Origin of the sequence: Candidatus Accumulibacter meliphilus, assembly GCF_036625345.1 — a bacterium.
Classification (GTDB): Bacteria; Pseudomonadota; Gammaproteobacteria; order Burkholderiales; family Rhodocyclaceae; genus Accumulibacter; species Accumulibacter meliphilus.
In genome coordinates, this window is the sequence record NZ_JAZKTZ010000001.1 from 1 (window position 1) to 461,373 (window position 461,373).

A 461,373-nucleotide genomic window follows, 5' to 3' on the forward strand; every position below is an offset into this window, starting at 1 on the left:
CCCGGCAGGCGCCGACCGTCGAGCAGCTCTATACCGTCGCGCGAGCGCTCGAAACGTACCGCATCGACGGACTACTGATCATTGGTGGCTGGCTGGCCTACAGGGTTGCCCATAACCTCTATAGCGAACGCGAGCGCTATCCGGCATTCAAGATTCCCATCATTTGCCTGCCGGCGAGCATCGATAACAACCTGCCCGGCTCTGAGTTGAGCATCGGTGCCGATACCGCTCTCAACGCCATTGTCGAGGCGCTCGACCGCATCAAGCAGTCGGCCATAGCGGCGCGGCGGTGCTTCGTGGTCGAAGTCATGGGCCGCTACTGCGGCTATCTGGCGCTGATGAGCGGTCTTGCCAGTGGCGCCGAGCGCATCTACCTGCCCGAGGAAGGGGTCTCGTTGAAGGACCTGCAAGCCGATGTGGAACGGATGATCGAGGGTTTTCATGGCGGTCGGCGTTTCTATCTCACGATTCGCAACGAGCGCGCAAACGCGCAGTACACGACCGATTTCATGTGCCGGCTGTTCGAGGAGGAAGGTCACGGCCTGTTCGACGTGCGCCAGGCAATCCTGGGTCACGTCCAGCAGGGCGGCAACCCTTCGCCGTTTGACCGCGTGCTGGCAACCCGCCTGGCGGCGCACTGCATCGATTTCCTGACCCGCGAACTGGAGCGGGGTTCGGCTGCCGGTGCCTATATCGGCCTGGTCGAAGGCAAGGTCATGATCTCTCCGATCAACCGCATGCATGATGTGGTCGATCTGGAGCATCGGCGGCCGACGGAACAATGGTGGATGGACTTGCGGCCGGTCATGCTGGGCATGGCACGGCCAGCGGCGGACGCAGTTTAAACGGCGGCCGTCGATGGTGCTTGCGCGCGCTCCAGCCAGCGCCTGGCGTGGAGCTATCAGCGACGTTGCTGGCCGCGCAGGGTTGTTGTCGGCAGTCAGTCTAAGGCGCAGGGTGGCGATGGACGTTGATGGCATGGCGTGTGTCCAGAGCAACGCGCCGTGCCGCCTGCGCGAAGTCCTCACCGCTGCCGGCATAGAGGATGGCGCGTGAGGAATTGATCAGCAGGCCGTCGCCGTGTGCCGTACGGCCGGCGCGGACCGTTGCCTCGATGTCGCCGCCCTGCGCACCGATACCTGGAACAAGTAGCGGCATGTCGCCGCTCAGTTCGCGAACGCGGGCAATTTCGCCGGGGAAGGTGGCACCGACGACGAGTGCGCACTGACCGCCCTGGTTCCATTCCTGGCTGACCAGGCGGGCGACCCGCTCGTAGAGCTTTTCGCCACCGACGTCGAGGAACTGCAGGTCGCTGCCGCCGGGGTTCGAGGTTCGGCAGAGCAGGATAACGCCCTTGTCAGCGTAGGCCAGATAAGGTTCGATCGAGTCGCGCCCCATGTAGGGGTTGACGGTGAGCGCGTCGGCTTTGAAGCGTTCGAAGGCCTCTATGGCGTATTGCTCGGCGGTACTGCCGATGTCGCCGCGCTTGGCATCGAGGATCACCGGTGTCGTCGGGTGAGCGTCGTGGATGTGGGCGATCAGGGCCTGTAGCTGGTCTTCGGCACGCTGAGCGGCGAAATAGGCGATCTGCGGCTTGAACGAGCACACCAGGTCGGCGGTGGCGTCGACGATTGCTTTGCAGAAGTTAAAAATGGCGTCTGGCTGACCGCGCAAGTGGGCGGGGAAGCGCGCCGGGTCGGGGTCCAGGCCGACGCAGAGCAGGCTGTTGCGGTCGTGCCAGGCAGCGTTGAGAGCGTGCATGAAGTTCATCGGATGATCATCACTCTTGGCAAAAAACTGCATTCTAACGGCCGTGACTCGGGCCGACGCAGGTGATCGCGCCTGCTGTTCGCCGAAAAAGGTAGACTCGGGGCTTTCGCGCGGGGAAGCCCTTTGAAGAAACTGGAGCACGACGAGTACCTTGCCATGCGAGCGGGCGCCGAAATCCTCGAGGCGGATGGCTTTGGTGACAAGGTCCTGCGCCTTGCCGACGGAACAATCCTCAAGCTCTTTCGCCGCAAGCGTCTGCTCTCTTCGGCAGCCTGGTCGCCCTATGCGCAACGCTTCGCCGACAACGCCGAGGCTCTTCACCAGCGCCACATAGCGGCGCCGGTGATCATCGCCGTCTGGCGAATTCCTTCGATTGCCCGCGACGGCGTGCACTACCACCCGCTGACCGGCAAGACGCTGCGTGAGATGCTGCGCGAGGGCTTAGACCCGGCTATCGAGCCAGGCTTGAAGCGGGCGTTCACGGACTTCGTCATTCGCTTGCACCAGGCCGGCGTCTATTTCCGCTCGCTGCATCTCGGCAACGTGGTCTACATGCCCGATCAGCAATTCGGGCTGATCGACATTTCTGATGCGCGTATCGGACGCCGTTCGCTGAGCAAGCAGTTGCGCGCGCGCAACCTTCGCCGCCTGCAGGAGATCGACGGGGAGCGAGACTGGGTCGATTTTTCTACGGTGATGAACGGCGCTTTACAAGCCCCGCCTCGAACCCTATAATGCGCGCTTCTTTCGAGGGGGTATAGCTCAGCTGGGAGAGCGCTTGCATGGCATGCAAGAGGTCCGCGGTTCGATCCCGCGTACCTCCACCAGCAAGTCGAGAGATTCCTGTTCCGGGTCCCCATCGTCTAGAGGCCTAGGACACTACCCTTTCACGGTAGGTACCGGGGTTCGAATCCCCGTGGGGACGCCAGCGCCACTGCGGTTCGTGCAGTGCGCCTGCACAAGATGCGCACTCCTTTTTTGCCGTGTGCGGGAAACCGCTGTGTGGTGGTCGTCGACCTGATCGTGACTGCCCTATCCAACGCTCGCGACCGCGGGCACTTCGACCTTGATTTGCGAATTTTCCGCCGAGCGCCGCATAGCCACGTCGCGTCAGTGCTTTCCGCGAGCGATGAGTGCTCCCGGACGATGTCGACATTCTTGCTAAATGCCGACAGTTGCAGTAATTTGGGGCGCTCACGTTGGGGGTGCCGCGCGGATCACGCTGTGGCTGAGAGAGTCCCTTCGAACCTGTACGGGTCATGCCGTCGTAGGGAAGCGGAGCGCACGGGGTTTTCAGGGTGCGCAGGGTGTTCTTCACTCCGTCTCTCTCGTCTGTCTGGCCCCTTGCACGCTGCACGCTTGCGTAGCGCTTTTGCCGTACCCCTCTGCAAGGAAACACCATGAACGCTAACGAGAAATTCATCGCTGCTGACGCTCACGTCGACCAGGCCGCCATCCAGCCGTTGCCGAATTCCCGCAAGATCTACGTTACCGGTAGCCGCGCCGATCTGCGCGTACCGATGCGCGAAATTTCTCAGGCCGATACCGACACCGCTTTTGGTGGCGAGAAGAACCCGCCAATTTACGTCTACGACTGCTCGGGACCGTACTCGGATCCGCAGGCGGCGATCGATATCCGCCAGGGCCTGCCGGCGCTGCGCGCGCAGTGGATTGCCGAGCGCGGTGATTGCGAGGCGCTCGGCGACCTGAGTTCCGATTTCGGGCGTGTGCGCGCCGCCGACCCGGCTCTCGACGAACTGCGTTTTCCCGGCCTGCAGCGCCGGCCGCTGCGTGCCAGGAACGGCGCCAACGTCAGTCAGATGCACTACGCCCGGCGCGGCCTCATCACTCCGGAAATGGAATACGTCGCCATCCGCGAGAACAACAACCGCCGCGCCTACGTCGAGCAACTGAAGGCTTCCGGGGCGCAGGGCGAACGCTTCGCAGAAATCCTTTGCCGCCAGCATGCGGGCAACAGTTTCGGGGCCAGCATTCCGGACGAGATCACGGCGGAGTTCGTACGCTCGGAGGTGGCTCGCGGGCGGGCGATCATTCCCTGCAACATCAATCACCCGGAAAGCGAGCCGATGATCATCGGTCGAAACTTCCTGACCAAGATAAACGCCAACATCGGCAACTCGGCGTTGGGTTCGAGCATTCAGGAAGAAGTCGAGAAGATGACCTGGTCGATCCGCTGGGGGGGCGACACGGTGATGGATCTGTCGACCGGCAAGAATATTCACGAAACGCGCGAGTGGATCATTCGCAACAGCCCGGTACCGATCGGCACGGTGCCGATCTACCAGGCGCTGGAGAAAGTCAACGGCAAGGCCGAAGAGCTGACCTGGGAAATCTTCCGCGACACCTTGATCGAGCAGGCCGAACAGGGCGTTGACTACTTCACCATTCACGCCGGCGTTCTGCTGCGCTACGTGCCACTGACTGCCAGCCGCCTGACCGGTATCGTCTCGCGCGGGGGTTCGATCATGGCCAAGTGGTGCCTCGCGCATCACCGTGAGAGTTTCCTGTACACGCACTTCGAAGAGATCTGCGCGATCATGAAGGCCTACGACGTCGCTTTCAGCCTCGGTGATGGCTTGCGCCCGGGGTCGATCTACGATGCCAACGACGCAGCGCAACTGGGCGAACTGAAGACGCTGGGCGAACTCACCGACATCGCCTGGAAGCACGACGTGCAGGTGATGATCGAGGGGCCGGGCCATGTGCCGATGCACATGATCAAGGAGAACATGGATCTGCAACTCGAGCAGTGCAAGGAAGCGCCGTTCTACACGCTTGGCCCTCTGACCACCGATATCGCGCCCGGCTACGACCACATTACCAGCGGCATCGGTGCGGCGATGATCGGCTGGTTCGGCACCGCCATGCTCTGCTACGTGACGCCCAAGGAGCACCTCGGCTTGCCGGACAAGGACGATGTCAAGGTGGGAATCATCACCTACAAACTGGCGGCGCACGCTGCCGACCTGGCGAAAGGGCATCCCGGCGCGCAGATTCGCGACAACGCGCTGTCGAAGGCGCGCTTCGAGTTTCGCTGGGAGGATCAGTTCAACCTCGGCCTCGACCCCGACAAGGCGCGCGAGTTTCACGACGAAACACTGCCCAAGGAGTCGGCCAAGGTCGCGCACTTCTGCTCAATGTGCGGTCCGCACTTCTGTTCGATGAAGATCACCCAGGAAGTCAGGGAGTACGCCGCAGCGCAGGGAGTCAGCGAGGCGCAGGCGCTGAGCAAGGGGATGGAGGCGAAGGCGATCGAGTTCGTCAAGGCTGGCGCCGAGGTGTATCGGAAGGTCTGAGTGCGGGGGAATGACGCCGGACACCCTGCGTCTGAGCTTGTGCTCGCCTCGCTCGCTGGGCGGTTACGGCGCGCCTGCCGCGCTTCATCGAGCACCGCCAGCACCGAGCGTGGTTCGGCAGGGCGACGACGCCACTGATGATGTGATGATCGCCATCAAGGCCACGAGCCAAGGCGGCGATCGACGATGCGGCGGCAGAAGCGAGCCGCGGGCCCCCTAGAAATCCTTGGCCGCTTCCCAGAGAATGTAGCCGTCCTCCTTGCGCGTCCACTCCAGGAGTTCGATCAGCGGGAAGGCGCGCTGAGCCAATCCGATCGGCGGACCGTCGGCCCTTTGATCGTCGTTGCTGTCGTCATCTTGGGCGGGGGTACCGGTCTGAGGCAGGAAGGCTTGCCGTTGCTCGCCGCCGCCAGCAACGGCGCGCCGCAGGCGTTCGATGGCTTCGGGCAACTGCTCGCTGGTAATCACGCCGCGCGCGGTGCAGTCCTTGTGCAGGATTTCGAGCAACTGGCGGGCGGCCGGAGAGAACATCATGATCTGCCCGGAGGTGCTCGAGTTGAATTTGACCAGCATGCTCGGCTTCCCTTCAGATTGGGTTCAATGCCTTCCATTGTCCTCGTTGCGGCGGGGAAGAACAATAGCCGGCGATGGGACGGAGCGCGGGGTCGTGTACACTGCGGACATGAGTACAATTCTTACGTCACGGAAAGCTCGCGGCCTACGCCGCACCTTGGCTTGCTGCGCCACTCTTGAGCGGTTTCGATGATCGAACTGGAGCGTCTGCTGCGCTCGCAGGGCTTTGGCAGCCGGGCTGACTGCCGCGCACTGATTCGGTCGGGGAGCGTCAGCGTTGCCGGGCAGCCCTGCGCTGATCCCTTTGCCCGCTTCGAGGCCGAGGGCCTGCGCTTTGCGGTAGACGGAGTTGCCTGGCTTTATCGGCGTTTCGCGTATCTGGCGCTGCACAAACCAGCAGGCCATGAATGCTCGCAGCGACCCTTACACCACCCCAGCGTCTACTCGCTGCTTCCCGATCCTCTCATCAAGCGTGGCGTGCAAGCGGTCGGTCGGCTCGACGAGGACACGACCGGGTTGCTGCTATTGACTGACGACGGTCAGTTCATTCACCGCTTGAGTTCACCAAAAAAGGCGGTGCCCAAGGTCTATGAGGTGACAACGCGGCATGTGGTCGACGCGTCACAGATGGGTGCGCTGCTGAGTGGCGTGGTGCTGCATGACGACCCCGAGCCGGTTACCGCGTTGGACTGCACTCTTCTCGGCGAGCGCTGCCTGCGCTTGACGGTGACGCAGGGTCGCTATCATCTGGTCAAGCGCATGCTTGCTGCGGCCGGCAATCGGGTCGAGGCATTGCATCGGACGAGCATCGGCGGTTTCAGCTTGCCGGCGTCGCTCGAGGTTGGGCGGTGGATGTGGCTGGAAGCGGCGGAGCTGGCACTGCTGGCGGCCGACAAGGGTGGCTCTTTCTGAAAGGGGAGGATCGGCAGTGACCTTGACCGAGTTGCGCTACATCGCGACGCTGGCCCTCGAGAAGCACTTCGGTCGGGCCGCGGAAAAATGCCACGTCAGCCAGCCGACCTTGTCGGTGGCCTTGAAGAAGTTCGAGCAGCGCTACGGAGTGATTCTCTTCGAGCGGTCTTCGGCTGAAGTGCGGCTGACGATGCTCGGCGAACAGATTGCCGCTCAGGCGGAGCGGGTTTTGGACGAGGCGAGCAGGCTGAAGGAGCTCGTCGAACAGGGCAAGGACCCCTTGCTTGGACCGTTGCGCCTGGGGGTCATCTACACAATTGCGCCATACCTGTTGCCCCGCCTGATTCCGGCTTTGCACTTGCGTGCGCCGCGGATGCCGCTCTTTCTGCATGAGAATTTCACAGTAAACCTGAGCGCGCAGTTGCGTCGCGGCGAACTTGACGCGATCGTCGTCGCCTTGCCATTTGCGGAAGCAGGGATCGTTTCACGGGTGGTTTACGAGGAGCCTTTTTGCATGGTCTTGCCGAGCGGGCATGGGCTGACGCAGCAAACCCTGATCGACCCCAATGAGGTGGCGTCCGAGAACCTGCTCCTGCTCGGCAACGGTAATTGTTTTCGCGATCAGGTGGTCCAGGCGTGCCCACAGCTTTCCGGCCCAGGCGGTACCGACGGGGCGAGCGAGGGAAGCTCGCTCGAAACGGTGCGCTACATGGTGGCCAGTGGCGCCGGAATCTCTGTGGTGCCGGCCTCCGCGGCGGCGGCGTGGCCGCGTGATGACCTGTTGCTGGAGTTCCGCAATTTCAGCGAGCCGGCACCGCTTCGCCAGGTGGTGATCGCCTGGCGGGCGACCTTCCCGCGGCCGCAGGCGATCGACGTCTTGCGTGCGGCGATCCTGGACGCACCGCCGCCCGGAGTGATTGTCCGCGATTAGTGTCCGGTGAACGGCTTTTCGGCCGGGCGATTCCGGGGCTGCGGCCCGCCGCGCCGCTGTTTCACGTGAAACAGCGGCGCAACACGGCAGCAAGGCTGCCTTGTTGCGGGTGTGCTCCTAGTCGGCCACCTTCTTGCGTGCGCTGGCGCTGGTTGTTTCGCTGCCTTCCGGCGTGTTGTTGTCAGTCTTCGCGGTGGCCACTCGGGGCTTCCTGGTCGTTGCCTTGGGTTCCCGTTTCTCGAACTCGAAGCCGACTTTTCCATCGCCGCCGCGGACCAGATACGCGGAGAACTTCCGCCGGGTGCGTGCCGAGACGAAGCCGCGCAGGAGGTCGGTCCGCCCGCTGCTCAGCAGCTTTTGCATCTGTTCGGGTTCGATCTGCTGCTGGAGAATGATCGTTCCCGATCGGAAGTCGCAACTCTTGTTCGGTCCCTGCGATTTCTCGCAAACGTAGGCCATGCCGTGCGCGAATACTCGTGCGCCGCACTTCGGGCAGGCGCCCTGGGCTTCGCTTTGCGAGAAGTCGACTTCTTCGGCGGCGTCCCCAGCGCTTCCCTGGCCGAAGTCGAACTCAGGGGCGTTGTCGGCGTTAAGCTTGATGATCGCGTTGAAAGGGCGTCCCATCTTGTTGCGGAAGCCGGTCAAGGGGCCGATCCTGCGTTCGGTGAGCAGCTCCTCGATCTCGCTACCTTCGAACTGGCGGCCGGCGACGATCTTCCAGAGTGCGAAGTCACAGGCCTGGCACTGAAACTTCTTGTAGGTTTCCTTGATCAGACCGCCGCACTTGGGGCAAGGGGTCGTCAGTTCGCCGAAGTCGCCGGGGATGGTGTCGCTATCGTAGCTCTTGGCGCGAGCAACGATGCGCTCGGTCATTGCCGCGATCTCGCCCATGAATTCCTTGCGCGACATCTCGCCGCTTTCCATGCGCGCCAGCTTCCATTCCCATGCCCCGGTGAGCTCGGGCGCCGTCAGCTCGGGAATGCCGAGGCCGTTGAGCAGCGTCATCAGCGAGAAAGCCTTGGCCGTCGGCTGCAGTTCGCGGCCGTCGCGGTGAAGATACTGTTCGGCGATCAGGTTCTCGATGATTTGCGCGCGTGTCGCTGGCGTCCCGAGGCCGCGTCCGGCCATCGCCGCGCGCAACTCCTCGTCGTCCATCGACTTGCCCGCGCCTTCCATGGCCGTCAACAGAGTGGCCTCCGAGTAGCGCGGCGGCGGCTTGGTTTCGTGTGCGTTGAGGAGAACCTCTTCGCCATGAACGATTTCGTCGGGCTGCACGGCGACGAGATTGCCTTCGCTGCCTTCCTGCGCGTCGCGGCCATAGACCGCGAGCCAGCCGGGATTGACCAGGACCTTGCCTTCGGTCTTGAATGGCTCGCCCTCGACGCGCGTGATGCGCGTCGTGATCAACGATTCGGCGGCGGGATAGAAAACGGCGAGGAAACGCTTGACGACCATGTCGTAGAGCTTCATCTCCGGTTCGGAGAGGTGTTTTGGCGCCTGCAGCGTCGGGATGATCGCGAAGTGATCGGAGATCTTGGCGTTGTTGAAAATGCGCTTGTTCGCGACGACCCACTGGCGAGCCAGGATGTTCGATGCGAAAGGCGCGTAGCGGGCCAGGGTGGCTTCGTCGCTTCCTTTCGTGACCCCCTCGCCGGTGAGCATCGATAGCGTCGCCCGGACCGTTTCACGGTAGTCCTCGGGCAGCGCACGGGCGTCGGTCCGTGGGTAGGTCAATACCTTGTGCTTTTCGTAGAGCGCTTGCGCCAGTCCGAGCGTCGCTTTCGCCGAAAAGCCGAAACGGCCGTTGGCTTCGCGTTGCAGGCTGGTCAGGTCGTAGAGCAGCGGCGACAGCTGCGTCGAGGCCTTGGACTCTTCGCTGACTTCGCCGTCCCGGCCGGTGCACTTCTTCTGCAGTGCGATGGCGCGCGCTTCGTCCCACAGGCGGTCGGCACGCGCATGTTCGTCGTTGTCCTTGCCCTTGTAGTTCTCGTCGAACCACTTGCCCCGGTAGTTGCCGGCGGCACAAACGAAGAGCGCCTCGACTTCCCAGTAGGCGCGCGGCTTGAACTTGCGAATGCGGTCTTCACGGTCGACCATCAGCGCCAGAGTCGGTGTCTGGACGCGGCCGACGGTCGTCAGGTGGAAGCCGCCGGTCTTCGAGTTAAAGGCGGTCATCGCGCGCGTGCCATTGATGCCGACCAACCAGTCCGATTCCGAGCGGCAGACGGCCGCATCGGCCAGACCGCGCATTTCGGCGCCGCTGCGCAGGCGGGCGAAGCCGTCGCGGATAGCCTGTTGGGTCATCGACTGCAGCCACAAACGTTCCACCGGCTTGCTGGTCTTGGCGTGCTGGACGATGTAGTTGAAGATCAGCTCGCCTTCGCGCCCGGCGTCGCAGGCGTTGACCAGACCGTCGACATCCTTGCGTTTGATCAGGCGGACCAGCAGCTTTAGACGCGCCTCTGTTTTCTGAATCGGCTGCAACGCGAAGTGCGGCGGGATCACCGGCAAATGGGCGAAAGACCACTTGCCGCGCTTGACCTCGTACTCCTCGGGGCAGGCCAGTTCGAGCAGATGCCCGACGGCCGAGGAGAGCACGTAGTCGTCACTCTCGAAATAGTCCTCGTGTCGAACAAAGCCACCGAGGGCGCGTGCGAGGTCAGCGGCGACGGAGGGTTTCTCGGTGATGATCAGTTTCTTGCTCATGGGGTCTTCATCAGTCCGGGAAAGTGGCCAAAATGCGGCTGGCCGGATGGCCCAACACTACAGGGTTCGGCGGGCCATGATAAGAGCACTCTACCGCCCTTGGCAAGCAAGGCGGGCGGCAGTGCTGTTCGCGAGAGGGTCGCCGAAACCGCTGCCTGCCCTGCCGTCGCCGGAGCGGTAGCAGCGTCCTGGTAGCGAAGGCGCGCGGTGCTCAGTGCAGCAGTCTGTGCTCACCGTCGTCGAGAAGTTCCTCGACGATCAGGGGCTCTAGCGCCTGCTCACGACTCCAGAGGATCATCAAGACGATGATCTTGAACTTGCCCAGAGGGACCGGGTCGTCGTCGAGGAGCATCGCGCCCTCGACGACCAGTTCGCGCAAGGCGGGCGCCAACATTTCCGCCGCTTCGAGGAAAGCGATGAAAGCGAGGCAGTCCGGGCCAAGTTTGCGTTGCTCCTCTGACAGGTAGACGCGTAGCGCGCGCTGGTCGCGTGGCCGCTCAATGAGTGGCGTCGTTTTCAAGCCGTCCAGCCAGCCCAGGGCGACGGTGATCGCCTCGTCTTCGAAACCGACGGCGCTCAAGCGGCGCTTCAGCATCTTGGTCTTTGGGCGGGCGCTGAAGTCGTGATAGTTCTCGAAAAGGTAGACCAGAATGTCGATCATCAGAAAAGGCTCTCAGGCTTGGCAAATGCGTTGGTAGCGGCCGCCTGGCAGAGTGGCGACCTGACCATCCAGTTCCAAGTGGAGGAGCATCACCGAAACGACGTCAGCCGTCAAGCCGCTGCGTTCGACCAGCTCGTCGAGGCTGCAAGGATCGAATCCCATGCTTGGCAGCAGGCCGCTGCCTTGCGGCGCAGGGTCGTCAGGGCTCGTGGAGGTCGTCGCCGTCAGCAGTGGCCAGGTGAGCTCGTCGAGGACGTCCTGAACGGTTTCTACCAGTTTGGCACCTTCTCTGATCAGCTTGTGGCAGCCGCGCGAATGTGGCGAGTGAATCGATCCCGGAATGGCGAATACCTCGCGTCCCTGTTCGGCCGCAAGGCGTGCGGTGATCAGCGAACCGCTGTCGACGGTCGCTTCGATGACCAGTGCGCCGCGCGAGAAGCCCGAGATCAGACGGTTACGGCGCGGGAAGTTGGCGGCGGCGGGTGGCGCGCCGAGTGGAAACTCGGAAACGACAGTGCCTCGGGCGGCGATCTCGAGAGCCAGTTGCTGGTTGGCGGCAGGGTAGAGGCGGTCGATCCCGGTGCCGATGAAAGCCACCGTGCTTGCCGCCGCGCGCAGCGCGCCGCGATGCGCAGCTGCGTCGATACCCAGGGCGAGGCCGCTGGCGATCGTCAGTCCGGCTTCAGCCAGGGCGGCGGCGAAGCGCTCGGCGTTGTTGATCCCTTGTGGAGTGGGGTTGCGACTGCCCACGATGGCCAGCGCCGGTTGGTTGAGCAGATCGATGCGACCACGGACGTAGAGCAGTGTCGGTGGATCGGAAATCTGCAGCAGGGCTTGCGGATACTCGCGGTCGGCGAGGGTGAGCAGCTCGTGGTCAGGCGCCGCGGACCAGGCCAGGGCGCTATCCACCCCTGCGCGATTGTCGGCAGCGAGGAGCAGGCTGGCCGCCTTGTCGCCGACAACGCCGGAAATGGCGGCGCGATCCGCTGCGAAGATGGCTTCTGGAAGCCCGAAGGCGTTGAGCAGCTTGCGCTGGGTCTTGCCGCCAATACCCGGAATCAGCGTCAGTCGCAACCAGGCGGCGAGCGACTCGCCGGTGTCCATTTCTAGGGTGTGCGGACGAAGTCGTTGATATCTACAGTGCCTTCGGACTGCACGACCAGGCCATAGGAAATTCGTTCGAAGGTGCGGAAGACGAAAAGCAGGCCAATGCGTGAAGGCGGAATGTCTACCACCGCCTTGTCACCCTGCTCGTCGCGTTCGTGAATCACGCGATTACGTTCGAGAGCCAGCACGTGTCCGATCTCGATGCCATCGCTGGTGCCACGGTTGATCGAGATGATCGAGCCGCGACCGGCTGCGTCGACGCCGCCATAGACGGAGATCACGCGGCCATCGACGGCGAAAGTCAGGCTTGTGCGGAACGTAGGCGATCAGCGGTGGCGGCGTCGCCGGCAGCAGGCGATCGCCAAAGCCGACTTCCTGCGTGGCCGAGCGCACCTCGAAGGTCGCCGGGTTGCCCGGTTCGAGCTGTTTCGCGGTGCCCAGGTAGAACGCTTCATAGCCCAGGATGTCGTTGCTCTCCGGGTCACGCAAAGGCTTGCCGTTGCGATAGATCTGCCAGTCGCGATGGGCAGGGTCGGCATTGGTCACGTAGGCCAGGTCGCCGTTGCCGAGAAAGACCCGATCGAGCTGGGTGGCGACGATGCGTGCAGCCGCGTCGAGCGCGTTCGCTTCGACGATCAGTGGATCGGAGAGGAAAGGTCGGATGACGTTTGGCGGAATCGCCGGTATCGCCTCTTCGTTCATTTCGGAATGAATCTGCGGCTCCAGCCGGGCACTCTGCAGACGCAGGAAGGCGTTGCCCTGCGCGTCACGATCAAGGACGATCACGTCACCGGGATAGATCAGGTGCGGATTCCTGACTTCCTGCCGGTTCATCCGCCAGATCTCCGGCCAGCGCCAGGGTTCCTTGAGGAAGGTCCCCGAAATTCCCCAGAGCGTGTCACCGGGTACGACCACATGTCGGGTGGGGGCGCTTTCGGCCAGCAGCGGGGCTTGCCCGGCGGCAGGCACTGAGCGCGCTGACCGTGGCCAGAATGAACGCGGATATAATGCGGATCATCGTGTTATCCTCGTACGAGCCTTCGTACATGGCGGTGTGGCGGGATGGCGGCGAGGCGGCGTAATGCTCCGGCTGCAGGGGTTGCCCTGTTCGCTGTTGGCCGCGTCTATGGCCGAAGCCATCGTGCGCCCGACGCAACCGGCGTTGGAATACCCAAGACACTACATTAGATTCTGCACGTAGTTATTTCTTCGATCAAGCCTTTTATGTCTCTACTACCGATACTCCGCTTTCCCGATCCGCGTCTGAAGAAAGGTGGCCGTGCGCGTCGAACGGATTGACGACAAGCTTCGCCGTCTGGCGCGTGACATGGCCGAGACGATGTACGAAGCACCAGGAATCGGCCTTGCCGCGACGCAGGTGGATGTGCATAAGCAGCTGATCGTCATTGACGCCTCGGAAACCAGAGATCAGCTGCTTACCTGATCAACCCGGAGATTCTCGAGCAGGACGGTCTGCAGGTGTGCGAGGAAGGTTGCCTGTCGGTGCCCGGGATCTACGACAAGGTTGCGCGCGCCGAACACGTCGTGGTCCGCTATCTCGACCTTGACGGCGCAGAGCAGACCATCGAGGCCGTGGGTTTGCTGGCCGTTTGCCTGCAGCACGAAATCGATCACCTGCAGGGACAGGTCTTTGTCGAGCACCTCTCGCAGCTCAAGCAGTTGCGGATCAGGAACAAGCTCGCCAAGCAGGCGAGAATCACCGCGTGAGGCTGATTTTCGCCGGTACGCCCGAGTTCGCGACGAGGCCCTGCAGGCGATCATCGCTGCCGGTCATGAGGTGCTTGTGGTCCTCACGCAGCCCGACCGCGCCTCGGGGCGCGGCATGGCGCAGCGTGCCTCGCCGGTCAAGCAGCTGGCTCTGGCGTCCGGGATCGAGGTCTTGCAGCCATCGACCTTGAAGGACCTTGCGGCACGCAGGAGCAGCTACGCGCGCTTGGCGCCGAGGCAATGGTTGTCGCCGCCTATGGACTGATTCTTCCGCAGGCGTGCTGGATATTCCCGCTTCCGGCTGCATCAACATCCATGCGTCGCTTTTGCCGCGCTGGCGCGGTGCTGCACCCGTGCAGCGGGCGATTCTCGCCGGCGACGCTGAGAGCGGGGTGTGCATCATGCAGATGGAGGCCGGCCTGGACAGCGGCCCGAGTCCTGCTTTGCGAGCGCCTGCCGATCACTGCCGACGATACGGCGGCGGCGCTCAGCGACCGTCTCGCTTTGCTCGGCGCTCGCTTGATCGTCGATGCTCTGGCTCGTCTGCCGCTGCCGCCGCAAGCGCAAGCAGAGACCGGTGCCACTTACGCGGCCAAGATCGACAAGGCCGAAGCGCCCCTCGACTGGCGTCTGCCGGCCGCGCAGCTGGCCCGCCGGGTCAGAGCCTTCAACCCTTTTCCCGGAGCTTCTTGCGTGGTCGACGGCATTCTGCTCAAGGTCTGGCGTGCCAGGGCGATCACCGGCAATGGCTGGCCTGGCGAGATCCTCGTTGCCGACCGCAACGCTCTCGTCGTTGCCTGTGGCGAAGGCGCTCTGCAGCTCGAGGAGCTTCAGAAAGCCGGCGGCAAGCGTCTGCCGGCGGCTCAGTTCCTGTCGGGAACACCTATCGTGGCGGGTTCGCGGTGTGCTTTGCCCAGCACCTGAGTGCCCGCGCTCCGAGACTGGATCGAGGGCGACAGCCCGCGCGCGTGCGCGGTGCTGGCGTACTTGAAATCTGTGCTCGTTCGGCACCACCTGATTTGTGCCACCAACTGCTTGGTGCACTGCTGTTTTCTAGGAGGTCTCTGCAATGCTCGGTAACTGGGTAAAAACTTCGCTTCTGATGGCTGCCATTGTGGCGCTGTTTGGCGCCATTGGGGCGATGGTCGGTGGCCAGACGGGGATGTTGCTGGCGCTGCTTTTCGGCGGCGCGATGAATGTCTTCGCCTACTGGTACTCGGACAAGATGGTGCTCAAGATGTACCAGGCGCGCGAGGTTGACGAGGTGTCGGCGCCGCAGTTCTACGGCATGGTTCGCGAGCTCGCGCAACGGGCCGAGCTACCGATGCCGAAAGTGTATCTGATCGACGAAGCGCAGCCGAATGCCTTTGCCACCGGTCGCAATCCGGACAACGCTGCAGTTGCGGCGACAACCGGGATTCTGCAGTTGTTGTCGGCACGCGAAATCCGGGGCGTGATGGCACACGAACTGGCGCACGTCCGGCACCGCGACATCCTGATCTCGACGATCTCGGCGACCATGGCCGGAGCAATCTCCGCACTCGCCAACTTCGCGATGTTCTTCGGTGGGCGCGATTCGGAGGGCCGCTCAAATCCTGTGGTCGGCATCCTGATGGCCCTGCTTGCGCCGTTGGCCGCCTCCCTGATTCAGATGGCCATCTCGCGGGCACGCGAGTTCGAGGCTGATCGTGGTGGTGCGGAGATTTCCGGCGACGCGAATGCCTTGGCCGATGCGCTGACCAAAATCGATGCTTACGCTCGCGGGATTCACTTGGCGCCAGCCGACGCGCATCCCGAAACGGCACAGATGATGATCATCAATCCGCTCTCTGGCGGTGGTATCAAGGGCCTGTTCAGCACGCACCCGGCGACCGAGGAACGCGTCGCGCGTCTGCGCGCGTTGGCGCGCACTTGAGCGGCTCCGCGGCGGGTTCCCGGGGCTAGAGTTCGGGGCTGGTTCGGCGGCAATGTTTCACGTGGAACACTGCCGCTCTCCTGCTTTTCCAAACAGGCGCCGCAGCTGGTCAGCCAGACGATAGCCAGCTTCGCCAAGGCGGCGGCCGGCGATCTTCAGCGCACTGGCGTGGAACTGGGCACTGATCGTGAGCACAGCGTCCTTACCCGGTGGGTAGGCTGCCCGCTGTGCGAGCTGCCAGCTTTCGTCGAGCCATTGCGCGGGTTCTCCTGCTGGCGCCGCCGCCGGGTAGAGACTTGTCAGTGCCTTGACGGTGCTCTCCAGGCGCTTGTCGCGTAGCCATGGTTTGCCCGGAAGGTCGTCCCAGTAGCTGTGCAGGTTGGTGGATTGGTGCTTCGGCTGGAAAGGGTTGATGATCCGCTGCGCGTTGCCACCGCTGTCATCTTTGCCGTTCGGGCGATTGCGGCTGGCCGCGTGCAGCGGTTGATGCGCGTCACCGACCAGATGGATCAGCCAGGGCAGCGCATAAGCGCGCTCAGTGTCGCTGCGTTTCGAGTCGCAAAGCACCTTCGCGAGCGCCGTCAATTGGCGGTCCAGCACTCCTGGCGACGAGCGCGACCTGCGCTCGCGATGCAGAGGACGATCGACATAGTGCCAGCCGAGTCGACGTTCCATGTCCGGGAAACCTTTCAGCGTTGGCGTTGGCTGCGCACGTCCGGCGGTGTAGAAACGCCGGTCGCGGCGGATGTCGTCCGGCCAGGTCGAGGCTTCGAGAAAAGCTGCGCGGTCCGCATCAGGGTCTTTGGAACGTGCTTGCCAGCGTTCGAAGTCGGGGTGCTTGCGCAGCAAGGCAGCCAGCGCAGACTTGCTGCCCTGATCGAGTTTTTCCCAGGCGATCAAGGCGGTGATGCGATGGCCGGCGGCGTTCCAGGCGACCGCCGGTGACGGGAAGAGCAGTAGCAGCGAGAGTAGCGCTGTTGCCACAAACCCTGGCCGAAGCAGCAAGCCTCGCCGCGCCGACGCGGCGCCTGGCTTAGCGGTCAAGGCCGAGGCCTGATGCGAGGCTGGGTCTTCGAGCGGCTCGATGTGGATGAATACGGTGTAGGGTTTTAGCGAGGGCGAGGACATGCGGCTATTATCGCCCCCCGGCGACCAGGCCGCCATCGCCAGGCATCGTGCTAAACTCGCGCCACACCTTAAGCAAAGCATCCCTGGCCTTGTCGACTTCCCCTCCCTCCCCATCGCCGTCCGCGCGTACGCTGCGCATGCGTAAGCCCGCCAAAGAGCAGCAGGCGGCGGTCGGGCGCGCTAGCGCGTCGACCGCTTCGGCGTTGGCGGCCGATTCGCTGGCACTTAGCCTCTTGCTGGCGGCGCGGGTAATCGCCGCGGTTCGCGGCGGGCAAAGCCTGACGCAGGTGCTGAGTACGCTCGGCAGCGAACATCCGGAAGCGCGCGCGGCTGCTCAGGATGTCGCCTACGGCAGCCTGCGTCGCTACGCGTGTGGCGAGTTTCTCCTCGGGCGCTTGCTGACGCGCGCCTTGCCGCATCCCGAAACTGAAGCGCTGCTGCTGGCCGCCCTATACCGTTTACAGACCCGTCCTGATTCGGCTTACATGGTCGTCGACCAGGCCGTCGCGGCGGCTGCCGAGCTTGCGGGCGGGGCCTTCAAGGGCCTGGTGAATGGCGTTCTGCGCAACTACCAGCGGCAGCGTCATGCCTTGCATGCGGCCATGGCCGACGACGACGAAGCGTCGCAGCAGCATCCGCGCTGGTGGTTGGCCCGCCTGCGTCGTGCTTATCCGGATCGCTGGCCGGCAATCGTCGCTGCCGGCAACGCGCAGCCGCCGATGACTCTGCGCGTCAATCAGCGCCGGATCACTGTCGCTGACTACCTTGCGCGCCTGCAGGCGGTGGGCTCGTCCGCGCGCCCGCTTGGCGGTCAGGCATTGCTCCTCGACAAACCCATGCCGGTCGATGGCTTGCCTGGCTTTGCCGACGGGCTGATTTCGATTCAGGACGCTGGCGCCCAGCGTGCTGCCGAGCTGCTGGCGTCGACGGCCGGCCAGCGCGTGCTCGACGCCTGCGCGGCGCCTGGCGGCAAGACCGCGCATCTGCTTGAAGCGGCCGATCTCGATCTGCTGGCCATCGATATCGATGCCACTCGTACGCGTCGCGTCGAAGACAACCTGCGCCGACTGGGTCTGACGGCGACGGTCAAGCCTGCTGACTGCCGTGCTCCCGAGCAATGGTGGGATGGCCAGTTCTTCGATGCGATTCTGGCCGACGTGCCCTGCTCCGCGTCCGGCGTCGTTCGTCGCCATCCGGATATAAAGTACTTGCGCCGTGAAAGTGACATCAGAGGCTTTGTTCGCCTTCAGGCAGAGATTCTGGATCGCCTCTGGCCGCTCTTGAAACCGGGAGGCAGGCTGCTCTATGCCACCTGTTCCGTTTTCCCGGAAGAGAACCGTGCGCAGATCGATGCCTTTGTGTTTCGCCAGCCCGACGCTCGACGCCTGGCCGAAGAAGAGCTCCTGCCGCAGCCTGAACATGACGGGTTCTTTTATGCCTTGTTGCAGAAAGCGGCTTAGCGCGGCTTTTTTCTTGCTGTGGCTGCTGTTCGCCTCAGCCGGCTTGCAGGCAGCAGACATCAGCGCCCGCAACCCCTTGCTCGCCCTCGCTGATGAAGGCTATGTCCTGTCCGCCGACTTCAGCGTCAGTCTGAATGCGCGCCTCGAAGATGCCGTTACCAGAGGCGTCGGGCTGTACTTCGTCATCGATTTCGAGCTCAGCCGCTCGCGCTGGTACTGGCTCGACGAACAACTTGCCAGCCGCAGCCAGTCGCTACTGCTTTCCTATCACGCCCTGACCCGCCGCTATCGTTTGTCCAGCGGCACTTTGCACCAGAGCTTTGCCTCGCTCGAAGAGGCCTTGCGCATCTTGTCGCGCCTACGCAACTGGCTGGTTTTCGACACCAGCGTCGTGGAAGCGGATCAAACCTATCTTGCCGCCGTACGCATGCGCCTCGACCTGAGCCAGATGCCGAAGACCTTTCAGGTCAACGCGCTGGCCAACCGGGACTGGAACCTCTCGTCGGACTGGGCCCGGTGGACCTTTACGCCGGGCGACTCCGTGCAGCCTGGGGGAACGGGCACACAGGTCGTGCCGGTGGCGCCTCCCGCGCACCTGCCGGCAGCGCCATCGAGTGGTGACGGCAAATGAAGATTCTGATCATCGCCGCCGCGTCGTTTGGCGCCATCCTGCTTTTCTTGTTGGCCTCGGCGAGCGCCAATACCGCCCTCTTCGCCAGCAACTACGCGTGGCTGCTGGCACTGAACGTCATCGTTGCCCTGTCGCTTCTGGCGCTGATCAGCTGGCAGTTGCGCTCGCTGTGGGGGGAGCACCAGGCCAAAGTCTTCGGTTCCCGCCTCAAGCTGCGCCTGATGTTGATGTTCGGCCTGATGGCGGTGTTGCCGGGCGTCTTGATCTACGCCGTGTCGGTACAGTTCGTCACCAAGAGCATCGAAACCTGGTTCGACGTCCGTGTCGAGAAAGCGCTTGAGGCAGGGCTGAATCTTGGCCGTAGCGCACTCGATTCGCTGCTTGAAGATCTTGCAGCAAAGGCGCAGACGATGGCCATGGAGCTCGGCGAACGTTCCGAAACGCAGCGCCGCCTCGACCTCAATCGCTTGCGCGAGCAGTACGGCTTGCAATCGGCGGCGCTGTTTGCGACCAACGGCGAATTGGTGGCCACCGCCACCGGCGAACTGGCGACGCTGGTGCCGAAAAAGCCGGCAGGCGACGAGTTGCGGAAAGTGCTTAGCGAACGCCGCTTGGCGCTTCTCGAAAGCCACGGCGAAAAAGACCTCTCCTTGCGGGTTCTTGTCGCCGTGACGCCGCCGGGCCTCGGTGGCGAGACGCGCATCCTGCAGTTGAGCGACCCGGTGCCGGCTGTCCTGGCGCTTAACGCCGACAGCGTACAGACCGTCTATGCGGACTATCAAGAACTGTCGCTGGGTCGCGAGGGACTGACGCGGATCTACGCCATGACACTGACCCTGACCGTGCTCCTGGCGTTGTTCACGGCGATCGCGCTGGCTTTCGTGCTTGCCCGTCGCTTGTCGGCGCCGTTGTCGATTCTCGCCGAGGGGACGCAGGCGGTCACTGCTGGCGATTACACGCCTCGCCAGGAGGTCTACAGCGGCGACGAGCTGGGCGTGCTGACGCGTTCCTTCAAGCAGATGACCAGCCAGCTCGACGACGCTCGTCGCGATAACGAGCGCCAACGCGCCGAGCTGGAAGCGGCGCGCGCTTATCTGGAATCGATTCTCGCCAACCTCTCCGCCGGCGTGCTGGTCTTCGATACACACTTCGTCCTGCGCACCGTTAACGAGGGTGCGCTGACCATTCTGGCTGATGATTTCAGTGCGCTGCTTGGTGTCGCGGCAGCCGATTGGCCGTGCCAGCAGACGCTCGGCGAGGCGATTCTCGATAATTTTGCCGAACACGACAGCAGCGAATGGCAGGAACAGATCGAGCTCGATGCGCTGGGGAGCCTGCCGCAGCAGATCCTGCTGCTGCGCGGCACCAAACTGCCGGGCGAATCACTGGGTGGCTACGTGGTGGTGTTCGATGACGTGACGCGGCTGATTGCCGCTCAGCGCAGTGCCGCCTGGGGCGAAGTCGCGCGCCGATTGGCACACGAAATCAAGAATCCGCTGACGCCGATCCAGCTCTCGGCCGAGCGCTTGCAGATGAAGCTGGCTGATCGGCTCAGCGGCGCCGACGCCGACATGCTCGATCGCTCGACACAAACCATCATCAGACAGGTCGAGGCGATGAAGCGGATGGTCAATGATTTCAGCGACTACGCGCGCCTGCCGGCTCCCGAGCTGGCCGCCCTGGACCTCAACGCGCTGATTCGCGAAGTGCTTGGCCTCTACGAGACTTCGCGAGCAGCGATCAAGCTCAAGCTCGCAGGCGACTTGCCGCCCGTATGGGGTGACGCGACGCAGCTGCGGCAAGTCATCCACAATCTCCTGCGCAACGCCGAGGATGCGCAGGAAATGGTCGATGCACCGCGTATCACGATCAGCACCCTGCCCCTCGACAACATGGCCGAGATGGTCGTCAGCGACCGCGGGCCGGGCTTCCCGCCTGAAGTCATGGCCCGTGTTCTGGAGCCCTACGTGACCACCAAGGCGCGTGGCACCGGCCTTGGTCTGGCGATCGTCAAGAAGATCGTCGACGAACACCACGGTCGCATAAAGGTCAACAACCGCCAGGCGGTCGGCGCAATGGTCAGCATTACCCTGCCGCTGGCAGCCTTGCCGACTGGCGGACATCGCTCGCACAAACTTTCCTCCGAGGCCTGACATGGCGCAAATACTGATCGTCGATGACGAAATGGGCATTCGCGAGCTGCTTTCCGAAATTCTTGCCGACGAAGGACATTCGATCACGCTCGCCGAGAATGCCGCCGCGGCGCGCAAGGTACGCGCCGATATGCGCCCCGATCTAGTCCTCCTGGACATCTGGATGCCCGATACGGATGGTATATCGCTGCTCAAGGAGTGGGCGACGAGCGGCCTGCTGACCATGCCGGTGGTGATGATGTCCGGACATGGAACGATCGATTCGGCGGTCGAAGCCACGCGCATCGGCGCCTCCGACTTCCTCGAAAAGCCAATCGCCCTGCAGAAGCTGCTGGCCACGGTCAAGAAAGCGCTCAAACACGAAACGGTGCTGCAGAAGAAGCCGCTGACGCTCGACGCCTTCGCCCGCTCGCCGCTGCTCAAGGACCTCAAGAGACGTCTCGAACAGGCCGCAGCCAAGACCTCGGTTCTGCTGCTGAAAAGTGCCTCGGGTAGCATTGCGGAGATTTGCGCGCGTACCCTGCAGACGCACCGCACGCCGTGGCTGGATCTGTCCACGGCGAGTACGCCCCTGACCCAGGAGATGCTGCACAACGCCAGCGGCGGCGTGGTCTTCATCGCCGACCTGGCGCAGCTCGGCAAGCTGCAGCAAATGAATCTTGTTTTCGCGCTCGAACGCCTGGAACGGCACAATCTGCAAATGGTCGCCGCTTCCAGTCGCTTGCTGCCGGCTCTCGTCGACGCGGGCTGGGATCCTCTGCTGGTCAGCCGACTCGGCGAAGTCTGGGTCGCGCTGCCGCAGATTTCCGGGCACGCCGACGACGTTCCCGAGATCGCCTCCTTGCTGCTCGCCCATCTTGCCGAGCGTGGTGAAGTGCCTCTGCGCGTGTTCTCGAGCGGCGCGCGTAACGCCCTGCGGCTGCATCATTGGCAGGGCGAATGGGCGGAACTGCTGACCGCCGTGAAGAACCTCGCGCTCTCGGCGCTCGACGAAGAAATCGCCGCTGAGGACGTCGAACGTCTCTTGCAGAGCGAGTCTGGCAGTGCTGCCTCGCCGCTGCCGGCGCTCTTTCTCGATCAACCGCTGCGTGAAGCCAGGGAAGCCTTCGAGCGGATGTATTTCGAATATCATCTGGCTGGCGAACGCGGTAACATGACGCGTTTGGCCGAGAAGACGGGCCTCGAACGCACCCACCTGTATCGAAAATTGAGGCAGCTTGGTCTCAATATCGGCCGGCGCGGCGACGAGCGCGAGTAAGCTCTCGCCGCATGCTGACCAGGGAGGGAAAAGTAAATGAGGATCGTCATTCTGGGCGCCGGCCAGGTCGGTGCCAGCGTCGCGGAAAGTCTCGTCTCCGAGAATAACGATATCACCGTCGTCGACAGCGATCACGAGCGCCTGGCGTTCCTGCAGGATCGCCTCGACCTGCGGACCGTGATCGGTAATGCCTCCTACCCCTCCGTACTGGCCAATGCAGGCCTCGAAGATGCCGACCTGCTGATCGCCGTGACGCAGAGTGACGAAACCAATCTCGTCGCCTGCAAGGTGGCGCACAGCGTCTTCAACGTCCCCGCCCGCATTGCCAGGTTGCGCGCGCGTGACTTCCTGGACAGCGAAACACTGCTCTTGCCCGACAATTTCGCCGTCGATTACGCCTTGTGCCCGGAACAGGTGATCACCGAGTACATCGCGCGCCTGATCGACTTTCCTGAAGCGCTGCAAGTACTCAGTTTTGCTCGCGGACGCCTGGCGCTGGTCGGCCTGCGCGCTTACGCCGGCGGTTTGCTGGTCGGCAGCCCGATTTCCGAGATGCGCAACCACCTGCCACCCGAGATCGACGGACGCATCGCTGCCATCTATCGTCATGGCGGTGCAATCACGCCGACCGGCGAGACGATCATCGCCGACGGCGACGAGGTCTTCGTTCTCGCTGCCGACGAACACATCCGCATCGTGATGCGCGAGCTGCGCCGCTCGATGGATCCGGTGCGGCGAGTGATGATTGCCGGCGGCGGCAACATCGGCCACCGTGTTGCACAGGCTCTGGAAGGCAAGTGCGAGGTCAAACTGATCGAGGTCGATCGCCGCCGCGCCGAGTTCGTTGCCAACTCGCTGAAGTCGGTGCTGGTGCTCAATGGCGACGCCACCGATGAGGAGTTGCTGCAACAGGAGGGCATCGAAGAGATGGAACTCTTCCTTGCGCTGAGCAACGACGACGAAGACAACATCATGGGCGCGTCGCTGGCCAAGCGCATGGGTTGTCAGCGCGTGGTGGCCTTGATCAACCGGCGCGCCTACGCTGAACTGGTGCAGGGCGGGCCCATCGACATCGCCATTTCGCCGGCACAGGTGTCGATCGGCACCTTGCTGACCTACGTTCGCCATGGTGACGTCGTGCAGGTACACAGCCTGCGTCGCGGCGCCGCCGAAGCGCTCGAGATCGTCGCCCATGGCGACAAGAAAAATTCACGTGCTGTCGGCCGCCGCGTCGGCGAATTGCCGGTCATTCACGGCGCCTTTATCGCCGCCATCGTGCGCGACCTCGGCGAAACTGAAGACTTCAACTTCTTCCACCTGGGAGAGAAGAAGCAGACCGGGCAGGTGCTCATCGCCCACAAGGACGTCGTCATCGAGACTGGTGACCACGTGATCGTTTTCTGCATCGACAAGAAGGTCGTCAAGCAGGTCGAGAAACTATTCGCGGTTGGCTTCCACTTCTTCTGATCTGCAGGCATGAAACGCTTCTACCCCGTGATCCGGGTGCTCTCGCTGGTGATCCTGATGTTCGGGTTGACCATGCTTTTCCCCTTGAGCCTTTCGTGGTTTCTCGACGACGGCGCTTTCGCGTCCTTCGACGAAGCGTTTGTGCTTACCGTCGCTACTGGCGCCGGCCTGTGGTACGTCACCCGCAAGGAAACCCGCGATCTGACGATTCGTGACGGTTTTCTGATGGTTGCGCTGGTGTGGACCCTGCTGCCGATCTACGCCGCCTTGCCGCTGGTCCTCGAACTCAAGCTTAGTTTTACCGACGCCTATTTCGAAGCCGTGTCCGGACTGACGACCACCGGTGCGACCGTTCTCACCGGCCTGGACCAGCTACCGGTGTCGATCAACGTCTGGCGAACGCAGATGGTCTGGCTTGGCGGCATGGGCCTGATCGTTCTTGCGGTGGCCATTCTGCCCTTGCTGGGGATCGGCGGCCGACAGATGTTCAAGGCCGAGACGCCGGGGCCGATGAAGGACACCAAGATGACGCCACGCATCGCCGAAACGGCGAAGGGCCTGTGGACCGTCTATTCGCTGGCCTCCATCTGCTGCGCCCTGGCCTATTATTGGGCGGGAATGAGCGGGCTGGATGCACTCATGCACATGTTCGCCACCATGGGACTCGGCGGTTTTTCCAGCCACGACGCGAGCTTTGCCTATTTCGCCTCGCCGACCATCGAAACGGTCGCTATCGTTTTCATGCTCTTCGCCGGGATGAACTTCGCGACCCACTTCGTTGTTCTCTCCGGGCGTTCGCTGCGTCCCTACGTCTCCGACCCGGAAGCCGGCTGGTTTCTCCTGGTGACTCTCGGCAGTGTCGTTGGCATCGCCGCCTTTCTCGTCTTCCACGACGTCTATGCAAGTTTTGACGAAGCCCTGCGCGATGCCGCCTTCAACGTCGTCTCCATTGCCACGACGACCGGCTTCGCGACCACCGACTATGCTCTGTGGCCGTTTTTCGCACCGCTGTGGATGTTGTTTCTGTGCAGTTTTGCGACCAGCGCCGGCTCGACCGGTGGCGGCATCAAGATGATTCGCGCGCTGGTACTCTACAAGCAGGTGTATCGCGAGCTGACCCGTGCCATGCACCCCAGCGCCGTGCATCCGGTAAAAGTCGGCGGCGACGTCGTGCAATCCAACATTCTCTTCGCTGTGCTCGCTTTCGGCTTTGTGTACATGGTCTGCATCGCCAGCATGACGCTGCTTCTTTCCTTGTCCGGACTGGAGATCATCACCGCCTTTTCGGCCGTCGTCGCCAGCATCAACAACACCGGGCCGGGATTGGGCCAGGTCGGGCCGGCCAGCAATTACGCCGGACTGAGCGACTTCCAGATCTGGGTGTGCACCTTCGCCATGCTCCTCGGCCGCCTCGAGATTTTCACCCTGCTGGTGGTGATGACACCGGCTTTCTGGCGGAAGTAGCGGGGAAAGGGGATAATCGCGCTTTTCGAGCACCTTTCGCTCGCCGCCGGAGTTTGCCGTGACCCGCCCATCCAACGATACTTTTCTGCGCGCGCTGCTCAAGGAGCCGACCACGCACACGCCGGTCTGGTTGATGCGTCAGGCTGGTCGCTACCTGCCCGAGTATCGTGAAACGCGTGCCCGTGCAGGCAGCTTCATGCAGTTGTGTACCAACCCTGGCCTGGCTTGCGAGGTGACTCTGCAACCCCTGGCGCGCTTCGATCTCGACGCCGCAATTCTCTTCTCGGACATCCTGACCATTCCCGACGCGATGGGCCTGGGACTGTATTTCACCGACGGCGAAGGGCCGCGCTTCGAACGTCCCCTGCGCGAAGAATGGGCGATTCGCGACCTCAGCGCCCCCGATCCCTGGGATCACCTGCGTTATGTGATGGATGCGGTGGTGGAAATCCGGCGCGCACTGAACAACTCGGTGCCGCTGATCGGCTTTTCCGGGAGTCCTTACACTCTCGCCTGCTACATGGTCGAAGGCGCTTCGAGCACCGATTACCGCCGCGTCAAGGGCATGCTCTACGACCGACCCGACCTCTTGCATCGCATTCTTTCGGTCACCGCCGACGCCGTGGTTGCCTACCTCAACGCGCAGATTGAATCCGGTGCCCAGGCGGTGATGATCTTTGATTCCTGGGGCGGCTCCCTGTCGCCCGCAGCGTATCGCGAGTTCTCGCTGGCGTACATGCAGCGAATCGTTGCCCAGTTGATCAAGAACAAGGACGGCGAGCGCGTGCCATCGATCGTGTTTACAAAAGGCGGTGGCCTGTGGCTGGAAGCGATCGCCGAGATCGGCTGTGACGCGGTCGGCCTGGACTGGACGATCGACATCGGCGAAGCGCGCCGACGCGTCGGTGACAAGGTTTCCCTGCAGGGCAATATCGACCCGGCGGTGCTCTTCGCGGCACCCGAAACGATTGCCAGCGAGGCCAGGAAAGTGCTCGACGCCTACGGCCCGGGGGACACCGGGCACGTCTTCAACCTTGGGCACGGCATCTCGCAGTTCACGCCGCCGGACAACGTCAAAGCGCTGCTTGATGCGGTGCACCAGCACAGTCGGATTCTGCGCCAAAAAGGGCGTTGAGCCTGCGATTAGCGCTTGACTTGTTCACAGAAGAGACTTCCGAGTTTCCGGTGCGGTGGAAAGTTCCTTGTAAATCAGCCTTGTAGTTGTAAGCCGCTAATTTATAAGAAGTTTTTAATCGCCTGTTTTTCCGGCAACGGCTCTGAAACCCTGTCAGGATGGGCTTTTGCGGGGTTTCCCAGCGCCCTCATCCACAGAGTTATCCACAGAAACTGTGAATGGGCTAGAAACCTCAAATAACAGAAGATCTTATGCCGTACTACGAGAAGTGGCGCGAGCTTCCGCCGCTAACTAGCGATCGTTTCCTCCTCCCGACTGTCAATGGCTCTCCGACCTGATGCCCTTGCCGCAGATTGCCCGCGTCGCCCTTGATGTTCCGCTGCGTCGCCTCTTCGACTACCGCGTCGCCGATGGCGAGCCGCTGTCGGCGGGCGATATTGGCTACCGCGTACGTGTGCCCTTCGGTCGCAACGAGAAAATCGGCATTCTCGTCGAGCTGCCGGCGGCGAGCGATTTTCCGCTGGAGCAACTCAAGCTTCTTGGCGAGGTCTTTCGCGACTTGCCGCCTTTGCCCGCAGACTGGTTTCGCCTTAGCGAGTTCTGCGCCGACTACTATCACGTAGCGCTCGGCCAGGTGATGCTGTCGACCTTGCCGGCCGGGCTGCGCGCCCTCAAGCCCGTCAAGGCCAGAGCGCCGCGGCAAGCTTCGCCAGGCGCGGCCGTGGCGGCGCCAGAACTGACGGGCGAGCAGCAGGCGGTGCTGAACGCGATCGCCGAGCGTGGCACCGGCTTCCACGCCTACCTTTTGCACGGCGTGACCGGCAGTGGCAAGACCGAAATCTATCTCCGGCTCATTGAGCGCGCCCTGGCCGATGGACAGCAGTCGCTGCTGCTGGTCCCGGAAATCAATCTGACCCCACAGCTTGAAGCCCGCGTCGCAGCGCGTTTTCCCGCCGCCGGGCTGGTCAGTCTGCACAGCGAGCTCGGCGAGGCCGCGCGCAGCCGCAACTGGCGCGCCGCCTTGACCGGCGAAGCGCGCATCGTGCTCGGCACCCGCCTGGCCATCTTCACTCCGCTGCCCGAGCTCGGCTTGATCGTCGTCGACGAGGAGCACGACCCCTCCTTCAAACAGCAGGACGGCATCCGCTATTCGGCGCGCGACCTGGCTGTCTTCCGTGCCCGCCAGGGCGCCATCAAAATCATCCTCGGTTCGGCGACGCCTTCGCTCGAAAGCTGGGCCAACGCCACCGCCGAGGCTGGCCGCGGTCGCTATCGTCTGCTGAGGCTGAGTGAGCGGGCGGTCGAAGGTGCTCGGCTGCCGAGCGTGCAGCGTATCGACACCCGCCTCGACAAGCCCCAGGACGGCCTCAGTCGTGCCTTGCTACGCGCTGTCGAGGAGCGCCTGGCGCGCGGCGAGCAAAGCCTGCTCTTCCTCAATCGCCGGGGCTACGCACCGGTGCTGGCCTGCGCCGCCTGCGGCTGGACCTCGCACTGCCATCGCTGCGCCGCCAATCTGGTGCTGCATCTGGTCGACCGCCGCCTGCGCTGCCATCACTGCGGCTTCGAAGCGCGCTTGCCGAAAGGCTGCCCGACCTGCGGCAACCAGGATCTGAGCGCCTTCGGGCGCGGCACACAACGCCTGGAAGCGGTGCTCGCCGAGCACTTTCCCGAGGCTAGAGTGCTGCGCGTCGACCGTGACGTGGCGCGCAGCCGCAAGCAGTGGGAAGTGCTGGTGGCGCGGATTTACAGCGGCGACGCCGACATTCTGGTCGGCACCCAGATGCTCGCCAAAGGGCACGATTTCCCCAAGCTCACCCTGGTCGGCGCCATCGCTCCCGACGCCGCCTTGTTTGCCGCCGACTGGCGCGCGCCCGAGCGCCTCTTCGCGCAGTTGATGCAGGTCGCCGGCCGCGCCGGCCGCGCCGAACGCCCGGGTGAGTTCCTGATTCAGACGCAGTTCCCCGAGCATCCGCTGTACACCGCGCTCGTCCATCATGACTTTCCCGCCTTCGCCGCCGAGCAGCTCAGCGAGCGGCAACAGGCCGGCTTTCCTCCCTATGCGCACCAGGCCATGCTGCGTGCCGAAGCGCCGCTGATGGCCGACGCCCTCGGCTTTCTGAAAAGTGCGCGTACTGCCCGGCGGTGGGCAGCGAACATTCGGTGACCTTCTACGACCCGGTGCCAATGCGCCTGGCCCGCCGCGCCAGTTTCGAACGCGGCCAGTTGCTCGTCGAGTCGCCCGCACGGCGAGCGCTGCAGCGCTTTCTTGCCGACTGGCTGCCGCAGCTCGAAGCGATCAAAGCGCCGTCACGGCTGCGCTGGCACCTTGAAGTCGATCCGCTCGAGTTCTGATGCGGGGACGGGCTATGGCCCCCTGCCGCCAAGCCCACTCCCTCGAGCGGCGAGTGGCGAGCGGCGAACAGCAGTGACCGCCGCGGTGATTGATTGACGACGGCCACAGCGGCAGGGATACTCTGCCTGCATGCCGGTTAGCGGCCCTGCGGCGTGAGCCATTTCACGGCGCTCAGAGAGCACATCGGCTATCTTTCCGTTTGCCGGGGAATGAGTTGCGCGCTGTCATCCACTGCACCTGCCGCCAGCTGGCGGGGCAGTCAAAGTCAGCCGGAGCCCGTTTCCCGGCGCCAGGCGATGCCCTGCCGCCGTCGAAGGCGATGAATGCGATGAATGCCATGAATACGACGACCAAGGTGCTGGTCATGACGGGCCACCAGCGGCAAGCAGACACAGCGCGCAGCGGACTATCCCGTCGGCGCTGCCAGTAGCGACAAGGAGTCCTGATGTCTTCCGAATTCGTAGCAGCGATCGACCTCGGGTCGAACAGTTTTCACATGATCGTCGCCCGCCTGGTCAATGGGCAGGTGCAGGTTCATGACCGTTTGCGCGAGATGGTCCAGTTGGCGGGCGGTCTCGATGCGCGCAACCGCCTGTCGCAGGAATCGCAAAAACGCGCCCTCGAATGCCTCGCGCGCTTTGGCCAACGGCTGCGCGACATTCCGCCCGAGCAGTTGCGCATTGTCGGTACCAATACCCTGCGCCAGGCACGCAACAGTGCCGAGTTCGTGGCCCGAGCGGAACAGGTTCTCGGCCACAAAGTGGAGATCGTCCGCGGCCAGGAAGAAGCGCGCCTGATCTACCTGGGCGTGGCGCACAGCGTCGGCGACGTCTCCGGGCAGCGCCTGGTGATCGACATTGGCGGCGGCAGCACCGAGCTGATCATCGGAGAAAAATTCGATCCCCTACACCTGGCCAGCCTGAAAATGGGTTGCGTCAGCTTGAGCCGTGCCTGCTTTGGCGATGGGCGCTTGACCGCCAGCCGCCTGCGCGAGGCCGAACTTCTGGTGCAACTGACCCTGGAGCCGGTGCGCCAGGAATATCTGGCGCGTGGCTGGGCCGTGGTCACCGGCGCGTCGGGCTCGATCAAGGCGATCCAGGACGTGCTCATCAGCGAAGGCTGGAGCCGCGAGGGAATCACCTGCGAAGCCTTGCGCCGGCTGCGTGCCGAGCTGCTTGAAATACGCGACACGGCGGCGATTGCCGGCCGCTGGCAACTCGACCCGGCGCGGGCGCGGGTCTTTGTCGGCGGCTTCGTCGTCCTGCACGGGCTCTGCGAGGCGCTCGCCATCGAGCAGCTCGAGGTCTCGGAAGGTGCCCTGCGCGAAGGCCTGATCTATGATCTGCTGGGCCGTATCCGCCACGAAGACGTGCGCGACCGAACCATCGCCGACGTCATCAGCCGTTTCAACCTCGACGAAGGCCAGGCGGGCCGCGTCTGTGCGACTGCGCAGGCTCTGCTGCGGCAGGTCAGCAGCCAATGGCGGCTCGCCGACGAAGCGGCGGCGCCGGTGCTCGAACGCGCCGCTCGCCTGCATGAAACGGGTCTCCTGCTGACCCACGACCAGCACCACAAACACGGCGCCTACGTGCTCGAACATGCCGATTTGCCCGGCTATTCGCGCGACGATCAACTGCTCTTGTCGGCACTGGTCAGGCGCCACCGCCGCTCTTTTCCGAGCAAGGCCTTCGCGCATTTGCCGAGCGACTGGGCGCGCATGGCGCCGCGCCTGTGCGTCCTCCTGCGCCTGGCGGTGGTGCTGCACCGTAGCCGCAGCAGCGTGCCCTTGCCGGCCATTGGGCTACGCGTCGACCGGCGACAGATCGAGCTGCGCTTCCCGCCTGCCTGGCTTGAAGAGCATCCGCTGACCCGCGCCGACCTGCAAAACGAAGCGCGCCTGCTGCGCAAAGCGGGTTTCGCTTTGCGTCTGGGTAGTCCCGACAGCAAGCTGACGCCAGCGACCTCGGACACGCCGGCCGCGCCATGAGCAGCGAGCCGGGCAGTAGCGCTGCGCCGCGGCCGCTTGCTGCCGGGGTGTCGCCGGCGCAGGGGCCTTGTGCTGGCCGCCCGACGATCGGCGCGCCGCGCCGGTGATACGCATCTTTCTGCTCCTGCCGCTGCTCGCCGCCGCAGTCCTTTTTCTGGCCGGCCTCGAAACGGCGCCGCTGGTCAGCCGCAGCGCAAGCATTTCTCCCGCGTCGGTCGCCGAAGCTCGTGGGCTTTTGCTCAGCAACGACCCGCGCCGACTGCGCCGTGGCGAACAACGAACGGCGCAGATTCCGGTGGCGCTGATCGACGAGGCCTTCAACCATCTGGCCACCCGCAGCCTGCACGGACGCGGCGCGTTTGCCCTGGTCGACGAGGCGGGTGAGTTCCGCTTTAGCGTTCCCGTCCAGCTTCCCGGTCTAAGCGGCGCTCGCTATCTGAATCTGCGCGCCGTTTTTCACGCCGGAGGTGGGCGTGGGCAAGCGCAGCTGGCATCCGCGTCGCTGGGATCGCTGCCGATACCACCGCGCCTGTTCGAGTGGCTGAGCGTCTCGGTGATCGAAATTGCCGGTCTTGGCGAGCAGTGGCAGCTGTTGCGGAAAGCTTTTCGTCGTCTCGACTTCGTGCCAGCGCGCAGCGCGGTCGCTGTTACCTACGTCTGGGAGCCGGGCCTGCTCGATCGTGGCCGCGCTCTCGCCTTTACGCCGGCCGATAAGCAGCGTGTCGAGGCCGCGCAGCGCGCGCTGGCAAGCCTGCTCATGAACTACCCGGTCAACGCCCGCGTGCCCTTGAGCGAGGTTCTGCCTCCCTTGCTGGCCGGTCCTGAGGGTGAAGAAACGCTGCAGCAACGACGCGCGGCGCTGCTCGTCCTGGCCGCCTATGAGTCGGAAAAAGCCTCGACGCTTTTTTTCCACAAGCCCGCGAGTGGCCGCGTCCGCGCCGCCTGAAGCTGGAGTTGCTGGGGACGCTACGACAGCGCGCAGCATTTCTCCATTTCCGCCGCTCTGGCGGTCTGGGCCGGCGAACCGGCGGCCAACGCCATCGGCGTCTACAAGGAAATCGACGACTCTCGCCGCGGCAGCGGCTTCTCCTTTGCCGACCTGGCCGCCGATCGTGCCGGGACACGCTTCGGGGAATTGCTGCTGGCGATTCAGCGCGTCTCAACGCCGCCCTGCGCGGGCCTCTGCGCGACAGCGATCTGGCGCCGCCGCTGGGCGGGCTCCCGGAGTATCTGTCGGCAGCCCAGTTCGAGCGCCGCTACGGTGGCCAGGATAACCCTGCCTATCGGCAAGTGAGCGCCGACATCGAGGCGCGGTTGGCCGCGCTACCACTGTATCGCTGAGCACTGGCCCGGCCAGAAAAGCCGGGAAGCGGCGGCGATGCTTCTCTGTGACTCGCTTCAGCCTTGGCGGGGATGAAACAGCGTCCGTGCGACTTCCGGCGTGCCACTGTTGGTGCGCAGCCAGCTCAGGCGGTCATGCAGCTTCTTCTGCCAGCTGGGCGTCAAGCCGGGCGCCGCTGACAAACGTTCCAGGATCGCCGGATCGGGCCGGTGCTCGCGCCAGATTGCCACAGCTCGGCAAGAGAAACTGCGCCCGGCAGACGTTCGATCAATTCGAGCCGGTCGCCGCTGCTGATCGTCGCCCCTTCGAGCACACGGTAGTACCAGCCGGTCAGGCCGGTCTCGGCGATCAGCCGTGCGACGCCATCGTGAGCGTAGCGATGGTCGATCTTCCAGCACGGGCTGCGTGGCTGGCTGACCTGAACCCGGGCGCGACCGAGGCTGAAGACGTCGCCGATGAAGACCGTGCTTTCGTCGACCGCGGCGGCCGAAATGTTCTCGCCGATACTGCCGACGAGCAGTTGCGCAGCAATCGCCGGCAAGCGCTCGGCCAGACGCCGATAGTTGTCCACGGCGTACTGATGCAGGGCTTTCTCCGGCCCGCCATGGACCCGCCGGTCGGCCTGGATGTCTCCGGCCAGACCTCAAGGCTCAGCTCTATCGGGCCAATGACCGGTTTCTTGTAGATCCCGGTCGACTGTCCGTGTTCCTCGATCCTCGTCAAGCCGCCGCTGAACAGCATGATTTCGTGTCATCTCTCGTTCCATAGCCAGGCGGCGCCGCGAACGCCGGAAGAGTCGCCATGCACGTTACGCAACAGCCGCGTGCGAATGACATCGGAAAAGACGTGCGTGGCCCACAGGCGCGGCACCGCGTCATACAGACGCTGGATATTCGAAAGGCCGCCGCCGAGCACGATGACCTGCGGATCGAGGATGTTGACCACCTGCGCCAGCGCCTTGGCCAGGCGGCGCTCGTAGCGCGCCAGGGTCTGTTCGCAGTTCAGGTCACCGGCTGCGGCAGCGGCGCAGATCTGCTCGGCAGCGAGCGCTTCGCCACCATGTCGCAGGTGGTCGGCACAAAGCGCCGGCCCCGACAACCAGGTTTCGACGCAGCCGAAGCGCCCGCAGTAGCAGCGCGGCGGCGGCAGGCTCTCTTCTTCCGGCAGCGGCAAGGGGTTATGCCCCCATTCGCCGGCAATGCGGTTGGCTCCGTTCAGCACGCCTTGATTGACGACGATGCCGCCGCCGACGCCGGTGCCGAGAATCACCCCGAAAACGACTTCCGCGCCTTTGCCGGCGCCGTCGATGGCTTCCGAAAGAGCAAAGCAGTTGGCGTCGTTGGCCAGGCGTATTTCGCGCCGTAACAGCGCCTGCAGGTCTTCGCGCAGCGCTTCGCCGATCAGGCAGGTCGAGTTGGCGTTTTTTATGCGGCCATCAACGGTCGATTCCGCGCCAGGCACGCCGATGCCGACGCTGCCGGTCTCGCCAAGCTCGCTTTCCGCAGCTTCGATCAGCCTCGCTGACCGTCCTGAGCGTGCCCCGGTAATCGCCCTGCGGCGTCGGACAGCGCCGCCGCAGCAAGACGCGGCCGGCGTCGTCGAGCGCGATGAGCTCGATCTTGCTGCCGCCAAGGTCTATGCCGATACGTAACACGATCTATGCGCTTTGCCTAAATTCCAGCGGACCGGTGCTGGCCGCTGGTCGGAAAGAAAAAGAAACCGAAACAAAAAAATGGCCAGGCTCGTTTTCGCCCGATGTTGTCCCTATCTTCCACTCGCCTTGTCCAGTGCTTGCTCCCGAATCATCAGCGCGGTCAGAAGGGCGTGCAGGGCGACCGCGGGCCACAGCAAGATGCCCGTCGAAATGCCGGTGAAGCCAAGATAGGCGAGGTACAGCGTGACCGCTGCGCCGTAGACCAACATGCCGAGCCGCGGCGGGCCGGGCCAGCAGGCGAGCCCAAGGGCGATCAGGGCGATACCGGCGACGCGGGCGACGGGTATGGCGATGCCCGTCAGCTCCTCGCCCAATAACAGGCGCCCAACGAGCGATGGGAGGATCAGCAAGGCCAGGCCGGTGGCGATTTCTCCCACCGCGGCGAAGGCCAGTGCCGATCTCATGGCCCGGCCTGGCCCTGGCTGCGCAGCTCGCTCACGCGACTCGTTTTGCGTAAGCGCCGATCCTTAGCGCTTCTGCGCATCGCTGGCCGGTGCGGCGCTGCCTGCCGCTGGCGCCGCCGGCGCGACCGCGGCAGGCGCGGCTTGAGCAGCCGCGCTGGGCTTCGCGCTCTCTTCCGGCGGGAAAGGTTCGAGCTTGACGGTCAGCTTGTCGATCGTGCCGGTGAACTTGAACGGCGTGTCGTAGCGATACTCGATGAGCGCCAGCGGCGTGCGCGTGTCCTCGCCGACGTCGAAGGTTTCGTCCTCCGGGAAGGTGATCGGGACGGTGTGTTCCATGGAATTCCTGGCCACTTCCTTGCCATCCACCGAGAGAACACCCGTGCCGCCCTTGGCCAGGCCCGGACCATCCGACTTGAAGTCGAAGACGATGCTGTGCTTGCCGGCAGCCAGCTCGGGTCCTTCCCAGGTCGTGCGCTTGAGATCGAGCAGGTTGTAGAGGAAGACCACCTTGCCCCGGCCGACGCCGAAGTCACCCTTGCTCAGGAACAGGCCATAGCCGCCGAAGCGGCCGCCCTGGGTGACGATCATGCCTTCCGCGCCGCCCTCGGGAATGGTGACTTCGGCGGTGATGCGGTAGGACTTGTCAATGATGCTCGGCGCAGTGCTGGCCGGCACGCCGGTCAGGCCGCCCGCATAGCTGAACTCCGTGCGCCCTGCCTTCAGGCTCGGCCGCGGCGTATTCCAGCGCGTCAGCGTCGTGTTGTCGAGCGGCAGCACGTTGTACTTCGCCGCCTCGACGTAGAAGATGCCCTGCATCTGCTTGAGCTTCTCGGGCATCGTCGCCGCCAGGTCCTTGTTCTGCGTCGGATCCTCGATGACGTTGTACAGCTCCCAGCGGTAGCCGGTGATCACATCCGGCGGTTTCGCGCTGCTCAGCTCCCAGGGGCGCGTCGCCGGGGTGGTGGCCGCTACCCAGCCATCATGATAGATGGCGCGATTGCCGAGCATCTCGAAGTACTGCGTCGTGTGCCGGGTGGGCACGCCGGCATTGGCCTTGTCCCAGGTGTAGGCCATGCTCGTGCCTTCAATCGGCAACTGCTTGATGCCCTTGATCGTCTCTGGTGCCGGAATGCCGGTCGCCTCGAGGATCGTCGGAACGATGTCGATGACGTGGTGGAACTGGCGACGGATGCCGCCCGGATCGCCGATATGGCCGGGCCAGGACATGGCCACGCCCTGGGCCGTGCCGCCGAAATGCGACGGTACCTGTTTCATCCACTTGAACGGCGTGCCAAGCGCCCACGCCCAGGCCGCCGAGTAGTGCGGAAAAGTCCGCTCGGAGCCCCAGAACTCGTACCACAGGAACTGGTCCTTGATCGGTACCTCGATGCCGTTGAAGGTGGTGAACTCGTTCGGCGTGCCGTTGACCATGCCTTCGGCGCTGGCGCCGTTGTCGCCGCTGATGTAGATGATCAGGGTGTTGTCGAGCTCGCCCAGGTCCTCGACCGCCTGGATGACGCGGCCGATCTGATGATCGGTGTAGGCCTGATAGGCGCCATAGACGTCGGCCTGCTTGATGAACAGTTTCTTCTCCTCAAAGCTCAGCGAGTCCCACCTCGGCAGCTTGGCGCCGCCGTAGATCTCCTGTCCGTCGGGCCAGGGCGTCAGTTGTGCGTTTTCGGGCATGATGCCCAGCCGCTTCTGGTTGGCGAAGATGGTCTCGCGCAGTTTTTCCCAGCCGTCGTCGAACAGATGCATGGCGCTGATCTTGTCGATCCATTCCTTCGTCGGGTGGTGCGGGGCGTGCGTGCCGCCCGGCACGTAGTAGACGAAGAACGGCTTTTCGGGCGCCAGCTCCTTGAGCTGTTTCATGTACTGGATCGCCTCGTCGGCCATCGCCGTGGTCAGGTTCCAGCCCGGATTGCCCTGAAAAGGGTAGATCGGCGTGGTATTGCGGAACAGGTTCGGTTGCCACTGGCTGGTGTCTCCACCCACAAAGCCGTAGAAATACTCGAAGCCCATGCCGTTCGGCCACTGCTCGAACGGTCCGGCCTGGCTGTTGGCGAAGAAGGGCGTGTTGTGGTCCTTGCCGAACCACGCGGTCGCGTAGCCGTTGTCTTTCAGGATGGTGCCGATGGTGCCCTTCTCGATCGGGATGATCGAGTCGTAGCCAGGGTAGCCGGTGGCGATTTCTCCGACCACCCCGAAGCCCACCGAGTGATGGTTGCGGCCGGTGATCAGCGCCGCCCGCGTCGGCGAGCACAGCGAGGTGGAGTGGAAGTTCGTATAGCGCAGACCACTCGTCGCGATGCGGTCCAGCGCCGGGGTCGGGATGACGCCGCCGAAAGTCGACGGCGCGCCGAAGCCGTCGTCGTCGCTCATGATCAGCAGCACGTTCGGCGCAGCTTTCGGCGGCACGATGCGCGGCGGCCACCAGGGGGTCGACTCCGAGGCCCTTTCCTTGATCACTCCGCCGAATTTCGGATCGGGGGGTGGCAGCTGCTTACCGCCAAGGGTGGTGGTGGCGCTCGGAGAGCCGAGAACTCCGGTGACCTGCTGCGCCCTTGCTGCGCCGACGACCGACAGGGCTGCGAAGAAGAAAAACAGCAGTGCCGCTATGCAGCGATTCCTGGACATGGACCGACGCCTCCGGGGTGAATATGCCTCGCATTATGCCAATAATGGCCGCCGTCAGGTACTGATCGCCGGGCGCTGCCGTTGACGGCGCCGTTTTGATCAAGAAATAGCGCGGCATCAGCGACTTCTTCTGCAGTGACAAAGCGCTGGATGAGTGATGTGGGTTCATGCTCCCTGCTCGTCGAACGATTCCGGCGTGCAAGCCGGAATGCGCACTGCAAGTGGGGGGAGACGGTCATGACTTTCATGATTTGGGGTGTCTTCCACGTGTCATGACCGTTAGGCGCTTGCCCTCTATGCGTAGTAACTCGCCACGTAGTCCTCAAAGCGTCCCTGCGGCAGCGATTCCAATCGCTGTTGCTCGACCAGAGAGGCTTGTACGCTGTCCTCGAACTTGGCCAATGTAGCCGCGTCCAGCGGCTTGGGCCAGCAAGCTCTCGTGGTGCTGCTGGGACTGCTGCATGGCGAATTTGAAGTAGCCTTTGTGTTCCCTCGCGGCAAGCAGCACCTGGGCCGACGGCGTCGTCTCCGGGTGATCAATTCGGGTGCGCAAGCTGGCCAGCGTGCTGCTGTAGTTATCGCCACCGTAGGCCACATCCAGCATCTGCGCAAAAGGCTGCATGTCGTCGAACAGGGCGTGTGCAATGGGCTGGAAAGCTTGTTCGCGGTTGTACACCAGCAGGGTCAGGTCAGGCTGGCGGCCCTGGTTGACGATACGGGCCTGGTTTTCATCGTTTTCTCCCTGCTCGCGCGCCGTAATGGGAGGACTCTGATGAAAAAGGCACATCAGTAACAGGATGTCGGCAAAAGTGCTTTGCTCGGGGACGATACCGATGTCTACGAACGGGTTCAGGTCAAACAGGCGCACTTCCAGGTATTCGACACCGTATTTCTTCAAGGCCAGCGCCGGGCGCTCGCCCGCCTTGGCGACGCGTTTGGGCCGGATGCCGGCATAAAATTCGTTCTCAATTTGCAGCAGGTTCGCGTTGAGTTGCTTCCAGCGCTCGCCTTCGCGCACGCCCAGCTTTTCGTAGAACGGATCAGGGGTGCGAATCGCCGTCTCCAGTGCCTGGGTGTACTCGGCCAGTGAATTGAAACTGACGTGCAGTTGATCTTGCGCCCGGTTCTGATAGCCCAGGTCGCTCATGCGCAGGCTGGTCGCGTAGGGGCGGAACAGGGTGCCTGGAACGAGCTCCTGGAGGCCTGACCGGCGGCCTTGCAGGAATGATTGACAGATCGCGGGCGAGGCACCGAACAGGTAGGGAATCAACCAGCCAAAGCGCAGAAAATTGCGAATCAATCCGAAATAGCGCTCGCTGACAAAGTCCTGCAGGCTGCCTGTTCCGGAGCAGCAGCCTTTCAAAATTACCCAGAACTCCTCAGGCAGCGACCAGTTGTAGTGCGAGCCGGCAATCGTCTGCATGTGCCGCCCATAGCGAAGGCCCAGGCCTTCGCGATAGACAGACTTCATCATGGCGGAGTTGGAGCTGCCGTAGTTGGCAATGGCGATGGTCTTGTCGTCGCCGACGACGCAGGGCATGGAGCCTGCCCACATGATTTCTCCCCGCATCTGCCGGGCCGTGAAGCGGTGGATGTCGCGCAGGAAATCCAGGGGAAAGGCCGGGTCTTGTGACGGAGGGGTGATGAACTCCAGCAGCGCTTCGGCGTAGTCGGTGGTAATCCAGGGGTGGGTGAGTTTGGAGCCCAGCGTCAGGGGATGAGGGGTTTGCGCCAGGTAGGCACTGGCGTCCACGCGCAAGCATTCGCGCTCGTAGCCGCGCGTGATACCGCGCAAAACCTGCGCGTGATCTGGCGAGAAGAACTGCCGCATCTCATCGCAACATGTGAACTTCAACATAAGGCGTCCTTCTTTGCGTAAATTGGGGTTGCGTCTGCCGCTCTCCAGCCGCCTGTCGGACGTTCCCGGGGCCGTGAGCCGTGCCTGAGAGAATCATGGATCTTCGCGCAAGCGAGTCATTGCGTGGCCAGCTTTGTCGTCGCTGCCCGCCAGGCTTTCGATTCCGCATGCCTGCTCATCGCTTGCCGCCAGTTCCTTTTCCAGCTGCCGGTGGACGCGATTTGGCGAGCCGGTATGCCTGGCCAGCAGGTCGTAGGCGACGGGCACCACAAAGAGGGTGAACAAGGTGGCCGAGAGGATGCCGCAGAGCACTACCGTGCCGATGACGGTGCGTGTTTCCGTGCCGGCACCGGCTGACAGGAGCAGCGGAACGGAACCGGCGGCGGTGGTGATGCCGGTCATGACGATCGGGCGCAGGCGGATTTCGGCGGCCTCGACGAGGGCGGCGCGGAAAGGTTTGCCGGCGTCGCGCAGCTGGTTGGCAAATTCGACGATCAGGATGCCGTTCTTGGCGGCAAGGCCGACGAGCATGATCAGGCCGATCTGGCTGTAGAGGTTGAGTGTCTGGCCGGAAAAATAAAGGCCGAGGAGTGCCCCGGCCATTGCCAGCGGCACGGTAAGCATGATCACGAAGGGATGGATCCAGCTCTCGAACTGCGCGGCCAGCACCAGGAAAACGATGACCACGCCCAGCACGAAGGCGAAGAGGATTGTGCCGCCGGTCGACTTGAAGTCTTCCGACTGGCCCTTGTAGTCGATGATCACTTCGCTGGGCAGGTGTTCCCTGGTCAATTTCTCGAGGCTGCGCAAGGCGTCGCCCAGCGCGACGCCCTCGGCGAGATTGGCTTCCAGGGTGATCGCACGCACCCGGTTGTAACGGTTGAGCTGAAGCGAATCGGCAAACTCTTCGAGCCGCACCAGGTTGCCAAGCGGTATCAGTGCCTGCGTGCGCGCCGAGCGGACGTGGATGTTCTCCAGACTGGCCGGCGTGCGCTGCGTGCTGCGCTCGCCTTTCAGGATCACGTCGTATTCTTCGCCGGCATCGATATAGGTGGTTACCTTCCGCGAGCCGAGCACCGTTTCCAGGGTGCGCCCGATGTCACCGATGCTGACCCCGAGCTCGGCGGCGCGGTCGTAATCGATCACCACGCGCAGTTGCGGCTTGGTCTCCTTGTAGTCCCAGTCCAGTCCGACCAGGCCGGGGTTGTTGGCGTTGATCTGCTCGACCAAAATGTCGCGCCATTTTGCGAGTTGTTCATAGGTGCCGCCGCCGATGACGAACTGCACCGGTTTCTGGATGCGCGAGCCGAAACCCTGGCGCATGACCGGAAAAGCGCGCACGCCTGGCAAATCCTTTAGACGCAGGCGAACGTCTTCCATGATTTCCCAGGCCGAGCGTCGCTGCGCCCAGTCGCTGAGGACGTTGATGACGATGCCGGTATTGAAGATCTCGAGATTCCCGAAGGCGCGCGGCGCACGCACCAGCATGCGTGCGATCTCGCCGCTGTCCACCAGCGGCATCAGGCGCTGCTCGATCTCGGTCATGTAGGCCGCGATATAGGGATAGGAACTTCCTTCCGGGCCACTGACCATCACGTAAAAGACGCCCCGGTCTTCGCGCGGCGCGTACTCATCGGGAATGTTCCGGTACAGCCATATCGAGCTGGCGAGGAGGGCGAGAAAGAGCAGGATAATGATCCAGCTGTGCCTCAGGGCGCCTTGCAGCAGGGTGTGATAGCTCTTGCGCACCCTGCCGAACAAGCGATCGACAAGCCCCGACAGGCGCGCGTGCTCGGCATCCTGGCGCAGGATCTTCGAGGCCAGCATCGGCGACAGAGACAGGGCAACAAAACTCGAGAAACACACGGCAGCCGCCATGGTCAGCGAAAACTCGGCAAACAGGCGGCCGATATTGCCCTGCAGAAAGGCAATCGGCACGAACACCGCGACCAGCACGACGGTGGTGGCGATGACCGCGAAACCCACCTGGCGGGTGCCGCGGTAGGCGGCCACGAGACGCGTTTCGCCGTACTCCTGCATGCGTCGGTGAATGTTCTCGATAACCACGATGGCGTCGTCGACGACCAGGCCAATGGCCAGGACCAGCGCCAGCAGGGTGAGGATGTTGAGCGAGAAATCGAGCGCCAGCAGGACCATGAAAGTGGCCACCAGCGAGACCGGCACGGTCACCGCCGGTACCAGCATGGCGCGCAGACTGCCGAGGAAGAGAAAAATCACGCCGACGACCATGGCGATGGCGAGGAACAGCGTCTTGTAGACTTCGTGGATCGCGCCCTCGACGAAGACCGAGCTGTCATAGCTCTGCTTGATCGCCATGCCCGCCGGCAGAGTGCTGTTGATGCGCTCCATCTCTGCCTTCGCCGCCTTGGCGACGGCCAGAGTATTGGCCGTGGACTGCTTGGTGATGCCGATGCCGACCATCGGCACGCCGTTGCCGCGGAAGAAAAGGCGGTCTTCGGTGGTGCCGCGCACGACGCGCGCGACGTCGGCGAGGCGTACCAGGTAGCCGTCGTCGCCGCGTGCCAGCACCAGCTGCGCAAAGTCCTGCGCGGTCAGAAAGCTGCGCTGCGTGCGCACCGTGAACTGACGGTTTTCGGAGTCGATACTGCCGGCCGGCAGCTCCAGGTTTTCGGCGCGCAGTGCGGCCTCGACGTCGGCGACCGTGAGCTTGCGCGCCGCCAGTTCGCGGCGGTCCAGCCAGATGCGCATGGCGTATTCCTGGCCGCCACCGATGCGCACTCGGGCGACGCCGTCGAGCACCGAAAAGCGGTCCATCAGGTAGCGCCGCGCGTAGTCGGTCAGTTCCGGGATGCTCATGCCGTCGCCGGCCAGGTTGAGCCACATGATCACGTCTTCGTTGCTGTCCTGCTTCTGGATGTCCGGTGGCTCGGCTTCCTCGGGCAGGTCGTCGACGATCGCCGAGACGCGGTCGCGAATGTCGTTGGCGGCGGCATCGATATCGCGACCGACGGCGAATTCGAGCGTGATTCGCGAGCGTCCATCTTCGCTGCTCGAGGCGATGAAGCGAATTCCCTCGATACCCGCAATGCGCTCTTCGATCAACTTGGTGACGCGGTTCTCGACGACGTTGGCGGCCGCGCCCGGGTAGCCGGTCTCGACGGTAACGATCGGCGGATCGATGTCCGGGTACTCGCGCAGCGGCAGGCGCTCGAAGGAGAGCAGGCCGAAGGCGATCAGCAGCAGGGACATCACCGAGGCGAACACCGGCCGGGTGACCGATACATCGGAGAGGATCATGGGGTAGCGCCGCCGCCGGGCAGTGAGCGCAGCAGTTCGGCCAGGCTGCGGCTACCGTCGTCGCTGGCGATGATGTTGACTACCTGGCCCGGGCGCAACTGCAGGTGACCGTGGGTGATGACCTGTTCGTCCGCCGCGAGGCCCTTGACGACTTCGACCAGCCCGGGGCGACGCCCGCCAATCTGCAATTCACGTTTGTCGACCTTGCCGTCGGTGCTCACCACAAAGACGAACTGCTGCTCGCCAAGCGGCAGCAGCGCCTCCTCCGGAATGACCAGTGTCAGGCGCGACTCTGCTGCACAACGACGTTCATCAGCAGGCCGGGCCTGAGCAGGTGCTCGGGGTTCGGCAGCGTCGCGCGCACGCGAATCGAACGGGTGACCGGATCGATACGGCTATTCACCGCCTTGATCGTGCCGTCGAAGCGGCGCCCGGGAAAAGCGCGGCTGCTGGCGCTTACCTCCAGCCCGGGCCGCAGCACCTCGAGGTAAGTAGCGGCGACCGGAAACTCGAGTTTGACGGCGCTGTCGTCGTCGACCGTGGTGATCAGGTCGCCGGGCTCGACCAGTGCGCCGACGCTCAGGTCGCGCAGGCCGACGACGCCGGCGAAGGGCGCCTTGATCTGCCGGTCGGCCAGGCGCGACTCGATGGCTGCCAGTCGGGCACGCGCCGTTTCCCAGTCACGCTGGCGTTCGTCGAGCTGCGATTTGGCCGCGGTGCCCTTGGCGGCCAGCGACTGGAAACGCTGATACTGACGCAGCGCTTCGCTGACCGTGGCACGCGCTTCCTCGAGCTGGGCGTGTTCCTCGCGGCTGCTCAATTCGGCGAGTAGCTGGCCCTTCTCGACCCGGTCGCCGTCGTCGAAGTGGAGGGCTCTGACGGTTTCCGTGACCGTTGCCGTCAAGGCCACCGATTCCATGGCGGCGACCGTGCCCAGCGCTTCGATGCTGTCGGCGTACTGGATTTGGCGCGCCGGGGCGACGATCACGCTCGCTGGCGGCGGGTCGGCTGCCAGGGCCACGCCGCAGAGCAGGGCCAGGCTGGCAAGCAGCAGGTGCAGGTCGGTGTTGCTGCGCATGGGGCTCCCATCGGTTTGCCAGGTTCTATACAGCGTGGGCTTGCCGAAGAACGTGGCCGGCCGGCTGCTCCGGCTCAGTTGTTGTTCATTTCCGCAGCCGCTTGCCGCATGGTTCTTCTCGGAACGGTCAAATCTATCTCCGGACAGGGTGCCGGGGAACCGATCAAGATCACCATATGCCCTTTGGGCACTTTTTTCTGTACTTCGGCGTCGATATAAAGGGTATTCATGGCCACTGGCGGGCTACTCCCCTGCCATATCACCTCATTCGATCGCGTATAGATGATGTAGCACGCAGAAGAGGCCGCCGTGGAAAAAGAAAATGCCAGCACAGCAAAAATAGCTCTCATGTCAGACCTCTCGATAGTCCCGCAACGACAATGCCTCGCGCTCGGCGCCAATTCTATCGCCGATCAAGGTGCTCGCGGCGGAATGAGTTTCCCCCGAAATTTTTCCTTCCAAGGGTAATCCAAAGCACCCTAACGGGGAAGGATGCTTGAAGCCTGATCGGCGAGAGCGCTATCCAGTAGCCGCTCGCATTCCATCATCAGCGTGCGTCCAATCTCGGACTCGTAGTCCGCATCGAGTGCTTCCATCATTTCGTGCGCCGTGTGCAGTCCGGCTTCGCGCGACAGGGTGTCGGCAATCTGCCGTGTCAGTTGCTCGCTCAAGGCCGACAGCTGCCGTCGCTCGGCGAGGGGCAGGCGGCGTTGCGAGCGCGCCAACCAGTCGGCGGCGAGAGTGGCACCCTGGTCTTCTTTCAGCCACTGGTCATGGCTGTAGTAGACCGACAAGCGTTCGGCAGCGAGGGCAAAGATCAAGGCGATGCTTATCCCACGCTCAGGCGCTGGCGAAAGCAAGGCGTTTTCCCTGCTCATCTGCGCCCCGGCCACCGGCAAGGGGGCACACGTAGCTCGTGCCTGGCGGTTCGCCTGAGCATTCCCGCCCGCACTCCATTGCACGTCGCGGAGATGGCCATCCAATAAGCAATCACTGCCTGTTCGCTTCCTTGGGGGGGGCTGCTCCGGTCCCGGTTCCGGCCCGGACTGAGCCTCTGGCGCCGGCACCGGTTCGGCTGCAAGCTTCGCCGCTGCCGTTTGCGCGCGCTGTTGGGCAATGAAGCCCAGAGCCAGCTGCTGATAGAGTTCCGGACTGACACGTCCGCTCACTGCCTTGGCGATCAGCGTGACCGCCATCAGGCTGATGACCATCTCGTGACCGTCGATCATTTCCATGACGATGATCGCCGCCGTGATCGGCGATTGCGTGACCGCGGCCAGGAAGGCAGCCATGCACAGTGCTGTGACCGGTACTGCTTCGACACCAAAGCCGAGAATGGCGCTGGTACTGGCGCCAAGGGCTGCGCCGACGGCCAGGCAGGGCGCGAAAATGCCGCCGGGAATGCCCGAATAATAGGTGATGACCGTGGCTACGAAGCGGGTGACGGGAGCGTGCCAGGGGGCCGACAAGGCGTCGCTGGAAAGCAGTGACGAGCTCACCGCGTAGCCGCTGCCAAAAGACAAGCCGCCGCCAAGCCAGCCGACCAGGGCAATGAGCAGCCCGCAGCCGCCGGCAAACAGCACCGGTCGCGCGCTGCGCCAGCGCCAAAGGATGAAGTTGGGGTGTTGTTGTGGCCACAGCAGCAGACGGCTGAAGACACCGCCGAGCAGCCCGCAGGCCATGCCATAGAACAGCACCGGGCCAACGATTTCGGTGAATTGCGAGATCTTCATGCGCCCGAAGTGGTAGTAATTACCCTCCAGCGCGATGGCCACCAGGCCCGACAGGATGATCGTGCCGACCAGGATCCCGGTCGTCTTGGCTTCGAGGCGTTTGCCCAGTTCCTCGACGGCGAAGACGATGCCGGCGAGTGGTGTATTGAAGGCGGCAGCGATTCCTGCCGCGCCGCCGGCGAGAATCAAATCCGCCGGGGAAATCGCCCGTGCGTGCGGCAGGAAGCGATGCGAGAAGTGCAGAATCGACGCCGCGACCTGCACCGACGGTCCTTCGCGACCGGCGGAAAAGCCGCCCAGCAAGGCCATCGATCCGACGAGGATCTTGCCGCAGGCGATGCGTAGCGAAACCAGGCCGCTGACCGACTCCCCGCGCGCGGCAAGATGGGTCGCCGCGATGACCTGCGGGATACCGCTGCCCTGTCCGCCCGGGAAAAACTTCCGCGTCAGCCAGACGGCCAGCATCCCGGCCAGCGGCGCAGTAACAAACGGCATCCAGGGGAATGGCAAGCCGGGATGGTAGTTGTAGAGGTCGAAAAAAGTCTTCAGCGCGACGTCAGTGAGTCTCGTGAAGGCGACCACGGCCAGGCCCGCGCAAGCCGCGGCCCCCCACAAGGTCAAACGGGTACGCCACCTGAAGGTGCTGAGTCTGCCGCGGAGAGGATTGAGGTGTTTCATTGGCATCCTGTCGGTGTGGTTGGTGGCTGCCGCGACGCGCGGGACTGGTCAGAATGGCAAGCGGCGGGAGGAGGATGCGCTGCGCTGGCAGGCTGCGCCGACGGAAAATTGCAAGTTCGGGCAGCGGCCAAGCGCGCAGTCTAGCATCCGCGGCGGCAACTGTGAGCAGACCGGCAAGTGGCGCGCAAATCGCTGCCGGGTGGTCGACCGCCGCGACATGATGAGCGCCGGTATGCTAGGCTCAGACGTCGCAGTTTGACACTTCAAGGAGGTCCCATGAGCCGGCGCCCATTACGTATTGGCCTTTCGGCGCGCATTTATCATCCGCAGGCCGGCGCCACCGCCCTGCTGTCGAAATCGCTGCACTACCTCGAACAGTCGGTGGCGCATTGGGTGATGGCGCGCGATGTGATGGTGTTCATGATTCCGGCGGTGAGCGGTGACGGCATCGTCAATCGCAGCAGTATCCGCCTCTCGGACTACGCAGAGTACCTCGACGGCCTGCTCCTGCAAGGCGGTGCCGACGTCAGCCCGCAAAGCTATGGCGAGGAGGCGCTGCATCCGGATTGGGGCGGGGATATCGTGCGCGATGCCTACGAAATGGAACTGCTGCACGAATTCATCGAGGCCGGCAAGGCGGTTCTGGGCATCTGTCGCGGTGCGCAGGTGATCAATGTGGCCCGCGGCGGAACGCTCTATCAGGACATCGCGACGCAGATCGAGGCGGCGGGAGCGCACGTCCATGACGATTATGACCGCCACAGCCATGCCATTGCCTGGGAGGAGGATGCGGGCCTGGCCAGGCTCTATCCTGGTGCCAGCGGTGGCCAGGTGATCTCGATTCATCACCAGTCGATCAAAGCGCTTGGCCGCGGCCTGACGGTTGAGGCTCGTGGCGAGAGCGACGGAGTGATCGAAGCGGTACGCCTGCAAGGCAAACCCTATGTGTTGGGTCTGCAGTGGCATCCCGAGTTTCATCCGCCGGGAAGTCCGGACTTGCTGGACAGTACGCCAATTCTCGACGAGTTTCTCAACGCCGCGCGTGGCCATCGCTGGTGAAGCGATGCGCTTGCGGCGAAGGGCGGCTAGCGGTCAGCTGGCCGCCCTTCGCCGCGGCCTCAGAGCCCGCCTTCCGCGGCCAGTAGCGCGACCGGGAAGCTGGCCAGGATCGCGCCGATCGGCAACTGCGCGCTGGCCGAATGACTCTCGCCGCTGAGCAGATTGCGCCAGCCAGCGGCGGCCAGCCCGTCGGGCAGTTCGAGCACGGTATCGGTCCACACCTCATTGCCCAGCGGCAGCACCCGGTTGTCGCCGAGCAGACGCACCGGCAGCAGCGGCACGACGACGACAATGGCGCGCTCGCCGTGGCGGCGCGCGTAGGCGCAGATGTGCGCCGCGTGCTCGCCGCTGACTTTCAGGGGCAGGTAGTCACCCTGCTCGAGAACCTCCGGCCAGCGCGCGCGCAGCGCCAGACTCTGCCACAACGTGTACAGCTTGATGCGCCCGTCGTTCATGTCGGCGACCAGCGGTTGCAGGCGTGCGGGCCATTGTTCCGGCGCTGCGTCGACCAGCGCTTGCACCTGCGCCAGCAGCTCGCGGCGCAGCGCAAAGTCGACCGGCCGACGGTTGTCCGGGTCGACCAGGTTGAACTGCCATAGCTCGCAGCCCTGGTAGATGTCCGGCACGCCCGGTGAAGTGACCTTGATCAGCGCCTGGGCCAGGGCATTGATCAGGCCGTGGTGGCTGATCGTCTGCAGCATGGGCACGAAGTCGGCCAGGAACAGGTTCTTGTCGCCGGGTGCCAGCAGGGCGTGGACAAAGTCGCTGACCGCGCCTTCGTACTCGCTGTTGACCTGCACCCAGCTGCTGTGCTCCTTGCCTTCCCGCAGGGCCTTGATCATGTAAGCATCGATACGCGTCCGATAGTCGGCCAGTTCCTCGTCGTTCGGCGGGCTCAGCGGCCAGGTACCGACCAGTGTCTGGTAGAGCAGATACTCGTCGTTACGCGACGGGGCATCGACGCCGTCGACCAGATGCTTGCGGCCGCGATTGAGGCGCCGCCAGCGTTTGAGCATCAGTTTCCACGCCGCCGGGATCTCGGAGAGCACATTGATGCGCGCGCGCGCGTCCTCGGAACGTTTGCTGTCGTGTGTCGAGGTGGCAAGCATGTTGTGCGGCCAGCGGACGGCACGGGCGCGGGTGGCGGCATGGAAGGCGGCCACCGAAATGCCGAAGCGGCGCGGCTCGCCGCCAACATCGTTGAGCGAGCTCAGGCGATGGTAACGGTAGAAGGCCGTGTCCTCGACGCCCTTGGCCATCACCGGTGACGACACCTGCTGGAACTTCATGGCGAAGGCTTCCAGCGGCTCGCGGTAGGAGGCGCTGCGGCCGCGGGCGAGATCGGTGGTCAGCACGCCGGCGAGAAAGTCGTAGATGCCGGTATCGAACAGCGGGCTGCGTTTTTTTGCCACGGCCACTGCCCAGGCGATGTGGCGGCGGTCGTCGGCGGACAGTTCGCCATAGGCAACGTAGCTGCGATAGACGGGGAAACAGGCCACTACTTCGATCAAGGCTTCGCGAAGACCGTTGAGGGTGAAGTCGCAGGTGTCCCGGTCGGCGGCGGCGATACGTGCCAGGCGGTTGGCGAGGACGCTGAACTCGCTCGCCAGAGCGGTGTGCATGATCAGCTTCTTGGCGTCGTAGGCGAGTTCTTCGAAGTCGCTGTCGACGCCCGTGAAATCGCGGTAGATACGCGTCATGCGTCGCTCCGAGGCGGTATCGACGAAGAGGTTGTTGACCAGGTTGGAAAAGCGATAGCCGGTGGCGCCATGGATCGGCCAGTCATCCGGCAGGCGTTCGTGCTCGGCGAGGATTTTTTCGATGACCAGATAGATGGGCAGTGCTTCGCCGGGTGTCAGCGGCTTGCCGCCCGCCGCCTGTTGCAGCTGGCGGAAATACGCACCAGGGTCGAACATTCCGTCCGGATGGTCGATACGCAGCCCCTCAACCTTGCCCTGGGCGACGAGATCGAGAATCAGATGATGGGTGGCGTCGAACACCGCCGGGTCTTCCATGCGCAAGGCGGCGAGGTCGTTGATATCGAAAAAGCGGCGATAGTTGATTTCGTCGCAGGCCACCCGCCAGTAGGCAAGACGGTAGCCCTGCACCTGGATCAGCTCGTGCAGCAGGTCGAAGCTGGCGGGATGCCCGGGGCGGCCGTTGAACTCGGCGAGATTGTCGGCGATGTGGTGGGCGATGTCGGCATTTGCATCGGTGAACGCCGCCAGGTGACGCTTATGCACTTCCTTGTCGCGTTGCCGCTCGGCCATTTTCGGCGGCTTGCTGTTGGTCCGTGCCGGCAGGTGCCCGAAAGCGGTGAGCAGGGTTTCCAGTTCGCCGTAGCGCTCGTGCCCTTCGCCCAGGGTGGCGCCAGGCGTTCGCGGCGATGACCGACGATACGCGGGTAGCTGGCCGGGTCCACCGGCAGCCGGTGCTGGTAGTAGAAAATGCTGAACTCGCCGCGCACGGCGTCGTAGTCCAGGCGCAGTTCGCCGGCGTTGAGCACCTGCCCGTAGTGCGCGCCGAGCAGCGGCAACAGGACCTTGCCTTTGAGCTCGCGGTTGAGCGGGTCCCAGTCGATATCGAAGAACGCGCCCCAGGCCGAGGCCGGACCGTTCTCCAGGACGTCCAGCCACCAGGCGTTGTCCGAGCCCATGATTCCCATATGGTTGGGAACCACGTCGATGACCTGCGACAGACCGTTTTCCTTGAGGGCGGCGGCGAAGTCCTCGAATTCCTGAGGGGTGCCGATTTCCGGATTGAGTTCGGCGTGGCCGACGATGTCGTAACCGTGCGTGCTGCCGGGCCGCGCCCGCAGGTAGGGCGAGGCGTAGCAGTGGCTGATTCCCAGCGCCGCCAGATAGGACGACAGCGCTCCGGCCTGGGCAAAAGTGAAGTCGCGATTGAACTGCATGCGGTAAGTCGCGCGCGGGATGACCGTTGCCCGCGAAGGCATCGCCATTTCCTCGGGCGGTACGACCGCCGTGCCGCGCTCGTTGATCAGTTGCTCACCAACGGCGGCGAAGCGCCCGTCTTGCGGCCAGTCTTCAAGATCCAGCGGCAGGCGGCGCCGCCAGTTGGGATGCTGGTCGTCACGGCTGCCGGGCAGATTGGCCTGCTCGATGGTGCCGAGAATGTCCTCGGGCTGGACGACCAGCAGCTGCGCCGGGGTTCTCGCCAGAAAAGCGTGGATGGCGACTGCGAAGTCCTGCGTGATCTCGGAGACCGAAAAAGGGTGCACGCTGGCGCCCTCGGGCAGCAAGTCCGCGTGCTTCAGCGCCATCAGGAAGCGCGCGCGATCCTGGGCGCGGTCGACGACCATTTGCTCGAACTGCGCTTCGTCGGGGAAAAGCTGCAGCGCCGCGCGGGTGTCGATATCGTGGCCTTTCCAGAAGCCCTTCAAGGTCGGTAGATCGTGGGTACTGACGGCGACCAGCGCCTGCCGCGGATACTCGGCCGGCGGCTTGAAGTTGCCGTCCTTGCTGCGCTCGAAAAGGAAGGGGCGGTAGGAGAGCACGCCGGCGGTCGCCAAACGCGGCCGGAAGCCGTCCGGAACGGTACCCAGATCTTCGCCGATGACCATGCAGCGATTGCGCTGGCTTTCCAGCGCGACGATGGCCAGCAGGTCTTCCAGCGCATAGCTGACGTAGGCGCCTTCCGTCGCCGGCCGGCCAACGGGAACCCAGAACAGACGCGCCAGGCCCATCACATGGTCGATGCGCAGCGCGCCACAGTGGCGCATGTTGGCGCGCAGCATGGCGATGAAGGGTGCGTAGGCCGCTTCGCGCAGGCGGTGCGGCACCAGTGGCGGCAGCCCCCAGTCCTGGCCGACGGGGTTGAACTCGTCAGGCGGCGCGCCGACGTAAGCGGCGCTGGCAAAGGCGTTTTGCCATGCCCAGGCTTCGGAGCCGCCGGGATTGACACCCACCGCCAGATCCTGATAGAGGCCGACGCCAAGGCCGCGACGCCACGATTGCTGGCCGAGCGCGGTCAATTGTTCGTCGGCGAGCCACTGCAGCCAGGCCGAGTATTCGACGGCTTCGCTGTGCTCATTAGCGAAGGCGGCTACCGCCGGCGCCAGTGGATCGCGGTATTCCTCGGGCCACGCGGGCCAGCCCCAGATGGCGGGGTTTTCCTGCTGGAAGTGCGCCTGCAAGGCCTCGAAACGGGCGTGCAATTCGAGTGTCTGGCCGCCTTCCGTGCGAAACAGGCGGAAAGCGCGTGCCCGGGCGGTGTCATTGGCCAGGTGCTGGTCGCGGAAGTGGCGGTAAAGTGCGGCCAGCACCTCGCGCTTGGCGGCCGAAACTTCCGCGTAGTCGACCTCGTCGGCAACGCGCAGGCGTCGCAGCCGGCCCTGGAAGCGCTCGGAGGCGACCAGCTTGCGGGCCGCCTCGCATTCGCTGAACTCGGGGACGGCTTCGACGTCGATGTACAGCACATTGACGAAGCAGCGGCTGGACGGGCTGTAGGGGCTGATCCGCGCCGGGTCGTCCGGGAACAGCGCGTGCAGCGGATTGACGCCGATTACCCCGCCACCGGCGTCCGCTGACAGATCGATCAGGGTGCGCAGGTCGCCGAAGTCGCCGATGCCCCAGTTGCGCCGTGAGCGGACGCCGTAGAGTTGCACCGTCGGACCCCAGACACGACCGTCTCCCTGCACGGCGTCGGGCAGGTAACAGCTGGCCGGGGCGACGACCAGGGTCATCGCCACCTGCGCCAGGCCGCCGCTGCCCGGTTGTTCGACTTCCAGGCGGTAGTAACCGGCTTCACTCGGTGCCGGCAGGAGTAGTTCGCCGCGCAGGAAGTCGACCCCGTCGACGCGCTGCTCGGCGAGTCTTGGCAGCTTGGCGGGCTCGAATTCGCCGCTGCTCGCGGCGCCGTTTTCGGCGCTCAGGATCCAGCGGTGTGGCTGGCCGGCACGCGCCACCGGCAGTGAGACGGCGAGCGTTGGCGTTTCGCCGAGTGCGACCACCTTGACCGGCGGCAGTAGCCGTCGCCACTCATCCTCTTCCAGGCCTTGCAGCAGAGTTGCCGGGTCGCCATCGGCAGGGAAATGCATCGCCGTCAGCAGGGCGCGCAAAGTCTTTTCGGAGGTGGCGTGCGTTTTTCCCCAGACGTCCTCATAGCCGGCACTGATGCCGCAGTGCGCGGCAAGTTGCGCCAGTCCGTCGTGGCGCTTTTCGTCAGCGGCGCTCATGGGCGGTCTCCGATGTGCAGATGCCAGGCCACCGACCATGCCGGCAGTTGGCCGCTGGCCAGTGCGTCGGCGTCAAGATTGGCGGTCGCGAAGAGCAGCTGGCCGCCGGGCGGTGTGGCGACCAGCGGATCGTCACCAAGATTGGCAAGCAGGGTCAGCAGGCTGCGGTCGCCGAGAGTCCAGTTGATCGACAGGCAACGTGGCGACAACAACTTCAACTGCGGATCACCATTGCCCATGCCGGCCAGACGCGGCGCGATCCACTGGTGACGTAGCGAGAGCAGTTGCCGGTGCAGTTCCAGGGTGGCGCGGTGTGGCTCACGGTCGATCGCGCTCCAGTCGAGAACGCCGGCGGCGAAGGTCGCCAGCGCGTTCGGATCGGGGATGCTGGCGCGCACTTCCGGATCGGCAAAACGCGCGAAGCGTCCGAATTCGCGGCGGCGGCCTTCGGTCACCAGGCGCGCGAGCTCGGGGCCGAAGTCGCAGAAGAACTGGAAGGGCTGGGTGGTCGCAAACTCCTCGCCCATGAACAGCAGCGGCGGCTGCGGCGCGAGCAGCAGGATGCTGGTGACGGCCTCCATCGCCGCCGGCGAAGCGAGGTGAGCGAGACGCTCGCCGAAAGCGCGGTTGCCGATCTGGTCGTGGTTCTGGAGAAAATTGATGAACGCGGCCGGCGGCAGGTGGGCGCTCGCTTCGCCACGCAGTTCGCCATGCGCGAAGGCCGAGGCTTCGCCCTGATAGGCGAAGCCCTCGCTCAGGCAGCGACCGAGAAGGCGCACCGGTTCGGCCGCGTAGTCGCTGTAGTAGCCGTCGGTTTCGCCCGTGGCCACGACGTGAAAGCAGTGATGGATGTCGTCGTTCCACTGTGCGGTGCCATGCACCAGACGGCCGGACTCGTTGCGGGCGAGATAGCGCGCCTGATTGCGCTCGTTCTCGAGCACCATGTGCACGTGCCGCGCGCGTCCCGGCACCGCTTTGAAGGCGGCGGCAAGCTCCTCGATGATGTCCGGCGAGCTGTCGTCGCAGATGGCGTGGATGGCATCGAGGCGCAGGCCGTCGAGATGGAACTCTTCCAACCAGTAGAGGACGTTGTGCACGACGAAGTCGCGCACCGCGCGGCTGCCCTCACCGTCGAAGTTGATCGCCGCACCCCAGGGGGTTTCGTGGCGCGGGTTGAAGAAGTCGGGGGCGTAGGCGTGCAGATAGTTGCCTTCCGGACCGAAGTGGTTGTAGACGACGTCGAGCAGCACCATCAGTCCGCGTTCGTGCGCGGCGGCGATCAGGCGCTTGAAATCTTCCGGGCGACCGTAGGCGGCGTCGGGTGCGAAGGGCAGAACGCCGTCGTAGCCCCAGTTGCGCTGCCCCGGAAAATCCGAAACGGGCATGATTTCCAGGGCGGTGACGCCGAGTTCGACGAGATAGTCGAGGCGCTCGATGGCCCCGGCAAAGTCGCCGGCCTTGGTGAAGCTGCCGATATGCAGCTCGTAGAGCACCGCTTCCTCCCACGGCCGGCCGCGCCACTCGCCGTCGGGCCAGTCGAAGGCGGCGGGGGCAACGACTTCGGACGCACCATGCACGTCGTCCGGGTTGAAGCGTGAAGCGGGATCGGGGACCAGCAAACCGTCGGGCAGCTTGAACAGGTAGCGGTTGCCGGCTTGTGCTTCGCCGACGGTGAGTTCGAACCAGCCGCCCGCGGCGGCGGTCATCGGCAGCGCGGCACCGTCGTCGAGTTGCAGCCCGACAGCGTCTACGCCGGGCGCCCAGAGGCGAAAGCGGACACCGCCTTCGGCGAGCAGCTCGGCGCCGAAAGGCATGCTGTGTTGGCGTTTCATGATTGCGTCCTTTGCATCAGGAGAGCCAGCGAGCGGCTCTCGAGGGGGTAGGTGTCACCGCTCTGGAAGACGCCGTCCGGCGCCAGGCCGTTGGCGACGTTGGTATCCAGGACGCTCTGCCATTCGCAAGCCTCGGGCACTACCGGCAGGCGAAAGTCCATGTTCTCGTGGTAGCTGTTGAAGAGGAGCAGGAAGTTGTCGTCGTGCACCGGGCGGCCGCGTCGGTCGCGCTCCTGCATCGCTTCGCCGCTGAGATAGACGCCCAGGCACTGCGCGTAGCTTTGGCTCCACTCCTGGTCGGTCATCTCGCTGCCATCGGGCTTCAGCCAGTGGATGTCCTTGAGCAACGAACCCTCGGGGGCGCTGCCGTGGAAGAAGTTGCGGCGGCGGAAAACGGGATGCTCGCGGCGCAGGGCAATGACGCGTTGCACGAAGGCCATGAACTCGCGATCAGCGTCCGACAGCTCCCAATTGACCCAGCTGATCTCGTTGTCCTGGCAGTAGGCGTTGTTGTTGCCGCCCTGGGTACGTCCCATTTCGTCGCCAGCGAGAAGCATCGGCACACCCTGCGAAAAGAACAGTGTCGCCAGCAGGTTGCGCTTCTGCCGCGCGCGCAGCTCGTTGATCCCGGCGTCGTCGGTCGGTCCCTCGGCACCGCAGTTCCAGGAACGGTTGTTGTCGTTACCGTCGCGGTTGTCTTCGCAGTTGGCTGCGTTGTGTTTGTCGTTGTAACTGACCAGATCGTGCAGGGTGAAGCCGTCGTGGGCGGTGACGAAGTTGACGCTCGCCCAGGGCTTGCGGCCACTGTGCTGGTAGAAGTCGCTGGAGCCGGTGAGGCGGCTGGCGAAGTCGCCGATCAGGCCGCTGTCGCCTTTCCAGTGCGCGCGCATGGTATCGCGGTAGTGGTCGTTCCACTCTCCCCAACCAGCCGGGAAGTTCCCCACCTGGTAACCGCCTTCGCCGAGGTCCCAGGGTTCGGCGATCAGCTTGACCTGCGACAGCACCGGATCCTGCAGCAGGATGTCGAAGAAAGCGCCCAGCTTGTCGACGGCATGCAGTTCGCGCGCCAGCGCCGAAGCGAGGTCGAAACGGAAGCCGTCGACGTGCATTTCCAGCACCCAGTAGCGCAGCGAGTCCATGATCAGCTGCAGCATGCGTGGCTGCTGCAGGTCGAGGGTGTTGCCGCAGCCGGTGTAGTCCATGTAGTAGCGTGGATTGTCACCGACCAGGCGGTAGTAGGCGGCGTTGTCGACGCCGCGGAAAGAGAGCGTCGGGCCGAGATGGTTGCCCTCGGCGGTGTGGTTGTAGACCACGTCGAGAATGACTTCCATGCCGTGCGAGTGCAAGGTCTTGACCATCGTCTTGAACTCGCTGACCACACCGGTGGAACTGAAGCGGTGGTCGGGTGCGAAGAAGCCGATCGAGTTGTAGCCCCAGTAGTTGGTGAGGCCGCGCTCGATCAGATGGCGGTCGTTGATGAAGGAGTGTACCGGCATCAACTCCACCGAAGTGACGCCAAGACGTTTGAGGTGATCGATCACCGGCGCCGTCGCCAGGCCGGCGTAGGTGCCGCGCAAGGCCGGCGGTACCTCGGGATGCTGCATCGTGAAGCCGCGCACGTGCGTCTCGTAGATCACCATGTCCGGCCAGGGGATGTTCGGCGCCTTGTCGTCGCCCCAGGTGAAGGCCGGGTCGATGACCCGGCACTTGGGCATGCCGGCGGCGTTGTCACGACGGTCGAAGGAAAGATCCTGGTTGCGGTGACCAATCTTGTAACTGAAATGGGCATCGCTCCAGCGGACCTGGCCGACGATATCCTTGGCGTAGGGCTCGATGAGCAGTTTGTTGCCATTGAAGCGGTGGCCGCGCGCCGGGTCGTAAGGACCATACACCCGGTATCCGTAGAGCAGGCCGGGGCGCGCTTCGGGCAGGTAGCAGTGCCAGACCAGATTGGTCTGCTCGCGCAACTCGATACGCTGCACTTCGCGGCGCCCGTTGGGATCGAAAAGACACAGTTCGACGCGTTCGGCGTGTTCGGAAAAGAGGGCGAAGTTGACGCCTTCGCCGTCCCAGGTAGCGCCGCGTGGAGTGGGAGTGCCAGGCCAGATGGCGGTGACGGGAAGGTTCATGGGTGGATCTCCTAAATTTCGTAGCGGGTTACGTCAGGGACATCCAGACCTTTGGCCAAAACCACTACGCCGCCGTTGCTGACCGTATAGCGGGCGCGGTCGGCGGCGGCATCGAAGCCAATGCGTGCGTTCGGCTCGACGACGTTGTAGCGGTCGACAATGACCCGCTTGAGACGCGAGCCACGGCGGATGACGGTGTAGTCCATGATCAGGCAGTCGTCGATCTCGACGTCTTCCTCGACGACGACTTCACGACGCAGCATCGAGTTGCTGATGCGCGCGTTCTTGATCAGCGAGCCGGCGGCGATGGTGCTGTTGCTGATGGTGCCGGAGATCAGTGGCGATGGTCCCTGGTAGGAACTCGAGTTGATGAACCATTTCGGATTGAAGAGGTTGAAGCGCGGCTTGACGCTGAGGACGTCGTAGTGGGCTTCGTAATAGGCGTCGATGTCGCCGACGTCACGCCAGTACGACTGTTCCTCGTAATCGGCGACACCGGGAACGTGGTTGTCAGCGAAGTTGTAGGCCAGGACCTGGTGCGTCTTGATCAGCCGCGGCAGGATGTGGTGGCCGAAATCGTGCTCGCCGTTCGCATGGGCCTCACGCAGCGCTTTCAGCAGGACGTCGGTATTGAACAGGTAGTTACCCATCGAGCCGTAGGCACGCGTCCGGTCGGTGAGCATCGCCGGTGGATTCGCCGGTTTCTCGAGGAAACTGCGGATGCGGTGTCGCTTGTCAGCGTCGATGATGCCGAAAGCCGAGGCAGCGGCCAGAGGCACCGGAATCGCCGCCACCGACACGTGCGCCGAATTCCGGCGGTGGAAATCGATCATCTGGCGCACGTCCATGCGGTAGATGTGATCGGCGCCGAAGACGGCGACCATGTCCGGCGAGTGGCGCTCGATGAGGTTGATGTTCTGGAAGACGGCGTCGGATGTCCCCTGGAACCACTCCGCACCGCCGCCGCGCATTTGCGGTGGCACGACGGTGACGAACTGGCCGGTGTAGGCATTGGAATTTCCCCAGGCCTTGGCGACGTGCTCGATCAGCGACTGCGACTTGTACTGAACCATCATGTAGATGCCGCGGATCTCCGAGTTCACCAGGTTACTGAGCACGAAGTCGGCGATCCGGTAGCGGCCGCCGAAAGGAACCGCCGGCTTGGAGCGTTGTGCAGTCAGAGGATGTAGCCGGGAACCCTGGCCGCCAGCCAGGACCATCGCAAGTACTTTCATGGTGTTCTCTCCTTAACGGGTAAAAATCAGCTGGGTTCTTGATCTTCGAGGTTCCTGAGCAGGCTGAAAAGGGGCACCGAGACCCAGTCTGGCCGGTTGCCCATTTCGTAGCGCAGCTCGTAGAGCGCTTTCTCGATCACGAAAAATTCGATCAGTCGTTCAGCGGCACCAGGCTCCTCCGGCCATGCCGGGCAGCCCTGCACGGCAGCGCGGTAGCCGCTCATGAAGGCAGCGCGGACCTGCTCCTCCCAGCTCGCGACCAGCGGCCCGGCACGATGGCGGTCGACCGGGTCTTCGTTGGTCAGGCGGTTGGTGGCCACCGCTGCCGCATAGCTAAACGAGCGCAGCATGCCGGCAACGTCGCGCAGCGGCGAATGCTTCTGGCGACGCTCGTCCATTGAACGCGCGGGTTCGCCCTCGAAGTCGATGATCACGAAATCCTCGTCCACGCGCAGCACCTGGCCGAGGTGGTAGTCGCCGTGATAGCGCATCTTGGCGGCGCTGATGCCGGCCAGTGCCTGCGGCGAAATGCGGTCCAGGAGCACCGAGCGCAAGCCGGACAGGCGATCGCAGCCTGCGCGCACCTCCTCGGGGAAATCCTCGCTGCGCCGTTCGATTTCGTCGAGTGTGGTCACGGCTTCGGCTTTGAGCGCGTTCGACCAGTTGCTCATGTCCTGCTCGGTGATCGGCTCGCGTTCGAAGGCAGCATCGCCGGTCGAACGACCGAAAGCCTGGTGCAGCTCACCGGTACGGCGGCCGAGCACCTCGATCAGGGTCAGGAAGTAGGCATGCGGGTTGCCGTCAAGCTCGGCGGAGGCGATGGCGACTTCGGAGAGGTAGCGTTCAAGGTAGTCGAGCGTGAAGTTCCAGCTGTCGCCCTGGTTCTTGGTATAGCCCTGCAATAGTGCCAGGGTCATCGTCTGGCCGTCGGCACGACGGATTTCGACCGAGCCGGCGACCGGCGCAATGTGCGCGTAGGGCGAGGTATCGGTCAGGAAGCGGCCGACTTCGACTTCAGGGTTGGTCCCCGTCTGCAGGCGACGATAGCCCTTGAGGAACAGTTTGTCACCAAAGTACACCGCGGTATTGCTCTGTTCCAGCGACGGATGACGTACCGGTGCGTCGAGTCCGGCGGCGAGCTTGGCAAAGGCCGGCGAGGCGTGGAACTCGAGGCGACCGCGGGCAAAGGGGATGGTCACGTTCCTGCCGATTCCCTCGGCCAGGTCGCGGCAGAAGCCGTCGGAGCCGAAGGCACCGTAAAGCAGGCCGGTGCGGTCCTGCTGGCGCACTCTGGCCAGCGCCCACGCGGCCAGCAAGGCACGCTCCTCTTCGCTGGTCTGGTCGTCCCAGCAGATCGCCAGCGGCAGGAAGTAGACCTGTGGCTCGATGCCGGCGCAGTGCACTTCGATGATGGTCAGCAACCAGCTGCCCTTGTCGGTATCCCACGGCGCCTGCTCGATGATCTTGATGCTCTCGATGGCGTGCCCCTTGCCGGCAAACCAGCGTTTGGTGAGCAGGTAGGGCGCCAGCACCTTGTGCTGCAACTGGTCGCGGGTGGTGGCGGCGATCGCCCGGCGCACGGTGGTGGCGGTGGTCTTGCCACCCGAGAAAGTCAGCCAGCCCTCGGTGAGCACCAGTACCGGCAGCTCGGCGCGAGCCAGGCGTTCTTCGTGCCAGTAGGGAACTTCGGCGTCGGTGGTCAGGCGGAAGCAGTAGGTGCCGTGGCCGGCCAGGGTCAGCAGGTAGGGCAGATCGCCGATCGGCGGGAAGGCCGAGCGGCCGGACAGTTCGACCGGCACGCGTCCCTTGAAAGCCATCAGGTCGAGTTCCACCGGCTGCGCGTTGCGCGACAGATTGACCACGCAGAGCAGGGTCTCGTCCTCGTATTCGCGCACATAGGCGAGAATCTTGCGGTTACCCGGTTCGAGGAAGATGATGCTGCCGCGGCCGAAAGCCTTGTAGTTCTTGCGCACTGCGATCAGGCGCTTGGTCCAGTGCAGCAGTGACGACGGATTGCGCGCCTGTGCTTCAACGTTGATCGCCTCGTAACCGTAGATCGGGTCCATGTTCGGCGGCAGGTAGAGACGCTGCGGATCGGCCCGGGAGAAGCCGGCGTTGCGGTCCGGGCTCCACTGCATCGGCGTGCGCACGCCGTTGCGATCGCCGAGGTAGATGTTGTCACCCATGCCGATTTCGTCACCATAATAAAGCACCGGTGAGCCGGGCAGGGTGAGGATCAGGAAGGTCACCAGTTCGATCTTGTGGCGGTTGTTGTCCATCAGCGGCGCCAGGCGGCGGCGGATGCCGACGTTGACGCGCATCCGCGGATCGGAGGCATAGGCCTTGTACATGAAGGCGCGTTCGCTCTCGGTGACCATTTCCAGGGTCAGTTCATCATGGTTGCGCAGGAAGATCGCCCACTGGCAGTTCTCGGGGATCTCCGGCGTCTGGTTCATGATCTCGATGATCGGATGGCGTTCTTCCTGGGCCACGGCCATGAAGATGCGTGGCATCACCGGGAAGTTGTAGGCCATGTGGCACTCGTCGCCGTCGCCGAAGTACTCGCGCACATCTTCCGGCCACATATTGGCCTCGGCGAGCAGCATGCGGTTCTTGTAGCGCGAATCAATGACTGCGCGGATCTGCTTGATGACTTCGTGCGTTTCGGGCACGTTCTCGTTGTTCGTGCCTTCGCGCACGCAGAGGTAGGGGATGGCATCGAGGCGCAGGCCGTCGACGCCCATATCCAGCCAGAAGCGCATGATCCGGATCACCGCTTTGACGACGTCCGGATTGTTGTGGTTGAGATCTGGCTGGTGCGAGAAGAAACGGTGCCAGTAGTAGGCCTTGGCGACGTCGTCCCAGGCCCAGTTCGACTTCTCGGTGTCGGTGAAGATGATGCGCGTTTCGGGAAACTTCTTGTCGGTATCCGACCACACGTAGAAATCGCGCTTTTTCGACCCGGCCGGGGCACGCCTTGCCGCCTTAAACCAGGGGTGTTGGTCAGAGGTGTGGTTGATGACCAGTTCGGTGATTACCCGCAGTCCGCGGCGATGGGCTTCGCGGATGAAGACGCGCGCGTCGTTGCGGTTGCCGTAGTCCGGACTGACATTGTGATAGTCGGAAATATCGTAGCCGTCGTCGCGCATCGGCGAGGGATAGAAAGGCAGCAGCCAGACCGTATTGACGCCCAGATCCTGGATGTAGTCGAGCTTCTCGGTCAGGCCCTTGAAATCACCGATGCCGTCGTCGCCACTGTCCTTGAAGGCTTTTACGTGCAATTCATAGATGATCGCGTCCTTGTACCAAAGGGGATCGTTTTCCCAGGTCAGTTCAGCCGCTGCGGCGGCTTTTTCCATCAATTCGTTGGCCATTTGTATCATTTCCTCCACTCAGGGGAAGTCATCAAGGTCAGGTGTCTCGTCGCAACGAGAAGGGGGTTGTCAGCAATTGTGTCGACCGCCTGGCAAGGCGTACCGGCGGCGAGCCGGTACGGCCAGGGGCTGTTTTTATCCGGTCGGCCCGACCGTTTTGCAGGTCCGGGCGGATGATGGTGGGCAGGGCGTCATTGTCGATCACAGCATGAAGTGGTCAAGCATGACGGGATTGTCGAGCGCAGGCAAGGGGGATGCACGACCGCAGCTCTGGCCCGGATTCCCTCTAGCGTGGGCAGGGCGAAAACGTCATCGCTCATGAAAGGGCTTGGTTCTCGGGGATCGGCTTGAAGACCAGCACTGCCAGCGGCGGCACGGTCAGCGACAGGGAATGGAAATAGCCATGCGCGGCGTGCAGCGAGGCCTCGACCTGACCAAGGTTACCCATGCCACTGCCGCCATAGAGGGGGGCGTCGCTGTTCAGCACTTCCTGCCACTGGCCGCCGCGCGGCGCGCCAACGAGGTAGTCGTGGCGCGGTACCGGCGTAAAGTTGCAGACCACCAGCACGGTGTCGTCGCGGTGTTTGCCGTAGCGCAGGAAGCTGACGACGCTTTCCTCCCAGTTCTGGGCATCGATCCAGGCGAAGCCGTCGCTGTTGAAATCGCGCTCATGCAGCCCCTTTTCCTGGCGATAGACACGGTTGAGGTCTTTGACCCAGGACTGCACGCCAGCGTGCAGCGGGTATTGCAGGATGTGCCATTCGAGGCTTTCCTCGTGCTGCCATTCGCGGCGCTGGCCTATTTCGCCGCCCATGAACAGCAGCTTCTTGCCGGGATGGGTCCACATCAGGCCATAGAGCAGGCGCAGGTTGGCGAACTGCTGCCACTCGTCACCCGGCATCTTGCCGATCAGCGCGCCCTTGCCATGCACCACTTCGTCGTGTGATAGCGGCAGGACGAAATTTTCGGTGAACGCGTACCAGATCGTGAACGTCAGCTTGTCGTGCTGGTATTTGCGGAATAGCGGCTGCAGCTGGAAATATTTCAGGGTGTCGTTCATCCAGCCCATGTTCCACTTCATGCCGAAACCCAGGCCACCCATGTAGGTCGGGCGCGACACCATCGGCCAGGCGGTCGACTCTTCGGCCATCGTCTGCACGTCCGGATGGTCGCGATAGACGGCTTCGTTGAGGCTGCGCAGAAAACTCATCGATTCGAGGTTTTCGCGGCCGCCGTGTTCGTTGGGTATCCATTCGCCTTCCTCGCGCCCGTAGTCGAGGTAAAGCATCGAGGCGACGGCGTCGACGCGCAGGCCGTCGATGTGGTACTTGTCGAGCCAGAACAAGGCGCTGGACATCAGAAAGCCGCGCACTTCGTTGCGCCCGAGGTTGAAGATCGAGCTTTTCCAGTCAGGGTGGAAGCCCTGCCGCGGATCTTCGTGCTCGTAGAGGCAGGTGCCGTCGAAGTTGGCCAGGCCATGGCCATCGGCGGGAAAGTGCGAGGGCACCCAGTCCAGGATGACGCCGATCCCGGCCTGATGCAGGGTGTCGATCAGGAACATCAGGTCTTCCGGTGTCCCGTAGCGGGCCGTCGGCGCGAAATAGCCCGTTGTCTGATAGCCCCATGAGCCATAGAAGGGATGCTCCATCACCGGCATCAGTTCGACGTGGGTGAAGCCCATTTCCTGGACGTAGGCGGTCAACTGATGAGCCATTTCACGGTAGCTCAGCGAGCGGTTGTCGTCCTCGGGAATGCGCCGCCAGGAACCGAGATGCACTTCGTAGATCGACAGCGGCGCATCGAGGGCATTGATCGCCCGGCGCTTGGCCATCCATTCGCTGTCGCTCCAGCTGTAGTCGAGGGTGCACAGGCGCGAAGCGCTGCGTGGCGGCTCCTCGGACTGGCGGGCAAAGGGGTCGGCTTTCTCCTGCGTACCGTGCCGGCTGCTGATCTGGAACTTGTAGCTGTCGCCCAGCGCCGGGCCGGCGATGAAACCCTCCCAGATGCCCGAATGATCGGGGCGACGCAGAAGGTGGTGATTGCCGGCCTGAAAATTGTTGAAGTCGCCGACCACCGACACGTTCTCGGCATTGGGTGCCCAGACGCTGAACTGGAAACCGCGTTGGCCCCCTTTTTCCGCGGCGTGCGCGCCGAAACGGTCGTAGAGCCGGGTGTGCTTGCCCTCGCGAAAGAGGTAGATGTCCTGGTCGCTGAACAGGCTGTGGGCAAGGACGGGTTTTGTGACTTTCATTGCGTACCTCCGGGGTGTTGCGTGGCGCCTTCCATGGTCAGGTGCAAGGACGGGCTTGAACCGTCCTTGGCCTGTCCGGGATAGACGGTGAGATGCGGATAGGGAATCTCGATGGCGGCAGTGTCGAAAGCGTCTTTGAGGCGGCGCAGGTATTCGCGGCGAACGGTCCACTGTTCGATGGCCACGACCTTGAAGCGGCAGCGCAGGATGACCGCCGAATCGCCCCAGGACTCGACACCGACGATCTCGACGTCGTCAAGAATCTTGGTCGCGAAAGCAGGGTCTGCGCGCAACTCGGTACCGACGCTACGCATCACCGCGAGCGCCTGATCGACGCTCTCGCGATAGGCGACGCCGACGTCGACCACTGCCTGCGCGAATCCGCGGGTCATGCTGGTGACGGTGCTGATGCTGCCGTTCGGAACAAAGTGCACGTGGCCATCGTAGTTGCGCATGCGCACATAGCGCAAAGTAATTTCCTCGACCATGCCGCTCTTGCCGCCCGCTTCGACGACATCGCCCAGGCGGATCTGGTTCTCGAGCAGCAGGAAGAAGCCCGAGAAGTAATCCTTGACCAGGCTCTGCGCGCCAAAACCGACGGCGAGGCCGACGACACCGGCAGCGCCGAGGATCGGGGCAACGGAAACGCCCACTTCGGCCAGCACCAGGACGCCGGCGACCAGCGAAATGATCACCGAGACGGCGTAGCGGCAGACGCGGCCCAGGGTCTCCGCTCGCTGTACCTCTTCGCTATCGCGAATGCTGCGGCTGATGTAAATACGGAAGGTTCGGATCAGCTTGTGTGAAAAAGCCATCGCCAGCCAGGCAAGCACGAGGATCAGGCTGATGCGCAAGGTCGAGGTTATCGTCGGCGAGAGGTGCTGGCCGACGGAAAGAATTTGCTCGAGGATTGCTTTGTCCATATACCTCCAGGTTGACAAGCGTCAGGTGAAAATTTCGCTTGTGAAAATAGTTTGCGCAGAATAGTATTGCATAAAACCAGTTCTCTGGCAACGCAAGGGTTTGCACAATGACTCACACAAGCAAGGATGGTTCGCAGGAGCAGGTCGCTGACAGGCAGGGCCCGGACGGGGCCGCTACGATCCGCGAGGGCGCGGACGACACTTTCGGCAAGCTGTTGCAACTGGTGCGCTCGGTTCAGAATGGCATGCAGAATATCGACGACCGGCACGGCCTGAGTGGTTCGCAGCTCTGGGCCCTGTGGCAAATTTCGGCCCGCCCCGGCCTGCGTGTCTCGCAGCTCGCCAGTGCACTGCATATCAAGCCTTCTACCGCCAGCAACCTGCTCGACAAGCTGGAACTGCGCCAGTTGGTCCGCCGCGAAAGGCGCGACACGGACAACCGTGTCGTCCGTCTGCATCTCACGGATGCCGGCATCGAAGTCGTCAAGGATATTCCTGGCCCGATGCAGGGCCGGCTGCGCGGTGCCCTGGGAAAAATGCCGCAACCCGTGCTCGGGAATCTGCGGCAGGGGATTTCGTCGCTGCTGGAGCTGATGGGCGAGTCAACGCGTCACGGCGCGGTGCAGCCGAAAGCCTGAGCGTTTGCACGGCTGAATGTTTGCGTGCGGCCGGCGCCTCTTCCTGCCCGGCGGCGACACAATCGGCGTTGCTGTCTTCTGCGCAGCTACGGTAATTCGTCAAGCCCGACCATCGCCAGATGGTCGGTCACGCCCCACGCTTCCATGCGCCAACTGTCGCCCGATGGCGCTCACCCAGTTGATGCCGGCGTTGGGGATCAGGAAATCGCGCGGCTGGCGCAAGGAGGTGCCGCGCACCACGCGGTTGACGATGTCCAGCACGCCGCCGTGCGTCACCACCGCGATCGTCTGGCCACGGTGCTCGTCGACCAGGCGCCGCAAACCGGTGCTGACCCGCAGGTGCAGTTGCTGCAGACTCTCGCCGCCGTACGGAATCACGAAATCCGGCACCCGCTCTTCGAACAGCGAATACACGTCCGGGTAGCGGCTCCGCGACTGCTCGTAGGTCAGCCCTTCGAAAAGCCCGTAGCGTCGCTCACGAAATTCCGGCCGCAGGATCGGCGCCAGCTTCAGGGCACCGGCCAGGCCTTGCGCCGTTTGCCGCGCCCGTAGCAGATCGCTGCTGTAGAGCGCCTCGATGGCCAGCGGCGACAGCCACCGCGCAGCGGCCTCCGCCTGCGCCAGCCCCGCCTCATTCAGGCCAACGTCGATATTCCCCTGAATTCGCTTTTCCGCGTTCCAGGATGTTTCGCCATGACGGACAAGGCAGATGCGGGTGGCTTCCATAAGATATTCATTCACGAGCAGAGTTGGCGACCGTCATCGGCCGAGGGACGATCAGGACGTCGCCAGCGTGCAGCCTCGCTCGGTCGGCTTCGCAAGAAGCAGATTCTAAGCCATTTGCAAGGACCGCTCCGCGCCTCCCTAGAAATCAAAGCCCCCGCCCACCCGCCCGCTGCTCCCCTCCCCCTCGCGGGGGAGGGCCGAGTTGATGAAACTCTGCGCCGTCCTCTACGTACTCCCCTTGTTGGCGCGCGTCGCAAGGCCGTGACCTCGTATTTGCAAGGATGGCTAGAGATGAACGCTTCTGAATTGATTTTTATCGGTATTGACGTCGACAAAGAGACTCTTGAGGTCGCGGTCGACGATAAATCAATGACCATAGTCAAATCGGGTATCCCGTGGAACCCAGAACATCGCAAATGCGCCTGAAAACGCTTGACTTCGAATACAGTTGCTCTTCCCCCGGACCTTCTCCCGCAGAGGGGACAAGGGAGTTTCGTGAGTCGCTCGCGCGACTTTTACAGAGTGGGAGGCGACTGCTTGAGCGGCGACTATTCCGGGTTGAGCTCTTCCCAGGCGCGAACGTGCTCTGGCTCCAGCAGGTGCCGTATCTGGGCAACGGCAGATCGGAGGCGAGCGAGGATGGACACGGGGACTCGTCGCCATGCCTCCTCGATGGCCCCGGGATGGTTTTCCCCAAGCACGGCAAGAAGGACCGCGGCCTGGAAACGGTCCTTTTCCGACTGGCCCCCCCGATTTGTGCGCAGCTGGGACACCATCAGCTTGTGCAGGGCAAAGCGCTCGGGCAAGGGCACGCGCACCATGCAGCAGCCTTCCCTCGCCATCAACAGACTCATTTGTGAATCGGCCAGAAGATAACCCAGGTAGGGCAAAGCCGTGGCGTGAGCTTGCAGTTCAGGCACCGCTACCACCTGAAAATCTTCCCCGGCGGACGGTACCAGCAGATCCACATGGAAACGGCTTCTGCCCCTTTCCTTAAACGAGGTGGACGGCTGCCGAGCATCCAGCTGCGGTACTTCGATGAAGGGAATCCCGGTGGACTGCAGCATCTCCAGGAAACTGGCTTCTGGAAGTGCGGGAAAGGCCAGTTTCTCCCGCCGGGCAATGTCTATGTCTTCCGTGGCATAGGGAGCACCGGCCGCACCGAGTTGGTTCAGGAGCAGGCCGTAGGCATGCGAGCCGATGAGTACCCCTCCCGCCTGAAATACGCCGTGGTTGTACAGGCTGGCCAGGGTCGCGTAGGTCTTGGCATTGACCAGTGCAAAGCCTTCCCGCCCCAGAAGCCGCAGTGAGATCGTAGCGGCTTTGGTGTCGGTAATGGCCAGCCGCAGAGCCTGGGCCAGCGAATCTGCTGCGGAGCTTCCAACGGGGCCAGCCAGGTAACGCTCCCGCTTCTTGCCGTCGCCGTCGTAGAACTGGTGGGCGTAAAAGCGAAACCCATCAGCATTGCTACGCTCCAGTACGCTCCCGGCCGTGCCGACGAACACCCTGGACTGCGCGCGGGCGTGATTTTCCAAGTCGGCAAGAAGCACGGTCAGGGCGGGTAGATGGGGGCGGTACAGTGTGGGCATGGGAGGTTTGCCGAGTATCCGTCAACGCATAAGAGTAGTGGGTACAGCAAACACGCGTCAACTGACTGCGCGCTGCACCAGTTGGCGTATGTGGCGAACGCCGAGCGCCGCAACGACGACAACGATCGGAATCGCGATCCCGGTGACGATTTCCGGATTGACCGGTGCGCCCGCCGCCTTGACGGCCTTGGCCGCGTAGCCGACCAGGCCGACCACGTAGTAGCTGACCGCGGCCACCGACAAGCCTTCCACCGTTTCCTGCAGGCGCAACTGCAGTTTCGCGCGGTGTGCAGCGGTGCTGAGCAGCGCCTGGTTCTGCCGCTGCAAGGCGATGTCGACACGCGTGCGCAACATTTCGCTGGCGCGACTGATCCGTTCCGAGAGGCTGTCCTGGAGCCTGGCCACGGTTTCGCAGGTGCTCATCGCCGGCCGCAGGCGGCGTTCGACAAACTCGCCGATTGGTTGCACGCCTTCCACACGCACTTCCCGCAGTTCGGCAAGGCGGCGTTCGACCAGGTCCTGGTAGGCACGTGCCGCGCAAATCCGGCCCAGGGTGGACGAAATGGTGCCTTCGACGACCGCGGCAAGCCGCGTCAGCCGGTCGAGGAGGGCGGGTTCGTCCTCACTTCTGACCTCAACCATCTCGTTGAGGAGCTCCGAGAGCTGGCGGTCGGCATCGGCCAGCACCGGCAAGGTGCTCCTGGCCACCGGGAGGGTGAGCAGAGCGCGCATCAGATAGGTTTCCACTTCCAGCAAGCGCTGCACCATTCGTCCCGCCTGGCGCGGGGTGAGGCTGATGTCGTCGATCAGGAAGCGGCTGAAGCCGTCTGCGTGGATGCGGAAGTCGGCGCGCACGCTGGCGACGCCGTCGCCGACGCGGCCGCCGACGAGCGGGTTGCCGTCAAACAGGCTGGCCAGTTCCTCGCTGTCGGGCGTTGCCGCCGGTGCCTTGCGTAGCGCGACGTGCGCTGCCACCAGCACCTGCCCCGGCAGCTGGTCGAGCCAGGCCCGGGGGACGCTGGCGATTACCGGCTGGGCGAAGGGCTCGCCGGACTCGCCCTGGCGAAAGAAAGTGTAGCTGCTGCACTCGGCGCGCCGCTCCCACTTGAGTCGGAAGGTGCCAAGATCGACCTTGAAGTGATTGACTTCCGGTGCCGGCGCAGTGACGCCGTAGCGCGTGCATAGCTCGACGATGCTTTCGTATTCGGCTTGCCTGTTCGCCGGGTCGGTGGCCAGCGCCAGATACGAGGCCTGCTCGGGGATGCTCAGCGCTTCCGGGGGGCGGGCATGCAGCTCATAGTTGAGCGCAAAGCGCAGCGGGTGATTGCTAGGTTTCGTCACATGAGTCCTTTGTTTGTTGGCGGAAGGGCTGGCGGATTTACGCCAATGCTCACTCTAACGTCTCGCACCGGCATCCGTTGACCTTGCCATGCTGCAAAGCAGCAACGAAGTAATGGCCGTTGCATCATGCCTGTGGCAATGCGTGGTCGGATTTTTACAGCGTAGTTGTTGCGAGCGCACATGCAATGCTGGCGCGCAGGGAAAGTCTGCGCCTGCGTCACGCCAGGACGTTCGCCGCCAGTGATCTGCCAGCGTTGCAACTGCGTGATTATACGAGGCCAAAGATGCAATGCCAGGATTTGCCCCGCTGCCCGGCCGGCTGCCCGGGCGTGGCAACGCATTGCGCCATGGCCATCCGAGCTTGCCAAGCGCCCCCGTCGCCAAATTGCTGCAGCGCAACTTTTATAAGTGTTCGCTATTGCCTATAGTGATGAGTCAGTCGCAGCGGGAGAGAAGACTGCGGCGTCGTTCAGCAGAATCTCATTGATCTGTTCATAGAGGAGACGTCATGCAGAAATCCTTGCACATCGACCCGGGCAAATGCACCGGCTGCCTGCAGTGTGAAATGGCCTGCTCGTATGAGCACACCGGGGCTTTCAACCCGTCGCGGTCATTGATCAAAGTTTTCGATTTTCACCACGAAGGCCGCAAGGTTCCCTACACCTGCACCCAGTGCGCCGAAGCCTGGTGTCTCAACGCCTGTCCGGTCGAGGCGATCAAGATCGACGCCACGACCGGCGCCAAAGTGGTGCTGGACGCGGTCTGCGTCGGCTGCAAGGTGTGCACCATTGCCTGCCCATTCGGCACGGTCAATTACAGCCACGAAACCGGCAAGGTCCAGAAATGCGACCTCTGCGGCGGCGACCCGGCCTGTGCCGACGCCTGTCCGACGGACGCCATCACCTATATCGACAGCGACTGGACCGGCCTCGAGCGGATGCGCAAATGGGCGCAGAAGACCGATAGTGCGGCACGGGTTTGAGGAGAAACGACCATGGCATGGACTCGCAAGATTCTTCGCATCAACCTCACCCAGGGCAGCTGCAGCAGCGAAGCGCTGAATATGGAGTGGGCGGCCCAGTACCTCGGGCAACGTGGGCTGGCCAGCAAGTATCTGGTCAGTGAAATCGACCCCAGGGTGGACCCGCTGTCGCCAGAGAACAAGGTCATCTACGCCACCGGGCCGCTGACCGGAACCATGGCCTCGACCGGCGGCCGCTATTCGGTGGTCACCAAGGGACCCTTGACCGGGGTGATCGCCTGTTCGAACTCGGGCGGCTTCTTCGGGGCCGAGCTGAAGTTCGCCGGCTGGGACATGATCATCGTCGAAGGCAAGTCGCCGACGCCGGTCTATCTGCATATCGAGAACGAACGCGCCGAGCTGCTGCCGGCGGACGACCTCTGGGGAACGACCGTCTGGTCGACCGAGGCGACGCTCAAGAAGCGTCACCAGGATCCCCTGCTGCGCGTTTCGAGCATCGGTCGCGCGGGAGAAAATCAGGTTCTTTTCGCGGCTATCGTGAACGACTTGCATCGCGCCGCCGGTCGCTCCGGCGTGGGTGCGGTGATGGGCTCGAAGAATCTCAAGGCGATCGCCGTGCGTGGCACGCGTGGTGTCGGCAACATCGCTGATCCCAAGGCTTTCATGGCGGCAGCGACCGCCGGCAAGAAAGTGCTCGCCGAGAACGCGGTCACCGGCCAGGGCCTGCCGACCTACGGTACGCAGGTGCTGATGAACGTGATCAACGAAATGGGCGCTTTGCCGACGCGCAACCATCGTGACGTCGAGTTCGAAGGCGCACGCAAGATCTCCGCCGAAGCGATGCACGAGAAACGCGCCAGCGATGGCCGCGCGCATCTGGTCACCAATCAGGCCTGTTTTGGCTGCACCATCGCCTGTGGGCGGATTTCGCGCATCGACGAAAGCCATTTTTCCGTGGAAACCAGGCCCGAGTACTGGGGCGCCAACGGCGGTCTCGAGTACGAAGCCGCCTGGGCGCTCGGTAGCGCCAACGGCGTCGATGATCTCGAAGCGCTGCAATTCGCCAATCTGCTGTGCAACGAAGACGGCATGGACCCGATTTCCTTCGGCGCCACCGTCGGCGCGGTCATGGAGCTTTACGACCTGGGCATCCTGAGCAAGGAAGAAATCGGCCTTGAGGTGCCTTTCGGCTCCGCCGAAGCGCTGTGCAAACTGGCTGAAATGACGGCGCGTGGCGAAGGCTTCGGGAAAATCCTCGGCCAGGGATCGAAGCGGGTGTGTGCCAGGTACGGCAAGCCCGAGCTGTCGATGACCGTCAAGGGGCAGGAGTTCCCGGCCTACGACGGGCGCGCCCTGCAAGGCATGGGGCTGGCCTACGCGACCTCGAACCGCGGCGCCTGCCATCTGCGCGGTTACACGGTTTCCAGCGAAGTGTTCGGCATCCCGGTCAAGACCGACCCCAGGGAAACCGCCGGCAAGCCGGAAATGCTGAAGGCGTTCCAGGATGCGACCGCGGTCGTCGATTCGAGTGGCCTGTGCGTGTTCACCACCTTCGCGTGGACCATGAACGACATCCAGCCGCAGATTCAGGCGGCCTGCGAAGGCGACTGGTCGCAGGATTCGCTGTTGCAGATGGGCGAGCGCATCTGGAATCTTGAACGCGACTTCAACCTCGCTGCGGGAATCACCGGCAAGGACGATACCCTGCCGCCGCGGCTGCTCAACGAACCGTGCAAGACCGGCGGTTCGAAAGGCATGGTCGCCGAAATCGGCAAGATGCTTCCCGAGTACTACAGCCTGCGCGGCTGGACCCCCGAGGGCGTGCCGACGGCGGCCACCCGCTCGCGCCTGGGTCTGTGAAGTGATCAGGCACCTGATCATCGGCAACGGCCCGGCCGGGGTCGTTGCCGCCGAGACGCTGCGCCGCGCCGATGCGCAGGCCGAAATCACGCTGATCGGCGACGAAGCCGAGCCGCCCTACTCGCGGATGGCGATTCCCTACCTGCTGAGCGGCAAGATCGCCGAGCCCGGCACCTATCTGCGCAAGGATGCCGATCACTTCGAGCGCTTGCGCATCCAGTTGCTGCACGGGTGCGTTGCCGGACTCGACGCCGGGCAGCAGACGGTCACCCTGGCCGACGGCAGCACGCTTGCCTGGGACAAGCTGTTGATCGCCACCGGCGCGCATCCGGTACGTCCCCCGATCCCCGGTATCGACCTGCCGCAGGTGCTGTCGTGCTGGACCCTGGCCGATGCGCGCCGCATTGCCGCGGCGGTCGCCCCGGGGGCGCGCGTTCTGCAGATGGGCGCTGGCTTCATCGGTTGCATCATTCTGGAGTCGCTGGCCGCGCGCGGCCCGCAGCTGACGGTCGTCGAAATGGGCGAGCGCATGGTGCCGCGCATGATGGACGAGGTGGCCGGGGCGATGATTCGTCGCTGGTGCGAGGGAAAAGGTGTGCTGGTCAAAACCGGCCGGCGGGTGGTTTCGATCGAGCCCGCCGGCGAGGCCTTGCGGGTCACGCTCGATGACGGCGAGAGCGTCGAGGTTGACGCCCTGATCAATGCCACCGGCGTCAAGCCGAACGTCGATTTCCTCGCCGGCAGCGGGGTCGCTGTCGATATCGGCATCCTTGTCGATGACTCGATGCAGACCAGCGTCGCCGGCATTTATGCCGCCGGCGATGTCGCCGAAGCGGTCGAGTTTGGCACCGGTCGCCGCGTCGTCAATGCCATTCAGCCCGACGCCGTCGAGCAGGCGCGCATTGCCGCCTTGAACATGGCCGGCCAGTCGGCAGCCCTGCCCGGCACCTTCGTCTTCAACGTCCTCGACACCATGGGCCTGATCTCCGCTTCCTTCGGGCAGTGGCAGGAGTTTCCCGGTTGCAGCTCGGCGCAATTGCTCGACGAAGCGGAGTACCGCTATCTGCGGCTGGTTTTCGACGGCGAGCAACTGGTCGGCGCCAACAGCATTGGTCACAGCGAGAACATCGGCGTCCTGCGCGGCCTGATTCAGGGGCGGGTTCGCCTCGGCGACTGGAAAGCGCGTTTGCTGGCCAACCCGCTGCTGCTCAGTGAAGCCTACCTCGCCAAGGGTTTGGCGGCGACGCAGTAATGCCCATCGCCAGACCCGCGCCCATGCCGATCACCCTCAAGCTGTACGCCTTTCTTTCGGATTATCTGCCTGCCGAAGCGCGGCGAAGCAATGCCGTCGCTCTCGACGTTCCCGAGCAGACCACCGTCGCTGCGCTGATCGCCACCTGGGCGCTGCCGCCGCGTCTGGTGCATCTGGTCCTCCTCAATGGCGAGTTCATTCCCCCGCAAGCGCGTGCTGAGCGCGCGCTGATCGCCGGCGATGTGCTGGCCATCTGGCCGCCGATCGCCGGCGGTTAGGCCTGTGGACCGCTGGTGCCGCAATTCGCGATGACTCTGGCGCTGCCCGAGTTCGAGCGCCAGCTGCAACCGCTGCTGCCTGACTGGCTGGTGCAGCAGCCGGCCGACGGCTGTTGGCATCTGCAACAGGGCGAGCGCAGCGTCGACATCCGCTGCCGTCCTCTGCCGGCCCTGCAGGTCGGCATCCTGCAGTTGCCGCGTCTCGACGTAGCGATCGAATTCTCGGGAGCCAGTGCCGAACAGCAGGCCGCTTTCATCGACGACTTTCAGCGCCATTTCCGACGTGGCGGCGGCTGATGTGATAGCATTCTTCGTGGCGGGTCTCCCCGCATCGCAGGATGGTCAACCTGGTCAGGTCCGGAAGGAAGCAGCCACAGCCGTCTTATGTGAGTGCCGGGGGTAAGGCTCGCCACCTTCATTTCTGCCTGGCGCTTGTTTTGTCGCGTTCTGCGTCGCTTCTTCCGCTTCTCCAGCCTCCGCAGGCTTCCGCTCATGCCCCCGTTTCTGCAGGTCGCAAATCGTCAGCTTCCGTCCATTGCTGCTGCCGGAGTGGTCAGTGCCATCTGCTAGAATCCGCTCATGAGTTACCAAGTCCTGGCGCGCAAATGGCGCCCACGAAGCTTCGCCAGCCTGGTTGGCCAGGAACACGTGGTGCGGGCACTGACGCACGCGCTGACCTCGCAGCGCTTGCACCACGCGTATCTGTTTACCGGTACCCGTGGCGTCGGCAAGACGACGCTGGCCAGGATCCTGGCCAAGGCCCTCAATTGCGAGACCGGCGTCAGCGCCACGCCCTGCGGCATCTGTTCGGCGTGCCAGGAAATCGACAGCGGGCGTTTCGTCGATCTGCTCGAAGTGGACGCGGCGACCAACACCAAGGTCGACGAGATGCGCGAGCTGCTCGAGAATGCGGTGTACGCGCCGACACGTGGTCGCTTCAAGGTCTATGTCATCGACGAAGTGCACATGCTCTCGAATTCGGCGTTCAATGCCATGCTGAAGACGCTCGAAGAGCCGCCGGAGCACGTCAAGTTCATCCTGGCGACCACCGACCCGCAGAAGATTCCGGTGACCGTTCTGTCGCGCTGCCTGCAGTTCAACCTCAAGCAAATGACGCAGCCGCTGATTGCCGGCCACCTCAAGCAGGTCCTCGAAGCCGAGGCGATCAGCGCCGAAGGTGGAGCGCTGCAGTTGCTGGCCCGCTCGGCCGCCGGCAGCATGCGTGACGCGCTGTCGCTGCTCGATCAGGCGATCGCGCATGGTTCCGGCAAGGTCGAGGAAGTGCAGGTGCGCGAGATGCTCGGTGCCGTTGATCTCGATCACCTGTTGTCGATTGTCGGCGCCTTGCTGGCCGGCGATGCCGCGGCGATGTTGCAGGTGGCCGACGAGATGGCAGCACGTAGCCTGTCCTTCGACGCCGCCCTTCAGGAAATGGCTGCCCTGTTCACTCGCCTGCAGATCGCCCAGCTGGCGCCGCAAGCGATTGCCGAGGACCTGCCCGAGCGACTGCGCATCGAGGAGCTGGCGGCCGCTCTCGACCCCGAGTTCGTGCAGCTTGCCTACCAGATTGCCATCCATGGTCGCCGCGAACTGCCTCTGGCGCCTGACGAGCAGGCCGGTTTTGTCATGACCCTGTTGCGCCTGCACGCTTTCCGCCCGGCGCTGGCCAGCGACGATTCCCCTGCTCGCCCGCGCGCGATCCCCGTGACCCGCGCTGAGCGTTCGGCCGCGAGCCCCTCGCCGGCGTCAGCATCGCGTGCCGTGCCACGCGCTGCGTCGCCCGCCTTGTCGTCAAGCTCCGCTGCGCTCGCCCGAGCAGCCCCGGCGGCAGCAAGCGAAGCGCCGGCGGCCGTTGTGCCGGCGGCACCGATCGCAACAGCTGCCGTGGCCGTCGCCGTGTCGCCGCCACCCACGCCAGCGACTACCGGCGACTGGCACGAAATCCTGGCCACACTCAAGGTCGGCGGCATGGCCCGCGAACTGGCCCAGCACTGCGAACTGCGCGAATTGCAGGCGGGGCGAATCATCCTTCGTCTCGCCCCAGCACATCGCCACCTGCTCATGAAACCCGCACAGGACAAGCTGCAGCAGTTGCTGGCCGAGCGTTTTGGCGGCCCCTTGCAGTTGGCTATCGAACTCGAAGCCACGACTGGCGAGACGCCGGCGGCGAGCGCGCAGCGCGACCGTCGTCAGCGCCAGGATCGCGCAATCGCGGCGGTGGAGCAGGACGGCTTTGTCCGCGAGGTGATCGAGATGTTCGACGCCACCCTGATCGAATCTTCCATAAAACCCGTTTAAACCCCCTACCCCAGAGCGAGGCAACAAAGATGATGAAAGGCGGAATCGCCGGCCTGATGAAACAGGCTCAGCAGATGCAGGAGAACATGAAGAAGGCGCAGGACGAGCTGGCCCAGCTTGAAGTCGAAGGCCAGTCCGGCGCCGGCATGGTCAAGATCTTGATGACCTGCAACCACAATGTCCGTCGGGTGAGCATCGATCCGTCGGTGATGGACGACAAGGAAATGCTCGAAGACCTGGTTGCGGCCGCGCTCAACGACGGCATACGGCGCGCCGAGGAGCTCTCTCAGGAGCGCATGTCCGGTTTCTCCGCAGGGCTCAATCTGCCGCCCGGGATGAAACTGCCTTTCTGATGAATGCTCCGTCGAGTCTCGAAGCGCTGATCGAGGCTTTGCGTTGTTTGCCAGGCGTTGGGCCGAAGTCGGCTCAACGCATGGCCTACCACCTGTTGCAGAACGAGCGAGCCGGTGCCGGGCGTCTGGCCGATGCGTTGCAGCGGGCGCTTGGCGCCCTGCGCCACTGTCAGCGCTGTAACACGCTCACCGAGTCCGAAATCTGTGTTCGCTGCCTGTCGAGCAAGCGCGATGCCAGCCAGCTCTGTGTCGTCGAAACGCCGATCGACATGAACATGATGGAGCAGACGCACGCCTATGCGGGGCTGTACTACGTGCTCATGGGGCGCGTTTCGCCGCTCGACGGCATCGGCCCCGGCGAGTTGCACCTCGAACGCCTGCTGGCGCGCGCCAGCGATGGTGTGGTGCGCGAAGTGATCATCGCCACCAATTTCACCAACGAAGGCGAAGCGACCGCCCACTACCTTTCGGAAATGCTCAAAAGCCGCGGCGTCAGCGTCTCGCGCATCGCGCGCGGGGTGCCGGTGGGCGGCGAGCTCGAATACGTCGATGCGGGAACGCTGGCGCAGGCCCTGCGCGAGCGCCGCCCGCTTGTCTCGTAGACGGCCGGGCGGCTGCCGGGCGGCACCCGCACCGGCGCTGAGTGCGCCGTCGACCAGGGCCGACACTTCTGCGCACTCGCTGCCGGAAGCGCCGCGCCGATAGCAGTCCGGGCCAGCCGGCAAATTTTCTCTGCATCGACTTTAGCGTATAATGCCGCGGTTTAGTTCGTACCAACTTTCCATTACGTGCTAGGGATCAGCGCTATGAGCAATGAGAGCAAAGTGGACTGCGGAAGGCGGCGACTGGTCGTCGCGACCGCGGCCGTTGGCGGGGCGGGGGCGCTGGTCGCGCTGGTACCTTTCCTGTCCAGCATGCTGCCATCCGAGCGGGCCAAGGCAGCCGGCGCGCCGGTCGAAGTCGATGTCGGCAACCTCGAACTCGGTCAGATGATGACCGTCGAGTGGCGAGGCAAACCGGTGTGGATCATCAACCGCAACAAGCCGATGCTCGAGACGCTACCCGAGCTCAACGACCAGATGGCCGACCCCAACTCCGAAAAGGACATGCAGCCGGAGTATTGCAAGAACGAGACGCGCTCGATCAAGCCCGAGTACATGGTCGTCGTCGGCATCTGCACTCACCTCGGTTGCTCGCCTTCGGCAAAATTCAAGCATGGTCCGGCAGACGGCATGGCTGCCGACTGGGTCGGCGGTTTCCTGTGTCCCTGCCACGGTTCCCACTTCGACTTTGCCGGCCGCGTCTACAAGAGCCAGCCGGCACCAACCAACCTTGAGGTGCCGCCGCACATGTATTTGTCGGACACGCGCATTCTCATTGGTGAACACAAGAAGGGAGCCTAAGCGATGGCATCGAATACCAACTTCGAGAAATACAAGTCGGACGGTTCCCTGCAGGGCAATCTGCTGGAGTGGTTCGACGCCCGCTTCCCGGCGACGTCGATGTGGCGCGGCCACCTCTCCGAGTACTACGCACCGAAAAACTTCAACTTCTGGTATTTCTTCGGCTCGCTGGCGATGTTGGTGCTGGTCATCCAGATCGTTACCGGCATCTTCCTGGTCATGCACTACAAGCCAGACGCCTCGCTCAACGCCGATGGTATTCCGATCGCTTTCGCCAGCGTCGAATACATCATGCGCGATGTGCCCTGGGGGTGGTTGGTCCGCTACATGCACTCGACCGGGGCCTCGGCCTTCTTCCTGGTTGTTTACCTGCACATGTTCCGTGGCATGCTTTACGGTTCCTATCGGCAGCCGCGCGAGCTGATCTGGGTCTTTGGCACACTGCTCTTTCTGTGCCTGATGGCCGAAGCCTTCATGGGCTACCTGCTACCCTGGGGACAAATGTCCTTCTGGGGCGCACAGGTGATCGTCAACCTCTTCTCGGCCATCCCGCTGGTCGGCGAGCCGCTGTCGATCTGGATTCGCGGCGATTTCGTCGTCGGCGATGCTACGCTCAACCGCTTCTTCTCCTTCCACGTCATTGCCGTGCCCCTGGTGCTTCTCGGCCTCGTGGCCGCGCACATCCTGGCGCTGCATGAAGTCGGTTCGAACAACCCGGACGGCGTCGAAATCAAGAAACGCACGACCCCCGAAGGCATACCGCTCGACGGCATCCCTTTCCACCCCTATTACTCGGTGAAGGATATCGTCGGTGTGGTGGTCTTCCTGATGGTCTTCTCGATCATCGTCTTCTTCGCTCCCGAAGGCGGTGGCTACTTCCTCGAGTACAACAACTTCCTCCCCGCCGATCCGCTGAAGACGCCGGCGCACATCGCCCCGGTCTGGTACTTCACGCCTTACTACTCGCTTCTGCGGGCGATGGTTTGGCCGCTGTTCGGCATCGACGCCAAGTTCTGGGGTGTCGTGGCGATGGGTGGCGGTGTCGTGATCCTGGCCTTCCTGCCGTGGCTGGACCGTAGCCCGGTCAAGTCGATCCGTTATCGTGGTCCGATCTTCAAGACCCTGCTGACGATCTTCGTGATCTCCTTTTTCATCCTTGGCTTCCTTGGCACGAAAGCACCGTCCTACGCTTTCTTCGGCGTCATTCCCGGTGCTCCGGTGGCGCAGCTTCTCAGCCTGTACTACTTCCTCTTCTTCCTGACCATGCCGTGGTGGTCGAAGATCGACAAGTACAAGCCGGAACCTGATCGCGTGACGATGTAAAGGAAAGCACAAAATGAAAAAATTGCTCACTGCATTGCTCGTCGCTCCGGCCATTGCCTTTGCCAGCGGCGCCGCTCTTCATCTTGACAAGGCACCGGAGGCGCAGCGCGACAATGCCGCGCTGCAAAGTGGCGCCAGGACGTTTGTCAACTACTGTATGAACTGCCACGGCTTGAGCTTTGTCCGCTACAACCGTCTGACCGAGATCGGCCTTTCCGAGCAGGAGATCAAGGATCACCTCTTGTTTACGGCTGACAAGATCGGCGAGAAGATGCGCGTTGCCGCCCGCCCTGCCGAGCAGAAAATCTGGTTCGGAGCGACGCCGCCCGATCTGTCTCTGGTCGCCCGCGCGCGTGCTTCCGAGGACGGTAGCGGTGCCGACTGGTTGTACACCTATCTGCGCTCGTTCTACCGCGACGAAAAGCGGCCGACCGGTTGGAACAACCTGGTTTTCGAGAACGTTGGCATGCCGCACGCTCTTTGGCAGTTGCAGGGGATACAGGTCCTGAATAGCGATCACCATCTCGAGCTGGCCACTCCCGGCACGCAAACGCCCGCCGAGTACGACAAGACCGTTGCCGATCTGGTTGGCTTCCTGGTCTGGGCGGCGGAGCCGGATGCCGGTTTTCGCAAGCAACTCGGTTTCGGTGTCCTGGCCTACCTCCTGGTTCTCTTCGGCTTCGCCTACAAGATGAAGAAGAATTACTGGAAAGACATCAAGTAACTGAAGCATAACGCCGCGTTTCGGGCTACGGCATCGCCGGCGAGGGCGCGACAAGCGCTCGCTCCCGCCGCGATGCCGATTCGTTTTTAGCGGTCATGACATGTCGAGATACCCAAGATCATGAAGGTCATGACCGTCCCCCTCTTCCCCTGGCCCTTCTCCCGCAGGGGGCGAAGGGAGATTCGTGAGTTGCGTACGCAACTTCCACATTAAGGGTATTGATCATGATGAATCTCTATTCGGGAAGCACCTGCCCGTTCAGTCACCGTTGCCGAATTGTGCTCTACGAAAAAGGCATGGATTTCCAGGTGATCGATGTCGATCTCTTCGCCAAAGCCGAAGAGATCGCCATCATCAACCCCTACGGTCGTGTGCCGGTCCTTGTCGAGCGGGACCTCATCCTCTATGAGCCGAACATCATCAACGAGTACATCGACGAGCGCTTTCCGCATCCGCAGTTGATGCCCGCCGACCCCATCATGCGGGCACGGGCGCGGCAACTGCTGATCACCATGGAGCGCGAAGTTTTCGCCTATATCGAGCCTCTCGAGAAAAATGGCAAGACAGCCGATCGCGCTCGCCAGCAGATCCGCGACCGTCTCACCGAGATGTCGCCGGTATTCGTCAAGCAGAAGCACATGCTCGGCGAAGAGTTCTCGATGCTCGACGTGGCCATCGCGCCGCTGCTCTGGCGGCTCGACCACTACGGCATCGAACTTTCGAAAACTGCCTTGCCGCTTTTGAAGTACGGCGAGCGCATCTTCAGCCGTCAGGGCTTCATCGATGCGCTGACGCCCTCCGAAAAAGCGATGCGCAAGTAGCGCGCAGCACGGACTGCACAGGGCGTTGCCGTTCGCCGGTGGCGTCCGCCGCCGCCCTGCCTTTGTCGATCACTTTGCATGGGAACGAACTTGGATCTGCCGTCGACGAAACCCTATCTGATTCGCGCCATCCACCAATGGTGCACCGACAACGGCTTCACCCCCTACCTCGCGGTGAGCGTAGACGCGCGCACGCGCGTGCCGATGGAACATGTTCGCGATGGCCAGATCGTCCTCAATCTCGACTACGAAGCGACCGCACGCCTTGAGATCGGCAACGACGTCATCACTTTCCAGGCCCGCTTCGGCGGCGTCGCGCGCGACCTGCTGGTGCCGATCGGCAACGTTGCCGCCATTTACGCCCGTGAAAACGGTGGCGGCATGGCCTTCGAGCCGGAGCCTGCAGGGGCTGTCGCTGAACCGGAAGGCAGCACCGCTGCTCCCGGCCGGGACGGCGAGCCTGAGCCGCCGAAGACTCCTCCGCCACCTGCCGGTCGGGCGAAGCTGCAGCGCGTCAAGTAGGCGTAGGCTCCACTTGATCGCCTGGCGTTCCTCGGCGGACGCCGGATCATGCTGTAGCGCGGCGCGAACGCGCGCCAGGATGTCGGCTCGCGATGAGCGCTCGTTCATTTGCGGAGCTCTCCGGTGGGGTCGGCGTTGATGCTGCCGTGGGTGCCGATCGCCGGATCGGCGGGAGTCAGACAGATGGCGGCCTTCTGCAACTGCAGCGCGATACGAGCGCCGGGGACGATACCGCGCCGCTGTGCGACCGCGGTGCCAATGGCGAAGGACAGCGCCGCGTCGCGGCGGTCGGCGATGCGCGCGGTCACCGTCGCATGTCCGCGCCAGGCGAGTCGCTCGCTGACGGTCGCGGCGAAGGTGTTCTCGCGATCGGCCTGGTGGTCGCGTACGAGAATCACGCCGGCTTCGGGAAGCACCCAGCAGACGCGGTCGCCGACGGCGAAGCGGCGTGATGGCTGGCTTGCAGCGGCTGCCCCAGCCAGTCGATCAGCGTCGTGTCGGTGGCCGGCGACTGCGCGCACCGTAGCGCCGAAGAGGTTCGGCTGATCGGTCAGGCGCGCGACCAGCGCGCTCGCCTGGTCGTGCCAGCAGTTCGTCTGGGGCGGCGGTCTGCAGCGTGTGGCCGTGATGCAGGACGGTCATGCTGTCGGCGAGCAGCGCTGCTTCCTCGAGATCGTGAGTAACCAGAATGATCGGGATGGCCAGCGAGCGCCGCAATTCGATCAGCTGCCGCAGCAGTTTGCGGCGCGTCACTTGATCAAGCGCCGAGAAGGGTTCGTCGAGCAGCAGCACCTGCGGTTCGCGCGCCAGCGCGCGGGCGATCGCCACGCGTTGTTGCTGGCCGCCGGAGAGCTCGGCCGGGCGGCGCGTTTCCAGGCCTTCGAGCTTGCTGCGCGCCAGCCAGTGGCGCGCTTGCGCGGCGCGCTCGCGCGTCGGCAGGTGCTGCAGCGCGACCATCACGTTGGCCAGCGCGCTGAGGTGCGGAAACAGCGCGTAGTGCTGGAAGACGAAGCCGACACGCCGCTGCTGCGGCGAGACATCGACGCCGCGGCTGGCGTCGAACCAGGTTTCGTCGCCGCAGCGCACGCTGCCGCCTGACGGCCGGTGCAGGCCGGCGAGGCAGCGCAGAATGGTCGATTTGCCGCTGCCCGAAGGGCCGACCAGCGCCAGCAACTCGCCACTGTCGCAGGCGATGTCGGCGGCCAGCGGTATCGGCGCGCTCTGTTCGAGGCGGGCGACGAGCTTCACCGGCGCAGCACCGAACGACCGAGGCGACTGACCAGCAGCACGGCAACGAAGGACAAGGCCAACAACAGCGCCGACATGCCGGCCGCCGCCGAATCGTTGAACGCCTGCGCCTGATCGTAGATGGCGATGGCGATGGTCTTGGTCTCGCCGGGCAGGCTGCCGCCGACCATCAGCACGACGCCGAACTCGCCGAGGGTGTGCGCGAAAGTCAGCGCCAGCGCGGCGGCGATTCCCGGCCAGGCCAGCGGCACTTCGATGCGCAGAAAGGTCTGCCAGCGCGACAGCCCGGAGACCCACGCCGCTTCGCGCACTTCGCGCGGGATGGCGGCGAAGGAACGCTGCATCGGCTGTACGGCAAAGGGCAGGTTGAAGATCAGCGAAGCGGCGAGCAGGCCGTCGAAGCTGAACACCAGCGCCCGCCCGGTGAGCGCGTGGTAGGCCTGGCCAAGAGGCGAAGCGCCGCCGAAACCGAGCAGCAGGTAGTAGCCGAGAACCGTCGGTGGCAACACCAGCGGCAACAGGATCGCCGCCTCGAGCGCCGCCTGGTGGCGAAACTGCGACCAGGCCAGCAGGCGCGCCAGCCAGATCGCCAAGGGCAGCAGCAAGAGTGCCGTGGCTGTGGCCAGTTGCAGCGACAGCGAGAGCGCCTGCCAATCAATCACGGCGATCGCCGCGCTCACGGTGCTCACCGCGTTCACCGCAGCCTGCTTGCCGGCAGCGAAAAACCGTAGCGTTCGAAGATGGCGCGCGCCGTCGGCTGTTGCAGATAGTCGTAGAAACGGCTGGCGTCTTCGCCGGCGTGACGGGTCAGCGCCATACGCTGACGCAAGGGCGGGTGCCAGTCTCGGGAATCAGCGCCGCGACGCCGTGCCGGGCGAGCTCGGGCGCCTTGACCAGCGACCAGGCAACGATGCCGCCCTGCGCCGAACCGCTGAGTGCAAACTGCGCCGCCTGCGCGACGTTCTCGCCGAGCACCAGCTTCCCTTGCAGCGCTGCCCAGAGGCCGGCGCGTTCGAGGACGGCGCGGGCGGCACGCCCGTACGGCGCGTGCTGCGGGTTGGCGATCGCCAGATGCTGCAGGCGACCATCGCTGATCGCCGCCGCCAGATCGCGCAATTCGCTGTCGACCTTCAGCGACGAGCCATGCGGCGCCAGCAGCGCGAGACGGCCAATTGCGTAGAGCTGGCCCTGGTCGCGCAACAGGCCCTGCTCGGCGAGGCGGAGGATGTACTCCTCGTCAGCCGAGAGGAAGAGGTCGAAAGGTGCTCCCTGCGGGATTTGGCGGGCGAAGTTACCCGAGGAACCAAAGGAGAGGGCGACCTTGTTGCCCGTCTCTTGCTCGTAACGGGCCGCGATCTCGCCGAGCGCGAACTGCAGATCGGAGGCGGCAGCGACTTTGGTCGGCTGGGCGTTGGCGACGTGGGCAACGCTGGCGACGAGGCTCAGCAGGAGGAAAAGCAGGAAGCGCATGTTGTTGTGATTTGTGGGGGAAGGCGTGCCTGCCGCTGACGAACGTGGAAAGCAGCGACTGCGCACGCGTATGCGCAAGCGAGGGTCACGAAACTCCCCTCTCCCCCCCGCGAGGGGGGCGATGGGTAGCGCTGGCGAGGGAAGCGCCGGTAGTTGGGTGGCGCGGTTCATGTCAGCACGTGTTGTGGCTCGCCGCGGGCGAAGGCTTCGAGGTTGCTGATCAGCTGGTCGGCGAGGGCCTGCATCGCCGGCTGGCTGGCCCAGGCGATGTGCGGGGTGAGCATGAAGTTGGGCAGCGCCAGCAGCTCGGGAGCGAGCAGGGGGTTGCCGTGCGCGGTGGCTCGACGCTGAGGACGTCGAAACCGGCGCCGGCGATCCAGCCTTCCTGCAGCGCCCGGGCCAGGGCGCTTCGTCGACCAGGCCGCCGCGCGCGGTATTGATCAGCAGGGCGGAAGGCTTCATCGAACGTAGTTCGTTTTCGCCGATCAGCTTGCTCGTTTCGGCGCTCAGCGGGCAGTGCAGTGAAACCGCGTCGGCTTGGCGCAGCGCTTCGGCGAACAAGGTATAGCCCGGACGAACGCTGAGCGCATCCTTGCGTTCGCTGCGCAGCACGCGCATGCCGAAGGCGGCGGCCAGGCGGGCGACGCCGCTGCCCAGGTTGCCGCTGCCGATCAGCGCCAGCGTCGCGCCATGCAGATCGCGGATCGGGTAGTCGAAAAAGCAGAACTGCTCGGCACGCTGCCAGCTTCCGTCGGCGACCGCCTGCCGATAGGCGAAGATGTTGCGCGACAGCGCCAGCAGCATCGCCAGCACGTGCTCGGGAACGGTATGCGCGGCGTAGCCACGGATGTTCGAGACGACGATGCCGCGCACGGCAGGCCTCGAGGTCGATGTTGTTGGCGCCGGTCGCGGCGACCGCGACCATCTGCAAGGCGGGCAGCGCGGCGATCAGTTCGGCGTCGATCTGCAGTTTGTTGACGATGGCTATCGTCGCTCCGGCGAGCCGCTCCTTGACCTCGCCTGCAGGGTTTTCGCATGTTCGGCCCAATGGTGCGGAAAATCCGGCCGGCGGACTTCGGCGATGATCGAGTCGCGCTCGAGATAGACGATTCGGTGCATGGCTCAGCTCAATCCACGCAAGGCTTGTCGTAGCGGCAGGCGAGTTCGGCAACTTTGGCGCCCAGCGCCGGATCGCCGGCAAAGCACAGCCGGCTGACCTCGCTGAGCACACAAAGACCTTCGATAGCCGCCAGGTCGCCGTGCAGAACGTTGAAAACACCGCCAGGGAAAGCGCTGCGAGCGCTCAGTTCGGCCAGTGCGAAAGCGGCTGATGGCGCTTTCGGGCTCGGCTTGACGATGACCGTCGCGCCCGCCAGCAGTGCCGGGACGGCGTGCCGCAACGGGCCGAGGAGTGGCGCGCTGTCGTCGCTGACGATGGCCACGACGGCACTTGGCAGCGCTGCCGGAGTTTCCGGTGTCGCTTGCGGCGCCGGGGCTGGCACCGCGCAGCAGGCTCAGCGCGTCGCCGACTTCGGCAGCCGCGAGCGCAGCGTCCTTGCCGCTTTCCTCGCTGATCAGCGCCGCAAAATGCTCGCCGTACTCGGCCAGTGCGTCGGCCAGCGCCAGCAGTAGCGCGGCACGCTCGGCGACGGTTCGGGCGGCCCAATCAGGCAGCGCCGCCTGCGCCGAGGTGGCGGCAGCAAGCGCTTCGGACGCGCCACACAGGGGCGTGCGCCGCTTGATCTCGCCGCTAGCTGCGTCGCGGACATCGAAAAAAGCCGGCGCGATGGTCAGATAGGCGCGCCCATTGATCCACAGCGGTATGGCCAGGACCTGATCGGTTTCGGACATCATTCGGAAATTTCGCTCCTTGCTTGCCTAATGTAAGAGTAAGAGTCGCGCAAGCGACTCATGAATTGCGGAAATGCTCGAAAGCGGACTTTGGCGCTGGACTGCCGCATCGCTGTGCTGCTCGCGGTGACGGCGCGGCGGGCAAAGCGTCGAGGCCGGCGGCAGGTCGAGCGCTTTGTCGATGCCGCCGCAGAGAGGCGTCAGGAGCGAACCCATCGGCCCCGGGTAGACCCAGCCGTAGGCGTGCCCGCCGCCAGCTGGTCGCCGCTGCGGTACGCAGGCTGGCCGCAACAGGTCTGGCTGGCCGGAACTTCGACCGCGCAGCCGGCGGCCTCGAGCAGCCGGACGGTCGCGAAGCCGACGCTCGGGCGCATCAGATCGACCAGACAGCTTACGAACAGGGCAACGCGCATGATGGTAAGATATTGCGCCGCACAAGGTACGGTGGGCGAGTGGCAGAACGAGCAATAGTAGTCTCCCACAGGCGAAAACAAAAGCTTGCGGAAGCTTGCGACGCTTGCCGACGCTGCCGAAAGGATCGACAGGAAGGAAATGGTGGAACAGCTGGCAGAAAAGACTTCGATTCAGGTCATCGAGCGCATGATGTCGCTGCTCGATGTGCTGGCCGATCTCCCCGACCCGGTGAGTCTCAAGGTGCTGGCCAAGAACAGCGGCCTGCACCCGTCAACGACACACCGGATCCTGGCGGCGATGACCAGCGCCGCGGTCGTCGAGCGCCACGAAAGCGGCAGCTACACGCTCGGTATCCGGCTGCTCGAACTCGGCAATCTGGTCAAGTCGCGGATCAACATCCGCCAGGTCGCCCTGCCATACATGCAGCAACTGCATGAGAGCATTGGCGAAGCCGTCAATCTCGGCATTCGCCACGACGACGAGATCATCTACGTCGAACGGACTTCGAGCGGTCGCTCGCTGGTACGTGTCGTCTATCTGGTGGGTGGCCGGGCACCCTTGCACCTGACTTCCGTGGGCAAACTGTTTCTCGCTGCCGACAGCGCCGCCGCTGTGCGCGCCTATGCCCGTCGTACCGGTCTGCCGGGCAAGACGCCGCATTCGCTGACGCGCCTCGACGCGCTCGCAAAAGAACTCGACAAAATTCGCCGCCATGAAGTGGCTTATGACAATGAAGAGGCGGAGATCGGCCTGCGCTGTATCGCCGCACCGATCCGCGACGACGAAGATCAGCTGGTCGCGGGCCTTTCCGTTTCGTCCCCCAGCGATCGCCACAACCCGGACTGGGCGAAGACGATCAAGGTCACCGCCGACGAGATCGCGCGCGCCCTCGGCCATCACCAAAGGTCGCGGCGCAGCTAAGGCGCGCGCCAGCGATGATTGCGCTGCTTGCCGCGTGCCGCCGCCGTGCAGGCGCGATGCTTGCCAAACTTTTTCCCCTGCTACGGAGCCCACTGAATGTCCCTGCCGCCGTCGCTGCTGCCTTTTCTTTTCGTGTTTCTGTGGAGCACGGGCTTCATTGGCGCCAAGTTCGGCCTGCCCTACGCCGAACCCCTGACCTTCCTGCTCACTCGTTACCTGCTGGTGCTGACGCTGATGCTTCCCTTGGTGCTGCTGACGCGTGCCCCCTGGCCCGCCAATCCGCGTCAGTTTTTTCATATCGCCGTCTCCGGCGTGCTGGTGCACGGCGTCTATCTGGGTGGCGTGTTCATGGCCATCAAGCACGGTTTGCCGGCGGGGGTAACCGCACTGGTGGTCGGCATGCAGCCCTTGCTGACCGCCTGCGGAGCCGGCTTCCTGCTCGGCGAACGCGTCTCGCCGCGGCAATGGCTGGGCCTGGCTTTGGGCTTCGCCGGGGTGAGTCTGGTCGTCGCCAACAAGCTTGGCGACGTACCGCTGGCAGCGATGCTCGTTCCGGCCATTGCCGCGCTGCTCGGCATTACTCTCGGCACCCTGTATCAGAAGCGCTTCTGTCCGAGATTTGATCTGCGTACCGGATCGGTGATCCAGTTCCTGCCGACGGCGATCATCACCGCGCTGGTCGCCTCGGTGACCGAGAGCATGGCCATCGAGTGGACGCCGCAGTTTGTCTTTGCCCTCCTGTGGCTGGTGCTGGTGCTCTCGGTCGGGGCGATCAGCCTGCTCAATGTGCTGATTCGTAGCGGCAGCGCGGTCAATGTCGCGACCTTGTTCTACCTGACGCCGCCAAGCACGGCGATCATCGCCTGGCTGCTCTTCGACGAAACGCTGAGCGGACTGGCAGTCGCCGGCATGGTGCTGGCGGTGAGCGGCGTCTATCTGGCCCGCGCCACACCGCGATGAGTGACGGCGGGGAGGGTGGCAAAACACGCCCATTGCGCATTCTCGGAATCGACCCGGGCTTGCGCAGCACCGGTTTCGGGCTGATCGAAAAAACCGGCAACCGTCTGGCCTATCTGGCCAGCGGCTGCATCAAGACCGATGCCGGCACTTCCCTGCCCAGTCGCCTGGGGACGATACACGCCGAACTGCTGACGCTGGTCGCCCGCCACCAGCCCGACCAGGCAGCGGTCGAAATTGTCTTCGTCAATATCAATCCCCAATCGACGCTGCGCCTCGGCCAGGCGCGTGGCGCGGCGATCACCGCGCTGGTCGTCAGTGGCCTCGAAGTCGCCGAGTACACCGCCCTGCAGGTGAAGCAGGCGGTGGTCGGCAACGGTCACGCCGACAAGGTGCAGGTGCAACACATGGTGCAGCGCCTGTTGTCCCTGTCGGCCGAACCGAGCCCGGATGCCGCCGATGCCCTGGCCTGTGCGATTGCGCATGCGCACGGTGGCCAGGGTCTCGGGCAATTGGGCAGCCGCGGCCTGCACGTCCGCAATGGCCGCTGGCTAGTCGCCAAGGAGAGCAAACGATGATCAGCCGTATCAGTGGCATCCTGCTGGAAAAGAATCCGCCGCAGGTGGTGGTCGATGTGCATGGCGTCGGCTATGAACTCGATGTCCCGATGAGCACTTTCTACAACCTGCCCGAAAACGGCGAAAAGCTCAGCCTGCTGACCCATTTCGTGGTCCGCGAGGATGGGCATTTTCTCTACGGCTTTGCCAGCGAAGGCGAGCGCTTCGCCTTTCGCCAGCTGCTGAAAATCACCGGCGTCGGCGCACGCATGGCGCTGTCGGTGCTGTCAGGCCTGTCGGTCGGCGACCTGGCGCAGGTCGTTGCCCGTCAGGAAGTCGGCAGACTGACCAAGGTTCCGGGAATCGGCACCAAGACTGCCGAACGTCTGCTGCTCGAACTCAAGGGCAAGCTCGCCGAGGTGCTGCCGACAAGCACCGCGGCCGTCGCCGACAGCCGCAGTGACATTCTCAATGCGCTGCTGGCCCTGGGTTACAATGAGCGCGAAGGAGGCGCCGCAATGCGGCAGTTGCCTGCCGAAATCACGACTTCCGACGGCATTCGGCAGGCGCTCAAGTTGCTGTCAAAAGTCTGAACCGCGCGTGAATCCATGAATCCCGGCTACCAGCAACTGATCCAGATCGCCACTGTTGCGCTGCTGCCGATGCACGCCGGGCCTCGGTCGGCTGCCGAGCCGGCGGCGGAAACCGGGAAGCAGCCATGATCGAAAGCGACGATCTCGGCGCCGTGCCGATCGAGCGGCTGATTTCGGGCGAGTCGAAATCGACGCAGGAAGAAGCCATCGAGCGCGCGCTGCGGCCGCGACGGCTGGCCGATTACGTCGGCCAGGCGAAAATTCGCGAGCAACTGGCAATCTTCATCGAGGCCGCCAAACGACGCCGCGACACGCTCGACCATGTTCTCCTCTTCGGTCCGCCGGGGCTGGGGAAAACGACCCTGGCACACATCATCGCGGCCGAGATGGGCGTTAACCTGCGCTCGACTTCGGGGCCGGTACTCGAAAGGGCCGGCGATCTGGCGGCGATCCTGACCAATCTCGATGCCCACGACGTGCTGTTTATCGATGAGATCCATCGCCTGTCACCGGTCGTCGAAGAGATCCTCTATCCGGCACTGGAAGACTTCCAGATCGACATCATGATCGGCGAGGGTCCGGCAGCGCGCTCGGTCAAACTCGATCTGCCACCGTTCACGCTGGTTGGCGCGACCACCCGCGCCGGTATGCTCACCAACCCGCTGCGCGACCGCTTCGGGATCGTCTCCAGGCTCGAGTTCTACACCCCCGAGGAGCTGACGCAGATCGTCACCCGTTCGTCGCAGTTGCTCAAGGTGCCCACCGATGGCGGCGGCGCACTGGAGATTGCACGCCGTTCGCGTGGCACGCCGCGGGTTGCCAACCGGCTGTTGCGGCGGGTGCGCGACTTCGCCGAAGTCAAGGCCTCCGGCCGGATCACCAGCGAGGTCGCCGACGCGGCGCTGTTGATGCTCGACGTCGACCACGGCGGCCTCGACGTCATGGACCGCAAGCTTCTGGCGGCGATAATCGACAAGTTCGGCGGTGGCCCGGTCGGTGTCGACAACCTCGCCGCGGCCATTGGCGAGGCTCGCGACACCATCGAGGATGTCCTCGAACCCTACCTGATTCAACAAGGCTTCCTGCAGCGCACGCCGCGCGGTCGCGTGGCGACGGCGGCCGTTTACCGGCACCTGGGCCTGGAAAACCTCCTCGGCCACGCGCAGGTGGAGCTCTGGCGGAACACCTGAAGGGCGAGCCTACAGACGCGGTCACAAAAGCTTACTTTCTACACGAAGAAAGCTGCATTAGAATCTGATCCTACTATGAAATCCTCACTCAAGCTCAGCCCTTTTTCGACTCCCGTTCGGATCTACTACGAAGACACCGACGCTGGCGGGCTGGTCTATTACGCCAACTATCTCAAGTTCCTCGAACGCTGCCGTAGCGAATGGCTGCGCGCGCTCGGCCATGAGCAGGCCGAGTTGCTGCGGGAGCCCGGAATTGCCTTCGTCGTGCGCAGCATCGAGGTCGACTTCCTGAAGCCGGCACGCCTGGACGATCAGCTGCTGGTCGATCTCGAAGTCGAGAAAATCAGCCGCGCGCAGATCTTCTTTCGCCAGACCATTCGGCGCGCCGAAGAGAGCCTGGCAGGCGGCCCGGGTGAACTGCTCAGCGCTACCGTGCACCTCGTTTGTGTAAACGCGGCGCAGATGAAGCCGACTTCGATTCCCGCATTTCTGCGGTCCCAACTGGAAGCACTGCAATGAACGTCTCGCAAGACCTCTCGATCCTGCACTTGATCCTCAACGCCAGCGCCGTCGTACAGGCGGTCATGCTGTTGCTGGCCGGCGTTTCGTTCATGTCCTGGTACTACATTTTCCGCAAGTGGTTCACGGTCAGAGCGGCACGATCGCAAAGCGAGCAGTTCGAGCGCGACTTCTGGAGCGGCGGCGACCTCAACAGCCTCTACCAGAGCGCCATCAACGACCGCCATAGCACCGGCAGCATGGAACGTATCTTCGAAGCCGGATTTCGCGAGTTCACCAAACTGCGCAGCCAGAAACATCTCGACGCCAAAGACGTCATCGACGGCTCACGCCGCGCCATGCGCGCCACCTATCAGCGCGAGATGGACAGCATCGACTCGCATCTTGCCTTTCTCGCTTCGGTCGGCTCGGTGAGTCCCTACGTCGGCCTGTTCGGAACCGTCTGGGGAATCATGCATTCCTTCCGTGGCCTCGCCAACGTCGGCCAGGCGACGCTCTCGGCGGTTGCCCCGGGCATCGCCGAAGCGCTGGTGGCAACGGCCATCGGACTCTTCGCGGCGATTCCGGCGGTGGTCGCCTACAACCGCTTCGCGCACGAGATCGATCGCCTGTCGTCGCGCTTCGAGTCGTTCATGGAGGAGTTCTCGAACATTCTGCAGCGGCAAGTGAGGTAAGGCCATGCGTCCGCGCCGCCTGAAAAACGAGATCAACGTCGTCCCCTATATCGATGTCATGCTGGTGCTGCTGGTGATCTTCATGGTCACCGCCCCGATGATGACCACCGCCAGCATCGACGTACCATCGGTCGCGAAAGCGGCGCAGCCGCCAGCTGACGCATTGCAGGTGAATATCCGCGCGAGCGGCCTGACGCTGCTGGCACCGGGAGGCAGCGAAACAGCGGTGAGCAGCAACCAGCTGCCCGCAGCAATTCGTGCCGCACAGGCGGCCAACCCAGAACTGGCGGTGGTCATCGTCGGCGACCGCAGTGTCAAGTACGAAGCAGTGCTCAAGGTGATGGACGAGTTGCAGCGCAACGAGGTCAAACGCATCGGCCTGCTCGTTCAACTGTCCGGCAAGTGAGTTCTGGCCAGTGAATTCTGTCGACCAGCAAACGCCCCCACCAGCAGCTGATCCAGCCAAATGGCCCTCGCTGGCGCTTGCCGCGATTGTCCATTTGCTGCTCATCGGTGCCTTGTTCTTCGGCGTGCAATGGAAGAGCAAAGCACCGAAGTCGGTCGAAGTCGAAGTCTGGCGTAGCGCGCCAGCGCCGGCTTTGCCGATCAAGACCGCAGCAGCACCTGAAGCCCCAACGGAGCCAAAGCCCGAGGTAAAGCCCGAAGTAAAGCCGGCACCACCACCGCCTGTAAAGCCGAAGCCGGCGCCTGAACCGAAGCCCGAGCCCAAGCCTGAACCGAAGCCCGAGCCCAAGCCGGCACCCAAGCCAGAGCCGAAGCCTGAAGCGAAGCCAGAGCCCAAGCTCAAGCCGGACATTGCGCTGAAAGACGAGAAGAAACCCAAGGAAGCTGCCAAGAAAGAAGAAGTCAAGGAGCCGCCGAAGAAAGAAGTGCCGAAGCCAAAGGAAGCGCCGAAGAAGGAAGAGCCGAAGAAGGAAGAGCCGAAAGCGAAAGAAACACCAAAAAAGGAAGAACCCAGGCCCAAGGAAACACCCAAGAAGGAAGAGCCCAAGCCACAACCGGAGCGCCGCCCAAGCTTTGAAGACGAGCTGGCACGCGAGAAAGTGCAGATCGAAAAGCAGAAAGCAGCGCAGGAAGCGAAGCAGAAGGCGGCCGAGAAAGCCGCTCAGGACCAGCGCGCCCGCGCCGACGCCCTGGATCGTCAGCGCAAGCAGTTACAAGCCGAGGAAGCAGCTGCGGAGCGCGAGCGAGGTCTCGCCAAGTACAAGGCCGAGGTTGCCAACAAGATTCGCAAGTACATTGTTCTACCGCCAGGTGTTGTCGGGAATCCGGAATCACGTTTTGAAGTCACTCAGCTGCCCAGCGGAGACGTGATTGACGTAAAGATCCGGCGCTCGAGCGGCAACGCGGCGCTGGATGCTGCCGTCGAACGCGCAATTCATAAGTCCTCGCCTTTGCCCAAACCCCCTCACCCGGAGTTTTTCGAGCGCGTGCTGGACATCCCCTACCAGCCACGTGAAAAGGATTAGCGGGCCAGGTCAATGGTGTCAGCGTGCTTTGATGGACGGATTGAGCACGCTGTCGGACACGATTTGCGCACGCCTTTGCGGCGCTCCGACAATTTGTGCTCGACGCCATAATTTTTTGTTACAAATACCAGGAATGCAAAGGCGATATAATCGCGCATTCTGCATTGGATCATGCCATGTCAAGAATACTCTGCCAACTCCGTCGTATCGGCCTGCTCGCTGTCTGTGCGCTTGCTTTGCTGCAGGCTTCGGCACACGCCCAATTGACCATCGAGATTACTGGCGCTGGCGCCAACCGCATTCCCGTAGCCATCGCGGAATTTGGCGGTGATCCGGCCGCTTCCCGGATTCTGACTTCGGTCATCCGTGGCGACCTGGAGCGTAGCGGCCTGTTCAAGATGATCGACACCAGCGGCGAGGCTATCACGGAGGCCACCCCTCCCAATTTCGCGGACTGGAAAAGTCGTGGTGCCGACGCGCTCGCCGCCGGCAGCATCGGCTTGAGTGCTGATGGGCGCCAGGAAGCGCGCTTCCGGCTTTACGACGTCGGCCGGGAGACAGTCCTCGGCGGATCTGCTTTCGTGACCTCGAAAGCGATGCTGCGCGCTGCCGGGCACCGCATCGCCGACGTGATCTACGAAAAGCTGACCGGCGAACCGGGCGTTTTCTCGACGCGAATTGCCTACGTGGTACGGGTCAATGCCATGCGCTACGAGTTGCACATTGCCGACGCTGACGGACAAAACTCGCAAGTGGCGCTGATCTCGAAAGAACCGATTATTTCGCCTTCCTGGTCGCCTGATGGCGACCGTCTGGCTTACGTCTCCTTCGAAAACAAGAAACCGGTGGTGTATGCGCACTCGCTGGCTTCCGGCAAGCGCGTCGTGGTGGCCAATTTCAAGGGCTCGAACTCGGCGCCGGCATGGTCGCCAGACGGTCGCCGTGTAGCTGTAGTGCTCAGCAAGGAAGGTGGTTCGCAGATCTTTCTCGTCAATGCCGACGGCACCGGTGCACAGCGACTGACGAGCAGCAGCGCAATCAATACCGAACCCTACTTTTCCCCGGACGGACAATTCGTCTATTTCACCTCCGACCGTGGCGGCAGCCCCCAGATCTACCGGGTCGGGATTGGCGGTGGCGACGTGGAGAGGATAAGCTTCGAAGGTAGTTACAATGTCAGCCCCCGCCTGTCGCCAGATGGCAAGTCGATGGCTTTCATCAGCCGGCGTGATGGAGGCTTTCGTTTGAGCGTAATGGACCTGGCAAGCAGGCAGGTGCAGGTTCTGACCGACTCATACAAAGATGAATCACCGACTTTTGCGCCGAACGGCCGGATGATTCTGATCGCCACCGAGGCTGGTGGTCGTGGAGTGCTGTCTGCAGTGTCTACCGATGGCCGCATCAAACAGCGTCTCTCCATTTCGGCGGGCGATGTTCGTGAGCCGGCCTGGGGTCCATTCAACAAGTAATTTGCCGCTTTAATTGCCATTTTGTGCAGGAGATAGATTCATGAAACAACTCGTCATCCCGGCTGCTATCGCGCTTCTGCTGGCGGCCTGCAGCTCGACACCCGACGCCGACAAAGCCGGCGGCGGTGCGCCGGTTGAGTCGCGCGGACCGGGAGTGGCCACCGTCACCACGGGCGGTGTCGACAGCCAGCGCTTGCCACCCGAGCTCACCGACCCGAATAATATTCTTTCCAAGCGCAGCGTTTATTTCGATTACGACAACTTCGAAGTGAAGGCTGAATACCGGGATCTGGTCGCTTCGCACGCCAAGTTCCTCACCCAGAACCGGCAATTCAGGATGCTCATCCAGGGCAACACCGATCAGCGCGGCAGCCGCGAATACAACCTGGCGCTCGGTCAGAAGCGTGCTGACGCGGTGAAGAGAATGCTGGCCTTGCTCGGCGCTCAGGAAGAGCAGCTCGAGGCAGTTAGCCTAGGCGAGGAGAAGCCGAAAAATGAAGGCCAGAACGAGGCCGCCTGGGCGGAAAACCGCCGTGCCGACATGCTCTATAACGGTGAGTTCTAGGATGCCGGGACCCTGCATCGGTCGCTTCCCGGCCAGAACACGCGTCATTTCGATCGCCCTGTTGCTCGCCGCGCTCGGCGCGCAACAGGCGCACGCCGGTCTCTTTGACGACGATGAGGCGAGGCGCCAGGTCACCGATCTGCAGCTCAAGTCGAACGAGCGCCTGGATACAGTCGCCAAAGGTCAAATGGAACTGGCCAATCAAATTCAGGCGCTGCGCGACGAAAACGCCCGCCTGCGCGGTCAGGTAGAGACGCTCAACTACGAGCTCGATGCGGCCACGAAGCGGCAAAAAGACTTCTACATCGACCTCGACAGTCGCCTGCGCAAGCTCGAGACACCGTCTGCGTCGGCGGCGTCGGCGGCGACGGTGGCAGGCGCAACCGTCAAACCGGCAGACGACAGCAATCCGGCAAGCGAAGCTCCCCGGAAAGTCGCCAGCGACCCGGCCACCGAAACGCGCGAGTACGAGGCAGCGCTGAATCTGTTTCGCGCGAACAAGCTCAAAGAGGCGGCGGCGGCCTTCGAAACTTTCGCCAAGGCACATCCGGACAGCACGCTGACCCCGAACGCTTACTACTGGCTCGGCAACGCCCATTACGCCATGCGTGATTGCCGTCGGGCGCTCGAAGCGCAGCGCTTCGTCGGCAGCAAATGGCCGGCGCACGCCAAGGCCCCCGACGCGCTGCTCAACGTTGCCACCTGCCAGCAGGAGCTCGGCGACAGCAAGAGTGCCAGGAATACCCTGGACGCGCTGCTGGCCAAGTATCCGGACAGCTCGGCGGCAAAAGCCGCCAGGCAACGCCTGAAAAAGTAGGCGCTTGGCGTCCACGGGCAAAGCGCTGACGCTGAAGATCAGCGAGATTTTCCTATCCCTGCAGGGCGAAAGTTCGCGGGTTGGCTTGCCGACGGTCTTTGTCCGCCTGACCGGCTGTCCCCTGCGTTGCGTGTGGTGCGACACGGCCTACGCTTTCGCCGGAGGTCAGACGATGTCGTTGCCCGAGATCCTCGCCGAAGTCATCGTCGCCGCTCGCGACGTCGGTCGGGTCTGCGTGACCGGCGGCGAACCGCTCGCCCAGCCGGCTTGCCTGCCACTGCTCAGCGCTCTCTGTGACGCCGGCCACGCCGTTTCTCTGGAAACCTCTGGCGCCCTCGATATTGGCCAGGTCGACGCGCGCGTTGCACGCGTCGTCGACATCAAAGCCCCCGGCTCCGGCGAGAGCGATCGAAATCATTGGCAGAACCTGGCTCTGCTGACCGCCAACGACGAGCTCAAATTCGTCCTCAAAGACCGCTCCGACTACGAATGGGCCCGCCAACTGATTGAGGAAGGGCAGCTGGCGGCCCTTTGTCCGCTGCTTTTTTCGCCGGTGGACGGCGAGTTGCCAGCGGCAACGCTCGCCGACTGGTTGGTCGCCGACCGCCTGCCGGTGCGCTTCCAGATTCAGCTACACAAGATTCTTTGGGGTAAGCTGCGAGGCAGGTAAACCTTGCCAGCGAGCAGCCATGATCGAGGAACGGCGTCACTACTTAATGTGAAAGTCGCGCAAGCGGCTCACGAATCTCCCTTCTCCCCTCGCGGGAGAAGGGTCGGGGAAGAGGGGGAAACGGTCATGACTTTCATGATCCGGGGTATCCCGACATGTCATGACCGTTAGCGTCGCCCACCTGCGACCCCTGGTCGAACTGAACGCCAGCGACCCCAAACTACTGGAGCGCGAGCTTTCGGCAATTCTCGCCACGTCATCGTCACCACCAGACGGGCGCTTGAGCGACCATTCAAGAACAGGGAGAAGAAAGCATGTCACGGAAAAAGGGGAACACACACTAGCTTGGCGCGGCTTCCCGGCCATTGCCGGGCTGTGCGCATGGGTATTTTCCGCTTTCACTAAGCGCAGCACCGGCGCTGGAAGAAGTGGCTGCCGGCGTCAAGCTCGATCCGACGCAGATTTCCGTGTCGGGGATTTCCTCGGGCGGCTTCATGGCGCACCAGTTCCACTTGGCGCACTCGCAGCACATCATGGGGGCCGGCATCGTCGCCGGCGGACCGTACTACTGTGCGCGCGGCAACATTGTCGACGCGCTCACGCGTTGCAGTCGGTTCGCGACGCTCGAATGCCTGGCCGCCAAACTGGACCCCAAACTGTGCGGCCAGACCAAGCTGGCGCCAAAAAGCAGAAGTGAGATCGAACGCGCGGCAGCTGCGTCTTTCGCCGAGGCTCGCAAGCAGGAGAGCGCCGGCAAGATCAGTTCGCTCGCCAATCTGCGCGACGACAAGATCTATCTGTTCAGCGGCAGCTACGACGAGATCGTCCCGAACGAGGTGATGGCCACTGTTTTCCGCTTCTATGCCGATCCCGACAAGGGCGCCGTGCGGCAAGGCAACATCCACTTCAGCAGCACTTTCCCCGCCCGCCACACGATGGTCCGCGACAGCTTTGGCAAGCCCGCCGGTAGCGTAGTTGGCGACTGCGCCCTACCGCCGGCGCCACCTCCTCCGACGGAGAGCAACGCCTACATCGACGACTGCCAGGCGGTGGCCGAGCAGCACCAGGAAAAAAACCACTGCACCTGTCCGGCCGCCCTCGCGGTCGGCGAGGAAGCCACTGCAGCGTGTCCGCCGCCCGACAAGCTGGCGGCCTGCAAGGATCTGCAGGACGTTGATCTCGCCGGTGCCATTCTCAGGCGCATCTACGGCGCGCAGGCGCTGAGCAAGGGTCGCATGCCGGTGCAGGAGAACGAGCTGCAGGCTTTCGACCAACGCAAGGTTTTCGGCAAGTTTTCGAACATTCCGCATACCGCACTGCAGAATGCCTCGATGGCCAGAGAAGGCTATGTTTTTATTCCCGCGGCCTGCAAGGATGGTCGGCAGTGCAAGCTGCACATTGCCTTCCACGGCTGCAAGCAAGGCGGTACAAGCGATTATCGGCCAGGCCATACAGGCAACCTGTTCGCCAAGTACGCCGGCTACAACGAATGGGCCAAAGCCAACGACGTGCTTGTTCTCTATCCACAGATTCAGGCGCGCAGCCTGGGCCCGGTCAATCCGCGCGGCTGCTGGGACTGGTGGGGGCAGAATTACACCCACGCCGGCTACCACACGCGCGATGGCAAACAGATCAAGGCCGTCGCGCAGATGATCAACAGTCTTGTCGGTGGGCAGCCCTTGCTGGAAGTGCCGCCGGAGTGAAACGATGCGCTGAAACGAGCGCCGCCATAAAGTAAAAGCCGCGCGGCCAGGCGCTGGATGAGCGCCCCTGGCGCAGAATGAATCACGGCTACTCACAGATAAAGGTAGTCGCTAATCGCAGATCGATCGGAGGACAGAACATGGCAGACCTTTCTCAACAACTCAGCGACTGGAGCAAGGCAGTCGCCAGCATGGACGTGACCAGGAGCAGCGAACAATTGCTCGATATCATGGCCGGCCTCAAAGTGCCCGGCGTCAACATGGACGCCCTGGTAGCCAGCCAGCGCGACAACCTGGAAGCGCTCAACGCCGCCAATCAAGTCGCGCTGGAAGGCATGAAAGCGGTCGGCGCGTGGCAGGTGAAGCTGCTGCAGGAGACGATGCGCGAGCTGAGCACTGCGATCGGCAAACTCTCGCAGTCCGGCTCGCCGCAACAACTGGTCGCCACCGAGAGCGAACTGGCGAAAAAGGCATTCGCGACCGCAGTCAGGCAAATGCAGGAGCTCACACAAATCGTGATTCAGGCCAATCAACAGGCGAGTGCGGCGATTGCCAAACGCATCCCGGAAAGCCTCGGTGAAATCAGGGACGTGTTGAAGCTGCCCGAAACGCCGGCGAAATTGTGATCGTAAGCAGCGGCGCAAGCTCTTCGCCAAGCCGAGCGACGCATTGCGAACGTCACCCCCCCCAATATTTGGCGCTGCCGCACCCAAAAAGCATACCATCTACGCCGGAAAGCGGTATATTTTCGACCCCATGCATACGCCACCTGACTCACACGGCCAGCGTGCCGTGGTTCTTCTCTCCGGGGGGCTCGATTCGGCGACGACCTTGGCCATCGCCCGGGCCGCCGGTTTCGAATGCCATTGCCTGTCGGTCGACTACGGCCAGCGTCATCGTGCCGAACTGGACGCCGCGGCAGCAGTTGCTGCGGCACTCGGGGCCGCCGACCACCGCGTCGTCAGCCTGTCGCTGGAGGTTTTCGGTGGCTCGGCGCTGACCGACGTGGCGATCGCCGTCCCGGTCGACGGCGTTCAGTCGGGGATTCCGGTGACCTACGTCCCGGCGCGCAACACCATCATGCTCTCGCTGGCGCTGGCCTGGGCCGAGGTGCTCGAGAGCTGCGACATTTTCGTCGGCGTCAATGCCGTCGATTACTCGGGCTATCCTGATTGCCGCCCGGAATACATCACTGCCTTCGAGAGCATGGCCCGGCTGGCAACCAAGGCCGCCGTCGAAGGCGCTGTGCTGCATCTGCACGCGCCGCTGATCAACCTCGGCAAGGCGCAGATCATCCAGCTCGGCGCCGAACTCGGCGTCAACTACGCGCTCACCGTTTCCTGCTACCAGGCGGATTCGGCAGGCGGCGCCTGCGGGGTCTGTGATTCGTGTCGGCTGCGGCGAGCCGGTTTTGTCGCCGCCGCGGTGCCTGATCCGACGCGCTACACCGCCTGATCGCTGCCCGCCGGGGAGGCCGGACAGGCTCCGGCCGACGAACCTTGTTCACCGGGAATCATGCGTGCAATCAAGACCTTGTCGACTCGATTGTGATCCATGTCGACGACCTCGAAGCGCAGCTCGGCGAACTCGAAATGCTCGGCGGCCTCGGGAATATGACCGAGGAAGTACATGATGAAACCACCGAGCGTGTGGAAGGCGTTTTCTTCCTCCCCCGGCAGTTCGCTGGCGATGTGGAGAACGCTGCGCAGTCGTTCGAGGGTGACAAGTCCGTCGACCAGCCACGAGCCGTCTTCGCGCACGACGATGTCCTGCTCCTCGGGAGAGTCCACGGCCGGCAGGTCGCCGACAATGGATGTCAGCACATCGGTGAGGGTCACCAGACCCTGCAGTTCGCCATATTCGTCGACCATCAGCGCGCACTGCTGACGTGCCCGACGGAAGGTTTCCAGCAACTGCGTCGTGTTCACGCTCGCCGGCACGTACAGCGGCGGCCGAACGATGTCCTCGATGGCCAGCGGCGCGCCGGAGAGCGCCCCTTTCAACAAATCGCTGGTGCGCAGGACGCCGACGAGGTTATCGAGGCCGTCGCGACAGACAAGCACGCGTTTGAAGGGGCTGGCGGCGAGGCGGTCGCGGATTTCCACTTCGCCGTCGTTCAGATCAATCAGATAGAGATCTTTGCGGTGGGTCATGATCTCGCCGACGCGCTGCTGGTCCAGGCGCAGGACATTGGCGACAATCTCCTGTTCGCTGGCGTGGAAGACGCCCGCCCGGGCACCCTGACCCATCAGGATCTTGATTTCATCGTCGCTGACCGAAGAGTCCAGCGACTGACGCGCACCGAGCAGGCGCAAGAGCAAACTGGACGACGAGGAAAGCAGCCACACCAGCGGGCGAGCGAACCGCGAAAGCAGATTCATCGGCGGCGCGATCAGCGACGCGATGCGCTCCGGCGCCAGCAGACCAAGCCGCTTGGGGACCAGTTCGCCGACGACAACCGCAAAGTAGGTTACGCCACAGACCACCAGCGTCAGCGAAATGGGCCTGGCATAGGGCGCCAGCGACGGGATAGTCGTCAGCCAGTCGCCGAGCGGCGCCGCCAGGGCCGCATCGCCGATGGCACCGCTGAGAATGCCGACAGTGGTAATGCCGACCTGAACGGTCGACAGGAAGATCGACGGCTCGTGATTCAGCGCCAGTGCCGAGCGAGCGCCAGGCTGGCCGTCATCGGCGAGCTTTTGCAAGCGTGACTGACGTGAAGACACGACGGCAATTTCCGACATCGCCAGAATTCCGTTGAGCAGAATCAGAAAGAAGAGTAGTGCGATATCCATTGATGTAGGCAGTGGAGCTTGGCCGTTGCTCTGGTACGGGAGTTGTCGGCATTATATCGACGCTAGAGGCTGTTGCACGCCGCTAGCGAACACCTGCAGAGCGGCAGCGTCGCATGCTGCGCCGCCGCATAATCGGCACATCGTTGTTTTTTTGCAACACTTTCCCACAGGGCCAGACCGCCAGGATCAACACCGCAACGGTCGCCCGGAGGCAGCGCTGAATCGCCCTAGGTGCAAGGCTTTCAGGATCGCAGCGTGGTCTTTCCGTGTGGTCGGCCCACTGCTTGTCAGCTGGCAGCTGGCGGCACTTGCTGCAGAGGCTCCGGCGCGGCGGCTTGACCACGGCCCCGAAAATCAATAAAGTCCGCCTCGAGTTGATTCGAAGCAGGCAAGTTGCAGCGTTCAGCTGCGACGTCACAGGGCACTTTCAGCGGCCCAGCCTGCTTTCCGCCCCTTTGCTGCAGCGCACCACCCTGCAGCGAGACCCGGCCTCAGGGTACCTGTTTCCCCCAAGTTCGAGGCTTTGCACCCATCTGTAATTGTCACCGTCGGGCCGTAGCACTGGCGCGATGACTACAGTGAAGGAGAGAGCATGTCCGCAACTATTTCGCTCAAGAGCAAAAGACCGCGTCGTAGCGACGCGACCTTGAGTTTCATTCAACATGGCCTGATCGTCGTTGGTCTGATGCTGGCCCTGGGCAGCTTCAAAGCGGCTTTCGGCAGCAGCACCGGCAGCGATAATTTTCCTGCAGTGGTCCTTGAGCCATCCTTGATGGCCGAGGAAGAGGCATCGCCTGGCGTCGCAGCAGAAGCATCAGCCGTCGCTGAAGCCGCACCGCCGCCAGAGTTGCAGGCGAAAGCCGTCGAACCTGCTCCCGAAGAGCTGCGGCCGTCGCTGAAGCGCGCCCTCGACTATGTTTCGCGCCGCTACCGGGTGGCCCCGGAGGCGCTGGTGCCGATCTTCGAGACCGCGCAAAGTATCGGTCGCGAGGTCCGCCTCGATCCGCTGCTGATCATCGCCATTATCGGAATCGAATCGCGCTTCAATCCCTTCGCCGAAAGCGCGGTTGGTGCCCAGGGCCTGATGCAGGTAATGCCTCAATTCCACAAGGACAAGCTGCCGGAAGACGCGGGCGAGGAACCCTTCCTGGACCCGGTCACCAACATCCAGGTCGGCGTGCATGTCCTGAACGAGGCGATCCGCTGGCGCGGCAGCCTGACTGGCGGTCTGCAGCACTACGGTGGCGCACCGACGGACCCCGCGACCGGCTACGCGAAGAAAGTCTTTGCCGAGAAGAAGCGTCTCGAAAAGGCCGTACGCACGGGCAGTTCGCAGGCCTGAGTCGGCTCTTGGCGAGGGCCATGCCTTGCTCACGAGACCGCTGCGTGAGGCTCGGCACCGGCTTCCGCAACACCGGCGGCGCCCGCCATGCGCCGGATCGTCTGGCTGGCCTCGGCCGAAAGCAGCAACTCCGCATCGGCCAGCGGCGTCATCAGACGGTGGTTGAAGTGCATGCAGCCGCCCTTGTCCTCGCAGAGCAACTCGGCTTCGCTCGACGCGGCGATGAACGCCGAGAAGCTGACCTTTTCCGCGAACTCCGGCGAATTGGCCACGTAAAGCAGCGCTAGCCGCTGCCCCAGGCGATGGCAGTTCTCCTCCAGCGCCTGACGCGTCAGCCGAGACCACTACTCCTCGTCGTCCACCTTGTGCTGCGCGACGAGTTCCTGCTGCGTGGCCGGCGGCACCTGTGCGTAATGCGAGAAGCTGATGCTGTACGAGCCCTGCCCGGCAGTCAGTGATTTCAGGCGCGACTGGTAAGCGTCCAGTTCGGCCAGCGGCACCTGGCCGGTGATGGCCATCACTCCCGGCCCACGCGGCTGCGTGCCGGTGAGGTGGCCACGCTTGCTGGAAAGGTCACCGGTGAGATCGCCGGTCATCGCCTCAGGTGCGAGAATTTCAATTTCGACCACCGGCTCGAGAACGATCGGCTTGGCGGCGCGAATCGCTTCGATCGTTGCTTTGCGACCGGCGGTCTGGAATGCGATGTCCTTGCCATCGACCGGGTGCGACTTGCCGTCATGTACGGTGACCCGCAGGTCCTGCACCTCGAAACCGGCGACGACGCCGTCGGCCAGTGCCTGGCGGACGCCTTTCTCGACCGAGGCCATGAAGACACCCGGAATGACGCCACCCTTGACGACATCGACGAACTCGAAACCAGCGCCGCGTTCGAGGGGTTCGACGCGCAGCGCCACTTCGCCAAACTGACCGGCACCGCCACTCTGCTTCTTGTGCCGACAGTGCCCTTCGGCGGCAGCGGTAATCGCTTCACGATAGGCGATCCGCGGCGGTGCGGTGTCGAGGTCCAGCTTGTACTGCTGCGCCAGCCGCGTCAGCTTGGCGCGCAAGTGCATTTCGCCGATGCCGCGAATCACCGTTTCGTTGGTCGTCGCCTGGCGTTCGATCTTGAAGCAGGGGTCTTCGATCTCGAGCTTGCGCAGAATCTCGAACAGGCGCTGCTCGTCGGCCTTGCGTACGGCGGTCACCGCCAGGCCCTGCATTGGCTGCGGGAACTCGAGCGGTTTGAGGTGGATGTGGTCTTCGTCATGCGAATCGTGCAGTACGCAGTCGAACTCGATTTCATCGACCTTGGCCACGGCGCCGAGGTCGCCAGGCAGCAGCGACTCGGCTTCGAGGTACTCCTTGCCCTGCAGGCGATAGATGTGTCCGACCTTGAACGGACGCTTGCCATCACCGACAAAGAGCTGCGAATCCTTGCGGATGGTGCCCTGATGAACACGGAAAACGCCGACTTTGCCGATGAAAGGGTCGCTGACGATTTTGAAAACGTGCGCCAGAACGTGCTTTTCCGGGTCCGGGTCGGCCTGGAACGCCTCCGCCGGCCCGCCCGGCTCGCCGCGATAGAACGGTGGCGGATTGCCCTCGGCCGGACTGGGTGCAAGTTGCGCCAGAGCGTCGAGCAGCTGCGGGATGCCGGCGCCGGTTTTCGCTGAAACAAAGAGGATCGGAATCAGGTGGCCCGAACGCAGCGCTTTTTCGAAAGGCAGGTGCAGTTCGTCGAGGCTCGGATCGAGGCCTTCGTCCAGATAGCGGGCGAGCAGGTCCTCGTCTTCCTCAACGATTTGATCGATCAAGGCGCGATGCGCTGCAGCCACCGATTCGAAATCGCTCTCGCCGCTATCGTGGCCGAGCAACTCGACGACTTCTGCGCCCTGTTTGACCGGTAAGTCGAGCAACATGCACTCTCGCCCGAAGCGCTCGCGAATCTCGCCAACCAGCGCCGGCAGGTCGACATTGTCGGCGTCGATCTTGTTGATGACGATCATCCGGCAGACGCCACGAGCGGCTGCCAGCTGCATCATCTTTTCAGTCGATAGCTCGATACCGTTTTGCGCATTGATCACCACCAACGCGGTGTCGACGGCGGCCAGGGCGCTGATCGCCTGCCCGGCAAAGTCCGGGAAGCCTGGCGTATCGATCAGATGCACATACACGTCCCGCCACGAAAAACCCGCCAGCGCCGCATTAAGCGAGTGGCCGAATTCCTTTTCCTGTGGGTCAAAATCACAAACGGTGTTGCCTTTCTCGACGCTGCCGCGGCTGCTGATCTCGCCAGCGGCAGCGAGCAGGCTTTCGGCTAGCGTCGTCTTGCCGGCAGCGCCGTGGCCGACAAGAGCGACGGCACGCAGCATACTGGTGGTGGTTTGGCCCATTGATCATCTCCCATTCAAGTCGAACGCACGACGCAGCTCCCCATCTAGCCACATGGCATGTCAGGCCGCACGTGCTGATATCATTTTACCCCCGCGGGGAGCGTAACGCGTGCTGCTTGCGACCAGCTTCGGGAATGCCGTCGACAAATTGCCCTGCGCGCTCCCGCCGTCGGGAACTCGTCATCCGCCCGGCGATCAGCTGCTGGCAGGCGGCGGCCCGAAAACCCGGAACGAAAGCAGGGAAAAAGCATCGGTTTTGTGTAAACCGCGCGAGTCGGCTAAAGTGACGCGCTTTATTTTTGATGAACATCGCGTCAGGAGCCCAAAATGGAAAACGATCTGCGCCAGGCCGATCTTCGCGAAGCCGCGCTCGAGTATCACAGCCAGCCGACTCCGGGCAAGATCGCTGTCCAACCAACCAAGGGACTGAACAACCAGCTCGACCTGGCACTCGCCTATTCTCCAGGGGTCGCTTTCGCATGCCAGGCCATCGTCGATGAACCCGGCTCGGCCAGCCTGTACACTTCGCGCGCCAACCTGGTCGGGGTGATCACCAACGGTACGGCGGTGCTTGGCCTGGGCAATATCGGTCCGCTGGCGGCGAAGCCGGTGATGGAAGGCAAGGGCTGCCTGTTCAAGAAATTCGCCGGCATCGATGTCTTCGACATCGAACTGGCGGAAAGAGACCCCGACAAGCTGATTGACATGATCGCCGCGATGGAGCCGACCCTGGGCGGCATCAACCTGGAAGACATCAAAGCCCCGGAATGCTTCTATATCGAGGCCAAGCTCAAGGAGCGCATGTCGATCCCGGTCTTTCACGACGACCAGCATGGCACGGCGATCATTTCGTCGGCCGCGATCCTCAACGCGCTCAAGGTGACCGGCAAGAAAATCGCCGAAGTGACGGTCGTTTGCTCCGGAGCAGGGGCGGCGGCAATTTCCTGCCTCAACCTGTGGTGCGATCTGGGCGTGCGCCGCGAGAACATTCTCGTCTGTGACTCGAAAGGGGTTATCTACGCCGGCCGTGACGCCGACATGGAGCCCACCAAGGCGCGCTATGCGCGTGACACCGAATGCCGCACCCTCGGCGAAGCGCTCGCCGGGGCCGACATTTTCCTCGGACTCTCGGCGGCGGGCATTCTCGAAGCCGAGATGCTCACCACCATGGCCAAGGATCCGATCGTTTTTGCGCTCGCCAATCCGACTCCGGAGATCATGCCCGAACTGGCCCGGAAAGTGCGCCCGGACGTGATCATCGCCACCGGCCGCTCGGACTATCCCAACCAGGTCAACAATGTCCTCTGTTTTCCCTTCATTTTCCGTGGCGCGCTCGACGTCGGCGCAACGGGCATCAACGAACAGATGAAGATGGCCTGCGTCAAAGCTCTGGCAGCGATGGCGCAGGAAGAGGTGAGCGACGAAGTGGCCTTGGCCTACCCCGGCCAGGAGTTGGTTTTTGGCCGCGATTACCTGATTCCCAAGCCTTTCGATCCGAGCTTGATCACCATCATCGCCCCGGCGGTTGCCCTGGCGGCGATGAATTCGGGAGTGGCCACCCGGCCCATCGTCGACATGGACGCTTACCGCGAGAAGCTGCGCGAGTTCGTCTATCGGAGTGGCGTCGGTATGCGCGCGGTGTTCTCGGCCGCCAAGCGCAGCAGCGAAACGCGCATCGTCTATTGCGACGGCGAGGACGAACGCATGCTGCGCGCCGCCCAGACGATCATCAACGAAGGGCTGACGCGCCCGATCCTGATTGGTCGCCCCGAGGTCATTGCGACGCGCCTCAAGCGGATCGCCTCGAAGTTGCGCCCGGGGACCGATTTCGACATCGTCGACCCGGCCAACGATGAGCGCTACAAAGAATGCTGGAAAGCCTATCATCAGCTGCGCAAGCGTTGCGGGGTAACCATCGATATCGCCAAGACGCGCTTGCGCACCAACAACACCATCATCGGCGCCATGCTGCTCAGCCTTGGCTACGCCGACGGCATGATGTGCGGTCTCTCCGGCCGCTTCGGGCACCATCTGCGGCAGATCGACGAGATCATCGGCAAGGAGCCCGGCTGCAGCACCATGGCTGCGATGACGCATGTCCTGCTGCCTGGCCGCGCGCTCTTCCTCTGCGACACACACGTCAACGAGGATCCCGACGCCGAGCAGCTGGCCGAGATCACGCTGATGGCGGCCGAGGCGGTTCGTCGCTTCGCGATCCGGCCGAAAGTGGCCATGCTCTCGCACTCGAACTTCGGATCATCGCTCACCGCCGGCGCCCGCAAAGTCGCCAGGGCAGTGGAAATTGTCCGCGCGAAGGCGCCTGATCTGGAGATCGACGGCGAGATGCACGGCGAAAGCGCCCTTTCACAGAGCATACGCGAGCGCTCGGACCCGCAGTCGCCACTGAGCGGCGAGGCCAATCTGCTGGTCATGCCCAACCTCGATGCGGCCAACATTTCCTACAACCTGCTCAAGATGACCGGTGGCGACGGCATGTCGGTCGGCCCGATCCTGCTCGGTGCGGCGCGCCCGGTGCATGTACTGGCAGCGACGTCGAGCGTTCGCCGAGTGGTGGACATGAGCGCCCTGATCGTCGTCGAGGCAACAAGCGAGTAAGCGTCGCAGCTCCTCCAGCGACGGCAATTGCCAGCCGTCGCCCATCGCACGCTGGAATGAATGATTGATTGAATGCGCCGGCTGCGCGCGCTCCGGCGCATCCCGCGCAGCCGCTGCAGCGGCACGCTCCACGAGCAAGCTCTGGGGCCGGGATGCTTGCCGAAAAGCCGCTCCTTTACAAACACGCCGAGTCAATGCATGATCGGGAAGGCTAATAACTCGGCATAGCCGGGACCTGATGGTTCACAACGCATTACAAGGTCCTATCGCGAACAATGGCAGCCAATCCGCAAAACTCCCCGCTCAGCGGCCTCGCCCGGGCGCTGGTACAAGCAGGTCGGCTCAAGGAAGCCGAGGCCGAGTCCTTTCTCGCACAAGCGGCAGCCAACCGAACCACGCTGATCGAACAGATAGTCAGCGCCAACAAGGCGACTTTCCTTGACTTGGCGCGTTTTGCCGCCGAGAAGTTCGGCTACCCCTTGCTCGATCTGTCCGCCTTCGACGACACACAGATCAAGAAGAGCGCGATTGACCGCAAGCTGATCGCCAGCCATCGCGTCGTGCCTCTCCACAAGCGCGGCAACCGCCTGGCAATTGCCATCGCCGACCCGACCAATCTGCGCGCACTTGATGAAATCCGCTTCCAGACCGGCTTGGCGGTGGACCCGGTAATCGTCGAGGAAAACAAGCTCGTCCCCCTGGTCGCCAAACTTTCGGAGTCGGTCGAGGACAGCCTGAAAAGCTTTACCAGCGAGGACATCGACCTCGAGTTTACCGACGAGAAAGCCCAGGAAAAAACCGACGAAGCCTCAGCCGTCGAGGTCGACGACGCGCCGGTCGTCAGGTTCATTCAGAAAATGATGCTTGACGCGATCAATGACGGGGCCTCCGACATTCATTTCGAACCGTATGAAAAGAGCTATCGCATCCGCTTTCGTACCGACGGCATCTTGCGCGAAGTGGCGGCGCCACCGCTGGTCATCAAGGACAAGATTGCCTCACGGATCAAGGTCATTTCGCGCCTGAACATTGCCGAAAAGCGCGTCCCCCAGGATGGTCGGATGCGTCTGGTGCTGTCCAAGAGTCGAGCCATCGACTTCCGGGTCAGTACCTTGCCGACGATGTACGGCGAAAAGATCGTCTTGCGGATTCTCGACCCGGCCAGCGCCAACCTCGGGATCGATGCGCTGGGATACGAACCCGAGCAGAAAGAACTATTGCTCGACGCCATCAACCGACCCTACGGAATGATTCTGGTCACTGGACCGACGGGTTCCGGAAAAACCGTTTCGCTTTATACCTGCCTCAACATTCTCAACAAGGCCGGGGTCAATATCGCCACCGCCGAAGACCCGGCCGAAATACCGCTGCCAGGAATCAACCAGGTCAACGTCGATGACAAAGCCGGGCTGACCTTCCCGGTGGCGCTCAAGGCCTTTCTCCGGCAGGACCCGGACATCATCATGGTCGGCGAAATCCGCGACATCGAAACTGCGGAAATCGCGATCAAGGCAGCGCAAACCGGGCACATCGTCTTGTCGACCTTGCACACCAATGATGCGCCGGGAACGCTGACTCGCCTGATGAACATGGGCATTCCGACCTTCAACCTGGCCTCGAGCATTCTACTGATCACTGCCCAGCGCCTGGTGCGTCGGCTGTGCACCTGCAAAAAGCTGCTCGATACACCGGTCGAGACCTTGCTCAATGCCGGCTTCCTGGAAAGCGATCTTGATGGCACCTGGACGCTCTACGGCCCGGGCGAGTGTGAACGCTGCAAGGGGAGTGGCTACAAGGGGCGCCTAGGTCTCTACGAGGTGATGCCGGTCACTGAAGCGATTCAACGCATTGTCATGGCCAACGGCACGGAGCATGACGTGGCAGCCCAGGCCAGACAGGAAGGCGTCAATGATCTGCGTCGCTCGGGGCTGCTGAAAGTCAAGCAAGGGCTCACCTCTCTCGACGAAATTCTCGGCAGCACCAACGCTTGAAGAGGAGGAAATAGATGGCCACCGCTGCGAAACGCACCCGAAGAGCCGAGCCAGAAGTCAAAGAATACGTCTTTCTCTGGGAAGGTAAAAACAAGGCGGGCAAGGTCGTCCGCGGCGAGCAGCGCGCCAACAGCCAGAACGTCGTGCGCGCGACGCTGCGACGGCAGGGAATTCTCGTCAGCAAGGTCTCCAAGCAGCGCTTCAAGGGTGGGCGTCAGGTCACCGAAAAGGACATCGCGCTGTTCACCCGGCAATTGGCAACGATGATGAAAGCCGGCGTGCCGCTGCTGCAGACTTTTGAAATCGTCGGCCGCGGACACGACAACCCGGCGGTCGGCAAACTGCTCCTGGACATCAAGTCCGACGTCGAGACCGGCAGCTCGCTGTCGCAAGCTTTCCGCAAGCACCCGCTGCATTTCGACCAGTTGTACTGCAATCTGGTCGCTGCCGGTGAGCAGGCCGGCATTCTCGAAACGCTCCTCGACCGCCTGGCGAGCTACAAGGAGAAAATGCTCGCCATCAAGTCCAAGATCAAGGCCGCGCTGTTCTACCCGGTGGCGATCATCGTCGTCGCGTTCATCATCACTGCAGTAATCATGATCTTCGTGATTCCGGCTTTCAAGGAAGTCTTCAAGAGCTTCGGTGCCGACCTGCCGACGCCAACACTGGTGGTAATCGCCATATCGGACATCTTCATCGAGTACTGGTGGGCCATTTTCGGCGGTATCGGCGGCAGCGTTTTTGCCTTCTTCTACACCTGGAAACGTTCGGAGAAAATGCAGATGGCTTTCGACCGCCTGTTCCTCCGTTTGCCTATTTTCGGCGACATCATTCGCAAGTCGGTCATCGCCCGCTGGACGCGTACCCTGGCCACCATGTTCGCCGCCGGCGTCCCCCTCGTCGAGTCGCTGGAATCGGTCGGTGGCGCAGCCGGCAACTACGTTTACAAAGTCGGCACCCGGCAGATCCAGAGCGAAGTCAGCACCGGCACCAGCCTTACTTCGGCGATGCAGAACTCGGCGCTTTTCCCGAACATGGTGAATCAGATGGTCGCCATCGGTGAAGAGTCCGGCGCCCTCGATTCAATGCTCGGCAAGGTTGCCGACTTCTTCGAGGCCGAGGTTGACGACGCGGTCGAGGCGCTTTCCAGCCTCATGGAGCCGGTCATCATGGTCGTTCTCGGGGTACTGATCGGTGGCATGGTGATTGCCATGTATCTGCCGATCTTCAAACTGGGCGCGGTCGTCGGATAGTGCCCCACCTCCTCCCTGCTGACCTGCCCCCGGCCCTCTTCGCGCTGATCGGCGGAGTGCTCGGGCTGCTGGTGGGCAGCTTTCTCAATGTCGTCATTCACCGCTTGCCGACGATGATGGAGCATGAGTGGCGCAACCACTGCGCCGAACTGTGCGGTGAAGCGGCGCCGCAACACGAGCCGCTGTCGCTGGCCAGGCCCGGCTCGCGCTGTCCAGCGTGTGGGCATGCGATTACCGCGCTCGAAAACATTCCGCTACTGAGCTGGCTGTTTCTGCGCGGCCGCTGCTCGGCGTGCGCAGCACCAATCTCGCCACGCTACCCACTGGTCGAGGCGATCAGCGGCCTGTTGTGTGCCTTTGCTGCGTTTCATTTTGGCTATGGCTGGACAAGCCTGGCGGCCATGCTGCTGATCTGGAGTCTGATCGCGCTGACCGGCATCGACTTCGACAGCCAGCTGTTGCCCGATTCGATCACTCTGCCCCTGCTTTGGGCCGGCCTGCTGGTCAATCTTTTCGGCACTTTCGCCGACCTGCAAGCGGCGGTCATCGGGGCGATGTGCGGCTATCTTGCCCTGTGGTCCGTGTATTGGGCGTTCAAACTGACCACGGGCAAGGAGGGCATGGGCTACGGTGACTTCAAGCTGCTCGCCGCCCTTGGCGCCTGGCTCGGCTGGGAGATGCTGCCCTTGACCATCCTGCTTTCGTCGCTGCTCGGCGCAGTGGTCGGCATCGCACTGATGGTGATTGCCAAGCGCGGGCGCAGCGTGCCCATTCCCTTCGGCCCTTACCTGGCGATGGCCGGCTTGCTGGCGCTGTTCTGGGGAAAGCCACTGACGCGCGCCTACCTGAGCTTGCTGTAGTCTTTTCGGCTGGCAACCGGAGCCCCCGCAGCCGCGGCGGGGACGGGTAAACGACACCGGGGTTCGCGTATAATCGTGCCTTTTCGGGCGCCAGCCTGCGCCTTTTGAGGGTTCGTCATGCCGATTTACGCCTATCGCTGCGAAACTTGCGGTTTCGAAAAAGATCACCTGCAAAAACTGAGTGACCCTGCCCTGAGTGTCTGCCCGAAATGTGAACAGGCGACCTATACGAAACAGGTAACGGCAGCCGGCTTTCAGTTGAAAGGCAACGGCTGGTATGTGACCGATTTCAAGGGTGGCAACAAGGCTCCGTCGACGACCACAGGGTCCGAAAACAAGGATAGCTCGCCAGCCGGTACGGAAAATACGACGAGTTCAACGGCGCAGGCCAGCGCTTCAGGCAGTTCAACGAGCTCGACCAAAACAACGACTTCGGCCGACAGTACGCCCGCCAGCGCGAAGAGCACGGCGGCAGTTAAAGACAAGGGATGAAACGGTATTTCATTACCGGACTGCTGATCTGGGTGCCATTGGCGATCACGGCCTGGGTGTTGGTGCTGATCGTCGGCACCATGGACCAATCGATGCACCTGCTGCCGACGGCGATCCAGCCGCGCACTCTGCTCGGCTTCGACATCCCGGGTGCCGGAGCGATACTGACCCTGCTGATCATCATGACCACCGGCTTGCTGGCCGCCAACTTCATTGGCCAACAGCTGGTGCGCTGGTGGGAACATCTGCTGGCGCGCATTCCGGTCGTCAATTCGATCTACAACAGCGTCAAGCAGGTTTCCGACACCTTGTTCTCGTCGTCCGGAAACGCTTTTCGCAAAGCGCTGCTGGTCGAGTACCCGCGTCGCGGAGCCTGGACGATCGCCTTCCTGACGGGCAAACCGGGCGCTGATCTGCTTCACCACCTCGACGGTGACTATGTCAGCGTGTACGTGCCGACGACACCCAACCCGACCTCCGGCTTCTTCCTGATGCTGCCGAGAAGAGACGTCATTGAACTGGAGATGAGCGTCGATACGGCGCTGAAGTACGTCATTTCCATGGGCGTCGTCGCACCACCGTCCACGCGCTCGAAAGAATCGGCAGCTTCGAAACCATCGGCGGCCGCCGTCGCGCCACCCATCGACCCCACCATAACCTGATATCAGCAACCCGGAAACAGCATGCGAACTCATTACTGCGGACACGTCAATTCACAGCTCATCGGCCAGGAAGTGAGGCTTTGCGGCTGGGCGCATCGGCGGCGAGACCACGGCGGCGTCATCTTTGTCGACCTGCGCGACCGCGAGGGCATGGCCCAGATCGTCTGCGACCCGGATCGCCCGGAAATGTTCGCGACCGCCGAAGGGGTGCGCAACGAGTTCTGCCTGCGCATTACGGGCAAGGTTCGCGCCCGTCCCGAAGGAACGGTGAACGCCAACCTCGCCAGCGGTGAAGTCGAGATTCTCTGCCATGAGATGGAAATTCTCAACGCTTCGGCGACGCCGCCGTTTCAGCTTGACGAAGAAAACCTGTCGGAAAGTATCCGTCTGCAGCACCGGGTAATCGACCTGCGCCGTCCGCAGATGCAGAAGAACATGCAGCTGCGCTACCAGACGGCACGCGCTTTCCGCCGCTTCCTCGACGACGCCGGCTTCATGGACATCGAAACGCCGATGCTCACCAAAAGCACCCCGGAAGGAGCGCGTGACTATCTGGTACCGTCACGCGTTCATCCGGGGCAGTTCTTCGCCCTGCCGCAATCGCCACAACTGTTCAAGCAACTGCTGATGGTCGCCGGCTTCGACCGCTATTATCAGATCGTCAAGTGCTTTCGCGACGAGGACTTGCGCGCCGACCGGCAGCCGGAGTTCACGCAGATCGATATCGAGACATCGTTCATGGCCGAGGGCGAAATTGTCACCCTCATGGAGAAGCTGATCCGCGCGGTATTCCGCGAAGTGCTGGCCGTCGAACTGCCCAACCCCTTTCCCCGCCTGAGCTACGGCGAGGCGATGGATCGTTACGGTTCGGACAAGCCGGATCTGCGCGTCACTCTCGAACTCGTCGAAGTCACCGACGTGCTCAAGGACGTTTCCTTCAAGGTCTTTGCCGGCGTCGCCAACAGCGCGGGCGGGCGCATTGCCGCCTTGCGAGTTCCTGGTGGCGCCACGCTGACACGTGGCGAAATCGACGCCTATACCCAGTTCGTCGGCATCTATGGTGCGCGCGGCCTGGCCTACATCAAGGTCAATGATGTCACGCAGCTCAACGAGACCGGTCTGCAATCGCCGATCGTCAAGAATCTGCATGCCGTTGCGCTGCAGACCATCGTTGAGCGTACGGGCGCGCAGTCCGGCGATCTGATTTTCTTCGGCGCCGACAAGAGCAAGGTGGTCAATGACGCGCTGGGCGCACTACGCGTCAAGATCGGTCACGAAAAGGGCTTCCTGAACGCCAACCCCTGGGAGCCGGTGTGGATCGTGGACTTCCCGATGTTCGACTTCGACGCAGGCGAGCGACGCTGGAGCGCCTGTCACCACCCTTTCACCAGCCCCAAAGACGGCCACCTCGACCGCCTGCAGAGCGACCCGGGCAACTGCCTGGCGAAAGCTTACGATCTGGCACTGAACGGTTCGGAACTGGGTGGCGGCTCGGTGCGTATCCACCAGGCCGAGGTGCAGGAAAAGGTCTTCAAGGTGCTCGGTATTAGCGACGAGGAAGCGCAAGTCAAGTTTGGCTTCCTGCTCGATGCACTCAAGTACGGTGCGCCGCCGCACGGCGGCCTGGCCTTCGGCCTCGATCGCATCGTCGCCATGATGGCCGGCGCCGAGTCGATCCGCGACGTGATCGCTTTTCCGAAAACGCAGCGCGCGCAGTGTCTGCTCACCGACGCGCCAAACAGTGTCGACGAGAAACAGCTGCGCGAACTGCATATCCGCCTGCGTCAGAAAGTCGAAACGCAGGTCGAGGTCGGCAAGGGCTAGCAGGCGTGCTACGCGCCGCCGCTTCTTTTCGGCTACTACTGGGCACGGTGGCGCTGCTCGCGCTGCTGGCAATGCTCGGCCTCTTGGGCGCGAGCACTGCCACGGCACGCGAAAGCGTGCCCCTCAGCAGCGTTGCGCTGGCCGAGCTGCCTGCCGAAGCGCGGCAAACCCTGCACTTGATCAAGCAAGGCGGACCCTTCCCCTATGTACCCAAGGACGGCAGCGTCTTCGGCAATTTCGAGAAGCGCCTCCCCTTGCAGCCACGCGCTTACTATCGGGAATACACGGTACCGACTCCAGGTCGCCGCGATCGCGGAGCGCGCCGCATTGTCGCCGGAACGGGCAGCGGCGGTGATGTCGCCACCTCCGGCGAGTACTACTACACCGGCGATCACTACCGCAGCTTCCGCCGTATCCGCGAATAGTTACCAATAGCCACCATCTGCCATGACTCAGAAGAATCTGCAAGCGCTGTTGGAGGATTCACGCCAGGCCGGCATCTACGCTCTGCCGCATGGCGATCGTCTGGCCCTCAGAGACGCCGCCGAGGCAGCCGGCTTTGCCTGTTTCGAGGCCGATCTCGGCGACTGCGGCCTGATCGAGGGGGTACTCACCCGGCTCGGCCGCCAGTTCGGCTTCCCCGAATGGTACGGCAACAACTTCGACGCCCTGAAAGATTGTCTGAGCGATATCTCCTGGCGTGAAGAACCCGGCTATCTGTTGATCCTGTCGCGAGCTGACACCCTGCAGTTGGCGAACGCAGACGCTTTCCGGACGCTCAACGAAGTCTTTGCCGCCGCGATTGATGCATGGCGTTCGCAAGACGTACCGATGTGGGTTGTCTACGACTTCCAGGCCGACGGCCTGGCGACTCTTCCGACCCTGGAATGACGGCCTACAAGCAACCGGTATCAGTCCTGGTCGTGGTCCATACCCCGCAACTGCAGGTGCTGCTGCTCGAGCGTGCCGCGCATGCCGGCTACTGGCAGTCGGTCACCGGCAGCCGGGAAGCGGGCGAAGCGCTGCTCGACACGGCGCGGCGTGAACTTGCCGAAGAGACCGGCATCCGCACTTCTCCAGGCGAGCTGCAGGACTGGCAGTTGAGCAAGCGCTACGAGATTTTTGCCGAGTGGCGTCATCGTTACGCACCGGGCGTACTGCACAACACCGAACACGTCTTCTCGCTGCAGGTAGCGGCCGTGCAAGCGGTCAGCCTCGCTCCCGGCGAGCATCTCGACTACTGCTGGCTGCCCTGGCGAGAGGCTGCCGCAAAATGCTTCTCCTGGAGCAACCGCGACGCGCTGCTCATGCTCCCGGAGAGGGCTTCCCTGGCGAAGCGCTGAAGCGCTGCGCCAGGCAGCTCGGGCAATAACAATTGCCACCAACCTCCGGCGCGAAGGAAAGCGGCGCTTTGTCGGCTTTCTCCATGCACCAGCAAGTCGCCAGACCAGCCACCGCAGCGCAGACGAAGGACATGCCGCAAGCTGGGCAGGTGCTCGCCAGCGGCTTTTCAGGGACCTTCGACATGATCTTCCTCGCTCTCCAGTTTCACTCTCATGGGCGCCGCGGCAAAGCCACACGCCGTACCGTACCCAAGCGACAATATGCCGGGCAGCCGCAGTTTATCCTGGCGCTGTGCAGCAGGCCAGGCGCAGGGATGGCGAGCGGCGCCTCTTTTCTGCCTATTTTGCGACCGCCTCGCCGACGATGCGCGCGAAGACCGGGTCCAGCTCCCGAGCCAACACGTCCAATTCGGCGCTCCGATAGGGTGCGAAAAGCGACGACGGCGTACGGTAAGTAATCGCCACCTTGCCGTCGCGGCCCTCGCTTACGTACAAGCGAATCGGCGCTTCGATGCCCGCCGCTACGCTGGCGGCCAGCATGCGCACGGCGTAGTCGTTGCGAAAGACCATCAGCACGGCGTTGCCGGCAATCTTTTCGCCGCGCGCGGCAGCTCCCGCACTGGCACTGGCCTTGGCGACCAGCCCCATGTGGTTCATTTCGGTGGCGCTTTCCAGACGACTGACGGTGTCGGCAAAGGAATGCGGCGAAGCGATGCTCAGCGTACCCGGATAAGGTGCCCCATCGCTGGCACGGGCCAGGCCCGCGACAGCAAGCAGCACGGCGAGGGTGACCACGACGATGCGCATACGGTGTCGAAGTAAGGTCAAGGGTGACAGGTCAAACATGTTTTCCTCCTGGAACGATAGCTGGGCACCAAGTCTGCCATCGAAAACCAGCTGAGAAGCGATGAAGCAGCAAGAAAAAAGTCGAAATAGAGTGTAAGTATCTGCCCGCAAGAAGCGACCAAGCGGCGTAACCCCTGCGCAGCGAGAAATCCCTGTGCTGTAAAGAAATAGCGGATTTCCCGCTAGATTGTGTAAGAAACAAGCACCCAAGGAGACGCCCATGAATACGAAAACCCTGAAGCTTGCTCTCGGCACCGCCGCTCTAGCTCTCGCCGTTCCGTTCGCGCACGCGGCCAATCCCTGCGCCGCCAAGAACCCCTGCGCGGCGAAGAACCCCTGTGCAGCGAAATCCGCTCCGGCCAAGATGGCCAATCCGTGTGCGGCGAAGGCGGCAAACCCCTGCGCAGCGAAAAATCCCTGTGCGGCCAAAAACCCTTGTGCGGCGAAGAACCCTTGCGCAGAGAAGAAGATGTAAGCATCGCCTGAGCACTGAGCACTGAGCATGTTCACCTCGGCAAAAAAAGCGGGAAGGGTGCTGTTGGCCCTTCCCGTTTTTCTGTTGGCTCTCGCTGGCTGTAGCAGGAGCGAGACGGTCGTGCCGCCAGCCCTCGCCGAGACCACGCCGCTTACCGAGTCCCGAGACGTGACAGGCGCTTTTCTCGACCGCCACTGGACGCGGCCACTCGCCGCGCAGGGCCAGACGCCCGAGCAGTTCAGCCCGCTCGAAGCGTCGCTACTGCCGGCCGATTGCGGTAGCTGTCACCCTGAGCAATACCGCGACTGGCAGACAAGTTTGCACGCCCACGCCATGGGGCCCGGCCTGATGGGACAGTTGCTCGCCATGGAGCCGACAGCGCGCGACGAGCATCAGGATTGCATCCGCTGCCATGCGCCGCTGGCCGAACAAGCCGATGGCCTGCTGGCCGAACTCGCGACAGCAGCGCGCTCGTCCGCGGGCGCAGCGCCTTCGCCAGCAGCCGCGTCTCTGCACCAGCAGGGGGTGGTCTGTGCCGCCTGCCATGTGCGTGCTCATCAGCGCTTTGGCCCGCCACGGCGCGACGGGACATCACCCGACGCGGCACAAAACGCCGCTTTGCCGCACGCCGGCTTCGTCGCCACTGGCGCCTTCGAGGATTCTCGCTTCTGCTCTGCCTGCCACCAGTTCGAGCCCGACGAATACGCGCTGAACGGCAAGCTGCTGGAGAACACCACCGAAGAGTGGAAAGAGTCGCGACATGCCCGAGAAGGCCGCAACTGCCAATCGTGCCACATGCCCGAGCGCCGGCATCTATGGCGAGGAATTCATGATCCGGAAATGGTACGCGCCGCCATCGCCTTTTCAGTGGAAAGCGGCGAGCGAGCCAACAACGCCATCCGCGCAGCACTGAGCGTGCGCAATACCGGCGCCGGCCATTACTTGCCAACCTATGTGACCCCCAGACTGATCGCCGAGATCGAGCAGCTCGACAGCGACGGTCGCAGTCTGCCGGGAACGCGTGTGGAGCGGCTGATTCAACGGCAGGTCCCTCTCGATCTCGGCAGCGAAACTGCCGACACGCGCTTGCCACCGGATGGCGAGCTGCGCCTGGTCTACGAACGCCCGGCGCATCGCGCCGCGGTGGCACTTGCCTACCGCCTGCGCGTCGAACCTGACGAGTTCTACGCCCGTTTCTACCGTGCACTGCTTGCCGACAGCGCGGCAGGAAAAGGCCGGGAGCTGATTGCTTTGGCGCTCAAACAAGCCGAATCATCAGCTTTCCTGGCATTTGACGAGCGGCGCGAGCTGCCCCAACGATAAGCCCGGCGGACGCTGGCGCCGGGCGCCCGCAGGCGCAGCCGCAAAAGCGCCTTGCGTCTTTGCCCGGTCCTTGCTTCGCGGCACGCCGCGAAGCCTTCTCGAGGAGAAATTGCCATGATTACCCCAAACAAGTTCTTTGTGACCCTCTTGCTCGCCGCCCCATGCATTGGCGGCAGTGCCTTGGCTGCCGAGTCGGAAGCCGCGGTCGTCGTCGAGCTGACGCAGGTTCCCTGCCAGTTCCTGGAGAGCGAACAGGGCAGCAACCACGGCTATCGCAGCAGCAGTATCAAGGACTGTGAAGCCATCAATGCCAAGTCTGGCGCCAGCCGTATCGAGCAGGCGGAAGCCCTGCAACTGAAGCCGGGCAAGACGATTTTTCGCGTCACCAACAAGAATGTTCCTTACGAGCTCGGCTTCTGGTTGCGCGGCGAAGGGATCGCGGGGCGGGTCACCCTGCCCAGTGTCTCCGGCGGCGGCCTGATCACCGGCAAGACGCAGGACTACGTCATTGATCTCAAGCCCGGCGAATACATTTATTCGTGCCCCTTGAACCCGACTCCCGACTACAAGCTGGTGGTTAACTGAGAGAGCCGGGCCGGCCACGCGTACCTGCTGCCCCGGGCCCGCAGTGAGCCAGCCAGACTCCCCCCAGGTGCTGCCGATTCTGCTGACAGCCGCGATCAGCATCGCCCTGAGCGTCCATCTGGCGCTTGCCGATGGACGCATGGCGGCACTGTTCATTGTCGGCTTGCTCCTCGGCATTACGCTTTACCATTGCAGCTTCGGCTTTACTTCGGCCTACAGGCGTCTGCTGGTAAACGGTGAGCTGCGCGCCATACGCGCGCAGCTGCTGATGCTGGCAGTCGCAACGCTCGCCTTTGCACCGCTACTGGCCCTCGGCGAAGCCTTCGGCCGGCCACTTTCCGGAGCGATTGCGCCGGTCGGCGTAGCGATGTTCTGCGGTGCCTTTCTCTTCGGCATCGGCATGCAACTCGGCGGCGGTTGCGGGTCGGGAACCCTGTACGCCATGGGCGGCGGTTCGCCACGCATGCTCGTCGTGCTGCTTGCCTTCTGCGCAGGGGGGTTCTCGGCCAGTCTCAATCTCGGTGCCTGGCAGTCACTCCCCGAATGGCCACCGCTGGTTCTCGGCGACCGCTTCGGTTGGGGCATGGCAGCGGGCGCGCAAGCCCTCCTCCTGATCACCGCGGCATGGACTCTGCGGTGCTACGACACGGCACCTCCAGCAAGGCAGAGCTGCCATTTGTGGCGCGGCCCCTGGCCCCTGCTGGCAGCCGTCGTGTTGCTGCCGCTGTTGAACCTCGCGACGCTGCTGCTCGCCGGTCACCCATGGACGATCACCTGGGCATTTACCCTGTGGGCAGCCAAAGCGGCCGCGCTAATGGGCTGGAATCTCACCGACGATCCCTTCTGGAGCGCACCGTTCCAATACGACGCCCTGCATCGCGGCATTCTCAGTGACGTCACCTCGGTCATGGATATCGGCCTGGTGCTCGGCGCGGCAAGCGCCGCGCTGCTGGCCCGACGTTTCGCGCCGATGTGGCGGATTCAGCCGCGTTCGCTTGCTGCAGCGATTCTCGGCGGGCTGGCCATGGGTTATGGCGCGCGTCTGGCGTATGGCTGCAATATCGGTGCCTTTTTTTCCGGCGTCGCATCGACCAGCCTGCACGGCTGGTTATGGATCATTGCAGCCTTGATCGGGTCGTGGATCGGGGTGCGTTTGCGCCCTCTGTTTGGCTTGGCCAACGATTCCTGAGGCGTGCACTCCTCGGCCTGTCCGCTTCCATGACGTCTTGATGCGCCGCCGTCACTCACCGTCATTCCGAGAAAGCCTGTCGTTCCTTCGCGGCTCCACGGCTCATCATCCGGACGAACTTTCTCTGCTTTTAGCACTCTCAAGCCGCGAGTGCTAAAATACAATTGTTAGAAAGTAAACAGCAAGGAGGAGTCCATCCAAATGACACACGCGTTGGCTTTACCCACGATCTCCGCCGTCGGCAGCATTGACGCGTATATCCAGGCGGCCAGACAGGTTCCCATGCTGACCGAAGAGCAGGAGTTTGGTCTGGCGACACGCTTCCGCGACGAAGGCGATCTCGGCGCTGCGCGGCAGTTGATTCTTTCACACCTTCGTCTGGTGATTTCCGTTTCTCGCGGCTACCTGGGTTATGGCCTGCCGCATGCGGATTTGATCCAGGAGGGCAATATCGGGCTGATGAAAGCCGTCAAGCGCTTTGATCCCGAGCGCGGCGTTCGGCTGGTTTCTTTTGCCATCCACTGGATCAAAGCCGAGATTCATGAGTACGTCCTCAGGAACTGGCGGATGGTGAAGTTGGCAACGACCAAGGCGCAGCGCAAACTGTTTTTCAACCTGCGCAGCATGAAAGCCAACCGTGACACGCTCGGCCCGGCTCAGGTTGCCGATATCGCCCAGCGCCTGAACGTCAAAGCCGACGAGGTCATGGAAATGGATACTCGCCTGTCGGGCCACGACACCGCTTTCGACGCGCAGGCTGACGATGACGAGGCTTTTGTTCCCGCGGCGTATCTGGCCGACAACTCCAGCGAACCGGTACATATTCTCGAAGGCCGCGCCCGCGAGCGACTGCACAGCGACGGCCTCCAGAATGCCCTCGGCAGTCTCGACCCACGCAGCCGCAGGATCGTCGAAGCGCGTTGGCTGACGGAAGACAACCCGGCAACCTTGCACGATCTCGCCGGCGAGTTCTCGGTTTCCGCAGAACGGATTCGCCAAATCGAAGTCAAGGCGATGCAGAAAATGCGCGCCAATCTGGCGCCGCTGGTGGCCATCACCTGAGTCGCGAACGCGACTTTCACATCAAGGAAAGCCGGCATTGCCGGCTTTCCTTGTTTCGTGCGCTCACTTCTGGCGCGCGCGGCGCTTCTTGTCCATCAACTGCATGATCATCGGCGTGAAAATGATCTGCATCGCCAGCCCCATCTTGCCGCCTGGGCAGACGATGATGTTCGGGCGCGACATGAAGGAATCATGCAGCATGCTCAGCAGATAGGGAAAATCAATGCCATGGGGGTTGGCAAAGCGGATCACCAGCATGCTCTCGTCGGCCAGGGGAATGTCCTGAGCAGTGAAGGGATTCGAGGTATCGACCGTCGGCACGCGCTGGAAATTGACGTGCGTCGTGGAAAACTGCGGGCAGATGTAATTGACGTAGTCGGGCATCCGGCGCAGGATGGTATCCATCACCGCCTCGGTCGAATAACCCCGCTGCCCCTTGTCGCGATGCAGCTTCTGGATCCACTCCAGGTTGATGATCGGAACCACACCGACGCGCAGGTCGACATGCCGCCCGACGTCGACCGTCTCGGTTCTGGCGGCGCCGTGCAGACCTTCGTAGAAGAGCAGATCGGTGTCCGCCGGCAGATCGCTCCACTCGGTAAAGCTTCCCGGCGGCGCGCCATAGCGCTCGGCTTCGGCTTCGTCGTGCACATAGTGGCGGCTCTTGCCGCTGCCGCTCTCACCGTATTGGCGGAACAGGTTTTCGAGCTCTGCGAGCAGATTGGCTTCCGGTCCGAAGTGACTGAAATGGTGGTCACCGGCAAGCGCTTGCTCGGCCATCTGCGCGCGCATGGCGAGACGGTCGTAACGATGAAAGCTGTCACCCTCGATGATCGCCGCGTTGACTTGCTCGCGCCGAAAAATATGCTGGAAAGCCTTCGTCACCGAGGTGGTGCCGGCGCCCGAGGAGCCGGTAATCGCGATGACGGGATTTTTGATCGACATTGGGCATGCCTCCTCAAATTAAGTAATGAATTGTTTGCCGTGCGGCTCAATCGTCCCGAAAGAGGGTGCGCGTCGAGAACAGTGGCGAACTGAAGGGCTGGTCTTCTCCCGTCTCGTGCTCGCGGTGGTAGCGTTCGATGCGCTCGACCTCATCGCGCGAACCCAGAATGACCGGCACTCGCTCGTGCAGACCGCTCGGTTGCACGTCGAGGATTCGCTCGCTGCCGGTTGACGCCAGGCCGCCCGCCTGGGCAACGATCATCGCCATCGGATTGGCTTCGTACATCAGGCGCAGTCGGCCTGGCCTGGACAAATCCTTGTTATCGCGCGGGTACAGGAAAACGCCGCCGCGCATCAGGATGCGATGAACTTCAGCGACCATCGACGCCACCCAGCGCATATTGAAGTCCTTGCCGCGAACACCGCTCTGGCCAGCGAGGCACTCACTGACGTAGCGCTGCACAGGCGGCTCCCAGAAGCGCTCGTTGGACGCGTTGATCGCGAACTCGTGAGTTTCCGGCGCGATCACCAGATTCGGGTGGGTGAGCAGAAATTCGCCGATGTTGCGATCGAGGGTGAAGCCATGCGTACCGTTACCGACGCTCAGTACGAGCATCGTCGATGGCCCGTAGAGCGCATAGCCGGCGGCAACCTGCCGCGAGCCAGGCTGCAGAAAATCAACTGCAGTCGGTGCGCCGCCACTACAATTCTCGGGGCAGCGCAACACTGAAAAGATGCTGCCGACCGACAGGTTGACGTCGATGTTCGAAGAGCCATCGAGCGGGTCGAAAACCAGCAGGTACTGGCCGCGCTGGTTTTCGGAGGGAATCGGAAAGATGTCTTCCATCTCCTCGGAAGCCATCGCCGCCAGGTGGCCGCCCCACTCGCAATGGCGCAGGAAGGCCTGGTTGGCCAGTACGTCGAGCTTCTTCTGCCCTTCGCCCTGGACGTTTTCGCTGCCCGCATCGCCAAGCAGGTTGGCCAGCGAACCACGCGAAACGCCCTGCGCAATGGCCTTGCAGGAACGCACGATGTCGCTCATGAGCATCGAAAAATCGCCGCTCAGCGCCGGATTGCGGCGCTGCTCTTCGATCAGGAACTTGTTGACGTTGGTCCGTCCGCATAGCATGGCAGCACTCCGGAAGATGAAATTGTTGCTGGCCGATCATGAATGCACCTGATTCTAGCCGCCTGATAGAAAAACTATAGTTAAAGCTATTGTCTAATTTGATAAACAAATACTAACCTATGAGAAACGCCACAATCCGCCAGTTGCAGATCTTCTCGGTCGCCGCCAGCCATCTTTCGTTTGCCCGCGCTGCCGAGAGCCTGCATCTGACGCACGCCGCCATCTCGCTGCAGATCAAGCAACTGGAGGAGGTCTGCGGGACGCTGCTCTTCGAACGCATCGGCAAACGCGTCTTTCTGACCGAAGCAGGCGAAATCCTGCTCGAACACGCGCGCCAGATCCTGCAGTCGCTGAAGGACGCCGATGAGGCATTGCTGGCGCTGAAAGGGCTGCAAGGCGGACGCATCGCCGTCGCCGTTGTCAGTACGGCCGAATATTTCGCGCCCGGGTTGCTGGCGCAGTTTCGCCAAACGCACGCCGACGTACGTATCCGCCTGCTGATCGACAACCGCGACACGGTGTATCGCCTGCTGGCCAGCAACGAGGTGGACCTGGCGATCATGGGCCGGCCGCCACCGGCCCTTGACGCCACGGCGGTGGCCTTTGCCCCGCACCCGCTGGTGATCGTTGCCGGCGTAGACCATCCATTGGCCCGGCGGCCAAACCTTACCGTCGAGGACCTGGCCAGCGAAATGCTGATCGTTCGTGAAGCCGGGTCAGGCACGCGTTCGGCAATGGAAGAGTTCTTTCAGAAACGTTCGACCAAGCCCTGCATCGGCATGGAGATGGGCAGCAATGAAGCCATCAAGCAGGCAGTCGTTGCCGGATTGGGAATCAGTTTCCTTTCCCAGCACACGCTCGGACTCGAACTCAGCGCCGGGCGTCTGAGCATTCTGAAAGTCGAAGGCACACCGGTAATGCGCCGCTGGCACATCGTCCGCCACAAGAGCAAGCACCTGACGCCGGCGCTGGCCGCTTTCTGGGACTTCGTCCTGGAATTCGCGCCAGCCTACCTCTGCAAGCTGGTCTGAGGACTCCACCTCAACACTATTACCTGATGAACGGCAGCACTGTCGGCCTGGCTAGCTCGAGGCGCAACTGCCACTGCTTGACCAGCGCGTACAGCGCCGGAATGACGCACAGGGTGAGCACCGTCGACGAAACCATGCCGCCGACCATCGGTGCGGCGAGGTGGCTCATCACTTCCGAACCGGTGCCGCTCGACCACATGATTGGCAGCTGGCCGGCCATGATCGCCACCACGGTCGTCATTTTGGGTCGCACCCGTTCGATGGCGCCTTCCATGATCGCGTCGTAGAGGTCGGCGGCGGTGGGATCGGCGCCTTTGGCGCGTCGCTTGGCGGTGATTTCCTGCCACGACCGATCAAGGTAGATGAGCACCACGACGCTTCTTGACATTGATAGGGCGTGCGTCCGTCAAGCCAGCTTATATTGGGGCATCCATTTCAGGGTGTAGTCGTCAGCGTTCCGCAAATCGTTCCGCCGCGACAGCTTCTGTGATGCCATGCGGATCGCGAATCGGCTACAACCCGCATGAACACTGGTGCCTCCGGTCGGAATCGAACCAACACCTGATGATTACAAATCAACTGCACGACCTTCATGCTACGGAGGCGAATACTTCTGTCGAGGCGCTGATTATAGCCGAATCGGAATCCTGAGGTAGCGACGGAAGCACCTGTGCGCGGGCTGATGGAGGTCGACGTGTTTGCAGGATTGCTTGCTGGCCGATGACCCGCGCAGCTTGGACGAGCCACTGCTCGTCGTCGCCAGGTGTTTGATCTATCGTGACTTCCGCTGTGCGGCATGCTTTCTCCCCGGCGGGCGCGCTGTTAGAATGCGGCGACCCGTATGTCTTGTTGATGGAAGCTCATGCCAACTCTCACGAATCCGTCGGAAATTGCCCGCGAAGCCTTTCGCTTGTTGGCTAGCCGGCGGATGTCGCCGTCACCCGAGAACTATCAGGCGCTCTACCATGAGATCGCAGGTATTTCAGCCGCTGCCGCGACGCCGTTTCCGGAGCGTGAGCTGAAGGCTCTGCTCAATGCGCTACCGAAAGAAAAGCCGGCACAGCAGCGCTTGCTGAAGCGTTTCGAGCAGGCCTTCAAGGGCAAGACCTGGGAAGAGCTCAAGCGCGGCCTGGGCGAGCTCTTCGCGCAGCTCGGCAAGGAACAGGAGCTTCCCTGGAGTGAGCTGTTCGGCGACTTTCTGCGGCAGTGGGAGGGCAAGCAGGCGGGCCTTACCGTCGCCCGCAAGCGCGAGGCATTCGAGCGCCTGCTGGCTGGCGCCGCTGGCAACAGCGAGCTGCTTTTCACACGCCTGCAGAGCTTGCTCCGCTCGTGGTCGCTGAATGCGCCGATGGCTGAGGAAATCCCCCTCGTCGAGGGCGAGAAAGCGACGCCTGCGTTGGTGGCCAAGTCGTCGTCGCCGGCAGACCTTGCTGCGGCCAGGAAAGCGCTGCAGAGCAGCGATCTGGCTGCCCGCTTGTCGGCCGAGCTGAGCGAAATCTTCGCCTACACGCTGGAGGTGCTCGTTCCCTCACAGCTGCGGGACGAGCCGGAGCTGGTGGCCGACGCGATAGCCCTGGCGCACAAGCTGCGCACCGCCAACTCGCCTGCGGCGATGGAGGGCTTGCAGGCGGGCATCAAGCGTTTTGCTTTCCGCCTCGAGCTGCTCGCCGAAGATCGCGTCGAGCTGCGCGCTGGTCTGCTCAATCTGCTGCAGTTGCTGATCGAGAACGTCGGCGAGCTGGTCGTCGAGGACCGCTGGCTTGCCGGACAGATGGCGATCGTTAGCGAGATTGTCGCCGGCCCGTTGAGCCTGCGCTCGATCGGCGATGCCGAGAATCGGCTCCGGGAAGTGATTTTCAAGCAGGGGCAGTTGAAGCACAGCCTCAACGAAGCGCGCGAAAATCTCAAGCAGATGCTGGCGGGTTTCGTCGATCACCTGGCCGAGTTTGCCGATTCGACTTCGGAGTATCACGACAAGATCGAAATCTGCGCAGACCGCATCAGCGCCGCAGAAGACATCTCCGAGCTGGAAGACGTTCTCGCGGAAGTGATCCGTGAGACGAAAATCATCCAGCTTAACGCTCAGCGCTCGCGTGACGAGCTGCGGAGTGCCAAACAGAGTGTCGACGAAGCCGAGCAGCGTATCGGCGAATTGCAGGTCGAACTCGACAAAGCCAGCACCCTGGTTCGTCATGACCAGCTCACCGGGGTGCTCAACCGCCGCGGTCTCGAAGAAGCTTTCGAGAAGGAGGCGGCGCGTGCGCAGCGCCGCCAATCGAGCCTCTGCGTCGCTTTGCTCGACATCGACAACTTCAAGAAGCTCAACGACACTCTCGGGCACGACGCCGGTGACGCCGCGCTGATCCACCTGACCGCGGTCATTCGCGAGACCATGCGTCCGCAGGACACGGTGGCTCGTTTTGGCGGCGAGGAGTTCATCATCCTGCTTCCGGACACGCAGCTCGAGGACGCGCAGACGGCGCTGGTTCGCCTGCAACGGGAGCTCACCCGGCGCATTTTCCTGCACGACAACAACCGGCAGCTGATCACCTTCAGCGCTGGCCTCAGCGATTTGCGCGCCGGTGATACCCAGGCTTCGGTCAGCAAGCGTGCCGATGAGGCGATGTTCGCGGCCAAGCAGGCCGGCAAGAATCGGGTCCTGATCGGCTGATTGGCTGATCGGCGGTCCGTTGCCGGGCGGTCGGCAGCACAGGCCCGGCCTTACCCGTGCGCGCGGCCCTGGTCGGGCGCGCCAACAGCGGTGCTGGCCAGGACCCTGAGCACTTCCCCGGCGGCCAGCAGGCCAAAAGTGGCGGTGACGCAGACCGATGAACCGTAGCCGGCACAGTTCAGGCCACTGAGCACGGGCGCTTGCTCACAGGTCGTGGCGGCTTCCGGATAGCGTAGCGCTTCGCTCGAGAAGACCGCCGCGATGCCAAACTTCTTCTTTGCCTCCCTGGTGAAGGCGTAGTCCTTGCGCAATAGCGAGCGCAGCCTGGCGAGCAAGGGATCCTGGATGGTCAAAGCCAGGTCGGCGATCTGAATTCGTGTCGGGTCAATCTGACCGCCGGCGCCACCGGCGGTGATCAACGGCAACGCGCAACGTCGGGCACAGGCGATCATCGCCGCCTTGGTGCGCACCTGGTCGATGGCGTCGATCACATAATCGAAGGGGCCAGCGAGGAGGGTAGCGACGTTTTCCGGGGTCACGAAATCCTCGATTTCCTTGACCACACAGCTTGGATTGATGGCCTGGATGCGCTGCGCCATGGCCCTGACCTTGGCCTTGCCGAACTCGCCGTCGAGGGCATGCACCTGACGATTGACGTTGGATTCGGCGACCATGTCCAGATCGATCAGCGTGATCCTGCCGATGGCCGAACGTGCCAGTGCTTCGGCAGCCCAGGAACCGACGCCGCCGATGCCGACGACGGCGATATGCGCGCGCTGAAAGCGCTGCAGCGCGGCCGCACCGTACAAGCGCGCGATACCCGCGAAGCGGCGCTCCATGTCGGCCGCTGCCAAATCAGTCATCGGCTTTCAGCGGCACGTCGTATCACCTGATTGAATGGCTCGATCCATTCCGGCGCAAACTGTTGGTCGCAGGCGTTGACTTCGGCGATGGCCCGCAACAGCGAACGCTGGCGGCCGCGCTCGGTGTGCTTCAACATCACCGCCTCGAAGGCATCGACAATGGCCAGGACCTTGGCACCAGGGCAGATTTGTTCCCCCGTAAGCCCGCCCGGGTAACCCTTGCCGAAGGGCGTTTCATGGTGTTGGGCGACCATCGCGGCGGCGGCCGCCCAGCCCTCCATGCGCGACAGCAGGCCGGCCGCATACTCCGGGTGTGCGCGCATGATGCGTTGCTCTGCGGAGGTCAATGCGCTGGCCCTGAGCCACACTGATTCGGGAAGAAACATCATCCCCACGTCGTGCATGTAGATGGCGGCTTCCAGCTGCACCGGGTCAATCGGATTGCCGGCCATTTGATTGGTTTCCAGCGCCAGGCGCAGGATGCGCATGGTACGGCCGGCGAAACGCGGCGAGCGCATTTCGAACTGATTGGCCAGCGTCAGGAAGAACAGCAGGTCGTCGGCCGTTTGTGATCGGGAAGCGTTGCCCAGGCTGCGTTTCGCTGCGGGGGCCATGACCGCGACCGGGCGCTTGCCGGTCACCGCTTCGATCACTTCGGCGACGCAGGCGTCCAGTCCCGATGGCGTTGCCGCGGCCAGCTTTTCCAAGCCCTCGATCAGGAGTTGCAGTTGCAGTCCAGCGAGTGTTTGCTCCGAGGACAGCCGTTCAACTGCCAGTTCCAGGCGATCGATGGTCAATAGTATGGCGTCGGCAATGGCATTGGTGAACGGTAGGTCGCCGTTGCGCACCCGCACCAGAACCGATTCCATCGGGTGAACGATGGCCACCGCCACTTCTACCCTGCACAGTGCTGCGTCGCCTTTTATGTTGTGCAGAGTGCGGAACAGCTTGCCAACGACCGCGTGTTCTTTGGGATGCTTCCTCAGGTGAGCGACATCGCGTTCGATCGTCGGCGCGTATTCCCAAAGGCTGTCGATGAACTCCTGCAGGGCTTCCCGGTCGGTAACGAGCGGCTCACTGATCGTTGATGCATCCATTGTTCATGTTCCTTGCTTTTCCGCATCTTACCGGATCGCACAGCGACCGGCGACGGTATCCATTAGTTTGATATGGCTTCGCGATCCTGCTCCGGTTTTAAGCAACGAATATGCCAATTATCTATCTTCCTGGCGCCCCGTGGAGACCTGGAAGAATGCGCAAAAATGGCCCTTTTCGTGGCTTGCTGGGCTAAACTGCGGTTTTTTTCGTTCACAAGGATCTCCCATGCCCATCGTCACCACCCCCAGCGGCCTGCAGTTCGAGGACATCATTGCCGGCAGTGGCCCTGTAGCGTGTTCCGGCCAGCACGTTATCGTGCATTACACGGGCTGGCTTGCCGACGGCACGAAGTTTGACTCGAGCGTTGATCGCAACGAGCCCTTCCGTTTTCCGCTCGATGGGAAACATGTGATTGCCGGTTGGGAGGAAGGCGTCCCGGGGATGTGCGTGGGTGGCGTTCGTCGGCTCACCATTCCCGCCGATCTCGCTTACGGGGCACGCGGTGCCGGCAAGCTGATTCCGCCGCACGCCAAGATCGTTTTCGAAATCGAGTTGCTGGACATCGCCTGATTGATGGCCGAGCGGCCACGCAAGACCCCCAGCGGAGTACCGGGAACGCGGGCGGCGGCAAGTCGCCGCGGCGGCAGTTCGAGTAAGCCGCCAGCGGTAGCCGCGGAGGCTTCGCGGGCGCCAGCAGCGGCCGACGTCAAGGCGCCGCCAAAAGTGCGTCGGATTCCGGCGCGCTCGCCAGCGCCTGCAGCGTCGAACGGGGTGGTCCTGCCGGCCCGCCTTCCAGCGCCGGCGAAGCCTGCCGCAGTAGCGAGCAGCGCTCCCCAGACGGGTGTCCGGATCTCCAAGCTGATGGCCGAGCGCGGTCTCTGTTCACGCCGCAACGCCGACGAATATATCGCGCGCGGCTGGGTTTTCGTCGATGGTCGTCGGGTCAGCGAACTCGGCACGCGCGCTGATCCGGCGGCGGTAATCGTCCTCGACAAGGAGGCGCAGGCGCAGCAGCAAAGCCGCATGACGATCCTGCTGCACAAGCCGATGGGCTACGTTTCCGGGCAGCCGGAGCCCGGCTTTACGCCAGCGGTTACCCTGGTTCAACCCGAAAATCAGCGCTGTACGCCGGACACGCCAGTATTCCATCCTTCATGCTTGAAGGGTCTGGCACCGGCCGGCCGCCTGGATGTCGATTCGACCGGCCTGCTGGTACTCACTCAGGATGGTCGCGTGGCGCGCCAGCTGATCGGTCAGGAGAGCTGCATCGACAAGGAGTATCTGGTTCGTGTCGAAGGTCAGCTTGACGACAAAGGCCTGGCGCTGTTGAATCATGGCCTCAGCCTTGACGACCGCCAGCTGAAGCCGGCCAAGGTCGAGTGGCTGAACGATGATCAGCTGCGCTTCGTGCTGCGCGAGGGGCGAAAGCGCCAGATCCGGCGCATGTGCGAGCTCGTCGGCCTGCGTGTCTGCGGCCTCAAGCGAGTCCGCATCGGCGCGGTCCGACTGGCTGACTTGCCGCTTGGGCAATGGCGCTTCCTGCGGCCGGACGAGGCATTTTGATGCCCCTAATGCCCGGCGAGCGGCTTCTCATTCAGCGGACGCTGCTTTACCCCGGCAGTTGCCGCGATTCACCCTCGAGGCTTGTTTAGCACGGAGCAAAAGCCATGTTCGATCTTTTCAAATCAGCACCGTTCAGCGATCCACAGCTTGGTGAGCTGTTGCGCTCCCGTGGGCATTGGCGCGGATCGATCAGCCTCGGCAGCGATGAAAACGTCCCGCTGGCGATCTCGGGCACGCGCAGCCAGCCCGACGCGCCGGCCTTGCAGGCGGCACGCGAAGTCGCCACGCAGTTTGCTGCTTGGCGGCCAAGCATCGAAGAGGCGCTGTTGGAGCATTACGGCCCGTATGCCGAGTCCCTGGCCAGAGGTGAGCTGAGCGAAGCGGGCGCCGCATTCCCCAAGCTGGTGGACGCCAGTGAAGTCTGGGGGGCGGTAGCGCTGGTATCCGTTTCGATTGGTTTTCTGAATGGCAAGGTGAGCACCGAATTGGCCTATACGACGCTCTGGGATGAAGAGCACACCGTTGGCGTCTGTTTTGAGGACGGCGAGTTCAGCGAGCTTTGTGGCAGCGTCGTACCGGTCTGAGCGCAGTCTCCTGCACAGGTGGACTGGTGAAGGCCAGCGGCCCGGCATTCAGCATTCAGCCTTTAGAGAAAAACCGGCTCGGGCAAGAGCTCGACGGCGAAGCGTTCGCGGACGTCCGCCTGCACAGCTTGCGCCAGCGCCAGTACCTCGGCGCCGCGTGCAGCGCCGCGATTGACCAGTACCAGCGCCTGTTTCTCGTACATCCCGACGCGGCCCAGATCCCGGCCTTTCCAGCCGCTGCGTTCGATCAACCAGCCAGCGGCCAGTTTGACGCGGCCGTCGGGCTGCGGATAGCGCGGCAGATCCGGATGTGCAATCGCCAAGTGTTCGGCGAGCGAGGCGCTGACCACCGGGTTGTGGAAGAAGCTGCCGGCGTTCGGTAGCGTTGCCGGGTCGGGCAGCTTGCGGCTGCGGACGCGGATCACCGCCTCGGCGATTTGCCGTGGCGTGGTTCGGCTGTCCGCCTGACCCTGCGGGTGGCCGTTCGGATGGCTGTCCGGCCGAGTGTTCGGCGAGTCGTTCGCGTCGCTACTCCGCTGCCCTTCGAGTTCGGCAGCGAGATCGCTGTAGCCGAGCAGCGGCTGCCAGGCTTTCGGCAGGCGGAAGGTCACCCGCGTGATCACCCGTTGCCCATCCAGATGCCAGCCTTCCTGCTTGAAGACGCTGTCACGGTAGGCGAAACGGCAGTCGGCGTGGGCGAGTCGCAGCATTCTGCCGGTCTGCATGTCAATGGCTTCGAGGGCATGCAGGCGCGCACCGACTTCCAGCCCGTAGGCGCCGATGTTCTGAATCGGCGCAGCGCCGACCGTGCCCGGAATCAGCGCCAGATTTTCGAGGCCGGGCCAGCCTTGCGCCAGTGTCCACAGCACCAGTTGATGCCAGTTCTCGCCGGCGCCGGCACGGACGTACCAGGCGTCGTCGTCTTCGCCGATCAGCTCGCGACCGCGAATCGCCATTTGCAGCAGCAGGCCATCGAAATCGCCGGTGAGTACCAGATTGCTGCCGGCGCCGAGGATGAAGTGACGCCGCCGGCGGTTGCCGGCAAGCATGGCCAGTTGCGTGCTGGAGCGGATTTCGGCGTGCAAGGCGGCCCGGCCCGGCAAGCGCAGCGTCGTGCGCATGCCAAGGTCGACGTCACGCGCGACGAAGTCGGGCAGCCCTGGCGTGCTCATCGCTGTCCCCGCCCGCGCTGTCGCCTAGAGCAGCGGTGCCAGCCAACGTTCGGCTTCGCTGACGCTGAAGCCGGCACGCTCGGCCCAGTCTTCGAGCTGATCACGGGCAATCTTGCTGACCGCGAAGTAGCGCGCCTGCGGGTGCGCCAGATAGAAGCCGGCAACCGCCGCCGCTGGCGTCATCGCGAAATTCTCGGTCAAGCCCATGCCGGTGTTGGCGGGCGCGTCGAGCAGCGCGAAGAGGGCGCGCTTGGCAGTATGGTCGGGGCAGGCCGGGTAGCCGGGAGCCGGCCGGGTGCCGCGATAGTCCTCGCGGATCAGTGCCGCGCAGTCTAGCGTCTCGTCGCTGGCGTAGCCCCAGTAATCGCGGCGCACCTGCGCGTGCAAGTACTCGGCGCAGGCTTCGGCGAGGCGGTCGGCGAGCGCTTTCAGGATGATCGCGCGGTAGTCGTCGTGGGCGGCGGCAAAGTCGGCGAGCTTGGCTTCGATACCGAAGCCGGCGCCGACGGCAAAGGCGCCCAGCCAGTCCGGCGTACCCCGCGCAGCGACGAAATCGCTCAGACAGTAGTGCGGCTTGCCGGCGGGGCGTTCCTGTTGCTGGCGAAGATTGTGCCAGCTCATCAAACGTTCGCTACGCGCTTCGTCAGCGTAGATCTCGATGTCGTCGCCGACGGCGTTGGCCGGGAACAGGCCGAAGACGGCGTTGGCGCGCAGCCATTTTTCTTCGATGATCGTCTGCAGCATCTTCTGCGCGTCGGCGAAAACCTCGCGCGCCGTCTCGCCGACCAGCGGGTCGTCGAGGATTTTCGGAAAGCTGCCGGCCAGATCCCAGGTCTGGAAGAACGGTCCCCAGTCGATGAACTCGGCCAGCATCGCCAGATCGATGTCGCGCAGTACGTGCAGGCCGGGCTGCTTCGGTGCGACAGGTTTGTAGGCTGCCTCGGCGGCATCCGAAAAACGGTTGTCGCGCGCTGCGGCCAGGGTCACCAGCTGGATGCCCTTCTTGTTGGCGTGCTGCGCGCGCAGCTTTTCGTAGTCGGCAGCGACCTCGGCCTTGTAGCTGGCGGCGCGGTCGATCGACAGCAGTTGGGTGACGACGCCGACGGCGCGCGAGGCGTCCGGGACGTAGATCACCGGTCCGTTGTAGTTCGGCGCGATCTTGATCGCCGTATGCGCGCGGCTGGTCGTCGCGCCGCCGATCAGCAGCGGCACGGCAGGGCCGCCATCGGCGCCGTCGGCAAAGCCCAGGCGCTGCATTTCGCTGGCGACGTGACTCATCTCTTCGAGCGAGGGCGTGATCAGGCCCGACAGGCCGACGGCCTGCGCGCCATGCTCGCGGGCGGCGTGCAGGATCTTGTCGCAGGAGACCATCACTCCGAGGTCGACAACGTCGTAGCCATTGCAGCCGAGGACGACGCCGACGATATTCTTGCCGATGTCGTGCACGTCGCCCTTGACCGTGGCGACGACGATCTTGCCTTTGCTGCTGACCCCGGTGCGCAGCTTCTCGGCTTCGATATAAGGAATCAGGTGGGCGACCGCCTGTTTCATCACCCGTGCCGACTTGACCACCTGCGGCAGAAACATCTTGCCGGCGCCGAAGAGGTCGCCGACGACGTTCATGCCGTTCATCAACGGCCCTTCGATGACTGACAGCGGTGGTTTGCCGGCGGCTTCCAGCGCCGCACGACACTCTTCGGTGTCGTCCACCACGAAGTTGTTGATGCCCTTGACCAGCGCATGCGTCAGGCGCTCCTCGACCGGCAGCTCGCGCCAGCTCAAATCGGGACCGCTGTCTTTGGCCTTGCCTTCCTTGACCGTCAGCGCAAATTCGACCAGCGCTTCGCCCGCTTCGGAGCTGCGGTTGAGCACCACGTCCTCGACCTTGTCGCGCAGCGCCGGGTCGAGGTCGTCGTAGACCCCGAGCATGCCGGCGTTGACGATGCCCATCGACAGGCCGGCCTTGACGGCGTGATACAGGAAGACGGTGTGGATCGCTTCGCGCACCGCGTCGTTGCCGCGGAACGAGAAGGAGACGTTGGAGACGCCACCCGAGAGCTGCGCACCCGGCAGGGTGGCGCGAATCGACTTGCAGGCCTCGATGAAGTCGACGGCGTAGTTGTTGTGTTCTTCGATGCCGGTGGCGATGGCGAAAATGTTCGGGTCGAAGATGATGTCCTCGGGCGGGAAGCCTGCCTCCTCGGTGAGCAGCTGGTAGGCACGGGCGCAGATTTCGGTCTTGCGCGCGTAGGTGTCGGCCTGTCCGCTTTCGTCGAACGCCATCACCACTACCGCCGCGCCGTAGCGCCGCGCCAGCCGCGCCTGGCGCAGGAATTCGGCCTCGCCCTCTTTCATCGAGATCGAGTTGACGATGCCCTTGCCCTGGATGCACTTGAGGCCGGCTTCAATGACTTCCCACTTCGACGAGTCGATCATGATCGGCACGCGCGAGATGTCCGGCTCGCTGGCAATCAGCTTCAGGAAGCGCTCCATCGCCGCCTTCGAGTCGAGCATTGCTTCGTCCATGTTGATGTCGATCACCTGCGCGCCGTTCTCGACCTGCTGGCGGGCGACCGCCAGCGCGTCGTCGAAACGGCCTTCGAGAATCATCCGCGCGAAGGCCTTCGAGCCGGTAACGTTGGTGCGTTCGCCGACATTGACGAACAGCGAGTCCTTGCCAACGTTGAAGGGTTCGAGGCCCGACAGGCGCAGCTTCTGCTCGACTTGCGGCAGGCGCCGCGGCTTGACCCCGGCGACGCCCTTGCTGAGCGCGGCGATGTGTTCGGGCGACGTGCCGCAGCAGCCGCCGACAATGTTTACAAAGCCCTGCCTGGCCCAGTCGGAAACTTCCGCGGCGAGCTGCTCCGGCGTCTCGTCGTAACCGCCAAAAGCATTCGGCAGCCCGGCATTGGGGTAGGCCGAAACAAAACAATCGCAAATCCGCGACAACTCTTCGACGTACTGGCGCAACTCGGCGGCGCCGAGCGCGCAGTTGAGGCCGAAGCTCAGCGGCCGAATGTGGTTCAGCGAGTTCCAGAAAGCTTCGGCGGTCTGTCCGGAAAGCGTCCGCCCGGAGGCATCGGTGATCGTTCCCGAGATCATCACCGGCCAACGCCGTCCGACCTGTTCGAAGTACTGCTCGATCGCAAAGAGCGCGGCTTTGGCGTTCAGGGTGTCGAACACGGTCTCGACCAGGATCAGGTCGACGCCGCCTTCGCAAAGTCCACGCACGGCTTCGCTGTAGGTGGCGACCAATTCGTCGAAGCTGGTGTTGCGGTAGCCCGGGTCGTTGACGTCGGGCGAGATCGACGCCGTACGCGAAGTCGGCCCGAGGCCGCCGGCGACGAAGCGTGGCCGGCTCGGGTCGCGGGCGGTGAACTCGTCGCATACCGCACGCGCCAGTTGCGCGCCAGCGACATTCAGCTCGTGCACGATCGCTTCGAGGTGGTAGTCGGCCTGCGAAACGCTGGTCGAGTTGAAGGTGTTGGTTTCGATGATGTCCGCGCCAGCCGCCAGATACTCGGCGTGAATCGAGCGGATCAGATCGGGCTGGGTCAGCACCAGCAGGTCGTTGTTGCCTTTCAGGTCGTGGGGATGGTCGGCGAAGCGGCTACCGCGGTAATCCGCCTCCTGCAGCCGATGACGCTGGATCATCGTGCCCATGGCGCCGTCGAGAACGAGAATTTTCCTTTCGAGGCAGGCTTTGAGTTCGGCGGTACGGTCCGGCTGCATGGCTATCCCTTGTGTACGGTTGCGGCGCTACAAAACAAAAAACCCGTCGGCGCAAAGCTCGACGGGTCTTGGTGTGGGCCTCGCTTTAGCGGGATTTTTAACGCGCCCGCAATCTGTTTACGTCAAATCGGCGCGAACCCGGCATGCTGACGCGGGCAGGACGCGAATCTACCCGCCAGGGAAATGCTTGTCAAGGCGGCAGCTTCCTCCCTGCGCGAAGTTCGTCACGCCCCAGTAGAAAAACCCAGCGGGAAGCTGGGTCGGCGCATGCCGGGCGATTTCGGGCTGGCCATGGGTAAATCGTACTGCCCGCCAAAGGTCAATGATTGCTATGATCGCTGCTGCTATGCATTCGGGGTGTCGTCAGGCAGCCTTGCCCAGCTTGTGATTCCGCGCCCTGCGCTGCCCGGCTCCGAGCACGCAAGCGCGTAGGAAACGGAAAACAGGAGGCAGCAGCCCATGGCAATCCACCGTGAAAGCCGCGCTATTGCGCTGGCCGCCGAGTGCCTGTTCGATGTCGTCGCCGATGTCGAAAGCTATCCCAAGTTCGTGCCGCTGATCGCCGATGCGAAGATCGTTCGCCGCGACGAAGCGGCCTACGAAACCGAGCAGAGCCTGGCGCTCGGGCTACTGCTGCATCGCTTCCGCACGCGCACCGAGCTTGAACGCCCGCACCGGATCAGCGTTCGTTCCAACGACCGCTCCTTCGCGCACTTCGACATCCGCTGGGCCTTCACGCCGCTCGGCGACGATTGCTGCCACGTCGACTTTGCGCTGGACTGCGAGATCCGCTCCTTGCTGCTGGTGCCGGTGATCCAGCTGATGATCGTGCCGATGGCGGCCGGCATGGTCAGCGCCTTCGAAGCGCGCGCGCACGCGCTGGCTGCGAAAAGCGGCGGTGCTGTCAGCCCGGGCGGGTAAAATGCAAGGCTTCTCGAATCAAGGATCGCCCCGTGAGCCAGGAGCCCAGCAGTACTGCGCCAAGCACCTCCGCAGTCGCCAGCAGCAACTTTATCCGCAACCTCATCGAAGCCGATCTCGCCGCCGGCAAACATGCGGCGCGCAGATGGTCGGGCCGGCCCGGGCCGGCCGCGCAGCAACTTGCCGGTGCGCTCGACGCGGCGAAAATCCGCACGCGCTTTCCGCCGGAGCCGAACGGCTATCTGCACTTTGGCCACGCCAAGTCGATCTGCCTGAACTTCGGGCTGGCGCAGGACTACGGTGGTCGGTGCCACCTGCGCTTCGACGACACCAACCCGGAGAAGGAAGAGCAGGAATACGTCGATTCGATCGTCGATGCCGTGCATTGGCTCGGCTTTTCCTGGCAAGGTCCGCTCTCCGAAGCTTCGCCAGACAGCGAGTGCAACCTCTATTTCGCGTCCAACTACTTCGACTGGATGGTCGAGTTTGCCGAATACCTGATCAGCAGCGGCCACGCCTACGTCGATAGCCAGAGCGCCGAGGAAATGCGCGCCAGCCGCGGGACGCTCACCGAAGCGGGCGCCAACTCGCCGTTTCGCCAGCGCAGCGCCGCGGCAAGCATGGACCTCTTCAAGCGCATGCAGCAGGGCGAGTTTCCGGACGGCGCGCACATCCTGCGGGCGCGCATCGACATGGCCGCCGGCAACATCAATCTGCGCGATCCGGCGATTTACCGTATCCGCCACGCCAGCCACCACAACACCGGCGACCGCTGGTGCGTCTATCCGATGTACACCTACGCGCACCCGATCGAAGACGCCCTCGAGAACATCAGCCACTCGATCTGTACCCTCGAATTTGCCGACCAGCGCCCTTTCTACGACTGGCTGCTCGAGCGGCTGGCCGAAGGCGGCCTGTTGCAGCGGCCGCTGCCACAGCAGATCGAGTTCTCGCGACTGAACCTCACTTACATCGTCCTCTCGAAGCGCATGCTGATCCAGCTGGTCGAGGAAAAGCACGTTGCCGGCTGGGACGACCCGCGTCTGCCGACGCTGGTCGGCGCGCGCCGCCGTGGCTACCCGGCGGCAGGTTTTCGCCTCTTTGCCGAGCGTGTCGGCGTCTCGAAATCGGACTCGCTGATCGAGTACTCGCTGCTCGAAGACTGCATGCGCGAAGTGCTCAACGATGCCGCCGAACGCCGCGTCGCGGTGCTCGATCCGCTCAAGCTGATCATCGACAACTACCCGATCGCAGAAAGCGAGGAGTGCTTTGCGCCCAACCACCCGCTGAAGCCGGAAGCCGGCAAGCGCGCAATGCCTTTTGGCCGCGAGCTGTGGATCGAACGCGAAGACTTCATGGTGCAACCGAGCAAGGGTTACCATCGCCTCTATCCCGGCAATATGGCCCGTCTGCGTTATGGCTATGTCGTCAAGTGCACCGCTTTCGACCTTGACGACAGCGGTGCCGTGAGCGCCGTTCATTGCGAATACTTCCCCGATTCGAAGAGCGGTACGCCGGGTGCCGACGGCTACAAGGTCAAGGGCAACCTGCACTGGATCTCGGTTGCCGAGGCCTGTCCTGCCGAAGTGCGCCTCTACGACCGGCTGTTCTCCGTCCCCTCACCGGGTGCCCGGCGCGAAGGCGACCCGGAAGGCGTCGAGCGCGATTTCCGCGACGACATCAATCCCGACAGCATGCGCGTCATCCAGGCCTGGCTCGAACCCTCGCTGAAGGCGGTCGAGGCGGAAGACTGCTTCCAGTTCGAACGGCATGGCTACTTCGTCGCCGATCGCGTCGAATCGCAGCCCGGCGCGCCGGTGTTCAACCGGACGGTGACGCTCAGGGATTCGTGGTCGGTGAAGGGCGGCGCGCGAAAGTAGGGAGTTTTTGCCGGGATCGCCGCCTACAGCAACTCCAGCACCTTCTCCGGCGGTCTGCCGAGCACCGCCCGTTCGCCGCGCACGACGATCGGCCGTTCGATCAGAATCGGATGGGTGGTCAGGGCATCCAGCCACTCGTCGTCGCTCAGCGAGCGCCCGGCGTAGTGCTCCTTGAACACGGCTTCGCCGCGGCGAACGAGCTGCTCGGGCTTCATGCCCAGCTTGCGCAGCAAATCGAGCAGCTCCTCCCGGCTTGGTGGTGTCGCCAGGTAATCGATGATTTCGGCGTCGACGCCCTTTTCAGCAATCAACTGGCAGGCCGCTCGGCTCTTCGAGCAGCGCTTGTTGTGATAAATGCGCAGGGGAGCGTTGCTCATTGCGGGTCCTTGGAAAAAGTGTACGCGCCACGCGACGAGGCCCGCCGCAGCGGGGCCCCGGGCAATTCATTGAAATCGGCTACAGCGACTTGCGCCGGCCTGTCATCGCCAGCCCCAACAAAGCCGTCGCTAGGAGCAGAAAGGCGCTCGGTTCGGGCACCGCAGCGTAGAATTTTGCCGCGAGAATCTCGTGGGTCCTGGTCGTCGGGTGTACGCCATCCCAGAATACCCAGGTATCGGGATTGCACTCGCCAAAGTGATCGAGGCACGCCTGATCGGCGACCTCAAAACCGTAGGCGCTCTTGTTGTCGATGATGTTCCTGAGTGCGGCAGCGGTATCGAACTGGACAATCTCGACCGAGGAGAGCGCCGCATCGAGGGAGCTCATCGCCATTCCGAGGCTGGCGTTGAACAGCGCACTCAAGCCTGACAGGCCAGCATCGCCAAGAAAGCCGGGGGTATCTCCAAGGTTGGGCATGTTCGGCACCAGCACGTGTTGCGCGCCGGCCGCGGCGAGTGTCTGCACCGTGGCCACGATATTCGCGACGCCATTGGCGATCACGTTGGCTCCGCCAGTGGAGCCGGGCACCGTGCCGGGCAGGGTTCCGGTGGCGTCCACGTAAAAGAGGTCGTTGGGAAACAGCCAGACGACAAACAGCGAAGTCGCCGGGTCGAAAACCGGGCTCTGGGCCGCAAAAGTAGCTAGCTGCCAGTCGTTGCTCTTCTGCGCGTAGACCGGTTGCAGTGCGGCGGGCACGTTGGGATTGACCGAGTTGAAGCTCTCCAGTCCGGTGGTCGCGCCACCGATCGCATAGTTGGTTCCGCCGGCCGCCGACGGTCGGAAGCTGGCGTTGCCCGGGTTGTATATGTTCCAGAGATATTCGACGGCGACCGGGCCGTTCGAATACTGACCGTTGTAATACGGCGGCGGCGGGAAAGTGAAGGGGCCGCCGGGTAGGCCCGCGGTGGCCGCCTGGCTCAGCAGCCCGCTATTGCCACCATCCGAAAGGCTGTCGCCAAAGACGAAGAGATTGGTCAACTGCTGCAAAGCAGCGCTGGCCGAAGTCGGCACGCCGACCACCAACAGCAACGCCAGGATGCGGAGAAGCTTGTTCATCTTGTACTCCTTTCCAATTGATCCACGTCGGGTTGACGAACGTCGACTCGCAAGCAAGAAATGCGCCGCCGCACTCAAGGCGCTGTTTTCGCTAGCGATCTTGTTTCCTGCACAGGCTGGATCCTGATCCGCTGTAAAAATTATCGACACCCTTTGCCAGCAGGGTCACCGGCGGGCAGCGGCAGCGCGGCAACTGGCCTCCGCCGAGCCGTGTCGCCTCATTCGGCGCGCAGCGCGTCCACCGCGTTCAGTCGTGCTGCACGCCGGGCCGGCAGCACCCCGGCCAGCAGCCCGATGGCCACGGCGATGAGTTCGGCCAGGGCGACGAAGCTGAGCGGCGTGTGTACCGGTAGTGCTGGCACCAGCAGGTGGATCAACTGCGCGAGCCCGAAGCCGAGCAGCAGGCCCATCAATCCGCCGAGTGCCGAGAGGGCGACCGCTTCGCCGAGAAAGAGTCCGAGAATCGTCCGCCGCGGTGCGCCGAGGGCAACCAGCAAGCCGATTTCACCCGTCCGTTCGGTGACCGCGATGGTCATGATGGTGACGATGCCGACGCCGCCGACGAGCAGCGAGATGCTGCCCAGCGCACCGACGGCCATGGTCAGCACGTCGAGGATGTTCGACAGCGTGCGCAGCATGTCTTCCTGAGTGGTGATCGTGAAATCCTCGCGGCCATGGCGCGCCGTCAGCGTCGCCTTGACGCGCGCGCTGACGCCGGCGGCGCGCACGCCTTCCTCGTACGACAGATCGATCTTCATGATCCCGTCGCGGTTGTACAGCTCCAGCGCCCGCGCGGTCGGAATGTAGGCAGCGTCGTCGAGATCGATACCCAGGAACTGCCCCTTGGCTTCGAGGACGCCGATGACGCGAAACTGCATGCCGCCGGCGCTGACGCGGGCACCGAGCGGGTTGGCGCTACCGAACAACTCCTCCTTGAGGCGCGCGCCGAGCACCATGAAGGCGCGCGCACTGTCGGCGTCCTCGGCGGGCAGAAACTGACCGCTGCGCACCTTGATGCTGAACACCTTGAGCATCTCGGGGCTGACGCCATTGACCGTCGTGCGCCGCAGGCGGCCATTGGCATTGACTTCGGTATTGCCCCAGACGGTCGCCGTCATGCCGGTAATGTGTGGCAGGCGGGCCAGGGCGCGTGCGTCGTCGAGCGTCAGCGGCCGCACCGACGTCGGAATGCCGCTCGGCGCGTGCCCGGCGGTCTTCGTCCGGCCCGGCGCGACGCTGATCACATTGGTGCCGAACTGGGTGAATTCGGCGAGCACGAAGCGATGGATACCTTCGCCGATCGAGGTCAGCAGGATCACCGCCGCGACGCCGACGGCAATGCCCAGCAGGGTCAGGAAGCTGCGCAGGCGGTGCGCGGTGATCGCGCGCAGGGCGAGGTGCAGTGAGTCGCGGGGGCGGATCATTTTTCTGGAAAAGAAAGCCGGTGCGTCTTCTGAATCTTGTCACGCCATTCATCGGCGAGGCGCGCCTCAGCGGCAAACTCCGGCCAGCGCTGCACGGCCGCCTGCACTTCCGCGATGATCGTCGCCGCGCGGCCCTGTTTCATCAGCGCCACTTTCGCGCAGGCCTTGAAATCCGCCAGTGCGAAGCCGTCCCGTTTCCCATTCAGCGTCATCTGGTGCGTGGCCGTCCAGGAACCGGACGGATTGTAGCTGTAGGTGAGGTCGAAGGCCGGAGCGAGCGACCACTCGCCCTCCCTGTTCATCAGGAAGGCAAAGTTCTTCACATGGTCGTCCTGATTGCGCGCCACGATGTTGAAGACCATCCGCCGGAACTGCTCCTCGACGGCGGCCATCGGCAGCTGCAACTGGCGGATGGTCAGCAGCACCTGCTCGTAGGCGTAGGCTCCGGCCTGATTGAAGTCGAAATGCGCCAGCGCACCCAGCGACTGCAGGTGCAGCTTTTCCCCGCCCGGCAAACGATCGAAGCGGCGGGTCATGAAGTGCCGCCGTCCGTTTTCCTCCAGCAGCCGGCAGGCGCTCATAGTTATTCCAGCCGCCCTGGCCATCAGGTGATAGGCAAACTCGATGGTCCCGTATCCCTGCGGGTCTTCCAGCTCCTTGTCCTTGTTGCCGGCAACACCGTCGAACTTCAGCAGCCAGTATTCGAAACCCTCGCCGGCCGCAATTTGTCCCGAGCGTACTTCGTTGCTGGCCGGGTTCCACGCGATCACCGCCTTGGCCCGGGCTCCGCCGGCGACCGTGCCGACGCTCAGGATGTCGCGCAGCGCTTTCTCTTTAGCGGCGCCGTGAAAATATCCCTGGAGATCGTGGCGATGGGTCAGCACTTCGCCGGCCACGCGCAGCAGCGCATCGATTTCGATCTTCGTGGTCTTGCTCTTGCGCGCGCTCGGCCCCATCGCCGGTGCATACTCCAGCGCTCCCATGCCGCGCCTGCCGGTATAGCAAAGGCGCTCGACTGCGTTGAAGCTCTCCGGCCTGCGGCCCTGCGTGGTTAGCCAGGCATCGATCAGGGCCTTGCCGAAGCGGTCCGGCAGCGAATCCGCGAGCAGCCCCGGCAGACCGTGGAAAGTCGCGCGCGGCAGCGCCGGGAATTCATGCGCCCGCTCGCTCAAGGGCATGCTCAGCGGCGAAATCTCAATCCCGCTACGCGCGAACTCCGGATCGTACTGAAACGTCGCCACCTCCCGCCCTCGCGCGAGCGAGACGGCGCCAATCGTGCGGCCCCAGAGTTGGACCCTGGCCATCATGCTGGCTCACCCCAGGGCCACTTCTTCTCGGCGGGCTCTGCCTTCTCGCCCGTGGCCCGCTGGCGCTTCCGGCCTTGCTGCTGCAACTGCGCCATCGGGCCGGGCAGCGGCTCCGGCAGGAGAGCTTCGAAGCGCGCCAGCAAACCGAGCACCCGGCAGACTCTCAGGAAACCCGAAAGCCGGGTTGCCACCTCGCCCGACTCCAGGCGTTCGATCGTCCGCTTGGCCCCCCCCGCCTGTTCGGCCAGGGCAGCCTGCGTGAGCTTGCGTTCGATGCGCACAGCCGCGAGGCGCTGGCCAACTTCCTGGAGGATAGCCTGATCGGCCAGGTTCGGAGAAATCTTCATAAGGCGTCAGACATGGCGAATTTTGCGAGTGTAAGAGATCTCCTCGTCACAGGTGACCACAGGTGACGATTCGACACAATTTTCCCGCCATATGATCGCATTGAGCTTGTGGAACCGGGTCGCGTAGTTTTCCCGTCTGCGGCAGTAGTAAAGGATTCCTTTCCTACTGAATCCTTGACCAACTCACCCTCGGCGAAGACGTCCTTTAGGCGCTGCCCGATGTTCTGGTCAGAGGATGGAACTGGATTGCTGGCTCGGCTGCGCCTCCTCGCAATGACGTGCGTGCTGGTGTGGCGCTTGCCATTCCCGCTTCTCGACGAGACTTTCGGCGCGCCCTTCCCGGACTCAGCGCCTGGACAACGACTGCACCGGATCGAGCCGCGCGGCCTGGCTGGCGGGCAGGACGCCGAAGAGCACGCCGGTGACGAGTGCCGTGCCGAGCGCGGCGAGGACGGCCCAGTCGGGTGGGAAGGCCGGGTAGACCGGGTACAGCTGGCGGATGAGCGCCGCGCCCGCCTGCCCCAACACGAAGCCGAGCACGGCGCCGGCGACCGAGAGCATCGCCGCTTCGGTCAGGAAGGCGTTGCGGATCGTCGCGCCGGTGGCGCCGAGCGCCTTGAGCAGGCCGATTTCGGCGCTGCGCTGGGCGACCGAGACGAGCATCACGTTCATCACCAGGATGCCGGCGACGGCCAGGCTGATCGCCGCGATGCCGGCGACGGCGAGGGTCATCGTGCCGAGCAGGCGGTCGAAAGTGGCGAGTACGGCGTCCTGGGTGATGATCGTCACGTCCTCTTCGCCGTCGTGACGCTGCTTGATGATCTCGGTGACCTGCACCTTGGCCGGCTCGATGGCTTCGCGGCTGCTCGCTTCGACGAGAATCCGGAACAGGGTGTTGCTGTTGAACATCGCCTGCGCCAGGGCCACCGGCACGATGACCAGTTCGTCGGTGTTCATGCCCAGCCCCTGGCCGCTGGAGGCGAGGACGCCGACGATGCGAAAGCGGCGGTCGCCGACGCGTACCAGTTGCCCGAGCGCCGACTCGTGGCCGAACATTTCGTCGCGCACCTTGGCGCCGATGACCGCTTCGGAAACGCCACGACGCCAGTCGCCGGTCGGCAGGAAGCGCCCCTGCGCCAGCGTCAGGCGGCGCACGTCGATGAACTCGGCGGTGGTGCCGACGACCATCACTTCGCGCAGTTTGCCGGCAAAGCTGATTTCGGAAGTGCCGACGGCCAGCGGCGCGGCGCGGTGCACGGCGTTGGCGCGCAACAGCGCCTGCGCGTCGTCGATGGTCAGGTCGCGCGGCGTGCTGGTGACGGCGTTGCCGGGGTTGAAGCCGCCGGTCTGCGAGCGTCCGGGCAGGACGATGACCAGGTTGCTGCCGATCGACGAGAATTCATTGAGGACGTAGCGGCGGGCGCCGTCGCCGAGCGCGGTGAGGACGACGACCGCCGCGACGCCGATGGCCATTGCCAGCACCAGCAGGAAAGTGCGCAGGGGGTTGCCGGTCGCCGCGTCGCGGGCGAAGCGGATCAGGTCGGGAGTGCGCACGTGCTGGTGTTGCTTCAGGGTAGGCGCTGTCGTGTTGCAGGGCGCCGTCTTCCATCAGCAACTGGCGCCTGGCGCGGGCGCCGAGGGCGCCGTCGTGGGTGACCACGATCAGCGTCACGCCCTGGCCGTTGAGCGTTTCGAGCAGGCGCATGACTTCCTCGCCGGTGGCACGATCGAGGTTGCCGGTCGGCTCGTCGGCGAGAATCACCGCCGGCTGCATGATCGTTGCGCGGGCGATGGCCACGCGCTGGCGCTGTCCGCCCGAGAGCTGGTCCGGGCGATGGTCGGCGCGGTTTTCCAGGCCGTAGTCGCGCAGCGTTTGCGCCACGCGCTCGGCACGTTGCGCGGGCGCGATGCCGGCGAGAATCATCGGCAGGGCGACGTTCTCGGCGGCGGTCAGGCGTGGCACCAGGTGGAAGCTCTGGAAGACGAAACCGATGCGCTCGCTGCGTACCCGCGCCTGCTCTTCCGCCGAGAGGGTGGTGACGTCGCGGCCTTCGAGATGGTAGGTGCCGGCGTTGGGCCGGTCGAGCAGGCCGAGCAGGTTGAGCAGCGTCGATTTTCCCGAGCCCGACGGGCCCATCACCGCGACGTACTCGCCGGCGGCGATGCTCAGGTCAAGGCTGCGCAGCGCGTGCACCTCGCTGTCACCGAGCTGAAAAACGCGCTCGATGCCGGCCAGTTCGATCAGCGCCGCGCTCATCGCTTGATATGAAAGTCGCGTCTGCGACTCACGAAGCTCCCTTCTCCCCCGGCGGGAGAAGGGTCAGGGGAAGAGGGGAAACGGTCATGACTTTCATGATCCGGGGTATGCGCACTCGACAGGTCATGACCGTCAGCGGCCGCTTGCCGTCGCCTGGGCATCGGTCGCGTAATGTGCACCGGCCTTGACGCCGGCGCGTTCGAGCGAGGTCACGACACGATCGCCCGGCGCCAATCCTTCGAGCACTTCGGCAAACTCCCAGTTGGCGAGGCCGGTCTTCACCTGAGCGCTCTTCGAGCTTGCCCTCGGCACCGGCGACCAGCACGCGCCCGCCTTCGAGCAGCGCCGAGGTTGGCACCCGGACGACGTCCGCACGCAGGTCGAGGATCACTTCGATGTCCGCGCTGTAGCCGACGAGCAGCTTGCCGGGCGCCGTCGGGTCGTCGAAAGTGGCTTCGATATCAACCGTGCGTGCCTGCTTCTCGACCGCCGAAACGTAAGGCGCGACGCGCCTGACCTTGCCCGGGAAGGATTGCCTGGGCAGCGCGTCGAGGCTGATGCGCACCGTCTGCCCGGCCGCGATGCGCGGCGCATCGACTTCGTCCATCGGTGCCTTGACGTACAGGCAGGAGTCGTCGATGAGATCGATCGCCGGCGGTGTCGGCACGCCCGGCGGCGACGGTGTCGAGTACTCGCCGACCTCGCCGACGATCTTGGCGATGGTGCCGGCAAAGGGCGCGTAGAGCACCGTCCGGCCTTCCTCGACGCGGGTCAGGCGGACTCGCGCTTCGGCCTGCAGGACGTCGGCCTTGGCGGCAGCGCAGCCGGCGCCCCTGGCCAGTGACTCGCTGCGCGCGCTGTCCTCCTTGGCCTGCGAAACAAAGCCCTTGGCGCGCAGGCTTGCCTGCCGCTCGGCCTCGCGTTCGGCGTTGGCGGCGACGGTGCAGGCTTCATTGACGCGCTGGCGAGCGGTGGCCACCTGCGCCGCGTACCACGCCCGTCTGCGCCTGCTGGTCGTCGTTCCACAGCTTCATCAGCAGCTGGCCCTTCTCGACCCGGTCGCCTTCCTTCACCGCCAGCACTTCGATGCGGCCGCCGGTGATCGTCGACAGCTTGGTGCGCTGGCAGGCTTCGATGGTCCCGGCGCGGGTGTTGGCGATCGTCGATTCGACCAGCCCACGTTCGATTTCCCTGAACACCACCGCCACCGGCTTCCGGTCGCGTCGCCCACCACACCCCTCCGGCGATCAGCACGACGACAAGCACAGCAAGCAACAGACGGCGAATCAGCGGAGACATGGCGACATGGCGGTGGGGCTCAGGGTTGGCGAGGCGGCTTGAGGGCAAGGTCCGTCATGTTCTGACGAAACCGTGCCCAGGGCAAGGACGGAACGTCTCGTCCGTCCGACGAAACCGCGTCAGTGGCCGCTGGCTGGCCCGGCGCCAGTCGCGGTCGCCCTCGGCCAGCATGCTAGAATCGCCCCCCGCTTCCGTCCCCGCTGCTTCTGTCCGCCCGCCCGATGTCCTCGCTCAACCCCCCGCAACGCGAAGCGATCCGCTACCTCGACGGTCCGCTGCTGGTTCTCGCCGGTGCCGGTTCGGGCAAGACGCGCGTGATCACCGAGAAGATCGCCTATCTGATCGAGTCCTGCGGCTTCAGCCCGAGCAACATCGCCGCCATCACCTTCACCAACAAGGCGGCGAAGGAAATGCAGGAGCGGGTGAGCAAGCTGCTCGCCGACAAGCCGTCGAAGGGCCTGACCATCTCGACCTTCCACGCGCTCGGCGTGCGCATCCTGCGCGAGGAAGCGCGCACGCTCGGCTACAAGCCGAACTTCTCGATCCTCGATGCCACCGACTGCTTTCGCCATCGTCTCCGAGCTGGCCGCCAGCGTCGACAAGGCGGTCATCCGCAAGCTGCAGTCGCTGATCTCGAACTGGAAGAGTGCGCTGGTCTCGCCCGATCAGGCGCGCAAGGACGCGCAGAACGACACCGAACTGCTCGCCGCGAACGCCTTCGCCAGCTATTCGGCCACTCTGCAGGCCTACCAGGCGGTCGATTTCGACGACCTGATCGCGCTGCCGGTGGCGCTCTTCGAGAACCATCCGGAAGTGCGCGAGAAGTGGCAGAACCGCCTGCGCTATCTGCTCATCGACGAGTATCAGGACACCAACACCAGCCAGTACCAGCTGCTCAAGCTGCTCGCCGGGCCGCGCGCCGCGTTCACTGCGGTCGGCGACGACGATCAGGCGATCTATGGCTGGCGCGGCGCCGACATCGAGAATCTGCGCGGGCTGCCGCGCGACTATCCGAAGCTCAAGCTGATCAAGCTCGAACAGAACTATCGCTCGACGGTGCGCATCCTCAAGGCGGCCAACGCGCTGATCGCGCACAACGAAAAGCTGTTCGACAAGAAGCTGTGGTCCGACCTCGGCCACGGCGATCCGATCACCGTCAGCATCTGCCAGGACAACGAAAAGGAAGCCGAAGCGGTGGTCATGAAGCTGCAGGCGCATCGCTTCGAACATCGCGGCGCGTTCAAGCGATTACGCCATCCTCTACCGCGGCAACTTCCAGGCGCGGGCGCTCGAACAGTTCCTGCGCAACCAGCGCATTCCCTACCTGCTGTCCGGCGGCCAGTCCTTCTTCGACAAGAGCGAGATCAAGGATCTCGTCGCCTATCTGCGCCTGCTGGCCAACGAGGACGACGACCCGGCGTTCATCCGCGCGGTCAGCACGCCGCGGCGTGGCGTCGGCACCAGCACGCTGCAGGCCCTCGGTGGCTACGCCGGCGAACGCCACCTGTCCTGTTCGCGGCCGCTTTCGAACAGGGCTTCGCGCAGCGCGTGCAGCCACGCCAGCTGGCGCCGCTGCTCGAATTCTGCGAATTCATCAATCGCCTGCAGGCGCGCGCCGGCAGCGATCCGGCGGCGCAGTTGCTGACCGAACTGCTCAACGCCATCGCTTACGAAGACTGGCTCAACGAGCACGACGAGAAGCGTGCGGCGCAAACAAAGTGGGGCAACGTGCAGGAGTTCTGCGACTGGTTGGGCAAGAAGGGCCAGGAGAAGACAAGACCTTGATCGACCTCACCCAGACCATCGCCCTGATCAACCTGCTCGACAAGAACGAAGCAGACGTCGATGCCGTCCAGCTATCGACCCTGCACGCGGCCAAGGGCCTGGAGTTCAAGCACGTCTTTCTGATCGGTATCGAAGAGGGCATTCTGCCGCACCGCGAAGCGCAGGCCGACGGCCGCATCGAGGAGGAGCGCCGCCTGATGTACGTAGGAATCACGCGCGCGCAGCGCTCGCTGCACCTGAGCTACTGCGAGCGACGCAAGCAGGGCCGCGAAAGCATTCCCTGCGAGCCTTCGCGTTTCGTCGCCGAGATGGGCGATGACCTGCGCGTTTCCGGCGGCAAGAGCGCGGCGCCGCCGGACAAGGCCGCCAAGCTCCGATCGCCTGGCGGCGATGAAAGCGATGCTCGGCAAGTCGCTTACGCACTGGTGATGGCGGAGGAATTCACCCATCTACGCAAGTCAAAACCGGTGATCCTGGCCGCCGGCCTGATCTGGGCACTGATCGCCATTGTCTATAGCGGCCACGGCATGAACCATGCTGCAGAAATGGCGGTGCGGCATAACCTGCTCGAATACGCCGAGCTGATGTTGTTCCTGCTGGTCGCGATGACCTACATCAATGCCATGAGCGAGCGCAATGTGTTCGAGGCCCTGCGCTCGTGGCTGATCGAGAAGGGCTACGGACTGCGCAAACTGTTCTGGATAACCGGCGTCCTGGCGTTCTTCATCTCCCCGGTGGCGGACAACCTGACGACTGCCCTGCTGATGTGCGCAGTGGTCATGGCGGTCGGCGGCGAAAATGCCAAGTTTGTTCTGCTTGCCTGCATCAATATCGTCGTGGCGGCAAACGCCGGTGGCGCCTTCAGCCCCTTTGGCGACATCACCACCCTGATGGTCTGGCAGAAAGGGATCCAGACGCCGCAGGGTGAGGTGGGTTTCGGCGTCCTTCTTTGCCCTGTTCATTCCCGCGCTGGTCAACTGGCTGCTGCCGGCCGCCATCATGTCGTTGACGGTCCCGAACGTACAACCGCACGGGGGTGGTAAGGCCGTGGTGATGAAGCGTGGCGCCAGGCGCATCATTGCGCTGTTCCTGCTGACCATCGCCACCGCCGTCAGCTACCACAACTTCATGAATCTGCCACCGGTCATCGGCATGCTGACCGGCCTGGCCTATCTGCAGTTCTTCGGCTATTACCTGAAGAAAACCGTGCACCTTGAGTACGGCATGACCAGCCGTCAATTCCGGACCGAGATCAGGCATGACGAAAGTTTGGGCAGCCTGCCGGCCTTCGACGTATTCAACAAGATTGCCCGCGCCGAGTGGGATACCCTGCTCTTCTTCTACGGCGTGGTGCTATGCGTCGGCGGCCTCGGCTTCATCGGCTACCTGGCGATGGCTTCCGAGCTGATGTATGGCGACTGGGGTGCGACCAACGCCAATATCGCGATCGGTCTCCTGTCGGCGATCGTCGACAACATCCCGGTGATGTTTGCCGTGTTGACCATGATGCCGGACATGTCTACAGGGCAGTGGCTGCTGGTGACGCTCACCGCGGGTGTGGGCGGCTCCCTGCTGTCCATCGGTTCGGCCGCGGGGGTGGCGCTGATGGGTCAGGCACGCGGCAAATACACTTTCTTCGGGCACCTCAAATGGACGCCGGTCATCGCCCTCGGCTACGCTGCCAGTATCGCTACGCACCTGTGGATCAATAGCGCGATGTTCTAAGGCGTTGGCGCGGCGGATGCTCCAGCGCCAGCACGCTTGGCACGCTCGCTCTACCGAAGCGCTTCCGTCCGCGCCTCCGGCAATGCCCTTAGCGCCCGCCATCCGAATCCGGCTCGGCTAGCCCCCGGGAATCTGTCGTCACCACCGGCACGCCTTTCCCTCCGCGCTTGAGCACTTCGCGGACCACGTCGCGGGCCAGGAGTTTGGTGATGCGGGCGTGTGGTCGTGGCAGGACGATGGCGTCGCAGTCCAGTTGTTCGGCGACATCGCCGATCTGGGCAACGATGTCGCCTTCACGGTACACCTCCTGGCACGAAACGCCTGCCGCGACCAGTGGCTGCGCTGCGTCGTGCAGGACTTGCGCGCCGCTCGCGGCCTGGGCGCGGGCCCTCTCGACGTGCGTACGAAAGCGCACGACTTCCGCTGCGCTGACCGGGTCGGCAACGAACAGCAGCACGACTCGGACCGACTGCCCACTGCCTTGCTGGCGTAGCGCATAGCGCACGCCCCAGCGCGAGCGTTCGCTGGCGGCTACCGGGATCAGCAGGCGCTTTGTGCGTGCGCTGTGTTCGGCCGAATGCTTGGCAGCACAATTTTCCATACCGCCTCCTTGGCTCTTCAGCTCATCTGGAATCGATGCCGGGTTCTTGATCAGGGCAGGTAATAGAGGACCAGCCAGGCGAGCAGCATTACAGTTACCCACAGCGCCATGCTGCCCGTGGGCCAGGTCCGTGCCAGGGCGCCACGAGGGCCATGGTGCCGGCGCAGGGCTTTGCCACCGCGACTTGCCAGTGCGCCAGCGAGCTGCTCAACTCCGGTGATTAGGCCGGTAAACAGTGGCGTCAGCATTTCAGTGAGGCGACGGGCAAAGACGCGATAAAACCAGTCGAAATCGAGCGAGATGGTCAGCGTGCGCTGCAGGTACTGGAGCATGACGAAGAATGCCAGGCCAGAGAACAGCAGCAGCTGAAGTTGCGTCACCACGTGTGCACCGCTGTACGGTTCGTAGCTCACGGCGAAGGGTAGCAGGGCATAGAGCGGGCCTGGAACCACTCCCAGGCCAATGCAAAGGGCGGCGAAAATCAGCATCGCCATCTGCATGCTTACCGGCGGGTCCGCGGGGCGCAGCCCGGAATCCTTTTGGAAGAAGACGAACCACGGGAACTTGATGCCGGCATGCAGGAAAACACCCGCCGAAGCCGCCGCCAGGCCCAGCCAGACAAAGCTCAGGTGCTGGTCGCCGGCCGCCTGGGAGATCATCGACTTGCTGACGAAGCCCGAGGTCCATGGGAAGGAGGAAATGGCGAGCGCGCCGATGATGCCGCACACCGCTGTAACGGGCATGCTCTGGAACAGCCCACCAAGATCGGTACACTTGCGCCGCCCGGTGCGGTACAGAACGGCACCGGCGGACATCAGCAGCAGCGCTTTGTAGATGATGTGCGCGAAAGCGTGCGCCGCTGCGCCGTTCAGCGCCATCTCGGTGCCGATGCCGATGCCGACCACCATGAAGCCGACCTGATTGACGATCGAGTAGGCAAGAATGCGCCGCATGTCGTTTTCGAGCAGGGCGTAGACGATGCCGTAGAAGATCATGAACATGCCGACCCAGATCAGCAGCTCGGTACCGGGGAAGCCGCGCAGCAGGACGTAAACCGCGGTCTTGGTGGTGAAGGCCGAGAGGAACACGGTGCCGCTCCACGAAGCCTCCGGATAGGCGTCCGGCAGCCACGCGGAAAGTGGCGGTGCGCCGGCATTGATCAGTACGCCGGCGAGGATCAGCCACTGCGCCCACGATTCCGGCGCCATGGCCACGAAGGCCACCGAGCTGGTGGCGGCGACATGACCGGCGATGCCGGCCATCAGCACCACGCCGCCGAGCAGGTGGATCGCCATGTAGCGCATGCTGGCAGAATAGGCTGTGCGGTTGCCGGCGCTCCAGATGACGAGCGTCGAGCCAATGGCCATCAACTCCCAGAAGATGAAGACGGTGATCAGGTCGCCGGCGAAAACGACGCCAATGGCCGAACCCGCGTAGAACATCGCCGCCGGCACTTCGAGTCGGCTCTCCTGCTTCAGCGCGTACAGGCCGCCGACGGCGCCCATCAGCGAAAAGATCGTGGCGAACAGGCGCGTCAGCTTGTCGCCGGCCAGCGGCGTCAGGGTGTAATCGAGGAAATGCAGTTGCCAGACGGCGCCGTCCGGCACCTGCCAGACGGCCCATAGCGCAGCTAGCGGCAGCCCGATGACGCCCGCCTGGCTGGCCGAGCGCGGCAGCCAGGGCAGGACCAGGGCGCCGAGGACGAGGATCAGCGCGGGGTGGAGGATCATCGGTCCTCCCCGTAATAGGTGTCCGGTCGCTTGATCAGCAGGCCGAGGCCCTTGGCGAAGATGATCATTGCGGCACAGCTTAGAAAGCCGTACCAGGCGTGGAAGCCGAACCAGCCGTCGAAGCCGAAATGCGGATGCAGGTGCACAAAAAGCTCGGCGGCAACGGTCAGTGCCAGCACGGCGATAAACACCCGCCACAACAGCTTGATCGTCGTGGCGCGTACCAGCCAGTGCTTTTCAGTGTTCACCATCAGCCTCCGAGCATTTGCTGTGCCAGTGCCAGCGGCACGCCGGGAAAGAAGAAGAGCGCCAGTGTGGCAGCGCCCGTCGTCGTCAGCGCGACGACCATGAGCAATGGCGCCTCGCCATGCGGGTGATGCTCATCCTCGGCCGACAGCGGCCGGAAAAAGGCGCGGTAGACGATGGGCACGAAATAGCCGGCATTGAGCAGGGTGCTGGCTAGCAGGACGACGACGACCGCCCACTGCTCGGCCCCCATGGCGCCGGACAGGAGGTACCACTTGGAGACGAAGCCGGCCGCCGGTGGCAGGCCGATCATCGACAGGGCGCCGATGGCGAAGGCACCCATGGTCCAGGGCATGCGCCGGCCGATGCCGTCCAGTTCGCTGACGTTGGTCTTGTGGGCGGCGGTATAGATGGCGCCGGCGGCGAAGAACAGCGTGATCTTGCCGACGGCGTGTGCGGCGATGTGCAAGGCCGCCGCGGCGAGCGAGAGCGGCGTCAGCAGCGCCGCCGCGAGGACGACATAAGACAGCTGGCCGATGGTCGAATAGGCCAGGCGGCGCTTCAGATTGTCGGCGCGCAGTGCGACGATCGAAGCGGCAATGATGGTAAAGCCGGCGATCGCCGTCAGCCAGTCCGCGCCGCCCTGGCTGACCAGCGTGTCGGCACCGAAAATGTACACGATGACCTTGACGACGCTGAACACCCCGGCCTTGACCACCGCCACCGCATGCAGCAGAGCGGAAACGGGGGTGGGCGCCACCATCGCAGCCGGCAGCCAGCGGTGGAAAGGCATCAGCGCAGCCTTTCCGATGCCGAACATGTACAGGAACAGCAGTCCGCCGAGCGCCAAGTCGGACAACTTGCCGCGCAGGATGCCGCCCGGCGTGAAGTCGGTGGTGCCGGCGACCTGCCAGGTGAACACCAGCGCCGGCAGCAGGAAGAGCATCGAGGTGCCGATCAGGATTCCCAGGTAGGTGCGCCCACCCGCTCTTGCCTTGTCGGTGCCGTGGTGGGTGACCAGCGGGTAGGTGACCAGGGTCAGCAGTTCGTAGAAGACGAACAGAGTAAACACATTGCCGGCAAAGGCGATACCGATTGCCGCAGCGATGGCCAGCGCGAAACAGACGTAGAAACGCGTCTGCTTTTGTTCCTTGTTGCCGCGCATGTAGCCAATCGAATAGAGAGAGTTGACGATCCACAGTCCCGAGGCGACAAGTGCGAAGAGCATGCCTAGCGGCTCAACCATGAGAGCAATCGGCAGTCCGGGCAGCATCTCGAACAGCACCAGGCTCGGCTGCTTGCCGGCAAGAACCATCGGTAGCAGCCGCGCGACGCAGGCGAGCAGCAGCGCGGCGGTGATCAGCGTCGCTGCTTCGCGCAGGTTTGGCTGTCTTCCGCAAAAGGCGATCACGGTCGCGCCGACGATGGGCAGCGCGAGGCTGGCGAGGATCGGCGCCTCCGCGGTGATCATGGCGTCACCCCGAGCAACATGCTCGCCGCCCTGGCGGCGGAGCTGACCGTGATCGACGTATCGAAGCCGAACCAGACGGTTGCCGCCACCAGGATCCAGGCGGGAATTGCCAGGTCCAGGGAAGCCTCACTAGCCTGTACGAGATCGGAGCGCGGCGCTCGGAAGTAGGCCACTTCGACGAAACGCCAGACGTAGGCGACCGCCAGCAGCGACGACAGCGCGATCAGGAACACCAACCACCATTGGCCTTTTTCCAGCGCCGCCAGGATCAGGTACCACTTGCTGACGAAGCCGGCAGTGCCCGGTACACCAATCAGGCTCAGCCCGCACAGGACGATGCCGAAACTGGTCAGCGGCATGACTCGTCCGATGCCGTGCACGCGGGCCAGGGTGACCCCACCCATGCCTGCCACGACCGCCCCGAGCAGCAGGAAGAGCCCGCCTTTGGTGACCGCGTGGTTGACCAGGTGCACGATGGTCGCGGTCAACCCGGTCACCGAGTCGAAGGAGATACCGAGGACGATGTAGCCAACCTGGGCGACACTGGAGTAGGCGAACAGCCGCTTCAGGTTGTCCTGGAAAATGGCTACCGTCGATGCGACGAACATTCCGGCCAGCGCCAGTACCAGCATCAGGTCCTCCATCGGCAGGCGCTGGAAGACGGCGGTTTCCCCGAATACCGAGAAGTAGAAGCGCAGCAGCGCGTAAACCGAAACCTTGGTGGCAGTGGCAGCGAGGAAGGCCGACACTGCCGACGGTGCGTAGGCGTAGGCGTTGGGGAGCCACTGGTGCAGCGGAAACAAGGCCAGTTTCAGCGAGATGCCGACGGTGAGAAAGGCCAGGGCCGCCAGCACCGGCCGGTGGCTGGTCATTGCCTGCAGGCGGACACCGAGATCCGCCAAGTTGAGGGTGCCGGTCTTGAGATAGAGCAGGCCAACACCGATGACGATGAAGGTGGCGCCGATGGTGCCCATGATCAGGTACTGGTAGGAGGCGACCAGCGAGCGACGGTCCTTGCCCAGGGCGATCAGGGCATACGAGGAGAGCGAAGAGATCTCCAGGAAGACGAAGAGGTTGAAGGCATCGCCGGTGATGGTGATGCCGAGCAGGCCGGTCAGGCACAGCGCGAACAGAGCATAGAAGAGGTGGTGCTTGTCCTGGCGGATTTCGCGCTCGATGCTGGCGCGGCTGTAGGGCAGGACCACCGCCGCGATACCGGCGACCAGCATCAGTACCAGTGAGGACAGGGCGTCGACCCGGTATTCAATTCCCCAGGGGGCCGGCCAGCTGCCCAGGGCATAGGAAATAATCCCCGACTCGCCGACCTGCAGCCACAACAGGACGCTGATTGCAAAAGCGGCCCAGCTTGCCGCCAGCACCAGCACAAAAGCCGCCAGGCGGTCGCGCAGGAGCATTGCCAGCGGGGCGCTGGCCAGCGGCAGGACGATCTGCAGGGCGGGAAGCTGCTCGGCGAAGTTCATTTCTGTGCCGCTGAATATTCTTCGTCAGGGTCCGCATCGAGTTGCAGGATCTCGTCTTCCTCGATGGTGCCGTACTCTTCGCCGATGCGCACCACCAGCGCCAGTCCCAGAGCCAGCGTGGCGACGCCGACGACGATCGCCGTCAGGATCAGTACCTGCGGTAGCGGGTTCGAGTAAACGGTGAAAGCGGCATCGACGATCGGTGCCGTGCCGCCGACAATCTTGGCCGGCGTCAGGTAGAGCAGGTACACCGAGGTCTGCAGGATCGCCAGTCCGACCAGCTTCTTGATCAGGTTGCCGCGGTCGATGACGATGAACAGCCCGGTCATCGCCAGGAAGAGCATCACCCAGTAGTCGTAATGGCGAAAGAAGCTCATCACTGATCCTGGCCGCGCTGGGTGAACAGGTAGAAAATCTTCAGCAGGACGCCACAGACGGTGATGGCGACGCCGAGCTCGATCCAGAAAATGCCGCGAATTTGGCCGGCAGCGGGGTCGATGTCGAGGACGAAGTAATCCAGGAAGTTGCCGCCAACGTAAAGTCCGGCGAAGCCGACCGCCAGATAGAGCAGCACGCCCGCCGCCATCATCGACTCGACCAGCCAGTCGGGGAGCACCCGGCGCGCCGTGCTCAGGCCGTAGATCATGGCGTAAAAGATCATCGCTGCGGCAACGATGGCGCCGGCCTGGAAGCCGCCACCGGGACCGTAATCGCCGTGCAGCTGTACGTAGAGCGCGAACATCAGGATGAAGGGAATGAGCAGCTTGCCGATCACCCGCAGGATCATGTCGTTTTTCATTGCTTGCCCCGGCGCACGTAGCGCCGCCGACCCAGCAGCGCGATGACGGCGATGCCGGCGGTGAACACCACCGTCGTCTCGCCGAGCGTGTCGAAGCCGCGGTAGCTGGCCAGGACTGCGGTGACCACGTTGGGTACGCCGGTCTCGCGCGGCCCTTGTTCGAGGTAGCGTGGCGCCACGTGCGTGTGAATCGGTGCCTCGGGGTCCGAGAATTGCGGCAGGTCCCAGGTGCCGTAGACCAGCACCAGACCGGTACCGATGGTCAGCAGCAAGGGGAGCCAGGGCTTGTGGGCCGGCTTTTCCTCCTCGCTGTTGCAAAGATGCAGCGCACCCAGCAGCAGTACGGTGGAAATGCCGGCGCCGACGGCGGCTTCGGTCATGGCCACATCGACAGCATCCAGGGCCACCATCACCGTGGCCGTGAGGAAGCTGTACAGGCCGAACAGGACGATCACCGTGAACAGGTTGCGGGAGCGCGCCAGCGCCACCACGACGACCATCATCTGGGTGAGCAGTACGTTGATGATCAGGGTTTCGATGGGGCGCCCTCCTGGCCGGGTAAACCCTGCTGCCGCCTCGCAGCGTCGTTCGGGGCGCGTGGGGAAGTGCGGCCCGCGTCCGCCAGCAGCGGCAGCAGGCCGCGCTTCATCGCCGCTTTGGCCAGCGCATGCACGGCGACCGGGCTGGTGAAAAAGAGCAGCAGGCCGACCATCACCAGTTTGACCGTGATCAGGGTCAGCCCCGCCTGCAGCATCAGCCCGAGAAGAATCAGTCCGGCGCCGAGCGTGTCGGTGACGCTGGCGGCGTGCGCGCGCGTGTAGAAATCGGGCATACGCAGGAGACCCAGTGCGCCGATGACACAGAACAGGCCGCCGGCGAGCAGGCAGAACCAGCTCAGGATGTCGAGCAGCAGACTGCTCATCGCGCGGCCTCGTTCTCGGGCGGACGCTCAATCGGCTTGCGGTCGTGGAAAAACTTCAGCACGGCGACGGTACCGACCAGGTTGAGCAGGCCGTACACCAGTGCCAGGTCGAGGAACTCCGGCCGCCCGGTGAGAAAGCCGATCACGGCCAGCAGCAGCACGGTACAGGTGCCGATGGTATTGGTCGCCAGCAGGCGGTCGAAGACGCTCGGACCGAGCACCGCCCGGGCCAGCGTCAGGCTCACGGTGATCAGCAGTGCCACGGTGGCGGCGGCGAACATCAGGCGGGCTCCTCGAAAGTGGATTCTTCGAGGGCGGCCACGCGCCGGTCCATCGCGCTGCCGGCCAGGCCGGCGGCGCCGGCGGCGCTCAGTGCGTGTACCAGTATTTCGCCTGTGCTGACCTCGACGGTGATCGTTCCCGGCGTCAGCGTGATCGAGTTGGCATGGATCACCAGGCCCAGTTCGGTGCTTTGCAGAGGCTTGAAACGGGCCAGCGTCGGCGTGATCGGCAGGCGTGGATCGACAATGCGCCGGCTGACATCCCAGGCGGCGACGATGATTTCCTTGCCCAGCCAGGTCCAGTACCAGAACAGCGCCCGCCAGCTGACGTGTGCCGGGCGTCCCTGACGATCGAAGCGGTCCATGCGGTGCGCGAAGAGGAGCACGGCCAGGGCGCTGGCGGCACCGGCGACGATCAGAAAGGGTGTATAGATGCCGGAAAGCAGCAGCCAGAAAGCGCACAGCCCCAGCAAAGCACTCAGTGAGTAGAACACCTGACCCTCCATCGTCGTCATCAGAGGGCGCGCTCCTGGTCGCTGGGCGCCTGTCTGATGCCTTCATGCTAGGGCGACAGCGCGTGTCTGAACATTCGGGAACGCACGTACGGTTTTTCGCTGCTGGAGGCAGCCTGTGCAGCCCTGTCCAGATGTGAATCTGCGCACCGACCTACGGGTTTCACGTAGGCAGGCAGAGCAGTTACCAGCAGCAGTTACCCTTTGCGCGGTGGTGGTGCACAATGAACATCTCTTGCCAGCAATAGGGTTGGAACCAGTGATGAGCACCACAAGCCGACTGGGTTGGGCCGATGCTCTGTTGTTGATCGCGGGTTATCTTGCGCTCGACTGGACGAGCTTCTTCCATCCCCTGCATGGACCCTATATCACGCCCTGGAATCCGGCCCCGGCGCTGGGCCTGGTGTTCGTACTGCGCTATGGCTGGAAAGCCGCGCTGCCGCCGCTCGCGCTGGCCGTGCTGCTGGCCGAAATATGGGTGCACAGCTTGCCGGCGGCACTGCCGGCATCGATCGCCATTGCCGTCCTGGTGGCGCTCGGTTACGCCGCCATCGGCGGCGTTCTTGGGCGGCCGAGCGGCGGGTCGGGGATGTTTTCCGATCGTTCCGGCATCTTGCGGTGGTTGGCAATTGTCGTCGCCGGTACCCTGTTGACCAGCCTCCTTTTCGTGCTCGTCCTGGTCGGGCTGGAATTGGTGCCGGCCAGCGCCTGGCGCGAGGCGGTTGGCCGCTACTGGATTGGTGATGGCGTTGGCATTCTGGTTTCGATGCCTCTGCTATGGATGCTCTGCGACGAGCGCGGCCGCCTGCTGTTACTGGTCGCCGCCAAGCGGCCGGATACGCCGGCCTATCTCCTCGCCGCGGCGGCGGCCCTGTGGGGAGTGGTCGGCTTTGGCGCCGATACTGACTTCAAGTATTTCTACCTGCTCTTCCTGCCGATCATCTGGGCGGCGGCAAGGCAGGGCCTGGCGGGCGCCGTGCTCAGCGCGGCCGTGATCCAGGTCGGCATCATCATCGTTGTCCACCTGCAGGATTTTTCCGCGATCTCGGTTGTGGAAATTCAGGTGGTCACCGGAGTGCTGGTCGTGACCGGCTTTTTTGTTGGCGTGGTGGTCGATGAGCAGCAGCGCATCAGTGCCGAACTGCGCCACACACTGCGCCTGGCGGCGGCCGGCGAGATGGCCGGGGCCCTGGCCCATGAGCTGAACCAGCCGATTACCGCCCTGTCCGCCTACGGTTCGGCCTGTGAAGAGCTGCTCGCGCGCGGCGAAACCGGTGCGCGTCTGAAGGAAACCATCCGGCTGATGGTTGCCGAATCGTATCGCGCCGCCGAGGTGGTGCGCCGCCTGCGCGATTTTTTCCGCACCGGTACGACCCGGCTGGAGCAGGTTCCCCTACGCGACTTGCTGGCAGTGGCAACGGCCTCTTTCGCGAAACCGGCGGCCAGCGCCGGCGTGACTCTTACGGTCGAGCCGGTGCCGGAAGGCGCTCTCCTGGCCGATCGCCCGCAGCTCGAAGTGGTCCTCCGCAATCTGCTCGCGAACGCTCTCGCGGCGGTCTCCGAGCAGCCCGCCGACCGGCGCCTGGTGACTATCTCCGCCGCTCTGGAAGGCAGTGACCGGATCTGCATCAAGATCGAAGACAGCGGCCCGGGCTTGAGCGGCAGTGCTGCCGCGCGGCTATTCGAGCCATTCAAGTCCAGCAAATCGAGCGGGCTCGGACTGGGATTGGCGATCAGTCGGGCGATCGCCGAGGCGCATGGCGGCAACCTCTGGGCGGAGGTCGGCGACCGCGGTGTGTTTCGGCTGCTGCTACCTTTTGAAGGGGGGACTGCAAATGCCTGATTTGAACGTCTTCATCGTCGACGACGATGCCTCCGTGCGCGATTCCCTGGGCCTGCTGCTCAGCCTGCGCGGCTACCGCACGGCGATATTTTCCGACGCCGAGAGCTTTCTCCAGGCCTTGTCGCCGGACTGGCGTGGCTGCATTCTGCTCGACATCCGCATGCCGGGCATGGATGGCCTTGCCCTGCAGCGACGCCTGCTCGAACTCGGCTGCAGCCTGCCGGTGATCGTCATCACCGGGCATGGCGACGTCGAATCGGCACGCCACGCCTTCAAGGCGCAGGCTGCCGATTTCCTGGAAAAGCCGCTCGACCAGGGCAAGCTGATGGTGGCGATCGACGAAGCCCTGTTCACGTATCAGCTCAGCCGACACGAGAACGAGCAGCGCGCCCGCCTTGCCGGCCGGCTGGCGACGCTGACGCCGCGGGAGCGCGAAGTCATGGAGCTGATCGTCAGCGGCGGCCACAATCGCGACATCGCCGAGGAACTGGGCATCAGCCCGCGTACGGTCGAAGTGCACAAGGCGCGGGTCATGCAGAAGCTGAACGTCGATGGCGTCGCACAACTGGTCAGGTATAGCCTGGGGAACTGCTGACCCCCTGACCAGCATTCGCTGGCCGTCGTCCCCGGCCACCAAGGGTGACGACGACCTTGCAGCATCGGCCTGCAGGGCAATCTGACAAAATGGACTGTTTCAGTTACGATTTGTTTCGTAATGTCACAATCACGCACGCGCAGGCGATATCGGAGCAGGGCTCGCAGGCTGACCGAAGTCGTAGCGGGTGCAGCGTGCCGACACGACGTCAAGGCCCGGCCTGGTGGCAGCTACGGCGGTCGCTTGTCGAGGCAGTTTTGCTGCCCGGCAAAGCACCGAAAGTAGGTCATTGAGTCGGCAAGCCGTTCATTGCAGCCAACACGAAGGAAATGGATCATGCAGTTGTTGCCCCGCGTATTGCTGGCCGTCATGGCCGTTCTTTCTCCCATGGCCGCTTTCGCTGCTGGAGGGGGGGTCTCGACGGCGCTCGACCTGACCACCCACTGGGCGGGTTTCGCTGCGCTGGCCGTGTTCTTTCTCGCCTACGGGCTGGTCATTGCCGAAGAAACATTGCACCTGCGCAAGTCCAAGCCGGTGATGGTTGCGGCAGGGATCATCTGGACGCTGGTGGCGATTGTCTATGCGCAGAACGGCGACACGCATACCGCCGAGATCGCGGTACGCCACAACCTGCTCGAATTCGCCGAACTGTTCCTGTTCCTGCTGGCGGCAATGACCTACATCAACGCCATGGACGAGCGTGGCGTCTTCGATCTGCTGCGCGTCAAGCTGGTTTCGCAAGGCTTCTCGCTGCGTACCATTTTCTGGATCACAGGTGCCCTGGCTTTCGTGATTTCGCCGGTCGCCGACAATTTGACCACCGCCTTGCTGATGGCGACAGTGGCGAGCGCTGTCGGCGGGAGTAACAAGAAGTTCGTCGGTGTGGCGTGCATCAATATCGTCATTGCCGCCAACGCAGGCGGTGCCTTCTCGCCATTCGGAGACATTACGACGCTGATGGTGTGGCAGAAAGGCCTGGTGCAGTTTGGCGAGTTCTTCCGGCTGTTCCTTCCTTCCGTGGTGAATTGGCTGGTTCCCGCGGCGATCATGAGCCTGGCCATCGGCAATTCATCGCCTGATCCGGTCAAGGAAAAGGCGGTATTGCAGCATGGTGCCTGGGTTATCGTCGGCCTCTTTCTGGGCACCATCGTCATGGCGGTCTGCGCCCACAACTTCCTGCACCTGCCACCGGTCATGGGCATGATGACCGGCCTGGGTGTGCTGAAATTCTACGGCTACTACCTCAAGCGGCGCGCACACTTCAGCGACCGCCCGGCAGGGGAGCACCTGGGCGACACGGCTCTGGCCATGGAGCCGGCAGTGCCGAGCGTGCCAGCGCACGGCAGTGCTGCTGGCCAGTACAACATTTTCAAGGCTCTCGAACGTGCCGAGTGGGATACGCTGATGTTCTTCTACGGCGTCATCCTCTGTGTCGGCGGTTTGGGTACCATGGGCTATCTGTCCCTGGGCTCGGCGTTGATGTACGGCCAGCTCGGCGCAACGACGGCCAATATCCTGGTCGGATTCCTGTCCGCGGTGGTCGACAACATCCCGGTGATGTTCGCCGTGCTGGCCATGCAGCCAGACATGGACCTGGGTCAGTGGCTGCTGGTCACGCTGACTGCCGGCGTCGGTGGCTCGCTGCTTTCGGTAGGTTCCGCCGCCGGAGTTGCGGTCATGGGACAGGCGCGCGGCGTCTACACCTTTTTCTCCCACCTCAAGTGGAGTTGGGCGATTCTGCTGGGCTACGCGGCCAGTATCTGGACGCACTTCCTGGTTAATGCCAAGGCGTTTACCTGAACAGCCTGGTTTTGACTACTTATCACGGGCAAACGGGAAGCTGCCCACGACCGATTGTGCAGTTCTCGCCGTGTTCGCCTAGCGTCGCGACAGCAGTTGTGCAGCAATCGACTCGAGTTGCGGGGCTACTTCCTCAAGGTGCTGGCGGCCGATGTCGATGGCTTCGCGAGCGCGGTGGAAGTCCATCAGCTGGAAGTCTGCGAGGTCGGGGCGCAGGACCAGGTCGGGGGGGTCCATGGCCAGGCGGCTGCGTGTGATGTGGTCCTGCATGATGTTCACGGCGCTGCTCATGACTTCGAATAAACCGGGATCGTTGCGCTTGCTGCGGAAGGACTCCACCAGGCCGTCCACCAGGCCGGCCCACTTGCCCAGAATGGCAATGCCCTCGGCGCTGGCTTCGGGAGCTGCCTGGATTGCGGCGTCACTTGCCGCTGCCTTTTTCCGATCCTGACTGTCGCTAGTGCCTTCGGCTGCGCGCATGGCCATCGTCGTGAGCGAGCGGCGCAGGTCTATCGCAATAACCAGATCGGCACCAAGGGCCCGGCATAGCGAGACCGGAACCGGATTCACCACGCCGCCGTCGATCAGCCAGCGCTGCTGGTGCCAGGTGGGCGCGAGGAGACCAGGCAGGCCACTGGAGGCACGCACGGCGGCCATGAACGAGCCCTCACGCAGCCAGATCTCCTCGCCCGTGTAGAGATCTGTGGCCACGGCGCCGAAGGCTATGGGCAAGCTTTCGATCGGCGCGTCGCCGATCTGCTTGGCGATGGTGCGCATCAGGCGATTGCCGGTCATCACGCCGCCACCACGAAAAGTCGTGTCCACCAGGTGCCAGACGTCGCGCTGCGTGAGCGTGCACACCCAGCGTTCGAGGGCCTCGAGACGGCCGGCTGCGCAGGCTGCGCCGACGAGTGCGCCGACCGAGGCGCCGGTAATCACGTCGGGCCTGAGGCCGCGCTCGGCGAGCGCGCCGAGAATCCCGATATGCGACCAGCCGCGCGCCGACCCGCTGCCGAGCGCAAGGCCGAGGCGTGGACGGGTCATGGTCACCGCATCTGGCCGCTATAGCGCAGGTCTGGCTGCGTGCGTGAGCGGCGTGGCGAGCACCAGCGAGGCAACAACGAAAAGCAGCCAGGAGGCTTCGGGCATGGCGTGTTCCTTGTGGTGGTCGAGTGGTGCTTGAGTGGCGAGTCTAACGGGCGACGAAAAGCAGAGGCAAGTTCTTCCTTTGTGTCGTCCGCCTTGCTGCCGATTCGTCGCGTAGAGCTTTACAGCACGGGAGCGGATCCCTATAATGCCGGCTTCTTTCGTGCGGGGGTATAGCTCAGCTGGGAGAGCGCTTGCATGGCATGCAAGAGGTCCGCGGTTCGATCCCGCGTACCTCCACCAACAAGCCGAAAGAAGTTCCGGGTCCCCATCGTCTAGAGGCCTAGGACACTACCCTTTCACGGTAGGTACCGGGGTTCGAATCCCCGTGGGGATGCCAATATTCGCCGAAGCAAGAGCGTTCGCTCCCTTGTCTGGCTTCGGCCCAGGGTTATCAAAGAGGCACTCAGCGCGATGAAATGCGCGCAAAGCCGGGCTGTTGGCGTCGATGCCCTGCGCCTGGCCATTATTGATTACCCCCTTCCCTCGAGCGAGCAAGGGCAGTCATCAGACGAGCCTGGGCCTGTTTCTCACCGATGTCACTCGCCTATCATACGGCCCTGGCACGGCCCCCTTGTCGCAGTGCGGGACCGGCAGTCTGACACTGACCTTGCCGCTCAAGCAGGCATCCCTCTACTATCCTTGCCAGCTTGCATCGGTGATGGCACTTTCCAGCAGAGAAATCCTACGCAATTGCTTTTTCCAGTGAGCGCACGGAGATCTGTCTGGAATTGTAGGAAGCCCCTCTGAAATGTATGACGTGTTGGCGCGGGATTGCGATAATCTGGCTGTAGCTAAGGGCATGATCTTACGCCGTCGCGGCGGAGGACGTAGATATCAACCGAATGGAAGAGTGAGCCATGGAAAAATCACGGCAGGCAGGAAAAACGAAAGTTGTCATCGTCGGTGGTGTGGCGGGTGGTGCCTCGTGCGCCGCGCGGCTACGGCGGCTGGACGAGAACGCGGAAATCGTCATGGTGGAAAAGGGTCCCTACGTCTCCTATGCCAACTGCGGCTTGCCTTACCATGTTGGCGGCGTGATCGAGAAGGAATCGAGCCTCTTGGTGGCGACGTCCGATACCTTTCGCAGACAGTTCGCCATCGATGTGCGCACCGCTTGCGAGGCAGTCCGCATCTCGCCGGAGAGCAAGACCATCGAGTTGCGCGACGTGGCCAGCGGCGACGTGAGCACTGAGTCCTATGACAAGCTGGTGCTCTCTCCGGGCGCGCTTTCCGTTCGCCCGCCCTTGCCGGGTATCGACCTGCCGGGCATTTTTCAGGTACGGACCGTTCCAGATGCGCGCGCGATTCGCGAATGGATAGAGCGCGGCTCCATGTTCCTCGGTGGTATGGACAAGTATTCCGGCTTCCAGACGGTCAGGCCAAAAACCCGCGCGGTCGTTATCGGTGGCGGCTTCATCGGCTTGGAGACGGCGGAGAACCTGGTGCACCGAGGGTTCGACGTCACCCTCGTCGAGATGCTCGATCAGGTCCTGGCGCCGCTCGACCTGGACATGGCTCGCATCGTCGAAGGCTACGTCGAACGTCACGGCATTCGCCTGGCGCTCAACGACGGGGTGGCCGGCTTCCAGCAGGCGGGCGACGGTGCACTTGAGGTTTTGACGAAATCCGGAAAAACGCATCCCGCGGACATCGTTATCCTCGCCTTGGGAGTTCGCCCGGATACGGCGCTGGCGAAAACGGCTGGCCTGGAAATCGGGCAGCGTGGCGGAATTCGCGTTGACGAACAGATGCGCACCAGCGAACCAGATATCTTCGCCGTCGGCGATGTCGTCGAGGTCAGGGATTTCGTGACCAGCGAATGGAGCCTGATCGCCCTTGCCGGGCCGGCCAACCGCCAGGGACGTATCGCGGCCGACGTGATCGCTGGACGCGAGTCGCGCTATCGGGGGACCCAGGGGACTTCGATTATCGGCCTGTTTGGTGCGGCGGCGGCCTGGGTCGGCGTCGGTGAAAAGACACTCAAGCGCCTTGGCGATAGCGATTACGAGAAGATCTACCTCTATCCGAATTCACATGCCGGCTATTACCCGGGCGCCCGGCCGATCGCCATGAAAGTCCTTTTCCGCAAGAGCGATGGGCGCCTTCTCGGCGCGCAGGCGCTCGGCGAGGATGGCGTCGACAAGCGGGTCAGCGCGTTGGCGATGGCGTTGCAGATGGGGGCAACTATCTACGATCTCGAGGAAGCCGAACTTTGCTACGCGCCACAATTCGGTAGCGCCAAGGATCCGGTCAACTTCGCCGGGATGGTCGCCGCCGATGTCCTGCGTGGTGATATGCCATCGGGTCACTGGGATGACAGCGCTGCCGGCTTTCTCCTCGATGTGCGTGAAGCGACCGAACTGGCGGTGGAAAGTGTGCCCGGCGCGGTAAACATTCCGCTCGGACAGATCCGTGCCCGCCTTGGCGAGCTGCCGCGCGATCGGGAAATACAAGTCATCTGCCGCTCTGGCCAGCGCGCCTATTACGCGACCCGTGTCCTCCTGCAAAACGGCTTCAAGGCAAAGACGATCGCTGGCGGCATGCTTTCGCGCTTTCATACGCGTTTGCTGGAGGACTGAACGGAAGCGCCCTTCCAGCAGGAGAAATCGAGCCGGCTACAGGAGGCGGCTTGGGGCGGCGAGTTCATGTCTCTTTGTTGAGGTATAGCGAGCAATGAGCAGTAGTGATCAGAAAGGCGGGCACTGGAAGGAGAAGCTCTTCCGTAATTTCGGCGAGTACGCGACCATCGTTATCTACCTTACCCTCGTGTTTGCCGCTTTCACGCAGTATCGCCGGCTCGTCCTCGCTGCCCATGATATTAGCTACACGAACTACTGGATAGCGCTTGTCGAGGCGTTCATCCTGGGCAAGGTGATCATGATCGGCTCTGTGCTGCGCATTGGTCGTGGCCTTGAGAATATGCCCCTGATTTTTCCGGCGCTCTACAAAGCCGTCATGTTCACCCTTCTGGTTGTCGTGTTCACGCTCTGTGAGCATGGGCTCAAGGGACTATGGACAGGCAAGGGTTTCGGCAGCGGCTTGCTTGAATTCCTGGGTAAGGGCTCGCATGAATTACTCGCCGGGTCTCTGGTCATCTTGGTGGCCCTGACCCCCTTCTTCGCCATCAGGGAGCTTGGGCGGGTCGTGGGTACGGACAAGATATGGGCTCTATTTTTCCGGGCACGACCTCGTCAATGAATGTTTGAACGCTCGCCACGGATGAGCGACCACCTCTGGAATAGAAACATGCCGATCCGTCATGAGAGCCACCGTTTTTTCCGCCGCTTTGTGCGCTGCCAGGTCTGGGTCTTGTTGCTGGTTTCGGCGCTGTTGAACCCAACAGCGGCCGCGGAGGCGCCGGAACTTGAGCTTCTGCGCCAGGCGACGGCAGATCTCGGTCGCATTGAACGTCAGCTCGACTCCGCCGGGACAGCGACAAAGCAGGAGCTGAGAACGCTTGAAGCGCAAGTCGGCACGGTTCGTGCAAGCGCGCTGAACTGCGTGCAAGGGGCGACGCTGGAGGTCAAGAAGCTGGACCGCGAGCTGGCCATCCTCGGCCCAAATGGCCGCGCGGACGGCGGGCCGGCCAAAGGGGGCTCCTCGAGCGAGCAAGCTGACAAGCCGGTTTCGTCCGCCATCGGCGAGCCGCTGCAAGATGTGCAGCGCCGTAAGGCCGACCTGGAAGAACATATTGCCCGCTGCAAACTGCTACTGCTACGCACTGACGATCTGGACGCGCAGGTGAACCATTACCAGCGCCGTCTGCAAGCGCGGCAGCTACTGGTGCGCGGACCTGGCCTGGTGGATCTGGTGCGGGCCAATCTGGATGGGGCGGAGCGCTGGCTGGACTTTACGACCCAACTGGCGGCGCGATCCACCGGCTGGCATGCGCTTGGCCCTCTGCAACTGGCTGTTGCCGCGGCCCTTGGATTGCTGGGCTTTTTCCTCGGCCGCCGTGTGCAGCGCCGGCAGCTGGCCCAGGTGGCCGCCATGAAAGTCGAGAATGGGGACGTCTCTGCCGGACTTGTTCAGGCGCTTGTCGCCTGTGCCATCAGCTATGCGCCTGTTCTGCTTACTCTCGGAGGTATCAGCGCCTATGTGGCGATCATTCCGCGTGCCGGTGGCGATCTGCCCTTTGTCGCCAATCTGGTTTACGGCCTGCTCGCCTACTTTATTGTCGTGGTCGGTATCCGAAGCCTGCTCAGCCCCTGTCGGCCCGCGACCTACTATCTGAGCTTGTCGGAGAGCGTTGCGCGACCGCTGGGCCGGCGTAGCCGCATGTTGCTCCTGCTGGCGCTGATCTGGTGGCTGGTGCAAGAACTCCGGGCGGAGGGCCTGCTCAGCGAGATCATGTTTGCGCTGACCAGAATGGCTTTCGACGTGATCTGGGTTCTCAATGTCATCTGGGTTATCTGGCTGCTGCGCCGGCTCCATGACTGGCGTGACAAGTGGACCGCCCCGCTGCTCATCAGCCTGGCCTTGTTCGCTGGCCTGGTTGCCGGCTGGATCGGCTATGCGAACCTCGAGAGGCTGATAATCAACGGCGTCAGCGTCAGCTTGCTGCTGTTCGGGCTGGCCCTGGTGGCGAGTCGGTTTTTCGCCGATCTGTTCGATGGCCTGGACGAGGGACGCTATCGCTGGCAAAAAGCCCTGCGTCAGGCCATCGGACTCAAGGACGAGGAGTACGTGCCCGGCCTGTACTGGTTGCGACTGCTGGTCAAGCTCTTGCTGTGGATTGCTGTCGCCTTGCTGGTGTTGCGTGTCTGGGGAGCTGGTGAGATCAACAGCGATATCCTGCGCTATTTCACGGAGGGTTTCGAGGTCGCCGGCGTGAGCATCGTCCCCGGTCAATTACTGTGGGCCATCCTGGCGCTCGTCGTCCTGCTCACACTGACCCGCTGGTTCAAGGGCCGCCTGGAGTCGAAATGGTTGCTCAATTCACGCATGGAGCACAGCGCACGGGAAGCGCTGGTCACCACTTTCGGTTACGTGGCCGTGGCTCTTTCGGTCATCGTTGCGCTATCGATCGCCGGCATCCAGTTCACCAATTTGGCCATCATTGCCGGTGCGCTGTCGGTGGGCATCGGTTTCGGCCTGCAGAATGTCATCAATAACTTCGTATCCGGCATCATCATGCTGGTGGAGCGGCCGGTGAAGTCCGGCGACAGGATCATCGTTGGCGGCACCGAGGGTTACGTCGAGCGCATCAGTATTCGCACGACGACCATACGTACCTTGGAGCGCGCCGATGTGATCGTGCCCAACTCGGACCTGATCTCCGGCCAGGTGACCAACTTGACGCTGCGCAATACCTGGGGAAGGATCACGGTACCCATAGGCGTTGCCTACGGCAGCAAGGTCGAGAGAGTCATCGAGATCCTTCACGAGGTCGCCAACAATCACCCGGAAGTCATCCGCGGCAACCCGCAGCTATCCGAGCCCTATGCACTGTTTCTGAGCTTCGGTGACAGCGCGCTGATGTTCGAGTTGCGGGCCTTTATCCGCGAAGTCGACCGGCGCCAGCGCGTGATCAGCGACATCAATCGTGCCATCGATGCCGCGTTCCGCGAAGAGGGCATCGAAATCCCCTTTCCGCAGCGTGATATCAATTTCCGCGGCCCTTTGCGGATCGAGCGCACCCCGGTGCGGGGAAGACAAGCCGGCTGAGCGCGGGGAGGAGGCGATGAAGAAGCTGATCCGGCCAACATGTGAATTGCGCGGCCAGCTTGCTGTCTGTAACGGTGGCTGCGCCTGTCATACTGGCGGGCAAGCTGAGGGTGGAAACCCGGCTCCCCCGCGCTTCCCCAATTACCCGCCGCAACACTGTTTGCGGCAAACCTCAAAACGGAGTCCCCCATGAAAGGTGACAAAACGGTCATTCAGCTGCTCAACAAACAGCTGGCCAACGAGCTCGCGGCGATCAACCAGTATTTCCTGCACGCCCGGATGTACAAGAACTGGGGTTTCAACGCCCTCGGCAAGCACGAGTACGAGGAGTCGATCGAAGAAATGCAGCACGCCGACAAGATCATTGAACGTTTGCTGTTTCTCGACGGCCTGCCCAAGATGGAGGTGCCGAAGCTGTCCATCGGCACCAACGTTCCCGAGTGCCTGAGCGGCGACCTCAAGCTTGAGCACGCTGCGCACGCCGACCTTATCGACGCCGTCAGCCACTGCGAATCCGTCAAGGACTACGTCTCCCGCGACCTGCTGCAGGAGATCCTCAATGACACCGAGGAGCACCTTGACTACCTCGAAACGCAGCTCGATCTGATCGACAAGGTTGGCTTGCAGAACTATCTGCAGACGCAGATGGGCGGGGCGTCAGGGGACTGATTGTCGGCTGGCCGCCTAGTGATGTGCGGGCTGGCTCGCCAAGCTCCGTGCGGCTACTCCGCTTGCCGCGAATCGAGGCTGATCGTTACCGGACCGTCGTTGATCAGGTGAACTTGCATGTCGGCGCCAAAGACGCCGGTCGGCACCTGCCGTCCCAGGGCGTTTTCGAGGCACAGGACAAAGCGCTCGAAGAGAGGTTGCGCCAGGTCCGGCGGTGCCGCGCGGTTCCAGGAAGGGCGGTTTCCCTTCCGGGTCGATGCAAAGAGGGTGAACTGGCTGACCGCCAGCATTTCGCCATCGGCATCGACGACGCTGCGGTTCATGACCCCGGCCGCATCGGCAAAGATGCGTAGCCGGGCCAGCTTGGCGGCCATCCAGTCAAGATCGGCGTCGGCGTCGGAGGGCTCGAAGCCGGCCAGGACCAGCAGACCGGCGCCGATGCTGCCGGTCACTTGACCATCGACTTCCACCCGTGCCGAGGCGACGCGTTGGGCGACGACCCGCATCCCTTGCTCAGCTTTCCGGCACGCCGCGTGGTTCGCCGGGCGCCAGCCAGCGGACGGCATTGTGCAGAGGTTCCGGCTGTAAGGTGACGTGCGTGATGCCCTGCTCGGAGAGGACCTGCCGACTGGCGGCAAGGACCGCCGGCCAGTGCGCCAGCGATTCGACGACCAGATGCGCCGATAGCGCGATACGGTTCGACGACAGGGTCCAGATGTGCAGATCGTGCACCGAGGCAACGCCCGGCACGCCGGCCAAGCGGCGACCGACCTGCTCGGTGGACAGGCTCACCGGGACACCTTCCATCAACGCCTGCAGGACCTCGCGCAGCAGGCGCAGGCTGGATACCAGCATCAGCGCACAGATCAGCAGCGAGAGCAGCGGGTCGACGGTCATCCAGCCGGTCCACATGATCACCGCACCGGAGACCAGCGCGGCCACCGAACCGAGCAGGTCACCGAGCACGTGCAGCAGGGCTCCGCGGGTATTCATCGTTTGCTCGCCGTGCATCAACAACCAGGCAACACCGATGTTGAGCACCAGTCCAATCGCCGCAACGATGGTTACTGCTTCGCCGTTGACCACCCCCGGTTCGAGAAAGCGGCGCACCGCCATCACCGAAATGCCGACCACGACCACGACCATGAACAGCACATTGGCCAGCGCTGCCAGGGTTTCGACGCGGCCGTAGCCGTAGGTGTGCCGTTGTGTCGGCGGCCGTTTCGAGATCCAGGCGGCAAAGGCGGCGAGGGCCAGCGAAGCACTGTCGGTGACCATGTGCCCGGCATCGCCGAGCAGTGCCAGCGATCCCGACCAGAAACCGGTGACCGCCTCGACGGCGGCAAAGCCCAGCGTCAGCAGCAACGCCCAGATCAGGCGCGGGCCGGCGTCCGCGTGGTGGTGATGCGCGTGGCCATCGTGATCGCCATGCGCGCCATGGTCGTGCGCGGCGCGGCCAGCTACGTGCGAATTGCCGTCGTGATCGTCGCCCTCGTGGCCCTCGTGCTTATCGTGTGGGTGGTGTTCGCTCATACTGCCGACATTCTAGCCGACATAAATGGCGCTGGGGGTCAGCTCGGGACTGCGGGCGGAAGATGCTGCCGTTTGCTGAAAGGAGAAAAGGATGCGGGTACTACTGGTCGAAGACGACGCAATGATCGGCAATGCCGTTCTCGCCGCCTTGCAGGATGCTTCCTACGCAGTTCAGAGAAATCATCAAGAACATTGGGGGGGTTGGATGGATGGTCTCGAAAAGCGTCTGAGAGAGTCGCTGCAAAGCAAGCTGTCCGTCGGGCTGTCCCTGACGATTCTCGGTGTGGCCCTGATCGCCGGTATCTTCGCTTTTTTTCTGGCGCACCATGAGGCTGAGGAGTTGCAGGACGATGTGCTGCGGCAGCTTGCGGCGGCCATTGTCCGGCAACATTTGGCCTTGACTACTCCGCCTGTGGGAGAACTCGGTAACGAGGAAGTTCGTGATCGGGAGAATCGCGTTTTCGTGCAACTCCTCGCCAGCAGTTCCTCGATCGCCAGCGGTGTGTCTGCCGATCTGCCCTTGGCGCTGCCAGCAGATCTGGTCGACGGTCTGCAGACGGTGAGCATTGGTCATGAACGCTATCGCGTTCTGGTCAGGGCTCTTGACAGTGGGGAGCGCCTAGCCGTAGCGCAGGACACGGCCGTTCGCGACGAAATTTCTCGCGGCGGCGCGCTACTCACGCTGACGCCCTTCCTTATCCTGGTTCCGATCCTGCTATTGGTCGTCGCCGCGATGGTTCGCAAGATATTTCGCCCGGTTGCCGCGCTCGCCCATGAAATCGATCAGCGCCACGAGGACGAGTTGCATCCGATTGCCCCCGAGACTTTGCCCAACGAAATCCGCCCCTTCGTTCTGGCCATCAATCGGCTCTTGCGGCGAGTAGAAAAATCGATGGATGCGCAGCGGCGTTTCATTGGCGATGCGGCCCACGAGTTGCGCTCGCCGCTGACTGCGCTCTCCTTGCAAGCCGAACGCCTCGCCGCGGCCGAAATGTCGCTCAACGCCCAGGAACGACTGAAGACCCTGCGCCAGGGTATCGAACGTGGCGCAGCATTACTGGATCAACTGCTGGCTCTGGCCCGTGCCCAGGCGTCGGCCAACACCTCGCAAAGCAGGCTGTCTGTACAAGAGGTTTACCGGCGCGTGCTGGAGGACTTGATGCCCTTGGCTGAAGCGAAGGCGATCGATATTGGCGTCGTCTGCGCTGCCGACGCCGAAGTGGTCATTAACGACTTTGACTTGATGACTCTCGTCAAGAACCTGGTGGGGAACGCGATTCGTTACACGCCGGCCGGTGGGCGCGTCGACTTGTCGGTGCTGGCTACCGCCGCCGCGACGACGCTGGTAATTGAAGATAGCGGTCCCGGCATTCCGGACGCAGAGCGAGAGCGGGTGTTTGATCCGTTCTATCGCGTCCTGGGCAGCAACGAAATCGGTTCGGGCCTCGGTCTGTCGATTGTTCGGGCTATTGCCGTCCGCGTGGGCGCCACGCTGGCTCTTGGCTTTGCCGACCAGCCATCGTGTTCAGGCCTGCGCGTGACGGTGACTTTTCCAGCCGTAGAGAAGCGATGCTGCGATTGATCCGGGCGCAACCCTGTTCGCCGATCAGCAGCTGCCCCGGAGCCAGCGACAGCACGGTCTGCGTCGAGCGCGCATGGCCCAGGATGACCTGTAGCGATCTGCCGCTATCGAGCAGCAACAGCCGTGCCTGGTGGGTCGCATCTACGGTGACATAAAGAAACTGGTCATCGCCGGCTTCCGGGCTGACGGCGATGCCATCGTGCAGCAGCACCAGGCCATCCGGTTTCGACAGGCCGGCGAGGACCTGCGGGCGGCTGCCGTCGCCGACGTTTACCCGTCGTCGCCGTTGACGTACAGTGAGCGCCCGCTTCGTCAGCCAGAGGCGTCCGCAACGTCTACTGTCTCGCCATCGGCATGCCCTGGAAAAATTGGTCTTCCGAAAGTCTCGGGGTCGCGCTGGCGATTCTGGCGGCCTTCGGCTTCTCGTTCAAGGCGATCTTCGTCAAGCTCGCCTACGCCGTCCCGCAGGCCGTGCCGGTCGAGGCGATCACCTTGCTCGCCTTGCGGATGAGCTTCGCTCTGCCCTTCTTCGCGGTCATCGCAGTGCACGCCAGTCGCGCGGCGCCGTCGCTGTCGCGCCGTGACTGGCTGACGCTGGTCGCGCTCGGCCTGCTCGGCTACTACGGCGCCAGCCTTCTCGACTTCATCGGCCTCAGCTACATCAGCGCCGGTCTCGAGCGCTTGATTCTGTTTACCTATCCGACGCTGACGGTGATGATCGGCGTGCTGTTCATGGGCAAGAGCTTGCAGCGCCGCGAGATCGGCGCGCTGCTGCTGTCGTACGCGGGAATCGGCCTGGTCTTTTTCCATGACCTCGAGTTTTCGGGGGAGGCGCGATCGGTGATCATCGGCTCGCTTTTCATCTTCGCCTCGTCGCTGGCCTACGCTTTCTACCTGGCGGGTAGCGGCAGCATGATCCAGCGCCTCGGTTCGGTGCGCTTCACAGCCCTGGCGATGCTGGTCTCGGTCCTGGCCACCGAGCTGCATTTGCTCGTCACGCAGCCGCTGTCGGCGTTGTTGCTGCAGCCGCTGCCAATCTATGCCTACGCGGCGGCGATGGCGCTTTTCTCCACGGTGCTGCCGGTCTTCCTGCAATCGGCGGCGATCCGTCGTATCGGCGCGAGCAAGTCGGTGATGATCGGGACCCTTGGCCCGATGCTGACCATCGTCTTCGCCTGGTTGCTGCTCGACGAGCCGCTTTCCCTGGTGCAGTTGGCAGGCGCTGGACTGGTACTGGCGGGGGTATGGCTGGTCTCGCGGCGTTGAGTCAGTCCAGCATCCAGCAAGCGCACGCAGCTGCGAGTCGAGCGTGCTGGCCGGCGTACCCACGCCACTAGTCTAGTGAATGATGCAGTTTTCCTTGAGGTAGGCGAGTGCCTGGCTGCCGGAAGTGTCGGCGGGGTCGACCAGGGCGTTCTCCAGCTCGGGAAAGACCTCATTCCAGAGGGCCTCGAGGTCATCCTGCATGGCGTAAGGGGCAAAAGCGCGGATGAAGGCCAGTGCCGGTTGGCGTTGCAGGCCCTCTTTCCGGACTTTGCCGATCAGCGTACGTGCGGCGGCCTTGCTCAGTGCAGCCTTGGGCGTCGTATCAACCGCCAGACAGAGAAAAACCGTCAGCAGCGAATTCTCGTCTACCTTGCCAGCGGTGATCTTCTGCCAGTCCTGCGACACCCCTGCACTGAACTGGCTGGCTTCCTCGAGACCGAAGTCGCGCAGGAAATACAAGGGCTCAAGCTCGGGAATCAGCGTGCTCATCGCCTGCGAGGCGTCGAGAATCCGCGGCAGATCCTCGCTTTCGACCTTGTGCAGTTCCCTGCGAGCGACCGCCTGATAGGCTTCCGGCAGCGCCTTGAAAACCGCCCCGAGGCTTTTGCTTCCTTTGGCGCGGACGCCTTTTTCGCGGAGTTTTGCCAATATGCCGACGAATTCGGCGGCGTTGGGAAGTGAAGTTGCCTTGCTGCCGGCGAGATGCAGGAGGACGGCAGTACGGATGATCGACTCGCTGGCCACGGTCGAAATCTCTTCCGCAGGGACGCCGAGGCTGTCCGCAAACCACAGCGCCGTGTCGATCGTCTGTTGGTGGTCTTGCCGTTCTGCGCGCGCCTGGCGATAGTCGGCGCTACTGCGCAGCGACCAGTCGGCGAGAAACAGCTTCTGGGACTGCTTGATCATGATTCCGAACGAGGCATCTTCGGGCATTGCCCAGAGGCTTTTCAGCATTTCCGAGCCGCCTCGCGAATGCGACAGAAAAGTACCGTCACGCAAGGAGTGTGCCGCTTTTTCAAGGTCGCCACCGCTTTGTTCCTCAAGGAACAAACTGACCAGATTGACGATTCGTTGGCGTGCTTCGTCAATGTTCGGGCGCAGGTACTGGGTGCCGAAATACTCGGCGATCTGCACCATACCCTTCGGCCCGTCGTCGACAATGGCGGCAATTTTCGCGTCGGCCAGGATGCCGGCGCGGACGCCGAAAACGAGCGCACGTTCGAAAAAAGGTCGGTCGTCGAAAACGGCGAGCTGGCGGTGGTCGTTGGGCATGGGCGGTCAGATGTCTGCGGCTAGCATTGGGTGCGTCGAGCTCTCTGATCTACAAGGCTGATTCTTCCTCGGGCTCGCCCGGGGGGCGGCGCTGCTCATTGGCACGCGTCGGCGTTTCGTCGCTTGCCAGTTGCGGTTCTTCGGCTCGTGCGCGCGCCCGCAAAATCAGCAGGACGTCGCGGAAAATCTCGGCATGTTCGTAACGCAGGAGCCAGGTCAGCTCCATCCAGTCCTGATCGCTGACTTCGCTGTGGCTGAGGAAGGGGCGATTGGCCTCGGGATCCGACAATTCGTCGAGACGTTCGTCGTCGTTCAACTCGGCAGCCGCTTCATCGACGTCGTCGAAGAAGCCGAAAGTGCCGGTCTTGAAGAAGTGCTCGACGATTTCGGCACGATCACAGAGATAATCGGCCAGCGCGTCACAGCCGCCGTCGACCGCCGCGATTGCCTCGATGAACTCGCCGGGGTCGCTGTCAGCCCGGAAAATGACCGAGTTGATGATCGCCTGCAGGCGTTCGTGAGTGGCATCGCCATAGCGACGCTCAAGGACGATGGCGCGCGCGAATTGCGCCGGCAGGACCAGCAGGCTGACCACCGATTCCTTCGATGAATCGAAGTCGCGGAGGACTGCCAAGAGGTCCTTGGCGGCAAAATCATCGAGTGCGACGACCAGGGCGCCGTCGCCGTCGCTGTCTACCAGGGAGGCCAGCGCCGCCTCGGCACCGACGATGTCGCCGACACGGATCAGCTTCTCGGCGCGCACGAGTACTGGATGGCTCATCAGTTGTCTCCCGAATTTCGATCTTTGCGGTCAAAACCCTGTTCGGCAAGCCAGTCGGCGCCCGCTTCCTCGAGATCGATGTCGTCGCCGTCGCCGTCGCCGTCGCCCTCGGCGTCGGAGCGTTCGTCGTCGAAATCGTTGCGCTGCCGCCGATCGCCTGACTCTGACGATGGCTTGCTTCTGCCGTGCAGGTATTCCAGGCAGGCTGTGACGACCAGGAAGCGTTCGCCGTTCGGAGCGTCGAGGACCGTTTTCGCCAGCTTGCTGGCCCACGGCTGCAGATGCACGCTCTCCAGCAGTAGCTCCCAGGAAGGCAGGTCTTCCGGGTCCTGAGACGCCAGATCGCGCATGACTTCCGGGCTGGAAAAGTCCATTCCCCCGTGGAACGTGACGGCGACCATTTCCGGGCTGAATTCGATCATCGGCAGCAGTTCGGGAAGCTGACTGCGCTTCAGGCGTAGCCGCTGCGCGAGAACATCGTGCCCTGCCGAGTCGGTCAGCAGGTCGTCGAGCTCGGCGTCGTAGGCCGCGCTGAGTTCTTCAAAAAAATGCGACAGCCTCACTGCAATATTCCTTCCAGGTAGTTCTTCCAGATCTCGCGCGCGGTTTCAAGCGGTTTTTCGAGAAGATTGCGACGCCGGTTCTCGTCATAGTCGTGCCGCTTGCTGGCGTCGGAAAGCGTTTCGTACGCTTCCTGAACGTCGCGGAATCGGTCAGCGGCGTCGGCCGCGGTATTGCGGTCAGGGTGGAGCTGCAGGGCTTTTTTGCGATAGGCCTGCTTTACGCCTTCGAGAGACGTATCACTGACCACGCCAAGTACTGCGTAATAGTCCTTCATGCATCCTCTCTTCGGGCTGGGTCGGCGGCGCGCTGGCGTGCGTGCCGCTGGCGAGAGTGCGCAAAGCGGGTCATTCTAGCCCGAAATCAGCGCTTTCGGCCTGCGCACGAACGAGGCAGCCGCTGCGCGCGACGCTGGCAGGCCTGCTGCCGCCGGCGACTTACTTTGCCGGCTTGCGATTGCGCGCCGCCGCGGCCAGCGCGGCACGCGCCCAGGGCAGCATTTCCTCGCTACTCTCCATCGCCTCTTCGGGCACCGTCCAGTAATTCATTGTGTCGATACGGCCGTCCTTGCGAACCAGGCGGAAAGGCTCGCCGCCGACAGTTTCGAAGGTGGCTGCGCTTTGCACGTCTGCCTTGAGGTAGAGGATGTCGTTGGCGACGATGGCAAAGAACAGATCGTCGCAATAGAAGCCCCAGCCGCCGAACATCCCCTTGACGCGCAGGGTGCCCAGCGGAGCGAAGAGTTCGAGAGCATAGCGGACAACTACGGGCAGCTCGCGTGCAGCCATCTTGAAAACCTATGAAAGACGGAGGCGCTGCCACAAGGCGGCGGTCAGCGCGTCCTGGTTGAGGGTGTAGAAGTGCAGTCCCGGTGCGCCGTTAGCCAACAGGCGTTCGCAAAGCCCGGTTACCACGTCGAGGCCAAAGGCGCGGATCGATGCACTATCGTCGCCGTAGCTTTCGAGCTTCTTCCTGATCCAGCGCGGTATTTCGGCACCGCAGGTGTCGGAAAAGCGCGCCAGGCTGCTGTAGCTGGCGATGGGCATGATGCCGGGGACAATTGGCAGGTCGATGCCGATTGCCTGGCACTCGTCGATGAAGTGCGCGTAGGCGTCGAAGTTGTAGAAGTACTGGGTGATGGCCGAGTTGGCGCCAGCGTCGAGCTTGCGCTTGAAGCTTTGCAGATCGTCCTGCGGATTCTTCGCCTGCGGGTGGTACTCGGGGTAGGCGGCGACCTCGATATGGAAGCAGTCGCCGGTTTCGGCACGGATGAATTCGACCAGCTCGTTGGCGTAGCGAAAAGCGCCAGGCCGGGCCATCCCGGACGGCAGGTCGCCGCGCAAGGCGACGAGGTGGCGGATGCCGTTCGCGCGGTACTGTTCAAGGATGCTGCGGATGCTTTCGCGCGTCGAGCCGATGCACGACAGGTGCGGCGCCGCCTGGTAGCCCTCGCGCTGGATTTCGAGCACCGTTTCGAGCGTCCGGTCGCGGGTTGAGCCGCCGGCACCGAAAGTGACCGAAAAGAAGCGCGGCTTGAGCGTGGCCATGCGCGCCCGCGCGGCGCGCAGCTTTGCGGCGCCCTCGGGCGTTTGCGGTGGAAAGAGCTCGAGGCTGAAAGTACGCTTGTTCTGTGTCATGAGGAGCACATCACTGGCCCTTGCGGGTGGTCAACAGGGAAGAAAGTAGCGACGCGATGATGCTGTACAGCAGCGCTCCGAAGACGCCCGGCCAGAAGCCGCTGACGACGAAACCTTCGAGCAAGGAGCCCGCCAGCCAGAACATCAGGCCGTTGACCACGAACAGGAAGAGGCCGAAGCTCAGCAGCGTGACCGGGAGCGTCAGCAAGACCAACAGAGGGCGTAAGGCGGTGTTCACCAGCCCCAGCAGCACGGCGGCGATCATTGCCGTGCCAAATGATGCCAGCTGTATCGACGCGGGCATCAGGTAGGCGACGGCTAGGAGTGCGCAGGCGTTGAGCAGCCAGAGCAGGATCAGGCGCATGACGATGTCCCCCTGTTGAGGTCTCGGGTATCAGTAGCGGTAGTGGTCCGGCTTGTAGGGACCGTCCTTGGCGACACCGATGTACGCTGCTTGCGCATCGCTCAATTCGCTGAGCTGGGCGTTCAGGGTCCTGAGTTGCAGGCGGGCGACCTTTTCATCCAGATGCTTGGGCAGTGTATAGACGCCGATCGGGTAATCGGCGGTCCGCGTGAACAGCTCGATCTGGGCGATGGTCTGGTTGGCGAACGAGGAACTCATCACGTACGACGGGTGGCCCGTGCCGCAGCCGAGATTGACCAGACGACCCTTGGCCAGCAGGATGATGCGCTTGCCGTCGGGAAAGATCACGTGGTCGACCTGTGGCTTGATTTCTTCCCAGCTGTAACCCTCGATCGAGGCGACGTCGATTTCGTTGTCGAAGTGCCCGATGTTGCAGACGATGGCCTGATTCTTCATCTTCGCCATGTGGCTGTGGTCGATGACATGGTAGTTGCCGGTGCAGGTGACGAAGATGTCGGCCTTGTCGGCCGCGTAATCCATGGTCACTACCCGGAAGCCTTCCATGGCCGCCTGCAGCGCACAGATCGGGTCGACTTCGGTGACCCAGACCTGGGCGGAGAGGGCGCGCATGGCCTGCGCCGAGCCCTTGCCGACGTCGCCGTAGCCGGCAATCAAGACGACCTTGCCGGCGATCATCACGTCGGTCGCCCGCTTGATGCCGTCAACCAGAGATTCGCGACAGCCGTAAAGGTTGTCGAACTTCGACTTGGTGACCGAATCGTTGACGTTGATCGCCGGGAAGCGCAACTCGCCCCTGGTGTGCATCTGGTAAAGGCGATGCACGCCGGTGGTGGTTTCCTCGGTGACGCCCTTGACCGCCGCCAGGCGGACGGAGTACCAGGCAGGATCGCTGGCCAGCTTGGCCTTGATCGCCGCGAAGAGGATGGTTTCTTCTTCCGAAGTCGGCTTGGCGAGAACCGAGGGGTCCTTTTCGGCTCTGGCACCGAGGTGCAGGAGCAGGGTTGCGTCACCACCATCGTCGAGAATCATGTTGCTGAAGCCGCCGTCGGGCCACTCGAAGATGCGGTGCGTGTAGTCCCAGTAGTCGGTCAGCGATTCGCCCTTGACGGCAAACACCGGCACGCCGGATGCGGCGATGGCTGCGGCGGCATGGTCCTGGGTCGAAAAGATGTTGCACGACGCCCAGCGTACTTCGGCGCCGAGGGCGGTCAGCGTCTCGATCAGTACGGCAGTCTGGATGGTCATGTGCAGCGAACCGGTGATGCGCGCGCCCTGCAGGGTCTTGGCAGCGGCAAATTCTTCGCGAATCGCCATCAGGCCAGGCATTTCGGTTTCGGCGATGCGCATTTCCTTGCGGCCCCAGTCGGCGAGGCCGAGGTCGGCAATCACGTAGTCTTGGGTCTTGCTAAAAGCGTCCAGCACAGGTGGCTCCTTCAGAACTTTGCCGGGACAGGAAGCCGTCACGTGCCCACTGAAGGACTTCAGCGTGGGCCCATCCCGCTTCCCATGTCCGGCATGGGTTGGTTGGATGAGCGCCGTTTGAGAAATCCGAGCCTGAAACTGTCTAGCGACAGCCCTGCAGCGCCCCTCGGATTAGGCTTGCCATTATAACCGGATCCTGGTCTGTTAAAGCAGGGTTCGTCACGAAGCAGTGCTCTTGCCGCGCCCGGTTCAGTAAGCGAGCGAATCGTAAGTCTGCTTGCTTCCCCGTACCTCGACGCTGACCTGGTTGGGGGCGCAGATGGCGATCTCGCCGGGGCGCGACAGCCAGCCCTGGCGCACGCAGTACTGGCGGAGGCCGGGATCCGAAGCGACGCGCACGCGACGCTGGTCGACGACCACCGTGGTAATACCCAGCGGACCGGGGACTTCGATGCGCCGATTGCGTGATAGTTCGAGTTCCGAGAAAACGTCGCCGCCGCGCCGGACGATGGCTTTTTCAGCAACGCCTGCCTGCCAGGCCAGCGGGAAGGCGGCGGCACAGAAGGCCAGGCCCAGCGCCACGATCAGCCAATCGCCGGGCTTGAACAGCCCGAACCAGTGCATGACCGTTAGGAAATGTCGAGAGTGAGCATCGGCGGCGGCAACTCGCGGTGGCGAACCAGCACCCGGGCACTGCTGCGGAATTCTCGCCCCAAACGTTCGGCGAGATAAACCGAGCGGTGTTGCCCGCCGGTGCAGCCGATGGCTACGGTCAGGTAATTGCGACTGTCGCGGATATACGCCGGTAGCCAGGCGCGAACGAAGCCGGCGATGTCCTGGCGCATGCGCAGGACCTCTGCTTCGGCTTCGAGAAAGGAAATGACCTGCTCGTCGCGGCCGGTCAGCGTGCGCAGGCTGGCTTCGTAGTAGGGATTGGGCAGGCAGCGCACGTCGAACACCAGGTCGGCGTCGAGCGGAATGCCGTTCTTGAAGCCGAACGACTCGAACAGCAGCGCCAGTCCCTGGCAAGGCTCCGCCATGTCGTCGGTGGCGACGAACTGGCGCACCCACTCGCGCAAGGAGCGGGCTTGAGGACGGTGGTGTCCATGTGATGGGCGATGGCGGACAGGCCGGCGAGGTGGACACGTTCTTCGGCGATTGCTTCGGTGAGGGTCAGCCGATCGCTGGCCAGCGGATGCCGGCGCCGCGTTTCCGAGTAGCGTTTGATCAGCGTGTCGTCCTGCGCGTCGAGAAACAGCAGCTGCAGTTCGAGATTCCGGGCGCGCAGTGCGTCGAGTTGCGGTGGCAGCCTGGCGACGCTGTCGCCGCCGCGACTATCGATCACCACGCCGACCTTGTCATAGCCCTGCTCATCGAGTTGCTCGACAAGCTGCGGCAACAACTGCGAGGGGAGGTTGTCCACGCAATAGTAGTCAGCGTCCTCCAGCACTTCGAGGGCAATCGATTTTCCGGAACCGGAGAGGCCGCTAATGAGCACGAGATGCATGTGCGCAAGGATAGCGGTGTGCGCCGCCACGAGCAAGTCACTCTGGCATACTCTCGATGTTCCACTTTGTCAGGTCAGGCTCATGACTCTTTTTGATATCCCTTTTCTCGGCGAACTGGCGGCAATTCGGCGTGACCTTCACGCCCACCCGGAGCTTGCTTTCAATGAGTTGCGCACTGCCGATGTAGTGGCGCGCGAGTTGAGCAGCTACGGGCTGCAAATCCATCGCGGGCTGGCGCGTACGGGCGTCGTTGCGACCCTGCGCAAAGGCAGTAGTGCGCGGGCGATCGGTCTGCGCGCCGACATGGACGCCTTGCCGCTGCTCGAGAAGAACGATTTTTCCCACCGCTCGACCGCGGCAGGTCTGATGCACGCTTGTGGTCACGACGGCCATACGGCGATGCTGCTCGGCGCCGCGCGCTACATGGCCGAGCACGTGAACGAGATTGATTTCGACGGCAGCGTGCATTTCATCTTCCAGCCTGCCGAGGAGTCGGAGGGAGGGGCGGCGGTGATGATGGCCGACGGCCTGTTCGAGAAGTTTCCGATGGACGCCGTATTTGGCCTGCACAACTGGCCCGGAATCCCGGTCGGCGAAATGGCGGTGATGCCGGGGCCGGTGATGGCCGGGACCTGTGCCTTCGAGATCTGGGTGCGCGGCCAAGGTTGCCATGCCGCGATGCCCCATCAAGGCGTCGATACGCTGGTCGTCAGCAGCCAGCTGGTGCTGGCCTTGCAGACCGTTGTGGCGCGCAACGTTCACCCCTGCGAGTCGGCGGTGGTCAGCGTCACCCAGATACACGCCGGTGAAGCCTGGAACATCATTCCCGACGACGCCGTCCTGCGCGGCACGATCCGTAGCTTCAATGGCGAAACGCAGGCGCTGGTCGAGAGCGCCGTCGAACGTCTGTGCAGCGGCATCGGCAGCGCTTTTGGTGCGCAGATTTCCGTGCGCTTCGACCATCGCTATCCAGCAACGGTCAATAGCGTGGCAGAAAGCGAGGTCTGTCGTCAGGTGGCGAGGGACGTGCTCGGCGCTGACAAGCTGCGCGTGGACGAACTGCCGTCGATGGGCGCCGAAGACTTCGCGTACATGCTGGCCGAGAAGCCGGGTTGCTACGCCTGGTTGGGCAACGGTCCCGGTAGCGGCGGTTGTACCTTGCACAATCCCCACTACGACTTCAACGACGAAATCCTGCCGATCGGCATCAGTTACTGGGTGCGCCTGGCAGAGACCTGGCTGAAGGGGAGGCACGAGCAAGGCCTGGCCTGAGTTGCTGGCCTGCGTTCCGCCAAGGCGCCGGCATGGCTCGCGGAACGTAGTGCGCGAGGCGTGACGAGAGTGGGAGGTTTTTTGTTACACTCGCAGAATAGCAGGGCCGCAGCCCGCCCCGCGACCGACCGCGTGCAGCGATGACGGTGGTTGCGGTGCTGCTGCAAAGGCCCGCGAAAAAATGGCGGGGAGTATCCAGTACAGTAGCTGGATACTCCCCGAGTTCCGGCCGAAGCCAGAACTCCCAGACCATGAAATGGAGAACAGCGTGTGTAGCGTAAAGACGTGGGCTTACAGGCAGCTTACGTGCGCCAGCTCAAGAACCGACAGCGATGCGCATTCTTCTTGCTGAAGACGACAGAATCATTGCCGATGGCCTTTGCCGCTCGCTGCGCAAGGGGGGCTACGCCGTCGACTGCGCGTACACAGGAATCGACGCCGATACCGCTTTGCTGACCAACGTCTACGATCTGGTAATTCTCGATTTGGGTCTGCCAAGGCTGCCCGGCCTGGATGTGCTGCGCCGGCTGCGTGCTCGCAAATCGAGCACCCCGGTATTGATCCTGACTGCGCTCGACGGTATCGACGACCGCGTCAAAGGGCTTGATTTGGGTGCCGACGACTACATGGCCAAGCCTTTCGAGCTGCCTGAACTCGAGGCGCGTGTGCGCGCGCTGAGTCGCCGCTCGTCAGGTACGGCACGGCTTATCCATTGCGGTTTGCTCACTTTTGACCAGACCGACCGTTGTGCGATGGTCAATGGCGAGATGCTCGACCTTTCCGCTCGTGAGCTCGGCTTGCTGGAGATTCTCCTTTCGCGCGCCAGGCGGCTGGTCAGCAAGGACCAACTGGTCGATCACCTCTGTGGCTGGGGCGAGGAAGTGAGCCACAACGCCATCGAGGTCTATATCCATCGCTTGCGCAAGAAGCTCGAAGCGACAGGTGTCAATATCACGACCGTGCGCGGCCTCGGATACTATCTTGAGAAACCTGCGGAAGAAACGAGACCCTGACGTCCAGCGCTCGCTTTTCGGCGAGATCCTGGACTGGATGCTGGCACCCTTACTTTTTGTGTGGCCGATCAGCATCGCTTTCACCCACTACTTTGCCAACAGTGTCGCCAGCTTCCCTTACGATCAGTCACTGCGCGAGCATGTGACGGCGATATCGCGACAAATCACTTTCGACGACGGGCGTCCGCAACTGGCGATGCCGGCTGTGGCGCAGCTTTTTCTACGTTCCGACGAGATCGACAACGTCTATTTCCATTTGCTCGATGGCAGCGGCAAACTGGTCGTCGGTGACCCCGAACTGCCCGTGCCGGTCTTGCCCATCAGTCTCGAGAACAACGAGCCCGGCGAGGTTCATTTTCGCGATGACGAGTTCCGCGGCCAGACGCTGCGCGTCGCCTACATGGTTCTCTTCGCCAGCGCCCAGTCGACGACGCCCCGGGTCTTGATCGAAGTTGGAGAGACGACTGAAAAGCGCTCGCAGTTGGCGAACAAGATCATTGCCAGCGTGATCCTGCCACAGTTCGTGATCATCCCCCTGGCGGTGGTGCTGGTCTGGTTCGGCCTATCGCAAGGCTTGCGTCCGCTGACCCGATTGCGCAAGCGCATCGAAGCGCGTCGCGAAGCGGATCTCTCGCCGATTTCGCTGAGCCGCGTTCCCGAGGAGCTGCGGCCGCTGACCGAAGCTTTCAATTCGATGCTGGCGCGGATGCAGAACAACGTCGACGCACAACGCCGTTTCATTGCCAACGCCGCGCACCAGATGCGCACGCCGCTCACCGGCTTGAAGACGCAAGCGCAGCTGGCCATGCGCGAGCGTGATCCGGGCGAGCTGCGGCACGCCTTGAGCCAGATTCTCGCCGGCGTTGATCGCGCCTCGCGCCTGGTCGACCAGTTGCTGGCGCTGGAGCGTGCCGAAGCGAGTGGTCACTCGCAGCAGACGCTGCTGGCGCTCGACCTTGAGCCGCTGCTGCGCGAAATCGTCGAGACCTGGGTCGTGCAGGCGCTCGAAAGGCGCATCGACCTTGGTTACGAGCCGGCCGGTGCCGTGCCGATCGTCGGTAACGCTTTTCTCTTGCGCGAGATGATCAACAATCTGCTCGACAATGCCCTGCGCTATACCCCCGCCGACGGACGCGTCACGGCGCGGGTGTTTGCGCAGGGCGATTTCGCCCTGCTCGAAATCGAAGACAGTGGCAGCGGTATTTCCGACGACGATTCGCACAAGGTTTTCGACCGCTTTTACCGGGCCGACGGCAGCGATGGCGAAGGAAGCGGCCTGGGCCTGGCCATTGTTCGCGAGATTGCCGAGATCCATCAGGCCGCGGCCAGCCTGCGTCCAAAGACCAGCGGCGAGAGTGGTGAAGCGGTGTGCGGCTGTATTGCCCGGATTGTTTTCCCGTTGCGGCGCTTGCAGCCGTCGCGCCTGCCAATTCCGGCAGCCGCCCGCACCGGCTTTGCCTGACCGCTGTCGGTATGGCCCCGCCTTGCCGGACGCTTGCGCAGGACCGGAGGCGACCAGGGCCTGCCGAAATCTCGAAATCTACTTCCACAAGCGAGAGCTGGCAGGAAGTACTGGACACCCTCTCCCTACCCGGGCGGCGAAGGACATCAGTTGGCAATCGTGCCCTGAAAGAAAGCACTTGACCGGTGAGCGACACACAGGTCGAAACTGCTAGCAGGACTACCTTGAAAGGACTGCCATGAACACGAAGACAAACGAGGCACGGTCGAGCGGGCACGAACATCCGCATCACCAGCCCGAGCATTCGCACGCCACCCACGACTTGCACCCTGGTCACGATGCCGCCGGCGCCAGGACGGTCAAGGATCCGGTTTGCGGCATGTCCGTCACGCTTGGCGCTGGCAAGCCGAGTTTCGAGTACGGGCGCCAGACCTGGCACTTCTGCTCACAGAAATGTCACGACAGGTTTGCTGCGGATCCTGCGCACTACCTGACTGGCGCGCACAAGAAGCAAGCGGAGCAAGCGCCTTCAGCGCCGGCCGGCACGCAATACACCTGCCCGATGCACCCCGAAATCGTTCGCGATGCGCCCGGGGATTGCCCGAAATGCGGCATGGCCCTGGAGCCCATCGGCGTTCCGAGCGCTGACGAAGGCCCCAACCCCGAGCTGGTCGATTTCAGGCGCCGGTTCGCGATCGGCGCGGTGCTCACCGTGCCCCTGCTGATCCTGACCATGGGGCCCTTCCTCGGTCTGGGCTTCGTACGCGATCTGCTCGGTGAACGCACGGCGCTATGGGTCGAGCTGGTCCTGAGTACGCCGGTGGTGCTGTGGGCCGGCTGGCCGTTCTTCGTGCGCGGCGTCAAATCGGTCGTCAATCGCAGCCTCAACATGTTCACGCTGATCGGCCTGGGCGTTGGCTCGGCGTATCTGTTCAGCATCGTCGCGGTCCTCTTTCCAGGGCTGTTCCCGGATGGCTTCCGCGACGCGCAGGGGCATGTGGGCGTCTATTTCGAGGCCGGCGCGGTCATCGTTGTCCTGGTTCTGCTCGGGCAGGTGATGGAGCTGGGCGCGCGTGAGCGCACCGGTTCGGCGATCCGCGCGCTGCTCGACCTCGCCGCCAAGACGGCGCACGTGATCCGTGCCGACGGGCGCGAGGAGGAAATCCCTCTTGAGGACGTTGTCGTCGGCGAGCACCTGCGGGTGCGCCCCGGCGACAAGGTGCCGGTCGATGGCATCGTGCGCGAAGGTCACTCGTCGATCGACGAGTCGATGATCTCGGGCGAGCCGGTACCGGTGGAGAAGGTCGCCGGCGACAGGGTCACCGGGGCGACGGTCAACGGCACCGGGTCCTTGATCATCGAAGCGCAGCGGGTCGGAGGCGACACCGTGCTCAGCCAGATCGTCGAGATGGTTGCCAACGCGCAACGCTCGCGGGCGCCGATCCAGAAGCTCGCCGACGCGGTCGCCGGCAAGTTCGTTCCGGCAGTGATCGGCATCGCCATCCTGGCGTTCATCGCCTGGGCGACCTGGGGACCGGCACCGGCGCTTTCCTATGCTCTGGTCGCAGCGGTGGCGGTGCTGATCATCGCCTGCCCTTGCGCGCTCGGCCTGGCGACGCCGATGTCGATCATGACCGCCACCGGGCGCGGCGCGCAGGCCGGCGTGCTGATCAAGAACGCCGAAGCGCTGGAGCGCTTCGCCAAGGTCGACACGCTGATCGTCGACAAGACCGGCACGCTGACCGTCGGCAAACCGAAGCTGGTGGCAGTGTTGCCCGCTGCCGGGCACAGGGAAGACGAAGTGCTGCGCCTCGCGGCCAGTCTGGAACGAGGCTCTGAACACCCGCTGGCCGAAGCCATCGTCAAGGGAGCCGAAGAGCGTGGCATCGACCTGGCCAAGGCTGACGAGTTCGAGGCGCTCACCGGCAAAGGTGTGAAGGGCGTCGTCGATGGCCAGGCGGTGGCCCTGGGCAATGCCGCACTGCTCACTGAACTGGGTCTCGATGGAGGCAGCTTCGTCGGGGCGGCCAACGCCCGCCGCGACGAGGGTGAGACGGTGATGTTCATCCTGATTGGCGAACAAATCGCCGGCCTGGTAAGCGTCGCCGACCCGGTCAAGGAGAGTACGCCCGAAGCACTCAAGGCGCTGCACGCCGAGGGCCTGACGATCATCATGGCCACCGGCGACAACGAACGCACGGCGCGTGCCGTCGCCGGCCGCCTGGGCATCGATGAAATCCGTGCCGACGTACTGCCGGCCGACAAGGCACGGATCATCAAGGATTTGCAGGCCAAAGGCCACCACGTGGCGATGGCCGGCGACGGCGTCAACGATGCGCCGGCACTGGCGCAGGCCGACGTCGGCATCGCCATGGGCACTGGCGCCGACGTGGCCATCGAGAGCGCCGGCTTCACGCTGGTGAAGGGCGACCTCAACGGTATCGTGCGCGCCCGCCGTCTGGCCCGGGCGACGATGCGCAACATCAAACAGAACCTGTTCTTTGCCCTGGTCTACAACGCCGCCGGGGTTCCGGTCGCCGCCGGCATCCTGTATCCCTTCCTGGGCATCCTGGTCTCACCGATTTTTGCCGCCGCGGCGATGAGTCTGTCGTCGATCTCGGTGATTAGCAACGCCTTGCGGCTGCGCAGGATCTCAATCTGACTTGAGGGAGAAAGCGATGCCAATAGAAAGCAAAGTGGAAGACCTGGTGTGCGACATGATGGTCGAGCCGGATAGTTAGTGCTTTTGCTATCCGGGGAGAGACTACGCGTTCTGCTCAGCGCAATGTCGCGACCGTTCGGCAAGGCAATACAAAGAAAGCGCGAAGATCGCGATCCAGTCTGTGGCAAGCGCATCAACTGCAACAAGGCACACATCACCATCGAGTACAAAGGCAACGAATACCCGCTTTGTTGCCCAATCTGCCAGGCGGAATTCGAACGCGATCCGGAGCGCTATCTGCAGTGAGCGTCGATGGCAGCGCGGTGTCGGTGCAAGCTGGTTGTTAAGGCGCCAAGGCCGACGCCCAGCGGGCGTCACTTGCTTTCCGAGTGCCCGCCGCTTGCACTTTCTCGGCCGTGGCGGGCGCGGGTTGTTGGCTGGAATCCGCGATGATGCTCAACAAAGATGAAACCCGGGAGCTTTATCGTCGACGCGCGAAGCGATACGACTTGTCCGTTCAGCTCTATCGGGTTTTTGGATTCAGGGTGGATCGCTACCGACAGGACGCGATATCGGCACTCGGCCTTGGTCCGGGCGACTTTAACAGCTTGACCAATCCTATCCTCCAGGATAGGATGAGAGGTATGAGCACGCACACTTCCCATCCAGAGATCATCAAGCGCCTGAAACGGGCTGAAGGCCACCTCAGGAGCACCATCGCCATGCTTGAGGACAGCCGTGACTGTCTGGCGATCGCCCAGCAACTGCAGGCCGTCGAAAGCGCAGTCGGCAATGCCAAGAAGACGCTGGTGCACGACCACATCGACCACTGCCTTAAACAAGCAGTACGCGACGCGCCGCAAAGCGCGGAAGAGACTATCCGCGAGTTCAAAGCCATCACCAAATATCTCTGAAGGAAACACGATGACCAGTTTTTCCACCCTGCTGGCGCAGGGCGCGGGAAACGCCTGGCTGTTTATCCCGAGTGCGATCTTGCTCGGCGGCCTGCACGGCCTCGAACCAGGCCACTCCAAGACCATGATGGCCGCTTTCATTGTGGCGATTCGTGGCACGGTGGGGCAAGCCGTTCTGCTCGGGGTATCGGCGACGATTTCACACACAGCTGTGGTGTGGGTGATCGCGCTTGGCGGCATGTACTTCGGCCAGAAATGGGACGCGGAAACCAGTGAGCCCTATCTGCAGGTGGCGTCCGCCTTGGTGATCATCGGCGTTGCTCTCTGGATGATCTGGCGGAACTGGCGACAACAGCAGCTTGCCGAGCAGGAGCACGATCATCATCATGACGACAGCAAACTCATCGATACCGGCCACGGCGTGGTACGCCTGGATGTGTTCGAGGACGGCGTGCCGCCGCGCTTCCGTTTGTTCGCGAAAAGCGGGCACGGCCACACCTGGACAGCCGATCAGGTGAGGATCGAGACCGAACGGCCAGACGGTAGCTGCCAATCCTTCCGGTTCGTGCAGCGCGACGGCTTTGTGGAGTCGGAGCAGGAAGTTCCCGAGCCGCACGAATTCGTGGCTCGTCTGCGCCTGGGTCACGAGCACCACAGCCACGACTATGACGTCGAGTTCGTCGAGCACGACCACCAGCACCACGCCATCAAGGACTACGAGGGGCTGGACGTGTCAGCTCCGGGATACCAAGATCCGCACGAACTGGCGCATGCCAACGATATCCGCCACCGTTTCACCAATCGGGAAGTGACGACTGGGCAGATCGTCATGTTCGGGCTGACTGGCGGGCTGATTCCCTGTCCCGCCTCGATTACCGTGCTGTTGCTGTGCTTGCACTTGAAGGAGATCACCCTCGGTGCGACCCTGGTGCTGAGCTTCAGTATCGGCTTGGCCTTGACGATGGTGCTTTCCGGCACCTTGGCAGCCTTGAGCGTGAAACACGTTTCCAGGCGATGGAGCGGTTTCGGCAAGTTTGCGCGGAGAGCACCTATTTCTCTGCTGCGCTCATCCTTCTCGTTGGTCTTTACGTTGGCTACCAAGGCCTGAAAGCACTGGCCTGACGAGTAGGTTGCCCGCCCCCACATGCCATGCATCATCTGCATGGTGTGCTTCAGGGCGGCCCAGCGTTCCTCCTTCAGCTTCTTCCGCGCCCAGGGAGGCTGAGCCTCTGGCGGATCTTGCCGATCTGCTTCTGCATCTTTTTCATGTTCTCCAGCACTTGCTCTCCGTCGCACACCCCAGGTTCGGTGACAGAACTCTGACCAAAATGTAACTGCCCGGTCAGTAGTCTGTTGGCATGCACATTCTAAGATGGCATCAGCGTCGGATGAGGACTGTCCGGCGTAATCAACCCGATGTCAAAAGGAGAACAGCATGAGGAACAAGTTCGCGAAACTGGCGCTGATAGTGGCCGCGAGCGCCGTCGGTACAACGACTGCGTTTGCCCACCAGGATTACTCGGAAACGCAGATCGATCACTGGCTTTCGCACGTCTCGGAATCCGGTGGCCAGCCGACCGCCAAGCAGCTCGCCCCCTTTGGTTACAGCTCTTCCGCACTCGCTTCACGGGAACTGCAAATCGATGGTGCTACCAAGGTCTTGAATGTTGAGCGCTTCGAAACCGTGCGCCTCAACGTCGGCGGCAAGAGCGTCACCTGGACGTTCGATACGCTCGGGACCACGCCGTTTCCGCTTTCAAACATCGTTGCCGGCGCCGATGGTGTGACGGTGTATGTGAGCGAGAGTCCGGATCGTCTGGGCGGCTGACAAAGGTCCAGGAGCAAACAAGCCCACCGGGGATGAGGCGCATTTCATTGCCCGGGCGCACTACTCGAAGTAGCTCACGAAAGATCCATGCAATGCTTATTGCATCAATTCCAGGAGAAAGAAGATGTTGAAGAATCTGCTGATGGCCGTCGCACTGACTGGCGTTACTGTAGCCGCCAACGCCGACGATGCTGCGCGTGCGCAAGCTGAAAAAGTGATCTCGATGAAGGACGGATCGACGGTCTTCATCTTCAAGGGCGGAAAGATGGCCATGGAAGACAAATACGGTCGCGCCACGCGCATGGACGAGGGCAAGGTGATGGAAACCACGGACGGCCAGAAGGTCATCATGCATGGCGACGAGGTCAGTCGCCTCAGCCCACTTCTCAAGGACCATAAAGGCCCTTGAGCGACAGCTGAACCTTTCGAAGCCTTGTCGCCCATTCTGACGGGATCGACACGTGACATCAGCCCAAACGAACGCTGGTCGTAGCGAATGGGATCGACATGATCTGCAGGCTTCTTGATCAGAGAGCTTAGGCCACTCGTTCCGCGCCTGTTCGCACGAGCACTTCGGTCGTGGCGGCGCAGCGCGGAGAGCACACAAGCCAGTGACTGTATAAAGGCGCTGCGGATATCTGGCGAAGGCCAGATACCGCGGCGTCTTCCGCTTGGACAAAGCCGGTAGAGGCACTAAGCGGCGTACCAGCACAAGCGAAGGCGGACCGGGACAGCCCTGACGCATGACCCAGCCGAATCAGGCTCATTTGCCGGTAACGCCCGCTTTTGCGGTCGAGGCGGTCAAATTGCGGTTGGCTAGCGGCAAAGGACGGGTGGTGGAGTCAGCCAGGAGGATGCCGAAAGAATTTTTTGGACGGCGGTACGATCGCCAGGCGAGCCTTTCCGAACGCGGCGTACGCCGCGCTCGAGAGGATGTTTCGGGTACGCCTGTGTGAGGTCACTCAAGTTGAAGCAGGAATGGAGCGGCGAGGAGCGCGCGGATTCGTGCTGGGTCGAGCCAGGGGGCGGCGCAGGAGCTTCGAATGAAGGCGATGGCACCGCGCACGCCGAGTTGCTGATAGAGATCGCGTAGCTGTCGGGTGAAGCGTGCCAGGGTATTGAACACATGCGCCAGGCGCATGAGGAGGTGATAGCCTTTCATGGCATTCCAGTCGAGGGCAAAGGCATGCTCGTAGTGGTAGCCCTGATGTTTTTCGACGAGGAAGCCCGCTTCGATGCCCCAGCGGTGGCGGGCCCCGAGGTTGCAGCGCTCATGGACATTGTCTTGGCTGAGCGGTTGGCTGGAGAGCCAGGCGTGGCGCGATGTTTCGGTGACGGTCCTGGCCTGTTCATCGATCTTCTCCCAGCTTTCCTCACAGACCACCAGATTCAGCTTGAGACGCTGACGCCCGTTGGCAGCGAAGGCGTAGTCGATGTCGTTGACCCAGCTGAAGTGTTGTCGGCGTCTTCCCCAACCGCGCTGCACAACTTGTGGCTTCAGGGCGTGGAGCGCGCGGAACTCCTGCCAGACCGTGGACAAATCCTTGTCCTTGAGCACGATCATGAACTGCCAGTGGGCGCGCAAGCAGCGCCGCATCACCGGCCCGTTGGCGTAGAGGCCGTCGAGCAGGAGCAGGATCGGCAGGCGGGGGAACAGCGTCTTGAGCCGGTCGCTCAAGCGCACAAAGCCGCGCAGCTCGCAGTCCTGCTTTTGCGCTTCGGGTTCGCCCAGCGCGTGTTCGAGGAACTCGCTGAGCAGTGGGATGACCAGGCCGTTGTGGAAGGCAAAGCTGGCCTCGAGGACGTAGACGAAGTACTGGGTGTGACGGGTTTCGTCCTTGCCGACGGTACGTTGCAGGAGTTCCTCCGTCCAGAGGGTGTCGCCAGCGAGCTTCTGTGAGCCGTCGATGGCGATCGGATAGCAGTGGTCGATCAGATAGCGGCGAAAGTTCTTGCCGCGAATCAGCCGCCTCACCAGATCGACGTGGGCCTGTTCGAGCTGTTCAAGGTCAATGTCGCGCAACAGCCGAAACAGGGTGTCGGCGTGTGGCAGGGTATCGATCTCCGGGAACAGCAGGTGGAGGTTGGCCATGAACTGGGGACGGGATATTTCGCGGTTGGTCTCGCGCCGGGAGGAGAACTGAAAGACGAACATCAGCAAGCCGTAGAGCAGAAGCACGGTCAGCTTGTGCCGGCGCTTTTTGGGATCTCTCGGGTCGGGAATTTGTTCCAGTTGAGCGAGCAAGGCGGGCAGCTCTTTGCGCAGGAGGCGCATCTGTTTGCTCACGGCGTCCTCGCGGGCCTTTTGTTCCTCGTCGACGGTCGCGAAGGCCGAGCTTCTGTTGGGCAATGGAGCGGCTGAGTGGGGGACTTGTCCCGTTGCGCGCAGCTTCGCGTTCAGTACCTTCTCCTGCCGTTTCTTCTCTGAGCGCAGCTTCTTGATGGCCACGCGTGTCGGGCGACGGCAAGGTTTGCTCATGACCGCGGGCTCCCCGGCGCGGCACACAACGAGGCGCAAGCATCCGAGGTCAGCGCTTTGACCCACACCTGGCGGGGCGTGCTGTGATAGGACTGGCCAGGGCGGGCCAGCCCGCGCCCGCTGCTTGCCCCAAGCAACTGCCAACCGGCGGCACGGTAGCAGGTGCCGGCATAGTGACGCGGATCGACGAAGGTCTCCAGCAGCAGGGGCTCGAAGCCCCAGTGTTCGAGCCAGTCCGCGCGTGTGCGGCGCGCGAGTTGCCCGAGCACATGACTGGCCAGATGCGGCACCCGGACGTGCGGAAAGATCAGGAAGCGGCTGTTGTTCACCACCCGCGCCAGGTTCTCGCGGCGGGCCTGGGCCGTCCAGCCGATCCACTGATCGCGCACGGCCACCGCGCGGGCAGCACCGGACAGCAGGACGCAGCCCAGCCGCCGGTCGCCCGCCGTGATAAAGTAGCGCAGCCGGTAGCCGAAGGCCCCCTGGAAACCCAGCGGGTGCCAACGCGCCACCAGCGCATCCCACTGCGCCACCCGGGTCGCGTCGCGAACCACTTCCAGGGACACCGGCGCGAGCGCCGACAGGGCGCAGTGCACCGCCGGCTCGGCAACGGGGGCGACGGATGCCGAGGGCGGCGCGCAACGGCGCGGCGGCGAGGGCCTCAACGCAGGCAGTACCAGCAATCCGGCCGCCTGCAAACGCTCCAGGAAGTCCAGGCAGGCGCTGATCTTCGCCGTCCCCGTCAGGGTGGTCCAGCCCAGGTGCTCGCAGACCGTCGCCGCCAACTCCTTGCGTGCCAATCCCGGCAGCCACGCGACCGTCGCGCAGAGCTCGGCAATCTCCGTCGCGCTGAACACGCGACCACAGTGCACCCATTCCCCCGCACTCGTTGCAAGCATCGCAAAACCTCCGACTGAAGCGCAGATTGATTACGCTCCACCTATCCTGCCAGAAGTCCGCCCGGCTGTCTAGCCCTCTTGTGCGAAGGTTTTTTTTGCCTGCCCACCGCAACGCCTTGCCACTACTGGGCCGGCGTCGTCATGCTTCAGCGCTGGGACCGGGAACGGAGGCTCAGCGCGAAGATCCGCAGGAAGCCGGCCCGCTGACGTGCATGACTGGGCTCAATGGTGGAGCAGCATTACACGAATGTAATCTATAGGTCAGCTTGTTGAGCGGATCCAATAGGTATCATTTGCGGTCTTGGCCACCGTGAATGCAGTTGCTGTGACATGTTTGCGCAAGACTGAAACTCAGAACCTTTCGACCCCCGATCATCTACCCACAGGATCCGCCATGAAATCTCTGCTTTCCTTCATTTCCCTGCTTGCCCTGGCCCTTGCCAACCCGGTGTTTGCCGCCGCCGAGCACGATTCTCATCATCCGGTGGGCAGCGGCGCCGCCAGCGTCAAGGCGGCAGCATCTGAAGGCACCGTCAAGAAAATAGACAAGGCTGCTGGCAAGATCACCATCAAGCATGGCCCGCTGGCCAATCTCGGGATGCCGCCGATGACCATGGCCTTCCGTGTCAGTGACCCGGCGATGCTCGATCAGGTCAAGGCAGGCGAGAAGGTGAGCTTCATTGCGGAGAACGTCGGCGACGCCTTGACGGTCACCGCACTCGAGCCTGCGAAGTAGTTTTCTTTTTTCCCCCTCTTCCCCCGGCCCTTCTCCGGCAGCGGGAGAAGGGAGATTCGTGAGTCGCGTACGCGACTTTTACCTGGAACGGATTCCCGACAGATGATGCTTTCCACGCCAAGCGCGCTCACGGCACGCCTTGCTGCGGGCGGCTGCGTGCTGCTCGCGCTCGTGCTAGCCAACGCGCCGGCTTACGCGCAGGGCCCACTCGCCCCGCCGCTGGGCGCTTCGCTCAGCGGTCTGCTGAGCTATGCCCGCGAGCATAACCCCGAGCTTGGCGTGCGTAAATTTGAGGCCGAAGCGGCACGGGAACGGGTCGAGCCGGCCGCAGCGCTGCCCGATCCGCGCTTTGAGCTCGAACTGATGGACTTCACCAACACCGTGAATTCCGACCGCGCGCCGTCGTTGCTGCCGGGCCAGGTGGGCAATACCCGCTACCGGGTCGTCCAGCCGCTGCCGTTCTGGGGCAAGCGCGAGCTGCGCGGTGAAGTCGCCGAGGCGCTCGCCGAGCAGGTCGAAACCCTGCAAGACGGCACCGCGCTCGAGGTCGAGAACCGCATCAAGACCGCCTACGCCAGGCAGTTCCAGGCCGCGGGCCAGATCCGCATCCTCCGTGAGACCCTGTCACTGCTTGACGCCATCGAGCAGCTGGTGTTGACCCGCTACGGCGTCGGTCTGGTGCCGCAGCAGGACGCCCTGCGCGCCCAGAGTGAACTGACCAGCGTCAAGATCGACCTCGTCGAAGCCGAGCGTCGCAAACGCGACACTGCCGCCAAGCTCAATGCCCTGCTGGCGCGAGACGGCGATGCCCCGCTGGCCGAGCCCGCTCAACTGCCGCCAGCCCCCGCCCGAGTTTCCTACCAGAGTCTGCTCGAACAGATCCGCACACGTTCGCCGGAGGTCTCGCGCGAACGCTTCGGCGTCGTCGCCGCGCAGAAGAGTCGCGAACTGACCTGGTTGAACCGCTATCCGGACTTCGCCGTGGGCCTGACCAACAACCGTCCATACAACGCCTCGGACAACTGGGAAGTGATGGTCGGAGTGACCATTCCGCTGCAGCAGTCGTCCCGCCGCGCCCAGGAGCGCGAGGCAGAACGCCAACTGGACGCGGCGCAGAGCCGCGTGCTGGCCGCTGAAACCCGCCTCGCCGGCCGGCTTGGCGAAACGCTCGCCGCTTTCGAGGCCAGCCGCGACAAGGCCCGTCTGCTGAAGCACACCTTGTTGCCGCAGGCCAGCGCCACTTTCGAAGCGGCCCAATCCGGCTACGAAAGTGGCCGCGTCAACTTCAACACCTTGATCGACGCCGAGCGGCAGATCCTGCGCGCCCGCCTGGCCTTGCTCGACGCCGACGTGGAAACCGCCGTTCGCCTCGCCGAACTCGAATGGCTGACCGGAGAAGCGCTGTGAACCGCAGTCTCAAATTTGCCCTGGCAGTCGCCGTAATCGCCACCATCGCCGCCGCCCTTGGCGCCGGCTACTGGTTCGGCCGGCAGCAGCAGCCGGCCACCGCTACGGGCATGGCCATAGCCGACGCTGCTGGCGGCGAAACGTCCGCATCTCCCGCGCCCGCCGGCAAGAACGAACGCAAAATTCTCTACTACCGCAACCCGATGGGGCTGCCCGATACCTCGCCGGAACCGAAGAAGGATTCCATGGGCATGGATTACATCGCGGTTTACGCGGACGACGAACCCGACGGCAGCGGCGTCGTCAAGGTCAGCCCGGCGCGTATTCAGACACTCGGCGTCAAGACCGCGCGTGCCGAAGAACGCACGCTGGATGCGGCGTTGCGCGCGGTTGGCCGGGTGGAGGTCGACGAGCGCCGGATTCACGACGTCGCGCCACGCTTCGAAGGCTGGATCGAGCGGCTGCAGGTGAGCGCCACCGGTGATCCGGTCAGCAAGGGGCAGGCGCTGTTCTCCGTCTATAGCCCTGAACTGGTCTCCGCCCAGAAGGAATTGCGTATTGCCGAGACGCTCGAGCAGGGCGCCGGGAATGCCGATCCGGCGGCCCGCGAAGGCGCCCGTCGTCTGGCGGCAGCCGCTCGCGAACGGCTGCGCAACTGGAAGGTGGCCGGAGCGGCCGGCTCGCAGAACGCACTCGTCACCTTTTCCTCGCCGGCCACCGGCGTAGTGCTCGAAAAAAAGGCCATCGAAGGGATGCGTTTCATGGCCGGAACGGTCATTTACCGCATCGCCGACCTGTCCACCGTGTGGGTGATCGCCGATGTCTACGAACAGGATCTGGCCCGGGTCAAGCTCGGCGAAGCCGCGCAGGTGATCATCGATGCCTTTCCGGGACATCTCTTCGAAGCAAAGGTCACTTACCTCTATCCGACCCTCAACGCCGCGACACGCACCACGCCGGTCAGGCTTGAACTCAAAAACCACGACGGGATGCTACGTCCAGGCATGTTCGCGCATGTCGAGATCGCCACTGCCGGGAGCGCAGCACGCCTGACCGTGCCGCCATCGGCAGTAATCGATACCGGCGACCGCCAGGTGGTCCTGCTCGTGCTGGGCGAGGGCAAGTACAAACCGCAGCCGGTCAAGCTCGGCCTGCGCGGGCGCGACGCGGTCGAAATCCTCGAAGGCATTCAGGCCGGCGACGAAGTGGTCACCGCCGCCAACTTCCTGATCGACGCGGAAAGCAACCTCAAGGCGGCCTTGTCGACCTTCACCGCACCACAGTCGGCAGAATCGGCCAAAGCGGTGGCGAAACTGTACCAGGCGCAGGGCTCGATTGATTCACTGGACATCGCGTCGAACACCGCGTCGGTTACGCACGAGCCGATTCCAGCACTGCAGTGGCCGGCGATGACCATGGAGTTCGGGCTGGCGAGTCCCGAGGTCGCCAAAGGGGTGCCACCCGGCGCGCCGATGCACTTCGAGTTCGAGGACCGGGGCGACGGCGAGTTCGTGATCACCCGCATCGAGAAGGCCACCGCCAAGCACGAGGGCCACTGAGATGCTCGATCGGCTGATTGAATGGTCGGCGCGCAACGTCTTCCTGGTGTTGCTGGCCACCCTGGCGGTGGTCGCCGGCGGCATCTATGCGGTCAAGAAAACGCCGCTCGACGCCTTGCCGGATCTTTCCGACGTGCAGGTGATCGTGTTCACCCCCTACGCCGGGCAGGCGCCGAAGGTCGTCGAGGATCAGGTGACCTATCCGCTGACCACGGCCATGCTGGCGGTGCCGAAAGCCAAAGTGGTGCGCGGCTTCTCGATGTTCGGCGCCTCCTACGTCTATGTGATCTTCGAAGACGGCACCGACATCTACTGGGCGCGCTCGCGGGTACTGGAATATCTGAGTTCCGTACAGGGCAACCTGCCGCAAGGCGTTTCGCCACAGATCGGGCCCGACGCCACCGGCGTCGGCTGGGTCTTCCAGTATGCGCTGACCGGCAAGGATCAATCGCTGGCCGACTTGCGCAGCGTGCAGGACTGGTACGTCCGCTACCAGCTGACCAAGGCCGGTGGCGTCGCCGAAGTGGCCAGCGTCGGTGGCTTCGTCAAGGAATATCAGGTCATCGTCGACCCGCACCGGCTGGCCAGCTATGGCGTTTCGCTGGCACGTCTGTCGCAGGTGATTCGCGAATCGAACCGCGACGTCGGCGGTCGCGTCGTCGAGCTGGCCGAGAAGGAATACATGGTGCGCGGGCTCGGCTACCTCAAGGGCGTCGGCGACATCGAGACCCTGGTACTGAAGAGCGATGGCGGCACGCCAGTGCTGGTGCGCGACGTCGCCCGCGTCGAGATCGTTCCCGCCGGCCGCCGCGGGATCACCGAACTCAACGGCGAGGGCGAGGTAGTCTCCGGGATCGTCATGGCCCGTTTCGGCCAGAACGCGCTCGACGTGATCGCCAACGTCAAGGCCAAGATCGAGGAGTTGCTGCCGGGCCTGCCGGAGGGAACCGAGGTCGTTCCCGTCTATGACCGTTCGAAGCTGATCGAACGCGCCATCGACAATCTGAAATGGACGCTGCTCGAAGAAAGCCTGATTGTCGGCGCCGTTTGCGTGATCTTCCTGATGCACGTGCGCAGCGCGCTGGTGGCCATTCTGACTCTGCCGATCGGCATCCTGATTGCCTTCATCGCCATGCGTACGATGGGCATGGGTTCGAACATCATGAGTCTGGGCGGTATCGCGATCGCCATCGGGGCGATGGTCGATGCGGCGATCGTGATGATCGAGAACGCCCACAAGCGACTCGAACACCTGCCGGCGAACGCGACCAGACACGATCGCGCGGCGACCATGATCCGCGCCTGCAAGGAGGTCGGGCCGGCGCTCTTCTATTCGCTGCTGATCATCACCGTCTCCTTCCTGCCGGTGTTCACCCTCGAGGGTCAGGAAGGGCGGTTGTTCAGCCCCTTGGCCTTCACCAAGACCTTCGCCATGGCCGGCGCAGCGGTCCTGTCGGTGACGCTGGTGCCGGTGCTGATGATGTTCTTCATTCGCGGGCGGATCATGCCCGAGCAGAAGAATCCGGTGAACCGCTTCCTGATCTGGGTCTACCGACCGATCATTCAGGCGGTGATGCGCCACAAGATCGTCACCCTGCTGCTCGCGGGCGTGGTGATGGCCGTCACCGTCTTTCCGGCCAGTCGCATCGGTTCGGAGTTCATGCCGACGCTCAACGAAGGCTCGCTGTTCTACATGCCGGCGTCGCTGCCGGGGATGTCGGTGACCGAAGCCGCACGCCTGCTGCAGACGACCAACCGGGTGATCAAGACCTTCCCCGAGGTCGAGTCCGTTTACGGCAAGGCCGGTCGCGCCGCCAGCGCCACCGATCCGGCGCCGATCGAGATGTTCGAGACGGTGATCAACCTCAAGCCCGAGAAGGAGTGGCGCGCGGGCATGACCGTCGACAAGCTGATTGCCGAGATGGATGCTGCGCTCAAGTTTCCGGGCCTGGCCAATTCCTGGACGATGCCGATCAAGGCGCGCATCGACATGCTGTCCACCGGCATCCGCACGCCGGTCGGGGTGAAAGTCTTCGGCAAGGAGCTGGCGGTGATCGAAAAGGTCGCGCGCGAGATCGAGCAGGCGGTGAAGGATGTTCCCGGCACTTCGAGCGCCTACGCAGAACGGGTCACCGGCGGTTATTACCTGGACATCACGCCGAAGCGCGAGCAACTGGCGCGCTACGGGATCACCGTTGGCGACTTCCAGCAGGTGATCGCCAGCGCGCTCGGCGGCGCGACCGTGACCACCGCCGTCGAGGGCCTCGAGCGCTACAACATCACCGTGCGCTATCCGCGCGCGCTACGCGACGATCCGCAGCGCATCGCCAACGAGGTCTTCGTGCCGAGCCAGGGGGGAATGATCCCGCTCGGCCAACTGGCGAGCATCGAACTGCGCAACGGCCCGCCGGGCATCAAGACCGAGAATGCCCTGCTCGCCGCCTATGTCTTCGTCGACATCCGCGATCGCGACGTCGGTTCCTACGTCAAGGACGCCCAGAAGGCCGTCGCCGACAAGGTCACTTTCCCGCCCGGCTATTACGCCACCTGGTCGGGGCAGTTTGAGTACATGGAGCGCGCCAAGTCCAAGCTCGCCCTCGTCGTACCGTTGACCCTGGCGATCATCTTCGTGCTGCTGTACCTCAACTTCCGGCGCCTGACCGAGACGCTGATCGTCATGCTGTCAGTGCCGTTCGCGCTGGTCGGTGGTATCTGGCTGATGTGGTGGCTGGGCTACAACATGAGCGTGGCAGTGGCGGTCGGCTTCATCGCACTGGCTGGCGTGGCCGCCGAAACCGGCGTGGTGATGCTCATCTACCTCGACCAGTCGTGGCAGGAAATCACCGCCAAACGCCGTGCCGAAGGGGTTGATCCGAGCGCCGCCGACCTCTACCACGCGATCATGGAAGGCGCCGTCGAACGCGTGCGGCCGAAGATGATGACCGTGGTGGCGATCATGGCCGGCCTGCTGCCGATCATGTGGTCGACCGGCACCGGCTCGGAAGTGATGAGCCGCATCGCCGCACCGATGGTCGGCGGCATGGTTTCGTCGACGGTCCTGACGCTGTGCGTCATCCCGGCGCCGTATGCGCTGGTCAAGCAGTGGCAGTTGCGCCGGCCTCTGGCCAAGCCGCCAGTACTGCCGCTGAACGAAGCTTGATCAGCGAGGTAGTGCGCACTGACAGGCGCAGCGCGGCGCGCAACACGAGCGTTAACGGGGTTCGGGCGCAATATCAGCGAACCGATTTAAGGACTAATCAATCGGCCGCTAATCGCTGCCAAGTACCGAAAAGTCCCGTTGACATTGAAGTTGGCCTCAAGGTCTATCCTGAGATCGTGACGCGCTCACTGCACTTGCAGCGTGCCCAACGTCATCAACGTGAAAGGAGCCTGGAAATGACCGCCCGATCCTGGTCGCCTTGGAACGGGTCGATGACGACATACAGCGCACGTCATGAAGATCGAGCTATTCCACACACCATGTTGCGAACGCTGCGCGATGGCCTTGGTCGATCTACAGGCAGGCGCCGCCACGGTCAGGTTGATATGCGCCAAGGCGTTCTTCGCTTGTCCCTTGTTCAGCCCGATCTGTACTCGCCGGCGCAACTCGACTTTCTGCATCCAGTCGAGCTCAATCACTCTCCTGGCGCCGCGTTAAGGTGCCATCGCGCGTAAATCGCCTTCAGCGCGAAAGGCGGGAGCGCGGTGGTAAGCGCGATCACGATTAGCAGGGCCGCGTACGCTTCGGTGTTCAGGAGGCGGTTGGCTAGGCCCACCTGCGTAAAGATGAGCCCGACCTCGCCGCGCGGCACCATGGCGAGTCCGATTACCGCTTGGCGCATTCGGTTCTCAGGGATGCAATAGCCGGCAAGGCACTTCCCGACGATCGCGATCACCAGTAAAGCCGACGCCAGTTTCCACACGAACGCAGAACCCCAGTCGACTGTGCGCAAGTCCAATGACACACCCACCATGACGAAAAAGACCGGCGTGAACACGCGAATCAGGGGGCGGATCTGGTCCTCCAAATGTTCTGAGAGGTGCGGGGCGGCGTCCATGGCGCGATTGATGGCGGCAGCAAACGGAACGCGCAGATGCTGCGCCACGTGCAGTCGAAAGCGCTGCCCCATGGCGATGCCAACGGCGAATCCACCTAGGATCAGTGGCGCCCCGGCCAGATGCGCCAAGTAGCTGAAGAGCATGATCAGGCAGACCACCATGGTCACGAGTAGTCCGGGCGACGCGCTCCTTCGGTCGTAATGATCGATCACGTCGGCAGAACGAGTATGGTCGATGTCATCTCGCTGACGTCCCCCATACGCTGCATTACGGCATAGCCGAGGGCGCTTACGGCAGGGCCTGCAAGCAGGCCGAGCAGCGTCGCCATCGATGCGCTGGCAACGAGCCGCGCGCGGACAGGACGGTCCGGCACGTTTCCGATCGAAGTGTTTACGACCGGCAATACCGCGCCGCCTGCCACCCCGGCCAGCACGCGCCAGCTGTATGCGCCAGCGAGCACCCAGAAATCACGCCGGGTCATCTCGCGCCCTGGTCGCGGCGGGTGATAACCTCTTCAAGGAAGCGCGGCGCACGGTCAAAGATGGGTCTGGTTGACCAGTCTCACCACCTTCGCCCCCGCCGTGCAAAACCCCTGGGGTTCAACGCCAAGTGCCGCATTGAATTTACTCGACATGTTCTGGAACGCCACGAGCGCGGTCAGCTCGATGATTGCATCATCGTTGAAATGTGCGCGCAGGCGAGCGAAGTGTTTCGCTGTCGTCTGCCGGTCAGACCACGTCATCGCCTCGGCATAGGCGAGCGCAGCTTTTTCTTGCTCAGAGAACTTCGTGCTGTCCTCGTAAACCGGGAGCTCGGCAAGCTTCCCCGAATCCACGCCGCGTTTCAGCACGGTCGCAGAATTGATATCGACGCAGAAGGCACACCAATTGATCTGTGACACTCGCACGGTCACCAGGGATCGCAAGGCGGGCGCCAACGGCGATGCCCGCCGATCGAGCGCGCCATAGAGCGTGGCGAGCGCAGCGAAAACCTTGGGTGTGCGGCCCCACAGCTTTGCCGGCTCGAGCACCGAGCCATAGCGACGGCGCTGGTTGCAGAAGAACAGCCTGACGTACCAGGGAAATGGATGGCCCTTGGATGTGTCAACGAAAGCCATACAGTTTTCTCCAGATGTCGGCCGAGGAAAACTCGAATCATTCCGGCGACATTGATATCGGTAGATTGTGAGACATCGGCTCGACGCCTTGGTGCGACGTGGCGCAATGCCCGGCGATTACTTGCTCACCATCACCTTCCCGGCCATGCCCGCTTCCAGATGACCCGGAACCAGGCAAGCGAAATCGACACTGCCCGGCTGGTCAAATTTCCAGACCAGACCACCGCGCTGGCCCGGTTTCAGGGTGATCATGTTGGGCTCGTCGTGCTGCATGCCGGGCATGTTTCGCATCATCTCGGCGTGCTCCTTGAGCTCTGTCATCGACCCGATCACCATCTCATGCGGTACCTTGCCAGTGTTACGGATGAAGAAGCGAATCGTCTCGCCCGCCTTGACGGTGATCGCGTCCGGAACGAAGCGCATCGAGTCGTTCATTTTGATTTCGACGGTACGTGTGACGTCCGCCGCCTTCCCGGGCGTGCCGACCGCACTCGCTTGTTGATCGCCGTGCATGGCGTGACCGCCCTGGTGATTGCCCGCCGCTGTTGCCAGCGCGGGTAGAGCGCTCAATAGAAGAAGAATGATTGGGGTTTTCATGGTCAATAGTTTCTTTCGTTGTTGTCGTTAATGGCAATGATCGGGAGGGTCAAGAGCCGGTCGTTGTTTTCATCAAAACCAGAAGCGCAGGCCGGCGACCCACAGGGTTTCGCTTCGCGGGTTACCCTCAGCTTTGGCCAGGTCGGCGGTCTGGCCGAACTTTCTGGCCCATTCGACGCCCACATAGGGCGCGAACTGGCGGTTAACCTCGTAGCGCAGGCGCAGGCCGGCCACGGCGTCGGACAGGCCGCTGCCGATTCCGCGGGCCTCGTCACTCTTGCCGTACAGATTGGCTTCGAGGCGCGGTTGGAGCACCAGGCGCTGCGTGAGCAGCAATTCGTACTCGGCGCTCAGGCGCAGTGCCGTGCGCCCTTCTTCGCCGACGTAGCCGGTCAGGTCCAGCTCGAACCAGTAGGGAGCGAGCCCTTGCACGCCGAAGGCGGCCCAGGTCCGGTCGGGTCCTTCGCCTGAATCGAAGCGCACACCGAGCTGCGTGTCCCAGTAGCTGGCGATGGCGTGTCCCCAGAGAATTTCGGTGCGCGCGTCCTCCAGCCTGCCGCCGGCATACTCGCCTTCCGCCTTGAGTACCAGGCGATCGTAGGTGCGGCCGAACCATGCCTGCCCCTCGTAGGAAGTGGCATTGCCATCGCGGCCGTAGGCGCGCTCCAGGCGGTCGAAGAGCACGCTGCCGAAGCTGTGTTCATCGGCGAGGCGCAGGCGCTCCGGTCCCGGGAGTGCATATTTTCCCGTGTCGAGCGTGTAGCCGTCCGAGTAGGCGTTCGGGTCACGGGCGTCGGCGGGCGCGCTGCCGCCCTGCATGTTCATATCACCATGGTCCATGCCCGACATATCACCGGCAGCCGGTGTCGTCGTCTTCTTCATGCTGCCGTCGGCATCGGGCTTGGCGCCAGATTTCATCGCTTCGTGGTTCATTTCGGACATCGGCATCGCCGGTGCCGCGGCGGAACCGGATCCACCGTGCGTTTTCATGTCGCCGTGGTCCATACCGGCCATGCCACTCCCCGCGTCAGGCATGGCGCCAGACCCCATGGTTCCGTGATTCATTCCGGGCATTGGTATGGCTGGTGAGGCGACGGGCGCCGGTGACGGCGCGCCATGATGTCCCGCGTGTTCGTCCGCCGCCGGCGCTGATTGTGCCCATGCGGTGGCTGCGCCCGACAAGGCGAGGCCCAGGGCCAGCGCGCTGAATTGCTGCATCGTCTTCTCCCTTCTGATTGAAGCGCTCATGTCACCACCACCTCGCGGAACATGCCCGCGTCCATGTGGAACAGGAGGTGGCAGTGCCAGGCCCAGCGGCCGAGCGCGTCGGCGGTCACCAGGAAGCTCAAGCGCTGTGCGGGCTGCACTGGAATCGTGTGCCGGCGGGCCTGGAACTGCCCGTCTGGTGTCTCGAGTTCGCTCCACATGCCGTGCAGGTGCATCGGGTGGGTCATCATCGTGTCGTTGTGCAGGATCACCCGCAGGCGTTCGCCGTAGTTGAAATGCACCGGAGTGGATTGGCCGAACTCGAGCCCATCGACTGACCAGGCGTAGCGCTCCATGTTGCCGGTCAGATGCAGCTCGATCTCGCGCTCGGCTCCGCGCGGGTCCATAGGACCGCCGATGGTCGACAAGTCGGCGAGCGTGAGAACCTTGCGACTGTTGTTGCGCAGGCCAATGCCCGGGTCGTCGAGATTGGTACGCGGCATGTCCACGCGCATGTCGGTGCTCGGGCCATACTCGGTGCGGGCGTGGCGAACAATCTGACTGGCCGTCGCCAACCCGCCCATCGCCATGCCGTGCTGGCTGTGATCCATGGCCATTGCACTGTGGTTCATTCCTGCCATGGCGCCATGATCCATACCATCCATGCTGCCAGCGCTCATCCCGCCGCCCATCGCGCCCATCATGTCGGCCATCGTCAGCCACTCAGCAGGGTCGAGTTCGGGCACTGCCGCGCTCACGCCTTCGCGCATGGCCAGCGTCCCGCGGGCATAGCCGGTGCGATCCATCGATTGTGCGAAAATGGTGTAGGCCTCGTCCTTCGGCTCGACGATTGCGTCGTAGGTTTCACCCGGGCCGAAGCGGAACTCGTCCACGCTCACCGGCTCGATATCGACGCCGTCCGCCTGCACTACGGTCATCTTGAGACCCGGGATGCGCACGTCGTAGAAAGTGTTGCCGGCACCATTGACGAAGCGCAGGCGCACCCGCTCGCCGGGGCGGAACAGGCCGGTCCAGTTGCCGGCCGGCGTGGTGCCGTTCATCAGGTAGGTGAGCGTCGCCGCCGACAGGTCGGCCAGGTCAGTCGGACTCATGCGCATTTCGTTCCACATCTTGCGCTTGCCAACCGCCGCCTGCAGGCCCTCGCGCGAGGCATCGCGGAAGAACTCGACCGCCGTCGGCTGCTTGTAGTTGTAGTAGTCACTCTGGCTTTTCAGCTTGGCGAAGACCTGCATCGGGTCCTCGTCGGTCCAGTCGGACAACTGCACCACGAGGTCGCGATCGGCGCGGATCCGTTCGCCATCACGCGGCTCGACGATGATCGTGCCGTACATACCGGTAATCTCCTGCATGCCGGAATGCGAGTGGTACCAGTAGGTGCCGCTCTGCTCGATCTGGAAACGGTAGGTGAAAGTTTCGCCGGGCGCGATACCGGCGAAACTGATACCGGGCACGCCGTCCATCTGATAGGGCAGGATGATTCCATGCCAGTGGATCGACGTCGCCACAGGCAGGCGATTGGTGACCCGGATGGTGACCTCATCGCCCTCGCGCAGGTACAGTGTGGGCGCGGGGATCGAGCCGTTGATGGTTGTCGCCAGGCGTGGCGTACCGGTGAAGTTCACCGCGATTTCGGCGACGACCAGGTCGATGTTCGCCCCCGACAGCACCGGCGCCGTGGCTATCGAGCCCTGGCCGGCAGCCGCCAGCGCACTGCCAGCGAAAGACGACAAGCCCGCCAACACACCGCCGGCTGCGAGCCCTTGAACGAATCGCCGCCGCGGTAGCTGCGGAACGGCGAGCGAAAACGGTAAAACGATTTCTCATCTTTCAATGGTCTCCAAGCGGAAATGGTGTAGCGGTGTAGCGCGGCGGGACGGCTCACTCGGCAGCCGAGAAAACTGCCCGGGAGCGATCGAGGCTGCCTGGAGCTTAGCGAAGCGGTGCTGTCGCGAAGATGAGCACGCCATTACAAGACTGTCAGTTCTTCCCGCCCAGTCAGTCGGCGCTCCCGACGTCACCTCGCAGCCGGGAGCCACCATTGCGTACCTCTGGCTGGTACACGTCGGTTAACAAGACACTGCCGCCGCAAACCGCGGGTGCGAGTTGCAGACGCATCCGGCGCCACCGGAGCAAGGACCGCGGGTGGCCCTATTGAATACCTGCCTTGCGTTGTTCGAGCCGCACATAGGCAGTGATCTGCGCGACGTCGTCGGGGGTCAGGCCGGGAACCGGCGGCATGTCACCGAACTTCCAGTGGTGTGCGCGCGAGCCGTTCTTTACCGCCAGTTGGAAAGCAGCATCGCCATGATGCGAGGGTTCGTAGATTCTGTTCAACATTGGCGGCCCCTTGTCGTTGCCTTGCAGATTGGCCCCGTGACAGGAAGCGCAGCTTTTCTCGAACAGGGCCTTGCCCGCTGCCGGGTTGGGCATCAGCCCGGGGCTCGGCTGCGGCACCTGAATGCTTTGCGCCGCGACGGGCAGGCTGATTGCCGCCGCGACGATCAGCAGCGTGAGCAGACAAAGCTGCAGGCGGGTATTGCGATGGCTATCGGAAATCGTCAGGGATTGATTGAATGACTGCTTCACTTATGCTTTTCGTCCATGGTCGTGATGGCTGCCAGCCCCCGGCGGTGGCGCTGAGCAGCATGAATGTGGTTTTGACTTGGCGTGCGCTTCCGCATTGGCCTGTCGCCAGTCGCGAAAGCTGGCGAGGAGTTGTTTCAGCCAGGTAAGCATGGGTTTTACTTCCCTTGACTGCCATGCATTCCCGGCATCATCGGCATCCCTTGCTGACCCTGCATGCCCATGCCACCCTGGCCGCTGCCCATCGGACAGCCGGCGGCGTCCATGTCTTTCATCATCGCCTGCATGTCGTCCATTTGCGCCGCCATCATCGGCATGCGCGCTGCGCCTTCAGTCTTCTGCATAGTCTGCATACGCGCCTGCATGGTCTGCATTCGGGCCTGCATTTGATCGTGCAGCGGGTTCGCCGGGGTTGCTTTTTCGGCAGCCAGCAAGGCGACCGGTGCGCTCAGCGCAGTGGCCAAGGTGATCATCAGGATCTGGCGGGAAAGGGTTTTCATGGTCATTCCTTTGATTGGTGAGTGGTTCGTCGCTGGCGATGCGTTACCTTTACGAGTATCGGCGATCCATGCCGACGACGACCTGACGCAGGAATGACATTTTTGTCATCTCCGCTCTTGAAGGCCTGCGCGCCTCTTCTACGGCCTTGCCGGGCGTCCTCGTCGGCAACGAGGATCACGTCGGCGTGTCACTCGTCGATTGCTCAATCGAGAACGATCCCAAGGAGCTGCGGAGCTCCTATTTAGCGGAAAGGGTGACGCGCGACTGATGAGCGCGCTGAGCTTCGGGCCAAGTGCTCTTGATATAGGCAAGGCTGGCACGAACGTCTTCCTCCGTGAGAATGTTCGCAACACCCGGCATATCGCTGCTATAGCCCGGCGGAGCGTACCGGCCAGCCTGGAGACCATTGCTGACGATCTCGATCAAGACCTCGTCCGGATGGTGCCACGTATGCCCGCTGGCGTCGTGCGGTGGCGCCGGCAAGCGGCCGTCCGCGCGGCGCACGCGCCACGCCGGTTGCCCTTCCAGATTCGCACCGTGACAGCTCGCGCAGTATTGTGCATAGACGCGCCGCCCCTTTGCCGGCTGGCGAGCGTCATTGGCGTCGATCAGGGGTGTACTGGTACTGCCTTGCCAAGTGGCCCACGCGATCGCGCCAAGGAGAAAGCAGACCTCCCGGAACTTCGACTCAGACGCCCCGCTAACCGCATGATTCAAAGGCGTTATCGTCGTTTTTTGGACGTTCGCCAGGCCGGGAACGGAAAGCGTTTATTGGACAACACGGCCTATAGCCTATTGTAAATACGCAATAAGAAGTGCAATAAGCATAAATCTCATGCTAGAATCGCGTCAGGCAGCGGGGACCTGGGGGTGAGGGGTGACGCAGAGCGAGTTATTGGAACCAGCGGTTAAGCAGGAAGGCCGTTTCGACTTGGGCAGAGGCTATTGTCTGCACCTTCCGCGTGGCCCTCGCAGCCAGGGTGACCTTTATCATCATGGCAGTCTGAGCAAACGGGTGAATCTTGCCGACAAGGCCGAGCGGCGCCTCCTGGTGGTTGAGTTATTACAGAGGAAGCTGAACCAGACGCGCTTGGCCGAGGTGCTCAATCTCAGTCGCCAGACGCTCCACAACTATCGCGAGTGCTATCGGCTATTTGGGGTGACCGGCCTGCTGCATGGCTATAGTCCGAGCCGCAGCGTGAGCGAAGAACGGCAAGGTCGGCTGCATGTTGACAAACGCCGCCCCGGCTCCAAGGCCCGCGAACTCGAAGCTTTGCGGCGTGCCGAGAAGCGGCTGACCGCGGAAGTGACCCAAGAGGAACTCGCGTGGGATGGCGAAGCCGCGGCGCGGTGTGCGCTGGAGGAAGCGCCCCTCGAAGAGGTCGTGCGTGTCGATCAGCCGAGCCGCCAGACAGTCGCGGAGCAGGCCTCACCGGAACAGGTTCCCGCCGCAGTGATCGAGCTTCCCTATGCGGAACACCATGACTGGGAAGCCAGCCGCTATGCCGGCATTTTCCCTGTCTTGCTGGTCCTGATGAGCCAATGGCAGTGGATGCAACGGCTCTCCCAGCTGTTCGGGAACGGTTGGCGCATCTTCCAGGTGTTCGTGCTGATGGCGGTGCGTAACATCCGCTCCATCGAGCAGCTCAAACATGAGCGGCGCGAGGAGGCGGGACGGCTCCTGGGCTTGGGGCGGCTACCCGCTCTCGACACGCTGTGGTCCTGGTTCCATGACGTCGCCGGCAAGTCTCGGGCCGGTGCGCTGCTGAAGGCGTTTTTTGCCGATCAGATCCGCTGCGGCCTGGTCGCCACCCGGCTGTGGTTTACGGACGGTCATCTCTTGCCTTATACCGGACAGGACAAGGTGCATGCGGCCTGGAATACACAGCGGCGGATGCCGATGCCCGGACAGACCAATCTGGTCACTTGTGACGAACAGGGGCGCATCGTCTATTTCGACATTCAGGAGGGCAAGGGAGACCTGCGCGCCCAGATTCTGAGGCTTGGCGAGTATGCGCGACAACAGTCCCTGGGAACCCCGCCGGTACAGGTCTTCGACCGTGAGGGCGATGGGCTGGGCTTTTTCAGCGAACTCGTGCGCCGCCGCACCCCCTTCATCACTTGGGAGAAGAACGCCAATCCTGCGCGGCTCAGGGCCTTGCCGGCCGCAGACTTCACGCACAGCGTGTCGATGAACGGCACGGATTATCGCCTGCTCGAAGAGACCAAGGCGTGCCTCTACCCACCTAAAACCGATCCCGATCCCGATCCCGATCCCGACACCGGCATGGCCGAGCTGGCGCATACGTTCGACCTGCGTCGGGTGGTGTTGTGGAATTTGCGTACCAATCACCGCATCAGCGTGCTCTGCTGGGACGCTGACCTTCAGTGGTCGCCGCAAGAGGTGCTGACCGCGATGCTCAGTCGCTGGGGCGCCTCGGAGAACACTTTCAAACACATCAAGGGGCGTCATCCCTATCATTACCATCCGGGTTTCGGCTTGGCCGAGAGCGACAAACAGGACATCGCCAATCCCCAGATCAAAGGGCTTGCGCAGCAGATTGCGAGCACCCAGGGCCATCTCGCCAAGCTTTACAAGCAACAGGCCAAGACTCAACCCAGCTTCAATCGGGACGGAAGTGAGCGCCACAACAGTCGGCATCGGCGGCTTGCTGCGGCCATCGCCGTGAGCGAAACGCAACTCAAACAACTCCAGGCTGACAAGGCTCGCTTGCCCGAGCGCGTCAATGTCACGGGGCTGTCCGATTACCGCTCCTTCAACGCCATCGATAACGAGGGCAAGAATCTCTTCGACTTCGTCACGAGTTCCGTATGGAACGTGCGCCGCCAGCTTCTCGATTGGCTTGACGACAGCTATGCCAAGGATAGCGATCGGGTGGACCTGCTCTATGCGATTTTCAACTGCCATGGCTGGGTACGCAGTGACGAACACTGGGTGGTCGTTCGCCTGGAGCCGCTACAGCAACCCGCACGCCGTTATGCCCAAGAACAGCTGTGCCGTAAGCTCACTGGTCTCGGCGCCAGGATCCCCGGCGGAAAATGGCTGCGCATCGAGGTCGGCCAGTCTCCGCTATGAGACGGCCTTCGCCGACCTACTGTCCAAAATTAGACCACGTTCGCCGGGGATTCCGGGAGGTCTGGAAAGGCGACACTCGTCGCCAGTAGCTAGTGGAAGCCTTTGGCAGCGGACGCGGTTCGCTTTGTCGGCGGTCCTGAATCGCTTGCTTCGGTCAATGCGTCATGCAGCCGGGGCTCATGTGTTTTGCGCCCTGACAGCGCAGGGCGCGCTCATTCCAGAGGCTTTTCATATAGGCGACCAGGTCCGCGGCGTCGTCCGGGCTCAAGTGCTCCTCGAAGGCCACCATCCGGCTGTTCGGTACCAGACTGCCCATGAGGATGGTGTTCTGCAACTGCTGATCGCCGTTATGCCAGGCGTGCGCGCTATCGTCCAGCGCGGGCGCCAGACCCTGCATGCTCTTGCGGAACTGCGGCGCTTCACCTATTCCGGCGCTGCCATGACAGGCCTGGCAACTGGCAGCGAACAGCTTTTCGCCCCGCTTCTCCGCCGCGCTTTCCGGTCCGCGTGGCCGGTTGATTGCCTGCCAGCTGCGGCCGTCGTCTGCGCTGACGAAGAGTTTTCCGATATGAGTGGCGGCGAACAGTTGATTGCCATTTCGCGCCATCACCAGGATCGCCTGTCCGCCGAAGGCATTGGCCAGCGGCGTCCATGCCAATTCGGGCTCGTGTGCTTTTAGAAGGCCCTGCCCGAACTGAAAACTGTAAAGCGTTCCGTCGGCTTCAGCGCTAAACATGGTCACCGGAATGCGCAACATCGACGCCGGCCGCCAGGAAGCCCCGTCGTCAGTTGAAAAGCGCAAGCCCTCCTCGGTTCCGGCGTACAGACCACTCGACGACGCCGAGATGTTCATCAGCTTGTCAGGTGCGTCGCCGCTACGCGTCCACGTGCGACCGCTGTCTTTGCTGGCATAGAGAGCATCGGCGACGCCATATAAGTGCTTCCCGTCAGTCGGACTTACGGTCAGCAGGGTAAAGCTTTCGGGTCCATTCTGGCTCTGTCGTTGCCAACGCCTGCCCCCGTCATCCGAGTGAAGCAAGCCTCCCGCCGGGCCACTGCCGTACAGGATGTTGGCGTCGGACGGGTCGGCTGCGAGGGCGACGAAACCGCCGTCGCGTTTGACGTGCAAGGTCAGCCGACCGTCCGGCTGCGCAAGGTAGAGGCCTTCTCTGGTTGCCGCCAGAACGCCATTGCTGGCGTTGGATGGCACGAGTGCGAAGATCCGACCCAACTCTTGGGCCGCGACGGCTGCGAGCGGGACGACGAAAAACAAGGCAGCAATGCAGCGCACGGCGGACAAGGTTGATGTCTTCATGGCGGGTCAATCCTTCGATCGTTGAAACGAATAACAGCTACCGAGGCACAGTGTGCTCAAAGCGACTCTCGGCAGAACTTGCGACGCCTGTAGTCAACGATGATGCGCATGTCACCCCGTCTGAAACCTGACATGGCAATTACATTTCTGTAATGGGGTTCCGGCGGTACCGCAAGCGGGCACAATCGCGAAAACAGACTTGGCAGAGGGCAACTTACATGAAGATCCTGATTGTCGAAGACGAGCCAAAAATGGGCGATTATCTGAGCAAAGGCCTGCTTGAGGCGGGTTTCGTCGTCGATCTCGCACACGATGGTCTCGACGGCCTGCAGCTGGCGCTGAGCGCCGATTACGACCTGCTTGTTCTCGACGTGATGCTGCCCTCGCTTGACGGCTGGGGAGTGCTGAAAACCGTGCGTCGTAGCGGCCACGAGATGCCGGTACTCTTCCTCACCGCGCGCGACGGCGTGGAAGACCGGGTGCGCGGGCTTGAGCTCGGCGCGGATGACTACCTCGTGAAGCCGTTTGCTTTTTCGGAGCTGCTTGCCCGCGTCCGCACGCTGTTGCGGCGCGGTCGTTCGCAGGAGGTCGAGACGCTACGGGCCGCGGATCTCGAGCTGGATCTGCTGCGCCGCCGGGTAAGCCGCGCGGGAGTACGGATCGATCTCACGGCCAAGGAGTTGGCGCTGCTCGAGCTCCTGCTCCGTCGCCAGGGGCAGGTGTTGCCACGCTCACTGATCGCCTCGCAAGTGTGGGACATGAACTTCGACAGTGATACCAATGTGATCGATGTCGCGGTGCGTCGCCTGCGTGTAAAGGTGGATGAGCCCTTCGAAGCGAAGCTGATCCGCACCGTGCGCGGCATGGGCTACGTACTGGACATTCCGGAGGCCCTCTGAGCATGCGACCGTGGCCGAGGTCGCTGACCACACGGCTGGCGCTGCTCTTCGCGCTTCTGACTGCCATCCTGTTGGTGGTCGTCGTGCTGGTGCAGAGCCATGCCGTTGAAGAACATCTTCGTGAGCTCGACGATCAGGAACTGACTGGCAAGGTGACACTCATCAAGAACCTCCTGCATCGCGCCGAATTGTCCGCAACCCTGCCACGCCGGCTGGACGACGCCTTCATTGGTCACGATAAGCTGGGGGTGGTACTGCGCAACGCAGAGGGCGGGGTAATCTATGGCATTCGCCTGGAGAATTTCGATGAACCTCAGCTCGACGATGGCGCAGCTCTGGATGTGACGACGAGATGGGAGAAAGGTGGCAAGCAATACATCGGGCTGCAAACCACCGTTGAGGCGCTCGATTTCTGGTCCAGACCGACACCCTTGAGGGCCCTGATCGGGCTCGATATCTCACATCAGGTGCGCTTCCTGGAACAGGTGCGCAAGCGCCTGTGGATCGATATTTTCTTCGCCGCGATCATCGCCGCGTTGTTCGCCCTGTTCGCCGCCCACAGCGGGCTCGCGCCGCTACGGCGAATGACGGCTACGGCACGCGGCTTGTCGGCTGAACATCTCGGCGAGCGTCTTGCCGAGCGAGACGCACCGACCGAGGTTCTCGATCTGGTGATCGCGTTCAACGGCATGCTGGAGCGACTGGACGCATCATTTCGCCGCTTGTCCGATTTCTCTGCCGATATTGCGCATGAGTTGCGCACGCCGGTCTCGAACCTGATGACCCAGACCGAAGTCGCCCTGTCGCATGCTCGGAGTCCGGACGAGTATCGGGAAGTCCTCGTGTCCAACCTGGAAGAGTACGAGCGCATTGCGCGGATGGTCAGCGACATGCTGTTTATTGCCCAGGCAGAAGATGGACGTCTGCCGAAAGTGACGGAAACCGTCAATCTGGCCGATCAGGCACGGGCACTCTTTGATTTTTACGAAGCGCTGGCTGATGAGAAGGGCGTGAAGATCGTTCTCGCCGGGGAGGCGAATGTCACTGCTGATCGCGTGATGGTGCGTCGTGCGCTTTCCAACCTGTTGTCGAATGCCCTTCGTCACTCACTGGCCGGAAGCTCCGTCGAGATCTTGATTGCCAGCGAAGCCAGCTCGGCGACGCTGGCAGTGAAGAATCACGGCGATACGATACCGTCCGACCAGTTGTCGCAGATCTTCGAGCGCTTCCATCGCGCAAGTCCAGAGCGGCACCGTCACGGAGAGGGCGCCGGACTGGGGCTGGCCATCACCCTCAGCATCGTCGAGATGCACGGCGGTCGAATCGAGGTGACGTCCGACGCTGGCGTAACGATCTTCACGCTGCATTTGCCGCTAGTCCCGGCAGCACCTCCCGCGAATTCCTGAGCTATCGGTCGTGTCGTCAGGATTTGCTGCCCTCCAACTAGCGCCCGTGGTGGCACCTACCACGACAGGTGACTGAACCGTAATCCTGCAGTCATCTCCTCGTGGGGATCCGACTGGCACCATGGGCAAAGGTAAAGGGTGCTGCAAGGCAAGAACCCGGGCTCGCCAGGCGGCAGATACAGGACATGCGCGAATATTTGGTGCCTGCACGGAATCCAAGGCGACCACTCTCTTCCCTGAAAAAGCCCCGTGCGGGGCTGCTCAACGCTGGTTCTGGACAGGAGAAAATTCGTGAAAGTTAGCGAAGTGGCGAGGCTGGTGGGCGTTACTCCGGATACCGTCCGCTATTACGCGAGCATCCGGTTGCTGGTTCCAGCGATTGACCCTGACAACGGCTATCGTCGTTTCAAGGATGCCGATGTCCATCGCCTGCGCTTTGTTTTGCGCGCCAAGCGTCTCGGCTTCCATCTGGACGAAATTGCCGAAATTCTTGGCGTGGCCGATCGCGGTCGCACGCCTTGCCCCATGGTCAGAGAGATCGTCCAGCGGCGCATCGTCGAAACGCGCGAACGAGTGGCCGAGATGCAGGCCCTGCAGGCACGCCTGGAACTGGCACTGAGCTTGTGGGCGGAAATGCCGAACGGCGAGCCCGACGGTCACGCCACCTGTGCGTTGATCGACGCGACAAGTGACGAGTGCCAACCCACAGCCGACGCTTGACCTGCGAGCGGCCCGCAGGTCCAAGCTGCCTTCTGCGAAAACTGAAAACGGTAACTGAGGCATGGATATGAACCGCGAAAACGATGGCACTGACCGCCGCCCCGCCGAGGGGGGCTGTCGCTCGTGTGGCACCCTCAGCACGGGCCTCTCTGCCGCCCTCAGCGACACCGGGTGCTACTGCGAAGCGTGCTATCTGCATAGTCGCACGCAGGAAGCGAACGCGTCTGCCCACGCCTACGAGGGCTTCGCAGAGGCGCTGGTCGCAGCGCTCGACTTGCGCGAGCACGAGACCGGCCTCCATTCCAAGCGAGTGGCCTGCCACACCCTGGTCCTGGCGCGCTGTTTCACGACGGAAGCAGCGCGCTTGCGCGATGTGTATTGGGGCGCACTGCTCCATGATCTGGGCAAGATCGGCATCGCGGATGCGGTCCTGCTCAAGCCGCAACCGCTCGACGAGAGCGAGTGGATGATCATGCGTACGCATCCGGAGGCCGGGCAGCGCATTTTGAAGCCGATGCCTGCCCTCGACGCAGCCGCCGCAATTGTTTTGTGTCACGAGGAACGCTACGACGGCAGTGGCTACCCGGCCGGGCTACGTGGCAACGAGATTCCGCTTGGTGCGCGATTGTTCGCCGTGATCGACACCCTGGACGCCATGACTTCCGACCGCCCGTACCGGCGCGGCGTCGACTTCGACACGCCGAAAGCGGAGATTGAACGGATGAGCGGCAGCCAGTTCGATCCGCTTGCCGTCGAAGTATTCCTGCAGGAGCAAGCCACCTCAGGGAGATGGTTGCGCTCAAGTGTGGCGCTGCTCGCTTGCCATGAGCGACCTTCCGCAACGTAATCGACCAACCCGCCAAGGAGCAAATTGTGAATTCGCATGAGCCTTCCGCCAACGAAACATCCCCCGCCTCGCCTGGCGCCGGCAACAGCCGACGCGCCACATGGGTGTTCGGCGGCTTCGCCGCTGTCTCGCTGATTCTGCTCGCCGTCGAGCATCGCACGCACGTGCTGGCCTGGGTGCCGTCCTGGTGGCCATGGCTGTTCCTGCTTGCCTGTCCGCTGATGCACATTTTCATGCACGGCGGCCACGGTGGTCATGGTGATCACGATGCTCAAGGCCACACATCCAATAAGGCCGACGACAAATGAGCGACGCGTCATCTTCCTACGGCCTGTGGTCGCTGGTAATCGTCAACTCTGCGGTATTCATCTTCTTCGCCTTCAGTTTCTTCAAGCCGCGCAGCAAGCGCGATTGGCGAACGCTCGGCATGTTTTCGGCATTCATCGTCGCCCTGTTCACCGAGATGTACGGCTTCCCGCTGACCATCTATTTGCTCTCCGGATGGCTGACGCAACAGTTTCCGGGGGTGGATTTCCTCCAGCACGACTCCGGTCACCTGCTGGAAGTGATGTTCGGCTGGCGATCGAACCCGCATTTCGGGCCGTTCCACCTGCTGTCGATGGTCTTCATCGGCGCTGGTTTCTGGCTACTGACTGCGGCGTGGCGCGTACTCTACGCGGCGCAGGCGAGCGGCGTGCTGGCCACTACCGGACCCTATGCGCGCTTGCGCCATCCGCAGTACCTGGGGTTCATCCTGATCATGGTCGGCTTCCTGCTGCAGTGGCCGACGCTAATCACCCTGGCGATGTTCCCCATCATGGTCGTTGTCTACCTGCGCCTTGCACGCCGCGAGGAACGCGACGCGGCGGCAAGCTTCGGCGACGTGTGGCGATCTTACGCGCAGCGCACACCGGCCTTCTTGCCGCTTTGGACCGTCGCTTCCGGGAGCGCACCGGTGAGTTTGAAAGGTGAGGAAGGTCCGTGATGCGTGCCACCAAGCTGGCATTGGCAACCCTGGGCCTTGGTGGGGCGGCAGTGGTCGCGTTGGCCACAGTGCCCCGAGTAGTGGTGGCCGGCACTGCGACGGGCGAATCGACCTACCAGTTCAGTTGCGTCGCCTGCCACGGTGCTGATGGTGCCGGCGTGCTGCCCGGCGTCCCCGATCTGACCGCCAAGGACGGCCCACTGGCAGTCCCCGACGAGGTCCTGATCAAGCGTATCGCCGAAGGCTTTCAGAGCCCCGGGTCGCCAATGGCGATGCCGCCGCGCGGCGGCAACCCTGGCTTGAGCGACGAGGATATCAAGGCAGTCGTGCATTACATGCGTCAGGAATTCAGCATCCGATGACCAAACGAGCACGCCTGGCACTGTGACCAACCTACGCCAGGACCTGACGAAACTTACTCTCGCAAGAAGGAAATCACTATGAAACGCACTTTGAGTCTGGCTGCGACGGCCATAGTCATTACGCTCTCGGCAAAAGCGGCCTGGGCCGGCCTGACGGTCTATATCCCGCTCGGTTCGGCCAACAAGGTCATCGCCGTCGACGCAGCGAGCAATCGCATCACCGCGACCTTCGACGGTGTCGACAACCCGCACGGCCTGGTCGCCACCCCGGATGGCGAATACCTGGTCGCCGGCAGCCTGTCGGAGACACCCTTGCCACAGGGTGCCCCGATCGATACGGCAAACAGCAAGCTGGCGGTGATTCATCCCGCGCACGGCCACGTCATGTCGACCATTCCTGTGGCCGGGTGGACGCATCATCAGGCCATCACGCCCGATGGTCGCTACGTGCTGTCGACGCATCCGACGCGCGGCGGCATCAGTGTCGCCGACCTGACCGAGAACAAGGTCGTCCGCACCGTACCCACCGGGCCGGCGCCGAACTACGCCGTGGTCACCCCCGATGGCAAACGGGTCTACGTCAGCAACAGCGGCAACGGCACGATCAGCGAGATTGATACCGCCGACTGGAAGGTCACACGCACCCTGGTCGCCGGCGCCTCACCAGAGCACATGCTGCTGGCACCCGATCGCAAACGCCTGTACGTGGCCAACGCGCGCAGCGGCGCCGTCAGCGCGGTTTCACTGGAGACCGGCAAGGTCGAGCGCGAATACAAGATGGGCAAGCGCCTGCACGGGCTCGACATCAGCGATGACGGTCGCTGGCTCTTTGTCAGCCTGATCTCCGAAGACAAGCTGGTGGCACTCGACCCGCTGACGGACGAGCGCCGCGTGTTGCCGCTTGCGCCGGCGCCGTATCACCTGGGGGCCGTGCGCGGCACCGGCAAGCTCTACGTCTCCAGTCGCAAGGAGCCGAAGATCTGGGTGGTAGATCAAACCTCGCTGGAAGTGCTGGACACCATCGCCCTACCCGGCGGCGAAGGACATCAGCTGGCAGTGGTGCCTTGAAGAAATAGCGCTTGACCGGTGAGCGACACACAGGTCGAAACTGCTAGCAGGACTACCTTGAAAGGGCTGCCATGGACACGAAGACAAACGAGGCACGGTCGAGCGGGCACGAACATCAGCATCACCAGCCCGAGCATGCTCACGCCACCCACGACTTGCACCCTGGTCACGATGCCGCCGGCGCCAGGACGGTCAAGGATCCGGTTTGCGGCATGTCCGTCACGCTTGGCGCTGGCAAGCCGAGCTTCGAGTACGAGCGTAAGACCTGGCACTTCTGCTCGCAGAAATGCCTCGACAAGTTTGCCGTGGATCCTGCGCACTACCTGACTGGCGCGCACAAGAAGCAAGCGGAGCAAGCGCCTTCAGCGCCGGCCGGCACGCAATACACCTGCCCGATGCACCCCGAAATCGTTCGCGATGCGCCCGGGGATTGCCCGAAATGCGGCATGGCCCTGGAGCCCATCGGCGTTCCGAGCGCTGACGAAGGCCCCAACCCCGAGCTGGTCGATTTCAGGCGCCGGTTCGCGATCGGCGCGGTGCTCACCGTGCCCCTGCTGATCCTGACCATGGGGCCCTTCCTCGGTCTGGGCTTCGTACGCGATCTGCTCGGTGAACGCACGGCGCTATGGGTCGAGCTGGTCCTGAGTACGCCGGTGGTGCTGTGGGCCGGCTGGCCGTTCTTCGTGCGCGGCGTCAAATCGGTCGTCAATCGCAGCCTCAACATGTTCACGCTGATCGGCCTGGGCGTTGGCTCGGCGTATCTGTTCAGCATCGTCGCGGTCCTCTTTCCGGGGCTGTTCCCGGATGGCTTCCGCGACGCGCAGGGGCATGTGGGCGTCTATTTCGAGGCCGGTGCGGTCATTGTTGTCCTGGTTTTGCTCGGGCAGGTGATGGAGCTGGGCGCGCGTGAGCGCACCGGTTCGGCGATCCGCGCGCTGCTCGACCTCGCCGCCAAGACGGCGCACGTGATCCGTGCCGACGGGCGCGAGGAGGAAATCCCTCTTGAGGACGTTGTCGTCGGCGAGCACCTGCGGGTGCGCCCCGGCGACAAGGTGCCGGTCGATGGCATCGTGCGCGAAGGTCACTCGTCGATCGACGAGTCGATGATCTCGGGCGAGCCGGTACCGGTGGAGAAGGTCGCCGGCGACACGGTCACCGGGGCGACGGTCAACGGCACCGGGTCCTTGATCATCGAAGCGCAGCGGGTCGGAGGCGACACCGTGCTCAGCCAGATCGTCGAGATGGTTGCCAACGCGCAACGCTCGCGGGCGCCGATCCAGAAGCTCGCCGACGCGGTCGCCGGCAAGTTCGTTCCGGCAGTGATCGGCATCGCCATCCTGGCGTTCATCGCCTGGGCGACCTGGGGACCGGCACCGGCGCTTTCCTATGCTCTGGTCGCAGCGGTGGCGGTGCTGATCATCGCCTGCCCTTGCGCGCTCGGCCTGGCGACGCCGATGTCGATCATGACCGCCACCGGGCGCGGCGCGCAGGCCGGCGTGCTGATCAAGAACGCCGAAGCGCTGGAGCGCTTCGCCAAGGTCGACACGCTGATCGTCGACAAGACCGGCACGCTGACCGTCGGCAAACCGAAGCTGGTGGCAGTGTTGCCCGCTGCCGGGCACGAGGAAGACGAAGTGCTGCGCCTCGCGGCCAGTCTGGAACGAGGCTCTGAACACCCGCTGGCCGAAGCCATCGTCAGGGGAGCCGAAGAGCGTGGCATCGACCTGGCCAAGGCTGACGAGTTCGAGGCGCTCACCGGCAAAGGTGTGAAGGGCGTCGTCGATGGCCAGGCGGTGGCCCTGGGCAATGCCGCCCTGCTCACTGAACTGGGCCTCGATGGAGGCAGCTTCGTCGGGGCGGCCAACGCCCGCCGCGACGAGGGTGAGACGGTGATGTTCATCCTGATTGGCGCACAAATCGCCGGCCTGGTAAGCGTCGCCGACCCGGTCAAGGAGAGTACGCCCGAAGCACTCAAGGCCCTGCACGCCGAGGGCCTGACGATCATCATGGCCACCGGCGACAACGAACGCACGGCGCGTGCCGTCGCCGGCCGCCTGGGCATCGATGAAATCCGTGCCGACGTACTGCCGGCCGACAAGGCACGGATCATCAAGGATTTGCAGGCCAAAGGCCACCACGTGGCGATGGCCGGCGACGGCGTCAACGATGCGCCGGCACTGGCGCAGGCCGACGTCGGCATCGCCATGGGCACTGGCGCCGACGTGGCCATCGAGAGCGCCGGCTTCACGCTGGTGAAGGGTGACCTCAACGGTATCGTGCGCGCCCGCCGTCTGGCCCGGGCGACGATGCGCAACATCAAACAGAACCTGTTCTTTGCCCTGGTCTACAACGCCGCCGGGGTTCCGGTCGCTGCCGGCATCCTGTATCCCTTCCTGGGCATCCTGGTGTCACCGATTTTTGCCGCCGCGGCGATGAGTCTGTCGTCGATCTCGGTGATTAGCAACGCCTTGCGGCTGCGCAGGATCTCTATCTGATTTGAGGGAGAAAGCGATGCCAATAGAAAGCAAAGTCGAAGACCTGGTGTGCGACATGATGGTCGAGCCGGATAGTTAGGCGATTGCCGGAAAAGAACGTACCAGATTGCGCCGGATTTTCGGTCGGCTTCAAGGCGCGACAACAGGCGCATAGTCGAACTATGTAACTGTTGTCGTAACACAGAAGACGGGCGAAAAGACAAGCAAGATGGTATGTTCTTTGACAGAAATCGCCTTAGTGCTTTTGCTGTCAGGGGCGTGACGGCATCGCCGGCGCGGCCCTCATGACGCTCCGCCTGAGGCTATTTGCTGCTGCGCGTTCCCGTGACGGCGGCGAGGACGCCGAGGCCGATCAGGACCCCGGCACTCAGGTAGTGGCCGGCGCCGCGTAGCCGCCCGTGGCGCAGCAACGCTGGCTGCACCGCACTCGCGGTCAGCACGTAAAGGCAGTCGGTGACGACGGCGATGAACACGAACAGCAATCCCAGAAGCACGCTCTGCAACAGTGCCGACGTCATTGGGTCGACGAACTGCGGCAGGAAGGCGGCGAAAAACAGCGCCGTCTTGGGGTTGAGCAGCGCGACGACAAAGCCATCGCGAAATATCGGCGTAAGCTCGGCGGCGCCGAAAGTGGCCTTGTCCGTCTGCCGTGCAGCGCGTTCGCCGAGCGCTTTGATGCCCAGATAGACAAGATAGGCTGCGCCAGCGTACTTGACGACGGTAAATGCCAGAGCCGAGGCGGCAAACAGCGCCGCCAGGCCGATCGACGCGCCGACGGCGTTGGCCAGGTTGCCGAGCGCGACGCCGGCCAGCGAAACCAGCCCGGCTCGCCGGCCCTGGGCCAGGGTGCGCGCCACGATATAGATCACTCCCGGTCCCGGTGTGGCCGCGAGTACCAGGCTGGCCAGCACGAAGGCGGAAAAAGGGCAGTATTGCGGCAGAGTTGCCGAGCAGCATTTGGCTGCTTTCGCTGATTTGGGTGATCGCGGACATCGCACTTCCCTGGCTGTCGAAGAGATGGATCAAATACAAGGCGATGCGAGCAATCCGTCTGCGGTAAACCTGACAAATTGTCAGCAATCAGCTACCTTGCGCAAAAAAAGCTCCTTTCGGGTTCATTTTTTTTCGCCAGCCGCGTCGTGCAGCTTTTGAATACTGTCTGATATACCCAAACGGTGATGACATGTCGAGACTCTCCTGATGATGAATGTCGTGACCGTTCCCCTCGTTTCCGACCCTTCTCCCGCAGGTGGAGAAGGGAGATTCGTGAGTCGCGGACGCGACTTTCACGGTAAATGTCCGCCAATGGAGGGCCCGGCATGAACAACGGTGGAGGTATCGATCGTTCCCGAGAGCAGCTTTCGTCGACCTGGGCCAGGCAGGTCGTGGAAGCCATACCGATCCCGATGTTCGTGATTGACGCCGAGCACCGCGTCGTGCATTGGAACCGGGCGTGCGAGAAGCTTACCGGGGTTTCTCAGGATTCCGTGCTGGGGACGACGCGAGCGTGGTCCGCGTTCTACCAGAACTCGCGACCGGTGATCGCAGATCTCGCTCTGAATGGCTCACGGCTGGAGGATCTCGAACGCTATTACGCCGGAAAATATCGTCCATCGGCTTCGCTCGAGGACGCTTGGGAGCTCGAAGAGTTCTTCCCGCGGATGCCCGATGGCGGCAAGTGGCTGGTCTTCAGTGCCGCCGCCCTGTACGACGAGAGCGGCGTTGTCGTCGGCGCCGTGGAGACGCTGCGCGACGTCACCGCGCAGCGGGCAGCCGAGCGGGCGGCCAGCGATGCTGCCTTGCTGTTGTCTGAAATCGTTCAGGGCTCGCCGGTGCCGACCTTCGTCATTGACGCCGAGCATCGCGTCACACACTGGAATCGCGCCTGCGAGGCGATCCTCGGGGCGCCGGCCGAGCAGATGGTCGGCTCGCGCGAGCAGTGGCGACCGTTCTATCCGCATCCGCGACCGGTCATGGCCGACCTGGTGCTTGATGCGACGGAGGGCCAAATGGGCGAGCTCTACGCCGACCAGCTGCGACCTTCACCCTTGATCGCCGGTGCCTGGGAAGCCAGGGACTATTTTCCGCAGTTCCCGGGCGGCGGGCGCTGGTTGTACTTCACCGCGGCGCCTCTACACGGCGCCGATGGACGCCCCATTGGCGCCGTCGAGACGCTGCAGGACATCAGCAAGCAAAAGCACTACGAAGTGCAGTTGAAAGCTCTCGCCCGGCAAGACCCGCTCACTGGACTCGCCAACCGCATGGTGCTCGAGGAGCGCATCAATCTCGCCCTGTCGCAGGCGGCGCGACACAAACGCCTGCTGGCACTCGCTTTCCTGGACCTCGATCACTTCAAGCCGATCAATGACGCCATGGGGCATGCGGTCGGTGATGCTCTACTGGTCGAGCTCGCCAAGCGCCTGCTGACGATGGTGCGCACTTCCGACACCGTTGCCCGGATCGGTGGCGACGAGTTCGTCATCGTGCTGGCCGAGCCGGAGTCTCGAGAGGCCGTCGAAGGCGTGATGCAGCGCATCATCGAGACGGTCAGGCAGCCGTTTCAGCTTGACGAGCATTGCGTGCAGGTCGGTTGCAGCATTGGCATCGCGCTCTATCCGGAGGACAGCGATGACCACGGAAGCCTGCTGCGCGACGCCGATGCGGCGATGTATCGTGCCAAGACGGCTGGTCGCAACGGCTACCGCATGCACGCCAGGCAGGTTCAGTAGGTGCAGAGCAGCAGACTGCTTGGCACGCGAACTGGCCCATGGCCAGCTCGCGGCATCGCCGGCAGAGGGAGCGACCTGCGCCCGTTCGCGGTCAAGGAGGATGTCAATCGCGTGCGATGCAGGTCGAGCAAAGTTGACGCAGCTGTGGTTCGAGAACTTCCACCGTGAAATAATGACCAAAGAGCGCTGACCAGAACGGTCAGGCCAGGCGCCTACACGCGGTGCCGATCGATTGCCAACTTGCACCACCCTTTCTCCAGAAAACAAAGGAATCAACATGACGAGCACAGTAACTCTCGGTGGCAACCCATTTCAGGTTAGCGGCGATTTTCCGCAGAAAGGTCAGACGGCCCCTGCGTTCACTCTCGTTGGCAAGGATCTCGCCGACGTTTCGCTGAGCGCTTTTGCCGGTCAGAGGAAGGTCCTGAACATCTTTCCGAGCGTGGACACGCCGACCTGCGCAACGTCGGTGCGTACCTTCAATGCCAAGGCGAGCGGCCTGGCGAACACCGTTGTGCTTTGTATCTCGGCCGATCTGCCGTTTGCGCTGAGCCGTTTCTGCGCTGCCGAGGGTCTCGAGTCGGTGCTGACGTTGTCCACCATGCGCGGTCGCGAGTTCCTCCAGGACTATGGCGTTTCTCTGAGCAACGGTCCGCTGGCCGGCCTCGCCGCGCGGGCAGTGATCGTGCTCGACGGCGACGACCGGGTGCTGCATGGCCAGCTGGTTGCCGAAATCAAGGACGAACCCGATTACGACGCTGCGCTGCAGGCGCTTGCCTGAGCAGCGCCCCTTTGACCTGTTACCGGTCACTTCGCACCCGCCGCTGAGCAGCGAAGATGCCTGTACGCGACGACAATGAGGCGACTCCGCAGCGCCAGGGCATTCAGTCGATCGAAGTCGGCACGCGCCTGCTGCGTGCCCTGGCGGCCAGCCAGCGGTCGATGATGCTGCGCGACGTCGCCCGCAACGCCGGCATGCCGGCGGCAAAGGCCCGTCGCTATCTGGTGAGCTTCATGCGCATGGGGCTGGTCGAACAGGATGCCAATACCGGGCGCTACGACCTCGGCGAGTTCTCGCTGGAACTGGGGCTGGCCAGTCTGGCGCGGCTGGACCCGGTGCGCCTGGCCGGGCCAGTCCTCGACGACCTCTGCGAGCAGATCGGCGCCACCGTCGCCCTGGCCATGTGGGGTAATCACGGCGCTACCTGCGTGCGCTGGGTCGAAGCCGGCGGTGCCGTCACCGTCACCCTGCGCACCGGCGTCGTGCTGCCGCTGACGACCTCGGCGACCGGGCTGGCTTTTTCTGCTTTTTACCGTTCGCCTTATCTCAAAAAGATGCTCGATGCCGAAGTGCAGGCCACCGCCGAGGCTGCGGGAAAGGCCTCGGCGGAAGTGATGTCGGCGCTGAGCTTGCAACTCGAAGGCATTCGCCGTGACGGCATGTCGCGTGCGGCGGGCAGCATGACGCCGGGGATCAACGGCGTCAGCGTGCCGGTTTTCGGGCACACCGGTCGGATGGTGGCGGCGCTTACTGCACTGGGCGTCGTCGGCAGCTTTGACGTCGAGCTGGACAGCTCGATCGCGCAGGGCGCGCGGGAAGCGGCGGCAACGCTGTCCAGGCGTCTTGGTTATGGCAGCAGCGACGGCGCGGCAGGCGAGCAAGCCACAGCCGCGGTCAGCGCTGCGCCGCAAGTCAGTCGCTGACGTCTGTGCTTCGTGCTTGCCGTGCCGGTTGTGGCGCCTGCTGTAGCGCACCTTCGATCACCACGCCGATGCCCGGCCATGCGCAGGGGAAACCGGCCGGCGAGCCCTGCGTCAATCTGAGCACGGACCTGCGTTGTCGCTTGTGGGGGCGGCCCGAGCGACCGGCGTTTTGCGCCGGCCTGCAGCCATCCGACGAAATGTGCGGCGACGACCGGCAACAGGCGATCGCCTGGTTATCGGCGCTGGAGCGGGCAACCCGGCCGTGAGTGCTAAAATGCGCCTTTTTGTCGAAAGCGCCACGTGGACCTGCTGCTGCTGCTGAAAGCCCTGATTCTCGGTATCGTCGAAGGGGTGACCGAGTTTCTGCCGGTCTCGTCGACTGGCCACCTCATTCTTGCCGGCGCCCTGCTCGATTTCAACGACGAGCGCGGCAAGCTGTTCGAGATCGTCATCCAGTCCGGCGCGATGCTCGCCGTCTGCTGGGAGTTCCGTGCCAAGATCATGCAGGTCTTGCGTGGCCTGCCCCGCGATCCCGGCGCACAACGTTTCGCGCTCAACATCGTGCTTGCCTTCCTGCCGCTGGCGACCATCGGACTGCTGTTCGGCAAGACCATCAAGGCCTATCTGTTCAACGCGCCGGTGGTGGCGACGGCCTTCATTCTTGGTGGCCTGATCATTCTCTGGGCCGAACGCCGCGAGCATCGCATCCGCGTCGAGTCGATCGACGACCTGTCCCTGGGCGACGCGATCAAGCTCGGTTTCGCGCAGGCGCTGGCGCTGATTCCGGGGACTTCACGCTCCGGGGCGACGATCATCGGCGGCTTGCTGTTCGGCCTTTCGCGCCGCGCCGCCACCGAGTTTTCCTTCTTCCTGGCCATGCCGACTCTGATCGGCGCGAGCATCTACCAGCTCTACAAGGAGCGCGCGCTGCTTTCCGTCGACGATCTCGGCATGTGGGTGGTCGGCTTCGTTGCTGCTTTCATTTCGGCTTTCTGGGCAGTGCGCGGGCTGCTTCGTTATATCAGCACGCACGACTTTTCGATCTTCGCCTGGTATCGCATTGCCTTCGGGATCCTGATTCTCGTGACTTGGCAGTACGATTTCATTTCCTGGGGAGATCACTGAGTTGGCCGGCCCACGCATCATTTATCTGCATGGCTTCTGCTCCTCGCCAGCGTCGTGGAAGGCGCGCCTGCTGGCCGAGTTTCTGGCCCTGGCGGGCCTTGCCGACCGTTTTTCCTGCCCCGTGTTGTCGCACGTTCCGCGCGCTGCAATCGCCACCGTCGAGGCCTTGCTGGACAGTGATGACGCGCCGACGACGCTGGTCGGCAGTTCGCTGGGCGGCTATTACGCGGCCTGGCTGGCCGAAAGGCGCGATCTGAACGCCGTCCTGATCAATCCGGCGGTGATGGCTCCGACCCTGCTCGACGGCCTGCTGGGAACACACGCCAATTACTACAGCGGTCGCCGCTTCGAGTTTGGCGCCGAGCATGTGGAGCAACTGCGTGCGCTCGATCCGCCGCTGATCACACCGTCGCGCTACCTGCTACTGGTCGAGACCGGCGACGAGGTGCTCGACTACCGGCTCGCCGTCGAGCGCTATGCCGGCTGCCGACAGCTGGTCGTCGAAGGCGGCGATCACAGCTTCACCCGTTTCCCCGACTTCGTACCGCAAATCATTGAATTCTGTGGGTTACAATCGTAGTGATGCATGTTCTCTATGAAGAAGACGGCGCCTTCCGGACGGCCACTATTCTGGTCGACAACGACAGCTCCTTGCAGGTCGAGACGGCTTCCGGAAAGCGCAGCAAGATCAAGGCGGCCAACGTTCTGCTGCGTTACGGCGAACCGGCACCGACGCTCTTGCTCGAGCAGGCCGAGGCGCTCGCCGCCAGCATCGAGCAGGAGTTTCTCTGGGAGTGTCTGGGTGACGACGAGTTTTCGTTTGCTGATTTTGCCAACGATTACTTCGGCCATGTCGCGACGGCGGTCGAGGCGTCGGCATTGCTGCTGGCCCTGCATTCGGCGCCCGTATATTTCCATCGCAAAGGCAAGGGCCGCTTCCGCAAGGCAGCAGCCGATATTCTCCAGGCCGCTCTTGCGGGTCTCGAAAAGAAGCGCCAGCAAGCACTGAGCATCGAACGCATGGTCGGCGAACTGAAGGCCTTCACGCTGCCGGCAGAGTTCACGCCGATTCTCGGCCAGTTGCTCTACAAGCCCGACCGCAATCGTAGTGAAACCAAGGCGCTGGAAGCGGCGTGCAGCGAAAGCGGCCTGTCTGCGCCGCATCTGCTGCAGAAGTGTGGTGCCATCCGCTCGGCTCACGACTATCACCTGCAGCGTTTTCTGTTCGAGTATTTCCCGCGCGGCACGGGCTTTGCGGCCTGTGCCGCGCCTCCTTTGCCGAACAACCTGCCGCGCGCCGACGTGCGTGCTTTCTCGATCGACGACGCGGCAACCACCGAGATCGACGATGCCTTCTCGCTGCAGGTGCTGCCCGGACTCGGCTGGCAGGTCGGGATCCACATCGCTGCGCCGACGCTGGGCATGGCGCCGGGATCGCCGCTCGACGCGATTGCGCGCGATCGGCTGTCTACGGTCTATTTGCCGGGCAGCAAGATCACCATGCTCCCGGAAAAAGTGGTTGAGGCCTTTACGCTATGCGCTGGCCGTGACTGTGCGGCCATTTCTCTGTACCTGACGGTGACTCCCGAGTTCGAAATCACCGCTTGCGAGTCGCGCATCGAGATCGTCCCGGTGGTCGCCAATCTGCGCCATCACGACCTTGAACCCCTGTTCAACGAAGTCAGCATTGCCGCCGGTCTTTCCGAGTTCGCTTTTCGCGACGAGCTGATGACTCTCTGGCAGCTGGCCAATGCCTGCGAAGGTCGCCGTGGCAAGCCGTCGGCAACGCAGACTTTTCTCGACTACAACTTTCGCATCCAGGGCGATCTCGGCGACGCCGACGCCTGCGCCGTCGAGATCAGCGCTCGCCGACGTGGCAGTCCGCTCGACAAGCTGGTCTCCGAAATGATGATCGTCACCAACAGCACCTGGGGTGGCCTGCTATCCAGCAAGGGTGTGACCGCGATCTATCGTATTCAGACGCCTGGCGGCAAAGTCCGCATGAGCACCTCGCCGCAGGCGCATGAGGGTCTCGGCGTCAAGCAGTATGCGTGGTCGACCTCGCCGTTGCGGCGCTATGTTGACCTGCTCAACCAGTGGCAGCTGGTGGCCTATCTGAATGGCGATACACCGCCTTTTGCAGCGCGTTCGGACGATCTTTTCGCCGCGCTGAGCGATTTTGACATGACCTACGCCGCCTACGCCGACTTCCAGCGCAGCATGGAACGTTACTGGTGCCTGCGCTGGTTACGGCAGCACGAGGTCGAAACGATCAAGGCGACGATTATCGGCCGCGAGAACCTGGCGCGCTTCGATCAGCTGCCGCTGCTGCAGCGCGTGCCCTCGGCACCCGAGCTCAAGCCCGGTCAGGAAATCCTGCTGGGCGTCGAGTCGATCGACTATTTGACGCTCGAACTCGGCTGCCGCTATGTCGAGATGCTGCCGCTGGCGGGTGTCGCAGCTGCCGACGACGACCAGCTGGAGGCGATCGATTGAGGTGAACGCTGTCCTCCGCAATCGCTATCAATCGCCGCTGGCGGCACGCAGGCTGTGGCTGGCCGTGGCGGTTTCCCTGCTCCTGCATGGCGGGCTGCTGGCGGTGCATTTCAGCTTTCCAGACGCTTCGCGGGCTTTTCAGGAGCGGGCGCTCGATATCATCCTGGTCAATAGCCGTTCGCCGCGGAAACCTGCCGATGCGCAGGTGTTGGCGCAAGCCAGTCTCGACGGTGGCGGCAACACCGAGCAGGACCACCGCGCGACGACGCCCTTGCCGCCGGCACCGCGCCATCAGGACGGCGACGACCTCGAACAATCGCAACGACGCATCCAGGAACTCGAAGCGCACCAGCAGCGACTGGCCGCAAAAGCGCGTAGCCGTACGGTGGTCGCTCCAACGCCGGACAGGGAAGAACAGCTCGCACCGACGCCGGCGCCCAGCGTCAGCGGCCGCGATCTGGCGCACAGTGCGCTGGCCATGGCGCGCCTCGAAGGGGCGATCGACAAGAAACTCAATGACTATAACCAGCGTCCGCGCAAGACGTTCATCGGCACCCGCGCCAGCGAATACCGTTTCGCACAATATATCGAGGCTTGGCGGAGCAAGGTTGAGCGCGTCGGCACGCTCAACTACCCCGAGGAGGCCAGGGGTAAGCTCTATGGCAAACTGGTGATGACCGTCAGCATAAAGAGTGACGGTAGCCTCGCGAGTATTGAGATCAATCGCTCGTCCGGCCACCAGATCCTCGACGACGCCGCCCGTCGCATCGTCACCATGGCTGCCCCGTACGGCGATTTCCCACCAGCGATCCGGGAGGATACCGACATTCTGGTGTTCACCCGCAGCCTGCGCTTTACCCAGAGCGACAGTCTCGAAAGCAAGAAATAGGGTCAGGATGAGCGATCTATATTGCGTTTTCGGCAATCCCATCAGCCACAGCAAGTCGCCGTTGATCCATACGGCCTTTGCCGCGCAGTGCGGGCAGGACCTCCGCTACGAGGCACTGCTGGCGCCGATCGACGGTTTCGCCGCCAGCGTGCGGACTTTTATCGCCGCCGGTGGCCGCGGCGCCAATGTCACCGTGCCGTTCAAGGAAGAGGCTTTTCGTCTGGCGACTCGCCTGAGCGTGCGCGCCGAGCTTGCCGCGGCGGTCAACAGCTTGCGTTTCGACGGCGCCGAGATTGTCGGCGACAACACCGACGGTGCCGGCCTGCTGCGCGACCTCCGCGTCAATCTGGCGTGCCCGATCGCCGGCCGGCGCGTCCTGCTGCTGGGTGCCGGCGGCGCAGCGCGCGGCGTCGTCGCACCCTTGCTCGAGCAGCGGCCGGCGACGCTGGTGATCGCCAACCGCAACGTCGCCCGAGCACAGCAGCTGGCGCAGCGCTTCGCTGCTACCGCTGGTGCTTCCCTGCTGTGCGCGGGTGGCTACCCGGAACTCGCCGGGCAGTCTTTCGACCTGGTGGTCAACGCCACCTCGGCCAGTCTCGCCGGTGCGCTACCACCTCTGCCTGTGGCGGCCGGCGTTTTCGCACCCGCCAGCCTGGCTTACGACATGATGTACGGTAAAGGCGACACGCCATTCCTTGCCTTTGCCAGAGCGCAGGGCGCGGCGCGCCTGGCCGACGGTCTGGGCATGCTTGTCGAGCAGGCGGCCGAAGCCTTCCATTTCTGGCGCGGCCTCCGCCCCGACAGCGCGCTGGTGATTGCCGCGCTACGTGCCAGGAGCGAGACCGGGCCGGCCGGATGATTCGTCTCGGCGTCTGGCTGAAGCGGCTGCTGCTGGCCGTCATCGGCCTGCTGCTGCTCTTACAGTTCTGGCTTTTCGGCTGGGTGCTGTGGTGGAACTGGGTCAATCCCGAGAGTACGCGTTTCATGGAGATTCGCCTCGCCGAGTTGCGTGTCGCGGGTGCGCAGGCGCAGCTGCAGCAACGCTGGATCGCGTATGGGCAGATCTCGGCCAATCTGAAGCGCGCCATTGTCGCCGCCGAAGACGGTAAATTCCTCGATCACGAAGGCTTCGACTGGCAAGGCATCCAGAATGCGATCGAGACGAACCAGAAGAAAGGCCGCGTTGTCGCCGGCGGCTCGACCATTTCTCAGCAGTTGGCGAAGAATCTTTTCCTGAGCCCAGCCAAGACTCCCTTGCGTAAAGCCGAAGAGGCAATCATCACCCTGATGCTGGAAGCCGTTTGGAGCAAGCAGCGGATCCTGGAGGTCTACCTCAACGTCATCGAGTGGGGCAGCGGCATTTTCGGCGCTGAAGCTGCCGCCCGCCACTATTTCGGCATTTCGGCGAGTCAGTTGTCGGCCGAGCAGGCGGCCCGCCTGGCGGCCATGGTTCCGCGGCCGCGTTTCTACGACCGCAACCGCAACGCCCCGGCGCTGCTTGCGAAGAGCGACATTATCCTGGCGCGGATGCGTTCGACGGCTGTTCCGTGAGCTGCGGACGCGACTTCTACGGTCAGCAGCCGGCGCTTTTGCAGATGGCGACCATTCGCCAATCCTGGGATACTATCGAGCTTCGGTCCCCGTCGCGCGAGCCCTTTTCCGGCAACCAATGAAGGAGTGATTACCTCATGAAGTTTCGCACCCTGTTTCTGCTGCTCATCCTCGGCGCTACCGCTGGCTTTTCGGCCCTCAATTGGGACGTGTTCATTGCCCCGAGCACGCTTTCGCTGGGCGTGACTGAAGTACAGGCGCCGATCGGGGTGATCATGTTGGGCGTCGTAAGCCTGCTGACCGCCTACTTTTTGCTCTTCGTGATTTACGTGCAGGCCTCGGCGCTCTTCGATTCCCGTCGCCATGCGCAGGAATTGAAAGCCAACCAGGAGCTGGCGGACCGGGCCGAGGCCTCGCGCTTTACCGACCTGCGCGGCTTCATTACCACCGAGCTGCAGGCGATGGGCAGGCACAACACGGGTAACGCGGCGTCGGGTGGTGCTGACCCGGCGCTTCTCGCCAGGCTCGACCGCATCGAGACCGAGCTGTTAACGGCCATCGAGCAGTCGGGGAACAATGTCGTTACTTCTCTTGGTGGGATCGAGGATCGCCTCTCCAGGACAACAAACGGCGGCGGCCTGGCGGTGCTTGCGGCGAAAAGCAGCGTCTAATGCATTGCGACCTGTAGAAAAAAGCCCGCTGAGTGCGGGCTTTCTTGTTCTCGATGGCGGCTTGGTCGATCAGTGATCAGTGATCAGCGATCGCCGTAAGCTCGGCGGTTGGCGTTCGCGCCACCACCACCATGACCGCTCTTCGGCCCTTCGTGGTGAGGTGTGCGCGGCAGGCCTTCGCGGCGGGGAGCAAAAGGCTTGCCCTGGCGGTTGTCGCCACCCTTCCAGCCCGGCTTGCCGGTCGGTCGCGGTTTTGCTGGCGACGGCCGACGCGTCGGCTCGTGACCCTCGACGACAGCGACCGGAATCAGCTGCTTGGTGAAGCGCTCGATCTTGCGGACGTTGAAGTGTTCGGCATGATGAACCAGCGAGATGGCCAGACCATTGCGGCCGGCACGGCCGGTACGACCGATGCGGTGCACGTAGTCTTCGGCGAACTTCGGCAGGTCGTAGTTGAAGACGTGCGTGATCGTCGGGACGTCGATGCCGCGTGCGGCCACGTCGGTGGCAACCAGGATGCGCACCTGGCCACGACGCATGGCGGTCAGTGTGCGGTTGCGCGCGCCCTGATGCATGTCACCGTGTAGCGCGGCGGCGTTGAGGCCAGCGACGTTGAGACGATCGCTGACCGTATCGGCGTCGCGCTTGGTGGCCGTGAACACCACGGCCTGATCGATCGAGGCATCGCGCAGGAGGTGGTCGAGCAGGCGGTTCTTGTGCGACAGGTCGTCCACGAAGTGCATGCGCTGCTCGATGTTGTCATGCCGGGCGGTGTTTGCATCGACGCGAATTTGCAGCGCGTTGCGGGTCATCCGTTTGGCCATCTCGCCGACGGTTCCGTCAAGCGTTGCCGAGAAGAGCATCGTCTGACGCTCGGTCGGGGTGGCCGAAACGATCTTTTCGATGTCTTCGATGAAACCCATGTCCAGCATGCGATCGGCTTCGTCAAGGACGAGTAGCTGCAGCTGGGAAAAGTCGATCTTGCCGGAGTTCATATGGTCGATCAGGCGACCCGGCGTGGCGACCAGGATCGCCGGATTGCGGCCAAGAAGTTCCATCTGTTTCGGATAAGGCATGCCGCCGAGGATGGCAACAGCGTGCACGTGGTGCACCTGGCGGCCGTACTTCTCGGTGGCGGCCGTGACCTGCAGGGCGAGTTCGCGAGTCGGCGTCAGGACCAGCATTTTCGGCTGCGCTGGCTGGAAGCGCCGGCGATCGTTGCCGCGCGAGCGGGCCGGGCGACGTTCCTGGGAGGCGGCAGTGCGCGCCGCCTCGGGGGCACGTTCCTGCGCCGCGAAGCGATGCAGTGCTGGCAGCATGAAGGCGGCGGTCTTGCCCGAGCCGGTCTGCGAGGAAACCATCAGGTCGCGGCCTTCGAGAGCCGCCGGAATGGCTTGCTTCTGGACCGGCGTCGGCTCGGTGTAACCGGAATCGGTGAGGGCTTGGAGGATGGCCGGGTGGAGGCCGATTTCTGAAAAAGTCATGGTTCTCTTTTCTATGGATGCGCCGCACGCTGCCCATGGGGCATAATACGTTGCGAAAAAACAGATGCAACGCCAACCAACGAAAAGCTGAGAGAGACTTTGGTCGAGCCGGTGGATTGGATCGATTCACGGAAGTCAGCAGCTATCGGCACAAAAGCTTTGTGCCAGTGCGGCGCTGAATGAATCGACACCAGAAGGCAGGGGGGCTTGAGAGTTACGGCCAGGTTCGCGATGCTCGTCGCATCAAGCAGCCCTTGGCCGCTCAGTGCAGCCGTGCATTATAGCATCAGCCCGCGACGTGCGGCGCTTTTTTTCCGGTTTCGCGTAGTTGCAGCACTTGCGGCGAGAAGACTTCGGTGACCAGCACCGATTGTGCGCGAAACCGGAAGTGCGAGCGACGCGCCCACAGGCTTTCTGTCGCCGGCTGGTCCAGTTGCAGGGCGCCGAGCGCCGGCGCCAGCAAGGGGTGGTGGTCATCGAGCCGCTTGAAGCTGATCCTGCCGCGTCTGAAGCCGGGGTGCGAGAAGAGCAGCGCGCCAAGCGAGCGGTTGCCGAGACGGGCCAGCCAGACCTGCAGTGGGCCGCACGGGCGATACGGCAAGACGGTGTGTGCGAAGACGACCAAGCGCTCGTCACAGAGCAGAGCCACCTCGCGGATCCACGCCAGTTCCCCCGGCTCGATGCCGAGCAGTCGCGCCTCATCGGCGGTCGGCAGGGCGAGGCGCTGGCGCAGCACGCGCACTGCGAAGCGTCCGCGCGCCTGGATGCGTGCGGTCAGCGAGCCACGGTCACGCAACCAGGGGATGAAAGCGACATTGTCCGGGGTGCGCAGCAAGCGGCTGCGCCAAGGCCCCCGGGATGCGCTGCTATTGACCACGCGGCTCCCTTTTGCCTACTTGGGGCGCGGCGACTTGTCGATGCCGGCAATGCGTGTTCCCGGCTTGATTCCCTTGCTGGCGAACCAGTCGAGGTTCATTTCCAGCGCGTAGCGTGCGTCACCGGCGGCGCAGTGGTTGTCTTCGGTCTGCGGCTGCATTTTTTCGATGTTGAGAATGCGTCCCTCCTGGTCGAGAAACGCGACCGACAGCGGCAGGTAGGTGTTGCGCATCCACATGCAATGGCGGGTAGCCTGCGCAAACACGAACAGCATTCCGTGGTTGGCCGGCAGGCTGCGGCGATTCATCAGACCCTGTGCGCGATTGGCGTCATCCGCGGCGACTTCCGCTTCGATACGGTAAAAGCCTGCGCTGAGCTCGATGCTCGCAAGCTGCGCAGAAACGGGCGGCGAAGCCAGCAAGGGCGCCAGCGCGATCAGGAAACAAGGAAGTCTGTACATCAAGAACTCCGGGAGGGAGGATGGATTGAACGGCAAGGAGCGTCACCCTCGCTGTTTCCCTGCGCACAGAAAAGTACCGCAAAGTGGGTCCCGGCAAGGCGTCGAGAAGTCTGTGGCGTCGGCGCTATTACGCTTTGCGACTACTTCCGTGACTTGCCCTTCGCTTTCGTGTTTGTCTTCGTGTTCGTCTTGGTCTTCGGCTTGGCCGACGACGTCTTCTTCCGCTTCGTGGCCTTGCCGGCCGGGCTCGATTTTCCCGCCTTGGCTTGCGCTGCTGGCGAGCTCTGCGCTCCTTTCGGCGCCGGTTTCGGGTGCACCGTCGGTGCGCCAATGATGACCTCGTCGGCGCCATTCTCGGCAGCTTTCGGTACCGCCAGAGTTGCCGTGCAAGCGAGCAGCAACGCACCAGCCAGCAGGCTGCGCAAGGAGTGGTTGATGGTCACGGTCATCGCCTGGCTCAGTGGCTGGTGCCTTCGGAACGCGATATTTTGTTCCAGACGTTGTACTTGCCGACCGGTTTCCTGGCCGGGATTCGCTTCACTTCCTCGAGCGTCTGCGCGTCGATCACGAGCAGCGCGCCATCGTCTTTCCAGAGGCTGGCCAGCGCATAGCGGCCGTCCCGCGTGAATTCGACGTGGGCCAGCGTCTGTCCCGGTTTGGCATTGATCTGCCCGACCACTTCCAGGCTCTGCTTGTCGATTACCTGCAGAACGTTCTTGTTTTCCTTGCTCATCATCGAGTCGGTAAAAGCGTAGCGGCTGTTCTCGTGACTGCGCAGGAAGAAGCCCGGGCCGAGCGTTTTTATTTCCTTGATGACTTTGTAGGTTTCGAGGTCGATGACCGTCACCACCCCTTCGTTGAGGTTCGGCGAGGCCATCACCGTCCGTTCGCGACCCGTCGGATCGGTCCACTGCCAAGTGATACCCGAGCCAAGATGCGGCATTCCCGGCAGATCGAGGTCGGCGATCTTGTTGCGGCCGTCGAGAAAGATCACCTGTCCCTTGCTTGCCGAACGCGAGGCACCCAGGATCTCGTGGTAGCTCTGGGTGAAAAAGAAATCGTCGAGATAATCCTTGAGCAGGGTTCGCCGCGGATAGAACATGGCCGGAGTGAAGTGACCTTCCCGGTACTGGTAGTCGTGCACCAGACCTTCGGCAACCGGTTCGGCGTCGGGATCGTAGCTGATCTCCCAGACTTCGGGAACGTCCTTCAGTGCGGCGACGAAACTCTTGCGCGGCGCCGCGTCGTAGACCGCAGATACCCGCGAAGTCTTGTCGCCGGCAGCGTTGAGCGTCGGGATGATCTTCACCAGCGAGAGGTCTTTGGCGTCGAGCAGGACCAGGCTGTGCGGCAGGTAGTTGGCAACCATCACCCACTTGCCGTCACCGGAAACGGCAGCGTTGCGCGTGTTCAGGCCGGCGCGGATTTCGGCGACGACGACCAGGTTGTAGATGTCGAACTTGGTGATCCAGCCGTCGCGCGAAGCGAAATAGACAAAGCGGCCATCGGGCGAGAACTTCGGTCCGCCGTGCAGTGCGTAGCGGCTGGGAAAGCGGTGCAGGCGTTCGAGTTTGTCGCCGTCGAGCACCGACACGTGATGGTCGCCGGTTTCGACGACGATGAACAGATTCAGCGGGTCGGCGCCTTTCAGCCCGGGACCGGGCTGGTCGGGTAGTTTGCCGGCGTCGGCGTTGACCACTTGCGAGGCGCGGATCTCGGCCTCGTCCCATTTTGGCGCTGGCGTCACCGGGCTGTAGATCAAGTCGGCCAGTTCTTGCACCTGATCGGCGCTCAACTTGTCGCCAAAAGCCGGCATCTGCGTCGCCACGCGCCCTTCGCCGATCACTTTCAGCGCTTCTGGTTTGCGCAGTCGTGCCAGGTTTTCCGGCAGGAGAGCCGGCCCGACACCGCCAAAGCGTGTTTCGCCGTGGCAGGCGGCGCAGTGCTCCTTGTAAAGTGCCTGGACGCCGGCTGCCTCGGGTGCTCCGGCAGCGCTGGCGAACGACGATCCGCCAGCAAGAGACGCTGCGAGGCAGGCGGCAGACATAGCGAGGCGCCAGTTCATCAGGCTCTCCGGATTCTGATGTGCGGGGTGACGGTCAGGCGTTCGCGGCCGGGTTCGACGCCGATTTCCTCGTCGTCGAGATAACAGCCGGGGTCTTCGGCCCAGGGGTCGCCGGTCAGCTGTTGCGCGCGCACACGCGTGTTGCCGTTGCAGATGTCGAAATGCTGGCAGTCACCGCAACGCCCCGAAACGCTGCGCGGAAATTGCTTCAGACCGGCCATTAGCGGCTCGGAAACATCTGTCCATATTTCCGAGAACGGCCGCTCACGGATGTTGCCGAGGTTGTAGTGCCACCACATGGTGTCGGGATGGACATTGCCGAGATTGTCGATGTTGGCCACATTGACTCCCGAGGAATTGCCTCCCCATTGCGCCAGACGGGCGCGGATGTTGGCTGCCTTGTCGGGAAAGTTCTTTTTCACCCAGTACAGGAAGTAGACTCCGTCGGCGTCATTGTTGCCGGTGGTGAACTCCTTGTGCAGGTCGCGTTGCTGATAATTCCAGCAGGTATCGAACAGCAGATCCATGGCCCAGCGTGTCAGCTTGTGTTGCGCGTCGTCCTTGCGGTTCTTGTTGCCGCGGCCGGCGTAGTTGAGGTGCGAGAAGTAGAAGCGATCGATGCCTTCGTCCTCGACCAGTTCGAGCAGGCGCGGCAGGTCGTGGGCATTGTCCTGGGTCATCGTGAAACGGACGCCGATTTTCAGACCCAGGTCGCGGCACAGGCGAATGCCTTTCAGCGAGGCTTCGAAAGCGCCTTCCATGCGCCGGAACTTGTCGTGCGTTGCGCCCATGCCGTCGAGCGAAACGCCGACATAGTCGAAATCGCACTCGGCGATACGGTCGATGTTCGTGGCGTCGATCAGGGTTCCGTTGGACGACAGCCCGACGTAGAAACCCATCGCTTTTGCGCGCCGGGCGATGTCGAAGATGTCCGGTCGCAGCAGCGGCTCGCCGCCGGACAGAATCAGCACCGGGACGCGGAAGCGCTTGAGGTCGTCCATCACCGCAAAAATCTCGTCGGTGCTCAGTTCGCCGGGGAAGTCCTTGTCGGCAGAGATCGAATAGCAGTGCTTGCAGGTCAGATTGCAGCGGCGAATGAGGTTCCAGATGACCACCGGCGCTGGCGGATTCTGCTTGGGGCCGGGCTGCTTGGGTGCCGCGAGTTCCTGCATGTACTGGGAGATTCGAAACATCGTGCACTTCCCGAAAGAAAACCGTGTATTAGAGGGTAGGCTTGGCGGCTGGGCCTTGACGTGGATCAAGGCTCAGCCCATCCGCTGCCGCGAACCTGGCCAGGCAGCTGTTCGCCGAGTGGAGAAAGTCGCATTCTCACCCTCGTTTCTCCGGTCGGCAAGTGGCGACCATCGTAGCTTCGCTCCGCGCGCTTGCGGTTGGCATGAGCTTTGCGTATTTGGGCTGTACTGTATTTTCCGGGGCGCGCGAGAAGCCTTGTGCACGGCGCTGGACGCGTGTGCGCGAAGCGTCGAGAATAGCTGCTCGACGCGCTTGGCGGCGATGGCGGGAGTCATGGGCATAGGGGGAGTAGCGCGCTTGAGCGGCTGCCGGTTCGGTAAAGTCCTTTTCGAGGTCGCGTTTCGGATCAAGGCAGCAAGGCTGTGTGCCAGGCGAAGCCGGAGTCGGAGTCGGAGTCGGAGTCAACTCCATGCCCGCTGACTTCCTGCCCGGCAATCGCTTGACCCTGCTGAACAGCGGGGCCGAGTACTTTCCGGAGCTGATCCGGGCGATCGACGGCGCGCAGCACGATGTTCACCTCGAAAGCTACATTTTCGAGGACGATGCGACCGGTCAGGCGGTCGCCGCGGCGCTGGCCAGCGCTGCTCGACGGGGCGTCACGGTCCGCGTGCTGGTCGACGGCTTCGGCGCTCGGGAGTTCGCCGAGTCTCTGCAACCGGCCTTGCTCGCCGCTGGCGTACAGGCGATGGTTTACCGACCCGACATCGCGCGCTTTCGTTTGCGCCGCCATCGTCTGCGTCGTTTACATCGCAAGCTGGCGGTGATCGACGGTGAAATCGCCTTCGTCGGCGGTATCAACGTCATCGACGACCTCAATACGCCGTATCAAATCCCGCCGCGCTATGACTACGCAGTTCGCGTCGAAGGCCCTTTGCTGGCGCCGATCCAGCAGGCGCAGCAGCGACTGTGGGAAATCGTGTTGTGGGCAAAGCTGAATCGTCGTTACCGCCTTACCAGGCGTGCGCAGACCGATCCGGGAGCACGTGGCGAGCAGACCGCCGCCTTCGTGGTGCGCGACAATATTCTCCACCGCCGCGACATCGAGGAGGCGTATCTCGAGGCCATTGCCGCTGCGCAGCAGGACATTCTGCTCGCCAACGCTTACTTCCTGCCCGGTCGGCGCTTTCGCCGCGCCCTGCGCGACGCCGTAAAGCGCGGCGTGCGGGTGGTCATCCTGTTGCAGGGGCGGATCGAATATCGCCTCCTCCACTACGCGACGCAGGCCCTTTATGGTCGCTTACTGGGCTTCGGCATCCGCATTTTCGAGTATCGGCGCAGCTTCCTGCATGCCAAAGTGGCGGTTATCGACGGTCATTGGGCGACCGTCGGCTCGTCGAATATCGATCCTTTCAGTCTGCTGCTGGCCAGGGAAGCCAATATCGTCGTCAAGGATCCGCTGTTCGCCAACAGCCTGCGCGAGAGCCTCGAACAGGCGATGCGCAATGGTGCGCGCGAACTGCCGATCGATAGCTGGAAGCGTCTGCCCTGGCATTCGCGCCTGCTGCGTTGGGCAAGCTACAACCTGGTGCGGACCCTGGTCGGCATCGTCGGTTACGGTGGCAAGCGCAAGTAAGGGCAGACGCCGCGCACGGCCGGAACACGCTCGATCGACCAGGCGGCAATTGCCCAGGGCCAGAAATCGCGCAGCGGTCCGGCGCTGATTTCCGGCGGTACGGCGTGACCAAGAAATTCCAGGGCTGCTGACAGGACGGCGCTGCCGGCGGAGAGATCGACGGCGGCAGCCCGCGTTTGTTTGGAGAGCTTCTCGCCGGCGGCATTGGTTACCACCGGCAGGTGCGCGTAAGCCGGCGTCGTCAGCGCCAGACGTTGCTGCAGCCAGATCTGCCGTGGCGTCGAGTCGAGCAGGTCGACGCCGCGGACGACCGCGTTGATCCCTTGTGCGGCGTCGTCGATGACGACTGCCAGCTGGTACGCGTACTGGCCGTCGGCACGCAGCAGGATGAAGTCGCCGACGGCGCGTTCGAGATTCTGCTGCACATCGCCCTGAACGCGATCGCCGAAAGCGATCGTCGCGTCGGCGACGCGCAGCCGCCAGGCGCGTGCCGCTCGGCCCGCGGCGAGGCCGTTGCGGCAGCTTCCCGGGTAGACCAGGCCGCCATCGACCGATCGTGGCGGCGAGCAGGCAGCAATTTCCGTTCGCGAGCAGGCGCAGGGGTACACCTCGCCGTCGAGTTGCAGGCGCACCAGTGCGGCGTGGTAGAGGTCCAGACGCCGGCTCTGGACGAGCACTTCACCATCCCAGGCGAAGCCGAAGCCTGCCAGCGTGCGCAGGATATCGTCGGCGGCACCGGCAACAGTCCGCGGCTGGTCGACGTCCTCGATGCGCAGCATCCACTGGCCGCCGTGGGCACGGGCGTCGAGATAGCTGCCGACGGCGGCGACCAGCGAACCGAAGTGCAGCGGGCCGCTTGGTGACGGCGCAAAGCGGCCGCGATAGGGTGGCGACGGGCGCTGAGCGCGCTCCTCTGTCGGCGTGGTCGCGATCATTGGGCTCGCGGCGCAGCGTTCACCGTGCGCTGCCTTTGTATTTCCACCGCTGCCGCGTAAAATCCGCCGGTCATCAAAAGGACTCCAGCCATGAACGATCGTGTGTTCACCCCTGCCAACGAAGCTGCCATTCTCGCCGAGGCGCTGCCGTACATCAAACGCTTCCACGGCAAGACCATCGTCGTCAAGTATGGCGGCAATGCGATGACCGACGAGCATCTCAAGCAGTGTTTCGCGCGCGACGTGGTGCTGCTCAAGCTGGTCGGGATGCACGTGGTAGTGGTGCACGGCGGCGGTCCGCAGATCGAAAACCTGCTCGCCCGGGTTGGCAAGAAAGGAAAGTTCATCCAGGGAATGCGCGTCACCGACGCCGAAACGATGGACATCGTCGAGATGGTTCTCGGGGGCCAGGTCAACAAGGACGTCGTCAACCTGATCAATCAGGCGGGGGGCAAGGCTGTCGGATTGACGGGCAAGGACGGCAGCTTCATTCGCGCCAAGAAATTACTGCTGGCCAACCACGAGAACCTTGGTGACCTGATCGACGTTGGCCAGGTCGGCGATATCACGCAGATCGATCCGTCGCTGATCGGCCACCTCGAGTCGGGCGGCTTCATCCCTGTCGTGGCCCCGATCGGCGTCGGCAAAGGCGGCGAGACCTATAACATCAACGCCGACGTCGTCGCTGGCAAGATCGCCGAAATCCTCAAGGCGGAAAAGCTGGTACTGCTCACCAATATGCCCGGTGTCCTCGACGAGAGTGGTCAGTTGATCACCGGCATGACGCCCAAGGAGATCGACCAGCTGGTGGCCGACGGGACCCTGTCGGGCGGCATGTTGCCGAAGATCAGCTCGGCGCTCGACGCCGCACGCAACGGCGTCAGGAGTGTGCACATCATCGATGGCCGTGTCGAACACGCGCTGTTGCTGGAGATCCTTACCGATCACGGCGTCGGCACGATGATCAAATCGCATTGATCAGGGAACTCTGCTGAGAGCGTCCGCGCCGGTCTGGCTTTTCGACCTCGACAACACTCTGCACGACGCCAGTCCGCATATTTTTCCGCAGATCAACCGTTCGATGGTGGCGTACATCCGCCAGCACCTCGGTGTGGACGAAGAGGAGGCAACGCGTATTCGGCAGGATTACTGGCAGCGCTACGGTGCCACGCTGCTCGGCCTGATGCGCCATCATGCCATCGATCCCAGGCATTTTCTCTGGCATACACACCAGTTTCCTGACCTCAAGCGGATGCTGGTCTTCGAGCGCGCCCTGAAGGCCATGCTCGGTCGCTTGCCAGGGCGCAAGATTGTCTTCTCGAACGCGCCGTTGGGTTATAGTAAGGCGGTTCTGGAAATGACCGGTGTTCGCCGCTGTTTCGACGCCATCTATTCGGTCGAGCGCCTTCGCTTCCAACCGAAACCGGCAGTCGCTGGCTTTCGCCACCTCTTGCGCAGCGAGCGTCTGAATGCGCAGCGCTGCATCATGGTCGAAGATACTCTGCCCAATCTGCGTACAGCGAAGCGACTCGGCATGAAGACCGCCTGGGTGAGTGCGGAAACGCGCCAGCCGGCCTGGGTCGACGTGCGGCTGGTTTCGATTCTCGACTTGCCGCGCCATCTCGCCCGGCTCTGAAGCGCGGCCGATACATCCGCCACGACAGCGCTGCCTTCACCTTCTTTTCCCGGTACGTGCTGCTCCACCGCGGCCTTCCACAGTCGTGTAGACTTTCCCCGAAAAATTTCCGTTGGTCGCCATGAGAGAGTCAGGTTCACTGGAACAGCAGCTACTTGAGTACAAGGCTATCCTCGAGCATTCGGGGATTGCCGTGGTGTGCACGCGAAATCGCCGCGTGTACCGCTGTAACCCGCGCGCCGAGGCGCTTTTTGGCTGGCCGGCGGGAACTCTTGTCGGCCAGCAGGATCTTGTCTTCCATCCCGACAGCGCGGCCTGTGAAGCGCTGCGCGAGCAAGCACGTGCGGCACTGAGCGTCGGCGAGATACTCGATATCGAAATGCAGCTGGCGCGCCGCGACGGCAGCAGCTTTGTCGCTCATCTCATCGCCCGCGCGATCGACACTGCCGCGCCGGGTCAGGGTGCCGTCTGGACCGTGCTCGACATCACGCAGGAGGTCGACGCGCGCAAGTGCAGCGCGCAGTTGCTGCGCGAGCAGACGCTGATCTTCGAACGTGCGCCGATCGGCATCGCTTTTCTGCGTGACCGCATCATCCAGCGCTGCAACCCGAGCTTCGAGAGGATCTTCGGCTCGCTGCCAGGTCAACTGATCGGCCAGTCAACGCGCGTTTGCTTTGCCACTGAGCCGGCCTGGAGCGCCGCCGGCGAACGCGCTCGGCGCGGTATCGAAGAAGGCGGGAGCTTCGTCGGAGAGGTCGAGTACTGCAAGGCCGATGGCACGCCGATCTGGTGCCAGGTGACCGGTAGTCTGCTCAACCCGGCAAATCATGACGAAGGCCACGTCTGGCTGTTTCAGGACATCACCGCACGCCGCGCGGCCGAAGAGGCCCTGGTCGAAAGCCTCTGGGAGCAGCAGTTGATTTTCGATAACGCGATGATCGGCATCGCGTATCAGCGTGAGCGCACGATCTTGCGCTGCAATCGCCGATTCGAGGAGATCTACGGCTTTCCGCCAGGTGCTCTTACGGGACAGCCCACGCGCCTTCTCTATGCCAGCCAGCAAGCGTGGGAAGACGCCGGGCAGCAGCTCTATGGTCAGAGTGCAGCGCTTGAGGCCTTTGAGGGGGAAGTCCTTTTCTGCCGTCGCGATGGCACTCCGATCTGGGTCCATGTCAGCGGCCGCCCGATCGAGGAACAGGACGAACGCCAGATCTGGATCTGGACGCACGAGGACGTAACGGCGCATCGCGCTGCCCAGGACGCACTGCGGCAAAGCCATCTCGAACTCGAGCAACGCGTTGCCGAACGCACTCATGAGTTATCGCAACAGCTTGACTTCATGCACCAATTGGTCGAGGCTATTCCGGGCCCGGTGTTCTACAAAAATCGTGCAGGCTGCTACCTCGGTTGTAATCAGGCTTTCCTCGAAATGATCGGCAAGTCACGCGCAGAAGTGGTCGGCGCAAGCGTCTACGACGTCGCGCCGCGCGCGCTTGCCGATCGCTATATGGCGGCTGACGAAGAACTCTTCCAGCGCGCGGGTTCGCAGGTTTTCGAAGCGCAGGTGCTGCGCGCCGATGGCCAGTACCGCGACGTCGTTTTTCACAAAGCGATCTACGGCGTTCCCGGCGAAGCAGTTTGCGGTCTCGTCGGAATCATGCTCGACGTGACCGAGCGCAAACGTATGGAGCAGCGCCTGCAGCAGGCGGCGACGGTTTTCGACAGCAGCGCCGAAGGCATTACCATCACCTCTCCAAAGGGCGAAATCATCGCCGTCAATCGTGCATTTACCGAGATCACCGGTTACTGCGAGGACGATGTCCTTGGCGTCAACCCGCGCATTCTGCAGTCCGGACTTCAGGGCGCGCAGTTTTACCGTGAGATGTGGCGGACCCTGCACACCTGTGGGCGCTGGCAGGGAGAATTGTGGAATCGGCGCAAGGACGGCCAGGCCTTTCTGGAGTCCTTGACGGTCAGCGCCGTCAAGGACTCCCAGGGTTGCGTGACGCACTATGTTGGCGTCTTCTCGGACATCACCGAACTGCGCAAGGCGCACGATCAGCTCGATCATCAGGCGCATCACGATCCGCTCACCGGCCTGCCCAATCGTCTGTTGCTCGGGGATCGCCTGCACAAGGCGCTGCAGCGTGCCCATCGCGACGAGCGCGGGTTGGCGGTCCTCTTCGTCGACCTCGATCGCTTCAAGAACATCAACGATACCCTCGGCCATCAGGTTGGCGATCGCGTTCTCTGTGAAGTGGCGCGGCGGCTGACCCGGCTCAGGCGCGAGGCGGACACCGTTGGTCGCCTCGGCGGCGACGAATTTCTGATCATCATCGAGGATCTCGCCGATCCTGCAGCTGTATCGCATATTGCGGACAAGATTCTGACCCTCTTGCAGGACTCGCCGGTGACCGTCGAACAGGAGTTCTACGTCGGCGCCAGCATCGGTATCAGCCTCTTTCCCCAGGATGGCGGTGATGCCGAAACGCTGTTGAAGAATGCCGACGTGGCCATGTACCGGGCCAAGGAGCGCGGTCGTAACACGTACGAATTCTTTACCAAGGAGTTGACCCAGTCCTCACTGGCGCGCCTGCAGATGGAAACTGACCTGCGGCGGGCCATCGACCGCGGCGAGTTGCGGGTCTTTCTGCAGCCGCAGTTCTCGCTGAGCAGCGGTGAGCTGGTCGGCGCCGAAGCGCTGGTGCGCTGGCTGCGCCCAGAGCTGGGTCTGGTGATGCCGGGCGAGTTCATCAAACTTGCCGAGGAATCGGGGCTGATTGTCCCGATCGGCGAATGGGTCCAACAGACCGCCGCTGGCCAGTGGGCGGCGTGGGTCGCCGCCGGCTTCAAGCCGGGTGTGCTGTCGATCAACGTCTCCGGCGTCGAGTTCCGGCGCGGCCGCATCCAGGAAACCGCTCGCAAGACGCTGGCCAGGTCGCGCCTGCCTGCGCAATTCCTCGAACTGGAGATCACCGAAAGCGCGATCATGACCCAGGCCGAAAACAGCGTCCAGGTCCTCGACGCGCTACGGGCCATGGGACTGGGCCTGGTGATCGACGACTTTGGTACCGGCTATTCCTCGCTTGCCTACCTGAAACGTCTGCCGCTCAACAAGCTGAAGATCGACCAGAGTTTTGTGCGTGGCTTGCCAAGCGACGCCGAGGATCGGGCGATCACCCGCGCGGTGATCGCCCTTGCCCATAGCCTGCAACTGACGGTTATCGCCGAAGGCGTCGAGACCGAGGCGCAGCGGGAGTTTCTGGCTGGTGAAGGCTGTGATGACATGCAGGGTTACCTGCGCGGCAAGCCGATGCCGCTCGACGAGTTCCGGCTGCGCTTCCTTGCCGGCTGAATCGAGGTGGCTGAAGTGACTTCCCGATTGCCATTCATCGATGCGCTGAAGGCCGTGGCGGTGCAGTTGATCGTCCTGCATCACCTGGCCTTTTACGGACCCATGTCTGACCATGCCTACCTGCTGATTCCGGACCTCATCTCCTGGCTGAGTCAGCACGCCCGCGCGGTGGTGCAGGTGTTTCTGGTGATTGGTGGCTTCCTCGCTGCGCGCAGTCTTGCTCCGGCTGGCAGCCTGCTGTCGGCGCAGCCCTTGCGCTTGCTCCTGAGACGTTACCTGAAACTGGCCGTTCCCTACCTCGCCTCCTTGCTGATCGGCATTGGCTGCGCGACCCTTGCCCGTGCCCTGATGACTCATGATTCCATTCCTGAGTGGCCGACGCTGCCGCAGTTCCTGGCGCACGCGCTGCTCCTGCAAAGCATCCTCGGTTACGAGGGCCTGTCGACGGGTGTCTGGTACATCGCCATCGATTTCCAGTTATTTGCGCTGCTGCTGGCGACTCTCTGGCTGGCACGTGGGATCAGTGGTGGCCTCGGTCGCGGCATCGCCGGGGCGGCGATCCTCGGTCTGCTACTGGTCGCCACGCTGGCCCTGTTTTCTCTATACCACTTCAACCGCGACGCTGAATGGGACAACTGGGCGTTGTATTTCTTCGCGTCTTACGCGCTCGGGACGCTGACTTTCTGGGCGGCAAATGCGAAGCACGCGGTGCGCTGGCTGTTGTTGATCGCCGTAGCGGTGGTCATGGCCCTGCTGCTCGATTATCGTTCGCGCATCGCCGTGGCGCTGGTAGTGGCTCTGGCACTCGGCCTCGCGAGCCGCTACGGCTTCCTGGCGCGCTGGCCGAAGTCCTCCCTGTTCGCCTACCTGGGGCAGATTTCCTACTCGGTATTCCTGATTCACTTTCCGATCTGCCTGATCGTGAACGGGCTGTTCGCGCGTGTCGCCTTGGCTGATCCGTGGCTCAATCTGGCCGGTATGGTAGTCGCCTGGGCGTCCAGCCTGCTGGCCGGCGGGCTGTTCTACCGCTTCATCGAAGGTCCGGCTCAGCAGGGGTTTCGCGGATTGCGTGCAGCGCCCGGCCTCACCTAGAGGTTTTCAACCATCCTGCCGCGCTCAGGGCGAAGTAGCTCAGAATGCCGTCCGCACCCGCCCGCTTGAAGGCCAGCAGGCTTTCCAGGACGCATGCTTCTTCGTCCAGCCAGCCGTTCTGGGCGGCGGCTTTGAGCATCGCGTATTCGCCGCTGACCTGATACGCGTAGGTCGGCACCTGGAAAGTTTCCTTGACCCGCCGGACGATGTCCAGGTAAGGCATGCCCGGTTTGACCATCACCATGTCGGCGCCTTCGGCGAGATCGAGGGCCACCTCGCGCAGCGCTTCGTCGCTGTTCGCCGGGTCCATCTGATAAGTGTGCTTGTTGCCCTTGCCAAGATTGCCGGCCGAGCCAACGGCGTCGCGGAACGGGCCGTAGAAGCTTGATGCGTACTTCGCCGAATAGGCCAGAATGCGTGTATGTATTTGCCTCGCCGCGTCCAGTTCGTGACGGATGCGCGCCACCCGACCGTCCATCATGTCCGAGGGGGCGACGATGTCGGCGCCTGCCTGGGCGTGCACCAGCGCCTGCCTGGCGAGAACTTCGAGCGTTTCGTCGTTGAGCACATAGCCGGCGGGGTCGTCGGCGTCGATCAGGCCGTCCTGTCCGTGGCTGGTGTAGGGGTCGAGGGCGACGTCGGTAATCACGCCCAGTCCCGGGAACTCTTTTTTCAGCGCCGCAACTACCCGTGGCACCAGACCATTCGGGTTGTACGCTTCTTCGGCGCCGGCGGTTTTGCCGCCCGCGTCAATGACCGGGAACACCGCCAGCGCCGGGATACCCAGTCGCAGCGCCTGCTCTGCCGTCTTCAGCAGGCGGTCGAGGCTCTGCCGTTCAACGCCCGGCATCGACGCGATCGGCTCGCCGCGGTTGATGCCGTCGAGGACGAAGACCGGGTAGATCAGATCGTCAGCGCTCAGCCGCGATTCGCACATCATGCGGCGGGAAAAGTCGTCGCGGCGCATGCGGCGCATGCGCGTGTCAGGGAAGCGTGCTTTGGGGTCGGCTTGGTAGTCCATAGAATTCGCTACGATTAAATAGATACGATTGATAGGAAAAAACTTCTTGCCGGGAACTATCGCTGGTCAGTGCGCTCTTAGCAGGCGGATGGCTTCGCCATCCCCCGCTTCACCTCCCTGAGCGGGTGCCTTATTCCTGTAAGGCATGTTGCCCCCGGCCCCCCCTTTGCCGGGGGCTTTTTTTTTTGCGCCTGGACTAGTGACTCTTGATGACGCTGCTGCCACTGCGCGCACTCCAACCGATGGCGCCGCGCTTTTTGGGGCGAGCTTTCTTCTCGCTGGCTAGTCCAGTGCGCGGTGCCGGGTCGTCTTTCAACGGCAGGTCAAGCCAGCCAGCAAGGACAGCCTCCGCTTCCTTGACGCCGGATTTCTGCAGACTCGAAAACAGCTGCAGGCTGAAGTTCTCGCCAATTTCCGCCAATACCTCCTGGACCTCGCGAAAAACCAGGGTCTGTTGCTGGCGAGTCAGCTTGTCAGCTTTGGTCAGCAGGACGTGAATTGGTTTGCCGGTTGGCGCGAACCAGCCGAACATCTGCAAGTCGAGTTCGGTGAGTGGGTGGCGACTGTCCATGATCAGCACCAGACCACAGAGGGCGTCGCGGTGGCGCAGGTAGGGCGCCAGCAAGCCTTCCCATTGCGAGCGGATCTCCTCCGGGGCTTTGGCGAAGCCGTAGCCTGGCAGGTCGACGAAGTACTTTCCTGCTTCGAGCAAAAAGTAATTGAGGTGCTGCGTTCGTCCCGGTGTCTTGGAGACAAAGGCCAGGCGGGTGTGATTCGCCAGCGTATTGATCGCCGACGACTTGCCGGCGTTCGAGCGTCCGGCAAAGGCGACTTCGCACTGTGAATCGGCGGGTAGATCACGCAGCTTGGCAACGGTCGTGCTGAAAGCAGCTTTCTGGAAGAGTGGCATCAGGGAACCCGAGAGTAGATGGACCGGCACGTGTCCAAGCAGCAAACTGATATAGAATATCAGGTTTGTCGCTTGGCTTCGCCGGCCTCAGATCAGTCATTGTTGTCAATGGGAGTTTGGACATGATTCGTACAACGGCAGTTGCGGTTCTCCTGGCCGCCAGTTTACCCGCCTTCGCGTCAGAGCAGGCACCAGCAAAGCTTGACTTGGCAAAAGCCAAGGAAATTGCCGAAGGCCTTTGCGTTGCTTGTCACGGCGCCGACGGCAACAGTCCGACCTCGGCCAATCCGATTCTGGCTGGTCAGATCCCGCAGTACCTGTACAAGCAGCTGACCAACTTCAAGTCGGTTGACGGTAAGCCACCGGTACGGGACAACGCGATCATGGGTGGCATGGTCGCGGCGCTCTCCGATGAAGAGATGCACAGTCTGGCGGTGTATTTCTCGCAGCAAAAGATGACACCTTCGGTGGCGACCAACGAGAAACTGCTTGCCCAAGGCCAGGCGTTGTGGCGCAAGGGCGACTTCGAAAAGGGCATTCCGGCCTGCGCAGGCTGCCACGGACCCGCCGGTGCCGGTCTGCCGGTGCAGTATCCGCGCCTGGCAGGACAGTACGCGGAGTACACGGTCAGCCAGTTGAAGACTTTTCGTAGCCACGAACGCGCCAACGACGCCGAGAGCATGATGCGCGTCATTGCCGGCAAGCTCTCCGACCCGCAGATCAATGCTGTCGCCGAATACGTTGCCGGTTTGCGCTAGGCGCTCTGGCTGCTGACTTTCTCGCAGGACTTGGCGGCGAATTTCACGACACCGTAGCACGGGGAAGACTTTCCTTGGCAATGGGCGGCGGACGCTCTAGTATGGTGGCGTGACTTCTTGACCAGAAAGGACGTTTCATGAAGACGCTCAAGCAAATCCTTGCTAGCAAGGGTGGGAAGCTGGTAACCGTTGCACCGGACGACTCGGTTTTCTCGGCCTTGCAGGTGATGGCCGAATACAACGTTGGTGCCGTCCTGGTGATCGAGAAGGAGCATTTGCTGGGCATCTTCTCCGAGCGTGACTATGCTCGCAAGGTCTCCCTGCTGGACAAATCCTCGCGAGACACGCGCGTTCGCGACATCATGAGCGACAAGGTGCTGTACGTGACGCCCGACCAGACGGTGGACGAGTGCATGGCGATCATGACCGAAAGGCACTTCCGTCACCTGCCTGTACTAGATGACGATCACACGCTCCTCGGCATCGTTTCCATTGGCGACGTGGTCAAGGAAACGATTTCCGAACAGCAGTTCATCATCCAGCAGCTGGAAAAGTATATCGCTGGCTGATTGCCGTATCGGTTCTTCCGGGGCGCAGTCCCGGGCGAGGCCGACAGGCCAGCGATGGCGCCAGGAGCTTCCCAGCACTTTTTTCCGGCGCGTGCATCTTCTCCGTCTGACCGACGTCCGTCAGACGTTCCGGCCAGCTTCCCGGAGCGCAGGTTTCCACTCGCCTTGCCGACGCTGTCGTGGCTCTGGCAGCGCTGGCGGAAGCGCGTCGGCTGTTGTGTGCTCTCAAGGCCTTGCTGGCGGGCTGCCTGCAGGAGCCCACCCGTGGCGCGACGATTCTTGTTCGCGACGCGGGCCTGGCCTTCGAATCGAACCATGACTTATCCCACCATCCTCAGCGCTTCCGTGTTCCTGCTCATCGTTTTCGCGGTCGAGCGTCTTTGTCGGCGTTCGGGTGTGCCGTCGGTGATCGTATTGGTCACCAGCGGCCTTCTGGCGCGGCCCTTGCTCGACTCTTTTGGAGTGACACTGGGCTGGGCCGGTACGCTGGTGCCCATCGTCGGTACCATCGGCCTGGTGTTGATCGTGCTGGAAGGCGCCCTGGACATCGAATTGCGACGCCAGCGCCTGCGCCTCATCGCGGCGACCTTCCTCCTGGCGACTGCGGGTTTCGTCATTGCTACGTTCAGCTTCGCGCTGGCCGGTCGCTGGGTGTTGGGTCTCGGCGCCGTGCAGGCCATTCTGCTGGCAAGCTCGGTAGCCGTTATCAGCAGCGCGGTGGCCATTCCCAGCTGTACTTTTCTGCCGCCCAAGGCGCGCGAGTTCATTACCTACGAAAGTTCGATGTCGGACATCATCGGCGTCCTGGTTTTCTTTTCGCTGTTGGGTTCGGACGGGACGCTTGCGGGTGCCCTGTTGGCGCTGCTCGGTGGCGGCGTGTTGTCGCTGCTGTTGTCGATGCTCTGCGCCCTGGTGCTGATGCTCCTCTTGCTGCGCGTGTCGGGGCCGATCCGCTTTGTGCCGCTACTGGCAGGCTTGTTCGCCTTGTACGCGACAGGCGAGTTGCTGCATCTCTCGCCGTTGATTATGGTGCTCTTTCTGGGCCTGTTGCTCAATAAGCCGTCGCTGGTTACCCGCTTTCGGCCGGTTAGTCTGTGGATCAGCCGAGACTACGAAACGACGCTGTCCGAGTTTCGTACCCTGGTCGTGGAACTGACCTTCGTTGTGCGCGGCTTTTTCTTCGTGCTCTTCGGCTACTGGACAGATCTCTCCGACCTCACGTCGTCGTCGGCCTGGTTGGGTGCGGGCCTGGTTCTGGCGGTGGTCTACGGCAGTCGTTTCATCATGTTGCGGCTGATGCTGGGGCCGGCGGCTGCCGGGCCTCTGATGTGGATTGCCCCGCGCGGCCTGATTACCGTTCTGCTTTTCCTGCACGTTCGCGAAGCGTTCTTGCTGCCCAGTTATCTCGACGGTTCGATCATGCTGGTGGTCCTGGCGTCGTCGGCATTCATTCTGATTGCCAGTTATCAAGTCAACCGCCAGGTACCGCTGGCCGCGGCGCTCGACGCGCCGCCGTTGCCAGTTCCTGATGACGAGGCACTGCCAGCGGCAGGCAATGCGGGAGCTGCGCAAGGCAGAGCCGAGGCCGGCGGGCACGACTGAGCCTGTTGCTACAACAGCCTGCGTGTTCGGTGCTGCTGATCTCGCGTAAGGCTTGCATTATTTTCCACGCTCGGTTCTAATTGGCCTTCGGCTCAAATGACTTCAACGTGATGACGATGCGCCACTTCCACGACCATAATACCAATCCGCTTGCTTCCACTGGCGCACGTGCGGTCGTTGCTGTCGGCGTGTCTCTGGTAGGCGTCGTACCACTGGTACGCGTACCAGACGACACACCGTCGAGGGCCGGGAGAAGATCAGTCAAAGCGTAGAAAGAAACGACAACTCATTCCAGAAACCCCCGCCGGTGCAAGCCGGGCGGGGGTTTTCTTTTCTGACGCCACATTCGGCCAAGTCAGCAGCGCAATTCAATTGAAGGAGAGTCTCTTGCCCAAGCAAACATCCGAAACCCTCAGCGGCGCACAAATTGTCGTGCGCCTGCTGGAACGACAGGGGGTTCGCACCCTGGCCGGCATCCCCGGCGGAGCAATACTGCCCATTTATGATGCCTTGTCACAGTCGGCGCTGATTCACCACGTGCTTGCGCGGCACGAACAGGGCGGCGGCTTCATGGCGCAGGGGATTGCTCGTGCCACCGGCATGCCGGCGGTGTGCCTGGCTTCTTCCGGCCCCGGGGCGACCAATCTGCTGACGGCGATTGCCGACGCCAAGCTGGATTCGATCCCGCTGGTGGCGATCACCGGGCAGGTGCCGCGAGCGATGATCGGCAGCGACGCCTTTCAGGAAGTCGATACCTATGGTCTGAGTATCCCGATTACCAAGCATAACTTCCTGGTCAATTGTGCCGAGGATCTGCTCGAAGTCGTCCCGCGGGCTTTCCGGATCGCCGCTTCGGGTCGTCCGGGGCCGGTACTGATCGACATCCCGAAGGACGTCCAGAATCAAGTGGTCGAGGTCGACGAGTGGCCCGCGGTCGGCGTCGCCGAGCTCGTTCCGGCGCCAGTGGCTGAACGCGTCGCCGTCGCCGCGACGATGATCAACGAGGCTTCCCGCCCGATTCTCTACCTCGGCGGGGGGGTCGTGCATTCGGGAGCGTCCGCAGCCGCTGTGGCTCTGGCCGAAAAAGCCGCTCTGCCGACGGTGATGACCCTGATGGCCCTCGGTGCAATGCCGGTCGAGCATTCGCTGTCGCTGGGTATGCTCGGTATGCACGGCGCGCGTTTTACCAACCTAGCGCTGGACGAGTGCGATCTGCTGATCGCCGTTGGTGCGCGTTTCGACGACCGTGCGACCGGCAAAGTGGCCGGTTTCTGCCCGCAGGCGAAGATCGTCCATATCGACATTGACCCCTCGGAACTGGACAAGATCAAGACCGCGCATGTCGGTATCGCCGGCGACGTCGGGGCCGTGCTGCAGACCTTGTTGCCGGCCGTCGAGGCGCAACAGCGGCTAGCCTGGCTGACGCGCGTCGCCAGCCTCAAATCCGCGCATCCGCTACGTCTGCCGGGAATCGACGATCCGCGCACGCCTTACGGCTTGATCCGCGCCGTCGCCGATTGCCTTGACGATCAGGCGACGATCACCACCGACGTCGGTCAGCATCAGATGTGGGTGGCACAAGCTTACCCGCTGCGCCGGCCGCGCCAGTGGCTAACCTCGGGCGGCCTTGGCACGATGGGCTTCGGAATGCCGGCGGCGATCGGCGCGGCTCTCGCCGAACCGGAACGGACGGTGGTCTGCTTTACCGGTGACGGCAGCATTCTGATGAATGTGCAGGAACTGGTCACCGCCGCCGAGGAGAAGGTCAATGTCAAGATCGTGCTGATGAACAATTCATCGCTGGGCCTGGTTTTCCAGCAGCAGACGATGTTCTACGGCGAGCGCATCTACGCTTCGAAGTTCAAGGGCATGCCCGACTTCGTTCGCGTTGCCGAAGGCTTTGGCGTGCCAGCCATCGATCTCGATACGGCCAGCGATCCGCGTGCAGCCCTGGCCGCGGCGTTGTCTAGCCGCGGCCCGATGCTGATTCACGCCAGTATCGCCATGCACGAACAGGTTTTGCCGATGGTGCCGCCAGGTGCCGCCAACAAAGACATGATCGGAGGCTGACAACCATGAACACGATCTCAAGAATGGAAAACCAGGCTGTCGCTCGTACGGTGCTCGAACTGGACGTCTACAACCACCCGGGTGTCATGTCGCACGTCGTCGGTCTGTTCTCGCGCCGCGCCTACAACGTCGAGGGTATCCTGGTGATGCCGGTGGGCAGTGGCGCGACCAGTCGCATCTGGCTGTTGGTCAATGAAGACCAACGTCTGGACCAGATGGTCAAGCAGGTGGAGAAGCTTGAGGACGTCCTGGGGGTGCGTCGGCACGGCGCCGAACACGAGGTCTTCATCCGCCTCGAGGAGTTCTTCCGCTAAGTCGGAAAGTTCGGCCGCCGGCGCTCGTGGCTGGCGGCCCGCTCAACGCATCCGCTGCTGCGGGTCGAAGCGGACGATGCTCAGTCCGGCGGGGGTTTTTCTCGGCGCCGCTTTCCAGGCGTGGCCGTAAACCACTTCCACCGTCGCTGGCACGCGGCCATCGTCAGCGGCGAGCCGCGCGTACGCCGCGCGTGCCCTTGCCCACGCCGCACGTCCCGTCAGGCCATGGTTGCGCGTCTGCATGGCGCAGGTCGAGCCGCTATGGCGCAGATCGATGAGCAGTTGGTCGACGCTGGCGTAGGTCATGGTCAGCAGCTCGGCGTCCATCACCGGGTCGGAAAAGCCGCATTCAAGCAACATGTCGCCGTAGTCATGCATGTCGGTGAAGCGTTGCGTGTGCACCTGGCCGTCGTTGAAGCTGGCGCGCAGTTCCTTCAAGGTGTCCGGTCCGCAGGCGGAGAACATCAGCAAGCCACCGACGTCGAGCAGGCGATGCGCTTCCCGAAACACCACCAGCGGGTCGTCAAGCCAGTGCAGCATCAGGTTCGACCAGAGCAGGCCGATCGACTGCGGCGAGAACGGCAGAGCGCCGGCATCCGCCGCCAGCAAGGGCGTTCGCTGGCGACGCAGGAGGGGCATCAGCCAGCGCACGCGTGAACGCGAGGCCTGGCGGGCGCGCAGCATGTTTTCGCAGAGGTCGGCGCCGATGAGCAGTGCTCCGGGATAGCGCTCGTGCAGGGCGGTGAGGCTGGCGCCGGTACCACAGCCGAGATCGAGAATGCGCTGCGGCTCGATGCGCACGTAGTCCAGCCTGGCCAGCATGCGGCTCGCGATCTCGCGTTGCAGTACGGCCACTTCATCGTAGCTGGCCGCGGCGCGGGCAAAACTGCGTCGCACCTGGCGCTGATCAACGAACTGCGCCGGTGCTTTCATGAGTGACTAGATCGGGCGCAGGCCAAGTTTCTCGAACAGGGCTTCGTCACGATCCGCTTCCGGATTGCTGGTGGTGAGCAGCTTGTCGCCATAAAAGATCGAGTTGGCGCCGGCCAGAAAGCAGAGCGCTTGCAGCTCGTCGGACATTTCCTGGCGACCCGCCGACAGGCGCACGAAGCTGGTCGGCATGGTGATCCGCGCGGCAGCCAGGGTACGCACGAACTCGAAGCTGTCGACCGGCGAAACATTGGCCATCGGCGTTCCGGGGATTGGCACCAGATTATTGATTGGCACCGATTCGGGCGCCGGATTCAGGTTGGCGAGCTGGACGATCAGTGCGGCGCGGTTGCGGCGCGATTCGCCCATGCCGATGATGCCGCCGGAACAGACCTTGATACCTGCTTCGCGCACCTGTCCCAGGGTGTCGATCCGGTCGGCGTGCTTGTGGGTGGTGATCACCTGCCCGTAGAAGGAGGCGTCGGTATCGAGATTGTGGTTGTAGTAATCGAGGCCGGCCTCCTTGAGTTCGTCGGCCTGGCCGTCCTTGAGCATGCCCAGGGTGACGCAGGTCTGCAGACCCATGGACTTGACGGTGCGAATCATTTCGGTGACCTTGGCCAGGTCCTTGTCTTTCGGGCCACGCCAGGCGGCGCCCATGCAGAAGCGCGAGGCGCCCTTGTCCTTGGCAGCCTGGGCGGCGGCGATCACCTCATCGAGCGGCATCAGGGCTTCGCGTTCGGTGGAGGTGCTGTAGCGCGCCGCCTGCGAACAATAGCCGCAATCCTCCGAACAGCCGCCGGTCTTTACCGAAAGCAGCGTCGAGCGTTGAATCTCGTTGGCGTTGAAGTTCTCGCGGTGCACCTGTTGCGCGCGAAACAGCAGATCCATCAAGGGAAGCTGGTAAAGTGCTTCGACATCGGCAACCGTCCACTTGCCTGCTGGGGCCGAAATGGCGCGATCCGGACTAAGTGTCGCGACTTGAGGAATTGCGTTCATTGGTTAGACCTATGGTTGGGGGGTGGTTTGAGGCCGGCTGGGCCACCGTTCATGCATTCATGCATTGGTGAGCTCGTAAGGAGCCTTCCGAGGATGCCAATCTTAACTCAAACTGCCAGACGGATCCTCAGATCCTGCGCCGGACTGCTGACCCAGGACTGCCTGTTGTGTGCTGCGAGCAGCGGCGCCCGTTTGATTTGCTCCGCCTGTGAGGCCGACTTGCCGCAACTGCCAGCACGACGCTGTCCGCGCTGTGCTCTGCCAACGCCGCATGGTGAGGTCTGTGGTCGCTGCCTGGCCAAGCCACCCCACTACGATTTGACCCTGGCTGCGTTACGTTACGATTTTCCGCTCGACAAGCTGGTGCAGTCGTTCAAGTACGGTCATCGCCTGGCTCTGGCCAGCTATTTCGGCGTTCGCCTTGCCGCGCTGCTGGCCAGCGGCTGTGCTGATCTCATCGTTCCCGTGCCGCTACACCCGCTACGTTTGCGCGCGCGTGGCTTCAATCAGGCGCTGGAGTTGGCCCGTCCGGTGAGCAGAGCCTGGCGCATCCCGATCGACCTGCGGAGCTGCAGGCGCATTCGGCATACTCCCGCCCAAGCTGATCTCCCCTGGCGCGAACGCGCTGCAAACGTCCGCGGCGCCTTCCAGTGCACCGCCGATTTCACCGGCAAGCGAGTGCTGCTGGTCGACGATGTAATGACCACCGGCGCGTCTCTCGACGAACTGGCGCGGAGCGTGCGCTTGCAGGGCGCCGAACAGGTAACGTTGCTGGTTGTCGCGCGCGCTCTGCCGCCAGCTTAAGCGGATTGCTTTGCCAAGTCGCCAGGACGACCCTGGAAACTGTCGCCGGCAGCGCGTGCCGGGTGTCTCCTGCGCTCAAAGATGCTCGAATTCGGCGATGTCTGCCGACGAGCTGCTCGCCGAGGCAGCGAAGGCGATGATTCCGCTGCCACGCAAGACGAAGTCCTCACACCTCAGAAACAGCTCGTTCTCGCCGCTAATGGTGACGAAAGTGCCATTGGTACTGAAATCGCTGAGTACGAAGCACTCGCCACGCCGCTCTATCGTCGCGTGCTTGCGCGATGCGCGGCGGTCGCGAATGGTGATTGCGCAGTTGGCGTCACGGCCCATGTCGACGCGCGTCCGCGTCTTGTCGAGCAACTTGACCTGACCCCCATAGCGTACGTACAGGCGCAAATCGCCGTCCCTGGGTGGCAAAGGTGCGGGTGAAGCGACGAGCGTTTTGCTGGACGGTGCTTTGGCTTCAAACCACAGGACTTCGAATACCTCGTACGCAGCCGGCAGGCTGCTTTCCGAAGGCTGTTGCAGAGAACGCGTCGCCGCTTGCAAGGGTGCTGCCAGCAGAGCCCTGGTCGGGCCGCTGGTCAAGGTCTGAGCGGCAGTAGCCTGATTGGCAAGAGACTCGGCGATGCTCAGTCCTTCACCAAAAGCACCCGCACCATCCTCGCGCACCGGGCCGTGATGAAAGCCGACACGGATTGCCAGTTGGACGCCGGACACCGGCGGCAGGTCGGCTACCCGCCGCTGCATGGCGATGGCCGCCTGACAGGCGTCATCGGCGCTCTCGAAAAGCGCCGTGAGTTCGTCGCGCTTGCCCGCCTGCAGGAGGCGCCCGCGGAAGCCCTCTATCCCCCGCGCCATGCGCTTCCGGCAACGCTCGACGGCGTGCGCGGCTTCTGTTCCGCCCTGTTTTTCGAACAATTTCGAGCTTCCGGCGACGGCGGCAATCAGTACCGAACGCATCTCTTCCTTGCTACTCATCAAGCGAGTACCGTCACTGGCAAGCCTTGCAGGCTGGGCAGCATTGCGCTGAGCGGCGCCGGGTCAAAGACCAGATCGCCGCCATCCATGGTCGCTGGATCCCCGCCGGGCCGCAGACCCTGGAAATCAAACAACTTCTGGTCGGCGAGGTGCGAGGGCACGATCTGCTGCAGCGCAGAGAAAACCGCCTCCGTGCGTCCCGGGTAGCGGCGGTCCCAGTCGGCCATCATTTCGCGGATTTTCTGGCGCTGCAGATTGTCCTGCGAGCCACAGAGATTGCATGGAATGATTGGGTAGGCCATGCCGCGGGCAAAGCGGGCGATGTCTTTTTCGCTGCAATAGGCAAGCGGGCGGATGACCACGTGCGCGCCGTCATCGGTCAGCAGTTTCGGCGGCATTGCCTTCAGCCGAGCGGCGAAGAGAAGATTGAGGAACAGCGTATGGACGATGTCGTCGCGATGGTGGCCAAGCGCAATTTTGTTCGCCCCGAGTTCCTTGGCGGTGCGATAGATGACCCCGCGGCGCAGGCGAGAACACAGCGAACAGGTGGTCTTGCCGGCGGGGATCTTGCTCTTGACGATGCTATAGGTGTCCTGTTCGACGATGCGATATTCGACGCCCAGCTTGGCCAGATAGGCGGGCAGGATCTCGGCCGGGAAGCCCGGTTGCTTCTGGTCGAGGTTCATGGCGATGAGCCGGAAATCCACCGGCGCGCGCTGGCGCAGTGCCATCAACACCGAGAGCAGGGTGTAGGAGTCTTTGCCGCCGGAAATGCAGACCAGAACGGTGTCCCCGTCGTCGATCATCTTGTAGTCGGCGATGGCTTTGCCGGTATTGCTCTCCAGGCGCTTCCTCAGGCGCTGCAGGGTGTTCGATTGTTCCAACAGTTTCCTCTCAATCGGCGTCAGCAGTCACAGATGGGCGGTGCGTCCGCCGTCTACATTGATGACCTGACCGGTAATGTAGTCCGCGTCGTTCAGCAGATAGCGCACTGCCCGGGCGATATCCTGCGGGCAGCCGGCGCGCTGCAACAGGGTGTGCGCGACGATGTCCTGGCGCGCTGCGTTGTCGAAAACACCGCTGTCCGGCCACAGGATCGGCCCGGGTGCGACCGCGTTGACTCGCACCCGCGGTGCCAGTTCGATGGCCAGGGCGCGCGTCAGGCCAAGCAGTCCGGCTTTCGCTGCGCAATACAGCGGATACGCCGCCAGCGGGCGCTCGGCGTGAATGTCGGTGATATTGACCACCGACCCCTGCGCCGCGATCAGATGCGGTGCGGCCGCCTGCGTCAGGAATAGCGGCGCCTTCAGATTGCTGCCAATCAGATCGTCCCAGCTGGCCAGGTCGATCGTGCCCAGGGGAGTTGGAAAGAAGCTCGAGGCATTGTTCACCAGGGCATCGAGGCGGCCGAAGCGCGCGACCGTATCGGCGACCAGCCGTGGCAAAGTCTCGACGTCCAGCAGGTCCGCCTGCAGACAGGCCGCCGAAGACGGTCGGACAGCGTTCAGCTCGCTGGCCAGCGCTGCGGCGGCAGTCGAGGCCTGACGATAATGGAGCATCAGGTTGGCGCCGGTGGCGTGCAATTCGTGGGCGATCGCACTGCCTAGCCGGCGCGCGGCGCCGGTCACCAATATCGTTTTTCCGCTCATCTCCCGTTCCAGGCCGGCAGCAACAAGGATCTGATTTTAACGGATTTTTGCCCCTCCTTCTGGAAAAACAACCCGTCCCGCTGTCGCCGCGGTAGACTAGCGTTCGAGACACTTGGGGAAAAAGCCATGAGCAAACTGGAGCCGCCGCTTGACGCCGACGAGCTGATGATTCTGGCGGAGCGCATCGAGCAGTTATCGGCAGACGACGCCGAGTGGGTCAATCGCTTGTTGCAGGAGTTGCTGCGCGCACGCGCACACGAGGTGGAACTGCTGGCCGGACAGGCCAGCAGTGGCCGGCAGGGGCCGGACGAGAGTGAGTTTGACGAACAGATGGCACAGGTCGCGCTCGATACGGCCGAATGGCTGAAGACGCTCTGGGAGGTTGGCTACATGGGGGCCGGCAATTTCCGTGCGCAGCCGCGCGCGGCGTTTCCGGCGATTGATCTCGAAGACGTCAGGAAGTCTTCGCTGTTCGCGCGCATTCGCCAAGGCCGGCATGCACTTCCCTTCCCACCACCGACGCGGCAGGGCCTGCCATGGCACGAGCTCGTCGAAGGCGGTGCGCAGACGCAGATGGTCAGCGCCGAGATTGTCCGTGAGGAAGACGGCTTGCCGATGGGCGCGATCATTGAAGGCTGCAGCGACTGGATGGTCCTTGAGGAAGACGCCGCAAAGCAGGAGTGCGTCGTCCAGCATCAGGGCAAAGGACCCAGGTTCCGGCTGTTGCAGGTGGACGCTGGCAGCGCGCAGTTACGCCGCGAGCTGCCGAGTCTGACCCGCCAGATCCGTCTGCAAGGGCATGGCGTCTTCCAATCCTATAGCCTCGAATGGCCGCGAGACGACGGCACTACGCAGTCCGTTGCCTTGCGCGCTGCGACCTGGGAGCGAGCCCAGTCAGAGGCTGAGCATTGGCTGGCGATTACCCATCCGGAGCTGTACGGACAAGTCCGTTTCGTGGGTTCCGAAAAATGAGCCGTAGCCCGGCTGGTGGGCGAGGCCTCCGGCAGTGAGGGGCGGTGCTTGATCGTCGCGCGGCCCCGACAGCACTGAGCGCGAGTATGGGTTTGCCCACTCCAAGCGCCGCCGCGCTGGCCTTCAGCGCGGCGCTTGGCGATCTCCTTGTTCGCGAGATTGACGCCGCCGGCGGCTGGATCGGTTTTGATCGGTTCATGGATCTGGCACTCTACGCGCCAGCGAAGGGCTACTACTCCGGCGGTGCTCACAAGTTTGGTGCGCAGGGCGATTTTGTCACCGCCCCGGAACTCGGGCCGATTTTTGCCCAGACGCTTGCTGCACAGGTGGCACAGCTCCTCGAACTCAGCTCCCCGCAGATCATCGAAGTGGGCGCTGGCAGCGGGCAGCTGGCCGCCGATTTGCTGCGCGAACTCGAGTGGCGTGGCCGGCTGCCCGACAGCTACGCCATTCTCGAACTCTCCGGCGAACTGCAGGCGCGCCAACACCAGGCGATTGGCGCTCAGGCGCCGCATCTGCTGTCGCGCGTGCACTGGCTCGAGCGCCTGCCCGAGCGCTTCGATGGGCTGGTGCTGGCCAACGAAGTGCTTGATGCGATGCCGGTACATCTCCTGGTCTGGACGCCGACGGGGCTCGCCGAACGCGGTGTTGCCGTCGACCACGGGCGTTTTGCCTGGGTCGATCGCCCGGCCAGCGGCAGGCTGCTCGAGCAAGGTCTGGCGCTGGCTGCCGCATGCGAAATGCCCTCGGACTACCTCAGTGAGGTCTCGCTGACAGCACGCGCCTGGGTCGCGGAGTGGGCGGCACGCCTCGGGCGCGGCGCGCTGTTGCTGATCGACTACGGTTTTCCGCGGCGCGAGTATTACCACCCGCAGCGCAGCAGCGGCACGCTGATGTGCCACTATCGCCACCACGCGCATGCCGAGCCCTTCTATCTCCCGGGTTTGCAGGACATCACCGCGCACGTCGATTTCACGGCGATCGTTGAAAGTGGCTGTCAGGCAGGGCTGGAACTGCTCGGCTACAGTACGCAGTCCAGCTTTCTCTTCAACTGTGGGCTAGGCGAAGTCCTGGCGCGAACCCCGGCCAGCGACGCCAGGCGCTATCTGCCTCTGGCCAGTGCTGCCAACAAGCTGGTTTCGCCAGCAGAAATGGGTGAACTGTTCAAGGTGATCGCACTTGGCCGGGGAATCTCCGAACCTCTGCTGGGTTTTGTCAGCGGCGATCGCAGCGCGACGCTGTGAGGGACCTACCTAGTGCCTGACCGAAAACCCCTTCATCCGAGCAGTAGCAAGGGCTTGGGCGGATTTCCGAGCGATGAAGAATTGATAGCCACAGGATGATTTGTGGTGAAATCATCGAAATTCGGGCTTCTGAGGACAAATAGGTAGAGATCTTCGTGCCAGAACTGGTCATCAATCCGGCAGCGGAAATAATCTTCGTTCTTTTTTGAAAGGCCCGTCACGGGTAGACCAAAGGCATTATAATTGCGGTTACCGAAGAGTACAAACAGGCGAGTTTTTGGAGGCAAGCGATGCGAGTTGTCGAGAATACCCAGATGCACATTGGCGAAGTCGATGTTTCCCATATTATTCTTGACGCCAAGTCGCGCGACGACATCCCGCAGATTCTGCGAGGTTTGCAGTATCTCTACCAAGATCCAGACAAGCGGGCAAAGCTCTTCCAGTTGCTTGAGTCAGACATGGCCCCGAAGGTCGACAAACGGACGGGGCGTCCCGGGATGACGCTCTGGTCGATCTTCGTCTGCGGAGTGATCCGGCTTGACCTGAACATCGACTACGACCGTCTGCATGAGTTGGTCAATCAGCACAACACCATTCGGCAGATGCTCGGGCATGGGTTGTTCGACCCGACGTCGTACCACTACCAAACACTGAAGGACAACGTCACCTTATTCACGCCGGAACTGCTGAACAAGATCAACCAAATCGTCGTCGATGCGGGTCATGAACTGGTCAAAAAAAAAACGGAAGGCGAAGTCCTGCATGGGCGTTGCGACTCCTTCGTGGTTGAGACGGATGTCCATTATCCGACCGATATCAACCTGCTCTTTGACGCCACGCGCAAGGTGATCGAACTGACTGCGCGCCTGAGCGCCGATCAAGGGATGAGCGACTGGCGGCAGCACGCCTACAACGTCAAGCACCTCAAGCGGCACCTGCGCAGCGCGCAGAGCACAAAGCATCGCAAGGCCCGTAGCGAAGCGCAGAAAGAGGCCAATGACCATCGCCTTATCGAGGCCTACCAAACCTACTTGGGGGTCGCCCAAGCCTACCTGGACAAGGCACAGGAGACGCTGAGCAAGACCCCTGCGTGTAGCAGTGCTGGCGGCGTTGAGCATCTGGCAGCCAAACTCGAGATCGAACAGTTCATCGCACATGCCGTACGGCAGATTGACCAGACCCGGCGGCGCGTTATTCTGGGAGAAACCATTCCGCATGCCGAGAAGGTCTTTTCGATATTCGAGACACACACGGAATGGATCAGCAAAGGCAAAGCCGGCGTGCCGGTCGAACTCGGTTTACGGGTCTGCGTCATGGAAGACCAGCACCGCTTCATCCTGCATCATCAAGTCATGGAAAGGCAGACGGACGAGCAGGTCGCAGTGGCCATGGTCAAAGAGACCAAGCAGCATTTTGCCAACTTGGAGGCCTGTAGTTTTGACAAAGGATTTCACTCACCGGCAAACCAGCAGGAACTACAGGCGCATTTGAAACTGGTGGTGTTACCGCGTAAGGGCAAGCTGTCGCAACAGGCACAAGCGGCGGAAAGCGCGGAGGATTTTGTCAAGGTGCGACGTCAGCACTCGGCGGTCGAGTCGGCGATCAACGCACTGGAGGTCCATGGTCTTGATTACTGTCCGGATCATGGGATTTACGGATTCAAACGCTACGTGGCGCTCGCTGTCGTGGCCAGGAACATCCATCGCATCGGCGCCATCCTGAGGGACGGGGAAAATCGGCGGGCGAAGCGCAAAACCCGCTACGCAGATCGCGACATGCCTCACAAAATGGCGGCATAGCCCGCCAAGCATTTTTCCATGCAGTAACTCCGGCCGCTGTCCGAACGGCTTGCTTGAACACCATGACATTCGGGCATTATGGCCCGCGATCGACAGAAGTCGGCCAGCGCAACTCGGGACGAACGAGAAATTCACGGCCAACCGAGATTTTCAAGTCGGCGCGCGCGCCAAAAACCGGGGTTTTCGGTCAGGCACTACCTAGTAGCCACTCAAGTTGAAACAAACGGATAGAGACGCGCGAGCTTGCGGCGCGCGTCTAGTGCGGTGAATTGCCACTTGACGGCAACAGTTTTGGTGTTGCGCTCGCGGACATTGGCCTCGACATGGCACCGCAGGGTGGCTTCGTCGGGAGTGCGCTGCGACAAGCACATGTTGGAGAGAACAGCGAACTCCATTTCGGCGATGTTAAGGCGATTTCTGTCAAAGAACATACCATCTTGCTTGTCTTTTCGCCCGTCTTCTGTGTTACGACAACAGTTACATAGTTCGACTATGCGCCTGTTGTCGCGCCTTGAAGCCGACCGAAAATCCGGCGCAATCTGGTACGTTCTTTTCCGGCAATCGCCTAAGCCAGCTGCCATGCTTCGGGGTGTAGTGGAAATCGAGCTTTTTGGCGATAGCCCGGGCTTCATTTGGGGGAAACGCTTCGTAGAGGGAAGCCGGTTTGTGGGTGTTCAGGTTATCGAGCACCACGTGAATAGTTTTCGCCTCGGGGAAGCAGGGGACCAAGTGCTTCACGGTGTGCGCAAAATCGATCTTGGTTCGACGTTCGGTGATCAACACCTCGGGCTAGCCGCGTTTGGGCTCGCATATCATCATCAGGTCGCGGACCGCCGTTGCGTTAGCATTCCACGTCCTAGCGCGCCGGCGCGCCGGGTTCCACGGGAATGGGCTTACGAACCTCACCAAGCAAGCGCTTCGGACTTTTGTCAAAGCAGACGACGGGAAAATCTGGATCGTAAGGCGCTTCATAGAGATCAAGCACATCTTCCGTCGGCGCGACGAAATCCGCGCCGACCTAGGGGATACACTATTCCTGCTGTTGCCAGGGTTTCAGAGTGTTTTTTTAAGGCTGCCGGACAGCCTCATGGCTGAAAGTGCTCGAAAAGCCCAGCTGTACCACCTGGTCAGCCAACAGCCGCAAAGTCCAGTGGTCATGCCCCTCAGCCGCCGGGGTGCGCGCTATCGCAATCACATGGCGCACTGCTTTTCGGCCAGCTTGGGCGCGGCTCCCGGTCGCGGTCGATCCTCCAATGCCGCATCGACGCCGTCCTAAACACATCTTTGCCGGGTCTTGCCGACCATGGCGGCAGAAATTGCCAAGGCCTCCATGATTTCGCTGTCTTGGCATCCCGCCGCCGCCTTCAGTAGAATTCTCGCTCGCGTCTGCTTCCGGGCAGCACTCTTCCCCTTGCGCAGCAAGCCTTCCAGCTGCTCCACCTCTTTGGCCGCAAGGGTCACACGGTATCTGATCGCTGTCATCTTCTTTTCCAAGAGTCACCTCGACTCTCAGAAATTGCACGAACCATGCCAGCTAGCCCGTTGATTCAAATCGACTGCCTACTAAATGCCGAGTTCTTCCACGGTACTGGGCTGACCATCTGTGACCACTTCAAGGATTCGCATAATTCCCTTCCCGGTAGCGATATCCAAGTAGTTTTCACCCCGCCAGGCTATGGTGCCTGGCTCGCCGCTTATAACCTGTATAGCGCGCCCCGAGAGAATACCAAAAATTCGTCCATTCACACATGCGGCAGGTGTTCCCCACGGCGAGGTGAACGGATGGAAATAACTGGCCCTAACGAATCTTTCGATTTTGGCACTGTCCCAAGACCAGTCAACAACGCCGCTGTTTGGCACTGCCTTAGAATAGTAAACTCGGCTGGACGGATCTTGAGGCGTTGTCGGAATAGCTTCTCCACGGCGAATCAGGCTCACCAGTTCTGCGATGAGGTTCACGCCTGCTTCAACGCACTTCCCTGTTAGCGATATTCCCGTTTCCGAGTCGCTTATAGGTATCCGGCTGGCGGAGACAATATTTCCTGTATCAATCCCAGGGTCCATCCAGTGAAGAGTGCAACCGTGATAATCTTCACCATTGAATATAGCCCAACTGGGAGCGTTCAGGCCTGCGTATTCGGGTAGCGGGCCGGTATGTAGATTGAAGGCTCCAATTTTTGGAGCGTTTAGAACACTCTCAGGAAGTATTTTAGGGCAACGAAAGCTGATAAGAATGTCGATTTCCGCTTCATACATTCTTCGCGGCAAACTGTCGGACGTTAAGCTGTCGGAATGCCAGCAAGCAACGCCAATCCTGTCCAGACTATTTTGCAGGCTGCGGTTAGTCGCTGAGCGTACCCCACAAATACAAGCACTTACATCATTTGCGCTTTTCAATGATCGGGCAATCCGCGCGACGCTACTCTCGCCACTTACAAGCAAAATTCTCATCGGAACACCCGGTTTCGCGACGTGTGTATCAACACAATAGAAGCCCTTGATCCGGACAAAGAAGGGAGGTGGGAGTATATGCCGCTTCGTGTGCGTGTGGTACCGCCCCCAGCGAGGCAGAAGCCTCTGCTGCGCCCTTCGGGCTTCCCCACCTCTGAGCCCGCCTCCGAGGGCCCGTAACGTCCTTGCCGCCGGACGGGCTCTGGCGCTGGCTGCGAAAAACCGCAACCAACCGCAAGCCATTGAGCTTAGCGGCGTTTCTTACGCTCTCACTTGTACGCTTCGCCGGGCTTCGCCCGCCCTCGACCGTCTTCTCAACGCTGGCAACACCGCTGAGCTGGGTCGTCGAGGACCTCGCCTGGAAGCGGTGGCCGGCGGCCTGTTCCATGCGATGCGACATAGACTGAAAAAATTGATAGTCAAGCTTCACCGGCCTTTTTTTCGCTCAACGAAGCGCTTGATGGCGTCTATGGATTCCAGATTGGAGAACGCAAGATCTAATGCGTCATATTTTACATCGGCTATGCTTTCAACGTAGGCAACCAATTCAACGACGCTAAATGAATCAAGCACGCCCATCCCAACCAAGTCCGTACTGCTGTCAAAGTCCGTTTTATCGAGACCAAAATTCTGGCATATGTAGTTGCTTAACTCTTGCTCTAACATTCTATTGTTTTCCTCAAAGTGACTGTTGGCCGGATTACCTGGGTCTATCCTGGTTAGAAAATTTGCATCCAAGCTTCTCGAAAATGCTGTGGGCGGCTTCTGTTCCCTGTAGAGAGGAAGTCACGGCTTTTGCCATTGCTTTAGAACCTGCGGGAGTGAAATGAATTGCGTCAGCATAATATGCTGGTGTTCCAGGAATGCTATCCTCGGTATCGACAAGTATGACTCCGTATTTATGCGCAACTTCTCGGATTACAGCATTGTAGCTGTCACGCAGTTTTATGAGATCAGGTAGATATATGTAAGGCATATAGTAAATAGCCGTGTTGCCAGCTGCCACCATTTCAGAAATAGACATATCCCGCCTGATTTGACCGCTAGTGGTTATAAGGACGGCGTCTCGCCCATCTTTGACTATGGCTTCGATCAAGTGCTCCAATCGCGCCCGAAATCTATGCTCTATTTCTTTAGGATCAAAGGATAGCTTATCTTTCTTAGAGCCGGCGCGGCGTTGCAACTGAATTATTCGGATATTTTTTTCCAATTTCTCCAATAAAATAGAGTGCTTAGCAAGAAAGCTTTCATAGCTATCATGGTGGGTATCTATCTTGTGCTGACCGGCGAGCCAATCGAGGTCTTGGCTCAAATCCCCTGGCAAGACAAAGACAAGATCCGGCTCCGTCTGTTTCACAAAGTGCATATATAAAGTTGCCATTTGTTCTGTTCCGTAACCCGCCTTTCCTGCATTGATAAAGTCTGTGGAGCACCCAGTCAGGGCTTCATCAATGTTCTTTGCAACCAATCGCGGCCAGTTCTCTTCCTCTCCACTGTTAGCATCATATGTTGTGGATGAGCCCAAGAAAGCCAAGCGCACTGTGCTTAATGGTTTCTCCGCTCCAATATCCGGTCCCCGGAAGCCTAGATTGTTGATGCGGGAGCTGCCCAATTGCAGATTTGGTTTGTTTAGCCTTAGTCCGGTTTCCTCATCCACGTAGTAGGAGTCGTCTTTCTCTACCGATTCGAGTTGCCCAAACTTGTTAAACTGAATTAGCCGTAACGCCAGCTCGCCGGCGATAAAAAATCCAAAGAACATGAGGAACACCAGAAGCCCGGTGATAACTTCCTTTCTGCGAGTTTCGTCTGCCATTCCGTTAAAGACCTAGGTACTTCAATTCGGTTTGCGGCTCGAATATGCAGTATGCGATACCAATCAGCATCAAAATATACAGCACAGGCGATAGAAAATTTGCCCATTTTTCGTTGATGAAATACTTAAGGTATTTGTACATGCTATAGCCAAGAGAGTAAAATTATGCCAATAACTTCCATGGACTTTGCCAGGCTCGGCTGACTTATTATAATATAACCAATAAAGAAGAAGTTTGCCGTAAATAAAATGCTAAGCCCATCCATCAGGTAACCCGCGGCTGCGTTACCATGCCGAAAAGACAGCGCGCCGGAGCTGAATTTTATCCATCTCATGGCAAGAATGATACCGACGCCGTGATACAGTCCCCAGGCTATGTAGCGAGGAGAGAGTTCATGCCATACTCCTATAGCCATCAAAGACGAAAGCGTAGCGAGATATGGGTTCCGCGTAATGGCCAGGACCGGCATGAAGATATACTCTCTGCACCACGACGTAAGAGAAATGTGCCAGTTTCGCCAAAACGCGCCGATATCTTTCTGAAAAAATGGAAAGTTGAAATTTTCCATTACCCGGTATCCCAATAACAGAGCAAACCCTATCGCGACGTCGGAATATCCCGCGAACATAAAATACAAGCCAAGGCTGCCGCTAACCGCATCGAGATAATATACAAGCGCTTTAGAGGCGCCCGGAAGGCCTGTCGAATACCATAGAATAAATTGCGAAATCAGAAAGCTGCCGATAACCGTGACTTTGAAATACCCAATAAGAATGCGTTCGATGCCTTCCGAGATGTTTTCAGCCTTCCAGCAATGATCTCTATGGTTCTTCAGGAAGGCGGGGAACCGGTGGATTGGTCCGATTAAAATTGTGGGTAAAAAGAAAAGGTAGGCAACATACTCGAAAAATCCGTGTTTCGGCAAAGCTTCTCGTGAACTTTCAATAACATAGTGCAATATTCTGAACGTATAGTATGAAAGGCCTAAAGGTATGGCTAAATCCTTAATGGTGTTCAGTGGGCCTGAGTTTGCCCGTACTTTAAAGTAACCGAGAATCAGAGTTGGCAGCAACAAGCATATGACGGTTTTGTGATTTACTCTAAAGTGTAGCAGCCAGTAGGTGGCCACGGTAAGGCCGGAGAGGAGGAAAAAAGTTCGGTGGTCCGCATAAGCCACGGCCGCAGCCGTTATACTAACTAGATATAAATGGCGATACCGCTCTGTCAACAGCCAAAATCCGGAAATAGTTGCGATCATCGCAACCAGCCATGATAAAGAGGTAATAGTCATTCTTGGTCACGTACGCTCAGCTGAGAAGGGTCCATATGTCGTAGCCGCTAAGCCGGAAAACAACTATAACGAACCCCATGAGAGTCAGACATATCCCGGTTGCGGCCCATACTTTCAGAGGAGGGGCTTCATTTCGGATTGATTTCACCGGGATCTGTGATTTTTTCTTGAAACTCAAAACGAGGCTCCAAAATATATAAACATAATAGGAGGGCCAATATTAATAAAAATGGTATGGGTTTGTCCCGTTTGCTGTGGGGCCACATTCTTTGGCCTCAGTTGCACCCTGCACCCTGCTGTCGGCGCAGCCACGTTGGCCTGCCCGGCAGGGAGCGCAGCTATGATAGTTATCATACCATACCCACCCTGTACTCAATCCTCGAAAGTCACACAGCAGTTCTCATTTCAAATTCCATGGTAGCGGGCGGTGAGGGTAAGGACTAATAGATGGGGTAAGTCAGCCGGTGTCTGGGGCGTTGGGAGCGAGGCCCTGCTGCATGAAGCGCATGAGGTGATCCCAGTCATCGAACGGCAGGTACTGTAGCAAGGCGCGCGGGTGTTCGAAGAAGGTGCGCAGGTGTTCGAAGAAGGTGCGGCGGGAGGGCAGCAGGCCGCGCACCTTGGCGTAACGGGTGTCCATCCAGTCCAGGGCGGTATGGACCAAGAAGGCCAACAAGATCAGCGTGGCGAACAGGTTGGCCAAGCAGTGTTTGCCGTGTCCGAAGTTGTGGTCGAAATGGTAGCCCTTGGTCTTGAGGGTGTTCTCGTTCTCGATTTTCCAACGCGCCCGCCCGGCGGCAGCCAGAGCGGCGACGTTGTGGTCGGTGATGGCATGCGAGGTGGCCCAGGCGTTCTTGAAGACGATGGCACTGCGGGCATCGGTGGTGACCAGTTCCAGGCAGTTGGCCATCACGGCATCGTCCGTGTCGCGCAAGGGCACTTGATGGACATAGCGATAGGTGTCGATAAAGGGCTTCTTGCCGACGCGTCGCGCCTGTACGACGCGGCCGAGTTGCTCGTTGCGCTCGAAATCGCCGACCCACTCGTGGAGCGTGGCATGGGATTCGGGCTTGCAGGTGAACAGGAAGTCGGCCTGTTGCGCCCGCACCCGCAGGCAATGCGACTGATGGCAGTACAGATCGTCGCCCAGGTAGGTGATGCGCCACGGGCGGTAGCGCTCGCCCCAGCGCGCCAGCCAGCGGGCCGAGGCGGCCAATTCGCAGTCCTGCTTGTCCTGGCCGTCCTGGGGCTGCACGAATTCGGGCGGCAACGGGATGGCGTTCGCCTGACCCGGCGCGACCAGCACCGGCGTCACGGCAATGTGGCGATAGAGAACCCGATCGTTCTTCAGGCGCGTCTCGCTTGCAACGGGCACAGGAAATCTTTTCCGAGGAGAAGAAATCAGTGCCGTCCAGGGCAATCAGCAAGGTGTCGTTAATCGAGCGAAATCCCGCCAGATAGCCTTGCTGGTACAGGGCATCGCCAATCTCGGCCATGACCGGGTACACCGTTTCCGGCGGCACCGGGTCCAGCAGATTGCGAATCTGGTTATCGCAGGGACTCTCATGCACCCCGAACAGCGAAGAGGCATTGTTCCGCCCCAACTGCTTCAGCATCCTGACTTGGCTATCGAGGAAAGACGGTTTATAGGCCCCCGGAGCGATGCGGCTTTGGCTGAGGCTTTCGAGGTTTCGAGCGGTTGGCAACGAACTTCTGGAGATTCAAGGCGACCTCCTCCAGGAGGGGTTACCGTGAAGGAACAACTTTCTGAAGGCGAGCGGATCTCTGCCGCTTGGTGCCCTCAAGAGGCGCTCGAAGGAAGAGAGGTCAGGCGGCAGCGGGGATAAAGCCGTGCTTTTTGAGCATCCTCAGCCAGCGAGGGGCGTTGCGTGCAACAGATAGGGCTTCAAAATCGGTGGCCGAGTGCCGGTAGTGCGCCTGTCGGCTGATCGACAGGAAGACCGTTTTGATAATGTTGTGGGCGATGGTGACGATGGCATGCTTGTTTCGTCATCGCAGGCGAAGTACCTCTAACTTGGACTTGAAAGCACATCGCGTACGACTGCTGGCGTGCGCAAAGTGACAGAGCAGGCGGCGAATCCAGGTATTGCCTTTTCGGATTCGCCCGGTCTTGCGCTTGCCGGCGGACTCGTTGTTCCCGGGACAGATGCCGACCCAGGAGGCTAGGCGATCGACCGAGCCGAAGGCGCTCATGTCGTTGCCGATCGACCAGCAGCAGGGTCGCCCCCGCGGCCCTTTTTACCGTGCGCTCTCAACGAGGCAATTCGGGGTACGAGTCGCGGTTCAGCGGGTCACCTTAGGGGTCGGGGCGCAACCGCCATCTCATTGCTCGACCTCTTCCGTTTCCGCCCACTCGTATTCTCTTTCAACATCCGGGGTGGCGCGAGCCGCCTCACGAAATGACCGTTAGGTGCGGTTCTGGCGGGGCCCTGCGCTAGCAGAGTCCGGGTGCCGCTGCGTGCCGCGAAGTGCGCAAGGTCCGTGGCTCCGCGACGCGCTGTCGGCTCAAGAAGTGGTGCCGGCGCGCTTGGCGAGGCCCTGCCTGACCGTGGCTACCCGTGCCGCATGCACCTTGGCGCCGATCATTGCCGGGTCGGTAGTGCTGCCCGCGATGGACGCTGCATCGACGCCGTGCGCCAGTATGAGCGCTTGGCGGAAGAGCGCCGGTGCCGGATAAGGGGTTTTCGCGAAGCCCAGACGACCATGGAAGTCACAGGCACAGGCTTCGAGCAGCTGCTCGAAGCGTTCGGGGCGGCGCAGGGCGTCGGTGTTTTCGAGCAAGCCGACGATGTCCTCTGCCGCCAATTGTGGACCGCGATGAATGTCGCCGTGATAACGGGCGACCAGTAGCGCCAGATCACGGCACTCGCGCGGCACCCTGAGGCGCGCACAGACCTCGGTCGCCAGTTTGACGCTGCGCGCTTCGTGGTTCGGATGACGCGGCAAATCGGCGTCCGGCGTGGCGCCTTTGCCAAGGTCGTGGAGCAGCGTAGAGAAGCGCACCGGCAGTCCGTAGTGGCGCTGCGCAGACTGATCGACAACCATCATCACATGCACTCCGGTATCGATTTCCGGGTGCATCTCGGCACGCTGCGGTACGCCGTAAAGGCGGTCCAGCTCTGGCAGGAGGCGGGCCAGGGCGCCGCATTCGCGCAGCACCTCGAACATCCGCGACGGCTTGTCTTCCATCAGGCCCCTGGCCAGTTCCTGCCAGACGCGTTCGGCAACCAGATGGTCCAGCTCGCCGTTGGCGACCATTTTTTGCGCCAGCGCCACGGTTTCCGGAGCCACCGTGAAAGCGGCGAAGCGCGCGGCAAAGCGCGCCAGGCGAAGAACTCGCACCGGGTCTTCGACGAAGGCCGGCCCGACATGGCGCAGCACGCGTGCTGCCAGATCGTCGATACCATGGTGGGGGTCGATCAGTACGCCATCGGCGCTCCGCGCGATGGCGTTGATGGTCAAGTCGCGGCGCGCCAGATCCTCGTCCAGGCTGACCTCCGGGGCGGCATGGAAAGCAAAGCCCTGGTAACCGTGGCCGGTCTTGCGTTCCGTTCGCGCCAGCGCGTATTCGGCGTGCGACTGCGGGTGCAGGAAGACCGGGAAATCCTTGCCGACGGGTTTGAAGCCGCGGGCCAGCATTTCCTCGGGCGAGGCGCCGATGACAAGGTAGTCACGATCCTGAACCGGCAAACCGAGCAACTCGTCGCGGATCGCCCCGCCGACCGTGAAAATTTCCATCAGCGCCGTGCTGACGCCAGGCGTCGCGCGCTGGCCTGCTCAGCGACCGGCACGAAGGCGATAGCGGTCGCGGCGAACCTGCCCAATCGCGGCCGGCGACAGATAACTCGGGGCCACGGCTTCAAGTGCCGTTGGCCGCCAATCCGGATAGTCATGGCTACCATCGGTGACGCTGTCGACGTCCATCGAACGCAGGTTGTCCGGCGACATCGGCGGCTTTGGCAGCAGCCACAGCAGGCCGGCTTGCAGGTAAGCCCAGCCACCGTTGCCAAGATCGATGATGCGGCGCGGCTTGCCGACCAAGCGGGCGGTGTACTCGACCAGTTCGCGAAGCGTATAGACCTTCGGACCACAGAGATCGTAAGTCTGGCCAAAAGTGCTGCGCTCGCCGAGGCTGTCGCAGAAGGCTTTCGCCACGTCGTTGACATAAACCGGCTGGAAGCGCGCCGAACCGCCGGCAAGCGGGAAGATCGGGAAAAGCTTCAGCAACTTGGCAAACATGTTGAGGAAGGCGTCGCCCGGCCCAAAAATCACCGACGGTCGAAACACGGTGACGTCCAGCTCGGCCATCGCGGCCTGTGCCACGGCTTCGCCGTCTCCCTTCGAGCGCAGGTATTCCGACACCCCATCGCCTGCGGCATTGAGCGCACTCATATGCACCAGGCGACGCACGCCGCTCTGCTTCATGGCGGCAACGATGCTTTTCGTCAGCTCGACATGCGCGGCGGCGAAGTTCTTGCCGTACGGCAGGCGCGAATCCCGGTCATGGAGGATTCCGACCAGGTTGATGACGGCGTCCTGACCACGCATCAGTTCGACGAGTGCCTGCTGATCGTTCACCTTGGCTTCGACCATCTCGACCGTCGGCAGCATGATCAGTTTCTTGGTGTTGTCACGGTGGCGGGTGGCTATCGTCACCCGTACGCCGCGTTGTGAAAGGCAGCTGGCAATCCAGCCGCCGACAAAGCCACTGCCGCCGATCAACAGCACGTTCGTGAGTTCCATAGCGTCCTACCGGTGAAATGAGTTCGAAAAACCATCATTTTAAGGCAATTACTCGCCCTTGGCGTCGCCACCGGTGCGCGGAGCGATCGTCCCGAGCCGATTCTTGAGCGTTTGCGGTCGGCCATCGAAGAGCGCCGCGTAGTAAACCGAATTGCTCATGACCTTCTTTACGTAGTCCCTGGTTTCGCTGAAAGGAATCGTTTCCGCATAGATCGCACCTTCCAGCGGCACGTCGGCACGCCACCTGCGCGCCCGACCCGGCCCGGCGTTGTAGGCAGCGGAGGCGAGCACCGGGTGATTGTCGAGGTCTTCGAGTACCAGTCGCATGTAGCTGGTACCGAGCAGCAAGTTGGTTTCGGTGTCGTTGACCTGGCCCTGGTGGTAATTCTTGAGGCCGATCTTGCCGGCTACCCATTTGGCGGTGGCCGGCATCAGTTGCATCAGCCCGGAAGCACCGGCACCCGAGCGCGCATTGCTCACGAAGCGACTCTCCTGGCGCATCAGCCCATAGACCCAGGCATCGTCGAGCGCCTGGCTGCGCGCTGCCGGTCGCACCTGATCGCCAAATGGCGCCAGGTAGCGTAGCGAGTAGTCGTGTTCGTTGCGGGTACGGTCGGCGCTGGCAATGGCGCGGTCGTAAATATCGGCGCGCATGGCGATGGTGGACGCGCCGAGCAGTTCCCGGTCGCTCATCTCGCGCAGGGACCAGTTCCATTCCCGGACCGCTTCCGAGCGCAGGTTGAGGCGAAAGAAGAGCAGCGCGCGTTGCACGCCGGGCTTGGCCTGCACCGCCGCCAGCTCATCGAGGCTCGGTGGCGATGCCTGCGGCGGTAGTGCAATGGCCTGGCCGAGATCGTCGCTGGCCAGGTTGCCGTAAAAATCGGGCTGAGCGGCGATTTTCGCGAACTGTGCGTCGGCCTCGGCCAGCCTGCCGCCGGCGCGGTAGGCGCGGCCCAGCCAGTAGACCCAGGCGGATTGCGCGGCCAGTTCCGGTGGCATTGCTTCGATCGTCGAGCGCACGGCACCCCAGTCCTGGACACGCAGCGCCGCGCGCACTTTCCATTCCGCCGCATCATTGGAAAGTGGCGTGTCGCCACCTTTGCGGTACCATTCGATGGCCTCGGGCATGTGGTCCTGCGCCGCCTGGCGGCCGATCTGAGTCCACGCCCAGCCCTGTTCCTCCTTGCTCAGCGAAGGCGCGATCCGCTGCAGTTGCTGTGCCGCCATGCGCGGGTCGTTGCGTGCGATGCGCTGGATGCCGAGGATGGCCAGCTCGCGCTGCATGCGGTTAGCTGAAAAGTCGCTCGGCAAGCGGATCAGCCAGGGCAGCGGCGCGGTGATGATCGTTTGCGCCAGTTTCGTGTCCGGGGTCTGGCTGGGCGGCAGGTAATTCATGCTGTACGCGGCGGCGGTGGTCTTGTTGGCCTCGAACTGGTTGCGGATTCGCGCCCAGACGAGATCGGCGAGGACGCGTTTTTCGAGAATCAGCGCCTCGAGTACCGGGTAGCAGGGTTCCGGAGGTTCGAGCAAGCTCAACCACAGGGGCAAGGCGTCGTCGAGCATGCTCGGGTCGCCCTGAGCCCGCCGGCTCTGCAATGAATAGCAGGCAATGTCTTGCGGCGGTGTCTGCAGCAGACCCGGGAACTCGGCATCAAAAGCCGCCCACTGCTGCTGCTTGCCGGTTTGGCGGAGCCAGTCGGTGCGCAATTTTTCGGCGACATAGCTGTTCGGGTTGCGGTTCAGGAAGGCGGTGACGCTTGCTGGATCGGCTTCCTTCAGGTCGAGAAGAAGCTGCCAGTAATCGACGTAGGATGCCAGTTCGTAATCCTGCAGTGTTGGCGCCAGTTGCTCCAGGCGGGCCTTGTCGCCGTTGCGAGCGGCGCCGCGCGCGGCCAGAAACTGCTCGTCGGCGCTGCTCGCCAAGGCGCCAGGCGGCGCCAGCAGCGAGGCACCGAGGAGGGCCAGAAGGGTGCGCTGAAAGCTGTGGCGGAGGGTGTCGCGAAACTTCATGGTAAGCTGGATTTCTCGAAAATTATCGGTTTTGAGCATATCACATGGCTGCTGGACCAATGCCGGGAATCATCATCGATAGCCTTGACAGCATCGTCGCCGACGAGCGCTTTGCCGCCCGCCGCGCGCTGCGCAAAAGCCTCCTTGAGCGCCGGCTGGCGCTGACTGCGGATGAGTGCGTGCAGCTGTCCTGTCGGGTCCGCACGCATCTGCGTGATGGCTTTCCGCAGCTGTCGGCGCTGGCTGTCGGCTTCTGCTGGCCGCTGCAGAATGAAGCCGACCTCCGACCCTTGATCGACGAATGGGCCAGCGAGGGCAAACCAGGCTTTCGGGCTTTGCTGCCGGTGGTGATCGACGAACGGCGGGCGCTGGCTTTTCGCGCCTGGTCGGCGGGCACGGCGATGTTCGCCGATCGCTATGGCATCCCGACACCGGCCTGCGGCGACTTCCTGATTCCCGAGGTGCTGCTGCTGCCGGTGAATGGCTTTGACGCCGCCGGCTACCGCATTGGTTACGGTGGCGGCTATTTCGACCGCACTCTGGCATCCCTTTCGCCGCGACCGCTGGTGGTGGGGGTGGGATTCGAACTCGCCCGGCTGGACAGCATTTCCCCCGAGCCGCACGACCAGCGACTCGACGCAATGGTGACCGAAGCCGGTGTCTTCCGACCGCTGCGTTAAGCGCGCTGCTGAATCCGGTCCGCGAGCCGCGCCACCACCTCCTTGCCGCGGGCGTCGCCGCGGAGGTTCATGAAGCGGTCGCCGCCCTGGGCAATCTCGAACGGGCATTCAGCATGCGTTCGAGGGCCGCATCCAGCGTCGCGCGCGGGCAGCCGAAATTGAGTCGCAGCCAGCCGGGGAGACCAAAATCCGCGCCATTGGAGAGGCCGACGCCAGCTTCTTCGAAGAAAGCCGTGGCATCGCCGACGCCCAGACCGCGCGCGTCGATCCATGCCAGGTAAGTGGCCTCGACCTGGTTCACGCGCAGGCCCGGGATGTCGCCGAGGACAGCTGTGACGCGATCACGGTTGTCGCGCAGGACGGCGAGCAGCGCCTGCTGCCAGTCGTCGCAGTCGCGATAAGCGGCTTCCATGGCCGCCAGGCCAAGGGCATTCACATGCGGGACGATGCCGCGCATCGTGGCCGTGAAGCGACGCCGTAGCGCGGCGTTCGGGATGACTGCAAAAGCGCAGCCGAGGCCAGGAATATTGTAGGTTTTCGATGGTGCCATCAGGGTGATGCTGCGCTGGGCGAGGTTGGCATCAATCATCGCCAGGGGCCGGTGCCGGCGCTGTTGGTCGAGCAGCAACTGGCAGTGGATTTCGTCCGAGCAGACGATCAGCTGGTGCTCGTTGCAGAAGGCGGCGATTTGCGCCAGCTCGTCGTCGTCCCAGGCGCGTCCCACCGGATTGTGCGGGTGGCAGAGAAGCAGCAGGCGGCTGTTTGGGGTCAGCGCGCGCTGCAAGGCGGCGAAGTCCCAGAGCCAGCGGCCGGCAAGCTGCTGCAGGGCGGCGGTCGCCAGCGCCTTGCCGGACAGGCCGGGTGCCGAGAGGAAGGGGGGGTAGATCGGCGTCGCCGTCAGCACATCGCCGTCGACGGCCCGGCAGGCGACGTTGAGTCCGCTGACCAGGCCCGGCAGCCAGACCAGCCAGTCCGCTTCGACCTGCCAGCCGTAGGCGCGCTGGAGATGTCCGATGACGGCCTCGAGCAGAGCCGGTGTGGCCTCCGCATAGCCGAAACAGCCGTGCGCGACGCGTTTTTCAAGAGCCCTGACAATCGCTGGAGGCGCCGCGAAATCCATGTCCGCAACCCACAAGGGGAGAACGTCGCGGCCAGCGTAGCGGTTCCACTTGAGCGAATCACCGCCGCGCCGGTCGATGACGCCTGCGAAAGCGTCGTGTTTCTCCGGCCGCACGCCGCTCAGACTTCCAGGTCCGCGAAGAGTGCGGTCGACAGGTAGCGCTCGCCGAAGGAGGGGATGATGACCACGGTCAGCTTGCCGGCGTTGTGTGGGCGGCGCGCGACTTCCATCGCCGCCCACACGGCTGCCCCGGACGAAATGCCGACCAGCAGGCCTTCTTCGGTCGCCATCCTGCGGGCGGTGGCAAAAGCGTCTTCGGCGGTGACGCGTAGCACTTCATCGTAGATGGCGGTGTTCAGCACTTTCGGCACGAAGCCGGCACCGATGCCCTGAATCGGATGCGGCCCCTTCGCTCCGCCCGAGAGCACCGGCGAAGCGTCGGGCTCGACGGCGATCACCTGCACGCCCGGCTTCCTCTCCTTGAGCACTTCGCCGACACCGGTAATGGTGCCCCCGGTGCCGACGCCCGAAACGAAGATGTCCACCTTGCCATGTGTGTCGCGCCAGATTTCCTCGGCCGTCGTCGCGCGGTGAATGGCCGGATTGGCCGGATTTTCGAACTGCTGCGGGATGTAGTAGCGCGAATCGGCGGCGGCCATGGCCTCGGCGCGGCTGATGGCGCCGCCCATGCCGTCCGGGCCGGGCGTGAGGACCAGTTCGGCGCCGTAAGCCTTGAGCAGCAGGCGGCGCTCGCGGCTCATCGTCTCCGGCATCACGAAGCAGCATTTGATCCCGCGTGCCGCGCAAACCATCGCCAGACCGATGCCGGTGTTGCCCGAAGTCGGTTCAAGAACGATGGTTTCCGGGTGGATTCGTCCCGCTGCTTGCGCGTCGTCGATCATCGCCATGGCGATACGATCCTTGACGCTGTGCGCCGGATTGCAGAACTCCAGCTTGGCGGCGATGGTGCCTTCGATACCGGCTGTGATGCGGTGGAGTCTGACCAGTGGGGTATTGCCGATCAGGCCGGTGACGTTGTTGACGATGTTCATGGTCATGTGGATGCTCTCCTCGGAAAGTGTCCTGTGTGGACTGGTTCAGGAACCAACAGCGGCATGTGACGGGTCGCTAGCGGTGGCGTCGTCGGCACAGCCTATCATTGCTGCGCGCGTCTGCGGCGCAGAGGCGCACAACTAGCCGAGAAACAGCTTGTAGGCCTGGTTATTGGTCTCGTTCCAGTGCGCGTAGCCGACTTTCTGCAGAAAGTCCTCGAATTCGTTCATTTCGCTTGGCGGCACCTGCATACCGACCAGGACTCGCCCGTAATCGGCGCCGTGGTTGCGGTAATGAAACAGGCTGATGTTCCAGCCGGCGCTCATGCTGTTGAGAAATTTCATCAGCGCGCCGGGGCGCTCGGGAAATTCGAAACGGTAAAGAAGCTCGTTGTTGATGCCTGGTGAGTGGCCGCCCACCAGATGGCGAATGTGCCCCTTGGCCATTTCGTCGTCGGTCAGATCGAGGGCCGGGTAATCGTGTTTGTGCAGCTGTTCGAGCAGCTTTATCGACTCGGCCCGGGAAGAGACCTGGATACCGACGAAGACGTGCGCGTCACGCTGGTCGTTGTAGCGGTAGTTGAATTCGGTGATGTTGTGTGAGCCGATCAGCGCCACGAAGTTTTTGTAGGCGCCGGGCTTCTCGGGCAGAGTGACGGCAAAAACGGCTTCGCGTTGCTCGCCGAGTTCGGCGCGTTCGGCGACAAAGCGCAGACGGTCGAAGTTGAGGTTGGCGCCGGAGGCGATGGCCACCAGCGCCTTGTCTTTCAGCTTGTGTGCTCGGGCGTATGCTTTGGCACCGGCGACCGCCAAAGCGCCCGCCGGTTCGAGCACCGCGCGGGTGTCCTCGAAAGTGTCCTTGATTGCTGCACAAATGGCGTCGGTATTCACCAGGACCATTTCATCGACGTACATCTGGCAGAGGCGGAAGGTCTCTTCGCCGACGTATTTGACCGCCGCCCCATCGGCAAAGAGGCCGACATGGTCGAGCCGGATGCGTTTGCCGGCGGCCAGCGACCGGGTCATGGCGTCGGCGTCGCTGGCTTCAACGCCGATGATCCGGGTTTCCGGCCGGACCCGTTTGATGTAGGCGGCAACGCCCGAAATCAGTCCACCGCCACCGACGCAGCAGAACACGGCATGAATCGGCTTGGCGTGCTGGCGGAGGATCTCCATGCCTATCGTCCCCTGGCCGGCAATCACCTCCGGGTCGTCGAAAGGGTGCACGAAGCTCAGTTTCTCGGATTTCTCGAGTTCGCGAGCATGTGTGAAGGCGTCATCAAACGATTCTCCGATCAGCACCACTTCACCGCCAAGGGCTCGCACTGCCTGGATTTTGATCTGCGGCGTCGTCGTCGGCATGACGATCACCGCCCGACAACCGAGCTTGGCCGCCGCCAGCGCCACGCCTTGCGCATGATTACCGGCCGACGCACAGATCACTCCACGTTTCAGTTTGTCGGCCGAGAGATGAAAGATCTTGTTGTAAGCGCCGCGCAGCTTGAAGGAAAAAACGGGCTGCAGGTCTTCGCGTTTGAGCAGTATCCGGTTACCGGTACGCGCCGACAGGCCGGGTGCAAAATCAAGGGGGGTTTCGCTGGCAACGTCGTAGACCTGGGCGTTGAGTATTCTTTCGAGGTAGTCCATGGGCATTTTTGCGGCGGCGGTGTGCAGCGAGGGAAAACGAGGATTCTAGCAGGTGAAGTGGTCGCCGCTCACTTCGCGGCAGCTGCCTTACCTGCTTCTCCCCCGCCGGAAGAGCGTTACCGCGGCGTCGACCACGCCCTGAACACTGCCGGCATCGGCAAAGTGCTGGCGAAGGAAGCTGGCGTGGTTGCCTTCCGAGCTCACTTCGTGGCGTAGCTGCTCGAGTGCCTCGCTGCTGTTCAGGATCGCGGCATGGGGTTCGAGCCTGGCGAGGGTGGCCAGGATGTCCTGGCGCAGCAGCTGACTGTCGTGGCTCTTGGGATGGACCAGCACGCCATCGAGGCCGAAGCGGCAGGCCTGAAAGCGGTTGTAGTTGTAGACCAGATAATCGTCCTCGACGGGTGGCGCTTCGTCGCGTTGCAGGAGCATGCGGCAGAGCGCCTGCAGGTAGGCGGCGAGCGCCGCCGCTCGGTCAACGGTGAGCGGCGTATCGCAGACGCGCAGCTCGATCGTGCCGTACTCCGGTTTTGGGCGGATATCCCAGTAGAAGTCCTTGATGTGCTTGACGACGCCGGTGGTTTCCATTTTTGCAAAGTACCGATGCTCGAACTCGTGCCAGTCGAGCAGCAAGGGTGCGCGGCCGCTCAAGGGGAAGGCAAAGACCGAATTCAGGCGTGCCGAGTCGAATTGCGTGTCGACTCCCTGGAAAAAAGGTGAGGACGCCGACAGGGCGATGAAGTGCGGCACGTAGCGGTTCAATGAATGGAGCAGGTAGAGCGCTTCGTTGGCGCTCGTACAGCCAATGTGAATGTGTTGTCCGAAGACGGTGAACTGCTTGGCAAGATAACCGTAGAGCGTGGATAGCTGATTGAAGCGCGGATTGGGAAAAATGCGCCGCTGCGACCAGCGCTGGAAGGGATGCGTGCCACCGCCGCAGACGGCAACGTTGAGGCGGTCACCGCTGCGCACCAAGGCGTCGCGGATGTCGCGCAGTTGTGCCAACAGCTCGGCGTGCTGGTGATGAATGGCGGTCGAGATTTCGATCATGCTTTGCGTAATCTCGGGCTTGACGTCGCCGGGGAAAGTGCGGTGGCCGAGCAGGTGGAGGAGATCGCTGGCCGAGCCTGAGAGGTCGAAGTCGGTCCAGTTGACCAATTGCAGTTCGAGCTCGATTCCCATGCTCAGGGATGCGCTGGGCTTGAAGGGGTCGAGAGGCATGTTCAGCGGCCCTCTGGCTGATGCGTTTCACCAGCCCAGACCAGTGCCCGGCGGGTAACGACCGGGCCAATCACTTCCAGCAGCAGGACGATCGCCGCCAGGCCGGCCACCTGATCGAGTGCGTAGAGCTTGAGGTGTCGGGTCTGTTCGAGGAGGACGATGACCAGGCCGGACATCGGCGTCATTGCCAGGCCGGTCAGCGCGCCTTTCCGCCAACTGACGCCGCTGAGATGCGCGAAGACGGTGGTGGCTGCCATCTTGACCGTCAGACGCACGGCGATGACGGCCAATGCCAGGGTGAGTCCGTTGCGTACCTGCTGCCAGTCGAGCGAGGCGGTAATAAAAACGAATAACAGCACGGTCAGCAGGTCGCCCAGGGTGCCGAAGTTGCGCTGCGCCTGCGAGAGAATCGCGCGCCGGTGTCGAGCGACCAGTCCGAAGGCCAGCGCCGCCAGCAGCGGCGAGAACTTGAAGGCGTGCGTGACAGCCGTCAGTAGCAAGGCAGCGGCGGCAAAGGCGACGGTGGCATTGCGGTCGATGTTGCCGAGTTGGCGGAGCAGCGCGGGAACGGCAACGCCGAAGGTGGCGCCGATGGCGACCGATACGCCAATCACTACCAGGGTGTTCCAGGCTGCTTCGAAGGCGCTGCCGGCGCTGGCCAGCACCCAGTAGCCGACAACGGCCTTGAAGATGAACAGAGTGAGCAGGCAGTTGCAGGCGGTGAGATGGAACAGGCGCTCGGTGACCTGGCCGGAGCTTTGCAGTTCGTTGGCCACCCGTAGCACGGCTGCCGGCGAGGTGGCCATGGCCAGGGCGGCGAGAAGCAGTGACGGCACCATTGGCAAGGCAAAAGCTTGCGCGAGCATGAACACCGCCGCAAAACAGCCGCTCGCCTCGACAACGCCGGTGATTGCCAGCCACGGGTTGACCCGCAGCCAGCGCAGATTGATGCGATAGCCAAGCTCGAACAGGATCAGTCCGAACGTGAAATGAGCCAGGAGAGCGATCGGCGTTCCCGAAGGGTTGTCGAGAAATCCCCCCTGGCTGGCGGCCATCACGAAGCCGGCGATGCCATAACTGCTGATCCGCGGCAGCGCTAGCCAGCGGTAAGCCAGTTCGCCGACCGTCCAGGCGATGGCGATCGCCGCCGGCCAGGCAATGCTGGCCAGGAGGTCGAGCAGTGTTTCGTGAATCAAGCCGGCCGGTCCCGCCGCCGGCAAAGTCCAGGCCCGTTGGCGAAAGCAGTCGCCCGACAAGTGTTCCTGCACATGCGCCCTCCCAAGCTGATGGCGACAGGATACCGGAGGAAGCGGCAGGCCGTGCGACTGGTTCGAGCGGAAAGCTCGCCTGCCCGGCGGCCATCGCTGTTGCACTGCAATAAGCTAGAATTCGCGCTTTGCTGCTAGCAGAGAGTATCAATGAACGCACGCCTGCGCGAGATCCCCTACAACTACACCTCTTTTTCCGACCGCGAGATTGTCATTCGTCTGCTCGGCGCGGAAAACTGGGCCTTGCTCGACCAGTTGCGCGCCGAACGCGTTACCGGTCGCTCGGCGCGGATGCTCTATGAGGTGCTCGGCGATATCTGGGTGGTACAGCGCAATCCCTACCTGGAGGACGATCTCCTCGCCAGTCGCGAGCGGCGAGTGGCGCTCATCGCTGCGCTTCGCCATCGTTTGTGCGAGATCGAGAAGCGTCGCCAGGGCAATGAACGCGTGCAGCAACTGATCGTCGCCGCCGCGGCGGCGGTTGACGCTTTCGAGCACCATTTCGACGCTACGGCCAGGCTGCGCAGCAAGGTCAGAAAAGCCCTGTCCAGGCATACGCGCCGCGACAATATCGCTTTCGACGGCCTGGCGCGCGTCTCGCACGTCACCGATGCCACCGACTGGCGCATCGAATACCCGTTCGTGGTGCTCAATCCGGACAGCGAGGAAGAGATCGGCGCCCTGGTGCGTGCCTGCATCAAACTTGGGCTGACCATCATTCCGCGCGGTGGCGGTACCGGTTACACCGGCGGTGCGATTCCGCTGACGCCGTTGGCGGCGGTGATCAACACCGAGAAGTTGATGAACATCGGTGCTGTCGAGGAAATGCGCCTGCCCGGATGTGATCGCCCCTACGCAACGATCCGTACCGGTGCCGGGGTGGTCACGGCTCGCGTCGCGGAAGCCGCGACGGCTGCCGGGCGGGTGTTCGCGGTCGACCCCACTTCGGCAGATGCCTCGTGCATCGGCGGCAACGTGGCGATGAACGCTGGCGGCAAGAAGGCGGTGCTGTGGGGAACGGCGGTGGACAATCTGGCCTGGTGGAAGATGGTCGACCCCAGTGGTCATCTGATGGAAGTGACGCGCATCGGCCACAACTTCGGCAAGATCCACGAACAGGAGACGGTGCGCTTCGAGATCAGGCGTTTTCGCAAGGATGGCACGACGCTCTATGGCGAGCCCGAAATGCTGGCGATTCCCGGCTCAAGCTTTCGCAAGGCGGGTCTCGGCAAGGACGTCACCGACAAGTTTCTGGCCGGCCTGCCCGGCGTGCAGAAGGAGGGCACGGACGGCCTGATCGTCGCCGCGCGCTGGGTCCTGCACCGCATGCCGCAACATGCACGTACCGTCTGCCTCGAGTTTTTCGGCCAGGTGCGCGAGGCGGTGCCGGCGATTGTCGAGATTACCGATCATTTTTCGCCTGGGGGCGACGGCAAGGAGGCCGGGGTTCTGCTCGCCGGACTCGAACACCTCGACGAGCGCTATCTGCGCGCCGTCGGCTACGCGACCAAGGCCAAGCGCAAAGCGGAAAACGCCGGGCGTCCGAAAATGGTGCTCATCGGGGATCTGGTTGGTGACGATGAGTCGGCGGTGATGAGCGCCGCGTCGGAAGTGGTGCGCCTGTGCAATCTGCGCGGCGCCGAAGGCTTCATCGCCGTCGACGCCGAAACGCGCAAGAAATTCTGGCTTGATCGCTCGCGTACCGCCGCCATTTCACGCCATACCAACGCTTTCAAGCTCAACGAGGACGTGGTGATTCCGCTGCTGCGGATGGGCGAATACTGTGACGGCATCGAGCGCATCAACATCGAGCTGTCGATCGGCAACAAGCTGGCCCTTTGCGACGCCCTGAGCGAATTCCTGCAGGGCGACCTGCCCCTGCACCGTGGCGACGCCGACCTCGACAAGGAGCTGTTGATCGGCGAACGTCGAGCCGCCGCGCTGGAAACGGTGGCCAGCGTACGCACCCGCTGGCAGTGGTTGCTCGACAGCCTCGACCAGCCGCTGCACGAGGCCGAAGCGCAGTTCGCCACACGTGGACTCAGCAGTGGCGAGTTGAAGAATCGGGCGCCCAGGCCGACGCTTTTTCATCGCTTGCAGGACTACTCGCTGCGCGTGTCGTGGAAGAGCGAGCTCAAGCCGCAGCTCGAAGACATTTTCGACGGCGTCATTTACCGACCGGTCGTCGAACGTATCGCCGCGATTCAGCAGCAGACATTGCGCAGCCGCCTGTTTGTCGCTCTGCACATGCACGCCGGTGACGGCAACGTGCACACCAATATTCCGGTGAACTCCGACAACTACGAGATGCTGCAGACAGCGTATGCCGTGGTCGAGCGGATCATGGCGCTGGCGCGGGCGCTCGATGGCGTTGTCTCGGGCGAGCACGGCATTGGCATCACCAAGCTGGAATTCCTCAGCGATGAGGAAATCCAGCCTTTTCGCGACTACAAGGCCCGGGTTGATCCCGAAGGCCGCTTCAACAAGGGCAAGCTGCTGCCGGGCGGCGATCTGAGCAAGGCCTACACGCCGTCGTTCTCGCTGCTCGGCACCGAGTCTCTGATCATGGAGCAGTCGGAAATCGGCCACATTTCGGCGATGGTCAAGGACTGCCTGCGCTGCGGCAAGTGCAAGCCGGTCTGTTCGACGCACGTTCCGCGCGCCAACCTTCTCTACTCGCCGCGCAACAAGATCCTTGCCACCTCTTTGCTGATCGAAGCTTTTCTCTACGAGGAGCAGACTCGGCGCGGCGTTTCGCTGCGCCATTTCGACGAATTCAACGACGTTGCCGATCACTGCACGATCTGCCACAAGTGCCTGACGCCGTGCCCGGTCGATATCGATTTCGGCGATGTCTCGATCCGCATGCGCAATCTGCTGCGCGAGCAGGGCAAGAAGAAATTCGTGCCGGCGAAAGCGGCGGCCATGGCTTTCCTGACGATCAAGGATCCGGCGACCATCAAGCTGGTGCGCAAGCTGATGATCGACTGGGGATATCGGGCGCAGCGCCTGGCTTACCGGGCGGCGAAGTCGCTGGGTCTGATCCAGGCGCAAACGCGGCAACCGCCGGCGACGCTCGGTTCGCCGACACTTCGGTCGCAGATCATCCACTTCATCAACAAACCGATGCCGGGTGGGCTTCCCAAACGCACGGCGCGTGCGCTGCTTGACATCGAGGACGACAAGATCGTCCCGATCATCCGCGATCCGCAAAAAGTCAGCGCCCCGGATTATGACGGCGATGCGGTTTTTTATTTCCCGGGTTGCGGCTCTGAGCGCCTGTTTTCCCAGGTGGCCCTGGCCACGCAGGCGATGCTCTACGAGATCGGCGCGCAAACCGTGCTGCCACCCGGTTACCTCTGCTGTGGCTATCCACAGACGGCAGCCGGCGAGGCCGACCAGGGGCAGCGGATCACCACCGACAACCGGGTGCTTTTCCATCGCGTCGCCAACACCTTGAATTATCTGGATATCAAGACCGTCATCGTTTCCTGTGGCACCTGTATGGACCAGCTCGAAAAATACCACTTCGAGCAGATCTTTCCCGGTTGCCGCCTGCTCGATATCCACGAGTATCTGCTCGAAAAAGGCGTCTGCCTCGACGGCGTCAGCGGCAGTCGCTACCTGTATCACGACCCCTGTCACATGCCGATGCGCACCATGCCCGGCATCAAGGTGGTCAACAGGCTGATGGCGCAACCGGTCGAGCTTTCGACGCGTTGCTGTGGCGAGTCGGGAACCCTGGCCGTGACGCGTCCGGACGTGTCCACACAAGTGCGCTTCCGCAAGCAGGAGGAGATCGCCAACGGCGTCGAACGGCAGCGGGCGGATGGCTTTAGCGGTCCGATCAAGGTGCTTACCTCCTGCCCCTCTTGCCTGCAAGGTTTGTCCCGCTACAACGATGACAGCGGCACAGAGGCCGACTACATCGTTGTCGAAATGGTCAAGCGCCTGCTTGGCGACGACTGGCTGGCGCGCTACGTCGGCCAGGCCAACAACGGCGGTATCGAGCGGGTGCTGCTTTGATGTGAAAGTCGCGCAAACGACTCACGAAACTCCCTCTCCTTGCGGGAGAAGGGCCGGGAGGGGCGGTCATGACTTTCATGATCGAGGTATCTTGACATGTCATGACCGTTAGCGCGCAGGCGATAAACGCCTTGCGTGGCCCACTTCGGTGCCTTGGCGAAAACTTTCGGTATAGAATGCCCGCCACATCGCGGCTGCCAGGATCGATGATGCTCTCTCGCTCCTGCGGCTGCTTATTTCGGTCCCTGATCCTCGCGCATAGCCCCCTGGCCGGTCGCTTGGCGATGCTCGTGGCGGGTCTCAAGAACGCTGGTGGCCAGTATCGAAAAAAACTCGGGTTCTTCGTCGCTTTCCACCGACTCGCGAGGCGCGCGCATGTTTGGGCGTTTCGCACCGGCGCTGTATGTCCTCGGCGTGCTGGTTACCGGCTTCGGTTTCCTGATGCTGATTCCGCTCGCCATCTCGTGGCTGACGGCCGATGGCGCGCAAGGCGCGTACGACGAAGCGGTGCTGATCACCGTCCTCAGCGGCGTTCTGCTGTCGTTTTCGATAGGCAGGCAGCAGCGCGAGATGCGGGTGCGCGAGAGCTTCCTGCTGGTCGCCTTGATCTGGGTATTGCTGCCGGCTTTCGGTGCGCTACCCCTGTATCTGCACATCGACGGACTGACCTGGACGGACGCCTACTTCGAAGCCGTTTCGGGCCTCACGGCGACCGGTGCGACGGCCTTGTCCGGACTTGATCAACTGCCCTTGTCGATCAACTTCTGGCGTACCTTCATGCACTGGGTCGGCGGCCTTGGCGTTGTCGTGCTCGCTGTCGCCATTTTGCCTTTGCTCGGTTTCGGCGGCCGCGGCATGCTCAAGGCCGAAACCCCTGGTCCGATGAAGGATTCCAAGATCACGCCGCGCATCACCGAGACGGCCAAGGGCCTGTGGGTCGTCTACGTGATCCTTACCGCTGCCTGCGCCGGCAGTCTGTATTTCCTGGGCATGGACGGCTGGGACGCGTTGATGCACGCCTTCTCGGTGATGGGCCTCGGTGGTTTTTCCAGCAAGGATGCCAGTCTCGGTCACTTCGACAGTCTCGATATCGAACTGGTGGTCATCTTTTTCGCCCTGCTCGCCGGCATCAACTTCAGCACCCACTTCCTGGCCTTCTCGCAGCGATCGCTGCGTGCCTATCTGGCCGACATCGAGGCGCACTATTTCCTGGGCATTCTGGCGCTGAGCATCCTGGCGCTTTCGGTCTACCTCTGGCCGGAGGCGATCTACGCGGATTTCCTGACGACCCTGCGCTACGTCGCTTTCCACTCGGTATCCCTGGCCACTTCGCTCGGCTTCGCGACCACCGATTACGTGCAGTGGCCCCTGTTCGGGCAACTGTGGATCCTCTTTCTGGGCAGCTTCGTCGCCTGCTCGGGCTCGGCCGGCGGCGGTATCAAGATGATGCGCGCGGTCGTGCTCTACAAGCAGGTGTCGCGCGAACTGACTCGGGCCATGCACCCGCGCGGCCTGCAGACGGTGCGCTTCGGCGCGACGGTCATTCCGGACCAGGTGCTGCACGCCATCCTTGGCTTCATGTTCATCTACGTGGTCAGCATCGTCGTGATGACGCTACTGATGGTCGCCACGCGACTGGACATCATCACCGCCTTCTCCGCCGTCGTCGCCTGCTTGAACAACACCGGTCCTGGACTGAATCTCGTCGGCCCGGCCTCGACCTACGCCGTGCTGACCGACTTGCAGACCTGGGTGTGCACCTGGGCCATGCTTCTCGGACGCCTCGAGATTTTCACTCTGCTGGTTCTGCTGACGCCTGGCTTCTGGCGGAGTTAGGCCCGTCGTCGTCTGCCCTTTGCGCAGCGGCGACTGCTGCCGCTAGCGCGCGACCGCGCGACCCCACGACAGCCTGTGCGCAAGCCTGACTTTCCAGTGTGGTGTCAGCTTCCAGTAAGAATCGACATCAATAATCGCCCCGGTGGTTCCCTTGGAGGCTTCGGGGGCCGCTCAATCGATCAAAAAAATTGGAGGAGGTAATCATGGAGGACAGTGGAAAGGCCTACTGGTCGGCGACCCTCGGGTTGTTAACCAAGATCCTGATAGTATGGTTCCTGGTCTCATTCGGCGCGGGCATCCTGTTCGCACCCGCACTCAATAGCATCCATCTGGGTGGCTATCCCCTGGGCTTCTGGTTTGCCCAACAGGGAGCGATGTACATATTCATCGCGCTGATCTTCTACTACCGGAAGAAGATGGGCGAAATCGACCGTCAATTCGACGTTCACGAAGAATAAGGGGCCAACATGGAACTGCAAACAACGATTTACCTGGTGGTCGGTGCGACTTTCGCCCTATACATTGCGATTGCACTATGGGCGCGTGCCGGGACCACCAGCGATTTCTACGCCGCCGGCGGCCAAGTCGGGCCGGTGATGAACGGCATGGCGATCGGCGCGGACTGGATGTCGGCCGCCTCGTTCATTTCGATGGCCGGCCTGATCTCCAACATGGGTTACGGCGGCGGTCTGTTCCTGATGGGCTGGACCGGTGGTTACGTGTTGCTGGCCATGCTGCTGGCGCCTTACCTGCGCAAGTTCGGCAAATTCACCGTGCCGCAGTTCATCGGCGATCGCTTCTACTCGAAGTCCGCCAGCACGGTCGCCGTTCTCTGCCTGCTGGTCGCTTCGCTGACCTACATCATTGGTCAGATGACCGGCGTCGGCGTTGCTTTCTCGCGCTTCCTGGGAGTGACGAGCGAAACCGGGATCTACGTCGGGATGGGCATCGTTTTCGTGTATGCGGTGTTTGGTGGCATGAAGGGGATCACCTACACGCAGGTCGCGCAGTACTGCGTGCTGATCTCGGCCTACATCATTCCGGCGATCTTCATCTCGATCCAGCTGACCGGCAACCCCATCCCGCAACTGGGTCTAGGTTCGAACATAGTGGGCCAGGATGTTTCGCTGCTGCACAAGCTGGACCTGGTCGTGAGCGATCTGGGATTCGCCAACTACACCACGTCGGACGCTGGCGGCATGTTGAACATGTTCGTGTATACGATGTCGCTGATGATCGGTACCGCCGGTCTGCCGCACGTGATCATGCGCTTCTTCACGGTGCCGACGGTTGCTGCTGCACGTAGTTCAGCCGGCTGGGCGCTGATCTTCATCGGCCTGCTTTACACCACGGCGCCTGCCGTGGCGGCGATGGCCAAGACCAACCTGCTGCGCACGATCACCCCGGGTGTCGTAATGGGCAACGCCGATCCGTACGCCGCCGATTCGCAACTGGTGTACGCGGAGCGTCCGGACTGGATGAAGCGCTGGGAGAAGACCGGCCTGCTGAAGTGGGAAGACAAGAATGGCGACGGTCGCATTCAGTATTACAACGACAAGTCCAAGAACGACGCGTTCAAGGCCAAGGCCGAAGGTGCCGGCTGGAAGGGCAACGAGCTGACGGTCAACGCCGACATCATCGTTCTCGCCAATCCGGAAATCGCCTTGCTGCCGGACTGGGTCATCGCGCTGGTTGCTGCCGGTGGCCTGGCTGCCGCTCTGTCGACTGCCGCTGGCTTGTTGATGGCCATCTCGGCCGCTATCTCGCACGACCTGATCAAGAACGTTTTCGTTCCTGAGATCAGCGAGAAAAACGAGCTGCTGGCGGGCAAGATCTCGATGGCCGTGGCGATTGTCATCGCTGGTTATCTGGGCCTCAATCCGCCGGGTTTCGCAGCTGGTACCGTGGCGCTGGCCTTCGGGATCGCGGCGAGCTCGCTGTTCCCGGCCATCATGATGGGTATCTTCTCGAAGAAGATGAACAAGGAAGGCGCAATCAGCGGCATGCTGGCCGGCCTCTTCGTCACCCTGTTCTACGTCTTCGCAGCCAAGGGTATCTTCTTCATCAAGGGTACCGAATACGTCGACCTGATCGGCGGGCCGAACAGCTTCTTCGGCATCACGCCGGAAGCCTTCGGTGCCATCGGAGCCTGTGTCAACTTCGCCGTTGCCTTCATTGTCGACAAGATGACTCCGGAACCCCCGGAGCACATCCAGGCAATGGTCGAGTCGGTGCGCATCCCGCGCGGCTCCGGGGCTGTTTCGGGTGCTCACTAAGCCGTGTTAGCTTTATGATCATGCTGCCGTCCGGCCCTCGCGCCGGCGGTAGCGGGCAAGAAGAACCCCGCCGGCAGCTGTGGCGGGGTTTTTCTTTGCTCGCTTGCCGACGTGCTTGGTTTCTTTTCGTGGGCACCCGTGCACGGAACAAGAGGAGTACTGGATGACTATCAGCGTTGCGATTACATGGATATTGTTTCTCGGCCTCTTCCCGATCGCTTTTTTCTGGCTGCGGCGGGCGTGGCAAATTCTCTTCAAACAGGACTTTTCCCAGGTGGCGCTGAAGCGCGGCGAGCCGCCCGCGGATCCGGCGAAGTATGCGCCCTACGTGGCCGCCATCAACCTGGTTGCCGGAGCCATCGCTGTGGCGGTGATCCTGATGGTGGTGATCGGCGGCGTCGCCTACGACACCTGGACGGCGATTGCCGGGTCGACCATCTGGATGAAGTTCTTTGCCGACTATATTGTCAGCCGGAACGCCCACGCCAACTGGGGCAAGAAAAAGCCGGCAGATCCTGGTGGTCGACGCTGACTACGCTGACTGCGCGGACAAGGAGGGTGCGGCCGGAAACGGCAGCCGCCGCTGGCCGGACGGACTAGCGGTTCACTATCCGCCGCTCGTGACGCTATCTGACTTCGCCGGCTGGGGCTCCAGCTTGGCGTCCAGCTCTTTGGCCCGGGCATCGGTGATGATTTCCAGCAGGGTGACGACTTTCTTGACGTCGCTCGTGGTGCGCGCGAGCTGGATTGCCGCGTCGGCCTCCTGTTGCGTGACCAGGCCGAGCAGGTAGACGACACCGTTTTCGGTCACCACTTTGACATAGACGGGGTTGAACTTGCCGGCCTCGACAAAGCGTGACTTGACCTTGGCGGTGAGGTAGGAATCGTTGCTGCGCGTCCCGAACGAAGAGATTGGCGCGACCACGAGTTCATTGTAAACGCCGCGCACTTCCGGTAGCGCGGCAACCAGCCGTTCCACTTCTGCCTTGATCTGCTCGGACGGAACTTCGCCGGTAACGAGCACCTTGCCGTTGTAGCTGGTGAAGTTGATATGCGACTCGCGGCCCCCTAGCGGGCCGATCTGCAGCGCGGCCTTCCATTCGATGCTTTCGTCTTCGCTTTGGACGCCCAGCGCCCGGCGGTCGACGGCGGCCAGCGTGGCTTGCGTGGCGCCGACGGCAAGCACCGAAATGCACCCCTGCAAGGCCGGTACAAGGACCGCGCCACAAACCAGGCTGGTGGCCAGGGCTCTCTTCATTCTTCAACTCCCATGAGCAGGCAATCGATGCCATCACAAAGGCAGTGGATGGTGAGCAGGTGCGTTTCCTGAATGCGTGCGGTGCGTTCGGCCGGCACCAGGATATGGACGTCGCCTTCGCGCAACATTTCACCGATTGCGCCGCCGCCCTTGCCAGTGAGAGCCACCACTCGCAGTTCGTTCTCGTGCGCGGCACTGATCGCTTCGACGACGCTGGGCGAGTTTCCTGACGTCGAGATGGCCACCAGCACATCGCCGGGCTGGCCGAGGGCACGGACCTGCTTGGCGAATACCATCCGGAAGCCATAGTCGTTGGCGATCGCCGACATGATCGACGAGTCGGTGGTCAGGGCAATCGCTGCCAGTTCGTGCCTTTCAGCCTCGAAACGGCCAACCAGTTCGGCGGCCAGGTGCTGCGCGTCGGCAGCCGAGCCGCCGTTGCCGCAGGCGAGGATCTTGCCGTTGTTGAGCAGGCAGGCGACCATTGACTCGATCGCCTGGGCAATCGGTCCGGCGAGCAGTTCGATGGCGTCGAGCTTGGTCTGCGCGCTGTCCTTGAAGTGCTGGCTGATGCGAGTGATCAAATCCATGAGCTTTGACTCGGCTGAAAGGAGAGTCCGAGATCTTAACACCAGGGCGTCGACAAGATCGTGCAGTGCAGTCCACGGTGCACGGCCCGACGAGCTGACGATGGGGGCCCGGGTGCGCCGGCAGTGGCGGGCGGCGGCATGCCTCACGCCGCGGCAAAGGCGTCGCGCAACCATTCGATCGCCGCTTCGGAAAGAGCGTCCAGGAGCAGGCAGTCGAAGCGGCATTCGGGCTCCCGCCTGGCTCTGTGCGAGGCCAGATAGTGGCGTGCAGCGAGGATGATGCGGCCCTGCTTGGCGCGGGTGATGCTGGCTGCTGCACCGCCGTAGGCGGTGTTGCGGCGCAGGCGCACTTCGACGAAGACGAGCACCTGTCGGTCCTCGCAGATCAGGTCCACCTCGCCGCCGCGGCAACGGTAATTGCGTGCCAGGATGCTCAGGCCGTTCCGTTCGAGGAAGGCCGCCGCCAGGCGTTCGGCGAGCAAACCCGGTGTTGCCGGGCGTTCGTCTGCCCCGGCCGTGCTATCTTTGTCGTTCACCTGTCGATGGATCGTCATGAGCGAAGAACTCCCTGCACTGTATGTGGTACCGACGCCGCTCGGCCATCTTGGCGACATGAGTCAGCGTGCCATCGATGTTCTGCGGCAGGTGGCGTGGGTGGCGGCGGAGGACACGCGTCATAGCGGGCTGCTACTCAGACATTATGGCTGTACTGCACGTCTGCTGGCGGCGCATCAGCATAATGAGCAGTCTGCCGCGCAACAGGTCATCGCGCGCCTGGCAAACGGGGAGTCGGTGGCGGTGGTGGTCGATGCCGGCACCCCGGCGGTGTCCGATCCGGGGGCGCGGCTGGTGGCCAGGGTGCGCGCTGCCGGTTATCGCGTCGTCCCCTTGCCCGGTCCCTGCGCGGCGATCGTGGCGCTCTCCGCCAGCGGACTCGAGGACCCGCATTTCCTGTTCTATGGTTTTCTGCCGAACAAGGCGGGGCAGCGTGCAGAGGCTTTGCGCGGGCTGGTCCAGTTGCCCTACGCCCTGGTTTTCTACGAGGCGCCGCACCGCATTCTCGACACCGTGCTCGCCCTGGCTGATGCCTTCGGGCCGGCACGGACCGTGGTCCTGGCCCGGGAACTGACCAAGCTGTTCGAATCCATCCATGTCTGTCCGCTTGCTGAAGCGCATGACTGGCTGCTGGCCGACGGCAACCGGCAGCGTGGCGAGTTTGTGCTGGTGGTTTCCGGGGCCGCATCGCTCGACGACGGCGTTGAAGGGGAAAGAGTCCTCAAGCTGTTGCTGGACGATGGCCTGGCAGTTAGCCAGGCGAGCCGCCTGGCGCACGCGATTACCGGTGTCGGCAAGAAAACCTTGTACGAATTGGCCTTGCGACTGAGGGCTTGAGAGCTGCGCGGGCGGAAGTGCGACGCCCATCATGCCGCTGGCCGTTGCGTCGTCGGCTCGACCAGGTTCGGCCGAAGCAAGAAAATCATCTAGAATTCAGGCTTTTCCTCGTCGCGGCTCAAGAATGCAGATCACTCTTACTCGTCCTGACGATTGGCACCTTCATCTGCGTGACGGTGAAGCGCTGCGCACGGTTTTGCCGCATAGCGCGCGTCAGTTTGCCCGCGCCATTGTGATGCCCAATCTGCGCCCGCCGGTGACCACCGTTGCTGCGGCGGGTGACTATCGCGCGCGGATCCTGGCGGCATTACCGCCGGCTTTGTCGTTCGAGCCCCTGATGACTCTCTACCTGACCGACCGTACCTCGGCCGATGAAGTGCGGCTGGCCGTCGCTAGCCAGTTCGTACATGCGGTGAAGCTGTATCCGGCAGGAGCGACGACCAATTCGGACGCCGGCGTCAGCGATCTCGACAAATGCGCGCCGGCCCTTGCCGAGTTGGAGCGCTCGGGGATGCCCTTGCTGGTGCACGGCGAGGTGACCGATCCGGAGGTCGACGTTTTCGATCGCGAAAAACGTTTCATCGAACGCATCTTGGAGCCTCTGCTGGCGCGTTACCCGGGTCTCAAGCTCGTTTTTGAGCACATCACTACCCGCGATGCTGCTGAATTCGTGGGCAGTGCAGGGCCGAACCTGGCGGCGACGATTACCGCGCATCACCTGCTCTACAACCGCAACGCCATTTTTGCCGGCGGCATTCGCCCTCACCATTACTGTCTGCCGGTTCTCAAGCGTGAGACGCATCGGCTGGCACTGATACGCGCAGCGACTTCCGGCAGCAAGCGATTCTTCCTGGGGACCGATTCCGCGCCGCATGCACGGACCAGCAAGGAAACCAGTTGTGGTTGTGCCGGTTGCTACACGGCGCACGCGGCTCTGGAACTCTATGCGGAAGCCTTTGCTTCGGTCGGCGCCCTGGATCGGCTGGAGGCTTTTGCCAGCTTCAATGGCGCCGATTTCTATGGTCTGCCGCGCAATTCCGGGACCGTGACGCTGGTGCAGGAGGAGTGGCGCGTTGCCGAGGCTTTCTCCTATCTCGGCGACGATGCGCTGGTTCCGCTACGTGCCGGTGAGCGGCTACGCTGGCGGATGCTCGATTAATGTCGGGGAATCACCCCGCGTCGGCCCGCTCCGGGATTCGCTTGAGGAGATTTCCTGTGCTGCGAAAGACCTTATTGTCCCTGTTCTTGCTGCCCCTGCTGGTGGCCTGCTCCGATCAGCGTGCGTCCTTCGAGATCGACGGCTCCAGCCAGCACGCGCTGACGCTAATTCGCATCCAGAATTTCTTCTGGGAGAAGTCGGCTTCCTATTCCATTGTCGCCGCACGGATGCCCGAGTGCATGCGCCGCCATGACATGGGCAAGGGCGGTGCCACAACCCCGGTCGAGGTGTACGCGCCCGGGAACGGTGCCTGGATTCTCAAGCAGGGGCGCCGCATGCTGGTCGTCGAGACGCGGACCTGTGAGGGCTTTGCCCGGCTTGAAGAGGCGCCGGCGGAGGGTATGGGTCCCCTACAGGGCAGCTTCGAGATGCGCAATGGCAGCTTGAGCTTCGTTGCCGCTGCGCAGAGCGATACGCCGACGGACGCTGGCGCGCCGGCGCAGCAGTGAGCAGGTGAGGAAGTGACCCTGGCAGCCTGGCCGTCGCCGGGTGGCTTGTTCGCGCCATTGTCACCGCTCATCGAAGGCCTTCCCTTTGCCCCGGAGCCAGCGTCGCTCGAGCTGCTCAGCGCGCGCTGCGATCTACGCAGAGCTGGCGGTCGACGGCTGTCTTTCGTTGTGCCGCAAGGCGATGGTGTCGATTACGAAACTCGCATCTGGGCGCGCGGCGAGGTCGAGACGCGTCCCGGCAACTGGCACGATTTCTTCAATGCCCTGGTCTGGCTCAGTTTTCCGTTGAGTAAATTCGCGCTGAATGCCTGCCACGTCGAGGCGATGGCGGAACCCGGCGCGCGCTGCGGTCGCGGTCGCCATCGCGATGCGCTGACTCATTTCGATGAATGCGGGGTTGTCGTGGTCTCCTCCGATCGCTCGCTGCTGGCCTTGCTGCGCGGCTTTCAATGGAAAACCCTGTTCTGGGAGCGGCGCCTTGATCTCGATCGCGCACTGCGCTGCTTTGTCTTTGGTCACGCCACCTACGAGCAACTGCTGCAACCGTTTCGCGGGCTGACAGCCAAGGCCGTGCTGCATGAGGTCAGTGAGGATTGGCTGCGCGCGCCGCTGTGCGCACAGTTGGCTGACGTCGACCGGCGTCTGGCGAGCGAAGTGGCGGCCGGACGACACCGCGACCCACGCGCTTTTCACCCTTTGCCATTGCTGGGTCTGCCCGGGGTGACGGAGGCCAACGAAAGCCCATCGTACTACGATGATGCCTGGCAATTCCGCGCGGGCCGAACGCGGCGGCGGGTATAATCAGCGCGGGAAGTCGGTCAGACAGCCGCTGGGCAAAAGGTTAAGCCCTCGCGCCGAGAGGAAAGTCCGGGCTCCGTAGAGCAGGATGCCGGTTAACGACCGGGCACCGTGAGGTGACGGAAAGTGCAACAGAAAACAGACCGCCGATGTCCGCGCTCAGAGAACCGAGGGCGTGCAGGTAAGGGTGAAACGGCGAGGTAAGAGCTCACCGCGGCCGTGGTAACACGGCTGGCACGGCAAACCCCATCTGGAGCAAGGCCAAATAGGGAAGCACGGGCGTGGCTCGCGCTGCTTCCGGGTAGGCTGCTTGAGCGTGCTGGTAACAGTACGTCTAGAGGAATGGCTGTCCACGACAGAACCCGGCTTATCGATCGGCTTCCCACCTTCGCTCGGCTGCCCACTTTTTTCCCGTCTGACAGGCTGTTTTCGCGGCCGCCATTTCCAGCTTCCCCCCTCCATTGCCTCCCCTTGGCCGCCAGTCGGCCGCGTCTAGCGCGCTTCAGTCGTGTGCAGGGGCGGTTTAGCTGCGTTCCTTGAGAAATCACTTTAACTACAGGGATGGCGCCATTGTTTTATAAAAAAAATGCGTCTCTTAGTGTGCTTCAAAAGTCGTCTATAAGTCCTTGTAGCTATTGAGAAAAGCGCTGAAAGAGACCTTGCGTTCGTGCAAGCTTTGTCTTAAAGTGGGGGCAAGTAGTAGAAAGTGGGAAATATTGCGGTGTTCTCGGAAGGATTGCAGGGGAAGATTTGGGGTGATGTTTCAGGGTGCGGCGGCGTTGAGTCTCGATGTGAAGGGCAGGCTGGCTATTCCGGTACGTCATCGGGAAGCTTTGGCCGCGGTCGCTGACGGCCGCCTGGTGCTAACGGCGCACCCGCATCGTTGCTTGCTCCTCTATCCCGAGCCGGCCTGGGAACCGATTCGCGACAAGGTTCTGGCTGCGTCGAGCATGAATCCGCAATCGGCCGCAATCAAACGCCTGTTGGTCGGTAATGCGCGCGAAGAAACGATGGACGCGGCAGGTCGCCTGCTGGTCGCTCCCGAGTTGCGTCAGTTCGCGGAACTCGAAAAGCAGGTCTGGCTGGTCGGGCAGGGGAGTCATTTCGAAATCTGGTCCGACCTCGGCTGGCAGAAACAGCAGGAAGCGGTCTTTGCCCTCAGCGATCAGTGTCTGCCGCCGGGGCTTGAGGACCTGGCGCTGTGAGCTTGTCGGCACAGCATCAGACGGTCTTGCTGCGGGAGGCGGTTGACGCCCTGGAGATAAAACCCGCCGGAACCTATGTCGATGGCACTTTTGGTCGTGGCGGACACAGCCGGGCGATTCTCGAAAGGCTCGGGCCGGACGGTCGCCTGCTGGCTCTCGATCGCGACCTGGAGGCGGTGCTGCCGGCGCGCGAGATTCAGGATCGCAGGCTGCTGGTCATGCACCAGCGTTTCGGCGAGTTGAGTGCGGCCTTGCGCCGGGCGGGAATCGACGTCGCGGAAGGTGTCGATGGCGTGCTTCTCGATATTGGCGTCTCGTCGCCACAGCTCGATCAAGGGGAGCGGGGTTTCAGCTTCCGTTACGACGCACCGCTGGACATGCGGATGGACACGACGCAAGGGGAGACCGCAGCGCAATGGTTGCAGCGGGCCAGCGTGCAGGAAATTACGGAGGTTATCAGGAATTATGGGGAAGAACGGTTTGCTGTCCAGATTGCAAAGAAGGTTGTGGCTGTTCGGGGAGAGCGGCCGCTTGCAACCACGGGCGAGCTCGCAGCCCTTGTACGCGAAGCCGTGCGGACCCGCGAGCCTGGCAAGGACGCGGCGACGCGTACCTTTCAAGCTCTACGGATTCATATCAATCAAGAACTCGAACAGCTCACGCTAGTGCTGCCGCAGGCAATGACAGTCCTCAAACCGGGAGGGCGGCTGGTGGTGATCAGCTTCCACTCGCTCGAAGACCGGATCGTCAAACGCTTCATGCGCGACGGCGCCGCTCCCGATCAGCTGCTGTCCACGAAGCTGCCCTTGCGCGCGGCCGATCTGCCGCAGCCGCAGCTGCGCCTCGTCGGCAAGCCGCTCAAGGCCAACGAAGAAGAGGTCGCCGCCAACCCCAGGGCGCGCAGCGCCGTCATGCGCGTCGCCGAAAAACTCGTCCGGAAGGCGGCCTGAAATGGTGCGCCTGAATCTGCTTCTCCTCCTGGTGGTGATGCTCTGCAGCCTGGGCGTGGTGACCGCGCAACACAAGGCGCGGCAGCTCTTTCAGGAGCTTGACGTACAGCACGAGCGTACGCGCCAGCTCGAGGTCGAGTTCGGGCAGCTGCAACTTGAGCTGTCGACCTGGGGAACGGCGCCACGAATCGAGAAAATCGCCGTCGAGAAGCTCGGTATGCGCACTCCTGATGCCGAGACGCTGCTCCCCACGGCGCCGACTGGAGGCGCGTCGCGATGATGCGCTTCAAGGCAAAAGTGGCCCACAAATTCGCCGAGAGCCCTTTACTGGAGCTGCGCCTGCCCGCCTGGCGGTCGCGGCTGATGGCTTTGCTGATTCTCTTTTCCTTTGTGGTTCTGATTGGCCGTGCGTTTTACCTGCAAATACTCGACACTGACTTCTTGCAGGAAAAGGGCGAGTCACGCTACCGGCGTGACATCGAAATCACCGCCTCACGCGGACGCATTGCCGACCGCTATGGCGACGTGTTGGCCATTTCGACGCCGATGCGGTCGATCTGGGCAGTCCCGCCGGCGGTACAGCTGAGCGCCGAGCAGACACGGCAACTGGCCGCGCTACTTGAGACCGACGCGCAGGCGCTGACCCGCAAGCTGACGACCGATAAGCCTTTCGTCTTCCTGCGCCGCCAGATTCCACCGCCGGTGGCCGCGCAGGTGGCTGCGCTCAAGCTGCCTGGCATCGGTCAGGACCAGGAATATCGCCGCTTCTACCCGACTGGGGAGATGACCGCGCACATGGTCGGTTTCACCGGGGTCGACGACAAGGGCCTCGAAGGCGCTGAGCTGGCCTTCCATGGAAAATTGTTGGGCACGCCGGGCAGCCGTAGCGTGATCAAGGACCGGCGCGGCCAGATCGTTGAAGAAGATGTCGGCGCTATCAAGCCGCCTCAGGACGGCGAAGATATCAACCTGGCGCTGGATTCGAAAGTCCAGTACCTGGTTTATAGTCAGCTCAAGCAGGCCATCGCCGACAGCAAGGCAAAGGCCGGCGGCGCCGTTGTCCTCGACGCCAGGACCGGTGAAATCCTGGCCCTGGCGAACTGGCCCACCTATAACCCGAACAATCGCACGAATCTTTCCGGCGCGCAGCTGCGCAACCGTGCCTTTACCGACACTTTCGAGCCCGGTTCGACCCTGAAGCCATTCACCATTGCCCTGGCAATGGAGACTGGCAAAGTTCGTTTCGACACGCCGATCAACTGTGCGCCCGGTTTCTTGCGAATTGGCCCTGCGACGATTTCCGATACCCATCGCTACGGAGTGCTGAGCGTTGCCGAGGTCATCCAGAAGTCATCCAACGTCGGCGCCTCAAAGATCGCTGCCATGCTGCCGGCGCAAGCGATGTGGGAGATGTTCGAAGGCGTCGGTTTTGGGCAGGTGCCGGGTCTCGGATTTCCGGGCGCGGTCAGCGGCCGCCTGCGTCCCTGGAAGACCTGGCGGCCCATCGAGCAGGCAACGATGTCCTTCGGCCATGGGATTTCGGTATCCCTGATTCAGTTGGCGCGCGCCTATACGGTTTTTGCGCGTGATGGCGATCTGGTGCCGCTCTCGCTCACCCGCGTTGCTTCCGCGCGGTCGCGTGGCGAGCAAGTATTCAGCCCGCAGACGGCGCGGGAGGTGCGCGCCATGCTCGAAATGGCTGTGCGGCCCGGTGGTACGGCTCCCAGGGCGCAGATCCCGGGTTATCGTGTGGCCGGCAAAACCGGTACCGCGCGCAAGCTTGAAGGCGGCCGCTACTCCACCAAGAAATACGTCGCCTCCTTCGTCGGCTTTGCGCCGGCCTCGGATCCGCGGCTGGTCGTTGCCGTGATGATCGACGAGCCGCGCGGCAAATACTATGGTGGCGAAGTGGCGGCACCGGTTTTTGCGGCGGTGATGGCCGGCACCTTGCGGACCCTCGGCATCGCGCCGGATGCGCCGCTGGAGGTTGCACAGAGCGGCAAGCCAGCGACGAAGGACAGGTTGTGAGCCGGATGGACGCCGTTTTGAAGGCCGACACGACCGCCCGCGCTATGCTGGCGCAGTTGGCGGCGCTTGGCGTGCTGCCCAGCGGCGCCAGCGACGACAGCCGCCAGATCAGCGCCGGCGATCTCTTTCTCGCCTATCCTGGCGACCTGGCCGATGGCCGCAAACATATTGCCGCGGCTATCGCGGCGGGCGCTTGTGCTGTCCTTTGGGAGGCGGGTGCTGCCGCTACGGCCGATTTCGCCTGGAACGCCGACTGGCGAATCGCCAATTTGCCGGTGCAGGGTTTGCGCTCACTGTGTGGGCCGCTGGCAGAGGCCGTTTACGGGCGGCCAAGTGAGCGGCTGTCGCTAATCGCGGTTACCGGCACCAATGGCAAGACCACCGTGACGCAATGGCTTGCCGCCTGCCATCCGCGCCGCTGCGCAATCATCGGCACCTTGGGCGCCGGCTTCCCCGGCCATTTGCTCGATACCGGCTTCACGACACCCGAAGCGACAACTCTGATGCGCTCCCTGGCACACTTTGCCGACGACCAGGCTCAGGCCTGCGCGCTGGAAGCCAGTTCGATCGGCATTGCCGAAGGTCGCCTCGACGGCGCCCGCGTCGATGTCGCCGTATTCACCAATCTGACGCGCGATCATCTCGACTATCACGGCAGTTTCGAGGCTTACGCACAGGCCAAGGCTGAGCTGTTTACCTGGCCCAGGCTGCGCCTCGCAGTGTGCAATCTCGACGACCCTTTCGGGCGCCAGCTGGCGGCTCTCAGTTCGGCCACCAAAGTGGTCGCTTACACCCAGCAGGACAGCCCCGACGACCGGCAGGGGACGATTCGTGCCGAAGAGGTCGAGGAAAGCGTCGACGGCTTGCGCTTCCGGCTTTGTGCTCCGAACGGGCGCGCGCTGGTCGAAACCGGCCTGCTCGGTCGTTACAACGTCTCCAATCTCCTCGCTGTTGCCGCCGTCCTGATCGACGCCGGCTTGACGCCGAAAGCCGTCGCCGAACGCTTCGCGCAGTTGCCCTCGCCAGCCGGTCGTTTGGAGAAGATCGGCGGCCGCAACGAACCGCTGGTGGTCGTCGATTACGCCCACACCCCCGATGCCCTGGACAGCGCACTGGGCGCCTTGCGGGCGGTGGCGACCGCTCGTGGTGCCCGCCTGCTCGTCATTTTCGGCTGTGGTGGCGATCGCGACCGCGGCAAGCGACCGCTGATGGGAGCGATCGCCACAGCGCGCGCCGATCATGTCGTGTTGACCAGTGACAACCCGCGTGGCGAAGATGCGCAGGCGATTATCGACGAGATTCGCGTCGCGGCACCGGCTGCCGAAGTCTTTGTCGATCGCGGCGAGGCGATCGAGCGCACCCTCCTTGCCGCACACCCCGCGGATGTGGTGTTGATTGCCGGCAAGGGGCACGAGTCGTATCAGGAGATCCGCGGCGTGCGGCGGCCGTTTTCCGACGTCCTGCAAGCGCGTGCCGCACTCACTGCTCGTCAGGAGATGGCCGAATGACCGTGATGATGGATCTCCTGGCCGTTGCGCGCGCAACCGACGGCCAACTGCTTGGCGAGAATGTCCAGTTCTGCGGCCTGTCGACCGATAGCCGAAGCAGCGCAGCCGGCGAGCTCTTTCTTGCCCTGCGCGGCAACAATTTCGACGGTCACCACTACCTGGCCGCCGCCAAGGCCCGCGGCGCGGTCGCCGCAGTGGTCGCCGCCGATGCCGTCGATGGGCTGCAGGAGCTCTCTCTGCCCTTGGTTCAGGTGGCTGAAACACGCTTGTCACTCGGTGCCCTGGCCGCCGATTGGCGCGGCCGTTTCACGCTGCCCTTGATTGCCGTCACCGGCAGCAATGGCAAGACGACGACCAAGGAAATGATCGCCAGCATCCTGAAAGTCGTCTACGGCGATGCGCTGCTGGTCACCAGGGGCAACTACAACAACGACATCGGCCTGCCGCTGACGCTGCTGCGGCTGCAGGCCAGTGATCGTGCGGCGATCATCGAGATGGGCATGAATCATCCCGGTGAGATTGCCTATCTGGCGGGAATTGCGCGCCCCAGCGTCGCCGTGGTGACCAACGCGCAGCGTGCGCATCTCGAGGGAATGGGCTCGCTCGAAGCGATCGCCGCCGAAAAAGGCAGTATCTATTCGGGACTCGACGAGAGTGGCATCGCCGTGTTCTGCGCCGACGACCAATGGGCGGAACTCTGGCGCAGTCAGAGTCGCGCCCTGCGGATGATGACTTTCGGCTTCGAAAAAGCCGCAGACGTCCGCGGTCGCTTCTATCTGCACGGTCTCGAAAGCCGCCTCAGCGTCGCCGCTGCCGGCGACGAGGTCGAGATTGTGCTCGCCCTGCCCGGGCAGCACAACGCCCGCAACGCGCTGGCCGCCGCCGCCGCCTGTCTCGCCGCCGGAGTCTCGCTGGCTGCTGTGCAGGCCGGTCTGAGCGCTTTTCAGGGTCTCAAGGGGCGACTGCAACGGCGTGCCGCCTTGCACGGTGCGCTCGTTCTCGATGATACCTACAACGCCAATCCCGACTCGGTCCGCGCTGCTATCGACGTGCTCGCGGCAACCATCGGGCACAGCGTGCTGGTCCTCGGCGACATGGGCGAGATCGGCGCGATGAGCGGCCAGTTTCACGACGAAATCGGCGGTTACGCCAAAAGCCAGGGGATCGATCGCCTGTTCACCCTCGGTGAGGCGAGCGCTCTCGCGGCGCACAATTTCGGCAGCGGTGGCGAGCACTACCAGAACCTCGACAAACTGATTGCCGCCCTGATCGCCGAGCTGAACCCGGAAACCACCGTCCTGGTCAAGGGCTCGCGCTTCATGCGCATGGAGCGGGTGGCCGACGCCATTGCCTTGCCAGCGATCGAGGAGGGCGACTGATGCTGCTCCTACTCGCCCAATGGCTGGCGCAGGATGTGCGCGCTTTCAACGTCTTCGGTTACATCACGCTGCGCGCAGTCCTCGCGGCGATGACGGCCTTGATCATTTCCTTCCTGGCCGGGCCGTCATTGATCCGCTGGCTGGCAGCCAAGAAAATTGGTCAGGCGGTGCGCCAGGACGGCCCCCAGACGCACCTCGTGAAGTCGGGAACACCGACCATGGGGGGGGCGCTGATCGTGGTTGCGGTCTGTTTTACGACGCTGCTTTGGAGTGACCTCAGCAATCGTTACGTGTGGGTGGTGCTGATCATCACCGTCGGCTTCGCCGGCATCGGCTGGTACGACGACTGGCAAAAAGTGGTCAACCGCGATCCGCGCGGGCTGGCTTCACGCTGGAAGTACTTCTGGCAATCGGCGCTTGGCTTGCTGGTAGCGCTTTACCTAGGCCTCAGCGCCAGCGGTCCGGAACAGCTGCAGCTGATCGTGCCATTCTTCAAGACGGTGGCCTATCCGCTGGGAATCATCGGCTTCATCGTCCTCAGCTACCTGGTCGTCGTCGGCACCAGCAATGCCGTGAACCTCACCGATGGCCTCGACGGCCTGGCGATCATGCCGGCGGTAATGATTGCAGCGGCCCTCGCCATCTTCGCCTACGTGGCCGGAAACTCGGTCTATGCGCGCTATCTTCTACTGCCCTACGTTCCGGGCGCTGGTGAACTGGCCATCTTTCTCGGCGCCATGGTCGGTGCCGGGCTTGGTTTTCTGTGGTTCAACGCCTACCCGGCTGAAGTGTTCATGGGCGACGTCGGCGCCCTGGCGCTTGGCGCAGCCCTGGGCACCGTGGCGATCGTCGTCCGCCAGGAAATCGTGCTGGCGATCATGGGCGGCGTCTTCGTCGCCGAAACCCTGTCGGTGGCCGCACAGGTCATCTACTACAAGCTAAGCGGTGGCCGACGGATCTTCCGCATGGCACCACTGCATCACCATTTCGAGCTCGGCGGCTGGAAAGAGACTCAGGTCGTCGTGCGTTTCTGGATCATCACCATCATGCTGGTGTTGATCGGCTTGTCCAGCCTGAAGCTGCGCTGAGATGGAACTTCAGGGGAAATTGGTGCTCGTCGTCGGCCTCGGCGAAAGCGGCTTGGCGATGGCCCGCTGGCTGGACCGGCAGGGCGCACGCGTGCGTGTCGCCGACAGCCGTAGCGCACCGCCGCAGGCCGAAGCGCTACGCGCCGCCGTGCCCGCAGCGGTCCTCGTCGCCGGACCGTTCTCGGCTGCGGCCTTCGCGGGTGTCGAACTGATCGCCATTTCCCCTGGCGTCCCGGTACAGGAGCCGCTGCTTCAGGACGCCGTTGCGCACGCCATTCCGCTGGTCTCGGAAATCGAGCTCTTTGCCTGGGCGGTGCGCCGCCTGACTCCGCAAGCTGCGCTGATCGCCATCACCGGTAGCAATGGCAAGACGACAACCACCGCCCTGGTCGGCGCCCTGTGCCGGGCCGCAGGCCGGCGTACCGGCGTCGCCGGCAATATCGGCCCGGCGGCTCTCCATGCCTTGATGACCGCCATCGATGGCGACGACTTGCCGGCGGTCTGGGTCCTTGAACTGTCGAGCTTTCAGCTCGAAACGACGCACACTCTGGCCGCCGATGCGGCGACCGTGCTCAATATCAGCGAAGACCACCTCGACCGCTACACGGGCCTTGATGACTATAGCGCGGCCAAGGCGCGTGTCTTTCAGGGGTGCGGCGTGATGGTCGTCAATCGCGATGATCCGCGCAGTCTGGCGGCCGCACGCAGCGACCGTCGCTGCGTCAGCTTTGGCCTCGGTGCCCCGGCGCAGGCCAGCGATTACGGACTCGTCGACGACTGGCTGGTGCGTGGTGAGGAAAAACTGATCGCGCTCAAGGCGCTGCAGCTCGTGGGCCGTCATAACGCGGCCAACGCGTTGGCCGCACTGGCCTTGTGCGCGGCGATTGGCATCGATCCGCAGGCCGTAATGCCGGCCCTGGCGGCCTTTACGGGTCTGCCGCACCGCGTCGAGCGGATTGCGGAGATCAAGGGAGTCCGTTATTTCGATGACTCCAAGGGAACCAACGTCGGGGCCACGCTCGCCGCGATCGAGGGACTGGGCTGCAAGCTGGCCATCATTCTCGGCGGCGATGGCAAAGGGCAGGACTTTTCGCCGCTCCGTCCAGCGCTTGACCGGCATGCCCGTGCGATTGCCCTGATCGGGCGCGATGCGCCGCTCATCGCTGCGCTGCTGGCCGGCTCCCAGGTGCCGCTGCGGCGCTGCCTGGACATGCCCGAAGCCGTTCACTGGTGTGCCGCGCAGGCGCAACGCGGCGACGCCGTTCTGCTCTCGCCGGCCTGTGCCAGCATGGACATGTACCGCAACTACGCGCATCGCGCGGCAGCTTTTGCCGACGCCGTTCGTGGCCTCGAAAGCGAGGCTGCCTGATGTTGAGCACTTTCGATATGCCGCGCCGTCTGCCTTCCGAGATCGACCTGGCGCTCCTGTGGAGCACCTTGATTCTGCTGCTGATCGGCATGGTGATGGTTTACTCGGCGTCGATGGCGACCGCCGAAGCGGCGCGCGGGACAGGCCACCAGCCGGCCTACTATCTGGTTCGCCATGCTATTTTTCTGATCATCGGATTACTCGCCGCCGCTATCGCTTTTCAAGTCCCGATGACCAGTTGGCAGAAGTGGTCCCCGTGGCTCTTCGTCGGCGGCTGCCTGCTCCTGGCCCTGGTCCTGATTCCCGGGGTGGGCCGCGAGGTGAACGGCGCGCAGCGTTGGCTTCCTCTTGGCATCGTCAACCTGCAGCCTTCCGAGTTGATGAAACTCTGCGCCGTCCTTTACGCGGCCGACTACACGGTGCGCAAGATGGCGCACATGCACGATCTGAAGAAAGCTTTCCTGCCGATGGCCTGCGCCATGGTTGCCGTTGGCGTGCTGCTGCTCAAGGAACCCGACTTCGGCGCCTTCGTGGTGATCATCTCGGTTGCTTTCAGCATTCTCTTTCTCGGCGGCATGCGGGCGCGCCTGTTCGTCGTTCTGATCATCGTCCTGGCAGCGGCTTTTGCGGCGCTGATTATCTTCTCGCCTTACCGGCGTGACCGCATTTTCGGATTCATGGACCCCTGGGCAGACGCCTTCGGCCGTGGCTATCAACTGTCGCACTCGCTGATCGCCTTCGGCCGTGGCGAGCTGTTCGGCGTCGGCCTCGGGGCCAGCGTCGAAAAGTTGTTCTACCTGCCCGAAGCGCATACCGACTTCCTGCTCGCGGTGATCGCCGAAGAGCTCGGATTCGTCGGCGTACTGGTGATCATCGTTCTCTTCGGGCTAATCGTTCAACGCGCTTTCGCCATCGGTCGCCAGTCGGTCGCACTCGAGCGTCTGTATTCGGCGCTGGTCGCACAGGGAATCGGCGTCTGGATCGGTGTTCAAGCTTTCATCAACATGGGGGTCAACTGCGGCCTGCTGCCGACCAAAGGACTGACCTTGCCTTTGATGAGCTTTGGTGGCTCGGGGATCCTGGCCAATTGCCTGGCGGTGGCGGTCCTCCTCAGGATCGACTGGGAGAATCGTCAGTTGATGCGCGGAGCCGAGGTATGAGCGCGCCGGCAGTGAATGCTGCGGCAACCAACAAAACCCTGCTGGTCATGGCCGGAGGTACGGGTGGGCACGTCTTCCCGGGCCTGGCCGTGGCCGACCTGCTCAGCAGCCGCCACTGGAAAGTGGTCTGGATGGGCGCACCGGGGAGCATGGAAGCCAAGCTGGTGCCCGCGCGTGGTTACGAAATGGCCTGGGTCCGTTTTGCCGCTCTGCGTGGCAAGGGCCTGTTGCGCAAGCTACTGCTTCCCTTTCATCTATTCTCCGCGTGCTGGCAGGCGCAGCGCGAACTTCGCCGCGTGCAGCCCGACGTCGTCCTCGGGATGGGCGGTTACATCAGCTTCCCCGGCGGCCTGATGGCGGCCCTGTTGCGCTATCCGCTGGTGATTCACGAGCAGAACTCCGTCGCTGGCCTGGCCAACAGGGTGCTCGCCAGGTTCGCCGACCGGGTGGCCTGCGGCTTTCCGGATGTCTTGCCGAAGGGAGTCTGGGTCGGCAACCCCTTGCGTGCGGAAATGAGCGCTGGGCCAGCGCCGGCAGTGCGCCTCGCCGGCCGCCAGTCGCCTTTGCATCTGTTGGTCCTCGGTGGCAGTCTGGGGGCTGCCGCGCTTAACGAAATCGTTCCCAAGGGCCTGGCCCTGATCGACGCTGCGGTGCGGCCCGAAGTGCTTCATCAGGCCGGCGAGAAACATCTCGCGCAACTGCAGGAGAATTACCGCGTCGCCGGAGTGCAGGCCACCTGTGCGGCTTTCATCGAAGACATGGCCGCTGCCTACCAATGGGCTGACCTGGTGCTTTGTCGGGCCGGCGCAATAACCGTTGCCGAGCTGGCAGCAAGCGGCGTGGCGAGCGTTCTGGTGCCGTTTCCGCATGCGGTCGACGACCACCAGACTGCCAACGCCCGCTTTCTGTCGCTGGCTGGCGCCGCCATGCTGCTACCGCAGAGCGAATTGACCCCGGAAGCCATCAGCCTGCTACGCAAATACGCCCCTGCTCAGCTCGAGCAAATGGCCGCGAAGGCGCGTCAACTGGCCAAGCCAGAGGCAACCGCAGACGTTGCACGCATGTGCGAGGAACTGGTTCAGTGAAGCATAAAGTCAAGAGTATTCATTTTGTCGGCATCGGCGGCGCCGGTATGAGCGGCATTGCCGAAGTGCTGGCCAATCTCGGCTTTGCGATCAGCGGCTCCGATCTGGCCGAAAACTCGGTCACCCGGCGGCTGTCCGGACTCGGCGTGCGTACCGTGCTTGGCCACGCTGCCGAGAACGTCAATGGCGCCGACGCGGTGGTCGTGTCGTCGGCAGTGAAGGAGGACAATCCGGAGGTCATCGCCGCACGGCAACGCAAGGTGCCCGTCGTACCGCGGGCGCAGATGCTCGCCGAGTTGATGCGCCTGAAGCAGGGAATCGCCGTTGCCGGGACACACGGCAAGACAACCACCACCAGCCTGACGGCGTCGATCCTGGCCGAAGGCGGTATGGACCCCACTTTCGTCATTGGTGGCCGCCTCAACGCCGCCGGCGCCAACGCCCGCCTCGGCTCCGGCGAGTTCCTGGTGGCCGAAGCCGACGAGTCCGACGCCTCATTCCTGTTTCTTTCGCCGGTGATTTCGATCGTCACCAATATCGACGCCGATCACATGGAAACCTATGGCCACGACTTCAATCGCCTGAAGCAGGCCTTCGTCGATTTCCTGCAACGCTTGCCGTTCTACGGCGTTGCCGTGCTCTGCGCCGATGACGCCAATGTCCGCGAAATCATGCCCCTGGTGAGCAAGCAGATCGTCACCTACGGTTTCGAGTCGTCAGCCAACGTGTACGCCGAGAATGTCGTCGCCGATAACGGCCAGATGCACTTCGATTGCGTTCGCGTCAATGGCAACATCAGCCGTTTTCCAGTGACCGTCAACTTACCGGGCCGGCATAACGTCCTCAATGCACTGGCGGCGATTGCGGTGGCCAGCGAGCTGGGCATTGCCGACCAGGCGATCGTCAAGGCGCTGACGGACTTTACCGGCGTTGATCGCCGCTTCCAGCGTTACGGCGAGGTCGGCTTGCCTGGTGGCGGCTCCTTCAGCCTGGTCGATGACTACGGTCATCACCCGGTCGAGATGCGGGCAACGATCGCCGCCGCTCGCGGCGCCTTCCCGGGTCGTCGACTGCTGCTGGCTTTTCAACCGCATCGCTACACCCGCACGCGCGACTGTTTCGAGGATTTTGTGAGCGTACTGAGCAGCGTCGACGCGCTGCTGTTGAGCGAGGTCTATGCCGCCGGCGAACAGGCGATTGTCGCTGCCGACGGTCGTGCGCTGGCGCGCGCCTTGCGTGTCGCGGGTAAGCTCGAACCGGTCTTCGTAGACCAGGTCGGCGAGCTGCCGCAGGCGATTCTCGACGCCGCTCGCGATGGCGACGTGGTGATGACCATGGGCGCTGGTTCGATCGGCGGCGTCGCCGGCAAGCTGGTGGGTGGCTAGGATGACGACTCTGGACGCGCAAAATTTCGGTAAAGTGGCCGTTCTCTTCGGCGGCCGCTCGGCCGAGCGCGAAGTCTCCTTGAACAGCGGTTCGCGCGTGCTCGCAGCCTTGTGCCGGCAGGGGGTCGATGCGCAGGCTTTCGATCCGGCCACGCGCCCACTCGACGATCTGGCCGCCTTCGACCGCGCTTTCATTGCCCTGCATGGACGCTATGGTGAAGACGGGACGATCCAGGGGGTTCTCGAATTGATGGGAATTCCCTACACCGGCAGCGGCGTGATGGCGTCGGCGATCGGTATGGACAAGTGGCGCAGCAAAATGCTTTGGCAAGCTGCTGGCGTGCCGATTCCCGACTACGTGATGTTGGCAGCGGATAGCGATTACGCCGCCGTCGAAGTCTCGCTGGGTTTGCCGCTGTTCGTCAAGCCGGCCTGCGAGGGTTCGTCGATCGGTATCAGCAAGGTCAGGCAAGCGGGCGAGCTGGCCGCGGCCCATGCCGAAGCGGCGCGGCACGATTCGCTGGTGATCGCCGAACGTGCCATTCTTGGCGGCGAGTACACCGTCGCCATTCTTGGCGAGCAGGCGCTGCCGATCATCAAGATCGAGCCGAGTACCGAGTTCTACGACTACGAGGCCAAGTATCTGCGCGACGACACCGCTTACCGCTGTCCTTGCGATCTGCCGGAAAGTCTGCAGCGAGCGCTTGGCGCCCAGGCCTTGCATGCCTTCCGCATTCTTGGTGGCCGCGGCTGGGGACGGGTCGACTTCCTGATGGATGCGGCGACCGCAGACGGGACGCGCAAGGCCTACTTTCTCGAAGTTAACACCTCGCCCGGAATGACCGATCACTCGCTGGTGCCGATGGCAGCGCGCGCGGCCGGGATTTCTTACGACGAACTGGTGCTTCGCGTTCTTGCACTAGCCGCCCTGGGATGAGCGATGTGGCACAAACCGCAATTGATGACTGCCCTTGCCGACCTGCTCTTGCTGGCAGCCGGCGCCGCCTTGCTGGTTGCGGCGGTGATCTGGGGTGCGCCGCGGATGCGGCTGATTCCACTCAACGAGCTGCAGGTGATGCACGAGTTGCAGTCGGTTCAGCGCAGCGAACTGGAGGAGTCACTCGAGTCTCTGCTGCACGGCAGTTTCTTCACCGTCAATCTGGAAGCTCTGCGGCTGGCGCTCGAGCAATTGCCCTGGGTGCGGCGAGCCGAGGTGTGGCGGAAATGGCCGGCGCGTATCGATGTCCGTATCGAGGAACATCAGGCCGTTGCGCACTGGGGCGAGGGGAACGGCGAGCTGGTCAATACCTTCGGCGAGGTTTTTCCCGCCTCTTTGCCCGACGAGCAGCGTCTGCCGCGGTTCTTCGGGCCAAGCGGGTCGGCGGGCGACGTGCTGCGCCGCCACGAGGAGTTTGCCCGGCTCCTGCAGCCGATCGGTCAGCAACCGGTACAAGTGGCTTTGTCGCCACGTCTGGCCTGGGCGCTGGCACTGGAGGACGGGATGTTGGTTGAGCTCGGTCGCGAGCAGGCGAAGGCGCCGATCCGGATGCGTCTGCAGCGTTTTGTCGACTACTACCCGACGCTGTCGGAAACCCGCCACGGGCGGCCGTTGGCGGTGGACATGCGGTATCCCAACGGCTTCGCATTGCGCTTTCCGGCCACTGCGGGTCACGAAGTCAAAGGAAAGAAATGAGCAGGGATAGCAAAGATCTGATCGTCGGTCTCGACATCGGCACCTCTAAGATCGTGGCGCTGGTCGCCGAACTCACCCCGGAAGGGCGGGTGAACGTGATCGGCATGGGCCAGCAGGAGTCGCGAGGGCTCAAGAAGGGGGTGGTGGTCAACATCGAGGAGACCGTGGCGACCATTTCGCGCGTCCTGCAGGAGGTCGAACTGATGGCCGATTGCAAGGTGCGCGACGTCTATACGGGGATCGCCGGCAGCCACATCCGCAGCTTCAATTCGAACGGAATGGTGGCCATCAAGGACCGTGAAGTGACGCCGATGGACGTCGAGCGGGTCATCGAAACGGCGCGTGCGATGCCGATTCCGGCCGATCAGGAAATCCTCCACATCCTGACGCAGGAGTTCATTATCGACGACCAGGATGGCATCCGCGAGCCGATCGGCATGAGCGGGTTTCGCCTCGAGGTCAAGGTGCACATCGTTACCGGAGCGGTCTCGGCGGCTCAGAACATTATCAAGTGCGTGCGTCGCTGTGGTCTGGAAGTCAACGACTTGGTGCTGCAGCCGCTGGCTTCGAGTTGCGCCGTGCTCTCGGAGGACGAAAAGGACCTCGGCATCTGCCTGATCGACATCGGCGGTGGCACGACCGATCTGGCGGTCTGGACGCAGGGTGCGATCCGTCATACCTCGGTGATCCCGATCGCCGGCGACCAGGTGACCAACGACATCGCCATGGCCTTGCGCACGCCGACGCGCGAGGCTGAAGACATCAAGCGTCGCTTCGGCTGTGCTCTGGCAGACCTCGCCGACCCGGAAGATACGATCGACGTTGTCGGTGTCGACGACCGCCCTTCGCGCAAGCTTTCCCGTCGCGCCCTGGCGGATGTCATCCAGCCGCGTGTCGAGGAACTCTTCGAACTGATCCAGGCCGAGCTTCGCCGTTCGGGGTTCGAGGACGTGCTGTCATCAGGCATCGTGCTCACCGGCGGCGCCTCGGTGATGCCGGGCATGATCGAGCTCGGCGAGGAGATTTTTCACATGCCCGTCCGCCTGGGCATCCCAAAGTACCAGGGAGCACTCGCCGACGTCGTCCAGAGTCCGCGCTTTGCGACCGCTTGCGGCCTGCTGCTCGAGGCGCAGACGCAGCGCAAGCGGGGCTTGAAGGTGCGTGAAACGAGAGACGTGAAACAGGTTTTCGGGCGCATGCGCTCGTGGTTTGAAAAGAACTTCTGACCCGCGTAGCTGTCCGGTGTCAGGCCATTAGCAACTTTCAGCAGTAAAAATAAGCTTTTTGCAGAGGAGACGACAATGTTTGAAATCATCGATAAGGAAGAACTGGGCGGCGAACGAGACACGGTGATCAAGGTCATCGGTATCGGCGGTGCCGGTGGCAACGCCGTCGATCACATGATCCGCGAAGGCGTCAATGGCGTCGACTTCATCGCCGCCAATACCGACTCGCAGGCGCTCAACCGCAGCGTTGCCGTGCAGCGCCTGCAACTGGGCAAGACCGGTCTTGGCGCGGGCGCCAAACCGGAGGCCGGGCGCAGTGCTGCCGAGGAAGAGCGCGAGGCCATCGCCGCATCGCTGGCCGGTGCTCACATGGTCTTCATTACCGCAGGCATGGGCGGCGGCACAGGTACCGGCGCCGCACCGATCGTCGCCGAGGTGGCACGCGAACTCGGCGTCCTCACCGTCGCCGTGGTGACCAAGCCCTTCGGCTTCGAAGGAAAGCGTCTGAAGATCGCTGAAGCCGGTATCGCCGAACTGCAGAAGCACGTCGATTCGCTGATTGTCATTCTCAATGACCGTTTGATGGACGTTCTCGGCGACGACGTTTCCATGGACGATGCCTTCAAGGCGGCCGACAATGTCTTGCGCAACGCGGTTGGCGGCATCGCCGAAATCATCAATTTCCCGGGACTGGTCAACGTCGACTTCGAGGATGTGCGCACGGTGATGGGCGAAATGGGCATGGCGATGATGGGCTCGGCCAGCGCTGCCGGTGTCGACCGGGCGCGGATTGCTGCCGAAAGAGCGGTCGCTTCGCCTTTGCTCGAGGGAGTCAACCTCTCGGGGGCCAAGGGCGTACTGGTGAATATCACGGCCACCCGTTCGCTGAAGATGAAGGAAGTCAACGAGGTCATGAACACGGTTCGCGCCTTCGCTGCTGACGACGCGCACATCATCTTCGGTGCGGTCTATGACGAAAGTATCGACGACGAGATTCGCGTGACGGTGGTGGCCACCGGCCTGGGTCAGGCGCAGGCGAAAAGGCAGAGCTTTGAAGTGATCAACAGCTCGGTGACCCTGGCGACCGGTACCGACGGCCGTTACGCGAACGGGCAGAGTGTCGACTATTCGAGCCTGGACCAGACGCCGGCGGTGTTTCGCAAAGGGCGTAGCGCGACGGTCGAAGCCTTGGCCAACAGCGGTGTGGATCGTTGGGATATTCCGGCCTTTCTCAGAAAGCAGGCCGACTGAAGCCAGTCATGCACTAACTCCTCTGCCCGGATCGGCGCGTTTCAGGACAGTTCCGACTGTGTTAAAATGCGTCGATTCCACTGGTTTTTCAAGCAGATGCTAAAGCAGCGAACACTCAAGTCCGTGGTCCGCGCCGCTGGTGTCGGACTCCATTCGGGCGTCAAGGTAAATATGAGCCTGCGGCCGGCTGCGCCCGCGACAGGCATCGTTTTTCGACGTCTCGATCTCGACCCGGTCGTTGATCTGCCGGCCTCCGCACTGCTCGTCGGCGACACGCGCATGTGTTCCTGCCTGGAAGTCGACGGCGCCAAGGTGGGTACCATCGAACACCTGATGTCGGCATTCGCCGGTCTCGGCATCGACAACGCCTTTGTCGATCTGGATGCCGCCGAAGTCCCGATTCTTGACGGTTCGGCCTCACCGTTTGTTTTCCTGATTCAGTCGGCGGGGATTGAAGAGCAGGCCGTGGCCAAGAAATTCATTCGCGTCACGCGTCCGATCGAAGTCCGCGACAGCGACCCGTCCGGCGAGAAGTGGGCGCGTTTCGAGCCTTATGAAGGCTTTCGACTGACTTTCTCGATTGGTTTCAATCATCCGGCGATCGATCGCACCGGGCAGTCGGTGTGCATTGATTTCGCCGACAACTCCTACGCCCGCGAAGTCGCGCGAGCGCGAACCTTCGGTTTCATGCAGGAGGTGGAGTGGTTGCGCGAAAACGGCCTGGCGCAAGGCGGCGGGCTGGAAAACGCCGTCGTCCTCGATGAGTACCGCGTCCTGAATACCGATGGTTTGCGCTACAGCGACGAGTTCGTGAAGCACAAGGTTCTCGACGCCATCGGCGATCTGTACCTGCTCGGGCAGCCGCTATTGGCGTCATTCGTCGCCCACAAGTCAGGGCACGCACTGAACAACGCGCTGGCTCGGCAATTGCTGGCCACTCCGGATGCCTGGGAATACGTCAGTTTCGAAGACGCTGACCTGGCTCCGCAGTCGCTTTCTCGCTGGCTGGCCTTGCCGGCGTTCTGACGAGGTGTGGTTGCTGCGCCTGCTGGCGGTCCTGACGGTGATTACCGTTGCCGGCGGGGTGCTGATCTTTCTGTTTACCCGGGACGCGCGCTACCTGCATTTCGCCTGGCGCCTCTTTCGCTACGCGCTGATCGTCGCCTTGCTGGTGTTCGCGCTTCTGATCCTCGAACGCGTGGCGGTCATTCCTCTCTAGCGGCGTGCGCCAGCAAATGTTCGAGTGCAGAGCGTAAGGACGACGCCGCCGGCAGCGAGTCGCTCAATGCCGTCAAGCGCTGGCTGGTCTTGGCGCTGAGCGGCTTTTGCTCCGCCGCGCGGGCCGCCGCGGGGCGGGTGCGAGCTTGCACTTTCACCTGAAGCTCCCGGCACTCCACGCCCCGCTGCAAAAATTCATCGACCAGTGTTGGCGCCATCTGGCGTAGCTTGGTCGCCACGGCGCCGCTGCTGGCGTGGATAAGTACGATCCCCGACTTGTAATTGGCCAAGCTGCTTGCCTGGCCAAGATGTGGCGGCGCGATCTCTTGAAATAATCCCGCGAGCCTGGCCAGGAGTCTGGCGTGTGCCAAGACCTTGCCAGCCCCTTCGGGTCCATCAAGGTAGCTGTGCAGTGAGTCCGTCATCGGGAATTTCCGGGAGAGGCAACGCCTGCATCTTATTCTCGTCGCCAAGCGGATGGCAACCGCCAAGACCTTGACTCCCCGTAGTCTGGCGACGTAGCTGGTACTTCTCCCCCGCGGGACAAGGGCTACGGTCATGACTTCGATGATCTGGCGTATCGCTACTGGTCATGACCGTTAACGACGTTCGTAGACGACGAAGTCGAAGGCTGGGGTACTGGTTGCGGTCGCCTGCTCGCCGCCGCACGCACCTTGGCAAGCGTTCTTCGCAGATGGCTGTCCCGCGCGACGCGAGATCTCGCGCCACTCGTCAGGCGGAAGGTCCGGGAAGTAGCTGTCTCCCGGACAGTCCGCGGCGACTTCGGTCAAGTACAGCCGACTGGCCAGCGCCAGAGTCTGCCGATAGAGGTCGGCGCCACCGATGACGAAGATCTCGCTGGCGTCGCCTGCGAGGCGAATGGCCTCCTCGATTGAGCCCGCCCGTGTTGCGCCGCTGGCAAAGTAAGCCGGATTGCGGCTGACGACGATATTGTGCCGCTTCGGCAACGGTCGAAAGGCCGCCGGCAGCGACTCCCAAGTCTTTCGGCCCATGATGACGGTTTTGTCGCGGGTTGTTTCGCGAAAGTGTTTCATGTCTTCAGGCAGCTGCCAGAGCAATTGCTGCTGCCTGCCAATGGCGCCGCTTCTGGCAACGGCAGCGATCAGTGCGATCATTTTCACCCTCTCCGACGGCGCCACTGGCAACGGCTCCCGGCGGCTGTGGCAGCGCTGGGCAAGCAGCAGTCGTCGCTAGGCATCGGTTTAGACGGCGACCGGCGCCGAGATGTGCGGATGCGGATCGTAGCCTTCGAGGCTGAAGTCCTGAAAACGGAAGGCGAAGAGGTTGTCAATGTCAGGATTCAGTCGCATCGTCGGCAAGGCTCGCGTCGCACGCGTCAGCTGCAGTTGGGCCTGCTCGAGGTGATTGCTGTAGAGGTGCGCGTCGCCGAAAGTATGCACAAAGTCGCCCGCCTGATAACCGCAGACCTGCGCCAGCATCAGGGTGAGAAGTGCGTATGAGGCGATGTTGAACGGGACGCCAAGGAAGATGTCGGCGCTGCGCTGGTAGAGCTGACAGGAAAGCTTGGCGCGCTGGTCGCGGTCAGTTGGCCCGGCGGGTGCGACGTAGAACTGGAAAAAGGCGTGGCACGGCGGTAGCGCCATGCGCTCGACGTCGGCTGGATTCCAGGCGCTGACCAGATGGCGGCGCGAGTCAGGCCTGTTTTTCAGATTTTCGACGAGCTCGGCGATCTGGTCTATTTCGCCTCCCCGCGGGCTTTGCCAGTGCCGCCACTGATGGCCATAGACCGGGCCGAGATCGCCATTCACGTCGGCCCATTCGTCCCAGATGCGGACGCCGTTCTCGCGCAGATAACGGATGTTGGTGTCACCCTGCAGGAACCACAGCAGCTCGTGGATGATCGACGGCAGATGCAACTTCTTGGTCGTCACCGCCGGGAAACCGGCGCCGAGGTCGAAGCGCATCTGCCAGCCGAACACCGAGCGCGTACCTGTGCCGGTGCGGTCTGCCTTGAGCGTGCCCTGTTCGAGAACATGGCGCATCAGCTGAAGATACTGCTGCATGGTTTGAGCCTGTCGTTGATCCAGGCCGAATTGTAGAGTAATCGCCTGCCGGGCGCAGTCCGTCGCCGACGCCGCTCGATCGCTCGGCGTGCTTCGCGCTACGCCGAGGAATCGCCTTGGCGGCAAGCGGGGCCATCCGGCAGACCTTCGACCTCGTCCTGGTTTACTGGTTTACAATTCGCGCTCCAACGGCAGTCATCCGCGACGAGGCTTCACGTTCCATGATGTTCAATTTTTTTGCGAAACGTTCGGATCATCCGCTGGCTGACAGCAAGGAGCTGAAGCGGATTGTTGCCGAGTTGCACGTCGATAGGCCGGCAAAAGCCGTCGACGAAGTGAGCGGCTGGTTCGATTCGCTCCAGCACGCCGAGAACTTCCGCGTTGACCAGTATTTTGACGTGCTCCGCCAGCTTGATGAGGCGGCGCAGCGACACCTGCTGGCTGTGGCTCGCGACTATCTGCTGTCAGGACGCTTGACGAAACTCGAAGAAGAGCGGCTGTGGACGCGCAGCTACCGCTATTGGGGCCAGGTCGCGACCCTGTACAACGACTGCATCGAACGCGCTCAGCTGAATCCCAAGAGCAAGGCTGGCGACGCTTTCAATGCCTTCCTGCCGCTGGCCCTTGTACGCTCGCAGGCGGCACGCCGTAATCAACTCAAGTGGTTGGCGTTTCGCTACGGTGCAGGTGCAGAAGACCTCTGGCAGGCGCTCGGCGCAACCTATCTGGCGGCCGAATCGGCGGCTGACGCTCAGAAGCCGCTACAGCTCTATCCGGCGCGGCAAGGGCAGAGCACCGTGGCGGAGCAATACCTGCATGCGATCGTCTTCTTTGCCTCTTCGATGGATAGCTTGATGCCCGTGCAGATCGAGCTGGCTGACCGCCTGATTGCGCATTTCCTGCCGCACTTTGTTCTCCTGCCTGATTGCCGGCCGGACAGCGTCTATTGGGTCGATGCGGTCGCCGGCGCGCCACCATTGCGACTGGTCCGTCACCCTGGTGTGAGCAGGCGTGGCTTGCGCTTCTTCTCTCCGGGGACGGCGCTGGCGGCGCTCGAAGAGCTGTTGCATCGGGTCGAGCACGGTGAGCGGCCGGCCGACGTCAACCTTGGCGGTGATTACGCGCCGCGTGCCCTGTTGCCGGTACTTCGCCATCTGCGCCTGTATTGGGCCAAGCACCCGCCACAGCGCCGCCATACGCGGCATGGGGTAAAGACGCGAATGCTCGTCCTGTATGGCTTTGATGACAGCTACTCGCTGTTCTCGGGAGCCGTGCCGCGCCCCGAGAATGAAGTAGCGATGGACAGCTGGGTGGTCGAGAACGTCAGCCTTGGCGGATTTCGTGCGCAGATTGGCGATTCGGCGAGCGAGCACATCAACATCGGCGCACTGCTGTGCGTCCAGCCGGAGGGTGGCGACAACTGGATGCTGGGTGTTGCCAGGCGCTTCACCAGGCAGGGTCCTGACGGCGCCTGTCTGGGTGTGCAGGTACTCTCCCGGCAGGCGCTGAGCATCGAATTGCGGCCGCGGCGCAGCGGCTTTTCGGCGGCGGTGGCTATCCCGGGTATCTGGTTGCAGGATGGCGGTGAAACCGGGATCCTGCGCATCGTCTTGCCGCTGGCGGGTTTCAATGTCCGTGAAACGCTGGAGTTCAGCCATCAGGGCCAGCAGCGGACGCTGATTCCGATGGAGCTGGAGGAGGTCGGCAGCGAGTACGAGATTGGCTGTTTTCGAGAGCAATCAGCGACCTGAAGGCTACAAGACCTGGGGGGGGCTCCTTGCCGCTAGCCTTCGGGGGCCGTTGGCCGCAGCGCTGATTTCGGTCGGAAAGCCTTGACCACCTGCGCGACCGTTTCGACGTAGGGGCCGCCAAGCAGATCGATGCAGTAGGGGACGGCAGCGAAAATGCCGTTCACCACGACCGTGCCATCGGCCGCTTTTACTCCCTCAAGGGTTTCCCGGATCGACTTCGGTTGCCCGGGCAGATTGAGGATCAGGGCCTTGCCGCGAACGACACCCAGTTGACGCGAAAGGATGGCCGTCGGCACGAAGTTCAGGCTGATGCGGCGCATTTCCTCGCCGAAGCCGGGCATCAGCCTGTCGGCGACGGCGAGGGTGGCTTCCGGGGTGACGTCGCGTGGCGCCGGACCGGTGCCGCCGGTGGTCAGCACCAGATGGCAGCCAAGCTCATCAACCAGCTCCTTCAATGTTTCTTCGATGCGCGCCTGCTCGTCGACGATCAGGCGTCTTTCGCTTCGCCACGGGCTGGCAAGGGCGCGGCCGAACCATTCTTCGAGCGCCGGGATTCCCTGATCGGCATAGACGCCCTGCGCGGCGCGGTCGCTGATCGACAGCAGTCCAATCAGCAGTTGTTCATCATTGATCATGCTCATCCTTTCCGCTGGCGCGGTCGCCGCGGATTTCCAGCCCTTTGAGGAACTGGAAAATGGCGCGGTAATTACGCGGCGACCGGCCTTGTTCCTGCTCGCTCAAGGCGGCGCGTCGTAGCGAGCGCAGATGCTGCAGGTCCACCGCTGGGTAGGTCTCGGCAATTCCGTACAGCACCCTTTCGTCGGCCAGCAAGGCCGTTCGCAGGCGCTCGATACGGTGCAACCTGCCCGTTTCCTCGGCCGAATCGCCACGCAGCGCAGCCAGTGCCTTGCGGATCGGTTCCGGGTCTTCGATATCGCGCATCACCCGGCCGATATATTGCAGCTGTCGCCTTCGCGCCTCGTCGTGTCGAGTCATGCGCTGCGCCGTACGGACGGCGGCGCGCAGATCTTCCGGGAGGTCGATTTTCTTGAGCCGATCGGGCGCCAGCTCCACCAGTTCCTCGCCGAGGCCCTGTAGCTCCTCCATGGCCCGCTTGCGCTGCGTTTTTGACGGCGGGCCTGCTTCTTCTTCGTCTTCTTCGGGAGGAATCATCGGCGGAAGAGGGGGCTTTCCTGGTGGCAGTTGGCGAGATGGGCGTGTTCAGACGCTTGAGCGGACGGTCTGCGCGGAGCTGCTATGATAGCGACTTTTGCCTTTGGCCACCGCCCCATGTCCCCTCCCACCACCGTCGCCGCTCGCGAATCGCGCTTCAGCCACCGTTTCGAAACTCTCCAGCAGTTGGCGCGCGACGTTCTCGCACATGCCGAAAAGTGCGGCGCAAGTGCTTGCGAGGTCGATGTTTCCGATGGCTTCGGTCAGTCGGTCACGGCTCGCCGTGGAGAGGTCGAAACCATCGAGTACAACCGCGACAAGGCGATTGCCGTCGCCGTCTATCTTGGTCAGCGAAAAGGTCAGGCGAGCACTTCCGATTTTTCTGCGACGGCCTTGCGTGAGACCGTCGAGGCAGCGCTGAACATCGCCCGCTTCACTGCTGCCGATCCCTCTGCCGGACTGCCCGACGCGTGCCTGCTGGCCATCGATAGCGAGCACTTGCCGGATCTCGATCTCTATCATCCCTGGTTGCTCGCGGTCGAAGCCGCCGTCGACCTGGCGAAGCGCTGCGAAGCTGCGGCCTTTGCGTTCGACCCGCGGCTGAGCAATTCGGAAGGCGCGACGGTGTCCAGTCAGGAAGGGCATTTCGTGTCCGCCAACAGTCTTGGTTTCATGGGCGGCTACCCAACTTCTCGGCATTACCTGTCGTGTTCGATGATCGCCGGCAAAGACGGAAACATGCAGCGCGACGACTGGTACGCGATGGCCCGCGATGCGCAGGCCATTGGTTCACCGGAGCTGATTGGCGAGCGCGCTGCCCAACGTGCCCTGGCGCGGCTTGGTGCGCGCAAGATCAAGACCTGCAAGGTACCGGTGATTTTTGAGGCGCCCCTTGCCGCGTCGTTGATCGGCAGCTTTGTGCACGCGGTCAGCGGCGGCAGCCTGTACCGCAAGACCTCCTTCCTGGTCGATAGCCTGGGCAAGCGCGTCTTCGCCAGAAAGGTACAGATCAGCGAGCGGCCCCATCTGGCGCGTGGCCTGGCCAGTGGCTATTTCGACAGTGACGGCGTTGCGACCAAGGATCGTGAAGTGATTGTTGACGGCCAGCTGCAGGGCTATTTCCTGAGCGCTTACACGGCGCGCAAGCTGTCAATGCAGACCACCGGCAACGCCGGTGGCAGCCACAATCTCATCGTTCATCCCGGCAAGCGGGATTTGCCTGGCCTGCTCAAGAAAATGGGCCGCGGCTTGCTGGTGACCGAGTTGCTCGGCCATGGCGTCAACTACGTGACCGGCGACTATTCGCGCGGCGCTGCCGGCTTCTGGGTGGAGGGTGGCGAGATTGTTCATCCGGTCGAAGAGATCACCATCGCCGGCAACCTTCGCGACATGTTCAGAAACCTGGCCGGTGTCGGCAATGATGTCCTGGTGCGCGGCTCGAAGCAGGTCGGGTCGCTGCTCATCGAGCAGATGAAGGTGGCAGGCGCCTAGCTTTTTCCGCGCCGCGAATTTCTCTGGACGCTGGACAGATCCGCGCGGCTGCCGGCGCTCGGAAAATCCGTATTCTCTGGCCGACTGCTTTCGCTATAATCGGCGGGCAATTCGTGTACAAGAAACCAAAATAGGAGACAAGATTGTGGAAAGACGTTCGTTTTTGAAGAATGCTGGTGTCGGCCTGGCGGCCGGTAGCGTGGCCATGCCGGCGATTGCTCAGAATGCGCCAACCATTCGCTGGCGTCTGGCGTCCAGCTTTCCGAAAAGCCTGGATACCATTTACGGTGGTGCCGAATTCATGGCCAAGCGGGTCGCCGAAGCCACTGGTGGCAAGTTTCAGATCCAGGTTTTTGCCGGCGGCGAAATCGTCCCCGGGCCGGCTGTCTTCGACGCCGTCAAGGACAACACCGTCGAAATGGCGCACACCGCGTCGTACTACTTTTTCGGCAAGGATCCGACCTACGCCTTTGACTGCGCGATTCCTTTCGGCATGACCAACCGTCAGCTCGACGCCTGGATGCGTTATGGCAACGGCAGCACGCTGATGGGCGAGCTCTACGGGAAGTCGAATATCGTTCCGATTCCCTGTGGCAACACCGGTGCGCAAATGGGCGGCTGGTTCCGCAAGGAGGTCAAGACGGTTGCCGACATCAATGGCCTGAAGATCCGTATCGGTGGCTTTGCTGGTGAGGTGTTGAGCAAACTTGGCGCCGTGCCGCAGCAGATTCCGGGTGGGGATATCTATCCCTCGCTGGAGAAGGGCACCATTGACGCGGCGGAATGGATTGGTCCTTACGATGACCAGAAGCTGGGCTTCAACAAGGTTGCCAAGTACTACTACTACCCGGGGTGGTGGGAGGGCGGGCCGCAGCTGTCGGTTTACGTCAATAGCGCCAAGTACGCCGAGCTGCCGAAAGAGTACAAGGCCATTCTGCATATGGCCTGTGCCGACGCGCACGTGGACATGATGGCCAAGTACGACGCCAAGAACCCGACGGCGTTGAAGCAACTGGTCGGCTCCGGTACGCAGTTGCGGCAGTATCCGAAAGTGATCATGGATGCTGCGTACAAGGCGGCCATGGAACTCTATGCGGAGACGTCCAAGACCAATCCCGGCTTCAAGAAAGTCTATGACGACTACGCGAAGTTCCAGACCGACCAGAACCTCTGGTTCGGGATTGCCGAAGGTGCCTACGTAAGCTATATGAACACCAAGCGCTAGATTTCAGACTGCAGACTTCGTCCGCACAGGGCCGCTTGCCGGTTCTCGCGACGAAGAAAAGGAAACGGAGGCCAATGGCCTCCGTTTCCTTTTCGGGTCAGCATTCCCTGCATTCCTGTTGCCGTCGCGCGGCGAACTTCCCGCCGACGGCAGCCTGCAGCCTACTTTTCCTTGTTTTCCTTGAGCATGTCGAGAATGGCGTCGGTAGCCGCAGCACCCGGCTTTGGCGGCTGCCCGTCTGGCGCGCCTTCCGCTGGCGCACCGTAGCCGTATCCGCCGCCACCTCCGTACGAGGAACTCGGGATCTCGATCTCGACCGAATCGAGATCCACCTTGACCTCCTTGTCGAGGCCGAAAGTCACCAGTTGCGGGAACGCAATCAGGATGCCGACCATGACGATCTGGATGCAGACAAAGGGAATCGCACCCCAGTAGATGTCGGTGGTCTTGACCGACGCCGGCGCGACCGAGCGCAGGTAGAAAAGCGCAAAGCCGAAAGGCGGATGCATGAACGAGGTCTGCATGTTCACCGCCAGCAGTATTCCGAACCAGATCAGATCGATCCCCAGTGCTTCGGCAACCGGTCCGAGCAGCGGCACGACGATGAACGAGAGTTCGAAGAAGTCGAGGAAGAAAGCGAGCAGGAAGATCAGGACGTTGACCACGATCAGGAAGCCGACTTCACCGCCCGGCAGCCCGGTGAGCAGGTGCTCGACCCAGCGGTGCCCGTCTACGCCGTAGAAGGTGAGCGAGAATACACGCGCGCCAACCAGGATGAAGACCACGAAAGTCGTCAGCTTGGCCGTCGTATCCATGGCCTGCTTGAGCAGGCTCAGGGTCAGGCGCTTGCGCGCCAGGGCCATGATCAGCGCGCCAGTGGCGCCCATGGCGCCGCCTTCGGTCGGCGTTGCGATACCCATGAAGATCGTGCCGAGGACCAGGAAGATCAGCATCAGCGGTGGCACCATGGTGGTCAGCACGCGGAGCAGCAGTTTGCTGCCATGCAGAGTCCGTGCTTCTGCTGGCAGTGCCGGTGCCCACTTGGGCTTGAAGATAGCGACCAGCAGGACATAGCCGACGTACAAGGTAGTCAACACGATGGCCGGCAGGAAGGCGCCCTTGTACATGTCGCCGACCGACTTGCCCAGCTGGTCCGCCATGATGATCAGCACCAGCGATGGCGGCAGGATCTGGGCCAGCGTTCCCGACGCAGCGATGACGCCGGTGGCGAGCTTGGTGTTGTAGCCGTAGCGCAGCATGATCGGCAGCGAAATCAGTCCCATCGAGATCACCGACGCGGCGACGACACCGGTGGTCGCGGCGAGCAGCGCTCCGACGAAGATGACGGCCAGCGCCAGGCCGCCACGCATTGGGCCGAACAACTGCCCGATGGTGTCGAGCAGGTCTTCGGCCATTCCTGATCGTTCGAGAATCAGACCCATGAAGGTAAAGAAGGGAATGGCCAGCAGCGTGTCGTTGTTCATGATGCCGAAAATACGGTCCGGCAGGGCCTGGAAAAGTTGTGGGCCGAGCAGGCCGAGTTCGATGCCGATCAGGCCGAAGAAGATGCCGTTGGCCGCGAGCGCGAAGGCGACCGGGAAGCCGACTAGCAGGAAGAGGACCATCGCAGCAAAGATGATCGGCGCCATGTTGTTGATCAGGAATTCGGTCATCAGAGTTCTCCCTGTTTCGCCTTGATGGCCAGCGCGAGTTCTTCTTCGGCGGTCGGCGTGTGCGACTTGGCGCCGGGATCCGGACACAGACCCTGCACGAAGCCAATGCGCTTGATCAGTTCCGAAAAGCCCTGAATCACCAGCAGGAAAAAGCCGATAGGGACCATCAGGCGAACCGGCCAGACGGTGAGGCCGCCGGCGTTGCTCGATTGCTCGTTGGTTTCGTAGGCGAGGACAAAGATCGGCCACGACATGTACATGATGGCGATAGCCATCGGCATCAGGAAGAAAATGATGCCGAAGATGTCGATCATCGCCTGGCCCCGCCGGGAGAAGCGACCAGCGACAAGATCGATACGCACATGCTCGTTGCGCATCAGCGTGTAACCGGCGCCAAACAGGAAAATCGCCGAGAACAGATACCACTGAATCTCGAGAAAGGCGTTCGAGCTGTAGTCGATGGTGTAGCGCATGACCGCGTTACCGGCACCGATCAGGGTGACGATCAGCACCAGCCAGATGATGCTCTTGCCGACGCGTTCGGTGAGGCCATCAATCAGGCTTGAAAGCTTGAGTAAACCATTCACGGGGAAATCCTCCTTTGACAGCTGGAAACGCGGTCCTCCCGGAGCCGATCACATGCCGGTCGCCTCTTCATCGGGCGGTTTGGCTCGGCTGCGGCGCCACAAAACCATGTGCCGCAAGCACGGTGGCACGATAGCCGGCCGATTATGGCACATCTTTCCTTTATGCGAGCGCGCTCGTGAAACATGAAAACCATGCTCGGAAGGTGGTAAAAAGGTATTGCCGATCAGGTGTTTAGGCGAAAGCCATGCGCCGGCCCAAGAGGCGTTGCGCTGGCGCCGAGCGAGCTTTGCTGCCGTCGTTCAGCTGCTTTCTGGCTGGCCGAGATCCGGCACCTTGCCGTCGCCCGGCTTGATCCGGTAGCAGGCAGCGTAGAGGGCTGGCAGAAAGAGCACGGTGAGCAGGGTGGCGATGATCAGGCCGCCCATGATGGCCACCGCCATCGGACCCCAGAAGACGCTGCGGGTCAGGGGAATCATGGCCAGGATTGCTGCGGCAGCGGTCAACATGATCGGCCGGAAGCGGCGTACGGTCGAGCCGACAACCGCCTCCCATGCCGGGGTGCCGGCTTTCCCGTCCTGCTCGATCTGGTCGACCAGGATCACCGCATTGCGCATGATCATTCCCGACAGGGCGATGACGCCAAGATTGGCGACGAAGCCGAAAGGCACGTTGAAGATGAGCAGCGCCAGGGCGACGCCAATCAAACCGAGCGGTGCCGTCACCAGTACCAGCAGCGTGCGGCCGATGCTCTGCAGCTGGATCATCAGCAGCGTGATCACGCCAAGGAGCATCAGCGGCATCACTGCCTTGATCGAGTTCTCGCCCTTGGCCGAGGCCTCGGTGGCGCCGCCGGCTTCGATGCGAAAGCCTGCAGGTAGGCGGGCGCGCAGCGCATCGAGCTGCGGATCGATCCGGGCGGTGGCGACCGGCGCCTGGATGTCGTCGCGGATATCGGCGCGAACGGTAACCGTCGGCAAGCGATTGCGCCGCGCAATCAAGCCGTGCTCGAGTTCGTAGCGGATCGTTGCCAGTTGCGCGAGCGGCACATAACGGCCGCTGGCGGTAGGGATGTTGATGTCGGCCAGCGCCGAGATGCGTGCGCGTTCGTCGCCGGCGGCGCGTGCGACGACGTCGATCAACTGGTCGTCCTCGCGCATCTGGGTGATGCTGATGCCGTTCAGCATCGAGTTGAGGAAGGCGGCGAGTTCCCGCGAGCTGATGCCGAGCGCACGGGCGCGGTCCTGATCGACGTCTACGCGGACGACCTTGTCCATCTCGTTCCAGTCGAAGCTGACTTCCTGCAGGTGGGGACTGTTGCGCATCACCGTGGCGACTTCCTCGGCAGCGCGGCGCAGCTCGCCAAGGTCCTTGCCGGAAACGCGAAACTGCACCGGGAAACCGATCGGCGGGCCATTTTCCAGGCGCTGGACGCGTGCACGCAGGCCGCTCCACTCGGCCGATGGGTCGGCAAAACGGCGCTCCAGGCGCTGCTTTAGGTCTTCACGCGCAGCGATATCGCGGCTGGTGACGACGAACTGCGCGAAGTTGTCGTTGAACAGTTGCTGATCGAGCGGCAGGTAGAAGCGCGGGCTGCCGTTGCCGAGATAGCTGGCAAAGTACTTGATCGACTTTGTCATTTCGGGCTCGGCGAGCAGTTCTTCGACTTTTTTGGCCTGCGCCTCGGTGGCTTTCAGCGAGGCGCCGTTCGGCAGCCACAGGTCGATCAGCAACTCTGGCCGACTCGAGGCCGGGAAGAACTGCTTCTGTACGCCGAACGCGAGTACCGCCAGCGACGCGGCAAAGGCCATCGCGGTGGTGATGATCACCAGCCAGCGGTGCTCTAGCGACCACTCGATCGTCGCCCGGACGCGCCGGTAAAATGGGCTGCCGTAAGCATTGTCGCCATGCGCTTGCGCCCCCCGGTGCAACTTCTCCGCGTCAAGCACCAGGAAGCCCAGGTAGGGGGTAAACAAGACCGCTACCAGCCACGACACCAGCAGCGCGATGCTGAGCACTGCAAAAATCGAGAAGGTGTATTCGCCGGCGCTGGATTTTGCGAAACCGACCGGCATGAAGCCGATGGCCGTGATCAGCGTGCCGGTGAGCATCGGGAATGCGGTCGAGGTGTAGGCGAAGGTCGCCGCTCGGAAGCGATCCCAGCCCTGCTCCATTTTGACGACCATCATCTCGACGGTAATGATTGCGTCGTCGACCAGCAAGCCCAGCGCAATGACCAGGGCGCCGAGAGAAATCCGCTGCAGGTCAATGCCGAAGACGGCCATGAGCAGAAAAGTCATCGCCAGGACCAGCGGGATCGACAGCGCAACGACGGCGCCGGTGCGCATGCCGAGACTGATGAAGGACACGGCCAGAACGATCAGCACCGCCTCGGCCAGCGAGGACATGAACAGGTTCATCGACGCGCGTACGATCTGCGGTTGGTCGGCGACGACGTGCATGTCGATGCCCAGTGGCAAGTCCTGCTGCAGGCGGGCCGTGGCCTCGCGCAGGCGGTCGCCGAGCTCGATCACGTCACCGCCCTTGTTCATGGCGATGGCGATGCCGATTGCGTCCTCTCCCTGAACGCGCATGCGCGGCGTCGGTGGTTCGGCGAAGCCGCGTTTGACGGTGGCAATGTCGCCGAGCCGGAACAGTCGGCCGCCGGCCTGGATGCCGATTTCGCGAATGCTGTCGACCGACGCGAAATCGCCGGAGACGCGTATGCGCACGCGGTCGGATGGCGTCTCGTAGAAGCCGGCCGGGGTCATCGCATTCTGTTGCCGCAGCGCGTCGACGATGAGCAGAGGATCGAGGCCGAGGGTGGCCAGTTTGGCGTGCGACACTTCGATGTAGATCTTTTCGTCCTGAACGCCGATCAGCTCGATCTTCTTGACGTCGGGCAGTTGCCGCAGTTCGCGCGCGATGTCGTCGGCCTGCTGGCGCAGCGCGGCGAGGTCGAAGCCGTCGCCGGTGAGCGCGTAGATGGTGATGAAGGTGTCACCGAATTCGTCGTTCAGGAAAGGGCCGAGGACGCCTTGCGGCAGCGTGTGCCGCATGTCGCCAATCTTCTTGCGTACCTGGTACCAGGTTTCGGGGACCTCTTTCTTCGGCGTGTAATCCTTGAGCACGACGAAGACCAGCGACTCTCCCGGGCGCGTCTGCGAGCGCACCACGTCGACCCACGGCACTTCCTGCAAGCGCTTCTCGATGCGCTCGCTGACCTGCAGCTCGACCTCGTGGGCCGTGGCACCCGGCCACAGCGTGCGCACCACCATGACCTTGAAAGTGTAGTCCGGGTCTTCGGCGCGGCCGAGTTTGAAATAGGCAAAGCCGCCGCTGAGCATCAGCACAACGATCAGGTAAGCGGTCAATGAACGGTGGCGTAGCGCCCATTCGGAGAGGTTGGGAGCGTTCATCGCTCGGTAGGCGCGGCCGGGCTCTGCGGCTTGCTCGTCGAGGCAGGAGCCGCCACCGGCTCCGGCTGCTCGACGACGCTGACGCGCTCGCCGGCGGTCAGCTTGTGAACCCCGGCAACGACGATTCTTTCACCGGCCTGCACGCCGCCATTCAGTAGCGCCGTGTCTTCGCCATAGCTGGCCACCACCACCGGGCGCAAGGCGACGCTCTGATCGGCCTGCACCACCCATAGCGCGGGCTGGCCGTCCTGCTGGAAGACCGCCGTCAGCGGCACGCTCAGGCGAGCATCTCGCTGCGGGCTGAGAAAGCGCACCTTGGCGGTCATTCCCAGCAGCACCCTGGCGTCCGCATCGATCATCGCCACGCGTGCGGCGTAGGTGCGTGTCACCGGGTCGGCCACCGGCGACAACTCGCGCAAGCGGGCCCGGTAAATGGCCTCGTCGTCGGCCCATAGGCGAACCTCGGCATGGTCGAGCGCCTGTGCTTCCGGCATGCGCGCCTCGGGAATCGAGATGGCGACTTCGAGCGTATCGGCACGCGCCAGGCGCATCACCGTTTGTCCGGCGGCGACCACTTGCCCGACTTCGGCCGAGATCAAGCCAACGACGCCCGCCTGATTGGCACGCAGAACGGTATAAGTCGACTGGTTGCGCGCCAGTTCGGCGTTTGCCAGCGCTGCCGTGAAGGCCGTTTCCTTGCTGTCCAGCGCCGCCTGGCTGACGAAGCTCTTGCTGCGCAGATCGCGATAGCGCTGCAGGTCGGCGCGCGCCAATTGCAGTTGTGCGGCGGCGGCGGTCGCCGACAAGGCGGTATCGGCCGGATCGAGCCTGGCCAGCGCCTGGCCGGCCTTGACCACCGCGCCGGTGTCGACCAGACGCGCGGCAATCTTGCCGGGAATGCGAAAAGCCAGCGCCGTTTCGTAGCGCGAGCGCACTTCTCCAGAGTAGGTCCGCAGCGAGTCAGCCGCGCTCTCGCCGACCAGACGTGTCAATACCGGACGTGCCGCAACCGGCGGCGGCGCTTCCTTGCTGCAGCCGGCGAGCAGTACCAGCTGCGGCACGACGAGCAGCAGTCGCCAGAGCCGCTGCCGAGAGGCAGCCCTCGCGGTCATCGCTTGCCCCCCGTCAGCGGCTCGACGAACTCGACGAACTCGCCGCTGCTGTCCCGCAAGCCATTCACCAGCAGCTCGAAATGCGTCCGCAGGTAGGTCTCCGGGGTGGTCTTCCGATTACAGAAGCCCAGGGAAAAACGCGAGATCGCCAGCATCAATAGCGGTGCCATTATTACGTCGATTGCCGTTTCTATGTCCACCGGGCGAAACTCTCCGCTGGCCACGCCGCGCTGCAGGGTCGTGCGCAGCAGCGCACGACCGCGTGTCAGTACCTGCTCGTGGTAATACTGGGCGACCTCCGGGAAGTTGCTCGACTCGCAGGCAATCAGCTTGGTTACGCCGGCCATTGGCGTTTGCCCGATCTGCTCCCACCAGCCGAATAGCAACTGCTGCAGGAGTTCGGTAGCCGATCCGTGAAAATCCGACAGTCGCTGCGCGGCCGCCGCCAGCGCGGCGACCATGCCTTCTTCGATCACCGCTTTGAACAGCGCTTCCTTGCTTTCGAAATACAGATAAAGCGTCCCTTTCGAGACGCCGGCGCGGGCGGCCACGTCATCGAGTCGCGTCGCGGCGAAGCCTTTCTCGACGAACAGCGCCAGGGCCGCAGCGGTCAGCTCGGAAGGGCGCGCCTCCTTGCGCCGACGCCGCGGTGCTCGGCAATCGGGAGAAGCTTCCGCGAGGGGACGAGCTGCGTGTAGTTTCATCGCCGTACATTAATGACTTAATGGTCAGTAATGTACGCGCGGACCAGGGCGGCGTCAAACAGATCGCTAGTCAAGTGTGCATTTACCGTACGCATTCCCTGCGCGCGCTGCCAGCCGCTCACGCTGGGGGCGTCGATTGCGCTACCATGCCCCGTCAGATTGCCCTCTCCTGTTGCCCGTGCGCGCCATGACCCGCTGGCCCGTGCAGCAGGAGCCGCCCAGCGAAAGCACGATGCCGAAGAGTGAATGATGAATAGCCCGAGAACCGAAGTCGCCCGAACAACCCTGGCCGTCCTTTTCATCGGCTTGCTGATTGCCGCTTCGGGCTGGATCCTGAGGCCGTTTCTGCCGGCGCTGATCTGGGCGACGATGGTCGTCGTCGCCACCTGGCCGGTGATGCTGCGCGTGCAACGACAGTTCGGCAACCGGCGTGCTCCGGCGGTGATGGTCATGACTCTGCTGGTACTCCTGGTTCTCGTCGTTCCCTTGTCGTTGGCGATCGCGACCCTCGTCGAGAACGCCCAACAGATCGTCAGCTGGGGAAGGTTTGTCGCTAGCTTCGAAGTGCCGCCACCCCCTCACTGGGTTCCCAACCTGCCGCTTGTTGGCCACAAGCTTGACCAGGCCTGGATGCAGCTCGCGGTCGCCGGAACCCAGGAACTGACGGCCAAGGTCGCCCCCTATGCGGGCGATCTGACCAAGTGGTTCGCCAGAGAAGTCGGCAGCTTCGGGCTGGTTTTCGTACAGTTTCTGTTGACCGTCGCCCTGTCCGCGGTTCTCTATTCAGGCGGCGAACAGGCCGCTGACGAAATGCTGCGTTTCGGTCGTCGCCTGGCCGGTGAGCGCGGTGAAGGCGCCGTGCTGCTGGCTGGGCAAGCCGTTCGCGCGGTCGCCCTTGGCGTTGGCATTACGGCGTTTGTACAGTCGGTACTCGGTGGCATTGGCCTGGCCATCGCCGGCGTACCTTTTGCCACCGTGCTGACCGCCCTGATGTTCATGCTCTGCATCGCGCAACTTGGGCCGACGCTGGTGTTGGCACCGGCCGTCGTCTGGTTGTACTGGAGTGGCGATACCGGCTGGGGCACTTTCCTTCTGGTGTGGACGGTGATCGTCGGGACCATGGACAATTTCCTGCGTCCGCTGCTCATCAAGCAGGGTGCCGACCTGCCCTTGCTGCTGATTCTCGCCGGCGTCATTGGCGGCCTGCTGGCCTTCGGTCTGGTCGGCATCTTCGTCGGCCCGGTGGTCCTGGCGGTCAGTTACACTCTGCTCGAAGCCTGGTTGCGCGATGATCCGGTTCTGGCAGAGGCGGCGTCGGCGGCTACTGCCGAATCTCCCGTCGCCGAGAAGAAGGGCCAAGCGCCTGGCCGCTGATCGCTGCGTTTGCTGCCCTTCCCGGTCGGCGAAGGCAGGAACGGGGCAGAGGCCGGCGGCAAGGGGCGGCATGCTAGAATCCCGCGTCATTCCGCCCAGCAACCATCTGGCAATCACCAATCCACTCGGGCTTCGCCATGTTCTCTGGAATCATCGCCGCCGTTGGCCAAATCACCGCCGTTACGCCTCGTGACGATGGCGCTGCAACCGTTCGCTTGACCATCGACGCCGGCAAGCTCGACCTCGATGACGTCGCGCTCGGCGATTCGATTGCCTGCAACGGCGTCTGCCTGACAGTGGTCGACCGGCTGGGTCCGTGCTTCTGCGTCGATGTTTCCCCGGAATCGCTGGCCTGTACCGTTGGCCTTGCCGGGCCTGGCCCGGTCAACCTCGAGAAAGCGCTGCGGCTGGCCGATCGCCTCGGAGGGCATCTGGTCTCCGGGCACGTCGACGGCATCGGCGAGGTCTTGCGTTTCGACGCGGTGGGCGACAACCGCCTGCTCGAAATCGGCGCCCCGCAAGCGCTTGCCAGGTATATCGCCCGCAAGGGGTCAATCACTGTTGATGGCGTCAGCCTGACGACCAACGCGGTGGACCGCGCCACCTTCACCATCAACCTGATCCCGCACACTCTCGAAGCGACCAGCTTGGGTCGCTTGCAGCCGGGTAGCCGGGTAAATCTCGAAATCGACCTGATCGCGCGCTACTGTGAACGCCTGCTGAGCGCCGATGAGGAGCAGTGAGGGCGGCCTGATTCGCGTTGGTTCGCGTCGCCCGTAACAAGCGCTCACGATTGATCACCTGCGGAAGCTGTCGCGTCGACAGCGGCGCTCGCGGTCTGCAGGATTCTTCCCGGCAGGAATGCTTGCGTGTGAACGCGGTACGGGGTCCGGTAATCCCTCCGCTACTGCAATGCATGCCAGTGCGCTGAAGATCACGGACCCCGTGACTTAGTTCATAACCACCTGCCGGCTCGACGAGAGATACTTGATTCCGAAGTCGAGCCTGTCATGTGGATTCGCCTTCCCCGCTCCCAAAAGCCTTGCCGGGCTTCAAAAGCGGATGTGCGTCGCGTCCTCGGTTGGCACGGCAATGATTAGTGGTCATTGCTTCGCGTGACTGGTGCCCCCTGCAGCGCGGTCTGAAAAACCATCATTCAGTTACTTCGAAACGGAATCGTACCATGAATATCTCTTCTCGCAAGCCTGAGGCGTCCTCGAGGTCGACCGTAGCTGCCCGCATCCGCCGCTGTCTCGCTCCCACCTTGTTGGTGGCGGGCTTCGCCGCCCTGGCGGTTAATGCTTCGGACGTCAGCGCAGGCACCGTCTACAACGGCTGGAACTACGCCATCGACTCCTTTAATGACGGCTCCGGTGGGGCGTCTTACGAAGAGCTTGGCCTCGCCTTCCGTCAGCTTGGCTCGACCGGCTACTTCGCGATCAGTGGCGGGATGCCGCTGGCGGGGGTGACCAACAGCGGCGCAACCAATGGCAGCATTGCTCCGGGCGATCTCTATCTCAACTTCTCGGCGCACAATCTCGACACGCAAGCCGAGTTCACCGACTCCGGAGTGTTCGGAATTCGCTTCGCCAGCGCCAACGATTCGCTGGGCAACAGCGGCGACAATTCGACCCTTGGCGTGTTCAAAAACCTGAGCGTCGTCAATCTCACCACGGAGAACCAAGGCTACACAAGCTTGCAGGCTTACTACGACGCCGGCTACGGGCGGCCCACGGGCCGCATGGGTGACCTGAGCTCCACCACCGATGTGAGCAACTACTTCGGTAATAAAGTGATGTATGCCAACATGCAAAACCGGCGAGCTGATGTCGTCTATCAGCTTGCTCGATAAAAGCGCACTAGACGGCCTGGGTCTTGATTTTGCCCACTTCGGTGCCGCTGCCGTCGGCTCGCAAATCTTCGGCTTCTCTTTCGACCTCGCTGCACTGCCTGGCGGGAAATTCACGGCGCATTTCTTCGAGGAATGCATCAACGATGGTATCGCCTTGTACGGCACGGTACCCGAACCGGGGACGCTCGCGCTCTTCGGCCTGGCGCTCGCTGGCCTTACACTTCGCCGCCGTCGCTAGATTTGGCGCCTGGCCGGCGCATGCCACAGGGCGGGGGCCGAGGTGTGTGCCGATTCGCCCACATGAATGCCGACCATCCCGCCGCACTTTGTGTCGGCATCGGTGTCGGCGCGGCTGCCAGCTAGGCCTGCCGAGTGCTCATCCCTAGCCATGGCAGCAGCACTGCCGCCGCATCTTCCGCGCCCGAGGGCGTCGGAATCGGTGGCGCGGCCTGGCGCCACAAGGCCTCGAGTGAGGGCAGCAGCCGACCGGCAAGCAGCTCGCCAGCGCTGATTTCCCCGCAGCGGCCGTGCGTTTGCAGCCAGTCGATCAGGAAATCCTGCTCTGGCCAGTCTTCACGGCGCAGGTAGAGCAGCGGCGTGCCGTTGCAGGCGGCTTCGGCGAAAGTGCCGTAGCCGGGTTTGGTAAGCACCGCGTCTACCGAACGCAAGACATCGGCGATCGATAGCCCGAGAGGCTCGAAGGCGCTGACGCTCGGATGTGTGAGCTGCCAGGCCTGTGGAATCAGGCAGCGTACGCCGGGGATCGCTGGCCAGGCAGCAATGGGCAACTGCTTGTCGAAGCCGCCAAAAGCGATCAGGACCAGGCGCTCGTCCTTGCCGCTGCCCAGCCGTTCGCGCAGGAGCTGCCGACAGTCGTTGCCGAGCGCGGCCAGCGGGCCGATGGGGCGTAGCCGTGGCAGGTCGGCCATGGCCATTCCCGGCGTCGCGCGCAGGAAGCACTCGGTACCTGCATACGCGTCCAGCATCTGGCGATGAATTGCCGCTGCCCAGTCCTCGCTGGCGAAGAAATGGGCAAAAAGCTCGGCCCAGTTCAGCGAGCACATCGACACCGACGGGATGCCGGCGCGCGCGGCACCGGCCAGCGGCAGGTAGGCAACATCGCTGAACACCAGATTGGGCTGCAGCTCGCGGAAGAGGCGGGCGTCACGATCGACCAGGCCGTCCCAGTCGGCATGCTGACGGCGATAGGCGAGCGCCGTCGCCTCGAGGTCGAGGCTGACGGCATCGTGCATCACGTAGCCGAAGTCGCTGCGCTCTTGCAGGTGGGTGAAGCCGGCCGTGACGCGTGCCTGCAGCTTGTCGGTGGGCAGGCCGCTGCGGATGGTCAGGCGCAGTTCCGGCAAGCGCTTGCTGAGCGCGTTGAGCACCGGCGCCGCCTGCGCCAGATGGCCGAATCCGTGCGCCGAGATGTCGACAAAAAGGTGTGCCGGCTGCTGCATTGCTGGTCGAAGGATCAGACGAAGCGCGCCAGCATTGCGCCGGGTAATTCCGTTGGCAGAGCAATCCACACCTTGTGACCGTTACCCGGAGCGACGCCGATTTCGGCACCTTCGAGATTTTCCATGCGCTCCACGGTGATGACACGATTGCCCGAGGGGTGGATGATCTCCAGCCGATCGCCGACCGAGATGCGGTTCTTGATATCGATCAGCGCCAGCGCCCGCGCCGCGTTCCAGTCGATGACGTCGCCAACGTAGAGGCTGCGCCCCGACTCCGAGTGGCCACGCAGGTAGTTCTGCATCTCGTGTTCGTGGTGACGCTGATAAAAGCCATCGGTGTAACCGCGGTTGGCGAGGCCGTCGAGTTCGCCGAGCAGGCTGGGGTCGAAAGGGCGGCCGGCAACGGCGTCGTCGATGGCGCGGCGGTAGACCTGTGTGCTGCGCGCGACATAGTAGGCCGACTTGGTGCGCCCCTCGATCTTCAGCGAATCGACGCCGATCTCGATCAGGCGGCGGACGTGCTCGACGGCGCGCAGATCCTTCGAGTTCATGATGTAGGTGCCGTGCTCATCTTCTTCGATCGGCATCAGCTCGCCGGGGCGCTCCTTCTCTTCGAGCAGCCATTCGCCGCTGTTGCTGCGCGTGTTACCCATGCCGGAAGGCGCCTCGGCGTCCGCCGGCTTGACTTTGTAATCCCAGCGACACGAATTGGTGCAGCTACCCTGGTTGGGGTCGCGATGGTTGAAGTAACCGGAAAGCAGGCAGCGGCCCGAGTAGGCGATGCACAGGGCGCCATGCACGAAGACCTCGAGTTCCATCTCCGGGCATTCCTGGCGAATCTCGGCGACTTCGTCGAGCGACAGCTCGCGCGACAGGATGACGCGGCTGATCCCCAGTTTGCGCCAGAAGCGTACCGCCGCGAAGTTGACCGTATTGGCCTGCACCGAGAGATGCACCCGCATTTCCGGCCAGGTTTCGCGAACCATGTCGATCAGCCCCGGGTCGGCCATGATCAGCGCGTCTGGTTTGAGCGCCACGACCGGCGCCATGTCGGCCAGGTAGGTACGCACCTTCCGGTTGTGCGGCAGGACGTTGCTGACCACGTACAGTTTCTTGCCGGCGGCGTGTGCTTCGCCAATTGCAGTGGCCAGCGTGTCGAGATCGCCGAAGGCATTGTTGCGCACGCGCAGGCTGTAGCGCGGCTGGCCGGCATAGACGGCATCGGCGCCGTAGGCGAAGGCCGTGCGCAGCATCGTCGGCGAACCGGCAGGAGCGAGCAATTCGGGACCGTTCGCGGTGGAGGGCGAAGCAGAGATCGAGGCAGCGATGGCAGGAATCCGGGGAGGGGGCGTGACAGGGTACTAAGAGTAGAATGCGGGCGAATCGCGATTCTAACCGTATTTCTCCCCCCATTTTCCAGAGCACCAGCCCATGTCTGAAGAGATCCTGATCAATTTCACCCCGCAGGAAACACGCGTTGCCGTCATGTATCAGGGCGCCGTGCAGGAACTGCACATCGAACGCTGCGCCAGTCGTGGCTTCGTCGGCAACGTCTATGTCGGACGCATCGTGCGCATCCTGCCGGGGATGCAGTCGGCGTTCATCGAGATTGGCCTTGACCGTACCGCGTTCCTGCACGTCGCCGATATCCGCGAGCCGCGGCAGAATGACGAACCGCTGCGGCCGATCGAGCGACTGCTCTTCGAAGGCCAGAGCATCCTCGTGCAGGTCATCAAGGACCCCATGGGCAGCAAAGGGGCGCGCTTGTCCACGCAGGTATCGATCGCCGGGCGGATGCTGGTCTATCTGCCACAGGAGAAGCACATCGGAATTTCTCAGCGCATCGAGAAAGAGGCCGAACGTGAAGCCTTGCGCGAAAAGCTCGCACGCCTGGTGCCCGAGGACGAACCGGGCGGCTTCATCGTGCGCACCATGGCCGAGAGCGCCAGCGAAGCCGAACTGGCCAAGGACATCGAGTACCTGCGCAAGATCTGGCGCGATATCCAGGCCCAGTCGACCACCGCCGCACCGCCCGCGCTGCTCTATCAGGAACTGTCGCTGGCGCAGCGGGTGCTGCGCGACTTCGTCAATCCCGAAACTTCCGGCATCGTCATCGATTCGCGCGAGAACTTCTCGCGGCTGAACAGCTTTGCCGCCGAGTACACGCCGACTGTGGCGCCCCTGCTCGAGCATTACACCGGGCAGCGACCGCTGTTCGACCGACACGGCGTCGAGGACCAGATCCAGAAGGCACTGGCCCGCCGGGTCGATCTCAAGTCGGGCGGCTATCTGATCATCGACCAGACCGAGGCGATGACTACCATCGACGTCAATACCGGCGGCTTCGTCGGCGTGCGCAACTTCGACGACACCATTTTCAAGACCAATCTCGAAGCCGCGCAGACCATTGCCCGTCAGCTACGTTTGCGCAACCTCGGCGGCATCATCATCGTCGACTTCATCGACATGGAGAACGAAGAGCATCGCTCGGCAGTGCTCAGCGAGTTCAACAAGGCGCTGGCGCGCGACCATACGCGCCTGACCGTAAACGGTTTTACGGCGCTGGGCCTGGTCGAGATGACGCGCAAGCGGACGCGTGAATCGCTCGCGCACGTGCTGTGTGAAACCTGCCCGACCTGTGATGGCCGCGGCGAAGTCAGAACCGCGCGCACCGTGTGCTACGAGATTCTCCGCGAACTGCTGCGCGAAGCGCGCCAGTTCGACGCGCGCGAATACCGCGTGCTTGGCAACCAGGCGGTCATCGACCGCTTCCTCGACGAAGAGTCGCACGGCCTGGCGATGCTCTCCGATTTCATCGGCAAGCCGATTTCGCTGCAGGCCGAGCCCAGCTATACACAAGAGCAGTACGACATCGTACTGATGTAAGCTGCCTGGGCAGCGGGCCGTCGCTGCTCGCAGGCGGCGACTATCGGCATCGCCCGGCTTGACCCCCGGCGGGCAGGGTCCTATAATCTGCCGCCCTGAGGTGATGTAGCTCAGTCGGTTAGAGCGATGGATTCATAACCCATAGGTCGGTGGTTCAATTCCACCCATCACCACCAAAGAATCAAGCATTTAGCCCGGCCCGCAAGGTCGGGCTTTTTGTTGGGGTTACGCCGGGGTTACATTCGCTGTAACCAAGGGTGCGGGTCGCGCAAGAGATTTCATTCGCCCGGTTCGCATATGTGAGGCGGCGGACATGGCGGCCCGCGCTCAGGGCGTGGCAGTGATGACGCTATTGCTCCCGCTCTCGATGCCTCGCCCCGATGCGTCGGAAAGCCATTTGCAGCAAGGCACGGCAAACGGTCGGCAGCGAAGGACCACATTCCCCGCCCCTCACCAGCCGTCGCCTGCGCCCACCTTTGCGGTGCAGTTTCCGGACAGCCTTGCGCATTGCTTCATCCGCCGGCTTTCGCCATTTTGCGAAACAGATTCAACACCGGCCGCGTGGATCATCGGCCACGCCAACACGCCGCCGTTTCAGTGACTCCAGCCAATTCGCCAATCCCGCCAGTGATACCCGGACACAAGCATCATGCGTGGCGGTCAGTCGCTCGAATGTGCGCCAGTGCATCCCCTTGGGCTTGTCGCCATCGGGATTCGCGATGCCCGCAGGCCAGCCCAAGCGGCGCCGAATGTTGTCAGCCTGCCGCCGCGCTCGATCGTCGGCCGCTTCCCTCTGGCTCGCATAAGCCAAGCGGTAGCAGTGGCGACAAGCGTAGAGCTTCCCGTGGCCGTAGAGAATTGCGACGCGCCGACTGCAGGACGGACAGACCCACCAGCACCTGGTTCCGCCATAGGTGCAGGGCGTGTGATCCATTAAGACGGGCTGCTCGACAGCGTGCCAAATGTCATCATTGCCGCAGCGGTATCGGTAGACGAGGACGACGCGCTGGATTTCCGCTTGCACCCGGATGTCGGCCACCGGGCGGCTGTTGACCGTCCACTGCCACCAGAAGCTGCGGCCAGGTATCAGTAGACCTGCACGTTACAACTTCCGAATGTCCAGGGGGCGCGAATCTTCAGTGGTGTCCCTGCCACCTTGATGCCGCCGCCCACTGCCGCTGCCGCCCATTTTCTTTCCTCCCGGATTTTGCCGAAATCATCAGGTACGTTTGGCCATCGTTGTTGGCAAGAACTGCCTGAAAGCCTTGCCACGAGACGCATGGCGCCTGTTTTCGTTGCTGTGCCCTCTTCAGCTACTGCGAAGCTCTTTCAGCTTCAAGAGCATGGCCAGCGTTCTCTCAAACTTGCGGTCGAGATGCGTTTCGTAGCGGTTGAGCTTTTCCAGTCGGAAGATGGGCAGCGCTTCGCCCAGGGTTTGCGCCTTGATCGCTGGAACCAATCTCGCCTCCTGTGCCAAACGTGCGTGCATCGGCTCCAGTGACTCGCGGATATACTCGTGCAGATCGTCGGCGGTCGCCGAGTACTCTTCCTCCTGGACCTGCACGTCCCACCATTCGCGCGAGTCCCGAGTCAGTATGCGACGTGCTTTTTCGTAGGCGTTAGCTCCACCTTTGTCCAGGATCGCCACCGCTCTACACGTCGCGGCAAGGTCAATCTCCGCGTTGCGCTGGCGCTCAGTGGTTTCTTCTGGGCTTGCGTTCAGCAGATAAGGCAGGTCGGTATGCTCGCCGGAGGGCCCGTGCTCAAAAGGTGCGGCCGAAGGCATGACGCTGCGCGGACTGTTGACCACGTTCTTGATTCCCTCGTTGATCTTTGCGCCTTCCGCCAGCAGCACCCGCCGCTTGCGCCAGATGATCGCTGCCAGTTCTTCGATCAGATGCCGCTCCGTGATGCCTGCTGGTTGGTGCTCATCGATCAGCGCCGCCAGTAAGTCGTCAAACTCGGAGTGGTCTTCGTGCGCCAATACTGCGAGTTTGGAGAGGATCCCGTGTTTCATGGCATTGAAGCGTACGCCCTCGTAGTGGCTAGCTTTCGCGGCAGGCGTAGCTTCGTCTGTCGGACAGAAGGGAATCACCTCGGAACTACGCAGGGCCGGGCCTTTAATCGTTTCCATAACCTCACCTCATTTCGTGATCGTCACAAATCCGTAACGTCGACCGATTTCGGCCCAAGCGCGTTGTGCCGACTGCCTTGCTGGTTCCGACGTTTCGGCGCGTCCCAAAATGTCCAACAGTGCCCGTAAGGGGGCGTTTTGTTCATCGCCGATGGCGTCGATGGTCGCCCGCTTATCCCGCGTTCTCTGTGCGCGCTTGCGCTCGCTGTCGGTCATCGGCCTCGTGCCCTTTGGCGGTCTGCCTCGCCTGGTGACGGTCACATGTTCGTCGGCCATATCATCTTCTACTATTTCGTGATGGTCACAATAGTAGCAAATGCTGCCAGCCTTTGCACGCCGGTTGCATACGACCAGTCGGGACCGTGTCAAGACGGGACGGCGCTCGGCAAGCGCAACAACGGCTTGTCGTCGAGATGCTTGGGTAGGCGATTCTGTCGCGAGGACGCGTTACTTGACATTTCGCTGGCAGGGCTCAATGGCGGCGAGCTTGCAGCGCAGTCAGTGGTCGCAGAAAGAGAACCGGGCTACCTCTCGTCTCCGTTGGAGCCGTCGTAGTCGATAATCCATGCCTACTGAGCAGACGCGTCAAAATCCTATCGACTTGCCGATATGCGAACTGACACACTTGCCATTCTGCGTCGCGTCTGCCCGGTTGTGGGTGCCCGAAGATACAGAAGAGCAAGGCGCGACGCTCGGCAGGACGAGAGGTTGTCGTCCGGGCATTCGGATTGCAGGCCATCACCGCCCGGGTTTCGAGCGGCTAATCGGAAACGTCGATCGGCCGCCAAGTGATCGGGCTCAGTGGTCCATGCGGCAGTGGACCTCATGGGCACCCAATTCGTCCCCTTTCACGCGCCTGATTCGACAGCTCGCGCAACAGGGGTGCTCTTTCCGAAAATCTGCCTCACGATTCGTTGCGTGAAGCGCGCGAAGAAGATCAAGCGAATCGGCTAGAATGCTACGGACATTCCATCTAGAGCGCCCATGAAAACTCTCACCAAGCAAATGGCAAGCTGATGGCGACGACGCCAACCAAGCAAAACAGCGCCATCGCCACCATCGGCTATGGAGTCAAGCGTTGGCTTATTGCTGACCGGGGCGGCCGGCGCTTTGGGGGCGACAAACCCTGGCGCGACTGCGCGCCGCCGATCAGTGGTAATCGTGCTCGCCGCATGCCGTTTATGGGAGCGCCGCATGGCCACTGAGAACCATGCCCAACTGGCCAACTTCATTTGGAGCATTTGTAACCTGCTCCGCGGTCCCTACAAGCGCAACGAGTACCGCAAAGTCATTCTCCCGCTGACGGTTCTGCGTCGCTTCGATTCCCTTCTGGAGCCCACCAAGGTCCGGGTGCTGGCCGAGCACGCCAATATCAAGACCAAGCCCGAGACGGTGGTGCGCAGTCTCTTGGAGCGGATCACCGGCAGGCCGTTTTACAACCTGTCGAAGCTGGACTTGCCCAAACTCCTTGACGACCCCAACCAGCTCGCGCCCAACTTCAACGCCTACATCAACGGCTTCTCGAAGAACATCCGCGAGATCATGGAGCGCTTCGCGTTCGATCAGCAGATCGCGCGCATGGCCGAGAAGAACCTCCTGTACGAGGTCGTCAAGGCATTTTGTGATCCCAAGCTTGATCTCACCTTCCCGGGCCTGACGCCAGCACAAGCCAACATCCAGATGGGCTACGTTTTCGAGGAGCTCATCCGCATCGGCGCCGAGCAGTCGAATGAAGAGGCCGGCGAGCACTTTACGCCGCGCGAGGTGATCAAGCTGATGGTCAACCTTCTTCTGTCCCCCGAGCAGGACCTGCGCAACAGCCACGTCGTCAAGACCATCTACGACCCGGCGTGCGGTACCGGCGGCATGCTTTCGGTGGCGGAGCGTTACATCCGCGATCTGAACGCCGACGCCCAACCACACCTGTTTGGGCAGGACTGGAACGATGAGTCCTGGGCGATCTGCAAAGCCGACATGCTGATCAAAGGCGAGGACTCCGACAACATTGTCCTTGGCGATACCTTCACCAGGGATGGCTTCGACCGCGACGCCGATGGAAAAAAGCGCACGTTTGACTACATGCTGGCGAACCCGCCCTTCGGCGTGGAGTGGAAGCAGCAGCAGAAGTACATCGCGCACGAGGCCGAGTCACTCGGTTACAACGGCCGCTTCGGTGCCGGTCTGCCGCGTATCAACGACGGCTCGCTGCTCTTCTTGCAGCACATGCTGGCCAAAATGCGCGTCCCGATCGATGGCGGTAGCCGCATCGCCATCGTCTTTAACGGCTCACCACTGTTCACCGGCGATGCCGGCAGCGGCGAGAGCAACATCCGCCAGTGGATTATCGAAAACGACTGGCTCGAAGCCGTGGTCGCACTCCCCGACCAGCTCTTCTACAACACCGGTATTTCCACTTACCTCTGGGTGCTCACCAACCGCAAAGAGCTCCGGCGCAAAGGCAAGGTTCAGCTCATTGATGCGCGGCGCTTCTTCGTCAAAATGCCGAAGAGCCTCGGTAATAAGCGCAACAAGCTGGGTGACCCCGGCGACCGCCAAAGCGAGCCGGACCAAATCAGCGATATCACCCGACTTTTCGGCAACTTCACCGACGGTGAGGCGCGAACCTTCAGCCAAGAGGACCCGATCACCAAGCAGGCTATTGCAAAGGTGCAGGTGGTCAGCAAGGTCTTCGACAACCTCGACTTCGGCTTCCACAAGATTACGGTCGAACGCCCGCTGCGGCTCAATTTTGAGGCGACCTCCGAGCGCATCGCGCGGCTGGAGACCGAAAGCGGCTTCGCCAAACTGGTCACCAGCATCAAGAAGAACGAGAAGGCCCGGCTCGACGAGATCGAGTTGGGCAAGTGCAGGCAGGAAGAAATCCGCAAGCTCCTTGCCCGGTTCGCCGAAGTGCACGGCGAAACACGCTTCAAGGACCGCACCGCCTTCCTCATCGCCCTGCGTGAAGTCGATCGCGCCGCCGGCGTTCGCCTCTCAGCGCCCGAGCTGAAGGCCGTGCTTGCCGCCCTGGGTGAACGCGACGACACGGCGGAGATCTGTCGCGACCGCAACGGCGAACCCGAGCCCGATTCCGAATTGCGCGACACCGAGAGCGTCCCGCTCAAGGAAAGCATCAGCGAGTACTTCAAGCGCGAAGTGCTCCCGCACGTGCCCGACGCCTGGATCGACGAGAGCAAGACCAAGGTCGGTTACGAGATCCCGCTCAACCGGCATTTCTATCGCTACGAGCCACCACGGTCGCTGGAGGTGATCGAGGCCGACATCAAGGCGCTCGAAGACGACATCATGCGGCTGCTCGGCGAAGTCACGTCGTGAGCATCCTTTCGTACCCGTTGCGGCACGTCTCCATCCGCGTGCCTTGGCACGACAACGGCTGGAACGGCACGATCTGTAATCAGCCCCGGCACAACACGGCCTGCCTCAAGCTGGTCAACATCGCCGCGAGCAAAGTGGAAGCCGACGAGGAGAGGGGTCGCGGGCAGTCGTTGAAAGACATGAAGCCGGCGGACTTTCCACCCTGCGTCAAGGAACGGTCCACCTTCATGGCGCCGTTTCCGCTGGACCGCTTGCATGAGCACCCGTACGTCAAGACGTCGCCTGACACCCATGCGCACTTCAGGCCCACGCGACTGCACTACCACGCCTACGCTGCAGCCGGGTTGCCGTTCCGCTGGATGATGAAGCCGGCAGTGTTCGGCGACGAAGCGCGTGGCGAACGCGGGCTCGTTGAGAGCTTCCCGCTGGAAGGCGTGGATCCGGCTTTCGAAGATAAGCTCGGCCTCAAGTTCAAGACCCATTGGGTCCAGGACCACCGCAACCACCGCGCGCTGCTCGATTGCTTCTGGAACCACGTCCAGCCCGAAGAGTCGCTCGTATTCTTGTATGCGAAGCAGGTGCCTCTGGTTGAAGATACAGGGCGGCGTGCGTTAATCGGTGCCGGCCGCGTCATTACGCTCGGCCCGCTTACCGAGTACGACTACGAAGGCTCACCGCAGGGCAAGATTCGCAGCATGCTCTGGGAGCGGATGGTGATCCACTCCATCCGCCCGGGCTTCAAGGACGGCTTCCTGATGCCTTACCAGGAAGCGCTCGCCAACTCTGATGAAGGGCGGGCCTTTGACCCGGCCGAGGTGGTGGCCTTTGCGCCGGAGGACCGCTTCAACGAGTTTTCCTACGCCACCGAGCATGTCGGGCACGACGCGGCTATCGCCGCGCTGCTGGCCTGCCGCGCGGCACTGCTGCGCTCGGCCGAGCTCTTCAATGTAACGACGGCCCCGCAAGAGGCATGGATCGACCGGCAACTCGGCCGCCTGTGGAAGAAGCGCGGCCCGTTTCCAGGACTGGGCGCAGTGCTCGGCGCCACCGGCGTGCCGCTGGCCCACTTCGTCGCACAGGCGCTGGTCGACAAGGTCGGCGAAGACGGTAACCCGTGGATAGCCTGGCAGACCGCCGTAGCCGACCCGCGCACGCACCTGCCCGCCGATCTTGCGCGGCAGCTTGACCCGACCATTGCCAAGGCTTGGCAGCGCATGCAGCCCGAACGCCGTCAGGTGCTGGAGCTGCTGAGCCGTATCGACCGCACGGCCGAGCAAGCCGAAGTGCTGGCCGTACCCGAAACACGCGCCGAGCGAGGCATTACGCTCGACGACGCTGACCTTCTGCGCAACCCGTACCTGGTCTATGAAACAACCCGCCTCACCCGGTTACCCGTGGCCATTGGCACCGTCGATCGCGGTGTGTTCCCCACCACCTTCGTTCGCGAGCGCTACCCGCTTGCCGAGCAATCCCTGGTGCGGACGGCGGTCGACGCGCGCCGCTTGCGGGCGTTGACCATCCGCGAACTCGAAAACGCCACGGTCCGCGGTGACACGCTGTCCTCGCAGGCGACGGTGATCGCGTCCCTGCGTAAGCGGGCGCCGGAAAAGGACGAACAACACACTCCGGTTACCGCCGACCTATTGGCCGTCGCAGAAGACGAGCAGTTCGCCGGCGAGATCCGCCTCGTGGAAATGGCCGATGGTTCGCGCGCCTACCAGCTCGAACGCTTGGCCAAGAGTGGTGAGCTGATTCGCAACACCATCGACAAGCGCGCCCAGAGCCAAGCTCACCAGCTGAATGCCGACTGGCGCCATGAGCTCGACCAGCAGCTTGGTGCGCTGCCCGCCGAAGGCGAAGAGCGCGACAAGGAAGAGCGCGCCCGCCAGGAAAAGGCCGCCGCACTCGCGGAACTGGCTGTGCGCCGCTTCTGTGTGCTCATTGGTCCGGCCGGGACCGGCAAGACAACCCTGCTTTCAGTGCTGTGCCGCGACCCGTCGATCCAAACTGAGGGCATTTTGATGCTCGCCCCTACTGGCAAGGCCCGTGTGCGCATGGAAGACGTGGCGCGTCGCGCTGGCATCCACAACCTGCAAGCTCTGACGCTGGCGCAGTATCTTTCGCGCTCAAAACCACAGCGCTACGAAGGTGCTACCGGCCGCTACCGGCTCACCGGCCAGCCGGGCGAGAAAGGCGCACGCACCGTGATCGTCGACGAGTGCTCGATGCTCACCGAGGAGATGACCGCCGCCCTTCTTGAGGCGCTGAGCGGCGTGCACCGGCTCATCTTCGTGGGGGACCCGCGCCAGTTGCCGCCCATCGGCGCCGGCCGGCCTTTTGCCGACGTGATTGCGCGGCTGCAGCCGCCAGACATCGAGACTTGCTTTCCGCGCGTCGGACCTGGCTATGCCGAACTCACCGTGCCGCGCCGCCAGGGTGCAGGCGAGCGTGAAGACCTGCAACTGGCTGCCTGGTTCGGTGGCGGCGTGCTCAGCCCCGGCGAAGACCAGGTGTTCGAAATCCTTGCCGGGCAGCGCAGCAGCCAGACCGTGCAGTTCGTGCGCTGGGACACCCCGGACGAGCTTGATGACCTCTTGCCAAAGACGCTTGGCGAAGCACTTGGTTTCGATGGCGGGCGCGAGGAGTGGCAGTCCTTTGCCTGCAGCCTCGGAGGCAGCCTCGACGACAGGGGCTCGGCTTGGTTCAACTCAAAGTGGGGCGACAAGTACCCTGGTGCCGGCGCTGCCGCCGAGCGTTGGCAGCTCCTGAGCCCGGTACGCCAGAAACCCTGGGGCGTGGACACGCTGAACCGTTCGATCCACTTGCGCTACAAGGGACTGCAAATCGAGAAAGCACGCAACCCCGGCAAGTTCCGCAGCATCCCCACTCCGATGGGCGACAACCAGATCATCTACGGCGACAAGGTTATCAACAACCGCAACTGGTCGGTCTGGAAGAAGCGCATTTACCCGGAGCCCGCCAGCAACGGCTACCTCGCCAACGGCGAGATCGGTGTCGTCGTCGGCCATCGCCGAACGCAGAAGCGCTCGTGGCCCGCCAACTATCTGGAAATCGAGTTCTCTACCCAGGTCGGTCGCGTCTTCAAGTTCTGGGGCTCCGACTTCGACGACGATGGCGAAGCCAGCCTCGAACTGGCCTACGCCCTGACCGTGCACAAGGCGCAGGGCAGCGAGTTCGAGGTCGTCTTCCTCGTATTGCCGCGCTCACCGCTGATGCTCACGCGCGAGCTTCTGTACACCGCGCTCACGCGACAGAAGCAGAAGGTCATCGTGCTGCACCAGGGCTCGGCCACCGACCTCCAGCGCTTGAGCGCTGAGCGCTACTCGGCCACCGCCACGCGCCTGACCAATCTGTTCGGCCCGCCACGGCCGGTGGAGGTGGGCGGCACCTTCCTCGAAGACCGGCTGATTCATCGCACCAGCCGAGGCGAAGCGGTGCGCTCCAAGTCCGAAGTGATCATCGCCAATCTGCTGCACGCCAAGGGTATCGACTACCACTACGAACACCCGCTGGAACTGGGTGGCCTGTTCAAATACCCCGACTTCACGATCGAAGACGACGATACGGGCATCACCTACTACTGGGAGCATTGCGGCCTGCTGCACGATCCCGCCTACCGCCGCCGCTGGCAGGAAAAACAGCAGTGGTATCGCGAGCAGGGCATCGTGTTGCTGGAACAGGGCGGCGGGCCGAAGGGCACGCTCATCGTGACGCGCGATCAAGCGGATGGCGGCATTGACTCGGCGGGCATCGCAGTGGTGATCGCGAAGCTCGGTGGACACTGACCCGTGAAAGCCTTCCTCGAACAGATCAATGACAAGCGGCTGCGCTCCTATGACGCAGACCCCGGCTTGCTCAAGGAGCACTTTGGCATCGAGGAAACGGTGCTGGCAGGCGGCTACGGCTACCGTCAGATTCTCGAACTCGTTCAGAACGGTGCGGATGCGTTGCTGGAGGCCCGGGAGCGTGTCGACGCACCGGACGACGATGGTCGCATCCATGTCCTGCTGCGCGGCCGGCGTCTCTATGTCGCCAATACCGGGGCATCACTGAGTGAAGAAGGCGTGGATGCGCTTCTTCGCTCTCATTCTTCCCCGAAACGCGGCAACCAGATAGGGCGCTTCGGTCTCGGCTTCAAATCACTGTTGAAACTCAACGGGCGGATCGATGTTTTCACGCGAGCCTCGGGAGCGATTCGTTTCGATCCCGAGAAGTGCCGTGCGGAACTCCGGCAGCGGTTTCAGGTGACAGAAGCGCCCGGCCTGCGGCTTGCGTGGTCCCTTCCGCCTGATGAGCGCGCTGCGGATCCGCTGTGCGCTGAAATGGCTTGGGCTGAAACGATCGTTCGTGTCGAGGTCGACTCAGAGAGTCTGCTGCAGCACATTCGACAAGAGATACGGTCATTTCCAGCCGAATTCCTGCTGTTCTTTCCTATCGCCACCGCGCTGACCCTCGACAACGGCGAGGACAAGGCGCGCGAAGTCCGGCTGGCCATCGACGGCGCCGAGCACATCCTGCACGATGGCGAGGGCATCTCGCGCTGGCGCATCGCTGCGCGTGAAGTTCGGATCGACGAAGCCCGAGCCATCGAAGACGCCACGCACATCCACGCGCGCGAGTCCGTGCCCGTCTCCTGGGCCATTCCGCTCGAAGGGCGTCGTGAAGAGGCAGGCCGCTTCTGGGCCTTTTTCCCCACGCACACGCAGACCTACCTGCCGGGCATATTGAATGCGCCGTGGAAACTGAACAGCGACCGCAACGCGATAATCGGGGGCGAGTGGAATGGGGCCTTGATGAGCGCGGCGGCGCGATTGATCGTCGACACACTGGCGGACCTGGCTACTGCCGACGACCCCGCCCGGCTCCTCGATGCTTTTCCGCGGCAACTGGATCGCAAGGACGAGGACGCCGCCCCACTCGTCGAGTCGCTGTGGACATTGCTGGAGGCGGCCGCCCTCATCCCAGACGGCACCGGGGAGCTACGGTGCGCGCAGGATCTCTGGCGCCACCCGAAAGACACCTTGGCACTGGCAACTGGCTGGCAAGCACTCGTTGGCGAAGACAAGCGACGCCTGTTGGTGCACCCGTCCTGCCTGGAGCGGCAGCGCGCCAGCCGTCTTAATGCGCTGGCGGATCGTATCGAAGCGCCAGCCGCGGGCCAGGGCCCTCCCGCGCTTCGCCGCTACAGCACCGAGTCGTGGTTCGGCACCGTGGCTTCGGCCGAGCCCCGCGTGGCGCTTGGCGTACTGCAGCTGGCGGAGTCCTTCTCCATAGATGTAAAGCCCGGCGAGTGGAGCCAGGCTCTACCCACGCTGGCAATCATTCCGACCCAGTCAGCCAAGTTGGTTACGGCGGCCAAGGTTGTCTTGGTGCCGGACGGTATGTCGGTGCCGGATCGCGAATCAGTCGCCGCCGTGCTTCAGTCCAACGCCGAGGCGCGGCGTATCCTGAGTGGCGTGCTTGGCGTCAATGAGCTGGACGATCAGGTCTGGGCATCGATCCTCGTCGAGGCACTTCAGGTGCCGCGCGACCTGCCAGAGAGCAACGAGGCAGGATGGAAGGCGTTCTGGTCTCGGCTGCGCCGCGCGCCGGAGGGAGTACGCAAGGGCTTCCTGAACACGTATCGCGATCGCGTGCACGTGCGTCGGCGCGATGGACGATGGGCGAATGCGGATAGCGTCCTGCTTCCCGGTGGGTTGGTGAGGGAAAGCGATCCTTCTCCGAACTCGAACGTACTTGTCGATCCCGATGCGCATGCTAACGACCGGGCGTCGTTGGTCGCGCTGGGCGTAGTGGACGTTCCGGCAGGCGATATTGGACCTTTGAGTTTCGGAGAGATCCCTGGCGCGAGCGACCTCTTGGCAGACTGGCTCCACGTATGCCGCCGCCGCTACAAGGGGATTCACGACAACTCCGCATCTCGGGCTTACCTCGAACCCGAAACGCTATCGATGCCGAGAGCTTACGGCTTGCTTGCCGAGCTCACCGGCGCTTCAAAGGCACGTTTCACCTTCCAGCTCATTGGCCGGCTCGCCGAGCCGACGTTCCAAAGATCCGTTCGATTTGGCCACTGCACCAGGCCGTCCTACTCGAAGATCGACGTGCCTCACCCGCTGCCTTGGTACGTGTTCAAACACGGCGAAGTGCAGATGGGCACTTCCACAGCACCCCTCAGGGCACTTGTCGCGTGCCGCGACCAGTCAGCCTTGCAACACCTTCAGGACTGGAGTCGCATCGAATCCGCGCTCGATCGACTGAACACCGCGTTCCTGACCGTGTCGGCTACGCCGGCGGACTTGTGCGCCTTCTGGGGCGCGATGATCGCTGCTCTCGTCACTCCGGCCGCCCTCAATGGCGACGCATTGACCGACCTCTGGCTCGGCGCCGCCAAGGACGGCGTCGTCCCCAGCGAACTGCCATCCTCGACCGGCCGTGTTCCGCTGAGTGCGGTCTTCGTGACCACGTCCGCTGATCTGGCGCGACGAGCCCGTACCCAGGGACGCGTGGTGGTCGCGCTCGACCCTCCGACGATGCAACTCTGGCAGCAAGCCGGCGCGGCCGACCTCGCTGGGCTGATCCAGGCGGAGTGGGAATCCATCGCCGGTCCTCCCGAGCGCCTGACGGATGCGGTGCCCGAACTGGGCGACGTCTTGCGCGAGGAGGTTCGTGAGGTGGCGCGTTGCCAACGCGTGACAGCTCTCCGGCTCAGGATCGGTGACACGGCACAGGACGCTCCCTGCTTGATGTGGGATGGCACCCTGCATCTGGACTTGGAGCAACTGGCGCCGCTTGCTCGGGCGGAACGCCTGCGGCGGCTGGTCTCCGAAATCGCCGCGTCCGGCTGGCTCGATGGTCCGCCTGCGGACGCGCTTCAACGCCTCGGCGACGCTCACGTCGACGAGCGACGAGCACTGGTTGCACAAGGCGCGACGATGGCCGAGCGCTTGCTGCGCGCAGTGGGCCATCGTGTCGAACCCTTGTTCGATGCTCTGGGCCAGCCGCTGCGCGACATGGACTTCGTCCGCGAGTGCATGCCACAAAAGGTCGCCGAGCTGGTGCTCGCCCAATTGGGTCCGACCGCGCTGACTGCGCTGCGAGATACCTTGGAGGACGAGGGGCTGCAGCCGCCCACGCGTTGGAACACCGCGGCGGCGCTCGTTTTCGTGACGAGCATCGGTTTCCCCGCCGAGTTCGCGTCGTCCGCCGAAGCCCGGCGCGAGCCCGAGGAACTCGTCAGCGGACCGATCGACCTGCCGCCCCTTCACGACTTCCAGCAGGAAGTTTTCGACGGTCTAGGCGCGCTGCTGGCCAGTGGCACCAAGCGCCGGCGCGCAGTCATCAGCCTGCCCACTGGCGGCGGCAAGACCCGCGTGACGGTCGAGGCCGCCGTGCGGCTCGTGCTTGCGCCGGAGGGAGTCGCGCGCAGCGTGCTCTGGATCGCCCAGACCGACGAGTTGTGTGAGCAGGCAGTGCAGGCGTTCCGACAGGTCTGGGTCAATCTCGGCGTCCGGCGAACCAATCTGCGCATCGCTCGCCTGTGGGGCGGAAATCCCAACCCGACCGGGCGGGATCTGGACAAGCCTGTTGCCGTCGTGGCCTCAATCCAGACCCTGAACAATCGCTTCGGCGCGACGGACCTGGAGTGGCTGCGGAAACCCGGTCTTGTGGTCGTGGACGAGTGCCACCATGCGATCACGCCGAGCTACAGCGCGCTGCTGCGCTGGCTGGATGCTGAACTGCCGCGACTCGGTGCGGCCGAGAAGGACGAACCCGCCATCGTGGGTCTGAGTGCCACCCCGTTCCGCACCGACGACGACGAAAGCCAGCGCCTCGCCAAGCGCTTCGACAGCCGCTGGCTACCATCCGACCAGGAACAGCTCTACGCGCGCCTTCTTTCGCAAAGAGTGCTCGCGCAGGCGCGCTACGAGTCGCTCGACTCCGGCGTTGGCCTTACCGACGAGGAACTGGCCCGGCTGGGGCGACTGAGCGAGCCGTGGGAAGGTCTTGACCTCGAAAACCTGCTGGAGGCCATCAACCAGCGACTCGCTGGCGACTCACGACGCAACGAGCGTCTCGTAGAGTGTATTGAAGGCAGTGCCGAATGCTCCATTCTTTTCTTCACGAACTCCGTCGCGCATGGGGAGGAAATGTCTGCGCGCCTGAATTTCGCCGGCGTTCGCACCGCGGCGATCAGCGGCAGCACACCGACCGTCGCACGCCGTTACTTTCTCGACCGCTTCCAGGGCGGACAGCTCCGCGTGCTGTGCAATCACAGCGTACTGACCACTGGCTTCGATGCGCCCAGGACCGACATGGTGCTGATCGCCCGGCAGGTTTTCAGCCCGGTGCGCTACATGCAGATGGTCGGTCGTGGGCTCCGCGGTGAAAGAAACGGCGGCACTGCATCGTGCCGAATCGTCACGGTCGTCGACAACCTCGGGCGCTTCGAGTCTCGGCATCCCTATCACTACTGCCGGCAGTACTTCTCGACGATGGCACGTACGGGTTCACCAGTCGAGGTGCGGTCATGAGATTCACGGCCTATTTGAAGTACAAGCCAAGCGGTATCGAGTGGCTCGGCGACGTGCCCGAGCATTGGGACGTGAAGCGCGGGCGTTTCTGCATGAGTGTGAATCCGCGTTCGAGCCGACTACGGACTCTTCGTTCGGGCGATGAGGTGTCGTTCGTACCGATGGAAGCAGTCGGGGAGTACGGTGGCTTGGAACTCGAACAGACGCGCACGATCGCGGACGTTGGAGCGGGCTACACAGAGTTCGACGATGGCGATGTTGTGGTGGCCAAGATCACGCCCTGTTTCGAGAACGGCAAGGGTGCTCTGGCGGTGGGGCTAGTGAAAGGCGCTGCATTCGGCACGACGGAACTGCATGTTCTTCGCCCGGCAATGATTATCGAGCGGCGGTTCTTGTTCTACTTCACCATTTCGAGGCTCTTTCGGAGTACGGGTGAAGGCGAGATGTACGGTGCTGGCGGCCAGAAGCGTGTACCCCCAGAGTTCTGCAAGAACGTTCGCGTGCCCCTGCCGCCGTTAGATGACCAACACAGCATCGCCGATTTCCTCGACCGCGAGACGGCGAAGATCGACACGCTGGTCGCAAAGAAGCAGACCTTGATCGAGCGGCTGAAGGAGAAGCGCATCGCGCTCATTTCGCACACGGTCACCCACGGCCTCCCGCCCGAAGCAGCCCGCGCCGCCGGCCTCGACCCGCACCCCAAGCTAAAGCCCTCCGGTGTTGACTGGCTTGGGGACGTGCCTGAGCAATGGGATGTGTTGCCGTTCACAAAGTACGTTGCTGAGAAGGCAGACTACCGCGGCAAGACTCCAGAGAAGACAAAAGACGGCGTGTTCTTGGTGACTGCCAGGAATGTCCGTATGGGCTACATCGACTACGAGGGTTCGCAGGAATACGTCGCCCAGGACGAGTACGAGGAGATCATGCGACGCGGGTTGCCAAAGAAGGGCGACATCCTATTCACGACTGAGGCGCCCCTTGGGAACGTGGCTCTAGTTGATAGAGAGGATATCGCGCTAGCGCAGCGCATTATTCGCTTTCGGTTGAACCCGAAGCGCTTCTTCGAGACATTTGCCCTGTACGGCATGATGTCTGACCACTTCCAGATTCAGCTCCAAAGTCTATCGACAGGCTCGACTGCCGAGGGGCTGAAAGCCAGCAAGTTGCCAATACTGCGACTGATAGCCCCACCAATCCAGGAGCAGCGCGTTATCGCAGAGTTTCTAGAAATCGCGACGGCGAAGATCGACGGCATGGTCGCCAAGGTCGAGACGGCCATCGAGCGCTTGCAGGAATACCGCGCGGCGCTGGTCACTGCGGCCGTTACAGGCAAGATTGACGTGCGAGGGGCTGTCGCATGAGCACGCCTTTCGAGATCGAGAGCTTCGAAGAATACCTCCAGACGGTGCGCAATGAGTTACCGGAAGGACGCAAGTACTTTCGGGGGCAGACCAAGCTGGTCTCCGCGGGCTACGAGCTCAAGCCGTCGATAGGGCGTTACGGTCACCTGCTGGAGAAGTCCTTCCGCGAACGCGACGAGCTTGAACGGGAGGTGCTCGATGTATTCAGCAATCATCTGGTTACCCATGTCCAGCACCTGCCACGCACCGACTGGGAGGCTCTGGCCATTGCGCAGCACCATGGTCTGCCGACGCGGTTCATGGATTGGACCACCAATCCGCTGGTAGCCCTGTATTTCGCGGTGCGAGAGACCAAAACGGACGACGATGGCGGTCCCATAAGCAGCGCGGTGTACGTATTGATAAGCGATCCGCAACGCTACACAAACTTCAATCGCAAGCAGCAGCCTGCCGTCAAGCCTGTGAAGGACCTCGCGACGACGCCGGCGACGCGTGGATCCGGGTACGAGGAGTTCGGTGTCGAAGGGCTCGACCCAAGCGAGGAGGATGACCCGACGCCGCCAACTGCAACAACAACCGACGAGATGGTTGAAGGCAGCATGCATTCACCGACACCGTCGCCGTTCGAGATCACCGAGAACGTGATCTACCACCCGCCACATGTCTCGCCCAGGATGCGGGCGCAGGATAGCGTGTTGCTGGCCTGCCAGAAGCCCTTCGAGGCATTGGAGGAGAGGGACTGTCTCGAGATCATCATCCGCCATGACGCCCACGACGACATTCGCCGTCGGCTGGACCAGTACGGTGTCTTCGACCGGCAGCTCTTCCCCGACTTGGACGGCATAGCGAAGTGGCTGCGCTATCGGGTCTTCGAAAGCAAGGGCGAGCTGTGAGGAGTCCTGTACATGAGTAGGCAGACCAACGAGCGCGCCTTCGAACTGCACGTAGAGGAAGTACTGCTGCAGCAGGGCAATTGGCACACGGGGACCAATGCCGAATGGGATGTTGAGCGCGCTCTGTTCCCTGTGCGCGTCTGCCGCTTCCTGGAAGCCACGCAGGAAAAGCTGTGGAAAGAGATGCGCACGCTGCATGCGGCTGGGCTTGAGAAGTTGATCATCAGCGCTCTAGTCAAGGAACTCGACCTGAAGGGCGCACTACATGTGCTGCGCCACGGCTTCAAGTTCTACGGCAAGACCTTCCGGCTCGCCTACTTCAAACCGGCGCACCGGCTCAACGACGAAGTGCTGGCCTTGTACGCTCAGAACCAGCTCACGCTCACGCGCCAGGTGCTCTGCCACCCAGGCAAGCACGACACGGTGGACCTGCTGTTCGCGGTGAATGGGTTGCCGGTGGCGACCTGCGAACTCAAGAACCCCGGCACGGGCCAGAACTGGCGCCACGCGATGCGCCAATATCAGAAGGACCGCGATCCGCGAGCGCCTTTGTTCGGCTTCAAGAATCGCACGCTGGTGCATTTCGCTGCCGATCCGGACGAGGTGCATATGGCCACACGGCTGCGGGGTGTGGCCACGCACTTCCTGCCCTTCAACCGCGGCAGCCACCCGGGCGAGGTACAGTGCGGCGCGGGCAACCCACAACATCCCTCGGGTTACCGCACGGGCTACTTCTGGGAGGCGGTGTTTCAGCGCGACAGCTTCCTCGACATCCTCGGCCACTTCATGTTCCTGGAGAAGAAGGATGAGAAGGTCGACGACGGCAAGGGTGGCCAGCGGCGGATTACCAAGGAAGCATTGATCTTCCCGCGCTACCACCAGCTCGATGCGGTACGCAAGATCGTCGGCGCCGCGCGCGGCGAAGGACCGGGGCGCAACTACCTGATCCAGCATTCGGCGGGTAGCGGCAAGACCAACAGCATTTCGTGGCTCTCGCATCGGCTGGCGAGCCTGCACGATAGCGAGGACCGCAAGGTGTTCGACTGCGTCGTCGTCATCACCGACCGGCGGGTGCTCGACCAGCAGCTCCAGGACGCGATCTACCAGATCGAACACGCCCAGGGCGTGGTGAAGGCCATCGACCAGGACAGCAAGCAGCTTGCGGCGGCGCTGATCGACGGCACGAAGATCGTCATCACCACGCTGCAGAAGTTCCCGTTCGTGCTGCGCGGGTTGCTGCACGCAGCCGGCGCCGAGACGCAAGAGAAGGCGACCGCGGAAGAGAAGGCCCAGGCCAAGGCGTGGGAAGCCGAAATCGCCAAGCGCCGCTACGCCGTGATCGTGGACGAGGCCCATTCCAGCCAGACGGGCGAGACGGCGCGCGAGCTGAAGGCGATTCTTGGCAACAGCGTCGGTACCGGCACTGCTGAAGATGCCGAAGGCGAGGCCGACTGGGAAGATCGACTCAACGAGGTGATGGCTTCGCGCGGAAAGCAGCCGAACCTGAGTTTCTTCGCCTTTACCGCCACGCCCAAGGGCAAGACGCTGGAACTGTTCGGTCGGCCCGGAGGCAACGGCACGCCCGAGGCGTTCCACCTGTACAGCATGCGCCAGGCGATCGAGGAGGGTTTCATCCTCGACGTGCTGACCAACTATACGACCTACGCCACCTACTACAAGCTGCTGAAGGCCGCCGAACACGACCCGAACCTGCCGAAGAAGAAGGCGGCGCGGGCGCTGGCGAAGTTCATGAGCCTGCACCCGTACAACATCGGGCAGAAGACCGAGGTGATCATCGAGCACTTCCGCCGCAGCGTGATGCACCGGCTCGGTGGGCGTGGCAAGGCGATGGTGGTCACGTCGTCGCGGCTGCACGCGGTGCGCTACATGCTCGCCTTTGAGCGTTACATCGCCGAAAACGGTTACAAGGACGTGCGCCCGCTGGTGGCGTTCAGTGGCAAGGTGAACGATCCGGAAACCGGCGTCGAGTACACCGAGCCCGGCATGAACACCGATGTCGTGACGGGCAAGCCGATCAGCGAGGCGGCGCTGCCCGCGCGTTTCGAGACGCCCGATTACCAGGTACTGCTCGTTGCCAACAAGTACCAGACCGGTTTCGACCAGCCGCTGCTATGCGCAATGTACGTCGATAAGCGACTCGACGGCGTACAGGCCGTGCAGACGCTGTCGCGGCTGAACCGGATGATTCCGGGCAAGGAACCGCCCTTCGTGCTCGACTTCGTCAACGACGCCGAGAACATCTACCACGCCTTCAAGCCGTACTACGACAAGAGCGAGCTGGCAGCGATTTCTGACCCGTCGCTGCTGAACGGCCTGAAGCACGCGCTCGACCTGGCGCAGGTTTATCACTGGAGTGAGGTCGAGGCATTCGCGCAGGTGTTCTACAAGCCGCTGCAGCGGCAAGGGGCGGCTGATCATGCGCACATGCAGCGCCACCTGCAGCCGGCCGTGGACCGCTTCAAGGCGATTGCCGAGGAAACAACGCGCGAGGAGTTCCGGGCGCGGCTGTCAGCGTATGTGAATGCCTATGCCTTCCTCAGCCAGATCGTGCCCTACGCCGATCCGGAGCTGGAGATGCTTTACAGCTTTGGGCGCTTTCTGTTGCCGCACCTGCCGCTGGATCGCGACACGACCGTGCTCAAGGTCGGTGACGAGGTGGCGTTGCAGTACTACCGCTTGGAGCGCGTGTTCTCGGGTGCAATCGTCGTGAAGGAGGGGGAGGCCCAGTACATCAAGAGCCCCTCGGATGTGGGAACAGGGAAGGCGCATGACGAGCCGGCGCCACTCTCGGAGATCATCAAGGTGCTGAACGAGCGGTTCGGCACACAGTTCTCCGAGGAGGACCGATTGTTCTTTGAGCAGATCAAGGAGAAAGCGTGCAAGAGCGAGCAGGTGGTCAGGACAGCGATGGCCAACCCGCTCGACAAGTTCGAGCTGGGGATTCGCAAGCTCATCGAGGAAATGATGATCGAGCGCATGACCGAGAACGACGAAATCGTCACGCGCTACATGGCGGATCAGGGGTTTCAGGGCGCAGCATTCCCTATCCTGGCGCGCGAGATTTTCGAGGCCGTGAGGTCGAAGGCTCCTTCCGCCGCTGATGGTGGGCAAGGGCCTGCTGCCCATTAGTGACTTGGCGACTGCGCAGCGAGTCTGTCTTTATCGATGGCCAAGGGACGTAGGGTTGGATGGAAAAGCCGCCCAAATCTGGCATCAACCACCGGGAGTATGAAAACGATGCAATTCCAGCAATCCGGCGTCGCTATCAAGGCTCAAACTGCTTTCGCCACGCTGTTCATACGGCCTTCGTGGGTCGACATTGATCGTGTCCGAGACGTTGCTGCCTGACGGCCTCCGTCATGTCCTGGTGCACGTCACTCTCAGTGGCGCGTTTCCGCCTGCACAAGATTCTGCCGACGATGTTGCCTTGCTTCGCGCAGCGAATCGGGCAATGCGCCGAAAGCAGCGTGGGCATTCGGATTCCTTTCTATTTGTGTTCGCTGGGCAATTCGACGAGGACAAGCTCCAGCAGGCGATCACGGCCTATGGTTTTCCGGATTTCTCTGTCTCGAAGATCGAGACAGACGGCGACGTTGACACGTCATCAGGGAGTGACTACGAGGCCCTTTGCACAGAGGTTGGTGGGGTTGTTTCAAAATGGCTCCGTCGAGAACATCCTGGAGCCATCGCGTTCTCCAGCGACGACTTCAAGGAGACGACGTTTTGGTGGAGTGGCGTCGAGCATGATGATGATCGTTCTTGTGACTGGCATTTCACTGCTGAAGCGTATGCCGCATCTCTGCCAGACGCGCATCGCGCCCGTGCGGCGACCTGGTTGACCGTGCTAAGTCATTCTGTAGAACTCGCTGAGATGCAAGCCGATTGTCCCACTGCCCTGGGGGCTGACCGTGCGGCTGCATGGGCAGCGACCTTGGGTGAATGGCTGCACGGTTTTGAAGCTGCCACCGGGAATAGCTTCAACAGTTTCGAGTCTGAGTATGCGTTTGGGTTGATGCCGTCGGAGTTCTACTTGGGGTTTGAGTTTGCCAGGATTTCTGGTGAGGAGTTAGGGACAATTTGTGATCAAACCGGCGATGACGTAGACAGCCTTCCCGGCGCAGCCCTAAAAGCCGTCACAGAGGCGCAGCGAAGCGAGCTGCGGAGTGCTCTCTCCTCTTTTTTTGGAGGCGACTCAGACCTGTTGTGGGCGCTACATTCGGCGATCTGGCCGAAGTTTGACCAGCCGATGAGCGACGCTCTCAACGGCCTGTTGGGAGTCGCCGACTATGACGGCTTGGCAGAGCTCGATGCCCCGTGGCGGTTTGTTTCAGAGGGTTGGTGTGATGAAGCCGAGGGTTAACCGCGCGATGAGCGGCACCGCATGAGCCTGCTCGTCTGCCCGTCACGCCTGACGGTCGACATGCCCGATGGTCTCGTCGCGCTGTGCGGCGCAGCGTTAGAGGCCGACAACGATGTTGTGCTTGATGGACGCGCACTGAGATTCGCCGACCCCTTCGGCTTGGCCTTGTTGGGCTCGACCTGCCATATGCTGCGGCAGCGCGACCAAGTGGTTCGCGTGTTTGGGCTTGCCGATTCGGTGAGCAGCTATCTGCAACGCATGGATGTCTTCCAGGAGGTGGAGTTGGTCGATTGCGCACCAGCACGGGTGGGCGTCCGCCGGAACCGCCGCGACGCCCTGGTTGAGCTAACCCGAATTGACCATCCCCGCGACATCAATAGCACGGCCAACCAACTTGCTACCGCGATGGTAGGTGCGATGCCGGACATCGACCTCAGGGAGCCGTTGGATGAAATGACCTGCACGAACACGGCGGACCGCATTGCGACACAGATCAGTTATGCCCTCACTGAGTTGTTGAACAATGCCTTGAGCCACGCTCGACGGCAGCGCCATGGTCAAGCGTGCGTGTGGGTGGCCAGCCAATACTATCCCCGCAGCGGCCGCCTTCAGTTGGCCGTTGTCGACAACGGTTGCGGAATGCTGGAAACCTTGCGCGATCACGCCGCCATGCGCAAGCTGACGCGCAAGACTGATCTGAACGCGATTCTGGTGGCGCTTCGTCCGCGGGTAAGCTGCAATCGCGACCTTGGGGTCTTCAAGGATTCCGTCAACCAAGGGGTGGGCTTGACGACGGTATCGCGGATTGCCGAACATGCGCAGGGACGTTTGGTGGTGGTCAGCGGTAGCGGTTTTCACGATCCACTCGCAGGTAGCCGCCGACTGGCCCGCAGTGCCCGTTGGCGCGGCGTCGCCATAGCGCTCGAATGCAGGCGAGACGCGTTGAAGAGCGTGAACTATCGTGAATTGCTGCCGCCCATCGAGGATGCGCCGGTACTACGTTTACGCTTTGAGGATTGATGGAAATTCTGTGTGACCTTCATTTTTCAGACGCTGCTTGCTAAAGTAAGCTATCGTTATCGCCTGATGAAGAAACCCCCAAGGCAATGCGCACCCAAATCCCTCTAGTCCAACATGCCCACGGTCGCCTGATTGGCGCCAGGGAAACGGCTGTTCCGCTTCGTTTGCCGATCGAGGAAGCGCTGGCAGGTGGCGGTGACTTGGTGTTCGATTTTTCGGGCGTTGAGGTGACTCAGTCTTTTGTGGATGCCCTGATTGGCCGGCTCATCCTTACGCGTGGTCCAGATGTTCTCGACCAGCTGGTGTTCAAATCGTGTTCGGACGATGTGCGCGCGATCATCGAATTCGTTGCGGCGGACCGTGCCGACCAATACCTCAAGGCGCACAGCCACTGACGTATCAGGTGGCGACGAGCCGCCAGCCCTCCCGTCGCATTACGTCCAGCAAGCCGATGCTAGGCACGCCCAGCGCACTGCATATTTTGGGAATCTTGGCGCCGCCACGGCGGGGCTTCTCGTTGGTGACCACAATCAGGTCTTGGGCCAACGCCAGCGCAATGAAGAACGGGTCACCGGTGATTCGGTTGGCGTCGATGCCTTCGGCCGCATAGACGGCCACCACTTTCGTTACGGCTTCGATCTGCGACAAGTCCATCGGCACGATCAAGGTATCTTTGCGCTCATAGACCCACTGTCGCCAGTCGTCCCCCTTACGTTCCAGTTCCTCTATGAGCATTTCTGGCGCTTTCATGCGGCCGGTCGCGATGAGTCCGTCGAGGTTCTTCCAAAAACCTGGCACGATGTCAGGCGGGTAGTAGCGTTCTCCGGCATCGATAAAGACATTGGTGTCAATGCAATAGCTCAAGCCGTGGCCTCGTGACCGAATACCAGTGACTCGATGCGGGGCAAGTGCCTGATCTTGACGCCCAGATAGTCTGACGCGGTAGCCAGTGCAATGCGGTCTTGGGCGTAGGCATCGAGCACTAATCGCACGAAGGGACGACCGAGGTTGCGCACAGCCATCACCGAAGGCGGCGGGCCGCCAGCGGATTGGGCTCGCGGCTTATTCCGTGCTTGTTGTTGCTCTTCGTCCAGCTTGGCGCTGATGGCTTTGTAGTGAGTTTTCGTGGTTCGGCCAACTGATAGCAGGCGACGCAGGATCACATAGCGACTCACGGAGAAGCCTCGGGCGAGCTCATCAAGCTCCTCCATCGCCCAAGCTTGCACACCTTGCTTCGGCAGCGCGCCTATCAGGGCATCAGCTGGAACCAGCACACTACCGGCGACAGCGTTGCAGAAGGCTTCAAGACGCGCGTCAGGCGTGCCGTCGTCAATTGGCACCATGTCGCACACGCCGCCCTGACGCAGCAGCAAATGCGTCAATTCGTGCATCAGGGTGAAAATACGGCCAGCGTGGGCATCGCCACCGTTCAGGATGACAATGGGCAATACCGCGTCGGGGAGGGACACGCCGCGCATTTCTTCCTGCGGTATGCGACTGGTCTCAAAGACGAGAATCGACTGTGCTTCAACAGCAGCCTTCCAAATCTTTAGTGCATCCTCTATACGACGAATGGCGAATTGGCTTTCCAGCGCAACGCCGAGGAATTGACGTACCCGTGCGGCCACGGCTTCAGGGCTTTCGTCTATCGACGCTTGCCATTGAAAGGAGGGAATCTCGCGCTCGATCTCTCGCGCGAGTTCCAATGCGTCTTCACGGCGCAGCCTTGCTTGACGTATCTCAGCGTTCAGGCGTGGTGCATAGGGACGTTGCGAAACGCCAGGCTGCAAGCGGAAATCGTGTACGGTCGTTTGCCGCGGCGGTGGCTGTGCCAGGAAAAACACCGCAAGCGGCCGCTTGTAGACGTCGGAGGCCTTCTTGAGTTGGGCGAAGCTTGGATTTGGGTCGCCGCGCTCGATGGCTTCGAGCTTTTCGGGCTTGATCCCAAGCTTCGCGGCAGCCCCTTCGACCGAATAGCCGGCCGTCTCGCGTGCCCATACGAGAAGGTCGGGATTGATCGGTGCGGCAAGGCTGGCTGCCATGTCGAAAAGCCCTGGATAGTAAGCGCCCATCATTCTATCTTTGCCCCATCTTGTCCAGAAGCGTCTGAGCCGTGATGCAGTATGAATAGCTCCAGAATCGCAAAGGCGTCGCATTTGCCCTTCGGTACTGCCAGCTGGAAAGCGACAGGTCCGTCAGCCGCGGGGATAACGAAGTGCAGCAACTCGTACTCCTCTGGGTGTTGCCGGTAGTCGGACTCAGGAGGCGCTGGTTCGAGGAGGAAGGGCTCACTGCTCCCGACGATCGATAGTTCACTTTCCGGATGCCCTGGGGTAGCGAGTTGGCGCTGGTGCACGCTGGCAGTGTCAGCCTCGATTAGCGCGGCTCGCTGCATCCATTCACCCATTTTGCGAAGCTCGCGCTTTCGGATTGACGCGATAGCGCACATGGCCGCGCATCTGAAACCCGGCCGCCTGAACCGATTGCAGCAACCAACCGGCGTCCACCAGTTCACGAAGCGCCTCATCCACGATCTCGCGGTCGTCGAGAAGGCTCCACTGCTTGCGATAGATGTCGCGCGCGGTGAAGCCTTCGGTGCCACCCAAGTCGTCAAGCTGACCCTTGCCAATGCGTTCGGCCAGCGCGGCGGCAGCCTGTGATTGCAGATTGGCAGCCAGGCCGTAGATGCGGCGGGCGTGGGCTTCGAGGTAAGTGCACCAGTCGGCGGCGCGTGCGGCAGCGGCAAGGCTGACGGCGCCGACCGGCTCGCCGGCGGCGATGGCCTCGGCGCGATCGACCAGATGGAAGAGCAGTGCCAGGCTGGCCATTGTCTTGGGTTGCTTTGAAAGATACTCGACGATCAGGGGGGCCTCGTCGGGGTCCTCCAGCTTTTCGCGGTGCAAGCGCTCATACCACTCGATAAACAGGGCTTGCGCGCCGTCCTCGGCAAAGCGCAAGAAAGGGGTTTTGTCGTAGGAGCCGGGCGGAGCAAGGCTCTCGAAGTCGGTGCGCGCCAGCGTCTCGATGATGTGAAAAGCACGCTCGCGAGCGGGGCCGTCGGGGTATTCGTCCACCATTTTCACGAAAGGCTTAACGTCGGGATAGGTGAGCAACTGGAAGCGCTGCATCATGCCATCGTTCTCGGTTCGAGCCTGGTAGAGGTAGTTGCGGACCTTGTCAGGCTGGGTGCCACCGAGGATGGACACGCACATGTTGTCGCAGATGACATGCCCGCGCCCGATGCGGTCGAGTGGGAAATTGCCCTGGCCATTCCACGCTTCGAGGTAGAAGCCACGGTCCTGTTCGCGCCCTTGCTTGTCCCAGCCACGAAGCAGCCCGACAAGCTCATCCCGGAAGACCAGGATGCCGCGTTGGTTGGCACTCAGCAATTCATGCAAAGCCTCGATGGTTGTGTCGTTGGTGCGGAAGCGCTCTTGCAGGTTGCCCGTTGGTCGCGTGCTCAGATTGGCCATTTCGAGCTTGATCTCGGCGACGTTGCGTGTCGGTGGAGACGGCAGGCGCTGGCGGGATGTCGTCGTGCGCTTGGCTGGCGTTGTCGTGTCGTCGACGCAGTTTTGGTCGGATGGTATGCCGCTGCCGTCGGTCGCTTCGGCATAGGCGGCGGCTGCGCTCGCGGTGCGCTTGGCGAGCATGTCTGCCTTGATAGCATCCTTGAGTTCGGCATCGAGAAGCTTTTGGCGTGCCTTGGTTTCCGGGTCGGCAGCCTTGGTCTTGGCCTGCTGGGTGCTATCGGTGGCGAGCTTTTCCAGCCGCCCCAGTGCCTTGATCATTTCTGCCAGCGCCGGCGTCTTCTTCTTTGACGGCGGACCAATCACACCACCCCACAGATTGGGCACGATCAGCCAATCGTCCTTGCGCTTCGGTTTGATGCCGATGCCGGCACCCACGACTGCGGCCAAGATGCCGATGGCGCCGACGGCACAGAAATCGATCGGGCATTGCATGCGGTAGGCGGTGTCGGCGATCCATTCGCGAAACGCATCGGGAATCAGGTCCGGGTCAAGCGGTGGCACCGACAGCAAGGTAATGCGGATCGGCTCTGGCTGCGGCAGCGCGTCGTATTCCGCAAGCCTCGCTGCAGAGATGTACGGCCCAGGATCCAGCCATTCGCCGGTCAGGTGTTCGAAATAGCCACCACCAGGTGGCGCCAAGAATGGCTGTGAGAGCTTTTCGGCACAAGGGTCCAAGCCTGAGAGCGTCAGCTCCGCGGCAGATTGCCGGTAGGTGGTGGACCAGTCGCGTGCCGAAACGGGCACAGCGAGTGGTAGTACTGCACGCAGCCGCAGCGCTGCGCAGGTACTGCGCTTGGTCGTGTAGATCGCGCATTCGCGACCAGTTAGCGCCGCGCGGAGTTGGTCAAGATTGGCATCCTTGTCGATGTCGAGAACGAGCGCCGTCATCGCCAGCACATCAACATCGCGGCGCGTGGCTCCTGCCTTGAAGTCGGCATATATCAGCGCTGGCACGCTTTCCGGATTATCGACGCGCGGTCCAAGCTGCATCTGCGAGAGACGGTCCACCAGCACGCCCCAGCGGGTCTCGGCCAACTCGATTTGGTTTGACCTGACGCCGCCTTTTTGCACGGCATAGCGCAACACTCTGTCCAGTGTGGCAGTTCGCTTATTGGCGGCTGTGGTGTTTTCTTCTTGTGCTGTCATCAGGGCATCCTCCAAGCGCGCAGCGCTTTGGCGGCAGCGACAAAGCCGACGCCGTAGCGGGCCATGTGGAAGTCCAGCACGCCCCGCCCGTGTGCGCCGCACTCGGGAACGTGGCAGCGGAACGCCCCGGTGGCAAGGTTCAACGTCAGACTGGGATGGGTATCGTCGTGAAACGGGCAGCACGCCGATGCGCGCCTGCCGCTTGCCCGCAGGCGTTCAAGCTCGGTAGCGTAGTAGGCGAGCGGATCAGGGAGACACGTGTAATCGAAGGGTCGTGTATGTGTGGTGCGGGAAGTGAGGTTCATGGCGCTCCTTTACTCGGTCGCGCCGGATTCACGGGTGCGCTTTTTCAGCCAGGCGAGCAGATCGGCCCGTCGGTATCGTACCTTGCGCCCGATTTTCACAAAGGGAAGGTTGTAACGCCCGGTGCTACGCCAAACGGACAGCGTGCCGGGGGCCGTATCGAGAAACAGCCCCGCCTCTTTCTCGTCGAGAAGGTCGCGGGTTGCTTCGGTGATGCTTTGAATGGTCATCGTTCGCTCCAGTAAGGAACTGCATGTTGCAGTTCAGAACCGCACAGCGCAGTTCATGGTGCGAACGATAGAGAAAGCCTAAAGTCGTTTCGAGGCTTGCGAGGACAAGCTGATTTTTCCGGAAGAAATTAGGCGTCGTTGCCTTCCGCAATTTCTTGAGCGGCCAACGAGGACAGCAACTCCAAGTGTTTGTCTGTTAGAAGCTCTTTGGCGAGAGGCGCTGTGGTCTTTCGTACAACCTCTTCGCCTCCTTCTCCTGCGGGGAATATGGCGTCGGCCATTACTCTATTTGGAATAGACACGTTGTTTTGATCTGCCCAGTTGCGTAGGTCAAGGTAGGGCAGCACGGCAAAAGAAATCCAATTGGCGAAGTTGGGTCTTCGAGAAGACGGTCGTGGCTGGCGGACCCGTGGAGTTCTGGACCTCCTTTCCCTCTTCAGAAGCTGCTCGAACTGCTCTATCAATACTCCGTCTGGCAGGTTCAGGTTGGCCTGGAGAGTGATCTGATGGTCGCGTGATAGAGATACGTTATCTACCGGTTCATCTATCCAGTCTTGGTGTTTGTACTTTATCTCCTTCCGATCGAAGAAGTCATCGTCGTCGAAGATTTGAGCGAAGAACCCGCGTGCATAGTCACGCTTCGAATCGTAGATTCCTCTCTCTGTAAGGTACAACTCACGAACGGTTGCCAGATGCACACCATATGAATACCGTAGCGTCTTATTCTTAAGTTCCCATAGCGCGCCGCCCATAAAATAGCAGACTGCCATTTCCCGGTCCAATTGCATTACATCCACGATCGGTGATTTTCGGACGACGCTAATCGCATCGATGACGTTCTGACTCGGATGAGGCCAATCATTGACCATGTACGAAATTACTCGGCGAACGGACAGCTGCTCATACCACCCGGCTGCATCAAGATATGCAGCCGCGTCGTAATTGCTACGGTCAAACCAATCGGGCAACTCAGATGCTTTTCTTAGCAGTCTGCTCACCTGGCGTCCCTTCGCGCTCAACCCTCGATGAAGGATGCCGCGCCAAGCCGGGCAAGGGTGTCCCGGTTTTCGCCCTCGGGGATCAGCCTCGGGCTAGGCGCAGAAAAACTTAGGTTTCCTCAGCTTACGCGGCCAACGCGAAGCGCCGCACGTCGATTTCCACACCCGCCGCCGCTGCCTGTTCGGCTTGCTTCAGCAAGGCAGCAGTAACTGCATCGTCATGGAAAGCTTCGCCGCAGTTCTCGCACACCAGCGCCGGAACCTCGCGGAAAACAATCACCACGTCGTCGCGTTCAAGTGGAACAGTGATAGCGCCGGGGTGGGTTTCGCCGTGTCGGCAGATAGGGCATTTCATGGGTTCTTCCTCGTGGCCAGGTCCGCTCGCCATCGTCGGGGTTGTCGGCGAATACCAGATGCAAAGGGCGGTTGCCGGCGAAGCCCAGCCACAGGCAGCTAGGGTAGGGCGTATCGGTCGGGTAGTCTTCGATTACGCGCCCCGACGCCAGCGCCGCGCCAACGTCGGCAGTCGATATGCGGCGCTCGAACATCCGCCGCACCGCATGCTGTCGATAAATCAGCTTCACGCATTGCCCCGCTTCGGCATGGGCAGCACCTCCGCTGCGTTTTTCATTCCGCCAGCTTCCATCATAGCCGCAGTTGCCGTATTGACAGACGCCCGCACCGGGTCAAGGTCGAGACGGGCATAGATTGCGGTCGCCTGCTGGCTCTTGTGGTTCAAGCTCTTGCCAATGATCGCCAGCGATGCACCTGTCTTGGCCTGCCAGCTGCCCAAGGTCCGGCGCAGATCATGCAGCGTTACGCCGTCCGGAGTGTTCCTGCCGTAGGGGATGCCGGCCCGGTCCATGACGCGAATGACAGCTTTTTTCGGTTCCTCGATATGACCGCTCTCGCCGGTTCCCGGGAAAACAAAAACGGCGCCGCTCTCGGCGGTGTCCTGTCGTGCTTGCAGAATGGTCACCGCTTCAGGCGAAAGCGTTACGTTTTGCGGCGTGCCGTTCTTCGTATTGGGAATCCGCCAGACGGACTCTTTCAGGTTGACTTCTTTCCAGCGCATCGCGAGCAAGTTGGCGCGACGCGCGCCGGTCAGCAGCGCCAGCAGGATGTAGTCTCGCAAGGTCTCGTTCTGCTCTTCCGCCAGCGATTGGAAGAAGCGGGGAAGCTCGTCGGACCGGAGGAAGCGATCACGGCTTACCTTGGCGCCCGAAATCGTGACACCTTGTGCCGGGTTGGCGTCGACATATCCCCATTCGATTGCCTTGCCGAAGATGCTTGATGCAAGGGCGCGAATATTGCGCACAGTCGCCACGGCCTTGCCGGTTTTCTCGGCGTCGGAAAGTGTCCGGGCGATCATCGCACGCGTGATTGTCGCCAATTTCCGCTTGCCAAGGGAGGGCTGCAGGTAGTCACGGAAGCGCTGTTGATCGGCAGCCCACGCTTGCTTTTTCTCCCCGTGTCGCCTGCCGTACTCGGCGAAGACCTCAGTGAGCGTCGGTTCCCCTTTGAGCACACGCTTCGCCTGCGCAGGGTTTGCACCATCCTCGATTTCAGCATTCACCATGGCTGCTGCCTTGCGCGCCTGCTCTACGGTCATCGCGGGGAATCGCCCGAGGGTCACGCGTTCCGGCCCGCCGCCTTTCGTGCGCCGGTACATCGAAAAGGTTTTCACGCCGCTTGCCGACACGCGCAGTTGCAGGCCCGGCGCCTTGGTGTCGTGATAAGTCGACCGCGAGCCCACTGCGGGTAGCGGCAGAGCGAGCAGCTTTTCCTTGTTGAATTGCAGCTTCGCGGTATCGTTCATGACCTCTCCTTATGCCCTTGGGGAATCTGGGGTTACGCCGGGGTTACATGTCAGGCCAAAAACCGTCCTGTTTTGTGTAACCCCGTTAAGGTGAGTTTAGTCGCAATGACAGGCTGTGTATAGCTCTGTTAAGGTTCATGAACCCATAGGTCTTGCTGGACTCACGGATTCATAACCCATAGGTCGGTGGTTCAATTCCACCCATCACCACCAAAGAACCAAACATTTAGCCCCGGTCAAAAGCCGGGGCTTTTTGCTGTCGGGCTTTTGTCTAGGCTTCCCGTCTTGTCTTTAACGGGGGCGACTTCCGTCGTATGCAGGATCATGCCGCCACGGCGAAGCGCCGCACGTCGATTTCCACGCCTGCCGCCGCAGCCTGTTTGGCTTGCTCCGGCAAGGCAGCGGTAACGGCTTCTTCATGGAAGGTTTCTCCGCAGTTTTCGCACACCAGCGCCGGAACTTCGCGGAAAACGATGGTCATGCCGTTGCGTTCGAGTGGAACGGTCACGCTACCGGAGCGGGTTTTGCCGTGTCGGCAAATTGGGCATTTCATGGGTGTATCCTCGTTGCCAGCTCCGCCAGCCATAGGGCGGGATTAGGTTCATAGACGGTAATCATGATGCGCTCATCGTCGCCGGGGTTGTCGCATCGACTGACGCTAGCATCGGGTCAAGGTGGAGCAGCGCCGAGATCGCCGCCGCGGCACGCTGACGACGGCCACGCTCGCTTGAGCGCTGCTGTCGTCTATCCCGTCATCGCATACACCATGTCGCTGACCGAACGCCGGAAGGCTTCGTTCTCGACAAACTGCTTGTAAACCTGGGTGTCGTCCTGCAGTAGCGCCTGCATCATCCGGCTCAGCGCCTGGTCGTGGGCAATGCGTGCCGTATGCGGCGTGTTTTCCTTGGCGTTCTGGTAGGCCGCGTCGGCAGCGACTCTCGGCGCGATATCCTCGCGGATGCGCCTGGCGACACGGTCGGTGTCGGTGAACAGAGTGCCGAACTGCTCGTTGAAGGTCTTCAGGATGTTGCTCAAGCGGTCGAATTCTGGCTGGCTGTGGCCGCCGCCACCACTGACGTCGGTCGGGACAGGCTCGATTTCCGCATCCTCGTCCGCCAGCGCGATCTTCATCGCCGCCTGCTTCTCGACGCGATAGCTGTCCATGTCGATCGCTTCGAGGATGCCCCTGGCGAGATCCTTTTCCTGCGGTGCCGGCAGCTTGGGCGTCAGCAGGTCGAGGAGGATCGAGAGTTTCTCCCACGCGAGGTTGCTGTACGGAATCACCGCCGAGAGAAAGCTGTAGCTGCGGCAGAAGGCCTTGGCCTTGCCTTTGAACGCCACCTGGCCATCCTCGTCGAGTTGCTGCTCGTAGATCGCCACGCAGGCATCAAGGATCGGGTCTAGCTGGTCGCGGTCGGCGCCGCCGAGAAACAGCTCCACCACCTGCTGCATCTGCTCGGGTGAATAGACCTGCGCGGCATCCAGCGCCGCCTTCAGGTCGTGCAGCTTGTTGGGGTCGGCCTCGTCGGCGAGCAGGGTGCTGCGGTAGTAGTCCTGGAAGGCGAAGCCGATTGCCTCGCTGTTGTTCTGGAAGTCGAGCACGAAGCAGTCGTGCTTCTGCGGGTGGGCGCGGTTGAGTCGCGACAGCGTCTGCACCGCCTTGATACCGGAAAGCGGCTTGTCGACATACATCGTGTGCAGCAGTGGCTCGTCGTACCCGGTCTGGAATTTGTCGGCGCAGATCAGGAAGCGATAGGGGTCGGTCCGGACCTTTGCCGCGATGTCGCCGATCGGGAAGCCATTGAGCGAGGCCTCGCTCACTTTGACGCCCGCGTATTCGTGCTCGCCCGAGAAAGCGACAATTGCCTGGTACGGACTCTTGCGCTCCAGCAGGTACGCTGCACAGGCGTGGAAGTACTGGATAGCCCGCTCGATGCCGCTGCTGATGACCATCGCCCGCGCCTGTCCGCCGACCTTTCCGGCCGCCATCACCTGCTCGTGGAAGTGGTCGACCATGATCTCGGCCTTGAGCCGGATGGCGTGCTCATGGCCTTCGACATAGCGGCGCAACTTTTTCTGCGCCTTGCGGGTGTCGAACTCCGGGTCGTCCGCGCTCTTCTTGATCAGCTTGTAGTAGCTGTCCACCGGCGTGTAGGCCTTGAGCACGTCGAGGATGAAGCCCTCCTCGATCGCCTGCTTCATGGTGTAGCTGTGGAAAGGCCGATGCCTGATCCTGCCTGCGGCGTCGGGCGGCAGCGGCTCACCGAACATCTCCAGCGTCTTGTTTTTGGGTGTGGCGGTGAAAGCGAAGTAGCTGGCGTTGCGCAGCATCTTGCGCGCCGCCATGCGCTTTTCGAGAGCGGCGTTCACCGTGTCCTCGGGGTCTGGACCTTCGTCCTCATCGCTCGCCGTCGCACCACCGAGCGCCTCGCTCATCGCCGCCGAGGTCTTGCCACCCTGGCTCGAGTGGGCCTCGTCGATGACGATGGCGAAGGTCTTGCCGGCTTCGCTGGCGATCTCGTCGAGGATGAAGGGGAATTTCTGCACCGTCGAGACGATGATCTTCCTGCCCTCCTGGATGAAGCGGCGCAGGTCGCCGGAGCGCTCGGCGTGGCCCACCGTCGCGCCGACCTGCATGAATTGCCTGATCGTCGTCTGGATTTGCTGGTCGAGCAGGCGCCGGTCGGTGACCACGATGACCGAGTCGAAGACCTCCCGATTGGTCTGGCTTACTTGATCGCTGTCGCGCTGCAGCCCGATGAGCTGGTGTGCCAGCCAGGCGATGGAGTTCGACTTGCCGCTGCCCGCCGAGTGCTGGATCAGGTAACGCCTGCCGGCACCGTGCGCACGTACGTCGGCCAGCGCCTGGCGCACGACCCCGAGCTGGTGGTAGCGCGGCCAAATCTGACTGCGCTTCTTCCTGCCGCTGCGCGGGTCCTTTTCCTCGACGATCTGCGCGTAGTTCTCGATGATGTCGGTCAGCCCCGCCGGGGTGAGCACTTCCTTCCACAGGTAATCGGTCTTCAGGCCCTGCGCGTTGGGCGGGTTGCCGGCGCCGTCGAGATGACCCTTGTTGAACGGCAGGAACCACGAGCGCTTGCCGGCAAGCTGCGTACACATCCTCACCTCGCTGTCGTCGACCGCGAAGTGCACCGCGCAGCGGCCGAACTCGAACAGCCGCTCGCGCGCATCGCGGTCGCGCGTGTACTGCTGGACGGCGTCGTCGACGGTCTGCCTGGTGAGGCTGTTCTTCAGCTCGAAACTGGCGATCGGCAGGCCGTTGATGAACAGGCCCAGGTCGAGTGCCCGCCGCGTCTCGTCCAGGCTGTAGGCGAGCTGGCGGGTGATCGAGAAGCGGTTCTGCGCGTGCAGCGCCTCGGCCCGGGCATTGCCCACCGAGGGCGTGCCGTAGAACAGGGCGAAGTGCAGCGGTCCATGCGCTACACCCTTGCGCAGCACGTCGATGACGCCGCGCTTGCCGATCTCCGCCGAGAGGCGGGTGAGAAACTTGAGGCGCTTGATGTCCCTGGTGTCGTTCGCGTCGGCGATCGCCAGCTTCCCGAATGCCGCGGGCTGGGTGGCGCGTAGAAAGGCGAAAAGCTGCGCCACGTCGAGCGCGTGTGCGCGGTCGTAATCGCGCGCGCTACCGGCAACGTAGCCGGTGCCCCCATACGGCGCAGGTGGCCTGGCGATCTGGTTCGGGATCACCGCGAGACCGTCCGTGCCGGTCATGTGGCGCATGATCAGCGTTTCGAGGCCTTTCTCGCTGGTGTCGGCAAGCGTCATGGTGAGCACCCTTCAAACGATCAGCCGACGCCACTTCGACGCTGCTCGGGTGCGTCCCGCGCAATCCAGCCATCTTTCACCAGCAACTCAGCGGCGATACCGATCTGCCGGGGCGTGAACTGCTGCTTGCGCGGGTTCCAGGCATGGACACGGCTGACGACGTGATCAGTGTTCGAGACGTCCTCGTTGTTCATCACCCAATGCACCGTTGCCAACAGCTCGAGGCCGAGCGGCGACTCGAAGCCTTCCGTCAGCGACGCCACTCTGTCGAAACGTGCACGGGTTTCAGGATTCCTGGCGAGGAAAGCCGTAGCGTCTTCGACCGCGCCCGGCACCAGCGACAGCGGCTTGCTCGGTGTGTCGCCGCCGTCGGCATAGCCCGATACCAGATGACCTTCGATGGCGTTCAGAACATGGCGCAGATTCGTGGCGTAAGGTCCGTAAGGCGCCTTTTCGTACTTCAGCCGCAAAGGCTCGCCCGCCTCCTGCATGAAATACATCAACTTGTGGACTTCCAGCAGGGTCACGAAGGGATCGAGCAAGCCAGCGAGGTAGCGGCGCATCAGTTCCACCAGCGCCGCGCGGCCAGCGGTCATCCGCGGTACTTCACGACTGCGGGCCATCGTGGTCGATGTCGGTGCGCCATTGGGTTCGAATACGATCACCCGCACATCGCTCAGGTTTGCCAGCGCTGCCTCGATGCGCACCCTGACCTGCGCCCAGTCCAGTCCGCCCAGACCGCAGCCTAGTGGTGGAATGGCGATGGAGCGTATCGGCCTGTCGTGGATCAGCGCCACCAGCGCGGCCAATCCTGACTCGATGTCCTCGATGCGGCTGCTGCCGCGCCAGTGCCGCTTGGTCGGAAAGTTGATGATGTAGCGTGGCGCCAGCTGCCCCGTCTCATGGACAAACAGTCGCCCCGGTTGCACTTCGCCGCGCTGGCAAGCCACGGCGTAGGCCTTGAAGTTGTCGGGGTACATGCGTGTGAACTGCAATGCGATGCCACGCCCCATGACCCCCACACAGTTGACCGTATTGACGAGCGCTTCCACCTCGCATTTCAGGATGTCCCCGCCGGTGTATTCGATCATCGCTGCCACCTCCTTGTTTAGTAGTACCACGCGGGAAGGATTTCGACCAGCGGCCGATGGCCTTCGGTGGGCAGGGCGTTAGCCACCTGCTGGAAGATGGTTCGCGAGTGCACGCCAATGCGCTCGACCAGCTCCCACGGAAAGCTCTGCTCCAGCAGAAATTCGGCCTGCTTGCCTTCCTTGCACGGTCGCCAGTCATCGGCCCGGACGGCATTCCAGTCGATTTCATCGAGCTGCGCCAGATCGCAGCGATCCTCGAAGAAGCGCGAGCCGGCATTCGACAGGGTGAACGCCCAGCGTCTCGGCTGCTGCTTGGCCCAGGCGACCACCGCCTGCAAGTCGGCTTCAAGATGGATGATCGGCGCCTGCCCGCCACGGTAGTCGAGTTCCGGATGATTGCCCTGGTAAATGAGATAGAGCATGACCGAACGCGGGCAAAAATAGAATGGTACGCAGTCGCCCACGCGCAGGTCCGGATGGCTGTTCAAGCTCAGCTCGGTCAGCCGCCGCTGCTTGATGACACTCATGCCAATCGTGGTGCCGGGTGCTGCGCGACGCTGTACTTGAGCATCGGAGCACAGGCAGCCATCGCCGACAATCGACGGCAGCCGGTCCACATGCATGATGTGGTAGAGCTTGGGTCGAGCCGGCACGAGGCTCACGCTGCGGCTTCCTCATCGCCGGGTTCAGTCTCTTCGTCCAGGTACGGGTCGTCGTCGGCGATGTCGGGCGGCGCTTCGTCGGGTAATCGCCCCGCCGCTTCGCGCACATCGAGCTTACCGGTCACCACGTCGGCGACGAGGCGGGTGCGGTATTCGCGGAGGAGGTCGATCTCACGTTCCATTCGGGAAAGGGCTGTGTCTACTGGTGCGAGTTCTAATTGCAGGCCGTTGCAAATGGCAACTTGCTCTGCGATGGTCCGCGGTATTGGCACCGGAATGTTGGCCACAAAGCCGAGATAAATCCCAGGCTGTGCGGAGAATGCCACTGATTTCCACAGGTGTTCCTGCAACCCAGCGCTTCGAAGGAATGTCGCCAAGAACGGGTAGGCCATGACTTCAGGGCGCGGGCGAAGAATCGACACGCTACGCTGGAGTTGGAAGGGGCCGATGTCTTCCACAACTGCAACCTTCCCGAGCGTCGCGCCCACGATTGCCATCAACACGTCTTGGGGTCGCACGACGAACGATCGGTTCAGCATGTCGAAGTCCGTCTTCGAGATGAAACTGTCGTCTGGCCTTCGAACAAGGCGGCCGCCCACCATGTTCCTGACGCTCAAGAGAGGAAAGCCTGTCGGCGTCCGAGCCGGCGGCAAATGCGTGCCGTCACGAACGAGGCTGCATGTTCGCTTGAGCGGTATCACGTCCCAATGCTGCGGAATGTCGCCGAGCCAGGGTATGCCAGAGGGCTTGAGGCGAACGGAGGGGTCAAGGCCACGCGTGACGGCTCGGTGGATGATGGCCTGCTTCTGCTCGTTGAGCAGCGCGATCACCTTCCGCTTCGCCCGGATGGCCCGCTCTAGGCTCCCGCTTGCCCAGTCAAGAAACCGCACGATTGCTGCCTGCTCGGCTGGTGGGGGTAGCATCGCTTCGATACGACCAAGGTCATCGGAATAAAGCCGGAGCCGACTCTCTACGACGCCAGTCGATGACGCTTTTATGCGAGCTTTATAATCGGGCGAGCGCAGTAGGTTGTGGAAGTACCACGGATGCACATCCTGTCCGAAGCGGTAAACGCAATACGCCGGACTCGCTATGCCGGCGTAGCGTGAAACGCCCATGCTCCCGTTCCACGCAAGCATGATGTTGATTACCAGATCGTCGGGTTCAACACGCTTGTAGCCGACCAACGATTCGGCGCGTGTGTCTGGTCCGTCCAACCCATCAGCTCGGTGGCGCTGCGTTACGCCGGTGAACTGCGAGATGCGCAGCAACTGCTCCTTGCCGCTCGTAGAGCGATCGTTGATCTCGCGTACGACGTACTTCATGCGGCGAATGGTCCAATGCGACGGAATTTCACCTAACCATCCTCCTTCGGCTTGGCGGTATTTCGCGTATGGCTTGAGGTCGGCAATCATGGCGTTGGTCTCTGCCCCTCGTCGTCGACTCGCTCCGCCAACAACCGCTGCTCGCGCACCAGTTCGGCGCGCAGTTCCTCTTCGCTGGGCAGGATGAGTTTGTAGCGGCTGGCGAAGAGCTGTTCGTTGCCGTCGAGAACCGAGTAGCGGACCACTGATTTGTCCTTTTGAGCGCAGAGGATGATGCCGACGGTGGGACTGTCGTCGGGACCGCGGCGCAGGTCGTCGTACATGCGCACGTACATGTCCATCTGGCCGATGTCCTGGTGTGTCAGCTCGCCAGTCTTGAGGTCGAAGAGTACGAAACACTTGAGCAGGTAGTTGTAGAAAACCAGATCGACGTAGAAATCCTTGCTCTCGGTGCTGACGCGCTGTTGCCGCGCGACGAAGGCGAAGCCCTTGCCCAGTTCGAGCAGGAAGTCTTGCAGCTTCCCGAGCAGGGCGGCTTCGAGTTCGGATTCGAGCAGGCGACCGACGCCCGGCAGGCCTAGGAACTCCAGCATTACCGGGTCGCGGATGAACTGCCGTGGGGTATGGGCCAATTCCGCTGTCTTGGTTGCCGCCTCGCTGCGGACGGATTCTCGATCCTGACTGGCCAGCAGGCGCTCATAGTAGAGAGTGCCGATCTGACGGCCAAGGGCGCGGGTGCCCCAGTGCTGGTCGGCTGCCTCGTGCATGTACCATTGCCGTGCCTCGTTATCCTCCACACGCAGCAGGGCGCGGTAGTGGGTCCAGCTCAATTCGTGACGCAGCGCGTCACGATTTTGGAATGTCTTGTAAAACAACCTCATGTAACGGAGGTTTGAGGCGTCGAAGCCCTTGCCGAACTCTGCAGTCAGACGCTCGGCCAGCTCAGCCAGCAAGCGTTTGCCATAGGCCGCGCGGACGGCGCCACCCTGCTCGAACTCGACGATGTGATACCCGACGCGCCAACAGGTATGGACCTGGACCTGATCGACGGCGCGCAGTGCCTGCTCACGAGCACGCTGGATGAGTTCCCGCAGGCTGGCGAGCAGCGTAGCGAGTTCGGGTGCAGGCGTTGCCGCGTCTACGCGGGCCGGTTCCGATTGCTGGGGAAGGCTCTTCTTCATGGCTGTGGCGTCTTCAGCAACCCATCCAGCAGCCCCTCGGCTTCCTTCTTGATGGCCAGGATGTCGGCGCTGATCTCCTCCAACGTGCGCAGCGGTTGCGCTTTGTAGAAGTGCCGCGTGAAGCTGATCTCGTAGCCGACCCGGGTGGCCGCTGCCTTGATCCAGGCGTCGGGCGTATAGGGCAGGACTTCGCGGCGGACGAAGGTTTCGATGCCGCCGTCCTCCAGAAACGGCACCTGCTCGGTGTCGCGCAGGTCGGCGTCGGGCTCGTACTCGACGACGGCGGGCTTGCCGTCGACGCTGGCTTCGCACAGGCCGCGCAGCGGGTCGGCCTTGGCCTTGCCGGGTTTGTGTGTCTTGGCGATGACCGGCGGCGCGTCTTCGGCGCGCCAGCTGACGGCCTTGAGGATCTGCTTGAGGTCGGGGGCCGGGAGCTTGACGCCCGCTTTCCTGAGCGCGGCGTCGACGCGGTCGCGAAAGACGTTGTGGTCCGCGAAGAGCCGATCGCCGAGCGCACTACGCAGCAGCGTCGCGACTTCGAACAGGCGACTGTCACGCGCCCAGGTCCGCGCGTCGAGCAGCTTCTTTTTCCGGTTCTCGGGCAGGCCTTTTCTGGCGCCGGCGGCCCCAGAGTTGTCGCTTTCGTCGCCCGCTGCGCCCTCTCCACTCTCATCCTCGTCGGCACCCCAGTTGGCCAGACGTGGTTCCAACGTGGCGGCGAGTTTCGCGAAGTCCGTGAACAGGCCATCGCCGAATTCATCGTAAAGGGCGGCGCGCAGCTCTTCGTCGCCGGAGGCGAAGCGCAGTGTTGCGATGGTTTTCAGCGCAAGCTGGCTATGCAGGCGCAGCGGGCGCTCGATGGTGACTTTCCAGTAGCCGAAGGCGTCGTTGGCGAAGATCTTCGACTCGGGCGTTTCCCTGAAATCGAGGAAGGTCTGGCTGATGCGCTCGATGTCGTCGGGCGAGAGTTCGCAGTTCTTCTTGCCGAGGTTCTTGCGCAGGGGCTTGAACCACTGGCTGGCGTCGATCAGTTGCACCTGGCCCTGGCGGTGCGCGGGTTTGCGGTTGGAGAGCACCCAGATGTAGGTGGCGATGCCGGTGTTGTAGAAGAGGTTGAGCGGCAGGGCGACGATGGCTTCGAGCCAGTCGTTCTCGATCAGCCAGCGGCGGATGTTGCTCTCGCCCTGGCCGGCGTCGCCGGTGAACAGCGACGAACCGTTGTGCACCTCGGCGATGCGGCTGCCGAGCGCCGACTTGTTATTCATTTTCGACGCCATGTTGGCCAGGAAGAGCATTTGACCGTCGCTGGAGCGCGTGACCAGCGACAGCTCCTCGCCGTCGTGCATCACCTTGAAGCGCGGGTCGCGCATGCCGTCCTTGCCGCCCATGGCCTCGAGATCCTTCTTCCAGCTCTTGCCGTAGGGTGGATTGGCGAGCATGAAGTCGAACTCCTGCGCGGGAAAGGCGTCGTGCGCCAGCGTCGACCATTCGGCGCCGCCGACGATGTGCTCGGCGCTTTCGCCCTCGCCCTTGAGCAGCATGTCGGCCTTGCAGACGGCGTAGGTCTCGGGGTTGATTTCCTGGCCATAGAGCAGGCTCCTGACCTGCTGGCCACGCCTGGCGGCGATGGCGGTGAGCGTCTCCTCGCCGACGGTGAGCATGCCACCGGTGCCGCAGGCGCAGTCGTAGAGCAGGTAGGTGCCGGAGCGAATCTCGGACTCGATGGGCAGGAACACCAAGTTCGCCATCAGACGCACGGCGTCACGCGGCGTCCAGTGCTCGCCGGCTTCCTCGTTGTTCTCCTCGTTGAACTTGCGCACCAGCTCCTCGAAAACGGTGCCCATCGAGTGATTGTCGATGCCGGCCGGCGAGAAATCGATGCCCGGGTCGAGGAACTTGTTGATCAGTGTGGCTAGCGAGTCGGAGCGCGACAGCGTCTGCAACTGGTTGCGAAACTTGAAGTTTTCGAGGATGTCCTGGACGTTCGGCGAGAAGCCGTTCAGGTAGTCCTCGAAGTCGGCCAGGAGTTGCTGCTGGCTACCGCGCGACTTGAGATCGCGCAGGGTGAATTTCGAGGCGTTGTAGAAAGCCTGGCCGGCGGCAGCGCAAAGCGCGGCGCGCTGCTCGGTGATGCGCGCATCGTCGAGCATCCTCCTGGTCGCCAGCACCGCCAGCTTGGTCGGTTCGAGCACCGCGTCCATGCGCCGGATGACGCACATCGGCAGGATCACGTCAGGGTACTTGCCGCGCCTGAAGAGGTCGCGCAGGACATCGTCGGCGATGCCCCAGATGAAGGAGACGATCTTGTTATGTGTTGCCTGGTCCATCAGCGCTTCCGTTGCAAATCTTTGACTGGGTGAGGCGAGCCCACTTACTACGGAAACGGACAGTGTGTCGCAAGTGTCAGGCATGCCGAATATTCAGCCAGAGCATAACCCGAAACGCATGAATCACGGCTGAGGCGAGGCAACTAAGGGGAAAAATCAGGGCGCTGGTTACCGGAAAACGGTGGGCAAGTCACGATGCTCGCTTCCAGAAAGCTATGCGCGATTGCCGCGTTGTTGGTTTCTCGCAGTGACGGCGTCGCGGCTGGAGCGGGTAGCAGCGTAGTCGTCATTGCGAGCCAAGCGAAGCAATCAAGCGAGCAAGCTTCGCGAAGGCAACGGCATATGCCCAAGAATCGATCGGTCAGTCGGTGCTTCAACTTTCCCTCACACTGCCAATCGATTCAGCCATTTAGCCAATTTTTTAAGAGGGCTTCTTCTTTCCGGCTTCCGCGTAGCGGTATACACTCGGAATCCTCAGTTCGCCTTGATCGCCCGCAGGGACAGGTTCGGCGGGTGCAGCTTTCCTTGAAGGACCTCCGATGACCGAAGAGCTGTTTCGCGACGACGCTTCCCTTGCCACCTGCAACGCCCGCATAACGCGCGTCGACGAGCGCGGCGTGCAACTCGATCGCACGGTTTTCTATCCGCTGGGCGGCGGCCAGGCGGGTGACCGAGGCTTGTTGATCCTGCCTGACGGTAGCGAGCTGGAGATCTTCGATACCCGCAAGGGCGCGTTCCCGGGCGAGGTTCTGCACCTGCCGGCCGCCGGGCAGCAGGCGTTGCTGGCGCTCCTGAGCGTCGGAACGCCGGTCACTGCTCAGCTAGACATGCCGCGCCGGCAACGGCACATGCGCTTTCATACCGCCACGCACCTGCTGTGCGCGCTGGTTCCACAGCCGGTCGACGGTTGTTCGATCACCGCCGATTACGCGCGCCTGGACTTCCACATGACTGCGCCGCTCGACAAGCAGGCTCTGAACGCGGGCCTGGCGCGCCTGGTCGACGGGGCGCACCCGGTCAGCCAGCGCTGGATTACGGAAGCCGAGCTCGATGCCAACCCCGGTCTGGTGCGCAGCATGAGCGTCAAGCCGCCGCGCGGCCTGGGGCGGGTGCGCGTGCTCGAGATCGAAGGCGTCGACCTGCAACCCTGCGGCGGCACCCATGTGGCGAATACGGCCGAAGTCGGTGCCGTCATCGTCACCCGCATCGAGAAGAAATCGGCAATGACACGCCGCGTCGTGATCGGCTTCGCGCCGCTGGTCGATAGCGCGGACTGAGCAATGTCCATGCCCTTGCGCGGACAGGGAAGACCGGCTCCTGGCCGGGCGACATCTCTGGCGGCCATTGCCCGCCGCGCCATCATGCTCATCGTTCTGCTCTGGGCGTCGCTGCTCGGTGCCCAGGAAACGCTCTTGCCGGGTATTGCCGACCTGCAGCAGCGCCTGGCCTCGGTCGAGCAGTCGGCCACTCTCAGCGCTGCGCAGAAAGCCGAAATCACCGCCCTGTATCGGCTGGCCATCGCCCGCATCGAAGCTGCCGAGCGCTTTGAAGAGGAGGCTCGCGCCTATGCGCAGGCGCTGCGCGACCTGCCCCGCGAGCGGCAGCGATTGCGCGCCGAGCAGCAAGCCTACCGACCGCCGAAAGTCGGCAAAGACCTCGAAAAGCAGCCGCCGAGCGTTGTCGAGCAGGCGCTTCTGGAGGCCGTGGGTGACGAAGCCATTCTGCGAACCAAGCTCTCCCGGGTGCAATCCAGCGTGCAGTCAGAACGCGCTCTGGCGCTCAAGCAACTGCTCAGCACCGCGCAAGAGAGCGTGGACAAGGTCGACAACAGCGCACGTGCAGGCGGCACCTCCGAGCAGGCTCAGCTGGCCGAGGCAGCCGCTCGCGCTGCCGACAAGCGCCTCGGGCTGGCGCGAATCGAGGCCTTCAGCGAGCGCCTGGCCAGCCGACCGGCACGTCTGGCGCTGATGGAGGCCGAAGCCGACCTGCTGGCCGACCAGCTGGCCAGCACGACGGACTACATCGCCGCCCTGCAAGCGCTGCTGAGTCGCGTTCACAAAGCCGGCGTCAGTGCACTGGTCAGCGATCTTGAGGCCTTCATGCAGTCGCTGGGTGCGGCGCCAGAGGACTTGCTGGGTTTTGCCGAGGGCAATATCCGCCTGTCCAGATTGATCGACGAAATACTGGTAAAAAGGCAGCAGGCGGAAGCCGAGAGCGCTCGCCTGCGTGGCGCCGTGTCGCTGCTCAACAGCAAGCTGGAAACGCTCGATCGTTTGCTCAATCTCAATCAGCTCGAGGCCTCGGCGGCCTTCGGTATCGCCTTGCGCCAGGAAAGGGACAAGGCTTCGGACGCCATCAACATCGAGAACGCCCGGAGCAGGGCGGAAGGCGAACTGGAGGCCAGCCGCATTGCCCTCTTTCAACTCGAGGAGAAGCGCCCGCCCTACGACCTGCCCAGCAAGCCGGCGCTGGAAAAGCTGCTGCGTGGCGCGACCCAGGACTGGGGCGCGGCGATCGACCGCCTGCTCGAACAGCGCCGCAGCCTGATCACCCGCCTGAAAAATGAGCAGGCGCGCTACGCCGATGAACTGTCCGTGCTGCTCACCCAGCTCAAGTATTTCTCCGATCGCTCGCATACTTACCGTGATGCGCTCGAGAGCCATCTGTTCTGGATTCCCAGCGCGCAACCGATGGGCCTGCAAACGCTGCGCGCCGCGGCGGATTCCATGGCCTGGCTTTCCGAGCCGGCGCACTGGCGCGATGTCCGTCAGGCCGTGGTCAGGAATCTGGACGATCGGCTGCCGGGATTCCTTGGTCTGCTGCTGCTCCTGGTGCTGGCCAGCGCCAGCCGTGACCGCTTGAAGCAGCGCCTGGAGCGCATGGCGCCGCGGATCGGCAAGGTGCAGTCTGACGATCTGGCACTGACCCTGGAAGCTTTCGCGATCACCGCGGCACTTGCCTTGCCGCCGGCGCTGGTGCTGTTCGGACTGGCCTACCTGACTCACAGCCATACGGGTTTCGCCCGCAGCCTGGAGACCGCGCTCATGACGGGTGGCGTCCTGATCCTGTTCATGGAGTTCCTCCTGCAACTGGTTCGCGCCAAGGGCGTCGCCGCCGTGCATTTCGACTGGAGTCTGTCGACGCTGACCCTGCTGCGCCGCAACACCCGGCGGCTGATGCTGCTCTTCGTGCCGATCACCATCGTCATGCTCCTGGTTTCGGTGCACGCCGCCCCCGAGATTCGCGACGGCCTGGGACGGATTTCCCTGATCGTGTTCTGTCTGGCTATTGTCTGGATCGCTTCCCGGCTGTGGCGCCTGTCGCGCCTCAGTCTCGCCGCGACCGACGGCGACAACTGGCTGTGGTACATCGTCTACCTGTGGTATCCGGCACTGATGCTCATCGCGCTGGCAACGATTGGCCTTTCCCTGCTTGGCTACCATTACACCGCTTCACAGTTGCTGCGGCTGACCATGCAGTCGATCGTGCTGATCACCATGGCGACGCTTGTGCACGCCACGCTCGAGCGCGCTTTCTCCGTCTTCGAGCGGCGAATGGCGCTGGCACGGGCGCGCGAGGCGCGTCAGGCGAGCCGGGATTCGGGCACGCGAACGATTGATCGCCAGGCGGCCGAACGCGCGGCCGACGCCATTCCGGAAGCCTTGCAGAGCTACGAAATCGACCGTCACACGATCAGCCGGCAAACGCGCGCACTGCTCCGCCTGCTCGTCCTGATCGGCATTGCCTTTGCCATGGCGTCGATCTGGCAAGGCCTGTTGCCGGCGGTGCGCACGCTTGACGAGATCGTCCTCTGGCGCATCGGCGCTGGCGACGGCACGCTACCACAGCAGGTGGTGACCCTCTGGAGCCTGATCGTCGCGGCGACGGTTTTCGCCATCGCCATCATCGCCATCCGGAACCTGCCCGGTGCGCTCGAAGTGGCCGTTCTCAGCCGCTTCGATCTGGCACCCGGCACCGGCTATGCCATAACCATGCTGCTGAACTACCTGATCGTTCTCGTCGGCCTGATCGCCGCGTCGAATCTTCTCGGCATCGACTGGACGAAGCTGCAATGGCTGATCGCGGCGCTCGGCGTCGGCCTGGGCTTCGGCCTGCAGGAAATCGTCGCCAATTTCGTTTCCGGCATCGTCATTCTCTTCGAGCGGCCGTTTCGCGTCGGCGACATCGTGACCATTGCCGGCCATACCGGCACGGTGACGCGCATCCACATCCGCGCCACGACCATCAGCGACTGGGATCGCAAGGAACTGCTCATCCCGAACAAGACCTTCATTACCCAGGATTGCATCAACTGGACCCTGTCCGACCCCATCACGCGCTTGATCGTCCCCTTGACCGTCGCCTACGGAAGCGACACGGAGCAGGTTGTCGAGACCTTGATGGAGGTCGCGCTGAACAACGAAAGCGTGGTCGACGAGCCAGCGGCCGCGACGCTGTTTCTGCGTTTCGGCGAAAACGGTATGGAGTTCGAGCTGCGCGTGTTCACACGCGTGGTCCTCAACCGCGGCATCGTCACGCACGAACTGCACATGGCCATCGACAAGGCCTTTCGCGAACGCGGAATCAAGATCTCGTACCCGCAACGCGACCTGCATTTGAGCACCGGTTCGCCTCTCGAAGTCCTCATGACGACGCCAACGGCCGAACCGGGAGCGACGCCATCGTCAGCGTAGCACCTGAATCGAGCTCGCCATTTTCCCCCGCATTGACAACGCGAAAAGCCAAACCTCTGCATTGCCGCGTCGGCTGCGCCTCCTCGCAATGAGCGTGGGTGGGGGATGATTGCCGAGAGTCTCATCAAGGATGCAGCACTATACTAGCGCTCATACCATCACTGCTTACAGCAAGGCAATGAGCACCGACCGTGAAGAACGCCAGGAGCCGCTCTCGTGGTACGGTAATTGTCTTCTTGCGTTCTGGCCGCGTTGATCGCCGCCTTTTTTGGAGATTGCCATGTCGTCGTGGGGCTGTCCGCATGAAAGCAAGGGCCTATGTGCCAAGGTGAACAACCTGGTTTGTGATCCGGGAATGAAAGGCTGCGAACTCGCCGGCCGCTACGTCTTTTTCGGCAGTGAGGACAAGAACAAGCGACTGCGGGAAAAACAGGCACAGGCTGACAGCCAGAAGCCGAGCAAATAGGCTAGCCGCGCGAAGCGGTTACTTCGTTCCGCTGCGCCGGCTTTTCTCGGCCTGCTCCAGCACCCCGAGGGCGTTCAAGCGCCGGTAGAGCGTCCGTTCCGACAGACCGGCATGGTGCGCGAGCTCTTTTCGGCTACCGGGAAAACTGGCCGCAAGATCGAGCAGTTGTGCATCGCCGAGTTTCAATTTCTGGCCTGATTTTGGCCCCGATGGCAGGCTTTTTCTCGCCAGCGACCGCTGCCCCCCGCCCGCTGCGCTTGCCGGCAGGTGCCGCAGGTCGATTTCATCGCTGTCGCTCAGCAGGCAGGCACGTTCGAGCAGGTTGCGCAGTTCGCGGACATTTCCCGGGGAATCGTAGTCGCGCAACCAGCCGATCGCCGCGCGGCTCAGGCGCGGCGAACGTCCGCCAGAGACTCTGGCGGAGCAGTGTTTCGGCCAGCAGCACAATGTCCTCCCGCCGTTCCCGCAGGGCCGGCAGGAAGATCGGGAAAACATTCAGGCGATAGTACAGATCCTCCCGGAAGCTTCCGGCCTCGACCATTTCGCCGTCGGCGCTCCGAATGGGCGCCAACTCGATGTCTGCGAGACGTTCGCCGAGCGGGGTGTGATGCAGATGCACGACACGCTCCCGCTGACCGGAGCGCAGACTGCGCAGCAGCGGACAAGACCCCCCGGCCTGGTCGCACGGCACGCTATATCGGTGCGATACCTCGTGGCAGGTTCGGCCAATGATTTTCTGCTGCCCCTCCCATTTGGCACGATACCTGTCGTTGGCGGCAATGATGCGGTAGTTCCGATCACACAGGATATGCGGCTCGACAAGCGACTCGAGGAAGGAAATCAATTCGGCGCGAGAAGGGTCGGGGAAGAAGGGAAGGGGGCAACGGTCAAGACATTCATCATCAGCGCTGTCTCGACATGTCACGACCGTCTGATCTGCCAAATACTGCCATGTTTTGGCAGGCGGCAGCGATCGTCAGCCCGTGAAAATCGTCAGCTCACCGTCAAGCGCTGTAAATACCGGGCCTGTTGCGCGCCGCCACTGGCTGGCACGATTCTTGAGTGCTGAACGCTGATGCCCTTCACGGCCGATGCCCTCGGCCTTGTAGGACCATGCGCCGCGCCGCCTTTTAGCCCCCTGCAACCCCCTGTCAACAAGAAGAAGCCTCCTTTCATGAATCCACCCACCCGCATTACCGTCATCGGCGCCGGCTTCGGCGCGCTCTCCAGCGTGCTTGAAATCCGCCGCCGCGATCCGAAAGTCGAGATCACCGTGATCGCGCCGCGCGCGGAGCTGCACTATCTTCCCGGCACGATCTGGATTCCCTCGGGTCTGCGCACGCGCGAACAGCTGATCGTGCCGCTGGCGAACTTCTTTCGGCGCATGCAGGTGATGCACGTGGCCGCCGAGGTGACGGGCCTGCGTGACGGCGGGCGGGTCGTCGAGAGCACGGCCGGCGACGTCGGTAACGATGCGCTGGTGATTGCCAGCGGCGGGCGCTTCATCAAGAAGCTGCCGGGCATCGAGCACGCCATCACCCCCTGCGAGGGGATTGCTGCGGCCGAGAAGATTCGTGATCGCCTGCGCGCCATGCACGGCGGTGTCATTGCTGTGGGTTTTGCGGGCAACCCCAACGAGCCTGCCGCAGTGCGCGGCGGCCCCATGTTCGAGTTCCTGTTCGGCATCGACGAGCAGCTTAAGCGCGAGGGTCGGCGGGAGAAGTTCGAGCTGGTGTTTTTCAATCCGTCAAAGGAACCGGGTCAGCGTCTCGGCCCGAAAGCGGTCAACTATCTGCTGGCGGAAATGGACAAGCGTGGCATTCGCACCCACCTCGGCCACAAGATGGAGCGCTTCGAGGCCGACCGGGTGGTCACCGCGGGTGGCGAGTTCGCAGCCGACCTCATCCTCTTCATGCCCGGCATGACCGGCAACCTCTGGTTTGACACGACCGCACTGCCGCGTTCGCCGGGTGGCCTGCTTCAGGCTGACGCGCAGTGCCGTGTCGTTGGCAGCCAACACCTGTATGTGGTCGGCGACTCCGGCAGCTTTCCCGGCCCCGAGTGGATGCCCAAGCAGGCCCACATGGCCGACCTGCAGGCCGCCGCCGCGGCAGAGAATGTGCTCGCCGGCCTGCGCGGACAAACGCCCAGCGCGACCTTCAAAGTTGAACTGATCTGCATCATCGACGCCATCGACCACGGCACTCTGGTGTTTCGCAACCCACGGCGCCAGATCATCCTGCCCTCGTCGCGCCTCTTCCACTGGGCCAAGCGCTTTTTCGAGGGCGTGTACCTCAGGAAATACCGCTAGCTGCCGCTAGCGGACTCCCCTTGCCGTAGAACGGACACCCCCAGGACTGTCAGCACGACGGCCAGATGAACCATCGCCGCCGAGTCGAATTATGATTGATTCATTGCTGCGCCTTGCCCGCGCAAGCCCGGCCCCGATACCGACCGAGAGGCGTGCCATGACTCATCGTGACGAGACAACTATGCCTGCTGACCAGCACCGCATTCCGCTGGAAGCGTTGCGGCAGCGCCTGCGCTGCACAGGGGACGGACTGAGCAGCGCCGACGCCGCCCAACGACTGCTCGAGTTCGGTAGCAATGAACTGCGCGTACGCAAAGAGACCCCCGAGATCGTCAAGTTCTTGCGCCAGTTCGCGAACTTCTTCGCGCTGCTGCTTTTCGTCGGCTCGGCACTGGCGTTCTTTGCCGATTACCTGAAGCCGGGCGAAGGCAGTTTCTACATCGGCGTCGCGCTGCTGGCGGTGGTCCTGCTCAACGCGCTGTTCACCTACCTTCAGGAGCAGCAAAGCGAACGCATCATGGAGAGCTTTCGCAACATGCTGCCACCAATGATCACGGTGCAGCGCGATGGGCAGATATCGCGCATCGAGGCACGCTTGGTGGTGCCGGGCGATGTCATCCTGCTGGAAGAGGGCGACCGGGTGCCGGCCGACGGGCGACTGCTAGAGGTCAATCAGCTCAAGGTAGACCATGCCTCCCTGACCGGAGAGAGCGAACCGCAGTTGCGCAAAGTGGCCTGCACCCACGAGCGGCTGATGGAGAGTCGAAACATGGTGTTCTCCGGCACGCTGGTGCAAAGCGGCAACGGCCGCGCGCTGGTGTACGGTACAGGCATGAACACGCAGATCGGTCAGATCGTGCAATTGACCAAGGAGGCGGGCACGGTGGAGACGCCGATCCGCAAAGAGCTGCGCCATTTCATCCGTGTCATCTCGGCCATCGCCATCGGGCTTGGCGTGCTGTTCTTCGCACTCAGCATGGTGCTCGGCAATCCCCTCATCGGCAGTTTGATATTCGCCATCGGCATCATCGTGGCCAACGTCCCGGAAGGTCTCTTGCCGACGGTGACGCTGGCGCTGACCATGGCTTCCAAACGCATGGCGAAAAAGAACGCCCTGATCAAGAATCTCGAAGCGGTCGAGACGCTGGGTTCGACCACGGTGATCTGCACCGACAAGACCGGCACCATCACGCAGAACCAGATGCAGGTCGCCACGCTGGTGCTGGGCGAGCGCGAATGGTCGGCCGATCGGAGTGGCCTGCAGCAGGCGGAAGGTTTCGCCGATGCCTGGGCCGTCATGGTGCTGTGCAACAACGCACGGCTCACCGAGCAGCACTATCTCGGCGATCCGACCGAGGGCGCCCTGCTGGTTCTGGCACAAGGTTTGCAGCCCATCGGCGATCTGGCGGCGCGTTTTCCGCGCCTGCATGAAAGCCCGTTCGACTCGGCCAGCAAACGCATGATCACCACGCACAAAGCTGGGAGCGGTCAGCCCAATCTCGCCTGCATGAAGGGGGCGCCCGAGGTCGTTTTCACAAAATGCACACATCGTCTGCATCACGGCGAGCGGGTCGAATTCGATGAGTCGGCTCGTCGTACCGCGCTGGAGCTGTACGAAGTGCTGGCGGCGCGCGGCGAACGGGTGCTGGCGCTCGCCTGCAAGACGACCGACGCCGATACGGCCAGCGAGGAGGATTTCGTCTATCTGGGCCTGGTGGGCATGCTCGATCCGCCACGCCCAGAGATCGCCGAAGCGATCAACCGCTGCCGCAGCGCAGGCATCCGCGTCTTCATGATCACCGGCGACTACCACACCACCGCCGAGTCCATCGCTCGTCAGCTTGGCCTGTTCACCGGCGATGGTCAGGTGGTGGCGGGTGAACGATTGCTGGAAATGAGCGAGGATGAGCTTTCCGTTCTGCTGGATAGTCGGGAGTTGGTGTTCGCACGCTCGACACCTTTGCAGAAGCTTCAGATCGTCAAGGGCTTGCAGAAGAAGGGCGAGATCGTCACCGTCACCGGCGACGGGGTCAACGATGCGCCGGCCTTGAAGAATGCCAACATGGGTGTGGCGATGGGCGTATCCGGTACCGAGGTGGCGAAAGAGGCGGCGGACATGGTGCTGCTGGACGACAACTTTGCCACCATCGTGCAGGCCATTGAGGAGGGGCGCACCATCTTCTCCAACATCAAGAAATTCATCGCCTACGTCCTGACCAGTAACGTCCCCGAGATATTGCCCTTCATCGCCTTCGTGGCGATCGATGCGCCGCTGGCGCTGACCGTGGTGCTGATCCTGACCATTGACCTCGGCACCGACCTATTGCCTGCGCTGGGGCTGGGACGCGAGTTGCCGGAACAGGACGTGATGAAACAGGCACCGCGCCGCCGTGACGAAAGACTGCTGACCTGGCCGCTGCTGGGTATGAGCTACGGCATCATCGGCATGCTGCAAGCCGCTGCCGGCTTCTTCGCGTTCTTCGTCGTGCTGCATCGGGGAGGATGGGTGTGGGGCGTCGAGTTGCCGACCTCGGACTTGCTCTATCGAACTGCGGTGACTTCCTTCTTTGCGGCCGTGGTGATCTGCCAGGTGGCGGATGTGCTGATCTGCCGCACGCGTCGGCAGAGCATCCTGTCTGCCGGCATCTTCCGCAACAAACTGATCTGGGTGGGTATCGCGGTGGAGCTGGCGCTGCTCGCGGCGATCTCGCAAATCGAGTTCCTGCAGCCATTCTTCGGCACCGCAGCGATCGGCTGGTTCGAGGTCTCGCTGGCGTTGCCGTTCGCGGTCGCGATCCTGTTGGGTGACGAGTTAAGGCGCTACCTGATCCGGCGTGACAACCGCTTCGTGCAGCGCTGGCTGACCTGGTAGCCGGACCACGCAGAGCTCGGCGCTGGCAGGCAAATGGTTGGCAGACGTAGATTTTCAATCCGTCAAAGGAGCCGGGCCTTCATGCGCGCTTGATGCAAAGCGGGATTCTTCCGGTGATCACCATGGAGGAAGATCCCGATGCCGCGGTAACCGCCATGCTCAGTAATCGCCTCCCACGACTGCCCGTTCCGCGGCGCCATTATTGCCATGCGCACGGTGATTTTTTACACCTCGCGAGCTAAAAGCCATGGCCACCTCTTCTCCGCCGCTCGATATTGGCGCCCTAAAGCGCCTGCGCATTCTCTGTGTCTCGGAAACCGGCTGGTTCGACACCGCCACTGTCTTCGACGACATTCGCGCCGCCGGCGGCGCCCACACCGATCAGTACGCCATTCCCTGGCCACCGTTCGGGCCATTGCACGCCGACAATGTCGCCGGCTCCTCGGCGCTACTGGAAGCTGAAACGATCGATGGCAGCACCCGCCGCCTGTTGTTCGATACCGGCTGGAACCCCGACTGGATGGACCGTCGCTTCGCGAGGAAGGCATCGACCGGCTGTTGCAGGAGCGCAAGATCGAGGCGCTGGGCGTCAGCCACGAACATTTTGATCACTTCTGGGGGATCGGCTCGACGCTCAAGCACTGTCCGGAGATTCCGATTTACCTGCCCGCAGGCTTCCATTCCGCCGGCCTGGCCTTCATCCAGCAGCACGGCCATACCGGAAGCGTGATCACCGTCCCCAGCGAGCAGCCGCTGCTACTGTTTCCCGGCCTGGCACTGACCAGTTTCCCGATGAGCACGCTGCTGCAGGTGCAGGGGGAAAACGTCCTCTATGCCAATTTGCAGGACCGGGGTTTGACGATGATCACCGGCTACGGCCACGGCGGTGTGCTGAACCTGCTGGATTACGCGCGGCGGACCTTAAGTGGCGGCGAGCACATCCATGCGATCTACGGGGGCCTGCACGTCTCGCCGCTCGAAGATTGGGACAGCCAGCGCGATTAGATCGTCAAGGCGCTGAGCGGCTATGGAATCGACCGCATAGCCTGCAACCATTGCACCGGCCGTACGGCCGTCGAGAAGATGCTGGCCAGCGGCTTGCCGGTAGAGCGGGGCAGCGCCCGCAACGGATCGCAGACCGATTTATTCCTCGGCAACGGTGACGTGCTGGAGCTGGGGCAGGAAGGCGCCACGAATCCCTAGCGTGGCGGGTGGGAATGGTGGGCCGCGCGTCGCCGATCGCGGCGCCGAAGACTCATTCACTATTTGGTTTGTCGTCCGTACGCTTTGTAAGGTCGAGCGGACATTCGGAAAGCACATGCGACGGGCAGGTCATCGGCCAGAGCGGTCATTGGCGGCACATGGCGCGGACGGCCGGTATAGCGCGTTGACCGGACGTACGGGAAGAAATTTCACCGACCGGCTGCTTCGATCTTTTCGCTACGCCCGGCTCCGACCCTGACCTGCCTGATGACGCCTGCAAGTGCTATGCCCGCTTACCGATCTTCAAGCTTTGGCAGCCGCCGCCAGTGTCTTCGACGTGCGCGGCCGGCAAGTCCGCTTGCAGGTCGATACCGGAGAAAGCGGCCAGCCGGCAGACGGCCAGAGCGTCGCCTTTTACCCGCTGAGCAAACGCCTGGTTGATCCGGCTGCGCCCGTTGAGACGACGACAGACGGTGGCCGGGTTCGCCTGACGCTGACCTTGCATGCCCGGCAGCAGGCCGCGCCGGAAAGTGTCGATGGGGTCGTGGTTGTCAGCGACAGCGACCGTCGCCGGGCCTACCAGGTCGCCGCCAGTCCGGCGCACCTGGTGGCATCGGCGAGTTTTGGCGCCGGCGATGACCTGGCGCAGAGCCTGCCGCTTGTTCTGTTGCTGGCGACGCTCGGCGGCCTGGCCCTGAACCTGATGCCTTGTGTTTTCCCGGTCCTGATGCTCAAGGCAATTCACCTGCTTGAGTCGGTCAAAACCGGTGGCCACGGTCAGCGCCTGCACGGCCTCGCCTATACCGCTGGTGTGGTCCTTTTTTTCGTCCTGGTGGCCAGCGTGCTGCAAATACTCAGGGCCAGTGGCCACACGGTGGGCTGGGGATTCCAGTTGCAGACGCCGTGGTTCGTGGCGGCGCTCACCTACCTGTTGTTCATCCTCGGGCTCCGCTTTTCCGGCATGGTCGAAATCGGCGGTCGATTCACCGGTATGGGTCAGTCACTGGCTGGCCGCAGTGGCTACGCCGGGTCGTTCTTCACCGCCGCGTTGGCTGCCGTGGTGGCCAGTCCGTGCACTGCACCGTTCATGGGCGCGGCCATTGCCTACGCCATCACGCAAGCGTTCTCGACCTCGCTGCTGGTCTTCATCGCCCTCGGTTTTGGCATGGCGCTGCCTTTCCTGGTGGTCTCGTTCGTTCCCCTGTTGGCCCGCAGCTTGCCCCGGCCCTTGGATGAACGTCTTCAAACAGGCGATGGCCTTCCCGCTCTACCTGACGGCGCTCTGGCTACTCTGGGTGCTGGGCCGGCAGACCGATGTGACCCATGCGGTGCTGGTGCTGGTCGGCATGTTGTTGATGGTTTTTGCCGCTTGGCTGTACGGCTTGCGGCCTCCGGCTGGCAGTGCCTGGCTGCGGATCAACGTCGGCGTTGCCGCGGTCAGCGTGATTGGCGCGCTCGCCATCCTGTTCCATCCGGGCTTGCGCTCAAGTGCGCCCGGGCCAGCGGCGATCGTCACCGACGCGCCGTTCTGGGAGCCGTACAGCGCTGACCGGTTTGCCGCGCTGCGCGCTTCCGGTCGCCCGATATTTCTCAACATTACGGCCGACTGGTGCATCAGCTGCATCGCGAACGAGCGCGTGGCGTTGAGTGTTCCCTCCGTGCGCAAGGCCATCCACGCGGCGGGCGTCGTGCCGCTGAAGGGTGACTGGACCAACGGCGATCCAGCGCTGACCGAAATCCTCGAATCCTTTGGCCGCAATGGCGTGCCCCTCTACGTTCTCTACCCGGCGGACCCGAGCCGTCCGCCGCAACTCCTGCCGCAGTGGCTGACGCCCATGAGTGTGTTGGAATCGGTGCACGCGCTCGTTCCTGGACCCGAGTAAAGCCCGCAGAAGCAAAGTCAAAAACAGCACCGGGGCAGCGCCGTCCAGCTGATAGCGAAGTCAAATGCACAACTTAAACTGGGTTGAGTTGCGTCTTGACTCAGGGGACCACCTTACATGCGGATAGGCAATAGCGAACAGATCAGCTTCAGCGTCTACAAGCTGCTCAATGGATCGATCGTCGTTCTTGCGCTGCTGACCGTGCTGGAGGGCGCTGCGCTGACCGAATGGAGTGCGATGGCGACCATTTTTGTGACACTTGCGGCGAACGCCGTCGCCGAGGCCTTTTCCCGCGGGCTGGCGGAAGAAATCGCACGCAAACGCCGGCTCACTTTCGATGAAGCTGGCGTCTTGCTGCGCAATTCGCTGATTGTTATCGTTCCCGGCGTCGTTCCCGCGCTGGCCTTCGCTGCGGTTTCCGCCGGCTGGTTATCGCTCGACATGGCCTTTGCCTTGGCCTGCTGGTTCCTGGTGTTTGTGCTTTTTGCTTCCGGTTTCATGGCGTGCAAGGTGAACGGCTGTCGAGTCTTGCGTGGTCTGGCCTATGGCTTGGTGATCAGTTCTTTTGGCCTGGGCATCGTTGCCTTGCGTCTGCTGGTAACTTAGTTTGCAAAGCGGCGATTATCCGCAACCGGCATCGGACGGACTCGCCTCAGAAATGCACCGAACTCTGGCGACTCATCAAGCAGCCGGCCCGGCAGCGCCCGCAGAGCGTCTACTTTTTCTCGCGCAAGGTGCAGCGAGGTTTCGGTGGTCTGAAATTCGCGCCGTTCCGCGGGGTCGGCGATACGGTCGAAGGAAAGCACTGCAAAATCGACCGTGACCTTCGGGCAGGTCGGGCATCGTCCTGCGTTGACATAGGCGGACCACATGTCGAAGCTTTGCTGTGCGAGCAGCGATGTTTCGGCGTTGAGCAGGTTGGTGGTCGCGTCGGCGAGCGCCTGGGTGGTATCGATCAGGCCCGGGCCATCCTCCGAGGTGAGCCAATCCCGGCCCGAGACGGTCTGGGTATTGGATGCGATGACGAGCACATGCTCCACCCGAGACAGCGCATCGGGCGAGAAGGCGCCAGCCATTTCGAGCACGCGTCCGTAGTGGTTGACCTCACTCATGATGCTACCTCGAATGCCGAGATTGTCGACAATGCCGCCGTCGATAAGCCAGACATTGGGAACGGCATTGGCATCGCTATAGCTGCTCAGCGCGGTCGCTGCATGAAAACGGCGATCTGCCGGGTTGCGCTCGGCCAGTGCCTGCGTCACCCAGGGTGGATTGCGTCCGGCGCATGGGCCTGGGTAGTTGCGCAGCACAACGGGGGAAAACAGGAATGGTACGGCCGCCGAAGCAATCACCGCCCGGGCGACGGAGTAGTTTGAGAGGTCGCAGCACAGATAGTCGAACTGCATTTGCGTAAAAGAAAAAGTGGCGCCCGTATTGAGGTCTGTAGCATTGAGAATGATGTAAGGGGTGTTTCCTGAAGAGGAAAGCTCGGCAAAGGTGCGTTGTTCGAAGAGCGTACTGTCGAAGTACTCGGCGACCGCGTCGGTCCGGCTGAAGTGTGGCGCTACAATCCTGACCAGTTGCTCGGGGGAAAGCAGCCAGGAAATTATTTCGCCCGTCACGTTGCGGTAGAGAAAACGCATCGGAAATTCGGTAACCACCCGTTCGCCGAAGAGTCCGAAGTAGGCGGCAGTAAAGCTGCCTCCAGAGACTGCGGTGATCACGTCGACCTCGTCGAGAAGGCGACGCGCTTTGCCATCGACGAGGATTTCCGTGGCGGCGAGTTTGTCGAGAACCCCCAACGTAAAAGCCGCAGCCCGGGTGCCGCCGCCCGAAAAGGTCAGTACGACGAAGAGCTTGGGTGAGTTGTGGGGCAGGCGATTCGCGAAAGTGTACGCCTTGTCCGGATCGCTTTTGCCAAGCAGTGCGTTGTAAGGCTGGGCGGCACATCCGGTAAACAGTGCAACGGCCAGGGCCGCTGTCCGAAGAAACCCCGGTAGGGCCTGAATCGCACACAATGCAGGTTTCAAGGCTTTCACTTCGCCTTTATTGAGGATCGCTTGGCCAAGACGAAATACGCTCGAAGTAGGATAACCAAGCATCTGAACCGACAGGCCAGTTCGCCAGGAAGCGGTCTCTCCAGGCTGAATGATCGTAGTGAATTGGTATCTGGTCCACGTACGCGCCACGCATAGTGGCGCCGGCGTGCCGCGCTCCTTTTGGCGGGTGACAGCTGACGCGCGTGAGCAGGCCGCTTTGCTGGCCACCCAGATTAGGCATGCCGGCCGCCCCATTGTTACTGAGTAGGCCGGCGTCGATGTGCTTGAATATTGGGGTGCAGGTGTGTGTGCTGGCAAAGACATCGACCTTCGCGCGTTTGAACGCATTATGCAGCCATGCTGGTGCATTCTTTTGGTCGAATGCACCGGGATCGAAGCGCCAGCCGGCCAGAGAATCGGCATCGCCATGGACAATGCCGATACTGCAGTCGGCGACCCGGTAACGCGCAATCATTGGCAATTCGGCGAGTGCAGCAAGGATCTCCGGATGGCGAGCTGCTGTTTGCTTGAGCCGAGCATGAATGCGGTTGGAGCGTTCGACGACGGCACTATCAACGTATTCAGGATAGGCGCAGCCGCAGCCGGCCGCGTCGCCGTCGGCCCCAAGTTCGGCCTCGACATTGCCGGCGGTGGCACGATGGGCGAGCACGCGGCGATTGATTTCAGCGAAACCGGCGTCATCGACGTTGAACCAGTTGAAATCACCGTTGAAAACCAGCATGACCGGGCCGGTTTCCTGCGCCGCCATAGCTTCGATGGCATCGAGCGCCGGCAGGTTGCCGTAGAGGCCGCCGATGACATATAGCGTTTCAGCTTCGACGGCAGACAGCGCGGCGATGGCTTCGGTACCATAACGGTAGCGCAGCGGGCAGCTACGCCCGGCTTCTTCGCTCATGTCAAAAACCACCGCTTCGGATTCGCCGCAGCGAGCGGCCAGGGGCGCCGGACCTGATCGGTGTCCGGGCGATACAAATTCATTAGTTTTTGGTCGTCGACCGCAGCAATTGGCAAATCGAAGGCGAGGCGTCCCTGCTTTAGGCCAAGGACACGCTCGGCCAGGATAGGCAGCAGCGCCGGATTATGAACGACTGAAATCAGCGTCGCATGGTTCGCCGCCTGAGCCAGCAGGTGGCAGACCTCGCCGGCAGCGACCGGGTCGAGCGCTGCCGTCGGTTCGTCGGCAAGAATCAGTTTGGGTTGCTGGACGAGCAGGCGGGCAATGGCGACCTTTTGCCGTTCGCCGCCGGAAAGCCTGTCGGCCCGTGTCTGGGCGCGCGGAAGCAGGCCGACCGCGTGCAGCGCAGCTTCAGCATGGGCGATCTCGGCGGCCGGAAAACAGCGCACCCAGCTTCGCCAGACGCGAAGGCCACTAAGCCGACCGAGGCTGCCGATCAGCACGTTTTCCAGCGCCGAGAGGCGGGTCACCAGATGCAGGCCCTGGTGGATCTGCCCGACTTCGCTGCGCAGGGCGCGCAGTTCATTGGTCGACGGCTGGGCCAGCTTGTGGCCGAGAACCTCGACTGTGCCGTGTGCCGCTGGCATGAAACCGGTGAGCAGGCGCAGCAGGGTCGATTTGCCCGCGCCGTTGTGGCCGACGATGGCGATACGCTCGCCTTGCCGGATGTCGAGCGCGTCGACATCGAGCAGCGCCCGGCCGTCGGCAATGCAGCAGACTTTGCGCAGAGAGATGGTATTTTTGGTCATGACAAGGCCTGCCGGATGCGCCGGCTCATGGCATCGAAGGCGGAAACCATGAGCACGATGACGATCAGTACGGTCGATAACCGCCCCCACTGGAAAAGCGAAGTCGCTTCGGTGATCAAGAGGCCGAGCCCGCCGGCGCCGATGATGCCGAGAATGGTCGAATCGCGGATGTTGAATTCCCAGACGTACAAATGACTGGAAACGAATTGCGGCAACACCGAGGGCCAGACGGCGTTGAAGAAAACCTGATCGGGCGTCGCGCCGACGCTGCGCACAGCATCAATGGCCGCCATGTCGAGCGACTCGATGGCTTCGGCGAACAGTTTGCCGTAGGTGCCCAGCGAGTGCAGGCCGATGGCCAGGATGCCGGCAGTCGGGCCGAGGCCGACAATGCCGACCAGAACCAGCCCGAAGACCAGGGTGTGAATGGAGCGGGTGATGTCGAGGAGGCCCTTGGCCAGCCAGGCCAGCGGCTTCGGTGCGGCCAGGTTGCGCGCCGTCAGTATCGCCAGAGGCAGGGCAAGCAGGGCCCCGAGCAGCGAGCCAAGAGTGGCAATGCGAATGGTCGTCCAGGTGGCTCGGCCGAGGCCGGCCAAGTAATCGACTTCGACTTCCTGGCGGTTCTCGACGCGCAGCACGGTGCCGTCGTCGCTCTTGTATTCGAGATGCGGGTTGCCGAACCAGACGTCGAGAAAACTCGGGTGGGAAAATTCGCCCACCGTCTTGACCAGGTTGGCCACCGGATTACGCCCCAGCGACAGTTCGTCTTCACTCGCCAGTGTGCCGAGGCAGGCGGCGACGAGCAGCGCGTAGATCAGCGTCAGCCCGAGAAAACCGCACCGGCCGCTGAAAAATTCGACGATGCGATCGACAAAACGGGTCGTCAGGGCGTGAGTGCTCATTATCTCGCCTGTAGTTTCCCGGTGGCCAGGCCTGCGTCGCGGATCGGCTTGTAGAAGGCGTTGTCGCGGCTGACGAAGCCGGTGTAATGCGGCGGCAGCAGCTTGGGGTCGCGCTTGAGTTCTTCACCGATGCCGCTCAAGGCCGCCTGAAGTTTGCCGATCAGCGCCTTGTCGCCGGCCAGAGTGGCGCTGATGGCGAAGGCGTCGTTCGGCAGCGGGTCTGAAGTCCAGATGATTTTCGAGTCCTCGGCCTTGATCAGACCCTGCTCGATCATCGCGTTGCGATTGCGGTTGTAGTCAGCGCCAGCGTCGAGCACACCCTGCGTGACCTGGGTCTCGATCGCCTGGTGCGAGGTGTGGATGACCTTGCTGAAATACTTCTCCGGGTCGATGCCCTGGATCATGAAGTGGTGCAGCGGGATTAGGTAGCCTGAAGTCGAACCCTTGTCGCCAAAGGCGAAGGTCTTGCCCTTGAGGTCGGCAAGCGTGTTGATGCCGGATTTCGGACTGGTGACCGTGATGGCGAAATACTCGGGCTTGCCGTCGTAGAGGATGGTCGAAATGACCTGGACGCCGGCCTGGTGATTGGCCAGTACGTAGCCCCACGGGCCCATTAACGCCAGATCGGTTTCGCCATTGGCCAGCGACTTGGCGAGGCCCTCCCAGCTATCGACGGTGCGCAACTCGACCGGGCGATTGAGTTTTTTCGACAGGTAGTCGGCGAGTGGGCGATAAGTCGCGTCGTTCTTTTCCCGGTCCGGCTGGAAGAGGCCGACGCCGAACTTGGGCGGCGGCTCGGCGGCGCTGGCTGCAGTTGCTACGGTCAACAGGGAAAACGCGGCAAAAATGGAAAGAAGGCGGGCGATGCGTTTCATAGTTTCTCCAGGGTTTCAAGTCGTTGAATCAGGCTTGGCACGTCGATGGGTAGGTAGGTGGTGATGTCGAGGTCGCGATCTTCAAAAACATCGCGATCGGGAAGCTTTTCCTGCCTGTCGGCGATGACGGCATCGCGCTGGCGAACAAGCGCTTCGATATGCGGCCGGTACAGACGAACCATGGCCGTGATCCAGCGATTGACCGCCCAGTTCGGAAAGGCGTGCCCGATGGCGAAGAGGTCGAGCATGGCGACGACCTGTTCGGCCGGGTACCACGCTTCGGCCGTCACCCAGCGATTGGTGCAGAACAGCCCCATCGGGTAACCCCAGGCATCCATCGAGATGGCGACGAGATGGCTGATCGCTTCGTCGCCGGTCGGCCAGGGGTCGCTGGCCAGCGGGTAGTCGATTGGCCGGCTGCCTTCGGGCATGCCATCGGCGCGCAGGAATGTGTGGAAATGGCCGTGTTCATCTTCGTTACCGCGGTGCGCATGGTAGTAATACTGGCCGTGTGTCTCAGCATCGAAGACATCGTCGCTCGGGTAATGCTCGATTTCGACGAAATCTCCCTGGCCGCGCAGGACTTCGCCAACGATGTTGAGGCCGCCATTTTCCAAGGCCCGATAACAGGCTTCAATCTCGCGGCCGGCGGCAAGCATCTCGCGGCGCCGGGCGGTGGGCAGGGCAGTGAGGTCGATTTCCGGGATCATGCGATATCAGCGGAGGCCGTCATCCCCGCCGACCGGTGTGTCGATCACCCAGCCCAGGTTGAGTTTGGCGTTATGCATGGCTTCGAACACGCCAGCCTGGGAGGGGGCCGAGGGCGCCTCCGCCTTGAAGGATGAACACGGCATTTCAGGTACGACCGACTTTTTGTTGTCCATGTTGCCTTCCTCCATTGCAATGATGTGATGGCAAAACCGCCCCGGACTCCGAGACGGTTCCGGTAATCGGGATGTCAGTGCTTTTTGGCTGCGCAGGGATTCTTTGCGGCACACGGATTCTTCGCCGCACACGGGTTGCGGGCAGCACAAGGATTCTTTGCCACGCAGGGATTGGCCTGGCCAGCAGCTGGTTTGAATCCCTTCTGCAGGCTGCCGACATAAGCGACCAGGGCGGCGAGCTCCTTCGACTTCCAGCCCAGCGGCTTGGCTTCCATCGGGCCGATCATGCACATCTGCACCGCCTCGTCGAGATTGATAGCCCCCACGCCATAGTTTTCGCTGGCCATGCCCACCTTGTGTGGGTACGGCTGGGCAAAACTTTCGTTATAGGCGCCGTAGGACTGGTGGCAGGTGGCGCAGGCCATGCCATTGGTGGATAGCTTCGTGTCATTGAACAGCTTTTCACCAAGCTTGATCAATTCGGCCTGATTGCCTTTGTAGGGCGTGTAGTTGGCAGGGCGGGAGATCATTTTTGCGCCGCCAGGATTGGCCGCCGCGCAGGGATTCCTGGCGGCACAAGGGTTACGTGCTGCGCATGGGTTTTTCGCTGCGCAGGGATTGGCTATGGCAGCGCCACTCAGTGCGGTGGCCATGAGGCCGACCGAAAGCATGGCGGTGGTTGTTGCGCGGATATATTTCTTGCGATTCATGATGAGTCTCCTCCGGGTTGTACTACTAGGCAATCGAGGCTGTCTGGGTGGCCTCGTTCGGCGCCAGCGCGCCACCACAACTGCTCCCCGGGCCGGCGGTGCAGCCATAGCAATGATCGGCTACCCGGATTGGGCGGCCGGACAAATCGGCTTCAATCAAATCAGCCAGATGAACCGGCCCGGCCTGTGGTCCGCCCAGCGTCAGCTCGAGCATCTGGTTGAAGTCGCAATCGAAGACATCGCCCCGCCAACCGACAGAGAGCAGTGAGCGGCACATCACGCCCTCAAGGTTGGCCGACTGATAGGCGCCCTTGAGCAGTTTCATGTAGTCATGGAATTCGTTGCGCGACACCAGTTGACTGCCGAAACGCTTGATCGGCATGTTGGCCAATGCGAATAGCTGATTGAACATTACCCCGTAGCGAGTGGCCAGTTGCTCCTTGTAGGCGGCTTCGAGCTTGACTTGGTTGGGCGGCAGGCTCGGCCCGAGCGGGTTGTAGACCAGGTTGAGTACGCGGCCGCAGCCGGGTAGTCCGTAGCCCAGCGCATTTAGCTTACGTAGTCCGTTGATGCTAGCCTGGAAAGTGCCATTGCCGCGCTGGGCGTCGACATTTTCTTCAAGATAGCAAGGCAGTGAGGCAACGATTTCGACGTTTTTCTCGGCAAGGAAATCAGCCAGTGTTTCGTACCCCGGCTCGCTCAAAATAGTCAGGTTGCAGCGATCGATGACCCGCATACCTAGTGACTTGGCTTCGCTCACCAATCGGCGAAAATTGGGGCTCATCTCTGGCGCGCCGCCGGTCAGGTCGAGCGTTTGCACAGACTGCCGACGCGCGAAGTCGAGCAGCAGGGACATGGTCTCCCAACTCATTTCTTCGGTCCGCTTCGGGCTCGCCGCGACGTGGCAGTGGAGACAGGACTGGTTGCAGCGATATCCGAGATTGGCCTGAAGCGTTTCGAGCTTCTGGCGTCGAATGGCCGGGAACTCCGTTTTTACCAACAGTGGAAAGGTGTCACGCATTATTCTTCTCCGAATCTGGCTTAATCATCAATGCCCCGGCCCCGATTTTTGTGGCCACGAGTTCGAGGTTAAATCGTGCCTTAAGAAGGGGCCGTGAAATGCTGAGCGCATCTAAGTTTAGAGGGGTTGCGCCGGGCTTGGCAGAAGGGTCGCGTAGCGCGACTGGAGACGAGTCCGACGCGGTCGCCGAGGTCAGGCGGTGATCAGTGGGGCGCAAGAAGGAAATTGTGCTGCGGGCCGGTCCATGCCGTCTCGCGTGAGGTCGCGGTGCCAATATACAGGCTCGAACGCCGGCGCGATCGGGCGCTGGCGGGCATCGACGCCGGGCCCGTTCCACACGAAACGACATATTGCGACACGAAGTCGCTGGTTAAAGCTGTTCCCACTTCAACAGGAGGGAACCACCCGTGTCACCGGGTGAATCTAGACGCCTGAATCAAGAAGCGGCGTTGACAACGTAACGAAGCACGACAACGTGCGGGGTACAAATCGTGAGACGCGTGCCCTTCTGGCAGCCACAAGCCGGATGAGTGCTAGATAATTGGTATGGTGAAAACATTTGAATCTGTGATAAAGGTCGTGAATCGTAACAAGCGGAAGTGGCTACTACGCTTGAACCAAAAGGTAATGGAGGTGGGAACAGCGCTTTATGTCTGCGCTTTCGTGACCCATACGCCTCCCGGCCGACAGCAGGCACCTAACCCGATATGCTTTGCCAGGGGAACGTGGAAACCCCGTATCGCTCCCTTCGGGGACAGCAGGCTGCAAAGCCTGCCCATGGCGGTGCGGGTGTAGGATGTCGGAAAAAGCGAATGCCGTTCTGTAATCGAACGGATACGGGTTTTAAGGTTACCCGGCGCGAAAGCGAGCCCACGTCCGATAGGTGGTACGTCGCGAGAAAGCTCGGAGAACCGTTGATGTGGGGGAAAGCAAATGGACGCTGCTTCACGGGCGTGTGCACCTCCAACATTGTCGAAAGACATGTACAGCGGCTGTGGGTCGGTATCGCGAAGGTCGCTCGGGGAGCATTCCGAGTTCCCGGGTCGGCACGTATTGAGGCTGGCCTTTGTGCTGCTCGAGCCGAGTGATGGGAAACTATCACGCTCGGTTCCTCGGGGGCTGGGCGCGGGCAACCGCGCCTGGCTACCCTCCGACATCCTGTGGCTTGCCCATTTTTCCGCCACAAAGCCTGCCAACCGCAGGCCGAAAGTCAGCGGGCGCGCGCCGCCTTCTGTATTCGCTCCCTGGCGAGATGGCGGGTTGGCGAGTTGGTTTCGCTACCCGCGAAGGCGCACCACGATTATCGAGGCATCGTCAATGATGCGCCGCAAGCCAGCCAGTGCCGCGGACGACGGATGCGACATTGACCCATACGGAGCCGGCAAGCGATGAAGCCCTCATTTCCTCTTCTTCCCTTGACAGCCGCCACCTGGACGGCGCCGCACAATCTGCTGATTCTCGTCCTGGTGGCCGCCACCTACCTGGCCGCCGGCGTCTTGTCCCTGGAGCTGTATCCGGTCGGTGACGGACTTGCCGGCATCTGGCCGCCCGCCGGCATCGCCGTTGCTGCCGCATTGATCGTCGGACCGTTCGCGACTGCGAGCATTCTCGTCGGCGACTTCCTTTTTAGCCTCTACGCCGGCTGGCCACCGATTCCCGCGTTGACACTGGCACTTGGCAGCCTCGCCGAGGTTCTCGTCGCCTGGCTGCTGCTGGTTCGCTGGATGCCGATCGATCTCCGTCTGCAGCGCACACGCGACGTCGCAGCATTCATCGTCATGGGCGCCTTGCCCGGCGCGCTGCTCTGCGTCGCTTTGCGTGTCGGACTGTTGGCGCTCCTCGGGCGCGGCAACGAACTCACGGCAGAGCATGTCAGCGGGCTGGTCATCGGCTTCGTCGCGCATAGCCTCGGGATACTGGTGGTAGCCCCCGTCGTCCTGACCTGGACTGCGGAACCCGGACTGCCACGGCAGCGAATCGAGTTCTACCTCCTGCTTCTCGCTGCGATAACGCTCAACGTGATCGGCTTCTCGGTGACTGTCGCAGCGCCGGGCTCGGCAATTCTCTACACCATATTTGTCGCCGTATTGTGGGCAGCCTTGCGCTTCGGCCCGCGCGAAACCGCCCTGGTCATCGCCATGACCGGGGTCTTCGCCACCTGGGCTGCAGGCAGTAGCAGTGGCCCATTCATGCTCTCGAATCAGCGCGAAGCGCTGATTTCTCTGAGCCTCTTCCTTTTCGTGGCGACGGCAACGGCCTTGTTTTTGGCCGCTGCCGCTCGCGAGCGCGATCTCTACCTGCGCCGCGTCGTCGAGAGCGAACATGCACAGCGCGCCCTGATCGATCAGATGGCGGAAGGTGTGATCACGCTCGACAGCAACGGGCGACTCGACTTCGCCAGCCAGCGCTTCTGCGCCTTGTGCGGCAAATCGCAGCAACAGTTGCTCGGCCAACGCCTGGATGAGATTTTCGACGACGCCGCTGCATCCGCGCTCGAGTCTCTGCCGAGTGCCATTCCCTCGGCGCACGATATCGAGACCGAGGTTTCCCTGGCGCTGCCGGGGCAAGGGAATCGCACCCTGGTGATCACCGCGCGCGGCCTGACTGCTGCCGACGGGCATCCGACCGGGACGCTGGCGGTAATCGGCGACATCACCGACCGACGCCGCGCCGAGGAACTGTCGCAGCAGCATCTGCGCCAGTTGGCGCACATGGGACGCGTCAAGTCTCTTGACGAAATGGCGGTTGCCATCGCCCACGAAGTTGCCCAGCCCCTGACGGCGATCACCACCTACGTTCAGGCGGCGCTGCGCTTCCTGCCGGCCGAGGGCGTCCACCGCAGCGTCATTCAGGACGCGCTGCTCGGTGCCTCGTCGCAGGCGCGCCGAGCCAGCGCCGTCGTCAGTCGCATTCGCGCCTTCGTTCAGGACAGACCCTGGCAGCCGAGGGAGTTGCTGGTTCACGATTTGTTGACGGAAACGGGGCGTTTCGCCTCGCCGGAAGCTCGACAGCATGGGGCAAGCCTGCTGGTCGCTCCCAGCCGCACGCCTTGCCGCCTCCTGGGCGATGAAATCCAGATCCAGCAGGTCTTGCTCAACTTGATCCGCAACGCCGCCGAGGCCATGGCAGAGCACTCCAGTCCACGGCGGCAGATCGCCCTGGCGGCCGAGCGCACCAGCGACGGCATGGTCGACGTCTCGGTCAGTGACACCGGGCCGGGGATCGAAGCCGCCTACCGCGACAAGCTCTTCGAAGCCTTCTGCAGCAGCAAGAAAGACGGTGTCGGGATCGGGCTGGCCTTGTGCCGTTCCATCGTCGATGCCCACGGCGGCCGACTATGGGCGGAAACGCCCGCCACCGGTGGCGCCATATTTCACGTTGTCTTGCGCGAGGTCAAGCATGGAAAACACACCACAAGCTGAAGTCGAAGCCCAACTGCCGCTCGTCTATATCGTTGATGACGAAGCGGCCGTACGCGACGCGCTGGGCTTGCTGTTTCAGTCGGTCGGACTCGCGCATGTCGGTTTTCCGGATGCGCAGGCCTTGCTCGCCCACCCCTTGCGCAGTGCGCCGTGTTGCCTGCTCACCGACCTGCGAATGCCCTTGATGAGCGGCATCGAGCTCGTCGAAACGCTGCGCAAGCGGGGCGTGTCCATGCCGGCAATCATCATCAGCGGCCACGGAGACATCAAGCAGGCAGTGCGTGCCCTGAAATGTGGCGCCGTGGATTTCATCGAGAAGCCTTTCGACGACCAGGACCTCATCGATTCGGTCAACGCGGCGCTCAAGCTGTCCATGAACGATGCTTCAACAGACGCGCCGGCAGCGCCGGCTGAAGGAACACGGCCCGGGCGGCAGGCGCAGATTTCGCCCCGCGAACTGGAAGTGCTGCGCCTGGTGGTGAAGGGTTGCCCGAACAAGGTGATCGCTCGCGAACTCGGGATCAGTGCGCGCACCGTCGAGGTACACCGCGCACACGCGATGCAGAAGCTCGGGGCCTCATCCGTCGCGGAGTTGGTTCGCGTCGTCCTGCATGGTGGGCTTCTCGATCAAGCGCTCGATGAGCCCCTAAGTAATCACCACGCCATCGCTAGGTAGACGCACGAATGTTTTCAAACGCGGCTGCGGACTACATTGAGGCTGCAGGGTGAAAGCGGCGTAAAACCAGCAACACCACCAAAGCCACCACAGCCAACCTCTCCCATGCACACCGAGGCTCCAGGCGCCACATTGAAACGCCAGCGACTGGAGCACTAACGCAAGGCACTTCGTTTCGAGGAGATACAAAATGAAACTCACCAACACTACGTCCGCAATCGCATTGCTGATGGCTCTTTCCGGTGGGCTGGTATCCGGCCAGGCCCTGGCCGACCTGCCTTCCCCGCAGGTAGACATCCGGACCATCGACACCAACAAGAACGGCAAGGTCGAGAAGGATGAATACCTCGCCTTCATGGCCAAGGAATTCGACAAGTCGGCGGGCAAGAAGGGCTACTGCACTTTCGAAGAGGTCAACCAGGGGTTCGAACACATGTCCAAGCAGCTGTACATGGGCGGCGGCTAGCCTGGCCATTCCTCATGCAAAATGAGGCATTCCCCTCTCTTCAGCTGCCAGCGAAAAGAGGGGATTTTCAATTCCGCCTGGAGATTCTCATGCTCAAGACGACAAGGACAGCACCGCCAGGATCGCGCCGCGCGTGGCTCCAGTTCGCCATGGCCACACTTGTCACCCCCTGGGTTTTCAGCGCACACGCCGATCTCGAGATCGGGCAGCCAGTTCAGGCCCTGGACATCGAACTCATCGACGGCACACTCACGACCGCCGATCAGTGGCGGAGCAAGACCGTCATCTATCTGTTCTGGGCGACATGGTGCCCGATCTGCGTCGGCGAGATGGCGGCCTATCAGGCGCTGCGTAACAGGCACAAGAGCCAGGGTCTCGAATTGCTGGCACTGGCGCTCGACCAGGAAGTCAGCGAAGTCAGAGCCTTCGCCGCGGATGTCGGCTACGACTTCCCTATGGCCATGCGCAGCGATGCCGTTCGTGGCGCCTTCGGCGACATACGCGGCACGCCGACGGTATTCATCGTCGACCGGCGTGGCATCGTCGGCTTCAAGCACCTTGGCGCCATTGCGCCAGACGATCTCGGACGCATCGTTGAAACGCTGCTTGAGCCCGTAGTCCCTCCCGCTGGCCAGATGCGCCCATCATCGTCGGTTTGACATGCCATCGCCCAGATGGGGTCGTCTCAGAAAACGGAAAATAAAGCACGGTAAGCAATCCGGCGAGCCTCTATTGTAGTCTCAAAGTGACTACAACAGAGGCTCTGAAACCGCTTTAAGGGAAGCCGCTATGAGCACCGCTGATACCTATGTCCGCGCCCGCATCGACACCAATACCAAGGAACGCGCCGCTGATGCGCTCGACGCAATGGGCTTGTCCATTTCTGACGCTATTCGCTTGCTGATGCTGCGCATAGCCGATGAGCGCCGTTTGCCCTTCGATGTGAAGGTTCCCAACGCCACCACGCGCAAGGCCATTGCCGAGCTTGAGACTGGGAAGGGCAAGCGGTTCGACAGCGTTGACGACCTGATGGCAGATCTGCATGCGGACGACTGACCAGCCGCTTGATGCCAAATGCCGCGACCATGACTTGAGCGGCGATTGGGCAGGCTACCGTGAATGCCACGTCAAGCCCGACCTGCTGCTGATCTACCGCAAGTCGGATGCCGACACCCTCAGAGTGGCGCGGCTTGGCTCGCACAGCGAGCTTTTCGGTTGAGCCTGTCCGGTTTGAAGTACGCTTCAACTTGGCGTCAGGTGAACGCTCAAGTCACGTCAGATTAGGGCCGCTACTAGCGTGCTCTATTTTCCGTTTTCTGAGACGACCCCAGGAGCTGCTACCTATACCGGTAATTCCGGGGGCTCGTGTTGTTATTTATGATCGTAGTAGTGTCTGGCTCGCGCATTCCGCACGCCGAATACATGCGCCGCTTTGCCGCTCCGATTGAAGCACGACTCGAACTATTGGAACCTGCCGCAAGGTCGTAGCTCCACTGGGCTTTTTCACAGTCCTGACTGTTGACTGTTCTTCGCTTCGGCCCGCAGTTCGTCGTCTCTGCGCTCATATCGTCGCTCAGCAGCGGCAATCGTTTGCCACTGTTTCTCGGTAACCGCCAAGCTCTTGGCTTTTCCGAAGTCGCCGGTAGCCACTGCTTCGGCAACCTTTGCATCGAGCACCCGGGCCTCGCTATTCCGTGTTCTAGCCGCGTCTCGCTGGTCTGGGTAGGCTTGGCTCGATCCTTGAAAGATTTGCTCTTCGCGATCCTCGCCGGAACAAGGGGCGTCAGAGAAAGCTGTTCCGCCTGAAGGGGTCTTGCATTTGTAGTATGCCTGGCCGAGAGCTGGCGACGACAACATGGCAACACTCAAGACCAGAAGCGCGGCAACGTTTTTCATTTCCATTCCTTAAGTGAGTGTAATGGCATATTACATCTCTACAGCATGGCCGAGAAGCTAAAAGCAAATGGCTGGCTGCTCAGAGCGCAGTCTGCGGTCAAGCCAAAAGGCCGCAGTTCTGGAGCGCGCGAGAAAATTGCGAGCTGGTCGCGAGGAATGCGCCATCATGCGGAGTTCTCCCCAGCTATTGCCTTCGAGTAGAACGAGCGCCGGAACGAGCGGCCAACGTCTGATATCGACGCGATGGTCGGCACCAGCGATTGGCGCCTTAGCCAGAATTGCCACTCCAATACGCGGAGAGTCTTCAGATTTCATGAGGGACATATCCATATGCTTGCCAGACCGTGCTTCGGGGCAAGGCGATCACTCACTCGACTGTCCGAATTTCCGGGGCCCGCTCTCGTGCGCCAGAATTCTTACAGGTCAGCTCCATCATTCGATATAGGGCAAGTATCCTCTGTCTCAACAAACCGGAAATCAGCGAAACCCGCATGCGCTTCCTCGCCCGTATTGTCGGTATCTGATGCGACGGCCAGGCCTCGTAATTCGCTGTTTATATCTCCGAAGGAGCGTCGGAAATCTGCCAGAACATTCCGTCGCTCCTGTACCCAGACGCCAGCCTGGCTTGTACCGGAGCGTAACACCAGCATACGCGCCCGATCCGTATAGACGTTGTCCTGCAAGGTGCCGATCGGATGACGGTTGTCCCAGATGTAATTCAGCGCGGCATCCGGCACTTGGGCACCATAGATTGAACGAGCTAGGTGGAGCTTGGTGCGGGTGCAGAAACTCAGCTGATCCGGTGGCACCGCAAACGTCAGGTAGACCCGAGCGGCGTAATCGTCACCGGATTTTTGGGTCATGTCGGCGGAGGCAACAGGCGCATCAATCCGCCATTGCCAGCACAGAATGGGAGTCTTTTTCAAATCTACCGCAAGCGGGCGGCCAAGTAACGCCATGCTCTTCTTTGCCTTGGCCTCAATGGCAACCACGCCGTCCCATTTGCGTAGCGTGTATTGGGTAGGCGGCACCCGCTGGTCGAGGTGTTGAATTTTCCAGGGGGCCGGAATTATCTTGTCTGTTTCACTGAATCTGCCAACCCAGAGCGGATCAGCTTGGGCTGCGAATGGTGCGGTTATGCCGACCAGGCAGTACAGGAAACGACTGTTCATGCACTTGCTCCATTTTGTTCAGCCTCTGGTAAACGCTCAGCCCAGTTGATGCGGCGGTAGTCGAAGCCGTTTTCCAGCGTCGGCTTGATTACTTGAAAAAAGGGCGAGACATCGAAGTCTCTAGGCACGAACAGGCTGTGATGGCGAATCCTCATTATTTCCTCGATACAGCCCGCGCAGTCCTTGTGATCGGTGGTGCGTAACTCGATTCTAGCCAGAATGGGATAGCGCACCGACTGGAAGCATTGAGCGATCAGTGTTGAGCAGATGGCCCGCGTGGGATCGCCGCTGCCCAGCGACAGCATGCACCGCCGCCAACGTTGCGGTACGGGTGGCGTAGGAATCAGGTAACGTGCCAGATCGAAAACGTTTCTCAGGTCGTACTGCTGGCCGACCCTTACCAGTCCGTAGTCGATGATCCGCTGCCGGTCTGCGTCGGTGAGGCCGACCGGTCGGCAGATGCGGCAGTGCAGGCCATCGAACTCAGAAAGTTCGACCAGCCGAACGCCTTCGATAATGTCGGCCTCAACAAAGCACGAGGGAGATCTACCGGAACCGCTACGACCAGCAGCATCGCCAATGTATAGCGCCGCATGGGACCAGGTAGATTGGGTCAGATACTTGATTGCCACGCTGACACGCGTGTCGCCTTCAACCAGAAGCACATCCCCCGGCCGTAGCGTCTTTTCCAGAAGCTCCAAACGGGTCGGCAGCGAGACCCCATGGCGATGATGCGGCTGGCTCAACCAGTGCCCCAACCAACTGCCTGCACGTCGAGCCAGAGAATTCATCGATGCTCCCTAGCGACGCCCGGACGAAGCGCTATCGTTCAAGCGCCAGTCATAGTCGAGGAACTCCAGCTTGTAGTCGCCTTGCCGAATCCGCTCCTGAGCCTCCGGTGCTTTGGTGAGTTGCCCGGCATAGTGGCCAAAGGTGGTTTTGAGTGAGACAAAGCCTTTGTGTCCTTTTTCAAAGTCCTTGCCGTACCAATCGAAGATCTTCGAGACCTGCAGATTTCCGCTGACGGCATCGAAACGATTACGACTGCTGTCTGCCAGGAAATGACGCATGCCGTCTTCCAGTTGGCTATCCAGCTTGTCGGCGGTAAAAGCCTCGGCGCGCAGCATCGGGCAACCGATCGAGGCACAGACAACTGCGGCATGAATGCGTGGATCGTCGAAGGCTCCAGGCTCACGGATAAGCCCGTGTTCGATATCATCGAGTGCCATTTCCTGGCCAAAGAGTGGAATGAAGTTCTTCTTCCAGGGTGACTGGAAAACGCTGCCAATATCCTTGATAGATTTGAGATCCGGGTACTTGCTAAGAACCAGTTCGACCGTCCAGGCGTTGTAACCATTGATCAGGAAGGCTAGCCGCTGCGGCTTTGTCCACTGTTTGTACTCGGCTTCCGGGACGGCGGAAACGGCTTTTAGCCAGGTCTTGATCTGAGCTTGATCCGCAGCCATGCCACGATAGTCGACCCGACTAGAATTGCCATCTGGCGCCACCTTGACGTGTTTACCGAGCAACGTATTCCACTCACGGTATTGGTGGTCAAAGGCCAATGCGGAGAAACTGGTGAGTGCAAAGACCGCCAACAAGATAATTGTTTTTATGAGCGACATGTGGCTTACCCCCGGCGCCAAGTGTGGAAGCGTTCGACCCAGGCCAACAATTTCTGCGGTGCATGCGCCTTCTTCCAGTTGCCGGCGACATACTTGTTGGCCTCGGCCAGCGTCGGGTAGATATGGATGGTGCCGAGGATTTTGTTCAGACCGATGCCTTGCTTCATGGCCAGTACGTATTCGGCGATCAGGTCGCCGGCGTGTTCGCCGACGATGGTGACGCCAAGAATCCTGTCTTTGCCCGGCACCGTCAGCACCTTCAGGAAGCCATGGGCCTCACTGTCGGCAATCGCCCGGTCAAGGTCGTCAATGTCGTAGGTGATGACTTCGTAGAGAATGCCTTTTTCCTTGGCTTCCAGTTCGTTGAGGCCGACACGGGCAACTTCTGGTTCGACGAAGGTGGCCCATGGGATCACCGAATAGTCGGCCTTGAATTTCTTGAGCGGATCAAACAGCGCGTTGACCGCGGCGTACCAAGCCTGATGGGCGGCAGTATGGGTGAATTGGAAAGGACCGGCAACGTCGCCAGCGGCGTAGATGTTCGGGTAATTGGTTTGCAGGAATTCGTTGGTATCCACGGTGCGACCGGTCGGAATGCTCAGTTCTTCCAGACCGAAACCTTTGAGATTGGCGGCACGGCCGACAGCAACGAGCACGGCATCGAACGGAATACGGATATCCTGTCCTTCGTATTCAGCAATCAGGAGCTTTTCTCCATTCTCCATGACGACCTGCTTCGCTCGATGATTGAGGAGTACATCAATCCCTTCCGCACGGAAGCGCTGGGTGACCAGTTCGGAAACCTCCGGGTCTTCGCGAACCATTATGCGGGCACCCATTTCGACTTGCGTCACCTTGGCGCCCAAGCGAGAGAAAGCCTGCGTCAGCTCGCAACCAATCGGCCCGCCACCGAGCACGACCAGACGCTTCGGCAGTTCGCGGATGTCCCAGACGTTGTCGGACGTCAGGTAGCCGACCTCCTCCAGGCCGGGGATCGGCGGCACGAAGGCGCTGGCGCCGGTAGCGATGACGATGCTGCGGGTCGACAGGCGCTGGGTACTGCCATCATCGCGGGTAATATCGACCTCCCAAGGCGAAACGATCTTGGCGCTGCCCTGCACGACATCGACGCCCAGTTCGGTGTAGCGCTCTGCCGAGTCGTGCGGTTCGACCGTCTTGATCACCGCTTGCACGCGCTTCATGACATCAGAAAACTCGAAGTTGGCATCGGCCGAAGCGATGCCGAACTCCTGCGATCGCGTGATGTGTGAGAGGAACTTGGCTGAGCGAATCAACGCCTTCGACGGCACGCAACCGGTATTCAGGCAATCACCCCCCAACTTGTGCTTTTCAACAAGGGTCACTCTGGCCTTGACAGCAGCAGCGATGTAGGAGGTCACGAGGCCGGCGCTACCGCCACCAATGACCACAAGATTGCGGTCGAAACGCGTCGGCTTCTGCCACTTGGCGAATACCTTGTTCATGCGAACTATCTCCACGAGTTTGCGGGCAATCAGGGGAAAAATGCCGAGCAAGACAAACGAGCCGAGCAGGCCCGGAGAGAGGATGCCGGACAGGGAGTCCAGTTTGGCCAGTTGAGTACCGGCATTTACGTAGACCACCGTGCCAGCGAGCATCCCGAGTTGGCTGGCCCAGTAATAGGCTCTGGTTTTCATGGCGGTCAGACCGAACAACAGATTGACCAGAAAGAAGGGGAAAAGCGGAACCAGACGCAGGGTAAAAAGGTAGAAGGCGCCTTCGCGTCGCACCCCGTCGTCGATAGCCGCCAAGCGCTGCCCAAAACGTTCGCTAACCCAATCGCGCAGCAGAAATCGAGACATCAAGAAGGCAAGTGTTGCGCCAATAGTTGATGCAAAAGAAATTATTACCACTCCCCAGAGAAGTCCGAATACCGCACCGCCAGCAAGAGTAAGAAGCGCAGCTCCTGGAAATGAAAGGGCGGTAACAATGACATACCCGACGAAAAAACAGGCAATGCTCAGTAGTGGATTTCTTGTACGAAAAGCCTCAATGGCGGCTTGTTGATTTTTGAGCGACTGGAGACTTATGTATTGGCCTAGGTCATAGTGAAAATATAATCCGACCAACAACACGATGACAGCCAGCAGGGCCAGCTTTTTGTATTTCATGAACGATATCCGATGAATTGTTAGCACGGGTGACAAGAAAACGTTTCCTATATAGGTCGCAGGAAGGACGTTTTCATTACATTTTTATTGTGTTATTTGGCATCAAGCCAGGCGGCTAGCCAATCCTCTCAACTTGGCGTTCCGTCATGCCATGCTTGTCTGCGCCAAAAAAAGGCCGTGGTAGCGCCGAGTGTTGGTGCCGGTCAGGGTAGCGACTACCGACGGCGCAGGCGCCGTTACGGTTGGCCAGCCACCATTCGCGCCGTTCGGCTGCGGCCTATCCGGCATTGCCGATCTCTCTTCGGCCAAGCCGTGCACCCAGACGCAGGCCCCAGGCATAGATGGTGAGCGCCGGGTTGACCCTGCTGGAGCGTGGCAGCACGCTACCGTCGGCCACGAAGAGCCCCTGTATGCCGTGCACTTGGCCGTCGGCATCCACCACCGAGGTTTTTGGATCGGCGCCTGTGATCAGGCTGCCCAAGGCATGGGCGGTGCCGGCCAGCCCCACGTAACGGGAGACGCCCAGCATACCCGCCTTGCGTAGGCCGGCTCCGAAGGCCTGGATAATGTGCCGATGCTCGGCCTGTGCCGGTGGCAGGCGGTCGATTTCGTAGTCCAGCACCGGCACGCCACCGTGGCCGCCGCAGGAGATGACGCGGTTGTCCGGATGGGAGCCATCCTCGGTAGTGACAAAAAACCCGTAGGCCCGTGCGCCCATGGCCCGCGCGACAAATTTTGGCACCGCAGCGGGCAGCTGGGTGGCAAGAATTTCGCCGTCCATCCAACCAAGGCACTGCACCGTACTGTGGGGAAACTTGTCGTTGAGAAAGAAGGCCGTCTTGCGCAATACGTCGCTCTTCTTGAATGGCGAGAAGCCCAACAGGGCGCTGTTGACATGCAGCTTGAAGTTGGCCCCGACCAGGGCGGTCGAGGGTAGGTGCTCAGCCAATCCGCTGGCTTCGAGATAGTCCTGCAACAGGCGTGGGGAACTCATGGCGCCGGCCGCCAGAATCACGCCGCCGGCCAAGTGGCGGCGACCGTCGGCACATACCACACCGATGATGTGCGCCGGGTCGTCTTTGGTAGGCAGTAGCCCGGTCACTGTCTGCCCGGGGAGGAGGGTAAAGTCTGCTTCCCCCTGGAGATCGTCCAACAGGTTCCACTCCGCGTCTGACTTGAAGCCGCAGGCGGAGGCGAAGCCATCGAAGTGTTTGGCCTCTTCCGGGTGTTCGAGGATCTCCCGCTTCAGCCCCAGCGGTAGGCTGTCGGCCCGCCACGCCGAGTCCGAGGCGAGGACGCGCTCGACCAGCTGCTGCAGCTCCGGTTCGTTGTCGAAGCGGGTGACCGCCATCAGGGATTCGGCCTGGTCGTAATAGGGCGCCAGGTCCTTCTCGGAAATCGGCCAGCCCGGACATTGATGTTGTGGATCCGGTTCGAACTCGTGCGGAGAGAAGCGCAGCAAGGCTGCGCCGTACCACTTGGTCTTGCCGCCCACGTTGTAGAATTCGCTGGGGATGAACTGGCGGTTCTGGCTGTCCACCCACGGCTGTTGGTTCTTGAATCGGCCCTCGGCAAAGACCTGCTTTACGTCCAGGGTGCTGCCGTCGCGGGGTAGCCGATCGCCCTTCTCCAGCAGCAACACCCGGCGGCCTGCCTTGACCAGGTTGTAGGCGGCCGCGGCGCCGCCCGCTCCGGAACCGATGATGATGAAGTCGTTGTTCTGTTCGCTCATGGCCTGTTCATACCTCAAGGCTATGGTTGTCGGATGGTGGCCGGTGGCCGCAGTGGATACAGCGCACATGGTCGGGGTGGTCGAGCTTGGCACACATGCGCTGAGTGCTGCGGTGCAGCAGATGATAGATTTCAACGGCGCTCAGCATGCCCAGGATAGGGGCTGTGAAATAGATCCAGGTGTGGGTCCATGGGCCGCCAGAGGCCGCAGAGGCGAAGGTGCGGGCCGGGTTCATGCTCATCCCCGACAGCGGCGCCTCCAGGGTGATGTAGGTGGCCACCAACACCGCGGAGGCCAGGCCGGTGAGGCGGCCGAGGCGTTGCGAATTCATGAAGTACAGCACCGTCAGCATCAACCCCATCGAGATCAGCAACTCCGCCACAAAGGCCACCGCCGGGCCCTGCGGACCGGGCACGGTGGCCACATGGTCTACCGGCGGCAGGCTGAACGCATCGCCGAGCAGCAGCAACACCAGCCAGAGCCCCAGGGTGCCGCCGATGAACTGGGCCAGGATGTAGAACAGGGCGTCCAGCGGGGCGATCTTGCGCAGACGTAGAAAGGTCAGGGTCACCGCTGGGTTGATCTGGGCACCGGAGCGCTGACCCCAGGGGGTGTAGATGATGCTCGCCGCGGTTAATCCCATGGCCAGGCCGATCAGGGCGCGGCGCAGGTCGGCGTCCGGCAGCAGCAGGTGCAACGGCGAGCCGGGATACTCCAGCAGGGCCACCACCATGCCGGCAGAGGCCATGAACATGCCCAGGCCCCAGGCCTCCATAAGGTACTCGGGCCAGTGGCGACGCATGGTCTCCATCACCTTGTCAGCCCCCTACGGCGAAACCGGGATAGAGGGTCATGCCGCCGTCCACAAAGAGGCTTATGCCCTGGATATAGTCGGCGTCGTCGGAGACCAGCCAGGCGGTGGTCCGGGCGATGTAATCGGGCTCACCGATACGGTTGTAGGGAATTAGCTTCATCAGCTCCGCGTAGGCCTCCGGCGTCTCCCAGGCAGCGGTGTTGATGGGGGTGCGGACGGCGCCGGGACAAATACTGTTGACCCGGATGCGGTAGGCAGCGACCTCTTGCGCCAGGCTTTTGGTCATCAGCATCACCCCGCCCTTGGAAGCGGCGTAGTTGACGTGGCCTGCCCAGGGAATTACCTCGTGCACCGAACTCATGCTGATGATCTTGCCGGCTGCGCATGAGACTTCGGGTACCACACCGCGCCGCTTGAACTCGCGCACCGCCTCCCGGGCGCAAAGGAACTGGCCGGTGAGGTTGACACCGATGACCTTGTTCCACTGGGACAGGGTCATCTCGTCGAAAGGGGCGTCCTGTTGCAGGCCAGCGTTGTTGACCAGGATGTCGATGGTGCCGTAGGCATCGATCATCTGCCGGAACATGGCCCGCACCTGCTCCTCGCTGGAGACATCTGCTCGGATGGCCATGGCCCGGCCGCCGCTGGCGGCGATCTCGTCCACTACCGCGGCGGCCTGCTCCTCGCCGGCCACGTAGTTGACCACCACATCAGCCCCCTCCTTCGCCAGGTAGACGGCCACCGCCCGGCCGATGCCGGAGCTGGCGCCGGTAACCAGGGCCTTCTGGCCCTTCAGCAGTTGCCGATTTGGACAACGGGGCATGACTACCTTGGGTAAGGTTTCATCGTTCATTTTCGTCTCTCTAAACTTGATAAGGGCAAGCGTTGCGGTTCAGGGCTTGTTCGGCACAGCATGCAACTCGTGGATCAGGTTGGCCACCAAGCCGCTCCAGCCGGTCTGGTGGGAGGCTCCAACCCCGCGGCCGCTGTCGCCGTGGAAGTATTCGTAGAACAGCAGGTGATCGCGGAAATGGGGGTCGTGCTGGTGTTTTTCGGACTCGCCGAATACCGCTCGCCGTCCCTCGTTGTTGCGTGTGAACAGGCGGCTCAGGCGCCGGCTCAGCTCATCGGCCACCTGGCGAATGCTCAGGTTCTGGCCGGAGCCCACCGGGCACTCCACCTGGAACTCGTCGCCGTAGTAGTCGTGGAAACGGCGCAATGAACTGATCAGTAGGTAGTTGACCGGGAACCAGATGGGGCCGCGCCAGTTGGAATTGCCGCCAAAAAGGTTGGACAAGGACTCGGCAGGCCAGTAACCCACCTCCAGGCGCTCTCCGGTGCAGCCGAACTCATAGGGCTGGTCGGCATGGACGCGGGACAGGGCACGCACGCCGTAGTCGGAGAGGAACTCGGTTTCGTCCAGCATGCGCCGTAGCAGGGCCTTCATACGATGGCCGCGCAGCAGCGATACCAGATGACAACCGTGCACCCCCTTCTCCTCCCAGTGAGAAACCAGGGCATGCAGCTCCGGCCTGTAGTCGAGGAACCACTTCATGCGCCGGGTGAACTCCGGGACTTCGTCCAGCAGCGCCTGGGGCAGTACCTCCAGGGCAAAGAGCGGAATCAACCCAACCATGGAGCGCACCTTCAGCGACATTTTTCGCCCATTGGGTAGTTGCAGTACGTCGTAGAAGAACTGATCCTCCTCGTTCCACAGGACATAGTCACCGTCGCCAATATTGTTCATGGCCGCGGCGATGTGCAGGAAGTGTTCGAAGAATTTGGTGGCGATGTCCTGGTAGACCGGGTTTTCCCGTGCCAACTCGAGGGCGATACGCATCAGATTGAGTGAGTACATGGCCATCCACGCGGTGCCGTCGGACTGGTTGATGTGGCCGCCGGTGGGCAGGGGCGCGCTACGGTCGAACACCCCTATGTTGTCCAGCCCCAGGAAGCCGCCCTGGAACACATTGCGGCCGTCGGCATCCTTGCGGTTCACCCACCAGGTGAAGTTGAGCATCAGCTTGTGGAACATCCGCTCCAGGAACGCCCGGTCTCCCTTGCCGTCGTTTTGCAGCTGGTCCATACGATAGACCTCCCAAGTGGCCCAGGCGTGAACCGGTGGGTTGACATCGCCGAAGGCCCACTCGTAGGCGGGTAGCTGGCCGTTAGGGTGCATGTACCACTCGCGGGTCAGTAGCAGCAGTTGGTCCTTGGCGAATTGCGGATCTACCAGCGCCAGGGGCAGGCACTGGAAGGCCAGGTCCCAGGCGGCGTACCAGGGGTACTCCCACTTGTCCGGCATGGAGAGGATGTCCGCATTGTTGAGGTGCTTCCAGTCGCTGTTGCGACCATGACGGCGTGCGTCCGGAGGCTTGGGGCCGCCGGGGTCGCCATTCAGCCACTCGGGCACATCGTAGTAGAAGAACTGCTTGCTCCAGATCATGCCGGCCAGGGCCTGGCGCTGGATCCGGGCCAGGTCCGGATCAACGATGTTCGCTTGCAGGTCAGCGTAGAAGGTATCGGCCTCGTCGATGCGCGTTTGCATCAGCTCGTCGAAGGTGCTGAAGGCATCTTGGCTGACGCCCTTGCTCAAACGCAGGCGCAGTACGGCGCTGCCGCCACCCGCGATCTCCAGGCGGTAGAGGGCCGCCGCCTTGGTGCCGCTCTGTTGTGGGTTGATCGCATCGACCTTTCCGTCTATCAGGTAGTCGTGGAAAGCGTCCTTGAAATGCCCCTGCGCCTCCATGCCGTAGAGGTGGCGCACGTTGGTGTCGTTGTCGCAGAACAGGAGCTCGGGTCCACCCTCGGCGTACCAGTGGTAATCGCCAAGCGCGTCGTGGCGCACGCTGACGGAGCCGAGCTCGGTGGCGGACAGCGCAGGACGTTCGGCATCGTAGCCCCAGCTCCAGGTGTTGCGGAACCAGAGCTGGGGCAGCAAGTGCAGGGTGGCGGCCTGGTCGCCGCGGTTGTGCACGGTGATGCGCATCAAGATATCTTCAGTGTCCGCCTTGGCATACTCCACGAAGACGTCGAAATAACGGTCCTGCTCGAACACCCCGCTATCCAGAAGTTCGAACTCGGGTTTGTCCATGCCGCGTTGCCGGTTCTCCTCCCGCAGGCGCGCATAGGGGTATTCCGCCTGGGGATATTTGTAGAGGAACTTCAGATAGGAGTGGCTCGGCGTGGCGTCCAGGTAGTAGTAGAGTTCCTTTACGTCCTCGCCGTGGTTGCCCTCGCCGTTCGTGAGGCCGAACAGGCGCTCCTTGAGGATCGGGTCCTTGCCGTTCCACAATGCCAGCGACAGGTTGAGCTGCTGCTTGTCGTCGGAGAGTCCGGCGAGACCATCCTCGCCCCACCGGTAGGCGCGGCTGCGGGCGTGGTCGTGAGGAAAGGAATCCCAGGCATCACCGCCCTCGCTGTAGTCTTCGCGCACGGTGCCCCACTGGCGTTCACTCAGGTAGGGCCCCCAGAGCCGCCAGGGAGCCGTGCCTTCATTCTGTTGTTTCAGACGTTGACGTTCACCACTATCGAGTGGTTTCTGTTCGGCATTTGTTTTAGACATGGCATCTTCCTATTTGTAGGCTGCATCGAGACCGGCGAACGCAGCAGGATCGTTCGCCTTCACTCCTGACTTCAGCGATCCGTTCAAGTCGGCGCGCTCAGAGCGGGCGCGAGAATGCCGGCGGTTCCTGCTTCATGGCTGATCTCTCCAATCAAACCAACTTCACGATGTCACTTTGCGAAAAAATCGCAGCGACATGCAGGGACAGCGTCGGCGAGCGGTAAAGGTTGGGGGGACGCTGCTGTGCTCGACACCCTCTGACTCTTGCGCTTTGACGAACAGGTCAGGTGCCTTCATTGGATTTCCTCTTCCGTAACGCTCTTCATTTCGCTGCGCAACGGTTGCTCTATCGCGCAGTACTCATCGTTGATATGCGTCATGCAACTTGTCGGCATGAATCGATCGGATGCGGCCTCCCGGACTTCCAGAGCGAATGACTCCGGTATGGCATCGCCAAGCAGGACGCCAGACTCAAGATAGGGAAAGAGCTGGTCGTAGCGTCGAATCGCACTCTGGCTGACGCGCCGGAAGATGTGCGTACGGTTCAGGCCGGTCGTACGGCACAGGCCGGCCGAGGCGATGAGTTCAGCGGTTGCATGCACGGTCTTGGCGTGGAACTGGGCCACGCGCTGCGCCTTGTCGGTCACCACCAGGCCTCGATAGAGGCGAGGATCCTGCGTCGCGACGCCCGAAGGGCAGTGGTTGCTATTGCAGGTGAGCGACTGGACGCAGCCCAATGCCAGCATCATGCCGCGCGCGCTGTTGCACAGGTCGGCACCCAGAGCGATGTTCTTGACGAGGTGGAAGCCGGTGAGGATCTTGCCCGAGGCGATGATGCGGATATCTTGTCGCAGCCCGAAGCCAGTCAGGCTGTCGTCAACGAAAGCCAGGGCCTCGCGCAGCGGCATGCCGACGGAGTTGGTGTATTCGAGCGGCGCGGCGCCGGTGCCGCCCTCGCCGCCATCGACGGTGATGAAATCGGGCGCTATGCCGGTTTCGACCATCGCCTTGCAGATGGCGATGAACTCACTCCTGCGCCCGATGGCGAGCTTGAAACCGATCGGCTTGCCGCCGGAGAGCGCCCGCAGTCGGGCGACGAAGCGGACCAGGCCGAGCGGTGAGTCGAAGGCGCTGTGGCCCGGTGGCGAGTTGACCTGGGTGCCGGGTTCGACGCCACGTGCGCGGGCGATCTCCGGGGTGTTCTTGTCGGCCGGAAGAATGCCGCCATGACCGGGCTTGGCCCCCTGCGAGAGCTTGATCTCGATCATGCGCACTGACGCCAATGCGGCCTGCTCGCGAAAGGCGTCATCGGAAAAATTGCCTTGCGCATCGCGACAGCCGAAGTAGGCGGTACCGATCTGCCAGACCAGGTCACCACCGTGTTCGAGGTGATAGGGGCTGATGCCGCCCTCGCCGGTGTTATGCGAGAAACCACCCCGCTTGGCACCGCTATTCAGCGCCAGTAGGGCGTTCTGGCTGAGGGCGCCGAAGCTCATCGCCGAGATATTGAGGATGCTGGCCTGGTAGGGCTGCAGGCACGCCGGGCCACCCACGCTGACGCGCAGATCGCTGTCGGTCTTTGCGACATCGATGGCCGCAAGCGAGTGGCCGATCCATTCGTAGCCGGTGCGATAGGTGTCAACCCGGGTCCCGAAGGGCACGGTATCGAGCTCATTCTTGGCGCGTTGATAGACGACGCTGCGGAACATACGGTTGATCGGCGCGCCATCGGTATCGGCCTCCACCAGGTACTGGCGGATATAGGGGCGAATGGCCTCCATGAACCAGCGGCCACGCCCGAACAGGGGGAAGTTGCGCCGGATGCTGTGCTGCGGTTGAAAGATGTCGTAGACGCCGACGAGTGCCAAGGGCACAACGATCACCAGCGCCCATAGCACAGGTGGCCAGAAGAATTGGACGAGTGCAATGAATAGCAGTGTGCCTGCCGCTGCCTTGATGAAACGGGAATGCATGTGCTCTCCTGGGCGGCGAGGTCGAGCGGAACGCCCGATTGCCCGGTGTCGTTGCTGTCGCGATCCTGTGGTCCGATCGTTAGCGATACAGTCGTTTCCCGAAGCGCTGTCCTTACATAGGCGTCGATGACTCGACCGGACACGCGTCGTCGCAGGAGGCAGAAAACGAAACACCCCGGGCGCCCTGGGCGGTCGGCGCTTCGCGTGTCGATGTGCGGCCGGATCGGGTGGCAAATCGATTGAAACGCCTGCGCGATCAGCGTCGAGCAAATGGCCCGCGTCGGATCGCCGCTACCGAGCGCCAGCAGCTGGCGGCGAAACCTTGATGGAACCGGTGGCGTGGGCAGCAGATAGCGGGCCAGATCGATGACATTGCGAAGATCGTACTGTGGTTGCCGAGACGAGCGATGGCGAATGCCATCAGCTGACTGCAGTCCTTCTTGCTCAAACCGACCGGACGACAGATGCGGGTGTTCAAGCCGCGAAACTCGTCGATTCCGATGCTGCGCACGCCATCGTCGCCGGCTTCTACCAAGGCTGTGCCAACGTAGAGCGCCGCGTGCGACCAGGTCGACTTGGTCAGGTATTTGACCGCGGTGCTGACGCAGCTGTTGCCTGTCCGCTTGGCCCACCCGAAGGCACGCCTTGAGGCGATCATTAACCGCCCGATGCTGCTTGCCGGCGTCGCCCGCCTGACCCAGCACGCCGGCCAGTCGCGCCTGCTGTTCACCATTTCTCATGCGACCGGAGATCAGATCAAGGCGATGATCGCCAATATCTGCAAGAGTCTTGACCAAGTTCTGGCAACTGCGCCTCGGTTGCCCAACACCGAACGCTGGCCGGCGCTGCTGCGCTACATCATCAGCAAGATCCTCTCCGCCAGACCGCAAACCTCTATCGCTCTCACCTCACGTCGGGCGGCTTCCGGATAACACAGCGGGCGTTCAACTACGCAGATTCTCGGTCTGGCCGATATCTCATTTCGGCTGGCGTCCCGTCTGATGACGAATGCGGTCAGACAGTCTCTTCACGCGACTCTGAACGCCGGGTCGTACTGCTCGCCCTGGTGGTATCCGCCGGCACACCTTCAAATGGCGGTTCGGCTTCTTCGACGAACAGGACAACCGTCGTCGCTTTCGGATTCGGGTGAGGGTGGAACTTCAACGCTGTTTCTCCCTTTTGGGATACGCGTCTCAAGCGACGTTTTCGGGTGCCGGTATTTCTTCGGTTTTCAGATCGAAATCAGACGCGTCGTGGCGTTCGTGCAGCTGGTCCGAAGGCTCGCCCCAGCTGCGGTTCACCCTGCGCCCGCGTTGAACGGCGGGGCGCTCAAGGATTTCTTCGGCCCAGCGGCGCAGGTTCTTGTAGTTCTCAACCTGCAGAAACTCGCCCGCGCCATAGGCCTCGCCCAGAACCAGATTGCCGTACCAGGGCCAGGTGGCGATGTCGGCGATGGAGTATTCGTCACCGCCCAGATAACGGTGCGCGGACAGTTCGCGGTCGAGCACGTCCATCTGGCGTTTCACCTCCATGGTGAAGCGGTTGATCGGGTATTCGAATTTCTCGGGTGCATAGGCGTAGAAATGCCCGAACCCGCCGCCCAGATAGGGAGCCGAGCCCTGCAGCCAGAAGAGCCAGTTCATGACCTCAGTGCGCGCCTTTGCGTCCCTGGGCAGGAAATGCCCGAACTTCTCGGCCAGATAGAGGAGGATCGCGCCGCTCTCAAAGACACGACTGCCGGTGTCAGTATCAAGAAGCGCCGGGATCTTCGAGTTTGGGTTCACTTCCACGAAGCCCGTCGAGAACTGCTCGCCCTCGCCGATCCGGATCAGGTGGGCGTCGTATTCCGCGCCTGTCTCGCCCAGGGCCAGCAACTCTTCGAGCAGGATGCTGACCTTCTGGCCATTGGGCGTGCCCATTGAATAGAGCTGCAAGGGGTGCTTCCCGCGCGGCAGCGTGCCCTCGTGTGTGGGCCCGGCGATCGGACGGTTGACCTTGGCCCATTTGCCGCCATTTTCGGCGTCCCAGGTCCAGACCTTGGGCGGTGCGTAAGTGTTCGTGTCAGACATGATTCCGAATTCCTCGTTGATGGTTAAGCGTTTGCTCAATCGTGCATCGCGGCTAGCTGTTCCAGGATGCGCGTGTAGTTCTCGACCCCTTGCGCCCCGGTCACCAGATGGCGACGGTTGAAGACCATCGCCGGCACACCGCGAATGCCCTGGCGCAGCCAGGAGTCTTCGGCATTGCGCACCTCTGTGGCAAAGCGCTGGTCTTCAAGAACGGCCAAGGCTTCGGCTCGGTCCAAGCCGACTTCTGCGGCCACATCCGCCAGTACGCTGTCGTCGGACAGATTCTGGCGATCCGTGAAGTGAGCCGCAAAGAGGGCCTGCTTCAGGTCGTGCATACGCCCGCGCTGGTCGGCCCAATGCAGCAATTGATGTACGTTGAAGGTGTTGTACATGCGCATGTCGTCGGCAAAGCGGAACGCAAATCCGAGGTCTGCGCCGGTCGCGGTCATCCTGCCCCGGCTTTCTTCAGACTGCTCTGGTGTGGTGCCGTATTTCTCGGCCACATGGTCGCGTAGATTCTGGCCTTCGCGCGGCATGTCGGGGTTCAGCTCGAATGGATGCCAGTGGATCTCATGCGCCGTGCTGCTCGCATCGAGCGCCGTGACAAGCTGCCGGTAGCCGATGATGCACCAGGGGCAGACGACATCCGACACGATGTCGATGCGCAGGGGTTGGGACGGATTGGTCATGATGCCTTCACTGGGGCGGGGTTATCGTAGCGCCGCTTTTTCGGCGCTTCTCGGCAGGATCAGCCGCATCTGCGGAGGAATAATCCCGATAGCGATGGGCTTGGGAGTCACACAGTCACACACCCGAAGTCATGACGATGCCACGCTCCTTGAAGACTTTCTGCACCGTCTTCATGCCGTTCACGGCGGCGGGAAAACCGCTAAATATAAGGGTTTGCAGGATCACTTCGACCAGCTCCTGTGGTTTGCAACCGGCATTCAGGGCGGCATTCAAGTGAACCTCCAGCTGCCGCTCCGAAGTGTTGAGCGCCGCCAGAGCAGCCACCGCTGCCAGCTCTCTGTCGCGCAGGCCCAGGCCCGGACGGCTCAGCACATGGCCAAAGGCAAAATCGGAAATGTATTCGGCGAGGTCCGGGCAGGCCTCGTTGAAGCTGGTGAACATATCGGCCACCGAGGCGCCGCCAAGCTTGCTGTAAACGTCACTTCCCTTGCCCGAATTGAAATCGACCATTCTGACTCTCCTTTTCTGGGTCGCACGTCAAATGCCAATGCAGGCCCGTGCCGTGACGGGCCTGCGTGCGACGATCAGGCGCTTTGCTGCCACGCGAATTTCTGGAACGGCTTGTCCACCGGGGTGTTGGCAAGGTGGTTGGTGTAGTTCGACATCACCTTCTGGGAATAGCCGAGGATCACTTCGAGGATGTTGCGCTGGCTAAAGCCTGCGCCGAGGAAGGCCTGAACCGCCTCGTCCGAGACGTTGCCGCGGTCGCGCACCAGGGTCAGGGTGAAGTCGCGCAGCGCCTCCAGCCCGGCGTTCGGCAACGGGGTTTTATCACGAAGTGCGTTGGTGATTACGTCGTCCACGCCCATGTTCTTGGCGATGCCGGTATGGGCTGGCACACAATAATGGCAAGCGTTCTCGACGTTCACGGTCTGCCAGACCACCGTCAGCTCGTCTTTGTCGAAGCTGGAGCTGGCGAAAAGCTCGTGAGTCCGCTGGTAGGCCTCAAGCAAGCCGGGGGCTTCGGCCATCACCGCGTGCAGGCCGGGGATCATACCGTAGGCCGCTTTGGATTTTGCCAGCAGCGGCTTGCTGCCTTCGGGGGCGGTGGTTTCGTCGTGCAAGATGAAGGCGGTCACGACGGCTACTTTGTTTTTCAGACGGTTCATTGCAGGTTTCCTTCAAGGTTGAGAGGCAGCGCCTCGGTATCGGGCGATCAATTGTTTAGATCGAACGGTTTAACTATGGGCGAATTAAACCGATCGGTCAACACAATTTTTGTCGAGCTGCGTGTGGGAAGCTGTCAGCGCAACAAGCGCTGAGCCTGGGCGGCGATCGTCTTGAGCGAGGACTCGTCAAACACGCCGCGGCCGAGTACCCGGATGGCGGCAATCATGGCCAGCAGCCCTTTGGCGGTCGCCTCGGGGTCGAGGGTCAGAGGGAATTGCTTTCGCGCCTGCCCCACCTCGACACTTCGTCGAAGGAAGGCTTCGAGTTCGCGTAGGCCGTTGCGCACGATCCGGTTGACTTCTTCACCATGGGTCGTGAGCTCGGAGGCCGTGTTCACCAGGAAACAGCCCTTCTTCTCCGTGTCAGCCACGGTCTCTTCTACAAGACCATCGAACAAAGCCGCAATGGCTCGCTGCGGATCGTCCATCGCTTCCAGTTCAGCGAGCATCGCGCGGCGCTTGTCTTTGTCGTACTTCAGTAGCGCCTTGACGAACAGCTGCTCCTTGCCGCCAAAAGCGTTATAGAGGCTGCCACGGGTGATGCCCGTGCCCGCGATGAGATCCGCCATGGAGGCGGGTTCAAAGCCCTTCTCCCAAAACACGCACATCGCCTTGCCGACGGCCTCGTCTTCGTCGAATGACTTTTCCCAGGGCATAACAGACCACCATTGTTCATGTAAGCAACGCCAAATAGTAGCATGTTTAAATCATCTGGTTTAGACGATCAAGTGTCGGCTTACGGGCAAGGGGATCGGTCCAGTGTGTGTCCGCTTTGGTGAAAAAACGCCAACGGCAGTCCCTTGCCCGTTTGTAGGCATCCAGCAGCTGCACCGAAAGCAGTCGTTGGCCGGGCAGGCAGGAGAACAACCAGACTTCGATGAATCACGAAGAAGTCTGAAATTGGATCCAGCCACACTCGGGAACTCTGGAACAAAGGCAAGCTGATCGGGCTGCGGCGTTCGGTCAGCGTCTATCTCGAGTAGGTCAAACTGAACCCGCTTGCAGCTCCTGTTCATATCGAGCGAGCGTTCCGGGGGCAGCCGCATACTGCGCCTGGCGATTCGCAATAACGTCACCCATTTCACCAATGAAATGGCGCAGGATTTCCGGATGCGCGGCCTTTACGCGCAACTGCCGACGGCAAGTTTGCAGATGGTTTACGGAATGATCGTGATGACCATGCTCGCGGCCGCAACCGACGTTCTCGACCTGCCACCCGACCAGATCCTGCTCGAAGCTGAAATGTCGGAAGACTTCGTTAAACAGCTCAAGATCATTCTGTTTGGCGCGGCCCGCTTGAACGACGCATTGACCAGTAGCTGATGAAGGATAAGAAATTCAACCGCTCAGCGTGATTGGTAGACGTACGGCAGCTTACCGACTCATTGCCGACTGAGTCAGCCAACAGGCCGAATGGCCGCTCAGGCCGACGAGCATACGAAGGGTGCCTCGGTCCGAATGCCCGCTTCGCAGCAAGGCCCGGACGCTGAATCCTGCCGCTCCGCCGGCCTTCATCGCCGCTACTTGTTGGCGCCAAATTCGATCGGTTCTACGCAGCCACTCGCGCCGTTTTGGTAAATTCGGTTCGGGGCGTGGCGGAGAGGAGAACCGTGAGCCTGGCCTCCTTCTTGCTACCCATTTCTTGCCTTTCGGGCCATCAAATGGGGGCGGCAATGGACGAGACAGTAAACCGGCTACTCGACGAAATCGAGCAACAGAGTGATCCCCTTGCCAGGGCACGGCTTGTGGAAGAAGCGCTGGATCTCGTCAGTCGGGAAAACGACCCCGGGCTCTGGGCCGGCTTGCAGGGCACGCTTGGGTCGAGCCTGATCAAGACCCCGGCCGAGCACTGGGATAGCGCGCTTGGCGAACGAATCGTTTCCGCCTACCAGGCTGCGCTTGGCGCGTTCACCGCCGAACGCGACCCGGCGATCTGGGCGCAGACGTGGCGAAATATCGGTGCGACGCATTTCTGCGCGATCATGCACGGGGCAGGCGACGAATACGAGCAGGTAAAGGCAGCCAAGGTGGCCTACGAGCACGCGATGAGCGTGCCGCCAGAGGGGCTGAATCCGGAAGTTGTCGCCGCGTGGAGGAGTGAGGAGGCAGCGGTTGACCAACTGCTCGCACGGCATCAACGCTCCCTGCGCGATCCGTTCGGCCTGGCCGAGCAGGCCGCCGCGCAGGCGGAGGCTATCCGGCGCGACGCGCAGAGCGGCATAGGTCCTCTGCCGACGAAAACGGAGGCCCGCTACCCCGCGCTGCTGAATGAGGAAATAGCCCAGCTCCGCTTGCACTTACACCGTGTTATCGAGCGCGGTTTTCCCGAGGTCCGGACCGCCGCGCAGCGCTCGGCGCTCGAACGGTCGCGTTGGCAGATGTTCCGACTCGCGTTTGAACACCTCACCGAAAAGTATGAGGCCGCGGAACGGACGCGCGAGCTTTTCGCCCGCATCCGGCGGGATGAGACAGGCTTCGTGCTGTTCCTGCGCGGCTTCGCCATGCGCGGGCAGTCGAGGCCCGACATGCTTGCCACGGCGGGGCAAGGCGCATCGCTGGAAGAGGGGCTGGCCAAACAACGGCTGGTGGCGGACCTCGCGCCGATAGCGGTGGTCTGGATCGCCAATCCGGTGGACTCCGGGCCGCTGGAGCTTGCGATGGTCGACGGAGATGCCGACCAACTGGGCTACCGCGTCGAAATGGGCGAAGGCTGGGAAGCTGCCGTCCGTGCCCTGGTCGCCGCTGCGACGGCGATCGTCATACACAACCCGGTGATCACGCCCGGTGTGGCCTACGAGATCGCTCTCGTGGACTCTCTGGATCGGCTCGACGACAGTTTCTTCGTCGACCCCAGGGCCGTGCCGAGCCTGCTGGATGGACCGCATCCGCCGCTGCTGTCATTCGGCAGCGACGCGATCGACCAAATCCGGGAGCGCCTGAACGTGGGCTCACGGCGGCCCGCCCCCGACCTGCCTGTGCCGACCTGCCATTGGCTGGAAGGCGGGGCGAGGTCTCAAGCCGAGCAGATGGCGGCGCAGATCGACGACATGCTCCGACCGGTCGTGCTGGATATTCCGCAGGGCCATCTCGACCTCGCACTTGACGGGCGCTGGGCGGAACTCTCATATCTCGTGCTACTGGAGGATAGCCGCGCGTTGGCCGTGCACCTGAGGGCCATGTCCCATCTGATGTCGGCGCTCGACAAAAGCACGCTGGAGGAGGCGCACGTCTTGGCCAGGGCTTGTGCGAATTACGCGACTGCCTTGGAAAGTGCAATCCGGGGGAGCGCCGAAGCGTCTTCAGAGATCGATCGCGCCATCAATATCTTCTCGCGCGTGAGGAAGCGCCCCGCATAGGCTGATCGAACTCGTGCTCCGGCACCGGCACCGGCACCGGAGGCGGCTGCGGTTCGGGTTCGCCCCGGGCGGCTGGGGGAAAACCGACCCACTCGGGTAAAAGTTGCCCCGTAGTGCTCATCGGAACCAGCGCGGCTGCCGATGCCCTGTCCTGGCTGCAGTCCGGGTCACATTCGAGCCGGTGACAACGGCGATCGAGGCGGCGAGTCGTCGTCTGCAGTGGGTCGCTGCAGACCCGCCCTGCCGCCAGACGGGGCGGCGCTTACGTCAACACGAGCCGATACACGGCGTCAAGGCATGGCGATGAGGTGGCTCACGCCTTGCTTTCGTTAGTCGGAAAGACCCACTTGCCCGGTTTCCGGCGCGCTGCGCCAGCCCCGGAGGCCGACGACCGGCGCTCGACGAGGCGCCGCGCTGGTGCCTGTGGCGCCAAGGAACCGAGGCAACCGGCCGAGGCCGTGCCGACAACTCGTCAATGGCTCTGCTGGCAGATGGGGGAGTTTTCTGGTGTCGCCCCTGTGGCATTCACCCTCCCGGGCACTCCGTGTGGGTGACGGCTTGCCGCTGTTGTCCCCAACGCCGAGATCGGCTGCCCCAACAGCCGTTTGATCTCCGAACCGAGGTGAATGGCCCTATGAAACTGTCGACCCGTGACACCCGCATCCTTCTGACCTTCGTCAACCGTGTCCGGGATCCGTCTGCCCTGGCCGCGATGGTGACCGATGATCCCGACTTCGGCAGCAAGGGAATTGGTATGACGCGTCCGGCAACCCTGGCCCTGATGGAGACCAGACGGGAACTCCCGAAGGGGGAATTCCGGCAGACGGACGAGCTCCTGAAAGTCGCGCATATTGGTCCGGACACCCTTCACGACATGGCCTTCAGCGTCGCGAAGCTGCCGGCGGCGGACAAGGCCTTGCTCTTCTTCAATCACGTGAAGGACGCGGCCACCCTCACGGCCGAATTGGAGTCGTGGGGACCCGGCTACGCAAGCCTCAACGAAGCCCTGCCTGCCGATACGATCATCGAACTTCGTGAGCGTTTCCCCGGTGGGGGCATCCCTTCTCTGGAAACCTTGCTGGAGATCCCGGGCCTGAGCGCCGAAGTGCTGGAACGGATCCGCTTTCTCTTCGAGCCGGAAACCACGCTGACGCCCGGTGTGGCCCGTCAGTCCCTGGCACACGCGGTTACCGACATACTGCGCGCCGATCGGCAGGAAATCCTACGGGCGAGCGATCCGCTGTCTGTAGTCTTCGGGAAGCTTTCCTCGATCGAAATCGACGAAGACAAAGCGCAGCACTATCGGCACAGATATGAAGACGCTCTCAATCTGAAGGTGATCGGACTCCTGGAACGTGCCGTGGACCTGTTGGTGAATCCGGGCGTAAACGAGTTTGTGACCGGGGCTCCGGTCGGAATCCTGGATCCGGCTTCGCTGCCGGCAAACGTGATCGACGCCAAATGGTTCCGCACGGCTGAAAAAGGACTCTTCCTTACGCCGGTCGGAGCGCCCGCGCTGATCGAGCGCCTCGAAGCCGGTTCGTGGGTCGAGGCCCTGACGGTAGCGGAAAGCGTGTTTCTGAATCCGTCGAAAGACGGCATCGAGGTACGCAAGGCGCACGTCTCCAGCCTGGCTCCTTTTCCCAGTTCGACCGTTCTTCTGCCCGCGGCCCCCGCAGTGCGTGTGACTTGCCGCGGCGGCGGCCTTGGCGGAGCTTTGCTGGGAAGACCGGCGCCGCTCGACCTGAGTGAGAGTCTGCCCCCGGTTCCCCCGGACTGGAGCGGACCCCACTCCGAGGTGTGGATCAATCCACTACCGCTGGCACCCTGGACGGGTTCCGACAACCCGGGTCCGACGGGTTTTCTACCCGGCGGCGTCATCGTCGGCGGCGGGCGTTCGCCGTCGGACGGAGAGCCAGGCCAAGCCGACGAAGGCAAACCGACGGTTCTGATCGGAACTTTCCCCGGCATTTCCATCCTGACCGGCCTGCCCTGGCCTTTGCCCTGGGTCTGGCCCTTTCCGCCGGGGGGCGGGGACAAGCCCTTCATCGATCCGGGGTTTCCGGGCATCTACGTCGTTCAACCGCAGCTCAATCTCACCGTCAAAGTCCAGGGTTGCGAATGCATCCGGCGGGGGACGGTAGAGCGCTACACGGGCCAACCGAACGTCGAGGGCGGTGATTACCTCTGGAATGAAGCAGACGACACGATCATCGAGATCCGTGGGCCCAAGGACGAGAAAACGGTCAAGGTCGCAGGAAAGGATATCGGCAACACCGACCTGGAACTGCGCTACAGCAAGGACGGGATGAGCGCGACCGACAGCAAGGGGATTTCGGTGATTTATCAGCGCTTCACCGAACGTGATCAGCCACGCTCGGAGCGCACGGCCCTGCCGGTGATCCAGCCTGCGCCCAAGGTGCGAATTGCGCGAACCCCTCCGGTTCATGCCTATGTCGAAACGGACTTGCAGAAGCTGAAAGCGAAGTTCGAACTTGGTTTTCGCGGGGAGCTGAAAGACGCCTTGGTGGATATCCGGCAAGTGGAGGTTTCGACGGGTCCGGACTTCAGAGTGTCCCTCTCGGCTTCGGGCAATGAGTGGGGCCGTTTCGACAATGATCGCTTCGCGGTCCTCAAGGCCGAAGTCTACGGTCCTGGCCGCTCGTATGTGCGGGTCCGCGCCCGCAACAACATCGCCCACTGGGGTACGGACACCCTGGAGGTCAACGTCCGCTTTCAGCCGCATTGGGAAGTCATCCTGGAAAGCCTTCTGCAAGGCAAGCAGAGTCTCGCCAGAAACGGCGCCACGCCGGAGCAGGTCCGGGCATCCGATGAACGGATTGCGCGGGCATTCGGCTATGCCCTGGAGAGCATGGAGGTCGATTACGCCTGGCTCGCCCATACCGACAACGCCGTCATCAAGGCTCCTGCCCAGGAGAAGTGGTCGGTGGCCGCCGAAGACGACAAGAAGTTCGAAGTCATCCAGATCGTCACCTCGGTCGAGAGTCGAAAAATCGACCTGGAGGAAAAATCCGGAAAGCTCCTCGCACCCAAGAAGGACCCGAAGAACTACTTCCTGTTGCACCAGGACTACGAAGGCAAGGAACTGCAATGGGAGAACGACGGACGCCTCCTGGCAGCAGCCGGCGAGGCGGTTCAGCTTCTCTACCTGCAGCCCTGCTGTGCTCATGCCGGACCGGGAGTCGGCGTGGAACTCGAGCCTCCCGGGGTCAAGCGCATCGATCAGGGCGAGAGCATTCGGCTGCAAGCCGTCGGCAAGCCCAAGGCGTGGATGGGTGTCACCGGAACCTACGAATGGAGCTGCATCGCGCATCCCGAGGGCGCCCGCTTCAAGTTCAAACCGGGTCCGGTGACGGCGACCCAGAGCGTTGACTTCCTTACTGATACCTCGGGCATCTACACCTTCAAGGTCAAGTATGCACTGCTCGATGCCGCTGGAAGCTGGACCTATGACGTGGCTGACGGCCAGATCATCTTCAATATCGAAGCCGCGGTCGTGCTCGAACGAAACGGCGACTACAGCGCGGACGACCGCAAGGACCATCTCCACCGCCCCTACTATCGCGAGCGCACCGTCAAGGAACAGCCGGGGGCGGAAATCATGGTCCGCAACAGGAAGGGCGGCCCGCTCGGCAAGGACTTCGAGGTGACCTGCTACTGCGATCCCGCCATCCGTTTTGCGGAAAGCATGGGCGGGAAGGCGATCTTCAGCGACGGTTCGTCTCGCGAATTCCGTTTCGGCATCGATCCGGATTTTCCCTTCAAGGCTTTCGCGAGGATTGGCTCCTCGAACGTCATCGAGAAGTTTCACATCATCGGCATTCAGTACCTGGATCTGCCGAAGCTGAAAGGAGACGCGGTCATCATCGACGTGCGGGTGAAACCGCTGGCGCCGCCGATCGCCGATCTGGGCGACGGAGGCGTTGCGCCGCCGGAGAGCGGCGACCCCAACGGTGGTGTCGCCGGAACAGGGGTCTTTGTCGTCACGGACGATGGTCCCAACGATATCTCGACACCCGAGAGCGATTCCGAGCCCGAGAATCCGATCGTCAATCTCATTCTTCGCACCCGTGACCTCGGCAACGCCCAGGCCTGCCAGGGGATGCTGACCCTCGCGAATTTTGAACAAGTCAACCTCACGCAGGGCAATCAAAGCACCGGCCTGGTCCTCTTTGCGATGAAGGGCATGGGGCAGGTACTCACGCCGGCAGTGGTCTACAACTCCAAGGCGGCCACCCGCTCCGAGGCCATCGCACGCTACGGCGAGGTGAATGGCGTCGACGAGGATCAACTCGCACGCGAGTTCGGCAGCGAACGTTTGGGAACCGGCTGGAGCGCCGCCTGGGACATGCAGTTGTTCGCCTTCTTCGACATCGAGGGTGATCCGCTGCGTCCACGGGTCCTGAAACGCGTGGAAGTCCTGAACTACGACGGCAATCGCATCGTCTTCCAGGAGGAGTTCGGTGGCCGTTACCTGGTGGCCTCCGAGGCCGAATGTGTTCACGACGACCCGACCGAAGCGATTGGCCAGGTCCTGAGCTACGATCCGGACAATGACGCCTGGACCCTGGAGAACGCCAGCCGGGAGTACTGGAAATTCGACAGCCAGGGCAGGCTGGTCGAAGTGGGCGACGCGCGCATGTCGCCGGCAAGCCAGTTGCAGGCGCTCACCCAGGAATGGTCCGGCAGCCAACTGTTGATCCGCGACTCTGCCCAGCGGGCGATCCCGATTGCGCTCGATGGCAAGGGCCGTTTCGACACCGTCAATGCACCGAACCAGGCGCAGTTCAAGTTCGTCTATCGTGATCGCCTGCTTGAAACGATACGCCTGCCCGAATCGATCGAGTGGTCCTACGAGTACGGCGAGCAGTCGCTGATGACCAGGATCACCCCACCCATCGGACACGCCATCGAGTTTGAGCACTACCTCGGTGAGGACTTCGGCGCGGTGGCGAAAGCAATTGCCGAACACTATTGGGGCCGGACCGGCAAGATTCGCTTCGGCGAGCGTGAACTGTGGGTCGAATATGCCGTTCGCGTCCCGGAAGAGCCGGGTCGGGAACAGGAAGTGCAGGTCCTGATGCCGGGCAATTTCCGCTGGCGCCACCATTACGATCCCACGCTGCAGGCGGTCGTCCGGACGGAGTATTCGAACACTCGCAGCAATCCCGATTTCAAGCTCTTCCAGCGGGTTCGCTACGACACCGGAAGCAAGCTGCCCAGCGAGACGGAAGACAAGTACGGCGCAGTGATTCGCTTCGTCAATGCGGTCCTGCTGCACGGCAAGGGACGCTTTTCCCTGGCCGTCTACGAGCCTGGAAACGCCTTCCGCTCGACCCGGCTTACCAACGACGCCCTGATCGAGTCGGCCACCAACGAAGACACGCATACCCGTACTTACGAATATTATCCTGACCGGCAAACCAGGAAGGTCACCTATTCGCCCATCCGAAGCAAGAATCTCGACTTGCAGGACGCTAACTTCCTCCCCGTCGAGGAGTACGCTTACGATAATCTTGGCCGCCTGCAAAGCCACCGCACGCCGGACGGTATCCTCACCACCTATACCTATGGTGGCGCCGGAGATCCGGCCGGAACGGGCCTGCCGACCGCGATCACCGTCGGAGAAACCACCGAACAGCAGCACTGGAACGCCATGGGCTGGCTGGTCAAGAAAGTGACCCATTACGGCAAGGAAGTGAGCGTCTTCTATGATCTTCTCGGCCGGGTGCGAAGAGTGGAGGAGGGCGACGGCTATTTCCTGAGCAGTGACTTCGATGCCCTGGGTCGGCTGACGACCAGCGGCGATTCCGGGGGCCGCAGCAACAGCACCGAGTTTGACGCCTACGGCCTGATCTCGCGAAACACCAACGCCTGTGGCGACTCACGCCAGTACCTCGAATACGACCTCGCTGGCAATCTGCTCAAGGTCAAGTACGAGGACGGCGCGATCTTCAGCTTCGAAGATTACGACGCCCTCGGGCGACCGCGCCTCAAGAAGATCCCGGACGTCGCTCGCCGACCCGCCGGACGCAACGGTCTGCAGACCTCGGCGATGCCGAACATCGCCATCGAGTATCGCGACCGCGCACAGGCATTCTCCCTGACCGGGGATTCCCTCTACGCCGTAATCGAGCGTGCCGGGCAAGTCACGCGCAGCCGCTACTTCGACCTGCGCGGCCGACTCGTCGCCGTGGAGGAAGCAGTCGACGGCGTTGCCAAAGGGAACCTCATGGACTACGACGGGCGCGGCAATCTCATCCGCGAACGTGCCTATCACGATGGGCGCATCGTCGGTGTGCTGGGCCGCGCAAGCTTTGACGTGCTCGGACGCGAGAGCAGTCGCTTCGACGGCGGGACAACGGTGCACAAGTTCTACAATCGCATCGACGGCAAGACCTACACCATCAGCCTTTTGGGCGCGCCGTCGCGCCGGGCAGGCCGCCAGCCCTCTTCGGTGACGCGCTTTGACGACCTCGGACGCAAGACCGGCGAGTTCAATGGCGAAGGCATCCTGGTGAAGGAATGGGTTTATGACGACAGCAGCCGCAGCTGCGCGATCTCGATCCTCGATCCAGACAGTGCTGACCGTGCCCTTCGCCTCGTCGAGAGCGTGCGTTACAACGAAGAGGCGAGGATCGAACGTAGCGAGAACCATACGACTCGGATCGTCACCATTCACCATTACGACGCCCTCCACCGGATCGAGCGGATCGAGGCCGGTGGTGAGGAGACACGCTACACCTTCGACGCGCTGGATCGTATCCTGACCGTGACCTCGCCCATGCCTTCAGCGTCATCCGTAGGCAATCCGCGCCCCGGATCTTCGGCCCCGAGCGTCGGCCGCCAGGACCTCGTCGTGAGCCATGAATACGATGCGCTGGGCCGCCTCCTCGGCAAAGGCAGTGAGCTTTCCAAGGAGTCCTACGAATATGACGCCCTCGGCAGGGTCACCAGGAAGAGCCAAAGCGGCCTGGGCGGTGGGCTGACCATGACGGAAGAGTTCCACTACAACGCGCGCGGAGAAGTGCATGGCATCTGGATGGCTCCGGACGTCTACAAGACCCTCGTCTACGACCACCGCGCCCTGAAACAGGTCGAAACCTTGTTCGAGAACGGGCTGGAGTGGAAGAATTACCACAGCTTCGACGTTCTTGGCCAACTCGTCGCGCAGTCAGCCGACAACTACGCTTTCACTTTTCGCTTGAGCCATGATCTCTCTGGCCGCCTGCTGAGCTTGCGCACGGACCGGCAGGGGGTCGGTAGCCAGCAGACGATCTCGGAGGTCTCTCTCGACTACGGCCAGGCCGTCCTTCCCGACTCCATCTCCTCCACCTATGCGGACAGCGAGCGCTATACGGCCATCGAGTACAACAGCAACCTCCGTCCGATCGGATTCAGCGACTCCAACGTTTCTCCCAACGGCGACTTCCGCATCGACTACGACGGCCTGGGTAATCAGACCGAGATTAGGCGCCCCTCGCAGGACGCTGCCCGGAGCAGTGTCGAGTTTCACGACAACGGCCGCCTCAAGCGCTTGACCCATGCCTTCGGGCCTGGCGGAAGAGACAGCTTCGTCACGCTGATCGATGACTCCGATTACAACCAACTGGGCTATCCGACGCGCATTCGCCACGAGTATCGGGAAGGCGGGCAGCTGAAACGCAACTTCAATTTCCTGGAACTGGAAGAGCACGGCTACGACAAAGCCGGACGCCTGGTTTCGAGCGTGTTCACCGGCACCCGGGGCGGCCTCTTTGTGCAGACGTTCGGCGATTTCGGATACTACCTGCGCTTCCTTTTTCCGGCCGTAGCCAACCTCCTCGCCTGGATCTACAGCGACACCCCGGCACGCGTGCAAAAGAACTACTACTTCGACAAAGATGACCGCAAGGTGCTCGAATGGACGGAGCTGACGCCGGACCTGGCTGACCCGAACACCCGCCAGACCATCGTCCAGCGCTTCCGGTATGGCGCTGGCCAGGCCGTTGAAGAGGAGGTCAAGGAATGGTACGACATCGGCGAGACGGTTCCCAAGACCATCCGTCGCAAGTTCCTTTACGACACCCGCGGCCAGCGCATCCACGAAATCGAGACCCTCGTGCGTACCGGCTCCACGGCAGGCGCCTGGGCTCAGCTACGCAGCCACACCTACGGGCTCAGTCCGAAGCCGCTGCGCACGCAGACCTATGAACTGCGGGGGACGCGCCGCAAGTGGATCGCGGAGGACCGTTTCGTCTATGGTCCGAAAGGAGAAATGATCTGGTCGCGACATCGCAAGATGGGCGAGAGCAGGTTGGCCGACGAAGACTTCAATTCGCGCTTCAGCGGCACCTACGCGGAGCTGGCCGACTTCGACAGCGCCTCCAGCACTGCGGCGGATCCGCTCTCGGACGAAAGGGCGTTTCACTACGTCTATGCCGGGGACGAGCTTATCGCTCTCCTCGACAAGGATGGCAAGCCGATGCAGGAGTTCCTCAACGGCGCTGCCAGCAACCACCGCCTTGCTCTGCGGCTGTCAGTCCTGGGCAAGATTTTCGAGTACTACAACAATAGCCAGGGTTCCGCCCTGCTGCTTACCGAGAGCGACGGCGACGTAGAGCAACGCTTCCCCCAGGCCGGCTCCTACGGCGAAGCCGTGAAGAAGATCCCCGAGGCGCTTCACGCCGGCATGTGGGCCAACCTTACCCGTTTCCTACAGACGCCGGCCCGCCTCTACGATTCCTCAGTGGGTCAATTCATGACGCCCGACCCCATCGGCCTGCTTGCCGGCCCGAACCTCTACGCCTTTGCGCGCAACAATCCCGTGGCCTTCAAGGACAGCTCGGGCAATTACTGGGAGAGCGCCTGGGACATCGCTTCACTGGCCCTGGGCTACGCTTCCTTCCGCAACAACGTGGAAAAAGGCAACTTCTGGTCAGCCGTACTGGATGCCGTCGGGATGGTTATCGATGCCGTCGCCCTCGCTCTTCCCTTCCTTCCCGGTGGAGTTGGAGCAGCCTCGCATGCCGCACGACAGGCCCGCGCCGCCGGGCGCGCCTGGGAGTCGATGCGTTATCTGGACAGGGTCCGCTACGCCCGTGGCGTCAATACCGCCTTGCACAGGATCCAGGCTGTCAGACGAATTCATATGGCCGTCTCCGGTGGAAATCTGATCAAGGAAGCCTTTCACCGCGGCGATCTCCTGCAGGCCACCCTCGGCCTGTTCATGATCGTCCTCGGTGTGCAGAAACTGGCGGCCTCGCGGATGACCCATGAAGTGATCGAGGAAGCCTACGATACCCGCCAACTCCTCAAGTTTCTCGGCAATGACACGCCGCACCTCTATGAGCGCGGCAGCAAAGCCCTGCGCAACGCGCTCTACGTTGGTGACGGCACTCTGGCCAATCCCGGTACGGGCAGTTTCCTCGATTTCCTTACGGTCACGGTCAGGAACTACGAGCACATGAGCGAATTTCAGCAAGTGCTCTTGCGCGGCCGCGCTCTTGAAGGCTTCCGGGTTTTTCTCCGGGAAACCCGTTACCAGGGCTTCAAGGGAGTGCCGCAGCGGGTATTCGACGCCTTCTTCAACCAATGCAAGATCGTTCCGCTCCTGGGCACGGGACCTACCCCACGCTCACTCAAGGTTCTGACCGCTGCCTCCTGGGGCTTCGCCGGCAGTTCCGTCGCCCTTTCGGTCTGGAACGAAGCAGCGCTGCGCAACAGTCACGGAGACTGACCGGCGTCAGGCTCGCGAAAGACATATACCTCGCAGCCGTGGCCTTTCCTGGTAGGCCCGCGGAGGAACGCCCAGCTATCCGGTGACGTTTCTGGTCGGGAAGGGATGACAGTCGCGGCCGGGCGCTGCGCTCCTCGCAGTGACGGTAGCGGTCGCGCCGAGGGCGGGCCCCTGCTCTCGATCTGTCCGCCCCGCAGCCGCCTCGCCGAGAAAACCATGACGCGCCGTTGATGGCGCCTGTGCTGCCACCACCCGCCCCCACGATCGCTTCACCACCTTCACCAGGATCGCACCACCGCTACCGTCACTGCGCGAGGGTCGCGACGCGGCAGTCCAAAGCTCGTCCTGGCTTGGCCGGAAAATCGCGCGGGCCCGTTTGTGTTTCACATGCGTCGCACTCATCGACTGGACCTAAACTGCCACGATGACTAAATTCCTGGCTGACGCGGCCTCGCGACCAAGTTGCAAGTTCATACTCCATGCAATCGTGCCACCGCTCCCGCAACAATGGCGGGGGCTTGGAACGGCGTGAAAACGAGGAGAGACAACGCCACCGCAGCTGCAGTATGGTCACGAGAGACTCCGTCAGTTCGACTCTCTCCCGCGACAAATTTCTTGCGGCACTTGGCATCGATCCCACGACGACGGCAACGACGCAGACTTGATCACGGTCCAAGGACAGACAGGACGACACGATGATTCCGCCTGAGGGGAGCGCAAAATGATTTTCAAGTCCGTTCCGAGAACCCTTCCCCTTTCCACGCGCCGTCGCGCAGGCGTGGCAGAACGCTCCGCAAGTCCACTTGGCGTGCCTCGTTTTCTGCGCGGCAACACTAGCGACGCTCGACCAGCCCACGCCGCTGTAACGATGGCGACCCGCCTGACCGCCCACGAAATGGTCAGCCACCGGCCGGTGGCGCTAAGCTCCCAGCCGCTGCAGATCGCGCGCCAAACCGTCGCCAAGACCAGCGGCGAGGTGGTCGAGTGGTGGCCGGCACGGCAAGATCCGCAGTGGAACCCGCAGTACGAGGAGCGCTACAGGAAGACGCGGCCCAAGGACGACACCGCCCAGAAAGACTTCGATGCCGAGCGGGCGTCGGGCAAGGTCAAGGCGGCCAGCAGCCACGGCGGCACGAAGGTGAGCACCCGGCTCAGCACTGACCAGGTGCGCCGGATCGTCATGGCTGGCGGCGAAAAGGCCGCTGCCGAGCGCTGCGCCGCGATGGCCGGAAACATCAGTGCGGCGTTCGAGACCATGCTCATCGACACTGCGCAGGCCCAGGCCGACTACCTGGCCCACATGGCGGGCGAGAGCGGAGGCGTCCTCGAAGAGGTGGGCGGAGAGAAGCGCAGCTACGCGCCCTTCCAGGGCCGCGGTCCGATCCAGGTCACGCACCCGGAGAACTACGCCAGGGCGCTCGGCACCCTGCAACAACGCCGTGATCAGATCGAAGCGCAGATCGAGACCCAGGCGACCGACATCGCCATCCTCATGAGCGAGCGGGACAATGCAACGGACGCGACCCAGAAGCAGGAGGTGATCGCGCGGATCGACGCTGCTCACGCCGCGGTCGACGTCTTTCGCCTGCAGATGATGCAACTCGACGATACCATCGGCGCGGTCAGTGCCGATCCGAAGGCGGCGGCCGACCCGAAGCACGCGTTCTTGATGTCCGCCGCGTTGATGCACAAGACCGGGGCCACGATCGCCACGGGAAAACTCGGCGCCAGCGCGCCTTTCGTCGGCAACGGCCCGGCCGACACCTGGGTTTCCGGTGGCAACAAGGGCATGACCTTCGACGCGCGCAAAGCCGAAAACGAGGCCGAACTGGCCGAGATCAATGCGCAACTGGCGAGCGAAACGGACGCAGACAAGATCAAGGATCTTCAGGGGAGCGCCGCAGCCCGCGGTCGGCTCATCCAGGACATGGTATCGGCCAAGAGTCGCGGCAGAAAGAAAGCGGCAGTCTATGCCGCTGGCTTTGCCATCCTCACGCAGGAGAACGCGGTGGCCAAAGCGCCCGAACCGGAGTCCGATCCGTACGCAGACACGGACGGCGAAGAGTCGCCGGCGATCCAGCGCAAGACCGCCGCTACGGCGGCTCCCGCTGCACCCGCACAGCCGCGCAGCGGCGGTGGCCATCCGCTTCCGGCGGAACCGCGCGCACGGCTCGAACGGGGGCTGGGCGTCGACCTTGGCGAGGTCCAGGTGCACACCGATGCGCCCGCCGCAAACACGGCGCGATCGCTAGGCGCCCGCGCTTTCGCGACCGGGCAAAACGTGTACTTCGCCGCCGGCGAATACGACCCGAAAAGCGAAACCGGTTTTCGGCTGCTGGCGCACGAGGTCGTGCATACGCTGCAACAGCGCCGTGCCACGACAGGGGCCCAGGAGGGCGTCAGCCAGCCCGGTGATGCCAGCGAGCGCGAGGCCGACGTGGTCGGCGACGCCCTTGCCCACGGCGCCACGGCGCCGATTCCCGTCACCGCTGCGTCCGCGCCGCTGGCGCTCAAGGCGCGCACCGCGGCCGACCTGAGTTACCCCGAGAAAAGCGACCCATGGATGCTCGCGATTGCCCAGCGCAACGTCCGCAACCCTACGCCGGGCTGGATAGGCGGGTCGAACTCAGTGACCCACGCCGACATGCTCGCCCTGGGCTACACCTATCGCGGCGGCGGCGGCAACTGGCGCCGCTACCACTTGCCCGGAACCGAGCCATCGATGATCTTGAACGTGCTGATCAATCCCGAGGTGGACCCCGAGGCGATCGATCCCAACGATCCGAGTAGCGCCAAAGAGGGCGACGCTGCGGCGCTGGCAGAGGCGAAGAGCACGCTGCGCGAATGGCAGCGCCTGACGCGCAAGACCTTGCCCCTCTATGACCGGCTGCGCATCCTGCGCGCGGCCGGTAAAGGCGATACCGCCGAGTACCAGCAGCTTGTTGATGAAGGGAATGGGTGGTTCGACCTGGCCGCCGAATTCGAAAAGGACTATCACGACGACATGCCCGACTGGCGTAACGAGCTTGCCGACAATCCGGCGGCGCTCGCCGAGCTGGACGCGCTGGCGATGGGGGACGTGGAGTCGTTGCGTGGCTGGATGGACGACTTTGACGAGAACCGGGAGCGCGGCGACAACCAGAAGGCGGACGACAGATTGAAGCAGGCGGAGGAGGATCTCAAGAAGCTGCTTGAAGAACTGCAGAACTCGCCCGCCGAGGAACCCGATACCGACGAGGAGACCGTACCCGGGGAGTGAGCGCATCGAACGAGAAATGATGCTCGTGGGTCGAATTCTGCCGTAGCGAAAAGTTCAAGGCGGCCACCCGGCGTGATTTCCTGCCTACGTCCGGTAAAGGAGCCATACCGGCCGTCCGCCCCATGTGCCGTCAACAGCCGCTCAGGCCGACTTCCAGACCGTCGCCGGGTCGGGCCGGGCTCCGTCTGGCCGGTCTTCGGCAAGTGCCGCCGTTCACAAACGTCGGCGACCGTTTTCTGGTACAAACTGTTTGATAATCTGCTCCCAATGTTCTTGCAGAATTCCAGGAAGCGTAGTCCGCCCCCGGTACTTCCGCTGGCCCGCAAGCTGCACCCCGTCGCTCTCCACCCGGCGCCGCTGGAGCCGCGCTTCTTCATTGGATGCGTACCGCTCTTTCGTTGATTTCCATCGTTGTGCTGGTCTGCTGATCGGTTCCTTCTACGATCTGGCACCGCTGTACGGGACGCGTAGAAGGCTGTTCACCGAGCAGGTGGCTTGTCATGAAAAGTGGCATTCCAGTTGGCATGCCGGTGCAGTGGCCGCCTGCTGCCAGGCTGCCGAATCGGTACGGCCGGGTCTGGTTGATCGGGCGCGGCAGGATGCTGTTGGCGCTGGTCGCGCTGCCGCTGGCCGTACTGCCAGAGCCGCCACTGTGGCTGCGGAAGCCAGCCGCTCTATAGAGATGACCGGCGGGCAATGGGCGGCAGCCACGGGCTTGCCCATTCGCCAAGCCCAGTCAAGGGGGCGCTCGAATCTTCTCGCGCGGCACCCGCCAGCGCGCCAGCTAATTTCAGCAACCGTTCCAGGAGCGCCGGGCGCGCGAGCGGGATCATAGTCGGCTCAGTAACTCTGTTTTCTTGGCCGAGAACTCTTCATCGCTGAGGATCCCCTTGGCCCGGAGGTCGGCAAGCTTCTCGATTACCGCGAAGATATCCTGTTCCTTACCCATCGCTGGTGTGGTTGCCTGCGACGCCTTGCTCTCCTGATGGACGGGTGCCGCAGGTGGCGTCGATGGTGTCGGTGGTGTCGGCGCGGAAGGCGATTTCGGTGCTTGTTCGGTTGGCGAGACTACCGGCAGGCTAGCTACGTCGATCAGGCCATACTGGCTGCTGAAGCTCAGCGTGCCACCGACCGATTGCTGCTGCGAGAAGCCGCCGATCTGGTGGTCGAGCGTGTCATAGACAGTGACCGTGCCGCCGACATCGATGGCCAGGCGCCGCGCCTGCGCGAAGTAGGCATAGCGAACACCGTTCTGCGCGCCCGTGCTGCTCGGGCTGCGCAGCTCGTCCGGCCACCACTCGCCAGAGCTGCCGGGCGCGGGCGGTACGAACAGGCTGACCGCTCCGATCGGCCCCGCGCCGCTCTGCTGTTGCTGCCCGCCGCCGAAATTGCCTTGTGCTTGCCCGGCGTTGTAGCCGCCCTGGTGGCCCTGGCTTTGCGACTGGAAACTGCCACTGCGAATCAGGTCCGGCTGGCTGGCGACCAGGTTCGAGAGTTCGTCGCACAGCCCGCCAATGCGCCCTTTGAGGTAGTTGTCGAAAATGTCCGAGACCATGATCATGCCGCCACGCATCCATTGACCGGAGCCGGAGAATTCGGGATGAGAGAATTGCGCCATGCTGCCGTTGCCGTTGATCACCGACTCGAGCATGCTGTGCACAGCGTTGGCGCTGAAGCCATGGCGCTGGGCTATGTCGTCGATGGCCTGCTGGCCGCTGGGGGAAAGTTGTCGCATGCTGAGCCTTGATCTTGCAACGACACCGCTGAACATGCCTGGACGGAGCGAGCCGAGCGCAGGGGCCGGTCAGGCGAAGACGCCGGTACTGGTGGTGCCGTGGGAACGGCGGAACGCGAGTTTACGCCTATCCTCATGAGCTGCGCAATCGCTCGTCCGCCGGTGCACAGGGGACGCAGCTTTCCGAAAAACCGTGGGGAACGCGCCTTGCAAGTCGAACCGCTTCAGCAGCGACTACAGCACGCTCAGCTTTCGGACGGTTCTCTTGGCGCGCAATATTGGAACTGTTTGCTCCCGATCCCTTATCATTGATCGTCGGCTATCAGCCTTGGCGACTCACTATCAGGAGGTATTGGATGGACGCTAACCTGCACACCATGAGCAATCTCTTCGCACAGCTGGGGCTTCCCGCCGATCCTGCTGCCATCGAAGAATTCATCAGCCGCCACCGCCCCTTGGGGAATGAGGTTGCTCTCTACCGTGCCTCATTCTGGACGGCTTCGCAGCGAAGCTTTCTGAAGGAGGAGATCATTGAGGATGCGGATTGGGCAGGGGTGATCGATGAACTGAATGGCAGGCTGCGTTAATGTGAAAGTCGCGCAAGCGACTCACGAAGCGCCCTTCTCCCCTCGCGGGAGAAGGGTCTGGGGAAGAGGGAGAACGGTCTGCAGGGCCGCGTAGCCGTTGCCGCTTGATAGGCTGCTTTTCCCGCTGGAGCGATGCCGCAAAAAATGTCGAATGCAACCATCCCTTTCCTTGCCGCCAAAGGGTCGCCGGAAGCCGCGGAGTGGGTAGGCGCGTTGCAGGCTGCGATGCCGGACGAACGCATCGTCACCTTCGAGGACTTGAACGAAGAGGCGAGAAGCGAGGCAAGGCTGGCCATTGTCGCCAACCCTGACCCGACTGATCTGCGCGGGCTGCCAAAATTGTGCTGGGTGCATAGCGTCTGGGCGGGGGTCGAGCGCCTGCTTGCCGATCCGGAAAACTCCCGGCTGCATATCGTTCGCCTGCTTGATCCGCAACTGGCTGCGACCATGGCCGAAGCCGTCCTGGCCTGGACCCTGTTCCTGCACCGGGAAATGCCCGCCTATGCTCGACAACAAGCACAACAACTCTGGCAGCCGCGCCCTTACCTCCGGCCTGAATTGCGAACTCTGGGCCTGCTTGGCCTGGGCGCCCTGGGATCAGCCAGCGCCGAACGCCTGCTGGCCGCCGGCTTCAAGGTCTGCGGCTGGAGTCGGCAGGAGAAATTCCTGCCCGGCGTCGAATGCTTTGCTGGCGACGCCGGGCTTGCGGAGATGTTGGCCAGGACCGACATCCTGATTTGCCTGTTGCCGCTCACCCTCGAAACTCGAGGTTTGCTCAGCGCGGATCGCCTGGCGAGATTGCCAACAGGGGCCTCACTGATCAACTTTGCCCGCGGACCGATTATCGTCGATGAGGATCTGCGCGCGGTTCTGGACAGCGGACAGCTCGAACATGCGGTATTGGATGTCTTCGCGCGCGAACCCCTACCGACAGATCAATGGCAGTGGCGACATCCCCGGGTCACCGTCCTGCCGCACTGTTCGGCTCAGACGGATCGGGAAACAGCGTCACGGATCGTGGCGGACAACATTCGCCGCTATCGCGAAACCGGCGAACTTCCAGCGTCTGTCGACGTCGCGCGCGGGTATTGAATGGCCGTGTGCGCAGGAAGGTCGTTCGCGGCGAAAGGTGACAGAAGAACTGCTTCCGGAAGGCGAACTGCGAACAGGGCGAGCCGCCAAGCAGCGGCTAGCTTGGAGGCCGGGCGCTCAATGGGCATCGCCCGTGTCGAAAGCTGCGACATCGAGCAGCCACGCTGGCATCTCTCGCTTACTGTGGAGCACTCGCCAGACGTCAATGTGGTCGCTGTGCTCGACGTAAAAGACCAAGTGCGGGTAGCGTGCCAAGGGCCAGGAACGAAGACCCGGCAGGTTCAATTCATGTGCGTAGCGCGGTGAGCCGGTGCCAGGGCGACGGCCGACGTGGGCGTAGCACTGTTCCAGAGCTTCGATGAAGCCCGGAGCAGCCGGCTTCGCGTCTGCACTCAGGTAATGCTCGATTGCCTCGGCGCTGTCCTCGTTTGCCAACTCACGGGGGATGACCTGCTTGATGTTCACCCGCCGGCGCGTCCACGGACGCGGTCACGTAGGTCAGCAAAGTATTTGGCATCGGCTGCCCCTGCCGGGCGGGACGAGGCCCCCGCCAATAGTAGGCTGCGCAGCTGCTGGCGATCCTGATCCTTGCGGATCAACTCGCGTACGTATTCGCTGCTGGTACCATAGCCGCGCTGCGAAACCTGCTCGTCAACGAAGGTCTTGAGTGCATCGGGCAAGGAAATATTCATGGTGCTCATGAAACCATCCTAGGTCGCTTGGCAAAAATCGGCAAGCTGGCCTGGTTCCGTGCGCCATGAAGTGCCGCTCTGATTCAGTCGAGCTTGTTTTCTTTCGCGCCTTTTGCGGGAATGGTCATGGACAGGCGCTTGCCCTTGACTCCCGTGCTGAAGACGCTGGCTTTTAGCCTTGGTATCGCTGGCGTGGGTTGATACCACTGATAGATCTGCGTGACCAGTTGCACGTAATTGCGAGTTTCCGGGTACGGCGGAATGGTGTTCTTGTATTGCTGGACTGCGCCTTCGCCGGCATTGTACGAAGCCAGCACCAGGTCTTGCTGATCTGGAAACATGCGCTGCAGGTCACGCAGGTAGCGCGCGCCCAAACGGATATTGGTTCCCGGGTCGGTCAGCTTTTCTTCAATGCTCTTCTGCTGGTCAGCGCGCAAGCCATAGCGTTCGGCAGTGGCAGGCATGATTTGCATCAAGCCGACGGCTCCCTTGGGGGAAATCGCATCGGGATCGAAACCCGATTCCGCTGCCATGACTGCCTTGAGCAAGGCGGTATCGACGGCGAATTCCTTGCTCGCCGCTTTCAGGAAAGGCTCGAATTTCTTCAGATTGGGATGGCGGGACAAATAGCGCAGCAGGTCGCGTCTTTCGGCGTCCATTACCTGCGCGGAGGACGACTGTAGTGCATCGCCGCGCGCGAACAGCTTATAGCGCGCGTCGACCTTTTCGGTGGCAAGATGCGCCACGCCGTGTTCATCGACGAAGCCATAAATATTGGCTTGGACGCCCGCTGAAACGAGGCTGAGGGCAAGCCCGAGAAGAAAACCGAAAATCTGCATTCGCTAGCTACCTGCGTTGTCGTAGCCTTCGAGCCACGCTGTTCGTGCGGCTGCTGGTTGCCATGCAGCGCATGATTGTCGCGCCAGAAGGCCTGCGGAGCGCACCATGATAGCGCGCAAGCAGCCAGAGCAGGCAAGCGCAGTGCTGTGGATGGCTCTTGAAAAGAAGCGGGGCAGGCTCAATTTCCGTTGCCATTGACTCTTCCTGGGCCGCGCCGACCGCCATGTGGACAGCGTTCCGCGCCACAAAGCATGCTTCGTCCTCCTTCACCAGCAGGTCTGCTGAGGCCGCTTCTGCGACCAGCGGGACCTCCCGCAGTGAGCGGCGATGCTCGAGATCGGCCGCCGATTTGGGGTACATTAATCGACTCAACAACGCAGGATTGACCAAGGAGGCAGCATGGGCTGGTTTTCGAAGGCGGACAAGGACTTCTTTCTCGCTACGGTGCCCGGAGCGGACAGCATGCGCATCGAGAAATACCTGGGTGTCGTGAATGGCGAGGCGATCATCGGCGCCAACATTTTCAGGGATTTGTTCTCGTCGGTTCGCGACGTGGTGGGTGGTCGTGCCGGAGGCTACGAGCGTGCCCTTTCCGGTGCCCGCGATGCGGCGCTGGAAGACATGATCGAGGTCGCCAAGGAGATGGGCGCCAACGGCGTTGTCGGACTGGACTTTGATTACGAAGTGCTTGGCGAGACCAACGGAATGTTGATGGTGGCGGTCAGCGGAACGGCGGTGCGGATCGCTTGAGGGGGTGGAAAGTTGCGGACGCGGCCGCGGATCTCCAGCGCCTGCCGGAACTGTTCGATGCGAATGCGGTTGAGCTTCACAAGGCGCCGCCAGGAATGATGCCCGCAGCGCCGCCTGGTCAGGCTCGAACTGTCCGACGAGCTTGCCGATCTGCCAGTCGGCGGTGTGCAACAGTCCGAGCATTCAGGTGCGCCTGAAGGTACGGGTCGAGGAGAGCTTGATCAAGCCGATGCGTCCGACGGCCATGGTTCCCCCGCGCAGCCGCGGCGGCTCACCAAGACCTCAGGCGCCCGGTCGGCGGAAGTCATTGTCGATCCAGGCGCTGGCGCTGCTCATGGTGAGCTTGAAGCCAGGCGATACCCGGACCTGCGCCAATTGTTCGCCGAAATCGTCACAGGCGCCGAGCAGGGCATGCGGATCGTATTCGTCGGGAACGATGTCCAGCGTCACTTTGATTCGCCCGGAAGCGGTGTCTATCGTGATGCTCTTGTGATACTGCGCGTACAGCTGCTGTTCGTGGCGGCGGAGGACTTCCGACGCGGTTTTCACCAAGGTGTTGAACGCCGATACGTCGAGCGGTTTCGGATTCTTCTTGTCGCGACCCATGGTCCATGGGCCGACCAGGGCGGGCTCGGCTTCACCATCCTTGATCATTTCCACGGCCCATCCTTCGCCGTCTTCGTTCTTGATGACACGGGCGGTCCAGCCATTATTGATCCACAGGCGCGGCTCATTCACCGGATTTGGCAGTTCGCCTTCGCTCTCTTCCATGCTTTCGTTTGCTGTCATGGCTGAATTCTATCCCGCGCCGGCCGTTGCTTACTTCTTGCCGTCCTTTCCCTGCGCGGCTGCGCTACTGCTTTTGGCGTCCTGCTCGGCGGCACCCGGCTGATCGCCGAGTACGCTCTTGAGCGGGCAGATCTTGAATGCCGGGCATTTCTGGCAACCAACGACGATGGCAATCGGGCACACGGTCATGGCCGTTCCTCTTGAGGGTGGAGAAAAGACGCAGTATGAACGCGATGGCGACGCGAAAGTAGTGAGCGCCGCCTAAAAAGGGACTGCTTCGCCGTAAGCTTCGTCTCGCCCGCCAGGGGCGCGCAAAGGACGGCAAGCGCAGGGCAAGCGCAGGGCAGGTTGCGCATCCCCGCGTGGCCGTACTTTCATTCGATGCGCGATTTGCGGTAAAAGAAAACTTCGGCACTTTTTTCCGCGACAATTTTCCGGACTCGACATGGCCGCGATCGTACCCGATGGATGGCGCGAACTCTCGGTAACGGGTGCGGCGCAGCGTGAAATCGAAACGCTGGCGCTGCTCGCCGAGGGCTTGCCCGATGACTACACCGTCTACCACGCCGTTCATTGGACGAACCTCGGGCCGCGCTTTGCGCTGTACGGTGAAATCGATTTCGCGGTCGTCAATCGTGCTGGCGATCTGCTCCTGATCGAGCAAAAAAGCGGCTTTCTTGCGGAAACCCCGGATGGCCTGGTCAAGCAATACCCGGGCAAATCGAAAAGTGTGCCGATCCAGATTTCACGAATGGTCCATGTGCTGCGCGGCAAGCTTGCCAATCGCGGCGATATTGCCAGCGTGAGCACTGACGCCCTCCTGTTTTGTCCCGATTACACGGTCAGATTCCCGGAAACGGCCGGGCTGGTGCCGGAGCGCATTGTCGATGCCCGCCGCCGTGCGCAGCTGTGCGCGATCATTCAAAGCCTGCTGCCGCCGCAGGAAGAGGGCGCCGCGACCCTGAAAATCCACTATTTCCTGCGCGACCTGATCCAGCTGGATACCGATGTCAGTGCACTGATGGGGCGCGCGCGCAGCATGGTCACCCGGCTTTCCGGCGGTCTCGCCCACTGGGCGCGGCAGCTGGACTTCTCTCCGTATCGTCTGCGCGTCATCGGGACTGCGGGTTCGGGCAAAACGCAGCTCGCTCTTGCCGAATACCGGGCAACGCTGCAGGCTGGGAAACGACCGCTCTATGTCTGCTTCAACCGACCCTTGGCGGACCATTTTGCCCGCATAGCGCCGGCCGGCGGACTGGCCTGTACCTTTCATCAGTTATGCGAGCAAGGGCTGCGTCAGGTCGGCGAGACGCCGGACTTCACGCAGCCCGATGCGTTCGAAAGGCTGTTCACGCGGGCGGCAGCCCTACTCGAGTTGCAGGGCCCGGCGGATCTCCCGCCGGGAAATCCATTTTTCTTCGACACGCTCATTGTCGACGAAGGCCAGGATTTTTCGCAGCCGTGGTGCGATTATGTCCTGCGCCATGCTCGCCCCGCAGCGCGTCTGCTCTGGCTGGAGGATCCCCTGCAGAACCTGTACGGGCGGCCAAGGGTTTCCTTGCCCGACTGGATCACCCTGCATGCGCGCAGCAACTACCGCAGTCCGCGGCCAATCGTCGAGATGTTGCGGGCGCTACTGCCGGGCGATGCGGATATCGAAGCCGCTTCGCCGATTGCTGCCGAAGAAATCGCCTTAATTGCCTATGCCGATAGGGCCGGCATGATGCAGGGAGTCAAGGACGCCATTCGGGATTGCTATTCGGCTGGCTTCAAGAAGCATGATCTGGCGATCATCAGCTATCACGGCCGCGCCGAGTCGCATCTGACTTCTCTCGACCAGATCGGCCGCACGACGCTGCGTCACTTTACGGGCGCTTACGATCTCCTCGGCCAGGGCGTGTTCAGCACGGGCGATGTCCTGGTGGAGTCGGTCTATCGCTTCAAAGGCCAGTCCGCGCCGGCGATCATTTTCGCGGAGATCGATTTTGCGCAACTCGACGACAAGGCGCTGCGCAAGCTCTTCGTCGGCGCGACGCGCAGCACGATGAAGCTGGTGCTGGTGGTGCACCAAAAATCGGCCGCCCAACTGGCCGATCTCCTCGCGGCTCGCTAGCCAGCGCCGATTGCTTCAGTTTGCGAGTTGACGAGCTCGAACAAGTCCTAAACATCGCTGCGAAGCTGTGCCAATGTTGTGCTCGCCTGGGTCGCCCGCGCCGCGTCCGCGACCTCGGTGGTGACGATGGTCTTGCCGATTGGCGCCAGCGCGATGCCGGCAAGCTTCAGATGCTGAATGGCGAACGGAATGCCGATGATCGTCAGGAAGCAGGCCAGCGCAGAAGTGAGGTGGCCAATCGCCAGCCAGACCCCGGCAAAGACGAACCAGATGACGTTGCCAAGCATGCCGAGCGCGCCGGTGCCGATGTCCTCTTGCTGGTGGAGCTCTTGCCGACTGATTGCTTCCTTGCCGAAGGGAAAGAAGGAGAATTGCCCCATCACGAAGGCGGCCTTGGCCCACGGGATGCCGACGATGGTCAGCAGGGCGATCAGGCCGACCAGCCACCAGGCGAGGCCCATGACCAGGCCACCAAAAATGAACCAGAGAAGATTCCCGATTGCGCGCATTGCTCTTGCCTTTCCTTAGCGTCGGTTGATCGTGGGCACTATTGTGATGCAAAACAGAAATTCGCCCAATTTTCGTGTTCATGTCCTGGCGAAGCGCAGTTGGTGAATGGCACCGATCACGATCGGCCGCACATCATCACGAGACGTTCCTTCAGTTTCGACCAGCGCCGTTGCACCTGCTTGCCCTTGACCGCCATGGCCAGCGCTCTTTTCTGCCCGACCAGCACGACCAGCGTCTTGCCGCGGGTGATACCGGTGTAGATCAGCTTGCGCTTGAGCATCATGTAGTGCTGGGTGGAGATGGGCATGACCACCACCGGGTACTCGGAACCCTGCGCCTTGTGGATCGTCGTCGCGTAACAGAGGACCAGTTCGTCGAGTTCGCCAAACGGATAGTTGATCTCTCGGCCATCGAAAGCCACCGTGAGCTCTTTTTCGTCGGCATCGAGGGCGGTGACGAAACCGATATCGCCGTTGAAGACGTCGCGCTCATAGTTGTTCTCGATCTGCATGACCTTGTCGCCGACGCCGAAGCGGTTGCCGAACTTGTCGATGCTGTCTTCGCCGGGTGGGTTGAGCACCGCCTGCAGGGCCTGGTTGATGCCGCGGGCACCGGTGATGCCCCGGTTCATCGGGCATAGCACCTGAATGTCGCGTAGCGGATCAATCCTGAACTTGCCGGGCAGGCGAGTCTGTACCAGATCAACAACGGTCTGCGCGATGGCTTCCGGTTCCTCGGCGGCGACGAGGTAGAAATCCGAGGCTTCGCCTTTCGCGGGCAGGCTGGGAAAGACGCCCTGGTTGATCTGGTGGGCACTGCGAACGATGCGCGAGGCCGCTGCCTGGCGGAAGACTTCGGTGAGCCGGACGACCGCAACCGCGCCGGAGTCGATGACGTCGCCGAGGAACTGCCCCGGGCCGACCGAAGGCAGTTGATCGACGTCGCCCACCAGAATCAGCGTCGTGCTGGTGGCGACAGCGCTGAGTAGCTGGTTTGCCAGCGGCACGTCGATCATCGAGCATTCGTCAGCCACCAGGAGGTCGCACGCGAGGGGATTGTCGGCGTTGCGTTTGAACTGGCCGTTGATCGGATTGATCTCCGGCAAGCGATGGATGGTCTTCGCTTCCCGTCCGGTCGATTCGCCGAGACGCTTGGCCGCGCGTCCGGTGGGTGCGCAGAGCAGGGGCTTGACGCCCTTGGCGGCCATGATCGTCAGAATCGAATTCACCAGCGTGGTCTTGCCGACTCCGGGCCCGCCGGTGATGACCAGAAGTTTGCACGACAGAGCCAGACGGACCGCCTGCTTCTGGCTGTCGGCCAGTTGTATGGCCAGTTTCTGCTCCACCCAGGGAATGGCCTTGTCGGCCGCGAAGGCCGGCAGGGTCGTGACTTCGCGCTTGAGCCGCTGCACCTGAGCGGCTATCGACTGCTCGGCGTAGTACAGCGGTGCCAGAAACACACAGGCTTGTCCTTCGATGGTGTCGGGCAGCAGGACCTCGTTGGCGATCTCCTGGGCAATGGCCGCGTCGATGATCGCTGCCGGGATGTCGAGCAACTTCACCGCCAGGGGCACCAGTTCGGCATAGGGCAAGCCGCAGTGGCCCTGCTCCGACGCTTCGCTGAGCGCGTAGGAAATTCCGGCCTGGGCACGCAGGGGAGAATCCTTGGCGATGCCGACTTTCTGCGCAATCGTGTCGGCCGACAGGAAGCCGATGCCGCGGATGTCCTGGGCCAGGCGGTAGGGGTTTTCCTTGACGATGGCGATGGCTGCCTGGCCATAAGTCTTGAAGATGCGCACCGCACGCGAGGTCGATACCCCATGCGCGTGCAGGAAGACCATGATCTCGCGAATGACCTTCTGGTCGGCCCAGCCGGAAGTGATCTTTCTGGCGCGAATTTCGCCAATACCGGGAATTTCACGCAGACGCTGCGGTGAGTGCTCGATGGCATCGAACACCGCCGCGCCGAAGGCCTTCACCAGTTTTCCGGCATAGACCGGGCCGATGCCCTTGACCATGCCTGACGCGAGGTAGCGCTCGATGCCCGTCAGCGTCGTGGGCGGCGAGATCTTGACGAACACCGCGCGAAACTGACGACCGTGCTCGCGGTCGGTGACCCAGTGCCCGGAAGCCGCTGCGTACTCGCCGGGTGAAACGACCGGTGTGTGGCCGATCAGGGTGATCAGCTCGCGCTCGGCCTTCACTTTCAGGCGCAGGACGCAGAAACCGTTCTGCTCGTTGTGAAAGGTGACGCGTTCAACCAGGCCGGCAAGGCGTTCGAGTTCGGAGGCGGGGGAGGTGGAGTAGTAGTCGGACATGGCGAATTGGAGGAGTGCAGACCGTGCGTTCGGGTGCCTACACGCTGTTTTCAGCCCATGGCTGGTCGCCGATGCTCCGAGTTTAATGTGAAAGTCGCGTACGCGACTCACGAAACTCCCGTCTCCCCTTGCGGGAGAAGGGCCAGGGGAAGAGGGAAACGGTCATGACTTTCATGATCTGGGGTGTTTCCACGGGTCATGACCGTTAGGCGACTGCCACCGGCCGGGCCATGACTGCTAGCCAAATATGGTCTGCATTTGCTGGGCGTCACGGTCGATTTCCGGCAGGAGGTCGGCAAAGCGCTTGCGCAAGGCTTCTGCTTCGTCGGCATTCGGGTTGACGTCCTGAGCCAGCCATTCAAAATCCGTGCCGGCCAGGATGCTGCCAATATAAACGACGTCTGCCAGTGTCCGTATCGGGTCTGGTGCTGGCCGCAGCTGATCATGATCGATTGTCGCGTTGACGATTTCCTCAGGCATGCCGAGGGCGCCGAGTAGCGAGACGCCAATGCTTTCATGCCATTGCATGATCAGGAACCTCATGCTGTCGGGGCGGGCGCACAGCTCCGGGTATTGAGCAGCGCGGTAGAGCATGTAGAAAGCCCCGAGGTCGTGGACCAGGCCGGCCAGCAGGGCTGCGTCCTGATTGATCCGCGTGTGGGCGCGTGCAAGAACGCGCGTTGCCGCCGCGGTTTTCAGCGAGTGCGTCCAGAGGGCGACGGTGAGATCGTTGAAGATCGCGACATCCCTGGAGCGCACGAGCTGGCGCATGGCGATGGCCAGCGCCGTGGTGCGTACCAGATTGAGGCCCAGGCGGGTGATGGCTGCCTTGAGATCCAGCGCCGGCGCGCCCTGCGCCTGATAGAGAACGGAATTGGCCAGCTGCAGCAGTTTGGCGGCGATCAGGGGTTCCAGGCTGACGATGCTGCTGACGCGTGCCAGTGGCAGGTCGGGATTCTGCAGTTCCCGGCGCAGGCGCAAAGCGGCGTCGAAGCTGGTAGGAAAGACGACATCACCTTTTCCCAGTTCGTCGGCGATGTCCTTGATCATCTGGAAGCGCTGCGCGCTTAGTGCTTGTCCATGCTTGTCAGCATTTGGGTCTTGGCGTGAATTCATGACGGGTGGGGGCCTTTCTTGTCTGGTGCAGCGCTGCGGACTCGGTCACCAGTCATTGAAGGTGCCGAAGGCGATCGATTGCAGGCGCTGCCGGAAGCGTGCACCGATCCGCAGGTCGGACGATAGCTCCAGAATTCGCGCGTGCGCGATGTTGTCGGGAAAGCGCTCAAGGGTGTCAATGATCCGGCGCAGGTAGCCGCGTGTGGCGTTCGAGCCTTTGACGCGAAGAAGTTCCGCTGCGAGCGCATCGACCGTTGCCGCAGTGGGAAACGCGGCGAGCGCCTCTGCGATTGCCGTCAGGCGCGCGTAGTTGTCGGAGTTCTGCCTGAGCAGACCGAGCAGAAACACGCCCGCTTCGATCCGCCCCACATGACACAGAGAATTGAGCAGCTTGCAGCCGTCCAAGAACAGGTCTTCGTTCGCTGAGAGCGCTCGCCGGAGAATGCTGTCAATCGGGACACGCGAGAGGTCCAGGCCGTCCTCGTTCAGCCACGACGGCAGGCCGGCGGTGAATTGGGGATTCCTGGGCAAGGGACGGAGTGAGCGGCGGCTTATTGAAAAGCGCAGGCACCCGGACCATCCGGGTGGCCGCAACTGCCGCAGGGGCCAGGCATGTCATGGGCGCGCGATGCCGAGCTGCCTGGCGCGGCAAAAGCCGACAGCTTCTTGCGCAGCTCACTGCTGTGGCAGTCCGGGCACTCCGGCGCAGGTGATGACTGACGGACCAGCTTCTCGAACTCCTTGCCGCAGGCGGAGCACGCGTATTCGTAGATGGGCATGACGTCGAAACTCCCGATGATTTCGAGATGATGCCTGAAAATCCGCTTGTCTGCAGAAAGCGTGCGCAACAAGCAGCATTTCGCAGTCAATTGAAGGCAGCCATCACCGTAATCCCCACCGGGCGCTCGTGGCGCCACGGCGACCAGCACCAGGGTGGCCATCAAGCTTTTCAGCACTTTTTCCTGGAGCGAATGGAGGCAGGGGCAAAGCTTCCGTAGAATGGGAAAAAAACTGTTCAGGGAAGCGCCGTGGCCACTACTCGCAAGAATCCATCCTCGACCTTGTTTACATTGAATGTCGAACTCGTCGCTACGACGCCTCTCATCTGGCGCCAGATCGTGATCAGCGGAGACGCAAGCTTCGCCATGCTGCACCACGTCATTCAGGCCGCGATGGGCTGGCAGGATGTCCATTTGCACGAGTTCCGGGTCGGCGACATGAGAATCGGTATTCCGGACGCGGAGTACGATGAGCCCGACCAACCGGTCGCCGTCGAAAAGCGCGTCCGGCTCGACCGTCGCCTGGCGATGGGCAGCATCTTCACCTACCGCTACGATTTTGGCGACAGTTGGGAGCATCGCATCAGTGTGGAGCAGGTTCGGAAGCGCGATGATCGTTACAGTGACGGACCCGTCGCCGGGGTCGAGGCGGGCGAGCGGGCATGTCCGCCCGAGGATGCCGGTGGCGTTGGCCGCTACCAGGAGTTCGTGGACATCTACGAGAGCGACCCCTACGGCGAAGAGACCGAGCAGATGCGCACCTGGGCGGGGCTGGAATTCGATCCCGCACGCTTCGATCGGCCCGCAGCGAACGCGGCGATCACCCGCATGCTTGCCAACGGCTGGATCAAGTAAGCTGCCGCCTGATGTTGGCGTTGGTGGCCGCGCCGCAGCGCCGGATGACGGGAGGCGGTCGGTAAGCTATGGCTAGCCGGTCGGACTGGGCGCAGCAGTCGATGCTGCGCTCGGCACTGAGGGCGCCGGTGAGCGCGGTGACCTATGCCCGTAGCTGCGGCTGGAACTACCGGCGGAAGCGAGCCTGGACTTCGCCGTGACGTGGGCACGTTGTCAGATGGTCGTTGACCATGCCCGCCGACTGCATGAACGCGTAGCAAATCGTTGCGCCGACGAACTTGAACCCGGCTCGACCCAAGGCTTTGCTCATGGCCTCCGAACGTGTGGTCTTGGCTGGCACCTCGGCCATTGTCGTCCATTGATTCTGAATCGGGGCGTCATCCACGAAACGCCATAGAAAATCGCTGAATGGCTGTCCGTCGCCTGTGAGCGCGAGGTAGGCTTTGGCGTTCTGGATAGCTGCGGCCACCTTGGCGCGATTTCGGACGATCCCCGCATCGGCCAACAATGCGGCAACTTTTCGGTCGTCATACTCGGCGATCCGCGCCGGATCAAAAGCATCGAAGGCCCGCCGATAGTTTTCTCGTTTTTTGAGGATCGTCGCCCAAGACAAACCGGCCTGTGCTCCTTCCAGGATCAGCAGTTCAAACAGGGATCGATCATCGAAAAGCGGTACGCCCCATTCCGAATCATGGTAGTCACGGTAAAGGTCGAAACCTTCGCACCACGGACAAACTTGCATCGCTATCAACTCGGCGCACAAAGGGTCAGTGTACTGCCAAGAGGGCAGTGAGTGCCCGCTTCTGGCCTGGCGGGGAAGCTCAGATGCCCCTCTCTCCGATTCCAGCACGGCGTTCGCTATCGTTGCTCGCCGTGGAGAACTCGATGAGGGCGCTGCCGCTGAGAAACCGTTTGATCTGCTCGATCGTGCGAAGCTGTGTTTCGTTCATGTCGGTCACCATCTTCAGGATGATCAACCCGTTTCGTCCTTCGCCGACATCTGCTTTCAGGCTCATGTTTGAGTGGAAACACGCGGCTTTTTCTGGCTCATACCACTTTGGACAAGGCTTTTTCGAGGGTTTTGAGGAGGAAAATGGCATAATGGCGGCTTTTCATTGTGGGATCGCTGGCGATGATGCTCGGTGCAGGCGCGACCTGTGTCGATCGCAAAAGCTATCGCGAACAAATTGGCTGCGTCGGCGATCCCCGCTATTCGCCCGATGGTCGCAGGGTAAGGCGCGAATTGATCCGCAGCATACCCGCCGGCGCGTTCCCTTTGCACGCCGCCTGCGCAAGCAACTCGCGCCTCAGCCCCCGCGAACTGCAACACTCTTTTTTCTTTTCGGCTAAAACGGCCTTGCTGGCAAAGCGGCATCGCCGGCATGACAAGCAAAATTCCGGAGAAACAACCTCATGACTCAACGCAAGGGCATCATTCTCGCGGGCGGGGCTGGTACTCGACTGCACCCTGCAACCCTGTCCGTCTCGAAGCAGTTGTTGCCGGTCTACGACAAGCCAATGATCTACTACCCGCTGAGCACCCTGCTGCTGGCTGGTATCCGGGACATCCTGATCATTTCCACCCCTGAGGACACCCCGCGTTTCCAACAGCTGCTCGCTGACGGCAGCCAGTGGGGCATCAACCTGCAATACGCCGTCCAGCCCAGCCCGGATGGTCTCGCCCAGGCCTTCATCATCGGCGCCGACTTTCTCGGCAATGAGAGCTCGGCGCTGGTCCTCGGCGACAATATCTTCTATGGGCACGACTTTCATCAGATCCTTGGCAATGCCGACCTGCGCCCTGATGGCGCCACCGTCTTCGCTTATCACGTGCATGATCCGGAACGCTACGGCGTCGCTCAATTCGACAGGGCTGGCCAGGTTCTCAGCCTCGAGGAAAAGCCCACGCAAGCGAAATCCAATTACGCCGTTACCGGCTTGTACTTCTACGACAACAAGGTCGTCGACTTCGCCCGCAACCTGAAACCCTCGGCGCGCGGCGAGCTCGAAATCACCGACCTCAACCGCCTCTACCTCGAGCAGGGCAAACTCAAGGTCGAGATCATGGGCCGCGGCTACGCCTGGCTCGACACCGGCACTCACGACAGCCTGCTCGAAGCGGGCCAGTTCATTGCCACCATCGAAAAGCGCCAGGGCCTCAAGGTCGCCTGCCCGGAAGAAATCGCTCTGCGCCAAAAGTGGATCAGCCGCGAACAGCTCGAAGCGCTCGCCCAGCCGCTGGCCAAGAACGGCTACGGGCAATACTTGCTTGGCCTGCTCAAGCACGAGGTGTTCGAATGAAGGCCACCCTCTCAGCCATTCCCGATGTCGTCATCCTCGAACCCAAAGTATTTGGTGACGAGCGAGGCTTTTTCTTCGAGAGCTTCAACGCCCGTGCCTTCGAGCAAGCCACCGGCCTCAAGCGCGAGTTCGTTCAGGACAACCACTCCAAATCCGCGAAGAATGTTCTGCGCGGGCTCCACTATCAGCTTGAGAAGCCGCAAGGCAAGCTCGTTCGCGTCGTGCAGGGCGAAGTCTTCGATGTTTCGGTGGACCTACGCAAAAATTCGCAAACCTTTGGCCGCTGGGTCGGTGTACTCCTGAGCGCAGACAACAAGAAACAGCTCTGGGTGCCAGAGGGCTTTGCCCACGGCTTTTTGGTGCTCAGCGAAACGGCTGAGTTCCTGTACAAGACCACCGACTACTACGCCCCGGAATACGAGCGCGGCCTGTTGTGGAATGACCCCGCGCTGGGCATCGACTGGCCCATCGCGGGCGAACCCAAGCTTGCCGCCAAGGACTCTGTTGCCAAGCGCCTTTCCGAAGCAGAAACATTTGCCTGACGCGGAATCTTCCGGCCAACCCGCACGCGCCGGGTCGGTAAACCGATCGCTGACAGTCCATTACACGCTTGTTGTGTGTAAGTATTCGGCCAACCCGTAGTGAGCCAGCGCCGTTGGCGAGGCGGATTAGCGGCAGAGGACTGATCGGAAGGATCGGTGAAGGGGGTAAAGCCAGATGTCCTTGATCGGGAGGATCGGCTTGCTGGTGGGGCACTTCTTGCCTCGCCCAGAGGTTTGACCGACCTTGATCCAGTTGGCGGCCTGGTAGCAGGTGCCGCGATGGCGGGGCGTCTCGACGAAGGTTTCGAGCAGCACGGGGCGGTAGCCGTAGCGCGCCAGCCAGTCCTTGGGCAGTTGCCGCTGCATGAGCGAGAGGATCTTGGAGGCCAGGCCCTGGCACTGGATCCAGGGCAGAATCAGAAAACGGGCGTTGTTCACCACGAGCTGCAGGTTCCTTTGTCGCTGCTCATCGTGCCAACCGATGAATTGCTCGCGCGCAGCGAGTTTCCAGGCGCTGGCGCCGAAGCTGAGCAAGGCGACCAGGGTCTCGCCGGCGAAGACGAAGTAGCGGCTCTGACTGCCCGCCATGGGCGTGTGGCCGAGATAGTGGTAACGGGCGATGTACTCGTTCCACAGACGCGAGTTCGCCGAACCGACGACTTGGCGCACCGAAAGAGGCGGCAGGTCATGCACCGGCTGGGTGAGCAACGGTTGTGGATCGGTGGCGTGCGTGGGCCGATAGTCGGGTTGGCGAGGAGCGGCCCACCGTGCCGCCGGCAGGGTGAACAGGCCGTCGGCTTGCATGCGCAGCATGGCCACCCGGCAGGTCATGTCCTTCAGCTCGCCATTGGGCTTGCACCAGTCGAAGAGCTCGCACACCTGCCGCGAGAGCTGCGCGCGGCTGTTGCCCGGATGGGCCTCGATCAGGCCGTGGATCGTCTGCAGTTCGTCGGCGGTAAAGTGACGCCCGCAATAGCGCTTCACGAGCTATCGATGGGAGGTGCCTGAGCGACCGGGATGCCACGCATCTGGGCCAGACGATCGGTCGCCATCGCCCAGGGCAGAAAGACACTCAAATCTGTCGGCGGCTGCTTGCCGTTGGCGGCGCAGGCTTCCAGATACGCCGTCAGCCAGATGCGCGGGTTGATTTCCCACAAGCGCAGGGTCAGCAGCAAGCTGAACATCGTCGCGGCGAGTGCGCCGGACCAGTGACTGCCCGACCCATAGAAGTTCTTGCGGGCGACCACCGGCGCGCGCTGGGCGCGCTCGGCGGAATTATTGTCCATCGGCACCTCGGGGTGGTCGACAAACACGGTCAAGCCGGACCAATGCTTGTCCATGCTTCGCAGCACCTTGCTCGCCGGGATTTTGAGCGCCGGGTTCGCCAGTTCGCGTTCGCGCTGACTGGCCATCTGCGTGATCGCCTGGCGCAAGGCGCGGTCGCGTTCGGCCCACTGTGCCGGGTCGTTACGGACTTCCAGGCGCCAGCCGTTCAAGTGGTAGAGCTCACCGATCTGCTCGACCCAGGCCAGTGCCCAGTCCGAGAGATCCGGATGGGCGTTGGCCAGTTCCAGGAAGTCCCGCCGCTGGTGCGCCCAGCAGAAGGCCAGAATGAAGTGCGCAAGGACGCGCGCGAGTTTCTTGTAGGCCGAGTAGCGATCGCAGATGATGATTCCCCCGGCGCTGCCGGAGAGCTCCCGGATCGGCACCGCCGCCGAGCGACTCGGGTCGAGCACGAAGTGGATGACCGATGGGCAGTGGAACACCCAGAAATACCAGCGCTGTCCGACCTTCCCTTCGGTCTCGGCAAAGACCTGCCAGCGCGTCTCGTCCGCGTGCCACTGTTTCTCGCGGCGCAGCTGGCCAAGCAGCGCTTCTTCAAGCGGCTCGAACAGCGGCGCCAAGGCACGCAGTCCGCCGGTCACCGTTCCCGCCGAGAGCGTCAGTTGGTGATCGGACAAGTCCCGCAGAAGGCGATGCGTCGGCTGGCCGTACAAGAACTTCGACAGCAGCAGGTGCACCCAGATCGACACCCCGTACTTTCCACGCGTAATCAACGCTGAGTCGTGCCGGCGGTGGCACGGTCAGAATGCCCCGTGCGCCCGGGCACTGACAGGTCCGCCGGTAGCGCCGCCGGCAGATCTTCCGGCGGTAGCCTTTGACCTCGATCTCGAGAACTTCACTGTCTTCTGTGCCGGGAAAGTCGACGTAGCCCAGACCACAGTCCGGGCAATGCGGGCAGTCGATGTCGATGACCTCGATCTGCGTCGGCAAGTGGTTTTCCCGATTTCGCCCGTGTCCCGCGACGACTTGTGGTCCGCTGCCGGGTTCTTCTCGGCTCCCGACGAACGTTCTGACTTGCGACCAAACCGGCGTTTTTGCAGATCACGGATCTTGCCCTGGGCCTGCTCTAGCTCGCTGCGCAAGGCCGCCTCACGCGCCGCCGCTTGCTCCGCCGCTTGCGCCATTTCCACCCGATGAACGGCCTCCGATTGCGCCAAGCGGACCAGCATTTGCCGATGTTGGCTCCGCCAGAAGCTGGCCTCCCAACGGAGCTCCTGATTAGCAATGAACCTCAGCCATGTGTGCTCCCAGAGCCTGAAGGCAGGATATACTGTACGCACGTACAGTTACTGCCCAGAGGAGAGCACCATGCCGATGAATCGAATTCAGTTCCAGCCAGGCCTGTCGATGCCAGAATTTTTTGAACAGAGCCTCTTGCAAAACTCCCCCGCGGGAACTGCTGGGCCGCGGGATTCGCTCTCTGGGAGCGATTTTTGTCGCGAGGGAAGTTGCCGTGGCCGAGCGGCTAACCTGATGGCATTATTTGTCTCATTGGGGGCGACGACCGCCCTGCATCATCGGATGCACAGCGGTCGGAGAGGAAAAACGGGTGGTCATTCTCGTAATCGCATCAACTGGTCGGCGGTCAGCGCCAGGATACCGAACATCAAGTGCGCCATCACCTTGGCGTCGCCCTTGACCATGATGGTGTTGCCGCCGAATTCGTCCTTGAGCCGCGCGTTGCTGCGCTCGGCGACGGTACGTTCGTTGTAACGAATGGCCTCGGCCGGTGCGAATTCGATCTTCTCGCCGCGACGCGGGTTGTGATCGATCAGCGGAACGTGGCCGAGACTCCGGCAGTGCTCACGCAATTCCGTGCTGCAATAGGCCGCATCCATGACATCGTAGAGGTTGGTCACCCGCTCGGCACTGATCAGTGATAGCGGAATGGCGGCACGGCTGTCGTGCATCGAGGCGCTTGAGAGCAGCGCCGCGATGGGCACGCCACAGTCGGCGGTGTCGAGATGCAGCTTATAGCCGTTCCAGCTGACCTTGTAGCCTTGGGCGTTGCACTTCGTGCCGCGATCACACGCCGTCGGAATCTCATCGAGCATTTACGCCAACGTCTGCCCGCGTTGGCGCTGGATCGGCGACTCCTTCGCGGGTGGTCGTGTCTCGCCGCGCCGGGGGCGGCCACGTTTCTTCGCCGCTGGTGGCGTTTCTGGCACTGGCGCACTCGCTTCGGAAGGGCTCTCTTCCTTCGGGAGCACCGAGGGCTGTGCCGCTGGGACCTCTTCGGCCACGGCCGCCTCGCGCCGGGACGGATGTTCGCGTGCTTCAATGGCCGTACCGTCGCGGCTGATATGTCCGATCAGTTCATCCCCGAGATGGGCCTTGACGAGGGCTTCATGCACCCGCTGGCCCAAATCCGCTTGAGAAAACTCGTCGAAGGCGCGCGAGAAGGTGGCTTCAGAAGGCAGTTTCTTGCACAGAGGAAAGCCACAGATACGTCGCAGCGCACGGTCTATCGTCAGGCGCTCAATCAGCCCTACCGTGGTATTGAGCCCCAACACCGACTTAGCCACGAAAGCGTTCGCCAGCCACGCCCGCTCTACCGGCGGACGCCCCACGCCACACCAGTTCGATCCCGTGAATTCCTCAATGCGCACCCATTCCAGGATGTGCACGACCTTCTCCAACTTCGGTGTCAGCGGACCTTCAGCCCTCAACTCGGGCAGCAGTTCGTGCTGAATCACGTTCCAGCGTTGCATGATCAGTTCGCGTTGGGTAGTATCCATTTTGCGGGCGTTATGATGTTGGTCTTGAGAAACCCATCATGCCAGAAATGGCCGCCTGCGTCCTCCGCTTTCGCCCCCAGCGACGAAAAAATCAGCCCTGCAGTGTCAGTTTTGCAAGAGGCTCAACAGTATGGTTCCGAGTCCCGGTGCGAAGCGGCGCTTGAGAGGGCTCGCTGGCCAGAGGGCTTTCGCTGTCCTTGCTGCGGTACGTCGGCGCATTGTGTTCTGCGCGGTGCGAACCGCAAGATGTTCCAGTGCAACGCCTGCCGTCATCAAACCTCGCTGATTGCCGGTACCATTTTCCAGGGTACAAAGCTTGGGCTGACGATCTGGTTCCTTGCCATCTACCTGATTAGCCAGGCCAAGACCGGATTGTCGGCGCTCGCGCTCAAACGACACCTGGGCGTGAGTTATCCAACGGCGTGGCTCATTCATCACAAACTGATGCACGCCATGGCTGCACGCGAAGAGCGCTCTGTTCTCAGCGGCCAGGTCCAGGTCGATGATGCCTACCTCGGCGGCGAGCGTAGCGGCGGGAAGGCCGGGCGCGGCTCCGAGAACAAAGTCCCTTTCGTGGCCGCCGTCTCGCTCAGCGATGAGGGCCATCCTTTGCGCGTCAAGCTCTCGCCAGTGCCCGGTTTCACCCTCAAGGCGATTGCCGTGTGGGCCAGCACCAACCTGGCCGTGGGCAGCACCGTATGTTCCGATGGCCTGGCCTGTTTCAGCGCGGTCACCGAGGCCGGGTGTGTGCATCAGCCCACCGTCGTCGCGGGACGAAAGCCAAAAGAATTGCCCGAGTTTCAGTGGGTCAACACCGTCCTCGGCAATCTCAAGACCAGTTTGACCGGCAGCTACCATGCATTCGCCTTCCGAAAGTATGCCGCCCGCTACTTGGCCGCATTTGCCTACCGCTTCAACCGCCGATTCGACCTCAGGACGCTGCACGAGCGCTTGCTTCTCGCCGCAGCTCGCTGTGGCGCGCAGCCCGAGGGTACGATTCGGATGGCTGAGGTTCATTGCTAATCAGGTCTCACCATGCTTTACCTGCGTTACGCCCGCTGGGATCTGACACGGGTCGATCTGGTCGATCCGAGGACTGGTGCGCTGCTTTGCCCCGTCAAGCCGCTCGACAAGTCGGCCAACGCCGATGGCCAGCGCCGGCGCCTGACGCCGGTGAGCGCCGATCTGTCGCCGCTGCCGTCGTCGGGTCTGGCGCCTTTGCTCCGCCAGTTGCTCGCTGACTACGCCGCCACCGGCCTGCCGCCCGCGTACTTGCCACCCCTCGACCAGGACCTCGCATGAACCAGAAACTCCTTGCCCTGTATGGGCTGAAGTGGAATCCCTTCTCCCCGGATTTGCCTACGGAGGCGATCTACGTGCCGCCCCGGATCGAGAATTTCTGTTGGCGGATCGAGCAGGCCCAGATCCGCGAGGGGGGCTTTGCAATGATCCATGGCGACCCGGGTACCGGCAAGAGCGTTGCTTTGCGCCTCCTCGCGGAGCGTCTCGCGCGCTTGCCCGATATCACGGTGGGTGCGATCAATCACCCGCAGAGCAACCTCGCCGACTTCTATCCAGACCTCCCGGAATCCCCGGGGAACGTGGTCTAATTTTGGACAGTAGGTCGGCGAAGGCCGTCTCATAGCGGAGACTGGCCGACCTCGATGCGCAGCCATTTTCCGCCGGGGATCCTGGCGCCGAGACCAGTG

General features: G+C 62.6%; 391 protein-coding genes, 6 tRNA genes, 2 other RNA genes, 23 pseudogenes and 3 riboswitches (1 of these 425 only partly in view). Of the genes and pseudogenes, 216 read left to right on the forward strand and 206 right to left on the reverse strand.

Features of this window, described 5'->3' with window-relative positions:
- The coding region (locus tag V5B40_RS00005) for a 6-phosphofructokinase (protein ID WP_332352548.1) at window positions 1-845 on the forward strand (845 nt) is incomplete at its 5' end.
- Window positions 846-945: 100 nt separating this feature from the next.
- On the opposite strand, the gene pyrF is transcribed toward V5B40_RS00005, so the two are convergent.
- Window positions 946-1,770, reverse strand: coding sequence for an orotidine-5'-phosphate decarboxylase (pyrF, locus tag V5B40_RS00010; RefSeq protein ID WP_043567771.1), 825 nt, complete (start codon window positions 1,768-1,770; stop codon window positions 946-948).
- A 123-nt stretch (window positions 1,771-1,893) separates the two neighbouring features.
- Between pyrF and V5B40_RS00015 the strand changes: the two genes are divergently transcribed.
- The 4 genes from V5B40_RS00015 to thiC all read left to right on the forward strand — a co-directional run bounded on the left by V5B40_RS00015 (window position 1,894) and on the right by thiC (window position 5,087).
- The gene (locus V5B40_RS00015) at window positions 1,894-2,505 is read left to right on the forward strand and encodes a hypothetical protein (protein WP_043567712.1); all 612 of its coding nucleotides are present in this window, start codon (window positions 1,894-1,896) and stop codon (window positions 2,503-2,505) included.
- A gap of 16 nt (window positions 2,506-2,521) precedes the next feature.
- Window positions 2,522-2,597: transfer RNA gene (locus tag V5B40_RS00020), tRNA-Ala, on the forward strand.
- Between the two features lie 25 nt (window positions 2,598-2,622).
- Window positions 2,623-2,698, forward strand: a tRNA-Glu gene (locus V5B40_RS00025).
- 263 nt (window positions 2,699-2,961) lie between these two features.
- Window positions 2,962-3,061, forward strand: a riboswitch (TPP riboswitch).
- A 109-nt stretch (window positions 3,062-3,170) separates the two neighbouring features.
- Window positions 3,171-5,087: a phosphomethylpyrimidine synthase ThiC gene (thiC, locus tag V5B40_RS00030; protein WP_332352549.1), complete on the forward strand. Its 1,917-nt coding sequence runs from the start codon at window positions 3,171-3,173 to the stop codon at window positions 5,085-5,087.
- A 216-nt stretch (window positions 5,088-5,303) separates the two neighbouring features.
- Here the strand turns inward: thiC and V5B40_RS00035 are convergent, their stop codons facing one another.
- The gene (locus V5B40_RS00035; protein WP_332352550.1) at window positions 5,304-5,660 is read right to left on the reverse strand and encodes a DUF1840 domain-containing protein; all 357 of its coding nucleotides are present in this window, start codon (window positions 5,658-5,660) and stop codon (window positions 5,304-5,306) included.
- 189 nt (window positions 5,661-5,849) lie between these two features.
- On the opposite strand from V5B40_RS00035, the gene V5B40_RS00040 reads away from it, so the two are divergent.
- Both V5B40_RS00040 and V5B40_RS00045 read left to right on the forward strand, forming a co-directional pair.
- Window positions 5,850-6,572: a pseudouridine synthase gene (locus V5B40_RS00040; RefSeq protein ID WP_434735800.1), complete on the forward strand. Its 723-nt coding sequence runs from the start codon at window positions 5,850-5,852 to the stop codon at window positions 6,570-6,572.
- A 16-nt stretch (window positions 6,573-6,588) separates the two neighbouring features.
- Complete coding sequence (locus V5B40_RS00045) at window positions 6,589-7,503, forward strand: hydrogen peroxide-inducible genes activator (RefSeq protein ID WP_043567721.1); 915 nt, start codon at window positions 6,589-6,591, stop codon at window positions 7,501-7,503.
- Window positions 7,504-7,620: 117 nt separating this feature from the next.
- On the opposite strand, the gene V5B40_RS00050 is transcribed toward V5B40_RS00045, so the two are convergent.
- From V5B40_RS00050 to V5B40_RS00070, 5 genes are all read right to left on the reverse strand, one after another.
- The gene (locus V5B40_RS00050) at window positions 7,621-10,209 is read right to left on the reverse strand and encodes a DNA topoisomerase III (RefSeq protein ID WP_332352551.1); all 2,589 of its coding nucleotides are present in this window, start codon (window positions 10,207-10,209) and stop codon (window positions 7,621-7,623) included.
- Between the two features lie 211 nt (window positions 10,210-10,420).
- The gene (locus V5B40_RS00055; RefSeq protein ID WP_043567724.1) at window positions 10,421-10,870 is read right to left on the reverse strand and encodes a DUF494 family protein; all 450 of its coding nucleotides are present in this window, start codon (window positions 10,868-10,870) and stop codon (window positions 10,421-10,423) included.
- Between the two features lie 12 nt (window positions 10,871-10,882).
- Window positions 10,883-11,974, reverse strand: coding sequence for a DNA-processing protein DprA (gene dprA / locus V5B40_RS00060; protein ID WP_043567727.1), 1,092 nt, complete (start codon window positions 11,972-11,974; stop codon window positions 10,883-10,885).
- 2 nt (window positions 11,975-11,976) lie between these two features.
- The gene (locus tag V5B40_RS00065) at window positions 11,977-12,165 is read right to left on the reverse strand and encodes a hypothetical protein (protein ID WP_332352552.1); all 189 of its coding nucleotides are present in this window, start codon (window positions 12,163-12,165) and stop codon (window positions 11,977-11,979) included.
- Window positions 12,146-12,946, reverse strand: coding sequence for a LysM peptidoglycan-binding domain-containing protein (locus V5B40_RS00070; protein WP_332352553.1), 801 nt, complete (start codon window positions 12,944-12,946; stop codon window positions 12,146-12,148). Before V5B40_RS00070 ends, V5B40_RS00065 begins: the two co-directional genes overlap by 20 nt.
- Window positions 12,947-13,201: 255 nt before the next feature.
- Between V5B40_RS00070 and def the strand changes: the two are divergent.
- The 3 genes and pseudogenes from def (at window position 13,202) to htpX (ending at window position 15,620) form a co-directional block, all read left to right on the forward strand.
- Window positions 13,202-13,705: pseudogene (gene def / locus V5B40_RS00075) on the forward strand (peptide deformylase).
- Window positions 13,702-14,629: pseudogene (gene fmt, locus V5B40_RS00080) on the forward strand (methionyl-tRNA formyltransferase). Before def ends, fmt begins: the two co-directional pseudogenes overlap by 4 nt.
- 145 nt (window positions 14,630-14,774) lie before the next feature.
- Window positions 14,775-15,620 (forward strand): zinc metalloprotease HtpX, encoded by an 846-nt coding sequence (gene htpX / locus V5B40_RS00085; RefSeq protein ID WP_332352554.1) that lies wholly within the window; start codon window positions 14,775-14,777, stop codon window positions 15,618-15,620.
- A gap of 57 nt (window positions 15,621-15,677) precedes the next feature.
- Here htpX and V5B40_RS00090 read toward each other — a convergent pair whose 3' ends face one another.
- Window positions 15,678-16,748 carry a S1/P1 nuclease gene (locus tag V5B40_RS00090; protein WP_332352555.1) on the reverse strand — a complete coding sequence of 357 codons (1,071 nt, stop codon included), beginning with the start codon at window positions 16,746-16,748 and terminating at the stop codon, window positions 15,678-15,680.
- 137 nt (window positions 16,749-16,885) lie between these two features.
- On the opposite strand from V5B40_RS00090, the gene rsmB reads away from it, so the two are divergent.
- The 10 genes and pseudogenes from rsmB (at window position 16,886) to V5B40_RS00140 (ending at window position 31,602) form a co-directional block, all read left to right on the forward strand.
- Window positions 16,886-18,208: a 16S rRNA (cytosine(967)-C(5))-methyltransferase RsmB gene (gene rsmB, locus V5B40_RS00095; RefSeq protein ID WP_332352556.1), complete on the forward strand. Its 1,323-nt coding sequence runs from the start codon at window positions 16,886-16,888 to the stop codon at window positions 18,206-18,208.
- A gap of 13 nt (window positions 18,209-18,221) precedes the next feature.
- Entirely contained in the window at window positions 18,222-18,839 is a 618-nt protein-coding gene (locus V5B40_RS00100) for a DUF4390 domain-containing protein (RefSeq protein ID WP_332352557.1), read from the forward strand.
- On the forward strand, window positions 18,836-20,992 hold the full coding sequence (locus tag V5B40_RS00105; protein ID WP_332352558.1) for a sensor histidine kinase: 2,157 nt from the start codon (window positions 18,836-18,838) through the stop codon (window positions 20,990-20,992). Before V5B40_RS00100 ends, V5B40_RS00105 begins: the two co-directional genes overlap by 4 nt.
- 1 nt (window position 20,993) lies before the next feature.
- Window positions 20,994-22,250, forward strand: a complete 1,257-nt coding sequence (locus V5B40_RS00110) for a sigma-54-dependent transcriptional regulator (RefSeq protein ID WP_332352559.1) — start codon at window positions 20,994-20,996, stop codon at window positions 22,248-22,250.
- 36 nt (window positions 22,251-22,286) lie between these two features.
- A complete protein-coding gene (gene trkA / locus V5B40_RS00115; protein ID WP_332352560.1) occupies window positions 22,287-23,717 on the forward strand; it encodes a Trk system potassium transporter TrkA in 1,431 nt (476 codons plus the stop codon).
- Between the two features lie 9 nt (window positions 23,718-23,726).
- A complete protein-coding gene (locus V5B40_RS00120) occupies window positions 23,727-25,181 on the forward strand; it encodes a TrkH family potassium uptake protein (protein ID WP_332352561.1) in 1,455 nt (484 codons plus the stop codon).
- A 58-nt stretch (window positions 25,182-25,239) separates the two neighbouring features.
- On the forward strand, window positions 25,240-26,316 hold the full coding sequence (gene hemE, locus V5B40_RS00125; RefSeq protein ID WP_291998279.1) for a uroporphyrinogen decarboxylase: 1,077 nt from the start codon (window positions 25,240-25,242) through the stop codon (window positions 26,314-26,316).
- A gap of 337 nt (window positions 26,317-26,653) precedes the next feature.
- Window positions 26,654-28,668: pseudogene (locus tag V5B40_RS00130) on the forward strand (primosomal protein N').
- A gap of 446 nt (window positions 28,669-29,114) precedes the next feature.
- Window positions 29,115-30,656 carry a Ppx/GppA phosphatase family protein gene (locus tag V5B40_RS00135; RefSeq protein WP_332352562.1) on the forward strand — a complete coding sequence of 514 codons (1,542 nt, stop codon included), beginning with the start codon at window positions 29,115-29,117 and terminating at the stop codon, window positions 30,654-30,656.
- 67 nt (window positions 30,657-30,723) lie between these two features.
- Window positions 30,724-31,602 (forward strand): hypothetical protein, encoded by an 879-nt coding sequence (locus tag V5B40_RS00140; protein WP_332352563.1) that lies wholly within the window; start codon window positions 30,724-30,726, stop codon window positions 31,600-31,602.
- A gap of 556 nt (window positions 31,603-32,158) precedes the next feature.
- Here the strand turns inward: V5B40_RS00140 and V5B40_RS00145 are convergent.
- The 11 genes and pseudogenes from V5B40_RS00145 to V5B40_RS00190 all read right to left on the reverse strand — a co-directional run.
- Entirely contained in the window at window positions 32,159-32,569 is a 411-nt protein-coding gene (locus V5B40_RS00145) for an MOSC domain-containing protein (RefSeq protein WP_332352564.1), read from the reverse strand.
- Window positions 32,570-32,748: 179 nt separating this feature from the next.
- Window positions 32,749-33,655: pseudogene (locus tag V5B40_RS00150) on the reverse strand (ROK family protein).
- Between the two features lie 107 nt (window positions 33,656-33,762).
- Window positions 33,763-34,116 (reverse strand): hypothetical protein, encoded by a 354-nt coding sequence (locus tag V5B40_RS00155; RefSeq protein ID WP_332352565.1) that lies wholly within the window; start codon window positions 34,114-34,116, stop codon window positions 33,763-33,765.
- A gap of 63 nt (window positions 34,117-34,179) precedes the next feature.
- Window positions 34,180-36,753 carry an arylsulfatase gene (locus V5B40_RS00160; RefSeq protein WP_332352566.1) on the reverse strand — a complete coding sequence of 858 codons (2,574 nt, stop codon included), beginning with the start codon at window positions 36,751-36,753 and terminating at the stop codon, window positions 34,180-34,182.
- A 65-nt stretch (window positions 36,754-36,818) separates the two neighbouring features.
- Window positions 36,819-36,923: pseudogene (locus tag V5B40_RS25055) on the reverse strand (oxidoreductase); the annotation flags it as partial.
- A 152-nt stretch (window positions 36,924-37,075) separates the two neighbouring features.
- A complete protein-coding gene (gene gshA / locus V5B40_RS00165; RefSeq protein ID WP_332352567.1) occupies window positions 37,076-38,611 on the reverse strand; it encodes a glutamate--cysteine ligase in 1,536 nt (511 codons plus the stop codon).
- Between the two features lie 93 nt (window positions 38,612-38,704).
- The gene (locus tag V5B40_RS00170) at window positions 38,705-41,890 is read right to left on the reverse strand and encodes an efflux RND transporter permease subunit (protein WP_332352568.1); all 3,186 of its coding nucleotides are present in this window, start codon (window positions 41,888-41,890) and stop codon (window positions 38,705-38,707) included.
- Window positions 41,887-42,111, reverse strand: a complete 225-nt coding sequence (locus V5B40_RS00175; RefSeq protein ID WP_332352569.1) for a hypothetical protein — start codon at window positions 42,109-42,111, stop codon at window positions 41,887-41,889. Before V5B40_RS00175 ends, V5B40_RS00170 begins: the two co-directional genes overlap by 4 nt.
- A gap of 59 nt (window positions 42,112-42,170) precedes the next feature.
- A complete protein-coding gene (locus tag V5B40_RS00180; protein WP_332352570.1) occupies window positions 42,171-42,968 on the reverse strand; it encodes an efflux RND transporter periplasmic adaptor subunit in 798 nt (265 codons plus the stop codon).
- 74 nt (window positions 42,969-43,042) lie between these two features.
- Entirely contained in the window at window positions 43,043-43,318 is a 276-nt protein-coding gene (locus tag V5B40_RS00185; RefSeq protein WP_332352571.1) for a hypothetical protein, read from the reverse strand.
- 744 nt (window positions 43,319-44,062) lie between these two features.
- Window positions 44,063-45,379, reverse strand: a pseudogene (locus V5B40_RS00190) (chloride channel protein); the annotation flags it as partial.
- A 276-nt stretch (window positions 45,380-45,655) separates the two neighbouring features.
- Between V5B40_RS00190 and V5B40_RS00195 the strand changes: the two are divergent.
- Complete coding sequence (locus tag V5B40_RS00195; protein WP_332352573.1) at window positions 45,656-46,438, forward strand: gamma-glutamyl-gamma-aminobutyrate hydrolase family protein; 783 nt, start codon at window positions 45,656-45,658, stop codon at window positions 46,436-46,438.
- Between the two features lie 59 nt (window positions 46,439-46,497).
- Here V5B40_RS00195 and treY read toward each other — a convergent pair whose 3' ends face one another.
- The 8 genes from treY to V5B40_RS00235 all read right to left on the reverse strand — a co-directional run bounded on the left by treY (window position 46,498) and on the right by V5B40_RS00235 (window position 63,379).
- On the reverse strand, window positions 46,498-48,666 hold the full coding sequence (treY, locus tag V5B40_RS00200) for a malto-oligosyltrehalose synthase (RefSeq protein ID WP_332353214.1): 2,169 nt from the start codon (window positions 48,664-48,666) through the stop codon (window positions 46,498-46,500).
- The gene (gene malQ / locus V5B40_RS00205; RefSeq protein ID WP_332352574.1) at window positions 48,552-51,635 is read right to left on the reverse strand and encodes a 4-alpha-glucanotransferase; all 3,084 of its coding nucleotides are present in this window, start codon (window positions 51,633-51,635) and stop codon (window positions 48,552-48,554) included. Before malQ ends, treY begins: the two co-directional genes overlap by 115 nt.
- The gene (gene treZ, locus V5B40_RS00210) at window positions 51,632-53,467 is read right to left on the reverse strand and encodes a malto-oligosyltrehalose trehalohydrolase (RefSeq protein ID WP_332352575.1); all 1,836 of its coding nucleotides are present in this window, start codon (window positions 53,465-53,467) and stop codon (window positions 51,632-51,634) included. Before treZ ends, malQ begins: the two co-directional genes overlap by 4 nt.
- Window positions 53,464-55,596 (reverse strand): glycogen debranching protein GlgX, encoded by a 2,133-nt coding sequence (gene glgX / locus V5B40_RS00215; RefSeq protein WP_332352576.1) that lies wholly within the window; start codon window positions 55,594-55,596, stop codon window positions 53,464-53,466. Before glgX ends, treZ begins: the two co-directional genes overlap by 4 nt.
- An 11-nt stretch (window positions 55,597-55,607) precedes the next feature.
- A complete protein-coding gene (locus V5B40_RS00220) occupies window positions 55,608-56,831 on the reverse strand; it encodes a glucose-1-phosphate adenylyltransferase (protein ID WP_332352577.1) in 1,224 nt (407 codons plus the stop codon).
- A 26-nt stretch (window positions 56,832-56,857) separates the two neighbouring features.
- Window positions 56,858-60,205, reverse strand: coding sequence for a maltose alpha-D-glucosyltransferase (treS, locus tag V5B40_RS00225; protein ID WP_332352578.1), 3,348 nt, complete (start codon window positions 60,203-60,205; stop codon window positions 56,858-56,860).
- 316 nt (window positions 60,206-60,521) lie between these two features.
- Window positions 60,522-62,456, reverse strand: a complete 1,935-nt coding sequence (gene glgB / locus V5B40_RS00230; RefSeq protein ID WP_332352579.1) for a 1,4-alpha-glucan branching protein GlgB — start codon at window positions 62,454-62,456, stop codon at window positions 60,522-60,524.
- Window positions 62,453-63,379: a mechanosensitive ion channel family protein gene (locus V5B40_RS00235; RefSeq protein WP_332352580.1), complete on the reverse strand. Its 927-nt coding sequence runs from the start codon at window positions 63,377-63,379 to the stop codon at window positions 62,453-62,455. The genes glgB and V5B40_RS00235 overlap by 4 nt, the downstream gene beginning before the upstream one ends.
- Window positions 63,380-63,486: 107 nt before the next feature.
- Between V5B40_RS00235 and V5B40_RS00240 the strand changes: the two genes are divergently transcribed.
- On the forward strand, window positions 63,487-64,017 hold the full coding sequence (locus V5B40_RS00240; RefSeq protein WP_332352581.1) for a MarR family winged helix-turn-helix transcriptional regulator: 531 nt from the start codon (window positions 63,487-63,489) through the stop codon (window positions 64,015-64,017).
- Window positions 64,018-64,116: 99 nt separating this feature from the next.
- On the opposite strand, the gene V5B40_RS00245 is transcribed toward V5B40_RS00240, so the two are convergent.
- The gene (locus tag V5B40_RS00245; protein ID WP_332352582.1) at window positions 64,117-64,743 is read right to left on the reverse strand and encodes a histidine phosphatase family protein; all 627 of its coding nucleotides are present in this window, start codon (window positions 64,741-64,743) and stop codon (window positions 64,117-64,119) included.
- On the opposite strand from V5B40_RS00245, the gene V5B40_RS00250 reads away from it, so the two are divergent.
- The gene (locus tag V5B40_RS00250) at window positions 64,711-65,169 is read left to right on the forward strand and encodes a hypothetical protein (RefSeq protein ID WP_332352583.1); all 459 of its coding nucleotides are present in this window, start codon (window positions 64,711-64,713) and stop codon (window positions 65,167-65,169) included. The genes V5B40_RS00245 and V5B40_RS00250 overlap by 33 nt on opposite strands.
- A 122-nt stretch (window positions 65,170-65,291) precedes the next feature.
- Here V5B40_RS00250 and V5B40_RS00255 read toward each other — a convergent pair whose 3' ends face one another.
- A complete protein-coding gene (locus tag V5B40_RS00255) occupies window positions 65,292-66,332 on the reverse strand; it encodes a GSU2403 family nucleotidyltransferase fold protein (protein ID WP_332352584.1) in 1,041 nt (346 codons plus the stop codon).
- Window positions 66,333-66,389: 57 nt separating this feature from the next.
- Window positions 66,390-67,673: a DUF3422 family protein gene (locus tag V5B40_RS00260; protein ID WP_332352585.1), complete on the reverse strand. Its 1,284-nt coding sequence runs from the start codon at window positions 67,671-67,673 to the stop codon at window positions 66,390-66,392.
- A 508-nt stretch (window positions 67,674-68,181) separates the two neighbouring features.
- Between V5B40_RS00260 and V5B40_RS00265 the strand changes: the two genes are divergently transcribed.
- The 14 genes from V5B40_RS00265 (at window position 68,182) to V5B40_RS00330 (ending at window position 79,489) form a co-directional block, all read left to right on the forward strand.
- Window positions 68,182-68,655, forward strand: a complete 474-nt coding sequence (locus V5B40_RS00265) for a 4Fe-4S dicluster domain-containing protein (RefSeq protein ID WP_046531634.1) — start codon at window positions 68,182-68,184, stop codon at window positions 68,653-68,655.
- A 12-nt stretch (window positions 68,656-68,667) separates the two neighbouring features.
- Window positions 68,668-70,515 (forward strand): aldehyde ferredoxin oxidoreductase family protein, encoded by a 1,848-nt coding sequence (locus V5B40_RS00270; RefSeq protein WP_332352586.1) that lies wholly within the window; start codon window positions 68,668-68,670, stop codon window positions 70,513-70,515.
- Between the two features lie 4 nt (window positions 70,516-70,519).
- On the forward strand, window positions 70,520-71,767 hold the full coding sequence (locus V5B40_RS00275) for an NAD(P)/FAD-dependent oxidoreductase (RefSeq protein WP_332353215.1): 1,248 nt from the start codon (window positions 70,520-70,522) through the stop codon (window positions 71,765-71,767).
- A gap of 23 nt (window positions 71,768-71,790) precedes the next feature.
- Window positions 71,791-72,045, forward strand: coding sequence for a sulfur carrier protein ThiS (thiS, locus tag V5B40_RS00280; protein ID WP_332353216.1), 255 nt, complete (start codon window positions 71,791-71,793; stop codon window positions 72,043-72,045).
- A 15-nt stretch (window positions 72,046-72,060) separates the two neighbouring features.
- Window positions 72,061-72,342, forward strand: a complete 282-nt coding sequence (locus tag V5B40_RS00285; RefSeq protein WP_332352587.1) for a hypothetical protein — start codon at window positions 72,061-72,063, stop codon at window positions 72,340-72,342.
- Between the two features lie 18 nt (window positions 72,343-72,360).
- Window positions 72,361-72,459, forward strand: an RNA gene (gene ffs / locus V5B40_RS00290) — signal recognition particle sRNA small type.
- A gap of 165 nt (window positions 72,460-72,624) precedes the next feature.
- Entirely contained in the window at window positions 72,625-74,343 is a 1,719-nt protein-coding gene (dnaX, locus tag V5B40_RS00295; protein WP_332352588.1) for a DNA polymerase III subunit gamma/tau, read from the forward strand.
- Between the two features lie 29 nt (window positions 74,344-74,372).
- Complete coding sequence (locus tag V5B40_RS00300) at window positions 74,373-74,696, forward strand: YbaB/EbfC family nucleoid-associated protein (RefSeq protein WP_332352589.1); 324 nt, start codon at window positions 74,373-74,375, stop codon at window positions 74,694-74,696.
- A complete protein-coding gene (recR, locus tag V5B40_RS00305) occupies window positions 74,696-75,298 on the forward strand; it encodes a recombination mediator RecR (RefSeq protein ID WP_169067154.1) in 603 nt (200 codons plus the stop codon). Before V5B40_RS00300 ends, recR begins: the two co-directional genes overlap by 1 nt.
- Before the next feature lie 204 nt (window positions 75,299-75,502).
- Entirely contained in the window at window positions 75,503-76,099 is a 597-nt protein-coding gene (gene petA / locus V5B40_RS00310) for a ubiquinol-cytochrome c reductase iron-sulfur subunit (protein ID WP_332352590.1), read from the forward strand.
- A gap of 3 nt (window positions 76,100-76,102) precedes the next feature.
- Window positions 76,103-77,422 carry a cytochrome b gene (locus V5B40_RS00315; protein WP_332352591.1) on the forward strand — a complete coding sequence of 440 codons (1,320 nt, stop codon included), beginning with the start codon at window positions 76,103-76,105 and terminating at the stop codon, window positions 77,420-77,422.
- Between the two features lie 13 nt (window positions 77,423-77,435).
- The gene (locus tag V5B40_RS00320) at window positions 77,436-78,146 is read left to right on the forward strand and encodes a cytochrome c1 (protein WP_332352592.1); all 711 of its coding nucleotides are present in this window, start codon (window positions 77,436-77,438) and stop codon (window positions 78,144-78,146) included.
- A 224-nt stretch (window positions 78,147-78,370) separates the two neighbouring features.
- The gene (locus V5B40_RS00325; RefSeq protein WP_169067159.1) at window positions 78,371-78,967 is read left to right on the forward strand and encodes a glutathione S-transferase N-terminal domain-containing protein; all 597 of its coding nucleotides are present in this window, start codon (window positions 78,371-78,373) and stop codon (window positions 78,965-78,967) included.
- 78 nt (window positions 78,968-79,045) lie between these two features.
- The gene (locus tag V5B40_RS00330; RefSeq protein ID WP_332352593.1) at window positions 79,046-79,489 is read left to right on the forward strand and encodes a ClpXP protease specificity-enhancing factor; all 444 of its coding nucleotides are present in this window, start codon (window positions 79,046-79,048) and stop codon (window positions 79,487-79,489) included.
- A 104-nt stretch (window positions 79,490-79,593) separates the two neighbouring features.
- On the opposite strand, the gene V5B40_RS00335 is transcribed toward V5B40_RS00330, so the two are convergent.
- From V5B40_RS00335 to V5B40_RS00375, 8 genes and pseudogenes are all read right to left on the reverse strand, one after another.
- Entirely contained in the window at window positions 79,594-80,010 is a 417-nt protein-coding gene (locus V5B40_RS00335) for a hypothetical protein (protein WP_332352594.1), read from the reverse strand.
- Window positions 79,976-80,737 carry a sulfate/molybdate ABC transporter ATP-binding protein gene (locus V5B40_RS00340; RefSeq protein ID WP_332352595.1) on the reverse strand — a complete coding sequence of 254 codons (762 nt, stop codon included), beginning with the start codon at window positions 80,735-80,737 and terminating at the stop codon, window positions 79,976-79,978. The genes V5B40_RS00335 and V5B40_RS00340 overlap by 35 nt, the downstream gene beginning before the upstream one ends.
- Complete coding sequence (modB, locus tag V5B40_RS00345) at window positions 80,734-81,396, reverse strand: molybdate ABC transporter permease subunit (protein WP_332353217.1); 663 nt, start codon at window positions 81,394-81,396, stop codon at window positions 80,734-80,736. Before modB ends, V5B40_RS00340 begins: the two co-directional genes overlap by 4 nt.
- Window positions 81,397-81,431: 35 nt before the next feature.
- Window positions 81,432-82,378, reverse strand: a pseudogene (modA, locus tag V5B40_RS00355) (molybdate ABC transporter substrate-binding protein).
- Window positions 82,375-83,326 (reverse strand): annotated as a pseudogene (locus V5B40_RS00360) (D-2-hydroxyacid dehydrogenase). Before V5B40_RS00360 ends, modA begins: the two co-directional pseudogenes overlap by 4 nt.
- 8 nt (window positions 83,327-83,334) lie before the next feature.
- Window positions 83,335-83,649 (reverse strand): aldehyde dehydrogenase family protein, encoded by a 315-nt coding sequence (locus V5B40_RS00365; protein ID WP_332352598.1) that lies wholly within the window; start codon window positions 83,647-83,649, stop codon window positions 83,335-83,337.
- A 79-nt stretch (window positions 83,650-83,728) separates the two neighbouring features.
- Window positions 83,729-84,061: pseudogene (locus tag V5B40_RS25060) on the reverse strand (aldehyde dehydrogenase family protein); the annotation flags it as partial.
- A 245-nt stretch (window positions 84,062-84,306) separates the two neighbouring features.
- A pseudogene (locus V5B40_RS00375) lies at window positions 84,307-84,471 on the reverse strand (heterodisulfide reductase-related iron-sulfur binding cluster); the annotation flags it as partial.
- Window positions 84,472-84,610: 139 nt separating this feature from the next.
- Between V5B40_RS00375 and V5B40_RS00380 the strand changes: the two are divergent.
- The 16 genes from V5B40_RS00380 (at window position 84,611) to queC (ending at window position 98,052) form a co-directional block, all read left to right on the forward strand.
- A complete protein-coding gene (locus V5B40_RS00380; RefSeq protein ID WP_332353218.1) occupies window positions 84,611-85,393 on the forward strand; it encodes an IclR family transcriptional regulator in 783 nt (260 codons plus the stop codon).
- 96 nt (window positions 85,394-85,489) lie between these two features.
- Window positions 85,490-86,353 carry a DMT family transporter gene (locus V5B40_RS00385; RefSeq protein WP_332352600.1) on the forward strand — a complete coding sequence of 288 codons (864 nt, stop codon included), beginning with the start codon at window positions 85,490-85,492 and terminating at the stop codon, window positions 86,351-86,353.
- Window positions 86,350-86,928: a crossover junction endodeoxyribonuclease RuvC gene (ruvC, locus tag V5B40_RS00390; RefSeq protein WP_332352601.1), complete on the forward strand. Its 579-nt coding sequence runs from the start codon at window positions 86,350-86,352 to the stop codon at window positions 86,926-86,928. The genes V5B40_RS00385 and ruvC overlap by 4 nt, the downstream gene beginning before the upstream one ends.
- A complete protein-coding gene (ruvA, locus tag V5B40_RS00395) occupies window positions 86,925-87,500 on the forward strand; it encodes a Holliday junction branch migration protein RuvA (protein WP_332352602.1) in 576 nt (191 codons plus the stop codon). The genes ruvC and ruvA overlap by 4 nt, the downstream gene beginning before the upstream one ends.
- A 125-nt stretch (window positions 87,501-87,625) precedes the next feature.
- Window positions 87,626-88,690 (forward strand): Holliday junction branch migration DNA helicase RuvB, encoded by a 1,065-nt coding sequence (gene ruvB, locus V5B40_RS00400; protein ID WP_332352603.1) that lies wholly within the window; start codon window positions 87,626-87,628, stop codon window positions 88,688-88,690.
- 75 nt (window positions 88,691-88,765) lie between these two features.
- A complete protein-coding gene (gene ybgC / locus V5B40_RS00405; RefSeq protein WP_332352604.1) occupies window positions 88,766-89,209 on the forward strand; it encodes a tol-pal system-associated acyl-CoA thioesterase in 444 nt (147 codons plus the stop codon).
- The gene (tolQ, locus tag V5B40_RS00410) at window positions 89,206-89,883 is read left to right on the forward strand and encodes a protein TolQ (RefSeq protein WP_169066620.1); all 678 of its coding nucleotides are present in this window, start codon (window positions 89,206-89,208) and stop codon (window positions 89,881-89,883) included. Before ybgC ends, tolQ begins: the two co-directional genes overlap by 4 nt.
- Window positions 89,884-89,887: 4 nt before the next feature.
- Complete coding sequence (locus V5B40_RS00415) at window positions 89,888-90,289, forward strand: biopolymer transporter ExbD (RefSeq protein WP_332352605.1); 402 nt, start codon at window positions 89,888-89,890, stop codon at window positions 90,287-90,289.
- Between the two features lie 10 nt (window positions 90,290-90,299).
- Complete coding sequence (gene tolA / locus V5B40_RS00420; RefSeq protein ID WP_332352606.1) at window positions 90,300-91,373, forward strand: cell envelope integrity protein TolA; 1,074 nt, start codon at window positions 90,300-90,302, stop codon at window positions 91,371-91,373.
- Window positions 91,374-91,549: 176 nt separating this feature from the next.
- Window positions 91,550-92,842 carry a Tol-Pal system beta propeller repeat protein TolB gene (gene tolB / locus V5B40_RS00425; RefSeq protein ID WP_332352607.1) on the forward strand — a complete coding sequence of 431 codons (1,293 nt, stop codon included), beginning with the start codon at window positions 91,550-91,552 and terminating at the stop codon, window positions 92,840-92,842.
- Window positions 92,843-92,882: 40 nt separating this feature from the next.
- Window positions 92,883-93,407, forward strand: coding sequence for a peptidoglycan-associated lipoprotein Pal (gene pal / locus V5B40_RS00430; RefSeq protein WP_332352608.1), 525 nt, complete (start codon window positions 92,883-92,885; stop codon window positions 93,405-93,407).
- A 1-nt stretch (window position 93,408) separates the two neighbouring features.
- Window positions 93,409-94,224, forward strand: a complete 816-nt coding sequence (ybgF, locus tag V5B40_RS00435; RefSeq protein ID WP_332352609.1) for a tol-pal system protein YbgF — start codon at window positions 93,409-93,411, stop codon at window positions 94,222-94,224.
- Between the two features lie 4 nt (window positions 94,225-94,228).
- Window positions 94,229-94,894, forward strand: coding sequence for a 7-carboxy-7-deazaguanine synthase QueE (queE, locus tag V5B40_RS00440; RefSeq protein WP_332352610.1), 666 nt, complete (start codon window positions 94,229-94,231; stop codon window positions 94,892-94,894).
- A 428-nt stretch (window positions 94,895-95,322) separates the two neighbouring features.
- The gene (locus V5B40_RS00445; protein WP_332352611.1) at window positions 95,323-96,597 is read left to right on the forward strand and encodes a hypothetical protein; all 1,275 of its coding nucleotides are present in this window, start codon (window positions 95,323-95,325) and stop codon (window positions 96,595-96,597) included.
- A gap of 140 nt (window positions 96,598-96,737) precedes the next feature.
- Window positions 96,738-97,223, forward strand: a complete 486-nt coding sequence (locus V5B40_RS00450; protein WP_332352612.1) for a phasin family protein — start codon at window positions 96,738-96,740, stop codon at window positions 97,221-97,223.
- A 130-nt stretch (window positions 97,224-97,353) separates the two neighbouring features.
- Window positions 97,354-98,052 (forward strand): 7-cyano-7-deazaguanine synthase QueC, encoded by a 699-nt coding sequence (gene queC, locus V5B40_RS00455; RefSeq protein ID WP_332352613.1) that lies wholly within the window; start codon window positions 97,354-97,356, stop codon window positions 98,050-98,052.
- On the opposite strand, the gene V5B40_RS00460 is transcribed toward queC, so the two are convergent.
- Window positions 98,040-99,392, reverse strand: coding sequence for a hemolysin family protein (locus tag V5B40_RS00460; protein ID WP_332352614.1), 1,353 nt, complete (start codon window positions 99,390-99,392; stop codon window positions 98,040-98,042). The two genes, queC and V5B40_RS00460, sit on opposite strands and share 13 nt — an antisense overlap.
- 592 nt (window positions 99,393-99,984) lie before the next feature.
- On the opposite strand from V5B40_RS00460, the gene V5B40_RS00465 reads away from it, so the two are divergent.
- A complete protein-coding gene (locus V5B40_RS00465; protein ID WP_332352615.1) occupies window positions 99,985-100,734 on the forward strand; it encodes a transglycosylase SLT domain-containing protein in 750 nt (249 codons plus the stop codon).
- Window positions 100,735-100,763: 29 nt separating this feature from the next.
- On the opposite strand, the gene V5B40_RS00470 is transcribed toward V5B40_RS00465, so the two are convergent.
- Together V5B40_RS00470 and fusA are read right to left on the reverse strand one after the other, a co-directional pair.
- On the reverse strand, window positions 100,764-101,069 hold the full coding sequence (locus V5B40_RS00470) for a hypothetical protein (protein WP_332353219.1): 306 nt from the start codon (window positions 101,067-101,069) through the stop codon (window positions 100,764-100,766).
- Between the two features lie 9 nt (window positions 101,070-101,078).
- Window positions 101,079-103,127: an elongation factor G gene (gene fusA, locus V5B40_RS00475; protein ID WP_332352616.1), complete on the reverse strand. Its 2,049-nt coding sequence runs from the start codon at window positions 103,125-103,127 to the stop codon at window positions 101,079-101,081.
- Between the two features lie 327 nt (window positions 103,128-103,454).
- On the opposite strand from fusA, the gene V5B40_RS00480 reads away from it, so the two are divergent.
- The 10 genes from V5B40_RS00480 to nudB all read left to right on the forward strand — a co-directional run bounded on the left by V5B40_RS00480 (window position 103,455) and on the right by nudB (window position 114,168).
- A complete protein-coding gene (locus V5B40_RS00480) occupies window positions 103,455-105,743 on the forward strand; it encodes an NADP-dependent malic enzyme (protein ID WP_332352617.1) in 2,289 nt (762 codons plus the stop codon).
- 275 nt (window positions 105,744-106,018) lie between these two features.
- Complete coding sequence (gene pilB, locus V5B40_RS00485; RefSeq protein WP_332352618.1) at window positions 106,019-107,734, forward strand: type IV-A pilus assembly ATPase PilB; 1,716 nt, start codon at window positions 106,019-106,021, stop codon at window positions 107,732-107,734.
- Window positions 107,735-107,748: 14 nt separating this feature from the next.
- Window positions 107,749-108,987, forward strand: coding sequence for a type II secretion system F family protein (locus tag V5B40_RS00490; protein ID WP_332352619.1), 1,239 nt, complete (start codon window positions 107,749-107,751; stop codon window positions 108,985-108,987).
- Window positions 108,987-109,847 (forward strand): prepilin peptidase, encoded by an 861-nt coding sequence (locus V5B40_RS00495; protein ID WP_332352620.1) that lies wholly within the window; start codon window positions 108,987-108,989, stop codon window positions 109,845-109,847. Before V5B40_RS00490 ends, V5B40_RS00495 begins: the two co-directional genes overlap by 1 nt.
- Window positions 109,848-109,964: 117 nt before the next feature.
- Window positions 109,965-110,339, forward strand: a complete 375-nt coding sequence (locus V5B40_RS00500; protein ID WP_332352621.1) for an FmdB family zinc ribbon protein — start codon at window positions 109,965-109,967, stop codon at window positions 110,337-110,339.
- Window positions 110,336-111,001: a DUF502 domain-containing protein gene (locus V5B40_RS00505; protein ID WP_332352622.1), complete on the forward strand. Its 666-nt coding sequence runs from the start codon at window positions 110,336-110,338 to the stop codon at window positions 110,999-111,001. Before V5B40_RS00500 ends, V5B40_RS00505 begins: the two co-directional genes overlap by 4 nt.
- A 21-nt stretch (window positions 111,002-111,022) precedes the next feature.
- Window positions 111,023-112,825 carry an aspartate--tRNA ligase gene (aspS, locus tag V5B40_RS00510; RefSeq protein ID WP_332352623.1) on the forward strand — a complete coding sequence of 601 codons (1,803 nt, stop codon included), beginning with the start codon at window positions 111,023-111,025 and terminating at the stop codon, window positions 112,823-112,825.
- Window positions 112,826-112,896: 71 nt separating this feature from the next.
- Window positions 112,897-113,250 carry a ribonuclease domain-containing protein gene (locus V5B40_RS00515; protein ID WP_332353220.1) on the forward strand — a complete coding sequence of 118 codons (354 nt, stop codon included), beginning with the start codon at window positions 112,897-112,899 and terminating at the stop codon, window positions 113,248-113,250.
- A gap of 22 nt (window positions 113,251-113,272) precedes the next feature.
- Window positions 113,273-113,716, forward strand: coding sequence for a barstar family protein (locus tag V5B40_RS00520; RefSeq protein WP_332352624.1), 444 nt, complete (start codon window positions 113,273-113,275; stop codon window positions 113,714-113,716).
- Complete coding sequence (nudB, locus tag V5B40_RS00525) at window positions 113,713-114,168, forward strand: dihydroneopterin triphosphate diphosphatase (RefSeq protein ID WP_332352625.1); 456 nt, start codon at window positions 113,713-113,715, stop codon at window positions 114,166-114,168. The genes V5B40_RS00520 and nudB overlap by 4 nt, the downstream gene beginning before the upstream one ends.
- Here nudB and V5B40_RS00530 read toward each other — a convergent pair.
- Together V5B40_RS00530 and V5B40_RS00535 are read right to left on the reverse strand one after the other, a co-directional pair.
- Window positions 114,131-114,352 (reverse strand): cysteine-rich CWC family protein, encoded by a 222-nt coding sequence (locus tag V5B40_RS00530; protein WP_332352626.1) that lies wholly within the window; start codon window positions 114,350-114,352, stop codon window positions 114,131-114,133. The two genes, nudB and V5B40_RS00530, sit on opposite strands and share 38 nt — an antisense overlap.
- 155 nt (window positions 114,353-114,507) lie before the next feature.
- On the reverse strand, window positions 114,508-115,014 hold the full coding sequence (locus V5B40_RS00535; protein WP_332352627.1) for a DUF302 domain-containing protein: 507 nt from the start codon (window positions 115,012-115,014) through the stop codon (window positions 114,508-114,510).
- Between the two features lie 220 nt (window positions 115,015-115,234).
- On the opposite strand from V5B40_RS00535, the gene V5B40_RS00540 reads away from it, so the two are divergent.
- The 5 genes from V5B40_RS00540 (at window position 115,235) to rpoH (ending at window position 119,648) form a co-directional block, all read left to right on the forward strand.
- Entirely contained in the window at window positions 115,235-115,489 is a 255-nt protein-coding gene (locus V5B40_RS00540) for a hypothetical protein (protein WP_332352628.1), read from the forward strand.
- 120 nt (window positions 115,490-115,609) lie between these two features.
- The gene (locus V5B40_RS00545) at window positions 115,610-116,812 is read left to right on the forward strand and encodes a multiheme c-type cytochrome (RefSeq protein WP_332352629.1); all 1,203 of its coding nucleotides are present in this window, start codon (window positions 115,610-115,612) and stop codon (window positions 116,810-116,812) included.
- A gap of 114 nt (window positions 116,813-116,926) precedes the next feature.
- Window positions 116,927-117,397, forward strand: coding sequence for a hypothetical protein (locus V5B40_RS00550; protein ID WP_332352630.1), 471 nt, complete (start codon window positions 116,927-116,929; stop codon window positions 117,395-117,397).
- A 67-nt stretch (window positions 117,398-117,464) separates the two neighbouring features.
- Window positions 117,465-118,586, forward strand: a complete 1,122-nt coding sequence (locus tag V5B40_RS00555) for a YeeE/YedE family protein (protein WP_332352631.1) — start codon at window positions 117,465-117,467, stop codon at window positions 118,584-118,586.
- Between the two features lie 201 nt (window positions 118,587-118,787).
- The gene (gene rpoH / locus V5B40_RS00560) at window positions 118,788-119,648 is read left to right on the forward strand and encodes an RNA polymerase sigma factor RpoH (protein WP_332352632.1); all 861 of its coding nucleotides are present in this window, start codon (window positions 118,788-118,790) and stop codon (window positions 119,646-119,648) included.
- Between the two features lie 63 nt (window positions 119,649-119,711).
- On the opposite strand, the gene V5B40_RS00565 is transcribed toward rpoH, so the two are convergent.
- Both V5B40_RS00565 and V5B40_RS00570 read right to left on the reverse strand, forming a co-directional pair.
- Window positions 119,712-120,593 (reverse strand): phosphoribulokinase, encoded by an 882-nt coding sequence (locus V5B40_RS00565; protein ID WP_332352633.1) that lies wholly within the window; start codon window positions 120,591-120,593, stop codon window positions 119,712-119,714.
- 46 nt (window positions 120,594-120,639) lie between these two features.
- Entirely contained in the window at window positions 120,640-121,722 is a 1,083-nt protein-coding gene (locus tag V5B40_RS00570; protein ID WP_332352634.1) for a class 1 fructose-bisphosphatase, read from the reverse strand.
- Window positions 121,723-121,841: 119 nt separating this feature from the next.
- Here V5B40_RS00570 and V5B40_RS00575 point away from each other — a divergent pair, with 119 nt between their 5' ends.
- Entirely contained in the window at window positions 121,842-122,753 is a 912-nt protein-coding gene (locus V5B40_RS00575; RefSeq protein WP_332352635.1) for a LysR family transcriptional regulator, read from the forward strand.
- A 19-nt stretch (window positions 122,754-122,772) separates the two neighbouring features.
- Here V5B40_RS00575 and V5B40_RS00580 read toward each other — a convergent pair.
- Together V5B40_RS00580 and V5B40_RS00585 are read right to left on the reverse strand one after the other, a co-directional pair.
- Window positions 122,773-123,129, reverse strand: a pseudogene (locus V5B40_RS00580) (efflux RND transporter permease subunit); the annotation flags it as partial.
- Between the two features lie 155 nt (window positions 123,130-123,284).
- Window positions 123,285-123,358: transfer RNA gene (locus tag V5B40_RS00585), tRNA-Thr, on the reverse strand.
- A 257-nt stretch (window positions 123,359-123,615) separates the two neighbouring features.
- On the opposite strand from V5B40_RS00585, the gene V5B40_RS00590 reads away from it, so the two are divergent.
- A complete protein-coding gene (locus V5B40_RS00590; RefSeq protein ID WP_332352636.1) occupies window positions 123,616-125,424 on the forward strand; it encodes a GGDEF domain-containing protein in 1,809 nt (602 codons plus the stop codon).
- Between the two features lie 50 nt (window positions 125,425-125,474).
- Here the strand turns inward: V5B40_RS00590 and tcdA are convergent, their stop codons facing one another.
- Together tcdA and V5B40_RS00600 are read right to left on the reverse strand one after the other, a co-directional pair.
- Entirely contained in the window at window positions 125,475-126,287 is an 813-nt protein-coding gene (gene tcdA, locus V5B40_RS00595) for a tRNA cyclic N6-threonylcarbamoyladenosine(37) synthase TcdA (protein ID WP_332352637.1), read from the reverse strand.
- Complete coding sequence (locus tag V5B40_RS00600; RefSeq protein WP_332352638.1) at window positions 126,284-127,384, reverse strand: HD domain-containing phosphohydrolase; 1,101 nt, start codon at window positions 127,382-127,384, stop codon at window positions 126,284-126,286. Before V5B40_RS00600 ends, tcdA begins: the two co-directional genes overlap by 4 nt.
- A 226-nt stretch (window positions 127,385-127,610) precedes the next feature.
- Between V5B40_RS00600 and V5B40_RS00605 the strand changes: the two genes are divergently transcribed.
- From V5B40_RS00605 to V5B40_RS00615, 3 genes are all read left to right on the forward strand, one after another.
- Entirely contained in the window at window positions 127,611-127,955 is a 345-nt protein-coding gene (locus V5B40_RS00605) for an FKBP-type peptidyl-prolyl cis-trans isomerase (protein WP_332352639.1), read from the forward strand.
- Window positions 127,956-127,958: 3 nt separating this feature from the next.
- Window positions 127,959-128,948 (forward strand): pseudouridine synthase, encoded by a 990-nt coding sequence (locus V5B40_RS00610; protein WP_332352640.1) that lies wholly within the window; start codon window positions 127,959-127,961, stop codon window positions 128,946-128,948.
- A 104-nt stretch (window positions 128,949-129,052) separates the two neighbouring features.
- Window positions 129,053-129,532, forward strand: a complete 480-nt coding sequence (locus V5B40_RS00615) for a DUF6985 domain-containing protein (RefSeq protein ID WP_332352641.1) — start codon at window positions 129,053-129,055, stop codon at window positions 129,530-129,532.
- A 62-nt stretch (window positions 129,533-129,594) separates the two neighbouring features.
- Here the strand turns inward: V5B40_RS00615 and murB are convergent, their stop codons facing one another.
- Both murB and metH read right to left on the reverse strand, forming a co-directional pair.
- Window positions 129,595-130,704: a UDP-N-acetylmuramate dehydrogenase gene (murB, locus tag V5B40_RS00620; protein WP_332352642.1), complete on the reverse strand. Its 1,110-nt coding sequence runs from the start codon at window positions 130,702-130,704 to the stop codon at window positions 129,595-129,597.
- A gap of 24 nt (window positions 130,705-130,728) precedes the next feature.
- Window positions 130,729-134,436 carry a methionine synthase gene (gene metH / locus V5B40_RS00625; protein WP_332352643.1) on the reverse strand — a complete coding sequence of 1,236 codons (3,708 nt, stop codon included), beginning with the start codon at window positions 134,434-134,436 and terminating at the stop codon, window positions 130,729-130,731.
- Window positions 134,437-134,498: 62 nt separating this feature from the next.
- Window positions 134,499-134,580, reverse strand: a riboswitch (SAM riboswitch).
- Between the two features lie 315 nt (window positions 134,581-134,895).
- On the opposite strand from metH, the gene V5B40_RS00630 reads away from it, so the two are divergent.
- Complete coding sequence (locus V5B40_RS00630; protein ID WP_332352644.1) at window positions 134,896-135,357, forward strand: type II toxin-antitoxin system RatA family toxin; 462 nt, start codon at window positions 134,896-134,898, stop codon at window positions 135,355-135,357.
- A 32-nt stretch (window positions 135,358-135,389) separates the two neighbouring features.
- Window positions 135,390-137,237, forward strand: a complete 1,848-nt coding sequence (locus V5B40_RS00635) for a glutamine--tRNA ligase/YqeY domain fusion protein (RefSeq protein ID WP_332352645.1) — start codon at window positions 135,390-135,392, stop codon at window positions 137,235-137,237.
- A gap of 23 nt (window positions 137,238-137,260) precedes the next feature.
- Here the strand turns inward: V5B40_RS00635 and arsC are convergent, their stop codons facing one another.
- The 8 genes and pseudogenes from arsC to V5B40_RS00675 form a co-directional block, all read right to left on the reverse strand.
- Window positions 137,261-137,614: an arsenate reductase (glutaredoxin) gene (arsC, locus tag V5B40_RS00640; protein ID WP_332352646.1), complete on the reverse strand. Its 354-nt coding sequence runs from the start codon at window positions 137,612-137,614 to the stop codon at window positions 137,261-137,263.
- Between the two features lie 79 nt (window positions 137,615-137,693).
- On the reverse strand, window positions 137,694-138,731 hold the full coding sequence (locus V5B40_RS00645; protein ID WP_332352647.1) for an SGNH/GDSL hydrolase family protein: 1,038 nt from the start codon (window positions 138,729-138,731) through the stop codon (window positions 137,694-137,696).
- A 218-nt stretch (window positions 138,732-138,949) separates the two neighbouring features.
- Window positions 138,950-140,155 (reverse strand): ABC transporter permease, encoded by a 1,206-nt coding sequence (locus tag V5B40_RS00650; protein ID WP_332352648.1) that lies wholly within the window; start codon window positions 140,153-140,155, stop codon window positions 138,950-138,952.
- A complete protein-coding gene (locus tag V5B40_RS00655) occupies window positions 140,152-141,462 on the reverse strand; it encodes a type II toxin-antitoxin system HipA family toxin (protein WP_332352649.1) in 1,311 nt (436 codons plus the stop codon). Before V5B40_RS00655 ends, V5B40_RS00650 begins: the two co-directional genes overlap by 4 nt.
- Entirely contained in the window at window positions 141,459-141,809 is a 351-nt protein-coding gene (locus tag V5B40_RS00660) for a helix-turn-helix transcriptional regulator (protein WP_332352650.1), read from the reverse strand. The genes V5B40_RS00655 and V5B40_RS00660 overlap by 4 nt, the downstream gene beginning before the upstream one ends.
- A 345-nt stretch (window positions 141,810-142,154) precedes the next feature.
- A complete protein-coding gene (locus tag V5B40_RS00665) occupies window positions 142,155-143,363 on the reverse strand; it encodes an ABC transporter permease (RefSeq protein WP_332352651.1) in 1,209 nt (402 codons plus the stop codon).
- Window positions 143,364-143,385: 22 nt separating this feature from the next.
- Window positions 143,386-144,066 (reverse strand): annotated as a pseudogene (locus tag V5B40_RS00670) (ABC transporter ATP-binding protein); the annotation flags it as partial.
- A 132-nt stretch (window positions 144,067-144,198) separates the two neighbouring features.
- Window positions 144,199-145,365, reverse strand: a pseudogene (locus tag V5B40_RS00675) (efflux RND transporter periplasmic adaptor subunit).
- Window positions 145,366-145,586: 221 nt separating this feature from the next.
- Between V5B40_RS00675 and V5B40_RS00680 the strand changes: the two are divergent.
- Window positions 145,587-147,579, forward strand: a pseudogene (locus V5B40_RS00680) (UvrD-helicase domain-containing protein).
- Window positions 147,561-148,875, forward strand: a pseudogene (gene nhaD / locus V5B40_RS00685) (sodium:proton antiporter NhaD); the annotation flags it as partial. The pseudogenes V5B40_RS00680 and nhaD (V5B40_RS00685), both read left to right, overlap by 19 nt.
- Window positions 148,876-148,963: 88 nt before the next feature.
- Here nhaD (V5B40_RS00685) and V5B40_RS00690 read toward each other — a convergent pair.
- The 11 genes from V5B40_RS00690 to V5B40_RS00740 are packed head-to-tail and all read right to left on the reverse strand — an operon-like array spanning window position 148,964 to window position 156,921.
- Complete coding sequence (locus V5B40_RS00690) at window positions 148,964-149,476, reverse strand: universal stress protein (protein ID WP_332352652.1); 513 nt, start codon at window positions 149,474-149,476, stop codon at window positions 148,964-148,966.
- Window positions 149,477-149,526: 50 nt separating this feature from the next.
- Window positions 149,527-151,206, reverse strand: coding sequence for a Na(+)/H(+) antiporter subunit D (locus V5B40_RS00695; protein ID WP_332352653.1), 1,680 nt, complete (start codon window positions 151,204-151,206; stop codon window positions 149,527-149,529).
- On the reverse strand, window positions 151,203-151,454 hold the full coding sequence (locus V5B40_RS00700) for a hypothetical protein (protein WP_332352654.1): 252 nt from the start codon (window positions 151,452-151,454) through the stop codon (window positions 151,203-151,205). Before V5B40_RS00700 ends, V5B40_RS00695 begins: the two co-directional genes overlap by 4 nt.
- A gap of 2 nt (window positions 151,455-151,456) precedes the next feature.
- Entirely contained in the window at window positions 151,457-152,923 is a 1,467-nt protein-coding gene (locus V5B40_RS00705; RefSeq protein WP_332352655.1) for a proton-conducting transporter transmembrane domain-containing protein, read from the reverse strand.
- On the reverse strand, window positions 152,920-154,404 hold the full coding sequence (locus V5B40_RS00710) for a monovalent cation/H+ antiporter subunit D family protein (RefSeq protein WP_332352656.1): 1,485 nt from the start codon (window positions 154,402-154,404) through the stop codon (window positions 152,920-152,922). Before V5B40_RS00710 ends, V5B40_RS00705 begins: the two co-directional genes overlap by 4 nt.
- Window positions 154,401-154,781, reverse strand: a complete 381-nt coding sequence (locus V5B40_RS00715) for a cation:proton antiporter subunit C (protein ID WP_332352657.1) — start codon at window positions 154,779-154,781, stop codon at window positions 154,401-154,403. The genes V5B40_RS00710 and V5B40_RS00715 overlap by 4 nt, the downstream gene beginning before the upstream one ends.
- Window positions 154,781-155,203: a Na(+)/H(+) antiporter subunit B gene (locus tag V5B40_RS00720; protein WP_332352658.1), complete on the reverse strand. Its 423-nt coding sequence runs from the start codon at window positions 155,201-155,203 to the stop codon at window positions 154,781-154,783. Before V5B40_RS00720 ends, V5B40_RS00715 begins: the two co-directional genes overlap by 1 nt.
- Window positions 155,200-155,706 carry a DUF4040 domain-containing protein gene (locus V5B40_RS00725; RefSeq protein WP_332352660.1) on the reverse strand — a complete coding sequence of 169 codons (507 nt, stop codon included), beginning with the start codon at window positions 155,704-155,706 and terminating at the stop codon, window positions 155,200-155,202. Before V5B40_RS00725 ends, V5B40_RS00720 begins: the two co-directional genes overlap by 4 nt.
- 23 nt (window positions 155,707-155,729) lie before the next feature.
- A complete protein-coding gene (gene mnhG, locus V5B40_RS00730; protein ID WP_332352661.1) occupies window positions 155,730-156,125 on the reverse strand; it encodes a monovalent cation/H(+) antiporter subunit G in 396 nt (131 codons plus the stop codon).
- Window positions 156,122-156,406, reverse strand: a complete 285-nt coding sequence (locus V5B40_RS00735; RefSeq protein WP_332352662.1) for a monovalent cation/H+ antiporter complex subunit F — start codon at window positions 156,404-156,406, stop codon at window positions 156,122-156,124. The genes mnhG and V5B40_RS00735 overlap by 4 nt, the downstream gene beginning before the upstream one ends.
- On the reverse strand, window positions 156,406-156,921 hold the full coding sequence (locus V5B40_RS00740) for a Na+/H+ antiporter subunit E (RefSeq protein ID WP_332352663.1): 516 nt from the start codon (window positions 156,919-156,921) through the stop codon (window positions 156,406-156,408). The genes V5B40_RS00735 and V5B40_RS00740 overlap by 1 nt, the downstream gene beginning before the upstream one ends.
- 259 nt (window positions 156,922-157,180) lie before the next feature.
- On the opposite strand from V5B40_RS00740, the gene V5B40_RS00745 reads away from it, so the two are divergent.
- The 3 genes from V5B40_RS00745 to nhaD (V5B40_RS00755) all read left to right on the forward strand — a co-directional run bounded on the left by V5B40_RS00745 (window position 157,181) and on the right by nhaD (V5B40_RS00755) (window position 161,156).
- Window positions 157,181-158,761: a sensor histidine kinase gene (locus tag V5B40_RS00745; protein ID WP_332352664.1), complete on the forward strand. Its 1,581-nt coding sequence runs from the start codon at window positions 157,181-157,183 to the stop codon at window positions 158,759-158,761.
- Window positions 158,754-159,356, forward strand: a complete 603-nt coding sequence (locus V5B40_RS00750) for a response regulator transcription factor (protein ID WP_332352665.1) — start codon at window positions 158,754-158,756, stop codon at window positions 159,354-159,356. The genes V5B40_RS00745 and V5B40_RS00750 overlap by 8 nt, the downstream gene beginning before the upstream one ends.
- 336 nt (window positions 159,357-159,692) lie before the next feature.
- Entirely contained in the window at window positions 159,693-161,156 is a 1,464-nt protein-coding gene (gene nhaD / locus V5B40_RS00755; protein ID WP_332352666.1) for a sodium:proton antiporter NhaD, read from the forward strand.
- Between the two features lie 78 nt (window positions 161,157-161,234).
- On the opposite strand, the gene V5B40_RS00760 is transcribed toward nhaD (V5B40_RS00755), so the two are convergent.
- Entirely contained in the window at window positions 161,235-162,200 is a 966-nt protein-coding gene (locus V5B40_RS00760; protein ID WP_332352667.1) for a patatin-like phospholipase family protein, read from the reverse strand.
- 269 nt (window positions 162,201-162,469) lie between these two features.
- Here V5B40_RS00760 and V5B40_RS00765 point away from each other — a divergent pair.
- The 6 genes from V5B40_RS00765 to bfr all read left to right on the forward strand — a co-directional run bounded on the left by V5B40_RS00765 (window position 162,470) and on the right by bfr (window position 168,641).
- A tRNA-Ala gene (locus V5B40_RS00765) sits at window positions 162,470-162,545 on the forward strand.
- Window positions 162,546-162,566: 21 nt separating this feature from the next.
- Window positions 162,567-162,642, forward strand: a tRNA-Glu gene (locus V5B40_RS00770).
- A gap of 520 nt (window positions 162,643-163,162) precedes the next feature.
- Entirely contained in the window at window positions 163,163-164,884 is a 1,722-nt protein-coding gene (locus V5B40_RS00775; protein ID WP_332352668.1) for an FAD-dependent oxidoreductase, read from the forward strand.
- 94 nt (window positions 164,885-164,978) lie between these two features.
- On the forward strand, window positions 164,979-165,503 hold the full coding sequence (locus V5B40_RS00780) for a hypothetical protein (RefSeq protein ID WP_332352669.1): 525 nt from the start codon (window positions 164,979-164,981) through the stop codon (window positions 165,501-165,503).
- 48 nt (window positions 165,504-165,551) lie between these two features.
- A complete protein-coding gene (locus V5B40_RS00785) occupies window positions 165,552-167,972 on the forward strand; it encodes a mechanosensitive ion channel family protein (protein WP_332352670.1) in 2,421 nt (806 codons plus the stop codon).
- Between the two features lie 189 nt (window positions 167,973-168,161).
- The gene (gene bfr / locus V5B40_RS00790) at window positions 168,162-168,641 is read left to right on the forward strand and encodes a bacterioferritin (RefSeq protein ID WP_332352671.1); all 480 of its coding nucleotides are present in this window, start codon (window positions 168,162-168,164) and stop codon (window positions 168,639-168,641) included.
- Window positions 168,642-168,694: 53 nt separating this feature from the next.
- Here bfr and dtd read toward each other — a convergent pair whose 3' ends face one another.
- The gene (gene dtd, locus V5B40_RS00795) at window positions 168,695-169,147 is read right to left on the reverse strand and encodes a D-aminoacyl-tRNA deacylase (protein WP_332352672.1); all 453 of its coding nucleotides are present in this window, start codon (window positions 169,145-169,147) and stop codon (window positions 168,695-168,697) included.
- Window positions 169,148-169,154: 7 nt separating this feature from the next.
- A complete protein-coding gene (locus tag V5B40_RS00800) occupies window positions 169,155-170,174 on the reverse strand; it encodes a cation diffusion facilitator family transporter (RefSeq protein WP_332352673.1) in 1,020 nt (339 codons plus the stop codon).
- Between the two features lie 205 nt (window positions 170,175-170,379).
- Between V5B40_RS00800 and V5B40_RS00805 the strand changes: the two genes are divergently transcribed.
- Window positions 170,380-171,756 carry an ATP-binding protein gene (locus V5B40_RS00805; protein ID WP_332353221.1) on the forward strand — a complete coding sequence of 459 codons (1,377 nt, stop codon included), beginning with the start codon at window positions 170,380-170,382 and terminating at the stop codon, window positions 171,754-171,756.
- Window positions 171,757-172,110: 354 nt separating this feature from the next.
- Window positions 172,111-173,022 (forward strand): DMT family transporter, encoded by a 912-nt coding sequence (locus tag V5B40_RS00810; RefSeq protein ID WP_332352674.1) that lies wholly within the window; start codon window positions 172,111-172,113, stop codon window positions 173,020-173,022.
- 72 nt (window positions 173,023-173,094) lie between these two features.
- Here the strand turns inward: V5B40_RS00810 and V5B40_RS00815 are convergent, their stop codons facing one another.
- The 10 genes and pseudogenes from V5B40_RS00815 to rapZ form a co-directional block, all read right to left on the reverse strand.
- Window positions 173,095-174,294: a hypothetical protein gene (locus tag V5B40_RS00815; RefSeq protein WP_332352675.1), complete on the reverse strand. Its 1,200-nt coding sequence runs from the start codon at window positions 174,292-174,294 to the stop codon at window positions 173,095-173,097.
- A 49-nt stretch (window positions 174,295-174,343) separates the two neighbouring features.
- Window positions 174,344-175,075, reverse strand: a complete 732-nt coding sequence (locus tag V5B40_RS00820; RefSeq protein ID WP_332352676.1) for a hypothetical protein — start codon at window positions 175,073-175,075, stop codon at window positions 174,344-174,346.
- Window positions 175,075-175,638 (reverse strand): hypothetical protein, encoded by a 564-nt coding sequence (locus V5B40_RS00825; RefSeq protein WP_332352677.1) that lies wholly within the window; start codon window positions 175,636-175,638, stop codon window positions 175,075-175,077. Before V5B40_RS00825 ends, V5B40_RS00820 begins: the two co-directional genes overlap by 1 nt.
- Complete coding sequence (locus V5B40_RS00830) at window positions 175,635-175,913, reverse strand: DnaJ domain-containing protein (RefSeq protein ID WP_332352678.1); 279 nt, start codon at window positions 175,911-175,913, stop codon at window positions 175,635-175,637. Before V5B40_RS00830 ends, V5B40_RS00825 begins: the two co-directional genes overlap by 4 nt.
- A 160-nt stretch (window positions 175,914-176,073) precedes the next feature.
- Window positions 176,074-176,424, reverse strand: coding sequence for a TfoX/Sxy family protein (locus tag V5B40_RS00835; protein WP_332352679.1), 351 nt, complete (start codon window positions 176,422-176,424; stop codon window positions 176,074-176,076).
- A gap of 9 nt (window positions 176,425-176,433) precedes the next feature.
- The gene (metF, locus tag V5B40_RS00840) at window positions 176,434-177,273 is read right to left on the reverse strand and encodes a methylenetetrahydrofolate reductase [NAD(P)H] (RefSeq protein WP_332352680.1); all 840 of its coding nucleotides are present in this window, start codon (window positions 177,271-177,273) and stop codon (window positions 176,434-176,436) included.
- Window positions 177,274-177,283: 10 nt separating this feature from the next.
- Window positions 177,284-177,637 (reverse strand): phage holin family protein, encoded by a 354-nt coding sequence (locus tag V5B40_RS00845; protein WP_332352681.1) that lies wholly within the window; start codon window positions 177,635-177,637, stop codon window positions 177,284-177,286.
- Between the two features lie 30 nt (window positions 177,638-177,667).
- Window positions 177,668-179,077: an adenosylhomocysteinase gene (gene ahcY, locus V5B40_RS00850; RefSeq protein ID WP_332353222.1), complete on the reverse strand. Its 1,410-nt coding sequence runs from the start codon at window positions 179,075-179,077 to the stop codon at window positions 177,668-177,670.
- Window positions 179,078-179,181: 104 nt separating this feature from the next.
- Window positions 179,182-179,254, reverse strand: a riboswitch (S-adenosyl-L-homocysteine riboswitch).
- 75 nt (window positions 179,255-179,329) lie between these two features.
- Complete coding sequence (locus V5B40_RS00855; protein ID WP_332352682.1) at window positions 179,330-179,704, reverse strand: NusG domain II-containing protein; 375 nt, start codon at window positions 179,702-179,704, stop codon at window positions 179,330-179,332.
- 5 nt (window positions 179,705-179,709) lie between these two features.
- Window positions 179,710-180,587, reverse strand: a pseudogene (rapZ, locus tag V5B40_RS00860) (RNase adapter RapZ).
- An 82-nt stretch (window positions 180,588-180,669) separates the two neighbouring features.
- On the opposite strand from rapZ, the gene V5B40_RS00865 reads away from it, so the two are divergent.
- The 9 genes and pseudogenes from V5B40_RS00865 (at window position 180,670) to V5B40_RS00905 (ending at window position 190,148) form a co-directional block, all read left to right on the forward strand.
- Window positions 180,670-181,860: a M20 aminoacylase family protein gene (locus tag V5B40_RS00865; RefSeq protein ID WP_332352683.1), complete on the forward strand. Its 1,191-nt coding sequence runs from the start codon at window positions 180,670-180,672 to the stop codon at window positions 181,858-181,860.
- 332 nt (window positions 181,861-182,192) lie between these two features.
- Window positions 182,193-182,873, forward strand: a complete 681-nt coding sequence (locus V5B40_RS00870; protein WP_332352684.1) for a response regulator transcription factor — start codon at window positions 182,193-182,195, stop codon at window positions 182,871-182,873.
- Window positions 182,842-184,335, forward strand: a complete 1,494-nt coding sequence (locus V5B40_RS00875) for a sensor histidine kinase (protein WP_332352685.1) — start codon at window positions 182,842-182,844, stop codon at window positions 184,333-184,335. The genes V5B40_RS00870 and V5B40_RS00875 overlap by 32 nt, the downstream gene beginning before the upstream one ends.
- 238 nt (window positions 184,336-184,573) lie before the next feature.
- Entirely contained in the window at window positions 184,574-186,997 is a 2,424-nt protein-coding gene (locus V5B40_RS00880) for a heavy metal translocating P-type ATPase (RefSeq protein ID WP_332352687.1), read from the forward strand.
- Between the two features lie 78 nt (window positions 186,998-187,075).
- Window positions 187,076-187,303 (forward strand): YHS domain-containing protein, encoded by a 228-nt coding sequence (locus tag V5B40_RS00885; RefSeq protein WP_332352688.1) that lies wholly within the window; start codon window positions 187,076-187,078, stop codon window positions 187,301-187,303.
- A 338-nt stretch (window positions 187,304-187,641) separates the two neighbouring features.
- A complete protein-coding gene (locus V5B40_RS00890) occupies window positions 187,642-187,911 on the forward strand; it encodes a metal-sensing transcriptional repressor (protein ID WP_332353223.1) in 270 nt (89 codons plus the stop codon).
- A gap of 10 nt (window positions 187,912-187,921) precedes the next feature.
- Window positions 187,922-189,033, forward strand: a pseudogene (locus V5B40_RS00895) (nickel/cobalt efflux protein RcnA).
- A 313-nt stretch (window positions 189,034-189,346) separates the two neighbouring features.
- On the forward strand, window positions 189,347-189,739 hold the full coding sequence (locus V5B40_RS00900) for a CzcE family metal-binding protein (protein WP_332352689.1): 393 nt from the start codon (window positions 189,347-189,349) through the stop codon (window positions 189,737-189,739).
- A gap of 124 nt (window positions 189,740-189,863) precedes the next feature.
- Entirely contained in the window at window positions 189,864-190,148 is a 285-nt protein-coding gene (locus V5B40_RS00905) for a CopK family periplasmic copper-binding protein (RefSeq protein WP_332352690.1), read from the forward strand.
- 549 nt (window positions 190,149-190,697) lie between these two features.
- On the opposite strand, the gene V5B40_RS00910 is transcribed toward V5B40_RS00905, so the two are convergent.
- The gene (locus tag V5B40_RS00910; RefSeq protein WP_332352691.1) at window positions 190,698-192,218 is read right to left on the reverse strand and encodes a transposase family protein; all 1,521 of its coding nucleotides are present in this window, start codon (window positions 192,216-192,218) and stop codon (window positions 190,698-190,700) included.
- On the reverse strand, window positions 192,215-193,117 hold the full coding sequence (locus V5B40_RS00915; protein ID WP_332352692.1) for a DUF4338 domain-containing protein: 903 nt from the start codon (window positions 193,115-193,117) through the stop codon (window positions 192,215-192,217). The genes V5B40_RS00910 and V5B40_RS00915 overlap by 4 nt, the downstream gene beginning before the upstream one ends.
- Before the next feature lie 394 nt (window positions 193,118-193,511).
- On the opposite strand from V5B40_RS00915, the gene V5B40_RS00920 reads away from it, so the two are divergent.
- The 4 genes from V5B40_RS00920 (at window position 193,512) to V5B40_RS00935 (ending at window position 199,979) form a co-directional block, all read left to right on the forward strand.
- The gene (locus tag V5B40_RS00920; protein ID WP_332352693.1) at window positions 193,512-193,853 is read left to right on the forward strand and encodes a copper-binding protein; all 342 of its coding nucleotides are present in this window, start codon (window positions 193,512-193,514) and stop codon (window positions 193,851-193,853) included.
- A 102-nt stretch (window positions 193,854-193,955) separates the two neighbouring features.
- Window positions 193,956-195,260 carry a TolC family protein gene (locus tag V5B40_RS00925; RefSeq protein ID WP_332352694.1) on the forward strand — a complete coding sequence of 435 codons (1,305 nt, stop codon included), beginning with the start codon at window positions 193,956-193,958 and terminating at the stop codon, window positions 195,258-195,260.
- Window positions 195,257-196,819 (forward strand): efflux RND transporter periplasmic adaptor subunit, encoded by a 1,563-nt coding sequence (locus tag V5B40_RS00930; protein WP_434735803.1) that lies wholly within the window; start codon window positions 195,257-195,259, stop codon window positions 196,817-196,819. Before V5B40_RS00925 ends, V5B40_RS00930 begins: the two co-directional genes overlap by 4 nt.
- A 1-nt stretch (window position 196,820) precedes the next feature.
- On the forward strand, window positions 196,821-199,979 hold the full coding sequence (locus V5B40_RS00935) for an efflux RND transporter permease subunit (protein ID WP_332352696.1): 3,159 nt from the start codon (window positions 196,821-196,823) through the stop codon (window positions 199,977-199,979).
- A gap of 185 nt (window positions 199,980-200,164) precedes the next feature.
- Here V5B40_RS00935 and V5B40_RS00940 read toward each other — a convergent pair whose 3' ends face one another.
- The 10 genes from V5B40_RS00940 to V5B40_RS00985 form a co-directional block, all read right to left on the reverse strand.
- Window positions 200,165-200,458, reverse strand: a complete 294-nt coding sequence (locus V5B40_RS00940) for a hypothetical protein (protein ID WP_332352698.1) — start codon at window positions 200,456-200,458, stop codon at window positions 200,165-200,167.
- Complete coding sequence (locus V5B40_RS00945; protein ID WP_434735818.1) at window positions 200,455-201,039, reverse strand: cation:proton antiporter; 585 nt, start codon at window positions 201,037-201,039, stop codon at window positions 200,455-200,457. The genes V5B40_RS00940 and V5B40_RS00945 overlap by 4 nt, the downstream gene beginning before the upstream one ends.
- 47 nt (window positions 201,040-201,086) lie before the next feature.
- Window positions 201,087-201,359 carry a hypothetical protein gene (locus tag V5B40_RS00950; protein WP_332352700.1) on the reverse strand — a complete coding sequence of 91 codons (273 nt, stop codon included), beginning with the start codon at window positions 201,357-201,359 and terminating at the stop codon, window positions 201,087-201,089.
- Between the two features lie 54 nt (window positions 201,360-201,413).
- Window positions 201,414-201,995, reverse strand: a complete 582-nt coding sequence (locus V5B40_RS00955) for a carboxymuconolactone decarboxylase family protein (RefSeq protein WP_291984738.1) — start codon at window positions 201,993-201,995, stop codon at window positions 201,414-201,416.
- A gap of 117 nt (window positions 201,996-202,112) precedes the next feature.
- Entirely contained in the window at window positions 202,113-202,592 is a 480-nt protein-coding gene (locus V5B40_RS00960; protein ID WP_291984740.1) for a cupredoxin domain-containing protein, read from the reverse strand.
- Window positions 202,593-202,664: 72 nt separating this feature from the next.
- Complete coding sequence (locus V5B40_RS00965; RefSeq protein ID WP_291984742.1) at window positions 202,665-203,810, reverse strand: copper resistance protein B; 1,146 nt, start codon at window positions 203,808-203,810, stop codon at window positions 202,665-202,667.
- 26 nt (window positions 203,811-203,836) lie between these two features.
- On the reverse strand, window positions 203,837-205,636 hold the full coding sequence (locus tag V5B40_RS00970) for a copper resistance system multicopper oxidase (protein WP_332353224.1): 1,800 nt from the start codon (window positions 205,634-205,636) through the stop codon (window positions 203,837-203,839).
- A 331-nt stretch (window positions 205,637-205,967) separates the two neighbouring features.
- Window positions 205,968-206,405 (reverse strand): c-type cytochrome, encoded by a 438-nt coding sequence (locus V5B40_RS00975; protein ID WP_332352701.1) that lies wholly within the window; start codon window positions 206,403-206,405, stop codon window positions 205,968-205,970.
- Between the two features lie 155 nt (window positions 206,406-206,560).
- Window positions 206,561-206,902 carry a hypothetical protein gene (locus V5B40_RS00980; protein WP_332352702.1) on the reverse strand — a complete coding sequence of 114 codons (342 nt, stop codon included), beginning with the start codon at window positions 206,900-206,902 and terminating at the stop codon, window positions 206,561-206,563.
- A 238-nt stretch (window positions 206,903-207,140) separates the two neighbouring features.
- Entirely contained in the window at window positions 207,141-207,620 is a 480-nt protein-coding gene (locus V5B40_RS00985) for a c-type cytochrome (protein ID WP_434735804.1), read from the reverse strand.
- Between the two features lie 298 nt (window positions 207,621-207,918).
- On the opposite strand from V5B40_RS00985, the gene V5B40_RS00990 reads away from it, so the two are divergent.
- The gene (locus tag V5B40_RS00990) at window positions 207,919-210,000 is read left to right on the forward strand and encodes a helix-turn-helix domain-containing protein (RefSeq protein ID WP_332352703.1); all 2,082 of its coding nucleotides are present in this window, start codon (window positions 207,919-207,921) and stop codon (window positions 209,998-210,000) included.
- A gap of 154 nt (window positions 210,001-210,154) precedes the next feature.
- Here the strand turns inward: V5B40_RS00990 and V5B40_RS00995 are convergent, their stop codons facing one another.
- Complete coding sequence (locus V5B40_RS00995; protein ID WP_332352704.1) at window positions 210,155-211,315, reverse strand: c-type cytochrome; 1,161 nt, start codon at window positions 211,313-211,315, stop codon at window positions 210,155-210,157.
- 218 nt (window positions 211,316-211,533) lie between these two features.
- On the opposite strand from V5B40_RS00995, the gene V5B40_RS01000 reads away from it, so the two are divergent.
- The 9 genes from V5B40_RS01000 (at window position 211,534) to V5B40_RS01040 (ending at window position 220,097) form a co-directional block, all read left to right on the forward strand.
- Window positions 211,534-212,214 carry a heavy metal response regulator transcription factor gene (locus V5B40_RS01000; protein WP_332352705.1) on the forward strand — a complete coding sequence of 227 codons (681 nt, stop codon included), beginning with the start codon at window positions 211,534-211,536 and terminating at the stop codon, window positions 212,212-212,214.
- Window positions 212,215-212,216: 2 nt separating this feature from the next.
- Window positions 212,217-213,620: a heavy metal sensor histidine kinase gene (locus V5B40_RS01005; protein WP_332352706.1), complete on the forward strand. Its 1,404-nt coding sequence runs from the start codon at window positions 212,217-212,219 to the stop codon at window positions 213,618-213,620.
- A 291-nt stretch (window positions 213,621-213,911) separates the two neighbouring features.
- The gene (locus V5B40_RS01010; protein ID WP_332352707.1) at window positions 213,912-214,340 is read left to right on the forward strand and encodes a MerR family DNA-binding protein; all 429 of its coding nucleotides are present in this window, start codon (window positions 213,912-213,914) and stop codon (window positions 214,338-214,340) included.
- A 61-nt stretch (window positions 214,341-214,401) separates the two neighbouring features.
- Complete coding sequence (locus tag V5B40_RS01015; protein WP_332352708.1) at window positions 214,402-215,187, forward strand: HD-GYP domain-containing protein; 786 nt, start codon at window positions 214,402-214,404, stop codon at window positions 215,185-215,187.
- A 26-nt stretch (window positions 215,188-215,213) separates the two neighbouring features.
- Window positions 215,214-215,495 (forward strand): DUF2933 domain-containing protein, encoded by a 282-nt coding sequence (locus V5B40_RS01020; protein WP_434735805.1) that lies wholly within the window; start codon window positions 215,214-215,216, stop codon window positions 215,493-215,495.
- The gene (locus tag V5B40_RS01025) at window positions 215,492-216,172 is read left to right on the forward strand and encodes a methyltransferase family protein (protein WP_332352710.1); all 681 of its coding nucleotides are present in this window, start codon (window positions 215,492-215,494) and stop codon (window positions 216,170-216,172) included. Before V5B40_RS01020 ends, V5B40_RS01025 begins: the two co-directional genes overlap by 4 nt.
- The gene (locus V5B40_RS01030) at window positions 216,172-216,534 is read left to right on the forward strand and encodes a c-type cytochrome (protein ID WP_332352712.1); all 363 of its coding nucleotides are present in this window, start codon (window positions 216,172-216,174) and stop codon (window positions 216,532-216,534) included. The genes V5B40_RS01025 and V5B40_RS01030 overlap by 1 nt, the downstream gene beginning before the upstream one ends.
- 78 nt (window positions 216,535-216,612) lie before the next feature.
- A complete protein-coding gene (locus V5B40_RS01035; RefSeq protein ID WP_332352713.1) occupies window positions 216,613-217,602 on the forward strand; it encodes a YncE family protein in 990 nt (329 codons plus the stop codon).
- 71 nt (window positions 217,603-217,673) lie between these two features.
- Window positions 217,674-220,097, forward strand: coding sequence for a heavy metal translocating P-type ATPase (locus tag V5B40_RS01040; protein ID WP_332352714.1), 2,424 nt, complete (start codon window positions 217,674-217,676; stop codon window positions 220,095-220,097).
- A 302-nt stretch (window positions 220,098-220,399) separates the two neighbouring features.
- On the opposite strand, the gene V5B40_RS01045 is transcribed toward V5B40_RS01040, so the two are convergent.
- Window positions 220,400-221,038 (reverse strand): LysE family translocator, encoded by a 639-nt coding sequence (locus tag V5B40_RS01045; RefSeq protein ID WP_332353227.1) that lies wholly within the window; start codon window positions 221,036-221,038, stop codon window positions 220,400-220,402.
- Window positions 221,039-221,416: 378 nt separating this feature from the next.
- On the opposite strand from V5B40_RS01045, the gene V5B40_RS01050 reads away from it, so the two are divergent.
- From V5B40_RS01050 to V5B40_RS01100, 11 genes are all read left to right on the forward strand, one after another.
- Complete coding sequence (locus V5B40_RS01050; protein WP_332352715.1) at window positions 221,417-222,826, forward strand: sensor domain-containing protein; 1,410 nt, start codon at window positions 221,417-221,419, stop codon at window positions 222,824-222,826.
- 277 nt (window positions 222,827-223,103) lie between these two features.
- Window positions 223,104-223,607: a thiol peroxidase gene (gene tpx / locus V5B40_RS01055; RefSeq protein ID WP_332352716.1), complete on the forward strand. Its 504-nt coding sequence runs from the start codon at window positions 223,104-223,106 to the stop codon at window positions 223,605-223,607.
- A 56-nt stretch (window positions 223,608-223,663) separates the two neighbouring features.
- On the forward strand, window positions 223,664-224,530 hold the full coding sequence (locus tag V5B40_RS01060) for an IclR family transcriptional regulator (protein ID WP_332352717.1): 867 nt from the start codon (window positions 223,664-223,666) through the stop codon (window positions 224,528-224,530).
- Window positions 224,531-224,598: 68 nt separating this feature from the next.
- On the forward strand, window positions 224,599-224,796 hold the full coding sequence (locus V5B40_RS01065; protein WP_332353228.1) for a YkgJ family cysteine cluster protein: 198 nt from the start codon (window positions 224,599-224,601) through the stop codon (window positions 224,794-224,796).
- Between the two features lie 34 nt (window positions 224,797-224,830).
- Window positions 224,831-225,655 carry an undecaprenyl-diphosphate phosphatase gene (locus tag V5B40_RS01070; RefSeq protein WP_332352718.1) on the forward strand — a complete coding sequence of 275 codons (825 nt, stop codon included), beginning with the start codon at window positions 224,831-224,833 and terminating at the stop codon, window positions 225,653-225,655.
- 1 nt (window position 225,656) lies between these two features.
- Window positions 225,657-226,235 carry a YqiA/YcfP family alpha/beta fold hydrolase gene (locus tag V5B40_RS01075; protein WP_332352719.1) on the forward strand — a complete coding sequence of 193 codons (579 nt, stop codon included), beginning with the start codon at window positions 225,657-225,659 and terminating at the stop codon, window positions 226,233-226,235.
- A 2-nt stretch (window positions 226,236-226,237) separates the two neighbouring features.
- The gene (locus tag V5B40_RS01080) at window positions 226,238-228,151 is read left to right on the forward strand and encodes a ribonuclease catalytic domain-containing protein (RefSeq protein ID WP_332352720.1); all 1,914 of its coding nucleotides are present in this window, start codon (window positions 226,238-226,240) and stop codon (window positions 228,149-228,151) included.
- A 1-nt stretch (window position 228,152) separates the two neighbouring features.
- Window positions 228,153-229,040 (forward strand): energy transducer TonB, encoded by an 888-nt coding sequence (locus tag V5B40_RS01085; protein WP_332352721.1) that lies wholly within the window; start codon window positions 228,153-228,155, stop codon window positions 229,038-229,040.
- Window positions 229,041-229,047: 7 nt separating this feature from the next.
- On the forward strand, window positions 229,048-229,899 hold the full coding sequence (gene aroE, locus V5B40_RS01090) for a shikimate dehydrogenase (RefSeq protein WP_332352722.1): 852 nt from the start codon (window positions 229,048-229,050) through the stop codon (window positions 229,897-229,899).
- On the forward strand, window positions 229,896-230,591 hold the full coding sequence (gene mtgA, locus V5B40_RS01095; protein WP_332352723.1) for a monofunctional biosynthetic peptidoglycan transglycosylase: 696 nt from the start codon (window positions 229,896-229,898) through the stop codon (window positions 230,589-230,591). The genes aroE and mtgA overlap by 4 nt, the downstream gene beginning before the upstream one ends.
- A gap of 137 nt (window positions 230,592-230,728) precedes the next feature.
- Window positions 230,729-231,262, forward strand: a complete 534-nt coding sequence (locus V5B40_RS01100; RefSeq protein ID WP_332352724.1) for a LapA family protein — start codon at window positions 230,729-230,731, stop codon at window positions 231,260-231,262.
- A gap of 83 nt (window positions 231,263-231,345) precedes the next feature.
- Here the strand turns inward: V5B40_RS01100 and V5B40_RS01105 are convergent, their stop codons facing one another.
- The 6 genes from V5B40_RS01105 to nirJ all read right to left on the reverse strand — a co-directional run bounded on the left by V5B40_RS01105 (window position 231,346) and on the right by nirJ (window position 237,340).
- Window positions 231,346-232,746, reverse strand: coding sequence for a DEAD/DEAH box helicase (locus tag V5B40_RS01105; protein WP_332352725.1), 1,401 nt, complete (start codon window positions 232,744-232,746; stop codon window positions 231,346-231,348).
- 286 nt (window positions 232,747-233,032) lie between these two features.
- Window positions 233,033-233,581: a chorismate--pyruvate lyase family protein gene (locus V5B40_RS01110; RefSeq protein ID WP_332352726.1), complete on the reverse strand. Its 549-nt coding sequence runs from the start codon at window positions 233,579-233,581 to the stop codon at window positions 233,033-233,035.
- Between the two features lie 57 nt (window positions 233,582-233,638).
- Window positions 233,639-234,082, reverse strand: a complete 444-nt coding sequence (locus V5B40_RS01115; RefSeq protein WP_332352727.1) for a DUF192 domain-containing protein — start codon at window positions 234,080-234,082, stop codon at window positions 233,639-233,641.
- 140 nt (window positions 234,083-234,222) lie between these two features.
- Window positions 234,223-234,525: a hypothetical protein gene (locus V5B40_RS01120; protein WP_332352728.1), complete on the reverse strand. Its 303-nt coding sequence runs from the start codon at window positions 234,523-234,525 to the stop codon at window positions 234,223-234,225.
- A gap of 14 nt (window positions 234,526-234,539) precedes the next feature.
- Window positions 234,540-236,147: a cytochrome D1 domain-containing protein gene (locus V5B40_RS01125; RefSeq protein WP_332352729.1), complete on the reverse strand. Its 1,608-nt coding sequence runs from the start codon at window positions 236,145-236,147 to the stop codon at window positions 234,540-234,542.
- Window positions 236,147-237,340: a heme d1 biosynthesis radical SAM protein NirJ gene (gene nirJ, locus V5B40_RS01130; RefSeq protein ID WP_332352730.1), complete on the reverse strand. Its 1,194-nt coding sequence runs from the start codon at window positions 237,338-237,340 to the stop codon at window positions 236,147-236,149. The genes V5B40_RS01125 and nirJ overlap by 1 nt, the downstream gene beginning before the upstream one ends.
- 470 nt (window positions 237,341-237,810) lie before the next feature.
- Here nirJ and clsB point away from each other — a divergent pair, with 470 nt between their 5' ends.
- A complete protein-coding gene (gene clsB, locus V5B40_RS01135) occupies window positions 237,811-238,974 on the forward strand; it encodes a cardiolipin synthase ClsB (RefSeq protein WP_332352731.1) in 1,164 nt (387 codons plus the stop codon).
- Here clsB and gluQRS read toward each other — a convergent pair.
- Window positions 238,953-239,909, reverse strand: coding sequence for a tRNA glutamyl-Q(34) synthetase GluQRS (gluQRS, locus tag V5B40_RS01140; RefSeq protein WP_332352732.1), 957 nt, complete (start codon window positions 239,907-239,909; stop codon window positions 238,953-238,955). The genes clsB and gluQRS overlap by 22 nt on opposite strands.
- Window positions 239,910-239,999: 90 nt before the next feature.
- Between gluQRS and argB the strand changes: the two genes are divergently transcribed.
- From argB to V5B40_RS01160, 4 genes are all read left to right on the forward strand, one after another.
- A complete protein-coding gene (argB, locus tag V5B40_RS01145) occupies window positions 240,000-240,887 on the forward strand; it encodes an acetylglutamate kinase (protein WP_332352734.1) in 888 nt (295 codons plus the stop codon).
- A gap of 13 nt (window positions 240,888-240,900) precedes the next feature.
- Window positions 240,901-241,545, forward strand: coding sequence for a pyrimidine 5'-nucleotidase (locus tag V5B40_RS01150; RefSeq protein ID WP_332353229.1), 645 nt, complete (start codon window positions 240,901-240,903; stop codon window positions 241,543-241,545).
- A 121-nt stretch (window positions 241,546-241,666) separates the two neighbouring features.
- Window positions 241,667-244,900: a bifunctional diguanylate cyclase/phosphodiesterase gene (locus V5B40_RS01155; RefSeq protein WP_332352735.1), complete on the forward strand. Its 3,234-nt coding sequence runs from the start codon at window positions 241,667-241,669 to the stop codon at window positions 244,898-244,900.
- 15 nt (window positions 244,901-244,915) lie between these two features.
- A complete protein-coding gene (locus V5B40_RS01160; protein ID WP_332352736.1) occupies window positions 244,916-245,992 on the forward strand; it encodes an acyltransferase family protein in 1,077 nt (358 codons plus the stop codon).
- Here the strand turns inward: V5B40_RS01160 and hemB are convergent.
- Both hemB and yihA read right to left on the reverse strand, forming a co-directional pair.
- On the reverse strand, window positions 245,985-247,013 hold the full coding sequence (gene hemB / locus V5B40_RS01165; protein ID WP_332352737.1) for a porphobilinogen synthase: 1,029 nt from the start codon (window positions 247,011-247,013) through the stop codon (window positions 245,985-245,987). The two genes, V5B40_RS01160 and hemB, sit on opposite strands and share 8 nt — an antisense overlap.
- Before the next feature lie 196 nt (window positions 247,014-247,209).
- Window positions 247,210-247,923, reverse strand: a complete 714-nt coding sequence (gene yihA, locus V5B40_RS01170) for a ribosome biogenesis GTP-binding protein YihA/YsxC (protein ID WP_332352738.1) — start codon at window positions 247,921-247,923, stop codon at window positions 247,210-247,212.
- A 122-nt stretch (window positions 247,924-248,045) separates the two neighbouring features.
- Here yihA and V5B40_RS01175 point away from each other — a divergent pair, with 122 nt between their 5' ends.
- The 5 genes from V5B40_RS01175 (at window position 248,046) to ilvN (ending at window position 253,236) form a co-directional block, all read left to right on the forward strand.
- Window positions 248,046-248,681, forward strand: a complete 636-nt coding sequence (locus tag V5B40_RS01175) for a c-type cytochrome (protein ID WP_332352739.1) — start codon at window positions 248,046-248,048, stop codon at window positions 248,679-248,681.
- 137 nt (window positions 248,682-248,818) lie between these two features.
- Complete coding sequence (locus tag V5B40_RS01180) at window positions 248,819-249,250, forward strand: CBS domain-containing protein (RefSeq protein ID WP_332352740.1); 432 nt, start codon at window positions 248,819-248,821, stop codon at window positions 249,248-249,250.
- 315 nt (window positions 249,251-249,565) lie between these two features.
- Entirely contained in the window at window positions 249,566-250,852 is a 1,287-nt protein-coding gene (locus V5B40_RS01185; protein WP_332352741.1) for a cation:proton antiporter domain-containing protein, read from the forward strand.
- Window positions 250,853-251,239: 387 nt separating this feature from the next.
- The gene (ilvB, locus tag V5B40_RS01190; protein ID WP_332352742.1) at window positions 251,240-252,922 is read left to right on the forward strand and encodes an acetolactate synthase large subunit; all 1,683 of its coding nucleotides are present in this window, start codon (window positions 251,240-251,242) and stop codon (window positions 252,920-252,922) included.
- 5 nt (window positions 252,923-252,927) lie between these two features.
- On the forward strand, window positions 252,928-253,236 hold the full coding sequence (gene ilvN / locus V5B40_RS01195) for an acetolactate synthase small subunit (RefSeq protein ID WP_332352743.1): 309 nt from the start codon (window positions 252,928-252,930) through the stop codon (window positions 253,234-253,236).
- A gap of 42 nt (window positions 253,237-253,278) precedes the next feature.
- Here ilvN and bioC read toward each other — a convergent pair whose 3' ends face one another.
- Window positions 253,279-254,169, reverse strand: coding sequence for a malonyl-ACP O-methyltransferase BioC (bioC, locus tag V5B40_RS01200; RefSeq protein WP_332352744.1), 891 nt, complete (start codon window positions 254,167-254,169; stop codon window positions 253,279-253,281).
- Between the two features lie 6 nt (window positions 254,170-254,175).
- The gene (gene bioB, locus V5B40_RS01205) at window positions 254,176-255,165 is read right to left on the reverse strand and encodes a biotin synthase BioB (RefSeq protein WP_332352745.1); all 990 of its coding nucleotides are present in this window, start codon (window positions 255,163-255,165) and stop codon (window positions 254,176-254,178) included.
- 93 nt (window positions 255,166-255,258) lie between these two features.
- Here bioB and V5B40_RS01210 point away from each other — a divergent pair, with 93 nt between their 5' ends.
- Window positions 255,259-255,969: a ComF family protein gene (locus V5B40_RS01210; RefSeq protein WP_332352746.1), complete on the forward strand. Its 711-nt coding sequence runs from the start codon at window positions 255,259-255,261 to the stop codon at window positions 255,967-255,969.
- Between the two features lie 75 nt (window positions 255,970-256,044).
- Here the strand turns inward: V5B40_RS01210 and V5B40_RS01215 are convergent, their stop codons facing one another.
- The 3 genes from V5B40_RS01215 to V5B40_RS01225 are packed head-to-tail and all read right to left on the reverse strand — an operon-like array spanning window position 256,045 to window position 258,599.
- Window positions 256,045-256,950 carry an FHA domain-containing protein gene (locus tag V5B40_RS01215; RefSeq protein WP_332352748.1) on the reverse strand — a complete coding sequence of 302 codons (906 nt, stop codon included), beginning with the start codon at window positions 256,948-256,950 and terminating at the stop codon, window positions 256,045-256,047.
- Entirely contained in the window at window positions 256,950-257,834 is an 885-nt protein-coding gene (gene ttcA / locus V5B40_RS01220) for a tRNA 2-thiocytidine(32) synthetase TtcA (protein ID WP_332352749.1), read from the reverse strand. Before ttcA ends, V5B40_RS01215 begins: the two co-directional genes overlap by 1 nt.
- 27 nt (window positions 257,835-257,861) lie before the next feature.
- Entirely contained in the window at window positions 257,862-258,599 is a 738-nt protein-coding gene (locus V5B40_RS01225) for a pteridine reductase (RefSeq protein WP_332352750.1), read from the reverse strand.
- Between the two features lie 126 nt (window positions 258,600-258,725).
- On the opposite strand from V5B40_RS01225, the gene V5B40_RS01230 reads away from it, so the two are divergent.
- Both V5B40_RS01230 and V5B40_RS01235 read left to right on the forward strand, forming a co-directional pair.
- Window positions 258,726-259,571, forward strand: a complete 846-nt coding sequence (locus V5B40_RS01230; protein WP_332352751.1) for a hypothetical protein — start codon at window positions 258,726-258,728, stop codon at window positions 259,569-259,571.
- A gap of 86 nt (window positions 259,572-259,657) precedes the next feature.
- Window positions 259,658-260,815: a class I SAM-dependent methyltransferase gene (locus V5B40_RS01235; protein ID WP_332352752.1), complete on the forward strand. Its 1,158-nt coding sequence runs from the start codon at window positions 259,658-259,660 to the stop codon at window positions 260,813-260,815.
- A gap of 32 nt (window positions 260,816-260,847) precedes the next feature.
- Here V5B40_RS01235 and V5B40_RS01240 read toward each other — a convergent pair whose 3' ends face one another.
- On the reverse strand, window positions 260,848-261,159 hold the full coding sequence (locus tag V5B40_RS01240) for a hypothetical protein (RefSeq protein WP_332353253.1): 312 nt from the start codon (window positions 261,157-261,159) through the stop codon (window positions 260,848-260,850).
- On the opposite strand from V5B40_RS01240, the gene V5B40_RS01245 reads away from it, so the two are divergent.
- A complete protein-coding gene (locus tag V5B40_RS01245) occupies window positions 261,106-262,614 on the forward strand; it encodes an ISNCY family transposase (protein WP_332352753.1) in 1,509 nt (502 codons plus the stop codon). The two genes, V5B40_RS01240 and V5B40_RS01245, sit on opposite strands and share 54 nt — an antisense overlap.
- A gap of 209 nt (window positions 262,615-262,823) precedes the next feature.
- On the opposite strand, the gene V5B40_RS01250 is transcribed toward V5B40_RS01245, so the two are convergent.
- The 12 genes and pseudogenes from V5B40_RS01250 to V5B40_RS01305 form a co-directional block, all read right to left on the reverse strand.
- Window positions 262,824-263,045, reverse strand: a complete 222-nt coding sequence (locus tag V5B40_RS01250; RefSeq protein ID WP_332352754.1) for a hypothetical protein — start codon at window positions 263,043-263,045, stop codon at window positions 262,824-262,826.
- 46 nt (window positions 263,046-263,091) lie between these two features.
- Window positions 263,092-263,397, reverse strand: coding sequence for a transposase (locus tag V5B40_RS01255; protein ID WP_332352755.1), 306 nt, complete (start codon window positions 263,395-263,397; stop codon window positions 263,092-263,094).
- Between the two features lie 489 nt (window positions 263,398-263,886).
- Window positions 263,887-264,108, reverse strand: a complete 222-nt coding sequence (locus tag V5B40_RS01260; protein ID WP_332352756.1) for a hypothetical protein — start codon at window positions 264,106-264,108, stop codon at window positions 263,887-263,889.
- A gap of 69 nt (window positions 264,109-264,177) precedes the next feature.
- Window positions 264,178-265,065, reverse strand: coding sequence for a methionyl-tRNA formyltransferase (locus tag V5B40_RS01265; RefSeq protein ID WP_332352757.1), 888 nt, complete (start codon window positions 265,063-265,065; stop codon window positions 264,178-264,180).
- Between the two features lie 426 nt (window positions 265,066-265,491).
- Window positions 265,492-265,731 (reverse strand): acyl carrier protein, encoded by a 240-nt coding sequence (locus tag V5B40_RS01270; RefSeq protein WP_332352758.1) that lies wholly within the window; start codon window positions 265,729-265,731, stop codon window positions 265,492-265,494.
- A 34-nt stretch (window positions 265,732-265,765) separates the two neighbouring features.
- Entirely contained in the window at window positions 265,766-266,878 is a 1,113-nt protein-coding gene (locus V5B40_RS01275) for an SGNH/GDSL hydrolase family protein (protein WP_332352759.1), read from the reverse strand.
- Window positions 266,879-267,021: 143 nt separating this feature from the next.
- On the reverse strand, window positions 267,022-268,170 hold the full coding sequence (locus V5B40_RS01280) for an MBOAT family O-acyltransferase (RefSeq protein WP_332352760.1): 1,149 nt from the start codon (window positions 268,168-268,170) through the stop codon (window positions 267,022-267,024).
- A 457-nt stretch (window positions 268,171-268,627) separates the two neighbouring features.
- On the reverse strand, window positions 268,628-269,545 hold the full coding sequence (locus V5B40_RS01285; RefSeq protein ID WP_332352761.1) for an ISNCY family transposase: 918 nt from the start codon (window positions 269,543-269,545) through the stop codon (window positions 268,628-268,630).
- A gap of 452 nt (window positions 269,546-269,997) precedes the next feature.
- Window positions 269,998-270,418 (reverse strand): annotated as a pseudogene (locus V5B40_RS01290) (transposase); the annotation flags it as partial.
- Window positions 270,419-270,696: 278 nt separating this feature from the next.
- On the reverse strand, window positions 270,697-271,929 hold the full coding sequence (locus tag V5B40_RS01295; RefSeq protein WP_332352762.1) for a multifunctional CCA addition/repair protein: 1,233 nt from the start codon (window positions 271,927-271,929) through the stop codon (window positions 270,697-270,699).
- A gap of 39 nt (window positions 271,930-271,968) precedes the next feature.
- Complete coding sequence (locus tag V5B40_RS01300) at window positions 271,969-272,934, reverse strand: complex I NDUFA9 subunit family protein (protein WP_332352763.1); 966 nt, start codon at window positions 272,932-272,934, stop codon at window positions 271,969-271,971.
- Window positions 272,935-272,982: 48 nt separating this feature from the next.
- On the reverse strand, window positions 272,983-274,983 hold the full coding sequence (locus tag V5B40_RS01305; protein ID WP_332352764.1) for a lytic transglycosylase domain-containing protein: 2,001 nt from the start codon (window positions 274,981-274,983) through the stop codon (window positions 272,983-272,985).
- A gap of 5 nt (window positions 274,984-274,988) precedes the next feature.
- Between V5B40_RS01305 and V5B40_RS01310 the strand changes: the two genes are divergently transcribed.
- A complete protein-coding gene (locus V5B40_RS01310; protein WP_332352765.1) occupies window positions 274,989-275,624 on the forward strand; it encodes a 5-formyltetrahydrofolate cyclo-ligase in 636 nt (211 codons plus the stop codon).
- A 67-nt stretch (window positions 275,625-275,691) separates the two neighbouring features.
- Here the strand turns inward: V5B40_RS01310 and V5B40_RS01315 are convergent, their stop codons facing one another.
- The 5 genes from V5B40_RS01315 to V5B40_RS01335 all read right to left on the reverse strand — a co-directional run bounded on the left by V5B40_RS01315 (window position 275,692) and on the right by V5B40_RS01335 (window position 281,929).
- Window positions 275,692-276,858, reverse strand: coding sequence for a MalY/PatB family protein (locus tag V5B40_RS01315; RefSeq protein ID WP_332352766.1), 1,167 nt, complete (start codon window positions 276,856-276,858; stop codon window positions 275,692-275,694).
- A gap of 5 nt (window positions 276,859-276,863) precedes the next feature.
- Complete coding sequence (gene cysK / locus V5B40_RS01320; protein ID WP_332353230.1) at window positions 276,864-277,796, reverse strand: cysteine synthase A; 933 nt, start codon at window positions 277,794-277,796, stop codon at window positions 276,864-276,866.
- 141 nt (window positions 277,797-277,937) lie between these two features.
- On the reverse strand, window positions 277,938-279,470 hold the full coding sequence (ilvA, locus tag V5B40_RS01325) for a threonine ammonia-lyase, biosynthetic (RefSeq protein WP_332353231.1): 1,533 nt from the start codon (window positions 279,468-279,470) through the stop codon (window positions 277,938-277,940).
- Between the two features lie 60 nt (window positions 279,471-279,530).
- The gene (locus tag V5B40_RS01330) at window positions 279,531-280,661 is read right to left on the reverse strand and encodes a YbdK family carboxylate-amine ligase (protein WP_332352767.1); all 1,131 of its coding nucleotides are present in this window, start codon (window positions 280,659-280,661) and stop codon (window positions 279,531-279,533) included.
- A 2-nt stretch (window positions 280,662-280,663) separates the two neighbouring features.
- Window positions 280,664-281,929, reverse strand: a complete 1,266-nt coding sequence (locus V5B40_RS01335) for a cation:proton antiporter (protein ID WP_332352768.1) — start codon at window positions 281,927-281,929, stop codon at window positions 280,664-280,666.
- 150 nt (window positions 281,930-282,079) lie between these two features.
- Between V5B40_RS01335 and V5B40_RS01340 the strand changes: the two genes are divergently transcribed.
- From V5B40_RS01340 to V5B40_RS01360, 5 genes are all read left to right on the forward strand, one after another.
- Window positions 282,080-285,955 carry a DUF3683 domain-containing protein gene (locus V5B40_RS01340; protein WP_332352769.1) on the forward strand — a complete coding sequence of 1,292 codons (3,876 nt, stop codon included), beginning with the start codon at window positions 282,080-282,082 and terminating at the stop codon, window positions 285,953-285,955.
- A 375-nt stretch (window positions 285,956-286,330) separates the two neighbouring features.
- On the forward strand, window positions 286,331-287,791 hold the full coding sequence (locus V5B40_RS01345) for a TrkH family potassium uptake protein (RefSeq protein WP_332352770.1): 1,461 nt from the start codon (window positions 286,331-286,333) through the stop codon (window positions 287,789-287,791).
- Between the two features lie 203 nt (window positions 287,792-287,994).
- Window positions 287,995-288,249: a DUF4212 domain-containing protein gene (locus V5B40_RS01350; RefSeq protein ID WP_291996609.1), complete on the forward strand. Its 255-nt coding sequence runs from the start codon at window positions 287,995-287,997 to the stop codon at window positions 288,247-288,249.
- 9 nt (window positions 288,250-288,258) lie between these two features.
- Window positions 288,259-290,067 (forward strand): sodium:solute symporter family protein, encoded by a 1,809-nt coding sequence (locus V5B40_RS01355; protein ID WP_332352771.1) that lies wholly within the window; start codon window positions 288,259-288,261, stop codon window positions 290,065-290,067.
- Window positions 290,068-290,230: 163 nt separating this feature from the next.
- A complete protein-coding gene (locus tag V5B40_RS01360; RefSeq protein ID WP_332352772.1) occupies window positions 290,231-290,599 on the forward strand; it encodes a hypothetical protein in 369 nt (122 codons plus the stop codon).
- Between the two features lie 75 nt (window positions 290,600-290,674).
- Here V5B40_RS01360 and V5B40_RS01365 read toward each other — a convergent pair whose 3' ends face one another.
- From V5B40_RS01365 to V5B40_RS01375, 3 genes are all read right to left on the reverse strand, one after another.
- Window positions 290,675-291,253, reverse strand: a complete 579-nt coding sequence (locus tag V5B40_RS01365; RefSeq protein ID WP_332352773.1) for a BON domain-containing protein — start codon at window positions 291,251-291,253, stop codon at window positions 290,675-290,677.
- A 68-nt stretch (window positions 291,254-291,321) separates the two neighbouring features.
- The gene (locus V5B40_RS01370; protein ID WP_332352774.1) at window positions 291,322-291,915 is read right to left on the reverse strand and encodes a phosphoheptose isomerase; all 594 of its coding nucleotides are present in this window, start codon (window positions 291,913-291,915) and stop codon (window positions 291,322-291,324) included.
- Between the two features lie 143 nt (window positions 291,916-292,058).
- Window positions 292,059-292,469 (reverse strand): YraN family protein, encoded by a 411-nt coding sequence (locus V5B40_RS01375; protein ID WP_332352775.1) that lies wholly within the window; start codon window positions 292,467-292,469, stop codon window positions 292,059-292,061.
- Between V5B40_RS01375 and rsmI the strand changes: the two genes are divergently transcribed.
- The 22 genes from rsmI to V5B40_RS01485 all read left to right on the forward strand — a co-directional run bounded on the left by rsmI (window position 292,468) and on the right by V5B40_RS01485 (window position 314,319).
- Window positions 292,468-293,307 (forward strand): 16S rRNA (cytidine(1402)-2'-O)-methyltransferase, encoded by an 840-nt coding sequence (gene rsmI / locus V5B40_RS01380; RefSeq protein ID WP_332352776.1) that lies wholly within the window; start codon window positions 292,468-292,470, stop codon window positions 293,305-293,307. The genes V5B40_RS01375 and rsmI overlap by 2 nt on opposite strands.
- 124 nt (window positions 293,308-293,431) lie before the next feature.
- Entirely contained in the window at window positions 293,432-294,466 is a 1,035-nt protein-coding gene (gene pyrC / locus V5B40_RS01385; RefSeq protein WP_332352777.1) for a dihydroorotase, read from the forward strand.
- Window positions 294,467-294,522: 56 nt separating this feature from the next.
- Window positions 294,523-294,975, forward strand: a complete 453-nt coding sequence (locus V5B40_RS01390; RefSeq protein WP_332352778.1) for a hypothetical protein — start codon at window positions 294,523-294,525, stop codon at window positions 294,973-294,975.
- Window positions 294,976-294,987: 12 nt separating this feature from the next.
- Window positions 294,988-295,776 carry a DUF3025 domain-containing protein gene (locus V5B40_RS01395; RefSeq protein WP_332352779.1) on the forward strand — a complete coding sequence of 263 codons (789 nt, stop codon included), beginning with the start codon at window positions 294,988-294,990 and terminating at the stop codon, window positions 295,774-295,776.
- 9 nt (window positions 295,777-295,785) lie between these two features.
- Window positions 295,786-296,159, forward strand: an RNA gene (gene rnpB / locus V5B40_RS01400) — RNase P RNA component class A.
- A 372-nt stretch (window positions 296,160-296,531) separates the two neighbouring features.
- Window positions 296,532-296,978, forward strand: coding sequence for a division/cell wall cluster transcriptional repressor MraZ (gene mraZ / locus V5B40_RS01405; RefSeq protein WP_332352780.1), 447 nt, complete (start codon window positions 296,532-296,534; stop codon window positions 296,976-296,978).
- Window positions 296,975-297,928, forward strand: coding sequence for a 16S rRNA (cytosine(1402)-N(4))-methyltransferase RsmH (rsmH, locus tag V5B40_RS01410; RefSeq protein ID WP_332352781.1), 954 nt, complete (start codon window positions 296,975-296,977; stop codon window positions 297,926-297,928). Before mraZ ends, rsmH begins: the two co-directional genes overlap by 4 nt.
- A 1-nt stretch (window position 297,929) precedes the next feature.
- Window positions 297,930-298,208 (forward strand): cell division protein FtsL, encoded by a 279-nt coding sequence (gene ftsL / locus V5B40_RS01415; protein WP_332352782.1) that lies wholly within the window; start codon window positions 297,930-297,932, stop codon window positions 298,206-298,208.
- Entirely contained in the window at window positions 298,205-299,956 is a 1,752-nt protein-coding gene (locus tag V5B40_RS01420; protein WP_332352783.1) for a peptidoglycan D,D-transpeptidase FtsI family protein, read from the forward strand. The genes ftsL and V5B40_RS01420 overlap by 4 nt, the downstream gene beginning before the upstream one ends.
- Window positions 299,957-299,961: 5 nt before the next feature.
- A complete protein-coding gene (locus V5B40_RS01425) occupies window positions 299,962-301,464 on the forward strand; it encodes a UDP-N-acetylmuramoyl-L-alanyl-D-glutamate--2,6-diaminopimelate ligase (protein ID WP_332352784.1) in 1,503 nt (500 codons plus the stop codon).
- A 5-nt stretch (window positions 301,465-301,469) separates the two neighbouring features.
- The gene (locus V5B40_RS01430) at window positions 301,470-302,843 is read left to right on the forward strand and encodes a UDP-N-acetylmuramoyl-tripeptide--D-alanyl-D-alanine ligase (RefSeq protein ID WP_332353232.1); all 1,374 of its coding nucleotides are present in this window, start codon (window positions 301,470-301,472) and stop codon (window positions 302,841-302,843) included.
- Entirely contained in the window at window positions 302,843-303,931 is a 1,089-nt protein-coding gene (mraY, locus tag V5B40_RS01435) for a phospho-N-acetylmuramoyl-pentapeptide-transferase (protein WP_332352785.1), read from the forward strand. Before V5B40_RS01430 ends, mraY begins: the two co-directional genes overlap by 1 nt.
- A 1-nt stretch (window position 303,932) precedes the next feature.
- The gene (gene murD, locus V5B40_RS01440) at window positions 303,933-305,300 is read left to right on the forward strand and encodes a UDP-N-acetylmuramoyl-L-alanine--D-glutamate ligase (protein WP_332352786.1); all 1,368 of its coding nucleotides are present in this window, start codon (window positions 303,933-303,935) and stop codon (window positions 305,298-305,300) included.
- Window positions 305,300-306,460 carry a putative lipid II flippase FtsW gene (gene ftsW / locus V5B40_RS01445; RefSeq protein WP_332352787.1) on the forward strand — a complete coding sequence of 387 codons (1,161 nt, stop codon included), beginning with the start codon at window positions 305,300-305,302 and terminating at the stop codon, window positions 306,458-306,460. The genes murD and ftsW overlap by 1 nt, the downstream gene beginning before the upstream one ends.
- The gene (murG, locus tag V5B40_RS01450) at window positions 306,457-307,545 is read left to right on the forward strand and encodes an undecaprenyldiphospho-muramoylpentapeptide beta-N-acetylglucosaminyltransferase (RefSeq protein WP_332352788.1); all 1,089 of its coding nucleotides are present in this window, start codon (window positions 306,457-306,459) and stop codon (window positions 307,543-307,545) included. The genes ftsW and murG overlap by 4 nt, the downstream gene beginning before the upstream one ends.
- Window positions 307,542-308,930 carry a UDP-N-acetylmuramate--L-alanine ligase gene (murC, locus tag V5B40_RS01455; RefSeq protein WP_332352789.1) on the forward strand — a complete coding sequence of 463 codons (1,389 nt, stop codon included), beginning with the start codon at window positions 307,542-307,544 and terminating at the stop codon, window positions 308,928-308,930. The genes murG and murC overlap by 4 nt, the downstream gene beginning before the upstream one ends.
- A gap of 1 nt (window position 308,931) precedes the next feature.
- Entirely contained in the window at window positions 308,932-309,867 is a 936-nt protein-coding gene (locus V5B40_RS01460) for a D-alanine--D-alanine ligase (RefSeq protein WP_332352790.1), read from the forward strand.
- A gap of 3 nt (window positions 309,868-309,870) precedes the next feature.
- Entirely contained in the window at window positions 309,871-310,623 is a 753-nt protein-coding gene (locus tag V5B40_RS01465) for a cell division protein FtsQ/DivIB (protein ID WP_332352791.1), read from the forward strand.
- Window positions 310,620-311,849, forward strand: a complete 1,230-nt coding sequence (gene ftsA / locus V5B40_RS01470) for a cell division protein FtsA (protein ID WP_332352792.1) — start codon at window positions 310,620-310,622, stop codon at window positions 311,847-311,849. The genes V5B40_RS01465 and ftsA overlap by 4 nt, the downstream gene beginning before the upstream one ends.
- Before the next feature lie 75 nt (window positions 311,850-311,924).
- Complete coding sequence (gene ftsZ, locus V5B40_RS01475) at window positions 311,925-313,100, forward strand: cell division protein FtsZ (protein WP_332352793.1); 1,176 nt, start codon at window positions 311,925-311,927, stop codon at window positions 313,098-313,100.
- Between the two features lie 96 nt (window positions 313,101-313,196).
- Window positions 313,197-314,126, forward strand: a complete 930-nt coding sequence (lpxC, locus tag V5B40_RS01480) for a UDP-3-O-acyl-N-acetylglucosamine deacetylase (protein ID WP_332352794.1) — start codon at window positions 313,197-313,199, stop codon at window positions 314,124-314,126.
- 4 nt (window positions 314,127-314,130) lie between these two features.
- Complete coding sequence (locus V5B40_RS01485) at window positions 314,131-314,319, forward strand: hypothetical protein (protein ID WP_332352795.1); 189 nt, start codon at window positions 314,131-314,133, stop codon at window positions 314,317-314,319.
- Here V5B40_RS01485 and V5B40_RS01490 read toward each other — a convergent pair.
- From V5B40_RS01490 to V5B40_RS01500, 3 genes are all read right to left on the reverse strand, one after another.
- The gene (locus V5B40_RS01490; RefSeq protein WP_332352796.1) at window positions 314,306-314,743 is read right to left on the reverse strand and encodes a DciA family protein; all 438 of its coding nucleotides are present in this window, start codon (window positions 314,741-314,743) and stop codon (window positions 314,306-314,308) included. The two genes, V5B40_RS01485 and V5B40_RS01490, sit on opposite strands and share 14 nt — an antisense overlap.
- 174 nt (window positions 314,744-314,917) lie before the next feature.
- Window positions 314,918-315,454 (reverse strand): dihydrofolate reductase, encoded by a 537-nt coding sequence (locus V5B40_RS01495; protein WP_332352797.1) that lies wholly within the window; start codon window positions 315,452-315,454, stop codon window positions 314,918-314,920.
- A gap of 87 nt (window positions 315,455-315,541) precedes the next feature.
- Window positions 315,542-316,363 carry a thymidylate synthase gene (locus tag V5B40_RS01500; protein WP_332352798.1) on the reverse strand — a complete coding sequence of 274 codons (822 nt, stop codon included), beginning with the start codon at window positions 316,361-316,363 and terminating at the stop codon, window positions 315,542-315,544.
- Window positions 316,364-316,479: 116 nt separating this feature from the next.
- On the opposite strand from V5B40_RS01500, the gene V5B40_RS01505 reads away from it, so the two are divergent.
- Window positions 316,480-318,114: a hypothetical protein gene (locus V5B40_RS01505; RefSeq protein WP_332352799.1), complete on the forward strand. Its 1,635-nt coding sequence runs from the start codon at window positions 316,480-316,482 to the stop codon at window positions 318,112-318,114.
- A gap of 32 nt (window positions 318,115-318,146) precedes the next feature.
- Here V5B40_RS01505 and mog read toward each other — a convergent pair whose 3' ends face one another.
- Together mog and yjgA are read right to left on the reverse strand one after the other, a co-directional pair.
- Window positions 318,147-318,749, reverse strand: coding sequence for a molybdopterin adenylyltransferase (gene mog, locus V5B40_RS01510; RefSeq protein WP_434735808.1), 603 nt, complete (start codon window positions 318,747-318,749; stop codon window positions 318,147-318,149).
- The gene (gene yjgA, locus V5B40_RS01515) at window positions 318,739-319,287 is read right to left on the reverse strand and encodes a ribosome biogenesis factor YjgA (RefSeq protein WP_332352801.1); all 549 of its coding nucleotides are present in this window, start codon (window positions 319,285-319,287) and stop codon (window positions 318,739-318,741) included. Before yjgA ends, mog begins: the two co-directional genes overlap by 11 nt.
- Window positions 319,288-319,404: 117 nt before the next feature.
- Here yjgA and pmbA point away from each other — a divergent pair, with 117 nt between their 5' ends.
- Both pmbA and V5B40_RS01525 read left to right on the forward strand, forming a co-directional pair.
- Window positions 319,405-320,778 (forward strand): metalloprotease PmbA, encoded by a 1,374-nt coding sequence (gene pmbA / locus V5B40_RS01520; RefSeq protein WP_332352802.1) that lies wholly within the window; start codon window positions 319,405-319,407, stop codon window positions 320,776-320,778.
- A 145-nt stretch (window positions 320,779-320,923) separates the two neighbouring features.
- A complete protein-coding gene (locus V5B40_RS01525) occupies window positions 320,924-322,003 on the forward strand; it encodes a TRAP transporter substrate-binding protein (protein WP_332352803.1) in 1,080 nt (359 codons plus the stop codon).
- A 161-nt stretch (window positions 322,004-322,164) separates the two neighbouring features.
- Here V5B40_RS01525 and V5B40_RS01530 read toward each other — a convergent pair whose 3' ends face one another.
- The 5 genes from V5B40_RS01530 to V5B40_RS01550 form a co-directional block, all read right to left on the reverse strand.
- Window positions 322,165-323,676, reverse strand: a complete 1,512-nt coding sequence (locus tag V5B40_RS01530; RefSeq protein WP_332352804.1) for a TRAP transporter large permease — start codon at window positions 323,674-323,676, stop codon at window positions 322,165-322,167.
- The gene (locus tag V5B40_RS01535) at window positions 323,676-324,263 is read right to left on the reverse strand and encodes a TRAP transporter small permease subunit (protein ID WP_332352805.1); all 588 of its coding nucleotides are present in this window, start codon (window positions 324,261-324,263) and stop codon (window positions 323,676-323,678) included. Before V5B40_RS01535 ends, V5B40_RS01530 begins: the two co-directional genes overlap by 1 nt.
- Window positions 324,264-324,563: 300 nt before the next feature.
- A complete protein-coding gene (locus tag V5B40_RS01540) occupies window positions 324,564-327,680 on the reverse strand; it encodes an efflux RND transporter permease subunit (protein WP_332352806.1) in 3,117 nt (1,038 codons plus the stop codon).
- Window positions 327,677-328,792, reverse strand: a complete 1,116-nt coding sequence (locus V5B40_RS01545; RefSeq protein ID WP_332352807.1) for an efflux RND transporter periplasmic adaptor subunit — start codon at window positions 328,790-328,792, stop codon at window positions 327,677-327,679. The genes V5B40_RS01540 and V5B40_RS01545 overlap by 4 nt, the downstream gene beginning before the upstream one ends.
- A complete protein-coding gene (locus V5B40_RS01550; protein WP_332352808.1) occupies window positions 328,789-329,496 on the reverse strand; it encodes a TetR/AcrR family transcriptional regulator in 708 nt (235 codons plus the stop codon). Before V5B40_RS01550 ends, V5B40_RS01545 begins: the two co-directional genes overlap by 4 nt.
- Before the next feature lie 249 nt (window positions 329,497-329,745).
- Here V5B40_RS01550 and ydiK point away from each other — a divergent pair, with 249 nt between their 5' ends.
- From ydiK to V5B40_RS01570, 4 genes are all read left to right on the forward strand, one after another.
- Window positions 329,746-330,870 (forward strand): AI-2E family transporter YdiK, encoded by a 1,125-nt coding sequence (ydiK, locus tag V5B40_RS01555; protein ID WP_332352809.1) that lies wholly within the window; start codon window positions 329,746-329,748, stop codon window positions 330,868-330,870.
- Between the two features lie 137 nt (window positions 330,871-331,007).
- Window positions 331,008-331,613: a riboflavin synthase gene (locus tag V5B40_RS01560; RefSeq protein ID WP_332352810.1), complete on the forward strand. Its 606-nt coding sequence runs from the start codon at window positions 331,008-331,010 to the stop codon at window positions 331,611-331,613.
- Window positions 331,614-332,053: 440 nt separating this feature from the next.
- Window positions 332,054-332,722, forward strand: coding sequence for an XDD3 family exosortase-dependent surface protein (locus tag V5B40_RS01565; protein WP_332352811.1), 669 nt, complete (start codon window positions 332,054-332,056; stop codon window positions 332,720-332,722).
- Window positions 332,697-332,960 carry a PEP-CTERM sorting domain-containing protein gene (locus V5B40_RS01570; RefSeq protein WP_332352812.1) on the forward strand — a complete coding sequence of 88 codons (264 nt, stop codon included), beginning with the start codon at window positions 332,697-332,699 and terminating at the stop codon, window positions 332,958-332,960. Before V5B40_RS01565 ends, V5B40_RS01570 begins: the two co-directional genes overlap by 26 nt.
- 121 nt (window positions 332,961-333,081) lie before the next feature.
- Here the strand turns inward: V5B40_RS01570 and V5B40_RS01575 are convergent, their stop codons facing one another.
- Both V5B40_RS01575 and yegQ read right to left on the reverse strand, forming a co-directional pair.
- The gene (locus V5B40_RS01575; protein ID WP_332352813.1) at window positions 333,082-334,182 is read right to left on the reverse strand and encodes a hypothetical protein; all 1,101 of its coding nucleotides are present in this window, start codon (window positions 334,180-334,182) and stop codon (window positions 333,082-333,084) included.
- 14 nt (window positions 334,183-334,196) lie between these two features.
- Entirely contained in the window at window positions 334,197-335,435 is a 1,239-nt protein-coding gene (yegQ, locus tag V5B40_RS01580; protein WP_434735819.1) for a tRNA 5-hydroxyuridine modification protein YegQ, read from the reverse strand.
- A 178-nt stretch (window positions 335,436-335,613) separates the two neighbouring features.
- Here yegQ and rng point away from each other — a divergent pair, with 178 nt between their 5' ends.
- The 3 genes from rng to V5B40_RS01595 all read left to right on the forward strand — a co-directional run bounded on the left by rng (window position 335,614) and on the right by V5B40_RS01595 (window position 337,669).
- Window positions 335,614-337,068, forward strand: coding sequence for a ribonuclease G (gene rng, locus V5B40_RS01585; RefSeq protein WP_332352814.1), 1,455 nt, complete (start codon window positions 335,614-335,616; stop codon window positions 337,066-337,068).
- A 99-nt stretch (window positions 337,069-337,167) separates the two neighbouring features.
- Window positions 337,168-337,244 (forward strand) — tRNA-Met (locus V5B40_RS01590).
- Window positions 337,245-337,381: 137 nt separating this feature from the next.
- Entirely contained in the window at window positions 337,382-337,669 is a 288-nt protein-coding gene (locus V5B40_RS01595; protein WP_332352815.1) for a hypothetical protein, read from the forward strand.
- A gap of 708 nt (window positions 337,670-338,377) precedes the next feature.
- Here V5B40_RS01595 and V5B40_RS01600 read toward each other — a convergent pair.
- Window positions 338,378-339,202: a hypothetical protein gene (locus V5B40_RS01600; RefSeq protein ID WP_332352816.1), complete on the reverse strand. Its 825-nt coding sequence runs from the start codon at window positions 339,200-339,202 to the stop codon at window positions 338,378-338,380.
- A 9-nt stretch (window positions 339,203-339,211) separates the two neighbouring features.
- Window positions 339,212-339,418 (reverse strand): hypothetical protein, encoded by a 207-nt coding sequence (locus V5B40_RS01605; protein ID WP_332352817.1) that lies wholly within the window; start codon window positions 339,416-339,418, stop codon window positions 339,212-339,214.
- Between the two features lie 978 nt (window positions 339,419-340,396).
- Here V5B40_RS01605 and V5B40_RS01610 point away from each other — a divergent pair.
- The 9 genes from V5B40_RS01610 to V5B40_RS01650 all read left to right on the forward strand — a co-directional run bounded on the left by V5B40_RS01610 (window position 340,397) and on the right by V5B40_RS01650 (window position 359,140).
- Window positions 340,397-342,538: a type I restriction-modification system subunit M gene (locus V5B40_RS01610; RefSeq protein ID WP_332352819.1), complete on the forward strand. Its 2,142-nt coding sequence runs from the start codon at window positions 340,397-340,399 to the stop codon at window positions 342,536-342,538.
- A complete protein-coding gene (locus tag V5B40_RS01615; RefSeq protein WP_332352820.1) occupies window positions 342,535-346,344 on the forward strand; it encodes an ATP-dependent DNA helicase in 3,810 nt (1,269 codons plus the stop codon). Before V5B40_RS01610 ends, V5B40_RS01615 begins: the two co-directional genes overlap by 4 nt.
- 3 nt (window positions 346,345-346,347) lie before the next feature.
- On the forward strand, window positions 346,348-351,090 hold the full coding sequence (locus V5B40_RS01620) for a DEAD/DEAH box helicase family protein (RefSeq protein WP_332352821.1): 4,743 nt from the start codon (window positions 346,348-346,350) through the stop codon (window positions 351,088-351,090).
- Entirely contained in the window at window positions 351,087-352,451 is a 1,365-nt protein-coding gene (locus V5B40_RS01625; RefSeq protein ID WP_332352822.1) for a restriction endonuclease subunit S, read from the forward strand. The genes V5B40_RS01620 and V5B40_RS01625 overlap by 4 nt, the downstream gene beginning before the upstream one ends.
- Window positions 352,448-353,344 carry an FRG domain-containing protein gene (locus V5B40_RS01630; protein WP_332352823.1) on the forward strand — a complete coding sequence of 299 codons (897 nt, stop codon included), beginning with the start codon at window positions 352,448-352,450 and terminating at the stop codon, window positions 353,342-353,344. The genes V5B40_RS01625 and V5B40_RS01630 overlap by 4 nt, the downstream gene beginning before the upstream one ends.
- Window positions 353,345-353,356: 12 nt before the next feature.
- Window positions 353,357-356,494, forward strand: coding sequence for a type I restriction endonuclease subunit R (locus V5B40_RS01635; protein ID WP_332352824.1), 3,138 nt, complete (start codon window positions 353,357-353,359; stop codon window positions 356,492-356,494).
- Window positions 356,495-356,690: 196 nt separating this feature from the next.
- On the forward strand, window positions 356,691-357,725 hold the full coding sequence (locus V5B40_RS01640) for a hypothetical protein (protein ID WP_332352825.1): 1,035 nt from the start codon (window positions 356,691-356,693) through the stop codon (window positions 357,723-357,725).
- A 21-nt stretch (window positions 357,726-357,746) separates the two neighbouring features.
- Window positions 357,747-358,745: an ATP-binding protein gene (locus tag V5B40_RS01645; RefSeq protein WP_332352826.1), complete on the forward strand. Its 999-nt coding sequence runs from the start codon at window positions 357,747-357,749 to the stop codon at window positions 358,743-358,745.
- A gap of 86 nt (window positions 358,746-358,831) precedes the next feature.
- Window positions 358,832-359,140: an STAS-like domain-containing protein gene (locus tag V5B40_RS01650; RefSeq protein ID WP_332352827.1), complete on the forward strand. Its 309-nt coding sequence runs from the start codon at window positions 358,832-358,834 to the stop codon at window positions 359,138-359,140.
- Window positions 359,141-359,144: 4 nt separating this feature from the next.
- On the opposite strand, the gene V5B40_RS01655 is transcribed toward V5B40_RS01650, so the two are convergent.
- The 16 genes from V5B40_RS01655 to V5B40_RS01725 all read right to left on the reverse strand — a co-directional run bounded on the left by V5B40_RS01655 (window position 359,145) and on the right by V5B40_RS01725 (window position 377,146).
- Window positions 359,145-359,609 (reverse strand): DUF4411 family protein, encoded by a 465-nt coding sequence (locus V5B40_RS01655; RefSeq protein ID WP_332352828.1) that lies wholly within the window; start codon window positions 359,607-359,609, stop codon window positions 359,145-359,147.
- On the reverse strand, window positions 359,606-360,817 hold the full coding sequence (locus tag V5B40_RS01660) for an XRE family transcriptional regulator (protein WP_332352829.1): 1,212 nt from the start codon (window positions 360,815-360,817) through the stop codon (window positions 359,606-359,608). The genes V5B40_RS01655 and V5B40_RS01660 overlap by 4 nt, the downstream gene beginning before the upstream one ends.
- A gap of 327 nt (window positions 360,818-361,144) precedes the next feature.
- Entirely contained in the window at window positions 361,145-363,424 is a 2,280-nt protein-coding gene (locus V5B40_RS01665) for a YfjI family protein (protein ID WP_332352830.1), read from the reverse strand.
- Window positions 363,424-363,729 carry a CHC2 zinc finger domain-containing protein gene (locus tag V5B40_RS01670; protein ID WP_332352831.1) on the reverse strand — a complete coding sequence of 102 codons (306 nt, stop codon included), beginning with the start codon at window positions 363,727-363,729 and terminating at the stop codon, window positions 363,424-363,426. The genes V5B40_RS01665 and V5B40_RS01670 overlap by 1 nt, the downstream gene beginning before the upstream one ends.
- 9 nt (window positions 363,730-363,738) lie before the next feature.
- Window positions 363,739-363,957 carry a helix-turn-helix domain-containing protein gene (locus V5B40_RS01675; RefSeq protein WP_332352832.1) on the reverse strand — a complete coding sequence of 73 codons (219 nt, stop codon included), beginning with the start codon at window positions 363,955-363,957 and terminating at the stop codon, window positions 363,739-363,741.
- Window positions 363,958-364,085: 128 nt separating this feature from the next.
- A complete protein-coding gene (locus V5B40_RS01680) occupies window positions 364,086-364,955 on the reverse strand; it encodes a DUF6387 family protein (protein ID WP_332352833.1) in 870 nt (289 codons plus the stop codon).
- A 124-nt stretch (window positions 364,956-365,079) separates the two neighbouring features.
- On the reverse strand, window positions 365,080-365,310 hold the full coding sequence (locus V5B40_RS01685; protein ID WP_332352834.1) for a type II toxin-antitoxin system MqsA family antitoxin: 231 nt from the start codon (window positions 365,308-365,310) through the stop codon (window positions 365,080-365,082).
- Window positions 365,249-365,539, reverse strand: coding sequence for a DUF4258 domain-containing protein (locus V5B40_RS25065; protein ID WP_434735809.1), 291 nt, complete (start codon window positions 365,537-365,539; stop codon window positions 365,249-365,251). Before V5B40_RS25065 ends, V5B40_RS01685 begins: the two co-directional genes overlap by 62 nt.
- A complete protein-coding gene (locus V5B40_RS01690; RefSeq protein ID WP_332352835.1) occupies window positions 365,536-366,774 on the reverse strand; it encodes a tyrosine-type recombinase/integrase in 1,239 nt (412 codons plus the stop codon). The genes V5B40_RS25065 and V5B40_RS01690 overlap by 4 nt, the downstream gene beginning before the upstream one ends.
- Window positions 366,775-367,096: 322 nt before the next feature.
- Window positions 367,097-367,327, reverse strand: coding sequence for a type II toxin-antitoxin system MqsA family antitoxin (locus V5B40_RS01695; RefSeq protein WP_332352836.1), 231 nt, complete (start codon window positions 367,325-367,327; stop codon window positions 367,097-367,099).
- A gap of 191 nt (window positions 367,328-367,518) precedes the next feature.
- Window positions 367,519-370,560, reverse strand: a complete 3,042-nt coding sequence (locus V5B40_RS01700) for a type I restriction endonuclease subunit R (protein ID WP_332352837.1) — start codon at window positions 370,558-370,560, stop codon at window positions 367,519-367,521.
- Window positions 370,561-370,580: 20 nt separating this feature from the next.
- A complete protein-coding gene (gene darG / locus V5B40_RS01705) occupies window positions 370,581-371,651 on the reverse strand; it encodes a type II toxin-antitoxin system antitoxin DNA ADP-ribosyl glycohydrolase DarG (RefSeq protein ID WP_332352839.1) in 1,071 nt (356 codons plus the stop codon).
- 17 nt (window positions 371,652-371,668) lie between these two features.
- Window positions 371,669-372,274, reverse strand: a complete 606-nt coding sequence (darT, locus tag V5B40_RS01710; RefSeq protein WP_332353234.1) for a type II toxin-antitoxin system toxin DNA ADP-ribosyl transferase DarT — start codon at window positions 372,272-372,274, stop codon at window positions 371,669-371,671.
- Window positions 372,275-372,309: 35 nt separating this feature from the next.
- Window positions 372,310-373,728 carry a restriction endonuclease subunit S gene (locus V5B40_RS01715; RefSeq protein ID WP_332352840.1) on the reverse strand — a complete coding sequence of 473 codons (1,419 nt, stop codon included), beginning with the start codon at window positions 373,726-373,728 and terminating at the stop codon, window positions 372,310-372,312.
- A complete protein-coding gene (locus tag V5B40_RS01720) occupies window positions 373,725-374,819 on the reverse strand; it encodes a PDDEXK nuclease domain-containing protein (protein ID WP_332352841.1) in 1,095 nt (364 codons plus the stop codon). Before V5B40_RS01720 ends, V5B40_RS01715 begins: the two co-directional genes overlap by 4 nt.
- Window positions 374,816-377,146, reverse strand: a complete 2,331-nt coding sequence (locus V5B40_RS01725; RefSeq protein WP_332352842.1) for a type I restriction-modification system subunit M — start codon at window positions 377,144-377,146, stop codon at window positions 374,816-374,818. Before V5B40_RS01725 ends, V5B40_RS01720 begins: the two co-directional genes overlap by 4 nt.
- A gap of 539 nt (window positions 377,147-377,685) precedes the next feature.
- Here V5B40_RS01725 and V5B40_RS01730 point away from each other — a divergent pair.
- The 3 genes from V5B40_RS01730 (at window position 377,686) to V5B40_RS01740 (ending at window position 382,306) form a co-directional block, all read left to right on the forward strand.
- On the forward strand, window positions 377,686-378,423 hold the full coding sequence (locus V5B40_RS01730) for an alanyl-tRNA editing protein (protein ID WP_332352843.1): 738 nt from the start codon (window positions 377,686-377,688) through the stop codon (window positions 378,421-378,423).
- Between the two features lie 3 nt (window positions 378,424-378,426).
- On the forward strand, window positions 378,427-381,840 hold the full coding sequence (locus tag V5B40_RS01735) for a mechanosensitive ion channel domain-containing protein (RefSeq protein ID WP_332352844.1): 3,414 nt from the start codon (window positions 378,427-378,429) through the stop codon (window positions 381,838-381,840).
- A 280-nt stretch (window positions 381,841-382,120) separates the two neighbouring features.
- Entirely contained in the window at window positions 382,121-382,306 is a 186-nt protein-coding gene (locus tag V5B40_RS01740; protein WP_332352845.1) for a hypothetical protein, read from the forward strand.
- An 18-nt stretch (window positions 382,307-382,324) separates the two neighbouring features.
- On the opposite strand, the gene V5B40_RS25070 is transcribed toward V5B40_RS01740, so the two are convergent.
- Window positions 382,325-382,672, reverse strand: coding sequence for a hypothetical protein (locus V5B40_RS25070; RefSeq protein WP_434735824.1), 348 nt, complete (start codon window positions 382,670-382,672; stop codon window positions 382,325-382,327).
- On the reverse strand, window positions 382,590-383,231 hold the full coding sequence (locus V5B40_RS25075; RefSeq protein WP_434735820.1) for a PAS domain-containing protein: 642 nt from the start codon (window positions 383,229-383,231) through the stop codon (window positions 382,590-382,592). The genes V5B40_RS25070 and V5B40_RS25075 overlap by 83 nt, the downstream gene beginning before the upstream one ends.
- 249 nt (window positions 383,232-383,480) lie before the next feature.
- Between V5B40_RS25075 and V5B40_RS01750 the strand changes: the two genes are divergently transcribed.
- From V5B40_RS01750 to V5B40_RS01775, 6 genes and pseudogenes are all read left to right on the forward strand, one after another.
- Window positions 383,481-384,617 carry an NAD(P)/FAD-dependent oxidoreductase gene (locus tag V5B40_RS01750; RefSeq protein ID WP_332352846.1) on the forward strand — a complete coding sequence of 379 codons (1,137 nt, stop codon included), beginning with the start codon at window positions 383,481-383,483 and terminating at the stop codon, window positions 384,615-384,617.
- Window positions 384,618-384,798: 181 nt separating this feature from the next.
- Window positions 384,799-387,489 (forward strand): cation-translocating P-type ATPase, encoded by a 2,691-nt coding sequence (locus tag V5B40_RS01755; protein ID WP_332352847.1) that lies wholly within the window; start codon window positions 384,799-384,801, stop codon window positions 387,487-387,489.
- 558 nt (window positions 387,490-388,047) lie between these two features.
- Window positions 388,048-388,494, forward strand: coding sequence for a hypothetical protein (locus V5B40_RS01760; protein ID WP_332352848.1), 447 nt, complete (start codon window positions 388,048-388,050; stop codon window positions 388,492-388,494).
- 901 nt (window positions 388,495-389,395) lie between these two features.
- Window positions 389,396-389,827 (forward strand): annotated as a pseudogene (locus V5B40_RS25080) (hypothetical protein); the annotation flags it as partial.
- A gap of 118 nt (window positions 389,828-389,945) precedes the next feature.
- Window positions 389,946-390,575 (forward strand): thioredoxin family protein, encoded by a 630-nt coding sequence (locus tag V5B40_RS01770; protein ID WP_332352850.1) that lies wholly within the window; start codon window positions 389,946-389,948, stop codon window positions 390,573-390,575.
- Between the two features lie 117 nt (window positions 390,576-390,692).
- Window positions 390,693-391,181, forward strand: a complete 489-nt coding sequence (locus V5B40_RS01775) for a hypothetical protein (protein ID WP_332352851.1) — start codon at window positions 390,693-390,695, stop codon at window positions 391,179-391,181.
- Here V5B40_RS01775 and V5B40_RS01780 read toward each other — a convergent pair.
- From V5B40_RS01780 to arsS, 9 genes are all read right to left on the reverse strand, one after another.
- Window positions 391,178-392,677, reverse strand: coding sequence for a patatin-like phospholipase family protein (locus V5B40_RS01780; RefSeq protein WP_332353235.1), 1,500 nt, complete (start codon window positions 392,675-392,677; stop codon window positions 391,178-391,180). The genes V5B40_RS01775 and V5B40_RS01780 overlap by 4 nt on opposite strands.
- Window positions 392,622-393,530: a hypothetical protein gene (locus tag V5B40_RS01785; protein ID WP_332352852.1), complete on the reverse strand. Its 909-nt coding sequence runs from the start codon at window positions 393,528-393,530 to the stop codon at window positions 392,622-392,624. Before V5B40_RS01785 ends, V5B40_RS01780 begins: the two co-directional genes overlap by 56 nt.
- Complete coding sequence (locus tag V5B40_RS01790; protein ID WP_332352853.1) at window positions 393,527-394,339, reverse strand: phosphonate ABC transporter ATP-binding protein; 813 nt, start codon at window positions 394,337-394,339, stop codon at window positions 393,527-393,529. The genes V5B40_RS01785 and V5B40_RS01790 overlap by 4 nt, the downstream gene beginning before the upstream one ends.
- Window positions 394,336-395,241 carry a phosphonate ABC transporter, permease protein PhnE gene (gene phnE / locus V5B40_RS01795; protein WP_332352854.1) on the reverse strand — a complete coding sequence of 302 codons (906 nt, stop codon included), beginning with the start codon at window positions 395,239-395,241 and terminating at the stop codon, window positions 394,336-394,338. The genes V5B40_RS01790 and phnE overlap by 4 nt, the downstream gene beginning before the upstream one ends.
- Window positions 395,241-396,116, reverse strand: a complete 876-nt coding sequence (locus V5B40_RS01800; protein ID WP_332352855.1) for a phosphate/phosphite/phosphonate ABC transporter substrate-binding protein — start codon at window positions 396,114-396,116, stop codon at window positions 395,241-395,243. The genes phnE and V5B40_RS01800 overlap by 1 nt, the downstream gene beginning before the upstream one ends.
- Window positions 396,113-396,826, reverse strand: coding sequence for a DUF6969 family protein (locus V5B40_RS01805; RefSeq protein WP_332352856.1), 714 nt, complete (start codon window positions 396,824-396,826; stop codon window positions 396,113-396,115). Before V5B40_RS01805 ends, V5B40_RS01800 begins: the two co-directional genes overlap by 4 nt.
- Window positions 396,827-396,832: 6 nt before the next feature.
- A complete protein-coding gene (locus V5B40_RS01810; protein ID WP_332352857.1) occupies window positions 396,833-397,000 on the reverse strand; it encodes a hypothetical protein in 168 nt (55 codons plus the stop codon).
- 74 nt (window positions 397,001-397,074) lie between these two features.
- Window positions 397,075-397,710 carry a cytochrome c peroxidase gene (locus V5B40_RS01815; protein ID WP_332352858.1) on the reverse strand — a complete coding sequence of 212 codons (636 nt, stop codon included), beginning with the start codon at window positions 397,708-397,710 and terminating at the stop codon, window positions 397,075-397,077.
- 25 nt (window positions 397,711-397,735) lie between these two features.
- Window positions 397,736-398,731 (reverse strand): arsenosugar biosynthesis radical SAM (seleno)protein ArsS, encoded by a 996-nt coding sequence (arsS, locus tag V5B40_RS01820; protein WP_332352859.1) that lies wholly within the window; start codon window positions 398,729-398,731, stop codon window positions 397,736-397,738.
- A gap of 1,388 nt (window positions 398,732-400,119) precedes the next feature.
- Here arsS and V5B40_RS01825 point away from each other — a divergent pair.
- The 6 genes and pseudogenes from V5B40_RS01825 to V5B40_RS01850 all read left to right on the forward strand — a co-directional run.
- Complete coding sequence (locus V5B40_RS01825; protein ID WP_332352860.1) at window positions 400,120-402,153, forward strand: MASE1 domain-containing protein; 2,034 nt, start codon at window positions 400,120-400,122, stop codon at window positions 402,151-402,153.
- Window positions 402,131-402,829: a response regulator transcription factor gene (locus tag V5B40_RS01830; RefSeq protein WP_332352861.1), complete on the forward strand. Its 699-nt coding sequence runs from the start codon at window positions 402,131-402,133 to the stop codon at window positions 402,827-402,829. Before V5B40_RS01825 ends, V5B40_RS01830 begins: the two co-directional genes overlap by 23 nt.
- A 190-nt stretch (window positions 402,830-403,019) precedes the next feature.
- Window positions 403,020-403,295 (forward strand): EF-hand domain-containing protein, encoded by a 276-nt coding sequence (locus V5B40_RS01835; protein ID WP_332352862.1) that lies wholly within the window; start codon window positions 403,020-403,022, stop codon window positions 403,293-403,295.
- Window positions 403,296-403,384: 89 nt separating this feature from the next.
- Window positions 403,385-403,954 (forward strand): TlpA family protein disulfide reductase, encoded by a 570-nt coding sequence (locus V5B40_RS01840; RefSeq protein WP_332352863.1) that lies wholly within the window; start codon window positions 403,385-403,387, stop codon window positions 403,952-403,954.
- A gap of 130 nt (window positions 403,955-404,084) precedes the next feature.
- Window positions 404,085-404,351, forward strand: a complete 267-nt coding sequence (locus tag V5B40_RS01845; protein WP_332352864.1) for a type II toxin-antitoxin system RelB/DinJ family antitoxin — start codon at window positions 404,085-404,087, stop codon at window positions 404,349-404,351.
- Window positions 404,347-404,514 (forward strand): annotated as a pseudogene (locus tag V5B40_RS01850) (type II toxin-antitoxin system YafQ family toxin); the annotation flags it as partial. The gene V5B40_RS01845 and the pseudogene V5B40_RS01850, both read left to right, overlap by 5 nt.
- A 284-nt stretch (window positions 404,515-404,798) precedes the next feature.
- On the opposite strand, the gene V5B40_RS01855 reads toward V5B40_RS01850, so the two are convergent.
- The 10 genes from V5B40_RS01855 to V5B40_RS01900 form a co-directional block, all read right to left on the reverse strand.
- Window positions 404,799-405,191, reverse strand: a complete 393-nt coding sequence (locus tag V5B40_RS01855; RefSeq protein ID WP_332352865.1) for a DUF4124 domain-containing protein — start codon at window positions 405,189-405,191, stop codon at window positions 404,799-404,801.
- A 416-nt stretch (window positions 405,192-405,607) separates the two neighbouring features.
- Entirely contained in the window at window positions 405,608-406,363 is a 756-nt protein-coding gene (locus tag V5B40_RS01860) for a DUF3047 domain-containing protein (RefSeq protein ID WP_332352866.1), read from the reverse strand.
- Window positions 406,360-407,154, reverse strand: a complete 795-nt coding sequence (locus V5B40_RS01865; protein ID WP_332352867.1) for a YiiX/YebB-like N1pC/P60 family cysteine hydrolase — start codon at window positions 407,152-407,154, stop codon at window positions 406,360-406,362. Before V5B40_RS01865 ends, V5B40_RS01860 begins: the two co-directional genes overlap by 4 nt.
- 9 nt (window positions 407,155-407,163) lie before the next feature.
- Window positions 407,164-407,988: a DUF547 domain-containing protein gene (locus V5B40_RS01870; protein ID WP_332352868.1), complete on the reverse strand. Its 825-nt coding sequence runs from the start codon at window positions 407,986-407,988 to the stop codon at window positions 407,164-407,166.
- A gap of 5 nt (window positions 407,989-407,993) precedes the next feature.
- Window positions 407,994-410,138, reverse strand: a complete 2,145-nt coding sequence (locus tag V5B40_RS01875; RefSeq protein WP_332352869.1) for an FAD-dependent oxidoreductase — start codon at window positions 410,136-410,138, stop codon at window positions 407,994-407,996.
- A gap of 277 nt (window positions 410,139-410,415) precedes the next feature.
- Entirely contained in the window at window positions 410,416-411,870 is a 1,455-nt protein-coding gene (locus V5B40_RS01880) for a GMC family oxidoreductase (protein ID WP_332352870.1), read from the reverse strand.
- Window positions 411,871-411,877: 7 nt separating this feature from the next.
- Window positions 411,878-412,681 carry an aquaporin gene (locus V5B40_RS01885; RefSeq protein WP_332352871.1) on the reverse strand — a complete coding sequence of 268 codons (804 nt, stop codon included), beginning with the start codon at window positions 412,679-412,681 and terminating at the stop codon, window positions 411,878-411,880.
- 7 nt (window positions 412,682-412,688) lie between these two features.
- Window positions 412,689-413,537 carry an SDR family oxidoreductase gene (locus tag V5B40_RS01890; protein ID WP_332352872.1) on the reverse strand — a complete coding sequence of 283 codons (849 nt, stop codon included), beginning with the start codon at window positions 413,535-413,537 and terminating at the stop codon, window positions 412,689-412,691.
- 39 nt (window positions 413,538-413,576) lie between these two features.
- Window positions 413,577-416,249 carry an MGH1-like glycoside hydrolase domain-containing protein gene (locus tag V5B40_RS01895; RefSeq protein ID WP_332352874.1) on the reverse strand — a complete coding sequence of 891 codons (2,673 nt, stop codon included), beginning with the start codon at window positions 416,247-416,249 and terminating at the stop codon, window positions 413,577-413,579.
- 293 nt (window positions 416,250-416,542) lie between these two features.
- Window positions 416,543-418,222: an FMN-binding glutamate synthase family protein gene (locus V5B40_RS01900; RefSeq protein WP_332352876.1), complete on the reverse strand. Its 1,680-nt coding sequence runs from the start codon at window positions 418,220-418,222 to the stop codon at window positions 416,543-416,545.
- A gap of 587 nt (window positions 418,223-418,809) precedes the next feature.
- Between V5B40_RS01900 and V5B40_RS01910 the strand changes: the two genes are divergently transcribed.
- A complete protein-coding gene (locus tag V5B40_RS01910; protein ID WP_332353254.1) occupies window positions 418,810-419,154 on the forward strand; it encodes a hypothetical protein in 345 nt (114 codons plus the stop codon).
- A 261-nt stretch (window positions 419,155-419,415) separates the two neighbouring features.
- On the opposite strand, the gene yghU is transcribed toward V5B40_RS01910, so the two are convergent.
- The 5 genes from yghU to V5B40_RS01935 form a co-directional block, all read right to left on the reverse strand.
- Complete coding sequence (yghU, locus tag V5B40_RS01915) at window positions 419,416-420,291, reverse strand: glutathione-dependent disulfide-bond oxidoreductase (RefSeq protein ID WP_332352877.1); 876 nt, start codon at window positions 420,289-420,291, stop codon at window positions 419,416-419,418.
- Window positions 420,292-420,326: 35 nt separating this feature from the next.
- Window positions 420,327-420,980 (reverse strand): DsbA family oxidoreductase, encoded by a 654-nt coding sequence (locus V5B40_RS01920; protein ID WP_332352879.1) that lies wholly within the window; start codon window positions 420,978-420,980, stop codon window positions 420,327-420,329.
- 115 nt (window positions 420,981-421,095) lie between these two features.
- Complete coding sequence (locus V5B40_RS01925; RefSeq protein ID WP_332352880.1) at window positions 421,096-421,491, reverse strand: carboxymuconolactone decarboxylase family protein; 396 nt, start codon at window positions 421,489-421,491, stop codon at window positions 421,096-421,098.
- A 74-nt stretch (window positions 421,492-421,565) separates the two neighbouring features.
- Window positions 421,566-422,120, reverse strand: a complete 555-nt coding sequence (locus V5B40_RS01930) for a carboxymuconolactone decarboxylase family protein (RefSeq protein WP_332353236.1) — start codon at window positions 422,118-422,120, stop codon at window positions 421,566-421,568.
- A gap of 164 nt (window positions 422,121-422,284) precedes the next feature.
- The gene (locus V5B40_RS01935; protein ID WP_332352881.1) at window positions 422,285-422,866 is read right to left on the reverse strand and encodes a TetR/AcrR family transcriptional regulator; all 582 of its coding nucleotides are present in this window, start codon (window positions 422,864-422,866) and stop codon (window positions 422,285-422,287) included.
- A gap of 343 nt (window positions 422,867-423,209) precedes the next feature.
- On the opposite strand from V5B40_RS01935, the gene V5B40_RS01940 reads away from it, so the two are divergent.
- From V5B40_RS01940 to V5B40_RS01960, 5 genes are all read left to right on the forward strand, one after another.
- The gene (locus V5B40_RS01940) at window positions 423,210-423,533 is read left to right on the forward strand and encodes a hypothetical protein (RefSeq protein ID WP_332352883.1); all 324 of its coding nucleotides are present in this window, start codon (window positions 423,210-423,212) and stop codon (window positions 423,531-423,533) included.
- Window positions 423,534-423,883: 350 nt separating this feature from the next.
- Complete coding sequence (locus V5B40_RS01945) at window positions 423,884-425,566, forward strand: hypothetical protein (RefSeq protein ID WP_332352884.1); 1,683 nt, start codon at window positions 423,884-423,886, stop codon at window positions 425,564-425,566.
- 634 nt (window positions 425,567-426,200) lie between these two features.
- Window positions 426,201-435,305, forward strand: coding sequence for an RHS repeat domain-containing protein (locus V5B40_RS01950; protein ID WP_332352885.1), 9,105 nt, complete (start codon window positions 426,201-426,203; stop codon window positions 435,303-435,305).
- Window positions 435,306-436,173: 868 nt separating this feature from the next.
- Entirely contained in the window at window positions 436,174-438,564 is a 2,391-nt protein-coding gene (locus V5B40_RS01955) for an eCIS core domain-containing protein (protein WP_332352886.1), read from the forward strand.
- A gap of 500 nt (window positions 438,565-439,064) precedes the next feature.
- Window positions 439,065-439,244, forward strand: a complete 180-nt coding sequence (locus tag V5B40_RS01960; RefSeq protein ID WP_332352887.1) for a hypothetical protein — start codon at window positions 439,065-439,067, stop codon at window positions 439,242-439,244.
- 149 nt (window positions 439,245-439,393) lie between these two features.
- Here V5B40_RS01960 and V5B40_RS01965 read toward each other — a convergent pair whose 3' ends face one another.
- Entirely contained in the window at window positions 439,394-440,299 is a 906-nt protein-coding gene (locus V5B40_RS01965) for an SHOCT domain-containing protein (RefSeq protein WP_332352889.1), read from the reverse strand.
- Window positions 440,300-440,655: 356 nt separating this feature from the next.
- On the opposite strand from V5B40_RS01965, the gene V5B40_RS01970 reads away from it, so the two are divergent.
- Entirely contained in the window at window positions 440,656-440,886 is a 231-nt protein-coding gene (locus tag V5B40_RS01970) for a DUF2789 domain-containing protein (RefSeq protein WP_332352890.1), read from the forward strand.
- A gap of 144 nt (window positions 440,887-441,030) precedes the next feature.
- Window positions 441,031-441,978, forward strand: a complete 948-nt coding sequence (locus V5B40_RS01975) for a 2-hydroxyacid dehydrogenase (RefSeq protein WP_332352891.1) — start codon at window positions 441,031-441,033, stop codon at window positions 441,976-441,978.
- A 117-nt stretch (window positions 441,979-442,095) separates the two neighbouring features.
- Here the strand turns inward: V5B40_RS01975 and V5B40_RS01980 are convergent, their stop codons facing one another.
- The 4 genes from V5B40_RS01980 to V5B40_RS01995 form a co-directional block, all read right to left on the reverse strand.
- Window positions 442,096-442,443 carry a type II toxin-antitoxin system RelE/ParE family toxin gene (locus tag V5B40_RS01980; protein WP_332352892.1) on the reverse strand — a complete coding sequence of 116 codons (348 nt, stop codon included), beginning with the start codon at window positions 442,441-442,443 and terminating at the stop codon, window positions 442,096-442,098.
- A complete protein-coding gene (locus V5B40_RS01985) occupies window positions 442,440-442,679 on the reverse strand; it encodes a type II toxin-antitoxin system ParD family antitoxin (RefSeq protein WP_332352894.1) in 240 nt (79 codons plus the stop codon). Before V5B40_RS01985 ends, V5B40_RS01980 begins: the two co-directional genes overlap by 4 nt.
- A 74-nt stretch (window positions 442,680-442,753) precedes the next feature.
- On the reverse strand, window positions 442,754-443,509 hold the full coding sequence (locus V5B40_RS01990; RefSeq protein WP_332352895.1) for a lytic transglycosylase domain-containing protein: 756 nt from the start codon (window positions 443,507-443,509) through the stop codon (window positions 442,754-442,756).
- 7 nt (window positions 443,510-443,516) lie between these two features.
- Window positions 443,517-443,870, reverse strand: a complete 354-nt coding sequence (locus tag V5B40_RS01995; protein WP_332352897.1) for a hypothetical protein — start codon at window positions 443,868-443,870, stop codon at window positions 443,517-443,519.
- Between the two features lie 39 nt (window positions 443,871-443,909).
- Between V5B40_RS01995 and V5B40_RS02000 the strand changes: the two genes are divergently transcribed.
- Window positions 443,910-444,260 carry a heavy metal-binding domain-containing protein gene (locus V5B40_RS02000; RefSeq protein WP_332352899.1) on the forward strand — a complete coding sequence of 117 codons (351 nt, stop codon included), beginning with the start codon at window positions 443,910-443,912 and terminating at the stop codon, window positions 444,258-444,260.
- Between the two features lie 282 nt (window positions 444,261-444,542).
- Here the strand turns inward: V5B40_RS02000 and V5B40_RS02005 are convergent, their stop codons facing one another.
- Window positions 444,543-445,049, reverse strand: coding sequence for a hypothetical protein (locus V5B40_RS02005; RefSeq protein WP_332352900.1), 507 nt, complete (start codon window positions 445,047-445,049; stop codon window positions 444,543-444,545).
- Between the two features lie 30 nt (window positions 445,050-445,079).
- Window positions 445,080-445,238 carry a hypothetical protein gene (locus tag V5B40_RS02010; RefSeq protein WP_332352902.1) on the reverse strand — a complete coding sequence of 53 codons (159 nt, stop codon included), beginning with the start codon at window positions 445,236-445,238 and terminating at the stop codon, window positions 445,080-445,082.
- Window positions 445,239-445,494: 256 nt separating this feature from the next.
- Between V5B40_RS02010 and V5B40_RS02015 the strand changes: the two genes are divergently transcribed.
- Complete coding sequence (locus tag V5B40_RS02015; protein ID WP_332352904.1) at window positions 445,495-447,162, forward strand: ATP-binding domain-containing protein; 1,668 nt, start codon at window positions 445,495-445,497, stop codon at window positions 447,160-447,162.
- A gap of 47 nt (window positions 447,163-447,209) precedes the next feature.
- Here the strand turns inward: V5B40_RS02015 and V5B40_RS02020 are convergent, their stop codons facing one another.
- The 5 genes from V5B40_RS02020 to V5B40_RS02040 form a co-directional block, all read right to left on the reverse strand.
- On the reverse strand, window positions 447,210-447,671 hold the full coding sequence (locus V5B40_RS02020; RefSeq protein WP_332352905.1) for a YccF domain-containing protein: 462 nt from the start codon (window positions 447,669-447,671) through the stop codon (window positions 447,210-447,212).
- Window positions 447,672-447,787: 116 nt separating this feature from the next.
- Complete coding sequence (recD2, locus tag V5B40_RS02025; RefSeq protein WP_332352906.1) at window positions 447,788-449,989, reverse strand: SF1B family DNA helicase RecD2; 2,202 nt, start codon at window positions 449,987-449,989, stop codon at window positions 447,788-447,790.
- A 237-nt stretch (window positions 449,990-450,226) separates the two neighbouring features.
- Window positions 450,227-451,105: an HDOD domain-containing protein gene (locus V5B40_RS02030; RefSeq protein ID WP_332352907.1), complete on the reverse strand. Its 879-nt coding sequence runs from the start codon at window positions 451,103-451,105 to the stop codon at window positions 450,227-450,229.
- 45 nt (window positions 451,106-451,150) lie between these two features.
- The gene (locus V5B40_RS02035) at window positions 451,151-451,510 is read right to left on the reverse strand and encodes a hypothetical protein (protein ID WP_332352908.1); all 360 of its coding nucleotides are present in this window, start codon (window positions 451,508-451,510) and stop codon (window positions 451,151-451,153) included.
- 146 nt (window positions 451,511-451,656) lie between these two features.
- A complete protein-coding gene (locus V5B40_RS02040; protein WP_332352910.1) occupies window positions 451,657-452,061 on the reverse strand; it encodes an FmdB family zinc ribbon protein in 405 nt (134 codons plus the stop codon).
- A 72-nt stretch (window positions 452,062-452,133) separates the two neighbouring features.
- Here V5B40_RS02040 and V5B40_RS02045 point away from each other — a divergent pair, with 72 nt between their 5' ends.
- Window positions 452,134-452,739: a plasmid pRiA4b ORF-3 family protein gene (locus V5B40_RS02045; protein WP_332352911.1), complete on the forward strand. Its 606-nt coding sequence runs from the start codon at window positions 452,134-452,136 to the stop codon at window positions 452,737-452,739.
- Between the two features lie 166 nt (window positions 452,740-452,905).
- Here the strand turns inward: V5B40_RS02045 and V5B40_RS02050 are convergent, their stop codons facing one another.
- On the reverse strand, window positions 452,906-453,481 hold the full coding sequence (locus tag V5B40_RS02050) for a DNA-3-methyladenine glycosylase I (RefSeq protein WP_332353237.1): 576 nt from the start codon (window positions 453,479-453,481) through the stop codon (window positions 452,906-452,908).
- A 79-nt stretch (window positions 453,482-453,560) separates the two neighbouring features.
- The gene (locus V5B40_RS02055; protein WP_332352912.1) at window positions 453,561-453,755 is read right to left on the reverse strand and encodes a hypothetical protein; all 195 of its coding nucleotides are present in this window, start codon (window positions 453,753-453,755) and stop codon (window positions 453,561-453,563) included.
- Window positions 453,756-453,871: 116 nt separating this feature from the next.
- Between V5B40_RS02055 and V5B40_RS02060 the strand changes: the two genes are divergently transcribed.
- Genes V5B40_RS02060 through rfbC form a run of 3 tightly spaced genes read left to right on the forward strand, consistent with a single transcriptional unit; the run spans window position 453,872 to window position 455,582 of the window.
- Window positions 453,872-454,156, forward strand: coding sequence for a hypothetical protein (locus tag V5B40_RS02060; RefSeq protein ID WP_332352913.1), 285 nt, complete (start codon window positions 453,872-453,874; stop codon window positions 454,154-454,156).
- Window positions 454,153-455,040 carry a glucose-1-phosphate thymidylyltransferase RfbA gene (rfbA, locus tag V5B40_RS02065; protein WP_332352915.1) on the forward strand — a complete coding sequence of 296 codons (888 nt, stop codon included), beginning with the start codon at window positions 454,153-454,155 and terminating at the stop codon, window positions 455,038-455,040. The genes V5B40_RS02060 and rfbA overlap by 4 nt, the downstream gene beginning before the upstream one ends.
- Window positions 455,037-455,582: a dTDP-4-dehydrorhamnose 3,5-epimerase gene (gene rfbC / locus V5B40_RS02070; RefSeq protein ID WP_332352917.1), complete on the forward strand. Its 546-nt coding sequence runs from the start codon at window positions 455,037-455,039 to the stop codon at window positions 455,580-455,582. Before rfbA ends, rfbC begins: the two co-directional genes overlap by 4 nt.
- Window positions 455,583-455,708: 126 nt before the next feature.
- On the opposite strand, the gene V5B40_RS02075 is transcribed toward rfbC, so the two are convergent.
- The 3 genes and pseudogenes from V5B40_RS02075 to V5B40_RS02085 all read right to left on the reverse strand — a co-directional run bounded on the left by V5B40_RS02075 (window position 455,709) and on the right by V5B40_RS02085 (window position 459,664).
- Window positions 455,709-456,566, reverse strand: coding sequence for a DUF4338 domain-containing protein (locus V5B40_RS02075; RefSeq protein ID WP_332352919.1), 858 nt, complete (start codon window positions 456,564-456,566; stop codon window positions 455,709-455,711).
- Window positions 456,563-457,639, reverse strand: a complete 1,077-nt coding sequence (gene tnpC / locus V5B40_RS02080) for an IS66 family transposase (protein WP_332352921.1) — start codon at window positions 457,637-457,639, stop codon at window positions 456,563-456,565. The genes V5B40_RS02075 and tnpC overlap by 4 nt, the downstream gene beginning before the upstream one ends.
- 840 nt (window positions 457,640-458,479) lie before the next feature.
- Window positions 458,480-459,664: pseudogene (locus V5B40_RS02085) on the reverse strand (transposase).
- 90 nt (window positions 459,665-459,754) lie between these two features.
- Between V5B40_RS02085 and V5B40_RS02090 the strand changes: the two are divergent.
- From V5B40_RS02090 to V5B40_RS02100, 3 genes and pseudogenes are all read left to right on the forward strand, one after another.
- Window positions 459,755-460,687, forward strand: a complete 933-nt coding sequence (locus V5B40_RS02090) for an IS1595 family transposase (protein ID WP_434735821.1) — start codon at window positions 459,755-459,757, stop codon at window positions 460,685-460,687.
- Window positions 460,688-460,693: 6 nt separating this feature from the next.
- Window positions 460,694-460,966: pseudogene (locus V5B40_RS02095) on the forward strand (IS481 family transposase); the annotation flags it as partial.
- Window positions 460,963-461,247, forward strand: a pseudogene (locus V5B40_RS02100) (AAA family ATPase); the annotation flags it as partial. The pseudogenes V5B40_RS02095 and V5B40_RS02100, both read left to right, overlap by 4 nt.
- A 56-nt stretch (window positions 461,248-461,303) precedes the next feature.
- On the opposite strand, the gene V5B40_RS02105 reads toward V5B40_RS02100, so the two are convergent.
- On the reverse strand, window positions 461,304-461,373 hold the end of the coding sequence (locus V5B40_RS02105) for a helix-turn-helix domain-containing protein (RefSeq protein ID WP_332352925.1). 2,024 nt of this gene lie beyond the right edge of the window; 70 of the gene's 2,094 nt are visible here — the last part of the coding sequence; the start codon falls outside the window, past its right edge; it ends in the stop codon at window positions 461,304-461,306.

What these genes read in the sequence shown, in the direction of transcription:
- pyrF (WP_043567771.1), bottom strand. Translation starts at nt 1,770, where the DNA reads ATGAACTTCATGCACGCTCTCAACGCTGCCTGGCACGACCGCAACAGC.
- thiC (WP_332352549.1), top strand. Translation starts at nt 3,171, where the DNA reads ATGAACGCTAACGAGAAATTCATCGCTGCTGACGCTCACGTCGACCAG.
- V5B40_RS00035 (WP_332352550.1), bottom strand. Translation starts at nt 5,660, where the DNA reads ATGCTGGTCAAATTCAACTCGAGCACCTCCGGGCAGATCATGATGTTC.
- V5B40_RS00040 (WP_434735800.1), top strand. Translation starts at nt 5,850, where the DNA reads ATGATCGAACTGGAGCGTCTGCTGCGCTCGCAGGGCTTTGGCAGCCGG.
- V5B40_RS00050 (WP_332352551.1), bottom strand. Translation starts at nt 10,209, where the DNA reads ATGAGCAAGAAACTGATCATCACCGAGAAACCCTCCGTCGCCGCTGAC.
- V5B40_RS00055 (WP_043567724.1), bottom strand. Translation starts at nt 10,870, where the DNA reads ATGATCGACATTCTGGTCTACCTTTTCGAGAACTATCACGACTTCAGC.
- dprA (WP_043567727.1), bottom strand. Translation starts at nt 11,974, where the DNA reads ATGGACACCGGCGAGTCGCTCGCCGCCTGGTTGCGACTGACGCTGATT.
- htpX (WP_332352554.1), top strand. Translation starts at nt 14,775, where the DNA reads ATGCTCGGTAACTGGGTAAAAACTTCGCTTCTGATGGCTGCCATTGTG.
- V5B40_RS00090 (WP_332352555.1), bottom strand. Translation starts at nt 16,748, where the DNA reads ATGTCCTCGCCCTCGCTAAAACCCTACACCGTATTCATCCACATCGAG.
- rsmB (WP_332352556.1), top strand. Translation starts at nt 16,886, where the DNA reads ATGCGTAAGCCCGCCAAAGAGCAGCAGGCGGCGGTCGGGCGCGCTAGC.
- V5B40_RS00105 (WP_332352558.1), top strand. Translation starts at nt 18,836, where the DNA reads ATGAAGATTCTGATCATCGCCGCCGCGTCGTTTGGCGCCATCCTGCTT.
- V5B40_RS00110 (WP_332352559.1), top strand. Translation starts at nt 20,994, where the DNA reads ATGGCGCAAATACTGATCGTCGATGACGAAATGGGCATTCGCGAGCTG.
- trkA (WP_332352560.1), top strand. Translation starts at nt 22,287, where the DNA reads ATGAGGATCGTCATTCTGGGCGCCGGCCAGGTCGGTGCCAGCGTCGCG.
- V5B40_RS00120 (WP_332352561.1), top strand. Translation starts at nt 23,727, where the DNA reads ATGAAACGCTTCTACCCCGTGATCCGGGTGCTCTCGCTGGTGATCCTG.
- V5B40_RS00135 (WP_332352562.1), top strand. Translation starts at nt 29,115, where the DNA reads ATGTCTTCCGAATTCGTAGCAGCGATCGACCTCGGGTCGAACAGTTTT.
- V5B40_RS00155 (WP_332352565.1), bottom strand. Translation starts at nt 34,116, where the DNA reads ATGAGATCGGCACTGGCCTTCGCCGCGGTGGGAGAAATCGCCACCGGC.
- V5B40_RS00160 (WP_332352566.1), bottom strand. Translation starts at nt 36,753, where the DNA reads ATGTCCAGGAATCGCTGCATAGCGGCACTGCTGTTTTTCTTCTTCGCA.
- gshA (WP_332352567.1), bottom strand. Translation starts at nt 38,611, where the DNA reads ATGTTGAAGTTCACATGTTGCGATGAGATGCGGCAGTTCTTCTCGCCA.
- V5B40_RS00170 (WP_332352568.1), bottom strand. Translation starts at nt 41,890, where the DNA reads ATGATCCTCTCCGATGTATCGGTCACCCGGCCGGTGTTCGCCTCGGTG.
- V5B40_RS00180 (WP_332352570.1), bottom strand. Translation starts at nt 42,968, where the DNA reads ATGCGCAGCAACACCGACCTGCACCTGCTGCTTGCCAGCCTGGCCCTG.
- V5B40_RS00185 (WP_332352571.1), bottom strand. Translation starts at nt 43,318, where the DNA reads ATGAGAGCTATTTTTGCTGTGCTGGCATTTTCTTTTTCCACGGCGGCC.
- V5B40_RS00195 (WP_332352573.1), top strand. Translation starts at nt 45,656, where the DNA reads ATGAGCCGGCGCCCATTACGTATTGGCCTTTCGGCGCGCATTTATCAT.
- malQ (WP_332352574.1), bottom strand. Translation starts at nt 51,635, where the DNA reads ATGAGCGCCGCTGACGAAAAGCGCCACGACGGACTGGCGCAACTTGCC.
- treZ (WP_332352575.1), bottom strand. Translation starts at nt 53,467, where the DNA reads ATGAAACGCCAACACAGCATGCCTTTCGGCGCCGAGCTGCTCGCCGAA.
- glgX (WP_332352576.1), bottom strand. Translation starts at nt 55,596, where the DNA reads ATGAACCTTCCCGTCACCGCCATCTGGCCTGGCACTCCCACTCCACGC.
- V5B40_RS00220 (WP_332352577.1), bottom strand. Translation starts at nt 56,831, where the DNA reads ATGAAAGTACTTGCGATGGTCCTGGCTGGCGGCCAGGGTTCCCGGCTA.
- treS (WP_332352578.1), bottom strand. Translation starts at nt 60,205, where the DNA reads ATGGCCAACGAATTGATGGAAAAAGCCGCCGCAGCGGCTGAACTGACC.
- glgB (WP_332352579.1), bottom strand. Translation starts at nt 62,456, where the DNA reads ATGAAAGTCACAAAACCCGTCCTTGCCCACAGCCTGTTCAGCGACCAG.
- V5B40_RS00235 (WP_332352580.1), bottom strand. Translation starts at nt 63,379, where the DNA reads ATGGACAAAGCAATCCTCGAGCAAATTCTTTCCGTCGGCCAGCACCTC.
- V5B40_RS00240 (WP_332352581.1), top strand. Translation starts at nt 63,487, where the DNA reads ATGACTCACACAAGCAAGGATGGTTCGCAGGAGCAGGTCGCTGACAGG.
- V5B40_RS00250 (WP_332352583.1), top strand. Translation starts at nt 64,711, where the DNA reads ATGACGGACAAGGCAGATGCGGGTGGCTTCCATAAGATATTCATTCAC.
- V5B40_RS00245 (WP_332352582.1), bottom strand. Translation starts at nt 64,743, where the DNA reads ATGGAAGCCACCCGCATCTGCCTTGTCCGTCATGGCGAAACATCCTGG.
- V5B40_RS00255 (WP_332352584.1), bottom strand. Translation starts at nt 66,332, where the DNA reads ATGCCCACACTGTACCGCCCCCATCTACCCGCCCTGACCGTGCTTCTT.
- V5B40_RS00265 (WP_046531634.1), top strand. Translation starts at nt 68,182, where the DNA reads ATGCAGAAATCCTTGCACATCGACCCGGGCAAATGCACCGGCTGCCTG.
- V5B40_RS00270 (WP_332352586.1), top strand. Translation starts at nt 68,668, where the DNA reads ATGGCATGGACTCGCAAGATTCTTCGCATCAACCTCACCCAGGGCAGC.
- thiS (WP_332353216.1), top strand. Translation starts at nt 71,791, where the DNA reads ATGCCGATCACCCTCAAGCTGTACGCCTTTCTTTCGGATTATCTGCCT.
- dnaX (WP_332352588.1), top strand. Translation starts at nt 72,625, where the DNA reads ATGAGTTACCAAGTCCTGGCGCGCAAATGGCGCCCACGAAGCTTCGCC.
- V5B40_RS00300 (WP_332352589.1), top strand. Translation starts at nt 74,373, where the DNA reads ATGATGAAAGGCGGAATCGCCGGCCTGATGAAACAGGCTCAGCAGATG.
- recR (WP_169067154.1), top strand. Translation starts at nt 74,696, where the DNA reads ATGAATGCTCCGTCGAGTCTCGAAGCGCTGATCGAGGCTTTGCGTTGT.
- petA (WP_332352590.1), top strand. Translation starts at nt 75,503, where the DNA reads ATGAGCAATGAGAGCAAAGTGGACTGCGGAAGGCGGCGACTGGTCGTC.
- V5B40_RS00315 (WP_332352591.1), top strand. Translation starts at nt 76,103, where the DNA reads ATGGCATCGAATACCAACTTCGAGAAATACAAGTCGGACGGTTCCCTG.
- V5B40_RS00320 (WP_332352592.1), top strand. Translation starts at nt 77,436, where the DNA reads ATGAAAAAATTGCTCACTGCATTGCTCGTCGCTCCGGCCATTGCCTTT.
- V5B40_RS00325 (WP_169067159.1), top strand. Translation starts at nt 78,371, where the DNA reads ATGATGAATCTCTATTCGGGAAGCACCTGCCCGTTCAGTCACCGTTGC.
- V5B40_RS00330 (WP_332352593.1), top strand. Translation starts at nt 79,046, where the DNA reads ATGGGAACGAACTTGGATCTGCCGTCGACGAAACCCTATCTGATTCGC.
- V5B40_RS00380 (WP_332353218.1), top strand. Translation starts at nt 84,611, where the DNA reads ATGGTGGAACAGCTGGCAGAAAAGACTTCGATTCAGGTCATCGAGCGC.
- V5B40_RS00385 (WP_332352600.1), top strand. Translation starts at nt 85,490, where the DNA reads ATGTCCCTGCCGCCGTCGCTGCTGCCTTTTCTTTTCGTGTTTCTGTGG.
- ruvC (WP_332352601.1), top strand. Translation starts at nt 86,350, where the DNA reads ATGAGTGACGGCGGGGAGGGTGGCAAAACACGCCCATTGCGCATTCTC.
- ruvA (WP_332352602.1), top strand. Translation starts at nt 86,925, where the DNA reads ATGATCAGCCGTATCAGTGGCATCCTGCTGGAAAAGAATCCGCCGCAG.
- ruvB (WP_332352603.1), top strand. Translation starts at nt 87,626, where the DNA reads ATGATCGAAAGCGACGATCTCGGCGCCGTGCCGATCGAGCGGCTGATT.
- ybgC (WP_332352604.1), top strand. Translation starts at nt 88,766, where the DNA reads ATGAAATCCTCACTCAAGCTCAGCCCTTTTTCGACTCCCGTTCGGATC.
- tolQ (WP_169066620.1), top strand. Translation starts at nt 89,206, where the DNA reads ATGAACGTCTCGCAAGACCTCTCGATCCTGCACTTGATCCTCAACGCC.
- V5B40_RS00415 (WP_332352605.1), top strand. Translation starts at nt 89,888, where the DNA reads ATGCGTCCGCGCCGCCTGAAAAACGAGATCAACGTCGTCCCCTATATC.
- tolB (WP_332352607.1), top strand. Translation starts at nt 91,550, where the DNA reads ATGTCAAGAATACTCTGCCAACTCCGTCGTATCGGCCTGCTCGCTGTC.
- pal (WP_332352608.1), top strand. Translation starts at nt 92,883, where the DNA reads ATGAAACAACTCGTCATCCCGGCTGCTATCGCGCTTCTGCTGGCGGCC.
- ybgF (WP_332352609.1), top strand. Translation starts at nt 93,409, where the DNA reads ATGCCGGGACCCTGCATCGGTCGCTTCCCGGCCAGAACACGCGTCATT.
- V5B40_RS00450 (WP_332352612.1), top strand. Translation starts at nt 96,738, where the DNA reads ATGGCAGACCTTTCTCAACAACTCAGCGACTGGAGCAAGGCAGTCGCC.
- queC (WP_332352613.1), top strand. Translation starts at nt 97,354, where the DNA reads ATGCATACGCCACCTGACTCACACGGCCAGCGTGCCGTGGTTCTTCTC.
- V5B40_RS00460 (WP_332352614.1), bottom strand. Translation starts at nt 99,392, where the DNA reads ATGGATATCGCACTACTCTTCTTTCTGATTCTGCTCAACGGAATTCTG.
- V5B40_RS00465 (WP_332352615.1), top strand. Translation starts at nt 99,985, where the DNA reads ATGTCCGCAACTATTTCGCTCAAGAGCAAAAGACCGCGTCGTAGCGAC.
- fusA (WP_332352616.1), bottom strand. Translation starts at nt 103,127, where the DNA reads ATGGGCCAAACCACCACCAGTATGCTGCGTGCCGTCGCTCTTGTCGGC.
- V5B40_RS00480 (WP_332352617.1), top strand. Translation starts at nt 103,455, where the DNA reads ATGGAAAACGATCTGCGCCAGGCCGATCTTCGCGAAGCCGCGCTCGAG.
- pilB (WP_332352618.1), top strand. Translation starts at nt 106,019, where the DNA reads ATGGCAGCCAATCCGCAAAACTCCCCGCTCAGCGGCCTCGCCCGGGCG.
- V5B40_RS00490 (WP_332352619.1), top strand. Translation starts at nt 107,749, where the DNA reads ATGGCCACCGCTGCGAAACGCACCCGAAGAGCCGAGCCAGAAGTCAAA.
- V5B40_RS00500 (WP_332352621.1), top strand. Translation starts at nt 109,965, where the DNA reads ATGCCGATTTACGCCTATCGCTGCGAAACTTGCGGTTTCGAAAAAGAT.
- V5B40_RS00505 (WP_332352622.1), top strand. Translation starts at nt 110,336, where the DNA reads ATGAAACGGTATTTCATTACCGGACTGCTGATCTGGGTGCCATTGGCG.
- aspS (WP_332352623.1), top strand. Translation starts at nt 111,023, where the DNA reads ATGCGAACTCATTACTGCGGACACGTCAATTCACAGCTCATCGGCCAG.
- V5B40_RS00515 (WP_332353220.1), top strand. Translation starts at nt 112,897, where the DNA reads ATGCTCGGCCTCTTGGGCGCGAGCACTGCCACGGCACGCGAAAGCGTG.
- V5B40_RS00520 (WP_332352624.1), top strand. Translation starts at nt 113,273, where the DNA reads ATGACTCAGAAGAATCTGCAAGCGCTGTTGGAGGATTCACGCCAGGCC.
- nudB (WP_332352625.1), top strand. Translation starts at nt 113,713, where the DNA reads ATGACGGCCTACAAGCAACCGGTATCAGTCCTGGTCGTGGTCCATACC.
- V5B40_RS00530 (WP_332352626.1), bottom strand. Translation starts at nt 114,352, where the DNA reads ATGTCGAAGGTCCCTGAAAAGCCGCTGGCGAGCACCTGCCCAGCTTGC.
- V5B40_RS00535 (WP_332352627.1), bottom strand. Translation starts at nt 115,014, where the DNA reads ATGTTTGACCTGTCACCCTTGACCTTACTTCGACACCGTATGCGCATC.
- V5B40_RS00540 (WP_332352628.1), top strand. Translation starts at nt 115,235, where the DNA reads ATGAATACGAAAACCCTGAAGCTTGCTCTCGGCACCGCCGCTCTAGCT.
- V5B40_RS00550 (WP_332352630.1), top strand. Translation starts at nt 116,927, where the DNA reads ATGATTACCCCAAACAAGTTCTTTGTGACCCTCTTGCTCGCCGCCCCA.
- rpoH (WP_332352632.1), top strand. Translation starts at nt 118,788, where the DNA reads ATGACACACGCGTTGGCTTTACCCACGATCTCCGCCGTCGGCAGCATT.
- V5B40_RS00565 (WP_332352633.1), bottom strand. Translation starts at nt 120,593, where the DNA reads ATGTCGATCAAAAATCCCGTCATCGCGATTACCGGCTCCTCGGGCGCC.
- V5B40_RS00570 (WP_332352634.1), bottom strand. Translation starts at nt 121,722, where the DNA reads ATGCTATGCGGACGGACCAACGTCAACAAGTTCCTGATCGAAGAGCAG.
- V5B40_RS00575 (WP_332352635.1), top strand. Translation starts at nt 121,842, where the DNA reads ATGAGAAACGCCACAATCCGCCAGTTGCAGATCTTCTCGGTCGCCGCC.
- V5B40_RS00590 (WP_332352636.1), top strand. Translation starts at nt 123,616, where the DNA reads ATGCCAACTCTCACGAATCCGTCGGAAATTGCCCGCGAAGCCTTTCGC.
- tcdA (WP_332352637.1), bottom strand. Translation starts at nt 126,287, where the DNA reads ATGACTGATTTGGCAGCGGCCGACATGGAGCGCCGCTTCGCGGGTATC.
- V5B40_RS00600 (WP_332352638.1), bottom strand. Translation starts at nt 127,384, where the DNA reads ATGGATGCATCAACGATCAGTGAGCCGCTCGTTACCGACCGGGAAGCC.
- V5B40_RS00605 (WP_332352639.1), top strand. Translation starts at nt 127,611, where the DNA reads ATGCCCATCGTCACCACCCCCAGCGGCCTGCAGTTCGAGGACATCATT.
- V5B40_RS00610 (WP_332352640.1), top strand. Translation starts at nt 127,959, where the DNA reads ATGGCCGAGCGGCCACGCAAGACCCCCAGCGGAGTACCGGGAACGCGG.
- V5B40_RS00615 (WP_332352641.1), top strand. Translation starts at nt 129,053, where the DNA reads ATGTTCGATCTTTTCAAATCAGCACCGTTCAGCGATCCACAGCTTGGT.
- murB (WP_332352642.1), bottom strand. Translation starts at nt 130,704, where the DNA reads ATGAGCACGCCAGGGCTGCCCGACTTCGTCGCGCGTGACGTCGACCTT.
- metH (WP_332352643.1), bottom strand. Translation starts at nt 134,436, where the DNA reads ATGCAGCCGGACCGTACCGCCGAACTCAAAGCCTGCCTCGAAAGGAAA.
- V5B40_RS00630 (WP_332352644.1), top strand. Translation starts at nt 134,896, where the DNA reads ATGGCAATCCACCGTGAAAGCCGCGCTATTGCGCTGGCCGCCGAGTGC.
- arsC (WP_332352646.1), bottom strand. Translation starts at nt 137,614, where the DNA reads ATGAGCAACGCTCCCCTGCGCATTTATCACAACAAGCGCTGCTCGAAG.
- V5B40_RS00645 (WP_332352647.1), bottom strand. Translation starts at nt 138,731, where the DNA reads ATGAACAAGCTTCTCCGCATCCTGGCGTTGCTGTTGGTGGTCGGCGTG.
- V5B40_RS00650 (WP_332352648.1), bottom strand. Translation starts at nt 140,155, where the DNA reads ATGATCCGCCCCCGCGACTCACTGCACCTCGCCCTGCGCGCGATCACC.
- V5B40_RS00655 (WP_332352649.1), bottom strand. Translation starts at nt 141,462, where the DNA reads ATGATGGCCAGGGTCCAACTCTGGGGCCGCACGATTGGCGCCGTCTCG.
- V5B40_RS00660 (WP_332352650.1), bottom strand. Translation starts at nt 141,809, where the DNA reads ATGAAGATTTCTCCGAACCTGGCCGATCAGGCTATCCTCCAGGAAGTT.
- V5B40_RS00690 (WP_332352652.1), bottom strand. Translation starts at nt 149,476, where the DNA reads ATGGAAAATTGTGCTGCCAAGCATTCGGCCGAACACAGCGCACGCACA.
- V5B40_RS00695 (WP_332352653.1), bottom strand. Translation starts at nt 151,206, where the DNA reads ATGATCCTCCACCCCGCGCTGATCCTCGTCCTCGGCGCCCTGGTCCTG.
- V5B40_RS00705 (WP_332352655.1), bottom strand. Translation starts at nt 152,923, where the DNA reads ATGATCACCGCGGAGGCGCCGATCCTCGCCAGCCTCGCGCTGCCCATC.
- V5B40_RS00710 (WP_332352656.1), bottom strand. Translation starts at nt 154,404, where the DNA reads ATGAACTTCGCCGAGCAGCTTCCCGCCCTGCAGATCGTCCTGCCGCTG.
- V5B40_RS00715 (WP_332352657.1), bottom strand. Translation starts at nt 154,781, where the DNA reads ATGAGCTTCTTTCGCCATTACGACTACTGGGTGATGCTCTTCCTGGCG.
- V5B40_RS00720 (WP_332352658.1), bottom strand. Translation starts at nt 155,203, where the DNA reads ATGAAAAACGACATGATCCTGCGGGTGATCGGCAAGCTGCTCATTCCC.
- V5B40_RS00725 (WP_332352660.1), bottom strand. Translation starts at nt 155,706, where the DNA reads ATGATGGTCGTCGTGGTGGCGCTGGCGCGCTCCCGCAACCTGTTCACG.
- mnhG (WP_332352661.1), bottom strand. Translation starts at nt 156,125, where the DNA reads ATGAGCAGTCTGCTGCTCGACATCCTGAGCTGGTTCTGCCTGCTCGCC.
- V5B40_RS00735 (WP_332352662.1), bottom strand. Translation starts at nt 156,406, where the DNA reads ATGTTCGCCGCCGCCACCGTGGCACTGCTGATCACCGTGAGCCTGACG.
- V5B40_RS00740 (WP_332352663.1), bottom strand. Translation starts at nt 156,921, where the DNA reads ATGACGACGATGGAGGGTCAGGTGTTCTACTCACTGAGTGCTTTGCTG.
- V5B40_RS00745 (WP_332352664.1), top strand. Translation starts at nt 157,181, where the DNA reads ATGAGCACCACAAGCCGACTGGGTTGGGCCGATGCTCTGTTGTTGATC.
- V5B40_RS00750 (WP_332352665.1), top strand. Translation starts at nt 158,754, where the DNA reads ATGCCTGATTTGAACGTCTTCATCGTCGACGACGATGCCTCCGTGCGC.
- nhaD (WP_332352666.1), top strand. Translation starts at nt 159,693, where the DNA reads ATGCAGTTGTTGCCCCGCGTATTGCTGGCCGTCATGGCCGTTCTTTCT.
- V5B40_RS00760 (WP_332352667.1), bottom strand. Translation starts at nt 162,200, where the DNA reads ATGACCCGTCCACGCCTCGGCCTTGCGCTCGGCAGCGGGTCGGCGCGC.
- V5B40_RS00775 (WP_332352668.1), top strand. Translation starts at nt 163,163, where the DNA reads ATGGAAAAATCACGGCAGGCAGGAAAAACGAAAGTTGTCATCGTCGGT.
- V5B40_RS00780 (WP_332352669.1), top strand. Translation starts at nt 164,979, where the DNA reads ATGAGCAGTAGTGATCAGAAAGGCGGGCACTGGAAGGAGAAGCTCTTC.
- V5B40_RS00785 (WP_332352670.1), top strand. Translation starts at nt 165,552, where the DNA reads ATGCCGATCCGTCATGAGAGCCACCGTTTTTTCCGCCGCTTTGTGCGC.
- bfr (WP_332352671.1), top strand. Translation starts at nt 168,162, where the DNA reads ATGAAAGGTGACAAAACGGTCATTCAGCTGCTCAACAAACAGCTGGCC.
- dtd (WP_332352672.1), bottom strand. Translation starts at nt 169,147, where the DNA reads ATGCGGGTCGTCGCCCAACGCGTCGCCTCGGCACGGGTGGAAGTCGAT.
- V5B40_RS00800 (WP_332352673.1), bottom strand. Translation starts at nt 170,174, where the DNA reads ATGAGCGAACACCACCCACACGATAAGCACGAGGGCCACGAGGGCGAC.
- V5B40_RS00805 (WP_332353221.1), top strand. Translation starts at nt 170,380, where the DNA reads ATGGATGGTCTCGAAAAGCGTCTGAGAGAGTCGCTGCAAAGCAAGCTG.
- V5B40_RS00810 (WP_332352674.1), top strand. Translation starts at nt 172,111, where the DNA reads ATGCCCTGGAAAAATTGGTCTTCCGAAAGTCTCGGGGTCGCGCTGGCG.
- V5B40_RS00815 (WP_332352675.1), bottom strand. Translation starts at nt 174,294, where the DNA reads ATGCCCAACGACCACCGCCAGCTCGCCGTTTTCGACGACCGACCTTTT.
- V5B40_RS00820 (WP_332352676.1), bottom strand. Translation starts at nt 175,075, where the DNA reads ATGAGCCATCCAGTACTCGTGCGCGCCGAGAAGCTGATCCGTGTCGGC.
- V5B40_RS00830 (WP_332352678.1), bottom strand. Translation starts at nt 175,913, where the DNA reads ATGAAGGACTATTACGCAGTACTTGGCGTGGTCAGTGATACGTCTCTC.
- V5B40_RS00835 (WP_332352679.1), bottom strand. Translation starts at nt 176,424, where the DNA reads ATGGCTGCACGCGAGCTGCCCGTAGTTGTCCGCTATGCTCTCGAACTC.
- metF (WP_332352680.1), bottom strand. Translation starts at nt 177,273, where the DNA reads ATGACACAGAACAAGCGTACTTTCAGCCTCGAGCTCTTTCCACCGCAA.
- V5B40_RS00845 (WP_332352681.1), bottom strand. Translation starts at nt 177,637, where the DNA reads ATGCGCCTGATCCTGCTCTGGCTGCTCAACGCCTGCGCACTCCTAGCC.
- V5B40_RS00855 (WP_332352682.1), bottom strand. Translation starts at nt 179,704, where the DNA reads ATGCACTGGTTCGGGCTGTTCAAGCCCGGCGATTGGCTGATCGTGGCG.
- V5B40_RS00865 (WP_332352683.1), top strand. Translation starts at nt 180,670, where the DNA reads ATGACTCTTTTTGATATCCCTTTTCTCGGCGAACTGGCGGCAATTCGG.
- V5B40_RS00870 (WP_332352684.1), top strand. Translation starts at nt 182,193, where the DNA reads ATGCGCATTCTTCTTGCTGAAGACGACAGAATCATTGCCGATGGCCTT.
- V5B40_RS00880 (WP_332352687.1), top strand. Translation starts at nt 184,574, where the DNA reads ATGAACACGAAGACAAACGAGGCACGGTCGAGCGGGCACGAACATCCG.
- V5B40_RS00890 (WP_332353223.1), top strand. Translation starts at nt 187,642, where the DNA reads ATGAGCACGCACACTTCCCATCCAGAGATCATCAAGCGCCTGAAACGG.
- V5B40_RS00900 (WP_332352689.1), top strand. Translation starts at nt 189,347, where the DNA reads ATGAGGAACAAGTTCGCGAAACTGGCGCTGATAGTGGCCGCGAGCGCC.
- V5B40_RS00905 (WP_332352690.1), top strand. Translation starts at nt 189,864, where the DNA reads ATGTTGAAGAATCTGCTGATGGCCGTCGCACTGACTGGCGTTACTGTA.
- V5B40_RS00910 (WP_332352691.1), bottom strand. Translation starts at nt 192,218, where the DNA reads ATGAGCAAACCTTGCCGTCGCCCGACACGCGTGGCCATCAAGAAGCTG.
- V5B40_RS00915 (WP_332352692.1), bottom strand. Translation starts at nt 193,117, where the DNA reads ATGCTTGCAACGAGTGCGGGGGAATGGGTGCACTGTGGTCGCGTGTTC.
- V5B40_RS00920 (WP_332352693.1), top strand. Translation starts at nt 193,512, where the DNA reads ATGAAATCTCTGCTTTCCTTCATTTCCCTGCTTGCCCTGGCCCTTGCC.
- V5B40_RS00925 (WP_332352694.1), top strand. Translation starts at nt 193,956, where the DNA reads ATGATGCTTTCCACGCCAAGCGCGCTCACGGCACGCCTTGCTGCGGGC.
- V5B40_RS00935 (WP_332352696.1), top strand. Translation starts at nt 196,821, where the DNA reads ATGCTCGATCGGCTGATTGAATGGTCGGCGCGCAACGTCTTCCTGGTG.
- V5B40_RS00945 (WP_434735818.1), bottom strand. Translation starts at nt 201,039, where the DNA reads ATGGTGGTCTGCCTGATCATGCTCTTCAGCTACTTGGCGCATCTGGCC.
- V5B40_RS00950 (WP_332352700.1), bottom strand. Translation starts at nt 201,359, where the DNA reads ATGACCCGGCGTGATTTCTGGGTGCTCGCTGGCGCATACAGCTGGCGC.
- V5B40_RS00955 (WP_291984738.1), bottom strand. Translation starts at nt 201,995, where the DNA reads ATGGCTTTCGTTGACACATCCAAGGGCCATCCATTTCCCTGGTACGTC.
- V5B40_RS00960 (WP_291984740.1), bottom strand. Translation starts at nt 202,592, where the DNA reads ATGAAAACCCCAATCATTCTTCTTCTATTGAGCGCTCTACCCGCGCTG.
- V5B40_RS00965 (WP_291984742.1), bottom strand. Translation starts at nt 203,810, where the DNA reads ATGCAGCAATTCAGCGCGCTGGCCCTGGGCCTCGCCTTGTCGGGCGCA.
- V5B40_RS00980 (WP_332352702.1), bottom strand. Translation starts at nt 206,902, where the DNA reads ATGAAAACCCTTTCCCGCCAGATCCTGATGATCACCTTGGCCACTGCG.
- V5B40_RS00995 (WP_332352704.1), bottom strand. Translation starts at nt 211,315, where the DNA reads ATGAAGACATCAACCTTGTCCGCCGTGCGCTGCATTGCTGCCTTGTTT.
- V5B40_RS01000 (WP_332352705.1), top strand. Translation starts at nt 211,534, where the DNA reads ATGAAGATCCTGATTGTCGAAGACGAGCCAAAAATGGGCGATTATCTG.
- V5B40_RS01005 (WP_332352706.1), top strand. Translation starts at nt 212,217, where the DNA reads ATGCGACCGTGGCCGAGGTCGCTGACCACACGGCTGGCGCTGCTCTTC.
- V5B40_RS01015 (WP_332352708.1), top strand. Translation starts at nt 214,402, where the DNA reads ATGGATATGAACCGCGAAAACGATGGCACTGACCGCCGCCCCGCCGAG.
- V5B40_RS01025 (WP_332352710.1), top strand. Translation starts at nt 215,492, where the DNA reads ATGAGCGACGCGTCATCTTCCTACGGCCTGTGGTCGCTGGTAATCGTC.
- V5B40_RS01030 (WP_332352712.1), top strand. Translation starts at nt 216,172, where the DNA reads ATGCGTGCCACCAAGCTGGCATTGGCAACCCTGGGCCTTGGTGGGGCG.
- V5B40_RS01035 (WP_332352713.1), top strand. Translation starts at nt 216,613, where the DNA reads ATGAAACGCACTTTGAGTCTGGCTGCGACGGCCATAGTCATTACGCTC.
- V5B40_RS01040 (WP_332352714.1), top strand. Translation starts at nt 217,674, where the DNA reads ATGGACACGAAGACAAACGAGGCACGGTCGAGCGGGCACGAACATCAG.
- V5B40_RS01050 (WP_332352715.1), top strand. Translation starts at nt 221,417, where the DNA reads ATGAACAACGGTGGAGGTATCGATCGTTCCCGAGAGCAGCTTTCGTCG.
- tpx (WP_332352716.1), top strand. Translation starts at nt 223,104, where the DNA reads ATGACGAGCACAGTAACTCTCGGTGGCAACCCATTTCAGGTTAGCGGC.
- V5B40_RS01060 (WP_332352717.1), top strand. Translation starts at nt 223,664, where the DNA reads ATGCCTGTACGCGACGACAATGAGGCGACTCCGCAGCGCCAGGGCATT.
- V5B40_RS01065 (WP_332353228.1), top strand. Translation starts at nt 224,599, where the DNA reads ATGCCCGGCCATGCGCAGGGGAAACCGGCCGGCGAGCCCTGCGTCAAT.
- V5B40_RS01080 (WP_332352720.1), top strand. Translation starts at nt 226,238, where the DNA reads ATGCATGTTCTCTATGAAGAAGACGGCGCCTTCCGGACGGCCACTATT.
- aroE (WP_332352722.1), top strand. Translation starts at nt 229,048, where the DNA reads ATGAGCGATCTATATTGCGTTTTCGGCAATCCCATCAGCCACAGCAAG.
- mtgA (WP_332352723.1), top strand. Translation starts at nt 229,896, where the DNA reads ATGATTCGTCTCGGCGTCTGGCTGAAGCGGCTGCTGCTGGCCGTCATC.
- V5B40_RS01100 (WP_332352724.1), top strand. Translation starts at nt 230,729, where the DNA reads ATGAAGTTTCGCACCCTGTTTCTGCTGCTCATCCTCGGCGCTACCGCT.
- V5B40_RS01105 (WP_332352725.1), bottom strand. Translation starts at nt 232,746, where the DNA reads ATGACTTTTTCAGAAATCGGCCTCCACCCGGCCATCCTCCAAGCCCTC.
- V5B40_RS01115 (WP_332352727.1), bottom strand. Translation starts at nt 234,082, where the DNA reads ATGTACAGACTTCCTTGTTTCCTGATCGCGCTGGCGCCCTTGCTGGCT.
- V5B40_RS01125 (WP_332352729.1), bottom strand. Translation starts at nt 236,147, where the DNA reads ATGAACTGGCGCCTCGCTATGTCTGCCGCCTGCCTCGCAGCGTCTCTT.
- nirJ (WP_332352730.1), bottom strand. Translation starts at nt 237,340, where the DNA reads ATGTTTCGAATCTCCCAGTACATGCAGGAACTCGCGGCACCCAAGCAG.
- clsB (WP_332352731.1), top strand. Translation starts at nt 237,811, where the DNA reads ATGCCCGCTGACTTCCTGCCCGGCAATCGCTTGACCCTGCTGAACAGC.
- gluQRS (WP_332352732.1), bottom strand. Translation starts at nt 239,909, where the DNA reads ATGATCGCGACCACGCCGACAGAGGAGCGCGCTCAGCGCCCGTCGCCA.
- argB (WP_332352734.1), top strand. Translation starts at nt 240,000, where the DNA reads ATGAACGATCGTGTGTTCACCCCTGCCAACGAAGCTGCCATTCTCGCC.
- V5B40_RS01155 (WP_332352735.1), top strand. Translation starts at nt 241,667, where the DNA reads ATGAGAGAGTCAGGTTCACTGGAACAGCAGCTACTTGAGTACAAGGCT.
- hemB (WP_332352737.1), bottom strand. Translation starts at nt 247,013, where the DNA reads ATGGACTACCAAGCCGACCCCAAAGCACGCTTCCCTGACACGCGCATG.
- yihA (WP_332352738.1), bottom strand. Translation starts at nt 247,923, where the DNA reads ATGCCACTCTTCCAGAAAGCTGCTTTCAGCACGACCGTTGCCAAGCTG.
- V5B40_RS01175 (WP_332352739.1), top strand. Translation starts at nt 248,046, where the DNA reads ATGATTCGTACAACGGCAGTTGCGGTTCTCCTGGCCGCCAGTTTACCC.
- V5B40_RS01180 (WP_332352740.1), top strand. Translation starts at nt 248,819, where the DNA reads ATGAAGACGCTCAAGCAAATCCTTGCTAGCAAGGGTGGGAAGCTGGTA.
- V5B40_RS01185 (WP_332352741.1), top strand. Translation starts at nt 249,566, where the DNA reads ATGACTTATCCCACCATCCTCAGCGCTTCCGTGTTCCTGCTCATCGTT.
- ilvN (WP_332352743.1), top strand. Translation starts at nt 252,928, where the DNA reads ATGAACACGATCTCAAGAATGGAAAACCAGGCTGTCGCTCGTACGGTG.
- bioC (WP_332352744.1), bottom strand. Translation starts at nt 254,169, where the DNA reads ATGAAAGCACCGGCGCAGTTCGTTGATCAGCGCCAGGTGCGACGCAGT.
- bioB (WP_332352745.1), bottom strand. Translation starts at nt 255,165, where the DNA reads ATGAACGCAATTCCTCAAGTCGCGACACTTAGTCCGGATCGCGCCATT.
- V5B40_RS01210 (WP_332352746.1), top strand. Translation starts at nt 255,259, where the DNA reads ATGCCAATCTTAACTCAAACTGCCAGACGGATCCTCAGATCCTGCGCC.
- V5B40_RS01215 (WP_332352748.1), bottom strand. Translation starts at nt 256,950, where the DNA reads ATGAGTAGCAAGGAAGAGATGCGTTCGGTACTGATTGCCGCCGTCGCC.
- V5B40_RS01225 (WP_332352750.1), bottom strand. Translation starts at nt 258,599, where the DNA reads ATGAGCGGAAAAACGATATTGGTGACCGGCGCCGCGCGCCGGCTAGGC.
- V5B40_RS01230 (WP_332352751.1), top strand. Translation starts at nt 258,726, where the DNA reads ATGAGCAAACTGGAGCCGCCGCTTGACGCCGACGAGCTGATGATTCTG.
- V5B40_RS01235 (WP_332352752.1), top strand. Translation starts at nt 259,658, where the DNA reads ATGGGTTTGCCCACTCCAAGCGCCGCCGCGCTGGCCTTCAGCGCGGCG.
- V5B40_RS01245 (WP_332352753.1), top strand. Translation starts at nt 261,106, where the DNA reads ATGCGAGTTGTCGAGAATACCCAGATGCACATTGGCGAAGTCGATGTT.
- V5B40_RS01240 (WP_332353253.1), bottom strand. Translation starts at nt 261,159, where the DNA reads ATGGGAAACATCGACTTCGCCAATGTGCATCTGGGTATTCTCGACAAC.
- V5B40_RS01250 (WP_332352754.1), bottom strand. Translation starts at nt 263,045, where the DNA reads ATGTTCTTTGACAGAAATCGCCTTAACATCGCCGAAATGGAGTTCGCT.
- V5B40_RS01265 (WP_332352757.1), bottom strand. Translation starts at nt 265,065, where the DNA reads ATGAGAATTTTGCTTGTAAGTGGCGAGAGTAGCGTCGCGCGGATTGCC.
- V5B40_RS01270 (WP_332352758.1), bottom strand. Translation starts at nt 265,731, where the DNA reads ATGTTAGAGCAAGAGTTAAGCAACTACATATGCCAGAATTTTGGTCTC.
- V5B40_RS01275 (WP_332352759.1), bottom strand. Translation starts at nt 266,878, where the DNA reads ATGGCAGACGAAACTCGCAGAAAGGAAGTTATCACCGGGCTTCTGGTG.
- V5B40_RS01280 (WP_332352760.1), bottom strand. Translation starts at nt 268,170, where the DNA reads ATGACTATTACCTCTTTATCATGGCTGGTTGCGATGATCGCAACTATT.
- V5B40_RS01295 (WP_332352762.1), bottom strand. Translation starts at nt 271,929, where the DNA reads ATGGAAATTTTCACGGTCGGCGGGGCGATCCGCGACGAGTTGCTCGGT.
- V5B40_RS01300 (WP_332352763.1), bottom strand. Translation starts at nt 272,934, where the DNA reads ATGGAACTCACGAACGTGCTGTTGATCGGCGGCAGTGGCTTTGTCGGC.
- V5B40_RS01305 (WP_332352764.1), bottom strand. Translation starts at nt 274,983, where the DNA reads ATGCTCAAAACCGATAATTTTCGAGAAATCCAGCTTACCATGAAGTTT.
- V5B40_RS01310 (WP_332352765.1), top strand. Translation starts at nt 274,989, where the DNA reads ATGGCTGCTGGACCAATGCCGGGAATCATCATCGATAGCCTTGACAGC.
- cysK (WP_332353230.1), bottom strand. Translation starts at nt 277,796, where the DNA reads ATGAACATCGTCAACAACGTCACCGGCCTGATCGGCAATACCCCACTG.
- V5B40_RS01330 (WP_332352767.1), bottom strand. Translation starts at nt 280,661, where the DNA reads ATGCCTCTCGACCCCTTCAAGCCCAGCGCATCCCTGAGCATGGGAATC.
- V5B40_RS01340 (WP_332352769.1), top strand. Translation starts at nt 282,080, where the DNA reads ATGAACGCACGCCTGCGCGAGATCCCCTACAACTACACCTCTTTTTCC.
- V5B40_RS01345 (WP_332352770.1), top strand. Translation starts at nt 286,331, where the DNA reads ATGTTTGGGCGTTTCGCACCGGCGCTGTATGTCCTCGGCGTGCTGGTT.
- V5B40_RS01350 (WP_291996609.1), top strand. Translation starts at nt 287,995, where the DNA reads ATGGAGGACAGTGGAAAGGCCTACTGGTCGGCGACCCTCGGGTTGTTA.
- V5B40_RS01355 (WP_332352771.1), top strand. Translation starts at nt 288,259, where the DNA reads ATGGAACTGCAAACAACGATTTACCTGGTGGTCGGTGCGACTTTCGCC.
- V5B40_RS01360 (WP_332352772.1), top strand. Translation starts at nt 290,231, where the DNA reads ATGACTATCAGCGTTGCGATTACATGGATATTGTTTCTCGGCCTCTTC.
- V5B40_RS01370 (WP_332352774.1), bottom strand. Translation starts at nt 291,915, where the DNA reads ATGGATTTGATCACTCGCATCAGCCAGCACTTCAAGGACAGCGCGCAG.
- rsmI (WP_332352776.1), top strand. Translation starts at nt 292,468, where the DNA reads ATGAGCGAAGAACTCCCTGCACTGTATGTGGTACCGACGCCGCTCGGC.
- V5B40_RS01375 (WP_332352775.1), bottom strand. Translation starts at nt 292,469, where the DNA reads ATGACGATCCATCGACAGGTGAACGACAAAGATAGCACGGCCGGGGCA.
- pyrC (WP_332352777.1), top strand. Translation starts at nt 293,432, where the DNA reads ATGCAGATCACTCTTACTCGTCCTGACGATTGGCACCTTCATCTGCGT.
- mraZ (WP_332352780.1), top strand. Translation starts at nt 296,532, where the DNA reads ATGTTTCAGGGTGCGGCGGCGTTGAGTCTCGATGTGAAGGGCAGGCTG.
- ftsL (WP_332352782.1), top strand. Translation starts at nt 297,930, where the DNA reads ATGGTGCGCCTGAATCTGCTTCTCCTCCTGGTGGTGATGCTCTGCAGC.
- V5B40_RS01420 (WP_332352783.1), top strand. Translation starts at nt 298,205, where the DNA reads ATGATGCGCTTCAAGGCAAAAGTGGCCCACAAATTCGCCGAGAGCCCT.
- V5B40_RS01425 (WP_332352784.1), top strand. Translation starts at nt 299,962, where the DNA reads ATGGACGCCGTTTTGAAGGCCGACACGACCGCCCGCGCTATGCTGGCG.
- V5B40_RS01430 (WP_332353232.1), top strand. Translation starts at nt 301,470, where the DNA reads ATGATGGATCTCCTGGCCGTTGCGCGCGCAACCGACGGCCAACTGCTT.
- mraY (WP_332352785.1), top strand. Translation starts at nt 302,843, where the DNA reads ATGCTGCTCCTACTCGCCCAATGGCTGGCGCAGGATGTGCGCGCTTTC.
- murD (WP_332352786.1), top strand. Translation starts at nt 303,933, where the DNA reads ATGGAACTTCAGGGGAAATTGGTGCTCGTCGTCGGCCTCGGCGAAAGC.
- ftsW (WP_332352787.1), top strand. Translation starts at nt 305,300, where the DNA reads ATGTTGAGCACTTTCGATATGCCGCGCCGTCTGCCTTCCGAGATCGAC.
- murG (WP_332352788.1), top strand. Translation starts at nt 306,457, where the DNA reads ATGAGCGCGCCGGCAGTGAATGCTGCGGCAACCAACAAAACCCTGCTG.
- V5B40_RS01460 (WP_332352790.1), top strand. Translation starts at nt 308,932, where the DNA reads ATGACGACTCTGGACGCGCAAAATTTCGGTAAAGTGGCCGTTCTCTTC.
- V5B40_RS01465 (WP_332352791.1), top strand. Translation starts at nt 309,871, where the DNA reads ATGTGGCACAAACCGCAATTGATGACTGCCCTTGCCGACCTGCTCTTG.
- ftsA (WP_332352792.1), top strand. Translation starts at nt 310,620, where the DNA reads ATGAGCAGGGATAGCAAAGATCTGATCGTCGGTCTCGACATCGGCACC.
- ftsZ (WP_332352793.1), top strand. Translation starts at nt 311,925, where the DNA reads ATGTTTGAAATCATCGATAAGGAAGAACTGGGCGGCGAACGAGACACG.
- lpxC (WP_332352794.1), top strand. Translation starts at nt 313,197, where the DNA reads ATGCTAAAGCAGCGAACACTCAAGTCCGTGGTCCGCGCCGCTGGTGTC.
- V5B40_RS01490 (WP_332352796.1), bottom strand. Translation starts at nt 314,743, where the DNA reads ATGACGGACTCACTGCACAGCTACCTTGATGGACCCGAAGGGGCTGGC.
- V5B40_RS01495 (WP_332352797.1), bottom strand. Translation starts at nt 315,454, where the DNA reads ATGATCGCACTGATCGCTGCCGTTGCCAGAAGCGGCGCCATTGGCAGG.
- V5B40_RS01500 (WP_332352798.1), bottom strand. Translation starts at nt 316,363, where the DNA reads ATGCAGCAGTATCTTCAGCTGATGCGCCATGTTCTCGAACAGGGCACG.
- mog (WP_434735808.1), bottom strand. Translation starts at nt 318,749, where the DNA reads ATGATCAATGATGAACAACTGCTGATTGGACTGCTGTCGATCAGCGAC.
- yjgA (WP_332352801.1), bottom strand. Translation starts at nt 319,287, where the DNA reads ATGATTCCTCCCGAAGAAGACGAAGAAGAAGCAGGCCCGCCGTCAAAA.
- pmbA (WP_332352802.1), top strand. Translation starts at nt 319,405, where the DNA reads ATGTCCCCTCCCACCACCGTCGCCGCTCGCGAATCGCGCTTCAGCCAC.
- V5B40_RS01530 (WP_332352804.1), bottom strand. Translation starts at nt 323,676, where the DNA reads ATGACCGAATTCCTGATCAACAACATGGCGCCGATCATCTTTGCTGCG.
- V5B40_RS01540 (WP_332352806.1), bottom strand. Translation starts at nt 327,680, where the DNA reads ATGAACGCTCCCAACCTCTCCGAATGGGCGCTACGCCACCGTTCATTG.
- V5B40_RS01545 (WP_332352807.1), bottom strand. Translation starts at nt 328,792, where the DNA reads ATGACCGCGAGGGCTGCCTCTCGGCAGCGGCTCTGGCGACTGCTGCTC.
- V5B40_RS01550 (WP_332352808.1), bottom strand. Translation starts at nt 329,496, where the DNA reads ATGAAACTACACGCAGCTCGTCCCCTCGCGGAAGCTTCTCCCGATTGC.
- ydiK (WP_332352809.1), top strand. Translation starts at nt 329,746, where the DNA reads ATGAATAGCCCGAGAACCGAAGTCGCCCGAACAACCCTGGCCGTCCTT.
- V5B40_RS01560 (WP_332352810.1), top strand. Translation starts at nt 331,008, where the DNA reads ATGTTCTCTGGAATCATCGCCGCCGTTGGCCAAATCACCGCCGTTACG.
- V5B40_RS01565 (WP_332352811.1), top strand. Translation starts at nt 332,054, where the DNA reads ATGAATATCTCTTCTCGCAAGCCTGAGGCGTCCTCGAGGTCGACCGTA.
- V5B40_RS01570 (WP_332352812.1), top strand. Translation starts at nt 332,697, where the DNA reads ATGTCGTCTATCAGCTTGCTCGATAAAAGCGCACTAGACGGCCTGGGT.
- V5B40_RS01575 (WP_332352813.1), bottom strand. Translation starts at nt 334,182, where the DNA reads ATGCAGCAGCCGGCACACCTTTTTGTCGACATCTCGGCGCACGGATTC.
- yegQ (WP_434735819.1), bottom strand. Translation starts at nt 335,435, where the DNA reads ATGCTGCGCACGGCCTTCGCCTACGGCGCCGATGCCGTCTATGCCGGC.
- rng (WP_332352814.1), top strand. Translation starts at nt 335,614, where the DNA reads ATGTCTGAAGAGATCCTGATCAATTTCACCCCGCAGGAAACACGCGTT.
- V5B40_RS01595 (WP_332352815.1), top strand. Translation starts at nt 337,382, where the DNA reads ATGGCGGCCCGCGCTCAGGGCGTGGCAGTGATGACGCTATTGCTCCCG.
- V5B40_RS01600 (WP_332352816.1), bottom strand. Translation starts at nt 339,202, where the DNA reads ATGGAAACGATTAAAGGCCCGGCCCTGCGTAGTTCCGAGGTGATTCCC.
- V5B40_RS01605 (WP_332352817.1), bottom strand. Translation starts at nt 339,418, where the DNA reads ATGACCGACAGCGAGCGCAAGCGCGCACAGAGAACGCGGGATAAGCGG.
- V5B40_RS01610 (WP_332352819.1), top strand. Translation starts at nt 340,397, where the DNA reads ATGGCCACTGAGAACCATGCCCAACTGGCCAACTTCATTTGGAGCATT.
- V5B40_RS01625 (WP_332352822.1), top strand. Translation starts at nt 351,087, where the DNA reads ATGAGATTCACGGCCTATTTGAAGTACAAGCCAAGCGGTATCGAGTGG.
- V5B40_RS01630 (WP_332352823.1), top strand. Translation starts at nt 352,448, where the DNA reads ATGAGCACGCCTTTCGAGATCGAGAGCTTCGAAGAATACCTCCAGACG.
- V5B40_RS01635 (WP_332352824.1), top strand. Translation starts at nt 353,357, where the DNA reads ATGAGTAGGCAGACCAACGAGCGCGCCTTCGAACTGCACGTAGAGGAA.
- V5B40_RS01645 (WP_332352826.1), top strand. Translation starts at nt 357,747, where the DNA reads ATGAGCCTGCTCGTCTGCCCGTCACGCCTGACGGTCGACATGCCCGAT.
- V5B40_RS01650 (WP_332352827.1), top strand. Translation starts at nt 358,832, where the DNA reads ATGCGCACCCAAATCCCTCTAGTCCAACATGCCCACGGTCGCCTGATT.
- V5B40_RS01660 (WP_332352829.1), bottom strand. Translation starts at nt 360,817, where the DNA reads ATGGGCGCTTACTATCCAGGGCTTTTCGACATGGCAGCCAGCCTTGCC.
- V5B40_RS01665 (WP_332352830.1), bottom strand. Translation starts at nt 363,424, where the DNA reads ATGACAGCACAAGAAGAAAACACCACAGCCGCCAATAAGCGAACTGCC.
- V5B40_RS01670 (WP_332352831.1), bottom strand. Translation starts at nt 363,729, where the DNA reads ATGAACCTCACTTCCCGCACCACACATACACGACCCTTCGATTACACG.
- V5B40_RS01675 (WP_332352832.1), bottom strand. Translation starts at nt 363,957, where the DNA reads ATGACCATTCAAAGCATCACCGAAGCAACCCGCGACCTTCTCGACGAG.
- V5B40_RS01685 (WP_332352834.1), bottom strand. Translation starts at nt 365,310, where the DNA reads ATGAAATGCCCTATCTGCCGACACGGCGAAACCCACCCCGGCGCTATC.
- V5B40_RS01690 (WP_332352835.1), bottom strand. Translation starts at nt 366,774, where the DNA reads ATGAACGATACCGCGAAGCTGCAATTCAACAAGGAAAAGCTGCTCGCT.
- V5B40_RS01695 (WP_332352836.1), bottom strand. Translation starts at nt 367,327, where the DNA reads ATGAAATGCCCAATTTGCCGACACGGCAAAACCCGCTCCGGTAGCGTG.
- V5B40_RS01700 (WP_332352837.1), bottom strand. Translation starts at nt 370,560, where the DNA reads ATGACGCTTGCCGACACCAGCGAGAAAGGCCTCGAAACGCTGATCATG.
- darG (WP_332352839.1), bottom strand. Translation starts at nt 371,651, where the DNA reads ATGATCGAATACACCGGCGGGGACATCCTGAAATGCGAGGTGGAAGCG.
- darT (WP_332353234.1), bottom strand. Translation starts at nt 372,274, where the DNA reads ATGCATGTGGACCGGCTGCCGTCGATTGTCGGCGATGGCTGCCTGTGC.
- V5B40_RS01715 (WP_332352840.1), bottom strand. Translation starts at nt 373,728, where the DNA reads ATGATTGCCGACCTCAAGCCATACGCGAAATACCGCCAAGCCGAAGGA.
- V5B40_RS01720 (WP_332352841.1), bottom strand. Translation starts at nt 374,819, where the DNA reads ATGAAGAAGAGCCTTCCCCAGCAATCGGAACCGGCCCGCGTAGACGCG.
- V5B40_RS01725 (WP_332352842.1), bottom strand. Translation starts at nt 377,146, where the DNA reads ATGGACCAGGCAACACATAACAAGATCGTCTCCTTCATCTGGGGCATC.
- V5B40_RS01730 (WP_332352843.1), top strand. Translation starts at nt 377,686, where the DNA reads ATGACCGAAGAGCTGTTTCGCGACGACGCTTCCCTTGCCACCTGCAAC.
- V5B40_RS01735 (WP_332352844.1), top strand. Translation starts at nt 378,427, where the DNA reads ATGTCCATGCCCTTGCGCGGACAGGGAAGACCGGCTCCTGGCCGGGCG.
- V5B40_RS01740 (WP_332352845.1), top strand. Translation starts at nt 382,121, where the DNA reads ATGTCGTCGTGGGGCTGTCCGCATGAAAGCAAGGGCCTATGTGCCAAG.
- V5B40_RS01750 (WP_332352846.1), top strand. Translation starts at nt 383,481, where the DNA reads ATGAATCCACCCACCCGCATTACCGTCATCGGCGCCGGCTTCGGCGCG.
- V5B40_RS01755 (WP_332352847.1), top strand. Translation starts at nt 384,799, where the DNA reads ATGCCTGCTGACCAGCACCGCATTCCGCTGGAAGCGTTGCGGCAGCGC.
- V5B40_RS01770 (WP_332352850.1), top strand. Translation starts at nt 389,946, where the DNA reads ATGGCCTTCCCGCTCTACCTGACGGCGCTCTGGCTACTCTGGGTGCTG.
- V5B40_RS01775 (WP_332352851.1), top strand. Translation starts at nt 390,693, where the DNA reads ATGCGGATAGGCAATAGCGAACAGATCAGCTTCAGCGTCTACAAGCTG.
- V5B40_RS01780 (WP_332353235.1), bottom strand. Translation starts at nt 392,677, where the DNA reads ATGCTTGGTTATCCTACTTCGAGCGTATTTCGTCTTGGCCAAGCGATC.
- V5B40_RS01785 (WP_332352852.1), bottom strand. Translation starts at nt 393,530, where the DNA reads ATGAGCGAAGAAGCCGGGCGTAGCTGCCCGCTGCGCTACCGTTATGGT.
- V5B40_RS01790 (WP_332352853.1), bottom strand. Translation starts at nt 394,339, where the DNA reads ATGACCAAAAATACCATCTCTCTGCGCAAAGTCTGCTGCATTGCCGAC.
- phnE (WP_332352854.1), bottom strand. Translation starts at nt 395,241, where the DNA reads ATGAGCACTCACGCCCTGACGACCCGTTTTGTCGATCGCATCGTCGAA.
- V5B40_RS01800 (WP_332352855.1), bottom strand. Translation starts at nt 396,116, where the DNA reads ATGAAACGCATCGCCCGCCTTCTTTCCATTTTTGCCGCGTTTTCCCTG.
- V5B40_RS01805 (WP_332352856.1), bottom strand. Translation starts at nt 396,826, where the DNA reads ATGATCCCGGAAATCGACCTCACTGCCCTGCCCACCGCCCGGCGCCGC.
- V5B40_RS01810 (WP_332352857.1), bottom strand. Translation starts at nt 397,000, where the DNA reads ATGGACAACAAAAAGTCGGTCGTACCTGAAATGCCGTGTTCATCCTTC.
- V5B40_RS01815 (WP_332352858.1), bottom strand. Translation starts at nt 397,710, where the DNA reads ATGAATCGCAAGAAATATATCCGCGCAACAACCACCGCCATGCTTTCG.
- arsS (WP_332352859.1), bottom strand. Translation starts at nt 398,731, where the DNA reads ATGCGTGACACCTTTCCACTGTTGGTAAAAACGGAGTTCCCGGCCATT.
- V5B40_RS01825 (WP_332352860.1), top strand. Translation starts at nt 400,120, where the DNA reads ATGAAGCCCTCATTTCCTCTTCTTCCCTTGACAGCCGCCACCTGGACG.
- V5B40_RS01830 (WP_332352861.1), top strand. Translation starts at nt 402,131, where the DNA reads ATGGAAAACACACCACAAGCTGAAGTCGAAGCCCAACTGCCGCTCGTC.
- V5B40_RS01835 (WP_332352862.1), top strand. Translation starts at nt 403,020, where the DNA reads ATGAAACTCACCAACACTACGTCCGCAATCGCATTGCTGATGGCTCTT.
- V5B40_RS01840 (WP_332352863.1), top strand. Translation starts at nt 403,385, where the DNA reads ATGCTCAAGACGACAAGGACAGCACCGCCAGGATCGCGCCGCGCGTGG.
- V5B40_RS01845 (WP_332352864.1), top strand. Translation starts at nt 404,085, where the DNA reads ATGAGCACCGCTGATACCTATGTCCGCGCCCGCATCGACACCAATACC.
- V5B40_RS01855 (WP_332352865.1), bottom strand. Translation starts at nt 405,191, where the DNA reads ATGAAAAACGTTGCCGCGCTTCTGGTCTTGAGTGTTGCCATGTTGTCG.
- V5B40_RS01860 (WP_332352866.1), bottom strand. Translation starts at nt 406,363, where the DNA reads ATGAACAGTCGTTTCCTGTACTGCCTGGTCGGCATAACCGCACCATTC.
- V5B40_RS01865 (WP_332352867.1), bottom strand. Translation starts at nt 407,154, where the DNA reads ATGAATTCTCTGGCTCGACGTGCAGGCAGTTGGTTGGGGCACTGGTTG.
- V5B40_RS01870 (WP_332352868.1), bottom strand. Translation starts at nt 407,988, where the DNA reads ATGTCGCTCATAAAAACAATTATCTTGTTGGCGGTCTTTGCACTCACC.
- V5B40_RS01875 (WP_332352869.1), bottom strand. Translation starts at nt 410,138, where the DNA reads ATGAAATACAAAAAGCTGGCCCTGCTGGCTGTCATCGTGTTGTTGGTC.
- V5B40_RS01880 (WP_332352870.1), bottom strand. Translation starts at nt 411,870, where the DNA reads ATGAGCGAACAGAACAACGACTTCATCATCATCGGTTCCGGAGCGGGC.
- V5B40_RS01885 (WP_332352871.1), bottom strand. Translation starts at nt 412,681, where the DNA reads ATGGAGACCATGCGTCGCCACTGGCCCGAGTACCTTATGGAGGCCTGG.
- V5B40_RS01890 (WP_332352872.1), bottom strand. Translation starts at nt 413,537, where the DNA reads ATGAACGATGAAACCTTACCCAAGGTAGTCATGCCCCGTTGTCCAAAT.
- V5B40_RS01895 (WP_332352874.1), bottom strand. Translation starts at nt 416,249, where the DNA reads ATGTCTAAAACAAATGCCGAACAGAAACCACTCGATAGTGGTGAACGT.
- V5B40_RS01900 (WP_332352876.1), bottom strand. Translation starts at nt 418,222, where the DNA reads ATGCATTCCCGTTTCATCAAGGCAGCGGCAGGCACACTGCTATTCATT.
- yghU (WP_332352877.1), bottom strand. Translation starts at nt 420,291, where the DNA reads ATGTCTGACACGAACACTTACGCACCGCCCAAGGTCTGGACCTGGGAC.
- V5B40_RS01920 (WP_332352879.1), bottom strand. Translation starts at nt 420,980, where the DNA reads ATGACCAATCCGTCCCAACCCCTGCGCATCGACATCGTGTCGGATGTC.
- V5B40_RS01925 (WP_332352880.1), bottom strand. Translation starts at nt 421,491, where the DNA reads ATGGTCGATTTCAATTCGGGCAAGGGAAGTGACGTTTACAGCAAGCTT.
- V5B40_RS01935 (WP_332352881.1), bottom strand. Translation starts at nt 422,866, where the DNA reads ATGCCCTGGGAAAAGTCATTCGACGAAGACGAGGCCGTCGGCAAGGCG.
- V5B40_RS01945 (WP_332352884.1), top strand. Translation starts at nt 423,884, where the DNA reads ATGGACGAGACAGTAAACCGGCTACTCGACGAAATCGAGCAACAGAGT.
- V5B40_RS01950 (WP_332352885.1), top strand. Translation starts at nt 426,201, where the DNA reads ATGAAACTGTCGACCCGTGACACCCGCATCCTTCTGACCTTCGTCAAC.
- V5B40_RS01955 (WP_332352886.1), top strand. Translation starts at nt 436,174, where the DNA reads ATGGCGACCCGCCTGACCGCCCACGAAATGGTCAGCCACCGGCCGGTG.
- V5B40_RS01960 (WP_332352887.1), top strand. Translation starts at nt 439,065, where the DNA reads ATGAAAAGTGGCATTCCAGTTGGCATGCCGGTGCAGTGGCCGCCTGCT.
- V5B40_RS01965 (WP_332352889.1), bottom strand. Translation starts at nt 440,299, where the DNA reads ATGCGACAACTTTCCCCCAGCGGCCAGCAGGCCATCGACGACATAGCC.
- V5B40_RS01970 (WP_332352890.1), top strand. Translation starts at nt 440,656, where the DNA reads ATGGACGCTAACCTGCACACCATGAGCAATCTCTTCGCACAGCTGGGG.
- V5B40_RS01975 (WP_332352891.1), top strand. Translation starts at nt 441,031, where the DNA reads ATGTCGAATGCAACCATCCCTTTCCTTGCCGCCAAAGGGTCGCCGGAA.
- V5B40_RS01985 (WP_332352894.1), bottom strand. Translation starts at nt 442,679, where the DNA reads ATGAGCACCATGAATATTTCCTTGCCCGATGCACTCAAGACCTTCGTT.
- V5B40_RS01990 (WP_332352895.1), bottom strand. Translation starts at nt 443,509, where the DNA reads ATGCAGATTTTCGGTTTTCTTCTCGGGCTTGCCCTCAGCCTCGTTTCA.
- V5B40_RS01995 (WP_332352897.1), bottom strand. Translation starts at nt 443,870, where the DNA reads ATGTACCCCAAATCGGCGGCCGATCTCGAGCATCGCCGCTCACTGCGG.
- V5B40_RS02000 (WP_332352899.1), top strand. Translation starts at nt 443,910, where the DNA reads ATGGGCTGGTTTTCGAAGGCGGACAAGGACTTCTTTCTCGCTACGGTG.
- V5B40_RS02005 (WP_332352900.1), bottom strand. Translation starts at nt 445,049, where the DNA reads ATGACAGCAAACGAAAGCATGGAAGAGAGCGAAGGCGAACTGCCAAAT.
- V5B40_RS02010 (WP_332352902.1), bottom strand. Translation starts at nt 445,238, where the DNA reads ATGACCGTGTGCCCGATTGCCATCGTCGTTGGTTGCCAGAAATGCCCG.
- V5B40_RS02015 (WP_332352904.1), top strand. Translation starts at nt 445,495, where the DNA reads ATGGCCGCGATCGTACCCGATGGATGGCGCGAACTCTCGGTAACGGGT.
- V5B40_RS02020 (WP_332352905.1), bottom strand. Translation starts at nt 447,671, where the DNA reads ATGCGCGCAATCGGGAATCTTCTCTGGTTCATTTTTGGTGGCCTGGTC.
- recD2 (WP_332352906.1), bottom strand. Translation starts at nt 449,989, where the DNA reads ATGTCCGACTACTACTCCACCTCCCCCGCCTCCGAACTCGAACGCCTT.
- V5B40_RS02030 (WP_332352907.1), bottom strand. Translation starts at nt 451,105, where the DNA reads ATGAATTCACGCCAAGACCCAAATGCTGACAAGCATGGACAAGCACTA.
- V5B40_RS02050 (WP_332353237.1), bottom strand. Translation starts at nt 453,481, where the DNA reads ATGCAAGTTTGTCCGTGGTGCGAAGGTTTCGACCTTTACCGTGACTAC.
- V5B40_RS02055 (WP_332352912.1), bottom strand. Translation starts at nt 453,755, where the DNA reads ATGAGCCTGAAAGCAGATGTCGGCGAAGGACGAAACGGGTTGATCATC.
- V5B40_RS02060 (WP_332352913.1), top strand. Translation starts at nt 453,872, where the DNA reads ATGATGCTCGGTGCAGGCGCGACCTGTGTCGATCGCAAAAGCTATCGC.
- rfbA (WP_332352915.1), top strand. Translation starts at nt 454,153, where the DNA reads ATGACTCAACGCAAGGGCATCATTCTCGCGGGCGGGGCTGGTACTCGA.
- rfbC (WP_332352917.1), top strand. Translation starts at nt 455,037, where the DNA reads ATGAAGGCCACCCTCTCAGCCATTCCCGATGTCGTCATCCTCGAACCC.